This window comes from Gordonia sp. LMA484 (genome assembly GCF_058129505.1).
Map to the genome: position 1 here is coordinate 4,888,582 of NZ_CM176700.1, position 461,373 is coordinate 5,349,954.

Here is a 461,373-nt window from a genome sequence, read left to right on the forward strand (position 1 = left end):
CGCCGGAGAAGATCTTCACCGAGACCGACCTCGACGCTCTGCGCCTGTTTGCCGATTCCGAGCGCACGATGCCGCAGAATGCGCAGGTTGCCATCGCACGCGCCATCGGGCAGACGATGGCCCGCCTCGCCGACTGGCAGGCCGACCAGCTCCGCGACCTCGATCGGAACCCCGATGTGCCCTGGTCCGTCGGCCAGATGAGTGGCGCACTCGGCCAGGTCCAGCAACTCATCTGGCGACGACACCTCGCACTCGCGCTGGAGCACCACATCGCGCACGAGACCGATGAGAGTCACGACCTGGTGGTCGGGTTCGCCGACATCGTCGGCTACACCAGCTTGTCGCGCCGCATCGCTCTGGATGAACTCGAGTCCTTGCTCGAGTCGTTCGAGGAGGACAGTTTCGAGATCGTCGCGGCCAACGGCGGTCACGTGGTGAAGACCCTCGGCGACGCGGTCATGTTCACCTGCCACGAACCGGTCGCGGCCGCGGCGATCGCCCTGGCGCTGCACACCCTGTCCACCGATGAGCGCATTCCGCCGCTTCGGGTCGGCCTCGCGCGCGGTCATGTGCTCAGCCGGCTCGGCGACGTGTTCGGCGAGCCGGTGAACATCGCGGCCCGACTGGCCGGATCTGCCCGCCCCGGAACGACTCTCGTCGATGAGTCGATGGCCGACAGCCTTGTCGACGACGAGCGGTTCTACGTCAAATCCATACCGTCGCTGAGCGTCCGCGGCTATCGCCGGCTGAAGGCAAAGACCCTCGAGGCCAACAAATACTATGACGGTCCGATCGAGTCCGATCCCGTTGCCCCGGCCACCGACGACGCGACGCCGTAGATCCGCACCTCGCTCGCCTTGACCACCAGCATCACCTCCAACCCGGGCGCCATCGCGAGATCGGCGACCGCATCCCAGGTGACCTCCGCATCAACGACCTGCTCGCCGCAGAGCGTGCGCACCACCGCGTGGTCGCCGCGCGGCAGCACCTCGGAAACCCTGGCGCGCATCGCGGTACGTGGACTCCCGTGCGGCGCTTCGAGGTAGACCGCAACCGCACGCGGGGAGAACGCCGCCGCGCAGGGTGCACCGGCGGCCAGCACGTCCTCGGCGATCCCGACGACCCGATGTCCGGCTCCGTCGTCGACGCCGTGATCGACATGGTTGCCGACGAACAGGTTGAGTCCCGACAACGAGGCGGTGAACGGGTGCCCGGGCGACGTGAGGACCTCACGTGTCGGGCCGCCGTCGACCACCCGCCCATGATCCATCACGAGCACATCCGACGCCAGACTCACCGCGTCGATCAGGTCGTGGGTGACCAGGATTGTCACACCGGCCCGTCCCGCGAGGAGATCACGTAACAATGATCGGATCTGCTGCGCCACAGACACATCGAGCGCGGCGAACGGCTCGTCGAGCAACAACACGTCGGGTTCGGCGGCCAGCGCACGGGCCACCGCGACACGCTGAGCCTGCCCACCCGACAATTGATTCGGCATGCGGTCAGCGAGATCGGCGACTCCGACCGCATCCAGCCAGTGGTCGGTGCGCGCGACGATCTCGCTTCGGCCGAGGCGGGCCGCGCCTGGTCCGAAGGCGACGTTGCGACGCACGTTCAGGTGCGGGAACAATCGCGCTCGCTGGGCCAGCAGGACGATCGATCGTCGGTGCGGCGCGACAAAATGTCGTCCCTGCTGCAGGACGGTGTCGCCTACTCTGATCGTCGACCCGGGCGTTCGCCGCAGCCCGGCCAGCACAGCCAGTGTCGTGCTCTTGCCGGCCCCGTTCGGACCCATGATCGCGAGTGTCGTGCCGTTTCCGACATCGAGATCAACAGTGACGTATGGCCTTTCGGATCTGACCTGCGCCGCCAATCCACTCATGTCGCGACCGCGCGGCTCGGTCGAAGATGTACGGCGACGACCACCACGAGCGCAACCGCCATCAGCAACAGCGCCAACGGCAGCGCCTGGGCAGGGTCGGTGATCGAGTCCAGGTAGATCTTCAGCGGCGCGGTCTGCGTTGTTCCGGGCAGATTCCCGGCGAAGGTGATCGTCGCACCGAACTCCCCCAGGGCACGCGCAAACGCCAGCACGGTGCCTGCCAGCAGCGACGGGACCACCAGCGGCAGTGTCACTTTCCACAGCGTGCGAGTGGGTCCGGCACCTAGGGTGGCGGCCACCTGCTCGTATTCCGCATCGGTCGACCGCAGCGCACCCTCGACGCTGATCACCAGGAACGGCAGGGCGACGAAGGTCTGTGCAAGAATCACCGCAGTCGTGGTGAAGGCGATGGTGATACCCGCGTCGTCGAGGTACTCGCCGACGATGCCCCGACGTCCGAGTGCATAGAGCAGGGCGAGGCCGCCCACGACCGGCGGTAACACCAACGGCAACAACACCAGTGCGCGGACGATTCGCACCACGACACCATTCGATCGGGCGAACACCATCGCCATCGGAACCCCGAACAGCAGACACAACACGGTACTCACCAACGCGGTCAGCAGCGACAGCCGCAGCGCATCCAGCGATTCCGGTGACGTCACCGACGACACGAACTCCGCCCACGGCATACGCACGATCACCGCGACCGGACCGATCAGGATGAACCCGATCCCGATCAGCGCCGGAATGTGCAGCCACAGCGGGACGCGGCGCATCTCAGGCCGGCGCGGGACTGAACCCGGCCTTGCTCAACACCTCTGCCCCCGTCTCCCCGAGCACCATGTCGACGAACATCTGCGCATCCTGTTCGTGCTGGGTCCCTTTCACCGTCGCGATCGGATAGGAGTTGACGACCTTGGCGAACGCGGCGTCACCCACCGACGACACCTTGTCGCCCGCGCTCTCGGCGTCGGTGACATAGACCAGACCGGCGTCGGCCTGACCGGAGGTCACCTTGGCCAGGACCGCACTGACCGACGACTCTTCGCTGACGGGTGTGACGTCGATACCCGTGTTCTTCTCGACCGTCGCGGTCGCCGCGCCGCACGGCACCTGAACCGCACACACGACGGTCTTCACCTCGCGATTGCCCAGGTCCGCGAAGGCCCTGATGTTCTTCGGATTGCCCGGTGTGGTCACGATGGTCAGCGTGTTGGTGGCGAAGACCTTCGGATCGACGGCGGTGTCACCGAGTTTGGCCATCGTCGCCTGGTCGGCGGTCGCGATGACATCGGCGGTTGCGCCTTGCTGGATCTGGTTCACCAGCGCCGACGAGCCCGCGAAGTTGAGCCGGACGTCGACGTCGGTGTGTGCCTTCTCGTAGTACCCGGCGATCTCGGTGAATGTATCCCGCAGCGATGCCGCGGCGTAGACGTCGAGGACCTCCTTGCCGCTGCCGTCGCCGTTGCCCGAACATCCCACCGCCCCGACCGCCACGGTCAGAACGGCCACCATCACGGCCGGCCCTCGCCGCATTCTCACTCGCACGACCTTGTCGCCTCCTCGTCATCACGAACTCTGTGTCTCACGAAACATCGGATCTCACGGAAACTGGTCGGTCAGCCGGCCGAGCGCTCCACGATCACCGTGGTGGCCTTGACCACCGCGGTGGCGATCACCCCGGGCTCGAGCGCCAGGTCACGCGCCGACTGTGAACTCATCAAGGACGTGACCTCGAACGGCCCGCACTGCATCGTCACCTGAGCCATGACGCCGTCGGCGATGACCTCGGTGACGAGCCCGGTGAATCGGTTGCGAGCAGATCTCAGGACGCCGCTGCCGTCATCCGGCTGCCGTCCCGCACGCTCGGATGCCAGAGCCGCCAGTTGAGCACCATCCACCGTGGTGACGGCATGCTCCGCCGTGGTCGCCTCGAGTCGTCCCGCGGCAACCCACCGCCGCACGGTGTCGTCACTGACCCCGAGCAGCGTCGCCGCATCTCGAATCCGAACCTCTGTCATTCAACGAGAGTATCCGCAGTTGCTGATATTTCTCCGTATTTTCGACGCATGTGCGCACTTCTACCTGGATCTTGACCTCAACCCGACTTGAGGTTCTAGCCTGGTCAGGCAAATCGGACATCGACCGGCGATCACCCGATGATTTCCGGCGGCCGATCGGGTCTGACGAAACGAGGACGATGACCCGGTTCCCGCCGAAAAATCGCTCGCCAATTGTCCAACCCCATCGATAGCGTGGAGAAACATGAGCTCACCTACCGTCCCAGCAGTGGCAGCCGCGGACCCGGCAACGCGCGACGTCGCCATCGAGGCCATCGATCTGGTGAAACGGTTCGGTGACTTCACCGCGGTCGACGGAGTCAGCTTCACCGTGCCGCAGGGCTCCGTCCTCGGATTGCTCGGGCCCAACGGCGCCGGCAAGACCACCATCGTGCGGATGATGACCACGCTGTCACCGCCCACCAGCGGTTCGGCTCGCATCGCCGGGTACGACGTGGCGACCCAACCCGAAATGGTCCGCCGGAGCATGGGGTTGACCGGCCAGGCCGCCACCGTCGACGAGATCCTGACCGGCCGGGAGAACATCCGGATGATCGGCGGTCTGTACGGGATCGGGCGCAAGGAGCTTGCGCGCCGTGCCGATCGCCTGCTCGAGCAGTTCTCGCTCACCGACGCCGGGAACAAACAGGTCAAGTCATACTCGGGTGGCATGCGTAGGCGACTCGACCTCGCGGTCAGCCTGCTGGCGGCGCCACCTGTGCTCTTCCTGGACGAGCCGACCACCGGCCTCGATCCGCGCAGCCGATCCGAGCTGTGGGAGGTACTGCGGAATCTGGTTGCCGACGGCACCACCCTGTTGCTGACCACCCAGTACCTCGAAGAGGCCGATCAACTCGCCGACGACATCGTGGTGATCGACAAAGGCAAGATCATCGCGCACGGCACCCCGCTGCAACTCAAGCAGCAGGCGGGCGCGGCGAGTCTGGTTCTCACCGTGTCCGACCCTCACGACATCCCCGAGGCCGAGGCACTCCTGCGCAAGACCGGCACCGACGTCTTCATCGACCACGGTGCCCGACGACTCACCGCACCCGCCGACGGACTCGGCGATCTGACCCGGGTCGTCGCCTGGTTCGACGAGAGCGGCATCGCCGTGGACGACCTCGGTCTCGCCCGACCCAGCCTGGACGACGTGTTCCTGTCACTCACCGGTCACCGTGCCGAGGACGACTCGGCCTCCGAAGAGGAGCAATCCGCATGACCAGCACGATCACCACCACCGACTCGGTGACCCAGCGTCCCGAGATACATCAGACCAGCATCTGGCAACAGTCCTGGATCATGGTGAAACGCAACATGATCCACACCAGACGCATGCCGGAGATGCTCTCCGACGTGACCATCCAGCCGATCATGTTCGTGCTGTTGTTCGCGTACGTGTTCGGCGCATCCATCACCAACACCGGAGGTGTCTCCTACAAGGAGTTCCTGCTGCCGGGCATCATGGGCCAGACCATCGTGTTCACCGCGTTCATCGTGGCGACCGGTATCACCGCCGACCTCGAGAAGGGGATCATCGACCGGTTCCGCTCGCTGCCGATCCGCCGCTCGTCGGTGTTGATCGGCCGCAGCATCGCCAGTCTGCTGCATTCGTCGATCGGGATCGTGGTCATGGCGATCACCGGCCTGGCCATCGGGTGGCGAATCCACAACGGTTTCGGTGAGGCGGTGCTCGGCTTCGCGCTCGTTCTGCTGTTCGGTTTCGCGATGATCTGGTTCGGCATCCTCGTCGGCTCGTGGCTGACCTCGGTGGAGGCGGTCAACGGCTTCATGTTCACCACGCTGTTCCCGCTGACGTTCCTGTCGAACGCCTTCGTGCCCACGGCCCCGATGCCCACCTGGCTGCGGACGATAGCGGAGTGGAACCCGATCTCCGCGCTCGTCCAAGCGATGCGAGTGCTGTGGGGCAACGGACCCGCGGCCGGCCCGGACGCGCCGTGGCCGCTGCAGCACCCCGAGATCGCGACGATCATCTGGGCGATCGCGCTGACGATCGTGTTCGCACCGTTCGCACTGCGCGCCTACACCAAGCGCACCTCCGATTGAGCTGCCCCGATACCCCGAAGTTCGTCCGCCGGTGCCCCATTCGTCCCCTGTTATTTCGCACGGACGAGCGGAGAACCGGCGGACGAACGATCGGCCGCTCACGCCGTGATGGCGAGCGCCTCCAGTGGATCGGCGTAGATGGCGTCGAGCGAGACCGCGCCGGCGGCCTGTTGCTGCACCGTCGACCCGGAATGTGAGACGCGCACATCCCGGTTGGCAACCACCGAAGTGGTCTTGAGAGCCTTGGCCACGGTCGGCAGCGTCGCCGGGAAATCGGTGAACGCCTGCCCACCGAGGACGACGTGGTCCGGGTTGAAGATGTCGGCGATCAACGCGACGGTGCGTCCGAGCACCTCGGCCCGCTCCTCCAGCAGCGCTCGTGCGGTCGCGTCCCCGCCACGGGCGAGTTCGTGCACTCCTTCGATGTCGCTCACCGACAGTCCGGCGGCCTGCGCCGCATCGACGACTCCGGTGTCGCTGGTCGCCGGCTCCAGCCTGCCGGTGTTCCCGGGATCGAGCAGTTTGGTGGGTCCGGTCGGAAAATGGCCGATCACCGGCGGACCGGCCGCAGGCGTGTGCACCATGCCGTCGACGCAGAACGCGGTACCGACCATCTCGCGCGCATAGAAGTACAGGAAGCTCGATTTCTTCTGCTCCGGATTGACGACGAGCTCGGCGGCGGCCATGGCCTCGACGTGCGAGGCGACCGAGACCGGCAGGCCGACGCGTTCGGCGATGATCCGGCCGACCGGGGCGCCGGACCAGCCCAGTCGCGGATGGTCCACGAAGCCGCCCGCTGTGACGCGGCCACCGAGGGCGACACCGGCCCACAGCACCCGCCGCCCCGTCCAGCGGGACACGAACCGCCGCGCGCTCTCTCCGATGGCGGACAGCGTCTGCTCGGGCGTGTCGGCGACCGGGGTGGGGATCTGGATGGCGCCGACGACCCGGTGCAACAGATCGTGGGTGGTGATCGAGGTGACCTTGTAGCCGATGTGGATGCCGAGGGTCAGGAAGTCGGCGACGTTGAGCTCGAACGGCAGCCGCGGGCGACCGATCGCACCGGCCGGCGCGAGATCCGCGCGTTCGCGGATGAGCCCTGCCTTCAGCAAGGCGCCGACCTGACGGTTGACGGTGGAGATACTCAGCCCGGTCTGCTCTGCGGCGACATCACGGAACACCGGGCCGGAGAGACGAGCGGTGCGCAGCACCAGGGCGGCCGGCTTCGACGACAGCTGTAATTGCGGGGTGGCGACGTGAATCTCGGTTACCCCCTTCCGGACCGGCGCCTTCGCGGGTGACGCCAACCGAACGTGAGGTCGAAGGGGTGCGGAGGTGATCGAACGGGTGTGATGGTCGAGCGTGGCGGTCATCTGTGTGTCCTCATCGAATGTGCCACATCCGGACCGGCTCCGCGCCTGATGCGGCGCAGGCCACCCGGATGGGCGGGAAGATCTGGGCCGACGACGGCCCGAGGGATCGAATGCTGGGGTCAGCGCATTCGGCGACAACACAGGACGCGAGCAAACGGCAACCGACAGCCCAGAGCAGTTGTCACATACGTGACCTCTGGGACGTAGGGCTGGCGGCTCGTCATGACGATCAAGCTAGCAACGGATCGACCGGGGTGGCAACCCGTGATGAGCCCGCGCCGCAGCCTTGGGCGTGCGGTGGATATGGGCGCTCACCGGCGACGATAGGCCGACGCGGCATCGCTCGCGCGGTTTGCGCGCACGCTGATTCAAACGGCCGGCACCGAGGAAACCGTCGTCGGCCCGGCGATCCCCCTCACGATCGCCGGGCCGACGAGTACTTCTTGGACGCACCGACGCACGGATCGGTTCCATAGATGACGCCGACCTTTTCGGGGCTGAACCTGTCGGTGGGTTCCAGTAACCTTGGTCACATGTCCACCGCGACCACCCGCACCGCCTCCGACGAAGAGTTTCTCCAGGTCTCCGAGCCGTTTCGGCGTGAGATCCTGGCGCACTGTTACCGCATGATGGGGTCCCACCACGACGCCGAGGACCTCATGCAGGAGACCTATCTGCGGGCGTGGCGTGGCTACGAGAAATTCGATCGTCGGGCATCGGTCCGCACCTGGCTGCACAAGATCGCCACCAATACGTGCCTCACCGCATTGCAGAGCCGACAGCGGCGTCCGCTGCCATCCGGTCTCGGCGGGGACGCATACGACCCGACCGACGACCTCTTGCAGGACCACGAGGTCCCGTGGCTCGAGCCGTTCGCAGGAACGGTCGACGAGATCGCTCCCGGCGACGACGCCGACCCCGCGTTCGTGGTGGGTGCCCGCGAATCCATCCGGCTCGCCTTCATCGCGGCCCTGCAGCATCTGCCCGAACGTCAGCGGGCCGTGCTCATCCTGCGGGACGTGCTCCAGTGGAAGGCCGCCGAGGTGGCCGACACCATCGGCGTGACCACCGCGACGGTGAACAGCTTGCTCCAGCGCGCACGCGAACAGCTCAAGAACGTCCCGGCGCGCGATGAGTCTCCGAGCGAGCTCGACGACGCCACGAAGCGTGAGTTGCTGGCCAAGTACGTCTCGGCGTTCGAACGCTACGACGTCGACGCCATCGTCGAGATGTTCACCGACAAGTCCATCTGGGAGATGCCGCCGTTCACCGGTTGGTATCAGGGCGCCGACGCGATCGGTACCCTGATCCGTCGCAACTGCCCGGCCGAGAAGGACGGCGACCAGATCCTGCTGCCGACCACGGCGAACGGGCAACCTGCGTTCGGGCTGTACATGTTGGAGCCCGACGGGGTGCACCGACCGTTCCAGCTGCAGGTACTCGAGCTCGACAGCGACGGCGCGGTCGATCACGTGGTGGCATTCTTCAGCTCGACGATGGAAGAGGACTTCGCGCGGTTCGGCCTGCCCGCCACGCCGTATGAGGCGCCGGCGCGCACGGCGCCGAGCCCATTCCACTGACCCGGACGGGTCTGTACCGAGAGATCAGTCAGTCGTCGTCCTGGGGGATCTGGGTGGGATCCATCCACACCAGTTCCCAGGCATGTCCGTCCAGATCGCAGAAGCTTCGGCAGTACATGAAGCCGAGGTCCTCGGGATCGCGTAGCGCCGTTCCGCCGTGGGCCAGGGCGGCATCCACGCATCGGTCGACCTCGCGGCGTGATGACGCCGACACCGCCACCAACGTCTCCCGCCCTCCGCTGTGGGGATCGGCGACCGCACCGGCGGCGTAACCGGCGAACCGCGCCGTCCGGTGGAGCACGACGCGACAGTTCTCGTTGATCTCCAGACAGAGGGTGCCGCGGTCGCAGAACATGACGTCGAGCCGGAAACCCAGCCGTGTGAAGAAGGCCCGCGACCTCGCCACATCGGCCACGGGCAGATTGACGAACATCATCGTCGACAAATCGCACACTCCTTCGGTGCCCGACCACGCCACGCGGGACACACGAATACCGACTGTGCGGGCAACCCGAACTCATCGCGGACGTCGCCGACGCCATAGGGTGTGAGTCATGGGCGTGATCTACCTGGTCCGGCACGGACAAGCGGACCCGAACGCGTACGGCATCTACGATTCCGACGACCCGGCTCCCAACGGTCCCGGCGGGCTGACCGACACGGGTGTTATGCAGGCGCGACTCAGCGGCGCGCTGCTGGCGAGTCTGACCGACGGGGTGACCACTGCGGTCAGTGGCGATCTGGCCCGCCAGTCGCAGACGCTCACCGGCGTTCTCGGCCAGTTCGACAACGCCCCGGCCGCCCAGACCGACCCCGACTGGAACGAGTACGCGCTCCCCGCCTTGGTCGGCTCGGCGAGCGCCGAGGAGTACCGGGACGGGCGCGACTATCAACGACGGCTCGACCAAGGTCTCGCGGAGTGGATCTCCGGCAACACCGAGCACGGCACGGGTGAGACCTACGCGGACTTCGCCAAGCGTGTGTCCGCGGCTGCCGAGCGGGCAACAGCGATGGCCGGTTCCGGACAGACCGTCGTGGTGGTCTCCTCGGCCGGCACCATCACCCAGTGGCTCGCCCAGTTGTGGCAGATCCCGCCGTTGGCCTGGCCCGCTCTGTCGCGGACGATGGTCAACGCGTCGGTGTCCAAACTGCTCGTCGGCCGCAGCGGAGTGTCGGTGGTGTCGTTCAACGAGCACGCCCACCTCGCCGACCGTGACGGGGGCGTCGCCACCTTCCGGTGACGCGCCCTTCGTGACGCACGCTCACTCCGTTCGCGGGCTCCTCAGGGAGCGGGTTGGGCGGCCGCCCCGTTCGCGGGCTCCTCAGGGAGCGGGGTTGGCCGCCACTCCGTTCGCGGGCTCCTCAGGGAGCGGGTTTGGCCGCCACTCCGTTCGCGGGCTCCTCAGGGAGCGGGTTTGTCGGCCACTCCGTTCGCGGGCATCACCCCACTCACCGAAAAAGCGAACCTCACCTCACCACCCGGAAAGCCACCCGTCCGCAGGCATGCGAACGCCACCTCACCACCCGGGAAGCCACGCGTCCGCAGGCGTGCAAACGCCACCCGGTCCCTGAGGAGCCTCGCGAGGAACGAGCGAAGCGTCACGAAGGGCACCGGTCACGCACGGTGCAGGTTCGTCCCCGGCCGGGTCAGGATCACGTTGGGCAGCACCGCATACCGCGACAGCTGGGTGACCGAGTACGCCATGGTCGCCACGTCGGCGACGGTGATCATCTCGCTGCCGGGGATCTCGTCCTTGAGCCAGTCCGACATGTCGGTGTCCACGTATCCGGGCGCGATCGTCGTGGCGCTGACACCATTACCCGACTCCTCGAGATTGAACGTCTCACACAGCGAGATCAGCGCGGCCTTGGTGGAGCCGTATGCGGAGAGTTCCGGCTCCGGATAGACGCCGGTGATCGATGCGACCGCGATCACCTTCGCCGCGCCGTTGGCCTCCGCGGTCGACCGCAGCGTCGGGATCAGCGACTGCAAAAGGATGTACGGCGCACGCACATTGACCTGATACAAGCGGTCGAAGCGACGCACCGGCAGATCCGCGACGCGACCCTTCTGACCCATGCCCGCGTTGATGACGAGCGCATCGCAACGACCGAACGCATCACGGTGAGCGGTGGCCAGCGCCTCGACGGCGTCGGCATCGGTCATGTCAGCGGGAATCACCTCGACCCGACCGGCGCCGAGCTCGTCGAGTTCACTCGCCTTGCTCTCCAACGCCTCCCGGCCACGCGAGGAGATCGTCAGATCCCAGCCGTCGGCGGCGAATCGCTCGGCGATCGCCGCACCGATGCCGCGGGATGCACCGGTGACCAGTGCAACTTTGTTGTCAGACACGATTCTTCCCCCTCAACGTGGTCAAACCCGCGGCGATGAAATCGCCGGTCGACTCGGCGGCGCGCTCCGCACCGTCCGACGCCGCCCCGGACAGCGCCCGATGCGTGATGCCCTCGGCGATGACGCCGAGTTTCAGATTCGCCAGCGCCAGGTAGAAGTCCCAGTCGCCGAGATCCTGACCCGCGCGCACGGCGTATCGCTGCGCGATCTCGTCGGCCGACGGATAGCGGTCACTGGTCCAGGCCGCCTCGAACCCGACCACGCGGTCGAACACAGGACGCCGATACACACACATCAACGCAACGTCGGTGATCGGGTCGCCCAATGTGGACATCTCCCAATCCACCACCGCGCGAACAACACCCGGGTCCTCGGCGGACAGGATTGTGTTGTCGACCCGGTAGTCACCGTGCACGATCGTGCTGCGCGCCTGCGTCGGCACCCGATCGCTCAACTCCGCGACCAGCCGGTCGACGTCGTCGAGCTCGCGCGTCTTCACGTGGCCCCACTGCCGGGCCCACAGTTTCACCTGACGAGCCGCAAAACCTTCGGGGCGGCCGAAATCGCCCAGACCCACTGCCTGGTAGTCGACTTCGTGCAGGCGGGCCAATGTCTCCACGAGACCGTCGAGGTTGCGTGCCACGTCGTCATCAGACAGTGCCGACAGATCTTCCGCGGTCCGTACCACGCGGCCGTCGACGAACTCCACCACCGTGAAGGGTGCGCCCAGAACGTCGCCGTCCGCGTCGATCGCCACGGTCGTCGCGACCGGGACGTCGGTGGCTTGTAGCGCACTGGTCACCGCCCACTCCCGGTTCATGTCGTGTGCAGACGGAGTCAGCCCACTCATCGGCGGACGTCGCACCACCCAGCGGGTTTCGTCGTCACGGACGCTGAACGTCAGGTTGGACTTGCCGCCGCTGATCAGGTCCACGCGCAGATCGCCGACGACGGCCACGCCACGATTCACCAGGAAGTCGCGCAGCAGTGCGGAATTCAGGGCCGGATGGTCGCTCATCCGTTGGACTCCGCCTGGGCGGCCTTCTTGGCCCGGCCAACCGCACGCCGGGCGATCGCCCAGCGATGTACCTCGGATGGGCCGTCGTAGATCCGGAACGGCCGGAGTTCACGCTGCAGCCGCGCCAACGGGAGGTCGTCGGAGACACCCATCCCGCCACACATCTGCATGCTGCGGTCAACGATCCGGGTGTAGGCCTCGGCCGCAAAGGTTTTCGCGATCGATGTCTCGTTGGACGCGTGGCTGCCGGCATCGAGTTCATGGCATGCCTTGACCAGCAGCGCCATACTCGCGGCGAGGTCGATCTCGTTGTCCGCGACCATCTGCTGGATCATGCCGAGGTCACCCAGCTTGCCGCCGAAGCCGTCGCGGCGCGCCACGTAGTCGACGGCGACGTCGTGGCAGCGCTGCGCCGAACCGAACCACCGCATGACATGGGTCATCCGGGCCGGGCCCAGGCGGACCTGCGCGTATCGGTAGCCTTCGTCGACCTCACCCAGGATGTCCTCATCGGGCACGAAGACGTCGGTGAAGTTGACCTCGCAGTGCCCGCCGATCATCGACCGATCGGTGGTCACGATGTGGCGGTCCACCGATATGCCGGGGGTGTCGGCGGGGGCGAGAAACATCGTCGCGCCGCCGCGGTCACCGGGCGAGCCCGCGGTGCGGGCCATGATGATGAAGAATCCCGCGCCTTCCGCGCCCGTGATGAATCGCTTCTCCCCGTTGATCTTCCAGCCACCATCGACCTTTGTCGCGAGGGTGCTCAGCGCGTTGGGGTCCGACCCGGCACCGGGTGAGGGTTCGGTCATCGCGAATGCCGAACGGACATCACCGGCTGCCAGCGGGGCCAGATACTTGTGCTTCTGCTCATCGCTGGCGATATGGGCGAGCATGTGCACGTTGCCCTCGTCGGGGGCTCCGATGTGCAGGGCGATCGGGCCGAAGGTCGAGTAGCCGGCGGCTGCGAACACGGGCACCCGGTCGGACATGTTCAGTCCGAGACCACCGAACTCGATCGGCGCGTGCGGCGCGAAGATTCCTTCGGCCTTCGCCTTCGCATTCATCTCACGCCGGAGTTCGTCACCGACGGCGGCGTTGATGTCTCCCCCGTGCTCATCCTCGATCGGCAGGACGTACTCGCGCACGAACCGGCTCGTCTTGTCGACGACCTCCGAGACCTCGGGGTCGTATCGCAGATTCACGGGCATCGCATCTCCTCATCAGGTTCGCCGACCGAGCGATCGTTCGGCGACCGTCACGATGCCAGCTGCGACCTCGATGGTCAAGTCCAGGCGCCGATGGCGGCGATGCGCTCAGTCGGCGACAGTGGCCGGCCGATAGCCCACGGTGTCGCGGGCGAGCTGCAGATTCCGGGCGATCAACTCGTCCGCGCCGAGTTCACCCTCGAGCTTGAACCAGGTGGAGACGCCGACACACATCGTCGCCACCGCACGCGAGGCGTCCTTGGGATAGCGCGTGGCGAAGTCCCCGGCCGCGACGCCGGCGAAGACGATCTCGTCGACCATGCGTTGCTGCCTGTCGCGGTGACCGATGTAGGTCTGCTTGTAGCTGTCATCGAGGCTGCGGATCTCCGTCGAGCCGACAAACGCCTGTTCACGCCGATACATGTGGAAACGCAGCAACGACTCGACGACCGCGTCGAACTGGTCGACGGGCTGATCACCAGCCTCGGCGATGGCCATCTCCGAGCGGTGCAGCAGGTCGGTCATGGTGCGTTCGAGCAGCCCCTGCAACAGTGATTGCTTGGACGGGTAGTGGTGGTAGAGACCTGGCACCGACAGGTTCGCCCGCGCGGCGATCTCCCGCACCGACGTCCCGTGATAGCCATGCTCGGCAAATGCGGCAAGCGCTGCCGCCAACGGAACGGGCAGCTCGGCCTCGCCGTAGTCTCGCCATTCGCCGAGGGACTCTGGACGGACATCCGTGTCGCCGGCCCCACTACTCATGGCTTCCAACATAGTCGTTGCCATCCACCGGTCCGCCATCGGAGCATCGGGGCACGCCTAGTCGGCAAAGCGGGCGACACCGTCGGCGAGTGCCATCAGCAGCCCCACGCTGACATCGACCACCCCGGCACGGTCCAGGTCGAGGTGCCCTTCGAGCCACGCACCGAGCACCCGGGCGAGGCCGCCCACCTGGAACTGCGCCGCCGCGACACTCTTCGGACCGGACCGAACCTCGATGACCCCGGACGCCGACTGCAGTGTCAGCCCGGCGAACAGCGCGGTGGATTCCATCCGCTTCTCGGCGATCGTCGGACTCAGCAGGGACTGCGAGAACAGCAGCCTGCCTTTGCGGCGGTCCTCGTCGATGATGCGGACGATGGCGCCGATCGCGGCGGTGACCTTGCCTTCGACGTCGTCGCCGGCCGCGAACGCGGCCAGGCCGTCGGCCGAGATCTCGGCGATGACCTCGTCGAACGTCGCACCCACCAGCGCCTCGATCGAGTCGAAGCTCTCGTAGAAGTAGCGCGTGGTCAGTCCGGCCTCCCGGCACACTCCGCGGACCGTCACCGACCCACCGTCCGAGGCTCCCAACAGTTCCAGGGCAGCGTCGATCAGCGTCGCCCGCCGACGAGCCACCCGACTCTCGCCGTCCTCGCCCCCGTAGGCACGCAGGTTGTCACCGACGGTGGTGCCGCCGACGGACTTGGTCACCGAGGTCTCACTGTCCGTGCTCGCCACCCACCTATCTTGACATCGATGATCTTGACATCGTTGAATGTAAGAGAAAACGTCTGTTGTCAGAATTTGGTTCTGGCGAGTCAAGGGGGTCACGATGAGCACCGAGCCCATCATCTACGACGACATCGATCTGCCGCCGGCATTCACCGCCGTCGAGCCCGATACCGAGTACCTACCGCCGAAGGCGAGGATGACCCGGGGGGAACTCGACGCTCTGCCGACGCGCATGAACGAGATGAAGGGCATCTCCACGCTCGCCGGACCCGCCAACGTCATCATGCAACTCGCGATGCCCGCCGTCGGCTATGGCGTCTACGAGAGCCGCGTCGACACCGGCAACCTGTTCAAGCATCCCGTCAAGCGGACTCGCACAACGCTGAGCTATCTCGCGGTCGCGATGATGGGCAGCCCGAAGGATCGCAAGGCCTATCGCCATGCGGTCGGCAAGGCCCACGCCAAGGTTCGGTCCACCGAGACCAGCCCGGTGAAGTACAACGCCTTCGATCCGCAACTGCAGCTGTGGGTCGCCGCCTGCCTCTACAAGGGGTGGGAAGACATGCAGCGCATCTACGGCGACCCCGCAGACATCACCGAGGAGGCCTACCAGAACGGTGCGGTGCTGGGCACCACATTGCAGGTGCCGCGCGAGATGTGGCCGGCGACGCGGGCCGAGTTCGAGACCTACTGGAACGAGACGGTCGAGACCTTCGAGATCGACCCGATCATCCGTGAGCACCTCATGTCCATCACCCGCGCCGAGTTCCTGCCCCGGTGGGTCAGCACCATTTTCGGCTGGTGGTTCGAGCTGCTCACCATCGGCTTCCTGCCGGAGAACTTCCGCGACAAGATGGGTCTCGAGTTCACGCCGTGGCAGCGCCGACTCTTCGACGCACACAACACTCTGGCCAAGGCGATCTGCGACCGTCTGCCGAAACCGTTGCGCGAGTTCCCCTTCAACGTGCTGCTGTGGGACGTCCGGTGGCGCATCCGGACGGGTCGGCCGCTGGTCTGATCCCCGTGCAGTGACCGGCACGCCGTCGCTGCCGGTCACTGCCACGAAATCCGCGGGCATTCCTGTGCTCGCGGTCACATCGCCCGGTCCGTTCGCGCGACTACCCTGGTTCACACACTCAAGGGGAGGTTGCCGTGGCGTTGTGGTTGTACCGGCTCGGACGATTCGCGTTCCGGCACAAGTGGTGGTTCGTCGGTTGTTGGCTCGCGATAGTGATCGCCCTCGGTGCGATCGTCGGGGCCGTGGCACCGAAGTTCTCCACGGATTTCGAACTCCCGGGTACCGACTCCGATCGCGCCATGTCGGTGATGAAGTCCGACTTCCCTGCGATCAACGAACAACAACTCGAGGCGTCGACGAGCATCGTGGTCGCCGCCGACGACGGCTTGGCGAACCACACGGACCAGATCGACGCTCTGGTCGCCAAGGCTCGCACGCTCCCGAAGGTGCTGGAGCCGCAAACGATCGTCAACCCCGTCACGGCGGCGCAAGCCAACCCGGCGATCGCGTCGGCGGTTCTCGGTGACGACGGAAAAGTCGGCCTGATCCAGATCCACCAGGACATCCCCCGCCAGGATCTGACGGCCGCGGAGATGGATCAGTTCAAAGATCTCCTCGCCGAGTTCCGAGGCAACGGACTCGAAGTCGAGGGCACCGGCTCGCTGATGCAGGTCTTCGAGCAGGGCGGTGTGTCCGAACTGTTGGGCTTCGCGGTCGCCTTCGTGATCATGATCGTGGCGTTCGGCGCGTTGATCGCCGCCTTCATCCCCATCATCACCGGCATCCTCGGCGTCGGCATCACCATTCTTCTGGTCACGTTGAGCGCCAAGATCATCGACGTCCAGCAGAGCGCGACCACGATCATCACGATGCTCGGTATCGCGGTGTCGATCGACTATGCACTGTTCATCGTGTCCCGATACCGGTCCGAACTGAACCTGGACGGCAACCGTGAGGCGGCCGTCGGGCGGGCCGTCGGCACCGCGGGGTCGGCGGTCGTGTTCGCCGGGCTGACCGTGATGATCGCGGTCGCGGGACTGGGCGTGGTGGGCATCCCGTTCATCACGCAGATGGGTATCGCTGCCGCGGTCGCCGTGTTCATCGCGGTTCTGGGCGCGATCACGCTGATCCCGGCCCTGCTGGGTGCCTTCGGCCGATTCGCGTTCAGTCCGCGGATTCCGGGCATCCGGCACGGCGACGAGCCGGACACACAACCCTCCAACGGTCTTCGGGTCGCACGGTTCATCACGCGCTACCCGTTGCCCGTCGCGATCGTCGGCTTGGTGTTGCTCGCCATCGCAGCGATTCCGATGACCAAGATGGAACTGGGCATGTCGTCGACGACCGACAGCGAGTATGCCGCGACCCAGCTTCTGCAGCGTGGGTTCGGCGAGGGTGTGAACGGTCCACTGCTGGTGGTGGTCAGCGATGCAAACGGCGGCGACGTCGCCGGCGCGGCCAACGATGTCGTCGCTCACGTCAAGACCCTCGACAACGTCGCCAACCCGACGCAGATCACCTGGATCGGCAACGGTCCTGATCCGGCGAATCCTCAGGCCGGCGCGAGTGCCGCGCTGATCTCGGTCACTCCGGAGCAGTCCCCGAGCGGCCCGGAGACGCACGCGCTGATGGAGCAGATCCGCGACTATGCCGCGACGAGTCCGGATGGGGCGACAGTCAACGTCGGCGGTCAGACCGCGATCATGTCCGACATCTCGTCGAAGTTGAGTTCGGCGCTGATCCCGTTCCTCATCGTCGTTGTCGGGCTGGCGTTCATCATCCTGACCATCGTCTTCCGGTCGTTGCTCGTGCCGCTGATCGCCACGATCGGATTCTTGTTCTCCGTGTGCGCGACGTTCGGTGCAACCGTCGCGATCTTCCAGGAGGGCGATTTCGGGTTGATCGACCACACGAAACCGATCATCTCCTTCATGCCGATATTCCTGGTGGGAGTGGTCTTCGGGCTGGCGATGGACTACCAGGTGTTCCTGGTGACCCGAATGCGCGAGGAATACGTACACGGCGTCTCCGCCAAGGACTCGGTGATCATCGGCTACCAGCACGGCGCCCGGGTGGTCGCGTCCGCTGCGGTCATCATGATCTCGGTGTTCTCGGCCTTCATGCTCGCCCCGGACACCACCGCCAAGATGATGGGCTTCGCTCTGGCCGCAGCGGTGTTCTTCGACGCCTTCATCGTCCGAATGGTGGTCGTGCCGGCGATCATCACCCTGCTCGGCGACGCCGCGTGGAAGCTTCCGAAGTGGCTCGACCGCATCCTGCCCAACGTCGACGTCGAGGGCACCGCGATCCGCGAGATCCCGCTCGAGAACGAGGTCGACCCTGATCTGTGGGAGTCGGAGGCCAGCCGGGTCTGAGCGCTGTGTGAGATCGGCCGATCAGACCGACGCGATCAGCATCGTGCCCATCGCGAGCATCACGACCGCGACGATCGCGTCGAGCACGCGCCACGCGCGGGGTGAGGCGAAGAATCGGGACAACTTGCTGGCGCCACCGCCGAGCGACGCGAACCAGAGCAGGCTCGCTATGCAGGCGCCGATGGCGAACGCCCATTTGGCGCTGCCGTGGCTGTTGGCGATCGCGCCCATGGTGAGCACGGTGTCGAGGTAGACGTGCGGGTTCAGCCAGGTCAGCGCCAGCGTCATGCCGATCGCCGCCCATCGGGTCGCCGTGGAGGCCTCACCGGGGTTGGTGACGATCGCCTCGTTGCTGCGCAGGCAGCGCCGGGCAGCCATCAACCCCAGCACGATCACGTATCCGCCCCCGAGGACTTTCGCGACGGTCACCACGGCCGGATGCGCGGCGACCAGCGCACCCAGGCCGGCGACGCCGGCGATGATCAAGATGACGTCGGAGACCGCGCACACCACGACGACCGGCACCACATGGGCTCGTGCCACTCCTTGTCGGAGCACGAACACATTCTGTGGGCCGATAGCGATGATCAGACCGGCACCGGTCAGCAAACCCGCGATCGCCGCGAGCACATACGTCGTCATGTCCACAAACGTTAAAGACGACCTCGCCAACAATCCAGCGAATGTTTTTCATGAATCATCAGAAGAACTTAAGATCACTGGGTGGAGATCAGCCAAGAAGGTCTGCAGACCCTGTCGGCCGTGCTCCGGGAAGGCACGTTCGACGCGGCCGCGGCGGCGTTGCACATCACGCCGTCCGCGGTGAGTCAGCGGATCAAGGCATTGGAGGCCTCGGTCGGAAGGGTGGTGGTGCGCCGCACGAAACCCGCTACCGCCACCCCCGACGGTGAAACCCTGGTTCGACTCGCCAAACAATGGGAGTTGTTGGTTGCCGAAGCACGTGCCGAACTACTCGGCGGAGGGACCACCGACGCCGATAGTTCGCGGATTAATCTGCCGATCGCCGCCAATGCCGACTCGCTGGCCACGTGGTTCCTTCCGGTGCTGGCGCGGATGCATGCCGAGTATCCGGTGGCCATCGAAGTGCTGCGCGACGACGAGAGTCAGAACAGCCGCTTCTTACAGTCGGGAGAAGTACTGGGCGCCATCACCTCTGACCCTCTCGGCGTTCGTGGGTGTACCACCCGCGCGCTCGGCGCCATGCGCTATCTGCCGGTCGCCACGCCCGAGTTCATCGAACGCTGGATGCCCGATGGGCCGTCGCCGGAAGCACTGTCCAACGCCCCCATGGTCTTGTTCGACCGCAACGACTACATCCAACGCAACGTGCTGACCCGACTCGCCGACAGGCCGGTGTCGCCGCCGATCAGCTACATCCCGGCATCGACCGAGTTCCATCGGGCGATCGAACTCGGGATCGGTTGGGGCGCTGTGCCCGAAGTCCAGATATCCGACGCCCTGCACGCCGGCCGCGTGACACCGATCGTGGACGATCACGTCGACGTGCCCCTGTTCTGGCAGTACTGGAAACTCAGTTCACCGCTTCTCGCTTCGTTGACCGAACTGACGGTCGCGGCGGCCGCCGAGCATCTGGTGCCCACACCTACAGCACCGCACTGGTCCTGATACCGCCGACAAGTTCGTCGAGCACCTTGGTGACCGAATGGGTGTGTGCCCGCGCGATGGGGTGCCGCATCAGCAAAATACCCAGCACCGACTTCGTCGTCCTCACGCCCTGAGCCCGAGATGCGGTGCGCCGCCGCACTCCCCCGGTTCAGCGCAGCGGCGCAACTTCGTGCATCTCCAACCGCAGCGGATGCTCGGTCTCGTCGCGCCACAGACGTGCGGCGAGGTAGAAGCATCCGGCGACCGGCACCGGCAGCAACCCGGCCAGCACGAATGTCGCCGACAGTCCGATGGCATGACTCACCGGTGCGGCGAGTGCCATCGACACCGGCATCAGCGCCACCGAGACGAAGAAGTCGAGGCTCGCCACGCGCCCGAGCAGTGCGGGCGGCACGCGACGCTGTAGGAGAGTGCCCCACAGGACCATCGGGCCGTCGAACATCACTCCCATCAGGAAACCCGCGACCACGAACATCCAGGTGCTCTCGGCAAGACCCATGAAGACCAGCGGAACGCTGGAGAAGCCCCAGATCCCGAACATGACGCTGAGATACCGCCGCGGCATGGGGATCGATGCGAACACCAACGACGCCGACGCTGCGCCGAGCCCGAATCCGGCCAGCACGAGGCTGTGATCGCCGGCGCCCCCGTGCGCACGTTCCTGCAATGCGAACGGCACCAACACCTCGATGGGCCCCATGACGGCGAGGACCAGGATGCAGGCGAAGAACAACGTCGCCCACAGCCACGGCGTTCGCCACATGTACGCGAACCCCTCTGCGATGTCGGTGAGGACATCACGAACGGGATGCCCCGACGGTGCCGCCTCACGGCGAACCGCAACCGGCTGCATCGCGAGATAGGTGAGCGCCGACGCCGCGCTGGCGAATCCTGCGAGCACGATCGCCATGGCCGGGGACGCGATCGAGATGACCCCGCCTGCCACCATCGGACCGAACGCCTGGAATATCACCGGCCGCAGAAAACCCTCGATTCCGTTGGCCGCCTGCAATTGAGCGGCCTCCACCACACTGGGCAGCAATGCCGAGTAGGCCGGGTAGTACATGCCCATGGTGATGCCACCGAGCAGCGAGGCGACGAGCAGTGTCGGCTGATTCAGCATGCCGAGCATGCCGGCGACGCCGACGACGACGAACGCGAGGAGCTTGACGATCTCGAGTCCGATCATGATGCGCCGTTGCGAGACGCGGTCGGCCAGGACTCCCCCACCGAGGGTGGAGATCACCATGCCCACCGCAGCAACGCCGGTGACCATCGACAGTTGCCCAGGGCCACCGCCCATCTGGATGACCTGCCAGACCACGCCGACGGTCCACACACCATCGGCGAACATCGCCAGCACCAATCCGATTGCGAGCAAACGGTACTGCCGCAGCGCAAACGGTTTCAACGCCGCGGGCAGGCGGGTATCGACCGACGTGCTCACGGTACGAGTTTCTCGCATGTCCTCTGGTATCGGCCACTGATTTTTCCGGCGGCCCCCTGGTGGTCGAGTCGCGTCGAGCCCCAGGCTGAGCAGCGTGAGGAGTGCCAAGCGCGATCCTCCACGATCCGGAGCACAGCGGGATGGCCACCCCGATCCCTGAGGAGATCCGGAGCGCCAGCGGGATGGCCACCCCGATCCCTGAGGAGATCCGGAGCGCTAGCGGAGGATCGTCACGAAGGGTCGCCCTTCGTGACGCATCGCTCGTTCCTCGCGAGGCTCCTCAGGGACCGGGTGGTGACGCATCGCTCGTTCCTCGCGAGGCTCCTCAGGGAGCGGGTGGCGACGCATCGCTCGTTCCTCGCGAGGCTCCTCAGAGACCGAGTGGGAACGCTTCGCTCGCTCCTCGGGGACCGAGTGGGGCCGCTTCGCTCGTTCCTCGCGACGCTCCTCAGGGACCGACTGGGCCGCGGCCCGGGGACGTACTGATCCCTACGCCGACTTCTTCGCCGCCGACTTCTTGGCGGTGGTCTTCTTGGCCGCGGTGGACTTGGACGCCGACTTCTTGGCCGCCGTCTTCCTGGCAGCGGCCTTCTTCGCCGGAGCCTTTTTGGCGGGGGCTTTCTTGGCGGTGGTCTTCTTCGCCGACTCGGATTCCTCGGCGTCGTCGGACTTCCCGGCGGAATCGCTCGACCCACCCTTGTCTTTCACCGACGCGCGCAACGCGGCCAGCAGGTCGGCGACCTCGGAGTCCTCGTCTTCGGCCGGTTCTTCGTCACTTTCCGGGAACGCCTCGGCGCCTTCGGCTTTCGCCTCGACGAGCTTGGACAGCTCGTTCTGATAGGTGTCCTCGAATTCAGACGGGTCAAAATCCTTGGCCATGGTCTCGATCAGCGAGGCCGCCATGTCGAGCTCTTGGGGACGGATCTCCGTCTCTTCGCCGAGGAAGCCGAAGTCCGCAGCACGCACCTCGTCGGGCCAGAGCAGCGTCTGCAAGGTCATCACACCGTCGACCACCCGCAGCGCGGCAAGGCGGGTCCGGTTCCGCAGTGTGAAGGTCGCAATGGCCAGACGGTCGGTCTTCTCCAATGCCTGCGCCATCAGCGTGTACGCCTTGGGCGACTTCGATGCCGGCTCCAGGTAATAGGGCTTGTCGAAGTAGATCGGATCGACCTGTTCGGTTGGCACGAACTCCAGGATCGAGATCTCCGGACTCTTGTGCACCGGCAGCGTCGCGAGATCCTCCTTGGTGAGAATCACCGTCTCGCCGGAGTCGGTTTCGTAGGCGTTGGCGATGTCGGCGTAGTCCACCTCGGTGTCGGTGCCCTCGCGGACACGCCGATAGCGAATGCGTGTCCCGTCCTTCGAGTCGACCTGAAAGGACTTCCGGTCGTGACTTTCCGTCGCCGAGTACACCTTGACCGGCACGTTGACCAGGCCAAAGCTCAGATCGCCCTTCCAGATCGAGCGCATGGCGTTCATTGTGCCACCGGTTTGGGAAATCCTCGGCACACAATGCGGCACACACCGTGGACAATGGTCGTCATGGGTGGTGGTGAGAGCCTCGACGTGGACGGTCGTCGCATCCCGATCACCAATCTCGACAAAGTGCTCTACCCGGCCGCCGGCACGCGGAAGTACGAGGTCATCGACTACTACACCCGCATCGCCGATGTCATGCTGCCGCATCTAGCGGGGCGCCCGGTCACCCGCAAGCGATGGCCCAACGGTGTGGAGTCGATGCCGTTCTTCGAGAAGGACCTGCCATCGTCGGCACCCGATTGGCTCGCACGGTTCGGTGAACAGCACAGCAAACGAGTGATCACCTACCCGCTCGCCACCTCGCGCGCCGACCTCGTGTGGTTCGGCCAGATGGCGGCGCTCGAATTGCACACTCCGCAATGGCGGGTGCCGGAGCACGAAGGCACCAGGCCCAAGGCCGACCGCCTGGTCCTCGACCTCGATCCCGGCCCCGACGTCCCCCTGTCGCAATGCGCCGAGGTGGCACTGATGATCCGGGACATGTTGTCGGCGGCGGGACTGACCTCCTACCCGGTCACCAGCGGCGGTAAGGGACTGCACATGTACGCCCGCTTCGACCGGCCCGTGTCACCCGAGGCCGCCCGGACCGTGGCGAAACAGATCGCCACCAGCCTGGCCTCATCGCACCCCGATACCATCACCGCGACGATGGCCAAAGCGGTACGCAGCGGCAAGGTCTTCATCGACTGGAGCCAGAACAGCGGTTCGAAGACGACCCTCGCTCCGTACTCGATGCGAGGTCGTGAGCAACCCTGGGTGGCCGCGCCGCGTAGCTGGGAGGAACTCGCCGACCCCGACATCGGACAGCTCCTGTTCCACGAGGTCCTCGACCGTGTCGACGCTGACGGAGATCTGCTGTCGGGCCTGGATGCCCCGCATCACCTCGACGGCACCGACGGTGACGAGGGCGAGCTCGACGACGAGGCCGCGCCGTCGGCTCGCGAGTTGATCGAGGTGACCGGTAACCCTGTCGTCAGTCTCGGCGAATACCGCCGCAAGCGCGATTCCGCCAAGACCCCGGAACCCTTCGGCGACGACGCCCACCGTGACCGGCAACGCGCCGACGAGGAGCAGACCGACCCCATCTTCGTCATCCAAGAACACCACGCCCGCCGGTTGCACTACGACTTCCGGCTCGAACGTGACGGTGTCCTCGTGTCGTGGGCCGTCCCCAAGAATCTGCCCGACGACCCGGACCAGAACCGGCTCGCCGTCCACACCGAGGATCACCCGATGGATTACGCCGACTTCTCCGGCGACATCCCGGCGGGCGAGTACGGCGGAGGACACGTAGAGATCTGGGATCGCGGCACGTACGAGACGGAGAAATGGCGCGACAACGAGGTGATCGTGCGGCTTCACGGCGAACGCGTGCAAGGCCGCTACGCATTGATCAAGACGGGCGACAAGAACTGGCTCGCCCATCTCATGAGCGACGAGCCGCGCCCGATTCTGCCCGACAGTCTGCGCGATCCTCGACCGATGCTGGCGACCGATGAGTCGATCGAGAACCTCGACGGACGCGACTGGGCCTTCGAGGGCAAGTGGGACGGTTATCGAATTCTGTTGCGCTACATCGATGGCGATTTCCGTCTGACCTCACGCTCGGGAATCGACATGACCGCCGATTTTCCGGAACTGCGCGCCATCGCCGACGACCTCGGGCTCATCGACGTGGTCCTCGATGGCGAGGTCGTGGCCCTCGATGCGAGTGGCCGTACCAATTTCACCTTGCTCTCCGCGCGGAGGAACAGCGACGAGGACCTCACTCTCAAGCTCTACGTCTTCGACATCCTGTATCTGAACGGGACGTCGCTGCTGCGGCGACCGTGGTCGCAGCGACGCGAACTGCTCGAGGAACTCGCGCCGGCCTTCGCGGGCTCCCCATTCGCGGAGGTACCCGCGCTGCTACCGGGCCCGGGCCGCGCAGCGATCGAACAAAGCCGCGAGCAAGGTTGGGAAGGTGTTGTCGCGAAACGTCGTTCGTCGACCTACCAACAGGGCCGTCGCACCACGAAATGGCTCAAGCACAAGAACTGGAGCGACATCGAGGTGGTCGTCGGCGGATACCGACCCGGCCGCGGAAACCGTTCGGACACCATCGGATCGCTACTGCTCGGCCTGCCCGAGGAAACCGGGCTCCGATACGTCGGCCGGGTGGGGACGGGATTCAGTGACGCCCAGTTACGTTCACTGGCAGCCGAACTCGAACCGCTGCGCATCAACCGCTGTCCCTTCGTCGACAAGCTCGACCGTCCGGTCGCGTCGAGTGCGATCTGGGTGCTGCCGAAGATCGTGGGCGAGGTCAGATTCATGGACTGGACCAGTACCGGGCACCTGCGCCACCCGAGTTGGCGCGGAATCCGCCGGGACAAACTTCCCGGCGACCTGTGAGAGAGAGGTTGTGCACTGTGACCGACGAGATGATCAGCATCGACACCGCAGACGGGGTCGCGGAGGCCTACGTCACCAGACCCGACGACGCTTCCGGTCCGCTCCCGGGCGTGCTGTTCATCATGGACGCGATCGGCCTACGGCCACAGACCAAGAGGATGGCCGACCGGATCGCCTCGTGGGGCTACGTCGTGATGGCACCCAACGTGTTCTATCGCAACGGCACCGCCACCGAGCTCGAGCCGACCGTCGACCTCACCGATCCGGACAGTCGTGGTGCCTTCTTCGCCGACGCGATGCCCCGGGTGAAGGCCCTCACCGATCCCCTGGCCACGACGGACTTGTCGACCTACCTGGACACGTTGCGCGGGCTCGAGGGAGTCGGGAAGGGTGACGTCGGCGTGACCGGCTACTGCATGGGAGGTCTACTCGCGCTGCTGGCCGCGGCGACTCGCCCCGACGTCGTCGGCGCGGTCGGCATGTTCCACACCGGCGGTCTGGTCACCGACGATCCCGACAGTCCTCATCGGCGCCTGCCGGACGTTCGCGCCGACGTCGTGGCAATCCACGCCGACCAGGACCGGTCGCTGCCGCCGGAGGCGGTTGCGGCGTTCGAGCACGCGTTGACCTCGTGTGGCGTGACCCATTCGGCGTCGGTGTTCCCGGGCGCCTTGCACGGGTACACGATGGCCGACACCGCGGTCTTCCATCCGGAGGCGACCGAACGCCACTTCGAGGAACTCGAAGCGCTGTTCAAGCGCACCCTGCACTGAGCGCGACTACAGACCCTGCGCGACCCGCTGCCGCTCGACGAACCTCGTCGTCACCGCCTGCATGAGTCCGGGTGCGAACCGCGAGATCCGCCACGCGAATCGCGCCTGGGCCGGGACGACGAGCAACGCCTTGTTGCGGTCGACGGCCTCGAGCGCCTCGGCCGCCAGGCGGTCGGGGCCGTAGGCCGTCCGCACGCCCTGCCCCGACAGATAATACGAACGGCCGGTGAAACCGCCGACCCCTTCGCCGTCGAGCAGGGGCGTCTCGACGGCAGCCGGACACAGCGCGGTGACACCGACGCCGTGGGCGGCCGCCTCCGATCGCAATGCCAGCGTCAACCCGACGACGGCATGTTTGGTCATCACGTAGCTCGTGAGGAGACCCGCCGCGGCCAGACCCGCCATCGACGCCGTGTTGATGATGTGTCCGGAACCTTGCCGGATCATGTGCGGATACGCCGCGGTGACCCCGTGCACCACACCGCGGATGTTCACGTCGATGATGGAGTCCCACTGTCGGGCGGTGAGTAGTTCGGTGTTGCCGCCCAGCGCGATACCCGCGTTGTTGAACATCAGATCGAGGCGTCCGCGATCGCTGACCACGGCATCGACCGTCGCGCGCACGGCCTCGCCGTCGGTCACGTCGAGGGCCGCGGCGCGCACCGTCCCCCGACCGTCGGCCAGTTCGGCGGCGACCCGACCCGCCGCATCGACATCGACATCAGTGCAGACCACGTCCGCGCCGACCTCGACCAACGCCCGGGTGAGCGCCGCGCCGATACCGGATCCACCACCGGTCACGATCGCGGTATGACCCGCGAAGCGATCCGACGCAATGCGGGGTAGAACACGTTTCATTCGCCAAACCTGACACGCACGGTGATGCGTGTCAACCAACGACGTTGCGCCCACGCGGATCACCATCGGTGCCCCTCGGCGCGCCGATACCGTGTCGCTTGACTAGCCTCAGATCAGTCAGTGATCAAGGAGCGTGTGTGTTCGTCGTCGCCCACATCAGCGACCTGCATTTCAACGGCACGCGGTACAGCCGCCGCCGGATCGAAGCGACGCTGGACTACATTCACGCCCGGGCGCACGGCATCGACGCGCTGCTGGTGACCGGTGATATCACCGACGAGGGCACCGAGTCCGAATACCGTGAGGCCTTCGGTGTCCTCTACAGTCCGCTGCCCATGATGATCACCGCCGGCAACCACGACCACCGCGAACGATTCAACGCCGGCCTGTTGGGAAAGCCCGGCAGCGATCCGATCAACAGCGCCGAGATCATCAACGGAGTGCTGTTCGTCGTCTGCGACAGTTCCATCCCAGGGCGCAACGACGGATACCTCACCGACGAGACGCTGGCGTGGATGTCGGAGCAGATCGTCTCCGCAGGTCCGCAGACGCCGGTGGTGGTCGCCTTCCACCATCCGCCGGTGATCTTGGACATGCCGTTCATGGATTCCATCCGGCAGACCGAGGAGCAGCGCCTGGCCGCACTGGTGGACCGGCACCCCAACATCGTCGGCTTCGTGTGCGGCCACGCTCATACCCCTGCCGTCACCACGTTCGCCGGCCGCCACCTCGCCGTCGCACCCGGGGTCGCCTCCACTCTCAATCTGCCCTTCGAGGGCACCGAGATCGTCAACCGCGGGCAGCCGCCGGGCATCGCCTTCCACATGCTGCACGGGCTCGACGGTGGCCCGGACGATTGGCGACTCATCACCCATTTTCGTTCGGTGATGTTCTGAGGGTCGGCGTCACCCGCCGCCCATCACCCGCAACGCCTCATCCTCGGCGACAGGCCCCTGCACCACGATCACACTGTCGGACGCCCCGACGACATCAGCACACCCCAATCCGAAATGCGGTCCCTCCGGCAGGATGACCGAGAATGCCGCGGTGGACGCCGCGAACACGATCCGGCCGACCCCGGCCCACACGCACGCAGCGGCGCACATCGGACACGGCTCACCGCTGGCATACACTGTCGCACCTGCGAGACGCTCTCCCTGACCCGCGTCGATGGCGGCCCGGATGGCGACCAACTCGGCGTGCGCGGTGATGTCGCCGGACGACGAGGCACTGTTGCGCCCTTCCCCGAGCACATCTCCGTCCGCGGCCACGACGACCGCACCGAACGGTCGATCACCGTGACCGGCGGCGTCCCGAGCCAGAGCAATGGCCCGCGAGATACACCGCTCGTCCGGGCTCATCCGGCGATCTCCACTCGCGTACCGACACCGCGTTCCCGCGCCGCGTCCAGCAGCAGGCGGGCGGTCACGAGGTCCTGCAGCCCGATGCCGACGGAATTGAACAGTGTCACATCGTCATCGTCACGACGTCCCTTGGCGGCATCGATGATCACCTCGCCCAGTTCCAGCTCGACGTCACCCGTGCCGAGATGCCCCTCGGCCAGGGCGAGCACCACGTCCCCCGACTTCGCCAGGGCGGTCGGCGTGCTGTCGACCACAAGACGAGCCGAACCCATCGCCATCCCGTCGATCTCGCGATGGTCGGGGCGCGGCGGTGCGCCCACCGCATTGATGTGCATCCCCGGCCGGAACCACGCACCCGAGACGATCGGATCTCGTGACGGCGTGAGCGTACACACGATGTCGGATGCGGCGACCACCTGCCGCGGCGATTCCACCGACTCGATCTGCACATCGATATCTTCTGTGCGACGACGGAATTCGTCTGTGGTTCGTTGACTCCTCGACCACACGAACACCTTCTCGATCGCCCGGATGCGGGAGATCGCGCGGGTGTGCTCGACGGCGAGCGTTCCCGCTCCGACCAATCCGAGCGATGTACTCGATGCACGCGCGAGGTGGGCGGTGGCAACGGCGCTTGCGGCGGCCGTGCGGATGGCGGTGATCAGCCGACCGTCGAGCACCGCCTCACATTCGCCGGTCTCCGCCGACACCAGCAGGATGGTCGACCGTTGGGCCGCAAGCCCCGCGTCACGGTGCAGCGGCATGTCCGACAGCAGTTTCACCGCGCTGCACCGTTGGCGCCGAGCGGTCGCTGCCATCGGCAACACGGAGCCCGCATCGATCGGAAGTACCTGTGGCGCGGGGTTGGACGCGTCGCCGGTCGACAGATCGATGTGCGCCTGTTCGACCGCGCGGTAGACAGCCGGCCGGTCGATCAGCTCGGCTATGTCGTGGTGGGTCAGGATGATGGCCATGAACGGCACCTTTCAAGAATCGGGTCAGACTCGACCCACGTAGGGAACGGTCAAGCACGACGGCGCTTTTCGTCCACCGACGAAACCTGCCACCGCGATGATCGCGATGACGTACGGCAGGATGACCAGGAGGGCGTAGGGAATGTCGACGCCGACCGCCGGCAGGGCGAACTGCAGCGCACGGGCCACGCCGAAGAAGAACGTCGCGACCAGGATGCCGGAGGCCCGCCAGCGCCCGGCGATCACCGCGACCACCGCGAGATAGCCCATGCCGGCGGTCATGTTCTCGCTGAACGAACGCACCTCCGACAGGGCGAGTTGCGCACCGGCCAGCCCACCGGCGCCCGCCGCGACCAGCACCCCGAGCACCCGGATCCGGTTGACCGGCAGACCCGTCCATCCCGACGATGTCGCATCCTCGCCGACGGCGTCGACGCGGACACCGGCCATGGTCCGGCCGGAGAATGCGACCGCGAGCAATCCCACGATCACGACACACAGATAGCCGAGAAGGGTCTGCCCGAACAGAGCTGGTCCGATCACCGGTAGGTCACTGAGGACCGGGATGTGCACATCGTGGAAGGCCGGCACACCGTTTCCCTTCCCGTCGGCCAGCAGGATGCGCGAACCGAACGTGGTCAGCCCGAGCGCCAGGGCGTTGGCGGCGATGCCGATGACGATCTGATCGGCGCGAAACCGCACGCAGAGCAGCGCATTACCCAGACCGAAGAGCAGGCCGGCGACAATTGCGGCCGCCACACCTACGAGCGCAGAACCGGTGGTGACCGCAGCCAGCACACTGGCGAAGGCGCCACAGAGCATCATCCCCTCCATGCTGAGATTGAGGACTCCGGCCCGTTCGCTGATCGATTCGCCGGTTGCTGCCAGCAGTAGCGGAATGGCGAAGGCGACTCCGCTGGAGAGGATTTCGGTGATCATGGCGACATTCATGCCGACACCTCCTCGGTCATGGATTTCGTCGTCGGTGAGGGGTCGTCGAGGGGTTCGGGGCGTGGGCGTTTCCGAGCGGAGGCCGCCCACCACGCGCTACCGGCGATGAGGATGATCAGTACGCTCTGCACCACGGTGACGGTGGAGGACGGTACACCGGCCTCGAGTTGCAGATTGATACCGCCGGAGACCAACAGTCCGAACAACAGTGAGACCGCGCCGACCGCTGTCATCGACCCACGGGCCAGCAGACCGACCACCAGTCCGCTGAACCCGAAGCCCGACGAGAAGCCATCGGCGAGCACGAACGGCGCGGTGCAGACCAGCACGCCCCCGGCCAACCCGGAGAACCCACCGGCGGCCGCCAGACCGAGAAAGGCCGTCCGACCGACGGGTACACCCAAGCGGGCCGACGCGCCGGGCGACAATCCCACCGCGCGCAGGCGGAGCCCGACCGCACTGTGCCGCAGAATGATACCGACGATGCATGCGAGGAGTACGGCCAGCACCACCGCGACCGTGGCCGGGTTCTTGGGCAGCCCGAGGAGCGGTAGATGGGCCGATGCGACGAGCGACTCCGATTGCGGCAACGTCTCCGACGACGTCATCGGCTGCCGCAGCAGTGCAGGCTCGTGCACCACGAGCACGACCAACCCCAGGCCGACGAAGTTCAGCAGCAGCGTCGTGATGATCTCACTCGTACCGCGCCGCACCCGCAGCCACGCGGCTATCGCCGCCCAGGCAGCGCCGCCGACGACGGCGGCCGACAGCGTGGCCGGAAGAGCGATGACCGGCGGCAGCGACGTCGGCAAGGACACGCCGACAGCTGTGGCGGCGATTCCACCGAGGCAGATCTGGCCCTCGCCACCGACATTCACCAGCCCCGCACGGTAGGCGATCGTGAATCCCATCGCCACGAGCATGAGGATGGCCGCGTTGTTCATCGAGGTGCCTATCGCGAACGGCGAACCCAACGTGCCGTCGACGAGTGCGTCGATCACCTCGGCGGGATCGGCTCCGGCGGCGGCCGCGAGTGCCAATCCGACTGCTGCGGATATGATCAGCGCACCGACTGCCATCACTGCCGGATGTCGGGGGTGCAGGGCGGCGCGGTTTCCGCCGGATCGGATCCGTGGTTGGGGGAGACTCACACCGCCACTCCTGTCAAGAGATTGCCGATCTCGCGTGCAGCATCGGGTGACCGGGTGTCGACTGACCCGTTCAACGCACCGCGGTAGGCGACCACGACGCGGTCGCACACGGCGAGGAGTTCGTCGATCTCGCTGGAGGTGACCAGCACGGCTGCCCCGTCGTCGGCTGCCTCCCGTAGTCGGTCGAGGACGAACGCGACGGCGCCGACATCGAGCCCCCGGGTCGGTTGCGCCGCGATGACGACGCGCAAGCCCGGAGTGGCCAATTCGCGCGCGAGTACGACCTTTTGCTGGTTACCGCCGGACAGTTCGCCGATCGTCGCATCCGGTCCCGATGCCCGGATCGAGAAAGCCGCGATGGCATCGTCGGCCGCCGCACGCATCCGGGAACGGTCGAGCAGTCCCCAGCGGCGGCGGTACTGCTTCAGCCGTGGCATGGCAAGATTTTCCGTGATGGTCATCTCGGCGATGATCCCCTCGGCGTGGCGGTCCTCCGGGATGACCGCCAACCCGGCATCGGTGCGCCGGCCCGGCGTGGAGACGGTGATGTCGGCACCGTCGAGGCGCACCGACCCGCGCTCCGGCGTCAACGCACCAGAGAGCACCCCGGTCAACTCTGACTGCCCGTTGCCCTCCACACCGGCGATCCCGACGATCTCGCCGGACCGAATGTCGAGGTCGACGCCCGAGAGCGCTTGACGGCCGTCGTCGTGAGTGACCCCTATCCCCCTGACCTGCAGGCAGATCGGCGCATCCGACGGCATCGCGCGAGGAGGCCGGACCGCACGCTCGAGTGGTCGTGTGCCGCCCAGCATCAGCTCGAGCAGGTTCTCCGGCGTGACGTCGGAGAGCTTGCCGCCGCCGACGACGGTACCCGCCCGAAGCACCGTGGCTTCGTCGGCAACCCGCGCCACCTCGCCGAGCTTATGGGTGATCAGAACTACCGACTTGCCGGTATCGGTGAGCGCCACACAGGTTTCGATGAGTGCGTCGATCTCGGCCGGATCGAGAACCGCCGTCGGCTCGTCGAGCAGGATCAGCCGTGGATCACCGAGTAGGGACTTGACGATCTCGACACGTTGGCGTGCGCCCACGCTCAGATCCTTCACCGTCGCTTTCGGATCGATCCTCAATCCATAGAGGTCGGCTATGCGGTCGAGGTCGGCGCCGAGCCGTCGGCGTGGTGGCCGGAGCCCGTCGGATGACAGCAGGAGGTTGTCGGCGACGGACATCGTCGAGATCAGCGAGAAATGTTGATGCACCATGGCGACCCCCGCGGTGAGTGCTTCTCTGGGGTTCTGCGGGCGGTAGTGTGCCCCGCTCAGTCTCATCGCGCCGGCATCCGACGACACCGTGCCGAAGATGGTGTTGCACAGGGTCGACTTGCCGGCACCGTTCTCACCCAGGATGCAGTGCACCGACCCGGAGCCAACCGACAGGCTCACGTCGTGAAGTGCCTGCACCGTTCCGAACGATTTCGCGATGCCGTCGAGGGTGAGCAGCGGAGAATCGTTTCGCGCCATCACGTCCGTGGTGATCGTCATCGTGGCCCGCCGTCAGTACGGGGTGATGGAGCCGTCGGCGATGCCGGCCTTGGCCCGATCGACCGTGTCCTTCACCGCAGGATCGGTGGAGCAGACGACGTAGTCGGTACCGGCCTTGTCGCTGGTCAACCCGAATGGAACCTGCTGGGCCTGCCACGATCCGTCGAGCGTCGAGGTGACGGCATACTCGACCTCGGTGCCGATGTCGGTCTTGACGTATCCGCTGTAGACGGAATTCGTGCAGTCACCGGGGATCGGGCCGCCGCTCATCTGTTTCCCGGTCTCCTGCGCGGCCTGCTCCATGCCCTGCTTACCGAGGTTGACGATCTGGCTCAGCACGTCGGCGCCACCGGCATAGGCTGTGGCAGCAGCCTGTTTTGCCTTTGCCGGGTCGTTGAAGTCGCCGACGTACTGCGGTGCCAGCACCTTCACGTCCGGCCTGGCGAACTTGGCACCGTTGGCAAAAGCCTTGGCCGAGTTCACAATGGCGGGAAGCTCGACGCCACCCACGAATCCCACGGTGCCGGACTTCGAGCCTGCTGCCGTCGCTGCGCCTGCGACGAACTCGGCCTCGGCCTGCTGCGGATCGTAGTACGCCAGGTTCGGCATCGGTTCGGCATCGGACGGCCCGCCGATCTCGACGAACTTCACGTCGGGGAACTGGGGTGCGACCTTACGGAGGTCGGCATCGGTCTGTCCGCCGACGGAGATCACCAGATCGTTCTCCGAGGCGAACCGCTGCAGGGCCTGCTGGTAGTCGGCCGCGGCAACCTGTTCCACGTAGCTTGCATCCACCTTGTCGCCCATCTGTTCCTTCACCCGCTGATATCCGGCATAGGCCGACTGCATGAAGCCGGTGTCGTTGACCGAGCCGGGTAGGAAGACTCCGACCGACAGCGTGTCGCCGCCCCCGCCGGAATCGGATGATCCGCAGCCGGTGACGCCGAGAGCAAGTGCACCGGCCACTGCCAGCGCGATGGGAAGTGTGCGTTTCATGGACAGCCCCTCCTGAATCCTTCGGCACCATTAGCGGTATACCGTTATGAATGAGAGTGCGCCCGGCTCATTTCCGCCGCATTACGCGACCGTAAGAGAGCAGTTAACGGTATACCGTTAACTTTCGGCCGGTTAAGCTGTCCCTCAACGCCCTACAGAGGAGACCCCGGTGACGAGTGCCGCTTCCGATTCGACAAAGAAGTCGTTGCGCGAGCAGGTGTACGACGAATTGCGTGCGCGCATCGTCGGCCTCGACCTGCCACCGGGAACGCGGCTGGTGGAGCGTGACCTGGCCGACGAACTGAAGGTGTCACGAATACCGCTCCGCGAAGCGATGCAGTTGCTGCAGCAGGACGGGCTGGTGGTCGTGGTACCTCGACAGGGAGCGATCGTCGCACCCTTCACCGCCGACGATGTTCGCGATCTCTTCGACGTCCGCGAAAGCCTCGAAGTACTCTCGGCCCGGTTGGCAGCCGAGCGCGCCGACGAACAGGGGCTCGCGTCCCTGGCTGCTCAGCTCGAGATCGCCCGCGACGCCACCGCCCGTGACGACAAACCTGCCATCGCTGCCGCGAACGCACACTTTCATACGATCATCGTCGATCTGGCGGCAAACCCACTGCTGGAGAACATCCTGCGCCCACTCGAGGCGCGCACGCAGTGGCTGTTCCATCTGACCCGCGACCGTGACCCCGGAGTGCAGTGCCGCGAGCACGAAGAGCTCCTTGCCGCCATTTCTGCACACGACCCCGACCGCGCGGCACGTTCGGCGTTTCATCATGTCCACTCCGGGCGCGACGCGAGTCTGTCGATGGCAGCGGAATGGTCACGTACAGCCCTGGATCCGGTTGCGCTCACCAAGAGCCGACGGCGCTAGGTGCGCAAGAGCGGGATACACGAGACAAGGGCCGAACCCAGGCATCAAGGGTTCCGCTGCTCGAGCGGGTGATGAGCGGCGCGGAGACCCATCCACTGATCGTTGGTCGATAAGCGAACGCGGAAACCCCCTCCCGCTGATCGAGTAGACGACGCAGCCCTTCCGCTGATCGAGTAGTCGACGAGCGGCAGTGAGGAGGCCCCTCCCGCTGATCGAGTAGTCGACGAGCGGCAGCGACGCGGCCCCTCCCGCTGATCGAGTAGTCGACGAGCGCGCGAGGAGACGTATCGAGATCCCCTGCCACACAACCATTCAGCCACGACACCAACAAACCCCGACCGCCCCGAAAAATTCTCTGCACCTTCCTCCACAAACCCCTTGACGTCGAACGCCAGTTCGAATACTTTGGATGGCATGAGAACTTCGGGGGAACTCTCACCGCTTGTCGATACACTCCGTGACCTACCCATCGCCCACGATGAGCTGGCCAAACAGTCGGCCTTCGACACGACCCAGGCACTGATCGTGATGGGCAACCTGATCGCCCACCACCTGGCGATCATGGTCGGCCACCTCGACCGCCTCGGTGTGGCGAAAGACCACGGCCGCACAATGACCGAACTCTTGATCGTGATGGGCCTGGCACCCGCGGTCGCGGCTCGCCTACAGCGCATCGCCGCCACGACGTCCTCGCTGCCCACCCTGCACGCCCATGCCGCCGACGGTGCGATCTCCAGCGAACACGCCGACGCGGTGGTCAAAGGGATTGATCATATTGCCAAGAGATCAGCGGAACCGATCGACGACGCAGCGCGTCTAAGATTTGTGACAGATCTTCTCGGACAATTCTTCTCCGGCGCCACCCCCGCCGACATCACCAAACACGCCCGCGCGTTAGGCAATAAGCACGCCGACGACACCGGCGGCCTACCCGCCTCGGAAGACCGCAACCTCAACACCCTGTCCAAAGCGTTGACCAGCGACGGACGACTCGAAGTGCACGCCGACCTCAACACCGACGTCGGCGAAAAGTTCCACGCCGCCATCGAAGAACTAGCCAAACCCCGTCCCGAACCCGACGGCTCCCCCGACGCCCGGTCCACTGAACGTCGCCAAGCCGACGCATTGGAAACGTTGCTGGACATCGCCGCCCGCGGCGGCGATGCCGCCTCCGCACCGCGCACCCAAACCCTGATCACGGTACCCGCCGAACGACCCGAAGACGCCGAACTCGAGTTCATGGGGTCGATCACCGAAGCCACCCTGCGCACCCTGACCTGCGACGGCACCATCACCACCATGATCGTCGACGACGAAGCCGTCCCCCTCGACATCAGCCACGACAAACGCCTGTTCCCCGCACAACTGAGAAGAGCACTGCACCAACGCGATCGGGGCTGCATCAAATGCGGGGCACCCGCCACCCGCTGCCACGCACACCACATCAAACATTGGGCCGACGGAGGCAAAACCTACCTGGAAAACGGCTGCCTGTTCTGCCCCTCATGTCACCACGACGTCCACCACAACGGCTGGGACGTCGTCATGGGACTCGACAAACACCCCTGGCTCATCCCGCCGGCATCCGTCGACCCGCAACGACGCCCGATCCCCGCCCACAACCGGCGCACCCTCAACCTCGACAACCTGCCCACCGCCGCCTGAACCGAGACCCGGTGACCACAACCGCCAGACCACCGCCGCTGACCCCACCCGACCAACCAGCCTGACTGACCCGCCGTCGCTCTTCCGCTGATCGAGTAGGTTCCGAGCCGCTAGGCGAGGCACCGTATCGAGATCACCCAACCCCGGTCTCGATACGCAACTCACTTCGTTCGCCGCTACTCGACCAGCAGAGAGCGACCCCTGGCCGGGACCGCATCTGATCCTTGAGAACTCCAAAGAGTGAAACACACACGGCACCACACGGTGTCGCGTACCCGACGGCCACCCAAACCCGGTCACCACAACCGGACCACCGTGGTGCGCGGTACGCGACACCGGGCGCCGTGTGTCGGCCGGCGTTGGCCTCACCCTGTCGCCGACGACCCCGTGCCGAGGAGTGTTTCCAGCAGCTTTCCACCGAACTCGGTGATGAGCCCGGGTCCGGTGTCTGGCAGGTTCTCGGGGACGGGCAGTCCCGCCTCACGGGTTGCCGGAATCTTCGCGGTACGTGTCGCCTCGAGCCGAATGCCTCGCTGCTGATCCTTCGTCAGGGGAGTCTGATACTTCGCGAGATCGGTCGCGGTCGTCACGGTCGCGACGGTGCGCAACCCTGCGGCCGCGAAATCTGCTGCCCCGCGGCGAATATGGTTGGGAGACGTGACCAGGATGATGGTGCTGATGCCCTGGGTACGCAAGATGTCTGCTGTGTTCTGGGCATTGGCGACCGTCGACCCGGACTTGCCCTCCTCGGTGATGCGGGTGGCGTCGACCCCACTGGAAACCAGCCATTTCTTCATCGCCGCGGCCTCGGTGACACCCGCTTTCGGTGCGCCACCGGTGACGACGATCGGTGCCGTCGTGGTGGTCTCGGCCTGCGCCTTGCCGGCGGTGACCCGTCGGACGAGTTCGGGTGCCATCGTTCCGTTGCGGTTCAGGCCGTACCCGAGCACGACGATCGCGGTCCGCCCCGACACGGTCTTGGGCGTGGTGTCCGGAACGATGTGGGCTGCGGCGGCGACGCCGTCGATGACGTTGCGTGCCGTGGTGGACAGCGCCGGGTTGATCACCCCGAGGCGGGACAGCGCCGCACGCCCGGTCGTGGGGTCGTCGGCCTGGTCCGACCAGATCGCCTGCAACGCAAGTGCGTAGGCGTCGGCCGGTGCCACGGTCAGCATCTGCTTCAGCGCGTCGAGTCCACCCGGGACATCCCCGGCCGCGAACTTCTGTTGCGCCGAATTGTAGAGTCCTGCCGGGTCGACCGCGGTCACCGCCGGCGCCACGTCGACATGGACCGACCGATCGACGGGGAGCGTGCCGACCACCACACCGCCGACCGCGGAGGCAGCGATCACCGCCACGGCAGCAAGCTTGGTCCGCTTCACTTTGGACACATGAGTCACTTGCGTAACAGTATCGGCAAGCGGCTACAGGCCCGCACCTGTCCGGTCGCAAGTCGATAACACCCACCACAGCAGAAATCCCGTTTCCGTCCGAGAGTTCGGACGGAAACGGGCAGCTCCTGCCTGCGAACAACGACAGCTCAGCGCCGAATCCCGGCCACCTTCAACAGCTCCGGCCGCCGGAGGATCAGCCCGATCCACATCAGCACACCGAGGTACACCGCGAACAAGGTGGTGCTGACGAGTGGCGATTCGATCCGCATGTTCGCTGTCACCGCACCACCCAGGTATGCGGTGATCCCGACCGCCCCGAGAACGGCGGTCCGGGGAATCGCGTACACGACAAGGCAGACCAGCAGAACGGTGCCCATCACATAGGCCTGGTCGATCGGGAACCCGAGCTTCGCGGTGCCCTCGATGACGGCCTCGGGCTGTGTCAGCTTCCCGACGATGTCGAAGACGAGGAAGGCGCCGATCAGCACGCTGATCGCGACTCCCGTTGTGTGACGCCAACTCCGGGCACGTACCCGGTCGGTGGCGTGCGACGTTGTGTCGATGGTTGATGCGGTCATGATGCCCTCCGGTGTGTGGTGTGTGGTTCTGCCGGGATAGACACACCACTGCCGGAAAACTCATCGGCCCAAACGAGAACTGCCTCCGTTCCCCCGATGTCGGGGCAAACGGAGGCAGGCCTCGGAGGGGGTTTACAGCGCCTTGAGTTCTTCGATGACGCTGTCGACGCTCTTCTTCGCGTCGCCGAAGAGCATGCTGGTGGCGTCGGCGTAGAACAGCGGGTTCTCGATACCGGCGTAGCCCGAGCTCATCGATCGTTTGAGCACGATCGTGGAGCGGGCCTCGTCGACGTTGAGGATCGGCATGCCGTGAATCGGTGAGCCGGGATCGTTACGCGCGGCCGGGTTGGTGACGTCGTTGGCGCCGATGACGATGGCGACGTCAGTGCGGTTGAACTCACCGTTGATGTCGTCCATCTCCTTCATGGCGTCGTATTCGACATCGGCCTCGGCCAGCAGCACGTTCATGTGCCCGGGCATCCGACCGGCAACCGGGTGGATCGCGTATTTGACCTCGACACCCTTCTCCTCCAGCAGCGCCGCCATCTCCTTGACCGCGTGCTGGGCCTGGGCAACCGCAAGACCGTAGCCGGGCACCACGATGACCTGGTTGGCATAGGCCATCTGGATCGCGGCGTCGGCGGCCGAGGTCGCCTTGACCGTGCCACCCGCAGCGCCGGTCGGACCGCCGCCGGCATCGCCGCCGCCGCCGAACGAGCCGAACACGATCGCCGGGATCGACCGGTTCATCGCCTTGGCCATCAGGTTGGTCAGGATCGAACCCGAGGCGCCGACGATCATGCCGGCAACGATCATCGCCTGGTTGTTCAGTGCCAGACCCGCGGCGGCCGCCGACAGACCGGTCATCGCATTGAGCAGCGAGATGACCACGGGCATGTCCGCGCCACCGATCGGGAACACCACGAACAGACCCATCAGACCCGCGACCACCAACAGCAGCACGATCCAGAACCACGCCGTCGCATCGAGCGAATCAGCCGACACACCGATGTAGATGGCGATCGCCACGGCCGCGATGGCCAGCACCATGTTCGCGAACTGGAAGCCCTTGGCGTTCTTGACAAACGCCTTCTCCAGCCCCTTCGGCATGATCTCTTGCAGCTTGGCGAACGCCACCAACGAACCCCAGAACGACACCGACCCGACGATCGCCGCGAACAGCGACCCGACGATCACATGCACGTCCGGGGTCTCCGCGATCGCGGTGAAGCCATCGGACTCGATGTACTCCGCCCACGCGATCAACGCGACCGTGCCGCCACCGACCCCGTTGAACAGCGCCACCAGCTGCGGCATCGCCGTCATCTTCGTTTTCAACGCCGGCGGAATACCCAGCACCACACCGACCGCCAGGCCGAGCGCGATGAGCACCCAGTTGATGCCGGGCACCCCGACGTCACCGGCATTGTTGTAGACACCCAACAGCGTGGCGATCACCGCGATCCCCATACCGGTGGCCGCGATCCAGTTGCCGCGCACCGCGGTCTTCGGGCCGGTCAAACCCATCAGACCGTAGATGAACATGGAGAACGCGACGATGTAGAGAACCGTGACCCCGTAACCGAGGCCCGCCGACACCTGACCGCTCGACTCGGCGGCGAGATTCACCACGCCAAGACTCTCAACACGGGGGCTCATTTCGCGGTCTCCTTGCTCACAGTCTCCTTCTTGCCCTTGAACATCCCGAGCATGCGGTCGGTGACCAGGAAGCCACCCACCACATTCAGGGTTCCGAAGACCAACGCGACGAACGCGATGACCCGAACACCCCACGACGCATCAGCCGGCAACGAACCCATCACCACCAGCGCACCGAGCACCACGATGCCGTGGATCGCGTTGGTGCCCGACATCAACGGGGTATGCAAGGTGTTGGGAACCTTGGAGATCACCGCGAACCCCACGAACCCGGCCAACACCAGGATCGCGACATTCGCGAGCAGTTCGTTGTACATCAGGCCACCGCCTCTTCGCGTGTCACACACGACGCGGCGAGCACCTCGTCGTCGAAGTTCGAGTTGATCGCACCGTCGTCGCCGAGCATCAGCTCGATCAACGCGAGCAGGTTCTTCGCATACAGCTCGCTGGAATGCTCGGGCATCGTCGCCGGCAGGTTCAGCGGCGAACAGATCGTCACATCGTGTTTGACGACGGTCTGCCCCGGCTCGGTCAACTCACAGTTGCCGCCGGTCTCACCCGCCAGATCGATCACCACGCTGCCGGCCTTCATGCCCTCCACCGCGGCCGCGGTCACCAGCCGCGGCGCCGGACGACCCGGCACCAGCGCGGTGGTGATCACCACGTCGAAACCCTTGATCGCGTTCTCGAGCGCCTGCTGCTGCTGCGCACGCTCCTCATCGGTGAGTTCGCGGGCATACCCGCCCTCACCGGCCGCGTCGATACCCAGATCCAGCCACTGCGCACCCACCGAACGGACCTGCTCGGCCACCTCCGGGCGCACGTCATATCCGGTCGTCCGACCGCCGAGGCGCTTGGCCGTGGCGAGCGCCTGCAGCCCGGCCACACCCACACCGAGGACCAGCACCGTCGCCGGCTTCACCGTGCCCGCAGCAGTGGTCATCATCGGGAAGTACCGGGTCGACAGATCGGCCGCCACGATCACCGACTTGTAGCCGGACACGTTGGCCTGCGAACTCAACGCATCCATCACCTGCGCACGCGAGATACGCGGGATCGCCTCGACCGCATAGGCCTCCACACCCGCCGCCTTGAGCGCATCGATCTGGTTGTCGGCGTTACGCGGCGCCAGGAAACCGATCAGTTTCTGTCCGCTCCGCAGCTTGCCGATCTCCTCATCGGTCGGTGGCGCAACCCGCACCACCACATCCGCGGAATACGGGTCGCCGATCGTCGCGCCGGCCTCCACGTAATGTTCGTCAGGGATCAACGCCCCCAACCCGGCACCCGACTCGACGACCACCGGGACACCCTTTCCGACCAGCGAGCCGACCACCTTCGGGACCAACGCCACCCGACGTTCGCCCGCGGCAGACTCGCGCACGACACCCACACTCATAGTTCTCACCCTTAGTTCTGGTCAGGTACGCACCTGGCAGACCGGACCCCGGCGGTCGCCCTTCCATCGCATTCGGATCGCGGCTGCGATGGGCCGGAACAGTGCATTGTCACCCGGCTCACAAAAACGTGCGACGAACATAGCATGGGGACAACCGCAAGGGGCGTGTCAGTCAGATTGGTCACTCAGCCCTTGACGGAACACGTTCTACCAGAATTGGACACTTGTCCAATACATCACTCGTCAGCTGCGGAGACACCGTCGTTCGAGGACGTGGCCGAGGATGAATTCGATACTTCGTCGGCGGCGGGTTCGGAGGCGGTCGCGTCGCTCGACGCACCACCCTCCCCCAGGTCGGCGGACGAATCGTTCGGTGATGGCGAATCGTGAGACCCGGAGTCCTCGCCCGGCCCGTCGCCCGGGTCGTCGCCGGCGTTCGCCCCGTCGGCCCCGCCGTCCGCGGCGGTGGTCGACTGCGACGGCGCCTGCGGGGTCATCGGCGTTGCCGGCGCCTCGGGTGCGGCCGGGGTCTCCGGAATGGCGGGCGCCTCAGGTGCTGTCAGAGCGGCAGGCGGTCCTTCCGGTTCCTCCGCGGCGACCGCCCCGCTCATCGACTCGACATCCGGCGGACCGGTCGACTCCGCACTCGATGTCCTGAGCATCGTGGAGTAGCCCGACGCAGCGGCCTGCTTGTCGAGCGCATCAGGATCGGTGACCGGTACGGTCCAACCCAGTGCGTCGTAGAGGTCCTGCTGGATCTCGCGCGGCGTCGGGACCGGATACCCGGCAATGGTGCTGGCCTCGCCCGGCATGGGGACCGGCACGACAGTGCTCAACACGGTGTCGAACTCCGGCGCCACCGGAATCCCCAGTCCACGCAGCATCATCCCCCACGGGTTGCCCCCGTCGAGTACGACGTAGGTCGTGTTGCCGTCGTCGCTCTGCCACTCTTTGATGACCGTGTACTGGTTCACGTAATCCCCGTTGGCCCCATGGATGTAGGCGCCCGGAAGCAGGTAGAACAGGGTGGTGAACGGGTGTACGAGCGGGTTGCCGAGCCCGCAGGCGGAGTCGCCGCGGACGCAATACGAGATGACCTGGATGTCACCGGTATCGGATTCGTCACGCGGACCGTTCATGTAGAGGCCCGGTATGAAGCTGGGGATCACCGTCTCCACACCGGTGTTCGGGAAGCGGGTGTCGGCCCCCAACAACACGACGATGTTCTCGTCGGGAATGTTGCCGCTCTGGTGCAGGAGGTATGCAGCGTTCCACGCCACCGGCCCGCTCTGGGAGTATCCGTTGATGATGATGACCTGGCTGGGATCCGCGGCGTTCGCCCATGCCTGCTCGGCTGCCGCCACCGTGGCCGATGTCCCGGCATCGACCGAGTCGTTGTAGGTCGCGTCGCCGACCAGATAGATCGGCTGCCCGAACAAGGAGAAACCGAAGGCGGCCGGATATCCGACGATGACGACACGTGTGGGATCGATGTTCCCACTGGCGTCCGTGCCGAGATCATAGAAGCCGATGGCCACGGTTCGGCCCCACTGGTCGGCGCCGTCGAAGTCGTCGGTTCCGGGCACGAGGATGACTGTGGCATCGTCGCCGAGGTTCGTCGGCAGCCAGACGGGCTTGGAGCGCACCGGTTGCGCCTGTGTCCAGTCCGCCGGGACCGAGACCTCCGGCAGGGTGATCCCGCCGATCGTGGCGCCCGTCGCCGAACCGGGCTGCAGGAACAGGGACACCGTCAGAAAGACGGTGAGTGACAACAGAACTCGACGCACGCGGACCCTCGATTCCGGCGGAATGGTGAGGTGAGTCTAACGGCGATTAATCTGCGATGTAGGACAGCGAAACCGGTGCGGCCGTCAATTCGTCGATTTGGATGAATGATGCGGCGTGCGCACATGCGTAGCGCCGCGATTTGGTACTGCCATCGTGAGGCGTCCGACCCCGGGATGAGACCGTCCGAGGTAGCGCTCGACGATGTCGCGGACCAGCGTCGGGGGCGGCGGTGGCGATGGGGGCGGCTGCTGCTTCTTCTTCGTCGCCGGTGGGGCCACCGACGAGTCGTCGACAGTGCGATCGGCCCGAAGGCGATCGTTCACTTGGGGGTTCGTGTCGGGATCGGTCACCGGGACCGGCCAGCCGAGCCTGGCGTAGATGGTGTCCTGTAGTTCGCGTGGCGTCGGAACGGCGTGACCGGCGTTCGTCGCCTCGCGGCCGGGCATCGGGACCGGAACGAGCGCACTCACCACGTCGTCGGCGTCCTTCGGCACGGGGACGCCGAGGTCACGCAGCATCATGCCCCACGGATTTCCGCCGTCATAGACGACGTAGTGGGTGTTCCCCTCGGGACTGTCCCATTCCTTGGCGATGTCGTATTCGTTGATGCGATACGTCAAGAACCCGTGCACATAGAAGCCAGGAACCAGGTAGAAGAACGTGGACAGCGGGTTGGCGAAAGGATTGCCGACGCCGCAGGTCGCGTCACCGCGGACACAGTACGAGTACACCGGGATGTCACCGGTGTCCGACGGGTCGCGGTCACCATTGGTGTACATGCCGGGAATGACGCTGGGCACCACGTTCTCGACTCCGGTGGTGGGGAATCGGGAATCGGCACCGACCACGACGACGATCCGATCGTCCGGGATCGTCCCGCGCTGGCGCAGCACGTGGGCGATGTTCATCGCGACCGGCGCGCTCTGCGAATAACCGTTGATCACCACCGTCTGATCCGGGTGGGCGGCATAGGCGGCCTCGGCGGCGGCGACCCCCTTCGCGGTGCCGACTTCGACGGAGTCGTTGAATGTGCCCTCGCCGGCCAGGTAGATCGGGAAGTCGCCGATGGTCAGACCGAACGCAGCCGGATAGTTCACCACCCGTACCGGCGGCCGTGTCGCGGGTGCGACGCCGAACATGCCGATGTCGCGGGTGCGCCCGAGTTGATCTGCGCCGTCGTAGTCGGTGGTACCCGGCACCAGGATCACGGTGTCACGGCTGCTCAGCGCCGGCATCCAGTCCGGCTTCGCCACCACCGTCGGCTTCTGCTCGATCAGGTCGGGCGAGTCCGAGTCCGGAAACGTGATCGGCCCGATCCTCAGTGCGTCGGCGGGACCCGATCCGAAACCCGGCTGGAGAAGCACCACAACGGAGAGAAAAATGCTCAGCGACAGAAGAACTCGGCGCATGATCCCTCTCCCGCACGAAATGCCACGAAGTCAGCAGAGTGTATCGCCCGGCGGACTGGATGTGTCGTAGTCGACGATTCAGTCAGACCGTGGGTCTGTGTTCGATCAAATGGACTACGTGATCGTGTACCGACGGGAGTCGAGTCCGGTCGCACCGTCGGGAATGGGCGACGCGTGCTCCTCGATCTGATGTTTGCCGTTCTTGTCGATCGCGCGGCAGTAGACGGTGTGTTCTCCGGGAGTGGCGACCCAGGTGAACCGCCATTGGCGCCACGTGTCGATCGAATACTCGGTGGCCAGCTCGGCGGGCTGCCACACACCGTCGTCGACGCGCACCTCGACGGCCTCGATCCCGGTGTGTTGTGCCCACGCGGTACCGGCAACGACGACTTCGCCGCGCCGCTGCGTGGAGCCCACCGGGCGGTCGATCCGCGAGGCGAGTTTGATCGGGCCCAGCGCCGACCATCCGCGGCTCGTCCAGTAGGCCTTCGCATCAGAGAAGCGGGTCAGTTCCCAGTCCACGACCCACTTGGTGGCGGAGACATACCCGTAGAGGCCGGGCACGACTTGCCGGACCGGATAACCGTGCTCCACGGGCAGCGGCTCCCCGTTCATCCCGATCGCGAGCAGGGCGTCGCGGCCGTCGGTGACCGCGGAGACGGGCGTGCCGCAGGTGAATCCATCCGAGCTCGTCGACAGCAGCATGTCCGCCTGCGGATGCACACCCGCCCGGTCGAGGAGAGTTCTCATCGGCACACCCAGCCATCGCGCATTGCCGATCAGGTCGCCGCCGATCACGTTCGACACACAAGTCAGGGTGACGAGCCGCTCGGTCATCGGCATCGCGATCAGTTCGTCCCACCCGATCCGTACCTCGTTGTCGACCATGCCGTGGATGCGCAACGACCACCCCGACGTCGTCAGGTTCGGCACCTGCAGGGCCGTGTCGATCCGATAGAAGTCGGCGTTCGACGTGACGAATGGAGTCGCCCCGGGGACATCGAGATCGGCCGTCGGGGGAATGGGCGGCGCAGGCGTTCGCGGAGTCGGCAGGACGACCTTTGTGCGGTCGGCGACCGTACGCGCGGTGTCGGCGAGCATGCGCCGTCCGACTGCGCCGACGGCGACGGCCAGCGCGGCGATGCCCGCCGCCGTCAAGACGAACCGCCGGTCGATCCCGCGTGCGGTCGACTCGTCGTCGGATGCGTCGCCGGCGGGCTCGGTGGTACGGGAGGCCAGCATGCCGATCAGCACCCGCAGCACGATCACGGCGACCACCGCACCGAAGACCGACGGGATCGCGAAGGTCCACCGGGAATCCGGGCGGTCCAGTGCCGCGAGGACACCGACCAGACCGAACACACCGACGATGACTGTCCCGACCGGCGGCCGAAGCCGTTCGGCCACACCGCAGATCGCGGCGATGAGCACGATGAGGATGGTCATGCCGACATACAGCGCGGACTTGTCGGAGGTGCCGAAGGTGCCGATCGCGAACTCCCGACCGGACGTCGGTGTGTGGTCGACGACGGCCGCGCCGACCGCGAAGTAGGGCGATGCAGCAGGATCGACCGTGACGGCGACGAGTTCGCCGAACGCGAGGCCTGATCCGACGGCGACGACACCGGCCAGGGCGGCCGCCGCGAGATGTCCGGCCGCGCGCGATGTGGAGGTCACATCCTTTGATACCTCAGTAATCGCGCCGATGGTTCTGCCCGGGCCAGGCCGTCATCCTTCGGTCACAAACTGGTCAGCGGCGCGCGGCGGCGTGCCGTCCGGCACGTCGGCCGAAGTAGGAGCCTTCACCCAGTTGGGTGCCGCTCGCATAGCCCTTGCCGTCCTGCGCGAGGTTGGCCGCGCAGGCTCCGGCGGCATAGAGGCCTCCGATCGGTTTGCCGTCGGCATCGAGTACCTCGGCGTCGAGGCTCGTCGCCATTCCGCCGATGGTGAAACACGAGTACATCGCCTTGCCGAGGCTGAGGTCGAACGCTCCCCACGGCCCGTGATCCTGTGCCGCGAGAAACTCCGGCGCCTTGTGGAAGTCGGGGTCCCGGCCCTCGGCGGCGTTGGCGTTGTAGTCGGCGAGCGTCTTCTGCAGCCGGCCTTCGGGGATTCCCAGGTCGGATTCCATCTCGGCGACCGTCTCCCAGCCGTCGATGAGGTGGATCAGCGGCACCTCGGGACGCTGCATGTGCGCTTCGTCGACGATCAGGAAAGCGGCCGAATCCGGCTGATCCATCACGAAGCCCGATGTCCGCGAATGATAGGAGTCCTCCGCGACGAACCGGTCGCCGTTCTTGTTGACGACGATGCCGGTGAGCAGGATGCTCGGCGGGTAGATCGGGGCGGTCACGAACGCCTGATCCATGTGTTTGAGGGCGGCTCCCACCGATTCACCCAACCGGATGCCGAGGCCGTCGTCGTAGGTGCTGCCGAGGGTGAACGGCTTCTCCGCGACGTGCGGCACGTGGCGGGCGACCATGTCCTCGTTCATCACGAACCCGCCGGCCGCGATGATCACCGACTTCGCGCGGATGACTCCTTCGGCCCCCGGCGTTCGCCATGCCGCACCGACGACCGCACCCTCGTCGTCGACGACGAGGTGGCGGGCGCCGGTCTCGTAGCGGATCTCGGCACCGAGTTCGGTGAGGCGTTTGACCAGCAGGTCGACGACCATCGACGCTCCGCCGGTGTCACCGGGAACCGGGACCTTGTGGCCGCGAGGGGCGGGTTTCGCGATGTTCTTGAACGGCCACACCTTCTCGTTGCCGGTGAACATCAGCCCTTGGGTCTGCGGCTGGATGACCGCCTTCTCCGGGTAGAAGCTGCGCTCGAAGCTGAAGCCGAGTCCTTCGAGCCAGTTGAAGTGCTCGACACTGTCAGTGCAGTAGGCGTGGATCTTGTCCGGCTCGGGCTCCCGGGACACCGCCGTGAGGTACTTCTCCATCTCCTCGGGGCTGTCGTCGTGACCGGTCGCCTGCTGCACCGCGGTACCGCCGCCGAGGTAGAAGTGCCCGCCGGCCATGCAACTGGTGCCGCCGGCCGCCGCCGCACGTTCCAGGACGAGCACCCGTGCACCCGCGGCTGCCGCCTCGACCGCGGCGCTGCCACCGGCCACGCCACACCCGATGACCAGGACGTCCACGTCGTCGGAGAAGGACTCCACCGTGTCCAATGCGATCGTGTCCGGGATCTCAGTTCCAGCCATGCCCACAGGGTAGACGATCGACTAGAACATGTTCTAGTTCTGGCTCCGATCCGAGGAGTTCCCACCCGCCCCCCCCTGAGCAGCCCCGCGAGGAACGAGCGATGCGTCACCACCCGCCCCCGACGAACGAGCGAAGCGTTCCCACCCGCTCCCTGAGGAGCCTCGCGAGGATCGAGCAAAACCTCACCACCCGATCCCTGAGGAGCCTCGCGAGGAACGAGCGATGCGACGGTCCTATAGTTTGTCAAGCCGTGCGAGGTCTTTTTTGAGGGCGTGGAACACTTCTCGGGCGATGTAGCGTTTCTGGCATCGGATGATGTCTTTGTGGGTGAGTTTTTCCTGTTCGCGGCGTTCGCGGTAGGCCCGTGAGGGCTGGTGGTGTTTGAGGCGTCCGACCGCGATCATGTGCAGGGCACTGTTGGCTTGGCGGTCACCGCCCTTGTTGATGCGGTGCCGGTTGGTTTTGCCTGAGGAGGCCGGTAGCGGGGCCACGCCACAGAGTTTGGCGAAGCTGGCTTCGCTGTGCATCCGGTCGACGTTTTCGCCCGCGGTGACCAGCAGTTGTGCCGTGCAGACCGTACCGATCTGGGGTGCAGCGATCAGCGTGGGCGCCGCGGTGGTCACCAGCCTGCGCAGGTGGCGGTCCAGCGCGGCGATCTCGGTGTCGAGCTCGCGGTGGCGACGTACCAGCGACTGGGCGGCACAGACGAACGCGGTGCCCGGATCGGCCATCTGAGTCGCGTCGGGTTCGGGCAGCGACTCGATCAGCGCCATCCGGCGGGCTTTGCTCAGCCCGCGCAACCGATCAGCCATCACCGCCGGCGCGGTGGTGCACAGATCGCGCAGTTGGTTGGTGATGGTGGTACGTGAATGGACTGCGGACTTGCGGGTCAGGTGCAGCATGCGGATCGACTCGACGATGCCGGTGGTGTCTTTGGCCGCGGCGCTGGCCCGACCCGAGAGCACCGCGCGGGCCGCGTTGTAGGCATCGATCGCATCGGATTTGCCGTCGCGGTGGCGCACCGCCTCATCCGGGGCGTTGACCTCGATGACCTCGACACCGGCCGCACGCGCCGCCCGAGTCAACCCGGCCCCATAGGAGGCGCTGGACTCGATGCCGGCCGCCTCGATCCGACCGAACCCACCAGCCCACCGCAGCAACTGCTGATAGCCCTGCGCGGTGGCCGCGAACGGCTGATCGGCCACCGCCTGGCCGGTAGCGGCGCCAACCACCGCAGCATGATGGGTGTGCTGATGAGTATCGACGCCGAGAACTATTTGCATGTCAGGCGTAATCACAGTCATGGTGGGAATGTCTCCTTCACTCAACGTGATGGATGACCTCGCCGGGGCGGGTGGACAGGACAGTGAAGAGCCACGACTCGCAGTGGTCGGGCAAGGTCCTTATCAGGTCACACCCGCCCCGGTTCCTAGCAAGGTCTCCAGTTGTTCACGAGCAGCCGAACAGACATCCCTGATGCCGACAAGTCGCGGTCAAAGACCAACCCATCCAACCGATGAGAAGTCAGTCACGAAGAAGGTCAGACCCCAACGACGCCTCCTCGACTACCCACCATCATCCTCACTGTCACGAAGGGCGACCCTTCGTGACGATCCTCCGCTAGCGCTCCGGATCTCCTCAGGGATCGGGTGACGGACCCACGCAGGCGCTGCTCCTCAAGGATCGGGTGACCCACGCAGGCGCTGCTCCTCAAGGATCGGGTGACGGACCCACGCAGGCGCTGCTCCTCAAGGATCGGGTGACGGACCCACGCAGGCGCTGCTCCTCAAGGATCGGGTGACGGACCCACGCAGGCGCTGCTCCTCAAGGATCGGGGAGATTGTGCGACTTCGGTTCTGTCAGCGGGGATGGGCTCGGAAGCGCCGCAATCGGAGGCTGTTGGCGACCACGAACACCGACGACAGTGCCATCGCAGCACCGGCGAGCATCGGATTGAGCAGGCCGGCCGCGGCGATCGGAAGTGCGGCGACGTTGTAGGCGAACGCCCAGAACAGGTTGCCCTTGATGGTGCCCAGGGTGCGGCGGGCGAGCCGAATGGCATCGACCACGGCCCACAGGTCGCCACTGACGACGGTGAGGTCGCCGGCCTGGATGGCCACATCGGTGCCGGTGCCCATCGCGATCCCGAGGTCCGCCTGGGCGAGCGCAGCGGCGTCGTTGATGCCGTCACCGGCCATCGCCACCACATGGCCGTCCCGCTGCAGGTCTGTGATGGCCGACAGCTTCTCGCCCGGCGTGACGTCGGCGATGACGGAGTCGATGCCCACGGCCTGGGCGACGTGCGCAGCCGCGCCGGCGTTGTCACCGGTCAGCAGCACCGGTGTCAGGCCCATCCGGCGGAGTTCGGCGATCGCATCCGCCGACGTCTCCTTGATCCGGTCCCCGACGACGACCACACCGACCGGCCGCTCGTCGAACGACACGACCACCGCGGTGGCGCCTTCGCCCTGAGCCCGGGTGACGGCGTCGGCCAACGATCCCGGCAACGAACCGCCCAGCGCACCAGGCTTCTGGACCGCTACGTGAACCCCGTCCACGGTGCCGGTGACGCCTGCCCCCTCGACCGCGCGGAAGTCGGTGACCTTCGCCGGAGAACCCTGGAATCGACGCGCTACGCCGTCGACGAGCGCCTTCCCGATCGGATGTTCGGAACCCGCCTCGACCGCGGCCGCCGACGTCACGACCCGTTTCTCGTCGGGTCCGTCGGCCACGATGACGCTGGACTGCAACGTCATCTCACCGGTCGTCACGGTGCCCGTCTTGTCGAGCACGATGGTGTCGACGCGGCGCGTGTTCTCCAGGACCTCCGGCCCCTTCAGCAGCACGCCGAGCTGGGCGCCACGACCGGTGCCGACCATCAAGGCCGTCGGTGTGGCGAGTCCGAGCGCGCAGGGGCACGCGATGATCAGGACGGCGACGGCCGCCGTGAAGGCGAACGTCACACCACCCGACACGTTCGCATCAGCCCCTGCGCCGAGCCAGAAACCCAGTGTCGCAACGGCGATCGTGATGACCGCGGGTACGAACCACGCCGAGATCCGGTCGGCGAGGCGCTGCACCTGGGCCTTGCCGGCCTGGGCGTCGGCGACCATCTTCGCCATCTGGGCCAGCGCGGTATCGGCGCCGACACGGTTGGCGCGCACCACCAGCCGGCCGCCGGCGTTCACGGTGGCGCCGATGACCTCATCGCCTTCGGCGACCTCGGTGGGCACCGATTCTCCGGTGATCATCGACGCGTCCACCGCGGACACGCCGTCGACCACGACGCCGTCGGTCGCGATCCGCTCGCCCGGCCGGACGACGAACTCGTCGCCGACAGCGAGCTCGGACACCGGAACCCGGCGCTCGACACCGTCGACGATCACCGCGACGTCCTTGGCACCCAGATCCATCAACGCCCGCAACGCGTCGCCTGCGCGCCGCTTGGATCTCTTCTCGAAGTACCGTCCGGCCAGCAGGAAGGTGGTCACACCGGCCGCGGCCTCGAGATAGATGTTGGCGGTGCCGTCGCCGCGCGAGGCGACGAGGTCGAACCCGTGACGCATTCCGGGCTCGCCGGCGGTGCCGAAGAACAGCGCGTACACCGACCATGCGAAGGCGGCCAGTGTGCCCATCGACACCAGGGTGTCCATCGTGGTCGCACCATGTCGGAGGTTGATCCACGCCGCCCGATGGAAGGGGTAGGCACCCCACACCACCACGGGCGCCGCCAGCGTCAACGACAGCCACTGCCAGTAGGTGAACTGCCAGGCCGGAACCATGGCCAGCACGATCACCGGCAGTGTCAGCAGCGCCGACACGATCACCCGCTGCCGCAAACCGTCGAGTTCGCGATCCTCACGGTCGCGTGTGGACGGGGCACCGGTGTCCTCATCGCCGGCCGCTCGGACCGGGGAGGCGTCGTACCCGGCGTCGCGGACCACGGTGATCAGGTCCGTCGCGTCGAGGCCCGTCGGAAATTCGACGTGCGCCTGTTCGGTGGCATAGTTGACCGACGCGCTGACGCCATCGAGGCGGTTGAGCTTGCGCTCGATGCGCCCGGCGCAGGATGCGCAGGTCATTCCCTCGATGTCGAAGTCGATATGGTCGATGCTGTTGGTCGTCACGATCCCGATTGCCGCCTATCCGCCGTGCTGTTGGTGCATGCCCGGTGGTTGGGTCGGAGCGTCGTCGCCCCACGGGTCGACGGCACGGCCGATACCGAAGGCCATGCCGAAGACCGCCGCGAGCGCGACGACGAAACCGACGATCCGGTAGCCGGGGTTCATGCCAGTTGGTAGCCCGCCTCGGTCACCGCGGCCTCCACCGCGGCCCGGTCGAGCTCGTGGTCGCTGGTGACCTCCACCGAGCCGGTGTCGAGTGACACGTCCACGTTCTCGACGCCGGCGATCTCGCCGATCTCCTCGCGGACCGAGGACACGCAGTGTTCGCAGGTCATTCCTGTCACCGTGTAGGTCGCCGTTGCCATCCGTACCTCCTCATAGTCTCGACGCCGTCTGTCGACGCCGCTGTCAACACGTTGCCGTGCAGTGGTTCTCGTCGATTCAGGACCGGACCAGGCGGGTGATCGCGGCCATGGCCTCGTCGACCTTCTCCTGCCCCGCGGCATCACTCTCCTGCGCCGCGTGCACGACGCAATGGTTCATGTGCTCCTCGAGCAACCCGAGGCCGACGGCCTGCAGCGCCTTGGTCATCGCCGAGACCTGCGTCAGGATGTCGATGCAGTAAGCCTCTTCGTCGACCATGCGCTGCAGACCCCGCGCCTGACCTTCGATCCGACGCAAGCGTCGGAGGTAGTCGTCCTTGCGGCCGATGTAGCCGTGCTGCGCCTGTTCCATGGGTCCGCCCTGTCTCCCGAAATACCGGTACCCCCCTAGGGTACACACCGGGCGCAACCCTGCCCACCGCCGGCGACGCCGGTCAGAAGAGGTCTGGATCAGTCCTCGCGCGAGGGGCGCAACGCCGCGGCCAGCGTCTCGAGCGCTGCCGCCACCTCGCGGAGAGCGGCCGCGACGTCGGTGCCGTCCCGATCTCCCGGCTGCGCACGCGGGGCCGCGGGCTCGGGGCGCTCCATGCCCGCCGACGGCGCACCGCCGTCCGCGTCGGGGAGCCGATGACGATTGGTCGGTCGCACCGCCGTATCAGCGGGCGGCTCCGCCCCGGTGGAACGGCGTCCCGGGCGGTAACCGAGCTGCCCTGACCCGGTGCGGCCGCCGGCCGTGGCGGTTGCAAAGGACGTGCGAGGGTCCGAGCCCGACGGCCGCGGCTGCGCGGATGTCGGCGGCGCGGATGTCGGCGGCGCGGATGTCGGCGGCGCGGTCGACGACGCCCGGGTGTCAGGGCGCTGTGAGTCGGCGGTCATGTGTGCGGGTTGTGGCGCCGGTCCCGCCGGCGGTCCGGGCGGGGTCGGCCGGTTCGGTGGTGCGACTCGATGCGGCCCGGTCGGCGGCGGCATGGGTCCGGTCTGTCCCGGCGCGCGCGAAGGTGGGGTCTGCCGGCCCGACCCCTGCGGCGGCGCAGGTTGTGCCGGGGCCTGCGGCGGACGCGCGGCCGGCGGCATGGGTGGCATCATGTGCTGCCCGGGTGCCTGCTCGGGGCGCGGACGGTGCGGCGCCACGGGCGCGGACCCCGGCACCTGCGTGTTGTTCATCGACGGCGGCCCGGGCCGGGAGTTCGGCATCGGGGGCGATCCCGGCACCGCCGTCGGTGCATGACCGTTGGACGGCGCGAAGAGATGAGCACCGCCATGTCCTTCGTAGTAGAGGCAGGCGGCGCTCTGCGGCGAGCGTGTCGAGCACGGATTGCGTTCGATCAGCGACTGGGCGTGATCGTCGAAGTCGTTCCACTCCAGCCAGAGACGACGGTCGACACGCGGGCGCGTGCTCGCATCGGTGGCGTGGTTGCCGCGGTGGCCTGCGGTGAGCCGACAATGCAGCAGCCATTCCGACTGCCCGGTCAACCCCAGGGCGCTGCGCTCGTCCGGGGTGCAGACGACCGTCGACCAGCAGCCCTCACCGTTCATACGGTCACTCCTTCGCGCGTCACGCGCATGCGCAACGAATAGATCAATCGGCCCGGGCACTCGAGATCACGCGGCGCACGACAACACACCTACCCGACATCCGGTGCGATCGCAGTACCTCCCCGGCGGCAAGTGTACGAAGGAATCGGCCGAAGACGCCATAGACGCGGCGGGAGTGTCGGTGACGGTGGTCGTACTAGGGCTGTTGGTTCACGCCGATGAAGTCGAGGACCACGTCGGTGAACGCGTCGTTGTCGTCCGCGGCCGCGGTGTGCGCCGCATCGGACAGTTCGACGACCTGCGCATCCGGGACGACCCGGCGGAACCCGTCGACGGCGTCGGCGGGAACGACGTCGGACAATTTCCCCCGGATCAGCAGGATGGGAATCGTCAATGATGCGAGTTGAGCCTCGAGCCGGGTGGCCGGGATGAAGTTCGCGCCATCCGGCGCCGACGTCACGAACGCCGGGTCCCAGTGCCAGTACCAGCGACCGTCGTCGCCTTCGCGCAGATTGCGTTTGAGCCCTTCCGGATTGAAGGCCCTGGGCCGATGTGGCAGGTAGTCGGAGATGGCGTCGGCCGCCTCCTCGAGCGAGTCGAAACCGCCGACGTTGCCAGCCATGAAACCCCGCACCCGCTCACCACCGCCGTGGCTGAAACGCGGTACGACGTCGACGAGCACCAACGTCGGCACCGTGTGCGCACCGAGTTCGGCGGCCGCGCCGATACTGCTGAGGCCTCCCATGCTGGCGCCCACGAGCGTGGTGGGTCGGCCGATCTGCCGGACGACCTCGACCACGTCGCCGGTCAGCAGTTCCATGCTGTATTCGCCGCCCGGTGACCAGTCGCTGCGTCCGTGACCGCGGGTGTCCACGGAGACGGCGTGCAGACCGGCGGCCGCGAGGAAGCCGCCCGTCCGCTTCCAGGAGTGGCGGGTCTGCCCACCACCGTGCAACAGCAGGATCGACGGACTGACGGGATCGGAGGCCGGTCGCCATTCGTCGGCACGCAACGTGATGCCGTCGACACCGGTGAACGAGATCTCGCGCGGCGCGATCGTGGAGGTCGGCATGAGTCCGATTGTGCCGCACGTGCGCGGATGCCTAGCCGCCGTTCGGGTCGTCGGCGGTGAGGAATCCGATGATGTGCCGATGGACGGCGTCGGGTCGGTCGAGGTGGAGGAAATGTCCGGCGCCGGCCACGCGGGCGACGTCGCTGCCCGCGGGTAGGTGCTCGGCGAGCCCGTCGACGAACCCGACCTGCATACAACCGTCGTGCGTGCCGTGCAGATAGAGCATGGGGGCGGTGGGTGGTCGCAGCCACGAACCGCCGTCGTGGGCATATCGCGGATGGATCCGGGGCCGCAGCATCGCCCGGTAGTAGCCGAGGACGGCCCGGCGGTGTGGGGTCGTCGGGACCGCGGCGAGTGCGTTGGCGACATCGTCGGGGTCCGGCGCCGGCCCCCATCGACGCCACAGGAACGGGATGAGTCGGTCGAGACTGCGTTCGGGAATCGTCGGTAGTTGATTGAAGCCGATGTACCAGCTCATCCCGATCTGCCGGAGGGCGAGACGGATCTGTGACCAGCCGGAACGTTCGCGGATGGATGCGATCGGGGGGACCGCCATCGCGACCATGCTTCGGAAGGGGTTGTCGGCGCGGGACGCGATGCCGTGCACGGTGAGGGCACCCCAGTCGTGCCCGATCAGGACCGCACGGTCGTCGCCGCCGAGCGCCTCGTGCAACGCGAGCGCGTCGTGGGCGAGGGCGGAGACGTGGAAGTCATGATCAGCGGGGATGGTCGACGGTGCGTATCCGCGCGTGAACGGCGCGACGACCCGGTGACCCGCCGCGGCCAGCGTCGGTCCCAGATGCCGCCAGGTCCAGGCGGAATCGGGAAATCCGTGCAGGCAGAGAGCCAGGGGCGCGCGCGGGTCCCCCCAGGTGAGCGCATGCAGGCGGACGTGACCGAGATCGACGACGATCCGCTCCGGCGCAGTCATGGTCGCCGACGTTACCGCGGATCAGGGCCCGCAAGGTCCCGGAATCGGAGGCCCGACCGCTCTCAGGGCACGAGCACCCCGATCTCGGCGATCGCATCGGTGCCGTGACATTCGGTGATCTCGTCGTCGATCAACCCGAAACAGCGGGCCCGGGCGACGGTGTCGGTTTCCGGATGATCGGTGCGGGTGTGGCAGCCGCGGGATTCGGTCCGGGCCAGTGCCGCGGCGACGACGACGCGCGCGGTCAGGGTGAGCGCGGCATCCTCGACGTCGGACACGGTATCCGGGGATCGGGTCGACGCCCGCCGCAGCTCGTCTCCTACGGCGGCCAGCCCGTCCGCGTCGCGGCGCAGCGCGACCGACGCGGACATCAGGTTCTGCAGGTCTCGCCGGGTGAGCGCCGGACGCTTCGGCGGTGTCGACGGCGCGGCGTCGACCACCGCCTTGTCGCGGCGGGCGGCGGCAACCTCCGCGGCCCGCCGTCCCATCACCAGGCCTTCGAGCAGGCTGTTGGACGCCAACCGATTGGCACCGTGCAACCCGGTTCGGGCCACTTCACCCGCCGCGAGCAGCCCCGGGATGGTGGTGCGCCCGTCGACGTCGGTCAGCACTCCCCCGCACAGATAGTGTGCGCCCGGTACCACGGGGATCAGGCCGCTCGCGATGTCGAGTCCGGCGGCCGCCACCCCGGCGGTCACCGTCGGGAAGCGCGTGACGAAGTCGGGGATGGACGTGACGTCGAGGAAGACACACGGATCGCCGGTCGCGCCGAGCCGTTCTTCGACGGCGTTGGCGACCACGTCGCGGGGTGCGAGGTCACCCAACGGATGTACCCCGTCGGTCACCGACCGGCCGGCGGCGTCGACGAGCTGGCCACCCTCACCGCGCACGGCCTCGCTGATCAGCGTGCGCCGGCCGCGCGCTCCGGCGATGTGGAGCATCGTCGGGTGGAACTGGATGAACTCCATGTCCGCGACCACGGCTCCGGCGCGCAGCGCCAGCGCGATCCCGTCGGCGGTGGCGCCCGCCGGGTTGGTCGTCGCGGCATAGAGATGTCCGGCACCGCCGGTGGCGAGCAGCACGGTGGGCGCGAGGACGACTCGCTGCCGTCCGGAGGTCCGGAAGGCCACGCCCGAGGTCTGTCCGTCCGGGCGTAGGACCTCGGTGACGATCGCGTCGTCGATGTTCGTGATCGGCAGATGACGGGCTGCCTCGCGCAGGCGACGACTCAGCGTTTGCTGCACCTGGGCGCCGGTGGCGTCGCCGCCGGCGTGGATGATCCGGCGCACCGAGTGTCCGCCCTCACGAGTTCGGGCCAGCGAGCCGTCGGCCGCGCGGTCGAAGTCGGCACCCCATCCGATCAGGCCGGATACCGCCGACCACCCGTCGGCCAGGATCGGCCGCGTGGTCTGGGGGTCGGTGAGCCCGGCTCCCGCGGCGAGTGTGTCGGCCAGGTGCAGGTCGACGGAGTCGTCGGGATACTGCGGCGCCACCACCGCGATCCCGCCCTGCGCATAGAAGGTCGCCGTCGATTGCTCCGCCAGGTCCGCGCGCCAGCCCGGTCCTTTGTTGAGCACCACCACGCGCAGTCCGGCCTCTGCCGCGCACAGCGCGGCGGTCAATCCGGCGACACCGGCGCCGACCACGACGAGGTCGGCCCGGGACTCGGCTCCGGGCACCGTGCGGGATAGCCGCCTGTGGGTGGGCCGCCTGTGGCTCATTCTCGCTCCCCTCGCGAAGAGGTCGGTCATCAGTGGACAACCACGACGACCTGTTTTCGATTCCCAGTCGAAAACTCTAGCGCGAGATCCGCAACATGCCCACCGTGCGTCGTCGGCGCTCTGCGGCCCCGGCAGCCAGGACGCGCGTCAGCCGGCCACCAGATCCCATACGGGTCCCGCACCGACACCGATCGCGATGCTCGCTGCAGCGGCGATGACCGCGGTGGCTGCCGCCCAGATCTCGGGTCGTGTCGACACCGTCTCGCCGCCCACCGGGATTCGTCCGAACACCGGCGCCAGCCAGCGCAGATAGAAGAACAGGCTCAGGACTGTGGTGACCACGACGGCCACCGCCAGCCACGCCCGACCTCCGTCCCACGCAGCCGTCGCCGTGGTGAGTTTGCCGACGAACACCGCGGTGGGTGGCGTGCCGACCAACCCGAGCAACGCGACCACCAGACTCCCGGCGAGGACGGGACTGCGACGTCCGAGACCCCGGAATCCCTCGAGATCCCGGATCGTCGGCACGGCCGCCGACACCGCGAACGCAGCGACGTTGGTGACCGTGTAACCGACGAGATAGAACAGCATCGACGGCAGGGCCAGATCGGTGTCGGAGATGACCACCACCGGCACCAGCAGGAAACCCACCTGTGCCACCGTCGACCAGCCGAGCAACCGTCGGGGATCGCGCTGCCAGTAGGCGGCCAGCGTGGCCAACACCATGCCCGCCACCGCGAACGCGGACAGCACCGCAGGCCAGGCGACGGTGTCCGGCACGACGAGCGCCAGCCGGTAGATGGCGACCAACGCCCCGACCTTGGGGACCGTGGTGACGAACGTGGCGACGGCTGCGCCGGAACCCTGCGCGGCGTCGGGGACCCAGAAGTGTGCCGGGACACCGCCCGCCTTGAACAGCAGGGCCGCAGTGACCGCGAGTAGACCGGCGGCGACGATGGCGCTGGGCGCGTCGGGCAGTCGGCGCGCCAGTTCCGCATAGTCGGTGACGGCGGTGACCGCGTAGAGCAGGGTGATCCCGGCGAGCAACACGATCCCGAACAACGCCCCGAGCAGGTATGTCTTCATCGCGGCCTCGGCGCTCTCGGCGGTGCGACGCAACCCGATGAGTCCGTAGACCGGGATGCTCGCGAGCAGAAACCCGGGGGCCAGGACCAACAGGTCCTCGGCGCCCGCGACGACGAGCGTGCCCGCGGTGGCGAACAGGATCAACGCGTACGTCTCGCTCTCGCGGTCCGAACCGGAGATCTCGCCGCCGGCGATCGCGAGTACTGCAAGCGCGCCGATCGCGGCCGCGATCCGCACCACGTCGGTGGCCGTGTCGGCCACGAAGGCACCCTCGAACGCGGTCGTCGTGGCACCGGCCATCGCGATCGCCGCGAGCACAGCGCTACCCAGCAGCGCTACCGCGGCACCGATGCGGGCCCACCATTGCCGGGAGCGCGGCAGGAACGATCCACCGATCAGCACCAGCAGCCCACCGCCGAACAGCAGGATCTCCGGCAGCATCGCCAGTGGGCGCATCCCGTCCATCGGCTACCGTCCCACCAGGCCGACGAGGGCCGACGCCGCCGGCTCGATCACGTCGAGCAGCCAGCGCGGGACGACACCGATGAGGACGGACAGGGCCAGCAGCGCACCGACCGAGGCCACCTCGGTGACCGTCAGGTCGGCGAATCCGGTCGAGTGACCGGACGTCGGGCCGGTGAACACGCGCTGCAGCGCCCACAGGAACAGCCCGGCGACGATCAGGATGCCGACGAGCGCGATCGCCGTCACCGGCACCGCGGCGATGCTGCCGGTGAAGATCTGGAACTCGGCGATGAACCCGGAGAAGCCGGGCAGGCCCAGCGAGGCGAAGGCGCCCAGGGCGAACAGCGTCGCCAGCCGCGGCGCCGACGACGCCAACCCGCCGTAGGAGTCGAGGTCGTAGCTGCCGGCGCGGTCGAAGAACACTCCCGCGAGCAGGAACAGCGCGCCGGTGATCAACCCGTGGCTCACCATCTGCGTGACCGCACCGGTGACCGCGACCGATCGGGCGTCGGCGGTACCGCTCGCGAGAACTCCGGCCGCTCCGAGACCCACCAGGACGTAACCCATGTGGTTGACCGAGGTGTAGGCGATCATCCGTTTCAGGTCGGTCTGGGCGAGCGCGACCAGCGCGCCGTAGATCACCGAGATGACCCCGATGGTGATGATCACCGGCGCCCAGTCCTGCCAGGAGGACGGCAGCATGGGCATCGCCACCCGGACGAATCCGTAGGTGCCCATCTTCAGGAGCACACCGGCGAGCACCGCCGAACCGATCGCGGGTGCATCGGTGTGCGCGGGTGGCAGCCAGGTGTGGAACGGGACGGTCGGGGTCTTGATCGCCAACCCGAGCAGAAGTGCTGCGAGGATGAGGCCGCCGGTCACCGTGCCATCCGCCGAAGGCGGGGACGCGGCGAGTTCGACCATGTCGAACGTGTGCGGGTCGGCGACCACATAGAGGCCGATGAATCCGAGCAGCAACACCAACGACCCGACGAAGGTGTAGAGGAAGAACTTGAGCGCGGACCGCCGGGCGTCGCCGTGGCCCCAACCCGCGATCACGAAGTACATCGCGACGATCGACAGATCGAAGAAGACGAAGAACAGGATGAGGTCGGCGGCGACGAACAGACCGAGACTGACCGACTGCAGGAACAGGAACAGGGCCACCTTGGCACGGGACCGTTCGTCGTCGGTGCGCATCGAGTACACGGCGCACGCGAGAAAGATCACCGCCGTCATCGCGACCAGCGGCAACGACAGTCCGTCGACCCCCACGTGATAGCTGCTGTGCACGCCCGGAATCCAGGGGACCTGTTCGGTGAGCGCGAGGCGGCCCGGTGCGGGTGTGTCGTAGACGATCCATGCCCACACCACGAGCGCCACGTCGGCCGCGGCGATGGCCACCCACCACCGACGGGCGGCTGCGGCCGTCCAGCCCGGCACCAGCAACGCCAGCGCCGCGGCCAGAGGTCCGAACACGATCAGACTGAGCACGATCACCTCACGAGGACGAGAACGAGAACGGCAAGGGCGAGGACGACGACGATCTGCAGGTAGTACTCGTGCAGTTGTCCGGTCTGCGGGCGCCGGGCGAGCGCACCGAGGCGCCCGGTGAGGCCGGCGGTGGCCTCCACCGCGCCGTCGACGTCGCGGGTATCGATCCGGGCCGCGACGCGCGCCACCCGGGTGGTACCGATCGCAGCGGTGTCGACGGCGTGGTCGAGGCGGTCGTCGATGCGGGCGAGCGCTGCTGCCGCCCACCGGATCGGCTCGACGATGGCGACCCGCACGACGTTCTCCATGCCGAACCACGCCGCCCCCCAGCGCGGTTCGGGAACGCCGCGCCACCACACCAGCGCCAGCACAATGACGGTCAGCAGCGCAGACGCGGTCAGTTCGAGGGCGGTGGGCTCGACGGTTGGACCTTCGTCGAGGGCGCGGGCCAGAGCCGCCCCCGCCGGCGGCAGGGCCAGGACACCGGCCACCGCCGCGCCGGTCGCAAGAATCGCAACCGGCAGTACCTCCCCGAGTCCCGGCGAGATCGCCGACCGCGTCGATCGATCGGGTCCGGACCGACGCAACACCACCATCACCACCTTCCCCGCATAGGCGGCCGAGAGCGCCGCCGCGAGCAACCCGAGGCCATACAGCCACGGCGACTCGTCTGCGGCGGCCGCCAGGATCGTGTCCTTGGTCGCCCACAGCGACAGCGGCGCAAGGCCCGCCAGCGCGAGCGCGGCGACGACGGCCGCGGCCCCGAGCACACGCCACCGGCCGGCCACCCCACCGAGACGGCCGAGGTCCTTGGTGCCCAGCGCGGACAACCAGGCCCCGGCGGCGAGGAAGAGCGCGGCCTTGGTGAAGGCGTGCGCGATCAGCTGCGCCGACCCACCGGCCACAGCGCCGAGTCCGGCTGCGGCGACGACGAATCCGAGTTGCGCCGACGTGGACGCCGCGAGGAGCTGCTTGAGGTCGCGCTGGGCGATCGCGACGACCCCGAGCACGACTGCGGTGGTCAGTCCGACCCACGCCGCGGCCGGGCCCGCCCAGCCGGTCACGGCGAGCAGCGGAGCGGTCCGCAGGAGCAGGTAACCACCCATCGCGACCATCGCCGCGGAGTGCAGCAGTGCGCTGACCGGGCTCGGCCCCTCCATCGCCCGCGAGATCCAGAACGAGAACGGGAGTTGCGCCGCCTTGCCCAGTGCGGCCACCAGCACACCGAGCGCGATGACGTCTCGCCACCCACTGCTCGCCGCGGACAGATCCGAGAGCGCCAGTCCCGCCCCGCCGGCCAGCGCGGCACCGGCCGCGACGTAGAGACCCAGATCGGCGGTGCGGGTGGTGACGAACGCGACCAGACCGGCGGACATCTTTCCGTCCGTGCGCCAATCGAATCCGATCAACGCATACGACGCCGCCCCCATCAGCTCCCAGGCGAACAGCAGGGCCGGCAACGTGGCCGCGGTCGCCGTGATCATGACCGCGGCGAGAAACAGCAGCATCAGACCGTGGAACCGGCCCGGCGCGTCGGTGATGTCGGCCGCCGCGAACACGAGCACCAGCAACGCGACCACGGCAACCGACGGAACCACCAGCGCGGCAAGGTCATCGAGCTCCAGTGTGAAGTCGCTGCCGGCCATGAACGGCATCGACACGCTCGGTCGGCCCGCCGCCACCACCGCCGCGAGGCCGGCCACGATTGCGGCGGTCGTGACGCTCACCGGGGCGGCGGCACGACCGGCCCGCGGGGTCAGCGCAAGGAACGCTCCGACGACGGCGGGTACCAGAACGAGGGCAGCCAGGGCTGCATCGGCGACGGTGGTCATCGGTATCACTGCGCGAGATCGTCAGCCATGTCGGTCATGTCGGCACGACGGTGGCGGTGCAGCAACGTGGCCACCGCGAACCCCATCGCCATCTCGACCGTCATGGCCGCGATGATGACGAGGAGCAACACCTGCCCGGTGGGATGCGGCGCCAGAAACCACCACACCCCCGCGGCAGCGAGGATCACGCCGTTGATCATGAGTTCGAGCCCCATCATGACCATCACCACGACCTGCTGAGACAGGGCGCCGTACAGGCCGACGCAGAAGAGTGCGGCCGCGACGAGGAGAACGGTCTGCAGCGTCATCGGCCCACACCTCCGGGTTGCGGATCCTCGGCCGGTCGGGTCTTGAGGTCGTCACCGAAGCGGTCGTAGCGGGTTCGCTTCATGGCGAGCACGATCCCGGCGACCATGGTCGCGACCATCACCGGGCTGATCACCACCATCGCCAGCATCTTCGGACCCATCAGCGCTTCGCCGAGCGCCCGGGTCACGTCCGGTGACTCGGCGCCTCGGCGTTCCGGCCAGTCCGCCAACAGGATTCCCGCAGCGAGAAGTGCGAACGTGCCGACCGACACCGCGAGGGCCCAACGTTTGTCGTGCACCATGCTCATCGGCATGAGCGCCGGGTTCATGCCCATGAACATGACCATGTAGACGGCCATCACCGCCATCTCCATCACCATCATCAGGATGGTGACCACCCCGACATAGTTCTGCTGCAGCAACAGGATCGCCACGCCGACCGCCACGAACGATATCGCCAGCGCATAGGTGGCCCGCGCCATCGAGTCGACCCAGAACACCGCGGCGCCGGCCGCGACAGCGAGCACCGCACACACCCAGAACACGATGCCGACGAGCATGATTCATCCCCTCCAGACTGCGATGACGGCGACGATCAGATCTTGCACGAGCACGAGTGGCAACAGGACCACCCAGCCGACCTCCATGAACTTGTCCGGCCGCAACACCGGTAGGCGACGGCGCAGCAACACCAGAACGGTGAGCAGCACAAGCGTTTTCAGACCGACCCAGGCCCAGTCGGGCAGGAACGGTCCGGCACCGCCGCCCAGGAACATCGGTACGGCGAATGCCGCGCCCGCGGATAGCAGTGCGAGCCGACCGACTTGAAAGGCGAGTCGGTCCACGCCGGACAGTTCGGCGAGCACGCCGCCGGCGACATCGGCGCCGACCGCCGCGGAGAACGGACCCCACACCGAGAATGCGGTCACGCCAAGGCTGTAGACGATGAAAGCGACCGGCATCCACACCACGTACCACAGCCCGGTCTGCGCGGCCTCGACGTCGGCGACCCGTAGACTCTCCGCGGCGATCGCAGGGGCGACGAGGGCGAACATCAGCGGGAGCTCGTAGCCGAGACCGTGAGCGAGGAAGCGGTATCCGCCGACGAGCGCGTGCGCCGAGTTGACGCCCCACCCGGTCAGCCACACCAGGGCCCAGATCATCACGTCCATCGCGTTGAACCACACGACGCCCACATCGAGGTCGAACAGTGTCCACCTGCCCACCGGGATGACCGTGATCATCAGCAGCGCCACGACACCCAAGCCGTAGGCCCCGGCCCGCCACAGCAGCGTGTCCGCCGCCACGGTGACGCGGCGACGCTGCCGCATCAGCCGCGCGCCTTCACGCAGCGGGATCAGCGCCGCACCCGTGCCGTGTCGCCGACCCTCGGCGAGCAGGCCGTCGAGGGTCGCAGCGTAGAGGGCGAAGATGCCGAGCAGCGCCGCGGCCACAAGCGTCCATACGGCAGGAGCGGTGCCGACCATCGAGTCATCCATCGCGGTCCTCGACCTCTCCACCGGGATGCGCCCCACCGGGAAGCAGGGCGGCGGGATCGATTCCGAGCCCGGCGATGACCAACCGTGCCGTGGCGAGATCCAGACCGGCGATCAGACCACCGACCGCCTCGAGCCCGGTCGGCATGGGGGGCGTCGGCTCCGATGTCGACTCCGGATCGATGAGCTCGCAGACGTAGTCGATTCGGCGCAGCAGTCGATCGTAGATGTCGCCCTCACCTGATCGGTCGCCGCGAGCGGCGCGGGCGCCCAGGTCTCGTAACGACCAACGCAGGATCGCCGAGCGCCGAACGGTACGCCGCACGGTGCGCAGCGCCGCGACGACGTCGGCGTCCTCGGGATTCATCAACAATGCGTCGCGGCAGTCGCGGGCCCTCTGTGCAGGCGCCGGCCATCCGGCGAGGTCGAGCAGGTCGGCGATGACGTCGCACTGACGTGCCGCCTGCTGCGTGGTGTCGAGGGATGCCGGTTGCGGCGCCACGTCATCCGCGTCGAGCAGGTGGGCGTGCGCCTCGGTGACGACGTCACCCTGCAGCGTGCACCGCACGACGACCCCGGCCGGCCAGTACTTCAGGACCGGACCGAGCGTCACGTGGAGGACGTCCATTTCGAGTTCGTCACGATCGTCGCCGCCCTCGGCAAGAGCGATGCCGGCAGGCGCCATCGAGCCGTGGTCCATGTGCTCGTGGTCCATGTGCTCGTGATCCGTGTGCTCGTGGTCCATCGAGCCGTGATCCATGCCCTCATGGCCGGCCTCCTCAGCCGCCTGGCCGTCGCGGTCGAGGGCATCACGACGCTGCTCACCGACATCGGCGAGCCGAGCCGCAGCGTCGTCCAAGGTGTCATCGATCGCGTCGATCGCGTCGATGTCGATGCGCACCCGAGGACCCGGAAGCTGTTGCCAGACAAGGTCGATCGCTTCACTCAGCGCAGGCCCCGGCGTGCCGCAGACCGCGAGGACATCGGCATCGGCGGGCGAGGCCGCGAGCACCCATCCGCGGGCGCGCAGCCGGGCGTCGAAAGTGGCCTGCAGATGCCATCGGCCCGGCACACCCACCAGCAACACGTGGGCCCGTCGTGCCGCGGATCTCCCCAGCAGCTTCCTCACACCCATCGCAGCGCACCTTCACGCCAGGCCCATGCGATGACGACGAACAGCGCCGCGAGGAAGACGAACATCTCGACAATCGCAGAAACCCCGAGATCGGCGACGACGACCGCCCACGGATACATGAAGAGCATCTCGACGTCGAAAGCGAGAAACAAGAGCGTCGCCGGATACCACCGCACGTGAAACCTGGAGAGAGCGTGTTCCTCCGGCGTCCATCCCGACTGAAACGGGAGCGATGTGAGCAGGGTGGGCGACACTGCCGTGAACCGGTGGATCGTGAGTACCGCCACGATCACCGCGGCGGCCACCATGAGCATTGCTCCCACACCGGCGTAGATGTCAGACCTCCTTCGGAAGCACACGGCGCCGCCATTGCTGGAGGCACCCGTAATCCGATCCGCTCTGCGTCAAACCTCTGCACAGTTTTATACCCCTTAGGGGTATCGGTCAAGCGCAATTCATGAGTTGTCAACACAGCGGTACGAGTTCAAGCGGCGGGAGCTGCCGATATCAGGCCAGGAAGTCGGCCACCATCCGCGGCCAGTCGCGCAGTTGCGCCGGCGTCGCAGCCACCGACAAGACAGCCTCGGGGATTGCCTCGGCCAACTGTTCCCCACTGGACACCGGATGCGCGTCGTCACCGGTCCAGCACAGTACGAGTGCCGGGAGTTTCAGTGCAGCAAAAGCTTCCGGAGTCGGCAGATCGGTAATCGCCGATCCACGTAACACCCAGGGATAGATCGACGACCGCACCGAGATCGGACCCACATGACGTCTCACGTCCGCGAGTGCAGGGGATGCGGGCTCGTCCGGCGCAGCACGCAGATACGCGGCCAGGCCATCGCGTTCGATCTCCGCGGCATCGGCCGACCGCAGTGCGGCCATCGCGGCCCGGGTGACCCAGATCGTCGGCGGCGTGGTCAGGACGATCCGATCGAACCGATCCGGTTGCGCGAGAGCCGCATACAAGATCGTTGCCGTGCCCATCGAAGAGCCGATCGCGGCGACCCGCTCATTCGGAGCCGCGACGTCGAGCAACGCGAGCAGATCACGCCCGAGTTCAGGCCAAGTGTACTCGTGCGCGGTCATACCACCGGTGGATCGACCATGGCCCCGCGCGTCGTAGCGAATGAGACGGTGCCCCGAACTCACTGCCCGCCAATCGAACTGGCCCGCCAACTCCTGACCGTAAGCGCTCGACGTCATGCCATGCGCCCAGATCGCCGTGGGCCCGCGACCGGTCTGATTCCACGCGATCCGGGCGCCACGGATGTCAGCGTGGTGAAACGACGGGGTCATGTCGTCGATTCAACTCCCTACGGTGAGGGGTGACGTCGCCGGCCCTTCGTGACGCATCCTCGCGAGCGTCCCCCCGGTCCCTGAGGAGCGAGCTTGCGAACGCCCCCCGGTCCCTGAGGAGCGAGCTTGCGAGCGTCACGAAGGGCCTACCAGCGAGTCCCGATCAGAGCGTCGCCGTGTCGATGACGAAGCGGTAGCGCACATCACTGGCGACCACCCGGTCGTAGGCCTCGTTGATCTGCTCCGCGCCGATGACCTCGATCTCGGAGCCGATGCCGTGCTCGGCGCAGAAGTTCAGCATCTCCTGGGTCTCCGCGATGCCGCCGATCATCGAGCCGGCGAAGCTGCGTCGGTTGGCGGTGACGGCGAATGCCGGGATCTCGATGGGATGTTCGGGCAGACCCAGCTCCACCAGCGTGCCGTTGATGGCGAGCATGCCGAGGTACTTCTGGATGGGTAGGTTCGCCGACACTGTGTTGATGATCAGGTCGAACTCGTTGCGCAGCGTGTCGAAGGTGTCCGGGTCGCTGGTCGCGTAGTAGTGATCGGCGCCGAGACGCAACCCGTCCTCCATCTTCTTGAGCGACTGCGACAGCACGGTCACCTCGGCACCCATCGCGTGGGCGATCTTGACGCCCATGTGGCCCAGCCCGCCGAGTCCGACGATGGCGACCTTCTTGCCGGGGCCCGCGTTCCAGTGCCGCAGCGGCGAGAAGAGCGTGATCCCGGCGCAGAGCAGAGGCGCGGCCTCGTCGAGACCGATGCCCTCGGGAATGCCGCAGACATAGTTCTCGTCGACGACGATGGCCGTGCTGTAGCCACCGTGGGTGGGCTCGCCATATCGGTCGACGGCGTTGTAGGTGCCGGTCATGCCGCGCTCGCAGTACTGCTCGTCGCCTGCCTTGCAGGGCTCGCATTCACGGCACGAGTCGACGAAGCAGCCGACGCCGACGCGGTCGCCAACGGCGTAGCGCGTCACGTCGGAGCCGACGGCGGACACGATGCCGGCGATCTCGTGGCCGGGCACCACCGGAAACGCGGTCCGGCCCCACTCACCGCGGGCGGTGTGGATGTCGGAGTGACAGATACCCGCATAGGCGATGTCGATGACCACGTCGTGCGGTTTCGGGTCCCGGCGCTCGATGGTCGAGGCCTCGAGCGGCCGGTCGGAGGCGGTGGCGATGTAGGCGTTGACGGTGGTGGGCATGGGTACTCCCTCTCTTCGACGTCAGATGTGTGCGTGGGACTTGTGGTCCGGGCACGGCGCTGCGGGGCTGGCCCGCACTCGTTCCAGTGTTCCGGAGAAGTGCCGACGCGTGGGACGACGAGCGAATAGATCACAGTCAGGAATATTCATGTGCGCATATGCGCACACATGCTTACCATCTAGGGGTGGCAGCGCTGTTCCGTATCCCGACGTTCCGTCGCCTTTATGCCGCACAGGTGGTGTCGCTGCTGGGTACGGGATTGATGACGGTGGCGCTCGGTCTGCTGGCGTTCGATCTGGCCGGCAGTCAGGCGGGCGTTGTCCTCGGCACCGCCCTGGCGATCAAGATGATCGCCTACGTCGTCATGGCACCTGTGATGCGCGCGGTCTGCGCCCGATGGTCCGCGAGATCGGTGCTCGTGGGCGCCGATCTCGTCCGCTTGTCGATGGCGGTCGCGCTGCCGTGGATCGGCGAGATCTGGCAGGTCTATCTACTGGTCTTCGCGCTGCAGTCGGCGTCGGCCACCTTCACCCCGACCTTCCAATCCGTGATTCCGTCGGTGGTGACCGACCCCGACGACTACACGCGCGCGGTGTCTGCCTCGCGGATCGCCTACGACCTCGAGTCCGTGGTCAGCCCCATGATCGCCGCCGCACTGCTGACGGTGATCGGGTACTCGTTCCTCTTCGTGGGGACCGCCGCCGGGTTCGCCGGGTCGGCCGTCCTGGTGCTGTCGTCGGGCCTGCACGGTGCTCCCGGCAAATGTGAAAGTGCGGGTTCGGTCGGCGACTTCTGGCACCGAGCCACATCCGGACTGCGGGCCATGGTGAATCGCCCCGTCCTCCGCGGGCTCCTCTGGGCCAATGTGGCCACCGCCGCGGCGACTGCCGTCGTGGTGGTCGGTTCGGTTGGTTACGTCCGTACGATGCTGGGACTCGACCCCTCGATGCTCGCCGTCGTGCTGGGCGTGTTCGGCACCGGGTCGATCACTGCGGCCATCGCACTACCGTGGCTGGTGGGGCGGCTCGGCACGGTGCGCGTCGTGTGTGGTGCGGCGATGGTGTGCGCGATGACCCTGGCCGGACTGAGCGCGATGCTCGCACTGACCCCGGGGCTCGCGGCGCTGCTGGTCCTCTGGTTCGTCCTCGGCATGGGGACGTCGTTCATCAACACGGCCTCCACCCGCCTGCTGCGCGATCACACAGGAGACGCCGACCGGGATGCGGTGTTCACCGCGCAGTTCTCCGCATCGCACGCCGCGTTCCTGGTGACCTATCCGGTCGCGGGGTGGGGGCCGGCCCTTGTCGGCCCCTGGGCGACACCGTTGGTTCTGGCGACCCTCGCCGCGACGGCGGGAGTCACCGCGCGGCGGATCTGGCGTCGCGCCGCGTCGTCGAACCCGGCTCACGGACGCGGGTCACCTACGATGGCAGGCGAGGCCCTGACCGCCTGCGAGCGGGTTGGCCCGGTGCAGGCGGCACTGTCGATCTCGCGAGGAGGCTCGGCCAGATGATGGACGACACGGCGCCGGCGCGCGAGTCCGACAGCCTGCACCACGCGATCGAGCCCGACCCCGCGCTGCTCGGCGCGGCGACGTCGGTGTTCGCCATGCTGGCCGAGCCCACGCGACTGCACATCGTATGGTTGCTGTCCGCCGGCGAGGCCGACGTGGGTGCGTTGACCGAGGCGACCGGTGCCTCACGGACCGCGGTCAGCCAGCACCTGGCCAAACTCCGTTTCACCGGCTTGGTCGACACACGCAAAGACGGCCGCCGCGTCATCTACCGAATACGCGACGGCCATCTGAGCCGATTGATCACCGAGGCCCTCAACCATGCCGATCACCAGATCACCGGTGAACCGACACATTCGTGAGGCCCGGACCACGTCTTACTGCCACTCCGACAGGTAAGCGGGGTCTGTCCCGTCGGCCCCTGCACGTAGCGCTTCATGTAGGCCTGCTGCCAGCGATTGTTCCACTGCGGCAACGGCAGCGGGAACCAGTAGCCACTGTCGAGCCACATCTGACCGAGCAGCGGGACCGGCTGCCCCGAGATGTCACGCCAGGTACCGATCGGCGGGTTTCGGTCGTATCTGTCTCGCGCATCGGCGCCCCCGAACGCCAGGTGTGACGAGATCCCCATCACCGAACCGCGCGCCCAAATCGGCGGCTTGACCGGGTACGTCGTCCGGGATCAGGCATTGTCCGACCCCACCCGACCGGGTCGTCACCTGGGATGAGGGGGTCCGGATCGTTACACTTGCCGATGGTGACAACGCAGAACTCCGCAGATGCAGGCCGCCCGAACGTGCGGCCCGACCTCCGCGCGCAACTGCCCACGGTGTCGGCGCTCACCGAGATCACGCGGTTCGGTGCGGCGACCGCCCACACGGCGGCGGGTGTCGGACGCTTCTTGTTCCACACCGCACGCGACGCGATCGGCGGCCAACCGCCGACGGCCCGCCGGGTCGCGCACGAGATCCGCACCACGTTCGAACATCTCGGTCCGACGTATGTGAAGCTCGGCCAGCTCATCGCGTCGAGCCCCGGGGTCTTCACCGACACGCTCTCCACCGAATTCGAGTCGCTGCTCGATCGGGTGCCGCCCGCCGAACCCGCCGTCGTCCGCGCGCTGTTCATCGAGGAGCTCGGACGGCCGCCGGAGGAGGTCTTCGCGACGTTCGACGTCGTTCCGATCGCCTCCGCATCGATCGCACAGGTGCACACCGCCACCCTGCATTCGGGCGAAGAAGTCGTGGTCAAGATCCAGCGCCCCGGCATCGTCGACCGACTCGCTCCCGACATCGCGCTGCTGGAGCGATTCGCGGGTCTCGCAGAGATCTCCGAGTACGGCCGCATGCTCAGCGCGCGGCACGTCGTCGAGGACTTCGCCGACGGCCTCGATGCCGAACTCGACTTCCGCAACGAGGCGAACACGATGCGCGAGTGGTACGAGTGTCTGCGACCCGGCCCGTTCGGCGACCGGGTGCGCGTGCCCGAGGTCTACGACGCCTACACCACCTCCCGTGTGCTCACGATGGAGCGCATCTACGCGATCCGCATCGACGATGTGGAGTCGGTCCGGGCGGCCGGGCACGACGGTGTGGCATTGTGCCGCAACCTGCTGCTCTCGCTGCTCGAATCGGCATTTCACGGTGGGCTCTTCCACGGCGACCTGCATGCGGGCAACGTCCTCGTCGACGCCGACGGCACGCTCGTACTCCTCGACTTCGGCATCGTCGGTCGGTTCACCCCGCGTACCCGCCGCATCCTGCGGCAGCTGGTCGTCGACCTGCTCGTACGGGGCGACTACGAGTCGGCGGGGCGGGCCATCTTCCTTCTCGGCGCGGTTCATCGGCCGGGTTCGACGACCAAAGGCGCCGAGGACATCAAGAACGTCGCGATGCCGTTGTCTTCGACCGACCTCGGTTCGATGTCCTACACGGACCTCGGCCGGCAGCTGGCCGCGGTCGCGAAAGCCCACGACGCACGACTACCGCGGGAACTGGTGCTCGTCGGCAAGCAGCTACTCTACGTCGAAAAGTACATGAAGTTGTTGGCTCCGCGATGGAAAGCCATGTCCGACAAAGAGATCTACGGCTACATGGCCGGCATCATGAAGGAGGCCGAGCGGGATCGGCGTACCGATCGCGCTCAGATCCGGTGACGGAATGATGGTCCGCGGGGCCATCACACCGACCTGTATCGGCCCTCCGCTGTCAGAAATGCCCATGAGGTTCGCAGCCTCCGGACTCCTCGCCGCTAGGGTTGGGGCGTTGAGTCCTGACACGGGAGTGGAGAATGAGACGACTTTGGCTGGCGTTGCCGGCGTTCCTCGGCGCCGCATGCATCGCCGCTGCCATAGCCATACCGCTGTTCCTGGTGCCACAGCTGCGTGTGGTGCCCCTCGACCTGGACATCACGTCGGTGTCGACGACGGTGCCCGAGGACGGTTCCAGCGGCGACCGCTTCCCCGCCCAGATCTTCGATCGGTGCTCGGTGACCCAGCGCAAGGCGCAGGTGCTCGACGCCCATCTCACCCAGCAGCGGCGGTCGGTCATCGTGGACCCGTCGGATCGGCGCCAGGCCACGCTGCAGTCCGCCCAGACCGTCGAGATCGACCGGTATCGGAACTCGCAGGGCGACGAGACGGAGCCGACGATGGCGGCCGCCGACGCCGACCGTAAGTGTGACGACGGGTTGCTCACCGCGAACATCGACCGGGTCTCGGTGAACCGCAAGACGTCAGTGCCGAACGGGACCGTGAGTTCCCTGCAGTTGGAGGCCGCACCGGAGGGCGTCAATCCCAAGGACGTCTCGGTGGACCTGCCGGACCGCAAGGGCTTCCAGTACAAGTTCGGCTTCGACGTCAAGAAGCGCTCGTATCTCTACTACGACACCAACACCCGCCAGGACATCCCGATGAACTTCGTCGGGGAGAAGACGATCAACGGTCTGACGACCTACGAGTTCGCCGGCGACGTCCCGGAGACCGATGTCTCCAGCCTGCCCAACGCGCAGGGTGAGGCGGCGCTGGGCACCATGTTGACCATGCCCGCCAGCTGGTGGGGCATCTCGGGTCCCGGCGTGAAGCCGAGCGACAAGGTGACGATGCACCGCTACGCCACCGCAAACCGACACGTCTGGGTCGAGCCGCAGACGGGCACCATCGTCGACGGCCTGGAGGATCAGCACCAGTACTTCCGGTCACCCGACCAGAGCAGCGACACCCCCGCACCGATCCGGGACTTCCGTATGGACGTCCTCAAGGGCCGGTTCAAGTGGTCGGATCAAACCGTGGAGCATCAGACCACCAAGGCTCAGGGCTATGTGGATCAGCTCCGTCTCGGTGGCTTCTGGTTGCCGCTGATCCTCGGCATCGTCGGCGTGCTGCTGCTGGCCCTGTGGGGCTTCATGTGGTGGCGGGGACGTCGGCGTGGAGACGACACACCTGACGACGTTCCGCCGCCCACCGATGAGGATGCTGCGACGACTCGGCTCGACGAGCCGCAGGACGGCCAGGGCACCCACGCGGCCGCCGGCGCCGCGGCGGGCACCGCCGCCGGGGCAGCGACCACCACGCGAGCGGATCCGTGGGATCAGCCGACGGAGAAGATCCCGCGCGTGGAGTCCGCACCGGAGACGGACGCCGGTTCGCCCGCCGACGACTCGGCAACCCGGTCGTTTGGCCAGCCCACGGATGAGAGCGCAACGCGGTCGTCCCCCTCTCCAGCCGACGACGACACCCACCGATTCCGTCGCCCGTCGTCGGAGTAGGCGGGCGAAGTCGGCTCGGCACCTTAGGAAACCCCGGCGCGGGCAGCTATCCCCCGCTCCGTGAGACTGACGGACCCCGGTGCTGCCCCCGCTCCCTGAGACTGACGAACCCTCGAGCGGTGCCCCGCTCCCTGAGGAGGCCCCGCGCCGGAGCCCTACCCGCCCCCTGAGCCTGGATCCACCGGTTTGTGGAGGGTTTGTGTGTTTTGGGTGTTTTGGAGACGCGAAATGCCTTGCTGCAGTGAAAGGATGGGATTTGTCGAAGATCTCATCAGTCACACAGGAAGGCATCTCGCAGATGCAATTGTCGCATACCGTTGGGATTGGGTCCGCGCAGTTCGATGACGGCAATTTGGTGGCCTCGGCCGGGGTGGTCCCGGTGATGGCGCTGGCGCGTGCGGCCGGGTTGGACCGTCTGGCCGATGAGCATGTGCGTCTGGGTGGTGACACCGGCGCGCACGCCGGGGACAAGGTGGCCTCGCTGGTGGCGGGCATGGTGATGGGCGCCGACAGTATCGACGACATGGCTGTGCTGCGTCACGGCGCGATGGGCGCGGTCTATGACCGCTTGTACGCGCCGTCGACGTTGGGATCGTTTCTGCGGTCATTCAGTTACGGGCATTCGCGGCAGTTGAGTGCGGTCGCCACCCGCCTGCTCGGTGAACTGTGCCAGGGCAGCGGACTGCTCGACGGGATCGACGACTCGATGGTGATGGTCGATATCGACGACACGGTGATCGGGGTGTACGGGCAGGCCAAACAGGGTGCCGCGGTCGGCTACACCGGCGTCCGCGGCCTCAACGGGTTGTTCGCCACGATCACCCCGGCCCACGGTGGTGGGCAGGGCATCGGGCAAGGCATCGCGGCGCCGATCCTCGCTGGCGGCTGCCTGCGTCGGGGCTCGGCGGCCTCGGCCGCCGGCGCCCCACGACTGCTGCGCGAAACGTTGGCCACGGTGGGTCGGCTGCGCACCTGCCACACCACCACCACCACCACGGCCAGCACCGCCAGCACGGCCAGCACGGCCAGCACCGGCAGTACCGGCAGTACCGGCACGGACGTGACCAGTACCGATGCGGCTGGTGAGCAGGCCACTAGGACGGCGAGGCGCACCGCGAGCGCTGGTGAGGTCAGTCGGTCGGTGGTGGTGCGCGGCGATTCGGGGTTCTATTCGCACAAAGTGGTCGCCGCCGCCGTCGACCACGGCGCGTATGTGTCGATCGGGGTGAGTTTGTTCCCGGCGATCCGACGCAAGATCGACTTCATCGCCGAGGACCAATGGACGACGATCACCTACACCCAACCGGTCCTCGACCCCGACACCAACACCTGGATTCACCGTGCTCAGGTCGCCGAGACCGAGCATGTCGCCTTCACCAAAGCCGGCGCCAAACATCCCGTCACCGGCCGCCTGGTGGTGCGGCGGGTGCCCGCCGAAAAACCGACCAACCAGCAGGAGTTGCTCACCGGCTGGCGCTACCACGCGTTCTTCACCACCCTGCCCGCCGAGCACGTCGACACCGTGGCCGCCGACAAACTCCACCGCCGCCACGCAGTCATCGAACAAGTCCACGCCGACCTCAAAGCATCAGCACTGGCCCACCTGCCCTCGGGCGTGTTCGCCGCCAACGCCGCCTGGCTGCACTGCGCAGTGATCGCGTTCAACCTGACCCGCGCAGCGGCCACACTGACCAGATCACCACGATTGGCGCGCGCGACCACCGCCACCATCCGCCGTACCCTGATCACCGTGCCCGCCCGTATCGCCCGCTCCGCGCGGCGCCTGACATTACATCTGCCCCAACACTGGCCATGGGAAAACGAGTGGAACGAACTGTTCGACAACACCGTCCGCCGAAAACCCGCCTGATACCCTACCCACTCGCCACCCCCGGCCCGACCAACGAAAACCAGTGAAACAAGCCGAATTCAGAGATCGGCGACTCCCGCACACCCACCACACCCCCCAACAGCGACAACACCACTCACCCCACACCACAAACACGATCGGTGGATTCAGGCTGAGGAGGCCCGGCGGCGGAGCTCCACCCGCTCCCTGAGGAGGCCCGGCGGCGGAGCTCCACCCGCTCCCTGAGGAGGCCCGGAGCGCTAGCGGAGGACCGTCACGAAGGGGCGCCCTTCGTGACACTCGGCTAGCGCCTCGTTCCTCAGGGACCGAGTGGTGACGCCCGCAGGCTCGGAGGCTCCTCAACCGAGTGGTGGCGCACGCGGAACTCGGAAGCGACGGAATTCAACACTCACGACGCTCATCCACCCCCGGTGACGCTCGCCCTGATAGCCCCGCGGTTAGGCCCCTCAGCCCTCGACACAACGCAGATGCGGCCGGTGACCCGAAGGTCACCGGCCGCATCTGCGTGATTCAGTCTGCTGCGATCAGAAGAACGCCGGGCGGAAGGTCGTGGCCCAGGACTGCTTGAAGTCGTTCTGCCAGTAATCCCACCAGTGGACACCGTCCGGGGTGATGTGGGTGGTCAGCTTGACTCCCGGCACCAGCGCCACACGGCCGATGTAGATCTGGCTGCTGGTCGAGGCCGCGACCTCGAGCGGAACCATCTGCGCGAACTTGACCGGGTCGAAGTTCGAGCTGGCCGGGTTCACCGAGGTGTCGTACTTGCTGCCGACACCGGTGCCGGACGAGACGTAGACGTACTTGCCGGCGAGGTTGCCTGCGCTCAGGAACGGGTCGTTGGCAAACCACTCACCTGCGGGATAGAAGCCCCACATGTTGATCGGGTTGCCGCCCATCTCGGCGACTGCCGCCTGGATGCCCTGGGTGAAGCCGGGCATGGTGACGGTCGGGTAGCCGCTGTAGGACGCGACCGCCTTGTAGAAGCCGGGGTGGCGCGATGCGAGGTTCAGCGCCGAGGTGCCCGACATCGAGAGTCCGGCGATGCCGTTACGACGGTTGTCGCTGTTGTGCTTGCGCGCCATGTAGGCGGGCAGCTCGCGGGTCAGGAAGGTCTCCCACTTGTTGACACCCAACTTGGGGTCGGTGCGCTCCCAGTCGGTGTAGAAGCTGCCGCCGCCACCGAACGGAATCGCGACGTTGGTGCCCTTGCCGACCATGAAGTCGTCGACGTTGGTGTTCTGCAGCCAGCCGCTGGTGTTGTTCGGCGCACGGAGACCGTCGAGCACATACAGGGTCGGCTTCGGGCCGCCGCCACCTCCGTCGACGATGCGCACCGGGATGTTGCGGTGCATGGCCGCGGAGTACACGTACTCGGTGGTTCCGGCTGCGTGAGCCGTCGGAGCAGCAACCATGGTCACGCCCGTTGCGGCGATGACGGCCACAAGTCCGGCGACCAGGCGCTTACGGGCGCGTGTCAGCATTCACTAGTCCTTCTCGATCTCGACCTCGATGACGGGCCACATCAAAACTCTTAAGTCATTCTCACGGGATTCTATGGCTCCACGGCCGTGCCGCCACCCGTCGTGAGGCAGTGTAACGGATCGATAACACTCCGGCAAAAGCACGAACGACGGTCCTGACTTGCGATTTCGGCGCCCGGGACTCACCCTGCCACGGCGGACCTGCACAAACGTAAATCCAACTGAGAAGCGAAGATCCACCACGTTCAGGTTCCGTCCCCCCGACGCTATCGGGGTGTTATCGGTTTGCTCAACAAACGGTGACCATTCCCCGGCCTACAGGCATGCCCGTAGGGTTTGGCCGTGGACCTCAGTGAGTACCTCCGCCAGGACGCCACCGCGCTCGCCGACCTCGTCGCGAAAGGGGAGGTCACCCCGGCCGAGCTGCTCGACCTCGCGCGGCAACGCGCTGACCAGGTCAATCCGACTCTCAACGCCATCGTGCTGCGGATGGACGACGAGGCCGGCACCCGAGCTCGGCGTGCCGATCTGGCCGGGCCGTTCGCGGGTGTCCCGTTCCTGATCAAGGACCTCGCCCAGGAGTACCGGGGCTATCCGACGTCCTACGGTTCGCGCGCGCTGTCCCGCCACATCGCCACCGAGCACTCCAACGTCGTGTCCCGGTTCCTGGACGCGGGGCTGGTGATCTTCGGCAAGACCAACACACCCGAGTTCGGCGCGAAGGGTGTGACCGAACCCGACTTCTGGGGCGCCGCACGCAACCCGTGGAACCCCGGCCACACGCCCGGCGGATCGTCGGGTGGTTCCGGGGCAGCGGTGGCGGCCGGCATCGTGCCTGCCGCCGGCGCCAATGACGGCGGCGGATCGATCCGCATCCCGGCCGCGTGCAACGGTCTCGTCGGCCTCAAGCCGACCCGCGGGCTGTCGCCGTTCGGCCCGTCGACGGGCGAATCGATGTTCGGGATGGCGGTTCAGGGTGTCGTGTCCCGGACGGTGCGCGAAGCCGCCGCACTCTACGACGCGATCGTCGGCCCCACGCCGGGCTCGGTCTACCCCACCCCCACCGCCGACACCCCGTTCACCGACCAGATCGCGACCCCGCCGTCACGGTTGCGGATCGGGTACTCGTCGTCATCGGCGATCAACCCGAGACCCGATCCCGAGGCGGTCGCCGCCCTCGACCACGCCGCACAGGTGCTCGATGGCCTCGGACATCACGTCGAGGAGGTGACCCCGCCCTACGACGACGGCGCGCTGGCCCGCGACTTCTTGACCATCTGGTTCGCTGTGCTGGCCACCGAGGTCGACGAGGCCCGCGCCCAGACCGGCGCCACCGACCGCGACTTCGAGGCCGACACCCTGGCCCTCGCCGAACTCGGCCGGTCCTCGGGAGTCGTCGCCGCGATGTCCGCCCTCAACAAGGTCAACGACTACGTGCTCTCCCTCGAGCGGTTCCACCGGTCCTTCGACTACTTCATGACCCCGACGCTGGCCACCCCTCCCCTGCCGGTCGGCGCGACCACGACGCCACCTCTGCTGCAACGGGCGTCCCGTGTCATCTCGAAGGTCCGTGCGGGCAACCTGTTGGCTCGCACCGGAATCCTCGACGACCTCATCGAGCAGAGCCTCGGTTGGGTGCCCTACACCCAGCTCGCCAACCTGACCGGCCGCCCGGCGATCAGCGTCCCACTGCACTGGACCGCCAAGGGGCTGCCGCTCGGCGTCCAGTTCGTCGGCCGGCTCGGTGCCGACGGCGCCCTGCTGAAGCTCGCCGCCCAGCTCGAGCAGGCCGCACCGTGGGCACATCGGTACGCCGACATCGCACTCTGACCGACTGCTGCCGACAGCCCCGTCGCTGGCGCTATGGTCGACCTCAACCGAGGATTCGTAGGAGGGTGGCGTGAGCCAGCAACAAGCCGACGCGGTGGTCGTCGGATCGGGTTTGGCGGGACTGGTCGCGACCTACGAACTCACTCGTGCCGGCCGCAAGGTCGTCGTCGTGGATCAGGAGAACCGCAACAACCTGGGCGGCCAGGCGTTCTGGTCGCTCGGTGGCCTGTTCCTAGTCGACAGCCCGGAACAGCGACGCCTCGGCATCAAGGACTCGGCGGAACTGGCACTGCAGGACTGGATGGGATCGGCCGGTTTCGACCGTGAGGACGAGGACTTCTGGCCCCGGCAATGGGCGCGCGCGTATGTGGATTTCGCCGCCACCATCAAACGGCAGTACCTCCACGACCTGGGGCTGCGCATCACACCGATCGTCGGGTGGGCCGAGCGCGGCGGTGGCTTCGCGGACGGCCACGGCAACTCCGTGCCCCGGTTCCATCTGACCTGGGGCACCGGCCCCGAGGTGGTGCGCGTCTTCGTCGAACCGGTGTTGGAGGCGGAGAAGCGAGGCCTGGTGGAGTTCCGGTTCCGTCACCGGGTCGACGAGATCGTCGTCGAGGACGGGGCCGCGGTCGGCGTCCGCGGCAGCGTGCTCGCGCCGACCGATCTCGACCGCGGTGTCGCATCGTCGCGGGAGGTGACCGGTGACTTCGAGATCCGGGCCGGCGCCGTCGTCGTCACCACCGGCGGTATCGGCCACAACCATGATCTGATCCGGGCCAATTGGCCGACGGAGCGCCTGGGTCCGGCCCCGAAGACGATGATCTCCGGTGTCCCCGCCTACGTCGACGGGCGGATGCTCGGCATCGCCGAGGAGGCGGGCGCCAGTCTGGTCAACCGCGACCGGATGTGGCACTACACCGAGGGCATCCACAACTGGGATCCGATCTGGCCCGACCACGCGATCCGCATCATCCCGGGACCGTCGTCGCTGTGGCTGGACGCCAACGGCAATCGCCTGGCGCCGCCGAATTTCCCCGGCTTCGACACCAACGCGACGATGAAGGAGATCCTCGCCACCGGACACGACTACTCGTGGTTCATCCTGACCCAGAGCATCATCGAGAAGGAGTTCGCGCTGTCCGGGTCCGAACAGAACCCCGACATCACCAGCAAGGATCTCAAGTTCGCGGCGAAGAGCCGATTCGCGAAAGGCGCGCCGGGGCCGGTCGACGCGTTCACCAAGCACGGGGTGGACTTCGTTGTGAAGGACAACCTTCCCGAGCTGGTGGCCGGAATGAATGAGATCGCGCGCGGCCCGAAACTGGACCTCCAGCACGTCGAACGGTTGATCTCCGCGCGCGACGCCGAGATCGACAACAAGTTCTCCAAGGACGCGCAGCTGATGGCGATCACCAACGCACGCCAATACCTCGGCGACAAACTCGTGCGCGTCGCCAAGCCGCATCGCCTGCTCGACCCCGCCCACGGGCCGCTGATCGCTGTGCGGCTCAACATCCTGACCCGAAAGACTCTGGGCGGCTTGGAGACCAACCTCGATTCGGAGGTGATGCACCCCGACGGCACCGCGTTCGACGGCCTGTTCGCGGCCGGTGAGGTCGCCGGTTTCGGCGGCGGTGGCGTGCACGGCTACAACGCTCTGGAGGGGACTTTCCTGGGTGGGTGCATCTTCTCCGGTCGTGCCGCGGGTCGGGCCATCGCGCGCAGCTGACGCCGCGGTCGCCGAGTCTCGGGCACCGATCGACCGTCGGTTACAGTGAGTCTGTGCCGGTCCCGCAGACGATCCTCACGCGCAAGACGACATCGGCGCTCTTCCTGGTCCTGACGATCGACGACGGCGGGGAAGACGCTGTCCGCGACCTGTTGTCGGATCTACCGACCCTGACCAGGGCAGTCTCGTCGCGGGCGCCCGAGGCCGCGCTGGCGGCCATCGTCTCGATCGGTTCGCAGGCCTGGGATCGACTGTTCGACGGGCCACGTCCCCGCGCGCTGCGGCCTTTCGTCGTCTACGAGGGCGAGGTGCACACGGCACCGGCCACGCCGGCCGACCTGCTCCTGCACATCAAGGCCGATCGCATGGATCTGTGCTTCGAGGTGGCGAGACTGGCCATGGACGCCCTCGGCGATGCGGTCACGGTCGTCGACGAGGTGCACGGCTTCCGGTACTTCGATCTGCGCGACATCATCGGCTTCGTCGACGGCACCGAGAACCCGATCGGGCAGGCGGCCATCGACGCGATCACCGTCGGCGACGACGACCCCGCATTCGCGGGCGGCAGCTATGTGGCGATCCAGCGTTATGTCACCGACCTCGAATCGTGGAACGGGCTGAGTGTCGCCGAGCAGGAGGACGCGATCGGGCGCACGAAGTTCGACAACGTCGAGATGGACGACGATGTGAAGCCCACGAACTCGCACATCGCCCTGAACGTCGTCGAGGATGCCGACGGCGAGGAGATCGACGTCGTCCGCGACAACATGCCCTACGGTGACGCCTCCGGGTCCGGTGAGCGGGGCACCTTCTACATCGCCTACTCGGCCGGACCCGACGTCACCGAGGAGATGCTGCGCAAGATGTTCATCGGCGACCCGCCCGGCAACTACGACCGGTTGCTCGACTTCACCACCGCGGTCAGTGGCGCGCAGTTCTTCACCCCGACCGTCGACTTCCTCGAGGACCTGCCCGACCCGCCGACGGCGCCCGCCGAGGAGGTCGATGGCGACACCGCTACCTTCCCCGATGATCGAGTAGCCACGAGCGAGCGCAGCGAGCCCGAGGCGTATCGAGATCCCACCGACGGCTCCCTAGGCATCGGCTCTCTGCACTGACTCATCCGATCACGCCCCCCGACCACGACCTCCAGGAGACAGCATGAACAACCTGCATCGCGAACTCGCACCGATCTCCGATTCCGCGTGGGCGGAGATCGAGGAAGAGGCGACTCGTTCGTTCAAACGCAACAGCGCAGCGCGTCGACTCGTCGACGTCAACGGCCCGCTCGGCCTCGAGATCGCCTCGGTGACGCTCGGTCATCGGAGCAAGATCGACCCACCCGCCGACGGCATCATCGCGCACCAGCGGCGCGCACAGCCACTGGTCGAGCTGAGGGTTCCGTTCACCGTCAGCCGCGAGGCCATCGACGACGTCGATCGCGGCGCGCAGGATTCCGACTGGGACCCCGTCCGCGACGCCGCCGCCGAACTCGCCCGCGCGGAGGACCGGGCGATCTTCGAGGGCTACCCCGCCGGCGGGATCACCGGTATCCGCCCCACCGCATCGGTGAAGCCGATCGCCCTGCCCAGTGACGTACGCGACTACGCCGAGGCGTTGTCGCAGGCCACCACCGCCCTGCGGCTGGCCTCGGTCGAGGGCCCGTATTCGCTGGCACTGTCGAAGGACGTCTACACACTCGTCAACGAGACGTCGAACCACGGTGTCCCGATCCGCGATCACCTGCAGCGGCTGTTGGTCGGGGGCGGTGAGATCGTCTGGGCGCCCGCGATCTCGGGTGCGTTCCTGCTGAGCACCCGCGGCGGCGACTTCGAGATGAGCATCGGCCAGGATGTTTCGATCGGCTACGACAGTCACGACGCCGACACCGTGACGCTCTACTTCCAGGAGACCTTCACCTACCTCACCTACACCCCCGAGGCCGTGGTCCCGTTCACCTTCTCCGGGTGAGGCCGGTCCCGCGCCCCGCACCCCTGGCTTGTCGAGCAGTCCGAGGCGCCCCGCACCCCTCGCCCCTCGCCCCTCGCTGGTCGAGTAGTCCCAGCCGCCCCGCGCCCCGCGCCCCTCGCTGGTCGAGTAGTCCCAGCCGCCCCGCACCCCTCTCCCCTCGCTGGTCGAGTAGTCCCAGCCGCCCTGCGCCCCTCGCACCTCGCCCCTCGCTGGTCGAGTAGTCCGAGGCGCTAGCCGAGGACGTATCGAGACCAGGCGACTCGCGAGGTCTCGATACACCCTCGGCTAGCGCCTCGGGTTACTCGACCAGCGAATTGGACACCCACGATGCGGCCACCCCGGGTCACTCGACCAGCGAATTGGACACCCACGATGCGGCCACCCCGGGTCACTCGACCAGCGAATTAGACACCCACGATGCGGCCACCCCGGGTCACTCGACCAGCGAGTTGGACACCCCACACGCGGCCACCCCGGACTACCCGACCAGCGAACTGGACACCCCACACGCGGCCACCCCGAGCCACCCGATCGCCCGACGGGTTACCAGCATGGTCGACGGAACAGAAACACTGTCGCGCACCGTCGGTGCCGGTTGCTAGCGTCTTCTGAGTGATCACCTCATGCTGACCCGACTCATCCGCACCTACCTGTCGGGCTATCGCTCCTACATGGTGGTCGTGGTGGCCCTGCAGGCCGTCGCGACCGCGGCGATGCTGTACCTGCCCACGCTCAACGCCGACATCATCGACAAGGGCGTGGCCGAAGGCGACACCGACTACATCCTGCGCATCGGCGGCTGGATGCTGGTGGTGACCGTCGCCCAGGTGATCTGTACCGTGTCCGCCCAGTATTTCGGCGCCCGCGCGGCGCTCGGTGTGGGCCGAGACATCCGCGGCGACCTGCTGCACCGGGTGAACACCTTCTCCGCCCGCGAGGTCGGCGGTTTCGGCGCGCCGTCGCTGATCACCCGAACCACCAACGATGTGCAGCAGGTGCAGCTGCTGGTGGTGATGAGCACCGCGATCCTGGTGATGGCGCCGATCATGTGTGTCGGCGGCATCGTGATGGGTATCCATGTCGCACCCGGGCTCGCGTGGTTGCTGGCGATCGCGGTACCCGTCCTCGGCATCACCATGTCGCTGATCATCAGCCGCATGATCCCCGGATTCCGGGCCATGCAGGAACGCATCGACTCGGTCAACCGGGTACTGCGCGAACAGATCACCGGCATCCGGGTGGTCCGCGCATTCGTGCGTGAACGGCACGAGATCACGCGCTTCTCCGGCGCCAACGACAACCTCGCCGACGCCACCCTGCGCGTGGGCCGGTTGATGGCGCTGATGTTCCCCCTGGTCATGCTCATCACCAACGTCACCATCGTCGCGATCATCTGGTTCGGCGGGCACGCGGTCGCCGACGGCAGCGTCGAGATCGGCGCCCTGACCGCGATGATGAGCTACGCCATGCAGATCATGATGTCGGTGATGATGGCGTCCTTCCTGGCGATGATGGCGCCGCGCGCCGCGGTCTGCGCCGAGCGGATCTGCGAGGTGCTCGACACCGAGACGTCGGTGGTGCCGCCGTCGTCTCCGATCGGCTTCGCCGGCGATCCCGGCACGGTCGAGTTCCGTGGCGCCGAGTTCCGCTACCCGGGCGCCGACGACCCCGTCCTGCGCGACATCGGTTTCAGGGTCGAACCCGGCACCACAACGGCGATCGTCGGATCGACCGGATCCGGTAAGACCACCGTCCTCGGACTCATCCCCCGGCTCATCGACGCCACCGGCGGTGAGGTCCGCGTCGGCGGAACCGATGTACGACGCCTCGATCCGGACGAACTGCGCTCGGCGATCGGTCTCGTGCCCCAACGCCCGTACCTGTTCTCCGGGACCATCGCCTCCAACATCCGTCACGGCAAGGCCGACGCCACCGACGAGGAGATCTGGGCGGCGTTGCGGATCGCACAGGCCGACGACTTCGTCGCCCGGATGCCCGACGGACTCGAGACCAAGGTCGCCCAGGGCGGCACCACCGTCTCCGGCGGTCAGCGTCAGCGGCTCGCGATCGCGCGCGCACTGATCCGCCGACCCTCGGTCTATCTCTTCGACGACTCGTTCTCCGCTCTCGACCTGTCCACCGACGCCCGCCTGCGAGCCGCACTGCGCCCGGCCACCCGCGAATCGGCGGTCATCGTCGTCGCCCAGCGGGTGTCCACCATCGTCGACGCCGACCAGATCGTCGTCCTCAACCAAGGTCGCGTGGTGGGGCTCGGACGCCACGACGACCTCGTCGGGACCTGCGAGACCTACGCCGAGATCGTCGAATCCCAGCTCGCGATCCAGGAGGCGTCATGACACGGCCCGGTGGCGGTGGCCCGCCGATGATGGCCGGTCCGGCGGAGAAGGCACGCTCGTTCGGGCCGTCGGTGAAACGACTCATCCGTCTGCTGCTCGCCTACCGCGTCTTCACCGTGACCGTCGTCGGTTCGATCGTCGTGTCGGTCATCTTGTCGGCGGTCGCGCCGCGGGTGCTCGGCCATGCCACCGACCTCGTCTTCGACGGCATCATCGGGTCGCAACTGCCCGCCGGTCTCACCAAGGACCAGGCGATCGCCGGAATGCGCGAGCAGGGTCAGAACACCTTCGCCGACATGGTCAGCTCGATGGACGTCACCCCCGGCGTGGGCGTCGACTTCACCGCCGTGGGCCGGGTGCTGCTGATCGTGCTGGTCCTCTACGTGCTGTCGTCGGCGCTGGCGTGGCTGTCGGCGTATCTGCTGAACATCGTGGTCGTCGGCACCATCCGACGCCTGCGCGCCGACGTCGAGGCCAAAGTCCACCGCCTACCGCTGAGCTACTACGACGCCTCCGCCCGCGGCGACCTGCTCAGCCGCGTCACCAACGACCTCGACAATCTGTCGCAGAGCCTGCAGCAGACCATCGCTCAGTTCCTCAACTCGGTGCTGATGGTGATCGCGCTGCTGGTGATGATGATCTGGATCTCCCCGCTGCTCGCGCTCATCGCGATCCTCACCGTGCCGTGCGCGTTCATCGCGACCGCGCAGATCGCCAAACGGTCCAAGCCGCATTTCATGGCGCAGTGGGCGTCGACCGGTGCGCTCAACGCGCAGGTCGAGGAGGCGTTCACCGGACACGAACTGGTGAAGGCGTTCGGTCGGCAGGCCGAGATCGAGGCGACGTTCGACGAGCGCAACCAGAAGCTCTACGAATCGAGTTGGCGCGCCCAGTTCATCTCCGGGATCATCATGCCGACCATCATGTTCCTGGGAAACCTGAACTATGTGGCGGTCGCGGTCGTCGGCGGACTGCGGGTGGCGTCGGGTTCGCTGAGCCTCGGCGAGGTGCAGGCCTTCATCCAGTACTCGCGGCAGTTCACCCAGCCGCTCACCCAGATCGGGTCGATGTTCAACCTGATGCAGAGCGGCGTGGCGTCGGCGGAACGGATCTTCGATGTCCTCGACGCCGAGGAGGAGACGCCCGACCCGTCGACCCCCGACACCCCGTCGCACGATCACGGACTCATCGCATTCGAAGACGTGTCGTTCCGGTACGTCGAGGAGCGGCCACTCATCGAGAACCTATCGCTGGTGGCCCAACCCGGCCACATGGTGGCGATCGTGGGACCCACCGGCGCCGGCAAGACGACGCTGGTGAACCTCATCATGCGGTTCTACGACGTCGACGACGGCACGATCCGTGTCGACGGCGTCGACTCGCGCCGAATGACCCGCGACGACCTGCGCGAACGGACCGGCATGGTCTTGCAGGACTCATGGCTGTTCGGCGGGACGATCTACGAGAACATCCACTACGGTGACCCGACCGCGACACGAGCCGAGGTCATCGAGGCCGCCGAACTCAGTCACGTCGACCACTTCGTGCGGACGCTGCCCGACGGGTACGACACGGTTCTGGACGAAGAGGGCGGCGGTGTCAGCGCCGGTGAACGGCAGCTGATCACGATCGCCCGCGCCTTCCTGGCCAAGCCCACGATCCTGATTCTCGACGAGGCGACGAGTTCGGTGGACACCCGCACCGAGCTGCTCATCCAGCAGGCGATGGCGAACCTCCGTACCGACCGCACGAGTTTCGTGATCGCCCACCGGCTCTCGACTGTCCGCGACGCCGACGTCATCGTGGTGATGGAAGACGGCCGGATCGTCGAGCAGGGCAGCCACGACGAACTCCTCGCCGCCCGCGGCGCCTACTGCCGGCTCTACAACAGCCAGTTCGCCGGGCCGGCCGACACCGAGGTCACCGAAGTCAGCGAAGTCGGCGAACCGGTGCGGTAATACACGCAGAACTCCCACACCCACGCAAGGCATCGCGTGTTTGTGGGAGTTTTGGGTGTTCGAAGGTTCGGCGGAGCCGATTGGCGCTGCGCGACGTCCAAGACCCATGGACAACTTCCCCACCAACGACCACGGCCTCATCCTCCGCCGCGACGCGCTCGATCGCGGATTCACCGACAATCACCTCGCACGCGCGACTCGTGCCGGCACCATCAGGCGTATCTGGCCGGGAGCCTTTGTGCCGGCAACATCTATCCCCACCAAGCCCGAAGACCTGCACCGCCTCCGATCGCTCGCTGCCGTCGAATTGAGCGAAGGCGGGTTCGCCTTGAGCCACGAGTCCGCAGCGCTCCAGCACGGCTTGTCGCTCCTCCACCCGCGCCTGGAGCGGGTGCACTTCGCCACCGGGGCGCACACGGGTGGCCGGATCGAAAAGCACCGGCACCTTCATTCCGGTCCGCTCGACACACGCGACATCACCGCGATCGGCGATCTCACGGTCACCTCGCTCGAACGAACTGTCATCGACGTCGCCTGCAGCAACGGCTTCGCCCAGGCCCTGGCGGTGCTGGACTCGGGGCTTCGCCGTGGCGCCGACGCCGAGGTACTCGCGGATCTCTTGGCGGATCGACGGCGCGGCGTCACACACGCACGTCGGGCCCTGTCGTTCGCCGACCCCGGCGCCGAGAACGCGGGCGAGTCCTGGGGCCGAGCCCAGATGATCAACGCCGGGTTGCCGGTCCCACGGCTGCAGCACGAGTTCTACGACCCCTACCGGATCTTCATCGCGCGCACCGATTACGACTGGATGGGCAAGCTCGTCGGCGAGTTCGACGGGATGACGAAATACCAGAAGCATCTGAGAGACGGTGACAGTCCGTTCGACGTGATGCAGCGCGAAAAGGCGCGCGAGGATGCACTGCGCCGGCTGGGTATCCAGGTAGTCCGGTGGATCTGGGACGATCTGCGCCACGGGCGGGTCGTCCCGATGGTCCGTGGATGGCTTGAGCGACTGGGCATCACGGCCTGAACACGCAGAACTCCCACACCCACGCAATGCATCGCGTGTTTGTGGGAGGTGTGCGTGTTCGAACCGGGAACACGAACGCTCAGCCCTCGCGGCCCGGCTCCAATGCGGCCGCGATCCGGCCCTCGAGCTGCTCGCTGGCAGCCGGTGGTACCACGATGAGGCCTTCGAGTTCGTCGCGCGCCTTGCGGTAGGCGGCCTGCCGTTCGGCGGGTGTGGCCGCCGAATCCGCCGCCACCGCCACCAACCGACGCGCCCGCTCGAGACGTTCCCGCTCGATCGGTGAGAAGTCGGCCTGCTTGCGACGACGGGCCTCCCGTTCGGCGGCGTCGAAGGCGGTCGCGAACTCGCCGACGGCATCGCGGTATTCGGAGAACACGGCCGGATCGAGCAGTTCGTCGGGGTTGTCGGGCCGGAGATCGTCGGCCCGCACCTTGGCGCGGTGAAAGGTCAGTGTCAGCGGCTCACGAAGGTCGGTCATCATCGGGAACTGGATGAGGGTGGCCAGGTCGAGTTCGTAGCCGAACCAGCGCGCGTTTACGTCATCATGGCGTGCCAGCGCCTTGGCTATCGCGGTCCGGCTCGTCTGGGTGATGCGTAGCTGTTCGGTCTTGGCGGATGCGCGGATGCGTTCGAGCTCGATCTTGTCGCGACGCCGTTTCTCGTTATAGCTCGCAATCCGGGCACCCCAGCCCCCGACGATGCCGCCGATCGGGAAGATCAGCCACCAGAAATCGCCGATAGAGCCCATGAAACCGCCCACATCTCAACTGTACCGAGACCGACCACCTCGACGGCTACTCTCATTCAGGTGGCCGACCCGAGCGCCGAACATCTGCACCCCGTTTCCCTCGACGAGTGGCACGACTGGCTCCGCAACCACCACGACAGATCCGACGGCGTGTGGTTCGTCTTCTGGCGCAAGGAGTCCGGCAACGCGCCTCTCGACTACGACGAGGTCGTGCGAGAAGCACTGTGCTGGGGCTGGGTCGATGGTCACACCCGCACCATCGACGACGAGCGCCGCGGCATGTGGTTCACCCGTCGAGGACGCAACAGCGCGTGGGCCGCGTCGAACAAGGCACGCGTCGCCGATCTGCTCGCCGAGGGACGGATGCAGCCGGCCGGTCAGGCCATCATCGACGACGCCAAGGCCCGTGGCCTCTGGAATCTGCTCGACGACGCGGAGGCGCTGATCGAATCGCCCGAACTCGCCGCCGCGCTGGACGCCGACCCGCAGGCCCGGGCGAATTGGGATGCCTTCCCGCCGAGCGCTCGCAAGTTCGGGTTGAGTCAGATCGCCTTCGCCAAGCAGCCGGCGACGAAGACCAGACGGATTGCGACCATCGTCGAAAAGGCCGCCCGCAACGAACGGCCTTCGTGATCGACGAAGCCACCCTTCACCCCGGTCCCTGAGGAGCCTCCGAGGATGCGGAACTTGTCAAGGGGTTTGAGGCCAGTGGGTGTTAGGCGACTGTCGGTTTTTGCTCCTCTTGGGGTTTGTTGATCCAGGCTGCCTCGGGCAGTGCGAGGATCTTCGGGGCGGGATCGCTGGGTCCGAAGCGTTCGGGGTGGGCGCGGTGGGCCGCGGCGAGAGTGCGGGTGCGTTCGGCGGCGATGGTGGCGGCGTGGCCGTAGTGCACATCGGCGGGTGTGTGCAGGCCGATGCCGCTGTGGCGGTGGGTGTGGTTGTACCAGTCGGTGAAGGTGGCCATGAACTCGCGGGCCTGTTGGATGGACCCGAACCGGGTGGGGAACACCGGCGCGTATTTCAGTGTCTTGAACCAGGATTCGCTGTACGGGTTGTCGTTGGAGACGTGTGGGCGTGAATGTGAGCGGGTCACCGACAGGTCGGCGAGCAGTTCGGTGACGGTCTTCGAGGTCATCGAGGTCCCCCGATCGGCGTGTACGACCTCGGGGATGCCGTGGACCCCGAACACCTCACGCATCATGGCGGTGGCCAGCGGCCCGGATTCGCGGGTCTGCACGTGTACCCCGACGATGTAGCGCGAGTAGATGTCGATCATCACGTACGCCTCGTAGTACACCCCCCGCTGCGGGCCGGCGAGTTTGGTGATGTCCCAGGTGTAGACCTGGCGGGGGCCGGTGGCCACCAACTCCGGTATCGCGGTGGCGCGATGGGTGGCCTGTCGGCGACGCTCCCGGACCTGGTCGTGGGCGCCCAGGATGCGATACATCGTGGAGATCGAACACAGGTAGCAGTCCTCATCGAGCAACGTGGCGTACACCTGGGCCGGTGCGCAATCCACGAACCGGTCACTGGCGAGCACCGCCAGCACCTGGTCACGTTCGCTCTGGTCGAGCTTGTTGGCCGGCTCCACCCGCGCCGCAGCAGCGCGCCGGCCAGTCGCCGGGGTCCGGGCACCACCGTCACCTTCGGCCTCAGCGATCTCGGTGGCGGTGCGTCGTGCCATGGTGGCCCGCGACATCCCGGTCAGCAGCGCCGCGGTGCGCTGGGGGGTTCCGGCCGCGGTCAACGCCGTAAACGTCGTCATCAACGCTGTCCGCGCGGGTCCTCGGAATCCGCGCTCTTGGAGATCTGCTCCAAGAGCGCGTGTGCTTTTCCCATGATCTCCAGCGCGGTTTGGGTTGTTTCCAACCTGCTGGTGGCCTGAGCCAGTTCCTTTTTCAACCGGGCGATCTCAGCCTGCTCGGCGCTCAACCCCGACCGGGGCACCCGACCGGCCGCGGCCTCATCGGCGTGCAGGACACCACCATCACGCAACCGACGCCACTCACTCATAAACGACGAATACAAGCCCTCACGCCGCAGATAGGCGCCGCCCTCACCGGTCTCACACGCCTTCTCATAGGCCGCGAGGTACCTCAACTTGTCCTCGGCGGTGAAACTGCGGCGCCGCCGCGGCCCCTGACCACCAGTGTGCTGCTCACTACCACTGTCCATCACCCCATTATCGGAGCTACTGACACTCACAACAGACATCGATACTCATCCTGATCTCGCCCTGCCAAACGGGGGGGGTGCTACGACGCGCTGGTCTCAACTCACCCTGACAGACAGGGATGCGTCAACCCCCCGGCCCCTGAGGAGCCTCCGAGCCTGCGAGGATGCGTCACCCCCGCTCCCTGAGGAGCCTCCGAGCCTGCGAGGATGCGTCCCCCCGATCCCTGAGGAGCCTCCGAGCCTGCGAGGATGCGTCACCCCCGCTCCCTGAGGAGCCTCCGAGCCTGCGAGGATGCGTCCCCCCGATCCCTGAGGAGCCTCCGAGCCTGCGAGGATGCGTCACGAAGGGCCCTTCGTGACGGTCCTCCGCTAGCGCTCCGGGCCTCCTCAGGGACCGGTAGAACTCGTCTCCACCAGCGCCGAAGGCCCCCACCCGGCCCCTGAGGAGCCTCCGAGCCTGCGAGGATGCGTCACCCCGGTCCCTGAGGAGCCTCCGAGCCTGCGAGGATGCGACGGTCCTATAGTTTGTCAAGCCGTGCGAGGTCTTTTTTGAGGGCGTGGAACACTTCTCGGGCGATGTAGCGTTTCTGGCATCGGATGATGTCTTTGTGGGTGAGTTTTTCCTGTTCGCGGCGTTCGCGGTAGGCCCGTGAGGGCTGGTGGTGTTTGAGGCGTCCGACCGCGATCATGTGCAGGGCACTGTTGGCTTGGCGGTCACCGCCCTTGTTGATGCGGTGCCGGTTGGTTTTGCCTGAGGAGGCCGGTAGCGGGGCCACGCCACAGAGTTTGGCGAAGCTGGCTTCGCTGTGCATCCGGTCGACGTTTTCGCCCGCGGTGACCAGCAGTTGTGCCGTGCAGACCGTACCGATCTGGGGTGCAGCGATCAGCGTGGGCGCCGCGGTGGTCACCAGCCTGCGCAGGTGGCGGTCCAGCGCGGCGATCTCGGTGTCGAGCTCGCGGTGGCGACGTACCAGCGACTGGGCGGCACAGACGAACGCGGTGCCCGGATCGGCCATCTGAGTCGCGTCGGGTTCGGGCAGCGACTCGATCAGCGCCATCCGGCGGGCTTTGCTCAGCCCGCGCAACCGATCAGCCATCACCGCCGGCGCGGTGGTGCACAGATCGCGCAGTTGGTTGGTGATGGTGGTACGTGAATGGACTGCGGACTTGCGGGTCAGGTGCAGCATGCGGATCGACTCGACGATGCCGGTGGTGTCTTTGGCCGCGGCGCTGGCCCGACCCGAGAGCACCGCGCGGGCCGCGTTGTAGGCATCGATCGCATCGGATTTGCCGTCGCGGTGGCGCACCGCCTCATCCGGGGCGTTGACCTCGATGACCTCGACACCGGCCGCACGCGCCGCCCGAGTCAACCCGGCCCCATAGGAGGCGCTGGACTCGATGCCGGCCGCCTCGATCCGACCGAACCCACCAGCCCACCGCAGCAACTGCTGATAGCCCTGCGCGGTGGCCGCGAACGGCTGATCGGCCACCGCCTGGCCGGTAGCGGCGCCAACCACCGCAGCATGATGGGTGTGCTGATGAGTATCGACGCCGAGAACTATTTGCATGTCAGGCGTAATCACAGTCATGGTGGGAATGTCTCCTTCACTCAACGTGATGGATGACCTCGCCGGGGCGGGTGGACAGGACAGTGAAGAGCCACGACTCGCAGTGGTCGGGCAAGGTCCTTATCAGGTCACACCCGCCCCGGTTCCTAGCAAGGTCTCCAGTTGTTCACGAGCAGCCGAACAGACATCCCTGATGCCGACAAGTCGCTGTCAAAGACCAACCCATCCAACCGATGAGAAGTCAGTCACGAAGAAGGTCAGACCCCAACGACGCCTCCTCGACTACCCACCATCATCCTCACTGTCACGAAGGGCCGAATTCTTAAGGGACCAGGGACCAGGGACCCGGGGCGCGAAAACCTACAGGTCCGGGATCGGCAGATCCAGGTTGGGCGCGATGATGCCGCCGTCGATCTCGAGGATCTTGCCGGTGACGTAGGAGCCGGCGGGCGAAGCCAGGTAGAGCGCCGCGGCCGCGATGTCCTCGGGATCGCCGAGGCGATGTAGCGGGGTCGCGGTTTCCACCTCCGTGCGCATGCCCTCGTCGGCGGCGACGACGTCGAGCGCCGAGGTGCGGATCGCTCCCGGCGCGATGCCGTTGACCCGAATCTTCGGGTTGAGGTCCATCGCGGCGAGGCGCGTGTACTGGGCGAGGGCACCCTTGGCGGTTCCGTAGGCCGCATACGCGCGACCCGGCGTGCGACCGACGGCCGAGGTGACGTTGATGACCGCTCCGCCATCCTTGCTGGCGAGTAGGTGCGGCACCGCGGCCACGATCAGCGCGTGCGCGTTCGTCACGTTGAAGTCGAAGGCCTGTGTCAGGTGCTTGGGTTTGGTGTCCATCAGGGGTCGGGGCAGCGCGCCGCCGACGTTGTTGACGACGATGTCGAGCCGACCGAACTCGTCGACGGCCGTCTGGGCGAGCCCGGCGACGGCGTCGAGATCACTGAGGTCGGCGACCACCACCTTGGCCCGACGACCCGCCTCGCGGACGCGGGCCGCGACCTTGTCGAGTTCGTCCTCACTGCGCGCGGAGATCACCACGTCGGCCCCGGCCTCGGCGAAGGCGACCGCAATGGCCGCCCCCAGTCCACGTCCGGCGCCCGTGACGATCGCCACCTTGTCATCGATACGAAATCTGTCCAGGATCACGCCTGCCAGAATGCCATCGATTCGACCAAAACTGAAACATGTTCTAGTTGCTTGGTTCGAGCCGGCGCACTGCACCCCTCGTCCACACCCCCCGTCTGGGGGATGGTCACCCCCGGGACCTGCGACGAGACTGGGGTATGGGTCCATCAAACGGACCGCGGAGGTGAGAATCATGGATGAGGTACTCGTGATCGGCAGCGGGCCATCCGGGTTGGCCACCGGCGCCGAACTGGTGAAGCGCGGCGTCCCGGTGACCGTGCTGGAACGCGGTGAGCGGACCGGGGCCGCCTGGGCGGGCCGATATGACGGTCTTCGGTTCAACACGAGCCGATGGTGGTCGGCGCTGCCCGGCTCCCCGTTCCCCCGTTCCTACGGCTGGTTTCCGACCCGCGACCAGTACGTCGACTACCTCGACGGTTACGCCGCCGCCCGACATGTCCCGGTGCGGCATGGCGTCGGAGTGCAGCGCCTGGACCCGAGCCCGGGCGGCGGCTGGGACGTCACCACCGACGACGGGACGGTCCACGCGCCTCACGTCGTGGTGGCCACCGGCATCTTCAACGTGCCCTCGCTCCCGGCGTGGGCGACCGGTCCGCACACCCCGGCCAGGGTCGTGCACTCTGCCGCGTACCGCAATGCCGCACCGTACCGAGGGGATCGGGTCCTCGTCGTCGGCGCGGGATCGACGGGGATGGAGATCGCGCGAGAGCTGGCCGACGAAGGTGCCGCCGAGGTGCTGCTGTCGGTTCGGACGCCGCCGAACATCTTGCTGCGGAGCAGCGCCGGTATACCCGGCGACCTTCCCGTGCCGATCCTCGTCCGGATGCCGACCCGCTCGGTCGACACCTTGCTGGCCCGAATCCAGCGCGCGACCGTCGGAGACCTCTCCGCATACGGCCTCGGTACACCGCCGGCCGGGGTGTTCGCGCAGCTGCTCGAACGCGGCGCCGGCACCGCCATCGTCGACAAAGAGGTGATCGACGCCATCCGCAGCGGTGCGATCCACGTCGTGGCCGCGGTGGATCGACTGGACGAGCGCGGCGCCCACCTCGGCGACGGCTCACACGTCGACGTCGACACCGTGATCGCCGCGACCGGCTACACCAGCGGCCTACCCACCCTCGCCGGGCACCTGGGCGTCCTCGACGATCGCGGTCTGCCGCGCGTCGTCGACGGCGGTGAGGCGCGGCCCGGACTGCGCTTCGTCGGCTACGTCCTGCGCCCCGGACTCACCGGCTACACCGGCAAGCTCGCCCGACAAGCCGCCCGTGGAATCGCTGCCGCCGGAGCCACCCCGACACCCCTCGCGTCCCGAACCGATCAGCCCGACGCCGAGTGCACCGGCGGTTGATGCTGGAGCCGGGCCAGCAGCTCTGGCCGGCTGCCCACCCCAAGCTTGGCGAACACCGACTTCACATGCCCGCGCAGCGTCTCCGGCGTGATCCACAGTTCACGGGCGATGTCGGTGGTGTCCATCCCGGTCAGCAACAACTGGGTGACCTCGCGCTCTCGCGGCGTCAACTCATGTAGCCGGAGCAGAACGGGTGCGACGTCGGCGCGGCGTGCCGGTTCCAGCACGACCGCCGTGCTGACGCTGTCGAGGCGCAGCCCGCGCACGAGCAACCATTCACCGGAGACAGCGCGGGCCCGAGCGACCGCCGGCGGCCCGACGCGCTCGCCATCGGCGAGGGCGCGTGCCTGGGCGGCCACCTCGTGCACCACGATCGAGGCATCGAGCCGGGAGGACTCGATGGGGCCCAGCCAGTCACGTGCACGCTGCGTCGCGGTCCGGACCCGACCGTCGTCGTCCAGGACGATCATCGCGGGCGGACCATCCGTCCGCAGGGTATCCACCTGATGCACCAGCAGACCGGCCCGAAGACCGTGCGCGACATGCGCCGACAGCCGGGCCACCAGCTCGACCTCGCGGCGGGTGAACCAGGGATCGTCGGCGGTTCTGGTCAAGCAGGCGTGCCCCCAGGTGACCTGGCCCGCCCGGAACACCGCCCGCAGCTCATCGCCGAAGCCGCCCGGCTGGTAGATCCGGGTCCAGCGGGCGCTGCGGTCGAGGTGTCCACCGGTCGCCGCGCTCAACGCCGCCGCCGTTTCCGAACCCCGGGCGATGTCGACGAACTTGGTGAAGTCCGGGACGGTGAGTTCGAGCTCGATGAGCGCGAGGTGCGCGTCCCTCGGCACGCCCTCTTCGTAGACCCCGGTGATGAGGAGCGTGTCCGGGTCGACGAGCAGCCAACCGGCCACCGCATACGGAATGTGCCGGCGCACGGCGTGTGCTACGTGTTCGAGGAGGATGAGCGGCTCCTCGGCACGAGCACAGATCCGGGCGACCTGCTCGAGCAGCCGGTCGTCATCCGCACCTGTGTGGCTGACCATGGTCATTCCATGATGGACCCCGCCGGGTGCCGATCGCATCACCGCGGCACCGCGAGAGCAGCTCACTGCTGTCCGATCAGATCGCAACACCCTAGGCGCCGATCACTGCCTCGGGTCTAGTAATCGCGCCCCGGCGTCACCCGCGACAGCAGGTCGTCCCCGGCCAGATACCGCCGGATGTTCTCGGCCATCCACGGCGCCATCGTGCGGGTCAGCCCCGACGACGGGTTCGCGACGTGCGGAGTGATGATCACGTTGTCCATCGACCACAGCGGATCGTCGGCAGCGGGTGGTTCGGGATCGGTGACGTCGAGCGCGGCGCCCGCGATCTGCCCGTCGCGCAGTGCGCTCACCAGCGCCTCCTGATCGACCAGCGGTCCACGCGCGACGTTGACCACCCAGGCGTGCGACGGCAGCGCGGCCAACGTGCGGGCGTTGATCATGTGCCGGGTCTCGGCGGTGGCCGGTGCGGCGAGCACCACGTGGTCGGTCTGGGCCCACATCTCGTCGGTTCGCTCGGCGGGCAGCGTCAACGACGCCCCCTCGACGGGCCGCCCCGATCGGTTGACCGCGATGACCTGCGCACCGCATGCGCGCAGTCGCGGGATCAGTGATGCGGCGATGCCGCCGGCGCCGACGATCGCCACGGTCGAACCGTGCAACGATCGGACCGCGGTGTCGATCGGCTGCTTGTCCCAGTGCCGCAACACGGCCGTGTTGATCTGGCGCAGCCCGGCCAGCAGGAGGCCCAACGCATGCTCGGCGACGTTCTCGGCGTAGAAGCCCGACGCGTTGGTCCAGATCCGCCGGTCGTCGATCAGGCCTGCCCCGACGTACTCTTCGATTCCCGCGGTCTTCAGCGCCACCCATTCGACCTGATCAGGGACCTGCGGAAACTCGGCGACCACACCGATCCAGACCAGGACGCGGGCCTCGTCGAGACCGACGACCCGGGCACCCGCGGCCTCGACGGCGGCGACCAGGTGCTCGTCGCGGTTCGGCTCGATCGCAACCGGCAGCGGACCCGCGGTCATCGGCGCGTCCCGGCGATCTCTCGTGCGGCGGTGGTCGCGAGCTCGTCGGCGATCTCGTTGTAGTGGTCGCCGGCGTGACCCTTGACCCATTTCCAGGTCACCTCGTGCCGCTTCTCCTCCTCGATCAGCCGCCGCCAGAGGTCGGCGTTCTTGACCGGCTTCTTGTCCGAGGTCTTCCAGCCGTTGCGCTGCCATCCGGCGACCCATTTCATGATGCCGTTGCGGACATAGCTCGAATCGGTGTAGAGCACCACCGTCGACGGTTTCGTCAGCGCGGCCAGTCCCTCGATCGCGCCGGTCAGTTCCATCTTGTTGTTGGTGGTGTCGGGGTCGGCCCCCGAGATGCGCTTCTCGTGACGTCCGAACCGCAGTACCGCTCCCCAACCGCCCGGCCCCGGGTTACCCAGGCACGCACCATCGGTCGAGATCTCCACGACGTCGGTGGCGGTCGTCGAGCCGGGATCAGCGATGTCGGCGTCTGGGGCGATCTGAGGGTCGAAGGCAGCGTCGGTCACGCAAGGAAGGTTACTGCAACCCCCTCGGCGCCCATGCCGAGTACTTTCGACGCCTTACGACCCTCCGGAAATCGCTGCGACCGCACTACTGTAGGAGCTATGCAGACCTGGGATCCGGACCGTTACCTGCAATTCGCCGACGCCCGTGCCCGCCCGTACATCGACCTCATCGCACAGGTGCCGACGGCGCCCAACCTGATCGTCGACCTCGGCTGCGGCCCCGGCCACCTCACCCGACATCTTCGTGCGCTCTGGCCGGAGGCGACGGTCCTCGGGATCGATTCGTCGCCGACGATGATCGATCAGGCCATTCGCGACAACACCGACCCGCACGCCAACTATGACTTCGCCGATGTGACGACCTGGGCGCCCAACCAACCCGTCGACCTCATCGTCTCCAGCGCGATGTTCCAGTGGGTCCCCGAACAATTCTCGGTCATCGACCGCTTGCTCGGCCATCTCAACGACGGCGGTGTGTTCGCGCTGCAGGTACCGGACAACCGCGACGCTCCGACACACCAGACGCTCATGGAGCTCTCCGACGACCCACGCTTCGCCGACGCACTCGCCGGTGTCCGCCACGTTCCCCGCTTCGACGCGAGGGACTATCTGTCGTTCTTCTCCGAACGCGGATTCACCACCAATGCCTGGTCCACCACGTATCTGCATGTGCTGCAAGGCCACGATCCGGTCTACGACTGGATCTCCGGGACCGCGGCACGCCCGTTCTTCCTGGCACTCGAGAACGACGGCGATGCGCTCGAGGCCTTCACCGCCGAGCTCAAACAACGGCTGCGCGACGCCTACCCACCCGAGCCGTCGGGCGTGACGGTGTTGCCGTTCCGGCGGACGTTTGCCGTCGCCACGCCGTTCTGAGCGGTGGCGCCCTTCGTGACGCATCCTCGCACGCTCGGAGGCTCCTCAGGGACCGAAGGAAACGCTGCCCCCGATCACTGAGGAGCCTCGCGAGGAACGAGCGAAGCGTCCACCCCCCCGATCCCTGAGGAGCCTCGCGAGGAACGAGCGAAGCGTCCGCCCCCCGATCCCTGAGGAGCCTCGCGAGGAACGAGCGACGCGTCACGAAGGGTCCGCCGACACCCCGCACACCCGGCCACTCACCGGGTACCCGGCCGGACCCCCGTGTAGACGCCTTCCGGCCGGAATCGGAGTTGCCGCTCGCCGTACTCCTCGAGTGCATGCGCGGTCCAGCCCGCCATCCGGGCGATCGCGAAGATCGTTTCCGCAGCGTCGGGCCGCATCCGGTGGCGCAGCGCCAGGGCGGCGAGCGCGAAGTCTGAGTTGACGAAGGTCGAGTTCGGCACCTGCCGGCGGATCTCGTCGACGACGCCCACGACGCGGCGATCACCGCCGCCTGATGATCGCAGCAGCTCCAGGAGCACTTCTGCCCGCGGATCGTGCCGCTGGTACACCACGTGGCCGGTCCCCGGGATCGCATTTCCCAGATAGAGCTGCTCGGCGATGGCGGCGCGGGGATCGTCGAGTGCACCCGCGAGCAGGCGGTAGGCCAGAGTGGTGGCGCCACCGTGCACCGGACCGTCGAACGCACCCAGGCCGGCGACGAGCACCGCGTAGATGCTCCCGCGGGCGCTCGCGGCCACCCGCGCGGCCACGGTCCCGGCCGCCAGATCGTGATCGGCGAGCGCGACCAGCGCGGCGTTGAGGAGAGCCACCTTGCGCGGCGTCGGCGGTTCGTCGGTCAGGCACGGCCACAGACGCTCGGCGATCGTCCCCGACCGAGCTCCGCCGCCACCCAGCACATCGACACAGCCCCTGATGATCCGCGCAGCGGTCGCCGCGACCGCACCCGGCTCCCGCTGATGTCGACCCGGATCCCGGGCCCCGAGAGCATCCACGGTCAGACGGATCAGATCGAGTCCGCGCGCCGACCGGCCGGCGACACCTCGAATCGCCGCCCGCAGCGATGCCTCGATCGGCGCCGAATCCCACGACACGTCGTTGTCCCACAACAGGTTCGCCACATCTTCGAACGTGCGCCGACGGGCCAGCTCGCCGACGTCACGTCCGCGGTAGTACAGGCGGTCGTCCTGTAACAGCGTCAGCCGTGTGTGAATGCGCTCGACGACCCCGGCCGGGGCTCGTCTGGTCCGGTCGGAGACGAAGGACTCGACGTCGTCGACGGCGAACACACTCCCGTCCACTCCGTCGATCCGCACGCTCGTCATCCGCCCGCGACTCACGTAGGCGTACACGGTCGCGACCTTGACACCGAGCATCCGCGCGACCTGTTCGGTGGTCAGGTAATCGCGTCCGTCGTGATGGATCGGCTTCGGGAACCGCCGGGTGTGCACACGCTCCATACATTGATGAAATCAACATTGACGCCATTGATCAATACGACGCATCGTGGAGTCACCCCACACCGATCCGGTTGTGGCCGAGCAAGAGTGGAGATCGGAATGGAGCAGCTGATCGCGCCGGAGGGGCTGGCGAACGTGGTCGTCGCCGACACCGAGATCGGAGACGTCCGCGGCGACGAGGGTTTCTATCACTACCGCGAGTACTCGGCCATCGAGCTCGCCCGCACCCGTTCGTTCGAGGAGGTCTGGTACCTCTTCGTCCACGGGGAACTGCCCACGTCCGCACAGCTCGCCGAATTCCGCACCGCCACCGCACAACTGCGGGACCTCCCGGACGAGTTGGGTGGCGTTCTGCGAACCGTCGCACTCTTGGGCGACGAACGCGACACCCTGGCCGGGCTACGCACCGTCCTGTCGGCGGCCGGCCCGGCCGCCCATGCCGCGCCGCTGTGGGAGAGCACACCCGAGACCGTCCGGGCCGATTCGATGCGGGTGGCGGCGCTGACCCCGACAATCCTGTCCGCGCTGCACCGCATCCGGATCGGCGAGGAGCCGATCGCCCCCGACCCCGACCTGCCGGTGGCCGCGAACTGGCTCTATCAGCTGACCGGCCGCCGCCCGGAGACCGCGCATGTGCGCGCCGTCGAGCAGTACCTCATCGCGACCATCGATCACGGGTTCAATGCCTCCACCTTCACCGCACGTGTCATCGCCTCCACCGGCGCCGACGTCTACGCCGCGGTGTGCGGCGCCTTGGGCGCCTTCTCCGGCCCCCTGCACGGCGGTGCCCCGGACCGCGCCCTGGAGGCACTCGACGACATCGCCCGACACGGCGATGCGACCGCCTGGGCCCGCGATCAGGTGGCCGCCCGCCGCCGGATCATGGGCTTCGGGCACGCCGTGTACCGGACGACCGACCCCCGCTCGGAGTTGCTGCGATCGATTGCCGTCGAGCTGGGTGGGCCGACGGTCGAGCGGGCGGTCGACGTCGAACGAGCGGTGGTGGAAGTACTCCGCGAAGCCCATCCCGACCAGCCGCGGTACGCCAACGTGGAGTTCTATGCCGGCGTCGTGATGGATGCCTGCGCGATCCCCCGGTCGATGTTCACCCCGACCTTCGCGGTGAGCCGCGTCGTCGGGTGGTGCGCCAACATCGCCGAACAGGCGCGGTCACGCAAGATCATCCGGCCGCGTGCCCGCTATGTCGGACCTGCCCCACACTGATGCCCGATCCCCGCGACCGATGGGGTCACCTGCGGTAGCGTGACCGACACGGCCCACCCGGGACCATCGCCACCCGACCGGGTCACGCCAGGATCTCGGTTCGCACCAGGACCTGTGATCGATGTGCCACTTCTGCAACACTGGCACCACAGTCACGGTCCGCACAGGGGGGAACACCCATGTCCAGACGGCGTGCGCTCATCACCGGAGCCGCCATCGTCGCACTCACGGTCGGCGGCGCGGTGGCCGTGGACTCTCCGGCACAGGCATCGATCTGCAGCGCGATCGGCTTCAACGGCGCCGATGTCGGCAGCACCGGCAGCTCCGGGTCGAGCGAGATCGGCCTCGGCAGCGCCGACTTCGGCAGTTATCGGCCGAATGGCAAGAAACCGCAGATGCCCCTGGTCAAACTGCACGGCGCCAGCACCGCGATCCAATGGGTGACCGGCCCACGCAGCCCGAACAAAACCGACAAACGCTTCTCCATCACGTCCGCCGACGTCGGGGTGCCGTGGGACAACGGCTCCGGACAGGTGCTGATGGCGTTCGGCGACACATGGGGCCCGTGTGCGGGTCAGATGGTGTGGCGCAACAACACCATGCTGCGCAGCAACGGCAATTCGAACCTCGACAAGGGCATGACCTTCCCGAACGCCATACCCGGCGCCATCCGGTCGGGCGCGTCGGTGACACCGCAGCATCCGACATTCGCGCAACCGATGCTCAACGCGGTAGGCGTCCGCAACATCGAGGTCGGCAAGATCCCGACCGGCGGGATCTCGATCAACGGCACCCAGTACATGAGCTACATGTCGATCCGCCGCTGGCTGTCGCCGGGCCGCTGGGCGACCGGCTACTCCGCGATCGCCGTCTCGCACGACAACGGTCAGACCTGGGCCACCGACAACAACACCATCCGAATGAATCTCGAGGTGACCGTGCCCGGGGTCAGCCAGGTCGCGCAGGGCCACGACCGGTTCCAGATGGGCGCCTTCCTGCGGTCGGGGGACTATGTCTACGAGTACGGCACACCCGCCGGCCGGTACGGGTCGGCGTACGTCTCGCGCGTGCGGCCGGGGGAGATCCTGAATCTGAACGCCTATCAGTACTACCGCGGCGGCGGCGCATGGTCCCCGCGGCCGGGCGACGCGGTGCCGGTCGTCGGTCAGCCGGTCAGCGAGATGTCGGTGGCGTACAACGACTACCTCAAGCGCTACATCATGCTGACCGAGAGTGGCGGCAACATCATGATGCGCACCTCCCCCTCCCCGGTCGGTCCGTGGAGCGGGCAGAAGGTGATCGTCCCGGTGGCCCAGACCCAGGGTCTGTACGCGCCGTACATCCATCCCCGCGCCACCGGCCGATCGCTCTACTTCGTGGCCTCTCGATGGGATGACTACAACGTCATGCTCATCCGCACCGATCTGTCAAAGGTGCGTTGACGCCGCGCCGATGATTTTGTCGCGGTGGGCGAGTCAACCAGGCTGAACAGCCCGGACCGCCAGGAGGACGCGACATGCCCATCGTCACCGCCGACATCACGATGTCCCTGGACGGTTACGGCGCCGGCCCCGATCAGTCGCTGGATGCGCCGCTCGGTGTCGGGTTCGAAGAAGGTGGCGGGCACCGGTGGATGTTCGACGCAGCGGAGGAGAACGCCGCCGAGATCGCCGCGATCACCGGCCACAGCGCGTACATCATGGGTCGCAACATGTTCGGTCCCGTCCGCGGCACCTGGCCCGACGACAGCTGGCAGGGCTGGTGGGGGCCGAACCCGCCGTATCACGCACCCGTCTTCGTGCTGACCCACCACGCCCGCGCCTCGGTCGAGATGGCCGGCGGGACATCGTTTCATTTCGTCACCGGCGGGATCGAGGAGGCATACGCCCACGCGGTCGAGGCCGCCGGGCCCGACGGCTCGATCGCCGTCGCGGGCGGCCCGTCGACGCTGCGTCAGTGCCTCGGCGCAGGGTTTGTCGACGAATTGCGTTTGCATATCGCGCCGTTCGTGTTGGGTCGCGGGGAGAAGGTGTTCGACGGACTCGACGATCTGCGGCTCGTCCCGCGAGCGGCGCGGGCGACGTCGATGGTCACCCACCTGACCTACGACGTGGCCGGTCGGAGACCATCGGCGTAACGTCGGTCGAAGGGGTCGATCCACCACGACGAGCAGCAGAGTGACGAGCACCCGAGTGACGAGCACCAGAGCTCAGTGAGGAGTGATCCGCATGAGTCGGCCTGTCCCACCTCCACCGCCACCACCCGAACCGGTTCCCGCGCCGGAACCGATTCCGGAGCCGACCCCGGAGCCACCCATTCCGGTTCCTGAGCCGGACCCGATCCCGAACCCGAATCCCGGTCCTCCCGAACCGGATCCGCCGCCACGCCCGGTGGTGATCTGAACGCACAGACGGAAGCCCGGCGACACAGGAGAGTAGATGGCGCTACGTGTGGTCTTGATCCGCGCGGTCAACGTCGGCGGCACAAAGCTCCCGATGGCCGACCTCCGTGAGATCGCCGCGGAACTCGGCGCCACCGACGTGTCGACCTACATCGCCTCCGGCAATCTCATCTGCGAACCACCCGGTGCGCCCGACGAATTCGACCGCGCCCTCGAGACGGCGATGGCCGACCGGTTCGGCTGGTTTCGCGAGGTGATCAGCCGGTCGGTCGATGAGCTGGAGGCGGCGCTGGCCGCACATCCGTTCGAGGTCATCGATCCGAAATTCTCCTATGTGTACTGCCTGACGTCGAAACCCGCTGCCGCGAAGGCCACGGAGTTCGCCGAACGGGAGTTCGGTGACGACGAGTTCGCGGTGATCGGCGAGGATCTGCACATCCGCTACGCCGGCGGCGCCGGGGTGTCGAAGCTGACCGCACCGGTGATCGCCAAGGGGCTCGGGGTGCAGGGCACGGGCCGCAACCTCAAGACGGTACGCAAGCTGATCGAGCTCGCCTCCGATTGAGCGGCACTCATCCCGACGGCTGATGCTCCTCCTCGGCGTGTTTGCGCAACATCCGCACCCGCAGGGCGTCGTAGATCGGTGGTGACCGCAGCAGCGAGGCGATCACCACCGACATCGCCCCCGCCACCAGCATGGGGACGGTGACCGAGGTGACCGCGGTCATCTCGATGACGAGGACCAGACCGGTGAACGGCGCACGCACGATGGACGCGAACAGACACGACATCCCGACCAGCGCGAACGCGATGGTCAGGTCCTCGTTCAGTCCCGGCACCACCACCTGGGTGATCCGACCCGCCGCCAGCCCGATGAGCGCGCCGAGCGCGAGGATCGGCGCGAAGATACCGCCGGGTGTGCCCGCGGCGTACGACAACGGACCGGCGACGAAGCGCACCGCGACGTAGAGGATCACGACGGGCAAGGCGTAGTGCTGACCGGCCAGGATGAGGCTGGCGAGCACCTCACCGCCGCCGCCCATCACCGGATCGGCGATCAGCAGACCACCAACCACGGCGCCGATCACCGCGGCCTTCACCACCGCGGGCACACGACGGATCATGTCGAACCACTCGAGACATTCCAGGATCAGCCGGTTGTAGATGACCCCCAGGAATCCGACCATGAGACCGAACACCACAAAGATCGGCAATGTCGTGATCGACGGCGCGGAGACGGACACGACGTGCCGGAAGTCCGGTTCGTCGCCCAGCACCAATCGCGAGGCCCCCAGACCGATCGCCACCGCCACCATCGTGACGAGAGCCTCGCGGAGCCGGAACTTCTTGGTGATCTCCTCGAAGATGAAGAAGACAGCACTGATCGGCGCATTGAACGCCACCGCGAGACCGGTACCCGACAGCACCGTCTGCAACAACCGGATCTCGTCGAGAGGCAGCTTGGCGAGTCGGCCCGCCGCCGCCCCGATCGCCGCCGCCATGTGCACCGTCGGACCCTCGCGGCCCACGACCATGCCGGCCGCGCCGATCGTCAGCAGGCCGCCGACGAACCGTGCCGGCACCACCGACAACGGCGGCGGATCGGCCTCACCGCGGTCGACGGCCTCCACATGCTGGATACCGCTGCCCGACGAAAGCGGCTGCCACCGCGCGATGCCGGCGGCCGCCGCCGCGGCCACTGCGGAGATGGCGACCGGTATCAACCACCCCCACGCGGGGTGTGTGTGCGCCCAGTCGACGACGTCCCCGCGCCAGCGATCGGTGCGTTCGAGGAGCCATCGGAATGCGCCGCCGACAAACCCGGCGACGGCACCGGCGCCGGCAGCCAACAGCAGGATGATCCACAATGTCCGCCCGGTGAGCATGGCGTCGTCGACGCCGGCATCGCCGTGCGGTTCCTCGGGAACCTGATCGTCGGGAACCTGATCGTCGGGAATCTGATCCTCGGGCATCTGATCGTCGGACGCGTGCCCGTCGGCGCCCTGACCTTCGGCCCCCGTCATGCCGACCGCCCTGTCGTGGGCGTCATGAGCGCACGAGCGCGGTCGTCACCTTCTCCAGATCCGCGAGTTGGGTCTCCTCGGGCGCCTCCCACAGCTTCTTCGGCAGTTCCTCGAGCACCACCACAGCCGACTCCGCCGACGACAGGCGCGCCGTCTTCTCCTCGTCGTCGGGCATCTCGGACATCGCGATCAGTTTGTCGTCGAGATCGAACACCGCGTCGTCGAGGCGGTCGCGGGCGGCCACCAGGTCGGGGAAGTGGGGGATGGCCGGATTGGCGTGCACGTCGGCGATGGCATAGCGAATTCGCTGATGCAACAGAGCTTCCTTGCTCGTCGCCGTGGTCCACGACGCCGGCGCCCGTCCGGGCTTCCCCGGGACCAGGTCGGTGGAGCGCGCGAACTTCTTGACCCGTTTGTCCGAATCCCAGGCGAACCAGGCGGCACCGCCGAGGACGAAGAGCGCCACCACGACGGTGACGACGATGACCAATACCGCGATCATGTTCCGAACCTCGACTCTGCCGTCGTCAGCTCCACCATTCTTCGACCATAGCCGCGACCGGTTCCCGACGGGTCAACGGCCGGGTATCGGGCGGCTGCACCACAGCAGGCACTCGCCGGTCAGCCTAGCGCGGGGACTGGAACTCCGGCTGATCGATGACCCGCACCCACGAACCGTCGTCCTGTCGCATGACGACTTGGGCGCGCGCACCGGCGCCATCCCGGGGCGGTGTCGATGTCAGGGCCATGTCATCGCCGAAATACAGTGTCGGTAAGGGCTTTTCGGGAACAAAAGTGGGGCGGTGCACCAACACCGAGGCCCACAGGTCACGGATGGCGGCACGGCCACGCGTCACCTCCCCGGGCGGGTAGGCCATCACCGCGTCCGGGTGATAGAGCGATGCGACGGCGTCGGCGTCGCCGGCATTGGAGAACTCGACAAACAGTTTGGTGATGTCCTCGGGGACCGAGGCTGTTGGGACGGTGGGCTTGTCGGACATGGTTGCTCCTGGGGTTGTCGTCGGTCGGTGATTCCACCATCCCGCTTCTGATGTCGAGAAGTCCAACTGATTCCAATGATCCGAAGTATCGTTGACAGTTATGGATCTACGTCAGCTCGAGTATTTCGTGGCGGTGGCCTCCGAGGCGAGTTTCACCGCGGCGGCCGCCCGTGTACACACGACGCAGCCGAACATCAGCGCGCAGATCCGTGGGCTGGAACGCGAGCTGGGTGCCGACCTCTTCGATCGGTCCGGGCGTCGCGTCGGTCTGACCGATGCCGGCCGGGCCGCATTGGCCGCCGCGCACGACACGCTGAACGCGGCCGAATCGGTGCGGCACGCGGTCGCCGAGGTCAATCAGGTCCTGCGTGGGCACCTCTCGGTGGGGATGGTCGACGGCTGTACCGTGCGACCACTGTTCACCACCCTCGGCGCCTTCCGCGATCGTCACCCCGGAGTGGGACTCTCCCTGACCGAGGGTCCCTCCGACCGGCTCGTCGGAGCCGTGCTGCGGGGCTCGCTCGACGTCGCCCTGGTGGGCTACGCCGACGATCTGCCCGAGGGCATCGAGGAGCTGAACGTGGTCCGGGAGCGAGTCGTCGCGGTCCTCCCCCGCGACCACCCGCTGGCCTCGCGGACCACGGTCACGATCCGCGATCTCCGTCAGCACGAGCTGATCGGCCTCCCGCCGGGCGCGGGTATCCGGACGGCTTTCGACCGGGTGGGCGGCGACGCCCGCATCATGCTGGAGGCGTCGTCGCCGGATGCGGTCATCGAACTCGTCGCGAGCGGCCTGGGAATCGGTGTGCTGAGCCAGTCGATGGTCGCCGATCGTGCCGATGTCGTCGTCGGTCGCCCGATCCGCGGCGTGGATCACCGGGCGTCACTCGGCCTGGTGTGGCGGGCCCCGGGCGGCCCTGCGGTCCGGGCGTTCCGCGGTCTCGCGGCCGAGAGTTTCGGTCTGCGTCACGAGGGTGGGGCCACCGCGGCGTCCTGAGCATCATGCTCGGTCGGCTTGCCGGCCACCAGATCCTCGATGTCGAGTCCCCAATTGCCGTACCGGGAATCGAACGTGTCGGCGCGTTTCTCGGCCCGCCCGAGCTTGTCCGGCCGGTAGCGTCGGTGGGCCCATCGCGAGCGCGGACGGGCGAGCCGGATCGCCCCGACCCAGGCGACCGGTGGGATGAACGCGCCGATGGCCGCCGTCGAATACTTGCCCTTGGCAACGCATATCAGGACGCAGGCGATGTGGATCGGCAGGTTCACCGACAACGCGATCGGCCCGATCCGGACAGTGTCCTCGTGTTCGACGGCCAGCGGGGTGATCCCCAGGACGGCCATGCCCAGACCCGCGATGGTCAGGCAGGCGACCTGCACCGACAGTTGACCCTCCCGCGACCAGTAGACGTCCTCGAGGTGCAGGATGAGAGCGAACTCGTCGAGCACCAGCGATGTTCCGATGCCGATTGCCACGGCACTGATCTCGGCGCCTGGCGACGATCCGTCGACGGCCACCGACCCGAACGCGCCCGCGACGGTCAGGACGATCCCCGGCACGGCATGGTGGATGTGGACACCGCCCCGGACGTTGTTGCGGAACGGTCCCCTGCCCGCGCGGATCAGCCGGGTGATGACACGCGTGACGATGAAGGTCGCGGCGAACGAGCAGAAGAGCAGGAACAGTGGCAGTCGACTGCCGTCGGTGACGTTGTGGATGTCGAGATGCACTGTGTGTCAAGCCCGGTCAGGTCAGGACGGCGCCCGGTCGGCAGTTCTTCGGGTCAGGACCGCGCCGGCGCCAACCCGGTGCGGCGTTGTTCGATGATCAGGCATCGATCTTCGACGTAGAGCAGGCCGGCGTCCTCGGCGATCGCGCGCGCCTCCGGCGAGCTGATACCCAGTTGCAGCCACAGAGCGGTGGCCCCGGCGGCGACCGCCTGCCGGGCCACCTCGGGTGTGTCCTCCGAAGGGCGGAACACGTCGACCAGCCCGACCTGTTCCGGGATGTCGGCCAGCGACCGGTACACCTTCTCGCCGACGATCTCGTCGGCGTGCGGATTGACCGGGATGATCCGCCAGCCGCGCTCGGCCATGTACGCCGGGACCTCGTTGGCGGCCTTGGCCGGGTTGGCACTCGCGCCGACGACCGTGATGGTGTCGTAGGTGCGCAGGATCTGTTCGACGACCTCGTCGGTGGTGCTCATGACTCGAGTCTAGGGAAGACGACGACCGGGCACCCGGCGTCGGACCCAACTCGGGGCCCGTGCACCCTCGAGGGGTGACGACGTGGGAACTGGTGGCCGTACTGCTCGCGGGGGTCGGCGCCGGAGCGATCAACGCAGTCGTCGGCAGCGGCACGCTGATCACCTTCCCGACGCTGGTCACGTTCGGGGTGCCTCCGGTGAGCGCGACGATGTCGAACGCGATCGGGCTGGTCGCCGGCGGGGTCTCGGGAACGTGGGGATACCGGCGCGAGCTGGAGGGCCAGTGGCCGCGGCTGCGGTGGCAGATCCCGGCGTCGTTCGCGGGGGCACTCGTCGGGTGCTGGCTGCTCCTGCATCTCCCCGAGACCGTGTTCGAGTCGGTGGTGCCCGTGCTGCTGGTGCTGGCGCTGATCCTGGTGGTCGCGCAGCCTCGAATTCAGGGGTGGGTGGGGCATCGGTCGATCGGACCGGCACACCATCCGGCTCCGTTGAGCGCGCCGCGGATCGCGGCGATGGTGGCCGCGACGTTCGCGGTGGGCGTGTACGGCGGCTATTTCACTGCGGCTCAGGGAATCTTGCTGATGGGCGTGCTGGGGGTGATCGTCCCCGACCATCTCCAGCGGATGAACGCCGCAAAGAACCTACTGGCGCTGGTGGTGAACATCGTCGCCGCGATCACCTACACCACAGTCGCTTTCGATCGCATCGACTGGGCGGCGGCCGGCGTCATCGCCATCGGGTCCTTGCTGGGTGGGGTCATCGGCGCGCGGTACGGCCGACGGCTCTCGCCGACGGCCCTACGCATCACGATCGTCATCGTCGGCATGATCGGCCTGTGGCGGCTGCTGGCGTAGCCGATTCTCACTCGCCGGCCGGGTGATCGGCCGGCGGCGAATCCCGCCCCAGCAGCGACCACCAGTACTCCTCGGAGATCTCCTCGCCCGCACGGAGAACCTTCGCCAGTCCGATCGCCATGAAGATGCCGAGGACGCCGAGCCACAATCCGCTCAACGAGATCAGGGTCCACGCCACCACGACCGCCCCGGACCAGGGGTCCAGCACGAGCAGTGCCGGGGCGAAGAAGAATCCCGCGGCCACATACCAATACGAGCCCCAGCGATCGCAGCGCATCACGATGGTCAACCAGCGGGGACTCGAGGGGGTGGGGGCCGTAGCCGGAACTCGTACGGACCGTGATCGCGACATCTGGTGCCTCCTCTACCGACACCTCCATCGTCGTACCGAGGACATCGTGAATCCACTACCTGGGAGGTAGTGGAATCGATACGCCTACGCCCGGGCGAACCGCTCAGCGGTAGGGCTGCCGCGCGGTCTCCGGATCGCCGTAGGTGATGGCGCGTTCGCGTCGGGAGTCCGTGAGCAATGTCGCGCCCCAGTTCACCACGGTGCCCAGGCGATTCCGGATGCCGGCGAGGAACGCGATGTGGATGACACCCCAGGCGAGCCAGCCGGGGTAGCCGTAGAGGTGGAGCTTGCCCGCCTCCACCACGGCGTGACGCCGGGCGATGTAGGCCGCGCTGCCGAGATCGTGGTAGCGGAACGGCGCCCGTTCAGTGCCGCCGTCGGCGAGATGCGCGATGACCGCTCCGACATGCCGGCCACCCTGCATCGCGACCTCCGCGACGCCGGGCAGGTTGTCGCGCGAACTCATGTCGCCGACGACCCAGACGTCCGGATGGCCCGGGACGGACAGATCGGCATCGACCGGAATCCGCCCGCCATGACCCTGCTCGATGCCGAGCGCACGTGCCAGCGCCCCCGCGAACGGAACCGCCTCGACACCGGCGGTCCACAGCGTCGTCCGCACCGGATAGCGGATGACCTCGTGCGGTTCGGCCTTGCCGGTGGTCTCGACCTCTTCCGCGGTCACGTCGGTCACATGGACCCCGAGGTGGGTCTCGACGCCGAGTTCGTCGAGGATCTTCTGCGCCCGCCGCGACAGGCCGGGACTGAACGAGGGCAGCACCCGATCGCCGCCGTGCAGCAACAGGACCCGCGCTTCGGCGGGATCGATGGTGCGGAACTCGTGTTCCAACGCCAGCGTCGCCAACTCCCGGATCTGCCCGGCCAGTTCCACCCCGGTCGGCCCTCCCCCGGAGATCGCGAAGGTCAGCCACGGCCGCCGCTGATCCGCGTCGGGCAGGGTCTCGGCGACCTCGAAGGCCCCGATGATCCTGCGCCGGATGGCCAGCGCATCATCGAGGGTCTTCATACCGGGCGCGAACTGCGCGAACTCGTCATTGCCGTGATAGGCGGTACGCATGCCGGTGGCGACGACGAGGTGATCGTAGGCGATCGACATCGAGGTCCCGTCGGGCCGACAGACCCTCAGCGTGTGCGCGACCGGATCGACATCCTCGGCCTCCCCCAGAACGATCTTGACGTTGCGTTGCCGTCGCAGCAGGTGCCGGATCGGACTGGAGATCGCCCCCTCGGACAACAGTCCGGTGGCGCACTGGTAGAGCAGCGGCTGGAAGAGATGGCTGGTACCCCGGTCGACCATGGTCACCTGCACCGGAGCGTGCTTGAGGCGTCGCGCCGCATGCATGCCGCCGAAGCCGGCACCGACGATGACGACATGAGGCCGACCGGACGCGCTGTGGGTTGCCACGCCTGCCGATTGTTCCAGACCCGGCGGGCTCCGGCCCCCCGATCAGGCCGAGCGTGTCACCGCATAGGCGGCACCTGCCGTCGCCGCGGTCACCGCGAACACCGACGGCCAGGCCCCGATCTTCTTAGCGAGCGGATGCGACAGGCCGAACGCCCCGAGGTAGGTGGTGAGGAGTCCGGCCGCTGCGGCGGGTCCCTGCCGCGCCCATTCGCGTGTGCACCATGCGCCCGCGGCGGCGAGAACGACGCCGCCGAGTTCTCGACGACCCGAGAAGCGCGCGGCGGCGTACCCGCCGACCAGGCCGACGGACGAAACCGGAACCGTGGGATTGATCTGCATGGTGTCGAGACTAGGACCGGAAGCTGAGGTCACCATGAGCCGGGAACAGGCAGTTGCCGCGGACCACCCGCACCGCGGCGGTCGTGGCGCAGAATATTGGTCATGACCGAGGTACACGATCCCGACCCGCTCAGCGCCCGGGACATACCCGACGACCGCAAACGCCTCGCCGTGATGTACCTCAAGGAGCGCGTCTACGCGACCTTCACCGGACTGGCGATTGTGCTCGTCCTCTACAACAGCGGCGGCCACCACAGTGCGGCGTACGCCTTCGAGATCCTGCTGCTCGGAGTTCTCGCGGTCATTCTGGCCGGGTTCGCCTCCGACGGCATCGCACATCTGGCCGTACACCGGCACTTCCCCCACGGCAGGGAGCTTCGCGATCTGGCCCGAATCTCTGCGCACGCCCTCGGAACCCTGGTGTTCCCGTTGGGTCTGATCGTCGTGGCCTGGGTCGGGGTCCTCAAACTCGACACCGCGCTCCTGATCGCCGGGTGGATCTACATCGCCACGCTCGGACTGATCGCCTGGCTCGCAGTCCGCAGGGCCGAGATCAGTTGGCTGCAGAAGATCGCAGCGCTGGTGACCCTCGTGGTGATCGGGCTTGTGGTGCTGTCGATTCAGGTTCTCGCCCATAGCCACTGACGCGGGCCGTTCCGATCAGACCGCGGCGCGCTCCCGGGCTCGGTCCTTCGCGCCGGAGAATCTCAGATTCTCGTCCGCGACGTCACCGCGGAGCAGGCGACGATCCGCGTAATAGCTCATCGACATCACCCACGGCGCCTTCGGTCCCTGCTTCGGCAGTGTGTCCAGGGCCCGTTGGACGTATCCGGCACCGAAGTCGAGCAGCGGGCGCGTGGGCATGTCCGGATCGGCGACGGCGACCACGGTGTCGTCGCCGAGTTCGTCCATGTGGCGCAACAGCTTGCAGAAGTACTCGCACAGCAGCCCGATCTTCAGCGTCCACGAGGCGTTGGTGTAGCCGATCGCGAGCGAGAAGTTGGGCACCCCGGACAGCATCATCCCGCGGTAGACGACCGTCTCCGGCAGCGACACCGCGCGGCCGTCGACGCTGAGGTCGATGCCGCCGACCACCTTGATGTTCAGACCGGTTGCGGTGACGATGATGTCAGCCTCGAGTTCCTCGCCGCTCTCGAGCAGGATGCCGTTCTCGGTGAAGGACGTGATCCGGTCGGTGACGATCGAGGCCTTGCCCTTGCGGATCGTGCGGAACAGGTCCGAGTCGGGCACCACGCACAGCCGCTGATCCCACGGGTTGTACGGCGGATTGAAATGCTTGTCGACCGGATATCCCTCGGGAAGTTGAGATACGTTGATACGACGGATCATTCGACGCGCCGCCTTCGGGAACCGCTGGCAGAAATCGAACAGCAGGCGCTGCTGCGCGATGTTCTTCTGCCGGGTCAGCGCGTAGCCCCGCTCGTCACCCAGCCACCGCCGGAGCGCGTTGGCGATCGCGTCTTCACGCGGCAGCGGAATGATGTAGGTGGGGGTGCGCTGCAGCATCGTCACGTGTTCGGCGTCGTCGGCCAGCGCGGGTAGCAGCGTCACCGCGGTGGCGCCACTACCGATCACCACCACACGCTTTCCGTGGCAGTCGAAGTCGTCGGGCCAGTGCTGCGGATGGATGATCTGCCCACCGAAACGCTCGGTGCCGGTGAACGCCGGGGTGAAGCCTTCGTCGTAGTCGTAGTACCCCGATCCGCAGAAGATCCAGCCGGCGCTGATCTGGACGCGTTCGCCGGTATCGGTCCGATCGATCTCGACGAGCCACCGCGCATCGTCCGACGACCACGCCGCCGACACCACCTTGTGGTGATACCGGATGTGCTCGGCGAGCCCGTTCTCGTCGATGGTCTCGTGCAGATAGTTCAGGATCCTGGGCGCGTCGGCGATGGCTTCCTTGTCGCGCCACGGTTTGAAGGCGTAGCCGAAGGTCTGCAGATCGGAGTCCGACCGGATACCGGGATACCGGAAGAGATCCCACGTTCCGCCGGAGACGGAACGGCCCTCGACGATCGTGAACGATCGGGCGGGATGCTCGGTGGTCAGGTAGCGCGCGGCGCCGATTCCCGAGATGCCGGCGCCGACGATCAACACGTCAACGGTGTCAGTGGTGGTCGAAGTGGTCACCCAAACGCTCCTGTGATCGACGACATTCGTGAGGTGCTTCCAGCATGAAGAATCGCCAGCGCCGAATCCAGGGGCAAAATGCCTCGCCAGCCGTGTATTGGTGGTGCAGAATGTGCACATGGCGGATTGGCCGACACCTTCGGTTCGGATTCGGGAGCTTCTGCGTCGCGGCGCCGAGATCGCCTTGAATCCCCCGGAGGAATGGATCGACGAGATGCACGAGGCCGCGCTGGGCGGCGTGCGGATGTCCGTGGTCGCCGACGATCCGGTGCTCGCCGAGGGCACCCGCCGCACCAACATCGCCAATCTGCTGCATTGGGCGGCGGCCAACGTCCGGGAACCCGGGCAGCGGGTACCGGTGAATCTGTCCGGCGAGATCCTCGACACCGCACGCGATCTGGTGCGTCGAGGACTGGGTGAGTCCTCGCTGGACTCCTATCGCACGGCGCAGAGCGTGGCGTGGCGCCGCTGGATGGACATCTGCTTCCGACTCACCGACGACCCGGCCGAACTCCGGGAACTCCTGGATATCTCGTCGTTGTCGATCTCGACCTTCATCGACGACACCGTCTCGACGATGTCCGAACGGATGGAGGCCGAGCGCGCCGACCTGACCCGTGGCACCCACGCGGAACGTCGTGCCACCGTTGCCCTGTTGTTGGAGGGCGCACCCATCCCCATCGCCCGGGCGGAGGCCCAGCTCGGCTACCGGCTCCACGGGTCCCACGCGGCCGCGGTGATCTGGACCGACACCGGCGCCGCGACCGCGCGAGAACTCGAGGCCGTCGTCGATGTGCTGAGCAAGGCCACCGGGAGCCGGGACCGACTCGTCGTGGTGGCCAGTGCGGCGGCATTGTGGGTCTGGCTGCCGACGACCGCGGTGCCGACGATGACACAGCTCATCGATCACCCCCACGTCCACGTCGCCTTCGGCCGTCCGGGCCACGATCTGGATGGATTCCGCCGCAGCCACTTCCAGGCGCTCGCCACCCAGCGCCTGATGGCGCAACTGATCTCACCGCAGCAGATCGCGCGGCACGAGGACATCCGGCTCGTCGCGCTGCTCACGGCCGACCCGGCCGCAAGCGAGGAGTTCGTCGACGACACGCTCGGCGCCCTGGGTACCGCGGACCCGGACACGATCGACACCGTGCGCACCTGGATCGCCGAACAATGCAACACGTCACGGACGGCAGAGCGCCTCTACACCCACCGCAACACGGTCATCCGACGACTCGCCCGCGCCGACGAGCTGCTGCCACGTCCCGTCGCCGAGAACCTCGTCGACGTCGCGGCCGCGTTGGAGATCCTGCGGTGGCGCGCCCCCGACACCGCCCGCTGACCCAGACGCCGACAGAACCCGAAAAGCCGCCGACAGAACCCTGATTCACGCCGACAGCACCCGAAATCTTCTCGACGGCATCCTCACGGGGCTGCACCGAACTCACCGCGCCGCACCGAGCCGGGCATCAGGTGCGAACTCTGCGGGGACCCGACCGGTCGTCACCGACGTCGCGAGCGCCTCCCCGAGCACCGGCGCATGCTTGAAGAGGTTGTGGCCCGCGAGCGCGAAGATCCTCTCCGACTGCCAGATCCCGACGCCGTCGTCTCCCCACGGCAGGGCTGTGACCCAGCAGTGCACGACGTCCCGCGGGGTCGGGTCCAGGCCGGGCAGCGCTGTCGCGACGTAGTCCGCCGCCGCATCGGCGAACGAGGCGAGCCGCGGTCCGTCGTCGATGGCGCCGTCGTCGTGGGCGTCGACGCTCTCGGACAGTCCGAGTCCGTAGCCCGACCGATCGGGGTAGGCCGCCGCGTACACGCCCGTCGCGCCGAACGCACCGCTCCCGTCCTGCAGTGTGGGCAGCCGGTCGACGCGATGGCGCAACGCGAACGACACGCGCACATGCGCACCGAGTCGGACCGGCACCGCGAGGCCGGCGCCCCGCGCGAGTGCGGCGCTGCCACGGCCGGCGCAGATGATCGCCGCACCGTGGCGACCGAGCGTCGTCGGCGAGCGGACTGCGACGCCGTCTCCGTCGGGATACAGCGTGATCACCTGCTCGCCGACGATGCGGTCGGCGAAGCGCGCCGACAACGCGTCGATCGCGGCGCGCGTGTGGATCGAACCGCCGCCCGGATCGAACACCGCGGGACCGTCGTAGTCCGCGATCACCGGCAGCAGATCTCGCACGGTGGTCGGGCCCACCTCCTCGACGGCCACGCCTGCTTCCCGGAGCAGCGGGAGCCGACGCCGCGCGGCGTCGCCCAACGCGATCGCCCCGTCGTCGGAGACCAACGACGTCCCGAACTCCTCAGTCCACCGGTTCCACCGGTCGCGCGCGCGGACCGCCAGCCGTATCAGCCGCGGATCGTCATGGGCGTGACGAAAGATTCGCGACTGTCCGGCAGACTGACCGAACCCGGGAACGCCCTGCTCGTAGACGGTGACCGAAAGGCCCTGTTCGGCTGCGTGATACGCAGCGGACAGCCCGACGATCCCGGCCCCGATGACCGCGACGTCGGACCGGGTGACATCGGTGGTGGGCGACATCTGGCCCACGCTACGCCCGCATCGCCGTCGCGTCCGCGATCTGCTGGACAGTTCGCCCGACGCGGGTACCGTCGGACACAGACTTCTCGAGCAGAGGGGGGTTGATCGTTGTCCGAGCGCTGAAAGGACTCGACATGCCCGACGAACTCAACGGAATCACCGTCGCCTTCCTGGTCGCACCCGAGGGTGCTGAACAGGTGGAGCTCACCGAGCCATGGAAGACCATCGAGGCGACCGGCGGTACACCCACACTGGTCTCGACCGAGAGCGGCACCGTGCAGGCCTTCAACCATCTCGACCGAGCCGACACGTTCCCGGTCGACGTCACGACCGAGAACGCACGTGTCGACGACTTCGATGCACTCGTCCTGCCGGGCGGCGTCGCGAACCCCGATTTTCTTCGCGCCGACGACGGTGCCGTCGCCTTCGTGAAAGCCTTCGTCGACGCCGGCAAACCGGTGGCCGCGATCTGCCATGCGCCGTGGACGCTGATCGAGGCCGGAGTGGTCGACGGCCGGACACTCACGTCCTATCCGAGCCTGCAGACCGACATCCGCAACGCCGGCGCCACCTGGGTGGACGAGGAGGTCGTGGTGGACTCCTCGGGTCCGAGCACGCTGATCACCAGCAGAAACCCGCATGATCTGCCGGCGTTCAACGCGAGCCTGGTCGTCGAGTTCGGCAAGGCGCGGGTCTGACGGTGGCCCGCCGGGCGGTTCAGGCGTCCTGGGCGTCGAGCCGCTCGGCGACCTCGGCCGGGAACCCGCCGGTGGCGATCGGGCCCCACCGGGTGGGTGTGATCCGGATCAGCGACTTGCCCTGCAGTCGCATCGCCGCGCGGTACTCGTCCCAGTCCGGGTGCTCGCCGGAGATGCTGCGGAAGTAGTCGACGAGAGCCTCCTCGGCGTCGGGCATGTCCAGCACCTCGGCGTCGCCGTCGACCTGCACCCACGCGCCGTTCCACTCGTCGGACAGGATGCAGACACTGGCTACAGGGGTGTTGCGGACATTCGCGGCCTTGGCTCGATCCGGGTAGGTGGAGATCACGATCCGGCCCGCGTCATCGACTCCACCGGACACGGGCGACAACTGCGGACTCCCGTTGGAACGCACCGTACTCAGGATCATGTGATGCCGAGGGCGGATGAAGTCGAGGAGTTCGGATCGTCCCACCGCATCGGCTTTCGCAACTGTTCTGGCCATGGTGCCGACCTTACGCCCGCCTCACGACACCCGGAACCGACCTGCGAACCCGCGCAGCGGCAGGTCGGCGCTGGTGAGAATCCCCGGCCGAGCCGCCACCACGGATCGGATCGCGTTCAGTGCGGGCATGCCGGTGACCGTCATGCCGATCGAGGCGAACGAGTCGGGGTCGGACAGGTCGACCCCGGCCTTGGGGAAGATCATGTGCTTGCTGTAGATGGACGGGTCACCCGTGATGTGAGTGATGTAGCAGCCCTTGATGTCCCACGACGGGTCGGTGTACGGGGTCATCTGCCATTCCAGATGCGACTCGACGCGGGCCACACCGTCGACCATGCCCTGATATTTGATGTAGCTTCCGCCGAGCGATCCCTGCGGCAGGTGGTACCAGCCCAGGTCGATGTCCTTGGTGCACGCACCGAGCTCGTAGCTGAAGGCCACCTCGTCGAGCGCGAGGCCGAAACAGTCGGCCATCAGATAGACGGAGTCGGCGAACACCTCGGTGTACTTGCGCAGTGATTCCGGGATCGTCGGGTCGTCGACGGGCCGTCCGTATCCGACGGCCTGCCAGGTCTCGGCCGAGTGGTGGCACGACACGTCGACGGATTCGGTGACGGTGACGTTCTCGATGTCGGCGACGTCCATGGACTGCACCACCCCGATGACCTGGCACGCGCCGGGATTCATCCCGGTCCCGTAGAAGGTGGACCCGCCTGTGCGGCAGGCCTCTTCGAGGATCTCGGTGGTCTTGCGGCCACTGGGGTGCGGATGATTGGTGTTGCGGTGGAAGCCGGTGATCCAGTCGGCGGTGGTGACGATGTCGATGCCCGCCTCGAGGATCTGCACATACAGGTCCTCGTCGGGGAACACGCCGTGGAAGGTGAGCACGTCGGGACGGGCCGCGATGATCTCGTCCACAGTGCCGGTCGCGATCACACCGATCGGGTCGCCGCCGATGATCTCGCCGGCGTCACGGCCGATCTTGTCCGGCGAATAGCAATGCAGGCCAACCAGTTCCAAATCCGGATGGTTCCGGATACGCCCGATCATCTCGGAGCCGACGTTGCCGGTCGCCACCTGGAAGACGCGGATCGGTTGTGCGGACGTCGTCATGACAGAACCTTTCGCTCAGCGGCGCCGACATCACCCGTCGCGCCGTCCGGGTAGAACTGTGTCGCCCACTTCCGTAGAGCGGTGAACCCCTCATACTCCTTGCGGGACAGGGCCGGCGGATCGGAGTAGCGTTGATGCGCCCAGATGGTGATGTCGGCCTCGAACTGTTCGATGACGAAGTCGGCCATCGCTTTTCCGTAGTCGGTCATGCCGTCGAAGTCATCCCCGGGCTTGCGGCCGATCCACACGGTGAACCGCACGTCGGAGGTGTGGTCGTCGACCGGGGTGACCGCGGGCATCGTGCGGTTGTCGACCATACCCCAGCTCTTGGTGACGGAACATCCGAGACCCGCATTGATGGATTCGACACCACTCGTGGCGTTCTCGAGCGTCGCACCCTCCTCGAAGGCGATGGTGAAGTCCACATGGGACACCGGACCGTCGAAGTCGTGACGGGTGAACTCCGGCATGAAGGGTGTCTTGTGCACGAACTTGAAATGCGCGAAGTCGACGCCGTTCTCCATGATGTACTGCGGGTGGATCTCCAGGCCCGGGCGGAACAGCGTGGCGGCCGGATACGGCGGGTAGTAGTCGTCGGCGGTCGTGTCGTCGCCGAAGTCGGTGAAGATGTCCGGGACGTCGAAGTACGGTGGCCGGTTCTCGACGTCGTACCAGATCCAGATCGCCTCGTTGCGTTCGACGACGGGATAGCTGCGGATGCGGCGTCCCTTGTTCGGGTGATTCTCGTACGGGATGCAGACATTGCGTCCCTCGACGTTCCATTCCCATCCATGGAACGGGCAGACCAGGTGCTCGCCCTGGACGTGACCGCCGTAGCCGAGATGCGCACCGAGGTGTTCGCAGTAGGCGTCGAACACCGAGACCTGTCCCGACGACGCCCTCCAGGCGACCATCTCGCGGCCGAAGTAGTGCATCGTGTGCACCGCCCGGACCGGCAGCTCCGCCGACCAGGCGACCTGGAACCAGCCGGTCGGCTCCATCGACAGCGGGGTTCTGGCCATGCACCAGAACCATAGTGGGTTCTACGAAAAAATAACAGTGGGTTCTACGAAACTTCCCGGGGCGGGGATAGGATCGGTACCCATGACCGCCGACGCCCCCGTCACAGGCAGGCGCACCAATCGCCGGGGCACCGCGACCCGGGAGGCGATTCTCGACGCGGCACTGGTCGCGCTGGCGTCCGGCGAGCCCGGCTCGGTGTCCGCCAACCGCATCGCGAAGAAGATCGGCGCCACCTGGGGAACGGTGAAATACCAGTTCGGCGACGTCGACGGGCTGTGGTCCGCAGTGCTGCGCCGCACCGCCGAACGCCGCGGCGAGCTTCCCTTCCGGGAGAACAACAGCGCTGCGCTACCGGAACGGGTCGCCGACATCGTGGAGATGCTCTTCCTCGGACTGACCTCCGTGGATTCGCGCGCCATCGAGAATCTCCGGGCCGCCCTGCCGCGTGATCACGACGAACTCGAACGGTCCTACCCGCAGACCGCGGCGGAGTTCGCCTCCTGGAACGACACCTGGACCAGGGCGTGCCAGAAGGCCTTCGCCGACCTCGACGTCGATCCCGAACGGGTCCGCGAGGTCGCGGCCTTCATTCCGGGGGCGATGCGCGGGCTCGTCTCCGAGGCACAGCTCGGCAGTTACCAGGACGAGTACCTGGCTCGCCGCGGGTTCGCGAAAGCCATTGTCGCGTATCTGGAACAGTACGAGAGGAAATCACCTACCGTCGGTCGGTGATCGGACCACACGAAGTCGAACCAGGAGTCAACACGCATGTCTGAAGTGATCGTCGTCGCCACCATCTCGCCGAAAGCAGGCGAGGAAGCCGCCGTCAAGGAAGCCATCCTGACCGCCATCCCGAAGGTTCATGCCGAACCGGGTTGCATCGAGTACGCGCTGCACGAGGCCACGGGTGACTCGACCGATTTCGTGATGATCGAGAAGTGGGAATCGATGGATGCTCTGGCCACCCACGGCAGCGCCCCCGCCCTGGCCGAACTCGGCGCGGCGATCGGATCCCTGCTCGCGGGTCCGCTCGACGTCAAGACGTTCACCGCGGTCCCGGCCGGCGAGGCCGACAAGGGCGCCATCTAGGCCCCTCGCCCTCCAGACGGAACCCGCAGAGCTGTTGATTCTGCGGGTTCCGTCGTGCTAGACAAGTAGAACGAGCGTTAGATCGGCGCGCGTTTGCGCTTGTCATCCGCAGATTCCGATCAGCACATCACTTGGAGGAACCACATGCCCGAAGCCGTCATCGTCGACGTCGCCCGCCTCGCCGTCGGCAAGGGAAAGCCGGGTGGCGCCCTGTCGGAGACCCAGCCTGTCGAGCTGCTGGCGCACATCCTGAAAGCGCTGGTCGAGCGCAACGATCTCGATCCCGCCCTCGTCGACGACGTCATCGGCGGCTGCGTCGGACAGGCCGGCGAGCAGGCACTCAACATCTCCCGCACCGCGCTGCTGTCGGCCGGGTTCCCCGAGTCGGTCCCGGCCACCACCGTCGACCGCCAGTGCGGTTCCAGCCAGCAGGCGGCCCACTTCGCGGCGCAGGGCGTCATCGCCGGCGCCTACGACATCGTCATCGCCGCCGGTGTCGAGTCGATGAGCCGCGTGCCGATGGGCTTCACCACCGTCGGCCGCAGCCCCTACGGCCCGAGCATCGCCGCCCGCTACCCCGACGGCCTGGTGGGCCAGGGCATCTCCGCCGAGCTCATCGCGGCGAAGTGGAAGTTCGATCGCGACGCCCTCGACGCCTTCGCGGCGCAGTCTCATCAGCGCGCGGCACAGGCCGCCGCCGACGGCTTCTTCGACAAGGAGATCGTCCCGATCGAGGTCGCCAACGCCGACGGCGAGCGGTTCACCCACACCGTCGACGAGACCGTGCGGGCCTCCACCACCGCCGAGGGACTCGGCGGCCTGAAGTCGTCCTTCTACTCCGAGGAGTACGCGCAGCGCTTCCCGGAGATCAACTGGCACATCACGCCCGGCAACTCCTCGCCCCTGACCGACGGCGCATCCGGCGCCCTGATCATGAGCGACACGATGGCCTCGAAGCTCGGCCTGACGCCCCGCGCCCGCTTCCATTCGTTCTCGGTGGCCGGCGACGACCCGGTGTTCATGCTCACCGCGCCGATCCCGGCAACCCGCAAGATCCTCGAGCGCTCCGGGCTGTCGATCGACGACATCGACACCTACGAGGTCAACGAGGCGTTCGCGCCCGTCCCGCTCGCCTGGGCGCACGAGTTCGGCGCCGACCCGGCCAAGTTGAACCCCCGCGGTGGTGCCATCTCGCTGGGCCACGCGCTCGGATCGTCGGGCACCCGGCTGCTCAGCACGATGGTCAATCACCTCGAGGCGACCGGCGGCCGCTACGGCCTGCAGACCATGTGTGAGGGTGCGGGCATGGCGAACGCCACCATCATCGAACGTGTCTGATACGACAACGGTGTTCCCGACCGGCGAATCCGAGCCGGTCGGGAATCCTCCGGGTGATTGGCGGCGGGTCGCCCCGCTCGAATTGCCCGTCACCCTCGCCGCCGCCAAGGACGCCTTTCACGATCGCGGCTTCCACGGCACCTCGATCCGCGACATCGCCTCCCGTGCAGGGGTTTCACTGCCGACGCTGTACTACCATCACGACAACAAACAGGGCATCCTCGTCGCACTGCTCGAAGCGGGTATGGGCGCCGTGCTGAACCGGGTCCGGTCGGCGATCGCCGACGGGAAAACCCCACGCGAGCAACTATCATATTCGATCGAGACGATCGTCCTGCACATGACCGCCGATCTCGAGTTGGCCAGCGTCGGAAGAGAACTCCGCTATCTCGACACCGACAACCCGCATCGCCAGCACTACGTGGGCATGCGGACCGAGATGGAAGAGCTACTCGAGGACGTCCTGCGCCGCGGCGTCACCTCCGGCGATTTCGAGATCCCCGGTGATCTGAAAGAGGTGTTGCGATACCTGCTCGGCGCCTGCCAGGAGGTCACGACCTGGTACCGCCCGGACGGCCCGAGGTCACCGGCGGAGGTCGCGGAATCGTATGCGGCAACCTCGCTTCGCGCGGTCGGCGGCACACCACTCACCGACGGCTGATCGATCACATCAACAACATCCTCACCACGAACAAGGAGTTGACGAACCACCATGAAACGCACCGTCTTCGAACCCGAACACGAGCAGCTGCGCGCCACCGCCCGTGAGTTCCTGCAGCGCGAATGCGCACCCTACGTCGAGGAGTGGGAGCGCAACGGCGTGGTCGACCGCGAGGTCTACAAGAAGGCCGGCGACGTCGGCCTGCTGGGCTTCAACATGCCCGAGGAGTACGGCGGCGGTGGGACCGACGACTTCCGGTTCAACGCCGTCATCGTCGAGGAGTTCGCGCGTTTCGGTGGAGCGGCACCCGGGCTGTCCCTGCAGAACGACGTCGTCGGACCGTATTTCATGCATCTGGCCAACGACGAGCAGAAGAAGCGCTGGATGCCCGGGATCGCCACCGGCGAGACCATCCTCGCCGTCGCGATGACCGAACCCGGCGCCGGCAGCGACCTCGCGGGTATCAAGACGTCGGCCAAGCGCGACGGCGACCACTACATCGTCAACGGCAACAAGACCTTCATCTCTGCCGGCATCAACTCCGACCTGGTGGTCGTGGTGTGCCGCACCAACCCGGACCCCGCCGCCGGTCACAAGGCGTTCTCGCTGCTCGTCGTCGAGCGCGGCATGGAGGGTTTCGAGCGCGGACGCAAGCTGGACAAGATGGGCCTGGCCGCGGCAGACACCGCGGAACTGCACTTCAACGACGTGCGGGTGCCCGCCGAGAACCTCCTCGGCGAGGAGGGCAAGGGCTTCTACCACCTGATGCACAACCTGCCGTCGGAGCGACTGTCCATCGGCATCGGTGCCATCGCCGGCGCGCGTGCCGTCTTCGAGGAGACACTGCAGTACGTCAAGGACCGCAAGGCCTTCGGCAAGCCGATCGGCACCTTCCAGCACAACCGTTTCGTGATGGCCGAGATGTCCACCGAGCTCGACATCGCCGAGCAGTACATCGACCGCTGCCTGCGCGCCGTGGTCGACGGCGAGCTCACCGCCGTGGATGCCTCCAAGAACAAGTGGTGGTGCACCGAACTGGCCAAGAAGGTCATCGACCAGTGTGTCCAGCTGCACGGCGGCTACGGCTACATGAACGAATACCGGGTCGCGCGCGCCTACAAGGACTCTCGCATCCAGACCATCTTCGGCGGCACCACCGAGATCATGAAGGATCTCATCGGCCGCGACATGGGTCTGTAGGACAGAAACCCTGACGACTGACCACAATCGGCCCCGTGACGCAGGCCCGAGGGAGCATTCCCTTGGACTGTGCTCACGGGGCCGATTGTGGTCATCGCCTTCATCACTCGCCCGTCGAGTAGCCCAAACCACCAGACCACTACATCCCACTCGCTGGTCGAGTAGTCCGAGCCGCCAGACCACGACATCCCACTCGCCGGTCGAGTAGCCCAAACCACCAGACCACTACATCCCACTCGCTGGTCGAGTAGTCCGAGCCACTAGGCGAGGACGTATCGAGACCCCGCAACCACCCGCTCAGTCGTCGTTCCAGACAAGAAGAACGATCAGCCCATCATGCTTTCCTTGTGAAGGAGTCCTCCGTGACGACGAGCGGGCGGCATCTTCTCGCGCGCTATCCTGTAAGTCGTTGACATCGAAACTACATTTCGATCTCGAATCAGGAGCGTGCGATCGATGGCTACCGAAACCGAGCGGGCACAACAATTTACCGCCCAACGCGATCGACTGCGGGCCACCTACCTCCAGCCAGAGACGAGTCGCCCGACGTCTGCCGCTCGCGGGCTGCACCATACCGCGCTTCTCAGCAGCGATGTCGAACGAACCATACGCTTCTACCAGCAGCTACTGGAATTCCCGCTGACCGAACTGATCGAGAATCGGGACTACCCGGGGTCGTCACATTTCTTCTTCGACATCGGCAACCACAACTTGTTGGCGTTCTTCGACTTTCCCGGCCTTGACGTCGGCCCATATCAGGAGGTACTCGGCGGCCTACACCACGTCGCGATCAGCGTTGAACCCCAACGGTGGCAGCATCTGCGTGACAAGCTCGTCGCCGCCGGGATCGAGCTGATCGAACACAGCGAGGTCTCGCTGTATTTCCGCGACCCCGACGGCGCACGGCTCGAACTGATCGCCGATCCCCTCGGCGAGATGTACGGGAACAAGGTGTTGTGACACCGCCTGGCTCCACCGGACACTCCGATCACTCGGACCCCGCGGTGTGGGAGGCTGCCGTCGTCGGCGAGCTGCCGAAGACGGTTACCGGCAGGATCCTGCGCCGGGAACTGCGCGACGCCCGGTAGTCCGGGCACCGGTTGTGGTTTGTACCGATTTCCGGCGCAAACCACAACCGGACCGTCGTGCCATGTTCTACGGTCGGCCGAGGGGCGGCATCGGCGTCGCCCGGCGAGGAGTTCGACATGTCCGACACACCCGAGATCCACGGCCACACCGATCCCCGGTTCGCGCGGGTCCGCGACGAACTCTCCACCCAGTTGGGCTCCGGCGAAGAACTCGGCGCGGCCATCGCCCTCGACATCGACGGTGAGGTCGTCGTGGACATCTGGGGTGGACATCGAGACGCCGCCGCCACCCTGCCGTGGGAGCGCGACACCATCGTGAACGTGTGGTCCACGACCAAGGAGATCACGGCGCTGTCGGTGCTCATGCTGGTCGACCGCGGACTCGTCGACCTGCATGCCCCGGTCGCCACCTACTGGCCCGAGTTCGCCCAGAACGGCAAGGACGCCATCGAGGTGCGTCACATCATGGCCCACACCTCCGGCGTCTCCGGTTGGGATCAACCGTTCACCGTCCCCGACATGTACGACTGGGACAAGGCCGTCGAACACCTCGCCCGGCAGGCCCCGTGGTGGGAACCGGGCACCGCATCGGGCTATCACGCGCAGAACCAGGGCCACCTGCTGGGTGAGATCGTCCGACGGGTCACCGGCAAACACCTCAAGCAATTCGTCGCCGACGAGATCGCCGGTCCACTGGGGACCGACCTGCAGATCGGCGCCACCGAGGCCGACGACGACCGGATCGCCGAACTCATCCCGCCGCCACCGTTGCCGATCGACTTCGCTTCGCTACCCACCGATTCCCCGATGTTCAAGACCTTCACCGGCCCTGCCGCGAGGGCCGATGCGGCGAACACCATCGAGTGGCGGCGCGCCGACATGGGCGCCCTCAACGGGCACACCAACGCCCGCGCACTCGTACGCACCATGTCGGCCATCTCGCGGGGTGGAAGCGTCGACGGCGTGACGCTGTTGTCGGAGAAGACGATCGACCAGATCTTCGACGAACAGATGCACGGCGTCGACCTGGTCCTCGGCGTCCCGTTGCGGTGGGGCATCGGCTTCGGACTGCCGGAGCCCGAGACGGTGCCGTCGCTGCCCGACGAACGGATCTGCTTCTGGGGCGGCTGGGGCGGCTCGATGACGGTCATGTTCCCGCTGCAGAAGATGACCTTCTCCTACGTGATGAACAAGATGGCGCCGGGGATCATCGGGTCCGATCGTTCCGATGCCTACCTGCGGGCGGTCCTGTCGTCACTCGCGGACTGACCACCCTCGGGTCCGGACGTCTCGACACGTCGGAACAACGGCTCCGCGATCACCGCGACGACAGCGAACACCGTCGCTGCGACCGGGCTCACCTGCCACAGCGCATACGCTGCGGCCAGGTAGATGATCGCTTTGGCGACGTAATACGGCACGGTGCTCAGCCGTCGCCGCGCCTTCGGCGCCATGAACACGCTCCAGAAGGCGATCACCAGAATCAGCAGCACCGCCGCGAGAACCCAGCCGGCCACGCTGTTGCCGAGCCAGATCAGGCCGAACGATGCGATCGCACCCCACGCCACCAGCTCGAGCGCAAAGACCACGAGTCCCACGATGTAGAACATATCGGTCTCCTCCACGGGCGTCCGTCATCGGTGAACATCGGCTACCCGTAGGATCGCACGTCGTGAACACGACGAGCACAGGTGCCGACGATGTTTGACGGCGTACGCACGCTGTACCGCATCACCCGGGGTGAACGGATGGTCGAGGATCAGCCGACCGGCGACGTGACTATCGCCGACGGCCCGCACCGTACCCTGCGGCGATACGGCACCGACGCCGACGTCACCACGGCCCGGTCGGCCGGACACACGCCGGTGCTGCTGGTGCCGCCGCTCGCGGTTCCGGCCCGCTGCTACGACCTGTCACCGGACATGTCGTTGGTGGCCTTTCTGCGGTCCACGGGGCGCATTCCGTATGTCGTCGACTTCGGCGAGATGGGTTACGCCGACCGTCATCTCGGCTTCGCGAACTTCTTCGACGACATCGTGCCCGAGGCGATCGGCCGCGTGATCACCGACTACTTCGCCGACGACACCACTGTGGCCGGTCAGGTCGACCTCGCCGCGTGGAGCCTGGGCGGGACGGTGGCGTTCCTGACCGTCGGCGCCCATCCCGAATTGCCGGTCCGATCGATCACCGCCGTCGGCACACCGTTGAATTACTCTCTGGTGCAGCCATATCCGCTGGTGAAACGAATTGTCCGCCCGATCGGTCCGGCACCGGTCAGGTATACGTTGAAGGCGATGGGCGGTATCCCGGCGCCGCTGGTACGTGTCGCCTATCGAGCGACCGCGTGGGAACGCGAGATCAAGAAGCCCGGTTACATACTCCGCAACGCCGACAACACCGAGGCGCTTGCACGGATGCAGGTCATCGACTGGTTCCAGGACGCGCTGCCCGGCTACCCCGGCAAACTGTCCGAACAGATGTGGGAGAACCTGGTCTACCGGGATGAAATCGCCCACGGTGTACTCGATTTCGATGGCCGACAGGTGGATCTGACGTCGGTCGCGGTGCCGATCCAATTGTTCGGCAGTCACCGGGACGCGATCGTCAGCTGGGCCGCGGCACGTCACGGCGTGGAGATCTTCGCGGATTCGCCGGAAGTCCACTTCACCACCGTCGAGACCAGTCACCTCGGCTTGATCGCCGGCAGCGACGCGGCCGCGCACACCTGGCCGCGGATCGATGGGTTCCTGAGTGCGCTGGACGACCGGAGCCGACAGTAGCGTCTGTCACCTACTCGAAGAACCGATAGACGGCCTCGACCACCACCGCCGGCCGGTCGCTGTTCTCGAGTTCGATGACGCCGTCGACGGTGACCTGGACACCACCCTTTGGCAACTGTTCGACGGACTTCAGCGTCGCATTCAGACGTACCCGCCCACCGGCGGGCACAGGACTGGTGAAGCGCACCTTGTTCAGCCCGTAGTTGACCGCCATCGTGACGCTGTCGATGGTGAGCACCTCGCCCCACATCGGGATGATCAGCGACAGGGTCAGATACCCGTGGGCGATGGGTCCGCCGAACGGGCTCTCCGCGGCGGCCCGCTCCGGCTCGACATGGATCCATTGGTGGTCGCCGGTGGCGTCGGCGAAGGTGTTGATCCGTTCCTGCTCGACGGCGATCCATGAGCTGACGCCAATGGTCGTGCCGACGAGTCCGTCGAGATCGGCGAGCGTGGCGACATGCGTGGCGGTGGCTGTGGTCATGACAATCTCCTGAGTCGTTACGGTTTTCAGCTCTTGATTCCGAGCACGCGCTTGGCGTTCTCCTTGAAGATCAGTGGCACGACCTCGGGTTTGATGTCGAGCTTCTCGAAGTCGGAGCGCCAGCGGTCCACCTGGATCACCGGGAAGTCCGATCCGAACAGGACCTTGTGGCGCAACATCGAATTCGCGGCCTTCACCAACTGGGCCGGGAAGTATTTCGGCGACCATCCGGACAGATCGATGTAGACGTTGGCCTTGTGGGTGGCGATGGAGATCTGCGCGTCCACCCACGGCACCGCGGGATGGGCCATGACGACGGTGAGGTCCGGGAAGTCGGCGGCGACGTCGTCGAGCAGCATCGGGTCCGAGTACCTCAGCTTGATGCCGTGCCCACCCGGGAGTCCGGCACCGATCCCGGTCTGTCCGGTGTGAAACAGTGCCGGCACGCCACATTCGACGATGGCCTCGTACAGCGGGTAGAACTGCCGATCGTTGGGTTCGAACCCCTGCATACTCGGATGGAATTTGAAACCCTTGACCCCGAACTCGTCGACGAGCCGATGGACGCGTTTGACCGCCGCCTTGCCCTGCAGCGGGTCGACCGATCCGAACGGGATCAACACATCGTTGAATTCCGCTGCACGCTCGGCGATCTCCTCCACATTGTTCGGCGCGTGGCCGGACGCCGATGCCGCGTCGACGGTGAACACCACCGCCGCCATGTTGCGGTCCCGGTAGTGCTGTGCGATCGATTCGATCGCCGGCGTGCGTTCCTCGCCGGACTTGAAGTATTTCTCCGACGCGGCCATCAGCTCGTCGTCCATGGAGCGGTGCCCGCAGCCGTCGATCTCCACGTGCGTGTGGATGTCGATCGCATCGATGGCGTCGAAATCTACGCCGTACTCATACCTGGTCATCGTGCCATCGCCTCGGCGGGAAATTCTTCGCCCACGGATTCGAGCCGATCGGCGAACGTCGTGGGCCATTCGGCGGCGACATCATCGGCGCCGAAGCCCCCGTCGTGGAACGCAGTTGCGGTCAGCTGCGGATGCGACCACAGCGCAAGCCGGTCACCGCCGACCGAGATGGCCTGCCCGGTGACACCGGCAGCGTCATCGGAGGCCAGGAAGGCGACGACTCCGGCGGCATCTTCGGGTGTACCCATACCGACCTCTCGGCGGATGATGTCGGGGAGGGGTTCTCCGTTCTTCATGCCCTCGATGTGCGGGGCGAGGAACGGGATCGTCTCGGTCATCGCGGTGGCCGCGACCGGGCAGACCGCGTTTGCGGTGATGCCGGCCTTGGCCAGTTCCATCGCCCAGGTGCGGACCATCCCGACGATGGCCGCCTTCGCCGCCGAGTAGTTGGTCTGGCCGAAGTTGCCGCGCTGACCCGCCGGCGAACCGATGCAGATGACGCGCCCGCCCTCGCCCTGTTCCCGGAACCGGTTCACCGCCTCACGCACACACGTGAACGTCCCGCGCAGATGGACGTCGATGACCGCATCGAAGTCCTCGTCGGACATCTTCCACAGCACCTTGTCACGCAGGATGCCGGCGTTGGTGACGAGCACGTCGAGACGGCCGAACTTCTCCACGGCGGCCGCGACCAGCGCGCGTGCCGTCTCGGCGCTGCCCACCGGCGCGACGACGCCGACCGCTCGACCTCCCGTAGCGGTGATCGCGGCAACGGCGGCGTCGGCTGCCTCCTGCCGGACGTCGTTGACCACCACCGCCGCTCCGCAGCGCGCGAGTTCACGTGCGTACGCCAGACCCAGCCCTTGGCCGCTGCCGGTGACGATGGCGACCTTGCCGCTCAGATCCATGTGTTCCTCCTGATGCCGGGTGTCGATCTCAAATTGAAGTACAACAACAATAATTGAGTTTGTCAATCATTGTGTCACTGGTACTCTTCGGCTGATGAAAGGACAGCGCATGGCACAACGGCGGACACTCGAGGACGACCTCGGATTCCTCCTGGCCCGCGCATCCGCCGTGCTGGTGAAGACAACCAATCGCGCGCTCGCACCACTGGGGCTCAAGGTGCGCGCCTACAGCGTCCTGGCGGCGGTCTGTGATCGGGCCGACGGGATCACACAGCGACGTCTTGCCGCCGACGTCGGACTCGATCCGAGTCAGATCGTGGCCCTGGTCGACGACCTCGAGAGCCGCAAGTTGGTCGTCCGCACAACCGATCCCGGTGATCGACGCAACAAACTCATCCTGGCCACCGACGCCGGGCGTGACCTCTGCCGCAGGGCGCGCGCGATCAGTGACGACGTCGCCGCAGAGTACTTCCCCGAATCCGCCGATTCCGATGCACTACGCGCCCTGTTGTCCCGGGTCACGTTCCCCGGCAACTGATCCGAAAGCCTCAGCCGACCGGCGCGAACATCGACCGCAGGCGGTCCTTACGAATCTTGCCCGTGGCGTTACGTGGGATCTCGTCGAGCACGACCATCGACCGGGGGATCTTGTAGCGCGCCAGCCGTGTCTCCAGGAACTCGCGGAGTTCGTCGTAGGTGAGCTCGACCCCATCCGCAAAAGTGATCGCGGCGCAGCCCACCTCACCCCATTTCTCGTCGGCGACGCCGAAGACGCCGCATCCGACGACGCCGGGGATCTCCAGGATCACGGCCTCGATCTCGGCGGGATAGATGTTCTCCCCGCCGGAGATGATCATGTCCTTGAGCCGGTCGACGATCGTGACGCAGCCGTCGTCATCGCGTACGCCGACGTCGCCGGAGCGGAACCAGCCGTCGTCGGTGAACGCGGCCGCCGTCGCATCCGGCCGACCCCAGTACTCCCGCATGACATTCGGCCCCTGGATCTGGATCTCGCCCCGCTCACCCGACTCCGCCTCGGCACCGTCGGGTCCGACGACGCGGACGTCGGTGAAGAAATGTGCGATGCCGGCGGACCCGAGTTTCTCCTCGACCCGATCAGGCGTGAGAACCAATGCACCGGGACCGGTTTCGGTGAGACCGTAAGCCTGACACAACTTGACACCCCGCTCGGCGAAGGTACGAAGCGTACGCGGCGGCACCGGTGCCGCCGCGACGATCCACCGTCGGATCGATGTGAGATCGCTTCGCGCCCAGTCGGGATGGGCACTCATCGCGTCCAGCATGGTCGGCACCCCGAAGGAATAGGTGACCCCACGCTCGGCGACCAGCCGCAACGCACGACCAGGATCGAATCCTTCGTCGATCACCAGCGTGCCACCCTTGAGGATCGTCGGCAGCGAGACGAAGTTCAGTGCAGCCGTGTGAAACAGCGGCGCGGCGACCAGCGAGACCTCGTCGCTGCACAGGTCGAGGTCGAGGACCGGGTTGAGCGCGGCGAAGGTGACGCCGCCGTGGGTGAGGACCACGCCTTTGGGGTTCCCGGTCGTCCCCGACGTGTACATGATGAAGCAGGGATCGTCGGTGCCCACCGGTTCATCGATGCGCTCGGAACCTGCCGAGGCGATGATGGCCTCGTACCCGACCGCGCCCGCATCGGGTTCCCCATCGACGACAACCCGCATCGGATTCTGCTCGTCGCCCACCGCCGCGATCGCGGTGGCACCGAGCTGCGCCGAGTGGATCAGCACCCGTGCGCCGGAATCGCGCAGTGCGTAGGCGACCTCGGGCGCGGTCAGCCGTGCGTTCAAGGGCACGAGGATCGCGCCCAGCAGGCCTGCCGCGAACAGCCCTTCGAGGTAGGCGGGATGGTTGGCACTCAGCAGCGCCACCCGGTCACCGCGTCCGACACCGAGATCGGCGAGCGCGTGAGCCAGGCGAGTCGTGCGTTCCGACAGTTCCCGATAGGTGAGTTCCTCGTCCCGAAAGATGATGGCGGTGGCGTCCGGGCGCTGCCGGGAGGTGCGAAAGGGCCAGGTGCCCACACCCATGTTGCGCATTGGAACTCCTCGTCGATCACGAATGTGTCGCCGATCACCGTATTTGACAATGATTGAGTTTGTCAATCATTTAGACTCTTGCGCCTCACGCCCCCGCAGCCGGTGCGATCCCGTACAGCGTGCGTCCCACGCCCTGCGCGGCCACCTGGGCCGCGGCCACCAGCGATGCCCGATTGCGCCCCAGCGACGGGACCACCACGCCGAGGGCGGCCACCACGTCGTCACCGTTGCGGACGGGAACCGCGATCGAGCAGGCGCCGAGCGTCATCTCCTCGGAGGTGGTGGCGTATCCCTGCTGGCGGATCTGGCGAAGCTGGCGGTCGAGCACGCCCGGCGCGACGATCGTGTAGCGCGTCATCGGACGCAGGTCGGCCATCGCCGCACGCCGGATGTCATCGGGTGCGTGCGCGAGCAGGACCTTTCCGACCCCGGTGCAGTGCAGCGGCAGTCGACTGCCGACGCGGCTGACGACCGGAACCGATGCGCGACCCGACAACCGATCCAGGTAGAGCACCTGGTTTCCGTCGCGGACCGCGAGGTGGACCGTCGCAAAGGTTGCCGCGTAGAGGTCCTGCAGGAACGGCGCCGCCACCTCCCGGATACCGGACTGGATGGGCGCGAGCAGACCCAGATCCCACATCCGGCGGCCGACGACGAATCTGTTGTCGGGCCGGCGGGTGAGCGCTCCCCACGACTCGAGTTCGCGGGCCAACCGGTGGGCGGTCGGCAACGGGAGGTCGGCGCGCTCGGCGATCTCGGTCAGGGTGAGCGCGCGGTGGGATCGATCGAAGGCCCCGAGAACCGCGAGCACCCGGGACGCCACGGATTGGCCGGGAGTGCTCGTGTTACCCGCCATCACCATCACCCGATCTTTCACTCAGTGGAATCGAGTGTAGTGGGCCGATATGTCTTACATCGATCGGTTGACCGTCAGCGGCAGGGTGCGCAGTCGACGCACCAGCAGGCTGCGTTCCCACTGCGGGTTCTCGTGATCGACCGTGAAGTCGGCCGTGGAATCCAGGAGAAAGTCGATCGCCGAGCGCGCCTCGAGGCGGGCAAGCGCCGCGCCGACACACAGGTGCAGCCCCTTGCCGAACGCGACGTGGGATCGGCGCAGCGTCGGATCGAGGATCACGGTGCCCGGCTCGTCGAAGTGCGCGGGGTCGCGGTTGGCCGCACCCCACAGCAGGTAAAGGTGTGAGCCGGCCGGCAGTTCGACGTCACCCAGCGTGGTATCGCGGACGACGTGGCGATAGTGGCCGCGGAACGGCGACTCCAGGCGCAGCGCCTCCTCGACGAATGTCGGTACGAGACTGCGATCCTCACGCAGCCGGCCGACGAGTCCTGGTTGCTCGCCGAGCAGCCACACAGCGCTGCCGAGCAGGCTGACCGTCGATTCCGCACCGGCGGCGACGAGTTGGACAAGGATGAAGGTGGCCTCGGCCCGGTCGAGCCGGCCCTGCTCCACCAAGGCCGCGAGGTCGGCCATGATGCCGTCACCGTGGTTGTCGAGAGCCGAGCTGAACGCTTTGTCGATGTGCGCGGTGAGCTCGCCCGCCGCCGCTGTCGCTGCCTCGAGTTGTTCGGTGGTCACCACGCCATCGAGCAGGATGGTGGTTGCGAAGGACCATCGGATCAGGTCGTCGATGTCGCACTGCGGAAATCCGCACAGGTCCGCAACGACGGTCATCGGCAGCCGTTGTGCGATCGCCGTCATCCAATCGATGTGGCCGTCCTCGACCCCGTTGTCCCAGAGCCGTTTCAACGTGTGGGCGATGAACGGTTCGAGCTCCCGGATGCGCTTGGCCACCAGTGACGGCATCACCACCGTGCGATGCTCACGATGCACCGGGTCGTCCGCGGTGGCCAGCACATGCAGCGGCGAACCCAGCTCGAGCATCGGAAACGCTGACACCGTGCCGTCGGCATTCCACACCATGGTGGCGGTGAGATTCGATGAGAAATCCTCCGGCCGCGCGATCGCCTCGGTGACGAGTTCCCAGCTCGTCACCAGATAGAACGGCGATCCGTCGAGGCGGGCGACGGGCGACTCGGCTCGCAGTTGGTCGAAGTACGGATACGGGTTGTCGAGGTCATGCACCTGACCAGCGTCGACCCCGGGCTGCGTTCAGTTCAACCCGCTGCGGCGAAGTCGACACAACCGCGTTTGAGCCGGTATCGGTCAAGTCTCACTCCGCCTGTGCGACCTCGGGAAATCGGTGCAACATATCGCTGAGATGTCTCAGACTGAGAACATGACCGAAGATTGGTTGGTGAGTGGTGACCGCAGCGAAGCTGCGCGGGATCGGCTCTACGCCATCGCCACGGAGATGATCGGCCGGCACGGGGTCGATCGGTTCGAACTCAACGAGCTTGCTCGCCGAGCACATTGTTCGAGAGCCACCGTCTACCGCCACGTCGGCGGCAAGGCGAGGTTGCTGGAGTCCGTGTGGGCGTTGTCGTCGGCCGGCGTCGTCGCCGAGGTCGAGAAGGCAGTCGACGGGTTAGCGGGTCCGCGTCGCGCGGAGGTCGCGATCACGGTCGCCTTGCGGGAGATCCGGTCCGATCGTGTGATCCGACAGTTTGTCCGATCACGGCACGCCCTCACCGCCGAGGCCGCCGACACCGTCATCGGTTCCGCCACGATCAACCGCATCGCCGCCGACCTCATGGGACTCGACCCCACCGAAGTGACCACCATCCGATTCGCGATCCGCACCTTCCTCGCGATGTTGCTCTTTCCCCCGAAGGATCCGAAGGAAGAGTCGGAGCTCATCGAGATTTTTGTGCGCGCGATTCATCAGGCTGCGTAAGTCTGCGGCGGGCGGACCACTCGGCTCCCGGTGATCTCGATACGGCTCCTCGCTGCCGCTCGTCACCTACTCGATCAGCAGATGGGAAGGCACCCCCCTTTTTCGCTGGGTGAGGGGCACCACTCCGCTGGTCGTCGGGCACGCCCTCTTCCGCTGGTCGTCGGGCACGCCCTCTTCCGCTGGTCGTCGGGCACGCCCTCTTCCGCTGGTCGTCGGGCACGCCCTCTTCCGCTGGTCGTCGGGCACGCCCTCTTCCGCTGGTCGTCGGGCACGCCCTTTTCCGCTGCCGTTTCGCTGGTCGCGGGCACCGTTTCGCTGGTCGAGTAGCCTCCGAGCCGCTAGGCGAGGATGCGTATCGAGACCCGGTGATACCCCGATACCCGCCCTGAGCTGCGTCGATCATTCTTGTCGGACCGATGTCGTAGATTGAAACCCAGCGAAATCGAAGCAGTGATGTGATGCCGGATCGGCCCTGTAGGGGGCCGGTCACTTTTCAGAGATATGTGGGACGTGTGGTTTCGCCGTGTCCATCTCTCTGAAAGGTGTTGTGTGGTGTCGGGTTCGGGTTCGGATTGGGCGTTGTCGTCGTGGTGGGGTGAGGCCTCCCCCTGGCCCGACCTCGCGCCGATCTTCACCGGCGGTCTGCATGCCGACCAGATCGCCGCCGCCGACACCAACGACCTGCTCGGGTCGATGGCCGCCACCCAGCGCGGTGTGGCGTATCTGGCCTGGCACAACTATCAGCTGGCCGCTGAACTACACCAGCGTGTGGTCGGTGAACAGCCGCGCCCCGAGGATCTGTTGGTGGTCGACGGGTTCGCCGACTGTGCCGCCCGGATCGCGTTGGCGTTGAGCATCTCCCAGTCGAAAGCCGAACAGCTGGTGCGCGACGCACTGGCCCTGCGTGATCGGCTCCCCCAGGTGGCCGAACGGCTGCGCCACGGCCAGATCTCGCCGGCGCGGGTGGCCTCGATCATCGCCCGCACCGACCTGTTGACCGGGCATGACGCCATGCCCGATGTGGATGCCGAGATCGCCGCCGAACTCGATCTGCATCGCGGGGCGTGGTCGGCCGAACGGCTGCGCGACATGGTCGATCGGATCGTGTTTCGCCACGACCCGGATGCGGTGCGCGAACACCGCCGCCGCGCCCTGGCCCAGCGCCGCATGTGGACCACCCCTCAACCCGACGGCATGGCAACCATCACCGCCTCGATGGCGGCGGAGAATGTGCGCATCGCCGCCGCCGCGGTCACCGCGTTGGCTGCCGCAGTATGTGAACACGATCCGCGCTCGAAGCAGCAACGGGCCTCGGATGCGATGTTCGCGTTGCTGTCCGGAACCCGGTTCGAATGCGCGTGTGGGCGTGAGGACTGTGCCGCGCAGATCCCGGAACCGGCCACGGTGCCGCCGGTGGACGCGAAGATCGTCATCCACGTCGTCTGCGACGTGGATGGCCGGGCACGGAGTCATCTGCGATGAGCACGTCCGCGAGTTGGCGGCCCGCCCGGACGCGATCGTCAAACCTCTGATACCGAAGGGCACGCCGCAGAATCCGGACGGCACCTACACCCTGCCCGCGCATCTACCGTCGAACCCGTACCGGCCGAGCACCGCCCTGGACACCTACATCCGGATCCGGGATGGCTACAGCGTGGTGCCCGGCACCGACACCGCGGCGTTCGCTCCGGGGGCTGATGTGGAGCATGTCGCCGAATACGACCACACGCACCCCGCCGCCGGTGGGCAAACCAGGCCGGAGAATCTGAACATCAAAGACCGGTTCTTCCACCTCATCAAAACCTTCGGCACCTGGGTCGATGACCAGTACCGCGACCGGCGTGGCCGGCTACGCACCGAGTTCACCACCCCCGAAGGCCTGATCATCGAGGGCGACCCCAACACCATGGAAGCGTTGTTCCCCGGGCTACTCCGGGGCCTTGACCCCGGATCTTGGACACTGGGTGGGATTCATGCAGCGGTCAATAGTGTAGCACTAGAGTGCTTTTCGTAGTTGATGGGTGACATGAAGCCGCACCAGGAGTGGCGGCGGCGCGTGTTGTACCGCACCAGCCAGCCGAACACTTCGCGATGGCACGTCACCGCATCCGGCCAGAAGCGGTCATCTTGCAGGACCTCCCGCTTGAGAGTCGCATTGAATGATTCGGCCAACGCGTTGTCGGCACTTGTCCCCACCGCTCCCATCGACTGGGTCACCCCCAGCCTGGCGCAGTGTTTCGCGAAATCCCTACTGGTATAGACACTTCCATGGTCACTGTGGAAGATCGCGCCAGCCAAACTACCCCGGGTCAACGCGGCATTGGTCAGCGCCTCGGTGACCAGTTCGGTGCGCATGTGATCAGCGATCGCCCAGCCGGCCAGACGCCGCGAATAGCAGTCGATGACCGTGGCCAGGTACAGATTCGTCCCATCTTCCAACGGCAGGTAGGTGATGTCTCCGACATACTTTTCGTTGGGCGCATCTGCGGTGAAGTCCCGTTCGACCAGGTCAGCGACCTTGGCATCGGATGGCTCGGGGATCGTGGTGACCACCCGCCGGCGTCGGCGATAGCCGGCGATGCCGTGCTCGGCCATCACCCGCGCCACCCGCTTGTGATTGACCCGCTCCTGCGGTGGCACACCATCATTGAGCTCGGCAGTGATCCGCGGCGCACCACAGGTGCGGTCCTCATCGTGAATCTCGCGGATACGATGTGCCAGCACAGCATCAGACTCCTCACGAGCCGCCCGGGTCGGCGCAGCTTTACGCCAGGCATAAAACGACGAACATGCGATCTCGAGGAGTTCACAGAGCCACTTCACCGGGTAGGTGTCGAGGTGGTCGGCGACGAACTGGAAGCGGCTCACCAGTTCGTCTCCCCGGCGAAATATTTGGCCGCCTGACGCAGGATCTCGCGTTCGGTGGTCAACTTCGTCCGCTCGCTGCGCAGCGCGGCGTTTTCAGCCTCCAGACGCTTCACCTTGGCCTCCACAGTCTCCGGGCCATCCTCGGTGACCACCGGCTCCTGACGGGGTTTGAGCGGGCTCTGCGTCGCGCTGCCGTCCGCGGCCCTCTTGCGGCCGGTGCCGTAGATGGTCAACCACCCACGCAACGTGCCGCGCTCGACGCCGAGATCGGCGGCGATGCCGCGGACCGTGGCGCCCGGCGTGGACTCGTACAACTCGACCGCGTCTCTGCGGAACTCTTCGGAGTAGTGCTTTCGGGCCATCTCTTGATCATCTCGCTTCCTCCCGCACAGATGCGGGATTCAACGTGTCCACGAACCGGGGTCAACTCCCCCGCATCGGATTCGCCACACCCAACCCACCCGGCGCACCGGCGGCCCCGGCGGACGCCCCGACCCCACCACCAACCCCACCCACCCGACCGATCACCCGACTGGCAGCCAAACACAACCGCAGACGACAAGAACGGATGCGCAACCGCCGACGACGGGAGGCCGATCAGGATTGAGCGTCGGGAGCATCAACCTCGGCGAACACACCGTTCGCGATACGGAACGCGGTGTTCGCATCCGGCACACCGCAATAGATCGCCGACTGCAGCAGCACCTCTTTGATCTCGTCACGGGTGAGGCCGTTGCGCAGTGCTGCTCGCAGGTGCATGGCGAGTTCCTCGTGGTGGCCTCGTGCGATCAGTGCGGTCAGCGTGATCATCGACCGACTGCGACGATCCAGGCCCGGGCGGGTCCAGATGCTGCCCCACGCATACTCGGTGATGAGCTCCTGGAAGTCGCGGGTGAGGTCGGTGATGGCGTCGGTCGCCCGGTCGACGTGGGCGTCACCGAGGACCTCGCGCCGTACCCTCATACCGTCGTCGTATCGACTCATCTGCCCTCTCCTGTCGATGATGAACGTGTCGCTGTCATCGCACGCGCCCGTTCGAGTTGTGTGTCGATGTAATAGCCTGTCGCGCCGAGGTACTCCGCGCCCGGTGCGTGTCCGGCGATCGTGGCCATCGAGGCCTGTTCGGATCGCACCGCCTCGCCGGCCGCGGCGAGATTGCCGGCCATCCGGTCGGTGTGCACGCGCAGATCCTCGACGAGCCGCGTGGTCTGGCGCGCCGCCACGACGCTTCGCCGAATGAGACTCCGGAGCGCCTCCCATTCCGCATGCCAACCACCTGGCGTTCGTTCTTCGACGGAATCGGCCGCGGCCAGATGGAGGGTCGCGCCGAGTTGCGGTGTCGAGATCGCCGCGCGCCGGATCATCACGGACAACACCGGATTGGCCTTGTGGGGCATCGTCGACGACGATCCCCCCGCTCCCTCGGTCAACTCGCCGATCTCGGGCCGCGACAGCGTGAGTACATCATTGGCGATGTGACCCCAGGCGTCGGTGCAGCCCACCGCGGCATCGCCGATGCGGGTGACTGCGGTGCGCACCGAGTGCCACGGCGTCGCGGGCTCGAGCCCGAGTTCCCGCGCGGCGACGGTCGCGGTTTCCGCGACCAGGTGCCCGGGATCGACGCCGGCACCGGCGAGTTCGACGACGGCGGCCGACGTACCTGCCGCGCCGCCCAGTTGTACCGGAAAGCGCAACGCGTCGACCTGCTCCCGCGCGTCGAGGACGCCGCGCAACCACAGTGCGGCCTTGAGCCCGAACGTCAATGGGACGGCCTGCTGCGTCAGCGTTCTGGCGACCATCGGGGTCTCGCGATGCGCCGCAGCATGCTGCGCGAGGATCGCGATCTGTCGGTCGAGCTCGCCGGTGATGGCAACGAAAGCCTCGGCGACACAAACCATCAGCGCCGTGTCGACGACGTCCTGGCTGGTCAAACCCCGGTGCAGCCAGCTGGCCGCATCCGACGATCCGAGGCCGTCACGCAGCGCGCGGACCAGCGGGATCACCGGGTTGCCGCCCGACTCCGCATCAATGGAGATCTGTTCCGCGTCACCCTCGCCCACCAGCCCACGGACGTTCTCGATCGACAACGCGGCAGGTTGGGGCGCGACCCCGGCCTTCACCAACGCCGTCGTCCACGCCGCCTCCACACGCAGCATCGCGTCGAGAAATGCCGCATCTGTGAGAATGTCACCGGCGTGGTGGTCCCCCGGCCAGAGCAGATCGCTCATCGGCCACCGCTTGTCATCGTCCACCGTGATCGAGGAAGACCGTCTCGCCCTCACCCTGCAGATGGATGTCGAACCGGTAGCCGTCGTCCTCCTTGGTAGCGGTCAACGTGGCGCGACGATCCTCCGGCAGCGAGTTCAGCAGCGCATCCGAGGCCAGCGCGTCCCCGGGGAGATAGGCGCGGGTGAGCAATCGATCGAGCAGGCCGCGGGCGAACACGCAGACGGCGAAGAACGGGGCCGCCCCCTCGGTCATCGCACCAGGTGCAACGGTCGCGAAGGTGTAATGCCCGGTGCGATCGGTCTGTACGCGTCCGAAGCCGGTGAACGTGAAACCATCCCGACGCAACGACCCGGGCTCCTGGCTGACGTTGCCGTCGCCGTCGGCCTGCCAGATCTCGATCAGCGCGTCGGGAATCGGGTCGCCGGCCCCATCGAACACCGTGCCGTGCAGCCTGATCCGATCGGGATGTCCGGCGGGCACGAGCTCGGCGCCACGGTCGAACGGGAGTGCGTAGTGGAAGAACGGGCCGACGGTCTGGCCCGGGGTGGGTGCGAGAGTCACTGCTGCTCCTCCATCGGGGTCTGGCCGGTGCCGTTGAGGACGATGTCCCAACGGTATCCGGTGCACCACTCGTGCTGGGTCAGCTCGTGGTCATAGTTCGCAACCAGCCGATCGCGGGCCTTCTGATCGACGATCGCCTGATAGATCGGGTCGAAGGCGAACAGCGGGTCACCCGGGAAGTACATCTGGGTGACCAGTCGCTGGGTGAACGCCGTGCCGAAGACCGAGAAGTGGATGTGGGCAGGCCGCCACGCGTTGTGGTGGTTCTTCCACGGGTACGGGCCCGGCTTGATGGTGGTGAACTTGTACCAGCCGTCGTCATCGGTGATGCAGCGACCGACGCCGGTGAAGTTCGGGTCGATCGGCGCCGGATGCTGATCGCGCTTGTGGATGTAACGCCCGGCGGCGTTGGCCTGCCACACCTCGACGAGTTGCTTGCGCACGGGCCGCCCCGAGCTGTCGAGCACGCGACCTGTGACGATCATCCGCTCGCCGACGGGGTCACCACCGTGCTGGATCGTCAGGTCCGCCTCGAGCGGGTCGACGTCACGATGCCCGAACGCAGGCGTCCAGAGTTCGATCCCCTCGGGATCGCTGTGATGAAAGTTCTTGGTGGGGTGTCGAAGCAGGCTCGACCGGTAGGGCGCGTAGTTCAGTCGCGGTGCCGTTTCCGGTGCCGCACCAGCCGATTGGGCCGCAGCGTACTCGGCGCCGATCCGCGCGATCTCGTCGCTGATCTGCGCTTGTGTGCCCGCCGCGGCATCCGAGGAGACATGGCCGTGTTCGGTGAACACCTCCGACTCCTCCTCCTTGCCGGTGATCAGTGGTGTGGCCATCCTGTGTACCCTTCTGCGAGATAGGTGGAGCCGGCCTCCGAGGAGACCAGGGTCTGTAGTTCGCCGAGCTGGCGTTGTTCGTCGAAATCGGATGCGCCAGAGACATTGTGGAGCATCGTGGTCATCCAGTAGGAGAAGTGCTGGGCCTTCCACACGCGTGCGAGCGCACGATCGGTGTAGGTGTCGAGCGCATCGTCGTCGTTCTTGTTCACTGCCGCTTCGATGACCTCGGCCAGCACCCGCACATCGGAGAGGGCGAGGTTCAGACCTTTGGCACCGGTCGGTGGAACCGTGTGCGCGGCATCGCCGGCCAACAGGAGGCGGCCGTGACGCATCGGCGACTGCACGAAGCTGCGGAAGGGCAGCACCGTGCGTTCGATCACCGGGCCGTCCTTCAGACGGAAGCCGTCCGACCCGGACAGGCGGGTGTGCAGCTGCTCCCAGATCCGGTCGTCGGACCAGGTGTCCGGGTCTTCGGTCGGGTCGCACTGAAAGTACATGCGCTGCACGGTGTCGGTGCGTTGGCTGATCAGGGCGAAACCCTGCGGCGACCGGTTGTAGATCAGTTCCGGCGCGCTCGGTGGCGCCTGCACCATCACACCGAACCAGGCGAACGGGTACTCACGGAAGTACATGTGCGGGTCGGCGACGAGTTTGCGGCAGATGCTGCGGGAACCGTCGGCGCCGACGACGAGGTCGGCAGTGATCTCGTGGCGTGCGCCGTCGGCGTCGGTGTAACGGACGGTCGGTGAATCGAGGACGCCGCTCACCTCGGTGTCGGTGATTCCGTAGCGCAGATCGCCACCGTCGCGGGTCCGTGCCCGATGGAGGTCGATGAACACCTCGGTCTGCGGGTACAGCCAGCACGAGGCACCGGCGAGCTTCTGGAAGTCGATGCGATGGCTGACACCACCGAAACGAAGCGAGATGCCCTCGTGCTCGTGCCCGTCGGTGAGCACCCGGTCGGAGACCCCGGAGTCGACCAGCAGCCGGACACTGTCGCGCTCGAGGATCCCGGCGCGATGGGTGGTCTCGATCTGATGCACCGTCCGGTTGTCGACAACGACGCTGTCGATACCTGCGACATGCAGCAGATGCGACAACATGAGACCGGCCGGGCCACCGCCGACGATGGCCACCTGTGTCCGGGTGGAGGCTGTACTCATCTACCGGCTCCGTTTTCTGTGAGGTGATGCGATGCGTTGACGGTAGGAGGTCGGGATCACAGAAGTCGATCTCCTGCTTTCACTCAGTGAAAGCGCCTACGATGTGAACGAACTCATGGACATCACGACGCAACAACTCCGATGCTTTGTCGCCGTGGCCGAGAATCTGCACTTCGGGCGCGCGGCCGCAGCGTTGCACCTCAGTCCGTCGACGCTCAGCGAGAACGTCGCCACCTTGGAGAAGCGCTCCGGACGGCCACTGCTCGTACGGTCGCCCCGTGTGGCCCTGACGGCCGCCGGCGAGGAACTCCTGCCATTGGCCCGCCGCGCGCTGGCGTCGATGGACGAGGTGAGTGACTGGGGATCCGCGCGGCCGGACGAGTCGCGGATCCGAGTCGGACTGATGGTGTCCAGTCGGCGGTTTCGCACCGTGATGGCCGCCGCGACGGCGGCGCTACCGGGCGTCGACTGGGAGATCAAGCATCTCGGCTTCGACGGTAGCTACCGCGCGCTCGCCGACGGGGAGGTCGACTGCGCGTTTGTGACCGAGGCAGGTTCGACACCCGACGATGTGCGTGCGGTGCCGCTCTGGGACGAGGGCTGCGTCCTGGTCCTGCGCGACGATCACCCGCTGGCGCGCCGGAAGTCCGTCGACCGGGAGCACATGACGGGCGAGACCCTCATCGTCGGTCGCACCGCCGAGTCGTCGGCCGGATGGTTGACCGCGCTTCTCGGCGATACGGCGGATGTCCGGGTGAGTCCGATCGCGCACAACTTCGAGGAGATCCTCGAACTCTGCGGCGTCGGGGCAGGCATCAACATCGCCGGCGAATCGGCGGCCGAAGCGTATGCACGTCCCGGACTGGCTTTCGTCCCGATCGTCGACGTGCCGCGCCTGACCACGTATCTGTGTCTGACCAGCCGTCCGACGTCGACAATCCGCGAGTTCGTCGACGTGGTCATCTACGAGGCCCGCACAGTCGACGTCTGAGATGTTCGGGTTTCCCGAATGCCTGTTCATCGATTCCTGATGGACTCCACTGTGACCTGGACCGCACGATGGTCGGGTGAATCCGACCACTCCGATGCATGTACGCCCGCGCACGATGACTTACATCGAACGCGAGTCCGGCCCGCTGTTGCTCGATCTCTACCTGCCTGACAGCGCATCGACGTCGGCGCCGGTGCCGGTGGTGTTGTGGCTGCACGGTGGCGGCTGGTTCACCGGTGACCGCACCCTCGCACCTGACCTGTGGACCCACTTCGTTTCTCGTCGCATCGCCATGGCGGCCATCGACTACCGCCTCAGCGGCGACGCGCTGTTTCCGGCCCAACTCCACGATGTGCGCGCCGCGATCCGTTTCCTGCGAGTCCGGGGCTCCGGATTCGGGCTGGACGGCCGCCGCATCGGGCTCTGGGGTGCGTCGGCGGGCGGACATCTCGCCGCGCTCGCCGGCGTTACCGGACACGTGGCGCGACTGGCGGGAGAGATGGTGGACGCCGACGTCGCGAGCGCCGCCGTCCAGGCGGTCGCCGAGTCGTACGCTCCGGTGGACCTGGCGCAGGAGAGCATCGGACCCGGAGCCGCACTCCCGGGCACAGATCCGCGTACCTCGCCGGAGTCGAGATTGCTGGGTGGCCTGCCGGGTGACGATCCCGATCTCGCCCGAATGGCGAGCCCGCACATGCGCGTGACGGCGTCCGCACCGCCGTTCCAGATCTCGCACGGCACTGGCGACGTGCTGGTCCCGTCCTCCCACAGCGCGCTGTTGTTCGACTCTCTTCTCGCTCACGATGTCCCAGCCGAGTTGTACCTCGTCGACGACTACCGGCACGGCTTCCTCAACCCGGCCGGTCGCCTCGACGTCGCGATGGCGACGGTGATGGACGACGGCCGCCTCGCCGCGGCGGGATCGGCTTCGGCAACCCTGCGGTCATCCGCCCCCGCGAGCACGCGCGACGTCGGCTTCGGTTTCGACACCGTCGGCCGATTCTTCGAGCGCCACCTCGACCCGACCTCCGTCACACCCATCGATTCCACTGCCACACAGGAGAACGCATGACCGTCAACGACCTCGACGCAATCCACCGCCTGACACCCGTCGTCGGCGCCCTGCCCGGCGAGCAGGTCCCTTACCTGATGCCCAGCGGGGACGGTGAACGCCATGAGATCGGCGGTCAACTGTGGACCGTCGTGGCCCGATCATCGGACAGCGGAGGCGATTTCGATGCGGCCTTCGTCCTCGGACCCCGCGGTTCGGGCGCGCCGTTCCACCGTCTCGCGCATCAGCGGTCGTACTACGTCTTCGACGGGTCGATCCAGTTCTGGCTGCCGGGCGAGAGTCGGGTGCTCGGCCCCGGCGACTCCGTGCATGTACCCGCCGGCACGCCCGTGGCCTACCGATTCCTGCACCACATGTCGCGGTTCCTGCTGTTCTCCGCCCCGGGCGGAGCACTCGATGCGCTCGGTGACACCGACGGCGCTGCGGCCCAGCATATCTACCGCGCGACCGGCGCCGTCGAAGCACCCGGCATACCCGCCGCCTGGACTGTCGCCGACATCGACTTCACCGAACCGTCGGACGTCTGGGACGACGCCCTACCCGCCGGCACCGAGGCCTATTTCCAGCGCGCGCACACCGGCGACCACCGGGCCTGGCCGGACGCGATCAACACGTTCTCGGCCCGGGGCGTCAACACCGACCGGCGCTACTTCTCGGTGACCACCCTCGGCAACCGGCAGCCCTACATCCCGCAGCACTTCCACCAGCTCCACACCGAGAACTTCTTCTGCCTCTCCGGCCGGATCTGGCTGTGGGTGAACGGCACCGAGGTCTTGCTCACCCCCGGAGACTTCGTCCACGCACCGCCCGGCACCATCCACAGCTATGCCCTCGGCGCGCACAACACCCGCATGCTCGGCGTCCTCACCACCGACGTGTTCGAGCCCTTCTTCGACCGGACCGGCGAGCCGACCGCCGACAACGTCTACACCGAAGGTCTGATCAACCCGGCCTCGCTGATGGCGAAGCTCGGTCAGATCTCCGACCTCGATGTGACGATGGTCGGCCCGCCGCCGGAGACTGCGTACGGGCACCTGTGACAGGGCTACCCCTGAGCCACTGGGCCTGCGGCCCACCCGCTGGCCTCCGGCCCGCCCGTAACGAAAACCGCCGGTCAGTGTCGGGGAGATTCCGACCCTTTCACGGACCCGAGGCCGGTCCCGGGGATGCTTTCTGGTGCTGTGGATTGAGCACTCCCGCAAAAGCCGGCCCGCCGCCTCGAGCGCACCCGGCTCAGAACCCGGCTCAGAACCCCGCGCCCGGAATCCAACTGGTGCCGGCCAGCGGAACCCGCGCCATCGCCGACGCCTCGATGGAGATCGCCACCAGGTCCTCGGGTTCGAGGTGCTGCAGGTGCGCCTTGCCGCACGCGCGGGCGATGGTCTGCGCCTCCATGGTCATCACGCGCAGGAAGTTCGCCAGCCGACGACCGCCCTCGACCGGGTCGAACCGTGCCGACAGTTCGGGGTCCTGCGTGGTGATACCGGCCGGGTCCTTGCCCTCCTGGAAATCGTCGTAATAACCGGCTGCCGAGCCCAGGGCCTCGTACTCCTTGGCATAGCGAGGGTCGTTGTCGCCCAGAGCGATCAGGGCCGCGGTGCCGATGGCAACCGCATCGGCACCCAGCGCCATCGCCTTCGCCACGTCGGCTCCATTGCGGATGCCGCCCGAGACGATGAGTTGGACCTCACGATGAACACCCAACTCCTGCAACGCCTGAACGGCTTGCGGGATCGCGGCCAGCGTCGGGATGCCGACGTGCTCGATGAACACGTCCTGGGTGGCCGCGGTGCCGCCCTGCATACCGTCGACGACGACGACGTCAGCGCCGGAATGTACTGCCAGCTTCACGTCGTAGTAGGTGCGGGTGGCGCCGACCTTGACGTAGATCGGCTTCTCCCAGTCGGTGATCTCACGCAGCTCGTTGATCTTGATCGCGAGGTCGTCGGGTCCGGTCCAGTCGGGATGGCGCGACGCGCTGCGCTGGTCGATCCCCTCGGGCAGGGTACGCATCGCTGCGACCCGCTCAGAGATCTTCTGGCCCAGCAACATTCCGCCGCCACCCGGCTTGGCGCCCTGACCGAGGACGATCTCGATGGCGTCGGCCTTGCGCAGGTCGTCGGGATTCATCCCGTAGCGCGACGGCAGGTACTGGTAGACGAGATTCTTGGACTGCCCGCGCTCTTCCGGGGTCATACCGCCGTCGCCGGTGGTCGTCGACGTGCCGACCTCCGACGCACCGCGCCCCAGTGCTTCCTTGGCGCCGGCGGACAGCGCGCCGAAGCTCATCCCGGCGATTGTCACCGGGGTGTCGAGGTGCAACGGGTACTTCGCATTTCGGCTGCCGAGGACGACGTCGGTGTCACACTTCTCGCGATAGCCCTCCAGCGGGTAGCGCGACATCGACGCACCGAGGAACAGCAGGTCGTCGAAGTGCGGCAGCTTACGCTTGGCGCCCCAGCCGCGGATGTCGTAGATCCCGGTCTCGGCGGCCCGCTGGATGGCGGCGATGGTGGTGCGGTCGAAGGTGGCGGACTCGCGGAGCCCTCGCTGCTCGATGCTTGGGTTGGTCATGGTGTTCTCCGTTGCAATTAGGGTGTGGCAACGCATCTGCTCGCGGGTTGAGTAGCGACGAGCGAGCTTGCGAGCCCGACGCGTATCGAAGCCTGGTGCGCGATCTCGATACGCCTCCTCACTTCGTTCGTCGGCTACTCGATCAGCGAAGAGCGTCAGTACGCCGAGGTGTTGTCGACGTGGAAGTGGTAGAGCTCGCGGGCCGAGCCGTAACGGGTGTAGTCCTTGGGGTCGTCGCCCTTGAAGCCGGCGGCCTTGAGCAGTCCGGCAAGCTCCTCGAGGTGCTCGGGGCGCATCGGCTTGGCGACGCAGTCCGCGCCGAGCGAGCCGACCTGACCGCGCACGTAGATCCGGGTCTCGTAGATCGAATCCCCTAGGCCGTCACCGGCATCGCCGCGGATGACCAGCCGGCCGGCCTGGGCCATGAAGGCGCTGTTGTGGCCGACGTTGCCGCCGACGACGATGTCGACACCCTTCATCGAGATGCCGCAGCGCGCAGCCGCATCCCCCTCGACGACCAGCAACCCGCCATGTGCGGTTGCCCCGGCCGACTGCGATGCGTTGCCCTTCACGACGACGGTGCCGCTCATCATGTTCTCGGCCACACCGGTGCCGGCGTTGCCGTTGATGGTGACCTCGGCCCGCTGGTTCATGCCGGCGGCGTAGTAGCCGACGTGCCCGTTGACGGTGATCTTGACCGGCGCATTCACACCGGCGGCCACGCTGTGCGCTCCTGACGGGTGATCGATGACGATCTCACCGGAGATGTCGTCACTGTGCAGCGCGGCGTTCACCTCGCGCAGAGACGTCGTCGCGAGATCGAAGGTGTGGTTGGGGTTCAGCGTGTCCATGCGTAGACCACCTCAGGCTCGGGTTCCCAGATACGTGCGTTCTCGACGCCGGGCAGGTGGGCCAGGGCACGGTATTCGCTGGCCATGGCGACCCAGTCGTCGGTTTCGGCGATGACCGCCGGCTTGCAGGCGATGGCGTCGCGCACCACCGCGAAGGAGTCGTGGTTGGACACCAGCAGGGTGTAGAAGCCGTCGAAGGTGGCGCACACCTCTTTCAGCGCGGTCTCCACGTCCTTGCCCTGGGCGAGCTGATGTGCGACGAAGCGTGCACCGACCTCGGTGTCGTTCTCGGAGTCGAAATGCACACCCTCGGCGCGCAACTCACGCCGGATCGTCGCGTGGTTGGCGAACGAACCGTTGTGCACCAGACACTGTTCGGGCCCGACGGCGAACGGATGTGCCCCCGATGGGGTCACCGCGGATTCGGTGGCCATCCGGGTGTGGCCGACGCCCTGCCAGCCGCTGGCGTTCGGAAGTCCCCACGCCTGCACCAGGTCTCGCGGCGCACCGACGCCCTTGAGGACGGTGAGGTCGGCGCCGAAGCCGGCGACCAGCGCCTGCGGGTACACCGCCGTGGCGGCGGCGAGCAGTGTTTCCGACTCGACCGCCGCGCTGAGCACCAGGGTGTCGTCGACGAGCTGTCCGCTGACCTCGCTGCCCAGTTCTGCGCCGACAGTTGCCGCGGCCGCGTCGAGTTGGTCTGCGGTGACGCCGGTTTCGAGCAGCGAAACGCAGCCCTGCCCGGCCGGTGACCAGGTCGGGTCACCGTAGATGGCGATGCCGGCCGAGTCGGCGCCGCGGTCCTGCATCTCGCCGAGCATCTGGCCGAGCAGCTCACCGAGGCGGGGGTGGAGTTCGGGGTTGCGCAGATGCAACCCGACGATTCCGCACATGTCGTCTGTCCTTGTCTGTCTGTCTGTCTGGGTCGGTCCGGAAGGGTTAGAAGGCGGTCAGGTAGTTGTCGATCTCCCACGGGGACACCGCGGAGTGCCACGCGAAGAACTCTTCGCGCTTGAGCCGGGAGAAGTAGTCGGAGACGAGTCCGGCATCACCGGCTCCGGTCTCGGGAACCGCGGCGTTGAGTACGCCGGTGACGACAGCGTCAGCGTCCATGGCCTCGACGGCGTGCAGCAGGGTCAGCGGCAACGAGTCGATATGCGATGGACAGCTGCCGATCTCGCCCGGGTCGAGGCTGCGCTTGATGCCGTCGAGTCCCGCACCGAGTGCGGCCGCGATCGCCAGATACGGGTTGGCCGAGCCGTCGCCGCCACGCAGTTCGACGCGCTGGTCGTCGGGGACGCGGACGAAGTGGGTGCGGTCGTTGCCGCCGTAGGTGGGGCGACGCGGCGCCCACGAAGCACCCGAGCGGGTGGCGGTGGCACCGGTTCGCTTGTACGAGTTGACCGTCGGCGCCATCACCGCCTGCAACGCACAGGCGTGCTCGAGCACGCCGCCGACGAATCCGTAAGCGGTCGGCGACAATCCGAGCCCACGCTGGTCTTCCTCGGCCGACTCGGGGAACACCGGGGCGCCGCCGGAGGTCAGGGACAGGTGGAAGTGCAGACCGGAACCGGTGCGCTCGGCGAACGGCTTGGGCATGAAGGTGGCGACCATGCCACGCTCGGCCGCCATCGTGGAGAGCAGGTAGCGCAGCGTGATGACCCGATCCGCTGTGGTGAGCGCCTCGGCGTACTTGAAGTTCTGCTCGAACTGGCCGTTCCCGTCCTCATGGTCGTTGGCGTAATTGCTCCAGCCGAGCTGGTTCATCGCGGTGGACACCGCGGTCAGATGGTCGTACATGCGGGTCAGGCCGCGGACGTCGTAGCAGGGTTGATTGGAGTCGTCGGCATCGTCGGCGGTGACCAACTCGCCGTTGGCGTCCCGCTTGAGCAGGAAGTACTCGACCTCCGCGCCCACCCACGGCTCGAACCCGGCGTCGGCGGCCTGCGCGATCAGCGACTTGAGGATGTTGCGCGGTGCGAACGGCCACGGCTTGCCCTCGACGTGCGGATCGCAGTGCACGATCGCGAGTCCCTCTTTGATGAACGGGATCGGCGTGAACGACGCTGGGTCAGGGATCGCGATGAGGTCGGGGTCCTTCGGCTCCTGGCCGATGGCACCCACCGCGTAGCCGGCGAAGCCGACACCGTCGGTGGCCAGTTCGTCGACGGCTTCGACGGGTACGAGCTTGGCGCAGGGCTTACCGCGCAGGTCGACGAACAGGGCGAGGATGAACTTGGTTCCCGAGGCCGCGCACAGGTCGGCGAGTTCGGTGCGGTCGGTCATGGTGGTTCTCCGTCAGTGGGGTGTCGAGATCAGTATGTCTGCTGTTGGGAAACTTTGTCTACAACGAGTAGACGCTTTGGATATTTCCGCCCTGTTACGGAGTCGTGAGTGCTGTGTGTCGATCGCCGCGAGATGGGGCGCTTCAGTCGTCCACCCGCTGCGCCGCGCGCAAACATTCCACGAAGCCGTCGACCGCCGGGTTCGACGACTCTTCGACTCGTGCGATCAGCAGTGCTGTCGTCGGCGCACCCTCGATGGGGCGGATCACGACGTCGGCCGGGCGAAACCGCGACACCGACGCGGGGAGGATCGAAATCCCCACCCCCGCCGATACCAGCCCGACGACCGTCTCATGATGGATCGCCTCCTGCACCACCTGCGGTTGCGCCCCGACGGTGGCGAACAGCGCCCAAATCTGCGCCACATAGGCGGGCATCAGGTCGTTAGGGAAAAGGATCAGGCGCTCGTCGACCAGGTCGGAGACCCCGAGCGCGGAATGGGACGCGAGAGGATGTTCGACCGGGAGGACGGCCACCATCTCCTCGGCGAGCAACGGCTCCACCACCAGCCCCGGCTCGGCGCCGCCGGAGCGGATGAGTCCGACGTCAAGGGCCCCCGCCGCGAGTGCGTCCAACTGCTCGCGCGTCGTCAACGGCGACAGGTCGACACGCACATCGGGATGGATCTCACGGAAGATCCGCAGTCCGGGTGGCAGCACGGTGCCACCGGCCGAACTGACGAATCCGACCCGAATCCGGCCGCGCCGGCCTTCGGCGTGATCGCGCGCCTCGACGACGGCATCGTCGAGTTGGTCGAGTAGCTCCCCCACCCGCTCCGCAAAGATCTCGCCCGCGCCGGTCAGATCGACGCGCCGCGTGGTCCGGTCGAACAGCCGCGCACCGACCTCCCGCTCGAGGTCCTTGATGTGCGCGGTGAGTGGCGGCTGCGAGATGTGCAGTCGCGCGGCCGCCCGTCCGAAGTGAAGCTCCTCGGCCAGGACATGGAAATAGCGCAGATGACGGAGCTCCATGCAGATTATTCTGCTTGTAAGAATAATCTGCGTCAAATACATATTGGAGTTTTGGCAATGATCGTCGTCTACTGAGACACATGACGATTGACCACGCGGCTCCCGTATATCCCCTCGCCGCGGATGCGGTGGGCGGAATCATCCGTGCGGCAGAACTCCCGCCGACACCGTGGCGCAACGGCGCAGGCGTGACCCGGCGCATCGCCGTCGGTGGGACCGACTCCGCCACTCCCGACTGGACGCTCAGCCTCGCCGACATCGAAACCGGATGCCGGTTCTCGACTTTCCCGGCGATGCTGCGGACCGCAGTCGTCGTCGGCGACGACCCGGTGGATCTCACCATCAACGGGTCCACCCGCACCCTCGCGTTGCTGGACCGCGCCACCTTCGACGGGGTGGATGACGTACGCGCCACCCCCACCCGAGGCGCGACCAGACTGCTGAACCTGATGACCCACCGCAATGTCTGCGACGGCACGCTGAGCCTGCGCAATCTGCGCGGCACGCACACGATCGGCGCGGATGACGGCGTCGCGGTAACGGTCCTCGCCGGCTCTCTCACCGTCGACCATCAGGAGTTACGCCGCTGGGACACAGTCCTTCTGATGGGCGAGCCGTGCGAGGTCTCCGGCGCCGCGACCGTCGTGGTAGCCCACATCCACCCACCGACAGAGCAGACCCAGCCGACAGAGGAGAGCCACTCGTGACCGAGTCCACCACCACCCGAACCACATCGGTGAGCCGACTGCTCGCCGAGATCGCCGACATCGGAACCGACACCGCCCGAGGCGGTTACAGCCGCCCCATCTATTCATCCGCCGAACTCGAACTGCGCGAGTGGTTCATCGCGGCCGCGCGAGAGCGTTCACTCGAGATCGAGATGGACCGCAACGGCATCATCTGGGCATGGTGGAACCCGGCACGGCTGGCCCTCGTCGACGCGGTGGTCACGGGTAGCCATCTCGACTCCGTCCCCGGCGGCGGCGCGTTCGACGGTCCGCTGGGCGTCGCGTCGGCGCTGGCCGCCATCGATGCGCTGCAGGCAAGCGGGATTCGCCCCACCCGACCGCTCGCCCTGGCCGTGTTTCCCGAGGAAGAGGGCTCACGCTACGGGCTCGCCTGCCTCGGTTCGCAATTGATGACCGGCGCGGTAACCCCCGAACGCGCCGCAGCACTCGTCGACGCCGACGGCACGACCTTCGCGGATCTGGCGGCCCGCAACGGCCTCGATCCCCGTGGGATGGGCCGCGACGACGAGCGCCTGGCGCAGCTCGGCTGTTTCGTCGAACTCCACGTGGAACAGGGCCGTGGGCTGATCGATCAGGATCGTGCCATCGCGATCGGGTCGTCGATCCTCGGACACGGGCGCTGGCGCCTGTCGTTCAGCGGCCAGGGCAATCACGCCGGCACCACCCTGATGGATGACCGGCGTGATCCGATGCTGGCCGCAGCCGCAACGGTTCTCGACGTCCGCCGTCTCGGACGCGCCGTCGATGGCGCCCGCGCGACCGTCGGGAAGCTCGATCCGGTCCCGGGTGGCAGCAATGTGATCGCCTCGCGGGTCGACGTCTGGCTCGACGTCCGCCATGAAGACGATGCCGTGGTCGCCTCACTGGTGGCCGACATCGCCGCCGCTGCCCGCGAACACGCTGTGGCCGAGAACTGTTCGATGACCCTGACCGAAGCATCGATGAGTCCCCGCGTGGACTTCCATCCCGGGCTGCGCGGTCGGCTGTCGACGATCCTGCCTGATGCGCCCATCCTGCCCACCGGTGCCGGCCATGACGCGGGCGTCCTCAAGGAGGAGATCCCGACGGCCATGCTGTTCGTCCGCAATCCCACCGGCGTCTCCCACTCTCCCGACGAGTACGTCGAGGATCCGGACGCCGACGCCGGCGGCGACGCCCTCGCCACAGTCCTCGCAGACCTGATCACCCAACCGTCCAACCAGCCCTCCACTCACTGAAAGCGAACCCTGACATGACCTCCACCACCACCCGTTTCCTCATCGTCGGCGGCGGCCTCGAAGGCCTGGCCATCGCCTGGTCGCTGGCCGACCAGGGCGAGACCGACGTCCTCGTCGTCGAACGCGACACTCTGTGCTCGGGTATGACCGGCAAGTCGAGCGGCGTCGTCCGCTGCCACTACGGCAACCCGTCGCTGGCCGCGATGTCCTGGTACGGCGTCGACATCTTCACCCGCGCCACCGAACTGTTCGGCGATGACATGGCCTTCCAGCAATGCGGCTATGTCGTCGGCGTCGGCGAGAACAACGTGGCCCCGTTGCACGCCAACGTCGAGATGATGCAGGGTCTCGGCATCGACGTCGACCTGATCGGCCACGACAAGATGGCCGAGCTCTGGCCGGGCCTGCATCTCGACGACTTCGCGGCGTTCGCCTATGAGCCTCTCGGCGGCCGGGGCGAGGCGTACATGGCGGGCATGGCTTTTGCCGCTGCGGCACGCAAACTCGGCGTGAAGGTGCGTCAGTCGACGACCGTCACGAAGCTGCTCCAGGGCGCGGACGGCCGCGTCATCGGCGCGGAGCTCGCCGACGGCGACACCATCCATGCCGACACCGTGATCGTCGCCGCCGGTCCGTGGACCCCTGCACTGACCGAACCGGTGGGAGCACCGGTCGACGTTCGCGCCCAGCGGGCCCAACTCGTGCTGATCGACCAGGGTGAACCCACCCCGGTGGTGCCGGTGCTCTCGGACCTCGCCGGTCTGTCGTACGTTTGCCGCGAACCCAACGGCGAACTGCTGGTGGGCAACTCCGACCACGCCGCGCCGCAGTACATCGACCCGGACAACTACATCAACCGCGCCGACGAGAGCACCATCGACAAGATCATCATGAAGATAGGTCACCGCCTGCCCGACATGCCCGATCCGCGCATCACCAGCAGCTACGTCGGCGCCTACGACGTGACACCGGACTACAACCCGATCATCGGCCGCGCGCCCGTCGACGGGCTGTTCCTGGCGACCGGATTCTCCGGCCACGGCTTCAAGATCTCCCCGGCCGTCGGCAAGCTGGTCGCCGACCTGCTGCTCAGCGGTTCGACGACGCTGAAGAACGTTGATCCGCACGACTTCCGGTACTCGCGATTCGCGGAGAACGATCTCCTGCTGAGCCTCAACCCGTATGAGGGGGCCGGCGAGATGCGCTGAGATCGACCGGCGCACATACGAGAAGGGCACCCCGTCAGCGGCGGGGTGCCCTTCTATGTGTGCGTCGTGACCGTCGAGCCCTGAGGTGATGAGCTTGCAAGCGTCACCCCCGGCCCCCCCGAGGAGCCTCCGAGCTTGCGAGCGTCGCCACCTCGGTCCCTGAGGAGCCTCCGAGCTTGCGAGCATCACCACCCCGGTCCCTGAGGAGCCTCCGAGCTTGCGAGCGTCACCACCCCGGTCCCTGAGGAGCCTCCGAGCTTCCGAGCATCACCACCTCGGTCCCTGAGGAGCCTCCGAGCTTGCGAGCGTCGCCACCTCGGTCCCTGAGGAGCCTCCGAGCTTGCGAGGATGCGTCACGAAGGGCCGCCCCTTCGTGACGCTCCTCCGCTAGCGCTCCGGAGCTCCTCAGGGAGCGTGGTGACAGCGCATCTCCCGCTAGCGCTCCGGAGCTCCTCAGGCTCAGGGAGCGTGGTGGCAGACTGCGGTAAATGACAGCGCCACAACGAAATACCCAAGCCCCGCCTCATCGTGCTCGACAGGTCACCACCTCGGTCCCTGAGGAGCGAGCTTGCGAGCGTCACGAAGGGCCGCCCACCGCACACCACAACGGGGGCCCACCGCCATGGTGGACCCCCGCAGGACGGAATAGATCAGCTGGATACCGGGATCGGCTCCGACGATCCGGTCGCGGCCGTACCAACCCGCGGCGGCACGGTCGCCGACAGCCCCGGTGCATGTCCCACCCCGGCAGCCGGGATCTCGTACGCCGACTCCGCGTGCACGGTCGAGTCCAGGCCGGCCACCTCGGTTTCCTCGTCGACCCGCAGCCCGATCGTCTTGTCCAGAGCCTTGGCGATCAGATAGGTGGCGACGAACGAGAACGTGCAGGTGATCACGATGCCGGCGAGTTCACGCCACAGGATGCCGAAGTCACCGCCGAGCAGGATGCCCTCCACGCCGGCGGGGGCCGACTCGGTGGCGAACAGCACGATGCACAGGGTGCCCACGATGCCGCCGATACCGTGGACGACAAACGCGTCGAGGGTGTCGTCGACCTGGAACTTGTTCTTGAAGCTCAGGCAGAAGGCCACCACACCACTCGCGAGGATGCCGACACCGAGCGCGCCGACCGGGCTCATCGTGTTCGCGGACGGAGTGATTCCCACCAATCCGGCGATGGCACCGGTCATCATGCCGAGCGATGTGACATGTCCCTCGCGGATGCGTTCGATGATGGCGAAGCCGATCATGCCCGCGCCACCGGCGAGCAGCGTGTTGAGGATGACCACCTGGGTCACGAAGTTCGCGCCACCGGCGCAACTGCCGTTGAACCCGAACCAGCCGAACCACAGGATGCCGCCGCCGAGCAGGGCAAGCGGGACATTGTGCGGCCGTTCCATCCGACGGCGTCGGGCACCCAGCACGAGAGCCAGAGCCAGCGCGGCCACACCGGAGTTCATGTGCACCGCCGTACCGCCGGCGAAGTCATGGATACCGACGTCGTTCAGCAGGAAGCCACCACTGAAGCCGTCACCGTCTGCCGTGAACACCCAGTGCGCCACCGGGAAATACACCAGGGTCAGCCAGATCGGCGCAAACACCAACCATGCCGAGAACTTCATCCGGCCGGCGGCGCCGCTCGCCACGATCGCGACGGTGATGGCGGCGAACAGGATGAACCAGGCCGCGACGTAGAGCACCTGGATTCCCCCGGACGCGTCGTCGGACATCCACTTCCCGAGCCCGAGGTAGTCGGCCGGGTTCCCGATGATCCCCCAGCCCTTCACCGACGGTCCGGAGACCAACCCATAGCCGAACAGGACGTACAGCACACAGGTGATGCCGAGGGTGGCCAGCACCATCGTCATCATGTTGAGGACGTTCTTGGAGCCGACCATGCCACCGTAATAGAGGGCGAGGCCGGGAAACATGAGCAGGACGAAGACGAATGCCGCCAACATCCAGGACAGGTCCGCGTGCGCGGAGAGTACGGATTCCATGGGAGAACTTTCGGTGAGGTGGGAATGGATCGCGGAATTGAGAACGGGTGGTGTGTGATTCGACGGACTCAGGGTTCGCGCAGGTATGCGACGGCATCGTCGCGGTAGTCCAGGAATCCTTTGTACGATGCGATGGGTTCGCTGAGTGTCTCGATGACCGTGGCCAGTTGTTCCGACCACGCCGGGATGCGCCTGACCTCCTCCAACGAGGCCATGAAGGTGCGGATGTTGAAGGTGACCGCACCGGTCATCGGCAGGCGGATGAAGTGCTCGAGCTCGATTCGCAGCTGCGCGCGCCCGAAGTCGCCTTCGCGCACCATCCGCCCGATATCGCCCGCCCATTCGGGGAGCTCTTCGAGGCTGACATCCAGCTTCGGCGAATCCGATGCCGACAGTGTCCAGTTGACCCGCCGGTAGACCTGATCGGCAGGCAGTCGCCGCAGGAACTGTTCGGCCCGCGACACGATGCCCTGGCGGATGAGTCCCGGTACCGGCGCATGGATCTCGTCCATGTCCATGCCGACATCGAACGACACCGACCAGGCGGCTGCGAAGGTGACCGCCCCGGCGTCGAAGTAGAGGCGGCCGTCACGCTCGATGACCAGCAGGAGATCGTCGGGTATCTCCCGGGCCAGGAAGTCCAGCGGGCCGTGCGGCAAGGTGTCGTCGGAGCCCGGGACGAAGTACTGGTCGGTTCCGAGAAGGTCATTGCGCCACTGGAACCGACCGTCGTCGTGCTCGGTCAGACGCATCACGTCCGGGTAGGTCAGGGCCAGGTCCCGCAGGTAGTAGAGCAGCAGGTCCCAGCACGCCAATTCCATTCCGGGCCGTACCTTCACGCGGTGCGGATCGGCGTCGAGTATCCGACGGCGCTCGGCCATGATCGTCGTGTACTCGGCGCCGCCGAGGTCGACGATGTGCCGACCCCATTCACCGCCGCGGGTGGCCCGGGGAATGCGTGCCGGTTCGACGTTGACGCTGTAGCGGAACTCGTCGAGTTCGTCGGGGAAGGGCCACGGGAGGTTGGCCAGATGGTCGACGGATTCGATACGCCCGGTGGTGATCGTCATAGGTCCACCTCGATGTCCTGGCCGCGCGAGACGCAGCAGAGCATGCTGTCGCCGGCGGCACGTTCGTCGTCGGAGAGTACGAAGTCGCGGTGCTCCATCGTCCCGGAGCGGACCGGAATCCGGCATTCGCCGCAGACTCCTTGCCGGCACAGGTTCGGCACCGGTAGACCCGCGTCGAGCAGGCGCTGTAGCAACGACACACCTGCCGGGACCTCGATCACTTCTCCGGTGGATGCCACGGTGGCCGAGAAGGGCTCTCCCGGTTCCTGTTCCGGTGCGGTGAAGCGTTCGAGATGGATGCGTGCCGACGGCCAGCCGGCGGCACGCGCGGCAACCGTGTAGGCCTCCAGCATCGGCCCGGGACCACACGCGTAGGCGTGGGCGCCCAGCGGTTGCACGGCGAAGCGCTCGGCGAGCACCGCCGCCGTTTGGTCGACACCGGAGACCTCGTACAGCGTGATGCCCGGGTTCGCGGCGAGGCCGCGGAGTTCGTCGAGGTGTGCTGCGTGTCCGGGCCGATACGAGTAGATGATCTCGGCGGTGCCACCCTGCCGGAGCACGGACCGGGCGTGGGACAAAATCGGCGTGACACCGATTCCACCTGCCACCAGCAGCGCATGCCGTTGGTTCCAGATCGGGGCGAACATCGATCGCGGGCCCTCGATCTCGAGCAGGTCACCTTCGGACACATTGTCGTGCAACCAGTCCGACCCTCCGCCCTGACCGCGCCGCAGCACCGAGATGCCGTAGCTCGTCGGCAGAAAGCCGTCGTCGACGAGCGAATAGGCGTTGCGATGCTCACCCGCGGTGACGATGAGGTGGCTGCCCGGCTGGTACGGCGCGAGTCTACCGCCGTCGACGGGCAGCAAGCGGAAGTGCGTGATGTCGGCGGTGACGGAGACCACTGCCGCCACGCGAACGAATCGTACTCCGTTGTCGTACACGGTGTGTCGTGAGCCTGTCAGCCCCGGCTCGGAAGTGACGGTCATGATGACTCTGCGCTTCCGGCCGACGAGGCGAGGAAGCTGCCCCGCGTCGCCGAGTGATGCGCGTGAACCTCGAGCCGTCGGGCACAGCCGGGACAGTCGACCTCGCCACCCGGGGTTCCCTCGACCCGGAAGGTGTCGCGACAGTGCGCGCAGTAGACCGGCAGGTCGCGGGTGTGGACGACGAACGCGGACAGTTCCTCTGCGAGCGCTCCGCCGCCCCGCGCGGCGGCGAGCGCGGTGAGCACGTCGTACTGGCCACCGACCACATACACCCGGACGCCGGTGAGCGCGTCGGCGAGCGCAGCGGTCAAGGTGTCCCGATCATGCTGGACGCTCAGCGAGTCGAGCACGAGCATCCGTGTGGGGCCGGCGGCCTCGGCAGCGGCAACCCACTTGCGCGAGACCTCGGCGATTCGCCGCTCGGTACCGATCGCGATCACCAGGAACGATGTTCCGACGGGATCGATCGGATCCGGGGTCGAGGGCCAGACCGGCAACCCGTTGCCCGGACGGTCGTCTGCGTCGCTGGTCATGGGTACGGCACCCGCAACGTGGGGTGACACCTGCCGGAGCCACTGTGCCGCTCGCGCCTTGTATTTGATGACTCCTTTGTAATCGGCCATGTCGTCGGGGAGTTCGTCGAAGACCTCGGCGGCCCGTCGCCGCCAGGGTTCGACGGTGGCCAGGGTTTCCAGCGGCAGCATGTAGGTGCGGATGAGGAACATCACCGCGCCGGAGTCGGGCAGACGGATCAGGTGCTGGACCTCGACGCGCAGGTGGACGAGCCGACCGAATGTCTCATCGTCGACGTGTTGGATCATCTCGCGGTCGGGTCCCCACTCGGGGTAACGCTCGGTGGACACGTCGAGTCGCCGTCCGATGGTCATCGTCCAGTTGGTCCGGCGATAGGGCTGATGTGGTTGTAGGCGCTTGAGGAATTCGTGTGCGCGGGTGATCACCCCTTCGTTGCGCACGCGCGGGACCGGTCCGTGGATCTCGAGAAAGCTCATACCGACGTCGAATCCGAAGCTCCAGTCCGCGGCGAAGGTCACCACGCCGGCGTCGGCGAACAGTTGGCCGTCGCGTTGGTCGAGCAGGACCACGTCTTCCTGGATCTGTGCGCAGATGTATCCCAGCGGGTCGTCGGGCAGAGTCGCGTCGTCGCCATAGGTGAACGTCTGCGTGATGTCGAGCAGCCCGTTCTCCCAGTGCCATTCGTCACCGGAGCATTGGTCGCCGGAGCGACGCAGCGCGAAGTCCTCCGGGTAGGCGGTGGCCAGTTCGCGCATGATCGTCAACATGGCGTCCCAGCTCGCCGGCCGCATGTGCGGCAACACCGCGTGTCGCGAGTCGTCCACGGCGAGGACGGCTTCGCGTTCGGAGATCTCGTGGTGATAGTCGGCGTCGATGTCGATGATCCGGTCGCCCCACTGGCCTGCCGCGGTCGCGACCACGCCGGCGGCGGGTTCGACATTGGTGCTGTAGCGATAGTGGTCGTCGACGAACGGGAAGGGGAAGCCGGCCACGAATGCCGCTTCGGACAGGGCGGTGCTCACAGGGGTACCTCCAGCGTGGTGCCTTCGTCGGCGCGGGTCACACAGGGCATGAACGTGTCCCCGGCCTGCTTCTCGTCATCGGTCAGGTACAGATCCCGGTGCACCGGGTTGCCACCGGACAGCGGTATGCGACATTCGCCGCACACCCCCTGACGGCAGCGATTCGGGATCGCCAGCCCGTGCTCCTCCAGTGCCTCGAGCACCGAGGTGCCGGCCGGGATATTCAGCGTCGCATCGGATTCGGTGAGGCGAACGACGAACGGGTCGCCGGCGTCGAGGGCATCCGCGCCGAACCGTTCGAAGTGGATCCTCGATTCCGGCCAGCCGAGCTCGCGCGCGGTCTCCAGGACGTGGTCGATCATCGGGGCCGGCCCGCACACATAGAGATGCGTGCCGATCGGTTGGTCCGCGAGCGTCGTGGCGAGCCGCTCGGTGAAGTCATCTTGTTCGGTGAACAGCTCGGCTCGCCGCCCGGCCACGTCGATGATGTCATCGACGTGGGCGGCGCGGCCTTCACGGAACGTGTAGAGCACCTGGACTTCTCGCTCCCAACGACGTGCGGCGCGCAGGTGCGAGAGGATCGGTGTCACGCCGATACCGCCCGCGACGAGAAGATGCTTTGTCGCGCGGGCGGCCGGGGCGAACGCGCTGCGCGGGATCTCGACGGCGACCACGTCGCCGACCGCCAGCGTGTCGTGCATCCAGCGTGACCCGCCGTTGCCGTCACCGATCCGCAACACCGAGATGGCGTAGTGGGTCGGCGCGACGCCTTCCGAAGTCAGGCTGTAGGCGTTGGCACGGTCGCCCGCCGTGATCACGAGGTGGCTTCCCGGAACGAATCCGGGCAGTACCGAGCCGTCGGGTGCGGCGAAGGTGAAGCTACGAATTCCCGGTGCGGCATCGTCGATCTCGGTGACAACGAGCTTGCGGCTCGTGCTCTGCGACCGATCGTCGCGAGCGGTCTGTCCGGGGATGGTGACGGTCACTGTGTGGACTCTCCTGCGATCGCCGACGTCTCGGCGTCGACCATGAAGCCCAGATATCGGCCGGAACGACGTGAGACGTGATGGTAGATGAGTAGGTGCCGTCGGCAGCCGACGCAGTCGATGACGTCGTCCACCCCGGACTCCGTCGAGGTCACCGCGCGACAGTGCGAACAGAAGACCTCGATGGGACCGTCCGACGACGCCACGACGTGGATCTCGTCATCCTCGAGCCCTGCCGAGGTGGCCACGCCCCGCAATGCGAGTGCCGCACCGGGTGACGCGACGATGACCACCCGGATACCCACACGGGCGCCGGTGATCTCGTCGCGCAACGCGTCGGCCGCGAGGTCGACGTCGTCGAAGGTCAGGGTCCGCAGCGCGACGTCGGCGGGTAGGGCATCCACCCAACGCCGCATGCCGTCGCCGGCGTCGGGCCCGACGCCGATCACGACGTGGAGACGACCCGACGGATCGGGCGACGCCTCCACCGTCGCGTGCGGCCGCGCCCAGACCGGGATGCTCGAGAATGCGATCTGCGACATGGTGCTTCAGAGCAGGTCGGCGTCGCGGTGTCCGGCGTAGAAGGCCAGCGCGTAGCTCGGGGTGCTGAAGTAGATCTTCGAGCCCTTGGGGAAGAAGATGGCGTCCTTGGCCTTGGCGACCTGCTTCTGGCCGGTCTCCTTGTTCTCCAGCAAGAACTCGCCCTCGAGGACGACCTTCATCTCGTCGTACTCGTACTCGTAGTACAGCGGCTCGCCGGTGTGGCGCAGCTCGAAGTAGCCGGAGCACATCACACTGTTCTGCGGGTTCTCGTAGACGTCCCCGATGAAGCCCTCGGTCCCGGGGTACTCTGACTCGGGCATTTTGGGCAGGTTCTCCCAGGCCCCGCTGGTCACCAGGAACGGGGTGGCGGTGTCGGTGCTCTCGACGGTCATGTTGGGTCCTCCGGATCGTTGGTCGTGAACCACAGATTCACTGAGTAACATCAGTGGACTCTGTTCGATCTCATGAAACGGGTCCGGTGTTACGGCGGTGTGACGCGACCGTTTATTGATGTAAAACATGGTTCACTGCAGGTAGACGCGGCATGCTCGGTCGCCCCGGAGCCACCGCCATGGTGGATACCCTTCTCACATGGACGCGTCGGAACCTGTTCACGTCGCTGTCGTCGGCACGCTGAACATGGATGTGATCGTCGGTGTCGAGCGAATGCCCGACGTCGGCGAAACCGTCATGGGACGGTCGATGTCGGAGCGGCCCGGCGGCAAGGGTGGTAATCAGGCGCTCGCCTCTGCGACGGTCACACGAACCGCCCTCATCGCTGCCGCCGGCCGCGACGACGCCGGCACACGGCTCGTCGAGAACCAGCGAACCGGAGGCGTCGACACCTCGTATGTCCTCCGCGCCGAAGGGCGCAGCGGCCAGGCGATCATTGAGGTCGACGACGCGGGCGACAATCGGATCGTCGTGCTGTCGGGAGCCAACGCGCTGCTGACCGGCGCGGACACCCTCCGAGGACTCGACTCGCTCCAGCCGTCGATCGTCCTGACGCAGCTGGAATCTCCACCCGAGGTCACCGTGGCGGTCGCCGAGTGGTGCGCCGGCAACGGGAAACGCCTGCTGCTCAACCCGAGTCCGGTCACCGAACTCGATGACCGGGTGCTCGCGACCGCCGATCCGCTGGTGGTCAACGAGGGTGAGGCCGCGTTCTATGCGCAGGCGAGCCCCGACGATGACCCGATGGATCTGGCACGTCGACTGCTCGCCGTGTCACGTTCGATCGTGATCACCCTCGGTGCCGACGGTGTCGTGGCGGCCACGCACGACGCCATGCGCCGCATCGACGTCGCCCGTGTCGACGCCGTCGACACCACCGGCGCCGGGGATCTGTTCGCCGGGTCGCTGGCCGGACATCTGGCGCGCGGTGTGGACTTCTTCGACGCTGCCGGACAATCTGCCGGGGCTGCAACAGATTTCGTCTCGCGGCCACGCGGGCAATAGGTCAGCCGGTCGACACCGGTTCGAAGACCGGATGACGATCGGCCTCAGCCCGGAATTCCTCGACCGGCCACGCCGCCGTCACCGTTTGGCCCAGCGCGCCACCCGCTCCTTGTGATCGCTGGTCTGATGGGCGAGCGGCTGCATCGCTGCGGCCAGACTGAGGGCCGAGTCGAGGGAACTGGTCCGTGACTCGGTGAGCAGTCGCTTGGCCATCCGCAGCGCATGCGGCGGATTCTTGGCGATCCGCGCGGCGAGGGCCATGGCCTCGTCGATGAGTTCGCCCTCGGGCACCACGCGACTGACCAGTCCCCACTCACGCGCTGTCGCGGCGTCCACCCGATCGCCGGTGAAGGTCATCTCCGCCGCCCGCTCATAGCCGATCGCGCGCTGCAGGAGCCACGACCCACCGTCGCCCGGGATCAGGCCGAGTTGAACGAAGCTCTCTGCGAAGAAGGCCTTTTCGGAGGCGATCCGAATGTCGCACATCATCGCGAGGTCGCATCCGGCGCCGATGGCGGCACCGTTGACCGCGGCGATCACCGGCACCTCGCAGCGCTGCATCGACCGCGGAATCCGTTGAATCCCATCGGCGTAGCCGTGTCGCTGTTCGACGGCGTCGAGCCCGAAGAGCCCCTCCTCGTCGGCCATCTCGCGCACATTGCCCCCGGCGGAGAAGATATGTCCGGCACCGGTGAGGATCACCACGCGGACATCGGCGTCGGAGTTCGCCGAGTCGACGGCAGCCTCGAACGCCGCGATCACCTCGGCATTGGTGATCGCGTTGCCGACCTGCGGGAGATTGAGGGTCCACACGGCGATGCCTTCGTGGATGCTGATGTCGAAGGGTTCGTTCACGAGCTCTCGCCTTTCTCGAAGAATGGACTCCCCTGCACACTACGACCACCCCGGCGACGGATGATCGCCGAGTTGCCCGACGCCCGAGCACCCGTACCGTGGGACCATGACGAGCAGCGACGATCCGGAACGTCACCTCATCCGCTACGGCGGAACCTTCTCCCCCGAGCTCATCGGGAGTGCGGCCGGCAGTTATGTGTACACGGTGTCGGGCCGGCCGCTGCTCGACTTCACCTCGGGCCAGATGTCGGCGATCCTGGGTCACTCGCATCCCGACATCGTCGCCACCGTGCAGCGCCAGATCGGCACCCTCGACCACCTCTTCAGCGGCATGTTGTCCGAGCCCGTCGTGGAACTCGCCCGACGCCTCGCCGACTCGCTGCCCGACCCGCTGGACAAGGTGCTGCTGCTCACCACGGGCGCCGAGTCCAATGAGGCCGCGATCCGGATGGCCAAGCTCGTCACCGGCAAACACGAGATCGTGTCCTTTGCGCGGTCGTGGCACGGGATGACCCACGCCGCGGCGGCCGCCACCTACAGTTCGGGTCGCAAAGGCTACGGCCCGGTGGCCGCCGGCAACCTGGCGCTGCCGACACCCAACGCCTACCGCCCCGACTTCGTGACCGCCGACGGCACCCTTGATTGGCGGCGCCAGCTGGACTTCGGGTTCGAGATGATCGACGCCCAATCGGTCGGTTCGCTGGCGGCGTGCATCGTCGAACCGATCCTGTCCTCGGGAGGGGTCATCGAACCGCCGCCGGGGTACCTTCGCGCGCTGAGGGACAAGTGCGACGAACGCGAGATGCTGCTGATCCTCGACGAGGCGCAGACCGGCTTGTGCCGGACCGGCACCTGGTACGCCTTCGAACGTGACGGCGTGGTGCCCGACATCCTGACGCTGTCGAAGACATTGGGCGCCGGACTGCCACTGGCGGCGACGATCACGTCGACCGCGATCGAGCAGATCGCCCACGACCGCGGTTTCCTCTTCTTCACAACCCATGTCTCCGACCCGCTCGTCGCGGCCGTCGGCAACACCGTGCTCGACGTCCTGATCCGGGACCGGCTCGACGAGCGTGCGCGGCAGGCGGGCACGGTCCTGCGCGACGGACTACTCGACATCGCCGGACGTCACGAGGTCGTCGGCGACGTCCGCGGCCGAGGTCTCATGCAGGGCATCGAACTCGTCACGGACCGCGAAACCAAAGCCGGAGCAGATGAACTCGGTGCAGCGGTGACCCGGAGATGCTTCGAGCTGGGCCTGCACATGAACGTCGTACAGCTGCCCGGTATGGGCGGCATCTTCCGTATCGCCCCGCCGCTCACAGCTTCCGACGACGAGTTACGACTGGGTCTCGAGATGCTCGATCAGGCCATCGGGGAGTGCTCGGCCGCAGAAGGTTTCGGCGCAGAAGGTTTCGGCGCTACCGTGCGTTAGCGCGGCGGCTGCTCGGGCACGGGGTCGCCGCCCGTCGTCGTCTCCTTCGACGCCCATTTCCGGGTCCAGCGGTACAGCCAGGCGGTCACCGCGACGAACAGGACAACGCCGAGGATCTCGGAGCCCGTCTCCCAGCCGTCGCCGATGAACGGCAGATTGAGCACGCCGTCGTTGCCGGTCGACGCCACGATCGCGGCGAACACCACGTTCCAGAGGCTCTCACCGACGATGAGGCCGGTGGCCAGCAGCACGCCCATCCGCTTCTTGCGTTCCACGTCCTTGCCGGTCTTCTCGGCCCACTTGTTGTACGCACGTCCGATGAAGGCGCCGATCGGGATGATGAGGGTCACCGACATCGGGAGGTACATGCCCATGCCGACCGCCAGCGGTGGCACCCGCCACTTGGTACTCGTCCGGGCGAGCACCTCGTCGACGAGGATCACCACGGCGCCGATCAGCACGCCCAGGCCGATCAGCGCCCAGTCCAGATCCCCGCCGAAGACACCTTCGGCCAGCGACGAGATCAGGCCGGCCTGCGGTGCGGGCAGCGCATCTTCGCCTGCGCCGGGTGCGCCGACGAACCCGAAGGCGGTCTGCATCAGCTGCAGCACCGGCGGGATGACGACCGAGCCGAAGATGACGCCGATGACCAGCGCCACCTGCTGCTTCCAGGGAGTCGCTCCCACCAATTGGCCGGTCTTGAGATCCTGCAGGTTGTCGTTGGAGATCGTCGCGACACCGAACACGATGGCGGCGGTGAACAGCGTGTAGGCGACCAACGCCGTCGACTGGGAGTCGTCGGCAGAACCGAAGGTGATCTTGATGAGGACGGCGGCCACCAATACGACGACGATCCCGACACCGGAGATCGGACTGTTGGACGAGCCGATGAGGCCGGCCATGTAGCCGCAGACGGATGCGACGACGAGCCCGATCACGAAGACGAAGACAACGCTGACGGTGATGATCCCGGCGGCGCTGCCGTGCAGGACGGTGCCCGAGGCGAAGTCCCACAACATGAATCCGATCGGGATGAGCGAGGCGAGTACGACTCCCGCGACGATCGTGATCGGGATGTCCTGCTCGGTGAGGTCGACGGTCGACCCCGCCTTCCGGGCCCGTGCGGATACGAGCGCGTCCTTGATGCCGCGCACGATCGGTCCGATGATCTTGATCAGGGTCCAGATCGCGGCGATCGCGATGGCACCGGCGCCGATGAATCGCACGTCGTTGGTGAAGACATCACTGACCACCTCGTCGATCGAACCCGTGGCCGGTACGTCTCCCCAGGTCCGGATCGGCAGCAGGATCCCGTATGAGATGACGAGGCCGATCAGCATCGAGATACCGACCGTGATGCCGACGAGGTGTCCGACACCGATCAGCGAGAACAAGAGTCCGGCACCGAACATCGTTCCGCCCGAGCCGACCCGGATCGTCCCGGAGATCGTCCCGGCGATGAGTTTGGTCTGGGTGAGGATCGAGAAGACTGCGGAGACAACACTTCCCACGATGATCACGCGGAGTCCGCGGCGGTTCTCCTCGGCGCCCTGCGCGGTGTCGCCGACCTTGAGAACCTCTGCTGCCGCGGCGCCTTCCGGATACGGCAGATCCGATCCGGTGACGAGGGCTCGGCGCAACGGGATCGAGTACATCACGCCGAGGATGCCGCCGATGAGGCACACCGCCACCGTCGTCCAATACGGGAATCCGGTCCACCACCCGATCATGATGAGGCCCGGGAGCACGAAGATGATCGCCGACAGCGTTCCGGCCGCCGACGCGATCGTCTGAACGATGTTGTTCTCCACGACCGAGTGGTCGGCGAAATACCGCAGCAGGCTCATCGAGATCACCGCGGCGGGGATCGCGGTGGCGAACGTGAGTCCGACCTTGAGGCCGAGGTAGACGTTGGCGGCGGTGAACACCAACGTGATCAGGCCACCTAGGATGATTCCCCGGATGGTGAGTTCCCGGAGTCCGGCGGACGAGGAACCCTTGATCGTGGAGCCTGACATGGACATGACGGCGACCCCTTACCCGAACGAATCCGGTGCGTTGGCAACTCCACATAACTGTAGGAGTGGGGTACCGGTTCCGCAGGGATTCGTCATCCGCGGATCACATCGTGTCCCAACGGGCCCGAAATGCCCGTTTCAGTCGGGGGTCTCGATCAGCAGGTGCCGTCCGGGCCGCATACCTCGGCCGAATCCGCGGCGACCGGGACGACCTGCTCGCCCCAGGCGAGTTGCAGTGCCCGCGCGAAGGTCTCGGTGGGCTGTGCACCGGAGACCGCGTACTTACCTGCGAAGACGAAGAACGGCACGCCGGTCGCCCCGAGCGCCGCCGCCTGCTGTTCGTCACGACGAACCGCGTCGGCGTAGGCATTCGGATCATCGACGACGGCTCGGACTTCGTCCTCGTCGAGCCCGGCGCGCACGCTCACCTCGACGAGTCGGTCGCGGTCACCGAACAGGGGTTTGTCGTCGGCGAAGTTCCCGGCGTACAGCGCGTCGATCAGGGCTCCCTGCTTGCCGCGGGACAGAGCGAAATGCAGTAGCCGATGCATGTCGAAGCTGTTGCCGTAGTCACGGCCCTCGGTCTGATATGCCAGTCCGATCTCGGCAGCCTGCGCTGCGATACCTCGTTCGTTCGCCTGCGCCTGGTCTACGGAGATTCCGTACTTCTCGGCGATGTGTTCGGCCACCGAACCGGTCGTGTCCGCGGGCACGTTGGGATCGAGCTCGAAGGATCGATGCACCACCGTCACATCGTCCCGGTACGCGAACTCGTCGAGCGCCATCTCGAAGCGCTTCTTGCCGAGGTAGCAGAACGGACAATTGATATCGGTCCAGATATCGACGGTGACACTCATCCCAGATCCTCTCCGTCGGCTCCGGAGGGCGCCGACCAGCCGGATCAACGTCTCATACGTCGAAGATGTTCCGACCGACCATTCGCCACCGACCCCGAGCGGCCATCCGCCTCGGTAACCTGGGTGGGTTCAGTCGGCGACTTCGCCGATCACGGAGCGTGGGAAGGGATGCAGCCGACGATGGGCCCGGATCCGATCACCGACCTGGAGGCCGAGCTCGTCGACATCTGGCGACGCGCCCGGATCCAGATCCGTGAGCGCTCACGCATGATCCATCCCCGACTCGACCCCACCTGCTACGCGTTGCTCGTCCTGCTCTCCCGCCATGACGCCGTGCCGATGTCGGATCTGCTGGTCGAACTGGGGCTGGAGAAGTCGACACTCACCCGCCAGATCGATTCGGTTGTCCGCCTCGGGCTCGTCGAACGTCATGCCGACCCGGATGACGCCCGCGCACGGCTCGTCGCGCTGACCGAGGACGGGCGCCGCCGCCTGGACGAGGTCACCACCACCGCACTGGCCGATTGGCGTGACCGACTCTCCCGCTGGGACCCGGACGAGGTCCGTCGGCTCGCCGATCTCCTCCGGCGGCTCGCCGAGACCACCGCGTAGAGAATGGAAGCGCCTGCCCGCATAGCCCCCGGTCCCTGGGGAGCCTCCGAGCCTGCCCGCATACCCCCGGTCCCTGAGGAGCCTCCGAGCCTGCCCGCGTACCCCCGATCCCTGAGGAGCCTCCGAGCCTGCCCGCGTACCCCCGGGTCCCTGAGGAGCCTCCGAGCCTGCGAGGATGCGTCACGAAGGGCGTCACGAAGGGCGTCTCGAGGGTAGCGAGCGTCACCCCAACATGTCCCTGAGGAGCGTTCTTGCGCAATGCCGCCGACAGGACTGCACCATCAGCTCGTCATCACAACCAGAGCCCGCGTGTGGGATTCAACTGACACCAGACCAACCAAGAATCGACCGCCAGTGTCGACTCGGATTCGACTTGGAATCAACAGATCTCGATGACATCCTCTCGCCTGGCACCAAACGTCACTCAGCCGACGTGTCGTACTGCATGGCTCCGATCATGTTGCCCGCCGGGTCGGAGAAGAACAGAACGTGACCCACGCCCGCGATGGTATGGGGAGGCAACACGATCTGTCCGCCGGCGGCTTCCACCGACGCGGCAATCCGGTCGACATCATCAACGGCGAACGTGGCCTCGATCCCGTTGACCGCCACACCGCCGAGTTGGCGCCGCTGCTGCAGTGCGCCCTCGACGCCGTCGGAGCCGGTGGTCACCTTGTAGAACCCCGGCGGCCCCCACGCGGTGAACGTCCAGCCGAACACCGATTCGTAGAAGGACCGGCTGGTCGAGACATCGTCGGCGTTGATCGCGAAATGCGAGAGATTGGTGTCCATGGATTTCAGAGTGCGCCGACGCCCGGTGGCGCGCAGCGCATATTCTGACGAGAAATGTCGAAATCACGCCATGATGAACCGATGGTTCGCGGCTACGCGGTCACGCATCCGCCTGGCCGGGCCGGCATCCCGGTGGAACCCGGATGGCACCAGCTGCTCTACACAGCCCGCGGCGTTCTCACGGTCCGTGCCCTGGACGTGCTGTGGACCGTGCCACCGGACAAGGTGATCTGGATTCCGTCGGGCCGGCAGGCGGTCATCGACAACCACCGCCATGTCGCCGTTCGGGCGTTGTACGTCGACGAGCGGCAGATGCCCGGCAACGACCGGGCGCGGACGATGCACGTGCCCGCCTTCGGTCGGGCGCTACTGCATCACATCGTCCGGGTCGCTCCGCTCTATTCGACGAGGCCCGTCGACGCCGCGCTCGCCACCGTGCTGCTCGACCAGGTGGCGCAGTGGGAATCCGCCGACCTCGCGCTGCCGATCCCGACGCGCCACCCCGCACGCGCATTCGCCGACGCCGCGCTCGCCGACCCCGCTGCCACCACCGACGAACTCGCTCACCGCGTCGGCGTGTCTCGCCGCACGCTCGAGCGGATGATGCGCTCCGAGACCGCCATCAGCGTCGGGGCCTGGCGCCGCCGCGCCCGGATTCTCGCGTCATTGACGGTCCTGAACGATTTCGGTTCGGTCACCCGAGCCGCGGTGGACTGCGGCTACTCGACGCCGTCCGGCTACGTCGCCGCCTTCGCCCAGGAGATGGGCGCCAGTCCGCGCAGGTACATCTCGTCGGGACAGCCCCGCAGCTGAGGGCGCCTGAGTAATCGCGACACACCGCGAGATTTTGGGGTAGCCCACTACGCATGGCCGGCCGGCATTTCGGAACTAGCGTTTTCTCATGAACATCCTCTCGACCTCACACGCGAACGGAGTGTGCTGGGCACCAGGAAGATCGCACTCCGCGGCAGGTTGGCGAATGGTGGCGACGGCCGGAGTGGTCACACTCGGCGTCGCGGCATGCTCTCCCTGGAGCACCTCCGATGTGCCCGCGGACGGACACCTGCCCATCACCGAGGTGGCCCACACGCGCACAACCGAAACCCGCTGCAACGACGGACTTGTCGGAGCACCGACCGCCCTCCTGGTGCGCGTGCTTCACGCACTCGAGGCCGCCGGAGGGTACCCACATCAGGCGATCGATCCACAACCGCTGATCCCCATCGACACACGCGAGTTGTGCACCGGGTGAGACGCGCTCGCCCCGTCATTCGGGTTCGATACGGACCTCGTGCCGACCGGTCACGGTGACCCCGAGAAGAACCTCTCCGGCTGCGTCCGCGACGACCTCGGCACCGTCCGCGCCGATCACTCGATACCGGCCGCCCGGTATCAGTCGCGAGACCCGCACAGCGGTGTGCCGTCCCCCATTGCCCGGCCGGAGAACAAGTTCCAACGCTCGTCCGTCCGTGACGGCCTTCGCGACGAGTACATCCGGATACGGCGCCTCGGACAGGATCGGTCCGCTCCGCCATTCGTCGGGTACGTCACCGTTGGCCAGGCCACGCAGAGAGTTCTCCGCGATGAACCGAGAGAAGGCGAAAGCGCAATTGGCCCAGGTGGATACACCAGAGAGCTTCCGGGCGCCGCTGTCGCTGTACTCGGAGTCGAATCGGTCGTCGATGCTCGACGAGACGGCATCGGCGACCTCGGTGTCACCCATCTCACGTGCCGCGCATGCCACGTTGACCCAGGCCCACGCGTCCCCCATGCGATAGGACCCGACATCGAGATTGTCGATCGGTGCCGTGACCAGGTGCGCCCGGCCGTTGCGCACCCAGACACGACGTTCCCGCAGCGTCTCCCAGGTTTCGTGGGCGAGGTCGGGCATCACGCAATTGAGCCAGTAGGTCATGACCGCGTCGTTGGAGAGCGTCGGAGGCAATTTGAGTCCGGCCGGGCCCAGACCGAAGCGGAAGCGCCCGCTGGGCAACAGATAGCCGTTGCGGTGAAAGGAGTCACGGATCCGGTCGACCAGATCACCCGTCAGATCCGTGCCGTGCAGCCGGTCGTAGCCGGCCAGCCCGGTGACCGCGATGGTGTTGCACATCGGATAGACCAGGTGCGGCTCACACGGCTACAGCGTGTGCTTGCTTGCGCGCATGTTCCGCTCGATGGCGGCGGCGACGGAGCCGAAACCGTAGTCGTACGTGGTGTTCCGACTCCACACCAACGGCAGAGCGCCGTCGTCGTCGAACCCGCGGTCGTCGTTCATGGTCTCGTAGAAGGAGAGCATCGCGGCGAAGAACCCGGTGTACATGACGTTGGCGAACACCATCGGGTCCGGATTCCAGCGCAGATAGCCGGCGAGTCGCTCTGCCGCCCAATACCCCCAGACGCGCTTGTCGCACATCTTGCGGATCATGTTTGCCTGTGCCTCGGCGAGATACCCGGTGAACGCCGGCGTGCGAGTGTATTGCGCCATCGACAGGGCATAGCCGACGTAGTTCAGCTGATACCGCAGCGCGCTGCCGCCGATCTGCTCGAGCCGGGTGAATCCGTCGAAACGGTCGATCGGCTGCAAGGCGAGATCGAGCAGATACCGCTGCGAGGCGAGGTCGTCGACGCTCGATTCGATCACGGCGATACTGGGAGAAGTTCTGTCGGACAAGGTCATCCTAAGGTCGGCGCGCCTCCGCGAGTGCGCGGGATCGGCGTGGCGGGCAGTCTGGGCCGTGCGACGAGAAGCATGCCGGCGAAGACAGCGACGAGCGGTAGTCCCTGCATCGCCGTGTGCAGTGATGCGATGTGGACGTGATAGAGGTGCACGACGTGCATGTCGATGATCATCAGCGCAAGGAACGTGACGCCGGCTGCGAGGCAGGCATATCCGGCGATCTCACGCCTCGTCGACGGGTCACAACCGCTACGCCGGACGCGGATCGAGACGCGCAACAGGAGCAACGCCAGCACGGCGAGCACGGCGGACCGCAGCACCCAGAAACCCGTGGCTCCGGTGTCCGCGGCAGCGTCGCTCACCAACAGGATTCCGGCGGCCAGGAGGTAGGCGGCGATGGCAAAAGCGGCGAACCGTGCCGTCCACGAGCGCGCCGCATCTCGCCGGGTGAGCCACGGAACTGACTGTCCACTGCCGACATGACGTCGCCGCTCGCCGGGCGCCGGGCGCACAGCCATCGGCGCGAATCCGCCGTCGTCGGAGCCGACTCGCCAAGGCATCAATCGGTGGATGACCAGCACCATCAAGGCCGCGACCACGCAACAGACCATGGGACCTCCTCGTCCCCGTCTCGGGATTGAGACAAACTTACACTATCGTCCCAAGCTCACCGCCGGAATCGCGAGATCGCCGCATCGGAACTATCGCGACTCCGACGTCGCGTCGAGGGCCCGATCGGTGCGCGGCATGGCCGTGGTGGCCCTGACCACCAGTTTCGGCATCAGCGTGGATGCGCTGCGTTCGGTCCGATTGCCGTCGAGTCGTCCCACCACATCGTCGATCGCCTGGAAGGCCTGCGCCCTCGGCTGCTGACTCACCGTCGTCAGATCCACATTGCTCATCCGCGCCAGCACGCTGTCGTCGTATCCGGTCACCGACACCTCGCCTGGCACATCCAGCCCCGCCCGGCGCAACACGTCGAGCACACCGACGGCCTGGCGATCGTTGGCGCAGACGATCGCGGTCGGGCCGGCCGACGATCCGCCGAGGATGGAGCGGGCAGCCCGCATCCCGGCCTCCTCGGTGAAATCGCCGCCGTCGACGACAGCGCCATCGGCCTGTAGGCCGTTGCGCTCCATGGCGCGGACAAACCCGTTGCGACGGTCCGCGGCGATCACGCCCGGACCGGCGGCGACATGCACGACGCGCCGGTGGCCGAGCCCCGCGAGGTAGTCGACGACCCCACCGATCCCCCGGCCGTCATTGCTGCGGACGACGTCGACCGACGCCGCGCCGATACGTCGCCCGACGACCACCGTGGGCACCCGCTCGCCCAGCTGCGAGATCGCCTTGGTCTCCAATTCAGGTCCGATGAGAAGCATTCCTTCACAACGAAAGTCGATCAGGGTCTCGATGACCCGGGCCTCATCATGGGTGGGCGTGACCGCTCCCAGCACGATCTCGTAGCCCGCGATATCCGCTGCCGCGACCATGCTTTCGACGATCTCCGAGTGAAAACTGTTGCGGATCTGTGCGACCACGCCGATGAGATGCGTTCGCCGGGCGGTCATCAGGGCGGCGGCCCGGTTCATCCGGTACCCGAGGTCCTCGGCCGCCTGGAGCACCGCGTGCCGGGTCGCGTCTCCGACGCCGGGGGCCTTGCGGAACACCAGCGACACGGTGGCCTTGGACACGCCGACCTTGTCCGCGACGTCCTGCATGGTCGGTCGACTCGACGCGTTCACCAACGTTCCTCTCGTGTGCACTGATCGATCCGGCGAGGGCTTGACAGACCCCTGTGACTCGGCTCATAGTAGCTGAACTAGACCGGTTTAGTAGACCGGACAAGTTGAGACATCGACCACGCCGGTATCGCCGGCACAGCAGAAGGAGCCGACCCAGTGACCCAGAAATCGATCGGAGTCGCCGTGATCGGTGGCGGAATGGCAGGCCGCGCCCACGCAGCGGGCTACCGGATGGCGAGCACCCTGTTCGGCACCGACCGACCCGACGTGCGACTTGTCGCCATCGCCGACGCCAATCCGGCCGTCGCCGACGACACCGCCAAACGCTACGGCTACGAGCGGGCCGAGTACGACTGGAAGGCGATCGCCGGCGCAGCAGACATCGACGTCGTGAGCGTCGTCGTCGCCAATCACCTGCACCGCGAGATGGTCGAGGGACTGCTTGCCGCAGGCAAACACGTTCTGTGCGAGAAGCCACTGGCCGGCTCCGCCTCGGACGCCGAGGCGATGCTCGCGGCCGCGGAGGTAGCCGATACCGTCGCCGGCGTCGGCTACACCTACCGCCGCTCACCCGCCGTGGAACAGATCCGCCGTGAACTGGCTACCGGAACCGTCGGCGATCTCGTGCACTTCAACGGCCACTACTGGTGCGACTACGGGCTGGACCCGACCTCGCCGATCACCTGGCGTTACCGCGGCGGACCCGGCACCGGTGCTCTCGCCGACGTCGGCAGTCACCTGATCGATCTGTCGGAGTTCGTGTGCGGACCGATCACCGAGGTCAGCGGGGCCACCTTCGGCACCGTGATCACCGAACGTCCCGTTCCCGTCGGCACCACGTACGGGCACACGAAGGCCGAGGTCACCGGTGAGATGGCGCCCGTCGAGAACGAGGACGTCGCAACCTTCACGGCAACCTTCGCCAACGGCGCCGTCGGCACCTTCTCTGCCTCGCGCGTCGCCCACGCGCTGCCCGACGGCCTCGGTTTCGAACTCTTCGGCTCACAGGGGTCTGCGTCGTGGCAGCTGTTCCGCGCGAGCGAGTACGAGATCTCCGTGGTCGGCGACCGCCCCGAGCTGTCCGGTCCGCGCCGCGTCATCATCGGACCCGACCACCCCTACATCCGCAGCGGTCTACCCATGGATGCCGGCGGCGTCGGCCACGGCAAGGCGGAGTTCTTCGCCTATCAGGCACGCGCCTTCCTCGACCAGGTCGCCGGCATCGACGGCGGTCTCTCCCCGGTCCCCGATTTCGCCACCGGCGTGCACAGCATGCGCACCGTCGCGGCGATCACCGAATCGGCCCTCGGTGGTGGCGCCACCGTGAAGATCTCCTGAAAACCCTCCCAGCACACACTTCGAAAGGTCTACGAACAATGAAACTCGGCGTCTACACCGCGATCCTGCACGACAAGCCACTGCGTGAGGCCCTGGAGATCATCGGCTCCCTCGGCCTGACCGGTGCGGAGATCAATGCCGGCGGATTCCTGCCCACCCCACACCTGCCGGTCGACGATCTGTTGTCCGGCGCGGTCACCGCGGCCGCCTACCTGGCCAACTTCGACGGCACCGGCGTCTCGATCGCCGGGCTGAACTGCAACGGCAACCCGCTGCATCCCGACCCCGAGGTCGGCCCCGAGGATGCCGACGACCTGCGCAAGGCGATCCGCGTGGCCGCGCTGCTCGGTGTGGACCGCGTGGTCACCATGTCCGGCCTGCCGCAGGCACATCCGGGTGGTCAGTGGCCCGCCTGGCACGTCAACACCTGGGACTCGGGGTACCTGGATTCGCTGGACTACCAGTGGGATGAGATCGCGGTGCCGTTCTGGCGGGAGATCGACGCGCTGGCCCGGGAGCACGGGGTGAAGGTCGCGATCGAGATGCACCCGCAGAACCTGGTGTTCAACCCGCCCACGCTCAAGCGATTGGTCGACAAGGTCGGCGCCACCAACGTGGGCGCGGAGATGGACCCGTCGCACCTCTTCTGGCAGGGCATCGACCCGGTCGCCGCCATCGAATGGCTGGGGCCCCTGGTCTTCCACGCCGCGGCAAAGGACACCCGGATCAACGACAACTGCAAGATCTACGGCGTCCTCGACGAGCGTTTCACTCGTATCCCGTTGTCGGAGAACCCGACCGGCCTGGGCGGCAAGCATGTCGTCAACAAGTGGCCGGAGGATTCGGCGTGGGACTTCGTCGCCGTCGGACGCGGTCACGACGTCGACTTCTGGGGCCGGTTCCTGCAAGCACTGGAGAAGGTCGACCCGAACATGTGGGTCAACATCGAACACGAGGACGTCGAGTTCGACGCGCTCGAGGGGCTGCGGGTCGCGGCCGACAGTCTGCAGTCCGCCAATTCCACCCTGGTCCACTGAGACCGGGCACCCGAAAGAGACAACGATGAAGACCAGCCGCTCACAGATGCGTGGCAGACTGCTGCGCGTATCCGGTTCCGCAATCGCCGCTCTGGCCCTGATCACCGCCTGCTCGTCCACCGGTGGCAAACCGGATTCCAGTGGCGGGGGGATGAACGCCGGCTCTGCCGACACCCCCCGTTTCACCGTTGCGATGATCACCCACGGCCCGCCCGGCGACACCTTCTGGGACCTCATCCGCAAAGGTGCCGAGACCGCTGCGGCCAAGGACAACATCGATCTCAAGTACTCGTCGGAGTTGGAGGCGCCCAATCAGGCGAACCTCGTCCAGAACGCCTTGGACAGCAAGGTCGATGCGTTGGCGGTGACGCTGGCCAAGCCGGAGGCGTTGGCGCCCAACGTCAAGAAGGCTGCCGATGCAGGCCTGCCGGTCGTCACCTTCAACGCCGGCATCGACAGTTGGAAGGCCATGGGCGCGAAGTCCTTCTTCGGCCAGGATGAACAGGTCTCCGGCGAGGCGGCCGGTCAGCGGCTTAAGCAGGAGGGTGCCGAGAAGGTGATCTGCGTGATCCAGGACCAGGGCAATGTCGCGCTCGAGTCCCGTTGCGCGGGAGTGAAGAAGGGCATGTCCGGTGCCGGTGATGTACAGAACCTGAATGTCAACGGGACCGATCTGCCCAGCGTCCAGTCCACCATTGCCGCCAAGCTGCAGGAGGACCCGAGTATCGATCACATCATCACCCTGGGCGCACCGATCGCGCTGACGGCGGTCACGTCCGCCGACAACGCCGGCAGTGACGCGAAGATCGCCACCTTCGACACCAACGCGGCCCTGGTCACCGCCATCAAGGATGGCTCGGTGCAGTGGGCGGTGGATCAGCAGCCCTTCCTGCAGGGTTACCTGGCCATTGATTCGCTGTGGCTGTATCTCAACAACCGCAATGTGATCGGTGGTGGACTTCCCACGCTGACCGGGCCGGCATTCATCGACAAGAGCAACATCGACGCCATCGCCGACTACGCCGAGAAGGGCACCCGCTGATGAAGATCGCGTTGGACCCCACCCCTTTCCACCACAGCCACGACTTGCTGGAGTTTCCTGCTCTCGTTGCCGATCTCGGCTACGACTACCTTCAGCTGACCCCGCACCGGGACTTCATCCCGTTCTTCAATCACCCCCGCGCCGACGACGACCTCGTCGCCCGATTCCGCAAGGCCTGCGCCGACGCCGGCGTCGGCATCGCGTCGGTGTTGCCGGTGCTGCGCTGGTCGGGGCCGGACGAGGATGCGCGCGAAGCCGCGGTGCGTAACTGGAAGCGCGTCATCCAGATCACCGTCGACCTGGGTGTCAACGTCATCAACACCGAATTCTCCGGCCGGCCCGAACTTCCCGAGGAATCCGAGCGCGCGTTCTTCCGGTCGATGGAGGAGTTGATGCCGATCATCGAGCGGGAGGGCATCGACGTCCGGATCGATCCGCACCCCGACGATTTCGTCGAGGACGGTCTCGAAGCACTCCGGATCATCCGAGGAGTGAACTCGCCGAATCTCGGCATGGTCTACGTGGCCTGTCACACCTTCCACATGGGAGGCAACATGTCCGAGATCATGGCGGCCGCCGGCGACCGGCTCCGCCTCGTCCACGTGGCCGACTCGATGGATCATCATCGGTCACATGGTTTGCGCTACATCACCAATCCGCCTGGGAACGCGGTACGCGTGCATCAGCACCTCAAGATCGGTGATGGCGACGTCGACTGGGATGAGTTCTTCGGCGGGCTCGCCTCGCTCGGCTTCTACGACCGCGACGACACCGTGATGGTGTCGTCGGTGTTCGCGGAGAACGAGAACGCCGCGGAGGTGTCGCGGTATCAGCGCGAGACGATGGCGGCGTACGTCGACAAGTACGCGTAGCGCCGATGTAGATCGTGCTGTTTAGCCGTCCTCACCAGCATGTACAGGTAACGCACCGACGGGCATACTGGCACGGTCCGACGATTCTCCGCGAGGAGCCGACCATGCCCGTGCTGCGCAAACATTCGTCGACGGCCGCGCTGGCCTCGTTGTCCGGGAAGGTCGCGCTGATCACCGGCGCGGCGAGCGGCATCGGCCGGGCCACCGCGCTGTCCCTCGCCCAGCGCGGCACGGATCTCATCCTGTTGGACATCGATGACGAACCGCTGCGCGAACTCGCGGACGAGATCGGCGCGGATCACGCGGTGGCCCACCGCGCCGATGTCACCGACTTCGATGAGGTGCGCGACGCCGTCGAACAGGGCATCGCACGATTCGGTGGGATCGACCTGGTGCTCGCCAACGCCAGCATCGCGTCGTACGGTTCTCTGCAACAGGTGGATCCGGCGGTCTTCGCGCGCGTCGTCGATGTCAACCTGAAGGGTGTCTTCCACACCTTCCGCGCCGCGCTGCCGTCGGTGATCGAACGTCAGGGGTACATCCTCATCGTCTCCTCCGCTGCCGCGTTCATTCCGCTGTTGGGCCAGTCCCCGTACAACGCAACCAAGGCGGCGACGGAGCATCTCGCCACCTCGTTGCGCGCCGAGATCGGGCATCGAGGCGTCGCCGTGGGGTCGGCTCACATGCTGATGATCGATACACCACTCGTCGCGGACATCGCCGCGGATCTGCCGTCGTATTTCGCCATTCTCGACGAACTTCCGACGTCGATGCGCAAGATCGTCTCCCTCGATGACTGTGCGGCCGCGATGACGAAGGGACTGGCGCAGCGCAGTCGCCGCGTCTATGTCCCGCGGTGGATTGCGGTCACGGCCTGGCTCAAACCCGTCCTGGCGTCCCGCATCATGGACCGGCAGCTCGCCGATGTCGCCGCTCGCCACCTCGGTCGCGTCGACGCCGAGGTCGCCGCGTTGCATCGCTCCACCAGCGCCCGCAACGTGGCGAGCGGGCATCTGCCGGCCACAACAGCGTCCGCAGCCGACGGGTGATACCGCCGGCCCGACCGACAGTGTGGGCCGGTGGTCTGTTCAGCCGTGTGTGCCGACGGGGAGCGCTCCGATCTCGGCGCCACCTTCCCCGAAGTGCCGGAAACGGGCTCGCTGGCGCGCCTTCTGTCCCCGCCACTCGAGATAGCGGCCACCCACCGGCGTGTGGCCGATGAGTCGATAGCTGATCGTGTTGCGCACCCACGCCACCCCGAACGCCCACGGAAGGCGTTGCGGCAGGCGAAGATCACGCATGCCATGACTGCCCAGAAAGCCCTCTAACATGCTCAGCAGCCGCTCGCGCGTGTAGCCCGCCGACAGCGCCGGCAGATGGCGATAGTGCAGATCCTTCTGAACGTCGACGAGCGCGTTCGCGAGTTGCGCACCGGCATCGGTCACGTCGGTCTGCGACAGCAGGATCGCGTAGCTCAGTTGGTGTTGATCGCGTTCGTCGTCGAACAGCCAGTCGTCGTCGACGCCGATCAGCCACCCCACGTATTTCCACAGATGCATCAAAGCCCGTGAATCGTCGTGCGAGATCGGCACGCCGAGCGCCCGTACACCCATCATGAGCGCACCACTGAACAGATTGAGTGTCGACGCCAGGTCGGTCTGGTTGATCGGGAGCCCCCACTCGGAGCTGTCCCACCGGCCGTTGCGTTCGAAGGCCTCGTTGACCAGCGCGTGCATCAGGCGGACGTGCACCGTCAGTTTCCAACCATCGCTGTGTCGCCGCATACTTCCCGGTTGCCCGACCGCGATCGCCCACGTCTGGGTCTCGCCCAGGCGCCGTTTGGTGGTGCCTCCGGACAGTCCGCCGGTCTCGGCGAGCAGATCGACCGGCCCGCCGAAGCGGTAGCCACCGATCAACGACAGCTGGAGCAGGACGTCGTCGGCGTTCTGGCCGAATCGGCGGAACACGGTGGCCCCGCGTTCGCACAGCTCGGCGTCGACCCAGGCCGGTGTGTCCTCGATGAGATCGAAGAAGGTCCGCAGCGCCGGCGGGCTGTCGTCGGACACCCCCGACTCGAGCGCCTCCTGGAACTGGGCCATTGTGACCCGGCCCGGGTCGTCTGTGGGCAGCCGCATTGCCCGCACGAGCGCGGCGGCCGGTTCGTCGCGCATCAACAGGCGACGCCCGAGTAGATCGAATTCTGCTTCGGTCGGCTCGGTCAGACGCCAATACATCCGGAGCAGTCGTCCCATCCTGCGTCCCCGTTCGTCGGCGGCGCGATGCCGTCGGGGTGGTGTGGGCACCGGTGCAGATGTGGCAGCCTCCGTCGTGGTGGACATGAGACTAATTTACCAATTCGTCTCACAGGCGACAACGGTGCACTGTCAGAGCGCCGTCGTAGCGTGATGAGGAGCCGAGCAAGGAGAGCGTGATGGGCCCGAGACGACACGCGACGATCCTCACCGTCCTCGGTGATCTCACGCTGGTCGCCGATGGCGCCGAACTGGTCGGATGCCGCTTCCCACCCACTGACACCTCCTCACTCGGCGACGCCGTGGAGGCCCGTCACGACACCGTTCTGGGCCCGGCCGTTGACCAGCTGCAGGAGTATCTCGCCGGCGACCGTTCGACCTTCGATCTGCCGATGCGTACCGACGGCGACGACTTCCAGGAACAGGTGTGGGCCGTATTGCGTCAGATTCCGTTCGGACACACGGTCAGCTACGGCGAGATCGCAGCACGACTCGGCGATCCCGCGCTGGCCCGACGGGTGGGCCGCGCTGTCGGACAGAACCCGATCGGCGTGATCATCCCCTGCCATCGGGTCATCGGTGCCGACGGTTCCCTCACCGGATTCGGCGGCGGACTCGAGCGCAAACGACACCTGCTGGAGCTCGAGGAACCGGCCGAGGTACGCGAGTCCCGGCTGTTCTGACAGAACGAACTCGCGAACCACCCTCGACCCTGGGTCTGAGGAGCCCCGAGCCCGCGAGGATGCCTCCCCCGATCCCTGAGGAGCCTCCGAGCCCGCGAGGATGCCTCCCCCGATCCCTGACGAGCCTCCGAGCCCGCGGGCGTCACTACTCGCTCCCTGAGGAGCCTCCGAGCCTGCGAGGATGCGTCACGAAGGGCGGCGCCTCGCGAGACTCCTCGGGGAGCGAGTCGTGACGGTTGTGTCCTGTCGCCAATACCCTCGTGTCATGGATGACCGACTGACAGCCCTCGCCGGCCGACGCGCCGTCGTCACCGGAGCGACCAACGGCCTGGGCTTGGCGACGGCCCGCGCCATGGCCCGGGCAGGCCTCCGCGTTGTGTTGGCCGTACGCAACGTCGAGCTCGGCGAGCAACGAGCCCGCGAGTTCGGCGGCGACTGCGAAGTCCTCCCACTCGACCTCGCCGACCTGTCGTCTGTGCGCGCCTTCGCCGAGAGGCTCGACGGTTCAATCGACTACCTCATCAACAATGCCGGCGTCTTCCCGCATCAGCACCGACAGACCACCGACGGTTTCGAACTCGGCATCGGCACGAATTTCCTCGGGCCCTTCGCGCTGACGAACCTGCTGCTGCCGCGCATCGAACGTCAGATCGTCTGCGTGGCCTCCGACGCCCACCGTGGCGCCAAGGAACTCGACCCCGACGATCTCGACCTCAGCAGGGCGCGCTGGAGCCCGCCGCGGTCCTATGCACGATCGAAACTCGCGGTGATGCTGTGGGGCCTCGAACTCGATCGCCGTCTGCGTACAGCCGGTTCGCCGGTGACGGCGATGCTCACGACGCCGGGCTGGGTGGCCTCCAACATCTCGAACAAGCCACACCTGGGAATCGCTCACAAGGTGGTGCAGGGTGCCGCAACACGATTCGCCAACGACATCGACGCCGGCGCCGCGACCACTCTGTATTGCCTGACACACCCCATCGCCCCCGGCAGCTATGTTGGCGTCGACGGGATCTGGGCCTTGCGCGGTGAACCGGTGCTGTTCGGACGATCCACGGCGGCATGCGATTTCGAGAACGCCGCGCGTCTGTGGGCCGCGGCCGAGAAGCTCACCGGCACCAGCTGGCCGGTGGGGTAGTTCGGGCGGGACGATGCCCTTCGTGACGCATCCTCGCGAGCTCGGAGGCTCCTCAGGGAGCGGGGGGACGCGTGCGGGCTCGGGGCCACCACCCGATCCCTGAGGAGGCCCGAAGCGCTAGCGAAGGGCCGTCACGAAGGGGCGGGACACTCAGCCGGGGTCAGAGGTTGAATGCGGCACGGTAGCGGGCGTACACCGCATTGACCTCGTCCTCGGTGAGGCCGAAGTCGGAAAGCGCATAGGTGTGTACGCCGTGGGCATTCTGGGCGTGCCCGGCACGATGCTCGTCCATGCGAGTGCGGATGGTGTCGGTGAGATCGAATCCGGCGGCGTCGTAGATGCGTTTCACCTGGGCCATCGGATCGTCGATGAGATCCTCATAGTGAATGTCGACGAACACGTCGGGTCGTGCAGCACGCACGTCGAGCGCACGGTCGACCATCGCGCCGTTGCGGTCAAGCCAATGCCGGGCAACGGATTCTGCGTCGACGTGGTCGCTGAACATGGAATGACCGTGTGCGAGCATGCTGGAGAACGACGCGGTGGTGCGCAGCGGATCACGGTGGGTCTGCACGATGACGGCCTCGGGAAACACGTCGAGCACGGTGTCGAGATGCTCCAGGTGTGCCGGGGTCTTGAGCACCCAGCGGGGTCGGGGATTCTGCGCGTGCAGGATCTGCAGCAGCGTCTTGAGGTATTCGTACGATGCCCGCATGTCCTGCTGCTGCAGCCACAAGGCATAGGACGGCACGTCGAGCATGGCCTCCGGCACCTGCGACAGCAGCGAATACTCCTGCAGCAGAACGTCTTCCTCCGGGCCGTCGGCCTCCACCGCGTGGATCGCGAAGAACTGCGGATTCAGATAGCGCAGCGACCATTCGGCCAGTTTCGTCTGTGCCACCCGAACTGTCGGTTTGCCGGCCTTCTCCCGCTTCCGCGGCAGCGGATGAATGACCTCCCACGATCCGACCGCGCGCATCTCCGGGTCGGCGGCGATGAGCCGATGCAGCATCGTCGTTCCGCTGCGCTGGAGGCCGGCGATCACGATCGGCGGGGAGATGTCCGTCCGCAGGATCGACGGTTCCCGTCGGATCAGATCAGCGACCCGCAGGCGAGTGGTGAGAAGGCCGTGCAGACGCGCGCGGATCACCAGCGCCCCGAACAGGCTCAGCTCCGATTCCTCGACGATCGACGCGCACAACACATCGAGCGCCTCGTCGGCCTGCGCATCGTCGACCCACGGCAGTCCGGTGGCCCTCTGCGCCCGTCGCCGCAGGCAGTCGGCAGACAGGTCCATGACCGACACACCACGCGTATCGAGCATCCGGCCGACGCGGTTGATCGCGCGCACCGGCCGACGCCGGAACGGTGTGAACGAGGCACTCATCGCGACCGGCCCGGTCAATCCAGCTGTGCGAGTTCGCTGGTCGTGACCACGCGGGTGTGCGGCTGCGGGTGTCGCGCGGCGCGGATCCACCGGAACGTCATGGCGCCGCAGTCGTGTCCGGTGGTGTCGATCCAGTTCGGCACACCCGGATCCTTGTGGGCGACCACGATCCGTACCGAGCCGTCGTCGCGGTAGGTCGCGGTGTGCTTGTTGACGTGGATCGTGTGATAGCGGTAGTCGAGCGACTCCAGCCAGTGGTTGTCCAGCTGGAAGTTCCAGCCGTCGCAGTCCGGGATCTCGCTGTCGATGACCAACGCTTCGTCGGGGCCCAGCCGCCAATAGCTGTGGTAGTAGATGATGTTCGGGTCGCCGCCGGCCTTGGTCGAGCGCTCCGGGTCGAACATCGGCAGCTCGTTGGTGTGCCGGGAGAAGTCGCGCGCCCACTTGGCGAACAACATCGAGGCTCCGGCAACCAGCAGGCTCGCCTTGCCCAGACCGGCATCCAGCTGCGCCGGGGTGAGCGGGGCAGGCAGGGCCGAGCCGGTCAGCAGTTCGATCCGCAGATCCGCCGGGACCTCGGTGCTGCGGTCGGCGAACGTCTGCCGCACGATCAACAGGCCGGTCTGCGGTGTCATCGACAACCAGTTGCCGTCGTGCTCGGTGGCGCTCAGGATGAGTTCGAAGTGGCCGTCCGGCCCGATCTCGAGGTCGGCGGCCTCCACGTAGCCGGTGGTCGGCATCTGCCCACCCTCGCCGTAATTGCCCTCCTGCGTACCGAAGCCCAGATAGTCGACGGTTCCGCGGGTCCCGGTGATGCGGTACTCGAGAGATCCGTCGATGGTGGCGTTCATGTAGTAGTTGTCCGGGTTGTCCGACCCCATCTTCGCCGTCTCGTGGATCATGCGGCGCAGGACCGGGGCCTTCGGGTCGGCGTATTCGACGAAGGCCTCGAGGCCGGCACGGGTGAGTCGACTGAGGTAGCGGTAGCCCTCGGCCTGGGTGAGCGGGTCGGTCGGGGTGCCGGGGAAGACGATCGCCGCCCCGGCCGACTTGAGCGTGTCGCAGAACTCGTCCCACGACGTCCCGCTCACCACCCGCTGCTCGGCGACACTGTCGGGTGTCTGTCCCCGCAGCTTCAGGTACGCCACCCGCGCCCTCTTGAACTGTCCCAATGCCGCCGTCGCGATCGTCCGCCCGTTCATCGCCCGCCTTTCGTGTCACGTCATCCCATGATCGCCGGTATCGAGGACGACTGCCCGGATATCGGCGATCGCCACCCTGACCCGTCCTGCCGCGTCGTCCCGACCTTGCTCCTCCGTTGCGGATCTGCTCCCTCGATCGAAGGAGCGCATCCGGAACGGGGGAGCGACGATGCCGGCACGGATCGCGGCTCGGGTTATCGTCCAAGACATGTCCGAACTCCGTCTGGTCCCACAGACCGTCGACGATCCGTCCGAGTTCCATTCCCTACGCCTCGAGGTCCGCGACTTCGTCGACGAGCAGCGCGCCGCCGGTCGCATCGGGCGCCGGGTCGACAGCTGGCTGACGGGGTGGGATGAGGAGTTCACCGCGGCCCTCGCGGAACGCGGCTGGTTGGGCATGACGGTCCCCGTCGACTACGGCGGGCGCGGGCGCGGCTTCGTGGAGCGTTTCGTCGTCACCGAAGAACTCCTGGCCGCCGGTGCACCCGTCGCCGCGCACTGGATCGCCGACCGTCAGATCGTGCCCTCCCTCCTCAAGTACGGCACCGAGGCGCAGAAGCAGCGGTACCTGCCCCGCATCGCCGCCGGCACCTGCTTCTTCGGCATCGGCATGAGCGAACCCGACTCGGGCTCCGACCTCGCGAGCGTGCGCACCCGGGCCACCAGGGTCGATGGCGGGTGGTCGATCACCGGCACCAAGGTCTGGACCTCCGGCGCCCACCGGGCCGAGGCATTCATCTGCCTGACCCGGTCCGAGCCGCTCGACCCGGCTCATCGCCACAGCGGTCTGAGCCAGTTCATCGTCGACCTGCGCGGGCCCGGGATCGACATCCGCCCGATCCGGTCGATGGACGGCAGCCATCACTTCAACGAGGTGATCCTCGACGACGTGTTCGTGCCCGACGACATGGTGTTCGGCACCATCGGCGAGGGCTGGACGCAGGTGACCTCCGAGTTGGCATTCGAACGCAGTGGGCCGGAACGATTTCTGTCCACCTTTCCGCTGCTCGCCGAGACGGTCGACGAGATGCGGACAGGCGCGGTGCCATCGCATCCCGACCTGGGCAGGCACGTCGCCCACATCGCCGCACTGCATCAGATGTCGAGCGCGGTGGCCGGTGCGCTCGCCCGTCACGAACCCGCGGACACCGCCGCGGCCGTCGTGAAAGTCCTGGGCACCACCGGTGAGGGCGACATCGCCGACTTCGCCGACCGGCTCCGCGACGCCGCGGCGCCTGGAAGTGACGATTTCGCCCGCATGGTCGACGCCGCGGTGGTGCAACGCCCGGGATTCACGTTGCGCGGCGGCACGAACGAGGTGCTGCGCGGTGTGATCGCGCGCGGATTGGGGTTGCGCTGATGACCGCCGTCGACCGTGACCTCGTCGACATGATGTCGGCGGTGTTCGCCTCGCATCGCGAGAAGACCTCCGGCGCCGACACCGAAACCGGCTCGGCCGCATGGGACCTCGAACTGTGGGAGCAGTTGTCCGAGCTGGGCCTCGCCCGGCTGACCGGCAGTGAGGACACCGGCGGCAGTGGCGCCGACTGGTTCGCCTCCGCCGAATTGTTGTCCGCCGCCGCCACGCACGGGGTGTCGGCGCCCATCGTCGAACACGATCTGCTCGCCGGCTGGCTCCTGGAGACGGCCGGCCTACCGATCGACAACCGACGACGCACCGCTTGCATCCTCGACCAGCACGGAGTCGCACGCGACGTCGGCTGGGCGGCGAGCGCGGAACGAGTCGTGGTCATCTGGCGATCCGGTGACACCTCTCTTCTCGCCGATGTGCCGGCCGCGGATCTCACGATCAGGCCCGGAACCAATGTCGCCGGCGAACCACGCGACACCGTCACCGCCGACATCGCCGCGTTGACAGGGACACACCTCGACGAATCGATCGCCGGCCAGTTCGTGCTCCGCGGCGCGCTGGCGCGGGCCGTCCAGATCTGCGCAGCGCTCGAACGCACCCTGGAGCTGACGGTGGTTCATGCCACCGAGCGCCACCAGTTCGGTCGGCCGTTGGCACGGTTCCAGGCCGTCACGAATCTGATCGCCGACATCGCGGCCGAGACCTCACTCGCACGGGCCGCGACCGAGGCCGCACTCGCTTCGGCCGTGCACGGCGACTGGACCGGCGAGAACCTGGAGTTCGCTGTTGCCGTGGCGCGTTCGTGTGTCGGTCAGGCCACGTCGGTGGCGGTCCGCAATGCCCACCAGGTGCATGGCGCGATCGGGACGACCCGCGAGCATCGCCTCCACGAGTTCACGCTGGCCGCACTCGCCTGGCGATCGGAGTTCGGTTCGACACACCACTGGGATGAGATCGTCGCGTCGGCCGCGCTGGACGTGGGCGCCGACGGACTGTGGGCCCTGATCACCGGCTGACGGTGGCGCGCGGGAACGCTCTCGCCCCCACAACGGCGACGCCCAGTCCCAGGACCACCAGCGCCGACCCGAACCACGCCAGTGCCGACGTGCCCGCGGCCGTCGTCAGGAGCGCACCACCGATCACCGCACCCAGAGCGATGCCGACGTTGGAGGTCGAGTTGATCCAGGCCCCGGCGATCTCCGGGGCGTCGGGCATGGCCCGGACCGCGGCGGACTGGTACATCGAGGGCACACCACCGAACACCCCGTTCCACAGCGCAACCGCGAGCACGAGTGCCGGCAGCCACTCGTGGGTCACCCAGACACCGAGCATTGCGGCCGCCAGCAACCCCAGAACGGCCAGCACCGTCGAGCGGGGATGGCGATCGATCGTGCGGCCGAGGCACGCGAGTCCGACGAGACCGCACACCCCGCACAGCAGCAGGATCGGGCCGATCGACGCCTCGTGTGCGCCGGCGGTCAGGAACACCACCGTCACGTAGGTGTACAGCGTGTACTGCCCGACGAAAGTCAGGGTGTTGGACGCGACGACGACAGCGAGATCGGTTCGTGTCCCAGGAGGAAGAATTCGCCGGCCGGCCGGCGACCCGGCCACCGCGGGCAGCGTCCGCGCGACCAGCACTAGGGTGATCGCCGCGAACACCGCCAGGATCGCGAACGCCACCCGCCATCCCACCAACGAGCCGAGAGTCGTCGACACCGGGACGCCGAGCACGAAACCGGCGGTGGCCCCACCGGACACGAGCGCCAGGCCGCGACCCACCTGGCCACGTTCGACGAGCAGCGGCACAAAACCGATACAGACCGAGAAGAACAGCGCGTGCGAGAGCCCCCCGACCATTCGCCCTGCGGCGACGAACGCGAACGTCGGCGCCACCGCGATCATGAGGTTGCTCAGGAGGTAGGCACACACCGTGGCCAGGATCAGCGGTTTGCGCGGGAGCCGTCGGGTCGCGATCGTGAGCGGCACCGAGAAGAACGCGACCATCGCGGCATAGACCATGACGAGCAGACCGGTGGTCTGCTCGTCGACGTCGAAGGCGTCGCCGATGGCCGGCAGCAGACCCACCGGGAGCATCTCCGTGGTGACGGCGAGGCACCCGGCGAGGGCAAGCGCCATCAACGCGGGCAGGTTCTGACGAACACCGCGCCGGGTCGAGGTCGAGTCGGTGGAGATGGCCACGCGCCGAATATACTCGTGATCAGAGTTTAATGAAAATGGGGGGATGACCCGGTGACCTCACAGCCGAGCAGCGCGACACCGGCGCGCTGGTTCACCGCCGCGCGGCTGATCGATCTGGTCCGCACGCAGCCGGGTATCACCCGCGCCTCGGCGGCCCAGGAGCTGGGCATCGGCAGTGGCGCGGCGACCGAACTGCTGAGCCGGATGCGCCGCATCGAACTCCTCGATGAGAGTCCCGCCCCCGCCCACGGACGCGGCCGGCCCTCCACCGTTCTTCGTCCCCACCCGAACGGACCGGTCGTCGTCGCCGCGGACCTGACGACGACCGGCTGGCGGGTCGCGACCGCCGACATCACCGGGGCCCCGATCATCGAGGCGAGCACCCCGGACCTGGGTCGCGACCCGCAGCGGGTACTCGCCGACATGGCCGAGGCGATCCGGGCGATCCATGTGCGCGAGGCCGACCGGGTGCGGGCGGTGTCGGTGTCGGTCGCCGGCACCGTCCGAGACGATCGCCTCGTGCAGTTCACCCGGCGCGGGTGGCGGGACGTGGACCTGTCGCGGTTGACGTCGGATCTGCCCGCCGACGTCGAGCTGCCGGTCCTCGTCGGCAATGACGCGACACTCGCGGGTCTGGCCGAGGCGCGGACCGGCTCGGCCCGTGGCGTCGGCACCGCCCTGCATCTGATCATCACCACCGGGATCGGCGGGGCGCTCATCGTCGACGGCGTACCCGCCACCGGGGCGCACGGCAGCGCCGGCGAGTACGGCCATGTGCCGTTCGGCGATCCGTCTCGACTGTGCCCCTGTGGCGCCCACGGATGTTGGGATCTCACGCTGGACGGGCGTGCCCTCGCCGAACATCGCGGCGACCCACCACCGGAGAACGCACCCGGCTACATGCACACGGTCCTCGACGAGTACCGCGGCTCATCCGTGGCCGACACCCGCACCGGCGCGGCCCTCGCCGCAGTCGCCGCCTCACTCGGTCGAGGCGTCGCCGGACTGGTCAACATCCACGACCCCGACGTCGTCACGCTCGGCGGGCTGGCCGCACCGCTGCGGGCCGCTGCGCGCGAATCCTTCGACGAAGCCTACCGGGCCGGTCTCATGTCGTATCGAAAAGACTCTCCCCCAGCAGTTTTGGACGGGATATATGGGGACGACGGACCGTTGTACGGCGCCGCGGCCTTCGGCGTCGATCACATCACCACCGTGGAATCGCTGGCGCGATGGGGCAGCCGGTGACCGCTCGGGCATTACCTGGAGACAACCGTGCCGCGGCGTGCACCCGAGTAAGGTGAGACACGATCCCAACAGCGCAGGCAGAACAGAGATCTGCCCCGAAGCACGAGGGAGGCGACGCTCATGACAACCATGGTGATCGTGGGAGGCGGCCTGGCCGGCGCGAAAGCCGCTCAGGAACTGCGTGAACACGACTTCGACGGACATGTGATCCTCTTCGGTTCCGAGGAACACCTGCCGTACGAACGACCGCCGTTGTCCAAGGAATTCCTGGCCGGCAAGAAGAAACTCGCCGACTTCACCGTCCACGACGGGGAGTGGTACCGCGACAACAGGATCGACCTACGCCCCGGTACCACGATCGAGAAGATCGACCCGTCCGCGAAGACCGTGCAGCTGCCCGACGGCTCCACCGTGAGCTACGACAAGCTGTTGCTCGCCACCGGCTCTCGCTCACGGCATCTCGATCTCGCCGGGGCGGACGCCGACAACGTTCACCACCTCCGCACGATCGACGACGCCCAGAAGCTGAACGCGGCGATCCATGACGGTTCCCGCGTCGCGATCGTCGGCGGCGGCTGGATCGGCCTCGAGGTCGCGGCAGGTGCCCGCGAGCGTGGCGCACAGGTGACGGTCGCCGAGGCCGCACCACAGCCGCTGCTCGGCGCACTGGGTGCCGAGGTGGCGCAGGTGTTCGCCGACCTCCATCGCGCCCACGACGTCGACCTGCGGACCGGGGTCGAGGTCGAGGCCGTGATGACCGACGACGGCGGCGGCCACGCGCAGGGCCTGCGACTCGCCGGAGGCGACACGGTCGACGCCGACCTGGTGTTGGTCGCGGCGGGCGCGATACCGAATCTCGAACTGGCCGAGACGGCCGGCCTCGAAACCGGCGGCGGCGGTGTCCTCGTCACCGCCGGTCTGCGCAGCAGCGACCCGGACATCTACGCCGTCGGTGACATCGCCAATGCCGAGCATCCGACTCTGGGGACCCGGGTGCGCACCGAGCATTGGGCGAACGCCCTGAACCAGCCGGCGATCGCGGTCGTGAACATGCTGGGCGGCGACGCCGAATACACCAATCTGCCCTACTTCTTCACCGATCAATACGACCTCGGCATGGAGTTCACCGGCAGTACGTCCGGGTACGAGAAGGTCGTGTTCCGCGGTGACGTCGAGGGACGTGAGTTCGTGGTGTTCTGGCTCGACGACGACGCGCACGTCCAGGCGGGCATGCAGGTGAACGTCTGGGATCAGCTCGAGGACATCAAGTCACTGATCTCGTCGGGCCGGCCGGTCGACACCGCGCGCCTGGGTGATCCCGACGTCGCGCTGGCAACGCTGATCTCGTGAGGGACCGCGTCACAACACCTTCGTGATCGCGCCCGTCAGCTTCTCCGGCTTGGTGGTCGGCGCGAAGCGGTCGACGACCTTGCCGTCGCGGCCGATGAGGAACTTGGTGAAGTTCCACTGGATTCGTCCGCCCAGCAGTCCGCGCTTCTCGGATCGCAACCAGGCATACAGCGGGTGTGCGTCGGGTCCGTTCACGTCGATCTTGGCGAACATCGGGAAGCTGACGTCGTAGGTCAGCGAGCAGAAGTTCTTGATCTCCTCCGCGTCACCGGGTTCTTGATGGGCGAACTGGTCACACGGGAAGCCGAGCACGCGCAGCCCTTGGTCGCCGTATTGCCGGTTGAGCGCCTCCAGACCCTCGTACTGCGGCGTGAACCCGCACTTCGACGCGGTGTTGACGATGAGTAGCGGTAGCCCGGCAAAGGTCGACAGCGGAACGGTGTTGCCGTCGATGTCGGCTGCGGTGAATTCGTAAGCGGTGGTCATGTCTCCCTCTGCGGATGCGCGGGTGTCGTCGTCGAGCTAAGTGTAGACACGCGTACTCAGAATCTGATCGCAGGCCGCCGGGCCTTCGGCGATGCCCCGCGTGAACGCCTGCCCACGGTCGTCGCCGTTTCCGTGCGTGGCGTTGTCGGGCAGCGCGTACATGAACGCGGTCGCCTCGGCGAGGTCGGCGGCGCCGAGGCGACCATCGGTGACCAGCCAGGCCATGCCCGCACCCGACCAGCAGTCGCTCGCCAGTTCCAGTCGCCGCAGCTCGTCGGTGGGACCGAAAATGGTGGTGGACACCGGTTTCAGACCCGCCGCCTCCTGGACGCCGTGACTCGATTCGTGCAGGAAGGTGGCGATCGCCCGAGTGCGGGTCGAGATCAGGTCCGCGTCGGTCTCCGGGTTGACGAAGGTGATCCGATCACAGTGGTGCAGCCCGAGGTTGAGCAGCTTGCCGAGTTCGGCGTAGACGCAGATGTCGCGGTTCTGCGGATTCCACGACAGCCCGAACGCCGGGTTGTCGACCCGCACGGTCTCGCGGACCACGCCGGACCTGCCCCGGTGCGCGAGCCACAACTGGGTCATCGCCGCCGCGCACGCCGTGTTCCTCGACGGTTTCTGGTCGGCCGTGCACGCCGCGAGATCAGGCGCGATCGCAGTGGTCCGAAACGGCGCCGCGAGCACATCAGTGGTCGGTGCGACGAGCATCAGCGCGGCGGAGGTCAGGGCGATGACGGCCATCGAGCAGATTCGCCTGTGTGTCATCTCGCCTCGTCCCGTGGCCGGTTCAGCGAGGCATCGACGGACCGGAATCCAGCATGGGGACGAGATATCGACGGGCGATGTCGGCCAGTTGTTCGTCGTCGTGCACATCGATCAGTTGGCTGGGCACCGTCAGGAACGAGTTCGAGATACGAACCATCATCTCGGCGGTCAACTCGGTGTCGAGGTCGGGGTCGATGTTCCCGGCGTCCTGCTCCCGGCGGAGTTGCTGTGCGACGAATTGGCGCACGGCCACCAGCATTCGGCCGTCGTCGGCTCCGATCGACCCGGCCAACAGGGTCGGCTCGGTCTCGAGAAGACCGCCGATGAGGGGGTTGCTCAGGATCGAGCGCAGGGAGCTGACGAAGCCGAGCACGACCCGTTCCGCCGCCGTGTCGGCCTTCTCGATGTCGGCGAGAAACCGGAGGAAGTAGCGTCGGAACTCGCGGAGGATCACCTGCTCGACGAGCGCGTCCTTGGTGTCGAACTTCCGGTAGATGGTGATCCGGGACAGTCCGGCGCGACGGGCCACCTCTTCCATCGACGAGCGCTGGATACCCATCCGACAGAACTGCTCGAACGCAGCGTCGAGCAATCGGGTCCGGGTCGGATCGTCGTCGGGTTCGTGCAGGTCTCCCCCGACCACGGCCACGTATGCCCGCTGCAGCAACGACTGCGGCTGCGGCGATGGAGATTGCAGCTCCAGCGGCGTGGCGGCCTGGCCAGGTTTCACTCGATCTCCTCCGCCCCTCGTTGGCGAAGCATACCGCGCATCGCTCCAATCATCCGAAAACGTGTGTATCCAGAATCACTCCGTGCTACACCTATGAAACAGCGATACAGCGATTGTTACATCGCGTCATCGAGTCGGGTGGCGATAGACGGGAGTGAGAAAGATGGAGAACGTCAACAGGAGAACTCTGTTGAAGGCAGGCGGCACGGTAGGTGCGGTGGGCGCTTTGGCCACCGTCACACAGGCGTCACCCTGGACATGGTCGCCGGCCGAATCGTTGCCGGGGCGCGGCAGCGGCGCGGACCCCAAAGGTGTCTGGGATGACGACGCCGACCCCGTGGTCGCCAGACTGCTGGACCGGGGACAGGTGCCCGAGGTCAACCGGCTGCTCCGATCGTGGACGAAGAACGGGCAGCCGCTGCCGGCCGGGCTGCCCAAGGAACTGCGCGATTTCATGGAGCATGCGCGTCAGCTTCCGTCGTGGACCGATCGTGGCAAGTTGGCGACCGCAGTGAAGTTCAACGAGAAACGCGGCACCTATCTCGGCGTGCTCTACGGGTTCGCCAGCGGCATGATGAGCACCGTCATCCCGAAAGAGGCGCGCGCGGTCTACTACTCCAAGGGCGGCGCGGACATGAAAGACCGCATCACCAAGACCGCGAAACTCGGCTACGACATCGGCTCACTCAACGCCTATCAGTCCGACGGCGAGATGGTCGTGACCTGCGTGAAAACCCGCCTGGCCCATGCCGCGGTGCGCCACCTCCTGCCGCAATCCCCGTGGTGGGAACACGCGGCTCCGGAGAAGACGCCGATCAGCCAGGCCGACATCATGGTCACCTGGCACAGCCTGCCCACCACGGTGATGCGCAACCTGCAGAAGTGGAATGTGCCGATCGCGCCGGACGAGTCGGAGGGCTTCCTGCATTCCTGGCAGGTCAGCGCCCACATGCTCGGTGTGCAGGATCAGTACATCCCCAAGTCGTGGGCGGCGGCCGACTCACAGGCCAAGCACGTACTCGACCCGATCCTGGCGCCGACGCCGGAAGGCAAGAAGCTCGCCGACATCCTGCTCGGCCTCGGTTACAACCTCGACCTCTCGCTGCTGTCCCGCGGAGTCCTCGGGGCGTTGACCCGATTCATGTTGGGCGACAAGATCGCCGACTGGCTCGACATCCCCCGGGAGCCCGTGTGGACCCCGCTGCTGGAGACCGCCTGGGGCCCCTATGTGGCCGTACGGGAGGGCGCTCTCAATGTCGGCGTGCCCAAAGAGGCGTACTGGCTCTTCGACGAGTTCCTGCGACAGTTCGTGCTCTTCTACATGTCCGAACTGCACATGCCGATCAACATCCAGATGCCGGTCATCAACAACCCGCACTACCCCGGCAACAGCGGCGGCAAGCAGTCGGGCGGCTATCGCTGAACACCTACCGGTCCAACCGGTTCGGATGTCGGGGGCAGGGATGAGGCGCCGGATGCGTGGCGCCGTCGGACCTGCGCCGCGGTGGTGGGGATCGGTGGTGTGGCGGGCGCGTCGGACGCGGCCGCCACACCGTCCGGTCCCGCAGTCGCACCGGATGATTCACGTCGAGGAGTGAGGAGAACGACATGGGGGCATTGCAACCCTGGCACATCGTCCTGGTGGGAGTGGCGTTCGTCGTGCTCTTCGGCGCCGGCCGCCTTCCCGATGCCGCCCGCGGCCTCGGGCGGTCATTGCGGGTGTTCAAGAGTGAGATGGCCGAACTGCACGAGCCCTCCGAACGGCAGCAGCCGATCGGGCACGACCACGAGAAGCCCTGAGCCGTGGACAACAAGGTTCTCGAAGACAGCCTCGCCCTGGTGGATCTGCCCGACAACGGGCTGACCATCCGGTTCTACGACATCCTGTTCGAGCGCTATCCCTCGGTGCAGCCGATGTTCGGGCGCGACACACGGGTTCAAGCGGCGATGTTGCGCACCGCCATCGTCTCGGTACTCGATCATCTCGACGACGGTGACTGGCTGACATCGGAACTCGGCTCACTGGGACGGCGCCACGCCGAACTCGGGGTCACCGCACCCATGTTCGACGCCGTCGGCGAGTGCATGATCTCGGCGATGGCCGAGATCGGCGGGGACGCCTGGACACCTGCGATGGCCGCGGCGTGGACCGAGGCATTGACCGCGGTGAGCACACTGATGCTGGAGGGGTATCCGCGCGACCGGTAGCGTGCCACCATGCGTTTCGGAATCTGCATCCTGCCCGACCAGCGGTGGTCCCGGTCGCGACCCCTGTGGCAACGAGCCGAGGAGATGGGTTTCGACCACGCGTGGACCTACGACCACCTCGTCTGGGGCGGGCTCCCCGATTCCCGATGGTTTTCCTGCATCCCGACGCTGACCGCGGCCGCCGGGGTGACCGAGCGGATCGCGTTGGGCGCGTTCGTGGTGTCACCGAATTTTCGCCATCCGGTGTCGTTCTCCCGCGAAGTGCAGACGCTCGCCGACATCTCCGACGGCCGCTTCCTGCTCGGGCTCGGCGTCGGCGGCACCCCCGACGACACGCTGCTCGCCCAGCCGGAACTCACCGTCGGGCAACGCGTCGATCGTTTCCGGGAATTCACTCATGTGCTCGACCGGACGCTGCGCGACGACCATGTGACGTTCGACGGCGAGTACTACAGCTCACGTGACATGCGCCTGGTCGGCGGCAGTGTCCGGGAGCGCGTGCCGCTGCTGCTGGCCGGCAACGGCCCGCGCAACGTCCGTTTCGCCGCACGCAACGGGGACGGCTGGGTCACCACCGGAACCGCGGCATCGTCGTTGGAGGACTGGTTCGCCGGCATCGCCCGGAACTGCGCGGTGTTCGACGACGCGTTGGCCGTCGGCGGTCGTGGCCCGATGGACCGCTATCTCAGCCTCGACGCCTCACCCCGCAACGCGCTCGAGAGCGTCGAACTCTTCGACGAGATGGTGGGCCGCGCCATCGAGCTCGGCTTCACCGACGTCATCGTGCACTGGCCGCGCGCCGATGAACCGTACAAGGCGCCGATGGCGGTACTCGAGGCGGTGGCGGCGCGCGGGCTGCACTGATCGACCATTCCTCAACGCACGTTGTGATCCACGGCACTTCCGCGCTAGGCTCCGGATCAGTCAGTTGACTCACCATCATTGTGGCTCTCGGGGGAGGACGAACCATCATGACGAAAGAGCATCTGGTGTCGCTGGTCAGAGAGGCGATCGCGGACGTGCTGTGGCTGCCACCCACCGCTCTCGACGCGTATACCGAGCTGTCGGAGTACGGGCTGGACTCGATCTCCGCGATCGACCTGACCGTCCAGCTCGAAGAGGTCTTCGACATCCGCATCCCGCATCGGGACACCCGCGAACTGATCAGCGTCGATCGCATCGTCACCTACATCCAAAAGGTCGCGTGATCGTCGACGAGCACACCTGAGTGGGCGACTCACCGGTGATCGATGGATAGAGTCGACCGGGTGAGCGTGCGCGCGGGGATCGTGGTCACCGGGACCGAGGTGTTGTCGGGGCGGGTCACCGACCGGAACGGTCCGTGGGTGGCCGGACAGCTACTGGATGCCGGGGTCGACGTCGCACACATCACCATCTGCGGTGATCGGCCCGCCGACCTGATCGCGCAGCTGCAGTTCCTGACCGATGAGCATGTCGATCTCATCGTCACCACCGGCGGTCTCGGACCGACGGCCGACGATCTCACCGTTGCCGCGGTCGCCGAGTTCTGTGGTCGTCCGCTCGAACTCGACACCGACCTCGAGGCCCACATCGCCGACATCATCGGGGCGTGGATGCGCCGCCGGAACGCCGACCCGGATTCGGAGAATCTGCGTGCGGGAACCCGCAAGCAGGCGCTCGTTCCCGTCGGCGCCACACCGATCCCGCCGACCGGTACCGCCCCCGGAGTCGCCGTGCCGGCCACCACCGGCGACGCCCGGTCGACGCCGGCCATCCTCGTTCTCCCCGGGCCGCCCCGCGAGTTGCGCGCGATGTGGCCCGCGGCGATGGCCGCCGCGCCCGTGGCCGACGCGTTGGCGGGCCGCATCGAGCTACAGCAGGAGATCATCCGCGGGTACGGCTTGTCCGAGCCCGACCTCGCGGCGACGCTGCGACTGGCCGAACAGCAGGTGACCGGATTCGCCGAGCTCGAGATCACCACCTGCCTGCGCATGGGTGAACTGGAGATGGTCACGCGCTTCCCAGACGCCGCCGCGGGCGCCTACCGCGACCTGTCCGACGTGATCCGCGAACATCATGGGAACCAGGTCTTCTCGACCGACGGCTCGACGATCGACGATCTCGTCGCCGCGGCCCTGTCCGGCCGCACCGTCGCCACCGCGGAATCGTGCACCGGCGGGATGGTCGCGGCTCGCCTCACCGATCGCCCCGGATCGTCGGCCTACGTCGTGGGCGGGGTGGTTGCCTACGCGAACGAGACGAAGACCGGTCAGCTCGATGTCCCCGCCGAGCTGATCGCCGAACACGGTGCCGTGAGCGAACAGGTGGCCGCGGCGATGGCCGACGGTGCCGTGCGTCGACTCGGCGCCGACGTCGCGGTCTCCACGACAGGTGTGGCCGGCCCGGGTGGTGGCACCGATGCGAAGCCGGTCGGCACCGTCTGTTTCGGTGTGGCCGTCGCCGGACGACCGACCACCACGCGGACGCGCTACTTCCCCGGGGACCGGGCCAACGTCCGCAGCCTCTCCACCGTCGCCGCCATGCACATGCTCGCCGAGATACTCGCGGACTGAGTTGGGCGCGACACCGCCGGCCACCGATCTCCCCGCATACGGTCATCCATTTGGCCGTCGGCTCCGAACACCTGCCGTGACGCCGATCCATACCCAGCATCCGCGTGCGCAAACAGGCACGGTGGCCGCCGCCCCGGACGCCGGAGAGCGCCGCGACAGTACGATCCGCGCGCTCGGTGAACGCGACCTGGCGCAGGTCAACGCCCTGTTGCGCGAGCAGTTGGACGGTCATGCCGCCGTCCTCACCGGCGTGCACGGCGACCTCACGGAGGTGACCGCAGCCCTCGAGCGGGCCGCCTCGCGCGGCAAGCGTCTGCGCGCGTCCTTCTGCCTGTGGGGTGCGCGAGGCGCCGCTGCGGGCGAGTTGCCGCCGGGCGCCGTCGAGACGGCAGCCGCCATCGAACTGTTTCACCTCGCCGCACTCGTCCACGACGACGTCATGGACCACAGTGATCACCGCCGAGGACTGCGCACCGTGCACGGCCACTTCGCAGATCTCCACCACCACGGCCGGCGGTCCGGCGACGCCGCAGCCTACGGCGAGGCCGTGGCCATCCTGGTCGGCGACCTCTGCCTCACCTGGTCCGACGATGTCCTCACCGACGGTGTTGCCGGCCTCGAGCGTCCGACCCGCGACGCACTACGCCGGATGTGGTCGACGATGCGCGACGAAGCGATCGCCGGGCAGTTTCTCGACGTCGACGCCCAGACCCGCGCGTGGACGTCGGTCACGACTGCACGGCTGGTCCTGCGGTTCAAGAGCGCCAAGTACACCGTCTCGCACCCGCTGCGCATGGGTGGTGCGCTGGCCGGCGCCGATGCCGACATTCTCGCCGCCTACGACGACATCGGCCTGGCCGCCGGCGAGGCCTTTCAATTGCGCGACGACCTCCTCGGCGTCCTCGGGGACCCGCAGGTGACCGGCAAGCCCACGATCGATGACATCCGAGAAGGCAAACGCACCTTGCTGATCGGCCTCGCCGAAGAACACGCCGGACGGGTGCAGCGGCGGATCCTCGATGACAGCCTGGGCAATCCCGACGTCACCGATTGCCAGGTGGCGCAAGTATGCGAGGTGCTTCGTGACACCGGAGCGGTCGACATGGTGGAGGACCGGATCACCCAGCTCGCCGGCGAAGCCTTCGATCGCATCGACCGGGTCGAGATCGACGAGGTGGCCCGTCACGCACTGACCGCCCTGGTCACCCGGTGCGTGTGGCGTTCGGCATGACCGCACCGGCGGTGGAGTTACGGGTCTGGGGTGTGGACCGTGTCGGGCCGGCACTTCGTCGTATGGCCATGGATCGTCGGCGGATGCGCGACCTACCGGGTCTGCGCTTCGCCAAACTCCTGGGGACGGGGTCGGCACGCAGCTTCACCCCGCGCGATGCCGATCCGCGGCACTGGGCGCTGCTCACTGTCTGGGACGACGACGCCGCCGCCGATGCGGGCGGGCAGAGTGCCGTCATCGACGACTGGCGGATGGCGAGCCGCGAGGAACTGCGGGTCCGTATGCGACCGTTGCGATCCCGTGGACGTTGGGCGGGTGTCGAACCGTTCGGCGACCATCCGACCGACACCACCTGGTCGGGTCCGGTCGCGGCCATCACCCGTGCCAGGCTGCGGCCCACCCGGATGGTCTCCTTCTGGCGTTCGGTCCCGCCGGTGGTGTCCGAGTTGAGCAACGCGCCGGGACTGATGTTCGCGCTGGGCGTCGGCGAGGCACCGATCGGCCTGCAGGGCACGTTCTCGATCTGGGATTCCACCGCCGATCTCACCGACTTCGCCTACCGGTCACGCGCACACAGGTCGGCGGTGCGGCGGACCGAGCCCGCGCGCTGGTACGCCGAGGAGTTCTTCGCGCGCCTGGCGGTGATCGACATGACCGGCGAGTATGAGAGCGACAAGCGGTGAGTCCGTTCATGTTCCGGACGGCGAGCAGTCCGGCGAGCGCACCCGCGAGGGGTTCGGCCCGACCACGGATGTGGGCCGGATGGATGCTGTTCGGATGTGCGTTCGTCGTGCAGGCCGCGTTCCCGTACACCGACGGGGGGACCTCGCTCCTCACGGCGGCGAGCGTGCTGTTCCTGACCGGCGCCGTGCTCGCCCATGTCGTCGTCAGCCGCGGAGTGCGGTCGGCGATCGCCCTGGCGGTCGTCGCGGGCGGCGGCGGCCTCCTGGCGGAAACCGTGGGCGTCCACACCGGAATCCCCTTCGGCCAGTACACCTACACCGGCACGCTGGGCCTCGAGGTGGCCGGGGTGCCGGCGCTGGTTCCGCTCGCCTGGATCATGATGGCCTGGCCGGCACTGGCCGTCGCACGTCGTCTCGTCGGCCGAAACGGTCGCCTGCTCACCGCCGTGGTCGGGGCATGGGCGCTGACCGCGTGGGATGTGTTCCTCGATCCGCAGATGGTGGACCAGGGCCACTGGATCTGGGCGAGCCCGCATCCCGCACTCCCCGGCGTGGCCGGCATTCCGGTGACCAACTTCCTGGGCTGGCTGCTGGTGTCGTTTCTGATGATGGTCGCGTTGGACCGACTGATCAGTGCCCCGGCACCCACCGACATCGGCGCGGACACGCTGCCGATCACCATCTATCTGTGGACGTATGTGTCGTCGGTGATCGCCCACGCGCTGTTCTTCGGGCGGCCCCCGGTGGCGATCGTCGGTGGTGTGCTGATGGGTGTCGTCGCGGTTCCGTTGGCGATCAAGCTGTTCCGAGGTGACACCCGTGCAACGAACTGATCTGTGGCGCAGCCTGGTTCACGTGGGCACCTGGGGTGCACTCGCATCGCTGGCGCTGACCCTCGACAACACACGACGCATCCGACGACCCGACCCGCGGGCAGTACCGGCACCGGAACCGCTCACCGTCCTCGTGCCGATGCGCAACGAATCCGCCAATGTCGTCGCCTGTCTCACGGCCATCTCCGCTGCCGTCGCCCGGTGGCCGGGACCCGCCCGGGTCGTGGTGATCGACGACGAATCCACCGACGGCACCGGCGCCGCGCTCGCGGCGCTCGCCGCTGCCGACCCGCGCATCGAGGTACACGGTGGGCGCCCGACCCCGGCTGGCTGGCTCGGCAAACCATGGGCCTGCCACCAACTGTCCGAGCATGCGACGAGCACCGGAATCCTGGCCTTCGTCGACGCTGACGTTCGGGTTGCGCCGCAGGCGTTCGTCGCGTCGGCGGCCGTCCTGCGTGAGAGCGGACTCGACCTGCTGTCCCCGTATCCGCGCCAGCATGTCGACGGTCTCGTCGAGTGTCTGGTGCAGCCGCTGCTGCAGTGGTCGTTCATGAGTACGCTGCCCCTCGGGCCAGCCGAGACGTCGGCGCGGCCGTCGCTGGCGGCCGCGAACGGCCAACTGCTGCTGGTCGACGCGGACGCGTATCGGCGTGCGGGTGGCCATGCCGCTGTCCGCGCCGAGGTCCTCGAGGACATCGCTCTGCTGCGCACGCTCAAACGATCCGGTGGTCGCGGGGTGGTCGCCGAGGGCAGCGACGTCGCCACCTGCCGGATGTATGACGGGTGGCGCGAAGTCCGTGCCGGCTACCGGAAGTCGCTGTGGTCGGCATTCGGATCGCTACCCGGGACCGTCGCCGTGACGGCCCTGCTGAACATCGTGTACGTACTGCCCGCGCTGGCGGCGCTGCGCGGTTCGCGGATCGGATTGCTCGGGTACGTCGCCGGTGTCGCGTCGCGGGGAGTCGTGGCCCGACAAACCGGGGGACGATGCTGGCCCGACGTGCTCGCCCACCCTGCCTCGATCATCGCGTTCAGTGTGCTCACCGCCGATTCCGTGGTGGCACGTCAGCGGGGATCGCTGCGATGGAAGGGCCGAGACCTCGAGGTTCACGCATGACGGATGTCGTCGTTGTCGGCGCCGGGGTCGGCGGTCTCGCCGCGGCGGTGCGGTTGCAGGCCCTCGGCCATCGGGTGACCGTGCTGGAGCAGGCACCCGAGGTCGGCGGAAAGCTGGGCGTGGTGCGGCACGACGGATTCGTGTTCGACACCGGGCCGTCCCTGGTGACGATGCCCCACATCCTCGCGGATCTGCTGGCCGCCACCGGGGCCCCGCTCGACGAGGTGTTGCCGTTGGAGCGGCTCGATGTGGCGGCACGCTACCGGTTTCCGGACGGCACCCGACTCGATCTCCCGGGCACTCTCGACGAGATACCGAGTGCACTGGACGCCGCACTCGGACCCGGCTCCGGGGCACAGTGGTCGACGTTTCTCGGTCGGGCACAGGCCATCTGGTCGGCGACGCACGGTCCGTTCCTGGAATCCCCGCTCGGGGTGCGGTCGATGCTGCGTCACGCGCGCCCGACCGATATCGCGACCATCGCACCCTGGCGAACGTTGCGGGGACTGGGCCGGCAGTACCTGCGCGATCCCAGGTTGCGCATGCTGCTGGATCGCTATGCGACCTACACCGGATCCGATCCCCGACGGGCGCCTGCGGCGCTCGCATCGGTGCCGTGGACCGAACAGGCCTGGGGATCCTGGTATGTGCCCGGCGGCCTCGGACGTATCGCAACGGTGTTGCAGGACAGACTGATCGAGCTGGGCGGCAGCGTCGAGGTCGAGACCGGCGTCCGGGAGATCACCGTGGACGGTGGCGGTCGGGTCGATGGTGTGGTGCTCGATGACGGTGCGCACCGGTCCGCCGACCTGGTGGTCGCCAACGCCGATGCTCAGCAGATCTACGAGCGTCTCGTCCGCGCCAAGGCTGCGGCCCGCCCGGCGGCGCGTATCCGGCGGTCCACCGCGTCGCTGTCCGGATTCGTCCTGCTGCTCGCGCTCGACGCCCCGCCCGCCGACCAACCCCATCACCACGTGCTGTTCGCCGAGGACTACGACGCCGAGTTCGATGCGGTGTTCGGCTTCGACGGCCCGCCACGTCCCGTCGAGCGGCCGACCGTCTACATCTCGGCCCCCGACGATCCGGCGATCGTCCCCGGCCCTGGAACGGGCTCGTGGTTCGTCTTGGTCAATGCACCACGCCACGACCCGGCCGCCGGCGTCGACTGGGATCGCGCGGGTCTGGCGGACAGCTACGCGGACCTCGTGCTGCGCGTGATGGCCGAACGCGGCCTCGACATTCGAACCTCGGTGCGCCACCGCATGATCCTGACTCCAGCCGACCTCGAGCGTCGGACCCTCACGCCGGGCGGCTCCATCTACGGAACCTCATCGAACGGCGCCCGGGCGGCATTCCTGCGACCCCGCAACGCTTCCCCGGTGCCGGGCCTCTACCTCGTCGGCGGGTCGGCACACCCCGGCGGTGGGCTGCCTCTGGTGATGCTGTCGGCGCGGATCGTCGCCGAGCTGATCGGGCGTGCGTGAGCGCTGTGGCGAGCGAGCGATGCGTCACCACTCGCTCCCTGAGGAGCCTCGCGAGGAACGAGCGATGCGTCACGAAGGGCGACCCTTCGTGACGATCCTCCGCTAGCGCTCCAGATCTCCTCAGGGACCGGGAAACTCACCCTCCGCAAGCACTTCCGCCCTCAGAGATCGGAAACTCACCCCGGCCACAACCTCCAGCGAATTCGCAACTGCCCCGCTCCCTGAGGAGCCTCGCGAGGAACGAGCGACGCGTCACGAAGGGCGACCCTTCGTGACGATCCTCCGCTAGCGCTCCAGATCTCCTCAGGGACCGGGAAACTCACCCTCCGCAAGCACTTCCGCCCTCAGAGATCGGAAACTCACCCCGGCCACAACCTCCAGCGAATTCGCAACCGCCCCGCTCCCTGAGGAGCCTCGCGAGGAACGAGCGACGCGTCCCCCCTTTTTCGCCCCCTGAGGAGCCTCGCGAGGAACGAGCGACGCGTCACGAAGGGCGACCCTTCGTGACGATCCTCCGCTAGCGCTCCGGATCTCCTCAGGGATCGAGAAACTCACCTTCCGCTAGCGCTCCGGATCTCCTCAGGGATCGAGAAACTCACCTTCCGCTAGCACTTCCGTCCTCAGGGACCGGGAACTCCTTCTCCGCAGCAACTTCCAGCGAACGAGCGAAGGGTCACCGACGCGACGGCCCGACAGATCGGTCTCCGCGCAGTCGCTTGCGCACGAGTTCCGCGCTGATCAGGCACATCGGCAGCCCGATCCCGGGAGTCGTGCTCGCGCCCGCGTAGAACAAGCCGTCCACCTTGCGCGACCGGTTGGTCGCCCGGAAGAACGCACTCTGGCGCAGCGTGTGAGCGGGCCCCAATGCTCCCCCGCACCAGGCGTTGAAGTCGCGGTCGAAGTCGGCCGGCCCCATGGTCTTTCGGACCATGATCCGATCGCGCAGGTCGGGGATGTCGGCCCACTTCGCGACCAGGTCGATCGCACGGTCGGCGGTCTGCTCGACCACCTCAGAGCCCGCGCCGTCGACTCCCCCGCCGCCGAGTCCGGGGTCGGGCGGAACGGGCACGAGGATGAACAGGTTCTCGTGGCCCGGTGGGGCAACCGTCTCGTCGGTCGCCGACGGACGGCACACATAGATCGAGGCAGGATCGGGTACACGCGTGGGGCTTTCGAAGATCGCGTCGAAGTTCGTGGTCCAGTCCCTGGTGAAGAACAACGAATGATGGGCGAGTTCATCCATACCGCCACGCACACCGAGGAACACCAACACGGCACCGGGACCGGAAACGGCGCGATCCCACCACTTCTGGTCGAATGTCTGTTGCTCGGGCGGCAGCAACCGGGTCTCGATGTGATGCAGATCCGCCGCACCGATCACCACGTCCGCCGGCAGCACCCGCGCCTGCCCTGCACCGTCACGGACTGCGACGCCGGCCACCGTTGCACGACGGCGGCCGATCTTCGCCCGGCCGTCTGGGCGTGCGGTGTGGATCGCGGTGGCGGTGGTATCGGTGTGAATCCGCACGCCACGTTCCACTGCGAGCTTCTCCAACGCCTCGGCCAGTCGGACGAATCCACCGTCGGGGTAGCGCACGCCGTCGGCGAGATCGAGCCAACTCATCAGGTGGTACATCGCGGGTGTGCGTTCCGGCGACGACCCGAGGAACACCGAGGGGTATCCGAGGATCTGCCGGATGCGATGGTCGGTGAAGCGAGATGCGATGTGCTCGTCCAGTGTTCGGGTCAGCAGGCCCACGAGCTCGCGAGCGTTCACCAGCACATCGCGGCCCAGAAAGGCCTTCGCGGAGTCGAAGTTGGTGTAGAGGAAGCGTTTCACCGCCAGGTCGTAGGCACGCCGAGCCGACGCGAGATACTCGGCGAACGCCGCCCCGGCACCCGGCTGCAGATCGTCGAACACCGCCCGGTTACGCGCCTCATCGTCGGTGATGTCGACACTTTCCTCGATACCCTCGAAGAACACCCGGTAGCCCGGGTCGAGCCGGATGAGGTCGATCTGTTCGTCGGTGGAAGTGCCGAGCAGTTCGAAGAAGTGATCGAACACCTCCGGCATCAGCCACCATGACGGTCCGGTGTCGAAACGGAAGCCGTCGTATTCCCACGATCCGGCGCGGCCACCCAGATTCGAGTTTTTCTCGACGAGTTCCACGTCGTGGCCATCCGCCGCGAGGAGCGCCGCGGTCGCCAGTCCGGCCACGCCGCCCCCGATCACGACCACTCGCTTCGGACCCGCCCTCACGCGCCCACCGCCGATGCCGGGGCCGCCTGCGCTCGCCGAGGCATTCCGCGTCGTAGTGCTGCCGCCGCCGCGATTCGTGCCTTGCCGGGCTTGGGCACTCGAATCCGATTGCGACATGCCATATCCGGCGGTGTTTCGCGTAGTCGTCGAGCAAGTTCGGCAAACAGGTCGTGCGCGGTGCAGACGGCGATCCGGGTTCCGCTCGGCAAGAGTGGGATGGCGCGAGCGGCGACCGCGAGGTCGCGGTCGATGTCGTCGAGCCAGTACTGCCAGGCCTCGTCGGACGGGTGGTCGGGGTCCAGACCGAACAGGTATCGGCGCCCCAGGTCGTGGCTGTCTTCCCCGAGGTCGCGAAGGAAGTTGATCTTCTGGAATGCCGCGCCGAGTCGGCGGGCGCCCGGCGCCAGCTGGTCGTAGCGCGCTTTCCGGTGGGGCTCGTCGGCGAGGAACGCGTGCACGCACATCAGGCCGACGACCTCCGCGGACCCGTAGATGTAGGTGCCCAGGCTTTCCGCATCGTGCACGGACTGGTCGAGGTCGGCTCGCATCGACGCGAAGAACGGCGCGGTGAGCGCCGTATCGATACCGGCCCTTGACGCGGTTCGCGCAAACGCGTGCACCACGAGGTTGGTGCTGGACCCGGTGGACATGGCCGCGTGGGTCTCGTCCTCCAATGCGTCCAGTGCCGCCCGCCGCTGTGTGACACTCTGACCGGGCCGCGGCGCGTCGACGATTTCGTCGGCCAGCCGCACGAGGGCATAGATGTTGTGCACATCACGACGGATCGGTGCGGCGAGCAGTCGAGACGCGAGCCCGAACGACGAGGAGTAGGACCGGATGACGAGCGCCGCGCTCTCTTCGGCGACGACGTCATAGTGGCGGTAGGGCAACGAATGCACATCGGGCGTGGTGCGACGCACGGATGAGGTCATGGCGATCACCCCGCGAGCCCGCGATACGAATCGGGCCCGAGCACCCGCATCTGGTCGACAAACCACGGAGAAAACGCCCACGGTGTTCGCTCTGCTGCCACACGCACGTCGTCGATGGACGCCCAGATGAAATCCATCACCTCATCGGGGTTGGGCTTGGGCGGTCCGGTCGGTTGGGCGACGAAGACCGGACAGACCTCGTTCTCCACGACTCCGCCGGCGTCGACGGCTCGGTACCGGAAGTCCGGCAGGATGCAGGTCAGCGACCTGACCTGCATCCCCAGCTCGCGTGGCGCGTAGCGACGCACCGCGTCCTCGACTGCCTCACCCGGACGTGGGTGGCCGCAGTACGAGTTGGTCCAGACACCTGGCCACGTGCGTTTGCTGAGCGCGCGGCGAGTCATCAGGATCTGGCCCGCACCATCGACGATGTGACACGAAAATGCCAGGTGAAGCGGGGTGTCCGGCCCGTGCACGCTGATGCGTGACGCCGTCCCGCGCGGCCGCTTCTCGGCGTCTACGAGTACCACGAGATCTTCGGCCATCAACCCGTCCTCCATTCACCGCACCGCGTCTGTGATCCGCGGCTGCGCCGCGGTCACACAGTTCTTCGTTGCCGACGGCGAAGTGGATGGACGGGTTCGATCAGGAGTAACGGTATCCGAGCGGCGCCTGCTCAGTAAAAGTGCTTGCGCCCGCCGACCGCGCGCCCGGTGGCCCCGAGTATGGCCAGGATCGCGCCGACCACCAGCAGGATGATGCCGAGTATCCACAGGATTTGGATGCTAAAGATGAAGCCGAGAACAAGAAGGATGATGCCAAGGATGATCAAGGTAAGCCTCCGATGGCCGGTGTATGTTCTGCTCGACGCTGCTGCAAGCAATTTCACCGTACGCGTCGATTGCCGGATACACCCTCATTCGCCTGAATCTTGGCCGTAACGCAATTCGACGATGGCCAGCGGACGTGACGTTTTTCGCTGATAGCCGCGGTATCGGCCCTTGTTCACCCGATCGACGATGTCCCATCGACGCGCGTAGTCCGGATCGTCGGGGAAGGTCGGCCGAGCGGTCACCGAGAGATGCCGACGACCGACCTGGATCTCACACGCGGGATGCGCGGTGAGATTCCCCAACCAGGCCGGTGGGCGCGGAGAGCCCCCGTTCGACGCGACGACCAAGTAAGTGTCGCCATCCTTGGCGTAGGTGAGAGCCGAACACCGCGTTTGACCCGTGCGTCGGCCCGTATGACGCAGCAGCAGGGTCGGGTTGCCAAGCAGGAGTCGGTGACCGACCCAGCCACCCGAATGCTCATAGATCCACTGATGCGTTTGCAGGGCGCGGATGAACAGGCTCGGCATACCGCAACACTAGTGGTCAACATGCGCGGCCACGATCCCCCAGTCCAGTGGATCCTCGGACGCCGGCGGCGATCTCGATACGGCTCCTCGCCTAGCGGCTCGCAACCTACTCGATCAACGATTGGCCCCGCTGGTCGAGTAGCGGCAAACGAAGTAAGTCGCCAACCGATCAACGGATAGGCCCCCGCTGATCGAGTAGCAGCGAACGTAGTGAGTCGCGTATCGAGACCTCAGAGAGGCCCCGCCGGCCGGATAGCAGCAAACGAAGTCAGTCGCCAACCGACCAACGGATGGACCCCCGCTGGTCGAGTAGCAGCGAACGTAGTGAGTCGCGCATCGAGACCACAGAGAGACCCCGCCGGTCGAATAGCAGCAAACGAAGTCAGTCGCCAACCGACCAACGATTGGCCCCGCTGGTCGAGTAGCAGCGAACGTAGTGAGTCGCGCATCGAGACCACAGAGAGACCCCGCCGGTCGAATAGCAGCAAACGAAGTCAGTCGCCAACCGACCAACGAATGGACCCCGCTGGTCGAGTAGCAGCGAACGTAGTGAGTCGCGCATCGAGACCACAGAGAGACCCCGCCGGTCGAATAGCAGCAAACGAAGTCAGTCGCCAACCGACCAACGATTGGCCCCGCTGGTCGAGTAGCAGCGAACGTAGTGAGTCGCGCATCGAGACCACAGAGAGACCCCGCCGGTCGAATAGCAGCAAACGAAGTCAGTCGCCAACCGACCAACGAATGGACCCCGCTGGTCGAGTAGCAGCGAACGTAGTGAGTCGCGTATCGAGACCACGGATGCGGGCAGATCATTGAGCGCCGGCGGCTACCTCCATCGAACGACCTTCGGCCGCACCGAGTTCGGCGAAGGTGTCGGCCACCCAGTCGGCGACGAAGCTGCTGACATGCCCGAGGTCGTCGAGACCGATGTGCTCGGCGCCGCCTTCCTCGGGAGTGAAGATCCGCAGCTCCCGCTTCGGGCTGTTGACCGCCTGATCGTAGGAACGCTGGGCCATCTCGAGTGGAATCTGTCGGTCGTTGGCGCCGTGCGCGATCAGGAACGGCACGGTGATGTTCTCGACGACACCGTCGAGGTGGACGTCGTCGGCCTTGTCGAGGAAGGTCTCGAGATCGGTCTCGCCCCACACCCACATGACGTGGTCCCAGTAGTGCGGCACCGGACGCTCGCCCTCACGCTCGACACGCCGACGCTGCACCTTGCCCCAGTTGTGGTTGGCGCCCCAGGCGACGCACAGCGCGAGACGCTTCTCGAACGCCGCCGCACGCGGCGCGTAGTAGCCGCCGAGCGACCAGCCGACGATACCGATCCGTGACGCGTCGATCGTCGGGTCGTTCTCGAGGAAATCCACGCATGCAGCGGCCCATTCCTCGGTGTTCACCTGCGAGGTCAGGCCCTGCTCACGCAACGCCTCTCCCGATCCCGGGGTGTCGACCATCAACGTCGCGATGCCGCGCGCGGCGAGTTCGAGGCTGTGCTCGGACAGGTACTGGTGCTCCTTGGTGCTGTCCAGGCCGTTCCACATGATCATCGCCGGTGTCGGACGACCATCGGCGGTGGCCGGCCGGGTGTAGTAGGCCGGGAGTGTGGTGTCGCCGAAGGGGATCTGGACCCGACGGGTCAGCGGATCGTTGAGCTCGAAGGAGCGTTCCAGCAAGGCCATACAGCGCTGATAGGTGCCTTCTCGCTCCGGAGTTCCCGCCTTCTGCATCCGCTCCGCCGAGATCAGATAGCTGGCCGCGCGGGCGTAGGCCTGACCGGCGGTCCGGTTGTGGCCCTTGCGCTCGTCCTCCTCGGCGGCCGCGACCAGCCGGTCGACCATGTCGGTCCAGGTCCGCAGGAAGTCATCCGTACCCGCGTCCTCGTTACCGGAAGCGATGTCGAGCAGCGGACGGCAGGCCCGGTCGACCTCGTCGATGCGGCCCATGCTGTTCAACGTGCCGACGACGGCGAAGTTCCAGACGTAGTTGTTGTCTTTGAAGTATTCGAACATTTCACTTGCTCCTGTTGTGGTGAATCGAAAATCGTTGCTGGGGTGAGCCGGTCCGCTCAGCGGATGGCGATCGGGTTGATCGGCGAGCCCACGGCGCCGGTGATGGGTAGTGGCGGTGCGGCGAGCATGAACTCGTACCGGCCGTCTGCGGCACAGGCGGAGGCGAGGGCGTCGAGGTTCCACATCTCACCGATGTAAAGCCCGATATGCGGGATCACCACCTGGTGCAGCGGCTGGAAGGCGACGTCGAACTCGTTCGGACGAACCTCGAATCCCCAGGTGTCGGTGGCGATCCCGGCGATCTCATGATCGTGCAACCAGTCGGCGGTGGTGAACGAGAGACCGGGCGCGGCTCCGCCGGCGTAGTCTCCCCACCCGTCGCGGAGGGCGCGGGTGAGCTGACCGGTCCGCACGCATACGAAGTCGGCACGTCCAATTGACGCAGTCGCTCCCTGAACGGCGATCGCCTGCTCGAGATGCTCGGTGGTGATCGCGAAACCGTCAGGGAGTTCGCCGTCGTCGCCGATCACCCGACCGACGTCGAGGAGCACACCGCGACCCACCATGCGCTCTGCCGCGGTCTCGATGCCGGTCACCTGATCACCTTCCGACGTCACCACGGCACCCGAGCGGCGACCGTTCCAGGCCCGCCCGTGATCGAAGATGTGTCCCAGCCCATCCCACTGTGTCGAGCACTGCAGGGGCATGGCGATCACGTCGTCGGCGCCACCGATGCCGTGTGGGAACCCCTGCAACCCGGCTTCGGCGTCGACTCCGGTGTCGAGCATGGTGTGCACCGGGTTGGTACGTCTACGCCATCCCTTCTGCGGACCATTCATGTCGAACGGCAATGCAAGGCTGAGTGTCTCGCCGGTACGGACCAATCCGGCGGCGCGAATCCGATCGGCCGCGGTGACATGGTTGAGCGTGCCGTGGACGTCGTCGTCGCCCCAGCGTCCCCAGTTGGAGCATCGTTGCGCCGCCGCGGCGATGGCGCCCTCCGGATCGGTCCGGTCGAGCGCGGTGGTCGACGAGGTCGTGATGTCAGCGGTCATGAGCTTCTCCTGCAATGGCGGACGCCGCGAGTTCGCGCGGAGCATGCTCGGCGCGACGACGGTCCTGGTCGGTCATCCGGGGGGCGGGCAGTCCGGCAGATGCCGGCCTCGGCTCGCCGACGACGTTGCGCAACGTACCGATGCCCTCCACGGTCAATTCCACGACGTCCCCGTCCTGTAGCGGTGCCGGGTCGAGAGTTCCACGCCGACCCCACAATTCGGCGAGGCATCCACCGTTTCCGACTGTGCCCGAACCGAGGACGTCGCCGGGGCGGACGGCGCTGTTGCGGGAGGCGAACGCGATCATCGACGGGAACGACCAGCCCATGTTAGCGGTGACGTCGGTACCGATCGTCTCGCCGTTGATCCGCACTGTGCATGCCAGGTCCAGGAAGCCTTCGGCATCAACGTGGTCGGCGAACTCGTCGGCGGTGACAATGACCGGACCGAGTGAGTTCGCGAAGTCCTTCCCCTTGGCCGGGCCGAGCCCTATCTCCATCTCACGTCGTTGCAGGTCACGGGCCGACCAGTCGTTGAGGATCGTGTAACCGAAGATGAGGTCCCCGGCCGCCTCCACGGTCACATCGCTGCCCGCGCTGCCGACGACGGCCGCCACCTCGAGTTCGATGTCGAGCTGTACCGAACCGCCCGGCGCACGCACGACCGCGTCGGGCCCGGTGACGGTGTAGGGGTTGGTGAAGTAGAAGTGCGGCGCGTCGGTCCAGGCGTCCGGGACGTCGTTCTGACCCTCCATCGAGGCCCGCACACCCTCGACGTGTTCGGCGAACGTGACGAAGTCGCGGATCGTGGGGGGCTGCAACGGTGCCTCGAATGTCGCGTCTGCCAACGCGATGACCTGGCCGTCGTCGACGGCGCGCGCCCCTTCGGCCAACGCCGCGTCGAGTCCGCCGCGGATGACGTCGAGCATCGCCCGGCCCCGGTGCAGCAGGTGGACGGCGTCGTCGGCGACGACCGCGGCACGTGATGCACCGTCGACGGTGACGGTTGCGAACTTCATGATGTTCCTTTCTGGGGTCCGGCCCTTCGTGACGCAGCCTCGCAAGCTCGGCGGCTCCTCAGGGACCGGGGGAAACGACGCCCGCCGGCGCCGTGCTCCTCGGGGAGCGGGGGGAAACGACGCCCGCCGGCGCCGTGTTCCTCAGGGACCGGGGGCGGCGACGCCCGGCTGGCGCCGCGCTCCTCAGCGAGCGACTTCGGTCGGGAGGGTCGTCCCCGTCTCCGGTCCCTGAGGAGACCCGGAGCGCTAGCGGGGTCGTACCCATCCCGGTCCCTGAGGAGACCCGGAGCGCTAGCGGGGTTGTACCCATCCCGGTCCCTGAGGAGACCCGGAGCGCTAGCGGAGGGTCGTCACGAAGGGCGGCCCTTCGTGACGCAGCCTCGCAAGCTCGGCGGCTCCTCAGGGACCGGGGGGACGACGCAGCCTCGCAAGCTCGGCGGCTCCTCAGGGACCGGGGGACGACGCAGCCGCGCAAGCTCGGCCTCCTCAGGGACCGAGGGGACGACGCAGCCTCGCAAGCTCGGCGGCTCCTCAGGGACCGGGGGGACGACGACGCCCCGGCTGCCGTCTCGCTCCTCGGGGAGCGCCGCCGTTCACACGGGCGGGGCGACGAAGAGTCCCTTGTCGGGGTCATTGAACGACTTGCTGGCAACGAATTCGTTCATGGCGTTCGCGGTTCCCCACTGATCGGCGACCTCCGGGTTGCTGAAGTCGTACAGGTGCGGGTGCCAGGTGTCCTCGTCGAGGGTTTCGAGCTCGGTCGTGTACTCCATCGTGTTCCCGTTGGGATCGAGGAAGTACGAGAAGGTGTTGTTGCCGGCCATGTGTCGGCCGGGCCCCCAGATCTTCTCCGCGCCCGATCGCAGGAGCCGGCCGGTGCCGCGCATGTACTCGTCGAGTCCACGCAGTTCGAACGAGGCATGGTGCAGTGCAGCGTGTGGGCCGCGCGCGATCGCCAGCGAGTGGTGAGCGACGTTGGTGCGCATGAACCACATCATCCGGCCCATCCGGGGGTGCATGAGAATGTCGGAGACGCGGAATCCGAAGTGGCGTTCGTAGAACGCAACAGTCTTCTCCGGGTCCGGGCTGTTGATGACGACGTGCGACAGCTTGACCGGGATCGATTCCCCCTCTTCGATTTTCCGGTGTGTTCGCACGCCGACGTCAGCGGAGACCTCGATGGTGCGGCCATCGGCATCGAAGAAGCGGAATCCGTAACCGCCGCCGGGTGTCTGGAGTGTGTCCGGTTCGCCGATCAGGTCGACGCCGTCGCGGCCCAGGCGCACGGCGAGGTCGTCGACAGCGTCGGCGTCGGCCGCACCGAACGAGATGAGGTCCAGGCGTTTGTCGGCCGATTTACGGACGCGCACCGCGTAGCGTTCCGGTGAGCCCTCTGCGGCGAGGTAGGTGACATCACCGTCGGTGCCGATCTCGGTGAGACCCCAGTTGTTCGTGTAGAAGTCGATCTGCTGCTGGTAATCGGGCACGGCGATGCCGACGTGGCGCAGGTGGGTGAACGCGTAGTCGGTCGGCGCGCCTGGTGCGGATTCGTGAACCGTTTCGGTGGTCATGATCTCCTCCGGGTGGGATGTTTGTGCGGAATCAGGCTGGGACGGTGAGCATGGCGGCGATACGACCCATGAGGCCGGGGACATCGCCTTGCTCGTGGTCGAGCATCCAGCGGCCGAGCTGGACCGAGGCGTCGACGACGGCCTTGGCGCGGTCGAAGCGTCGCGCATGGAATTCCGCCCACATGGAGCCGTCGATCGCGTCGTACCTGCCGATGACATCGGCCAGCACCGACGCATCCTCCAGCGCTTGCGCGGCACCTTGCGCGAGCGTGGGAGGACAACTGTGTGCCGCGTCGCCGATGAGCACCACGCGGCCGCGATGCCACGGTCCCTCGACCACGTGGGATTCGAAGCGCGTGTAGTTGATTCGAGACGGATCGGTCATCCCTGCACGGATGTCGTCCCACGGGCCGTGATACTCGGCGGCCAACAACCGCATCTCGGCGAGTGCTTCGTCCGGGCTCAGAGCACTGTGATCCTGAACGTCTTCGACGAGGTAGGCGTACAGACTGTCGTGACCGGTCGGACAGTAACCGGCGATGTAGCAGGCGCCACCGTAGGTGAGCTCGGTCCGGGTCACCGACTCCGGGCGAGGCGCGAACACGCGCCAGATTCCCATCCCGGTCGGCTGCGGCGTCGCGTCGATCCCGATCTGGGCACGCGTCGCCGAGCGCAGGCCGTCGGCGCCGACGACGAGGTCGTACCGGGCGCTGGTCCCATCGTCGAACGTGGCCGCCACCTCGCGATCACTTTGGTCGAGCGCGGTGACGGTGACACCGAACCGGGCCTTGACCCCGACGGATGCGGCGCGCTCCACGAGAATGCGCGCGAGCGTGGGCCGGTACATGCCCATCGTGGCCGGCAGATCGTTGCCGCCGGTGTGCGAGTCGGGCAGTTCGGCGAGCAGGGTGCCATCGGGCGTTCGGAAGCCGAGCGTGTCGAAGGCGTAGCCCTCGGCTCGAACCTCCGCCCACACGCCGATTTCACGAAGGACACGCAATGCGTTGCCCTGCAGAGTGATCCCGGAGCCGAGCGTGGATACGTCGGGCTTGACGTCGACCAGGTCGACGGCGACACCCTGCTCGGCGAGCAGGATCGCCGTGGCGGTCCCGGCGACACCGGCGCCGATGACGAGAACGTTCAGAGATGACATCGTGAGAACTCCTGTTGATGTGGTCCCACCCACAATGAGTCGCCGATCACTATTAGGGAATACCGAATCACCGATAGTCTCTATAGTCATGACTGATAGTTCGAAGCCGGCCGGCGGGGCCCGTCAGCTGCGCAACCTCGACCTGAACCTGCTGGTCGCGCTGGATGCGTTGCTGGACGAGCGCAATGTGTCCAGAGCCGCCGAGCGTCTCGGGGTCAGCCAGCCGAGCACCAGCGCCTCACTGGGCCGACTGCGCCGACACTTCGACGACGAACTGTTGCGGCGCACCGGCAATCGCTACGAACTGACGCCCCTGGCCGCCAATTTGCGGCCACTGACCGCCAGCGCGATCCAGTCCGTCCAGCGGGTGTTCGAGGCCGCCCCGACCTTCGATCCCGCCTCCGCCGACCGAACCTTCACACTCGTCGTGACCGACTACGGGGCACTGCGGGTCGGCGAGCCGCTGGCGAGGATATTGCACGAACGAGCGCCGGGAGCACGACTTCGACTCGAGCAGAACACACCGTACGCAGTCGATCACGCCGACGACACCCTTCGCGCGGTCGACGGAATCGTGATGCCACATGGTTTCATCACCGGAACCCCGTCGATCGACTTCCCGACCGACGAGTGGGTCGTGATCTGCTCGGTCGACAACCCCGACCTCGGAGACCAACTCACCCTCGACGATCTCCGCCGATCCCCGTGGGTGGTGACCTTTCACGGGCCCACCGCGTTCACCCCGGCCCTGCGCCAGCTGCAGATCCTCGGCGTCGAGCCCACCATCGAGGTGGTGGTCGAATCGTTTCTCGCGATTCCCTTCCTCGTCACCGGAACCCGGCGGATCGCTCTGCTGCAGCAGTCGCTCGCCGACAGGCTGAGCCCACTGGCCGGTATTCGCGTCATGGAATGCCCGGGCGATGTCGCGCCGCTGCGAGAAGCATTGTGGTGGCATCCGATTCACTCGACAGATCCCGCCCATCAATGGATGCGCGGGGTCGTCGAGGAGATCGCGTCGACTTGAGACACCCGGTGAGCAGCGACCACCGAAGCTCCACAACCCTGATGCATCCACCTCACCATAGGTGTGATCAATAGCGACTATCGGCAATCGACTGTTCCCAAATGGGTCGGCGTGCACGCACTCTGAGCGTGATCGAGGAGGTGTTCGATGTCCGACCGCGAACGAACCGGCGTCCGAACCGTCGTGGTGACCGGCGCCGGAGGAGGAATCGGAGCTGCGATCGCCGATCGTCTGGCCGCAGCGGGATTACAGGTTGTCGGTCTCGACCGCTCACCGGGCACTGGAGTTCGCCCCTTCGACGTGACCGACCCCGACCGGTGGGCGTCGCTGGCCGACGAGTTGCGTACCGCCGGCATCCACGGCCTGGTCAACTGCGCCGGGATCACCCGCCGCGCTCGCCTGGACACCGTGACGGTCGAGGACATGTCAGCCGCCTACACCGTCAACGTCATCGGGCCGACGCTGGCGATCCAGGCGTTGTCGCCGGTCATGCCGGCGGGTGGATCGATCGTCAACATCGGGTCGATCGCCGCCCTCACCGGGCACTACCCCGTCGCCTACACGACCAGTAAGTGGGCGCTGCGTGGGCTGACGCACACGGCCGCACTTGCACTCGGCGACAGAGGGATACGCGTGAACATCGTCCACCCCGGGTTCATCGACACCCCGATGACGGCCGCCGCCGCCCCCGAGTTCCGTGCTTCGTCGGTGGCCGAGACCACCCTCGGCCGCGCCGGGAGCCGCGATGAGGTCGCCGGTACCGTCGAATACCTGCTCAGCGATGCCGCCGCCTACACCACCGGAGCCGAGATCACCGTCGACGGGGGCGCCACGTCACACGGTGGCGTCAAGTCCATCTCCGACGCATTGCTCGCCGGGAGCACCCGATGAGCGCCGCCTCACCAGCACGGGGCCGCCTCGACGGCAAGGTCGCCGTCATCACCGGAACCGCCGGCGGCCAGGGGCGGGAGGCCGCATCGCGATTCGCGGCCGAAGGCGCCACCGTCTACGGCTGCGACGTCGACATTGCCGGCGGCGCCGAGACCGTCGAACTGGTCACCGCGGCCGGTGGGCGGATGGTAGGCACCCATCCGGTCGATCTGACCGACGACGACGCGGTGCGCCGCTGGATCGACGACGTCGGCGCGGCGGCCGGACACATCGACATCCTGTACGCCAACGCGGGTCTCTGTACGTTCGCGCCGGTGCCCGAGATCGATCTCGAGGACTGGCAGTTCGTCATGTCCCACGAGATCGACCTGGTGTTCCTGCCGATCAAGCACGCGTGGAAATACCTGAGCGCCGCGGAGTCGAGTTCGATCATCCTGGTCGGTTCAACCGCCGGAGTGACCGGATCGGTCACCAACACCCGTCTCGCACACACCGCGTCGAAGGGCGCCGTCATCGCGATGACCAAGCAACTCGCCGCCGAGGGCGCCGCCGTCGGCATCCGCGCCAACTGCATCAGCCCCGGGATGATCCGTACCCCGCAGTCGGAGTCGACCCTGCTCGACGACCGCCACCCGATGCGTGAGATCGCCTCGGCCATCCCACTGGGCCGAATCGGCACACCCACCGACGTCGTCAACTATGCCGTCTTCCTCGCCTCCGACGAATCGGGCTACGTCACCGGCACCAACCTGATGATCGACGGCGGCTGGTCCGCTGTGCTGCCGCACTGAGACTTGCCTCAGCCGAGGCCTTCTGGAGCCGCGGCGCACTCTCGACGCGGTGACGGTCGTGCCGACGCTGGCCAGGATCACCAACGTGATCGCAGCCAGTCGCAAGGCCCCGATCGGCTGGTGCAGCAGCACCCAGCCCGCGAATGCCGCGACGATCGGTTCGAGACTGAGCAGCACGCCGAAGACATGTTTCGGCAGACGACGTAGCGCGGCGAGCTCAAGCGTGTAGGGGATGACCGACGCCAGGAGTGCAACGCCGAGTGCGAAAACGATGATCGTCGGATCGGTCAATGCCGCGGCGGCCCCCGAGATACCCATCGGGGCGACGACCACCGCCGATACCACCAACGCCACCGCGAGGCCGTCGGTGCCCGAAATGCTCTGCCCCACCCGTGAACTGGCAAGGACGTAGCCTGCCCAGAACGTTCCCGCCACCAGCGCCAGTCCGACGCCGACCACATCGAGCGACTCCGCGCTCGTGAAACTCTCGAGTCCGAGCATGCCCATGCCGATGAGGGCGAGCGACACCCAGGCGAAATCAACCGGTCGGCGCGACAGCACGGCGGCCAGGACCAACGGCCCGAGGAACTCGATCGAGACGGCGACCCCGAGTGGCAGTCGGTCGATGGCCGCATAGAACGCGCCGTTCATACCGCCGATCACGACGCCGAACAGGATCACCGAGCGCCATTGGCGAGCGGTCCAGTCACGCACCGACGGCCGGATCACGGCCAGCAGGATGATCGCGGCGAACGCCAACCGCAAGAATGTGGCTCCCCACGAACCGACGGCCGGGAACAGGTGCACCGCCAGCGCGGCACCGAACTGCAACGACACGCAGGAACCCAGGATCAGCCCGACCGCCGGCCCGGTGCGGTCACCAACGCGCGACGCCACTGCCGCACGCGAGGCCATCACGACCACCTCCACCGAAAACTCATCTTGTCAGGATCCCCCGGTGGTTATCATCAGTCCAGTGAATGTTTCTTCCCATTCATCATCAGTTCTACTTACCTATTGGGGAGGAAGTCGATGCTCAATGTCTCGCGCCTACGCATCCTGCGTGAGCTGCACCTGCGGGGAACCCTTGCCCAGGTCGCCGAAGCCCTCTCCTACAGTCCCTCGGCCATCTCCCAGCAACTGACCTTGCTCGAACGCGAGACGGGGGTGACGCTGCTCGAGCACGTGGGACGCCGGGTACGGCTCACCGACGACGCGATCGCCCTCGTCGGCCATACCGATGTCGTGCTGGCACGCCTCGAAGAGGCGGAAGCAGAACTTGCCGCCGCCCTCCCGGCGGTGCGCGGCACACTGCGAATCGCGTCGTTTCAGTCCGTGGTCCTGGAGATCGCTCCGCCGGTCCTGACGCTCCTGGGCCGACGACACCCGGACCTGCAGGTGGAGATCACCCAGCGGCAGGTCGACGCGGCCTACAGCGGGCTGCTGTCGCATGACTTCGACGTGATCCTCGGGGAGGAGTACCCGGGCCTGCCGGACCCGGTGCGCGCCGGCACCGATCGCACAGATCTGGTGCGCGATCCCATCCATCTCGCGATCCCGGCGCACGGACCGCATGCTCGGCAGCCGACCACGATCGCCGAGCTCGGCGACGCGCCGTGGGCGCTGGACCCGCCCGGTACGGCCAGCGGCGATTGGGCTCGCGCGACCTGTCGGGCCGCCGGCTTCGAGCCGCATGTCCGGTTCGAGGGTCCGGACCCGGTGCTGCATGCCCACCTGGTACGGACCGGGCACGCCCTGGCGTTCACCACCGGACTGATGGAGGGTGAGCGGCTGGCGGGGACGCTGTTGGTCGCGCTGCCCGGTGATCCGCAGCGCATCCTCTACACGGCCGTTCGTGCTGGCCGGGCGCGGCATCCCGCGGTCGTCGCGTTCCGCGAGGCGCTGGCCGAGGTCGCGGCCGAACGTCAGCCTCCGACGCCCACGGTGCGGGTACGGTTCGGAGAAGTGTGAGTTGGCCGATCGGCCGATGATTGCGGACTGAACGAATCCCCTTGCCCCTTCTAACTTATAGCGTGGATGGGGGCTTGCGGCAAGGCCCCCGTGGCGGTGCAGAATCGTGTCCTCGCAGCTGAACACCTACTTCTGACCATTGCCTGGAGCCGCATACATGACCCCTGACACCACCGGTGTGTTCAATCTCCTCGATCACCCCGCCAAGGCGGACCCGGCGTTTGTCGTCGACGATGAACGCCATTTCCGTGCCATGAGCCGGCGGATGGCGGAGTCGATCGCCGAACTGTCCGAGCGCCTCGATGTCCTGCTGAAGGCCCCCGGCCGCAAGGGCAAGCAAGCCATCGAACGTGACCTGGAGATCCATGAGGTCACCAAGCGCCTACGGACCCTGCGGCGCTTCAGCCTCGACCTCTGCTTGGGCCGGATGGTCGGCGAGGACGGTGCATCCCGCTACATCGGCCGACTCGGCCTGACCGATCCGAGCGGCGAGCAGCTGCTGATCGACTGGCGCACGCCGGCGGCGGAGCCCTTCTTCGCGGCGACTTCCGCCAACCCGATGGGGTTGGCAAGCCGCCGCCGCTACCGCTGGGCGCACGGACGGATCAGAGATTTCTGGGACGAGGTGTTCACGCCGGGTGGGCTGAACGGGCACGTCGCGCTCGACGACGATTCCGCGTTCATCGCCAGTCTCGGGACCAGCCGTTCGCCGCGCATGCGCGATGTGCTGGGCACCATCGCGGCCGATCAGGATGCCATCATCCGCGCCGGATCGCGTGGCGCGCTCGTCGTCGACGGCGGTCCCGGAACCGGCAAGACCGTGGTCGCCCTGCATCGCGCCGCCTACCTGCTCTACGCCGATCCACGACTTGCCGGGAACCGGGGTGGAGTGCTCGTCGTCGGTCCACACGACCCGTATCTCGCCTACGTTGCCGACGTCCTGCCCAGCCTGGGCGAGGAAGGCGTGCAGACATGCACTTTGCGCGACATGCTGCCCGAAGGCGACAGCGCGACGATTGACTCCGATCCCTTGGTCGTGCAACTGAAGTCGGACGCCCGGATGGTGGACGCCGTCGAAACCGCAGCGAGATGGTACGAGGAGCCCCCGAACGAGAGCTTCGTCGTCGAGACCTACTGGGATGAGGTGACACTCCGCGCGACGGACTGGCGCGCCATCTTCGACGTCGTCGAACCGGGCACACCGCACAACGAGGCCCGCGATCAGATCTGGGACGAGTTGGTCACCACCGTGCTCGACAGGCACCGCAACCCGGACGTGTCTGTCACCATGCTACGAAAGTCGTTGGGGCAGAACGCTGAACTGTCCAAGGCGGTCAACCGGGCATGGCCACTTCTCGAATCGACGGACCTCATCGCGGACCTGTGGTCGGTGCCGGCATTTCTCAGGATGTGCGCTCCGTGGCTGTCTCGCGAAGAAGTGACCGCACTGCAACGAGATGCCCCCTACGAGTGGACCATGTCGGACCTCCCTCTGCTGGACGCAGCGCGCCGGCGGCTGGGCGATCCGGAGTCGTCACGTCGTCGACGTCGGCGCGACGCCGTGCTGGCCGCCGAGCGCGAACGCATGGATGACGTGGTGTCGGACCTCATCGACTCGAACACCTACGACGACGGCGAGGGCCTGATGAGCATGTTGCGCCAGGGCGATCTGCGCGACAGCCTCGTCGACGAATCGGCTGTCGCACACCCGGAACCGGACCTGCTCGCCGGGCCCTTCGCGCACATCATCGTCGATGAGGCGCAGGAGCTGACAGATGCGGAATGGCAGATGTTGTTGTCGCGCTGCCCCTCGCGAAGTTTCACCATCGTCGGCGACCGGGCTCAGTCGCGACGCGGATTCACCGAATCGTGGCGCGAGCGACTCGAGCGCGTCGGACTCCGCCACGTCACGATGGCATCGCTGAGCGTCAATTACCGGACGCCGGAGGAGGTGATGGTCGAGGCGGAGCCGGTGATCCGCGCGGCACTTCCCGACGCGAACGTGCCGACCTCCATCCGGAGCAGCGGAATCCCTGTCGCACAACGGGACACGTCCGACCTGCGGGCGGTCGTCGACGCGTGGCTGGCCGACAATGACGAGGGAATCGGTTGCGTCATCGGCGATCCGGAATTCGCGGGCACGTCGCGAATTCGATCGCTGTCACCCGAGCACGCCAAGGGCCTCGAGTTCGACCTCGTCGTCCTCGTGAATCCGGAGCGTTTCGGTTCCGGGATCACCGGCGCGGTGGACCGATATGTGGCGATGACCCGTGCCACGCGGGAGCTGGTGATCCTGCAGGATTGACTCGCCGGACAGTTCTTCCCCCGTGTATCTCCTCTTGCGAACCTCACCGCGGTCCCCGAGGAGCGAGCCTGCGAACCCCACCCCGGTCCCTGAGGAGCGAGCCTGCGAACCTCACCCCGGTCCCTGAGGACCGAGCTTGCGAACCTCACCCCGGTCCCTGAGGAGCGAGCCTGCGAACCTCACCCCGGTCCCCGACGAGCGAGCCTGCGAACCCCACCCCGGTCCCTGAGGAGCGAGCCTGCGAGCGTCACGAAGGGCGCCCCTTCGTGACGCCTCGCTCGTACCTCGCGACGCTCCTCAGGGAGCGGTGGTGACGCCTCGCTCGTACCTCGCGACGCTCCTCAGGGAGCGGTGGTGACGCCTCGCTCGTACCTCGCGACGCTCCTCAGGGAGCGGTGGTGACGCCTCGCTCGTACCTCGCGACGCTCCTCAGGGAGCGGTGGTGACGCCTCGCTCGTATCTCGTGACGCTCCTCAGGGAGCGAGAAGGATGTCAGTACGCCGAGTTGACGTTGTCCATCGAGCCGTAGTTGTGTGCCGCGTAGTTGCAGGCGGCGACGATGTTGGCGACCGGGTCCCAGACGTCGAACTTGGTGCCGGCGACGTGATAGGCGGCGAAAGTCGGGTCGATGACCTGCAGCAGACCCTTCGAGGGGATGCCGGCGGCAGCGTTGGAGTCGTAGAGATTGATGGCCCGCGGGTTGCCGGTCGACTCCCGCATGACATTGCGGTAGATGCCGTCGTAGCTGCCCGGGATGCCGTTCGCCCGCATGATGTCGAGCGACTGCCGAATCCAGCCGTCCAGGTTGTTCGCATACACCGGGGCCGGCGGGGGTGGCGGCGCGATGATGGGCGCAGGCGCCGGGGCCGGCTTGGCCACAGGCTTGGCGGCAGGCTTCGGAGCCGGCTTGGGAGCGGTCGAGGCGGCAGCCGTCACCGCGACCCGCTTGATGGGCCCCTGGACCGGTGAGATGACCTGGTGCTCGGCGTGGGCGGCCTCGGTGGTGCTGATCGACCCCGCGGTCACCATCGTGGCCACAGCCAGAGTGGTGGCGCCGACGGCATAGGTGAGGTGACGGGATCGGGACGTGCGGCGCGGGGCGCGTTTGAGCTTGGTGGAGACGACGTTCATGTGTGTGGGTTCCTGAATGGTTTCGGCCGGACGTTCGACCGGCAGCAGACAACCTCCGAGGCGCGCAGACGCGCTCCCGGCGTGTGGGGCTATCGCTGTGGGATGGACTTGTTGACGAAGAGCGGCGTTGGCGCTCTCTGCGCATGGCGCAACCGACCCAACCGGTTCAGGGTCTGCCCGAGAGTTCCTCAGGCGGCCGCGGTGGCAATGCCGGCCTCGATGGCCGGGGCGAGACCGCGGGTTGCGCATGCGGGACGGATCCGCATGGCTAACTCGACTTTCTCGTTACTGCGCAGACTCAGCGTCTGGCTCATGTAGGTAACAGATTGATATACATCCCTGAGAGATGTCCAAGTCGAATGCGGCCGCGAACCCCGTTTTCGCGGTGATCAGCCGGCACGAATCGCAGAGAAATACCCTGTGCCCTGGATCTATGCGTGAATCCGCATAAGTGAGCCGTTTCACAAAGATTGTCAAGTCGAAACGGGCTTTGGTGTCGATTTGTTACGAAACGGCGACGCTTGCGACACCTTCGGGGGATCTCGCGTACCCGTCGCCGTGTCTGATCTGTTGCCGTTTCTTCGCCGATCCGGTGCATGGCGACGACCCGTGGATCGACCGGCGGGTCCTATCCTGCAGTCAACCTGTCTGCGGGGGGCCGCCGAAGGGGATGACCGCTGTTGGACCGAGGGCGTTCTGCTCGAGCCGCCGCGGTGATCGCGGCGTTCCTCACCGTACTCACAATCGGCGGGTGTGATGCAACTGCACCCCCACCGGCCGAACCGTCGACCCCGGCGCTCACCGACCGCGTCCCGAAGGCCTTCGACGAGACGTTTCGCTGGATACCCGGAACCGTCTTCGACGTCTCGGGCCAGGAGGGAACGTTCGTCCGCGCATTCGTCGAATCGTTCGAACTGGCGAATGCAGGACAATCAGTGGATTGGGGCTATCGAGGCTTCGTCGGTGCCGCGCCGTCGAACATCCGTCAGATGATCGGGATCTACCCGCCCGAGGAGTCCACCGCCCATCCTGGCGTGGGAACGGCGTTCTTCACCGGTCTGCGTCGCATGGACGACGGCGACTGGACGCGTATCATCTTGTGCCGCTACGGGTATCGCTCAGTGAAGGTCGGCGACCACGAATGGTCGTCGAGGATCGACACTCCACGTCCGGTCGAGATCGACTTCCGTCGCGGCGGCAGCGTTCCGCCCACCAACACCCGCGGCACGTCGCGCACGCCGAGCGGCAACGTGTTCGGCGACTGGTATGTCAGCCGTTACGACTTCTCCGCCGTCTACCCCACCCCTACCGCCGACGAACGCGCCTGCGCGTCGTCGGTACCCGGCGAGGTGCCGCGACGCGCGTCCGCCCACGGACGCTCGCCATGGCCTGCCATGGCACCGAGTCCGGGATGGTCGACGACGTCGGCACTGTGAGCGTGCCGAAGCGGTGGCCATCCCGGGCCGCGGACAGCACACCGACGGCCGAACGGCCGATTTCCCGCGCACCCTTCTGACCGCGGGTGGACCGGTTCGCTTGTGTAGGCTCAGGGGCAACACTGACCGACGAAAGACTCCCAAACTATGCAGGCCACGGTCACCCCAGAAGCCGAATCCGCCATCGCCGACATCGCCCAACGTCACGGACTCTCCCGCGACGCCGTCCTCGCCATGCTGTTCGCCGTCAACAACGGTGGCGGCACGATGGCCCAGTTCTCCATCCCCGAGCTCGGCGGCTCCGGGCAATGGATGCGGGGCGGGATGACGATGGTCGGCAACATGTTCGACAACGCGCTGAAGGCGCGCGTCGATTCGTTGTGCGCCGAACTGTCCCAGTTGCTGGCCACGATGACGGTGTTTCCCCCGGTCTCGTCGAATGTCCAGGGTGGTTTCACCTCGAACAACTGGTGGCCGGGTGACCTCGGCGTCCCGAGCTCGTCGGGCGGCCAGAACAATGCGCGCTACGCCATCTTCCCGAGCACGCGGCGACTCGCCATCCAGGTCGACGGGCACACAAGGATTTTCGACACCGGTGAGCACAACATCGGCGGTGTCCAGCAGCAGCAGGGCGGTGCGTACGGTTCGGTGACCTTCACCAGCCAGTTCGGCACGTTCGACGTGTCGAGCCTGACCGAGCTGGGCACGCAACAGGTCGCCGACACCCCGGTGGCCGCACCGGCCCCGGAGTACCAGTCCGACCCGGCACCGACGTACTCGCCGCCGCAGACGAACGCGCCCGACTTCGCGGCGACGTCGGCGGGCGGGACCGAACCCGTGGGCGGCGCATCCGACAACGATCCAGGCGCCATCGTCGCCGCGATCGAGTCGTTGGCCGGACTGCATCAACGCGGCATCCTCACCGACGACGAGTTCGCCACGAAGAAAGCCGAACTGCTCGCGCGGTTGTGACGCCTGGTGCCGCGCGTCGGGGCACCAGCCTCCGCAGAAACCCGGATTTCAGGAAATCCTGCCGACCCCTTGTGACATACAACCGATCGGTTGTATGTTGATGGTGTGTCCACGACCGGAGAGGACAGTGAGCAGGAGGACCGGGCAGACGCCTTGTTCCATGCGCTCTCCGACCGCACCCGACGCGACATCATGCGTCGGGTGCTGGCCGGCGAACATTCGGTCTCGACGCTGGCCGCGAAGTACGACATGTCCTTCGCGGCCGTACAGAAGCACGTCGCCGTGCTCGAAAAGGCTGGATTGCTCGTCAAACGACGCAGCGGGCGAGAGCAACTGGCGACCGGCGACGTTGCGGGCGTGCGGGCGGTGTCCACGATGCTCATGGAGCTCGAACAGGTGTGGCGTGGACGCATCGCCCGTATCGACGAACTGATCGAATTCGAACCGCACCAGGAGGAATGACCGATGCCTGTCACCGACGTCACCCATGATTTCGATGCACTGACACTGACCATCAAGGCCGAGTTCGCTGCTCCCCGGACGCGGATCTGGCAGATCTACGCCGATCCGCGACAACTCGAAAAGGTCTGGGGCCCACCGACCTACCCGGCGACCGTGGTCGATCACGACCTCACCCCGGGCGGGCGGGTCAACTATTACATGACCAGTCCGGAAGGCGAGAAGCACGCCGGATACTGGCAGATCATCTCCGTCGAGGAACCGTCCCGGCTCACCTTCACCGACGGATTCGCGCGCGAGGACTTCACCCCGATCGATGAGATGCCGGCGTCGAGAAACGACTACACCTTCGAGGAACAGGGCGGGCGCACGATCGCCACCTATCTGAGTACCTATGCGACCGCCGAGGCGCTGCAGCAGGTACTGGACATGGGCATCGTCGAAGGTGCGACCGGGGCCATCAACCAGATCGACGACCTCGTGCTCTAGTGGGTCACCGGAATCCGCATCAGATCGTTCCCGACGATCACCTTTCCGCGAAATCCCTTCTGCGCCTGTAGCTGCCATGTCGCATCGGGTAGCTGCTTCGTTCCCGGTGCCAGGTGGCTGAGCACGAGGGTGTGCACGCCTGCCCCGGCGGCGACCTCCGATCCGATCCGGGTGACGTCCGAGTGACTGCGCTCGTGATGCTGCACCTGCTCGGCCGAGAGGTTGCCCAGGCCACGGACCACGTTGAGATCGATGGCCTCGTGAACGAGGATGTCGGCTCCCTTGGCAAGGGTCACCATGTTCGGCGTGATTGTGGTGTCGCCGCTGATCACCACCGATCCGTACCGGGTGTCGAATCGGAAAGCGTAGGAGGGGAACACCGGTGGGTGTTCCACCAGGATGGCGCTGACGCGCACCCGGTTGTCGGACATCACCGGGAAGGGTTTCATCGGCGGCGCCATCGTTCCGCGGGCCGATGCGCCGACGTCCGGTGTCGGGATCTCGTGCGCGGTGAACATCGACCGGATGTCAGGCCAGCCTTCGTCACGCATGCGGATGTTGATGTCGTAGGCGGTGGCGGCGATGCTGTTGTCGAGAAAGTCGGCGAGGCCCGGTGTGGGGTTGCCCGGATTGATGGTCGCGCCGGCGCGTCCGATGAAATCCGGTAGTGCGCCGGCGGATTGGGGTCCGTGCAGGTGTACCGGATCCGTCATCGGATCCACCCCACCAAACCGCAGCCACAACAGGGTGAAGAGATCCGCGAGGTGATCGGAGTGCATGTGCGTCACGAACACCCTATCCAGGTTCGCGATGGACAGACCATATCGCTGGAACTGATCGAAGGCACCGTGGCCGAAGTCGATCAGATAGACGCGGCCATCCACCACGAGTGCGGTGGAGATGCCGGTACGACCCGGCATCGGCACCGGCCCGGCGGCCGTACCGAGCAGCACGATGTGCGCTCCGATCGGCGGTATCGGAAGTGCTTGCGCCACTCCGGAACTCCCACGCACGGCGGTCGCCCCGGCGACTGCGGCACCGCCGGCGGCCACCATTGCCGACCGCAGCGCCGTACGGCGACTGAATCTCATTGACTGTCCTGTCTCATCGGTTGTGAAGTGACTCGGCTGTCCGAAACGCCGGCAGATACGTGTAGACCGCGGACACCGACGTTCCGGCGACCATCACTACCCGGTCGGGCCGCACCACCGCGACTCGCGCACCGCCGGCGCGCAGCCACTCCCCCAGCGCCGAGTTCGGTGTCACCTCGAGGACGGTAGCGCCGCGGCGGGCGACCTCGGCGCGCTGCGACGGGGTGGGTGCCGTTGTGGTGACCAACAGAAAGCCCGGCGGCGTCACTTCGTCGAGTCGCCGATCCCCCTCCTCGACAACGGCGTTGGGGATCAGTGTGCCCGCGAGGGAGCGCGGATCGAGCGACGCCACCGGCGTGCCCGCGACGCGGCCTCGCGACCACCCGCGCTGCACGAACGCCGACGCCGACAGCGCCGGGGTGGCACCGTCCACGGTCTGCTTCGCCAGGCCCGGGACACGTGGCAGCAGTGGTGCGACGATCCGACGGGTGACGTCGCCGGCCCGCCCACCGCCGGTCATCGTGATACCGATGGTCATCGCGAGCTTGATGAGCGCGGTCGCATGCGGCCTGCGTTCCTGTTCGTAACTGTCGAGGGCGGATTCGGGCAGCGTGCCGTTCAGCACGCCGGCGAGTTTCCACGCCAGGTTCATCGCATCACGCTGGCCTGCTCCCATTCCTTGACCGATGAACGGCGGGGTCAGGTGCGCGGCGTCGCCGAGGAGGAAGATGCCGCGATCCCGCCACCGCTGCGCGACGTGGGCCCGGAAGGTGTACTCCCGCGACCGAACCAGAGTGAGCTCATCGAGCTCGACACGGGTCAGCCACGGAGCCAGCAACGGTTCCAGTGCTCGCAAATCGGGGAGGTCATCGGCGCTCTCACCGTCGAGGAGCTGAAACTCCCAGCGATATCGCATGTCACCGACCCGCATGAAGGTAGCGGCCCGACGGGCGTCGCACACCTGCAGGACGCCGTCCCATTGCCCGAGGTCTGCGGCGGTGTCGATGTCGACGACGAGCCACCGTTGGGTGAATCCGAGATCGCGCCAGCGCACGCCCATCGATGCGCGGACCACGCTGTTCGCGCCATCGCACCCCAACACGTGACGCGTTCGCAGTAGATGTCTCTCGCCGGTCGTCCGGTCGGACGTCTCGACACGGACCTCATCGCCTTCGTTGACGACGAGATCCACCTGGGTGTCGGTGCGCAGCGCAACCAGAGCACGGCTCTGGACGGCGCGCCGCAGAATCTGTTCGAGATCGGGCTGATCGAACATGGACGCACCGGGAAAGCCATGCCTGCCCACGGCGGTATCGCGCCCGAACTCGGACAGCACGCGCAATGACCCGTCGAGAAGCCGCAGGCCACACGCCGGACGCGAATGTTTGGCGAACTCGTCGCCCACCCCGATGACCGAGAGGATGCGGTAGACCTCGTCGTCGAGGTGGACCGCCCGCGGCTGCGGATAGGGATCGGCCCAACGCTCCAGGATCGTGGAACGCACGCCGAGGTCGGCCAGCAGGGCTGCAGCCGTGAGTCCGGTCGGTCCTGCGCCGACGATGACGACCGGTGTCTCCGGATGGTCCGCGACTGCATGGTTCTCATCGGTCATCGCGCAGCGCTCCGCTCCTCGGTCGACCACTCCCAGCGCAGTGGCAGCCGGTCGAGGGCCACATCAGCGAATCGGTGGGCATCGGCGCCAAACCCAATTCACCTGTGGTCATTGGTACCTCACAACCGTTCGCTGCACACCGAGATCCAGCTTTCCGTCGTCGGTGGCGATGGCCAGTTCCATCACGTCACCGTCGCGCAAGTACTTGGGATTCTTGGCCTGGCGTGCGAAGAATGACTTCCACTTGACCGCGGGTGGCAGCAACGAACCGATGATCTCGATGGGCTTCGGCGGCGCCTTGAGCGCCGTACCTCCGGGTGTTCCGGTCAACACCAGATCGCCGGTCTCGAGTCGTTGGAACCGCGACAGTGCCTGCAACGCCGCCAACGGCGGATAGATCATGTCGTCCAGGGTGGAGTTCTGGCGCACCTCGCCGTTCACGCGTGTCGTCAGTCGCAGATTGTTGACCTGCTCGAGATCGCCGGGCTCCAGAATGACCAGGACGGGACCCACCGGGGTGAAGGTTGGATACGACTTCGCTTCGTAGAACTGGGTTTTGGGCAACTGAACGTCGCGTGCCGACACATCGTTGGTCACCACCAGAGCCGCGATGTAGCGGTCCAGGTCGGCGCCGGTCACGGTCGTCCCCACCGGGATCGTCTCACCGATGACCAGCCCCAACTCCACCTCGTAGTCGAGCAGTTGCACGTGCGCGGGTTTGCGCACATCGGCGGTCGGTCCGCTGATCGACCCGGAGGTCTTGCGGAAGAACGTCATCGGCACGGAGTCGGGATTCATGCCCGAGTCACGCACGTGGGAGGCGTAATTGGTCATCTGGGCGACCACTCGGCACGGCGTGGTGACCGGTGACACCAACGCCAACGTCGCGGTGTCCACGGCCTCGCCGGCGGCGGCAGCCGCGATGGCCGCTCGATCCGCGAGAAGCTCGGCGGTGGTGATGGCAGTGGTGTCGATGCGGCGGGCCTCGGTGCCCGATGCGACCCACCAGGCGTCGGCGGTGCGCAGAACGGAAATACTCATGAGGAGGCAACTTTCAGTAGGCCCAGCAGCCGCTGGACGTCGAACTCGTTGTCGGATTTGCGAAGTGCGCCGAGCATGGCGGCGACCTCGCGAATGGACTCACGTCCCGGCTTGACGCCGAGAAAGTCTGCCGTCGCCGGCGGTCCCCACTGGTTGAGGCCGGACGCCGTCATGGGCGCCCACCCGGACTCGAGGGTGCAGTCGAACATGTCGCCGTCGGCGAAGTGCTCCACGAGAAAGCCGTCGGGGTCGCGCCAGTAGTCGAAGATCTGGCTGCCCTGGATGTGGCGGCCGATTCCCCAGGACCTGAAATGGCCGCGCTCGAGCAGGTATTCCCCACCTTGTGCGAGGGAGTCGAGATCGCAGACCTGATAAGCCGAATGCACATAGCGGTTAGCGGGACCCAGCATCATCGCCAGGGTGTGGTGATCGGCCGGGGTCGAGCCACGGTCACAGCGGATGAAGCTCATCACCGGCCCCCGCTGACGTTGCCCGGGATAGAACAGGAAGTCGCTCACGATGAGTCCGAGCGTCTCCAGATACCAGTTGAGCGTCTCGAGGTACCGGTTCGACTGCAGGACCACGTGACCGAGGCGTTCGACGACGGCCGGTTCCCGGGGCGGTCGCTGTGCCACATTCGGGCGGGCCATGAGGCCGGCGATGTTGTAGGGCCGCCCGTGCTGGGTCGGCAGCGCCGACAGCACGGTGACGTCGGAGACAACCTGCACCCGGGCCCCGCTCGGATCTCTGGTGGTTGCGACGATGCCGCCCAGGGTCTCCGGAAGGCGTTCGACGCGTGCGTCCACGTGAGAGGCGAACGCGTGCACATCCTCGTCACAGGCCGCCAGGAAGGTCGGGCCGATGAACCTCGACTGCTCGCCCCGACGGACCAGGACACACGGGGGGCCCGCCAGCGCACCACGCAACTGCAGTTCGTCGGTGGAGTGCAGCGAGGTCGCGAACCCGAAGTCGGTGGCGAACGCAGCCGTCCGCATGAGGTCGGGTTTCTCGAACTCGAGCCACGCCAGGTCCTCGACCTTGATGACCGGATTCGGATGGCGGCCAGGGTGCTCTCCCGGCAGCGCACCCTGGTCCACGTGCAGATCGTGATGCCCATCGTGCGGTGTCTCGAGATTCATTGCGAAAGTCCCTTCACGAGCACTTGATGACGATATCGTCACATATGCTGATTAATTCAGTCAACCCTTTCTGACGAAATCGTCACAGTTGAGATGGAGCGGTAAGATCAGCGCTGACGAGGAAGGGGCGCGGTGCGATGACAACAGACACGAACGAGACGCTCAGCCGTTCGGAGCGTCGTAAGTTGCGGACCCGCTCCGCGCTGATCGGCGCGGCGCAGCAGTTCCTCGCCGACGGCCGCGAGAATGCGTCGGTGCTCGACCTGACGAATGCGGCCGACGTCGGGATGGGATCGTTCTACAACCACTTCGACAGCAAGGAAGCGCTGTATCAAGCGGCCGTCGACGCGGCGCTCGAGGCGCACGGTGCGTTGATGGACCGCTTCACCGCGGACATGGCCGATCCGGCGGAAGCCTTCACACAGAGCTTTCGACTCACCGGACGGCTACACCGCCTACGTCCGGCATTGAGCCGCGTCCTGCTCCAACGCGGCAATGCACTACTGCTGGCCGATGACGGACTTGCCCCCCGCGCCCGCCGCGACATTCTCGCCGCTGCCGAAGCCGGAAGGTTCACTGTGGACGATGTGGAGACAGCGATGGTCCCTGTTGCCGGCGCGGCGATCGCGCTCGGCGCCTTGCTGCACGCGCAGCCCGACCGCGAGGACGGACCAGCCACCGATGCCGTCACCCACCGAGTCCTGCTCTCGTTGGGGATGACTCCCGACAATGCCGCCGATCTGTGCCGAAAGCCGTTGCCCGATCTCCGGTTCACGGAACCATGAGCGTGTGCCTGTGATGGGCACCCTGGACAACCCGACAAACGTGGTGATGTTGACCGTCACCCTGGCCCTGGGCGTCGCCGCAACCGGCTGTGCGGTCACGGCCGCATACGTCTACCTGCGCCCGAATCCGGTCCGCGATCGCGAAGCGCGTGACCGCCTCGCCCGCCGCTGGCTGTTGGCCACCGCGGTCCTCGGCTTCACGATCATCGCCCTGCGATTCGTATGGGTGTTCCTGATCTGACTTCCGGCGAAATGTGATGTTGGTCCCGGCTGGCGGGAGAAAACTGGCAACCGGCCGTATCTGGTGCCACCATGGAAAGGTGCGTCGTGCAACTAATCGAGATGGTCGGCTCCGGTCGTCATTCGTGGGTTCGCCACGCCGTTGGCCGGTTGTCCGGCTGTTCAGTCGCAACCCGCTGATTCGCCGGAGCGATCGCGTTGAGGCTCTCACCATCTGTATCGCCACCATTCTGGCGCTGCTCGCGATCCCGCTCGCGGTACTGATCGAAGGCCAGGTTCATACCTCGCAGAATGCGGCGATCGCACACCAGGCGGCGACCATCCATCCCGTCAAGGCAACCGCCGTGGACGACGCCACCGCCGTCGTCTCCGAAGGAGTGAGCGGGTCGGTCGTCACCGCGCGATGGACGTACCAATCCGTGTCACACACCGACACCGTGAACGTCGATGACGGCACCATCAACGCCGGCGACCCGGTCAACGTGTGGGTCGATCCCGAGGGCAACCCCACTCACGCGCCTCTGACCGCAGCCGGCGCCGCACTGAACGCCGCCGTCACGGCCACCGCGTTCTACCTCGCCGCGGTCGCGATGCTGGTCCTGATCGCCCTGGTCGTGCGGGGAATGCTCGGACGGTTCCGTGGGCGCGGGTGGGACATGGATCTGGCGTTGCTCACCGGCGGCGGCGACGGCCGCGTCCCGCGGCACTGGTAGAGGCCCGGCGCGCCTGCGAGCGCTACCATTTCGCCTGAGCATCGCCGAAGTCTGCGACGTCGCCCCCGGGTCCAAGCATCCCCGAAATCTGCGCGCCCCCCCGGTTCCTGAGGAGCCTCCGAGCCTGCGACGTCCCCCATCGGCACGAGCATCGCCAAGCATGCGACGTCACCATCGGCATGAGCATCGCCAAGCCTGCGACGTCACCCCCGGTCCCTGAGGAGCCTCCGAGCCCGCGACGTCCCCCGGTCCCTGAGGAGCCTCCGAGCCTGCGAGGATGCGTCACGAAGGGCCACCCTTCGTGACGCTCGCACACTCGCTCCCCAAGGATCGGGTGGTCACGCACACTCGCTCCCCAAGGATCGGGTGGTCACGCACGCACGCTCCTCACGGATCGAATGGCTCGCTCCCCAAAGACCGAGTGCTCACCCTCGCACGTACGCTTCTCAGGGATCATGTGGTGACGTTCGCAAGCAACCACTCTCAGGAGCACCCATGTCGCCCACGCCGCACGCGGAAGGTTCGCCCGACGTCCTCGTCGAACACGACGGCGGTATCACCACCATCGTGCTCAACCGCCCGGACCGTCGCAACGCCGTCGACGGGCCGATGGCCGCTCAGCTGCGGACGGCGTTCGAGCAGTTCGAGGCCGACGAGACCCAGCGCGTCGCGATCCTGTGGGGAGCCGGCGGAACATTCTGCGCCGGGGCCGATCTCACATCCGTGAACGACCCGCCGCGGCGGCACGAACTCGACCCACTCGGCGGCGGTACCGGACCGATGGGCCCGACGCGGATGGCATTGACCAAACCCTTGATCGCCGCCGTCAGCGGGTACGCGGTGGCCGGAGGGCTGGAACTCGCCCTCCTCGCCGACCTGCGGGTCTGCGACGACGACGCCACGTTCGGGGTGTTCTGCCGACGCTGGGGTGTGCCACTCATCGACGGGGGCACGGTCCGCTTGCCCCGCCTCATCGGCCAGGGCCGCGCGTTGGACATGATCCTCACCGGCCGTCCGGTGCGGGCGGCCGAGGCGTTGACTTTCGGCCTGGTCAACCGGGTCGTGGCGTCCGGCACCGCGCTCGACGCGGCACGCGAGATGGCCGCCCAACTGCTGCAGTTCCCGCAGGAATGCATGCTGGTCGACCGCGCCTCCGCGTTCCGATCCTTCGACCTACCCCTCGATGCGGCACTGCGAGCCGAGGGCACGGCGGGGGTACCCGTCGTCGCCCGTGAGGGCGCGGCCGGTGCAGCGCGATTCGCGGGCGGCGCGGGTCGTCACGGGAGCTTCGGCTGACGTCTGTCCCCGTGCCCGAGGATTGCCTCTGGGTACGAGGCGGCTACTGCACCGCGTTGGCCAGGCTCTCGAGCGTGCTGGTGGCGTCGATGTATTCCTGTACCCACCGTTCGATCACGGCTGCCGACCGTTCCACCTTCTGGAACTGGCCCACGACCTGACCGACCGGGTTGAAGGCGACGTCGATGCTCTCGTCGGGGAACTTGTGGGTGGCCGCCACCGCCATCCCGGAAACCATGTACTGCAGCGGCATTCCGAGGGGATCGGGGTTGTTCGGGTTCTCCCACGCCTCGGTCCAGTCATTGCGCAACATCCGGCACGGCTTGCCGGTGAACGACCGGCTGCGCACGGTGTCGCGACTGCCGGCGTTGATGTAGGCGGCCTGCTGGACCGGCGTGTTCTCGGACTCCTCGACCATCAGCCACTGCGACCCGGTCCACGCGCCCTGCGCACCGAGGGCCAGGGCCGCGGCGATCTGTTGGCCGCTGCCGATGCCGCCGGCAGCCAGCACCGGAACCGGCGCGACCTCCTTGACCACCTGCGGCCACAAGACGATCGACCCCACCTCACCGCAGTGGCCTCCACCTTCACCCCCCTGGGCGATGATGATGTCCACACCCGCGTCGGCGTGCTTGCGCGCCTGTTTGGGCGAGCCGCACAGCGCGGCGACCTTGCGCCCCGCGTCGTGGATCTTCTCGATCATGTCGACGGGCGGGGTGCCGAGCGCGTTGGCGATGAGGCTGACCTTGGGATGCTGCAGCGCGATCTCCACCTGCGGGGTCGCCGTCGCCTCGGTCCAGCCGAGAAGCTGCAGCGAGTTGTCGTCATCCTCGTTGAGCGGGACACCGTGGTCGACGAGCAGCTTGCGTCCGAAGTCGAGCGTCTCGGCCGGCACCATGTCCTGGAGCATTTTCGTCAGCTCCTCGGTGGACATGCCGTTGGCATCCATCCCCTCGTATTTGTTGGGGATGACGATGTCGACACCGTAGGGATGGTCGCCGATGTGCTCGTCGATCCAGTTCAGCTCGATCTCGAGCTGCTCGGGGGTGAACCCGACAGCACCGAGAACACCGAAACCGCCCGCCTTGCTGACCGCCACAACCACGTCGCGGCAGTGAGTGAAGGCGAAGATGGGAAACTCGATGCCGATTTCATCGCAGATCGGTGTGTGCATGCGGACTCCTTCAGCACGGACGAGACCATAAGTAGAACGTGTTCTACTCTGGATACCCGAAGACCGCGTCAGGGACAAGTCCGGCGCAGCGCCCGTTCACCGCCAGCGCAGGGCGCGAGCCGGACACAGCCGGATCGCCTGCGCACCGTCTCGCGATGCGATCGGGACGTCGTCGAGAATCGGATACCCCCACTCGTCGAGAGTGACCGCCGGGTCGAGGAGTTCGGCACAGACACCCTGGCCGGTGCATGCGATTCGGTCGACGGCCAGTCGGGTCTGGTCCGCCCCGGGCGCCACACCGACGATTCGGTCACGCAGAGACATGGGCACCCTCCTGATACGCGCGGTACCGGCCGGGTAGCCGGTGACCGTACATCCGCAGTGCGGACGAGAGGAAGTTCGCGACGCCGTCGGGGTGACGGCAGCTACCCCGCCCCGGAAGGAGCTGCAGCCGTCGTTGGAAGCGGCGCCAGTCCTCGTCCGACGCTCCCCCGGAGGTCAGACGCACCAGGTCGTCGGCGACCGCTGGAAGGCCGAACATGCACGGTCCGCATTGCCCCGCCGATTCCGCTGCGGCGTACTCGATCGTCTGCACGATGAGCGACCACGGATCGACCCGGGCATCGACGGCTCGGACGATGGCCGGGCCGAGCCGTAGTCCATAGCGGCGCAGACCTTCTCGTGACCACATCACCGCGGTGGCGCGCGGTATCGGGAGAAATCCGCCACCGATCCCGTTCAGCCACAGCGATTCCGACCTCACCGAAAGTCCACCGGCCAGGTCGATGAGGAATCCCACCGGAACCCCCGCGTGCGTCTCGAACACACCGGGGTGGGCGACCGCTCCGTCGACGGTGACCAGACGCGGACCGGGTTCGTCGGCGGTGCCGACCGATCGGAACCACCGCGGGCCCAGTCGGACGATCTGTTCGATTCGCCAGACCGTCTCGGCGTTGAGGACAAGCGTCGGGGGGAGCGTTCGACCGTCCGGCGAGTTGATGCCGGAGGTGATCGGCGCCGTGCGGGACAGCGGCCGGGCCAGCCCGCCGTTGGCCAGGTTGACCAGCGCCGATTCCTCACTGGACACATAGCGGTGCGGCACGCAGATGTACGGCACACCGGTGTCGTGGAGCATCCGCATTGCGGCGGAATCCTGGTGCGCAGCAATCCGGAATCGGTCGCCGGCGATCCGTTGTGCCGCTGCCACGACCTCGTCCAGGCGTCGGACGATGACCCATTCGTCCTTGGCGGCGCCGAGTTCGCCATCGCACGCATTGATGATCAGTTCGGCATTGTTGCGTTGCGCCGCATCGAGTTTGACAGCGGTGGGAAACTCGGCGCCGCCACGCCCGTTGAGCCCGGCGTCGGCGATCAGATCTACGAGATTGTTCACGACCACTCCTGCGAAAGTGCCATCCGTCGACGACGTCGGTCAGGGGAGACATGGGCGACGCGCCACACCGCGGCTGTTGCCATGACGGCCCCGCACACGATGGTGATGCCTCGGAGGATGGGCTGGTCGCCGCCCGCCATGAGCAAACCGTGCAGCACGGCCAGCACCGCCATGACGTAACCGGCCCAATGGATCACGCGCCAGCGGTGCTCGGGGATCCGGTGCCGGAGCAGGGACGTGATCACGATGGCCGCGATCACGTCGAGCGCCAACGTTCCGAGCGCCACCGCCATGGGCTGGTAGTTGGACGCGAACGGAACGACGGCGGCGACCCAGCTGATGTCGACGTAGGTGTCGACGATGGCGGTGACCACGTGCAGGGCGAGGAACACAACCGCGCCGAGCGCCAGCGTGCGATGCAGAGCGGTGATCGTCAGGGACGTCGATGCCTGCATTCGACGGGGGCTGGCGGTGGCGACGCCCAGCACGACGACCGACGTGAACAGCACGAGGGTGGCGACGCCTGCGCCCCGCGAGATGTACCACAACCAGATGCTGCTCATCGGCACGTCTCGGTCGTCGTCAGGCGTTCATCGTCGGCCGGCCATCCGCAGGTTCGATACTCGTCTCCGGTCGTCGCGATCAACAGTGCGGGGATGTGCCGCGCGGTCAGCCAATCGATCGCTCCGTCGGCCAGGATGATGGCCGCCGTCGATGCGGCGTTGGCCTGCAGCGCGTTCGGACCGGCACACGTCACCTGCGCCCAGGAGGTCTCGGCAGGCGTTCCCGTGCGGGGATCGATGATGTGGTGGCGGCGTCGTCCATCGTGAATCCACGTGCGGAGCTGGGTGGAGGAGGTGGCGAAGGCCTGATTGCGGGTGGCGGTCACCGTGTGCCGGGTGACTCCGTCGCGGTCGGTCACTCCGACCCGCCAGCCACCGGGTGGTGGCGTGCCGGCTGAGGCGAGGTCACCACCCAGGTCGACGAGGACGCCGCCGCCGACGCGCGCCGTGATCGCGCGCGCCCACTCGTCCGCGGCGAACGCCTTGGCACTGGCACCGAGGTCGAGGATCGTGCCGGCGTGGATGGTCAAGGAGAGGTCCGCCAACCGGAGACCATCGCGATGAGCCGCGTGGGGTGTCTGACGTCCCCAGCGTGGGGCCCGCGACCGTACGAGGTCCAGATCGTCGTCGTACCCTGCGTCGAACAACGCCCGGCCGACGGTCGGTGTCACGAGTCCGTCGGTCAGCAGGTCCGTGCGGATGGCCGCGCGGACACAGGCAGCGAGCAGCGGCGACACCCGGACGGTCAGTGTCTCGTCCCCGCGATCCCGCGCAGCCGTGCTGGCCGCGTTGATCCGACTCACCTGGGCATCCGAACGGAATCGGGATGCGGCGCGATCGAGGTCGTCGAGTCGCTCGACGAGCATCGCGCGGGCTTCGGGCAATGCCGCGGCATCAGTCGTGACCAGGCGGATGTGGGTGCCGATCGCCGACAGCTCCACCGCGTAGGTGGCGTCACGCTCGATGAGGTCGGGCATCAGGATGCCCCGGTGTTCGCGTGCGAACTCGTGCCACCGCTCTGGATCGGCGGGGTGCCGGCCCATCCGGGGGCAGAGTCGTCTGAGCTGCTCGACGACGATCCGGACTCCACGCCCGATCCGTAGGTCGTGCTGGTCGTGGTCGCGGCGGGCGTTGGGCTGGTGTCGGCGGCGAGCGCCAGGCCGCCCGCGATACCGGCGGTGGTGATGACGCCGGCGGCACATGCGCCGGCCGTCATCCACCTGACTCTGACGAGGTTGGGGTTGCCGGCCATTCGGACTCCTCGGGGGAAGGCCCGTAGGTCACGACCTCAGGGCCTCGGGCTGATGTTGATCCCCATGGTCCACACGCATCCTGAAGATTCGCTGTAAGTCGACTGCAGATCCCATGCGGGCAGGTCAGACCCTGTGTCCGCCCTTCGAATGCGTTCGCCCCGGGAGCTCACGACACCCATGATGCCGATGGTGACGGGGTGAAGGGCTCGACCACTTCCCGCAACGCGATCAGGTCCTGGGCATGGCGGTCGAGCCGGGCATCCTCCGCGGATACCGGGTGCCATTGCGGCACGGGTTGCGCCTTACCCGAGTCGTCGAGAGTGACGAACACGGTGAGCGCGTGTGCGGCCAGAGCCTTCGTCGCCGAACCGGTGGCGGATGTCATGACGTGCACGCTGCAGTGGATACTGCGCGGCCCGGTGTGGATCAGACGAGCGGTCACCTCGATCGTGTGCCCGATGATGATCGGCCGGTAGAAACGGATGCCGCCGATGTAGGAACCGATCACCTGGGCGCCTGCCCATCGGGCGCCGCACGCGTAGCCCGCGTCGTCGATCCAGTGCATGATGCGCCCGCCGTGGACCTTGCCACCCCAGTTGACGTCGGTCGGTGACGCCAGGAAGCGGAGGGTGGCATCCGGCGCGGTGCCCTCGTCGGAGTAGGTTTGCTCAGCCATAGCCGTTTCGATCTTGTGGCGCAACGAGATTCGAGACCGTGCTTGACGGTGGCGTTGTAGCTCACGCATGGTTCCGGGTGTCCACGGGGGAATCGTGGTCGGCTGCCCGCCGTCGTCGACGGCGACGAAGATGGTCAGGCACTGCGCCGACTGCACGGGCCTGACGCAGGTCGGATCGGTCGAATACACACTGACCAGGATGTGCATCGAGGTGCGCCCGGTGTAGACGAGGGTCGCGTGCAGTTCGACGAGTTCGCCGACCGCGATGGGCCGCTCGAGATGGATGTTGCCCACGTAGGCGGTCACGCAATAGCGGCCGCTCCACTGGGCGGCGGCCGCGTAGGCGGCCTTGTCGATCCATTCCAGGAGCTTGCCGCCGTCCACCGCGCCGATGATGCCGGCGTCGGACGGCTGCACGAGGAAACGGTGGACCATCTCATGGCGGCCCGGGTCGAGATCGGTCGAGTTGCTCGTGCCGGTCTGCTTGCTCGTGTCGGTCTGCGCGGACGAGGAAGTCGCCATGATGGTTTCGCGATCTGCTGGTGGGTACATGATTCGCCGAGTGGCGTGGGGGTTTGGCCCACGCCACTCGGCGGCAGCGATTACCGGGCGGCCTAGCGGCCGAAGTCCGCGGTCGCCACGGTCCAGGCGCGCGCCTGCTCGCTGAGGGTGAATCCAAGTCCCGGACGATGGGAGAGATGCATACGCCCGCCGCTGATCTCGAGATGTTCGTTGAACAGCGGGTCGAGCCAGTCGAAGTGTTCCACCCACGCTTCGAGGGGGTAGGCGGCGGCGAGGTGCAGGTGGATCTCCATGGCGAAGTGCGGGGCGAGCTGGAGATGGTTGTGCTCGGCCAGCGCGGCGAGCTTCATGAACTGGGTGAAGCCGCCGATCCGGGGGGCGTCCGGCTGGATGATGTCGACCGAACCGGCCTCGATGAGCCGGACGTGTTCTCCGACACTGGCCAACATCTCACCGGTCGCGATCGAGGTGTCGAGGCTGCGCGCAAGCATCGCGTGACCCTCGGCGTCGTAGGCATCGAGCGGCTCCTCGATCCAGACGAGATTGAACTGCTCGAAGATGCGGCCCATCCGTTGTGCGGTGGGGCGATCCCACTGCTGGTTCGCGTCGACCATCAGCGGCACGTCGTCACCGAGATGCTCGCGCACGGCGGTGACTCGCGCGATGTCGACCTTCCAGTCCGGCTGACCGACCTTGATCTTGATCCCGCCGATCCCCTGTTCCAGGGAGCGGGTGGCGTTGTCGATGACCTGCTCGATCGGAGTGTGCAGGAAGCCGCCCGAGGTGTTGTAGGTCTGCACCGAATCACGGTGTGCGCCGAACAGTTTGGCCATCGGCAGTCCCGCGCGCTTGGCCTTCAGATCCCACAGGGCGATGTCGATCGCGGCGATCGCCTGCGTCGCGACTCCGCTGCGTCCGACAGAAGCACCGGCCCAGACGAGCTTGGTCCAGATCTTGGCGATGTCGTTGGGATCCTCACCGATCAGGACGGGAGCGATCTCCTTGGCGTGGGCGAACTGCGCGGGGCCGCCGGCACGCTTGGAGTAGCTGAATCCGATGCCCTCGTGGCCGTCCTCGGTGCGGATCTCGGCGAAGAGGAACACCACCTCGGTCATCGGCTTCTGCCGGCCGGTCAGCACCTTCGCGTCACTGATCGGGGTCGCCAGCGGAAGCACGATCGAGGAGAGCTTCACCGAGGCGATCGCGTCGGCAGTCGCTGCCCCGGCGGAGAGCGGATCGACCTTGGCCGCCTGGTTCTGCGTACGGGTCACGGTGGGGGTGCTCATGGTGTTCTCCTTGATGGCGTCAATGCCGGTGTGTTCAGTGTGGATCGATGGCCACGTCGTGTCAGCCGACATGGTCAGCTGACCTTCTTCACGAGGTCGGCCAGTTCGGCCAGCTCGATGTCGTCGAGGTCGGTGAGCGGGGACCGCACCGGCCCGGCATCGCGGCCGATGACCTTCATGCCGCCCTTGATGATGCTCACCGCATATCCCTGCTTGCGATTGCGAAGATTGCAGTACGGGATGACGAAGTCGTTGAGCGCAGTGATGACGAAGGTGGTGTCCCCGCGGCGGAGCGCATCGTAGAAGGACAGCGCGAACTTCGGGACGAAGTTGTAGATCGCCGACGAATACGTCGTGACACCCAGCGCGAGGTACGGCAGTGCGAACATCTCCGCGGTGGGCAAACCGCCGACGTAGATGAGCCGTTCGCCGATGCCGGCGTAGATCCGGGTCATCTGCTCGATGTTGCCGACGCCGTCTTTGAAGCCGATCAGATTCGGACAGCTGTCGGCCAGTTCGGCGACCGCCGCCTCGGTGTAGACCGCGTTCGCACGGCTGTAGATGATCACGCCCAGGTCGGTGGCGGCGCACACGGCCTTGACGTGCGAGACCAGACCTTCCTGGCTGGCCTCCGTCAGGTACGGGGGGAGCAGCAGAACGCCGTCGGCGCCCACCTGTTCCGCGGACCGGGCCATCTCCACCGCGGTGGATGTGCCGTACCCCGCCGGGGCGATCACCGGGGTGCCGGCGGAGGCCTCCCGCACCGCGGCGGTGACAACCTGCTCGACCTCGGCCGGGCTCAGCGAGAAGAACTCGCCGGTGCCGCCGGCGGCGAACAGGCCCGCGGCCGGGAACTGGCTCAACCACCCGATGTGCTCGCGGTAGCCGGTTTCGTCGAAGGAATGATCGGACGCCAGGTGGGTGACCGGGAACGACAACAGGCCTGAACCCAATTGGCGGGCGACGTCGTCGGGCGACTGGCTTGGCATGATGTTCGGTCTCCTTGCGCGTGTGCATGTCTGCGTGTCCAACGGCTTGTGCGTTGTGTCACAAGGCTACGAACCCCTACGATTCAAGTCCAACACTCTTTCTGGATGATCTGATACTCGAAAGGTATCCGTTGTATACGTTGGTGCAGTTGAAGCAGTTCGTCGCCGTAGCCGAAGAGATGCACTTCGGGCGTGCCGCCGAGCGGCTTCACATGACCCAGCCACCCCTGAGCCGTCAGATGCAACTGCTGGAGAAGGAGTTGCAGGTGGATCTGTTCGACCGGTCGAGCCGCTCGATTCGGCTCACCCCGGCGGGTAAGGCGTTCCACGCCGACGCTCAGCGCCTCTTGCAGCAGGCCGAACGCACCGCACTGTCGGTTCGCAAGGCATATGCGGGCACGTCCGGGCTGCTGCGGGTCGGGTTCACCGGCGGAAGTGTGCACTCAGGCCTGGCGGCGGTATTGCATGCCGCCCGAGGGGCGATCGAGGATGTCGAACTGGAACTGCGCGAGCTGGTGACCATGGCTCAACTCGAGGCACTGTCGACCGGCGCACTCGACATCGCATTGGTGCGGCCGCCGGTCACCAGGCCGGATCTGGTGGCGAGGACACTGATCCGCGAGCCCCTCATCGCCGCCCTGCCGAGCGGTCACCCCCTGGCCCAGACGGGCGACCCGGTACAGGCCACCGATCTGCACGGCGTCGACCTCATCATGTACAGCCCGATCGAGTCCCGGTACTTCAACGAACTGTTGTCATCTGTGCTGCATGCCGCCTCGGTGGCCCCGGTCGTCGTGCAGTACATGGTCCAGATCCACAGCATCGTCGCGTTGGTCAATCTCGAATGGGGCATGGCCGTGGTCCCCGAATCGGCAAGTCGCATGCAGTTCGACAACGTCGTCTATCGACCACTCGTCCTCGCCCAGCCGGCCCAGGCCGAGCTGGACCTGGTGTGGCGCGTGAACGACGACAACCCGATTCTCGAGCGGTTGCTGCCCGCGCTGGACCTGCACTGAGCCCGCTCTCGGCGAGGAACGACGACGCCTCTGACACATACCCAGAAGGTATTACTTCATCCGAAAACGGGCTTGGACTCGCATGGGTTGGCGACCGTACTGTCACTTTCACCGGCCGATGTGATGCGGGACACCCGCAGACCTGGCATCGGAGACACTGAGCACAGGAGAATTGCCCGATGAGTACCATCCCCGCGGTCGCCAAGCCGACCGCCATCTCGATCATGAAGACGGGAAAAGTACGCTTCACCATTCTCGCGATGGTGTTCGCGGTGACGGTCATCAACTACGCCGACCGCGCCACCATCTCGATCGCCGGCGACGCCATCCAGAACGAGTTCGGGATCTCGTCGGTCACACTCGGTTACATCTTCTCGGCATTCGGCTGGTCCTACCTGATCGGTCAGATCCCCGGCGGATGGCTGCTCGACCGGTTCGGCTCCAAGAAGGTCTACGGAATCGCGATTCTGACGTGGTCGCTGTTCACGATGTTCCAGGGGTTCATCGGCAACTTCAGCATGGGCACCGCGGTGGGCCTGCTGTTCATCCTTCGTTTCATGGTCGGTCTCAGCGAGGCACCGGCCTTCCCGGGCAACGCCCGCATCGTCGCCGCCTGGTTCCCCACCTCTGAGCGCGGCACCGCATCCGCGGTGTTCAACTCGGCCCAGTACTTCTCGACCGTCGTGTTCGCACCGCTGATGGGCTGGCTGGTCAGCGCACTGGGCTGGGAGCACGTCTTCACCGTCATCGGCGGTATCGGTGTGGTGCTCGCACTGCTGTGGATCAAGGTCATCTACAGCCCCCGTCAACACCCTCGACTGTCGCAGGGCGAGTTCGATTACATCGAGGACGGCGGAGCCCTCGTCGACATGGACCACGCAGACACCAAGCCCCGTGAGTCGGGCAAGGTGCAACTGCACTACATGGCGATGCTGCTGCGCAACCGGATGACATTCGGCGTCTTCCTCGGCCAGTTCGCCATCACCACCATCACCTGGTTCTTCTTGACCTGGTTCCCGGTGTATCTCGTTCAGGACCGCGGCATGTCGATCCTCAAGGCCGGCATCATCGCCGTCCTGCCCGCCATCTGCGCCTTCGTCGGCGGCATCGGCGGCGGGTTGTTCTCGGACCTGCTGATCCGCCGAGGATGGTCACTGACAGCCGCCCGCAAGACCCCGATCGTCGCCGGTCTGCTGCTGGCCAGCACCATCATGATCTGCAACTACGTCGGCAGCTCTTGGATGATCGTCGTCCTGATGTCGCTGGCATTCTTCGGCAAGGGATTCGGCGCCCTCGGTTGGGCGGTGATGTCGGACATGTCGCCGAAGGAGATCTCCGGCCTCGGCGGCGGTGTCTTCAACACCTTCGGAGCGGTCGCCGCGATCACCACCCCGATCGTGATCGGTTACCTCGTCGGCGACAGCGGATCGTTCGACCTGGCCCTGATCTTCGTCGGCGCGTGCGCCCTGCTGGCGGTCTTCTCCTACGTGGTCATCGTCGGCCCCATCAAGCGGCTCACCCTCGAGGAGATGGAAGCAGACCACGCGGCGCGAAAGGCCAAGAGCCACAGCTGATATCGATCGGATCAGCCACGACACCCCTTGTCTCGCCCGACCACGGCGATGCGAGGGGTTTCGTTTGTCCGGCGCGTTCGGCGTTCACCTCCGGCGCGGTACATGGCTACATACCCGCCATGTCGCTCATCGGCGCAACACCCGGGATCGTCAGTCCTGGTATGGATTCCGGGGAGACGATGATCAGAACTCCGAGGACCAGCAGGAGCGCGGTGGTGCCGTAGATGGCGACGCGTCGCCACGGCAGCAGCTTCTCGACGGTGATCAGCACGGTCACGAACGCCATCCAGACGATGCTCATGATGCCCAGCGCGAACAGCGAGGCCATCAGCGCCCAGCAGCAGCCCAGACACCATGCGCCGTGGGAGACACCCATCCGCACGGCGCCCGTCGTGCCGTCGCGCCAATGTCCGAGGAGGAACCCCAGCGGGCTGCGGCAGTGACGCAGGCACACCGTCTTGGCCGGGGTGAGTTCGTAGACCGCCGCCACGATCAGTACGCCACCGGCCAGCCATCGGCCGGCGTGATCCCAGGACACGCTGTCACCGAGGAGACGCCGACCGGCTTCCGAGATGGCGAACGCCAGCACTCCGGCAGCGGTCCATGTCAGGAGGTAGCCCGATACGAAGACCAGCGGCGCGACCGGGGAGCGGGTCTTGGTCATCCGCGAGTACAGCGCCACCGTGGGCCAGACCGACGGCAGCATCATCGCCGCCATCATCACCAGCCAGACACCGACGAACCAACCGAGTGCCCCCAGGGCTGTGCCGGGGCCGTTGTCCATGCCCCGCATCGCGTCGACCGTGAACCACCACGCGCCGATGGCCAGCGCGAACAGCAGCACGACCAGCCCGGTGCGGGTCCGCGCCGCCAGATACATCGACCGTGGCAGCGCCGGACCGGCGTCGCGATGTTGGACCGTCACCGGCTCAGGCAGCCCAGGCGAACTCCGCGGCCGACAACCCCGACTTCCCCTCGATTTCGATTCCGAAAGCGTTGATGTTGCTGCGCTTGGTCTCGGCGACCACGAACTCCGAGCCGGCCGGATGGAACATACCGGTGATGCGGACGGGTTCGCCTGTCTCGATACCGAACGGCACGACGTCCTCGATCTCGAAGTCGACCGCGTCGCCGATGCGCACCGAGTGGTTCAGGCCGTCCTCGACCACGTCGATCGGGGCTCGCTCGACACCCAGATGTTCGCCGACCAACGGACCCAACGCCGCCATCGGACCGCCGAGTTGGCCGCTGAAGACACCCGCGAGTTTCTCAGCCTGTTCGGCGGACGCCTTGTCGTCGATGAACACACCTACCCGCCAGTTGCCCTCGGTCATGACCTTCGGGGTATCGGCCACGAGAGCCACCACTGACCCGGCGACCTCGGTCCCGTCGACCTCACCGCTCGTGACGTTGAAGACAAACGCCACTCGGCAGAAGTCGTAATCGGCACCGTGCGCGAGGTTGAAATTGCAGGGACACACGAAATCACACGAACACGTTTCGATGTAGGTTCCCGCTACTTTCCATGACATTATGGCTGCCTCCTCAATTGGTGGTTGGCTGCCTAGACCCATCCTCCACGCATCGTCCGACGATCGGAAGGGGTTTGCCGCAATCGTTTCGCAACCGCCGCTCCGGGGAACGGTCACGATGATTGGCACCATCACAATCACGGGTTTCGATACCAGGAAAGCCGTTGTCCCAAAATCTATTCAGGGAATCACCACATATCGCACCTTTTCCGCCTTCGATTAGTGGCGCGAACTAACGGTGCTGAAATACCAAGAGTTGCGCCCAAAGTCCGACGACGCATGGCAGTAAGCCTCGGAACACATGTCATGTCAACGACTTACGTTTCGGGCGCCGGTGACCGCGACGGCGCCACGATGGTCACGGATGACCAGGGCCGCCAACGACTCGGCGCACCTCGACATCGGGAAGGTGGCGGGCAGCCAGGTCGTAGTCGGAATCATCATGGAGGACCACCAGACCAGTCACGGCTGCGGTGGCACAGATCAGCAGATCAACGACCGACAGGGCGCGGGCCGCACCCACGCTCGAGAGCCGATACTGCGCCGAATCGATCCACCGCCAAACAGATTTCGGGACGAGAACATCGGGGTAGACATCGCGGAACATCTGGTTCATCTCATCGAACTCGCGCACGTTGCGGGCCGATCTGCGGAATTCGGTGCGTTGGGGTTCGCACGACCCGACTGCTCCGCTCACCAGCGAGGGGTACCAGGCCTCGGTGACTTCCGGTTGCCGTTGGATTCGCCATATCGCCGAAGAGTCCGCGAGGAAGGCGATCAAGGTCCGGTGGCCTTCTCGTCGGCCCGGGCTTCGAGCCATCCTTCATGGTCCCAACTTGCTGCCTGTTGCCGAGTCCGGGCGAGAGCTTCGACGCGCCGGAACCGCTCGACATAGTCACGCATCGCGAGGTTCACGGCTTCTTTCTTGGTATGGACCCCGGCGAGTCTCATCACTTCGGCCAAGGCGTCGTCATCGAGGTCGATCTGAGTCACCGCCACAACGGCCTCCCTTGTTGGTGATGTGTGTGATCATGATACATCGCCAACACGTGAGCCCCGGATTGGCTACGTCTCGGTGGCAACCGGAACAACTCCCCGTCGGGCGAGGAGCACTCCGAGCAATCCATAACCGAGGATGGTCTGGACCGCACCGCCCCAGAACCCGATACCGGGGATGGCACTGAGAGGCAGCGCCCAGAAGAACCAGCTCTGGGCGAACAGCGTGTGCCAGCGCAAGGCGCCGGTCCACCTGCCGGCGACTGCGATGCGGATACCGATGATCACCATGCCGAGCATGGACAGCGGCCAGCACACGTCGAAGATCGCCCACACCACCGATCCGTGGATGAGCCAGAACGTGTCGAGGATCGTGGACACGACAGCGCCTGCCATCAGCGTGAGCTGGATGCGATAGCCGATCCGGGCGACTCGGCCCGGTCCCATCGCGCGCGTGCGGTACTGGACCCTGAGCAGGGCGATGATCGCGCACTGGAAGACGAGAGCGGTGATGCCGAGGAGGACCGACTGCCTGTCGAACCCTTCGTGGTCGCCGACGGCGGACATCGTCGGGCCCCACGCCGTGGCGCCGATCGCCAGCGCGATTCCGGTGGCGCGGGTGGACACCGACGTAGGGGACGCAGATCGGGTTGTGAACGGATCAAGCGTGGTCATGGCTCTCCTCTTCGACGGACTGACGTCTGGGAAAAGAGTCGCGCACCGCACTTGGAGTCGACTTGGGACTCCGAGCGACGTGCGACGGTGGCCGAGAACTGGGGCGTTCGTGGCCGTCCTTCCCCTTGTCCTGCGACGGCGCCGGCGATTCAATGCTCTGTGCGGCGACCGGTTCGCCCAATGCCCTCGCATGGAAGTGATGACGATGGATGTGTTCGCGGGTGTGCCGGTCGGCGACCTGGCGCGGTCGGTGGAGTGGTTCGGGCGCTTGTTCGGCGATGTCGAGTCGTTCGAACCCAACGACGTCGAACGGGTGTGGACGCTGACCGAGCACGGCCACGTGTACGTCGTGGTGGCGCCCGATGATGCCGGGCATGGCCACCTCACCCTGTTCGTCGATCATCTGGCCAACTTCCTCGCGTCGGCGGCCGAGCGCGGCGTCGAACCCGAATCGCGCGAGACCTACGGAAACGGGATCACCAAGGTGGTATTTCGCGACCCGGACGGCAACGAGATCGGGGTCGGCGGGCAGACCTGACCCTTCGCGGCGCGGACCGGGTCACGAACCCCGAGGCACGAGGGCAAGGGCCGGACGGTGGAGGTCGAGCGGGAAGGCGCGGGCCGGCTGGGAGAACGCGGGTCGTCGACCGCCCGCGCCGCCCGAACCGAACCGCGCCATCCAAGAAGACCCGCGTCGGGGTGCTACCGGTCCTCAGGCCCCCGCGTCGGAACGGGCCGTCCGGACTGCTGTGACCACAGCGCCGGGTCGTCGCGGAGCAGCCGGGCACGACCCTTGCGGCGATACCGCCAGATCTGCGTCGCGCCGAGTCCCCACAGCAGGAACTGGGCCGACATCGCCCAGGTGAACGCCTCGGCGGGATAGCCGGAGACGCCGTCGGGAGTGCGCCAGTCGAGCAGCAACCCGATCAACGCCACCGTGGTGAGGCTGGCGATGAACCCACCCTGATTGATGATTCCGGTGGCGGTGCTCACCCGGAACACGGGATTCGACGTGCGGCCGAGGTCGAAACCGACCATCGAAGCCGGACCACCCATGCCGCAGATCACCACCAGCACGACGAGCAACCAGAACGGCGCTTCACCCGGCCAGGCCAGCACCACGGCCCATGCGGTCGCGATGGTGGCGATCACCAGCAGCACCAGCGTCGACCGATGCCACGGCCATCGGGTGATCAGCCACGCGAACGTCGGGCCGAATCCCATGATCGAGAGCACCATGATCGTGAGCAACAGACCGGCCGACGCCGCGCTCAAACCCTCCCCCTCCACGAAGAACGGGTAGCCCCACAAGAGCCCGAGCACCGTCGCGCTGAACTGGGAGGAGAAGTGCATCCAGAACCCGAGCCGGGTACCCGGATGTTCCCACGACGCCGCCAGGCTGTTCTTGATGCCGGTCAACCCGAGCATCGGGCCTGAGGTGGTCCGCATCTCCGCCGAATCGCGCACCACCACGAGTGTCGCCACCAGCAGGACCGCACCGAGCCCGGCGGTGGCCAGATAGGCGTGCGTCCAACCCCACGCCGACAACGCCAGCGTCATCGGCACCGCTGCCGCCACGGCGCCGAGCTGCCCGAGCACACCGGTCAGCTGGGTCATCAGCGGGATGCGACGCACCGGGAACCACGAGTTCACCAGGCGCAGGACACACACGAAGGTCATCGCGTCACCGACACCGACGAAGAACCGTGACGACAGCGCCCAGCCGTAGTTGTCGGCGAACGCGAAGCTCAGCTGCGCGCACGTGAGGATGAACGTGCCCGACAGGAGCACGCGTCGGGGCCCGAACCGGTCGACCAGCAGTCCGACCGGCACCTGCATCAGCGCGTAGACCAGCAACTGCAGCACGACGAACGTCGACAACTGCGATGCGCTGATATCGAAGCGTTGCGCCGCGAGCAGACCGGCGACGGCCAGGGACGAGCGGTGCAGGACCGCGACGAAGTACACCGACAGCCCCACGAGCCAGATCGCCATCGCCTGGGTGGAGCGGGGTCGGGCGGTCATCGTCGAAGATCCGGGGCGGGGCGTGCGGGCTGCAGACTGTCGAACACTCGGTTCATTGTCCGGCATCGGCCGGAGGTGCCGGACGGGGGTCTACGCGGCACGGTGAGTGCGCGCGTGCGGGGCTGAGGACTACGCGATGGTTCTTCGGTCGGCCTGCCCACGGTGTGTTGCGCCCTTGTCCGCCCTGTTGCCTACCCTTGACCCCGTGGACTTCGAGGCCTTCGGCAGCATGTGGGATCGCCATCCCGCGTGGCGGCTGCTGCGTGCCCACAACTCGCCGCTCATCCTGGCGTTCCTGGGGAACTTCTTCGTCGAGGGCAATCGTGGCGCCAGCTCGGCAAGTGCCCTGGCCGCGGCGTTGGACGACCTGATCTACGACCTCAATGCCGACGCGCCGACCGAGGACGGGCAGCCCCGGTTCCCGAAGGAACCACGCGCCTACCTGGAGGACTGGTCGGCCACCGACGCCGGCTACCTGCGGCGTTTCTATCCGCCCGGCGACGACGAGGTCCACTACGAGGTCACGCCGGCGTTCGAGAAGGCCTACGCATGGGTGGTCTCGCTGCAGGGACGCTCGTTCGTCGGCACCGAATCCCGGCTGCACACCGTCGTCGAGCTGCTGCGTCAGATCGTGCACGGCACCGAGGCCGACCCGGAGATCCGCTTGACCGAGCTGCGACGCCGCCGCGCCGAGATCGACGCCGAGATCGCGGCGGTCGAGTCCGGTGACGTCGCGGTGCTCGACTCGACCGGGGTCCGTGACCGCTATCAACAGTTGGCCTCGACCGCCCGTGAGCTGCTGTCGGACTTCCGCGAGGTCGAGGACAATTTTCGCCTCCTCGATCGCGCCGCCCGCGAGAAGATCGCCTCCTGGGACGGGCCGAAGGGCGAGCTGCTCGCCGACCTGGTCGGGAGCCGGTCGGAGATCTCGGGGTCCGATCAGGGTCGCAGCTTCGCGTCGTTCTACGAATTCCTGCTGTCCGACGCCCGCCAGACCGAATTGTCGGAGCTGCTGGCCAAGGTGTCCTCGCTCGACATCGTCGACGCCGACCAACGCATCCGCGGCATCCACCATGACTGGTCAGAGGCTGCCGACCGCACCCAGCGCACAGTTCGGCAGATCTCCGAACAGCTGCGCCGCTTCCTCGACGATCAGGTCTGGCTGGAGAACCGTCGCGTCCTCGACCTGGTCCGCACCGTGGAGAGTGCAGCCATCGACGTACGTGGCAGAGCACCCTCATTCGGGCTCGAGGTGGATCAGCCCGGGATCGAGATCACCCTCCCGTTCGAACGGCCGCTCTATCAGCAGCCTGCCGCGGTCACCGTCGAGAGCCAGATCGACGATGCGACCGAGCAGGTCGATGCCGATCTCCTGTTCACCCAGACGTATGTCGACCAGGCCCGACTGGCGGCCAACATCCGCCACATCCTGCCGGAGCGGTCGTCGGCGTTGCTGACCGACGTGGTGAGCATGTATCCGATCGAGCAGGGCGCCGCGGAGATCGTCGGCTACCTCGCGCTCGATGACGACGACGTGAGCGTCGACATCGACGACACCGACGAGACCCTGCTGGAATACCCCGACCCTGACGATCCGGACACCACGAAACGTGCCCGGTTGCCGAGAGTCACGGTGAGGCGACGATGACCGACGAACGCGCGATCGCACACGCCATCATCCGGCTGATGCAGGGTGTGGTGTACCGCGAATCCGACGAGGACACCTGGGCCACGCTCGAACGTTCCGGTGCGGGCGTGCGCGATCACTTCGCCACCATCGGCGTCGACGTGGTGGTCGATGACTCCGAGGGCTACGCCTATCTCCGATCGCGTCCGGATGAGGAAGGCGACGAACCACTTCCGCGTCTGGTGCGCCGACGCGCGTTGACCTACAACGTGAGTCTGCTGCTGGTGCTGTTGCGCAAGCGGCTACTGGAATTCGAGATCACCGGCGGCGAAGGACGACTCGTGCTGTCGACCGATCAGATCGTGGAGATGCTGCGACTGTTCCAGGCCGAGTCGACCAACGAGGCACGCCTGGTCGACCAGGCGGAGTCGACGATCAAGAAGGCGGTCGAACTGGGGTTCGTCCGTCAGTTGCGTGGGCAGACCGATCAGTGGGAGGTCCGGCGGATCATCAAGGCGTACGTCGACGCGCAGACACTGTCGGACTTCGCGAGCAAGCTACGCGAGTATGCCGGGACGGTGACCTCGGATGACTGAGGGCTTGTTCTCGGCGGTCGAACTCGCCGCGCCGAGTGGCGGCGCAGGATTCCGGCTCCAGCACGTCGAGGTCCTGAACTGGGGCACCTTCGACCGGCAGGTGTGGCGGCTGAGCCCCAACACCGATACCGCACTGTTGACCGGCGACATCGGCTCCGGCAAGTCGACCCTGGTCGACGCGGTGACGACCCTGCTGATGCCCGCGCACAAGATCGCCTACAACAAGGCCGCCGGCGCCGAGGCCAAGGAACGCACGCTGCGCTCCTACGTGGAGGGCCACTACAAGTCCGAGCGCCAAGAGGCCACCGGACGTTCGCGCGCCAAGGGGCTGCGTCAGGACCGTGGCACCTATTCGGTGATCCTCGGCGTCTTCAACAATCCCGGCTACGACGAGACGGTCACCCTCGCGCAGGTCTTCCAGCAGCGCGACAGCGCCGGACAGCCGTATCGCTTCTACGTCACCGCGACCAAACAGCTCGCCATCGCCACCGACTTCGCCGACTTCGGCTCCGACCTGCGGGATCTGCGCAAACGCCTGCGGTCCGCCGGCGCGGATGTGGTCGACGAGTTCCCCAAGTACTCGACGTCGTTGCGGCGTCTGCTCGGCATCCGCTCGGAGCAGGCACTCGAGTTGCTGCATCAGACCGTGTCGATGAAGTCGGTCGGCAACCTCAACGACTTCGTTCGCGACCACATGCTCGAACCCAGCGACTCGACCGATCGGGTCCGCGACATCATCGGCCACTTCGAGGACCTCACCAAGGCCCATGATGCGGTCAAACGGGCCCGGGAACAACTCGAGGCACTTGATCCCATCGTGACGACCGCCGCGAAATACGATGCTGCCCTTGCCGAACGCGATCAACTCGACCTCCAGCGCGCGGCCGTACGACTGTTCATCGCCGAGCACCGCTCCGGGCTGCTCGCCGACGAGATCGCCACGCTGAACGCCGAGGGCGAACGGCTGTTGCGGGAACAGGATGCGGCCAAGGCGCAGCAACGGAATCTGAACCGCGAACGTGAATCGCTGATCGAGGAACGTGCCCGCGCCGGTGGTGATCGGGTCGGCGAGCTGGAACGGCTCGCCGCCACCGCCCGCGACGATGTGGACAAACGCCGCCACGGGCGGACCCTGTTCGACGTCACCGTCGCCGACGCCGCATTCGAACAGGTCACCACTGCAGGGCAGTTCACCGCACTGCGCGGCCTCATCGCTGACGAGCGGCCGCGCTTGGCCGAGATCAAACGTACCCTCGACGCCTCCACCGCCGACGCCATCGGGCGCGAAAAGGAGGCCGTTCGGCGCTGCGACGCCATCCGCGACGAGCTCGACGACTTGGCCAACCGCACCAGCAATCTGCCGCCCGACCAGGTGCAGTTGCGCGATCAGCTATGTACCGCTCTGGGTCTCACGCACGAGGAGCTGCCTTATGCCGGTGAGCTTCTCGACGTCGACGAGGATCATGCGCAGTGGCGGGGCGCGGCCGAACGGGTGTTGCGTGGGTTCGCGCTGTCGTTACTGGTGCCGCAGGAGCATTATGAGGCGGTGACCGGCTGGGTCAACGGGCGTCGGCTCACGTTCCACGGCGCGGGTGGGCGGACCGTCGGCGCGAAGCTGGTCTACGAACGCGTCCCGGCCCGGCGGGTTCCGTTGCAGCGCCAGGATTCCGGTGTCATGACGCTCGCGGACTGCCTGGAGATCAAAGAGGGTCCGTTCACCGATTACCTGCGGGACGAACTCATCAAGCGTGCCGATCACCAGTGCGCCACGACCCTCGAGGAGTTCCGGGCCGCACGGCGCGCGGTGACCCGCGAAGGTCAGGTCCGTTCCGGCGGGCGGCATGAGAAAGACGACCGGCACCGCGTCGACGATCCGCGTCGATGGGTGCTCGGCTGGGCCAATGAGCGCAAGATCGCCGCGCTGCGTGAGGATTTCGAGGATCTCGAGCGCCAACGTGCGGTGGCCGCTGCCGATGTGGCGGCCCTGTCGGACGAGCGTGATGCGTTGCAGACACGGCGCGAGGCGCTCGCCCGCCTCGACGGCTTTCACTCCTGGGCCGATCTCGACGTCGCGGAAGCCCAGCGTCGGGCCGACGAGTACGAGGCCGAGCGGGCCCGGCTGGAGGCGGGTTCCTCACGCCTGCAGGAGATCACCACCGCGCTGGAACGCAACGCCGAACTCGCGACGGCCGTGGCGCAGTCCATCGACGAACTCACCGGCACACTCGCCACCACCGCCGCGACCACCCATCAGGCCGAGCAGCACAAGAAGCGCGACGATGAGTTCGTCGCGCAACACTCCGAAGCCGATATCGTGACCGCTCGCGCTTCCTATGACGCGCTGACGCAGCGAGTCACCGGATCGCTGCCGGCCCGGGCCGCCGATTGTGCGGCCGCGGAGAATTCACTCTCTTCGAGTCTGCATCAGCGCATCGAGCGACTCACCCGCGAGCTCGGTGGTTTCGGGCAGAGCCTCGCCCAGTACATGGCCGAGGTGTTGCGACGCTGGCCGGACCTGCGCGCCGATATGGACGCCGACGTCGACGCCCGCGCCGATTTCGTCGCGTTCCGCGATCGGGTCGCCACCGACGACCTGCCGCGCTTCGAGTTCGAGTTCAAGGAGCAGTTGAACAAGAACGCCATCCAGGAACTCGCCGGGTTCAACAACTGGCTCAACCGCCAGGCCGCGTCGATCGACGAGCGCGTCGCGCGGATCAACGAGGCGTTGGGTGCGGTGCCCTACAACCCGGGCCGCTACATCCGTCTGGAACGCGAGTCCACCACGAATCAGGATGTGGCGCAGTTCCGTTCCGATCTGCGGAACCTGACCAACGACAGTCTCGCCGTCGACGGCGACCAGTATTCGGAGCAGCGGTTCCTCGATGTCAAGCGCATCATCGAACGGTTCCGCGGCCGCGATGGACACGCCGACTCCGACAAGAACTGGACCCGCCGGGTCACCGACGTGCGCAATTGGTTCGTGTTCTCCGCCTCCGAACGCGACGTCGACACCGACGTCGAGTGGGAGCACTACAGCGATTCCGACGGCAAGTCCGGTGGGCAGAAGGAGAAGCTGGCCTACACGATCCTGGCGGCGTCCCTGGCCTATCAGTTCGGGCTGGAGTGGGGTGTGGAGAAGTCCCGCGACTTCCGGTTCGCGGTGATCGACGAGGCGTTCGGACGCGGATCGGACGTGTCGACGCGGTATGCGCTGGACCTGTTCGCCAAGCTCGGCCTGCAGCTGCTTATCGTCACACCGTTGCAGAAGGTGCACGTCATCGAGCCGTACGTGAAGGCCATCGGCTTCGTCGACAACCCCACCGGCACCTTCTCGCGGCTGCAGACCATGACGATCGAGGAGTATCGCTCACGCCGCGACGGGCGGCTGAAGTGACCCGTCGGTGGACCTCCTCCGACGACATCGCGGCAAAGGTGAAGCGGCGCTGGGACGATGGGTCGCTGTTGCGTGCCCATGCGACCGGTGAGCCGTTCGAGCCCATCGAAGTAGCGCTACGTGGTCCGTCGGCGTCGGAGATCGGTGAGGATCTCGGCGCCGCCCGAGAGTGGGTGGCCGCGCTCGACACCGGCCGCCGCGACGACCGACGCTATGGGTTGCGATGGCAATCGGTGGGTGGACGACACGTCGGACGCAACCAACTCCCTGCGCGAGCCGTGGTGACATCGTTCGATCAGGCGTGGGCGCTGCTGGGCGTGGCGAGTTCGGTCCGACAATTCGACGAGCTGCTGGATCTCGCCGTCGACCACCCTGCCATACGCACCTGGCTGCTCCGATATCCCTTGCGCGCACTCGAATTGGCACCGGAGATGCCCCGGTTGATCGCCGCCTACGCCTGGCTGGACAAGCACCGAGACTCGCACCGCTACCTTCGTGAGATCAGCGCGCCCGGTGTCGACACCAAGTTCGCCGAGCGGCACCGCCCGGTGTTGGCGGCGATGCTCGGGGTGTCGACGACGGCGTCCGGTTTCCTCTCTGGCCTCGGCCTGCAGTCGAAACCGGAGTTCGTTCGGCTGCGGCCGTCGTCGGCGCTGGGACTCCCCACGCCGCTGACCGAGCTCACCGTCCGCGCCGATGAACTCGCACATCTGGACCTGCGGCCACACAGTGCACTCGTGATCGAGAACGAGATCACCTACCTGAGCGTGGACGTCCCCGACCATGAAGTGGTGCTGTGGGGCAAGGGGTTCGAGGTGGATCGGATCGGCCGTCTGCCCTGGCTGGCCGGCGCGCCGATCCGCTACTGGGGTGACCTGGACACCCACGGCTTCGCCATCCTCGACCGGCTGCGGGCCTGGCTTCCACAAACCCGGTCGATCCTGATGGATCGGGAAACCCTTGTTGCGCATCGCGATCGTTGGGTCACCGAGGACCGTCCGGCGACGTCGGAGCTGACCCGGCTCACGTCCGCCGAGCGTGACCTCTACGACGACCTCGTCGCCGACGCGCTCGGCGAGAAGGTTCGTCTCGAGCAGGAACGGATCGATTGGACCTGGGTCCAGCAGCGACTGTCGGCCAACACATGAGCGTTCCTCCCCCGGGCAATAGGATGAGGCCGTGTCCGATTCCTCCGTAGACCCCGAACGTCGCACGAGCACGTCGCCGCCCACCAGGCGCGTGGCCGATGTCCTCGACGTCCTGGTTCAGCGTCAAGGAGAACACCTGGGCCTGTCAGAACTGGCGCGGTCGTGCGGCATCAGCAAACCGACGTGCCTGGCGATCCTCACCGAGCTGACCGCACGCGGATACCTCCGACTCGACGCGCGGACCAAGACCTACGGGCTCGGCCCGTCTCTGGTCGCCGCGGGACGGGCCGCCGAACGCGACTTCGCCCTCGACCCCGTCGTTGCCAGCCAACTGCAGCGACTCAGCGACCGGTACGCAACCATGTGCATCGCATCCGGCCGCGTCGGCGAGCAGTTCATGGTCTTCGAAGCGACCACCCCGCCCGGCGTCCAACCGCTGGCCAGCCGCGGCCAGACCTTCCCCTTCGCCCTCCCCACCGGGCTGATGTACATCCTGTGGCAGCCCGACGACGTGCTCGCCCGCTGGGTCGACGAGCACCACTCGTGGGGTATCGATGTCGACGAACTGCACCGCATGGCGGTCGAGTGCCGCACGACCGGTTATCTGGTGGAGAACCTCTCCCCCACCCTCGAACGCGTCTATCGCATTCTCGGCAGCGCCGGACAAGACCTTTCCGCCGACGTCCGCGCGTTGATAGCCGAACTACTTGCCGGCATGCGCGAACAACGAATTCTGTACCGCGACGAACTCGACGCCGCCGCCCCTGCCACCTCCCATCGCGTCGGGGTCATCTCGGCGCCCACCTTCGACGAGCAGGGCGAGCAGTCGCTCCTGCTGGCCGTCTATGTGCTCGACGCCCTCAGCGTTTCCGAAATCGCCGAGCGTGGAGACGATCTCACGGCGGCCGCCGACACCATCACCAGCGCCCTAGGCGGCCGCCGCCCCAGCTAGACGACTCCCCCCGTCGACCTCGGCGTCGGTTGGACCTCGCGGTTGACTCCGCGGCATACCCCGGTATAGCGTGACGCCGAACACAATCTACCGACTCGGTCGATTATTCGACCGATCATGGGGTGCACATATGACAGATTTCACCGGCAGGGTCGCCCTGATCACCGGCGGTGCCCGCGGTCAGGGCCGCAGCCACGCGCTCGCGCTGGCGGAGCAGGGCGCCGACATCGCCCTCGTGGACCGCTGCGCCGACAGCGATGCGGTGCCCTACGCCCTGGCGTCGCGCGCCGACCTCGACGAAACGGCCGGCCTGGTGACCGCCCGCGGCCGTCGGTGTATCACCGCCTACGCCGACGTCGGCGACCGAGCGGCGATGGACGAGGTCGCGGCTCGTGCTGTCGCCGAACTCGGCCGCATCGATGTGGTCATCGCCAACGCGGGTGTGTCTGTCGCCGCAGCCATCGGCGACCTCTCGCAGGCCGCATGGCATGAGGTGATCTCGACGAACCTGACGGGCGTGTTCAACACCATCGCGGCCACCGCACCGACGATGGTCGCGGGCGGCTACGGACGGATCGTGACGATCAGTTCGATGATGGGCCGGTCCGCGGCACCCGGCATGACTGCCTACAGCGCCTCGAAATGGGGGGTCATCGGGATGAGCAAGAGCGCCGCACTCGAGTTGGCCGGTACCGGCGTGACCGTCAATGTCGTTGCCCCCGGCAATATCTCGACACCGATGGTGCACAACGAGATACTGTATGCCCGGATGCGTCCAGATCTGCCGAATCCGGAACGCGCCGATGTCGAGCCCATCTTCGCGTCGCTGCACGCCCAGCCCGTGGCCTTCCTCGAGCCGGAAGAGGTGACCCGCGCGGTGCTGTTCCTCGCCGACGAACGCAGCGCACACATCACCGGCACGGTGGTCCCGGTCGACGCCGGCGCCGCCGCCCGCGTCACCGCCTGACAGCACCGCTCACCTACCGATCATCGAGTTCCACGACCTCTGAGGACCAGCCATGCCCCTCGCCCATGCGCCCACGATTTTCGAGCCGGCCCAGCTCGGACCGATCACGTTGCGCAATCACATCATTCGTTCGGCCACCTTCGAGGGACGCACCCCCAAGGCGTTGGTCACCGATGACCTCATCGACTTCCACCGCCGCCCGGCCGCGGGCGGGGTCGGCATGACGACCGTTGCCTACCTCGCGGTGCAGCCGGAGGGTCGCACCCAGCGCGGCCAGATCTGGATGCGGCCGGAAGCGGTAGCCGGACTGCGTGATCTGACCGATGCGATCCATGTCGAGGGTGCGGCGGCCTCGGCGCAGATCGGGCACGCGGGACCGGTGGCCAACGCCCAGTCCACCAAGCTTCCGGCGTTGTCCCCGTCGGCGATGTTCAGCCCGATGAGCATGGGCCGTACCAAGGCGGCCACCGAGGACGACCTGACCCGGATCGTGCGTGCCCACGCCGAGTCTGCCCGGTTGGCACTCGAGAGTGGATTCGATGCTGTCGAACTGCATTTCGGCCACAACTATCTTGCCAGCGCGTTCCTCAGCCCACGCCTCAACAAGCGAACCGACCGGTATGGCGGATCGCTGGAGAACCGGGCCCGACTCGTACTCGAATGCGCGCGAGCGGTCCGCGATGCGGTGGGCGGTCGCATGGCCATCACCGCGAAGCTGAACATGGACGACGGTGTCGCAGGAGGGTTCTGGGTCGACGAGGCGATTGCCGTGGCGCGATGGCTGGAATCCGATGGGAGCCTGGACGCGCTCGCACTGACGATGGGCAGCTCCTTGCTCAACCCGATGTATCTGTTCAAGGGGGACGCGCCGATCCGGGATTTCGCCGCAACCATGCCGCAGCCGGTCCGCACCGGGGTGAAGGCACTCGGCCGGTTCTTCATCAAGGAGTACCCCTACACCCCGCTGTTCATGTTGCCCGAGGCGCGGCAGATCCGTGCCGCGGTCGACATGCCGCTCATCCTGCTCGGCGGCGTCACCGACAACCAGGACATGGACCGGGCTCTCGCCGAGGGATTCGAGTTCGTCGCGATGGCCCGCGCCCTGCTGCGCGAGCCGGACCTCGTGCACCGCCTGCAGAAGGAATCGCACGCACAGTCGCTGTGCATCCACTGCAACAAGTGCATGCCGACCATCTTCACCGGCGCGCGATGCGTGCTGGCAGATGCCGTCTGACAACCACTCTCACCCGAACCGATCAGATCGGAGACCTCCGTGGCCGACACGATGCAAGAACTCCTCGGGCAGTACGCCGACCGCGATAGTCTCGCGCTGGTCCACAACAGCGACACCATTTCCGTGCGCTTGACCTGGCGCGAGTACGTGACGCGTGCGCGACGGCATGCCGCGGCCGTGCTGGCCGTCGCCGATCGGGCGCGCCCGATGCACGTCGGTGCGCTCCTGGGCAATACCCCGCAGATGCTGTCGGCGATCGCCGCCTCCGCGCTGGGCGGTTACGTGCTGTGCGGGGTCAACGCCACCCGCCGCGGATCGGCGCTGCTGGCGGACCTGCGCACCGCCGACGTCCAGGTGCTGCTCGTCGACGCCGACCATGCGCCGCTGCTGGCCGGTCTCGACCTGTCCGGCGTCGAGGTGATCGATGTCGACACGGCAGCATGGCAATCCGACTGCGAGACAGCAGGCGAGTTGGTGCCGCACCGTCAGGTCGCGCCGTCCGATCCGTTCATGCTGATCTTCACCTCCGGCACCAGCGGTGATCCCAAAGCCGTACTGGTGTCGCATCACATGGCGGTGTTCGCCGGGCAGAACCTCACCGAGCGGCTCGGCCTCGCGTCGTCGGACGTGTTCTATCTGTCCATGCCGCTGTTCCACTCGAACGCCATCCTGGCCGGCTATGCCCCGGCGGTGGCCACCGGCGGAACCATGGCGCCGGCACGGTTCTCGGCGTCACGGTTTCTCGCCGACATCCGCGACTACGGCGCCACCTACATGAACTATGTTGGCAAGCCGCTGGCCTACGTGCTCGCCACCACGCCACGCCCCGACGACGCCGACAACCCCCTGCGCATCGCCTTCGGCAACGAGGCCTCCGACCGCGATATCGAGGAGTTCACAGAGCGTTTCGGCACCCGTGTCGTCGACGGATTCGGTTCCACGGAGAATGCCGTCATCGTCACCCGCGACGACGGAACGCCACCAGGATCGATCGGCCGCGGCATCCCCGGCGTCGCGGTGTATCGCGACGATCCCGTGGCAGAGTGCGCCACCGCGGTTTTCGACGACACCGGGCGGCTCACGAATCCCGACGCCGCCATCGGCGAACTGGTCAACACCACCGGTGCAGGATTCTTCGCCGGCTACTACAACAACGACCGGGCCAATGCGGAGCGGATGCGCGAGGGCATGTACTGGTCCGGCGATCTCGCGTACAAGGACGCCGACGGCTGGATCTATCTGGCCGGCCGCACCGCCGACTGGTTGCGCGTCGACGGCGAAAACCTCACCGCCGCACCCATCGAGCGCATCCTGCAACGCTGCCCGCAGATCAGTCGGGTGGCCGTCTACGGTGTCGCCGACCAGCGCGTGGGCGATCAACTGATGGCCGCCATCGTGCTGCGCGAGCACGCCGAACTGACCGTCGACGAGTTCACGTCCTTCCTCGCCGCCCAACAGGATCTGTCACCCAAGGCGTGGCCGCGGTTTGTCCGCGTCGCAACGGATCTGCCCACCACGGCCACCAACAAGATCCTCAAGCGCACCCTCGCGGCCCAGTCCACCGACGTCGCGGCGGACATCCTCTGGGAACGACCGGAACGGAGCCACTCCTATCGGGCGGTCGCCCCCGTCGGCTCGCCGTGAGCTGCTGCCGCCCTTCGCCCAGCCCCACCCCAACGAACCCACGGAGAAACCCTCGATGGCCACCGACCTCGCCACGCTGACCGCCGTCCACGACATCACCACCCTCAAGCATCGATACGGCCGATGCCTCGACAACCGCCTGTGGGATGACTTCGCCGCCACCTTCACCGAGGACGCCACCGCACGGTACGGCACTGTCGCCCAGGGAGAACCACTGCATTTCGACAATCGCGATGCGATCGTCGACTTCATGCGGCGTTCGATCTCGGGCGACATCGTCACCACGCACACCTTCGGCAACCCCGAGATCACGGTGGACGACTCCGGGGACACGGCATCGGGTCTCTGGTCGATGAGCGACACCGTGATCGTGCCCGAGCTGGACACGATCGTCACGGGAACGTCGTACTACACCGACCGCTACCGGCGCATCGATGGTGCATGGCGCATCTGCCACACCGAGTACTACCGCCTGTATGAGGCGGTTTCGTCCATGACGGCGGGTCAGTATCGGCTCATCGCCAACCGGTGGTCCGTCGCGCCCACGGTGTGACCGACCCAATCCGCCAATCATCAGGAGAGACAGCACAATGCGAAACACAAGTAAGCGAATCGTGGCGGCGTCGGTAGCGATCTGCGCGGCGGTCACCTGCACCGCGGTGGCATCAGCGCAGCCCGGACGACCGGGTGGTCCGATCGCCGGAACGTTGCTCAGCGAACGTCCCCTGCACACCGCCGCGGCCCTCCCCGGAGCGGCGGCCACCACCGCCATCACCTACGCCTCGACGGGAGCGCAGGGCGGACCGATCGTCGTCTCCGGCACCGTGTCGGTGCCACGCACCCCACCGCCGCCCGGCGGTTGGCCCACCATCAGCTGGGCGCACGGCACCACCGGGTACGCCGATCCGTGCGCACCATCGCGCGACACCTCCGACGGTCTGTCCCACGACTATCTCGGAGCGATCACTCAGACCCTCGACACCTGGGTGCGGCGCGGCTACGCCGTGGTGCAGACGGACTACGAAGGGCTCGGCACCCCCGGTGGGCATCCGTACATCAACGGGCCCAGCGAGGCCAACACCGTCGCCGACATCGTCCGCGCCGCGCAACGCGTCAATCCGCACATCGGACGGAACTGGGTGGCCATGGGCCACAGTCAGGGCGGCCAAGCCGCGCTGTTCGCCGCGCAGCAGGCCGACTCCCGACAGCCCTCCCTGTCGCTGAAGGCCGCCATCGCACTCGCGCCCGGCGGGGTGGGGTTGAGCCAGACCGTCGAGTACGTGAAGTCCGGTCAGCCGGGCGCCGAAGCGGCCCAGGCCTTTCTGCCGTTGATCGTTCTCGGCGCGCAGGCGGCCCGGCCGTCGATCGATCCGGCCAAGATCTTCACACCGGCGATGGACCCGTTGTTGCAGGTCGCACGCACCAAGTGCCTGACCCAGATGCGTTCGGTCGCCACGGTTCCCAGTTCTGATTTTTCCGCACCGATGCCGACTTCGGCCCGCTCACCGCCTATCTCGACACGCAGGATCCGCGGCGCACCACCCCGCGTGTACCGGTGTTGATCGCGCAGGGCACCGCCGACACCCTCGTCGCCAAACCTGGCACGGACAGCCTGGTCGACACCCTGTGCCAGCGGTCGAAGGCGGTCGACTATCGCATCTATCAGGGGGCCGATCACCGTGGCACGGTTACCGCGTCGCTGCAGGACAGTCAGCAGTTCGCCGATGCGGCGATCCGCGGACGGTCCGCGCCGGCGAACTGCGGGTGATCGGCAGCCGTTCACCTGCCCAGATCGTCGCGCCGCCGCTCCAGATACCGCCGCTCGGCCGTATTCTGGGTCGCGGCGATCGCGGCGTCGTACTCAACCCGCGCGTCGGCATCACGTCGCAGCCGTCGCAACAGATCGGCGCGCGTCGCATGCCACGGGTGATAGCCGTCCAGAGCGAGACCGTCGATGATGGCCAGCGCCACGTCAGGACCGTCGAGTTCGGCGATGGCGACGGCACGGTTGAGCGCGACGATCGGGGTCGGTGACACCGCATACAGCTGGTCGTAGAGTTCGACGATCTGACCCCAGTCGGTGTCGCGAGCGTCGGGGGTATCGGTGTGAACGGCGTTGATGGCAGCCATGATCTGATAGCGCCCAGGTCGGGCCTGTCCGGCGCTCACCCGGGCGAGGCATTCGCGCACGAGTGTGTGGCCCTCGCCGATCAGCGCGCGGTCCCAACTGTCGCGGTCCTGTTCGTCGAGCGTCACCAGCGCACCGTCGTCGACGCGGGTGGCGCTACGGGATTCGATCAGGAGCATCAACGCCAGCAAGCCGGCGACCTCGCCGTCATCGGGAAGCAGCTCCCGCATGAGGCGGCCGAGACGGATGGCCTCGGCGGTGAGATCGGCGCGCATCGGGTCGTCGCCGGCGCCGGCGAGATAGCCCTCGTTGAAGATCAGGTAGATCACGGTGAGCACACCGTCGAGCCGGTCGGTGACGTCGTCCCGGTCCGGCACGCGGAAGGGGATGTGCGCGGCCTTGATCTTGGCCTTGGCGCGGGTGATGCGTTGGGCCATCGTCGTCTCGGGGACCAGAAATGCGCGGGCGATCTCCGCGACGGTGAGTCCGCCGAGCAACCGCAGGGTGAGTGCGATACGCGCCTCTTGTGCGAGGGCCGGGTGGCAGCAGGTGAACATGAGCCGGAGCCGGTCGTCGACGACGGGACCGGTCGGTTCGTGTGGCGTGGGGTCGTCGATGATCATGGCAGCCTGATGCTTTGTGTCACGCAGAGATTCGCGGCGGATGCGGTCGATGGCGCGGTTTCCGGCGGTGGTGGTCAACCATCCGCCCGGATTGGGTGGGGTGCCGTCGGTGGGCCATCGTTGCACAGCGGTGAGCAGGGCCTCGCCCGCCGCGTCCTCGGCGATGTCGAGATCACCGAATCGGCGGGCGAGCGAGGCGATCACCCGGCCGTACTCCTCGCGGTAGATCCGATCGATCTCCGCGCGGACATGAGTTGTCATGCCTGATCGAACGTCCGGATCTCGATCGTGGCCTCGCAGGCGTTCGATGCCCGGGCGGCGATCTTGAGAGCGGCGTCGAGATCGGGGGCCTCGATCACCCAGAACCCGCCGAGGACTTCCTTGGTCTCGGCAAACGGGCCGTCGGTGACCACCACATCGGCACCGGTGTTGTCAACGGTGGTCGCGGCGTCGGGGCGGCCGAGTCCCCCGGCGAACACCCACGCACCCTCGGCCTTGAGTTCGTCGTTGAAGCGGCCGGTCGCCTCGAACTGCGCCTGGTTGTCCTCGAGTGGGATGTCGTAGACACTCGCGTCGCCCATCACGGAAAGCATGTACTGAGCCATCTCGGATTCCTCTCATCGGCGGCGGCCGGTCGGCGGCCTCTACCTACTCCACGAACGGCCCGCGGCGAATACGACAGCCCAGCGGCGACAAATTTTGGTAGCCGAGCATCCGGCTCTTGAGCGATCACCCAGTCCCTGAAGCTGAAGAACCCCACGAGAAGGCAACCCCACCCGAACCCCGACGAACCCCGCGAGAAAGCAAACCCCACCCGAACCCTGCGGAGCCTCGCGAGAAAGCAAACCCCACCCGAACCCCGACGAACCCCACGAGAAAGCAAACCCCACCCGAACCCCGACGAACCCCGCGAGAAAGCAAACCCCACCCGAACCCTGCGGAGCCTCGCGAGAAAGCAAACCCCACCCGATCCCTGAGGAGCCTCGCGAGGAACGAGCGATGCGTCACGAAGGGTCGGCCCTTCGTGACGCTCGCAAGCTCGCTCCTCAGGGACCGAAAGGACGCTCGCAAGCTCGCTCCTCAGGGACCGACAGGACGCTCGCACGCTCGCTCCTCAGCTCAGGATCGGAGGACGTCAGCCGATCAGATCCTCATACCGGTACTCGGTGGAGATCGGCGTGCCGTCACGATGTGCGGTCGCCTCGCGCTGCTGGAGTTCGACGCGACGGATCTTGCCCGAGATGGTCTTCGGGAGCTCGAAGAACTCGACGCGGCGCAGCTTCAGATAGGGCGCGAGATGATCACGCGAGTACTCCAGAATCGACCGCGCCGTCTCCTCGGTGGGCTCCCAGCCGGCGGCGAGGGTGACGTAGGCCTTCGGGATCGCCAGCCGGGTATCGTCGGGCTGCGGGACCACCGCGGCCTCCACCACCGCGGGATGCTCGATGAGCACACTCTCGAGTTCGAAGGGTGACACCTTGTAGTCCGACGATTTGAACACGTCGTCGGTACGGCCGATGTAGGTGATGTAGCCGTCCGCGTCACGGTGGGCGACGTCGCCGGTGTGGTAGTAGCCGCCGGCCATCGCCTGCGCGTTGCGTTCCGGGTCGCCGACGTAGCCGGTCATCAGGTTGGCCGGATGCCGGCTCAGGTCCAGGCAGATCTCCCCGTCGTCGGATTCCTTTCCGGTCACCGGGTCGACCAGCACCACCGGCACTCCCGGCATCGGCCGGCCCATGGAACCCGCCTTCACCGGCTGGCCCGGGGTGTTACCGACCTGCAGGGTGGTCTCGGTCTGGCCGAAACCGTCGCGAATGGTCAGGCCCCACGCACGCTCGACCTGCTTGATCACATCGGGATTCAGGGGCTCGCCGGCGCCGAGCAGTTCCCGCAGACCGTCGGGCTTGCCACCGAGGTCGGCCTGGATCAGCATCCGCCACACCGTCGGTGGTGCGCAGAAAGTGTTGACCTTCGCCCGCCGCAACTGATTCATCAGTGCCGTCGCGTCGAATCGGCCGTAGTTGTAGACAAAGATGGTGGCCTCGGCGATCCACGGCGCGAAGAAGCAGCTCCACGCGTGTTTGGCCCAGCCCGGCGAGCTGATCGCGAGATGAACGTCCCCCGGCTGCACCCCGATCCACGCCATGGTCGTGAAATGGCCCACCGCGTAACTGGTTTGCGAATGCTCGACCAGTTTCGGCCGACTCGTGGTGCCCGACGTGAAGTAGACCAGCATCGGATCGTCGACGGCGGTCTCCGTCGTGAACGGCGTCTTCACGTCGACGGCAGACGATGCTGCGTAGGCCTGCCATCCGTCGACCTCACCGCCGACGACGATGCGGAGCAGATCGCTGTCGATCTCGGCGAACTTGCCGGTGTCCGCGAGGTTGGCGATCACCGCCCGCGCCGCGCCCCGGTCGACGCGATCACGCAGATCCTCGGCACCGAGAGCAGAAGTCGTCGGCATGACGACGGCGCCGAGCTTCATCACCGCCAGCATCGCCTCCCACAACTCGACCTGGTTGCCGAGCATCAGGATGACCCGGTCCCCTTTGCCGATACCGAGTTGCCGCAGCCACGTCGCCACCTGATCGGAGCGCTCCACCATCTCGGCGAAGGTGACCTTGACCTCGGCGCCGCCCTCTTCGGTGATCCACAACGCGATGCCGTCGTTGTTGCGGGCGAAGGCGTCGAACCAGTCGATCGCCCAGTTGAACCGGCCGGTCAGCTCGGGCCATCGGAACTCTTCGACCGCTTTGTCGTAGTCGCCGCTCAGCGCGATCATCTGATCGCGGCCGGATCGGTAGAGGTCGGTGTTGGTGGTCATGGTCCTATGATCCAGGTCACTCCGGATCGGGGACACCCCCCAAAGAGGGGTGGCGGTCGTCCTGATGGCACCTTGGCCGCCGGTTATGAGCGCTACCACACGTGCCGGAGCGACAGCGTGCACACTATGAACACGTCATCGCAGGTGACACGGTTTCGGCGGGACAGGCCGGAAGGAGGGCGCCAGTGCCAGCGCAATCCAATCGCCGCGTGGGCGCGCTCCGGGTCGTGACCGCCGCCGTCGGAGTGGTGACCACGATAGGCCTGCTCAGCGGCTGTATGTTCTCGAGCCTCGATGCGTCATTGCCGGGCTCGGAGGGCGTCGTCAATGACGAGAATCCGTTGACGAGCATCCAAGCCGACAGAGTGGCGACGGCAGGCTCATCGCTCACCACGTTGGTGGTGGAACCGTTGCTCACGATGGGCTATCGATCACACAACGCCGCCGCCACGTCGGAGCGATGGAACCCATGCCATGCCGAGCATGTGCAGCTCTACAGCAACGGCGACCACAACGGCGCCATGTACGTCACGTGGGTGCCGCTCGAGGCACCCCACGATGTCCCGTTCACAGCACTCGCGGGCACCCTCTCGGCCATACCGGGCATCACCTGGGATCGAAAACTCAACGGCGAGGCAGGCGTCTTCACGGTCAAGGTGCAGACAAAACGCTCCCTGTCCAAAGACCATCGGTTCGCAGCAGTGCGCATCGCCAGTCCCTGCTATTTCATCCGCAAGGTCCGAAACGGTGGGCAGGGCTCACTCGGGACCGACGATGTCGCGCTGGTGACCGGGTTCGTCAATCGGGGTCTGCAGTTGCCGTCGTGACCGCGTGACGCCGTAAAGCCGGTCTCGGGGGCGCGTCGGCATCGGGTGTTCGGCGCCTGAGAAAAGACTGCTGCGACAGTCACTCTGTGAGGTCGACCGACTACACCGGTTGCCATTCCGGTGCCGTCCCGCGCTCTGCCGTCGACGTGCATGACCAAGTCGTCATTCCGTGCCCAGCGGCATCGGCTTTAGTCGTCACCTCAAGCAGCTGAACGCAGCGGACGAATTCTCAAATAAGAACATTCCCGGCGTGTCGTCCGATCAGACCACACGCCGTAGTTGTCTCAGGCTCCCATTACGATCTGTTTACTGAAACCTCAGATTGGAGATCGCTAATCGTGACCACGCCCCCTCCGGTCCACCCGCAAGGTGATCCGCGACAGCCTTACGGACAACCGCCGTATGGCCAGCCTCCGCATTACGGCCAGCCGCAGCAGTACTATCAGCAGCCGTTTCCTCCGGGTCCGCCACCGAAGAAACCCCGCAATGTGGTCGGCGGCATTGCCCTGGGCACCGCGATTCTTGGGTTCGTCTTCGGTTGCATTCCGGGCGCGCTCATCATCGGCTGGATACTCCTGCCGATCGGCTTCGTCCTCGGTCTCGTCGGCCTGTTCATGAGCGATCGACCCAAGGGAACATCGATCGCAGCTGTGGTGGTGTCCATTGTCGGCACCATCGTCGCTGCGGTCGTGTTCCTCGCCGTCGTGGGCAATGCCGTCGACAGCGCCTTTGGTGGAGACAGCGAAGTGTCAGTATCAGACCAAGCCGCCGGCGAGAGCACACCCACACAGGACGCACCCGGCAACCAGAAATCCGATGCCACTCCGGGTTCGCGCAACAATCCTGCGACTATCGGCGCAACCATTTCCTCGGGCGACTGGGAAGTCGTTGTTCACAGCTTCACTCCCAACGCAACCGATCAGGTACTCGCCGCGAACCAATTCAACGACGCCCCTCCACCCGGACACCAGTACGCGGTGGTCAACATGACAGTGACGTACCGAGGCGAGGACTCAGCCAATGCCAATGACATCGGCATCTCCTTCGTCACCGACGAAGGCAACGTCTTCAAGAGCTATGACAATCCCGCTGTCTCACCTGAACCAGACCTCGACGGTGAGCTCTACAACGGGGCCGCCACGACCGGCAACGAAGTGATCCAGATCCCCGAGAATGCGTCCGGTCTTCTGCGGCTCCGACTCGGCATGATCGGCGACGAAGTCTTCGTGTCGACGAACTGACGCTCGGAGCCGCAAGGTCCTGACCCCGATATGTCGTCGCATTCGCCGGTAGCGACGAAGACTTAGCGGCGTCGACTTCTCAGCGGCGCCGCCGAGCATGCACCGCGCGTCGGGCGGCCTTGAGGCCGAACCGGCGGCCGGTGCGCTCGTCGATGCGTGGTTCGGCGAACTCGGTGCCCGCGAACATCGCCTCACTGGCGGTCTCGGGCGCGTCGTCAGACGTGTCCCGCAGGTACTTGTTCGGCAGCGACAGCTTCGCGATCGTCCGCCACGACTTGGCGTACTGCACGTGCAGCGGTCCGATCGTGTACGGCAGGTCGTACTTGTCGCACAGAGCGCGCACCCGAATACCGATCTCCGCCAACCGGTTCGACGGCAGATCAGGGAACATGTGATGTTCGATCTGATAACTGAGGTTGCCCGACAGGAAGTCGATCACCGGACCGCCGGACAAGTTCGCACTGCCCAGCATCTGCCGCAGATACCACTCGGCCTGCGTCTCGCTGTCCACATCCTGCTCGGTGAACTTCTCGGCGCCGTCGGGGAAGTGGCCGCAGAAGATGATCGCGTTCGTCCAGACGTTGCGGATCAGGTTGGCGGTCATGGTCGCAGTGAGCGCCTTACGCCAGCCCCGCCGTCCGCCGAAGGGCACACCGACGAGCGGCGCGGCCAGGTAATCCTTGCCCACCTGACGACCGATCTTGCGGCCCACGTCGTAGGCGTCGGCCTTGAACGCCTCCCGGTCGAACCAGGGCCTGTTCCACTTGAGAACCGCACGACCGATCTCCAGATGCTGGATGGCCACACCGTATTCGAAGAGCATCGTCAACAGCGTGTTGTACACCAGGTTGCCCGCGTTGAACGGAACCCACGGCTGATCCCGGGTCACCCGTAGCAGGTTGAAACCCACGTCGTCGTCCATCCCGAGGACGTTGGTGTACTTGTGGTGCACGAAGTTGTGCGTGTGCTTCCACAGCCGCGAGGTTCCGGCGTTGTCCCACTCCCAGGTGGTCGAATGCACCTCGGGATCGTTCATCCAATCCCACTGCCCGTGCATGATGTTGTGCCCGAGCTCCATGTTCTCGATGATCTTGGCCAGCCCGAGACAGACCGTCGAACCCCACCAGAATCCGCGCTTGTGCGCGCCGAGCAGCATCGCGCGGCCGGCCACCTCGAGACCGCGCTGGGCCATGATCGTCCGCCGCAGATAGCGCACGTCTGCCTCGCCGCGCACTTCCTCGATGTCGCGCCGAATGGCGTCGAGCTCAGCGCCCAACGCCTCCACGTCTGCCTCGGTGAGGTGTGCGTATGCGGGGATGTCGGTGATCGCCATGCCAGGCCGCCCTTCGTAGTCGCCAAGCCGCTTCGTAACTTACGCGACCGTAGGTTACGGTTACGTAGGTTGTCAAGGGATGGTGGAGTACGTGGCCTTGGTCTGACCGTCCGAAATCCCAACCTGGCAGGTTAGGTAGGGGCGGCCTCACGCCGGGTCAACCGCGGCTTCCCCAGCCTTTTGGCGTATCGGACGAACTGCGATGGGCGCCGACAGCTTCGAACCCGCTCAGGGCACTCTGAAGGAACTCGGCATCCGCTCTTCGCTGTACGACGGCCCAGTGGAGTTGGCCGAGACCTTCGCGCACCTGGTCGCCGGCCACTTCGATGTCACGCCGCTGGTCACCGATTCGGTCGGACTCGCCGACGTCGCCGACGCCTTCGACCTCGCGCGATGAATCCGCACGACACGAAGATCCTGTTGCATCCGACACGCTGAATCGGTCGACCCCCATCGGCCTAGTGCACTCGCGGTGGGCCTATGAAGGTTTCGGGTCGTCGTACTGTTGGGTGGGAATGGGATTCAACCGTATGGCGATGATCGGAGTGTTATGACAATCTCGGACGAATTAGCCAGAGACGCTTACATCTACGGCTACTCGATGGATGAGGCCTACAAATTCCTCCACGAGACGACGATCTTGCCAGGGGTGCCGCTCAACGAGTTTCAGAAGCTGCGAGATCTCGCCGACGACACCTACACCGCTCATCCGACGATCAACAACGACACCTTGCATCTGCAGGGGTGGCTCGACGTCGCCGCCGAGCCGGTCGTGGTGTCCGTACCTGATGTCGATGCAGGCCGGTACTGGATTCTGCAGACGATGGACATGGGGCACTATACGAACTCGATGATCGGCTCGCGCACACGCGGTACCCGGGGAGGTCGCTTCCTGTTCGCTGCGCGTGACTGGGACGGCACGATTCCCGACAACATCGACGACGTCATCCGATCGGAGTCGAACATCGTCAAGATCATGGGCCGCATCATGACCATCGGCGGAGACGACCTCGCCGCGGCCCGCGCGCTCATGGACCAGTGGAAGCTGCAGACGTTATCCGTTCATCTGGGCCACCCTCACCCGACCCCGCGGTCCGCGACTACCCGGACCCGACGACGACGACCTGGCTGGAGCGCGTCAACTTTCTCCTCGCTGACGGCTCGATGGCCACGGCCGATGCGCAACGGCTGCGCCAATTCTCTGCTGTGGGACTGGAACCCGGCCGCAGCGAGTTCAGCGACGAGGAGCGCGAAGCAGCCGCCCGGGGAGAAACGCTCGGCATGACCTACTTGCGTCGGCTCGCGCCGACGATGACCGGATCCGAGGGTTTGCTCGGTACCCGCGAAGAACTCCAGCACGGTGCCCGAGATCTTTTCGCCGAGGGCACTTTCCTCGGACAATGGGGCCTGCCGCCCGTCGAGTCGGTCTGCCTCAAGATCGACACCGACTCCGAGGGCAACCCGATCACGGGCGCCGGCGGCAAGGAGTACCGCGCTCGATTCACCGCCCCCGACGTGAGCGAGTTCTGGTCGTTCACCACCTACAACGTCGGCAACCGGCTCATGGCGCACAACAGCATGAATCGACACAGCCGCGGCGATCGCACCCTGACACCCGACTCCGACGGGCAGTACACGATCCTACTCAGCTCTAATGTCGACGCCCACCGCGACGACGTCGATTTCCTACCTATCCCTGACGACGACGCCTACCTCATCCTGCGGCTCTACGGACCCAGTGAAGCGATTCAACACAACGACTACACCCCACCGGAATTCGAACTCCTCACCTAGGACGCAGCGCTGTCAGCGGCGGCCACTACGGCCGCAGGTCAGCGAGCACGACATCCAGCGTGTCGACGAGGAGATCGACCTCGTCGCGACCGAAGACGAGCGGCGTACGACGAATCAAAAACTGCCGCTATCGGTGATTGTTGAGACTTGCATCCCGGCGAAACGCCTGTGTTGAGACAGCCCATGAACGCAGTGCTGAGACTCGTATGATTAGGTTTGGCTAATCATACGAGTTCTGCGTTCGGATTGGCTGACATGTCCGTATGCAGCGGGTTGGGACTGCTGCATGTCGAGGTGACTCACAACTGTCACCAAACCGTACAGCAGTCCCTCCCGAAGGAACTCCATCGTTGCGGCACTCCGCACAGAGTTCCTGGCCTACTTCCGCACCGGGGCCTCCGACAGGTCGAAGCGATCAACGGGCGTCTGGAACACCTGCGCGGGACCGCGCTCGGTTTCCGCAACCTCAACCACTACATCTTTCGGTCACTCATCGACTCCAGCTGCCTGGCAGAACGCTAGCACGCAGTCTGAATCAGGAAGAGCTGTTAAGGCGAAAGGACTTCAAGTCACTATGATCACACACAAATATTTGATCGACGGAAACTTCCCTCGACTTACGCCACCCGTAGATTGGTTTTGGTTCGATATATGTATCTGGCGGCTGCCACGTGCCATAGCGAAAATATGCAAGCCGCCCCTCCCAGCACCCACCACACCAAGGTGATAATTCGAGGAAAGTCAAGTGCGATCGGGATCGCCACTGAGGCGGACACGACCGCACAAGTACCAATCACGCGGCGAGTGTTATGCAAAATATGTGCAATGAATCGGTGTTCATTCTGCTTAAGCAGGATAACAGTGTAGATGGACGGAGCGATCATCAGAACCGTAATAATCCCTCCTGATGAGCGAACCGCAATCTCCGAAAGACCGTAGGTCGACGGGCTGGCGTTCGGGTTCATCAGCCAGCCTATGACTTCGGCTAGAAATCCAACCGTGAACATTGTCGCCGTAACGAATGCAGCATAGAATGCTTGCGACAAGAAGCTCTGGTTGCGAGGCAGAACCTGGACGCTCAGTTCAACCGTCGAGGACCTCAACCTTTCGCGGTTGTTCGCGTGTAGTGCAACCCAGTTGTCGGCTGCCCGACGTTCAATCGCCGCCGACTTTTGACCATCACTCGTCACTATTGTAGCTTCGAGCGCTTTTGCATCGTCCGGCACTAGGATCCGAAAGTGCTGGCTACCGTACAAGCCAAGATTTGTGTTGCTTAGCACCACCAGGAACACGCCGGATACGGGTGGAATTCGCAAGACCGGCTCTGCCCACTGGTACAGTTCACATAATCTGGCCTCAACCCGATGGAGAGGCGAAGGATTCTCAATTGATCGCGCGAATCGCTTCACTCGCAATGCGCGCCTGAAGTGCGACCACTGCGACTTGTAGCTCTTCCAAATAGCGCTGACCAGTGTCCTCCTCTTGTCTTTCCAGAAATCCCGCTTGCGACGCTCCAGTCGGTCGACTCGTCCTGATTGTTCAGTGCGCAGAGGATTTCTCGCCGGTCTACGACGGCGAATTAATTGAAGCCCTCCAGCGCGAACGTACTCTCGCCAGATCGCGAACAGTATTAACCCGATTTTATACGGCTCTACAAAGAGGAGATACGGATAGCTTAGTACCGGGCGCTGGGCGCCGATAGGTCGAAAATCGCCTTCCATCGCCAGCGTAAAAGTCTTCACCACAAACTCTGCGGCACAGAGTCGAGTCGGGATTGCCACAATCGCAGTGAAGTTCGAAAGAAAATCAGCTAGCATCGCCGAGAACTCTCTGAACTCGATATCCTCCAGATCCAAAGTTTTGTCTAGCAGGTCTTCCAATCCGGGTTCTAGATCAACCGGACCGGCAACATCTGCCACACCAAGCTGCTCAGCAAACTGTCGATGCAGATCGTCATCCGTTCGTACGGATGCAATTTGGTACAGAATGTCAATTGTGTCGCGATCAATAGCTGACACCGGCACGCCATTGTCGACGAGAAAGGCCACCATGATTCCGACAGCAGCCTTTGCGTTGTCAATACTCGCAAGCACCGGTAACGAAGTGCCCTCAACGCGTACATCGAACTGTCCAAGTAGCTGCTTGGGAGTAGCTGGCAACGGAAGATAGGTAACACTGTCCCCACTCCCGCGACCCTCGCGGGGCGTATCGACTTGGAAATCTGCCAGGATTCGGCCATCGATGGTGAGGCTAGATCGCACCGAAACTTCGGAATCGTTCACGATGTCTACGGTGTCAATCCGACGGATCAACCAATCCCCGTCGTTGCGATAGTAGTGTGAGAAATAGCGCCCTACGACAAGTAGGTTTTCGAGTTCTAGGCTAGCTTCGTTCGCTATGCTTGCGTCGGAGGGCTGCTCTCTTCTCAACCAAGCCATCGAACTGCTCAGGTGGATACTTTTTTGCACCCTTGTACGCCACGAATACATCAATCTTCTTCCGCCGCCCGCGCTGAGAATTCGGCTTCGTGACCTGCTTAATAATTTCTGGAATAGTCACTCGATCAAGCTCCTGCCTCACAAACACGTTGATCAAGTCGCGTCGATCCCGCCGAGGCGCGAGTTCCGCGTACCCGTCCGATGGAGCAGGTTTCTGACGATCGGCTATGCACCCTGCGCTCATGTACGATTATGTACACAGTATTGCCCCTCTGTCCATGCGCGTGTACAATCACGTCGCCAGTGCCGGAACGGCTCTGCAAGCCTACCGGTCAGAACAGGGTACAACGCCTACCGGACATTGTTGGTCTGGCAACACACCTTTGGTGCGGGGAGAGCGCGGCGTAGGCGAGAGCAAAAAACGTTGCGGTAGTCACACTCAACGCAGCGGGCCAGCGCCCGTTTGATGCTCTCGACAGGTGCGGCGGTGATCCCGACGTCATCGAGCACCCGCCCGGTGTCGAGTTTGCTCGTCGGCTCAACCAGCCGCGCCCCACACCAAACGCGGCGGAGGTGTCCTCGCAGAGGACATCGAATCCCAGCCGTCAATATGAGCTGGTCAGGGTGGCCCACAGTAGTTCGCTGGAGTAGCGGGTGATCACCGCCTCGCCGGCGGCCCGCACCTGTTCGGTTCCGGGCTGTCACTGCCGTTCGTATGACGGTCCTAAACGCGTGAGGAGCCCTTGGGCGAGAACGGGAGCAGCCACCTGTTGGAGGGGTTAACGACACGCCTGTCACGCTGCCGGACCGGCAACTCCACAGTGCGCATCGGCGACCGTTCGCCCTCCTCGACGGTAGCGGTATGGACGACGTGCAGGTTCATGCTTATACCCGTAAGCGTGCGGTCGGGGCGCTTCTTCGTCAGCTCGATGACCGTGGTGCGGGCGACGTTCCCCGAAGCGTTGACCGGCCCGGAGATACAGCTCTGCACCATGGCGCGGTCGAAGAGAACGAGCTTCCCCGATTGCGCAGTGTAGCGGCGCCTGGCCACCGCCCACAGGTCGGCGACCGCGTGATAGATCATGGTCGCCACGGCCAGATCCTGGTCCGGCAGGGAGCCGGTCATGCTGATGTGATGCTTGGGACCGTGCTTGACGCCGGGCGCGGACGGGCCGTGCATGTAGATGAGCAGACTGCCGTCGTGTAGCCGTACCTCGTCGCCGTCGGGATTCGTCAGCGTCATCGCACCGGTGTCGACCCGGACAGTCGTCAGGCCGTGCTTGGCCGCGTTGTATAGGAACGACTCGTCCAGGAACTGCGCTGCGCTGTATCCAAGCAGCAGCTTGATCCCGTCGACGGACGCGGCGAACTCCTCGTCGGTGGCTCGGATGGACGCGTCGCGGGGGTCGGTGCCCCCGAGGAACACTCGCGCGATGTCCGCCTCGTTGAACCCGCACTCCCGACTCTTGGCGACCTTGTCCTTAAACTCAGCGAATCTGGTCGAGGATGACATGCCCAGCCAGGGGCAGTCCGGCTTCTCGACGTGCGCGTAGAACATCCGCAGGAGCATCTCCGCGGCGTGGTGGAAGACCATCACCGCCTCAGTGGCTATGTAGCGGTCGCGCACTTCGTCCGCGGGCGAGCCAACCGGGTCCAAACCGAGCGATCCGATCCTGCGAGGCGTCGCAAGCATCGGTGCTAGTTGGTCGGTTGAGAGCGCCATAAGCGAGAGCGACTCGATACGCATCCTCAGGAACTCGGCCGGATCGCCACAGTAGAAGGTCGCGTTCAGTTCGGGGAACAACTCGGGCGCCAACGGCAAGGACTCCGTGTCGTTGGTGCTGGCTTTGGTCTTCCGGGACCGCTTGCTGCTTGACATGCAGCAATGATGCCCGCAGCCGACGACATTCACGGCCACTCGCGGCTTCGGCCACTGGCTCAGGACACGCCTCGGGCCCGATTGGTGGCTCAGGATTGACCCCTAGTGGTCGAGAACGGGGTCGCTGGCGCGATCCGTCGCAGCATATTCGCGGAGGGAATCACCGCATCGCCCGCAATGCCGGCCTCGCGCTGCGCGAGGTCTGGTCTGGTGGCGCGGTTCGAAGAGGTCGTAGAGGTATGTCCTGCTGGCGTCCCAACTCCCAGGGCCGGTGAGCCCGGACCGCTGCCAGTAGCGCTTGAGGACAGTCGTGCGCACATCCCGCTCGATGCTTCGTCCCGAACTCTATGGACAGGGCGACCTCAGAATCCTGGATACTTGTGCCAGAGCAGCTCGCCATCTCGGCCGTCCAGGTCCCACTGTGAGAATTCGACGAGGTCAGTCGCTACTTCGCTGATGACCTCACGAAGTTCCAACGGCCCTAGCCAGGCTTCCGGTATCGCTTCGACACCGTGCAGTGCGCCCAGGAGGTTTCCGGCGATCGCTCCGGTGGAGTCGGAGTCGCCATCGTGATTGACAGCAATTCTTACACCTTGCTCCAGACTGTCGGAGACAAGGGACGCGTAGACCGCGATCGCGAGCGCCTCGTCAGCAACCCAGCCTTTACCGATGTCGAAGATTGCTTCCGTATGCGGTGTCTTGGAATCTGCAAGTGCCACTGCGGAAGTAATCGCGCTAAACACCTCCTCGTGGTCACGCTGTTGGACGAGTATGGCGGTGACCGTGTCGACGGCCTCTCGCAAGCCTGTGCCGGCCACAAGCGAACAGATCAGTCCCGCGAACGCACCCGCGGCAAGGTGACCGGTCGGGTGTCCGTGGGTCAGGGCAGCCAAACCGTCGCCAAGCTCAAAGGCCCTCGCGGTGGCGGTTCCGGGATCTCTGTCAGCGAGGGTTGCGATGAAAAGCCCTGCGGGGGCGACTCGCATCACTCCTCCGCACCCCTTGCTGTTGTTGCGAGCCACCGCTCCGAGACTGCTCATGGCACGCAGAGAGGACAGGCAGGTGTTGCCTGGTGCCCGACGGTGATGCAACTGTCGGTGTCCGATCAGCCACCCCGGGTCCCCGTCGATCATCAGCTCTGCCGATGGCTTGTCACCTTGTGTCTGGAGCCATCGGAGGTAAGCGTGTGCCGTGACGCCCTCCGCACTGGTCACTCCCTTCAGACAGCCTCGAACCCAGCTGCGCAACAATCCCTCCGCGGTGAACAGCGTCATCTGCGTGTCGTCGGTAATCGTCCCGATGCCGCCGTACGCGTGCGCGAACTGTGTGATCCCCTCTGCCCCGAAGTCCTTGAGAATTTGGTCCCGGGACATGAACTCGACCGGTGCCCCGAGTGCGTCGCCGACGGCTCCGCCGAGCAGACTGCCCAGGTAGCGCTCTCTGCGTTCGGGTGATGTCCTGACTTCACGGCGGTTCACGACGGGGTTGGGTTCGGCGGCGTGGTTGAGGTACCCCAGAGTCGCCGTCACCAGCTCGATGAGCGAGTCGGGTGTGATTCGGCTGGGGTCGAGTGTGAATTGCGCGGCAAGCCGACGTCCCCAGTCATTGTGGAAGATGGGGTGGTGGCGCGGCCCCGAACCGTCACCTGCCGCGTCGACCGCTTCCAGCCATCTCTGGACCGAATCTGCCGCCTTTTTCGGTGACTTCAGAGGGTTCGTCCCTTCAACGGCCGCCGCAATCTCGGTTCCTACGGCACGTGCGAGGCTTGCGCGGAGGTCAGCCAGCGTGAGCGCCGGTGCTAACCGAGTCGCGAGGTCATGCGCGACTTTGCGATCGTCCGCCAGGTGCTCTCCGCGATCCACCTGAACCCCAACGCGAAACAACCACTCTGTGGTTGGGGCACTCTTGTCCTGACAGCGGAGGTCGACACATAGGAACGCCCGATCTTGCCCGCTGGGATGAGGTTGGAACGCCGTCAGCATGGGTTGGCCGGCAGCAGTGGTTCCCGCGTAAGTCTCGTATTCCTCGTCCTGCAGCCTCTTTCGGACCTGCCGCAGCACGACTGGGACGACTGCCGAATCCATTCGCGCGAACGGGCCGGCCATTTGGGTCTGCCATTGCTGTAACACCGCCGCGATTGCCGAGCCGAACTCGCGTGCCGTGACATTGGGAGAACTGGCGAAACAGGCGAACGCATCGACCAAATCGATGTGTTCCCATCGTTCCCGCTGGACGGAGTTACTTCCTTCCAGGTCGACCATGTAGCAACGTGCGCCGTGCTCGTGGGCGAACTGTTGATATCGGTCGAGCTGGTCGCCATGCTCGTCAGCTGAGACCTTGAGCTCCAGAACTGCAATTGGTCCGTCGTTGCCGTCCAGCACGACGTCCATCCGACTGCTTCGCGTGTAGGGAACCTCGACACGGACATTGACGATCTTGCGATCGAGGTTGAGTAACGCCGTAATCGAGCTCGCGTCGAGCGATATGAGGTACCCGAGCAACGAAGAAACATCAACTTCGCTACGCAGAACGCGTCCGAGCAAGTGGTTGGGATCCGACATCGCTGCGACCTCAGCTTTCACGGGTATTTGACTGCTCACCGTCATCCTTCGGCTTCGTGCCCCCGAGATCGACCTGGTAGACATAGCCTTCGGCGTGTTCGATGACATCGTTCGCTGTGTAGATCGCGAGCGACGGATCGGTGAGTGCCGACGTCACAATCGCCAGCTCCCAATACTTGTCCTCGCAAGCAGATCTGAGTTCGTTGCGCGTCAACAAGATCGAAGAATTCTGGCCGGCAACACCTTTGACCTCGACCCTACGTAGGCCGCCGATTCGGCTGGAGCATGTGAGATCCCAGCCGAGCTTCTTGCTTCCGACATCTTCGACGCTGTAGCCCAAAGCTTCGTAGTACGCGGTGACCTTTGCAACGGCCGCCTCCTCGACAATCGTGTTTGTCACGGGATTGCCGTACCCCGCGCCGGCAGATCCAATCGTGATCGTTCCTCCTGCCTGCGCATCCCGGTCAGGCCACTCGGGCAGGAGATCCTCGAGGAGCGCGAGTTCACGCTTCGAAATCCATGATGGATTCGCCTGTTGCGGTGACCGAAAGACCTCCAGTTGCTGCAGATCAGAATGGTGCTCACTTACGTCTGCCGCCAGGATTGGCTCGTCGAGCACCACGATGTCAGTCGGCACAAACCAGTCCACCGCAGCCTGGCGCTCTGGATTCGCCCAATAGTCACCGCTGGTGTCGACAACCGGGTATCGGGGTCCAGCGGTCCACCCGAGACCCCAGATGCCGCGCGGCGTATTTCCAGTCTCCGGCCCGCTCACCCAAAGAATCGCGCGCTGACCCTCACCGATCATCGCCGAACGATAGTTGTCGACGACACTCCAGTTCTCGATCCAGTCGTTACCGTCGGCGATGTACTCGTCGAGCTTCCAGACCTTTGGGTTGCACTTGAACACCCATGCTCCCAATTATCTTCGGTGACCCGGCCATCTGCCCCTGCGGCGGCGGACAGGCCGATCAGATCCCACCGCGCCGTCCACTCAGCGACCCGAGGTTCCTTGATCGCGTGGTGGTTTTGCGCCTGCACGCTCCTGCGGGGGTCTGCAGCAAGCCAATCGTCAACCTGCAGTTGAATATCGTCGCGCATCCATTTTGCGTCGATGACCCGGGCGTCATCGATTGGCTGATTGACGTCGATCAATACCCAAGCGTCGATCCGCACGCTGCGAGCTGAACCGTCGGTTTTCTGAGCCTGCCAATCGCCACGCTGTTTGGTTTTGAGCTTAACCAGGTAACGACGGCCATCGGGAGCATTGACATCGACCAACGCCTCGAGGCCAGCTCGCCTAATCGCGGTCCCGCCTCGGCGTCGAACCTCGGTTTGAAACTGCTCGAGTCCGTCGCTTTGCACGCTCACATGTTGCCCCTTCTCGTCAGCTCTGCGGCCTCCCGTCACGAGTCGTTCGGCTCCTCGCAATCGGGATCTCCTGCAAGGAGTCCAACGGCTTTGAATGCACTCGCAAAGTCCCGCTTGTGCAAGGTGTGCCCGTTCTCGAGGCTCTTGAGAGTAACCTCGCCTCCGCTGGCCTTGTCGATATGGAAGATTGAGAGGTTTCGACAGATCGGACACTCTTGAGCCACCAGGAAGGGGCGCAACAGGTGCAGCCCCTGCCTGGAATCCCGAACATAGAGGCTCCCGGCTTCGATGGTCGGATCGGTCACCGTCATCTGCTCAACCCCAACGACGGAGTGATCGCCTGCGAGCCGGCGGAAGGAAATAGTTCCGCGGCCTTCCAACGAGTCCCATTGCGTAGCAGTCACTAACAGTAGTGGCAGGTCGATCAAGAAGCCCGCACCACTCAGCAACACCAAGAGATGAGACCGTGCGTCTTCACACCGAGCCGGCAAGTCAACCGAGTCTGCACGTCGATTGTGTGCCTCGTCGTTCCGGCGCGCCGACAACCATCGCACTGATGCGCGGACGCTCTCGTCGCGGCAGAAGTCTTGAAAGTCGCTGGTACCGAGGTGCCCTCCAAGCGACGTGAACTTCTTTCCACCGAGCTCGTCAACTACTGCCACCCAGTCACCCAACGCGGGACCTTGACCGGACTCGAGCTTCTTCTTGATTGCATCGACTGCAGAAAGCCGTAGCCCTGCGTCGTGAGCGACGGCCAGACCGATGCTCGCGACGTATGCCAGCAGCTGTTCTGCGGCATCCAACAACGACATATAGGCGTCACGGTCTACACCAGCCGATAGCTGTGACTCCGCTACCCGCCAACGCAACGAGACCGGATAAGGAAACTGGCTCCGAACCTGTCCCTCAATACTCTCGATGCTGTGGGCGGCCTCAATGCGCCATCGAATCAGTCGGCTATCGCGTAGCAGTCGCTGTCGCGCGACTTCGGCATCATCTTCGTCAAAGACGCTGTCCAGAAGCAACTCCGCCGCCTTGCTCCACGTCGCGTACTGATCGCGCGCCCCTGCAACCTCTGCCAAAGCCTGCTCAAGCGATGCGTCAGGAACGGGCACCTTCATCTCAGAAATCGAGGACCGAGTCAGTCGAGCAACAGACCCCGGTGATGAACCCTCAAAGAGTTCAGTCGAGTGACGAGATCGCAAGTACCGCAATACGAAGTCCCGCTTGATCGCTGGAACAGAGCTCCTTGGTCGCAGCACCACGACTACGTGGCTGGCGACCAGCGGCAAATCTTCCTCACCCACCTCTGCCCAAACGAACCCGCCTACATTGCTCGCCAAGGGGTGGAGGGCACGGACGACGATGTCTCCCGCTTGCAGAGCCATTCGGTCCTCAGCCTCGGCCCACATCGATGCGTCAGCGTCGACTGGCGCAATCACGCCGTTTCGTTGAATGTCCCTGCCTGAGAGCACTCGGACAGCACCCGGTGTGTCCGACGACACGTGCTCGTGCGGTCTGATCGGTTTCTGAAGCAAGGCGTCGAAGAGTTCTCCCAACTCGACAGTATCGCCGTACGCGGCCAGTTGCTCCCGTCTCGCACGCAGCGCCGGGTCGTGATCTCCAAATCCCATGCGATCACCTGGTGTGGGCCGCTCTCGGAGAACGAAGCCCCCCTGGCGTGAACCGCCCTTCATTCTCAGCAGGCTTGCAAGATTCTCGATCGATTCGTCGAGTCCGTCCCGGGATTCTGCAGCAAAGAACCGGATCATCGTTTGCTGCGCAGGATCTGGCGGCCGTAGAGCCACAACGGTAGTGACGAACCGGCGATGAAAACCTTCGATTCCACCTGTTACAAAAGCAACGAGGTCCGCATCCCATTGGCCAAAGAGATGCTCGCGAAGATCCCGCCGGTGCTCGGTCATCGCGCCTGCGGGCAATACTGCCACCAGAAAATTGCTGGACGTCGTAGGCATACAGCGAGACAGGACGTGGTCGTATCCCGCATAGCGCTCAGATTTTTCGCGGTGCCATTCCGGGAGGAGGACCACTGGCCTCGCTCCAAGCTCTGCATTGACGCGTTCGGCCAACTCGCCATTCGGCAGGATCACTGCTTCCCAGCCATCGGGCCAGCGAAGGTTCAGTGCCTCGGCAACCTCCTCCCCCATCAGCACGACCGGCGGTACCCCTCCACTGTGCGCGACGTATGTCTGAACGATCCGCTCAACGAACCCCGGCGAGGAGTCTGCAGCCGGCGCCCGCGCGGTTACCTCGTCGGTGCCTGAGTTCCGTCGCGCATGCGAACCCGGTTCGGCATTTTCGATCGCGGTCACGGCATATCTCCAAGCGATCGGTCTTCGACACCTGCGGACAACAGGTCATCGCCCACATGACACATCAGCATTGGCTACTTCCTGGTTCATCGCTGTTGTCGGTTCGTCACTGTCTGCTCAGCGGATGCGGTCCTCGCACCGGCTGGATCGCCGAGCCGCTCACCGAGCGTCCGAGCGGCAAGACCAGGCGGCAATGCCGCGGAGAACTTCAAACCGGACAGCGCGTTCGCCGCGACATCGGGCTGTCGCCATTCAACGGCGTCAAGCCCTCGCCTGAGGTCGTCTCGGGTGATCCCCGGCAGCAATCGCAGCGATTGCTCGTCGACGCGTTGCCGCGGATCGACGAGACGAGGAAGCGAGGCCTGCAGGGTTCGGTTGGCGGCGGTACCGGCCCAGGTCCACCATCGCCCGGTTCCCTGGCTCGGCAATACAGCAACGAGCCCGTCCTCAACCACCAGCCCACGGAAGGTCTCTCGCAACTCGGCCAACCCGTCCTGCGCACGACGGGTGAGGGTCACACCTGCGGGGTCTGCTCCGAGGAGCACCGACCGCATCCCGCGGGCGATGTCAAAGGATACGGTCCCACCCAACCCGGACCACTTTGCTCTCCCGCCGGAATCCGCGGGTTCGACGAAGCACCGGTGGCGTTTCCAGTCAACGTGAGTGACCGTCCATGACCGCCCACCCAATAACAGAACACACGGACCCTGAACCTCCTCGACGAGGAGATCGGTGCCGATGGTGCCGACCTCGTTGCGGCCGGCCAGCACGGTGAACTCGGGTGGGGCGCTGAAGACCGCGGTCAGGTCGGAGAAGTAGCGGCGACCAAAGCGCCGTTCTGCTTCCGGTCCGATATGCAGAAAGTCGCCATCCGGTTCGAAGTAGCCTTGGGAGACAAGGAAGTTCATGATCTCGTCGGTAGTCTCGTCGAAGACCGGCAACGTGCCCCACCATTGTCGCCACGACGATCGACCGACGCGATGCTCCTGCAAGCACAGGGCCAGCATCTGCTGGGCCGCGATGTGACGCGGGGACGGTGGCGGGGTGATCGGCTCCACCCAGCCGCGCGCCCAGCATGCCAGCATGCCGAGGGCGAGCAATTCCTGATCGTGATCGATGCAGAGGAACAGGCAGTTGCGGACCGTTCCAGACCGTCGTCCAGTGCGGCCGAGCCGCTGCAGGAACGACGCAACGGTGCGGGGCGAACCGATCTGGATGACGCGGTCGAGGTCGCCGACGTCGATGCCGAGTTCGAGCGTGGATGTGGCGACGATGACGGTGTCGCGGGCGTCGGCGAACGCGGCTTCGGACCGTCGGCGCTCGCCAGCAGACAGCGACGAGTGCGACAGAAAGGTGTTCACGCCCCGATCGCGCAAGGCGGCACCAAGTTCTTCGGCACGGCGACGTGAGTCGACGAACACCAGCCGCTTCTCGCCCTGGTGAAGGGTGGCTATGACGGTGGCAGCGTTCCCGAGGGAGCCGACGTAGTCGACGGTGATCTCCGGCGTCGCGACGGGATCAGTGACTGGCGGGGCAACCACGACCTTTGGCCGGTCCATGAATCCACCCTGCAACCAGCCGAGGAGCTCGTCGGGATTACCGACGGTCGCCGAGAGCCCAATACGCTGCAGCGGGCGGCCGGCTATCCGGGAGAGCCGTTCCAGTACGGCGAGCAGGTGCCAGCCGCGGTCGTCCCCGGCAAACGCATGCACCTCGTCGACGACCACCGTGCGCAGTCCGTCGAACAGGACTCGCGGGTCGACCTTGGTCGACACCAGCATGGCTTCCAATGACTCGGGAGTGGTGAGCAGGATGTCGGGCCGTTCCCGCAGAATCCGCTGTCGCGCAGCCTGTCCGACGTCGCCGTGCCACACGTCGGCACTGCGGCCGATCCACTGGGCGTAGGTGTGCAGACGTGGTTGCAGGTTGTTCAGCAACGCCCTCAGCGGGCACACATACAGCACCGACACACCCTGCCACCCGTGTTCGGCCATCGCCGACAGCAGCGGAAATGTTGCCGCCTCGGTCTTGCCTCCGGCAGTCGGCGCGAGGACGAGCGCGTCATCTCCGGCGAGGATCGGTTCGACGGCGGCGGCCTGGGTGGGCCGTAATCCGTTCCAGCGCAACGTGTTCGCCAGGTGGTACTGCACTCCGGGGTGCAGTTGGTCGAACGGGTCGGTCGTCATCAGACGTCGAGGTCGATGTCGTCGGCCGAGAGTGCTTCACGCTCCGCGTCAGACAGTTCGGTGTCGCTGATCGCGATGTCGTAGTCAGTGTAGGGGTCGAAGTCGGGGTGCAGTTCGATCACGTCGAGCACGTCGACGAGTTTGCGTAGGAGCAGGCGGGGGGCGATCCCCACTTTGCCGCCCAGGCCGCCGGCCACGGCTTCGGCGAAGCGCCGCAGGAACTCGTCGTCGGCGGTACTACGGACCCGATCTGCGGATTCGATTCCGTTGCAGAATAGTTCGCGTACCCGTCCACCAAGTTCCACCAGCCGGTCGACATCGAAACCGGTCAACCGCAACTGCGGGGCGCGGGGGTTGTCGAAGCGGGGATCGCGGGAGAAGTCGGTGTGCAACCGGTCGGCGAGCGGCGGCAACAACTGGATTCCCTGCCGCCCTTCGAAAAACGCGGGGGTTCCGGTGATCAGCAGATACAAACCTGGGAAATGCCCGTCGTGCACCTCGTCGACCAACTGCCGCAGCGCGTTCAACGCTTTGGCGCGGGCGTCGGATCGGATGCGCTGCAGCGTCTCGACCTCATCGAGAACCAGGACGAGACCCGCATTGCCCGCATCCGACAGCACAGCGAGCAACCCTCGCAGAAACCCCAGCGCGAGAAAGTGATCGAGGTCGCCCTTGATCCCGGCGCGGCGTTTGACAGCGGCCGCGACGTGCGGCTGGCCGCCGAGCCAGGCGACAAGACCGTCGGCGCCGTCGTTGTCGCCGTCGGCGATCATCCGCCGATACGCGCGGATCGCCATCGGGAACACCGGGGCACTGGTAGCAACAGCGGCCAGGCGCCGTTCCAGCAACTCGTCGATGCCCACGCCCTGATTCGCGGCGTCGTCTTCGATGGTGAACAACCACGCGTCGAGGATGGGGCGCAGCGCCGATGGTGGGATCGATGCGGTCCGTAGCGATTCGATGCTGCGCCTGTACACGGTTTCGAGCTTGTGCAGCGGCGTGTCGATTTCGTTGATCTGCACCTCGGCGACCGCGAAGCCCCGCTTCATCGCTCGGTCACCGAGCCAGCGCGCGAAGAACGTCTTGCCCGAACCGTAATCACCCCGGACGGCCTTGAACATCGCGCCGCCACCCGCGACCACCCCCAGCTCGGTCTCGATCTCGGACTCGAACCTGCCGAGGCCGACCGCCAACTGGTCGAGGCCATTGGACGGGACCGTCCCCCGCCGCAACGCGTCGAGGATCTCGCGCCGCCGCCGCGGCGACACCGCCGCGGTCACGAGCCAACCCCGAACTGTTCGCGCAACAGATGCTCGTCGAGGCGCACCACCGGCCCGTCGAGCGCGAGTACCTCGTAGCCTTCGACGTCGAGGACCCGCTTGATCTGCAGCAGCGCGCCAGTGACCCGATTCTCGCCCAGCCCGAGAAGCCTGGCAGCCTGCGCAAGGGGCAGTTCCCGATTCGACGTGCCCAGCAGTCCGCCGATGAGCGCACCGGCCTGCGCCTCCGAGACCACGATGCGGCCGGCCAGTTTCCATTGGGCGGCGAACACCGGCGTACCAAGGACTGTTTGAGCGAGTGACGTCTGAGGGGTTTCGACGACCGGTTCGTCGTCGTCGAACAGCGTTGGCGCCGAGACACTTGTCTGCGTCTGTGTCGCGCGAACCGGTTTGTCCGTATCGGCAGTGACGGGCGTGTGCCACCAGGCGGGTTCGACGTCACCGATGGGTTGCAGGGTCGCCGGCACATCACCGGTGTAGAGCCCGATCACCGGGACCACCGCCTCCGCGGGCGTGCCGCCGCCGTGGTAGCCGGCGTTGACGGGTCCGTAGCGGATGGTCTCGTCGACGGCGAGCACCACCGCGTGATCGTTGGTGAGCACCCGTGGGCCCCGCACCAGGGTCTCGCCGTCGGTGATGGTGTCGAGTTGGCCGTGGGCGCGTTGCCCGTAGTGGCTGGCGCGGGCCAGTTTCACCGAGTCGCGTCGTTCGATGATGTGCCCGTGGTCGGAGGTGATGATCACTGCACGCCCGGCGCGTTGCGCGTCGCGGAGTAGCGCGCGCAGGTGGGTGATGGTGCGCAGCGACCAGTCGGTGCCGCCCGGGTCGGTGTGGTGCAGGGTGTCGTCGACGTAGTTGAGGACCGCCGCGACCAGCGGACGGCCGGTCGGGTCGGCGATGGCGTCGGCGACCTCGGTGGCCAGGTCGGCGCCGGTGGGCACCGTGTCGAGGGCCTTCTTGTGGAAGATGGGATCGGGGCGGCCGGGTGCCGCCTGTAACCCGGTCTCGCGGATGGCGTCGAGGAAGCCGGAGCGCTCGGCGGTGTCCGTGCCTTCCCGGAGTTGCCCGCACAGCAGGGAGCAGCGGCTGCGGCCGGTCAGGGTGGGCAGCACCGCGAGCGCGCCGGTCCGGTGTGCCGTCCCACCGACAGCCGCCTCAGTCCAGCCCGCGTCCCGGGCCGCGGCTACCACGTCGATTGCCGCCGCCACCGACAACGCATCCACCACCACCAACAGCGTCGGAGTGTGGGCCGCGAGCGGAAACACGATGTCGCGCAGCAAGTTCTCCACCAGCAGACCGGTGGGATGCGGGGTGTCGGCGAGCGCGGCCGCAAACCGCCGGTCGATAGTGCGTCGACGCGCAACCGCACGGTCGATGACGTGGGCGATGGCCTCGGCCAGACCGCGATGGTCGACGCCGCGGCGCGCGGTGATGAGTGCTGCGTCGACCCAGGCGCCGCTGCCAACATGGTCGGCGGTCAGTGCGGCGAGATCGCCGGTGGCGTCGAGGTCGGCGACGAGCCAACGCAATAGGCGGACGGCGGCGTCGGCGCCGGCGAGCGAGGAATCCTCGGGTGCCAGGAAGTGGCGGGTCACCTCTTGCCACGCGTGTTGGACAGGTGCCGCCGCCGCGGGGGTCGGTGCGGTCGCGGGATCGTCCGGGATCGCGTCGGTGATCGCGTGTGCCAATGCGTCGTAGCGTGCGGACAGGCCGTGCGGGAGGAGTTCGGAGGTGCGCGCCAGTTCGCCGATACCGCGGTTGTTAACGTGTGCCGCAGCAGCAGTGAGGACAGGGTTCCTGGCTGAGGGGTCGAGTTGGCCGATGACGAGTCCGGCGGCGTCGTCGGACCAGTTGACGAGGTCGGTTTCGGTCAGCCCGTCGAGGGTGTAGTGGCCGAGGAACAGGCCGCGCGCCAACTCGCGTCCGGGGGCGTCGCCGACCATCAGGCCGGCGACCAACCCCAGCGGGACGAGGTCCCCGATCCGGTCGGCGGCGAGGAGTCGCCCCACCACCGGGCCGAGGCGGCCGGCACGTTCGGCCAGCCATGCGGTGGCCGACGCCACCACGGAGGGCCCGCCGACCGCACGCAGGTGCGCGAGGTCGTCGGACACGTCGAGGCGCAGGCTCCACTCGAGCACGGCCGATGCGTCGATCTCGACCTGAGGGTCGTCAGTCACCCTCAGCGCCGCGTGCGCCAGTGTCGACATGGCGTGGTCGCGGGTGAGGACGCCGCCCGGCGCGGGTGTCACGGCCGTGTTCGGCAGGGCGGCGAGCAGTCCGAGCGCGAGGCCACGGTCGTCGGGCACCCGGTAGAGGGCGGGTTCGATGGTGTTGGCGGCGAACATCGATCGCAGCGCCGCCCACGGGTCCGGGGTGAGCAGCCGGTTGTCGATCAGATGGGCGAGCACCCCGTCGCCCAGTTCCTTTTCGTCGACCGGGGTGAGGATCACCAGCCAGCCCTGGTCGTCGCGGGTCTCGATCGCCTCCCACACCGCCAGCGTCGACGGGCAACCCACCACGGTCACCGGTACGCCGTCGTGGGTGAAGGATCCGTCCTGCCAGGTGGCCGACGCCCGCAGGCCGAGGACGCCGCGGCGGTAGCGTTTGTCGACGGCCTGCTGCAGCCGGGCGGCGATGATCGGCCGGGTCGCGGTAAGAGTGCTCACTCGACCCACCACTTCACCCGCACCCGGGAGCCGTTGGTGGCCAACGCCTCCCGCAAGGAGGCGGCCAGCTCGTCCACGTCGGCGACACCCGAGACGTTGACGTCGTGCGTGGCGCTCGGCTTATCGGTGTCGGTCGAGCCGTCGTCACCCTCGTCGTCATCGTCGTCGTCGTCGCGCTTCGGCTGACCCTCCACCACCCAGTCGACGACCTTGCTCTCCATCCGGCCGACTTCGTCGCGCAGCGACCGGCCGGGGGTGACGATGAGCTCCTCGAGGCTGCGCACGATCGACCGCGCCGCGCTGCCCCGCTCTCCGGCGAGGTCGCGGCCGGCGAGGACGGAGTCGAGGAGCCGCCACTGGAAGGTGCGCAGCGCGACGGCGTCGGCACCGGCGTCGGCCCGCATCTGCCCGGCGGTCTGCCCGGCCACAGCGAGCTGCATCCGCGCCAGCATGGCGATGAGCGCGACGTTGCCGCTCGTCCCGGCGAGGTCGTCGAGGAAGCCGGCCAGTTCACGGACGCCGGCGAGCCGGTCGGAGTCAGCCACCTCCAACCCCAGCGTGCGATGCGCGGTGGTGAGCTGATCGGCGACGTTCTGCAGTTCGGTGCGGTGCTCGACACTCCGGGTGCGGATGGCGTCGGCGAACTCGGCGACGTTGGCGCCGGTGAGGAAGGTCCGCGGCATCGTGTAGCCGAAGAGCTGGCTGGCGTGCAGCCGCGCCTTCTCCCAGTCGGTGTCCTCGGGCAGCTCCTCGGCACGCAGCTCGATGCTTTCGCGCAGGGCACCGAGCTTGAGCGAGCGGGCGGGTGCGCCCGCGTCGAACCATGCCCGTTTGCGCAACAAGGCCCACGCCCACACAATCAGATCCCGCGCTTCGGGCCGTAGACCCCAAGCTGGGGTGACGGTGTCGATGCGGCGTTGCAGCAGTCCCACGGTCACCCGTTCGGCGTCCGCGGCGGCCCGGTCGAGTTCGCCAGCCCAGAACGCGAAGGTGTCCTCGCCGAACAGGTAGTGGTCTTCGGTGGCCTTACCGACCCGCAAGGGTTCGGCGATGCGTTGCACAGTTTTGCGTTCGGTACCCGGAAGCGTGGGCGCCCGCCCGGTGCTGTCGGTGGCTGCCCGCTCCACATAGTCGCGCACCGTCTCGTACTGGCGGGAGGTGACCTCGTCGCCCGGGTTGATGTACTGCGGGTGTGCCGGGTAGACAGCGGTGAACGCCTGGTCGATCACCTTGTCGAAGGCGTCGTTGAGTGACAGCGCGGCCGGCAGTTTGGGGCTGAAGTCCTTGCTCAGCGAGATCAGCACCTCGGTGTGGCCGGGGTCGTCGACGAACATCTTGGGGTCTTGCGCCTCGATGCCGTAGGCCTGCCGCAGCAGCAGGTCGAACGAGGTGAGGATGCCGCGGTGCAGGTTCTCCAGGATGCCGCGGGCCTGCGCTCGATCCGACGCGGAGAGATGATCGGAGTTCTCCTGCCATCGTTCGCCGCTGCCGGTGAACAGCCAGTCCAGCTTGACCAGCAAAGCGAGATCGTCGAGGGCCTTGGCGGAGAAGAACTTCGGCAGCCACGCGATGCAATGCCGGTCGCCACCGGCGAGCAGGCGGTCGATGCGGGCGATGTCGTCGGCGGCGGAGAAGTTCTGTTCGTCGAACGGGTAGTCGACGACGAGTTTCCAGGTGCCGGGCCGGTTGTCGAAGGCCTGCTCGGGCACCGACCCGGGGTCGCGGATGTTGCCGAACGCGACGTCGACTTCGCGTCGCGACCCTCGCCAGGTGATGGTGCGGGTGGCCGCGCCGACGAGGTCGTCCTGTGCGGTGCTCACGCCGAGCGCCCGGTGGACGAGGGTGCGGATCAGCACGCGACGGCGCCCGGCGTTGTCTTCGGCCCGGATACGGTCGAGCACCGACTGGTAGTCGACGTCGGACAGTTGCACCCGGATGATCGGGTTGGTGCCCTCGGACACGGTGATCTCGGGGACGTCCTTGGCCCAACCGCGCACCACACCGAGTACCACGCGGGCTTCACCGCCACGCAGTTTGGAGCGGATCGAACCGTGGTTGAGTGCCGCCAGGCGGGATGCGGTGATGTCCTGCAGCGCAGGCACCTTGGGGGCGACCGCGGACAGCAGCAGTGTCTTGGCGATCCGTTCGTGTGCCCGGAAACCGACCGGCACCGACGCCGGATCGTCGGCGAGTTGTTCTTCGGTGACCTCGTGTGCGCGCAGCAGGATCGGTAGCAGCTTCGTGCGGTAGAGCTCGGAGGCGGCGGTGAACATGGTGCCGGCGTGCGAGTCGATGGGGGTGTTGCCTTCGACGATGTAGTCGAAGGCGTCGCCGACCGGGATCAGGTCGGCGGTGGTCAGTGTGTCGCGGCGGTCGACGAGCATCCGCTGCATCACTTTGAGGGCGGTGCGTTCGCGTTGCATCACCGACGACAGGTGCCGCAGGGTGGCGACCAGCGCCGGGGAGAACGGGTAGGTGAGCCGGAACTCGCGTTCAGAGGCGCCGGTGTGACTGTCGGTGGCGTTCATGGTGTCACGCAGCACGTCCCATACCTCGGGGCTGCGGGTGACCGAGCGGAAGGACTCATCCAGCACGGCAGCCGCGGCATCGTCGCGAGGCCGCAACAGACGTGCGTGCGCGACTTCGGCGAGGTTGTCGTCGCCGAGTTCGATCTCGTAGAAGCGTTCCTTCTGATAGTGGAACGCGCGGTCGAGGGCATCTTGTTCGGCCCCGGAGGCACCGGCATCGGCGAACCATTTGCGTAGATCCATTTGCCGGGACACGAAGGACACCAACGGGATCGGACGACGACTGCCGGAGGATTCGACGAGTTTGGTCAGTTTTTGCGATTCGCGGGAGAAGAACTCGCTGTCGGTGACGGAAAACGCCAGCCACAGCACCAGCTCGTCGAGGAACAGTACGACGGCGTCGTAGCCGAGGGTTTGGGCGTGCTCGGTGATGGCGACGAGTCCGCGGTCGAGGTCAACGTAGGTGGCCTGTTCCACGAACGATCCGTAGTAGCTGCGCACCAGCGCCGACACCAGGGTGGTGCGTTTGGTGTCCTCGGGTGGCGCGGCCACCGACGCCAGGTAGGTGTCGAGGTCCCAGGTGTCGCCACCGAGCACCGGTCCCCACGCGTCGGCGGAGCCGGCACCATTGTCGCCTCCGGAAAGGCCGGCGAGGAACGCGTCGTCACCGATCTGACCGCGCAACTTCTCGGCATCCTCAATGAGGGTGTCGGTGACGTGGACCGCGGGCAGCGGCGCGTCGGGGTGTAGGCGGGCGATCTGGCGGAGGTAGCCGCGGAAGACGGCTTCTTCCAAGCTTTTTGCTCCGAGTAGATGGTAGGTGAGCCGCAGTACGGACTTGCCGTTGAGCTGTTCGTCGTAGCGGCCGGTGAGCGAGGTGTACTTCGATGAGCGGGCGGCCGGATGGTTGCCGAGCAACGCGTAGAGCACGGCCATGAAGTGCGATTTACCGGAGCCGAACGAGCCGGTGAGAAACGCGGCGCGCGAGGTCTGGTTGTCGATGCCGTCGGCCACCAGGCCAAGTGCAGCAGCGAAGTTCGCTTCCAAGGATTCGGTCAGCACGTATTGGTCGAGGGTGGCCCGGATGTGCGCATCATCGTCGGTGCTGTCGGTCAGCCGCAGCACATAGTCGTCCGCGCCGGTGCGTTCGGGAATGTTGATGACATCGCGCAGCAGGGTGCTCATGCCGAGGTGTCCTCCGTCTTCGTCTTCCGGGTGCGACGTCCGCGGGTGGCGGCCGGTGGCCGCCATGCGGCGAGTTCGTCGGGGCCGATGCCGAGTTCGGCGCTGTGCGAACGCAATACCTCGTCGATAGTGTCGGCCACCGATTCGCCGAATTCGGGGTCGATCTCGCCGTGCCACTGCCGCACCCACGGCAGTAGTTCAGCCAGACCGGCCAGCATCGGCACCAGTTTGTCGCGGCTGGTCTGGTCCCATCCATCCGCGCTGATGCGTTCGTCGATCACCCCGGCCAGCGCGAGGGCCTGTTCGGCGTGATCCCAGCCGGCCCAGCCGAGCAGCATCGTGGGGTCCGAGTCGCGGCCGGCACCCGGGTAGGAGATGAACCGTTCCTTGGGTACGTCGAGCTTGCCGCGCCGCGCCCAATACGACGTCTTGAGGAAGTCGGCGGGCTTGTACTTGGGTGGCACCGGAATCGGCGCGTCCAGCTTCTCGCCGGCATCTTCACGGCGCTGCAGATCCCAGGTGTGTTCCCACGCTTCATGTTTGGTGAGGCCGCTCGACTTGTAACGCAGTGCCGACAGATACGGCACGCCTTCGTCGGCGAGCAGTTTCTCCAGTGCGGCGCCGGTCGACACGTCCTGACTACCTGCCCACAGCCGCAGTACCTGCCGGAAATCCTCGTCGCGGTCGAGACGATCGGCCAACTGCGCTACGCTGCGCGGCGTCGGATGACCGTCCTCGAACCACAGGTCCCGATTCTCGGTTCGGTCGAGCAGCCAGTCCCGCAGGGCTTCGGTGACGCGTTTGTCCCACGGATCACTGGCCCAGCGCCGTTTGTGTTCTGGCTTCTCCAACAACCGGATGCCAGGGTTCGACTCGACGACGTCCAGGCGGCGTTGGATCAATTCGCGATAGTCGGCCGGGAGATGCGCCGGGATCTCGGTGACGGGTGTGGAACGGTGACGCTCGAACCAGGCGGTGTGTTCGCCGTCCTCCACTGCGCGGGCGAGGACGATCTCGAATGCACGCTCACCGAGTTTGATTCCGGGAAGATCGCCAGGGTAGGTGAGGTCCTCATCGATCAGCCCGTACAAGCGGTAGCACTCCCAGTCGAGTTCTTCTTGGTGCGCAATCATCAACGCGCGCAGTCGTTCTGCCTCGGCGCGGGCGGTGTCGAGAGCATCGGCGGTGGGTATGTCGCGCTCGGCGATCGCCGACGGTGCCTGAGCGGCGAGTTCCTGAGCGAGGCTGTCGAGCGCGCGAGCGCGGACCAACGGATACGAGGAAGGGAGCGGGAAGTCCTTCAGAGTGGTGCCGGTGAACTCATGCGTATGTGACCACTCATTCTCAGCCGACCCACCACCGTGCCCGCCGCCACCCTTCTTCTGGCTGTTTTGCTTGAGCCAGAAACACGCGACCGAGCTGTTCAGCACCCCAAGTAGCCGCAGATGGTCGTCCTCGCTCGCTCCCTCCGGCAACTTGATCACCGGCGCGGACTGCTTGAACACCTTGCCGCCGCGGTCCAGGACGAAATGGTTGTGCGTTGCGACGAAGGCGAAGGTGATCGAGAGGGGGGTGCGGTAGCGCGCTGGAACCCAGCGGTACCAAATCCACCACTGCTTCCCAGCTTCTGCGGTCGTTTCACCACCAAAGCCAGTCACGGCCCCGAGGGTTGTTCGGAGTGGCCATTGCCGCCGCCACCAGCTCGCATCCTGGTCCTCACCAATTGGCTGCGCGTCCAGATCGTAGGGGACGAATGCAGAGTCACCAGACTGGATATCCCAGTCTCGTACGTATTCGCCCAGAATAATCGGACGCGACAGTGATGCCACTATGCCGAAACGACCAAGCGCGTGGCGGGGAGCAAAAAATGCGTCGTCTGCGCCCGGAAAGCTTGCGAATCCTATCTTTCCGGAGATCACCGACCCAAGCGCATTTGCGGTCGCCTCGTCGATTTCGTGAAGTAGCTCTACTGCTCCACCACCACTCAAACTCCACGGGTGTGATCGAAGCAATGCGCGGTCGAGGTCAGCTACCGTTATCCAGGAACTCTCGTAGCCGGGCTCATCGGTGTGGCCAACCATGTCAGACCAGACAACACCTTTGGCTGGGTCTTCTGGTCGTCCAGGCTCACCGCGAACACCAAGTACAGCCCGCACGGTCTCGCCTACCGGTGATCGGTTACGGCCGATGAGGATCACTGTTGGCGTTCCATGACCCGGGATGTAGGCGCCCGATGAGTCAATGACCCGGCGAAGGTCGCGGGTCCACAGAAACTCCTCGATGAGCTTCACACCGGATTCGCGCTTCATGAACGAGTTCGACGTGATCTGCCCGACCCAGCCAGCCTTGCCGCGATCGGTTCTCGCGAGATCGAAGAATAGCTCCATGAATGGCACCGTCAGCGGGTACGGCCCCTTGCAGTAGCTGTAGAGATCACGATACGTCTGGTTGAGAGCTCTATCTTTGACCGTGATGTATGGGGGATTCCCCACCACCGCGTCGTGTTCTCGCTGCAGGATGCCCTTCAAGGCTTCCGCGTTCTCGGTCGAGAGCACCAGCCGTTCCTGGCCCGCACCCCACATATCATCGTCCAGCGCCTGCTGCCGCGCACCCCACAAAAGCGAGTCGCCCGCAGCGAGATTCAGCTTGATGTCGATCAGTTTCTCGATCGACTTGTCGCCGCTGGCGTGGAGTGCTTCGACGAGGAGTCGGAAGCGTGCAATCGCGACGGCGAAGGGGTTGATGTCGACGCCGTACACCGATTCGAGGGCTCGCTGCACCAGCACGCGCTGTCCCAGGGCGGGGGCCTCGCGTTGCCAGCGGTCGAGGAGCCGGTGGAACGCACCCAGCAGGAAGTGCCCGGAGCCGCAGGTGGGGTCGATGACGGTGAACCCATCGAGGGGGCGTTCGTCGAGGGCGGGTTCGAGGGTTTGGTCGAGGATGAACTCTTCCACGAACTCCGGTGTCTGCAGGAGCGCGTAGGTGTCCTTCGCCCACTCGGAGAGATCCTGGTACACGTCGCCGAGGAATCGCGTGTCGACCCCGGTGAAGCTCCAGCGCGGCTCGCCCGCATCGTCTTTGTCCCACCAGAACTCGAGGAGTTCGCGGGCGGCGTCACCCGACGGCGCGACCTGGTGCATCGGCGAGTACGAGTCAACCAGTCCGCGAGTCGCTTCCAGCGTGGAGAAGTGGTCGGCGATCGTGTTCAGCCAGTCTCGGTCGGTGTGTTCGGGGTTGGCGGCGAAGTAGGTGCGTCGCGCGTCGAGCGCCTCTTGACGGGAGTCGGCGTCGGGTCCGCCGATCCACGCCTTGGATACCAGGGTGGTGTCTTCGCAGTACCGGGCGAAGACGGTGAGCAGCAGCCATGCCACTGCCGACTGGGTGACCCGCTCATCGCGCCACGCCTGCCACGACGCGGCGGTGCGCTGCGCGGACAACGCTTCAGCGTGCTCGGCGCGCCACAGCGCCGCGACCGCCTCCTGGCGGGCTGCGACGTCGTCGCCATCGACCCGGGCCCGCAGGTCATCTTCGAGTCGACCCAACTGTGTGCGCAGGGCCTTCACCAACTCGGCCGCAACAAACGCCACGGTCACACCACCTCACTTGTTTCCGTGTCGTCGTCGTGCGTCTGTGCCGTGTCGGCCGCCGGTGACCACACGACGAATTGCCCACCTGGTGAACCCAATTGGATCGGTTTTCCGTCCACCATGGCGCCGCGTTGCCCACGCAATTGCGGGACCACCACCCACACCGGGCGGCGACGGGGCGCCGAGAGGTCACTCAGGTGGGCCAGCACGTCGAGGTAGCCGTAGCGGGCCAGCGGCGAGAGCTCTCGCAGGATCAGCGGCCCGTTTCCGGGTGGCACGTCGTCGGAGAAGACCTGCTGTTCCAGCTCGGTGCGGAACTGCGGCATCACCTGATCGAGAACTGCCCGCAGGCCGCGGGCGTCGCGGGTGCCGGATTCTGCGGCGTCGGCGCTGCGGACCAGCTCCCAGGGTAATCCCTTGGCCGAGGAGAACTCTCGCATCTTCGTGACGATGACACCGGTCACGTCCAGGAGCTCGCCGTGATGGTCGCCGGCGAGGGAGTGCGCGACGGCATCGTGCTCGCCGGGTCGGTGTACCGGTACGCCGATGACGACGAACCCGTTCTCCCGCAGGGAGGTGGCCAGCATGTCACGTTGGGCTCGGACGTCGCCGCCGGTCCACTGCGGTTCGGTGGCTTCGGGGCTGGAGCCCTGGTGGGTGGCCTGTCGGGTGTGTAGGGACGTCTGGCTTGGTGGCGCCTGCGTCTCGTAGCGGTAGCGCGAACGCGTCTCGTCCCAGGAGAGTCCGAGTTCAGCGCGCGCGACGATCGGATCGAGATGGGGGCGTTGCGGTAGTCGATCCAGATCGGGGAAGCGCGCCGCCACCCGAGCTCGCACCTCCCCCGCGGTGAGTTGTTCGGTCTGCGCGAGGCCGCCGAGCGCAAGCCGCAGTGCGGCACTCGGTTCCATGGTGCGCGAGTGCAATTCGCCACGACCGGACACCGCGGTGTTCCGCGAGATCGCGGCGGCCAGCCGCACCAACCGTGCGTCGCTCGGTACCGGAACCGGGGTGTCTGGGTCGGTGGCGCTGCGGTATGCGCGGCTGAAGCTGCGGCCGAGTTCGCGGACGGCGGTGCCGGCGGCGACCACGCCGTCGGTGGCGCCGGTCGAGTGCGCGGCGGTGACCAGTTCGTCGGCGCGTTTGGCGGCCGCTTCGGCAGCGGCCAGCAATTTTTCGTCGTCGGCGACGAGGGTGAGTCGACCGCCGTGGCGACGCCGCACCAATTGCCGGTCTCCCTCGGCGGATTCATGCTCGGTCAACCGGTCGTAGGCGATACGCAACAGTCCGGCAGCCGCACGTTCCCTGCGGGCCCGTTCGGCGACGTCCGCGGTCCCGGAATCGGCTTGCGGCAACCGGCCGCGGATTTCGGCGGTCAGGGTGGAGATCGCCACCACGCCACCGGAGTCGCGGAGCACGGTGCTGGCGACGTCGAGCACACCGTCGAGCAGCGTGCGGGTATCGGCGTTGCCGCCCCAATCGGCTTGCAGCTCCTTGAGGAGCTGGTGGCCGCGCGGCAGGGTTTTGTCCAGTGCTGTGGCGAGTTCGTGGCCGCTGGCAAAGGCATCGAGTCCGGGGCGAGTACCGAGCAGCAGTTCCGCCGCGTGGCGTCGGGTACTGGCGCGTTGGGTGCCGACCGCGTCGAGCAGTAGGGTCACGGCGTCGTCGAGTCCGAGGAGGCCCTGCGTGCTTGTCGCGGTGAGGCGCTTCTTCTTGGGGTCGAGCTTTTTGACCCACGTCTGGTAGCGGTCGAGGATCTCGCGGCGGGTCGGTTTGGCCTCCTTGGCGACCAGCCGGTTGAGCCGGGTGGAATCCAGTGCCAGGAGTTCGCCGACGGTGGTGACCTGTGCTGCTGCGAGGGCGGATACGGCGCGGGCGGTGAGGCCGGCGGCCTGCAGGGTGGTCGACGGGGTGACTTCGGTACCGGCGTCGGGTTCTGTTGTCGCCGAGTCCAGTTCGGTGAACACCTGCCGCCAGATGCGCAGCATGTCCTCGGCGGTGTCGGGGCGGGTGGCCGCGTTGCGGGAGAGGGCGGCGGTGAAGAACGTGGTGAGTGCGTGGGCCACGGCTGGTTCGAACATGTCCGAGGTGACGGTCACGTCGTCGTCTGTGGCGGCGGGGTTGACCTCGGGGTCGGTGCCGTAGCGGGGTGCCTGCCCGGTGGCCATCTCGAAGAGGACCACGGCGGCGCCGTAGCGTTCGGCGGCGGTGTCGTATTGGCGGCGGCCGGCGAGACCGAGGAATGGGTCCAGGTAGGGCGGGGTGCCCGCTTCGATGTTGCGCGGGTCGACGCCGGCCATGGAGAAGTCGAACAACATCAGGTGGGTGTCGGCGCGGTTGCTGGATGCGAACACACCCAGGTTGGAGGGTTTGAGGTCGCGGTGCATCACGCCGGCGCGTTCGAGGGCGACCAGCGCCTGCAGTAGGTCGGTGCCCCACCGTTCGAGCAGGTCGATCGACAGTCGTCCGGCCTTGGCGGTGAGTTCCTCGGCAAGGGTGGTGCGGCCGGCGTATTGCACCACCAGGGCGTCGCGGCCGCCGACGGTGACCTCCGAGGACAGTTGCACGATCCGCGGGTCGTTGAGTTTGCCGAGGAGTTGGGCTTCGTCGTGCAGGCGGCCGGCGGCCTCGTCGTCGCGGGCAACCTTGAGTACACGCTCGGCATTGCCCGCGCGCCGGTCGATCACCAGGATGCCGACGGCGGTCGATCCCGCGCCGAGTCGCCGTTTGTATTCGAATCGTCCGTCGCCGAGGTCGTCGCCCGGGCCGGCTTCGAGGGGGTCGGAGCCGGTGTCGGGTTGGGTCAGGTCGCGACGCACCTGCTCGAGTCCGTCGAGCAGATCGGCCATCGTCGAGAACCGCTCGGCTGGAACGGGGTGAGTGGCCGTCAGCACCCAGTTTCGTAGCGCCGACGGGGCCTGCGGCATATCGGCGGCGAGGTCGAGCCCGTGGTCGCGGCGTAGCCGATCCATCAGTTCACCGCGTTCGGTGGCCGGAGCTCGGCCCCCGGTCAGCAGGTAGAACGCGAGTGCACCCACCCCGAAGACGTCGAGGCGTGCTGGGTCGGTGGACTTCATGTCCTCGGGGGCGGCGAACAGTCGGGCCTGATCGCTGAGCGCGCCGGCCATCAGGCTCAGTGCGCCGGCGGTGAGTCGGGTGACCCCGGATTCGGCGTTTGCCGGGAGTACCCCGGCGGTGTCCCAGTCTGTGACCTGCGGTTGCACATTGTGGCTGCGGGAGCGGATGGTGATGGCGCGGGGGTTGAGCGTGCGGTGCACCACGCGGTGGCGGTGCGCGTACTGGATGATCTCGGCGATCTCGGCGATCAGTTCCAGTTGGTCGTCGAGGGTGAGTCGGCTGCGGTTGTCGGCGAGCCACAGGTCGAGGCGGGCGTCGTCCTTTGACTGGGTGAACACCAGGCCGATGCCGAGTTCGGGTTCTTTCACCACGTCGACCGGGACCTGGAGGCCGTCGCGCCGCAGCCGAGCCAGCAGTCGGTACTCGTGTTCAACGGCGCGTGCCTGGGCGTGCTGGTCGGCGGAGGTGGCGCCGGGCCGGGGCAGGTAGAAGCGGATGCGGGCGTGGCGTTCGGTGTCGACGTGATGGAACGCCGGCCAGTCCTGCCAGCCCTCGCCGTCGCCGAGGGGCTCCTCGTCGATCACCCACGAACCGACCTCACGCTGTCGGCGCGGCGCCAGCCCGATCGCCTCCATCAGATCGCGGATGAGCAGCGACTTCTCTTCGCTGACCGGTTCATGCCGCGGCGTTTGCAGCAGACGCTGTCCGATACCGGTCAGTCCGCTGGTGCGTTCGTTCTCGTCGAAGCCGTAGATGTTGATCGTCGAGCTCGCGGGCATCTCGCAGACGAGATCGGGGTGGTGCAGGAACACCAACTCCTGCACGTACGGGATGACCTTGCCGGCGCCACGCTGCCCGGTCCTCTCCTCGATCCGGTCCTTGAGCAGCGACTTGAAGTACTGCGCCTTGCGCCGTGCCAGCAATAGTGGTGAATCCTCGGACCGGTATCCGGCGCGTTGCCACACATGGTCGTTGCCGCGCAGCACACCCTTGTAGTACTTGAGTTCGATCAGATACAGCGTGTCGGCGGCCAGGACCAGCAGATCGACCTCGTGCCACCGCCCGCGGTTGTCGCGGAACTCGAAGTTCGACCACGCCCGGAACGGCGGGCTGTCGGGCAGCAGTTGCTTGATGTAGGCGAGGCCCTTCGCCTCATGCTCGAACTGCGACGGTGAGATCTCGACCCACCGTTCGTTCTGCACTGACCTGCACCTCCGTGAACGCGTCTTGGTCTTCGATCCAATCTAACGTGCGCGCAGTCGCGCAGCAGATCGGGTGGAGCGACCGTACCGGAGTGTCTGACGGCCCGCGCGGGTTCTGGCGTTGGGCGTCAGCCGACGGTGGTTTCGACCTGTATTCACTCGTCCGATAGCTATGCGAGACTCTCAGCGTCAATGCAGCGCACCAGTAGGACACCGGAGGGCCGGTCACGCGATGGATCCACAAGCCGACAATGATGGCATCGACGAGATCGACCCCAGCGACCTTCTCGACGATCTCGACGCCTTGGAAGGGGCAAGTCTCTACACCGACGATTCGAGCACCCCGGCTCTGATTGAATCGCTCACACCGGGCAGTTCGCTCACTGCGTGGATGAGCACCGGCGACACTCTGCAAATCCGGTGCACCGGCCACGACGAGCCCGTTGCGGTGTGGGGGGACTCCGGGAGGTGGGTATAGACGGGGGTTCCGCAGCCGATCCGCGGCGACGTGAATCTGTCCGAGCCGACCCCGCTGAATCTTGTCTACGCACTTCTGAGCTTGGGGTGGCGGATCAAGGCGGAGGCCAAGTCTGACCGTGTGACGATCAAGGCCCTACCGCCTACGGCGTGGGATTCGGAACTCGTCGGACTCGCGTGGGAGCTTCGCGGCCTGAGGATGGCCTCGCCGGTCACCATCCTTCTGCTTCGCGGCGAGGACGGGCACCTCACGCCCGACAACTCGGCATCAGGGGTACTCGGCGTCGACGGCACCACAGTTCCGATCGATTTCCATGCTCTGTTCGGCCTCGCACTGGCGGTCGCCCCTGCAAGGTTGATGCCAGATTCTGTTGCTGCTGAACCAGTTTGGCACTCCCAGGGCGGAATCACCCCCGCCACGAACCTTCCGGATGACCCGTATTCAGCCAGACTCGACACCAATGACGAGGACGTCGCCGTCCGGAAAGAGCACCTCTCAGAGTGGGTCCGTGCCCATCACATGACCGGGCCATGGGCCTCGCGAGCAGAGGTATCTGACTTCATCGCCGATCGCAGCCCTGTGGGCCACTATGTCCTCGCGTTCACCGACGGCAGCTGCTACATCGGTGAAACCGTCAATTTCCGGAACCGTTTCGCAACTCATCACAAGACCTATGCTGGCCAAATCGAGGCGTTCTGCCTGCGTTACGACAAGACCGCCGCAGCATTGCCCGGTCGGAGCAAAGCTCGCAAGCAGCAGCTTCTCAACGCCGAGCGCACCTTGATCCACGACGCCCAGAAGGACGGGCTCGTTGCCCGTAACTTCCGCGAGATGGCGAACCCCATCGAGCCCTCGGCCGAGTTCACCGCTTTGTTCTCTGGTTCATCAGCCGACGAAACGATCGCCCGATGGTTCGCTCATCCTGACCAGGTCAACTGGAACGACGAAACACCCCTGCAGGCATTCAAGGTCTCTGACTTCGGCGGCGCAAAAGGCAAGTTCGATCTCTTCTTGGCGCTCCCCGAAGCGAGTCAGATCACCCGCGTTATCAGGGCCTACCTGTTCCGGTGCGTTCCGTTCCCGGCGTTGACGGAGCATCGGAGCTGGTCAATCAGCTGTCTTCCGGACTCCAAGCGCGGCTCCAAGGGTGCGAGGTACTCGGTGATTGTCTGCCTTTCGATCTCGCGGACCGAGTCCCTGACGATCCTGCGTGAAGACTCGTCGGGGCGTGTCATCGGTTTCGTCCAAGCCAACGAGATCGAAGCACAGGTCACCGACGACTTCGGACTTGTCCGGCTGTTGCGCCATCACCCGGAGATATCGTCGTCGCCCGCCGACTACAGCGAGTTCGGACCTGGGACAATCACGCTCCACGCCGCATCTCTCGATGCTCTCGAGCGCCTCCTTGACGACACTCGCATCACTCGGGCTGCCTCCACCTCAGCGCTTCGCCTCTGCCGCCTCGGGACCTCGACGCAGCGAACGGTGCACAACCCCTACCTGGTCGAGCGGGCGATGCAGAAGCCGAGGGTGTGGTCACAGGAAACACATCCGGAGCCGATGTGACGACTCAGGTACGGTCCCACTACCACTGATCTGTCTCGTCGCACACCGTGAGCATCCTGAAACGACCTACTACCCCACGACTCGTTCAGCCGCAACACAGCAGATCGAGGTGCGGGTGAACTGGTCACTAGCTCTGTGACCCAGCGTCAACCATCGTGGCTGCTGACGGGGCTTCGCCACGATTCATCCCAAACGTGTCGCTTGCCTATGCCACACTCTGGACCGACGATGACGCTATCCCGGCGAATCGGACTCAGCCGGCGAGGAGGGACGATGGGGCTGCGCGTGCGCCTGCAGAGCCGGGCAGCCAACGTGGTTCAGAAGGTGCGAGACAAGCGCGACGAACGCCGGGAACGCAAGTACCTCGAAACCCACCCCTCACTCGCGAGTGATCCAGCCGTCGCAGATCACGAGAACGACTTCTACACCGGACTGATCGAGTGCAACGAGAACATGCGCGAGATCGCCCGCAAGAACTCTTTCGATATCGACTTCGTGCCGCAGGACCCCAGGTATGTGAAGAGCAGCTCGGTCGCCGAGTTGAATCGCGAGTTGTCCGCATTGGTTACCAAGTACCTATCGGCCATCAAAGCCTCGTCCGTTCCCGACGTGGCCGCCGCCTGTTGGGAGATGCTGTGCGCGTTGACCGACCACCTCAACAACCTCGGGTTCACGGCGACGCGCTATCCCGACTCCATTCTCGACGACGTCGAGTCGGCGATGCGCACCCAGAATCCGAAGCTGACATTCGTTAGCGACCCACGCCTGCAATGGCTGGTGTCGTCTTACAAGCCGCCACCGCTGGTGCCACGCAGGTCCGCGGATACCGCCTACGCGGCTCGCCTCGTCGCGCGCAGGTTTGAACCGCACGTCGCTCCGTTCAACAAGTACGTCGATGAGTTGCGTCGGGAGCAACGGGAGTGGGTGCCGTACGTGGCGCCGACGTTCGGCGGAGTCGACGCGCGTGTACTCGCGCTGTTCCAGCACACCGGGCCGTGGGCGCAGTTGTCCGGTAGCGCGGCAGACGGGATGCTCAGCCTCGAACATCAGGGGGACTTCGCTGCCAGGCACCTCGCGTTCCTGGCCGGCGCCGGGATCAAACCCCAGGATGTGCTGTCGTGGAACGCCTACCCGTGGGCCTGCAACCGTCGCCCCACGACCGGCGAGTTGATGCGTGGTGCGCCGGTGATCGGCCGTGTCGTGTCGATGATGCCGCGACTGGAGGTTGTGGTGCTGCACGGACTGGTCGTTCACGACGCCTGGCAGTTTGCGGTCAATCAGAATCCTGAACTGCGGCGCTATCGCGTCATCGAGACCTACGACACCGGTTCTCTCGTCGTCTCCGGCAATGATTCCGACGAGAACGAACGTCGCACGCGCAAGATTGCCGATGATCTGGCAGCGGTGTCAGAAGCATTGCGAGCCGCGGATTCTGCCGCGGCAGACGATGCGTGGGGGTCCCCTTCAGCGTTCGACAATGAGGCCTCGGACATAGGGCGGGACGCCGACGGGATTCCGTACCTCGACGAGCCACCCTCCGAGGATGAACCACCTTTCCCCGACGAGGACTGGGACATGTCCCTGCCGAGCGGAAGCCTTGCCGGTGGTGCGGTGTCGGCGAGCCATTCGACGCCGCCGCGTGGATTCACCTACCAGGCTGCCCGTGGTATCGACCTGAAAGGTCGAGTTGCGTTTATTGAGGCCAAGCCACCGGAAGATGGGTTGCCGTTTCCAGTTCGCATGCATCTCCGTGCCGATGACATCGCCAAAAGACCACCTCTTGTGGGGCTTCAAGGGGCAGTTCACCTACGCGCCTCGCGAGTACACTGCGGAAGGCGAACTACTCTGCCTGGACTGGGAATTCGGTGTACCTGATGACTGTCGGCGCATCGCTGCCGTCCTGACCAAAAGTATTGCGCTGCAGGTAAACCAGATGAGCTATGTCGATTTTGGGGTGGCGAATGATTGGTACAAGATTCGAGATCCGTTCGTCGACTCGTACAGCCTGCAGAATACCCGCAGTGGCGAATGCATCAACAAGCTCAAGTACCGAACCTTCGGCGGTGCAGTCACGAAGACCGCCGAGTTCTCGTTTCTCAGCGATGCGATGTTCAGGATGGCTATACGCCATCCGAATCTGCTCCGTGCCGAGACAATTGTCGGAGTACCCGGACACACGGCAACCGGCACCAGTGTGGCCGAGCTTCTTGCGCAATCAGTAGCTGAGCGAACCGGCAAACGATATGTTCGCACCTTTGCACCTTGCCGTCCCGAACGTAAGGGACAGAATCGAAGGTCGGTTGAAGGGATGTTCTCGATCAAGTCGAAGCTCGCCGGGGACTGCATCGTCGTCGACGACGTGATGCTCTCGGGTGCCACTCTCGACGAGACGGCGCGTGCCGCCCGCGAGGCGGGGGCTGACCGAGTCTTCGGGCTGGTAGCCGCAAAAACCCTCCGTGACAACGCATGATGGACGATCGACATACTGCCCTGATCCGCGTCCTTACCGCGTTTCGCGTGTTTCACACCCCCGCGCGAGTCCGAGACGCGCTTCTCGACCGCGCTGCTGTTGACATGGCAAGCTCCGAGTTGGGTGTCGACGAAGAGCAAGCCATCGTTGCGCAAGCGGCCAAACTGCACGACTCCGGGATCGATGTCATAGCCGTTGACGACGCCCGGTTCCCGACCGGGTTGGTTCATCGAGGCCGGGCGATCACGCCCGCACTCTTCTTCTCGGGTAATGCCGAACTGCTGTCGTCAGGATGTGTTGCAGTCAGCGGATCACGCGAAGTGAGCGAACGAGGTGCCGCCGCAGCCACGCGGCTTGGCGAGATCGCAGCTGCACAGGACTTGTGTCTCGTCGCTGGCAACGCGCGCGGTGTCGACACTCTTGCCGCAACGTCAGCCCTTGCGGGTGGAGGAACTGTGATTCTGGTTCTGCCGGAGGGGATCACACGGTTCAGTGCCAAACCTAAGTTCCGGACGCTACTCCGTGACAGGAACCACCTGATCGTGTCGCAATTCGAGCCGGGCCAGCGGTGGGTCGCACACAATGCGATGGCTCGCAATCGAGTCATTTGCGGTCTCGCGACGTCTGTGGTGGTAGTCGAAGCCCGCGACAGTGGTGGTTCGTTGGCTGCTGGGCGCGAAGCACTGAAACTCGGTCGACAACTTGTCACGCTCACCTATGGGGACCAGACCCCGCCAGGCAACCAGATCCTGGTCGATGAGGGGGCGACTGCAGTGGTAACTCCCGGCGAGTTGCGCGAGGTACTGGCAAACCGTATCCGACCTCCCGAGCAAGGAACCCTGCTCTGATCTGACGCTCGGCGTGTCAACCTCAAACTCGATCAGGCAGGAAGAAGGCGTGGGCCCACCGAGGGCCTGGCCGTGCCTCTCGAACCACAACTGTAACAACGAATGAGACAAACGCGCTCTCAGTCTCAAATTCTCAAGTTACCGGCCAGTCGTCTCAAATTTCCCCGGGCGCGGAACGCGGCGCGCACTCAGCCGCATGACCGCCAAAACCTATGCTCAAGACTCGCCGACAGCGCTGCAGCTGCTGCTACTACCCCCGCGCCATATCCACGAACTTGCTCAAATGCAGTTGGTGCGCAACGGTAATCGTTGCCGTCGGACCGTTGCGGTGCTTGCCCAAAATGATGTCGGCTTCACCCGCCCGCGGGTCGTCGCGCTCGAAAGCGTCAGGGCGGTGGAGCAGGATGACCATGTCGGCGTCCTGCTCCAGACTGTTGTGCAGGGCCACGCCGTTGGCGACGAAGTTGTGCGTTCCGGGGACAGTGCCGTCGAATACATCTTGCTCGCCAATGGATTCGATCGATTCGATCTCGTCCCAGTAGACATCGTTACTGACCAGCAGGTCGACATCGGCAGAGTCCAGGACATCGGCTACCTGGGCGAGAACGGATTTGCCTTCGCCGCCTGTGGCCCTGGAATCGGTTGCGGCCGCGAGGGACGCAGGGACCAGCTGTGGGGCGTTCAGCAGTGAGTGCAGCTCGTCCGAGACTTGCCAGTGGTTGGCGACGTCGGCTTTCGCCAGCTGTGCTGGGGCTTTGAGGCCGAGTGCGGCGGCCAAGTGCGTGAGTTGATCGTGGCCGTGGACGGTGACGAGGTGGGGTGCGGGGTCTCGATACGCTCGCTCGCCTAGCGGCTCGCGGGCTACTCGACCAGCGGAAGGGAACGCTCGACCAGCGGAATGGTGCGCATCGGCCGGGGCAACGGCAGCGAAAACACCGAGCCTCGCCAACAGATGGACGAACTGCCATGCCGCATCCCCATCCGGCATGGCAAACGTCCACTCGTCAGCCGACTTCCTGGCGAGACGCTCCACCACCTGACCGACAACGCGAACAACATCAGCGGTCGTCAATTGACGCACGGTCGTGCGTGCCCCGCCACCACAGATCCACTCGACCGCAGCATCAACCGCTGTCGTATCAGAGCTCGCGACCTCCACAGGCTCCGGAACCGATCGGGGCGCAGCCGCTCGCTCCCCGACCATCAACTCGGCCAACGGAATCCACCCATCAACCGTCAGGAACGGATGATTTCCGGTCGCCTCGACAACCCGCCCGGACGCCATCCGGACCCGGAATACCTCTTTGCGCCCGCTGGGAAACACTTTGACCATCCGGCGCTTGACCATCCGCAGGCGTTCGTCGAGCGACCACACCAGCGGACGTTCACCGGTCTCCATCAGCTCACCGAGGGTGACCTCGGAACCGTTGTCCGCACGCAGGATACGCGCCGACGCGGGTAGACAGCCCGACTCACGCAGATCCGACACCTGCGGCTTCTTGTCCGTACGCTGCTCCGGACCACGGTTGAGCTGACTGATCGCGACCACCGGAACCTCGAGTTCCTTGGCCAGCAGCTTCAACTGGCGGGAGAACTCGGAGACCTCTTGCTGTCGGGACTCGACTTTCTTGCCCGACGTCATCAGCTGCATGTAGTCCACCACAACGAGTTTCAGGTCGTTGCGCTGTTTGAGACGGCGCGCCTTGGCGCGGATCTCCATCATGGTCAGGTTGGGTGAGTCGTCGACGAAGAGTGGGGCCTCGGAGATCTCGCCCATCCGGCGGGCGAGCCGGGTCCAGTCGTCGTCGGTCATCGTGCCGCCGCGCATGTCGCCGAGCTTGACCTTGGCCTCCGCCGACAGCAGACGCATCACGATCTCGGTCTTGCTCATCTCGAGGGAGAACATGGCGCTCGTGAGGCCGTTGTGGATCGAGCACGACCGCAGGAAGTCCATCGCGAGCGTGGAGTTGTGCGTGGGGACCATCGCCTCGCCGGCGAGGTACATGTGCTCGTCGTTGTCGACCTGCACACACCGCACCGGCACGCTGTCGATGGGACGGATGTCGACGAGGCGGCGCACGCCGGCCCGCCGACGCAGTTCCTTGTGGCGGATCGCCTTGTGGTGCACGGTGAACACGTCGTCGTCGGCGTCGACGCGCAGCCACCCGGTGGCCGATCGCTTGTAGTTGTAACCGAGTCCGGCAACCAGGTCGGCGACGACGGCGGTCATATGCCGCGTAGCGGCCGGCACCGTGATCCAGCCGTCGTCGTCGACCGTGGCGCGGGCGTCGAGCAACCCCGCGAGCAGTGCCCGACGCTGCGCGATCGACCCCCGGAGGTATTCGAACGGGATGCGGCCACCGAGGTCGGCCATCAACGTCATCACGTCGACGGGCCCCTCGGCGTCGATGCGCATCGCGATCTCGGGATCGTCGAAGGCCATCCCGGCGAGTGCGGCCACCGTGTACGGGCCGTAGGCGAAGCGGCGCCGCGGCAGGTCGAGCGGTCGAGTGTTGCGGACCACCGCGCAGCCGACGTGCACGCGCAGCGTCTCGGTGGTGACGGTCTGGCGTTTGCCGTCGATGTCGGCAACCCACTGGTGCTGGCCGTCGGCGACCAGGATGGTGCCGTCGTTGAATTCGACCTCGTAGCACGGCCGTTCGGTCATGACGTCGGTGGCGGCGACCACCCGGGTCGGGCGTCCCTGCGCGTCGAGCAGCTGGTCGCCGACGGCGACGTTGCCCATGGTGATCCAGCCGGTGGGCGTGGGCAGCGGGGTGTCGAGAGACAACGCCTTGCCGACACCGGGACGCGCGGCCACGATGATCATCTGGCCGGGATGCAGGCCGTTGGTGAGTTTGTCGAGGTCGACGAAGCCGGTGGGCACACCGAGCGAGAGGCCACCGCGCGACGCGATCGAGTCGATCTCGTCCATCGTCGGCTGGAGCAGCTCCTCCAGCGGGACGTAGTCCTCGGCGGTGCGGCGTTCGGTGACCTCGTACACCTCGGCCTGGGCACGGTCGACGACCTCGGCGACGTCCTGACCGTCGGCGCCGGCGTAGCCGTACTGCACGATGCGCGTCCCGGCGGCCACCAGACGGCGCAGAATCGCCTTCTCCGCGACGATCTCGGCGTAGTAACCGGCGTTGGCTGCGGTCGGCACCGTGGAGATCAGGGTGTGCAGATACGGCGCACCACCGACCCGGCGGAGCTCACCGGCCCGCTCGAGCTCCGCGGACACGGTCACCGCATCGGCGGGCTCACCCTTGCCGTAGAGCTCCAGGATCGCCTCGTAGACCGCCTGGTGCGCAGGTCGGTAGAAGTCGGCCGAACGCAGTTTCTCCACCACGTCCGCGATCGCGTCCTTCGACAACAGCATGCCGCCCAGAACGGACTGCTCGGCCGCCATGTCCTGCGGCGGCTGCCGCCCGTAGTCCTCGGCGGGAACACCGTCGTCCCCACGTCCTCCGCGTGTGCCCGGAACCGACTCCAGATGGCCCGGTTCGTGCCCGCGGTCGTCGACTACAGCCACTCGTGTCAAACCTCTCGCAGTACTTGCACCACTCACGCCTCGAGTGGGTCCGACTCTGTGGCGTCCGCGGCATGGGCCGCCGACGTCGGTCGTGCTTGATTCCGTGATAGTCACCGGCACCGACAAGGTTCATCGGCGACGCCGCGCGCCCACGCAAGAAGCACTGACGGAGCACATTAGATCTCGGATCCGCCCCCACTCAAACGCAGTTGTGCACAACTCTGTCAGCAAACTGTGGACCGACTGTGGACGCGCTCGGGACGGTTGTGAACCCCCTGTGCACAAACTGGGGAATAGTTCTGTTTGCACAAATGTATTCGCAGGTCAGAGCCCCTCGGGTTTGTACACAACCGGCCGGAAATATTGCCTCGGCGTGTCACGTCGGATGTCGTATTCGGCGTGTTGCGGTTCAAGGGTCAACCACCGGTAACCAACAACTCGGTAAACATTCGATGTGACCTGGGTAACAGCAGGTCACATCGACCAACGCCACCCCGTCGTCGAGTGGGTCGTCTGTCCACAGATCCACAAGTTCACCACCCGGCATCGCGAGGGTGTGCTGGAATGGTCGTCGTGGGGAGGACACCTTCGGTTCGACATCGTCGAGGCCTTCGTCGGTCGCGCCGACGTGTCGTGGCCGGCATCTGCGGCGCTCTCGCGGTGATCGGCGCGCTCTGCACAGCGCCGGCGTCGGCGACCTCGCCGCCCGGACCCACCATGCCGGTGGAGTTCGACCTCGCGCGCTATCAACCTGTGAATCCCGCGCAGTTCCGTCCACTCGCCTACGTCGACAACGGCCGCGCATTCCTCCGCGCCGGCCCATGGCTGTGCCAGATTGGGCCGGGCTACCGCTACGTCGGCTGTCAGGGCCACCCGGCGACCGCCCCGCCCGCCGTGAGTGGTGCGGCCATCTCCGGCGACCAGGAGGGGCCGTGGTGGGTGCCGGCGACGTCCACCTACCGGTTCGGCGCACCCTCGGGGTTCGTGCCTCCGACGCTGGCGGTGGGCACGCGTGTGACGATCTACGGGGTCACCTGCACGGCACCACGCCCGGACACCGTCGCCTGCCGAACCGGCTCGCGCGCACTGATCTTCACCTCGGCGTGGCACAAGTTCTACTTCCCCAGTGGGGACACCGCGCACAGCCACAACCCGGCTCCGCGCTACCTGCCGGCGAGCCTGCAGTACTGGAATCAGCTCCCCGCCCAGCCGGCGATCCCGAACTGATCAACCTCAGGTGATCGACCGCATCTGGTTGGCGAAGTCGAAGATCCATGCGCGCGACCGATTCCGGACGGGACGTGGTTGCGGGTGGGTCGCGGCGTCGGCGGCCCGGACGGCTCTCTCCTGCCGACGAAGCGCGGTGGCCTCACGCCGCTCGGCCTTCCGTCGTCCCTGCTCACGGGCGGCGATGAGGCGACGCGCCTGATAGTCGTCATAGTCGATCGAGGGCTGGACGAAGAAGGCGATGACGAAGGCGAGTGCTCCGAGTATCACGAGGGCGATGATCATGGCGACGTCTCCTGGTGTGAACGGTGTCTGTTGTTCACGAGTCCGTGGACGTTGCGCTCCTTTGCGGTCTATCCGGCCCCCCGGATCTGTTGAACTCGTAGTGATGAAACTACGAGCGTGCCGGCGCCGCGTAATGCGTAGTCGACTACCCCAATCCGGTCGACGGTGCGCGCACGTTCGACGGGACGTCTACGCACGTGACGTGGCCGTACCGATACCAAAGGGCCGGTCGGACAACATGTCCGACCGGCCCTCCGGTGTGTATTCGCTTGTGCCGCTGAGGATCAGCCCGCGACGACAGCCAGTTCGACGGTCGCCTGCACGTCGGGGTGCAGGTTCACGACGACCGGGTAGCTACCGGTGGCCTTGATGTGGCCCTTCGGCAGCTCGACGGTGCGCTTGTCGACGGCCGGTCCACCGGCCGAGCGGATCGCACCGGCGACGTCGGCGGCGGTCACCGAACCGAACAGCTTGCCCGAGTCGTGGGTCTTCACACCCAGCGAGACATCGGCGAGGGCCTCGAGGGCCTGCTTCAGCTCGTTGGCGTGCTCGAGTCCACGGACCTCGCGGGCAGCCTGCACGCGACGGATGTCCTCGACCTGCTTCTCGGCGCCACGGGTGGCCTTGATGGCCAGGCCGCGGGGCAGCAGGTAGTTACGGCCGTAGCCGTCCTTGACCTCGACGGTGTCGCCGGCTTCACCGAGGTTCTCCACGGCGGCGGTCAGGATGAGTTTCATGTCAGTCCCTTCCCGCTCAGCGTCCGGTCGAGGTGAAGGGCAGCAGGGCCACCTCACGCGAGTTCTTCACAGCCACAGCGACATCGCGCTGGTGCTGCACGCAGTTGCCGGTCACGCGACGCGAACGGATCTTGCCGCGGTCGGACAGGAAACGACGCAGGAGCGCGGTGTCCTTGTAGTCGATGACAGCCTTCTTGTCCTTGCAGAAGCTGCACGCCTTGGTCTTGGTGACCTTCTCGACGCGCGGCTTCCGCGTGCTCTTTGCTTTAGCCATTGGTACTCCAGTGTGTTTCTAGAAAGGTGGTTCGTCGTCCCCGCCACCGAACGACCCGCTCGCGGGCGCACTGCCCCACGGATCATCGGCGACCTGCTGGCTTCCGCCTCCGCCTCCGCCGCTGCGGCTTCCGCCGCCGCCGCCCGAGGAGAAGCCTCCACCGCCGCCTCGCGAGGCCCTGTTGACCTTCGCGGTTGCGTACTTCAGCGAGGGACCGATCTCATCGACCTCGAGTTCCACCACCGTGCGCTTCTCACCCTCACGGGTCTCGAAGGACCGCTGCTTGAGGCGACCTTGCACGACGACCCGGGTTCCCTTGGACAGGCTCTCGGTCACGTTCTCCGCGGCGTCACGCCAGATGTTGCAGCGGAGGAACAGCGCTTCGCCGTCCTTCCACTCGTTCGTCTGACGATCGAAGGTCCGCGGCGTGGAGGCCACCGTGAAGTTGGCCACCGCGGCTCCCGACGGCGTGAACCGGAGTTCCGGATCGGCGGTCAGGTTGCCTACAACGGTGATGACCGTGTCGCCTGCCATGTGTCTCCCCTTGGGTCGTGGTTGGGCACTCGTTGATCGACGTGTACCGAGTCGTTGGGTTCAACCCTAGAGCCCGGCACCGACTGCTTTGGTGTCGATCGAGGAACTGTGGATTACTTCCGCAGGACCTTGGTGCGCAGCACCGACTCGTTCAGCTTCAGCTGGCGGTCGAGCTCCGTGACCGTCTTGGGCTCTGCGTTGAGGTCGATGACCGCGTAGATGCCCTCGTTGTGCTTGGAGATCTCGTAAGCGAGACGGCGCTTGCCCCAGATATCGACACCATCCACCTTGCCGCCATCCGTGCGGACAACATTGAGGAAAGTATCCAGTGAGGGTGCGACGGTGCGCTCGTCCAGATTCGGATCGAGAATGACCATCAATTCGTAGTGACGCATAAGACCACATCACCTCCTATGGGCTAGGTCGGCCACGGACTGTCCGTGGCAGGAGGGTCGCCTGCGTCGGCAACCGCTCCAAGATACACGACAAACCCCTGACCAGCGAAATCGGCAGAAGAGACCCACCGCAGCCACCCACCCGGCGTATCCGGCACGGGGCCTGGCCGGCGATCACCGATTCGAACGATCGCGCCCTGAGCACTTAACCTATGCGCATGTCCGACGCCCCATCAGCTGCATCCGACCGGGCGTCGCGCCTCTCCACCGCGGTCGCCGGCCGCGGCCGGATGGCCCTGATCCTGCTGGTGTCGCTGCTCACGACCTGCCTGACGATGCTGTGGAGCTACCAGGCGAAGGTCAAGTGCGGCGGCCCGCCGTTCCTCGCCGAGGGCCGCAGTTCGCACTGGCCGGTCGGCGACCCGAATGCCGTGATCCCCTGCTACTCGGACCTGATGTACCTGTGGATCGGACGTGACATCAACAATCACGTCTTCCCGTACATCAACGGGGGCATCACCCCGGACGGGAAGTTGTTCGGCGGTGTCGTCGAGTACCCGGTGCTGTCCGGGGTGTTCATGTGGCTCGGCGCGATCGGCGCCCACACCGACACCGAGTTCTTCCAACATTCGGTGTGGCTGCTCGTCCCGTTCGGGCTGGCGATCACGGTGATGCTGGCGTTGATGACGCGCTGGTGGGTGCTGCTGTGGGCGGCCACCCCGCCGCTGGTGCTCTATGCCTTCCACAACTGGGAGCTGCCCGTGGTGGCCACCGCGGTGGGTGCGGTGGCGGTGATGGCGTGGGGTTCGACCATCAGTCCCGCCACCGGCGACCGGCGACTCTCGGTGCGTACGGCCGCCATCCTGGCCGCGATCCTGTTGGCGATCGGCTTCTGCCTGAAGCTCTATCCCGGCTTCTTCGTGTTACCGCTGGCGATCTACGTGCTCACCTATGGCACGGCACCAGGCCCGAACGGCGAGCCGCCACTGCGACGCGCCCTCGACTGGGTCGGCGCGATCTGGGTCGCCGCCGCGGCCGCGTTGACCGTCATCGCCATCCAGTTGCCGTTCATCGTGCTCGGTTTCGACGGCTGGAAGGCGGCGCTGTCGTTCCAGGGGAAACGCAAGTCCGACGTCGACACCAACTCGATCTGGTACTGGGGGCTGCGTCACTTCACGGGCGGGCAGAACGACACCTACAACACGTTGGTGGGTGTGCTCTCGCCGTTGCTCATCGTCGCGGCGTTCGCGGTGTCGATCTGCCTCGGCTGGCGGGTCTATCAGCGCGACGGCATCTATCCGTGGATCGGGGTGTCGGCGTCGATGCTGGCCGGGTTCATGGTGTTCCACAAGGTGCACTCGCCGCAGTACACGCTGTGGATTCTGCCGTTCTTCGTGCTGCTGCAGATCCGCTGGCCGGTCATCGTCGGCTATCTGGTCGCCGACTTCATCCTCGACACGACGATCTTCCGGCTGTTCGGCATCTACACCTCCGGGTCGCCGATGAAGTGGTGGGTCATCACCGGGGTCAACGTCGGCGTGTGGGTGCATGCGGTGCTGCTCGCCTACCTCATCGTCGCATTCGTACGGGCACCTCTGCGGGAGCCGTTGGCGTCGTTCGGTCGTCGGCCACGGCCCACCCAGCACGACTTGATCTCCGCCGGCTCATGAGTGCCTGGCTCGGCGGCGGACTGCTGTCGATGGGACGGGTCACGTTGCGGCCGTTCGCCGTCGACGATGCCGAAGCCCTGGCCGCGGTGATCGAGGACCCGGCCCGCTTCCGTTGGACCTCGGCAGTTCCGACCGACATCGCGTCGAGCCATGCGTGGATCGACGCGGCGCTGGCCGACCCCGCACGACGCATCGCCTTCGCCGTCCTCGACAACGACGACGGACGGCTCGTCGGGTCCACCAGCTACTACGACATCGATCCCGCAAACCGCACCGCAGCAATCGGTTACACCTTCTACGCGGAGTCGGCGCAGGGCACGGCGATCAACCCGACGTCGAAGTTCCTGCTCATGCGTCACGCGTTCGAGGACTGCGGTGCCGTCCGTCTGGTCTGGCACACCCACGAGAACAACGCCCAGTCCCGAGCCGCGATCGTCAAACTCGGCGCCACGTTCGAGGGTTTGCTCCGCAAACATCGACGGTTCGGCGACGGCTGGCGCACCACCGCGCAGTACGCGATGGTCGACGACGACTGGCCGGCCGCGAAAGAGCGCTTGCTGGAGCGGATTTCGCAGTTCGAGTGACTGCTCGATCCCTCACCTGCTGAGATCCACCCACCAGCGGGTGGGTGACGGCGGATCGCCGACGCAGGGCCGCTGGAGGGCGGCTTTCAGCAGCGGCAAGCAGGCAGACGATGTCTGTGTCTCAAGGCTTTTCGGTGTGGTCGGGATGGCCGTGAGTGCGCCGACGTTCCTTCATCCGCGCCTCGTGCAGATGGCGCACACCGTCGACGAGATCGTTCCGAATCCGCTCCTCCATGGCGCGCAACGGCCCCCAGTAGGTGTCGTCGAACTCCTCGACGACCTGGAACGTCCATCGACCGTTGATCACGTTGCGGCCCACCATCTCCGTCGCCAGCAGGTCGGCCGCCTCGACATCCCCGTTGGCACGCAACGCGTCCACGGCCTCACCGAGGACCATGTCGGCATGCCCGATCAGCTGGTGAAAGCTGTACAGATGACCGCGCGCACGTTCGACGTACTCCAGGGCCTCCGAGAGTTGGCCCACCGCATCGGAGGTGGCGTCTGAGATGTGCTCGGCTCGATCCGACATTGCCGTGGCCCTTTCCGGATGGACTCGTCGACGACTCAGAACTCTCCGGCGACGATGACCCGCGTGCGGCCGGTGACACCGCCGGAGAGGATCGTCTTGATCGACTTCGGCAGTTCGGTCACGGCAACATCGGAGGTGACGTCGTCGAGGTGCCGCGGCTTCAGGTCGGCGCCGAGCCGTGCCCAGAGGGTGCGGCGTTTGTCGATCGGGAGTTGCACGGAGTCGATGCCCGCGAGGGTGACACCACGAAGAATGAACGGGTGCACCGTCGTCGGCAGGTCGGCGCTGCCGGCCAGGCCGGAGGCCGCCACCACACCGCCGTACTGCAGGGTGCTCAACGCGTAGGCCAGGGTGGGCCCGCCGACGCAGTCGACGACCGCGGCCCACCGTGTCTTGCCGAGGGCGCGGACCTTCTCCCCTTCCTCGGGTAGCCGGCCGATGACCTCGGAGGCGCCGAGGGTGCGCAGCAGGTCGGCGGCTTCGGACTTGCCGGTGGAGGCGATGACCTCGAAGCCCGCGGCAGCCAGTAGGTCGACGCTGACACTGCCCACCCCGCCGGTGGCTCCGGTGACCAGTACCGGGCCGTCGGACGGCCGGATGCCGTGGTCGATGAGCGCCTCGACGCTCATCCCCGCGGTGAAGCCGGCGGTGCCGATGGCCGCGGCCTCCTTCGTGGAGAGCCCGGACAGCTTCACCACCATGTCGGCAGGTAGTCGCGCGGTGTCGGCGTAACCGCCGTGGCGACCGGTGCCGATGTCATAGCCGTGGGCCACCACCAGGTCGCCGGCCGTGAACTCCGGGGAGGTGCTCGATCGGACCGTGCCGGCCAGGTCGATGCCGGGGATCAGCGGATACGACCGCGCGACCCCGCCCTTCGGGGTCACCGCGAGTGCGTCCTTGAAGTTCACGCCCGAATATTCGACCGCGATCTCGACGTCACCCTCGGGCAGGAAACTCTTGTCGACCGCCTCATGGATGAGGTCGATGTTGCCGTCGTCGTCCTGATGCGCCACGAGCGCTTGTACGTCACCCATGTATCGCACCCTACTGAAGTCGTTCGGGCGGTGGGTCCGCTGTGGCGACGACGGTGGATTCACGAATATCGATCAGTCGGCGCAGGAACCGCTCCTCGTCGAGCCCCTTGCGCCGCATCCACGCCGTCACCTCGGTGTTGCACTTGCTGGCGTTGCACGAGCGGCAGGCCGGCACGATGTTCAACTCGGTGTATCGACCGCCGATCGACAGTGGTTGGACACAGTCGCGCTGCAGCACCGTGTCGGTGCGCCCGCAGTAGGCACACCCACCCCATGCCGCCTTGATGTCTGCCCATTGAACGGGGCTCAAGTCGTTGTCAGCGAGGCGCATTCGACGTTGTCGACGTCGTCCCGCCCGTGCCCGCCTCGAACCGCCCCGTGCCACGCATCGATCGTAGACGGATGGTGGTCGTCAGTCGGTGAGGCGCGATGGTGGTCAGCGCACGATGTAGATAGAGCCGGGAAGCCCGGAGCGCTGCCAAACCACCCGGTCCCTGAGGCTGAGGAGCCCGCGAACGGAGTGAGCGTGCGTCACGAAGGGCCCCGCGCCTCGCCCACCGATCCCGGGAAGCCGCCACACCCCCGGTCCCTGAGCTTGAGTTTTATCCTTTGGGTTTGGTCGTTTTCTGTTTGTTTTTGGTGGTGGAGTGGTGTTTTCCGATGTGGTGGCGGGTGGCGGGGCGGGTGTTGGGGGTGCCTTTGGGGCGTCCGGGGCCGGGTTTGCTGGGTTTTGGCGCGCTGGCCAGAGGGGGCAGGGTGGCGTGGATGCGGGGAAACCCGCGGCGGACGCGGGCGGGGGTCAGGCGTTGGGGTGGGGCGGGTTTTTCCCAGGGGCGGCGGGCGTCTTCGGCGAGGGGGCGGGCCAGGCGTAGTTGGGTGTAGGCGATGATGATCAGCCAGGTCCAGCGGTCGGCGGATTGGGGGCTGCGGATTTTGGGGGCGGTCCAGCCCAGGGTTTGTTTGAACAGTCGGAAGGTGTGTTCGAGGTCGAATCGGCGGAGGTAGAGTTGCCAGAACCGATCCTGTTGTGCCGCTTGGAGTTCGGGGTCAGAACACCAGAGCCAGACGGGCTGGGGGTGGCGGTCACCGGGGAGATGGTCGACGGTGAGGCGGATGACGGTGCCCTCGACGATCGGCAGCAGTCCGCGGTGGCGGGTCCAGAGTCCGCGGCGCTCGAGGCGGGGGTGCTGGCGGTGCCAGGCGGTGGCGGTGGCGGTGCCGTAGCGGCTGGTCTCGGTGGTGGTGACCGCCGTCGGTGTGGGCTGGTCGTGGGGGTCGGCGAAGGCCAGCCGGGGTCCGTGGCGGGCCGGGCGGCCGGCGGCGGCCGGGGGTGGTGGCGGCCCGAACAGGACCCGGTCAGAGCGCATCCGGCCCAGGATCACCACGGGCAGGTCGGCCAGCAGGAAGGCCAGCAGCGGCAGGTCGTAGCCGGCGTCGAAGACGATCAGGATGTCGGGGTCGCCCCGACGGTGTTGGCCGGCGGTGCGGAGCCGGGCGATCACCGCGCGGAGTTGGGTGGCGGTGACTTCGGTGGCATCGTCGTCGGGATGTAGTCGCTGCGTGTCGAGCACCGCGGTCCAGCAACTGCGGCCGGGTTCGAGGACGGCGACTACCGAGTACTGCCAGCCGGGGATCATCTGCGCTTGCGCCCGCTTCCCACGTCCGTAGACGTGGCAGAACGCGCGTTCGGGGCTGGTGGGGGCGTCCGGGCGTAGCCACGGGCTGACATCGACGGCCAGGACCAGGCGCCCGTCGGTATCGCGGGGCAGCGGCCCGGCCGCCAACGCATCCCGAACCTTGTCGATATCGATTGCACCGCAATTGATGGCATCGTACAAACCGCCGTGACTGCGGCGGTGTTCGCGGGCCAGGGACAACTCGACGAAGGTGTTGACCGGCCCCGCCGAACACAGCACGGCGTCGGTCACCTCGAACAACCCATCGCGCCGCGCGGTCATCGCGTGATAGACGGTGTGGCGAAACGCTGCCAGTTCGGCGTGCGCCCGCGCGCCGAGTTGGTCGACCGCCGACACATCGGGCACACTGCAAGACACGGCCACCACCTGCGTTCTCTCGAGGCTCTTCGCATGAACCTCAAGAGGAACAGGCGGTGGCCGTCTTGCACACACGACACGCCGAGTAACACCAAACCCATCAGCCCCACACGTCCCACAGCTTAAAACTCAAGCTGAGGAGGCCCGGAGCACTAGCGAAGGGACGTCACGAAGGGCCGGCCCTTCGTGACGCTCGCAAGCTCGCTCCTCAGGGACCGGTTGTAGAAATGTCGGGATCTGAACACCAAGACTTCTTCAAAACCAGAGGACCCGCAGGGTTCTGTCGGCGCGAACCCGGGTTCTCTCGGCGCGATCTTGGGTTCTGTCGGCGCGAACCCGGGTTCCGTCGGCGAAAATCAGGGTTCTGTCGGCGCGACGGGAGGCGCGATCGGCACCGGCGTCCTGGCCCGACGCAGGGTGAACCGATCCGGCGCCCCGTCGAGTACCCCGCCGGCCGGGTCGTCGAGCAATTCGTCGGGCCGCGAGCGCGATCCGCGACGAACCGGGTCGTCTTCCGGATGCCAGATCTGCCACAGCACCACCGCGCACAGCGCAAGCACCATCAGCGCGCGCAGGATGATCGCGGCGGTGAACCACTGCTCGGGCAGCCAACGTCGATCCTGGTCCAGATACAGCGACATCCGCGGCACCCACACCAGTGCGTCGACGACCATCCACGCCAACACCAGTCGTGTCTGCGGGATCGCGAGGACGGCCAGCGGGACCAGCCACAGCGAGTACTGCGGACTCCACACCTTGTTCACCAGCAGGAACCCGGCGACCATCAGGAACGCCAACTGCGCCAAACGCGGTCGCTGCGGTGCGCTCAGACCGACGACACCGATGCCGACCGCGACGAGGATCAACAGCCCGAGCGACACAGCGTTCAACGCGCTGATGTTCCAACTGAATCCGGCCGCGTCACTGATGATCCGGTAGAGGCTGTCGCTCTCGGCCGCCCGATCCGAGTTGTAACGGAAGAACTCCCACCAGCCCTGCGGATAGGTGATCAGGATCGGCAGGTTCACCAGCACCCAGACGGCCAGCGCTGCGGCCGCGGCCTGGACGAACTCGCGAATCCGTCCGGAACGCAGACACAGGATCAGCAGCACGACCAGCAACAACACCGGATAGAGCTTCGCCGCGGTCCCGAGACCGATGAACACGCCTGCGAGCCAGGGTTTCCGCCGCGCCCACGACAGGATGGCCAGTGCCACCATCGCGGTGGCGATGGCATCGAAATTGGTGAAGGCGTGCACGATGACCAGCGGCGAGAGCGCGGCCAACCACGTCGCCCAGATCCGCACCCCGGCGCTGAGCGCGGTGGCCCAGATCGTCAGCAGCCAGAAGAGGGCGAGACCCAGTGCGACGAGGTCGAAGAACAGCACCACGTCGAGGGCCCCCGGCACGCCCCATTTCTCGTGGGCAGACTCCCATGCCCGCGCCGCCGACGCGACGCCATACATGTACATCCCGGTGATGACCGGGTACTCCATGTACCGCTTGACCTGCTGCCCGTCGGGGCCGGCCTCGTACCAATAGGTCCTATACGGGAACGCGCCCTCGTTGAGCCGTTCGGCCCCGAACAGCCCGATCACATCCGAGTAGCAGAGATTCGTGTACTGCCGCTGATCGTCCCAGTCCAGGCGCAGCGATGTCCCGGACGGACTGTTCGCGTCCGCGGGCGCCTGCTGCAGGCAGCCCGCCTTGCCGAACCAGCTCAGCGCCAACGTACACAGAGCGAGGAGGAACAGCACGCGGATCGGTGTCCACAAGCGGCTACGCCCGATGGCGGCGTGTCGTCCCACCGGACCGCCCACCACGGTGGAGGCCTCCGCCACCACCGGGTCGCTGCGACTGGGCAGTACCCGGCTGGTGTCGATCCGGCGGTCTGCCGCGAGCGCATCTGCCGCATCCCAGGTTCCGGGATCGTCGGGATCGGAGTCGACGATCAGATCACCGTCGACGCCATCCCGCTTGTCTGGTTCCTCCGAGTGCTCCGCTGCCACGGTGTCGGCTCAGTTGAGCGGGGGTGGCTCCGGGATGTCGCCGCCGGTGCCGGTGTCACCGCCACCGGTGTCGCCGCCCGTGTCTCCCCCGGTTGCGCCGTTGCCGTTGCCGGCGCCGTTGCCATTGCCGTTTCCGTTGCCGCCGCCGGAATTGCCGTTACCGGAATTGCCGCCGCCGTTTCCGTTCTCGGCGTTACCGGGAAGCGGGATCGTCACGCCGGGTGCGATGGTGATGTTCCCGTCACCGCTGTCGCCGGGGAGGCGACGACTGGGGCCTTGGTCGCGCTCGGTCGTCGCCGGCGAATCGTAGGTGGTCGGCGGCGGCTCGTAGGGCACGCCAGCCTGGCCGCCGACGGCCTCCGGTTCCGGGAACTGCTGGATGGGCTTGCCCTCGAGCGCACCGTTCATCGCGGCCTGCCAGATGTCGGAGGGCAGCATGCTGCCGTAGATCGACGATCCGCTGTAGTTGGTGATCGCCGTCCCGTCGTCGGTGCCGACCCACACGGCGGTGGACAGTTGCGGCGTATAGCCGACCATCCAGGCGTCCTTGTTCTGGCCGGTGTCGCCGAGCTGCGCGGTACCGGTCTTGGCCGCCGACGGCCGCGAGCCCAGATTCGGGTCGGACAGCGAATGCCCGTTGGAGTAGGCCGCGATCGGCTCGAGCGCGGAGGTCACGTTGTCGGCGACCTTGGCCGGAAAGACCCGGTCCCCCGGGTTGGCCTGCCGGTCGAACAGCACCTGGCCGTCCGAGGTCTCGACCTTCTGGACGAAGTACGGATCGTGATGCACACCCGAGGCGGCCAGCGTCGCATACGACGAGGCCATGTCGAGCACGCGTGACGGGTACTGGCCCAGGACCACACCGCCCTCGACACCACCGTCCTTGTTCTGCAAGGTGTGCTGGATGTCGCCGAAGCTCTCCGCGACACCGGCCTTGTGCGCGGCCTCGGCGACCGCCTTGGCCTGTCCGTCGAGGTCCATCATCAGCCGGTAGTACACGGTGTTCAGCGACATCTTCATCGCGGTTGCCAGGTTGCACGATCCGCAGCTCTCGCCGTCGGAGTTCTCCACGGTCAGTCCGCCGGGCGCGTCGTAGGGCGCCGAGCTGTAGACCTTCGACAGCGGCATGTCCTGCTCGAGCGCCGCGACCAGCGCGAACACCTTGAACGACGACCCCGTCTGCAGACCGGCCTGCGCGTAATCCCAGCCGTTGGCGTCGTTGCCACCGAAGTAGCCCTTCACGCCGCCGGTGCGGGGATCGATGGAGACCGCGGAGGTGCGCAGTTTCTTGGGCTCGCCCTCGAGCTTGCCGTTGGCCGCCTGCACCACCGACCTCTGCACCTGCGGGTCGATCGTGGTGGTGATCTTGAGGCCCTCGGTCCGCACCTGTTGTTCGGAGATGTTCAGGCTGCCGAGCTCGGCGAGCACCTGGCGCTTGATCAGCCCGTTCGCGCCTGGGGTGTCCTCGGACTGCGACCGGGACGCCGGCACCTTGGGATACTTCATCGCCGCACGCTCGGTCGGGCTGAGCGCGCCGGTCGACACCATGCCGTCGAGAACATAGTTCCAACGCGCCTCGGCGGCCTCCGGATTGATCTCGGGGTCGTAGTACGAGGGCGAGCGGATCGCGGCTGCCAGCACGGCGGCCTCGGGTGTCGTGATCTTGCTGATGTCCTTGCGGAAGTAGGCCTGCGATGCCGCCGACACCCCATAGGCGCCGCGCCCGAAGTAGATGGTGTTGAGGTAGGCGGCCATGATGTCGTCCTTGGACCACTCGTTCGACATCTTGGTCGCGATCGCGAGTTCCTTGAACTTGCGCTCGTAGCTGTGCTCGTCGCCGACCAGGGCGTTCTTCACGTACTGCTGGGTGATGGTGGAACCGCCACCGGCCTCACCGCCGTTGCCGGTGACCTGACCGATCGCCGCGCGCGAGAGTCCGCGGATCGAGAAGCCGCTGTTGCTGCGGAACTCGCGGTCCTCTGCGGCGATGACGGCATCCTGCATCGACTTGGGGATGTCGGAGATCTTGACGTCGGTCCGGTTGCCCTCGGGCGGCACCACGCGGGCGAGGGTCTTGCCGTTCGAGTAGGTGATGGTCGCGACCTGGTTCTGCTTGATGTCACCGGGCGCCGGCACCGATGCGCCGACGTAGGTGAGCATGAAGGCAAGGATGCCGACCAGCGCGATGACCGGTACCGCGGCACCGATGATGCCGAGGCCCCAGGCCAGCCACTTCTGCCGCTTTCGCGTCGTGTCGTCGGCCGACGGCCGCGATGAACGTCCTGCGCCGTTGCCGGGGGACGACGTGCCACGCGTGCTCATCGTCCCACCATCCTTTCCCTGCGCACGACCATGTCAGCGCTACTCACAATCCGTCTCCGTCGTTCAGCTCGTTACCCCACTGTGACCTACTGAGGGGTGTCCGGGCAAAGTCTCCGCACTCGTGCACCGCGGGCGGGGACCGCCATCAGTACCGATGCACACCTCCGTGCGCACGCGTTCGGGTTACTTGGCAACCCGTCGCGAGCGCGTGGAACGTGGCGGCAAGCCTGCAACGTACGACTGGACCAGATGGTTCCAGCTGCACGTGCGGCACACCTCGACCACGTGAACCGAGAATTCTTCTGCGGAGGTGGCCAGCCGGGCGATCTCGTCGTTGGTTCGCGCGGATCCGGACACCTGCCCGAGTTTCTCGCCGAACACCCACGACACCAGCGTGACCTGCTCTTTCCGGCAGATCGGGCACAACGTCGCCGACGGCCGCCCGTGGAATTTGGCCGCACGCAGCAGATACGGACTCGCGTCGCAGACATCGGCCACGGCAGTCCGTCCGGAGTGGACGTCGGACAGCCGTGACCGCCGCTGCAGGGCGTAGTCGACGATCTGGCGTTGCACGTGTTCAAGGGTACGTGGTCACCCTCGCGGCTGTCGGTGTGACCGTCATCCCGATCGATGGCGTGTCGTGGCCTTGATCCTGTTCCTGCCGGTGGCGGCCCTTCGTGACGCATCGCTCGTTCCTCGCGAGGCTCCTCAGGGATCGGGTGGTGACGCATCCTCGCAGGCTCCTCAGGGATCGGGTGGGTCCTGCTCAGGGATCAGACGTACCCCGACCCGATCCCTGAGGAGGCCCGGAGCGCCAGCGGAGGGCCGTCACGAAGGGGCGGCCCCTTCGTGACGCATCGCTCGTTCCTCGCGAGGCTCCTCAGGGATCGGGTGGTGTCGCATCCTCGCGGGCTCGGAGGCCCCTCAGGGAGCGGGTGGTGACGCACCGCTCGGTCCTCGCGAGGCTCCTCAGGGAGCGGGGGGTGACGGATCGCTCGCAGGCCCGGAGGCTCCTCAGGGGGGCGGGGTGGTGACGCATCGCTCGTTCCTCGCGAGGCTCCTCAGGGCGCGGGTGGTGACGCGAAGGACACCCCGCTGTAGACGGAAGTTATATCGCTGCGATACATTGGGAATCACATCAGAGCGAGGTGTCGGCGCAACAGTGTCGCCGACGTATCGGAAACCTGCGGTCGGGGAAGGGTGAGCGCCAGTGCTGGAACTCGCAGTCCTCGGATTACTCCTCGAGTCGCCGATGCACGGCTACGAGCTGCGCAAACGTCTCACCGGCCTGCTCGGCGCGTTCCGCGCGTTCTCTTATGGCTCGCTCTATCCGACGCTGCGGCGGATGCAGGCCGACGGCCTGATCGACGAGGCCAGCACCCCCGCCGGGATGAAGGTGCGCCGCGGCCGTCGCGTATATCAGCTCACCGACTCGGGTCGGGTGCGGTTCGCCGAGCTGGTGGCCGACACCGGACCGCAGAACTACACCGACGACGGATTCGGTGTGCACCTCGCCTTCTTCAGCCGGACACCGGCAGTGGCGCGGATGCGCATCCTGGAAGGCCGTCGTCGCCAGGTGGAAGAGCGCCGTGAGGGCCTGCGGGAGATCGTCGGACGTTCCAATCGGGCGGTCGACCGCTATACCCGTCAGCTGCATCAGCTCAGCCTCGAGTCGAGCGAGCGTGAGGTGCGCTGGCTCAACGAGTTGATCGCCGCCGAGGCGTCGGGCGACCACGAGGACATGGCGGACCCGGGACGCGACCCGCTGACCGACACCGCCGATACAGACTTCCGTGTTGCGGGCTCAGAGCAGAGCCGTGACGGGGGACCAGAAGAAACCGAACAAGAGAAAACACCGGTGGCGCAGCGATCTGCGATGCCCCGAGTAGAAGGAGAACCCGACCATGGGTGAGCCCAATAAGGTGCGCGTGGCCATTGTGGGCGTAGGAAACTGCGCCTCATCCTTGGTCCAGGGCGTGCAGTACTACAAGGACGCCGACGAGAACTCGACGGTGCCCGGCCTGATGCACGTGAAGTTCGGGCCGTATCACGTCCGCGACGTCGAATTCGTCGCCGCGTTCGACGTCGACGCCAAGAAGGTCGGCTTCGACCTCTCCGACGCGATCTTCGCCAGCGAGAACAACACCATCAAGCTCGCCGACGTGCCGCCGACCGGTGTCACCGTGCAGCGTGGCCACACCCTCGACGGTCTCGGTAAGTACTACCGCGAGACCATCACCGAGGCCGACGGCGACGGTGCCGACATCGTGCAGTCGCTCACCGACGCCGAGGTCGACGTCCTCGTCTCCTACCTGCCGGTGGGCTCGGACCAGGCCGACAAGTTCTACGCCCAGTGCGCCATCGACGCCGACGTCGCGTTCGTCAACGCCCTGCCGGTGTTCATCGCCTCGGACCCCGAGTGGGCCCAGAAGTTCACCGACGCCGGTGTCCCGATCGTCGGCGACGACATCAAGAGCCAGGTCGGTGCCACCATCACCCACCGCGTGATGGCCAAGCTGTTCGAGGATCGCGGCGTCGCGCTGGACCGCACCTACCAGCTCAACGTCGGCGGCAACATGGACTTCAAGAACATGCTCGAGCGTGAGCGTCTGGAGTCCAAGAAGGTCTCCAAGACCCAGGCCGTCACCTCCAACCTCACCGGTTCGCTGGCCGGCAAGGTCGAGGACAAGAACGTCCACATCGGCCCGTCCGACCACGTCGAGTGGCTCGACGACCGCAAGTGGGCCTACGTCCGCCTCGAAGGTCGCGCCTTCGGCGACGCCCCGATCAACCTCGAGTACAAGCTCGAGGTCTGGGACTCGCCCAACTCGGCCGGCATCATCATCGACGCCGTGCGTGCGGCCAAGATCGCCAAGGACCGCGGCATCGGCGGCCCGATCCTGCCCGCGTCGTCCTACCTGATGAAGAGCCCGCCGCAGCAGCTCGCCGACGACGTCGCGCGCCAGCAGCTCGAGGCGTTCATCATCGGCGGCTGATCGGGCAACGCACCGAGTTCACTGACCGCAAACGTCCCCGTCAGCGTCGTCCAAGGGAATGCTCCCTCGGACCCAGCTGACGGGGACGTTTGTGGTCATGCGGGAGGGAAACCGGGTCGAGAACCCGCCCACAGGTGAGACACTGATCGACATGCGTCGCGGATCGTTTCACCTTCGGGCGCTCGTGTCGCTCGGCGCCGCCGGCCTCGCTCTCGTTCTCGGGGCCGGCCCTGTTCACGCCGCTCCGACACCGGCGACCACTGTTGTCGCGGGCTGCGACGGATCGAAGCTGATCGCCCCGCAAACCCTCGCGTCCATCTTCTGCGGCGACGCCGGTGTGATCGTCACCGACATCACCTGGCTCGGCTGGACCGATGCGTGGGCCACGGGACTGGGCACCGAGCACCGCAAGGTCTGCGTCCCCGATTGCGCGAGCGGTGCTGTGGTCACCCAGCAGGTGGGTCTGTGGCTCGGCAAACCCCGCAACGGCACGTTCACCGAGGTGTCGCTGTATTCGTCACCGACCGACACGCCCCACACCTACCAACTGACCGGCCACCTCAACTGAGCGGAAGGAACCCTTCCAGCCCGGCCGCGGTCAGTACCGCAGCTCCGCCAGCACATCCGAATGCCCGTGCCGTCGGCACCAGCTGATGATGTAGCGCGCGTGGACACCACACCAGCGATAGACGACCGCCTGGGTCATCGGCAGAAATTCGTCCTGCTCGCCGCGCTTGGTGATGATCGGCCCGAGGTAGTGGCTGGTGAGTTTGTTCGCGGTGTTCGGCGACACCTTGGCGGCGGCCGCGAGCGTCGCGGTATCGGATGCGTTGCCTGAGGCGATCGCACCCGCCAACCGGGCTGCCGTGTGACCGCGACGGCCGACGAACAGTTCGTAGAGAGGTGGCCGACGGGTCGCCGGCGGCGACGCGGTCAGCCGCTGACCCAGCGCAGCGGTCCGGATCGCGCTCATCAGCGGCATCAGTCCGTCGGACTTCGCGAACACCCCGGACACCTCGGGGCGCAGGCGCGCCTCTTCGAGGTGATCACGTTCCATGCTGTGCCCCTGCGTGGCCAGCAGCACCGGCGCCAACCGGTCGGCGTTGCGCAGCGCGTCGATCGCGTCGAGGCCGTCGAACGCCCATTCGGTGTCGGGGCGGTTCCAGATGAGGTCGGCCACCACGACGTCGAAGCGCACCCGACCCGCGACGCTGCGGACGAACTCGTCCTGGTCGGCGGCCACGACGACGGTCACGTCGCCGAAACCCGACTCCAACGGTGCCGCGACGACCCGCCCCAGCGGCGAGGCGACAAGAATCCGCAAACCATCACTCACATGCGTCATCTTGCCTCCTTTCCGGAAATCATGCGCAATGTGACATACCAACTGCTCATTTGGGTGCTCCCGCGCCACAAACTTCGACAGATTGGTCGCAAAAACAGCTGATCCTGTCGGTGCGAGGACCGAAGCTTGATTCACATCGTCCATCCAGAGCCGCAGGGGAGCTCATGACCAGTCAGATCGATCGGAACCTCCGGGTACCGCTTCATCCGTTGCCCACACCTCCGATGGTCGCGGTCATCGCCGAGCGTGACCTCACCGACGCGGCCCTGCTCACGCTGGTGGAGCGACTGGGGTTTCATGCAGTGATCCTCGATCTCGACACCACCCCGAATCCGCCGCCGGCGACCGTGGCCATCGTCCGGTCGGACGACAAGCTGGCCAAGCTACGCAGCCGACGCGGCATGCAGCGATGCGTCATCGCCGCGATCGGGATCGACATCCGTGATGCCCCGGGCGTCGCGATCGACAATTCGCCACTGGCCGCACGGCAGTTGCAGCAACTCCTCGAGGAGGCCGCCCGGCTCACCCCGGAGCTGCGCAGCCGCGTGAACGTGACCCGGCGGGAACTCGAGATCCTCAGCACCTATGCGCTCGGCGCCACCCTGCGGCAGACGTCGGAATTGCACTACGTTGCCGAGAGCACGGTGCGCGCACATTACCGACGCGTGTCACATCGCTACTGCGAGGCCGGACGCCCGGTCGGCAACAAGGCCCAACTGCTCCTGCAGTTCATGGCCGACGGCTGGCTGCGGCCGGAGCAGCTGGCCATGTGACGGGCGATGCCGAGTCCGTAACGTGGGCGGCATGCGCACACAGCGGTGGGTGGCCACGGGTTTCGGCGGACTCGATGACTTTGCCCTGATCGACGACGAACTCACCCCGCCCGGACCCGGCGAGGTGACCATCGCGGTCCGAGCGGCCGGGGTGAACCCCGCCGACCTCAAACACGGCCGACGACCCGTCCGTGCTGCCGCTGCCCATCGGCTACGAGGTGGCCGGCGAAATCGTCGAGATCGGCGCGGGCACCGAGATCGCTTCGGGCACAGCAGCTGTCGGTGACGAGGTGCTGGCGTTCCGGATTCGCGGCGGCTACGCGAGGGCAGTCACGGTGCCGGCCGAGAAGGTCTTCGCCAAACCGGCCGGCCTCGACTTCCCGGAAGCCGCCAATCTGCTGCTGGCCGGCTGCACGGCCGCCGACATGCTCCGCGCGGCGCGGGCGGAACGCGGTGAGAGCATCCTGCTGCATGCCGCATCGGGGGCGGTCGGTGTCGCGGTGTTGCAGCTGGCCCGTCTGCGTGGGATCACGGTAATCGGCACCGCGGGCGCCCACAGCCTCGATCGGGTTCGCGAATTCGGTGGCATCCCAGTCGAATACGGTCCCGGTCTGGCCGATCGGGTGCGAGCCGCGGCGCCCGACGGCGTGGCTGCCGCGCTCGACGCCGCGGGCACCGACGAGGCGATCGACACGTCGCTGGAGCTGGTCGGCGACAGCACCCGGATCGTCACCATCGTGGCGGCGAGGCGTGCGGCTGCCGAGGGTTTCGTCGCGCTCGGCGGGGCGCAGCCGGAGAGTCTGGCGTTCCGTGATGCCGTGCGGGGTGACCTGGTGCAGCTCGCCGGGGAGGGCAGGCTGGTGGTCCCGATGGCCCGGACCTATCCGCTGGTCGACGCGCGGGCGGCGCTGGAGTTCGTCAGCGCCGGCCATCCGGGTGGGAAGGTGGCGCTCACCTGCTGAGACGCCGGTTCGCACATGGTCCTCGCGAACGCCCCTCACTTCGTCGGGTCGCCGAGCCTGTGGTCTGCGACCGCGATCGACGACTCCCAGCTCTCCTTCGTGCCGGTCCATTGATCGGTCCGGCACAGGCAATCGAGGAACAGTCGGACACCGAAGATCGCGTCGGCCTCCGACGGGAACTCGTCGTCGTGCTACGCATGCGCTCCATCAGAGCGATCGCCGCGCGGACATCGTCAGGTGTGCACATCGTGAGGAAAAAATCCGACCAGGTGCGCGGACGCTTCACGGGGTGAGTCGTTGCAGCACACGGTCGGCCGCCACCGGGTCGAAGAACGTCGGGTCGAAGGGCTCCGTCGGCGACAGCCCGCCCCACTCGCGGCGGTCCTGGTGATCCGGGTGGGCCGGGTTGGTGACCGCCTCGATGAAGTACGCCCAGCCGCCCGGCCCGCCGACGTCGTCCAGCGGCGCCATGCCGCCACCGTCGGTGACGCGGACCAGCATGTCGTCGGCAGGACTCACCGCCTCGAGGACGAGCCGCACCTGCCAGCCGTCGCCGAAATCGTATTCGTAGAGCAGCTCGTCCCCTGGTCGGGTGAGCAGCGTGCCGACGGAGACGCCGTCCTCGGCGATGACGTCGGCAGACAGTCCAGCCCCCATCTCGAAGGCCTGCCCCGGCCCGAAACGCACGATGCCACGCTTGTCTCGATAAGTGAACTGGTGCAGGTGGCCTTCATTCCACGACATGAGTGACTGGATGACGATGTGCATGTCGATGAGCCTGAGTTGGCTGGACACCTCGATTCGTCGCCAGACAGGCGGATCGATGTACGGCATCTCCATACGGACGGTCATCGTGCCCGGTGGTGCAGGATCGCCCAGTGGCGCGGGATCGTCCTCCCCGGTAAGCAGGTCGGCGACGACGGGGCGCAACGCCATCGGCACCTCGTAGTAGCCCTCACCGTTCTCGCGCAACCAACCCTCGTCGATCAACTCGTCGAGTCGTCTCCGGATGACCGAGGTGAGCTGAGGGTCCAACACCTCAAGTTGCTGGCCGATCTCTTCGAAGGCGTTGGGCGCCAACGGCGTACCGGTGATGCCGTGATACAGATACGACCGGATCATCTCCGCGGCCTCGACGGGCATGTATCGCGTCCGACCCGTCAGCGTCGCGTCGAGATCCAGCGTCGCGGCCTCGCGCAGCAACTCGAGTCGCGGCCCCGACCGCCACTGGTGCATCTTCGGGCCGGGCCTGGCCTGTGTGCTGGTGACCTCGATGAGTTCGAGTTGCCGTGCCTGCATCCACAGCTCGGCCAAACCATTATGGTCACTCATCCTCGACGGTTCGGCCGACATGTCGAAGTCCAGTACCCGGGCCAGCTCCGGCACCAACGCGGGCTTGAGCCATCCCGCCCCGGTGACCGGCCGTTGCCTGCCGATCCAATCCAGCAGCGAATGGAGACGTCCGGCCACCCCCAGACCGTCCAGCACCGCCTCCTCGATGGCCGGATCGACGTCCTCGATCTGGACCTGCAACTCCGGTACGTCGTCGACGAGCCTGGTCTCGGCCACCGACAGCACCCGTTCCCAGGCCTCGCTCGTGCCAGTCCACCTGCCGGTGTCCTCGAGAAAGTCGAGGAACATACGCAGACTCAGGGCCATGAGTACCGTCGCGGCCTGCTTGACCGCGTCGTCCTCGTCGACCTCCCTGGCATAGCTGAGTGCGGCCTCGATATCCGCTTCGGTCCACGCGGTTTCGGAGAACGTGCCGCGATGCAGTTCGGACAGCTCGGCCATCGCCCCCGCCGCGACGTCGACCACCATGTTGCACTGCTCGGGGTCGTGTTCGACATTGGTTTCGACGAGCCAAACACCGAACGCCTGCAGCAGGCGGTCACGCTCGGCCGTCGAGTGAAGGAACCGTACCGAATCGTGCTGGGCACCCGATCGCTGTTTGCGTGACTTCTGCGCCCGCTTCGCGCGCCTGGCCCGCTTGTCCGAGGAACTCATCGCGACAAAGTCTAGTGAAGTCAGGACGCCGAGTGGCGCAGCACCGGGCTGATCAGCAGCACGAGATGTCGAGGACCTGCCGCAATGCTTCGAGCGAATCGGTGCGCGCCCGGTGGTAGACGTTCATTCCCTGACGACGCGACTCCACCATGCCGGCCTTACGCAATTGGGTCAGATGGTGGCTGACCGTCGCCTCGGACAGGCCCAGCGCCGGGGCGAGCTCACACGTGCACACCTCGCCGGCCTCGTCGCTCAGCAGGATCGACATCAGCCGGATGCGCGCCGGATCGGCCAGCGCCTTGAGCCGCAACGCCACCTCGAGCGCGGCATCGTCGTCCATCGGCGCCGCCGACACCGGGGCACAGCAGATCGGCGCGCTGATATCGATCACCGGCAATGTCTTCGGCATGCGACCAGAGTACTCCAGGATCTTGACATATGTCGAAAAGGTGGGAGTCTGGTGAGGTCCCAATAAATTCGACATATGTCTCACAGGTGGAGGTGCCTGACATGTCACGCATACAACTCGCGCTCAACGTCGACGACCTGGAAACCGCGATCACGTTCTACGGCAAGCTCTTCAACACCGAACCGGCCAAACGCAAGCCGGGCTACGCGAACTTCGCGGTCGCCGAACCCCCGCTGAAGCTGGTGCTGATCGAGAATCCGGGACAGGGCGGGACGATCAATCATCTCGGCGTCGAGGTCGAATCCAGTGAGCAGGTGCACGGTGAGATCGCCCGACTGTCCGATGCCGGATTGTTCACGCAGGAGGAGATGAACACGACCTGTTGTTTCGCCACGCAAGACAAGGTGTGGGTGACCGGGCCTGCCGAAGAGAAGTGGGAGGTCTACACCAAGCTCGCCGACACCGACCAGTTCGGAACCAGCCCCAACCTTCTCGCCGACGGTGCCGCAGCCACCACCGGTTCGACCTGCTGCGGCGGCAGTGCCCAGAGTGAGCCCGGAACCACCGGGCGGGCAACTGCCTGCTGCTGAGTCAGTCCGCGGTGAGCCGGCCGGCGAGGTCGTCGACGCGGGCGGCGATGTCGTCACGGATCAGCCGCATCCGTTCGATGCCGTCGATCCCGCGCAGCGACGGTTCGTCGGTGTCCCAGGTCTCCAGCGCCACGCCGGCGGGCGGGTGGACCTCGGCGGTGCCGACGACCACCACGAGGTCCGCGGCCCGCATGATGTCGTCGGTGAGTTGACGGGGCTGGTGGCCCGTGACGTCGGCGCCCGCCTCGTCGAGTACTCGCCGGGACAGTTCGTTGACCGTGCCACCGATCTTCGCCTCGGTCCCGGCCGACGATGCCGCCACCGCGTCTCCGGCGCGGTGGCGCATCAGCGCCTCGGCCATCACCGACTTGCCCCGGTTGGACACACAGACGAACACCACCGACGGCCGCTCAGTCATGCTGGGCCACCGCATCTTCCGTGCGGTCCGACTCGTATGGCGGTTGATGCTGATCGGCATGCCAGCGGCGTCGAAGTGCCAGCGACACGTAGACGAGCGCAACCAGGACGGGCACCTCGATGAGTGGTCCGACGACCCCGGCCAACGCCTGTCCGGACGCCGCACCCCAGGTGCCGATCGCGACGGCGATGGCCAGTTCGAAGTTGTTGCCTGCGGCGGTGAATGCCATGGTCGTGGTCCGGGCATAGCCGAGGCGCGCGACGAGGCCGTAGAGGTAGCCGCCACCCCACATGATCGCGAAGTACGCGAGCAACGGCAGCGCGATGCGCACCACGTCCCACGGGTGGGAGGTGATCTGATCACCCTGCAATGCGAACAGCACGACGATGGTGAACAGCAGGCCGTACAGCGCCCACGGGCCCAGGCGCGGCAGCAGGCGTTCCTCGTACCACTCACGGCCCTTGGCCTTCTCGCCGAACCATCGGGTGGCGAAGCCGGCCACCAGCGGGATACCGAGGAAGATCAGCACCGACTTGGCGATCTCCCACGGCGAGGTGTCGATCCCGGTGGTCTCCAGACCCAGCCAACCGGGCAGGACCGAGAGGTAGAACCAGCCCAGAACCGCGAACATGGCCACCTGGAAGACCGAGTTGATCGCGACCAGCACCGCCGCGGCCTCGCGGTCACCGCAGGCGAGGTCATTCCAGATGATCACCATGGCGATACAGCGGGCGAGGCCCACCACGATCAGTCCGGTGCGGTATTCGGGCAGGTCGGGCAGCAGGAGCCAGGCGAGGGCGAACATCAGTGCCGGCCCGATCACCCAGTTGAGCACCAGCGAACCGATCAGCAGGCGACGATCGCCGGTCACCGAGTCGAGCCGGTCGTAGCGCACCTTGGCCAGCACCGGATACATCATCACCAGCAGCCCGAGCGCGATCGGCAGCGAGATGCCGTCCACCTCGACCGCGCTCAACGCGTCCCCGATCCCGGGGATCAGCCGTCCCAGCAGCAGACCGGCAACCATCGCCACGCCGATCCACACGGGCAGGAACCGGTCCAGCACCGACAGTTTGCCCACCACGGCCGTCGACCCCACCTGATTCATCGACATTCCTTTGGTTCGCCCGCCACCTCGGACATCGACGTGAGGACGTCGCCGAGGGTGCGCACCGCGTCGGGCACCACGCGGTAGTACACCCACGTGCCCCGCCGCTCGCTGGTCAGCAACCCGGCTTCACGGAGAACCTTCAGGTGGTGCGAGATGGTCGGTTGCGACAACTCGAACAGACAGAGCAGATCGCAGACGCACGACTCTCCGCCGGGCCGCGCCGCGACCTCCCGCAGCAACCGCAACCGCACCGGGTCACCCAGTGCCTTCAATCCCGCCGCGGCCGCCACCAGGTCGGGTTCGGTCTGAATCGACATGCGTCGATATTGACATAGTTCGATACAGCGCGTCGAGGTGGGTGCGGGGCGCACTGTCCCCACCCGCTCCCTGAGGATCAGCCTGCGAGCGTCCTACCCGGTCCCTGAGGAGCGAGCCTGCGAGCGTCCTACCCGGTCCCTGAGGAGCGAGCCTGCGAGCGTCCTACCCGGTCCCTGAGGAGCGAGCCTGCGAGCGTCCTACCCGGTCCCTGAGGAGCGAGCCTGCGAGCGTCACGAAGGGCCCTTCGTGACACCCCTCCGCTGGCGCACCGGGGTTCCTCAGGGACCGGGGGCAGTAATGCTCCGGAGTCCTCAGCTCCAGGGACCGGGTGGCAGGCTCCCACAGCCAGCGGGCTAACTGATCTCCCCACTGTCCTGCAGCACCGTCTCCTCCTCCGAGTGCTCGTCGGAGTGCTCCTCGGCCGCCAGCCGCGGGATCAGCCCACCGGCCAGGACGTCGGCTACCTGTCGCGGCGACAGCCGGTGCTGCACGGTGAAGCTGCGGTCCTTGGTCACATTGTGGACCGTGAGCGCATCCTTGGACCCCAGGGTGTCGCGCAGGTTCTCGAGGTGCAGCACGTCGTCCTGGTCGATGGCGTCGTAATCGGCCGGGTCGTCGAACTCGACGGCCAGCACCCCGAAGTTCGCCAGGTTCTGCCAGTGGATGCGGGCGAAGGACTTGGCGAGCACCACACGCAGGCCCAGGTGCCGGGGTGCGATCGCGGCGTGCTCGCGCGACGATCCCTGCCCATAGTTCTCACCACCGACGATGATGTGGCCGGACTCGGCGGCTCGGGCCCGTTCCGGGTAGCTCTCGTCGATCTGGGTGAAACTGAACTCGGCGAGCTTGGGGATGTTGGAACGGAACGGCAGCGCGCGCGCCCCGGCCGGGGAGATCTCGTCGGTGGAGATGTTGTTGCCGACCTTGAGCAGCACCGGGACCTCGATCTCGTCGGGCAGGTCGTCGAGCTCGGGCAGGCTGGAGATGTTGGGTCCCTTCACCGGCTGCACCTTCGCCGCCTCGTCGGCCGGCAACGGTTCCACGAGCATCGCCGTGTTGATCGAATGTTGTTGCGGGTATTCGATGTTCGGGTAGGCCATGCCGACGTCGGCGGCCCAGTCGCGTGGGTCGGTGATCACGCCGGTGAGCGCCGATGCGGCGGCCGTCTCGGGCGAGCACAACCAGACCGAATCCTCCTTGGTACCCGAACGTCCCGGAAAGTTACGCGGCATGGTGCGCAACGAGTTACGGCCGGTCGCCGGGGCCTGGCCCATACCGATGCAGCCCATGCACCCGGCCTGATGGATGCGGGCACCGCCGATCACCAGATTGGCGGTCGCACCCATCTTGGTGAGGTCGGTGAGGATCTCCCGCGAGGTCGGGTTCACGTCGAAGCTCACCTGCGGCGCGGTCTGCCGACCCTCGACCATCGCGGCGGCGATCGCGAAGTCCCGCAGGCCGGGGTTGGCACTCGACCCGATGACCACCTGGGAGATGTCCTCACCGGCGACCTCACGGACCGTGACGACATTGCCCGGCGACGACGGCTTCGCGATGAGCGGTTCTATCTCACTCAGGTCGATGGTGTCGGAGATGTCGTAGGTGGCGTCGTCGTCGGCGATGAGTTCGGACCAGTCGTCCTCGCGGCCTTCAGCGGCGAGGAACTCGCGGACCGCGTCGTCGCTGGGGAACACCGATGTGGTGGCACCCAATTCGGCGCCCATGTTGGCGATGACATGCCGGTCCATGGCCGTCAATCCCGCCAGCCCCGGGCCGTGATATTCGATGATGCGGTTGACGCCGCCCTTCACATCGTGGCGTCGCAGCATCTCCAGGATCACGTCCTTGGCCGAACACCATTCCGGCAGTTCACCCTCCAGCCGAATCCCCCAGATCTCGGGCATCCGGATGTTGAGCGGACGGCCGGTGATCGCCAGCGCGACCTCCAGGCCGCCGACACCGATCGCCAGCATCCCCAGCGAGCCCGCCGCCGGGGTGTGTGAATCCGAACCGACCATCGTCTTGCCGGGTATACCGAATCGCTGCATGTGAGTGGGATGGGAGACCCCGTTTCCCGGTTTGGAGTACCACAGCCCGAATCGTTGGCACGCGGTCCGCAGGTACTCGTGATCCTCCGCATTCTTCTCGTCGGTCTGCAACAGGTTGTGATCGACGTATTGGACGCTGACCTCGGTGCGGGCACGGTCGAGCTCGAGCGCTTCGAGTTCCTGCATCACCAGGGTGCCGGTGGCGTCCTGGGTGAGGGTCTGATCGATGCGGATCGCGATCTCCTCGCCGGGGGTCATCTCCCCGGACTCCAGGTGCGATCCGATGAGCTTGCGGGCGACGTTCTCAGGCATGACGCAACTCCTCCGCCACATCGGTTCGCAGCGACGAGTCTCCCGACAGCTCGGGTCCGAGCAAGGGCTGTCGTCGAACCGTCGGTGGGGCCCGGACCGCGGGCCCGAACACTGCGACGCGACCTGGCGTTGCGCTCGGACTGTCCTCCATGGTTCCAGCTCGGCCGCAGTCGCGCCATGACTGGTGTCCAAAGACCCACGACACGTTCGGATCGTCGGCGCATGCTGAAGGTATGAACACCGGATTGGTCCTCGCCACCGGAGCACTGGCTGCCGGCGCGGCGGCGGTGGGCTATCAACGATTTCTGCGACAGCCGATCCTCAACTGGGGCGCCACGCCGGAGGAGGTCGTCGCGGACCTGCCGGGCGACGACCTGCTACCCGACCCCGACGGGGTGTCGACGCGGGCCATCACGGTCCTGGCCCCACCCGACTGCGTCTACCCGTGGCTGGCCCAGATGGGTCCAGATCCCCGCGGTGGCGCGTACACCTACGACTGGATCGAGAACCTGCTGGGCCTGCACATGCACAGCGCCGATCATGTGCTCGACGAGTTCCAGCATCCGAAGCTGGGCGATGTGATCGGGCTGGGAGCCAATCGGATGCTCGTGCAGGTCGCCGATCCGGGACGGGCGTTCGCGACCCGGTCGAGCGACGGAAACTGGGTGTGGGCGTTCACCCTCGTCGACCGCGGTGACGGCACCACCCGACTGATCAGCCGCAACCGGTTCCGGCTGCCCCGGTGGCGCGACAAGATCGGGATGCTCCCGATGGAACCGGGCTCGCTGGTCATGGAGCGGAAGATGTTGTACGGGATCAGGGATCGGGCGGAGATGTTGGCGAGTCGGGACCCCCACTCGCTGGTCGAGTAGCAGCGAACGAAGTGAGTCGCGCATCGAGACCCCGCACGCCACAAGAGGTCTCGATACGGTCCCTCGCCTAACGGCTCGGCACCTACTCGACCAGCGGAACGGACGGGCACCACAACCGATCGTCGAGTAGCAGCGAACGAAGTGAGTCGCGTATCGAGACCCCGGACGTCACAAGAGGTCTCGATACGGTACCTCGCCTAGCGGCTCGCCACCTACTCGACCAGCGGAACGGATAGGCACCACAACCGCTGGTCAAGTAGCAGCGAACGAAGTGAGTCGCATATCGAGATCCCGCATGCCACAAGAGGTCTCGATACGGTACTCGCCTAGCGGCTCGCACCTACTCGACCAGCGGATGGGTGCGGCTCGAGCACCCACTCGACCAGCGGATGGGTGCGGCTCGGCACCTACTCGACCAGCGGATCGATGCGGCTCGAGCACCCACTCGACCAGCGGACGGGTGCGAGTCGGCACCTACTCGACCAGCGGAAAAATCAGTCTTCCACGCGATTCCCCTTCTCGTCCCAGTGCGCGGCCACCTTCTTGCTCGGCTGCACCCGCGGCGGCTCGCCGGGCATCTTCGGATAGCTGGGCGGGTAGGGCATGTCACCCAGACCGTTGGCGTCGTCGCGTTGCACCATCTCCAGCAGGGTCTCGAGACCGCGGCGGTGCTCGGCGATGTCAGCCATCGGATCGCCGCGTTTCGCAACGAGATCCGGGACGGTGGCGATGGTGCAGTCGTCGGGATCGACGTCGGCGAGTTCGTCCCAGGTGACCGGAGTGGACACCCGCGCATTGGGGCTGCGGCGTGCCGAGTATGGGGATGCCATCGTACGGTCGCGGGCGTTCTGGTTGAAATCGATGAAGATCCGTTCTCCGCGTTCCTCTTTCCACCATGACGTGGTCACCGAGTCCGGGTCGCGGCGTTCGAGTTCGCGCGCGACGGCGATCACCGCACGACGGGTCGCGATGAAGTCCCACTTGGGTTCGATCGGCACGAAGACGTGGATGCCGCGGCCGCCGGAGGTTTTCGGGTAGCCCCGGTAGCCCAGCTCCTCGAGCAGTGGCGCGAGACCTTCGATCGCCACCCGACGGACATCGTCGAAGCTGGTGCCGGGCTGTGGGTCCAGGTCGATACGCAGCTGATCCGGATGATCGTTGTCCGGGTCGAGCGTCGGCCAGGAGTGAAACGTGAAGGTGCCCAGGTTCGCACCCCACACGATGTCGGCGGGCACCGTGGGTTTGATGGCGTCGCCGGTTCTGCCGGAGGGAAAGACGATGCGCGTCGATTGGACGTGGTCGGGCCGTTTCTTGGCGATGTGCTTCTGGTAGATCTCCTCGCCCTCGACGCCGTCGGGGAAACGTTGCAGGAAGGTCGGCCGATCCCGCAACGCGGTCATGATGGCGCCCTGCAGCGCCATCGTCCGGTAGTAGCCGACCAGATCCCTTTTGCGACCGCCACTCTCGCCGAGTTGCGGGAAATAGATCTTGTCCGGGTTGCTCAGCCGGACGGCGATCCCGTCGACGTCGAGTTCCTCGGCCGGGGAACGAGAAGCCATGTCAGGACGCCCCTTCCAACACGTCGTGCAGGTCGTAGGTGAGTGGCACCTCGAGCTGGTCGTAGGTGCAGCTCTCCGGTTCCCGGTCCGGGCGCCACCGGAGGAACTTGACGGTGTGGCGAAAGCGGTGATTCTCCATCTGGTCGTAGGCGACCTCGACGACCAGCTCGGGACGGATCGGGATCCACTCCCCCGACTTCTCCGACCGCCACCGTGTCGGCTCGCCGGACGCCGGTTTGTCGGGGTCCAGGCGCATCGGTTCGAACATCTGCTGAAGCTCGATCCGCTTGGCGTCGGAGAACGCGCCGGCACCTCCGACCATGCGGAGCTCGCCGTCGGCGTAGAGCCCCAACAGCATCGATCCGAGACCGGTGCCGCTCTTGTGCACGCGGTAGCCGAAGACCACGCAGTCGGCGGTGCGCTTGTGCTTGACCTTCACCATCTCCCGTTTGTTCGGGACATACCGCCCGTCGAGCCGCTTGCCGACCACGCCGTCGAGCCCGGCACCTTCGAATGCGGTGAACCAGTCGGTCGCGACGGCGGGATCGGTGGTCACCCGGCTGACCTTCAGTGTCCGGTCGGCACCGTCGGTGGGGTCGATGGCCCGCAGCAGCGCCTCCCGTCGTACCGAGAACGGTTCGTCGATGACGCTAGCCTTGCCCAGTGCGAGGGCGTCGAAACCGATGAAGATCGCCGGGGTCTTCTCCGCCAACATGGTGATCCGTGATTCGGCGGGATGGATACGTTGGGCCAGCGAGTCCCAGTCGAGGCGATGGGTATCCCCGATCAGCGCCGGCACCCCGATCTCCCCATCCACCACGGCTTTGTCGGGCAGCTCGGCCTTGGCGGCGGCCACCAGTTCGGGGAAATATCGGGCGAGGTCCTTGCCGCCGCGCGAGCCGATGGCCACCTCGTCACCGTCGCGAAAGATCAAGGCCCGAAAGCCATCCCATTTCGGCTCGTATGACCACACCGGATCACCACCGGGCTGATCGGGAACCGTGGTGACGGCTTTGGCGAGCATGGGGGCGATCGGCGGCATTACCGGGAGGTCCACGGCTCCATAGTTGCTACTTGTACGCTCATCCGCAATGGACCTGGGAGAAACCGCACCGCCGGCGGGCCGGTATGCGCCGTCGCCGTCGGGAGAGCTGCACGTCGGCAATCTGCGGACAGCCGTGCTGGCCTGGTTGTTCGCCCGGACCACCGACCGGTCGTTCCTCATCCGGATGGAGGACCTGGATCGTACCGCGGTCGGCGCCGATCGCGGACAACTCGCCGACCTGGCATCGCTGGGACTGGACTGGGACCCGCCGGTGGTCTACCAATCCGACCGGTTGCCGTCGTATCAGTCGGTGATCGACGGGCTGCGCGAGGACGGCCGCACCTTCGAGTGCTTCTGTACGCGGCGCGAGATCCTGGAGGCGCCGTCGGCGCCGCACGCGCCCGAGGGCGCCTACCCCGGCACCTGCCGCGACCTCACCGATGCGCAGCGGGCCGAACGTCGAGCCGGCGGCCGGGACCCGGCGATTCGTCTCCGCACCGACGTCCCCGACTTCACCGTCGTCGACGCCTTGCACGGCAGCTACAGCGGGATGGTCGACGACTTCGTCATCCAACGCAATGACGGCACCCCCGCCTACAACCTGGCGGTCGTCGTCGACGATGCCGCACAAGGCGTCGACCAGGTGGTACGCGGAGCCGACCTGCTGTCGTCCGCGCCGCGGCAGGCCTATTTGGCGACGCTGCTCGGTCACGTCCCGCCTACCTATGCGCACGTGCCGATGGTGCTCAACGACAAGCGCATCCGGCTCAGCAAACGCGACGGTGCGGTGACCCTGGCCGACCTCGCCGGCCAGGGCATCTCGGCCAAGCAGGTGTTGTCGCGCATCGCGGAGTCGCTCTGGCTGGCCGAACCCGGTGAGGCGGTGTCGCTTCCGATGCTCGCCGAACGGTTCGATCCGCAGGCATTGCCGAAGGAACCGTGGATTCTGACGGAGGCCGAGTGGACGTGATCGCAATCAGCGGGAAGGGCGCGCCACCACCCCCGGTTTGAGTAGCAGCGAACGAAGTGAGTCGCGACACCCGCTGGTTGAGTAGCAGCGAACGAAGTGAGTCGCGAATCGAAACCCACGCCAACCCCGATCTCGATACGCCTCCTCACTCCGTTCGTCGGCTACTCGATCAGCGGGAAAACGCGCGCCAGCTACTCGATCACCGGGGAAGGGCACCCAACCGCTGGTTGAGTAGCAGCGAACAGAGTGAGTCGCGTATCGAAACCCACGCCAACCCCGATCTCGATACGCCTCCTCACTCCGTTCGTCGGCTACTCGATCAGCGGGAAGGGCATCGTCGACTACTCGATCAGCGGGAAAACGCGCGCCAGCTACCCGATCAGAGGGAAGGCACCGCCGGCCAACCGATCAGGCAGCCGTGGTGGCCAGCAGGAGTTCCAGCACGTCGTTGAGGGTGAGCACGCCCAGGACCCGGTCGTCGTCGACGACGACCGCCACGTGCCGTCGCGTCTCGCGCATCGTCGCGAGGGCCTCATAGACCGGAACGGCGGACCCGAAGGTCAGCACCGGCCGCAGCAGGTCGGCTGCCGAGGAGTCGGTCGCGGCGGCGAGGCTGTCGCGGACATGGACCACACCCTCGATGCCGGCGCCGCCCGAGGCCTTGTCCCACACCAGGAGACGGCGATGTCCGGTCGTCAGCGAGGTCGCCTGGATCTCGGCAGGTGACGCGGTTGGCGGCACCGCGCTCACGGCCTCGGAACCGACCACGTCGCCGACGGTCAGCGCCTCGAGTTCGAGTGCGCTGGACAGATGTGCGTGGTAGCGCTCGTCGAGCGTCCCGACCGTCGCCGAGTGTTCGACGAGGTGACGCAGGGTCTCCGAGTCCTGACCGGCCCCCACCTGATCGACCGGCTGCACACCGACACGGCGTAGACACCAGTTGGCCAGGCTGTTGAGCTGGGTGATCACCGGGCGGGTCAGCCAGATGAATGCGCGCATCGGGATCGCCAGCATGGTGGCCGACCGTTCCGGATGAGCGATGGCCCACGATTTCGGAGCCATCTCACCGACCACGAGATGCAGGAAGGTGACGATCACCAGCGCCAGCACGAAGCCGGCGACGTCCGCGGTCCACAATGGCATGCCCCAGCTGCTGAAGGCAGGCGTGAGCCAATGGTGCACAGCGGGTTTGGTGATCGCACCCAAAGCGAGGGTGCAGATGGTGATACCCAGCTGCGAACCGGCCAGCAGTACCGACAGCTCCGATGCGCTGCGCAACGCTGCCCGCGCCGATCGGCTGGTGGGTGCCGCATCCTCGAGACGGTGGCGCCGAGCCGCTATGAGCGCGAATTCGACGGCGACGAAAAAGGCACTCGCGCCGATCAGTGCGATGGTGATCGCGACCACTACCCACGGGTTGCTCATGCCCGGCCTCCTACGGACGCAGTGGCGTCGACGGTCAGCAAGACCTTCGAGGGCACGTGCTTGTCGATCTCGAGCACCTGGACGTGCACCGTCCGAGGCTCGGCCTCCTCGTGGTGCGCCAGCAGCGCCGGGTCGGGCTCCAGCGTCATCGTGACCTGGTCGCCGACAGCGGGAAGGCCGGCGTACTCGGCGATCACGAGCCCGGCGAGGGTCTCATGATCCCCTTCCGGCAGCTCGATACCGATGGCCCGGGACACCTCGTCGAGGTGGGCGTCGCCGGCGATCTGCCATCCGTCATCGGTCTGCTCGATAGGGGACCGTTCGAGCGGGTCGTGCTCGTCATCGATCTCACCGACGAGTTCCTCAGCGATGTCCTCGGCGGTGACGACCCCGGCGAAACCACCGTATTCATCGATCACCACGGCCATCTCGTCGGACGCGGCATCGATGTGGGCGAGCACGCCGGTCAGTGGCAGCGACATCGGGACGATCACCGCCGGGCGGCATACGTCGCCGGCCGTCGACGACGCGGCGCGATCGGCCTCGGCGGACCAGCCGAGCAGGTCGTGCAGGTGGATGACGCCGACCACCTCGGCCCGGTCGTCGACGACCGGGTAACGGGTATGGCCTGTCGCCATCGCCGCCAGCACATCGGCTGCCGGCCGATCGGCGCGGATGGTGTCCACGCGGGTGCGGGGGATCATCGCGTGTCCGGCGGTGCGCGTGGGAAAGTCGAGGACGCGGTCGAGCAGGGTGGACAGGTCGGCCGGCAGTTCTCCGGCATCACGGGATTCGGCGACGATGTGTTCGAGGTCGCGGGGCGTGGCCGAATGCTCGACGTCGTGGACCGGTTCGATCCGCAGGGCGCGCAGCAGCAGGTTGGACGACTTGTCGAACAGTGCGATCAACCAGCCGAATACGGCCAGGTAGGCGGTGGTCGATCGGCTGAGCCCGCGCGCCACCGGTTCGGGGCGGGCGATGGCCAGATTCTTGGGGAACAGCTCGCCGAACACCATCTGGACGACGGTGGAGAACGCGATCGCGATCACCGTGCCGATCGCGACGCCGATACCGACGGGGATGCCGACGTCGCCGAGGAGGTCACCGACACCACTGCCGATGAGCGGTTCGGCGACGTAGCCGACCAGCAGACCGGTGACAGTGATGCCGAGTTGCGCGCCGGACAGCATGAAGGAGGTGCGGCGGGTGACCGACAGGGCGCGGGCCGCGGTCTTGTCGCCGGCTTCGGCGCGAGCTTTGAGGCGGGAGCGGTCGACCGCCATGTAGCCGAATTCCTGCGCCACGAAGTAGCCGGTCAACGCGGAGATGGCGAGGACGACCAGAATGCCGACTGCGATACCGAGGAGCGTCAGCACGGCCGGCTCCGATGACTCGTGCCCAGCTGCTCACTGGGTCGGGATAGGTCAGATCGTCGGCGTTTTCGGCGCTTCGCGCGTCTCATCAGGTCTTTCTCGCTCGGGTCGGTTGACGGTGAAGGAGCCGACGGTCACAACGCTGGGACACATAGCGGCTCCACGAGAATGGAACGTATTCGCCGAGCGGCGAGTTCCCACCAGGCGCCGCGGAGACGATGGGACGTCCACCATCTGCCATGATGGTGTGACACACGTCACCAGAAGGGCGGTTGGGCATGGTCCGCGCGGCACAGCCGCCGTTGCGTCCGGAGATCGACATCTCCTGGCGCCGGTCGGTGGGGAATGGGTTGGCCCCGGATGCCGTGCCCGACGTTCTGGTCGATGAGGACTTGGCGAGATCCGATCTGGTGCTGCGTGCCGCCCGCCCGGTGCTCGACGCCGCGTCCGAGCAGCTCGCCGACGCCGACATCGCTCTACTGCTCACCGATGCCGACTCCCGAATCGTCGCGAGCGTCTACGGCGGGTCGCAGGTCGAGCACAGCATCAGCCGGCTGGGGGCGGTGCTGGGATCGACGATGGACGAGGAGTCGGTGGGCACCACCGCCCTCGGCACCCCCGTCGAAACCCGCGCCCCGCTGACCGTCAACGGTGCCGAGCACTTCCTGGAGATGTACAAGCATCTGAGCTGCTACGGGCGGCCGATCGTGCATCCCACGACCCGGCGCCTCGAGGGCATCCTGTGCATGACCGAGATCAGTTCGGCCGTCAATCCGCTGTTCCAGTCCTTCGTCGGCCGGCTGGTCTCCGACATCCAGGCCCGCCTGCTGGACACCTCGCGCAGTTCTCACCGGGCGATCCTGGACGCGTTCCACCTGGCATCGGGCCGACGTGACGCCGCGGTGGTCGCGGTGGGCGACGATCTGCTGCTGACCAACACGTTGGCCACCGAGCTCCTCGACACCTCGGACATCGGCGCGCTCAAAGCGCTGGCAGCCGGAGCGTCGACGTCGTTTCCGGAGACGATGCTGCTCACGTCGGGAATCCCGGTGACACTGTCGGGCCACGCGGTGCCCGGCGCACCCGGGGCCGCGGTGGTGACGCTGCGCGCATCGCGCTCAGCGCATCGGCCGGTCCCCCGCGGAGAGCGACTCGATCGCCGCTCACCCGATGCGCTGTTCCCCGAGATCGTCTTCGACCCCGGCACCGTCGCCGCGCCGCGGTCGCTGGCGCTGACGGGCGAGGCCGGAACCGGACGGACTACCGGCGCCACTCGGGCGCTGCACGGACGTGCCGCACGGCGCCTCGACGTCGCCGAGGTGATCACCTCCGGCGACGCCGTCGATCTCCCGCGCGTCGCGACACAGGCCCGGGCGGCCGGCGAGGTGCTGGTCATCGACGGACTGGACCTCCTCGCCGACACCGCACTGGCGCTGGTGCGCCGAATGCTCACCGACCGCATCCAGCCGGTGATCGCGATCAGCGGCCCCTCGGCCGATGCCCGACCGGCGGTTGCCGCCGTCACCGCTCTGTGCGACGAACAGGCGGCCCTCCCCGCGATCCGGCACCGAACCGAGCACATCGGCGCGCTCGCCACGTTCTTCGCGACCGCCCGACGTCCGGGGAGCACGTGTGGGGCAGCGACGGTCGATGCGCTGATGGCCCACGACTGGCCCGCCAACCTGACCGAGTTCCGTCGAGTCGTCGAGCAGGCCGCCGACACCGCCGCCGCCCGCGGATCTGCCGGTCACATCGAGCTCGCCGACCTCCCCGAGCGGTATCGGCTCTCCACCAAGGCGGCGACCCTGTCGATGCGCGACCGTACCGAACGCCAGGCCATCATCGACGCGCTCGGCCACTGCCAGGGCAACAAGGTGCATGCCGCCCAACGATTGGGCATCAGCCGCAGCACCCTCTACGCCCGCATCCGCGCCCTCGGGATCACGCCATGAACCCCCGGCCCGGTGGCCGACGGCGCCGAGCCAAACCGTGTCCGGCAGGTGTACGGATCTCGGACAGTTAGCGCTGCGCTTTCGATGTGACGATGACCGGCACACGCCACACCAGTGATGGTCATCACTGCACATCGAGAGATCGAGGTTTCCATGAGCACTGCCACACCGACCGCCCTGATCCCGGACGAGGGCCTCGCCCATGACCAGCTGTTCATCGGCGGGCGCTGGGAACAACCGCGGGGTACCGGCCGCATCGAGGTGACCTCACCCAACACCGGCCAGGTCATCGGCAGCGTGCCCGACGGCTCGGTGGCCGACGTCGACGCCGCCGTCACCGCGGCCCGGGCCGCGTTCGACGATCCGTCCGTGTGGTCGGGCCTGCCCGCCGCGGACCGGGCTCGGCACCTGCGCCGATTCGCCGACGAACTCGAGGCCCGCAAGGATCAGCTCGCCGGACTGGTGTCGGCACAGAACGGGATGCCGATCGCGGTGGCCGGGCAGCTCGAGGCCGTCTACCCGTCGACCCTGCTCCGCTACTACGCCGACCTCATCGAGAACCAGACCGCCGATGTCCGCGAAGGCATGTTCGGTGGCGTCGTCGAGGTCACCCGCAGCCCGATCGGGGTCGTCGGGGCGATCGTCCCGTGGAACTTCCCGCAGACCCTCGCCGCCTTCAAGTTCGCCCCCGCGCTCGCAGCCGGCTGCACGTTGGTGATCAAACCGTCCCCGGAGACGGTGCTCGACGCATTCGTGCTGGCCGAGGCCGTAGAGGCGGCCGGACTGCCGGACGGCGTGATCAACGTCGTCCCCGGCGGACGCGAGGTCGGCGCGCATCTCGTGTCCCACCCGGGGATCGACAAGGTCGCCTTCACCGGATCGACGGCTGCGGGCATCTCCATCGCCGAGACCTGCGGACGCCTCCTGCGCCCGGTGACGCTGGAGCTGGGCGGGAAGTCGGCGACCATCGTCCTCGACGACGCCGAACTCGACCTCGCCACCATCGGCAACGATCTGTTCGTCGCGACCCTCGCCAACAACGGCCAGACCTGCTTCCTCGGCACCCGCGTCCTCGCACCGCGTTCGCGCTACGACGAGGTGGTCGACGTACTCACCGCGTTCTCCGAATCGATGGTCATCGGTGACTCGCGCGATCCGGGCACCCAGATCGGCCCGATGGCCACCGCGCGCCACCGTGATCGGGTGGAGGGCTACATCGCGCAGGGCCGCAGCGAAGGCGGCCGTATCACCACCGGTGGTGGGCGTCCCGCCGGACTCGACGACGGCTGGTTCGTCCAGCCGACCGTCTTCGCCGACATCAACAACACCGCCACCATCGCCCGCGAGGAGATCTTCGGTCCGGTGCTGTCGGTGATCGGCTACTCCGACGATGCCGATGCCGTTGCCATCGCGAATGACTCGGATTTCGGCCTCGGCGGCACGGTCTGGAGCAGCGACCCGGAACGTGCGCAGGCCGTGGCGCGCGGGGTACAGACCGGCACGATCGGCATCAACCGTTACCTGCCGGACCCGATCGCACCGTTCGGCGGTGTCAAACAGAGCGGCATGGGCCGCGAACTCGGACCGGAAGGCCTTGCCGCATACCAGAACATCAAGTCCATCTACCGCTGACCCCCTGACCCCACCAACCCCGCTGACCCCACAAGGAAAGGAACACCATGAAGACCAAGGCAGCTGTCCTGCTCGACGTCGGGAAGCCGTTCGAGATCATGGAGCTCGATCTCGACGGCCCCAAGGAAGGCGAGGTGCTGATCAAGTACACCGCCGCGGGACTGTGTCATTCCGACCTGCACCTGACCGACGGTGATCTGCCGCCGCGGTTCCCGATGGTCGGCGGCCACGAGGGATCGGGCATCATCGAGGAGATCGGCCCCGGCGTCACCAAGGTGAAACCCGGCGATCACGTGGTGTGCAGCTTCATCCCGAACTGCGGCACCTGCCGGTACTGCTCCACCGGCCGACAGTCGTTGTGCGACATGGGCGCCACCATCCTGGAGGGCTCGCTGCCGGACGGGACGTTCCGATTCCACGGCAACGGCCAGGACTTCGGCGGCATGTGCATGCTCGGCACCTTCTCCGAGCGCGCCACCATCTCACAGCATTCGGTGGTGAAGGTCGACGACTGGCTCCCGCTGGACAAGGCCGTGCTCGTCGGCTGCGGTGTGCCGACCGGCTGGGGTTCGGCGGTGTACACCGGCAACGTGCGCGCCGGCGACACCGTGGTGATCTACGGCATCGGCGGCATCGGCATCAACTCGGTGCAGGGCGCCGTCCATGCCGGCGCCAAGTATGTGGTCGTGGTGGATCCGGTGGCCTTCAAACGGGATACGGCGATCAAGTTCGGAGCCACGCACTCGTTTGCCTCGGCCGCCGAGGCCCAGCAGACGATCACCGAGATCACCTGGGGTCAGGGCGCCGACTGTGCGATCGTCACCGTGGGCACCGTCGACGAGGACGTGGTCTCGGCCGCGATCGGGTCCGTCGGCAAGGGCGGCACGGTCGTCATCACCGGACTGGCGAGTCCGGAGAAGTTCACCGTGCACTGGCCGGGCATCGACCTCACGCTCAACGAGAAGACCATCAAGGGAAGCCTGTTCGGGTCCGCGAACCCGCAGTACGACATCGTGCGACTGCTGCGTCTCTACGACACCGGCCAGCTCAAACTCGACGAACTGGTGACCACCACCTACACGCTGGACCAGGTCAATCAGGGCTACCAGGATCTCCGTGACGGCAAGAACATTCGCGGGGTGATCGTGCACGACAGCTGATCCACACCCGCTGATCCTTCCGCTGATCGAGTAGCCGGCGAGCACCACCTTCCGCTGATCGAGTCGCCGGCACCCCCGACCCGCTGATCGAGTAGCCGGCGAGCGGCAGCGAGTCGGCGTATCGAGATCACCCCCACAACAGGTGGTTTCGATACGCCGCCCGCGCCGCCCGCGTCGCGCGCGACTCAGCCGACCTCCTCGGCTTCGATGACCTGACGCGCCACGTCGATGAGCGGGGTATTGCTGTCCTGGGACAGCCGGCGGAGCAGTTCGAATGCCTGTATCGCATCGATCTTGAATCGCTCCATGATCATGCCCTTGGCCTGCCCGATCTGGTCTCGGCTGGCGAGCGCGCTGCGGAAGTCGCCCTGCTGACGGGCACGGTACAGCGCCAGAGCGGCGTGGGTGGCGTAGACGAGCCCGATCTCCTCGGACTCCTCGTTGAAAGCGCCGACCCTGTCGGAGAACAGATTCAGGGCGCCCATCGAGCCCCGGTGGGTGAACAACTGAAAGGACAGACTCGAACGGGCAGGTGTCTCGGCGATCGTGCGCACAGATAGTTCCGGCCATCGGGGATCGGTGGCGATGTCGTCGGAACGCACCATGTGGTGTTCCCATGCGGCCTCCAGGCACGGGCCCTGCCCGGTGTCCCGCTGCAGTTGGTCGAGCCGGACCATGATCTGGTCGGTGGGCGCGATCGTGTCGAACACACGTTTCTTCTGGTCGACCACGAGCACACCGGCGTACCGGGTGCCGGGCACATGCTCGAGTGCGCCCGCGGTGATGGCCTCGAGCACCACGTCGGTAGCGGCTCGGTCCGTTTCCGGTACCGCATGCAAAGTGCGCGCCAGATCGGCTATCGCTTGATGGACACTCACGGTCTTCTCGCCTCCTCCACACCCCGTGTTGGGACCTCTCAACCGTAAACGGCCACCGTAACCGTCGTACTACCGTTCCCATCATGGACATGCGTCAGATGGAGTACTTCCTGGCGGTCGTCGAGTACGGCGGAGTCAACCGGGCCGCCGCCGCACTCCACGTCGCACAGCCGTCGTTGTCGCAGTCGATTCGCAAACTCGAGAAGGACCTCGGGACCGAACTGTTCCATCGGGTGGGGCGTGGTCTGGTTCTCGCGCCCGCCGGTGAAGCGTTGATCGGGCCGGCGCGCACGATTCTGCGTGAGGCGGAGGAGGCCGAGAACGCGGTACGCAGCGTCGGCCAGGGCAACCGGGGACGCATCGACGTCGCGACTTTGTCGGATCTGTCCACCGACCCACTCTCGGTGTGGGTGGCCCGCTACCGATCCGAGAATCCCGACATCAGATTCCATGTCGAGGAGCGCGATGACTCGGCGGACATCATCGAACTGGTCCGTTCCGGTGCCTGCGAGATCGGGATATCCGAATTGCCCTTCCCCGGCGACGAGCTGGTCACCGAGGAACTCGTCAAGCAGCGGTTCGTTCTCGTGTGTCCCCCGGGAACCGATGCGCACTGGCCTGATCCGACACCTATTTCTTTGCTGGCGGGCGTTCCCTTTGTCATGGGCGAACGAGGCACGGTGACAAGGGATTACATCGAGGCGTCGCTGCGGGAACACGACGTCGAGCCGCGGATCGTCATCCAGGTGCCGCAGCGCGGTGCGGTGCTACCGATGGTGCTCTCGGGCGGCGGCGCAGCGATCGTCTCGCTTCGCGTCGGGCTCGACGCCCGTTTTCGTGGCGGAGTCGTCCGAGAGTTGTCACCGGCGTTGTCCCGACCCTTGGGGCTGGCCCGTCGCCCCGGCCGGGTCACCGCAGCCACCACGGCGTTCCATGCGTATGTCAAGGGGTCGATGCAGCTGTGGATCGACGGCATCGAGCGAAACATCCGCAACGGACTGCCCCTGGTCGAGGCGGCTGCGCTCACGGCCCGGAAAGCCGACGAGCGTATTCGGGACCGGAATCTACGAGACGCCGAGATCCGACCACGTAACCGATAGGAAATTACAGTCAATCCACCTCATTTCTGGTCTTTGACGTAGTCGATTGCTCATCCTTCAATGGGTGTGTGCCACTTCACAGGCATTCCCGACACCCAAGGAGCAGCAATGACAGGTGGAGTCCAGTACGACGTGGATGACGCCATCGCGACCGTGACGCTCGACAATCCTGGACGGCGCAACGCGGTGTCCTTCCCGATCTTCGAACAACTGAGTTCCATCGTGGCAACACTCACCCACTCTCCCGAGGTCCGAGTCGTGGTCCTGACGGGCGCCGGGACGGACTTCAGCGTGGGCGCCGACCTGGCCGCCCCACCGCAATCCCGGACGCTGCGCGGCCAGTCCGTTCCCGACGATGTCGCGCGGCTCGGCGAGGTCAGCGCCATGCTGGCCGCGTTTCATCAACTGCCGCAGATCACCGTCGCCGCGGTCGACGGTGCGTGCGCCGGCGCCGGCCTGTCCCTCGCGGCGGCCGCCGACTTCCGCATCGCCACTCATCGAGCGGTGTTCAGCACCGCGTTCGTCAACGCCGGCCTGTCCGGCGACCTCGGCGCAGTGTGGCTGATCAGCAGCATCCTCGGCGCCGGCCGAGCCCGAGAGCTGTTCTTGACGCCACGGAAACTGTCTGCGGCCGAGGCCCTTCGGATCGGCCTGGTCACCACGACAACCGAGCCGCACACCCTGGGCACCGCCACCGGGGAGCTCGCCCACCGACTTGCCGACTCGGCTCCACTCGCGTTGTCGTCGATGAAGAAGAACCTGCTTCAGGCATCGACTTCCCCACTGACCGAATATCTTTCAGACGAGGTGCACCGCATGGTGCACTGCTTCCACTCGGCGGACGCACGCGAGGCCGCCGCGGCATTTCTCGACAAACGCGTCCCCGTCTTCGCCGGCCGCTGATCCGGCGTCCCGTTTCCCTCTCTCCCGTTTCGGAGTCCCTCATGACACATACCCTCACGCCTGCGGACGCCCGCACACAGGCACCCTCCTACGCCCGGGCCTGGGTGATCACCGGCCTGCTCTTCACCTTCCTGCTCCTCAACTTCGCCGACAAGGCGGCACTCGGTTTCGCCGGCGTGCACATCCAACAGGATCTGGACATCACCCCCGGCCAGTTCGGCCTGCTGCAGAGCGCGTTCTTCTGGCTGTTCGCAGCCGGGGCGATCATTTTGGGGGCGTTGTCCTCCCGTATCGGTACGCGATGGCTCCTCGCAGCACTGATGCTGGTCTGGGTGATCACGATGGTCCCCCTTCTCGGACCGGTCAGCTTCGGTGTGCTGTTGGTGTGCCGCATCGTTCTCGGGTTCGCCGAAGGGCCCGCGTACGCGCTGGCCACACATGCGGTGCACTCGTGGTTCCCACCCGAGAAGCGGGCCCTGCCCGGCGGCATCGTCACCGCGGGCGCGTCCGTCGGGCCGCTACTCGCCGCTCCGGTGCTCACCTGGGTGATCGTCACCTGGTCCTGGCACGCGGCCTTCGGCGTGCTCATCGGGTTCGGCGCCGTGTGGGTCGTCGCCTGGATCATCCTCGGTAGAGATGCACCGGCGCAGCTGTTCACCGAAACCGCCAAGGGATCAACGGAACTCGTCGAGGCCTCCTACCGGCAGCTGCTCACCACGGGCACCGTGATCGGAATCGCCCTGTTGACGTTCTTCTCCTACTGGTCCACAACGCTGAAAGTGGCCTGGCTGCCCGTCTATCTGTCCGATGGACTCGGCTACAGCACCGAAACCGCGGGTCGATTGATCATGCTGCCCTACGCATTCGCCGCAGTCGCCGCCATCGGTGCCGGGCTGCTGTCGAACCGTCTCACCGCACGCGGAGTGTCCCGTCGGATATCGCGGGGCTACCTCGCCGGCGGACTCGTGGTGGCAGCAGGTGTCTCGATGTTCGCGTTCACCGTTCTGCCGAGCGGTCTGCTGCAGATGCTGTTCATCTCGCTGGCATTCTCTCTCAACTCGGCCGCGTATGCCGTCGCTTTCACTGCGATCGCCGACGTCGTCCACCCACGTAAACGCGGTACCGTCCTCGGCTTCCTCGTCGCCTTCTACAGCATGGCCGGCGTGATCGCTCCCCTCGTCCTCGGCTGGTTCGTCGACAACGCCGCCGACAAGATCACCGGCTACGGACACGGATTCGCACTCACGGGCATCCTGATGGCCATCGGCGGTGCGATCGCGACCGTGCTGGTCCGGCCGGAGCGCGACATCGCCCGTCTGGCCGCCCGCACTACGGAGGCGATCCGATGACGCGCCCTCTCGACGGCGTCCGCGTGATCGACTTCGGACAGTTCATCGCCGCGCCCGCCGCCACCCAGATCCTGGTCGACCTCGGCGCCGACGTCGTCAAAGTCGAACCCGTGCATGGCGAATCATCCCGGCTGATCGGCGTGTACGGCGAGGCCATCCTGCGAACCTACAATCGAAACAAACGCTGCATCGCCATCGATCTGAAGCATCAGCGGGGCCGCGAGATCGCCTGGCAACTCATCGCGGACGCCGACATCGTGGTCCAGAATCTGCGGCCGGGCGTGATGGAGTCGTTCGGCCTGGGCGCCGCGGAGGTCCGCAACCGGTACCCGAACATCATCTACGCCACCGTGAGCGGCTTCGGTCTCCACGGACCGTCCAAGGACCGGGCAGGCCTCGACATCGCCGCACAGGCCGAGAGCGGAATCATGTCCGTGACCGGCGAGGCCGAGGGTGAGCCGCAGCGGGTGGGATTCCCGGTGGTGGATTCGGCTGCAGCACATGTCTTCGCGCAGGCCGTCCTGGGTGCCTATGTCCGGCGATTGCGGACCGGCGAAGGCGACACCGTCGAGACCTCGCTGCTGGAGGTTGCGGTGCATCTGCAGGGGCCCAACTGGGGCGAATACCTGCTGACCGGCAACGAACCGACGCGCAAGGGCAACGGCCAACCGACCGTCGCTCCCGCCGCCGACGTGATGCCGACCCGCGACGGCGCGATCGTCGTATCGGCCTATTCGGTGACGCATTTCGCCCGCCTCTGCGCGCTGCTCGCGCGCCCTGAGCTGGCCGATGACCCACGCTTCACCGACAACGAGGCACGGGTACGCAACCGTCCGGCACTGCTGACCGAACTGCGGTCGGTGTTCGCCACCATGACGAGCGATGAGGCGATGAACCTGCTGACGCCGAACGGCGTTGTGGCAGGGCGTATCAGCTCCTACAGCGAGGTGAGGAAGAACCCGGATGTGGAGGCGACCGGAATCTTCGTCGACGTCATCGACCGCCACGGTGTCGAACACACGACTCTCGGATCGCCGTGGCATCTCGGCAGTATTCCCCATGCCCCCGCGGCCGCTGCACCCGTGCTCGGCCAGCACACCGCGCAGCTGCTCGCCGACCTCGGCTACGCACGCAACGCGGTCGACGATCTCATCGCCGCGGGCGTGGTCCGCACTGACCAGCCCGGCGACGAGTTCTGAGACCAGAATCCGACAACCCATCATCGAGAGGACCCCATGGATCGCACCATGTTCACCGCTGACCACGACGACTTCCGCTCCGCAGTACGGCAGTTCATTGCCAGGGAGGTGGCTCCACACATCGCCGATTGGGAGGCCGCCGGCAAGGTGCCACGCGAGTTGTTCACCAAAACGGCCCAACTCGGCATCAACGGACTGCAGATCCCCGAAGAGTTCGGGGGCGGCGGCATCGACAGCTTCCTGTTCAACGCCATCGTCATCGAGGAGACCGGATACGCCGCCGCCACCCTCGGTGGCCTCCAGGTGCACCTCAGCACCGTCCTGCCGTACTTCCTGGAATACGCCGACACCGCGCAGCGAGCACGGTGGTTTCCCGGATTTGCCGATGGCTCACTGGTGGCGTCGATCGCGATGACCGAGCCCGGTACCGGTTCGGACCTCGCGGGCATGTCGACCAGCGCTGTCCGCGACGGCGACGACTGGATCCTCAGTGGCGCCAAGACATTCATCACCGGCGGCATCAACGCGGACCTGATCGCCGTGGTGGCCCGGACCGGACGTGACCGCGAGGACCGGCGCGAAGGCCTGTCGCTGTTCGTCGTCGAGAACGGCATGGACGGATTCACCCGGGGCCGCAACCTCGACAAGCTCGGCCTCAAGGCCCAGGACACCGCGGAACTGCACTTCGACAATGTTCGAATCCCGGCCGGGAACATGCTCGGTGTCGAGGGCAAGGCGTTCGCCATGCTCACCCACAACCTCCCCCAGGAGCGGTTGACGATTGCGGTGACCGCCACCGCGACCGCGCAGGCCGCGCTCACACTGGCGGCCGACTACGTCGCCGATCGGAAGGTGTTCGGCAAGCGTGTCGCCGACTTCCAGAACACCAAATTCGTTCTCGCCGAGTGCGCCACCGAGATCGAGGCCGCACAGGCCCTGGTCGACCGCGCACTCCTCGCCCTCGACGGCGGCTCACTCACCGCCGCGGACGCCGCAAAGACCAAACTGTTCTGCACCGAGATGCAATCGCGGGTGATCGACAGCTGTCTGCAGCTACACGGTGGCTACGGCTACATGCGGGAGTATCCGATTGCCCGGCTCTTCGCCGACGCCCGGGTCAGCCGCATCTACGGCGGTACGAGCGAGGTCATGAAAAGCGTCATCTCGCGATCGATGGGGCTGTGAACGATGATCTCCGACACCATCCACACAATGGAATTCGACGAATACCTCTGCATCATAGAGCGATTCACCGATGAGGAGTTGATTCCCGGTGAACCCGAGATGGTCCGGCTCGGCCATGTCCCCGACCGACTCGTCGCCCGTATGGCCGAGCTCGGACTGTTCGGTATGACACTCTCTCGCGAGCACGGCGGTCTGGGCTGGTCCGTCGAACAGCAGGTGCGGTTGACCTTCGAGTTCACCCGAGCCTCCGCGGTCTACCGCTCCCGCTTCTCCACGACCATCGGGCTGGTGTCGCAGGCTCTCGCCACCTTCGGCACCGACGCACAGCGAGCGATGTACCTGGCCGACATGGCGAACGGGCGATGTGTCGCCGCCTTCGCGCTCACCGAGGCGCAGGCCGGCACCGACGCGACAGCCGTGCAGACGTTGGCCCGACGCACCACCGACGGCTGGGTACTCGACGGTTCCAAGCGCTACATCACCAACGGGGCCTGGGCCGACGTCCTGCTCGTGTTCGCCCGCACCGACCCCGACTCGGCGGCGCTGTCGGCGTTCATCGTCGACCGCGCCGCGCCCGGCGTCACCACCCGTCTGCCCGATCAGATGAACGGGCACGCCGAGGGTCCGGTCGCCGAGATCGAGCTCTCCGGTGTGCACGTCGGACCAGAATCGCTCCTGGGCGGTGCCGAAGGTCAGGGGCTCGAGCAGGCGATGCGCGGTATCAACCATGCCCGCACACATGTGGCCGCGACCGCCGTCGGCCAGGCGACGCGACTGCTCGGCGAGGCCGCGCGACACGGGGCGCAGCGGGAGCAGTTCGGTCAACCGATCGCCGACTTCGGCTCCGTCGCAGCCATGTTGGGGCGCAGCTACGCCGAGCTCGAGGCCGGACGTGCCCTGGTCCTCGACTGTGCCCGCGAGTTCGACCGCTCGAACCCCCCTCGCCATCGCATCTCGGCCGCGAAACTGTACTGCACCGAGATGGCCTCGGAGGTCGCCGACCGGGCGGTGCAGATCCTCGGCGGCGAAGGCATCGTCGGCGAGAGCCCGGTCCCGCGGATGTGGCGCGACGTCCGCGCGCTGCGGATCTACGAGGGCGCCTCCCAACTCCACGAACGCAACCTCGCGCGCCACCTCACACAGCATCAAGCACCGTCACGTAAGGAATCACCATGAGAGATGCAGTCATCATCGACGCCGTCCGCACACCCGTCGGGCGCCGCAAAGGCGTTCTCGCAGAAATCCATCCCGTCGACCTGTCGGCGGTTGTCCTCGCCGCGCTGGCCGAGCGGACCGGCGTGGACGCCGACAACATCGACGATGTGATCTGGGGCTGCGTGAGCCAAGTCGGCGAGCAGTCGGCCAACATCGCGCGCAGTGCGGTCCTCGCGGCCGGGTGGCCCGAACACATCCCCGGCACCACCGTCGATCGTCAGTGCGGGTCCAGTCAGCAGGCGATCCATTTCGCGGCCGCCTCGGTGATCGCCGGTCACGCCGATCTCGTCGTCGCCGGCGGGGTCGAGTCGATGACGCGGGTACCGATGGGCTCGGCGAAGCGGGCAGGCCCCGGGGTACCGTTCGGCCCCGGTGTTTCCCGACGCTACGACAACGTCGAGTTCAGTCAGGGTGTGGGAGCCGAGATCATCGCGAGGCGTTACGGCCTCAGCCGGGCACAACTGGACGAATACAGCCTCGAGTCCCATCGGCGGGCGGCGACGGCTGACGATGACGGTCGCTTCATCAAGCAGATCGCGCCGGTCGAACTGCCTGACGGCACCTTGATCATCGCCGACGAGGGCATCCGCCGCGACACCAGCCTCGACACTCTCGGCTCGCTGGCACCGGCCTTCGACCAGGACGGTCGGATCACGGCGGGCAATGCCTCGCAGATCTCCGACGGTGCTGCGGCAGTGCTGGTCACGACCAGCGAGCGGGCTCGAGAGCTGGGGCTGAGCCCGATGGCCCGAGTACACACCGCCACCTGTGTCGGCGACGACCCGGTGACGATGCTGACCGGTCCGATCCCGGCCACCGCCAAGGCACTGCGCATGGCCGGCCTGGGCCTCGACGAGATCGACGCGTTCGAGGTCAACGAGGCCTTCGCGAGCGTCGTGCAGGCCTGGCTCAAAGAAACCGGCGCCCGCCCGGACCGGGTCAACATCAACGGCGGCGCCATCGCTCTCGGCCATCCACTGGGCGGCTCCGGAGCCCGCCTGGCGACAACTCTCCTTCATCACCTACAGATCGAGGGACAGCGTTTCGGGCTGCAGACGATGTGCGAAGGCGGTGGCATGGCGAACGCGACGGTCTTCGAAAACCTTCTCTCCTTCGGGTAGTCACGCCGCGACCGGCTCGTCCTCGTGGTGTCGGCACGTTGCCCACCCGGAAGGCAAACTCAGCCCCGCGACCCCGCGTAATAGCGACCGAGGAACTCGTCGCGGTACTCGATGTAGTTGCCGTCCTCGATCGCCTGGCGGGCACGGTCGACCAGCGTGACGATGAACGAGACGTTGTGCAGTGTCGCCAGGGTGGCGGCCAGACCTTCCTTGGCCTTGAACAGGTGATGCAGATAGGCCCGGCTGTACTGCGACGTGTAGTTGTCGATCTCCGGGTCCAGGGACCCGAAGTCCCTGCGGTACTTGGCGTTCGTGATGTTGTACCGGCCGTCGAAGGAGTAGATGGCACCGTTGCGGGCGACGCGGGTCGGCGACACGCAGTCGAAGGTATCGGCCCCGTTCTCGATGGCGGTGAAGATGTCGTCGGGTTCGCTGATCCCGAGAAGATGCTTCGGCATGTCATGGGGCAGTTCGTCATTGACCCATCCGACGATGGCGCCCAGGTCGTCCTTGGTGAGCGCACCGCCGATGCCGAAACCGCCGAAGCCACGACCACCCGCGTCCTGATCGGCGCGACTCATCGCCACCAGGTCGCGCGACGCCTTGCGCCGCAGGTCCTCGTACTGGGCGCCCTGGATGACACCCCACAGCGACTGCGGGGGGCGATGGGTGCGCTCCCGCGACAACCGATTGTGTTCGGCGAGACAGCGGATGGCCCACAGCCTGGTGCGCTCCAGCGAGTTCTCCTGGTACGTCCGGGTGTTCATCAGCGTGGTCAGTTCGTCGAACGCGAAGATGATGTCGGCGCCGAGCTGATGCTGGATCTGCATCGACACCTCCGGCGTGAACCGGTGCGCGGAACCGTCCAGATGCGACTTGAAGGTGACACCGTCGTCGTCGACCGCGGACAGGCGCTCCTTGCCGTCGGCGGTGATCTCGTCGTTCTGCTCGCCGGTGACATCCATCGAGATGACCTTCTTGAAGCCGGCGCCCAGCGACATCACCTGGAAGCCGCCGCTGTCGGTGTAGGTCGGTCCGGGCCAGTTCATGAACCTGCCGAGACCGCCCGCCTCGTCGATGATCTCCGGTCCCGGCTGCAGGTAGAGGTGATAGGCGTTGGCGAGAACGGCCTGCGCACCGAGTTCGGCCACGGATTCGGGGAGCACGGTCTTCACGGTCGCCTTGGTCCCCACCGGCACGAACGCCGGGGTGTGGATGCGGCCGTGCGGGGTGTCGATGACGCCGGTGCGACCCCGGGTACCGGGCAGCGACGTCCCGACGGAAAACGAGTGATCGGGCGTCAGGGCGGTGTCGTCGGTAGAGCTCACCGCTGCATTTTTGCAGTTGGGAGAGGTCTAACCCAAACCCGGTACGGTGATCACATGTCGCGCAGCCACTATCGAATCCTGCTCGCCACCCTCACCGCTCTGCTCGGTCTCGCGCTGACGGCGTGCGGCACCGAACAGGAGTCGGCGTCGTCGTCGGACACGGCGGGGGCTTCCGCCGTAACGGTGTCCGAGAACCCGAACGCATCGGTCGTCGGCGGACCGAAGCCGGTGTCGCCGACGACTTCGGTCGCCGACGATCTCGGCACCAACACCCAGTGCGGCACCACGTCGGGACCCGACGGTGCGTTGCGGATCCTCGTCCTCTCCGGCGACCTGAGCTGCGACACCGCGAAGGAAGTGGCCACCGAGTACGGCCCCAAGATCGCGACCGGTCAGCCGCAGGAGGTGTCCGGCTGGCAGTGCGGACCGTCGACGACAACCGGAATCCTGGCCAGCTGCAGCAAGGACGGCCAAGAGTTCGGGTTGACGCCGTAGGCGCTGCTTGACCCTGACGCGACGTGAGGCCCGACAGTGTCTGATGTGAGCGATGAAGACCACGAGCACACGGTCGGGGCCGTCGCGCGTCTCGTCGGGATCAGTGTCCGGACGTTGCATCACTACGACCACATCGGCCTGGTGGTGCCGTCGGCGCGAACCCCGGCAGGTTATCGGGTGTATGCCGATGCCGACGTCGAGCGACTGCATCAGGTCCTGACCTACCGTGAGCTCGGCTTTCCGTTGGAGCAGATAGCGACCCTGCTCGACAATCCGAACGCGGACGCATGGTCCCGGCTGCGGGATCAGCGCGAGCTGCTGACCGAACGGATCGATCGCTTGCACCGGATGGTCGCGGCTGTGGAGGAGATGATGAACGCGAAGAAGAAGGGCGTCCAGCTCACCGCTGAGGAACAGGCCGAGGTCTTCGGTCAGGACTGGCGCGGCGAGGAGTATGCGGCCGAAGCCGAGGAACGATGGGGCGACTCCGAGGCCTGGCGCCAGAGCCAGGAGCGCACCGGGCGTTTCAGCAAGGACGACTGGAAGGCGGTCAAGGCGGAGACCGACAGGCTCGAGGCCCGGCTCGCCGACGCCCTGCGGGCGGGCGTGGTTCCGGGATCAGCGGAAGCCGACGCGCTGGCCGAGGAGCATCGGGCGTCGATCAACCGGTTCTACGACTGCGACCACGAGATGCAGGTGAACCTGGCGGAGATGTATCTGGCCGACCCGAGGTTCACCAAGCACTACGACGACGTCGCGCCCGGGCTGGCGCAGTTCGTGCACGACGTGATCGTGGCGAACGCGCAGCAACAGGATTGACTATCTGCCTGGCCCGGCGCCGGGTCAGATCCTGCACCGGGAGTGGGGCAACAGCCGCGCCGTCACGGCGTCGGCGAAATCGCCGGCGGGATCTGTCGCGCGCAGCTCGGCGGCCACGGATCGAGCGCGTTCGGTCTTCGAGACGGCCTCGGCGACAGCAGCGCGCAGTCGATCGGCGCTCAACCGCTTCGGTGTCAGGCTCACTCCAACGCCCGCCTGGGTGATCCGCCTGGCGATCTCCGGTTGGTCCCGGCCGAACGGCACCGCGACGATCGGCACCCCAGCGTGCACCGCCTTGCCGACGATGCCCATCCCACCGTGGGTCACGACGGCCGCCGATCGGGCCAGAACCGCGGCGTGTGGCACAAAGCGTCGCACCACGATATTGCCGCCGTCACTGACCCCCGCCTGGTCGTACGCGTCAGCCGCGGTGAGCAGGACCCGATACGCTTCACCGGCCAACGCCTCCGCGGCCACCCGCGCGAGGTGCTCGTCACCTTGATAGTCGGTCGAGCAGGTGACGAGAACCCACGGATCGCCGGGCCCGGCGAGAAACTCCGGCACTTCCGACGGCGGATCCCAGGGTTGGAATCCGACCATCGCAACGTGGTCGGGGGTGGCGCTCCGCGGATACTCCAGTGGGGCTCCGGTCAGGCACAGCACCAGGTCCGGTGCATCCCACTGCTGCAGCGTCGATCGGAACTCGGCGAGCTGCGCCTCTCGGCGGAGCGCATTGAGCCGCGGGAGAATCGCTTGACCGAAGGCTCGTTCGACGATAGGCCACAGCACGCGGTCACGAATGCGCCCCACCGGTCCACGAGCCGGCCGCAAGGCCATCCCGTACGGCGGGATTCCGGGTTCAGGCAATGGAAGCAGTGACGGCATCGCGATGGCCCACGGCAGCCCGCTCGCCTCGGCGCGGACCAGCGCGCCATGCGCATTTGCGTCCACGATCAGCGCGTCGGGGTGGTACGTGGCGATGGCATCGTCGAGATCCGCGGCATCGAGCGGAGCACGCTGCAACACGTCGTGGAATCCGTTGACGAGGCGTTCACGATCCGTCCTCGCCAGATAATCGGTCACCTCGAGTCCCAGAATTCGCGGATCAATCGACGAGGCATCCACACCGGCCGCCCGGACCGGTTCCACGGCTGACGGCACCGTTCGCAGATGGACGTGATGGCCTCGTCGGGCCAGCTCCAGCAAGCCCGGCAACAGCGGAAACGCATGTCCCGATGCCGGGGAGGTGTAGGCGAGGATGGTGCTCATGGCGGTCTCCGTTCGAGAGGTGGCGTATTTCAATAGAACATGACACTATTGATTTGTGTCAAGAGCCAATGAAAAACGAAACTACCGTCTTGGGGCCCGCGCCGTTGCTGCTCAGCGCACTCGCGAGGCGATTCTCGACGCCGCCGAAGCAGCGTTCGACGGTCGATGGTTTGACGACGTGACGCTCGCCGACGTCGCCGGCTTAGCCGGTGTCTCACAACAGACGATCGTCAATCACTTCGGTTCCAAGGAAGGGCTGTACCTGACGGGTATCGGCGAGCGGGTGGGACCGCGCATCACCGAGATACGCAACCGGGCACAGCCCGGCGATCCTCGGTCAGTGGTCGAAACCGTTGTCGCGGACTATGAGTTGACCGGTACCGGGGTACTTCGCGTCCTGGCCACCGCCGAGCGGTATCCGACGATGCGCACGGTGGCCACCTCCGGCCGAGACGCGCATCTCGCGTGGGTACGTCGATGCTTTCCTGATGTGGAGCCGGCCGCGCCGGGGCCCCTGGACGAACTGAGCGTCCTGCTGGACGTTCGGACCTGGCACCAATTCCGGCACGAACACGGATTCGACCAACCCCAGACGGTCGAATCGATCCTGAAGCTCGTCGAGCATGTCGTCGGTCGCGGCTGAACCCGCGCGGCGCGTCAGCTCTGCAACGCCTCGGCCACCCGCTCGAGCGCGGCCACCCGGCTGCCCTTGACCAGCACCGCATCGCCCTCGCCCAGCTCACCGAGCTCGGTGACCGCGCCCTGGACGTCGGCGACGTGCCGGGCCGTGTTGCCGTAGTGCGACTCATCGACCGCGATGAGTTCGATGTGCAGGTCGTAGGCCAGTTTCGCGATCGCCGCGTGCTGGGCGGCGGAGTCCGAACCGAGTTCGGCCATCGTGCCGAGGACGGCGAAGCGTCGGCGGGCGTCCAGCGCGGCGAGCGAACGCAATGCCGCCGCCATCGACGTCGGGTTGGCGTTGTAGGCGTCGTTGAGAATCGTCACCCCGGCGGAGGTGGTCACCAGTTCCATCCGCAGTCCCGACAGTGCGGCACCGAGCAGGCCGTCGGACATCTTCTCCACCGGCACGCCGAACCAGCCGGCCGCGCATACGGCGGCCAGCGCGTTGGGGACCTGGTGTTCGCCCCGGGCACCGAGCCGGATGCCGGCCTCACCCCAGGGGGTGTGCAGACGGAACGATGCGCGCAGCTGATCGTCCAGGACGATGTCGGTGGCATACACGTCCGCCGACGGTGTCAGCCCGAAGGTGATGACGCCGGCGTCGGTGCGTGTGGCCATCGCCGCGACCCGCTCGTCGTCGGCGTTGAGGACGGCCAGGCCGTCCACCGGCAGCGACTCCACCAGTTCGCCCTTCGCCCGGGCCACAGCGTCGATGTCGCCGAACAGCTCGAGATGCACTCCCTCGACGCGCGTGACGATCCCGACGGTCGGTCGGGCGATCCCGCACAGCAGGTCGATGTGGCCGATCCCCCGGGCACCCATCTCCACCACGACGGCCTCGGTGTCGGCGGCGGCGTTGACCAAGGTCAGCGGCAGCCCGAGCTCGTTGTTGAAGGATTTCTCGCTCGCCGTCGTCGGGTAGGTGGTCCCGAGTACGCCGGCGAGTAGATCTTTGGTGGAGGTCTTGCCGACCGATCCGGTCACGCCGACGATCCGGCCCGGTAGCCGGTCGCGGGCCAGACCACCGAGGTCGGCCAGTGCGGCCGCGGTATCGGTGACGGTGATCGCCGGCAGCGACACGTCGGGGACGCTGCCCTCCGAACTCAGGTAGGCGGCTGCACCGGCCGCCGCCGCGGATGCCACGAACTCATGGCCGTCCCGGGCCGCGACGATCGGCACGAACAGTTGCCCGGATCGCACGCTTCGGGAGTCGATGCCGGCGCCGTCGATGTCCACGTCGTCGCCGACCAGCCGTCCGTTGACGGCGGCCGCGATCTGGCTCGCCTTGAAATGCACACGACAACGCTACAAGGCCGAGTCGGCACAGCACGTACGGCCAGCACGTACGGCCGGGGCAACCCGGTGGCCGTATCGTGTCTGCCATGGCTCCACACCTGCTGCGTCTGGTCGTCCTCTACGGCGGTGTCTCCGCCGAACACGACGTCTCGTGCGTCACCGCGGCACACGTGCTGGCCGCAGCCGACCGCAGCAAGTACGACCTGGTGCCGATCGGCATCACCAAGTCCGGGACGTGGCTGCGCAACGACAAGGCGCTCGCCGCCCTCGCCGAGGGCAGCGACCTGCCCGACAAGCTGGAACCAGCCGGCACGGAGATCGAGCCACTGGCGGCACTGCGCGGCGATGCCGGCGAACAGGCGATCACCGTGGTGCTGCCGTTGCTGCACGGTCCGCACGGCGAGGACGGCACCATCCAGGGGATGCTCGAGCTGTTCAAGGTGCCGTACGTGGGCGCCGGAGTGCTGTCGTCGGCGCTCTGCATGGACAAGGCGATGGCGAAGATCGTCGCCGAGCAGGCGGGTATCCCGCAGTGCCGGTGGATGGAGTTCCGCGACGGGATCGACGACCCGAATACGATCGTCACCCGCGCTGTCGATGCGCTGGGCCTGCCGGTGTTCGTCAAGCCCGCGAACCTGGGTTCGTCGGTCGGCATCACCAAGGCGCACGACGCCGCCGAGCTCGACAAGGCCATCGACCTCGCGCTGCGGTACGACGATGTCGTGATCATCGAAGAGGCGGTCACCGCGCGGGAGGTGGAGGTCGCGGTGCTGGGCAACTCCGCGCCCGAGGCGTCGGTGCCCGGCGAGATCCTGCCCGGCAGCGAGTTCTACGACTACGAGGACAAGTACGTCACCGGCGCGGCGAAACTGGTCATCCCGGCCGACCTCCCCGACGACGCCACGCGCGAGGTGCGCGAACTGGCCGCGAAGTCGTTCACCGCGCTGCGGTGCGCCGGGATGGCCCGCGTCGACTTCTTCTACGAAGCCGACGGTCGCGGGTGGTTGCTGAACGAGGTCAACACGATCCCCGGCTTCACACCGGGATCGATGTATCCGAAGCTGTGGGAGGCGAGCGGCGTGAGCTATGCCGATCTGATCGATCAGCTCGTCGCCCTCGCACTGGACAACCATCGACGGCGGGTCGGGTTCTCCACCGAGCACTGAGAGTCCCCCGCCGCTGGTCGGGTTCTCCACCGAGCACTGAGAGTCCCCCCGCCGCGGGTCGGGTTCTCCACCGAGCATTGAGAGTCCCCCGCCGCTGGTTGAGTAGCAGCGAACAGAGTGAGTCGCGTATCGAAACCACCCGACAGCGATCTCGATACGGTCCTCGCCTGGCGGCTCGGAGCCTACTCGATCAGCGGTTGATTGACGCCACCTCCCGCTGGTTGAGTAGCGCCGCGCGAGCCCGCGAGCCCGGCGCGTATCGAAACCCACGCACCCCGATCAAACGATGAGCGTTTCGGGTTCCGTCGACGAGATGTGGGGTTCCGTCGACGAAAAACTGGGTTCCGTCGGCGGGGTTTCGGTCTCGGTCGGCGACGGCGGGACGGTAATGTGCTCGACGTGACCGACCCCGCCCGGAGCAACGACATCCGCTCGCTGCAAAAACGGGACGGGGATCCCGTTGTGGTGTTGCGAGTGCTGGTCTATTCCGACCATTCGGACACCCGCGCGGCGGTCATCCGGGCACTCGGTCGACACCCGGATCCGGGGCTGCCCGAACTCAGCTTCGTCGAGGTGGCGACCGCTCCGATGGTCTTCGCGCAGCTCGACGCCGGTGCGATCGACGTGGCGATCCTCGACGGTGAGGCGGCCCCGGCCGGGGGCATGGGCCTGGCCAAGCAGATGAAGGACGAGATCGACCCCTGCCCGCCGACGCTGGTGCTGCTCGGGCGCGCCGACGACCGGTGGCTGGCCGACTGGTCGCGTGCCGACGCCACCGCGACGCTTCCGGTCGACCCGATCGCCTTGTCGAGCACATTCATCGAACTGCTGCGCACCCCCGACTCGTAGAGAAACGCGTCCGCAATCCCTGACACAGGCGGCTGGATCGCTTGTACGCTGTGTGTAACAGCTCACTGTGTTGTAACTCACACAGGACCGACCCTGGGGAGGCCGTCAGTCTATGAACGCCTACGTCCCGATCATGGTGCTCGGGGCAATTGCTGTGGCGTTCGCAGGCTTTTCGGTCGGCATCGCGCTGCTCGTCGGGCCGAAACGGTACAACCGCGCCAAACTCGAACCCTATGAATGCGGCATCGAGCCGCTGACCGAATCGCACACCCTCGCCTCGACCGGCGGCGCGATCACCGCGACATCACGCACGGAACAGGTGATCCAACGGATACCGGTGAAGTACTACCTCACCGCCATGCTCTTCATCATCTTCGACATCGAGATCGTGTTCCTCTACCCGTGGGCCGTCGCGTTCGACGCTCTCGGCTGGTTCGGTCTCGCTGCGATGACCCTGTTCATCGTCAATGTCTCGGTGGCCTACGCCTACGAATGGCGTCGCGGAGGGCTCAGCTGGGAATGACCACGGCTCGGTGTGTGCCCCCGCTGTGGGCACGCATCGCGACCGCCGCTACACGCTAGGAGGTTCGCGGAAATGGGACTCGAGGAGAAACTGCCGAGCGGATTCCTGCTGAGCACTGTCGAGGACCTGGCCGGGTTCATGCGGAAGGGGTCGCTCTGGCCGGCCACCTTCGGGCTCGCGTGCTGCGCCATCGAGATGATGGCGACGACGTCGGGTCGCTACGACCTCGCACGATTCGGCATGGAGGCCTTCCGCGCCTCGCCGCGGCAGGCCGATCTGATGATCGTGGCGGGCCGCGTCAGCCAGAAGATGGCACCGGTGCTGCGCCAGATCTATGACCAGATGGTCGAGCCCAAATGGGTGCTGGCCATGGGTGTTTGCGCATCGTCGGGCGGCATGTTCAACAACTACGCGATCGTGCAGGGAGTCGACCACGTGGTGCCGGTCGACATCTATCTCCCGGGCTGCCCGCCACGTCCGGAGATGCTGCTGAACGCGATCCTCAAACTGCATGAACAGATCGCCCAGATGCCGCTCGGTGTCAATCGGGAGCAGGCCATCTGGGCGGCCGAACAGGCTGCGCTGCAGGCGAAGCCGACCATCGAGATGAAGGGGCTGCTGCGGTGACGGAACCGAGGGCCCCGAAGACCGCAGGCGAGATGAGTCGCGAGGAACAGACCGGCACCGAACAGATCGGCGTACGCAAGGGCCTGTTCGGCGTCCACGGCAGCGGCGACACCTCCGGCTACGGCGGTCTCGTCCAGGCGGTCACCCTGCCGGGCAGTTCCAGCCGCCCCTACGGTGGCTATTTCGACGAGGTGGCCGACCAACTCGCGGCGGGCCTGGCCGAACTCCCGAACACCGACTACGACGCGGCCGTCGAGAAGGTGGTGATCTTCCGGGACGAGATGACGGTGCACGTGCGCCGTGAGCACCTGCGGGCCGTCGCGCTGACCCTGCGCAACCGCGACACCCTTCGATTCGAATTGTGCCTGGGCGTCAACGGAGTCCACTATCCCGACGATCGAGACCGCGAACTGCATGCGGTCTACCCGCTGATGTCGATCACACACAACCGCCGACTGCGGCTCGAGGTGGCCGTCGCCGACGCCGACCCGCACATCCCGAGTCTCACCGACATCTACCCGACCAACGACTGGCACGAGCGCGAGACCTACGACTTCTTCGGCATCGTGTTCGACGGCCACCGATCCCTGACCCGCATCGAGATGCCCGACGACTGGCAGGGCCACCCGCAGCGCAAGGATTACCCCCTCGGCGGAGTCCCCGTCGAGTACAAGGGGACTCGCATCGCACCACCCGATCAGCGGAGGTCGTACAACTGATGACCACCACCGACGCCGGCAACGGCAGCACCGTTCACCCCACCCAGACGTACACGGTGTCCGGGCAGGACTGGGACGAGATCGTCACCGCGGTCCGCGAACGCGCCGCGGCGCAACCCGGCGACGAACGCATCGTGGTCAACATGGGCCCGCAGCACCCGTCCACGCACGGGGTGCTGCGCCTGATCCTCGAGATCGAGGGCGAGACGGTCACCGAGGCACGCTGCGGGATCGGCTACCTGCACACCGGGATCGAGAAGAACCTCGAATACCGCAACTGGACGCAGGGCGTCACCTTCGTCACCCGGATGGACTATCTGTCACCGTTCTTCAACGAGACCGCCTACTGCCTCGGTGTCGAACGGCTGCTGGGCATCACCGACGACGTCCCCGAGCGGGCCACCGTCATCCGCGTGCTGCTGATGGAGCTCAACCGCATCTCGTCACATCTCGTGGCCCTGGCCACCGGCGGCATGGAACTCGGCGCGGTCACCGCCATGTTCCTCGGCTTCCGGGAACGGGAGATGATCCTCGATGTCTTCGAGCTCATCACCGGGCTGCGGATGAATCACGCCTACATCCGGCCCGGCGGCGTCGCCCAGGATCTACCAGCCGACGCCCCGGACAAGGTGGCCGAACTGCTCGACATCCTGCCGGGGCGGCTCGGTGAGCTCGAGGATCTGCTCAACGAGAACTACATCTGGAAGGCCCGCACCCAGAATGTCGGCTACCTCGACCTCACCGGCTGCATGGCGTTGGGCATCACCGGGCCCGTGCTGCGATCGACCGGCTTGCCACATGATCTACGCAAGTCCCAACCCTATTGCGGCTATGAGAATTACGAGTTCGACGTCATCACCGACACCACCTGCGACTCGTACGGTCGCTACCTGATCCGGGTGAAGGAGATGCAGGAGTCGGTCAAGATCGCGCGCCAATGCCTCGACCGGCTGCGACCGGGGCCGGTGATGGTGGCCGACCGCAAGCTGGCATGGCCCGCCGACCTGGCACTCGGACCGGACGGCCTGGGCAACTCGCCGGAGCACATCGCGAAGATCATGGGCACCTCCATGGAGGCCCTCATCCACCATTTCAAGCTGGTGACCGAGGGGATGCGCGTGCCGGCCGGGCAATGCTACGTGGCGGTGGAATCCCCCCGCGGCGAGCTCGGTGTCCACATGGTCAGCGACGGCGGCACCCGCCCGTATCGGGTGCACTACCGGGATCCATCGTTCACCAATCTGCAAGCAGTGGCGGCGATGTGCGAAGGCGGCATGGTCGCCGACGTGATCACCGCCGTCGCCAGTATCGACCCGGTGATGGGAGGGGTTGACCGATGAGCGATCCAGTGTTCGTGGATCTCACCGCACCACCCGCCGAAGGTGTGCCGGTGGTTGCGCCGCAACCTCACCCGACCATTCGCTTCGACGGGCCTGCCGGCTACCCGGACGATGTCACCGCACGCCTCGCCACCGAGGCGGCCGGCATCATCGGCCGCTACCCGCGGGCACGCTCGGCGCTGCTCCCGCTGCTGCACCTGGTGCAGTCCGAAGATGGCCAGATCACCCGGGCAGGCGTCGCTTTCTGTGCCGCCCAACTGGATCTGACCACCGCCGAGGTGGCCGCGGTGGCCACCTTCTATTCGATGTACCGCCGGTCCCCGACCGGTGAATACCTCGTCGGGGTCTGCACCAACACCTTGTGCGCGGTGATGGGCGGCGACGAGATCCTCGCGACATTGCGTGAGCACCTCGGTATCTCGCCGGGTGAGACGACCCACGACGGCCGCATCACCCTGGAGCACGTCGAGTGCAACGCGGCCTGCGACTTCGCACCGGTGGTGATGGTCAACTGGGAGTTCTTCGACAACCAGACACCCGACAGCAGTGTCGAACTCGTCGAGGACCTCCGGGCCGGAGTCGCACTGACCCCGGCCCGCGGCACCGGGACGGTGTGCTCGTTCCGCAAGACCGCGCGTGAGTTGGCGGGGTTGGGGGGCACCCAACCACCGCCCCCTGAGGAAACCCAGAACGCCAACGCAACACCACCACCGCCCCCTGAGGAGGCAAGGAGCGCTAGCGCAACACCACCCCCGATCCCTGAGGAGGCCCGGAGCGCTAGCGGAGGGCCGTCACGAAGGGCCGCCCTTCGTGACGCTCGCAAGCTCGCTCCTCAGGGACCGGGTGGTGACGAGCTCGCTCCTCAGGGACCAGGTGGGGACGAGCTCGCTCCTCAGGGACCGGGTGGGGACAAGCTCGCTCCTCAGGGACCAGGTGAAGACGAAGCCATTCCTCAGGGACCGGGCGAAAACGACATTCCCGTACTCAGTCGCTTCTGGTCCGAACCCGAATCGTGGACGCTGCAGAACTATCAGTCGCACAGCGGCTATGAGGCGCTGCGCACCGCGTTGGACACCCCGCAGGACGACATCATCGCGATGATCAAGGAGTCCGGGCTGCGCGGTCGTGGCGGCGCCGGGTTCCCGGTGGGGATGAAGTGGTCGTTCATCCCACAGCAAGATCCCGACAAACCATTCGACCCCGACGCGCCGCCGCACTACCTGGTGGTCAACGCCGACGAGTCCGAACCCGGCACCTGCAAGGACATACCGCTGATGCTGGCCTCCCCGCACTCGCTGATCGAGGGCGCGATCATCGCCGCCTATGCGATCCGTGCGAAGCACGCGTTCATCTACGTGCGCGGTGAGGTCGCCTCGGTGCTACGTCGGATGCGCGGTGCCGTCGACGAGGCCTACGCCGCCGGCTATCTGGGACGCGACATCCTCGGCTCGGGCTTCGATCTCGACCTCGTCGTGCACGCCGGCGCCGGCGCCTACATCTGCGGCGAGGAGACCGCGCTGCTCGACTCGCTGGAGGGTCGCCGCGGGCAGCCCCGTCTGCGACCGCCGTTCCCTGCGGTCGCCGGCCTCTACGCCAGCCCGACCGTGGTCAACAATGTCGAATCCATCGCCAGTGTGCCCCCGATCATCCGCAACGGCGTCGAGTGGTTCCGCGGCATGGGAACCGAGAAGTCACCGGGATTCACACTGTATTCGCTGTCCGGGCACGTCGCCCGGCCCGGACAGTACGAGGCACCATTGGGGATCACACTGCGGGAGTTGCTCGACCGCGCCGGCGGCGTGCGCGCGGGCCACCGGCTGAAGTTCTGGACGCCGGGCGGGTCGTCGACGCCCATCCTCACTGACGAGCACCTCGACGTACCGCTCGACTACGAGGGAGTGGGCGAGGCCGGGTCGATGTTGGGCACCAAGGCCCTACAGATCTTCGACGAGACGACATGCGTGGTGCGTGCGGTCCTACGGTGGACCGAGTTCTACGCCCACGAGTCCTGTGGGAAGTGCACGCCCTGTCGCGAGGGCACCTACTGGCTGGTGCAGCTGCTCAAGCGGCTCGAGGCCGGCGACGGCGAGGCGGCGGATCTGGACACCCTGTCCGACATCACCAACACCATCGTCGGCAAGTCGTTCTGCGCGCTCGGTGACGGCGCCGGCAGCCCGATCGTGTCGTCCCTCAAGTACTTCCGCGACGAGTATCTGGCACACTTCGACGGCGGATGTCCCTTCGACCCGCATGACGCCACCACCTACCCCACCGACTCGTCGAATACCGGGGCGCTCCGATGACCGCGGTCGACGACTCCCGGGCCACCGGGAGCAAGCCCGACCTCGTGTCAGTGACCATCGACGGCACCGAGATCTCGGTACCCAAGGGAACATTGGTTATCCGCGCCGCCGAACTGATCGGCACGCAGATCCCACGATTCTGCGACCATCCCCTGCTCGATCCGGTCGGTGCCTGCCGGCAATGCCTCGTCGAGGTGGAGGGTCAACGCAAACCCCTGGCGTCGTGCACCACGGTGGTCACCGACGGGATGGTGGTGCACACCCAACGCAGTTCGGAGGTCGCCGAGAAGGCGCAGCGCGGCGTGATGGAGCTGCTCCTCATCAACCATCCGCTCGACTGCCCGGTCTGCGACAAGGGCGGCGAGTGCCCGCTGCAGAACCAGGCGATGTCCTCGGGCCGCGGCGATTCGCGCTTCACCGGGACCAAGCGCACCTTCACCAAGCCGGTGCCGCTGTCCTCGGAGGTACTCCTCGACCGCGAGCGCTGTGTGCTGTGTGCCCGCTGCACCCGCTTCGCCGATCAGGTCGCCGGCGACCCGCTGATCGACTTCGCCGACCGTGGTGCGCTGCAGCAGGTTTCGATCTATCAGGATGATCCGTTCGAATCGTACTTCTCCGGCAACACCGTGCAGATCTGCCCGGTCGGCGCGCTGACCAGCACGGCCTACCGGTTCCGGGCACGCCCGTTCGACCTGGTGTCCTCGCCCAGCGTGTGTGAGCACTGCGCCAGCGGGTGCGCCCAGCGCACCGATCACCGGCGCGGCAAGGTGTTACGTCGACTCGCCGGCGACGACCCCGAGGTCAACCAGGAATGGAACTGCGACAAGGGCCGGTGGGCGTTCGCCTACGCCACCGCCGACGACCGGCTCACCACACCGATGGTCCGGTGGCCGGACGGCTCCCTGCGCGAGGTCTCCTGGGGACATGCGCTGCGCCACGCCGCCGAGGGACTCGCCGCCGCACCCGGTCGGTCCGCGGTACTGACCGGTGGCCGCCTCACCGCCGAGGACGCCTACGCCTACTCGCGTTTCGCCCGAACCGTGCTGGACACCAACGACATCGACTTCCGCGCCCGCGCACACAGCGCCGAGGAGACCGACTTCCTCGCCGCCCATGTCGCCTCCCGACCCGACGATGTCACCTACTCCGAACTCGTCGCCGCACCGTCGGTGCTGCTCGTCGCGTTCGAACCCGAAGAGGAATCCCCCATCGTGTTCCTCCGGATGCGCCGTGCGGTGCGCACCGCGGGCCAACGGGTCTCGGCCATCGCGGCACTGCGCAGTCCCGGCGTGACCAAGCTGAACGGAACCCTGCTCCCGACGATGCCGGGTGACGAAGCAGCCGTGCTCGATTCGGACTCGGCCGCCGACGCCGTCGCGGCGCAGGGATCGGTCATCGTGGTCGGTGAGCGGCTCGCCGGCGTCCCCGGTGGCCTGACCGCGGCCGTCCGACTAGCCGAACGTACCGGTGCCCGCCTGGCATGGATTCCGCGGCGCGCCGGGGAACGCGGAGCGCTCGAGGTGGGGGCCGCACCCAACCTGTTGCCGGGTGGCCGCCCCGTCGCGGACCTCACCGCGCGCGCCGAGATAGCGATAGCCTGGCAGATCGCCGATCTGCCGAGCGTGCCCGGCCGCGACACCACGCAGATCCTGGAGGCGGCACTGCGACAGGAGATCACCGCACTGGTGATCGGCGGCGTCGAGCTCGACGATCTGCCCGACCCCGCGCTCGCGGCTGCGGCGCTGGCCGCGAGTGGATTCGTCGTGAGCCTGGAGATGCGGCGCAGCGCGGTCACCGAACACGCCGATGTGGTGCTGCCGGTGGCCGCGGCGGCCGAGAAGCCCGGCATGTTCGTCGACTGGGAAGGGCGGGCACGGCCGTTCGAGACGGCATTGCCGGAAGCCGGCGCGCTGTCCGACCATCGGGTGCTCTCAGCGCTGGCCCGTCAGATGGGCGTGGAGTTGCGCTGTGACAATCCGTCGATGATTCGTGCCGACCTCGAGAACATCGGCGCCTTCGCCGGCACCCGACCAGCGATGGCCCCGGTCGATGCCGCACCGAACCATCACGGCGCCAACGAGTCCCGACGAGCCGTTCTGGCGAGTTGGCGGATGCTCCTCGACGCCGGCCGATTGCAGGATGGTGAACCGCATCTGGCGGGCACCGCGCGCACGCCGGTCGCGCGGATGTCCGCGACCACCGCCGCCGGTATCGGCGGCACTGCCGGCGGGCAAGTCGAAGTGGGTACCGACCGCGGGGCCATCACGCTGCCGTTGGAGATCGTCGAGATGGTCGACGGCGTGGTGTGGGTGCCGATGAATTCTCCGGGCGCGGGCGTGTACACCCACCTGGGCGCGCGGGCAGGTGACGTGGTCGCGATCGCGGCGGTCCCGACCGATGGGGAGGTCCGATGAATTTCCCGACCCTCGCCGACTTCGGCAACGACCCCTGGTGGCTCATCCTCATCAAGGCGGTCGCCGTCTTCGGCTTCCTGGTGGCCAATCCCCTCGCGGCGATCCTGATCGAGCGAAAGGTGATGGCGCGGATGCAGAGCCGCATCGGCCCCAACCGGGTCGGTCCGCGCGGTCTGCTGCAGAGTCTTGCCGACGGGGTGAAACTCGCCCTGAAGGAGGGCATCATCCCCTCCGGCGTCGACAAGTGGATCTATGTCGCGGCGCCGATGATCGCGGTGGTCCCGGCGGTCATGGCGTTCGCGGTGATCCCGTTCGGTCCGATGGTGTCGGTGTTCGGGCACCAGACCCCCTTGCAGCTCACCGACCTTCCGGTCGGCGTCCTCTACGTCCTCGCCATCACCTCGGTCGGCGTGTACGGCATCGTGCTGGCCGGCTGGTCGTCGGGATCGACTTATCCGCTGCTCGGCGGCCTGCGCTCGACCGCGCAGGTGATCTCCTACGAGATCGCGATGGGCCTCACCTTCGCGGCGGTCTTCCTGGATGCGAGCACGATGTCGACGTCGGGCATCGTCGCGGCGCAGGAACATCATTGGTATGTCTTGCTGTTGCTGCCGTCGTTCGTGATCTACGCGATCTCGATGGTCGGCGAGACCAACCGCGCACCCTTCGACCTCCCCGAGGCGGAGGGTGAGCTGGTGGGCGGCTTCCACACCGAGTACTCGTCGCTGAAGTTCGCGATGTTCATGCTCGCCGAATACATCAACATGGTGACCGTCTCGGCCCTGGCCACGACACTGTTCCTGGGCGGTTGGCAGGCGCCCTGGCCGCTGAGCATCTTCGACTGGGCCAACTCGGGCTGGTGGCCGATCCTGTGGTTCACCATCAAGGTCTGGATCTTCCTGTTCGTGTTCATCTGGCTGCGCACCAGCCTGCCGCGCCTGCGCTACGACCAGTTCATGAACCTCGGCTGGAAGGTCCTGATCCCGATCTCGCTCACCTGGGTGATGGTGGTCGCCGTGATCCGCGCCGCGATCGGCGGTTCCGACGACGCCGACCTGGCGCGGTCGTTGGTGTCGGCCGCGGCCGGACTGGTGGTCACCGCGCTCATCGGCTACGCCATCTGGCGGTTGATGCGGCTGCCGGATCAGGATTCGACGGCGGGCCGCCGGGTCTCGATACGCGGCTCCTCCGTCGCCGCTACTCGACCAGCCGATGACGAGCCTCCCGTCTTCGACCCGATGGCCGGCGGCTTCCCGGTGCCGCCGCTGCCGGGTCAGGTGCTGCCACCCACGACCTCCTCGATCCCGCCGCCCACGACCAAGGAGACGACCGATGCCTGACTTCTTCAAACCGATCAGCGGTCTCGGCGTGACCTTTTCATCCATGTTCTCGCCGACCATCACCGAGCAGTATCCGGAAGAGAAGACGCCGACGGCCCCGCGTTATCACGGGCGCCATCAGCTCAACCGGCATCCCGACGGGCTGGAGAAATGCATCGGCTGTGAGCTGTGCGCATGGGCGTGTCCCGCCGACGCCATTTATGTGGAGGGCGCCGACAACACCGAGGACGAACGGTATTCACCGGGCGAACGGTACGGGCGTGTCTATCAGATCAATTACCTGCGGTGCATCGGGTGCGGGCTCTGCATCGAGGCCTGCCCCACGCGGGCGCTGACCATGACCAACGACTACGAGATGGCCGACGACAACCGCGCCGACCTGATCTACGAGAAGGACCAACTCCTGGCGCCCCTGGACCCCGGGGTGACACCGGCACCGCACGACATGGCTCCGGGTTCGACCGAGGAGAACTACTACCGCGGTGAGGTGTCGAAGGACGGGCGACTCGTCGCGAAGGACGAGTCGTGACAACGATACTCGCCGAGGAACTGACCCGGACCTCGACGGGCGAGGCCGTGCAATTCTGGGTCCTCGGCATCGTCGCGGTCCTCGGCGCCCTCGGCGTGGTGTTCGCCACCAAAGCGGTGTACTCGGCCATCTTCCTGGCCACCACGATGATCATCCTCGCGGTGTTCTATGTCGCGCAGGGAGCGCTGTTCCTCGGTGTGGTGCAGGTGGTGGTCTACACCGGCGCGGTGATGATGCTGTTCCTGTTCGTGCTGATGCTGATCGGCGTCGACTCCTCGGACTCCCTGGTGGAAACCCTTCGCGGGCAACGTGTGGCCGCCGTGGTCCTGGGCATCGGTTTCGGGGTGCTGCTGATCGCGGCGATCGCGAACGCGTCGTTGGCGGTCTTCGCCGGCGCGCCCGTCGCCGGTGGCGCAGGAAGCAGTGCGGCGTCGGACGGCAACATCGAGGCCATCGCGGAACTCATCTTCGTGCAATACCTCTGGGCGTTCGAACTGACCGGCGCGCTGCTCATCGCGGCGACGCTCGGCGCGATGGTGCTGGCGCATCGAGAACGCTTCGGACCCCGACGCAGCCAGCGTGAGCTGTCCGAGGAGCGGTTCCTCCACGGCGTCGACATGACACCGATGCCCAGTCCCGGTGTGTACGCACGGCACAACGCCGTCGACGTGCCGGCGCTCCTGCCGGACGGGACTCCGTCGGAACTGTCGGTCAACCCAACCCTGCGGCCCCGTCCACCGTCCTCGCCACCAGCGGGCTCCGACAGCATCCGCCGAGAGCTCGGGGAGAAGCGATGAACCCGGATAATTACCTGTACCTCTCGGCACTGTTGTTCACCATCGGCGCGGCCGGGGTGCTGCTGCGCCGCAACGCGATCGTCGTCTTCATGTGCATCGAGTTGATGCTCAACGCCGCCAATCTCGCGTTCGTGACGTTTGCCCGTATGCACGGTTCGTTCGACGGTCAGGTGATCGCCTTCTTCACGATGGTGGTCGCCGCCGCCGAGGTGGTTGTCGGGCTGGCCATCATCATGACCATCTTCCGTGCCCGCCGATCGGCCTCGGTCGACGGCGCAGACCTGCTGAAGCGGTAGGAGGAACCAGGTGAGCACCCAGACGACCGCGGATCTGCTCTGGCTGGTTCCCGCGTTGCCGTTGCTCGGCGCGGCGATCCTGCTCCTGGGTGCGCGGCGCACCGATCGGTGGGGCCATCTCCTCGGTACCGCGCTGGCGTTGGCGTCCTTCGCGCTGGGCCTGGCGATGTTCTTCTCCATGGTGGGACGCGCCACCGATGACCGTGCGGTGCACCAGATCCTGTTCAGCTGGGTGCCGGTCGGGCAACTCCAGGTCGACTTCGGTCTGCAACTGGACCAGCTGTCGATGTGCTTCGTCCTGCTGATCACCGGCGTCGGGTCGCTGATCCACATCTACTCGATCGGCTACATGGCCGAGGACCCCGACCGGCGCCGGTTCTTCGCCTACCTCAACCTGTTTCTGGCCGCGATGCTGTTGCTGGTGCTGGCCGACAACTACCTCGGGCTGTACATGGGTTGGGAGGGTGTGGGTCTGGCGTCGTATCTGCTGATCGGTTTCTGGCAGTACAAGCCGACCGCGGCGACCGCGGCGAAGAAGGCGTTCGTGGTGAACCGGGTCGGCGACATCGGGCTGGCGATCGCTCTGATGATCATGTTCGCGACGTTCGGTGCGGTGTCCTTCCAGGCGGTGTTCGCCGGGGCCGATCAGGCCGGCCAGAACGTGCTGACCGCCATGGGTTTCATGTTGTTGCTCGCGGCGTGCGGGAAGTCGGCGCAGGTGCCGCTGCAGTCGTGGCTGGGTGACGCGATGGAGGGCCCGACACCCGTCTCGGCGCTGATCCACGCCGCCACCATGGTCACCGCGGGTGTCTACCTGATCGCGCGGTCCAACCCGATCTTCGACCTCGCGCCCGCCGCTCAGGCCGGCGTCGCCGTCGTCGGCGCGGTGACCCTGTTGTTCGGTGCGATCATCGGTTGCGCGAAGGACGACATCAAGAAGGCACTGGCGGCATCGACGATGAGCCAGATCGGCTACATGGTGCTCGCCACCGGGCTCGGACCCGCCGGTTACGCGTTCGCGATCATGCATCTGCTCACCCACGGCTTCTTCAAGGCCGGTCTGTTCCTCGGCGCCGGATCGGTGATGCACGGCATGAACGACGAGACCGACATGCGCCGTTACGGCGGGCTACGCACCGTCATGCCGATCACCTTCGTCACCTTCGGGCTCGGATACCTGGCGATCATCGGGGTGCCCCCGTTCGCCGGGTTCTTCTCCAAGGACCCGATCATCGAGGCGGCCTTCGCCTCCGGTGGCGTCGGCGGGTGGTTGCTCGGCGGCGCAGCGCTCCTCGGCGCAGGGATCACCGCGTTCTACATGACCCGGGTGATGATCCTGACGTTCTTCGGGGATCGCCGGTGGAAACACGAAGAAGTGCATCCCCACGAGTCGCCCGGGGTGATGACCGGGCCGATGATCATCATCGCGATCGGCTCGGTTGTCAGTGGCGCGTTGTTGGTGTGGGGTGACTCCCTCGTGCATTGGCTCGAGCCGGTGGTCGGCGAGGAACACCACGAACTCGGGGTGCCGACGTGGGTGATGACGGTGACGATCCTCGCCGTGGTGGCGATCGGCATCGGGCTCGCGTGGCGACAGTATGCGACGCAACCGGTTCCGGAGGTCGCGCCCGATGATGTGACGGCGTTGACCGTGGCCGCCCGCCGCGACCTCTACGGCGACGCGGTCAACGAGAACCTGCTGATGCGGCCCGGCCAGGAACTGACCAAGGGTCTGGTGCTCGTCGAAGGTGACGGCGTCGACGGCCTCACCACCGGTGTGGGTCGCTCGATCGGTGTGCTGTCGCAACGTTTACGGGGCTGGCAGACCGGCTATGTGCGGTCCTATGCACTGTCGATGTTCGCCGGTGCCGTCCTGATCGTCGCGTTGGTGATGGTGGTGAACGTCGCATGAGCGTGCCCTGGTTGACCATCCTCTGGCTGCTGCCGGCCGTCGGCGCCGCTGCGGTACTCGCCATCCCGAGTACCCGGCCGGACATCGCGAAGTGGCTGGGGCTGACGATCTCGGTCGTCGTCCTCGGTCTGTCGATCGGGCTGGCGATCGGCTTCGATACAGGCGGTTCGCGCTACCAGTTTGTCAAAGACCATAGTTGGATACCGGCATTCGGCACCCGCTACGCGCTCGGACTCGACGGCATCGGACTTGTGCTCGTGCTGTTGACCGCGGTGCTGCTGCCGCTGCTCATCCTGGCCGGCTGGAATGACGCGGATCATTCCGGCTCGCTGGATCATTCGGCCGGGCGGCGGCAGAAGGGCCCGCACACCTACCTCGCACTGACGCTCGCCGTCGAGGCGATGGTGTTGATGAGCTTCGTCGCGCTCGACATCCTGCTCTTCTACATCTTCTTCGAGGCCATGCTGATCCCGCTGTACTTCCTCATCGGCGGTTTCGGCAGCACCGCCGGCGGCGTGAACAGGTCGCGCGCGGCGGTGAAGTTCCTGCTGTACAACCTGTTCGGCGGTCTGATCATGCTGGCCGCGGTGATCGGCCTGTACGTGGTCACCGCCGACTCGGGGCTGGGCACCGACGGTGGCGGCACCTTCGATCTGCGGACCGTGGTGGACGCGGTGTCGTCGGGCCAGCTCGATGCGAGCTCCGGCCTGATCAAGCTGCTGTTCCTCGGCTTCATGTTCGCGTTCGCGGTGAAAGCACCTCTGTGGCCCTTCCATTCGTGGCTGCCGGATGCCGCGGTCGCGGCCACTCCGTCGAGCGCGGTGCTGATGATGGCCGTGGTGGACAAGGTCGGCACGTTCGCGATGCTGCGCTACTGCCTGCAGCTGTTCCCCGACGCCGCCCGCTACTTCGCCCCGCTGATCGCGGCCCTCGCGGTGATCGGCATCATCTACGGAGCGATCCTCGCCATCGGGCAGACCGATGTGATGCGGCTGATCGCCTACACCTCGATCTCACACTTCGGCTTCATCATCCTGGGGATCTTCGCCCTCACCAGCCAGGGACAGACCGGGTCGACGCTGTACATGGTCAACCACGGGATCTCCACCGCGGCACTGTTCCTGGTCACCGGGTTCCTGGTGTCGCGGCGCGGCAGCAGACTCATCGCCGACTACGGCGGCGTGCAGAAGATCGCACCCGTCCTGGCCGGCACGTTCCTGGTGGCCGGCCTGGCCACGTTGTCGCTCCCCGGCCTGGCGCCGTTCATCAGCGAGTTCCTCGTCCTGATCGGCACCTTCACCCGCTACCCGGTCGCGGCGATCGCCGCCGCGAGCGCGCTGGTGCTGTCGGCGATCTACGTCCTGTGGCTCTATCAACGGATGATGGGTGGGCCCCCGAAGGTGACCGTCGGCGTGGAGGGACCGGGCGCGGCCACCCGGCCCATGCGTGACCTCCACGGCCGGGAACTGGTCGTCGTCGCACCGCTGATCGCGCTGTTGCTCGTGTTCGGCGTCTACCCGAAACCGCTGCTGAACCTGATCGATCCGGCGGTCTCGCAGACGATGAGCACGATGCATCAGACCGATCCGAAGCCCACGGTTGCTGTTCCGACGGACGGAGAGCAGAAATGACCGTCGCTCATCTCGCCGCCATCGAGGCGCCCAGCGTCGAGTACGGACTGTTGTCCCCCATGCTCATCGTGTTCGGCGTCGCGGTCGTCGGTGTGCTCGTGGAAGCCTTCTCGCCGCGAACGTTCCGTTATCCGATCCAGCTCGTGCTGTCGCTCGGCGGGCTGGTCGCCGGGTTCATCGCGCTGATCGTCGTGGCCGTCGCCGAGTTCTCCGACGGCGGCCGCGGACAGTTCGCGATGTCCGGGGCGGTGGTGATCGACCGCCCGACGATCTTCCTGCAGGGGCTGCTACTGCTCGTCGCGATCATCGCCGTCGCCTTCATGGGCGAACGTCGTCTCGAACGGGTGGTCGCGGCACCGTCGTCGATCACGTTGAACGGCTCGGGAGCCAAACGTGTCAGCGACGGACCGGGTGCGGCCGCGCAGGCCACGCTCGATGCGGTCGACGCCGATATGTTCACGCCGTCCGGGGCGGCGGTGCCCAACACCGACGCCGAGTTCGAGGCGACCCGGGCGGGTGGGCTCACCACCGAGGTGTTCCCGTTGACGCTGCTCGCCGTCGGCGGCATGATGTTGTTCCCCGCGTGCGGCGATCTGCTGACGATGTTCATTGCGTTGGAGGTGTTCTCGCTCCCGCTCTACCTGTTGTGCGGTCTGGCACGACGGCGTCGGCTGATCTCGCAAGAGGCCTCCCTCAAATACTTCCTGCTCGGCGCGTTCTCGTCGGCCTTCTTTCTGTTCGGCGCGGCGTTCGCCTACGGCGCGACCGGCTCACTCCAGCTCGGTGAGATCGGCCGGGCCATCGCCGCACCGGGCGCCGACACCATCCTGCCGCTCATCGCGCTCGGCCTGCTGTCGGTGGGTTTGCTGTTCAAGATCGGTGCGGTGCCGTTCCATTCGTGGATTCCGGACGTCTACCAGGGTGCGCCGACACCGGTGACCGGATTCATGGCGGCCGCCACCAAGATCGCCGCGTTCGGCGCGCTGTTACGGGTGTTCTACGTCGGGTTCGGGGATCTGAAGTCCGATTGGGAACCCGCCCTGTGGGCCGTCGCGATCGCCACCATGCTCGCCGGCGCCGTGATGGCGGTGACGCAGAACGACATCAAACGGATGCTCGCCTACTCGTCGATCACGCATGCGGGTTTCATCCTGCTGGGTCTGGTCGCGTTCGACGATGCGGGTCTCGCGGCGACGATGTTCTACCTCGCCGCCTACGCGTTCTCCACGTTCGGCGCGTTCGCCACCGTGGCCGTGGTCCGGGAACCCGACAAGCAGTCGGGCCCCCACCTGTCCGGCCGTGAGGCCACCGAGATCTCTCAGTGGGCCGGCCTCGGCCGGCGCTATCCGCTTGTCGGCGCGATGTTCTCGATGTTCTTGCTGGCCTTCGCCGGTATCCCGCTCACCAGTGGATTCGTCGCGAAGTTCGACGTCTTCGCCGCGGCAGCCGGTTCCGGCGCCGGGGTTCTGGTGGTCATCGGTGTCATCAGCAGCGCGATCGCCGCCTATTTCTACATCCGCATCATCGTGGCGATGTTCTTCGCCGACGTCCCCGTCGACGCCCCGCACGTGGTGAAGCCGAGCGTCCTGACCACGTCGTCGATCGCCGTGTGCACCCTGGTCACGATCGTGCTGGGCATCTTCCCGCAGCCGCTGCTTGACCTCGCGCAGAACGCTGCCCAGTTCCTGACGTGAGAGAGTGAACGGCCTCGAGATGCCGTGGGCGACCGTCGTTGGGTAGGAAATCTCCAACCTGTCGATCCGTGAAGAGGACTGGAGCGCCGTACTCCGGTCCCTGCGGAGGTCCGGAGCGCTAGCAAAGGGACCGTCACACCGATCCCTGAGGAGGTCCGGAGCGCTAGCGGAGGGACCGTCACACCGATCCCTGAGGAGGTCCAGAGCGCTCGCGAAGGGACCGTCACACCGATCCCTGAGGAGGTCCAGAGCGCTCGCGAAGGGACCGTCACACCGATCCCTGAGGAGGTCCAGAGCGCTCGCGAAGGGACCGTCACACCGATCCCTGAGGAGGTCCAGAGCGCTCGCGAAGGGACCGTCACACCGATCCCTGAGGAGGTCCGGAGCGCTAGCGGAGGACCGTCACGAAGGGTCGCCCTTCGTGACGCATCGCTCGTACCTCGCGAGGCTCCTCAGGGACCGAGTGGCGGCGCATCGCTCGTACCTCGCGAGGCTCCTCAGGGACCGAGTGGCGGCGCATCGCTCGTACCTCACGAGGCTCCTCAGGGAGCGGTCGAAGGGCTTCGCCTACCGGTCACCCACGATGATGACTTCGACACCGGACCACGTTTGCGCAGGTGAAAGGACACAAATTGGTTTCCGGTCCGGACGGAACCGGGGTCGGCGGCGGGCTCGACGGGCTACAGTTCACGCATGGTCACCCGCCTTGGGGCCGCGTCGGCGGCGCTCGTGTGTCTGGCCGCGGCCGGTCTGTCGGCATGTACCGAAACCGGCGAGGCAGTCCCCGCCACGAACAACCCGGTCGTGTCGACCACCGTCATTCCGTCGGTCGGACCGACCACCGCGGCGACACCGACACCGCAAGCGCAGATGTACTCCCCGCTGATGCTGGCCTTGTCCGGGCGGCAGGGATCGGACACCTATGCCGTCCACGTCCCCCAGGTGACCGGCGGTGTGGCTGCCGTACGCGACCGCTTCAACTCCGGCATGCGGACCACGCTGAACGACGTCCTCGGCCCGCTTTCGGACACCAACGTCGAGGACGGATCGTTGATCGGCGACGACCGCAGCCGGGTCACCATGACTGGTCCACGGGTCGTCGCCGGCGTGGCGATCTACACCACATACAGCGAGGGCGCCGCCCATCCCAACAACTACGTCGCCACCATCACCATCAACGGAGACAACGCCCAGCCGATCCTGCTGACCGATGTGTTCACCGATCCGGCGGCCGCCGGTCAACGCCTCGCCGCAGCGGTCGAACGGATCGATCCCCGCGCCGCGCCCGTCAACGGCGACATCGACAACTTCCTCAACTGGGTACCCACGACGTCGGGCATGTTGGTGTACGTCCCGGTCGTCCACGCCCTCGGCGACTATCTCCCGGTGACGGTGCCGTGGGGTCAGATCTCCGATCTGATGACGCCGGGGATGCGGGCGGTGATGATCGGCTGAGCCGACGAGGTCGTGCAATCTGGGCTCATGCGCAACTGTGAAGGCACCATTCGCTCCATGTGACCGCTCCTGATAGTTGAGCTGGGGGTGAAAACGGCAGCGACATGCAGCTATACTGACTGCATAGTCATTCTGTATAGACGTTTGGGTGGTGAGCACGATGGCAATGGTTCAGACAAAGACCTCACCAGGTCGGCCCCTCACTGACGCCGACCTGCGGAAGGTTGGCGCGCGGCGTCGGCTGGCGAACTTCCGCGAGCGGCAAGCGATTGTCGACGCGGCATTGGGTGGTCGCCCCCAAACCGTCATCGCGAAGAACCTTGGTGTGTCGCAACCGCATGTCAGTCGCGTCCTGGCAGAGGTCAAACGGCAAAATCACGGAACGCTCGCACCTGTGCCGGTTTCGGCGCTCGAGATCATCGATGAACGTGACGCCGACGAGATCACCACAGCCGCGATGATCAGCTCACTCAAGAAGCTTGACTACACCGACGGTCACGTCCCGGACGCCGCCGGTGTCGCGACGGATGCCTATGTACGCGGCAGCTGGGACGATATCGAATTCGCTTTCCAGCGCGACAAGCTCACCTTCGAGGAGTACTCCGAGTTGTTCACTGCCCATCGACAGCAGCAAAGGGCTGCAGCAGCTCTCGAGTGAGTCCACTCCGCGAGGAGCTGCTGCGTGATGCGGTGGCCGCCGAACTCGCGCGCCTGACGGGTGCGGGCGGACCGGCCGCCACCCGTGGACCGCGGGCAACCAGTAATGCCTTCGCCGACGATCCGCGCCGGGCGTTACTACGCCGCCAGATTATCGTCGATTACCTCGATGATGGGTGGGTCTCGGCGCGTCGAAGTGACCGAGGCGTGGTGATTACCGCAGGTGTCCCGGGCGCGGGGAAGTCGACGGCTGTCGAGGCCATCCTGGGCGCGGCTGTCTCAGAGTATCGGCGGCTCGATGCCGATGTGGTGAAAGACGCCCTGCTGGCCGACGCCCTGGGCTCGGGCATCTACGAAGATCTGCGGGCGACCGAGCTGGCCGACGGCAAGCCCGTGGCGCCACGCGAACTTGCATCTCTAGTACACGTCGAATCCACCCAAATCTGGGATTCGTTGCGTCGCCACAGCATTGACCGCGGCGAGCGAATAGTGATCGAGGGTACCTCGCCTGGCCTGGTCTGGGGGAACTGCTACTCGGCGAACTCGCTGAGGGCTGCTACACATACATCCGCGTGGTGGTTGTCGAGGTCCCAGAACCGATCGCCCAGAACCGTGCGATTGATCGGTGGTGGCAGGTTCGGCACTCCGACGATGATCCTCTCGGCGGAAGATTCACCCCGCCCGATGTCATCTCCGGCTATTACCGGCCAGTCGGAGGAAGTGTGTGCAGGGCCAACGCTGAGATGTTGGCACGCGAAGCCGCGCAGGCCGGTTTCGCCGTAGACCTCGACATCGTCGACGAGAATGGAGCCATCAGGCGGTGAGACCCACCGGCCGAAGGCCCGACCTACCCGACCGCGACCACACCCTGCCCCGCCCGCACATCCACCGGCCGCCGAGTCCGCACGAACACCACGATCAGACCGATCACGGCCTCCACACCCGCAACGCCCGTGGCAGCTGACATCATCGGCGACGAATCCGACCCGGCCGCGGCCACCGGCGCAATCTGGTGGCATCCGCCGAACGATAAGTGCACTGCGAACATCGCGAGATTCATCAGCGCGATGCCGCACCACGCCCGGATGTCCCCGCTACGCCAGAGATGCCGGGCACACCCGCAGCACACGATCGCCATCGACACGGCGAGCACGGCCATCGCAGCGGTCGCGCCCGAGGCCGCCATCACCACGTGCAGCACCGCCGACGTCACGGCAAGTGCCGAGCACGCCCGCCGTCCGATGACGGCGAGCGTGCCCATGGTGGCCGACATCAGCCCTCGCAGCAGTGCGAGGTCGGAGCGGCGGGAATGTCGAGCGCCGGATTGCGGTCGAAGAAGCCCACCGGCTTGAGTGTGAACCCGGCGTAGTCGACGGGCATGACGGGCCAGTCCTCGGGCCGCGGGAAGTGTGTGAGGCCGAAGGTGTGCCACAGCACGACGTCCTCGCCGTCGATGCCGCGGTCTGCCGCCACATACGCCGGCAGGCCGGCGTTTCCGGGATTCTGGTTGACGTAGTCGCCGGCCGGATACTTCTCCGCGTCGTCGTAGCGCGTCACCCACAGATGTTTGGTCGCGAACGCCGCGCGGGCTGCGATCGAACTCGACGGGTCGGCGAGCAAGGTGGGCTGACCCTCCGGGTGCAGCGCATAACCGACGTCCTGTCCGAGCCGGTTCTGCTTGTCCGGGTTGGTGATGTGCCAGACCCGCGCCTTGAGGTTGTCGGCCATCCGGACGCCCTCGGACTCGGTCCGCAGCCGCGTCTTCTGCTGGCGGAATGCGTTTCCCCACGGGTTTTCCGGCCCCATCGGCACCGGCACCGCATCCACCTCGGTGACGACGTTGCGGTCACCGTCGACGGCCATGTCCAGCCGAGCGGAGAACAGATGCTGGTGGAAGGGAGCGCCGAGGCCGGGGGCCATCTCGGTGGAGAATCCGTCGGGACCGCGGTAGGCGGAGGAGAAGACGATGCCGGTGGCCTTGGCCTCGAGCTCGATCGTGCCGTCGAGGTAGAGGTACCAGTAGAACCCGTAATCATAGTTGCCGATGGTGAGGAAGAACGAGATCACCAGTCGGCGTGAACGTCTGGTCTCGGCCATGCCGTTGAACATGTCGGTGTGCTTCCACAGCACGCCGTAGTCCTCCTCGTGCAGGCAGATCGCGTTCTTCATGACCCGCGGGTTGCCGTTCTCATCGGCGATCGTCACGTCGAAGTAGGTGATGTCGCCGAGGCAATCGCAACCCAGCTCCAGCGAATTCGTGTAGCGGCCGAAGAGGTACTCCCCCTGGTCGAAGTAGTTCTGCCAGTACCGAACCGGCGACGGATCGGCGTAGGGCACCACCATCTCGGCGATCGACGCCCGGTAGATGACCGGCCGCACCTCGCCGCCGTCGTGCCGCGAGATCTGATGCAGCGTCAGGCCTTCGCGCACGTCGAAGCCGAACCGGAAGCTCCAATCGGCCCAGCTGATCTGGTTGCCGTCGACGGTGAAGCTGGGGCCTTCGGGCTGGGTGATCTCGATGGGCGTGAGGTCGGTGCGGGTGGGCGTGGCATGCGGTTCGGCGTTCCACTCGCCCCGTTCGGCCGGGACGGGCAGCACGACCTCGTCGATGACCTTGACGACACGACGCTCGGTGAGGTCGACGTAGGCGACGACACCGTCGATCGGATGCGCCCACGGCAGATCGGCCTTGTCCGACTGATAGAAGGCCAGGACCCGGACGATGCGGTGACCGACCTCATCTTCGTGCCCGAAGACACCGGCGGACAACGGGACCGCACGCACGTTGGCCGGGTCGAGCTCGCGGGTCTTCATGGCTGCCAGCCATTCCGGGGAGTCGAGCAGGTAGGCCTCGATGTCCTCGAACTCCTGATCCAGGATGGGCACATGACCCTCGGTCGCGGCATCGATCGTCGTCCGCTCGATGACCGCTCGTTCGGTCACGGAAACGATCAGGTTCGCACCGTGTCCAATGTCGCGGTCGAGCAACAGGACCCGCGCCCGCCGGTCGATCGGGTCGCCGGGGCGGAATGCGAGCACCACATCCTTGGCCGGTTCGTCGAGCGCGACGAAGACGAATCTGGTGTGCTCGCTGAGCAGCCCTGCGGCATCGACGATCTCGCGGACCGAGATGATCTCGTCGGCGCCTAGCGGGGTGAGGGGATGGTCGGGTCCGGCATTGTCGGCGTTCCGGGGTTCGGCGACGGTGGCGGTACTCATCGTGTTCTCCTTCGGGTCGGTGTGGATGGCGTTGATTGACAGTGGGTTTCGTTGTCGGCGGTGACGGTGTGTCGCGCGGCGTGCGGTCGCAGAACGGCGACCACGGCTCCGCTGACGAACGCGGCGATCAGTAGCACCGCGATGATGATCGCCAGGGTGTCCGATCCGCCGACCAGCAACGGCAGGTTGACCGCGGTGAGGACGAGCAGCGTTGCGAGGCCGATCAATCCCAGGCCCGGGGCCACCACCGTGTGCCACAGCCGGGTGTCCTTGCGGGTCCGGCGGAAGTACACGATGACGGCGACCGAGGTAAGGGTCATGAGAGCGACGATCCCGACCGACGACACTCCGGCGAACCACGCGAACACCTGAGTGACCGGGTCGAGCCCACCGAGGGTCGCGGCCACGATGACGACTGCCGCCGAGGTGGTCTGGACGATCGACGCGATGTGCGGCGACGAGTGACGGGCGTGCGAGCGACCGCAGGAGGCCGGCAGCGCGCCGCTGTTACCCAGCGAGTGGATGTAGCGGGCCAGCACATTGTGGAACGACAGCACCGCGGCGAAAAGACTCGTGATCAGCAGCACCTGGACGAGGTCACCGGCGACCGATCCGACGTAGCGGACGGCGGTCTCGGTGATCATGCCCTCCGGGTTCTCGGTGGCTTTCTGGACGGCACCCGCGTCTCCCCATGCGCTCACCATGAGCCAACTGCTCAGCGCGTAGAACGCGCCGATGAGCAGCAGGGCGCAGTAGGTGGCGCGGGGGATGGTCCGCGCCGGGTCGCGGGCCTCGTCACGGAACACCGCGGTGGCCTCGAAGCCGATGTAGCCGGCCAGCGCGAAGATCAGTGCGATCCCGGGCGCACCGTGGAAGAAGTTGGACGGGCTCAGCGCAGCCGTGGACAGTCCGTCGGCGCCACCGTGGCCGAGTACCGACAGGTTGATGACCATGACGATGCCCACCTCGCAGATGAGCAGGACGCCGAGTACCTTGCCGGACAACTCGATATGGCGATATCCGAGTGTGGCGATGACGACGAGGACACCCAGCGCGTACACGTACCAGGGGACCGACGGCCCGCCGTGCGCGGTGACCAGATCGTCGATCGCGGCCCCGATGTAGCCGTAGACCGCCCCTTGCACCGCCGTGTAGGAGAGCAGCGCAAGGAAAGCCGCACCCAGCCCGGCGTGACGGCCCAGTCCGTGTGCGACGTAGGTGTAGAAAGCACCCGCACCGGGAATGTGCCGGGCCATCGCGGTGAAACCGACGGCGAATAGCAGCAGCACCGCGGTGCAGACGATGTAGGTCGCCGGGTAGGCCGCCCCGTTTCCGGCGGAGATGCCCAGCGGCACGGCCCCGGCGATCACCGTCAACGGTGCCGCCGCGGCGATCACCATGAAGACGATCCCGGTGGGGCCGAGCCGGCCGGACAGCGCGCGCGAACCGTCCGTGGTGGCGGTCGACGCTGCCGTCGAAACTCGTGTGGTCATGTCACTTCTCATCCTTCTCGGGCGAACTCGACTCGGCTGTCCGCAAGAATCGCGTTGACGTATCGCTGCGACATTCACAGGGATGCCATGTGAATCCGGCCGAAAGAATTGATCTATTATCAATTCTCGGTCGAACTCAAATGCGATTCTCGATTGTTTTTCGGATTGGTACGGAGGCTGATCACCGAACAGGCGCGACCGGTGCGACACGGCCGACACGAGGGCTTCCACTCCGACATCGCAGCTGCCTGACCGGTGGTTCTGCACCAGATCTCGCACTGCAGTGCGGTGTCGTCGGATCGGTGACACTGACTTTACGTCCGCACTATGAGCTGTGTCACGCCTTATCCCGAATGGGTATTCCGCGGCATCCGATTCTCATTCGAGTCACCCGATAGTGGTCGTGGATCAGCGCGAGTGGATGCACGAAATACCAGGTTATCGGGATTTCCGAGTTCAAATGAGAATGCGCGCGATGGCATTTTCTCATTTGAAAAGTTGGCGATTGAATCGGCGCCGAAACAGTGTGATGATCATCTCGATGAGTTGAGTCCTCGATGCCGGGTCGCTTCGGCCGGCAAGGCCGGGAGGCGGTGGAACGTGAGCAGCGGGGATACGGTCCGGGGCCGGTCACCGGTCGCCGGGTTGCGGCGCGCACAGTTGTCCTTCGCCGAGGTCCTGGGCCAGTCCGTGGCGGCGGTGGCACCGTCGGCCGTCATGGTCACGCTGCCGGCACTGGTGCTGCCGGCTGCCGGTCGGTGGACCGGGCCCGTGTTCGTCGCCACGACGGTCCTGTTCCTGGCAATCGGCTACTGCATCGGCCAGTTCTCCACGCGCATGGTCGCGGTCAGTGGCCTGTACAGCTATACGGTCAAGGGTCTCGGACCGACGGCCGGCATCGGTGCGGGATGGTCGGTGGTGATCGGTTATGCCGGCGCGGCGATGGCGAGCACGGTGGGCGCCGGCGCGTATCTGACCGCCCTGCTGCACCGGGTCGGCGTGCCGGACGGGAGACCGACGATCGGCGTGCTGGTGGTGGTGGTGGGTGCGGTCGCCCTCGCGCTGATGGTCCGCGGAATCCAGCTGTCGGCACGGATCTCGTTGAGCATCGAGGTGTTCGCCGTGGCCGCGGCGGCCACGGTGCTGACCGTGTCCGCGGTGGGCGGTGACCGCCCGGCACCCACGGGCTCGCTGGGCGATGGCGCGATCGGTTTCGCGTTGCTGCTCGCGACGACGGCGTTCGTCGGTTTCGAGAGCGCGACGACCCTGGCCCGCGAGGCCCGACGCCCGTTCATCGCGGTCACCCGGGCGGTGCGCTGGTCGCCACTGGTCCTCGGCGTGCTGTACATCTTCGCGGCCGTCGTGCAATCGGGCCACACGGCGGTCGGCACGGCGGAGACGGTGCCGATCGTGCTCAGCCTGCCGTCGTCGCACGGCATCGGCTCCGGGGTGTTGTCGGTTCTGCTGGAACTCGGTATCACTGCATCGTGGCTGGCGTGTGTGATCGGGTCGTGTACCGCGCTGTCACGGACCCTGTTCGCGATGGGACGCGAGGGCGTGATTCCGGCCGCGATGGGCCGCACCCACCGCACCTTTCACACGCCGGTCGTCGCACTGCTCGTGGTGATGCCGCTGGTCACCCTGGTTCCGGTGCTCTACCTGGTGGTGGCAGGCTCCGCGCGGAACACTCTGATCGGGCTGTTGGCGGTGTCGGCGCACGGGTACATCTGCGCCTATCTGCTGGTCTGTGTCGCCGCCCCGGCGTTTCTGCGGCAGATCGGTGAACTGGGCCGGCTACCGGTGATCGTCGGGGCCGTGAGCGCACTGGGATTGGTTGCGATCATCGTGTGGGCCGCGATGACGATCGACGCACCCGTCTGGATCGCCACCACCACATACGCCGCCCTGCTCGCCGTCGGGTTCGCGGTGTACGGGATACGGCGCCGCCGGGACCCCGGACTGCCGGAACGGGTCGGGGTGTTCGATGAGACCACCTCGGATCAGGTCGTGAACGACTACGACCCGTGGCAGGTCCGACGGTGAGCCCCGCGGGCCCGAGCCTGTCGGGCCGGCAACCCAAGGCCGTCCAGACCGCGCTGCATGTGCTGGAGGAGATCGCCCGAGGTGGCGCGGGCATCACGGCCAAGGACATCTCGGACCGCCTCGACATCCCGTCGGCGACCGTCTACCGACTGCTGAATCTGCTGGTCGCCGACGAATACGTGGTGCGCATGCCCGATCTGGCCGGCTTCGCGCTCGGTCCGCGCACCGGCGCGCTCGTCGACGCCACCCTGGTGCCACGGGTGTGTGCGGCCGCTCGGGACGTGCTGGCCGAGCTGCGACTGTCCATCCGGTTCGGCGCACACCTCTACTACTTCACCAACACCTCGGTACGCGCCGCCGACATCGACGCCGAGTTCCCACCGACCGCCGACGAACCGACCCTCAACCGCTATCTCCACGCCAGTGCCGTCGGCAAGCTGTTGCTGGCGGAGAAGTCGCAGCTCGACGAGTGGGTGAGCTTCCCGCTCACCGCCCTCACCGGCCGGACCCCGACGACACGTGATGCCCTGACACAACAGCTTTCGGCCGTCGCGCACGACGGCTATGCCGTGCAGGTCGGCGAGATCGATCCGGATCGGGCAGGTGTCGCGGTCGGGGTCCGGTCCCGCTCGGGTGTGCTGGTCGCGGCACTGGCACTGTCGGGGACGGCCGAGCGGAGCGAGCTGATGCTGCGGCAGATCCCGTCGCTCGTCGACTACGCGGACCGGCTGGGGCCGTTCCTGGCGTGAGCGACGCTCGCCGGTCCCGGCTCTCCCCGAAAACCACCCAACCCGCTACCCGCCTCCCACTGAAACCACCACCCACCCAACTCCCATCCCCTCCGAAAACCACCCGCCCGGCTACCCGCTTCCCCGAAAACCACCCACCAGCGCAGTGCTGTCGGCGAATCGCCGACGTGCGCCCGCTCGAGGGCGGTTTTCGGTGAGGAGGGGAGGAGGCAGAGGTGGGGACGAGGAGGTGGGGAGGCCGAGATGGGGAGGAGGAGGTGGGGAGCAGGGAGGACGGTGAGGAGTCGGCGAGGTGCCAGCCAGAATCGAAAACGGCCCCCTACCTGTTCGGTAGGGGGCCGTTCGCTGCGGTGGCGGAGGGATTTGAACCCTCGGTACGGGGTTACCGCACACAGCATTTCGAGTGCTGCACCTTCGGCCGCTCGGACACGCCACCGCGGAAGACTGTACCGCAGTCGGCGCTGAAGCCTAAATTGTCTGGTCAGAGCGGCAAAAGAGGGCTAATGTCCGGTCAGTTTGTCCTTGACGTCGTCGACCTTGCCCTTGACCGCGTCGGCAGCGTCGGAAACCTTCTGCTTGCCCTTCGCGCTGGCCTGGTCGCCCTTGCCCTCTTCCTTGAGATCTTTGTCGTCCGTGAGGCCGCCGGCAGCTTCTTTACCGCGACCCTTCAGTTCTTCGGCCTTGTTCTTGGCGTCGTCTTGGATACCCATGAACTGCCTCCTCCTGAATCACCCCGGGAACGGGCGTCCCGGGGGCACCACCCACGGTGCCATGGAAGCGCCGAGCCGACCAGGATCGCAGGTCAGCCGCCTTCAGTGGCCGCCCAGCTTGTCCTTGAGCTCGCCGGCCTTCTCCTTCGCGGTCGCCACGACGTCCTGCACCGTGTCGTTCTCGGCGACCTCGTGGATCTTCTCCTTGACGGTGCTGACGGCGCTCTGGACGGTGTCACTTTCCGCGAACTCGTTGATCTTGTCCTTGGCAGTGCCGACGGCACCACGCACGGCGTCGCTGTCGGCGAACTCGTTGATCTTGTCGATGACGGTCTCGACGACGTCATGGATCTTGTCGGTACCGCTCTTGTCGGTCGGATCGGACATGGTGGCTCCTCGGTTAGGCGATGACGTGCCTACAGGTGATGCACGCCCTTGTCTCCAATCTGCCAGAGCATCGGCCGCAGCGGACCCTGAACTTCACCCTGAAATGGTCCCTGAAGTGCGCGAAGGGGAGACGCTCAGTCGTCGCGACGCGTGTGGAAGAAGTCCAGCATCAGGGCCCGGCACTCGTCGTCGAGCACGCCGCCGACGACCTGGGGTCGATGCGACAGCCGCGGATCGCGCACCACGTCCCACAGCGACCCGACGGCGCCCGTCTTGGGTTCCCAGGCCCCAAACACCAGCGTGTCGATCCGGGCCAGTGTGGTGGCGCCGGCGCACATGGTGCACGGCTCCACGGTCACAACCAGCGTGCAGCCCGGTAGTCGCCAGCCGTCGCCGAAACGGCGGGCCGCTTCCCGCAGGGCGAGGATCTCGGCGTGCGCAGTCGGGTCTGCATCGGCCTCACGACGATTCGCCGACCGTGCCAGCTCGACGCCGTCGGGGTCGAACACCACCGCACCGATCGGCACGTCGTCGCTGCCCGCGTCGGCCGCTGCGGCCAGCGCCGAGCGCATCATGGCCTCCCACCCCGCCCGCGGCGGTCCGACGGGGGCCGGGCTCAATGCCCCAGTTTGTCGAGCACCTTGGCCAGTTCGTCGGCGAATCCGAGGCGCGCGGCGATCATGCCGACCTGCTCATCGGCGTAGAGGTCGGTGTCGCCGACGATCACGCTCATCACCGCGTCGGGCAGTCCCAGATCGGCCAGGATGCCGAGATCGCCCTCTTCCCAGGGGTCCACATCGTCGAGCTCGTCGGGGTCGATGTCGGGGACGTCGATGTTCATCGCGTCGAGGGCGTCGGCGGCGATGTCGTAGTCGATGCCGGCGGTGGCGTCGGAGACCAGCAGGTGCGGTCCCTGCGGGGCCGGCCGCAGGACGATGAAGAACTCGTCGTCGACGTCGAGCAACCCGAAGACGGCGCCGGTCGCGCGCAGCTCACGCAACTGTCGCTCGGCGTCGCCGAGATCCTGCAGAGCCGATGGCTTCAGCGCGGTCACCTTCCACGCGCCCTCGTCGCGAACCACCGCGACGGCGAAACCCTCGATCTCGTCGGATACGTCCTGTTTGCTCGAACCACCCGATACACCCGCTCCGGCACCTGCCATGCAGGTCACCGTAGCCGTTAACGGCGGGGCACCCAAGTCCCGGTCGCCGACTCCTCGCTGTTCACCACCTTCGGCCGGTGTGGGAATGTGATGGGGTGACTGCCGACGCCGCTCCCACCCCGTCCACCGTCCGGCCGGTCTGCGTTCTCGGACTGGGTCTGATCGGCGGTTCGTTGCTGCGGGCCCTGCACGACGACGGCCGAGCGGTGTTCGGCTACAACCGTTCCGGTGAGACGGTCGACGCCGCCACCGCGTCCGGTCATCGCGCATCGACGGACCTCGCGGCCACGCTGGCCGAGGCGAGCGCACAGGACGCGGTGATCGTTCTGGCGACGCCGGTCACCACCATCGACGCGCTGCTCCCGGCGATCGCCGAGCACGCACCCGGCTGTCTGCTCACCGACGTCATCAGCGTGAAACGGCCGGTGGCCGAAGCGGTCGCGCGGCTGGCACCGGGCGTGCGATACGTCGGCGGTCATCCCATGGCAGGGACCAGTCGGTCCGGGTGGCCGGCAACCGATCCCGACCTCTTCCGCACGGCGATGTGGATGGTGACCACCGAGGACCGCACCGACCCCGACGACTGGCTGGCGGTGGCGTCGCTGGCGCGCGCCGTCGACGCCTGCGTGGTACCGGCCGCCCCCGACGCGCATGACCGTGCCGTCGCCGCGATCTCGCATCTACCGCACCTGACCGCCGCCGCGACCGCTGCGGTCGGGGCCGGAGAGAGCCATCTCGCGCTGCGCCTCGCCGCCGGCAGCTTCCGCGACGGGACCCGGGTGGCCGGGACCGCCCCCGCGTTGCAGCGGGCGATGCTGGAGGCCAATGGGATCGCGCTGCTCAACGTCCTCAGTGAGACGATCGACCGGCTGATCTCGGCACGCGACGAACTCCGCGATCACGGCACGGTCGAGATCCTCGTCGACGACGGTCATCGATCACGGCTCGCCTACGACGCCATCGCCGGAGTCGACCCCGTGCCGATCACCGGAGTGCGGATCGGCGATCCCGGGTGGGCCGAGGAACTCCGACGGCAGGCCCATCAGGGCCGGGTGTGGATGGGCTGAGCGCCGGTGGCCCGGTGTTCAGATGGCGGGGTTCAGACGCGGGTGGCCAAGCCGACGTAGTCGACCACGAAGCCGTTGTCGTCGACGGTCAGCGACGAGGTCACCACCGGCGACACGACGCCGATCGACTCGGGTCCGGGCGTGTAGTGCAGGGTGGCCGGTTCGACCTTGCCGCTCGGCAGGTAGAGGTACACCACCGGTACGTCGACCTCGGCGCCGCCCTCCTGCAGGCGATGGCGCCGGATCGGAAGGGCGTTGAACATCGGCGACAGGGCGAGATCGACATCCTCGGCGCCGTTGAAGTCGCTGCGCGTGATGCCGTCGGCCGTCTGCACCAGCCAGTTGTGCTCGCCGTCACGGGTGATGGCGAGCTGTGTTTCTCCGCTCGCGCGCAGTAGATGGACCGACAAACGCTTGGTCACACCCAGGTCATTGGTGACGAGTTCGTACGACGCGGAGAACGCCTCACGCTCGTCGGTGGCGGCGGAGATGATGCGCCCGTAGGCCTTGATTCGCGCACCGGTGACCAGCAGGCGGACCTGTTCGAGCCGGTCAGCGCCCTCGCCGCGCCACGTGATGACCGTCTTGAGGTCCGGCGACGACGACGTGCCGCCCGACGACGCGGTGTTCTCTGGTGCTGTCTGAGAAGAACTCACAGGTCTACGGTAGCGACCTGATCACCTCAGCACACAGTTGATGGGCATCCACGAGCGCTCGAACGGTGATCGACGTCACCATCAGGCCCGGCAGGAGACCGTACGGCGCGGCGAATCGGGCGAGATCCGATCACTCGCCACAGTGCGACCGTCGACCTTGATCGAGCACATCGCCTCCCCCTGCCCGGCCAGTACGAGGATGCGCAGCGGGTTGGCCGTGCCGGTGAAGGTGACCGTCCACGACGCCGGTGCACCGACGGTGGTGCGGAGGCCGACGTCATCGACGTAGAGGATCGTGGTCGGGCTCGACGCGGTGACCTGGTAGACGACTTCCTTGCCTACCGGCCGGGCCGGGATACCGGGGGTGTCGGGCGTCGCCGGGTCGCCGATGGGCGGTTGTGTCGGCAGCTCGGAGATCACCACCGGCAGGTTCGGCTGCGCGGCCGGTTGATCGGCGCCGCGCAGCGCCGCCCGGCCGACGGTGAGAGCGAGAAGTCCGAGAGCCGCGATCGCGACGAGCGCCACCATCGCGACCAGCCGGCGATCCGAGGCGGATGCCCGACCGCCCTTGGCGTCGTTCGCCCCCGGTTCCGATTCCGGAGGGCCCGACCCCTCGGAGGGGTCGTCGTCCGGACGGATCGGGTCACCCGACGGGGTCTGGCCCGGTTGCTGCCCCGGCACGAACAGGGGGGTTCCGTCGGGCGCATAGCCCAGCGGCGGATACAGCTGGGGGTACAGCGGGACCCGGTACAGATCGTCGGGGGGCGGCGCCGGACGGGGCGGCTGCCCGGTGGGCTGTCCCATGTCGGCCCTCCCGTCGCGTGTCTCGTCGCGTCTCTCATCGGGTCCGGTCTGCGCCGGATCGCGGGCGACACCGCCCGCTCCTTCGACATTACGTCGCGACCGTGACGGCGTGCGGAACAGCTCTCCGGACCGAACCGGAGGCCTGGACTACAGGCGGCTCTCCAAGCGCGCCGACAGACCGGCTTCCTGCAGGTCGAGTCGCTCCAGCATCGCGCGGACGGCCTCGTCCTCGACGTTCCCCACCTCCCGCTCGGCCACCAGAGCCTCGCGCTGGGCTTCGAGCACGGCCCGGTAGAGGGCGGCGAAAGCGTCGGTGCGCGCGGTGTGCGCCTCCGGATCGGGCATCTCCTCGACGTCGCGCGACTGCCGCGCCACGGTGTCCTTGATGTACTCCACCGTCGCCGGGTCGAGTTCGGCCGGCGGTGTAGCCACGAAACCGGCGATCACGTCCTGGGCGGCGGCCTGCACGATCTGCTCGGTGCGAACGGTCTGCTCCTGGTCGTAGTTCTCCTCGTCCTCGTTGTGCAGGTGCAGCTTCTGGATGAGCCACGGCAGCGTCGGCCCCTGGATGAGGATCGTGCCGACCGCGACGACGAAAGCGATGGCCTGGATCGCGGACCGCTCGGGAAACGGTTCGCCGGAGGCCGTCACCACCGGGATGCCCGAGGCCGCGGCCAGGGTGACCACACCGCGCATGCCGGTCCAGGCGATCACGGTGGATTCCTGCCAGGTCAGGTGCCGGTTGTCGATGCGAGACGAGAAGCGCCGCCGCCGCTTCGGCGGGTCGCTCACCGTGGCGACGCGCCGGGTCGATCGACGTGGGCTCGGCGTCACCTCCACACTGATCGAGCTGTCGATGCGCCGGCTCACCACGCCGCGCCCGAACATCGCGAACACACAGATCGGGCGGATGGCCAGCACGACGACGAGCACCAGCACCGAGGCCAGCGCGATGTGCAGCAACGATTCTCGCGCCTCGCTCAGGTCTTCGATGATGAACCGCATCTGCAGACCGATGTAGGCGAACACGAACGCCTCGAGCAGCACATCGACCGAGTTCCACACGTACCGTTCCTGCAGACGGGTCTGGTAGCCGGCGTGGACCGACCCCGATCCGACGACGAAGCCGGCGATCACCACCGCGAGCACTCCCGACGCATGCAGGTGTTCGGCGGTCAGGAAGGCCGCGAACGGCACCACGAATCCCTGAACCGTCTCGAGCGCGGGGTTCTGCAGATGCCGCCGAATCCACAACGTCAGCACACCGAGGACCGCGCCCACGATCGGCCCGAGGACCGCGTTGTAGCCGAACAGCAGCAGCGGGTTGTCGATGAACGAGTGCGTACCGGCGATCTGGGAGATGGCGATCGCGAACAACGACAGCGCCGCGGCGTCGTTGACCAGGCTCTCACCGGTGAGGATGGTCATCAGGCGCTTCGGCAGACCCAGCTTGCGTCCGATCGCGACCGCGGTGACCGCATCCGGCGGCGCCACGATGGCCCCGAGAAGCAACGCGAGCATGAAGGTGAAGCCGGGAATGACCAGCGATGCCACCCAACCCACCACCAGCGCGGTGATGACCACCATCGCGACACCCAACCCGAGGATGGGTTTGAGGTTCCGCAGGAAACTGGGGAACGAGAAGCCCAGTGCCGCCGAATACAGCAGCGGTGGCAAGACGACGGTCAGCAGGACTTCCGACTCGAGTTCGACCTGCGGCATACCCGGTATGAACGAGACCGCGAGCGCGATCACGACGATGATCAGCGCCGGCTGCATCCCCCGCCGGTCGGCGATCGCGGTGACGATGATCGCGCCGACCAGCACCAGGATGAGCAATTCCATGGCCTGGATTGTCGCAGGCCAGCGACCATTTCGCTGGCCTGGCGGTCAGCGGCCGGCGGTTTCGGACTCCCGCTCGGCTGCCTGGTCCGTCGGGGTACCGGCGAGCATCTTCAGCTTCCCGTCCTCGAACAGCAACGGGTACAGCAGGCCGCCGATGAGTCCGCCGAGCAGCGGGGCCACCCAGAACAGCCACAGTTGCGCCGGGGCGCCGTCGCCGTTGAAGAACGCGACGGCCGTCGACCGGGCGGGATTCACCGACGTGTTGCTGATCGGTATCGAGATGAGGTGGATCAGGGTGAGGCACAGGCCGATCGCCAACGGCGCGAACGTGCTCGGGGCCTTGCCACCCGTCGTGCCCAACACGACGAGGAGGAAGAACGCGGTCAGCAGAACCTCGGCGATGAAGACCGCCAGCATCGAGTACCCGTCCGGCGAATTGTCGCCGTAACCGTTGGCCGCCATACCGCCGATGCGGTCGAATCCGTCCTTGCCGCTGGCGATCACCAGCAGCAGCAGACCTGCGAGCAGACCCCCGACGACCTGAGCGATCCAGTACCCGGGCAGTTCCTTCCACGACATGCGGCCGCCCACCGCCGCACCGAGGGTGATCGCCGGATTGAAATGGCCGCCGGAGATGTGTCCGACCGCGTACGCCATGGTGACCACAGTGAGACCGAAGGCCAGCGCGACGCCCAGGTAGCCGATGCCGACCTGATAGTTGTCACCGCCGTCGGTCGCCTCGGCGATCTGCTTGGCGGCGAAGATCGCCGACCCGCAGCCCCCGAAGACAAGCCAGAACGTTCCGAATAACTCCGCCGCGAGTTTCGCCACGGGCGATGGAGATGTCATGGAAGGAATCCTCTCGTTTCTGTTCGGCGCGCTAAAGGTCCCCCGGGGGTCACGGTAACCGAAATAATCTTGAAATCGGTGAACGTCGGGAAAACTTCGGTAAAGTCAGTGAGTCGAATTTCGGGCCCGCAGAGCCGGAATCACATGATCGGTGACGACCGGCGCAAGATCGTCGGGCAATGTCGCCAGATCGATGTCCAGCCATCGGATCTCCGCGATCTCGGCAGCCGGCGCGATCTCACCGCCGATGGGCGGATATTCGAAAATGGTTGCGGCGATGTCATATCCGTCTTCGTTGGCCGCAGCCGAACGAAAGCATCCCCAGCGACGCAGATCCGTCACGGCGACGTACAGCCCGATCTCCTCGAGACATTCCCGCGCGGCAGCCTCGATCGCCGATTCCCCGGTTTCAGGCTTGCCTCCGGGAAGCATGAAACGCTGCGTGCCGCGCTTGCGGACGGTGAGCAGAAGCCCTGCACGGTCGCGGACGACGACACCGCTGACGACGATCGTTCGCGCACTCCGACGGTTATCCACAGAAGTTACTCACATGTGTGTAATTCATCCGTGGACCTCTCGGTGAAGGCGTGGAATATCGTCGTCCACCTGCCGAAATCGGTGCAGGTGTTCGGTCGTCGCCGGGCTCGTCATGGCCTCGAACTCCTGGGGTGGCAGGGCCATCTGAAACACCAGTCCCCGACCGCCGACACCTTCTGTCAGGGCGCCGAGTCCCGCGACCGGCAGTTTCAGCACCGGCGAGAAGTAGGACGCGCAGGCGCCCTCGAACCTGATGTCATGAACGCCGAACCCGCTCAGGTTCGTGACGAGCGGGTTCCACCGGGCCGGATTGAAGGCTGTGGATACACACCGCGCGCCCCGCCACGCTCCCGCAGCGTCCAGGAAACGTTGGTTGATACGCAGATCGCAGTGTTCGGCGTCGAAGTGATCGACGGTACGACGGATGCGTTCAGCCGTCGCTCCCGCGTCGTCTCCGCGGTGCAGGTCCACGTTCAGCGTCGTGATCATGTTGCCGACGAGCGTGGGGTCGAGACCGCACCGACCGCGCACGTTCACCGCGAGCGCGAGGGTGCGACGGTCCACCGCGGCATCTGCCTGCATGAGCGCCGCGGAAACGTGTGCGCACACAACGTCGTTCGCTGACAGGCGCACACGGGCCCCATACGTCTCGCGCATGCGGGCTATCTCGTCGTCCCCGAAGTAGAGCCCCAGCGTGCGCTGCCGTCGCGCATCGCGGGCCAGATACCACGCGCTGCGCGCGAGTTCGCCGAGCCCGAGGCAGCGCACCCCGGGTTCGGCGGCGCCGTCGGCGGGGAGATGTTCGTCGAGGTAGGCGGGACGGTCGTCGACGATCAACGGCTCGGCGACCGGATCGCCGGCGGCAGCGGCGGCCCACGCGTTCATGAAGAGCATGAACGTCTGCATGTCGCCGAGCACGTGGTGAAACGAGAACCCGATCGCGGTCGCATCGTCGGCGAGATGGGTGACACGGACCTTGCACACCGGACCCCAGCCCCACCGGCCCGCGGCGCCGTTCACGGGGTCGATGAGCCACCCGCCGGCGTCCTGCACGATGGACTTGATCGCGTCGTGCTGCGTGCGGTCCGACGACACCGTTGTGAACGGCACACCCCGCCCGGAACATCGGATGCGCATCGCGCCGTCGGCCATGCCCAGGCGCGCCGCATAGATCGGCAGGCTCGTGAGGGCGTGTGCGAAAGCGTCGGCGAGCGCCGTCGGGTCGAGGTGCCACTCGAAGAAGAGGACGTTGTGGATGGCCAGGTTCGCCACCATGGCGTCGCCGACGTCGCAGCGAATGTCGAACCGGCGTGTGTCCAACGGCCTGATCAGCTGGGTCGGCACACGCCGGAGTTTACGCCGAGGCCATGCGTACGTTTGTCCCCAGAGCCGGTGTCGCACAAACGGGTGAATTCACCGGCCGCCGTGTGTATTGCCGCCGGATTCTCGCGCGGTGGCCGAGAATGCGGCAATGAGGAAAACGATTGTGCGGCGTGCCATTGTCGCCACCGGTGCCGGCGCAGCGCTCAGCGTTGGACTGCTGGTGGGTCAGGCAACGACCGGTCCGGCCGTCGCGCACGCCGACACCGCCTACAGCCACAATGTGTGCGGTTCCAAGTACTACGAGAACTCCGACGGAGTCTGCACGCCGAGGCCGGACGGAAGCCCGAGCGGCATCAAGTGCAAAGACGGCACCTACAGCCACGCCACACACCGTCAGGGCGCGTGCTCTGGCCACGGCGGAATCGACGACAGCGCCAGTGGCGACAGCAGCGGGAGCGCCGCCTATGGCAGCGCCGTGCTCGGCGCCGGTGTCATCGGGAGTGCGGTACTCGGCAGCTCGATGCTTCCTGCCCTTCTGTTCGCCAGCTGACGAGTGCGTGTAGCGCTCGGTCTTGACGTGCGGCTGTTCAAACGATGACCCGCGACCCGAGGACTCCCACAGAGCCCCACCTACCGCGTCACCACGACAGGTTGTGCTCGATCAGAAGCGCCCCGTCGGCGGCTTGCTGCTGGGCTCCCTCAGGACCCGATCATCGTCGAAGCGCCTCACCGGCGCCGATCCGCACGGCGCACCCCTAGCACAGAACGCGCTAGACGCGCCGCGACGCCGAGTTCCTGTGGAGAAGTTCCCCGAAGCCCTGTCGCTCGAGACTGCGGATCAGGCTCTTTGACGGGTGGTTGTTGTCGAGCCATTCGCGAATGCCGGCCTCTTGCTTGGCGCGGGGTGAACGAGCCAGGTGCAGCCGACCAAGTAGAACACCGGTCATCTGGGGCGCAGGCGCGCGACGACCCGGGGCCTGAAGCCCTCGTCATCCCACAATCTCTCTGCAATACCCACTGAGGTGCACCGTTCTCAAAAGTCAGGGTGAATGATCCTGTCTGCCACAACGACGGTAACTCACCCAATATTGCTCAGCTGTAACGATAGAGATAAAACCCCTGGTCATCAGGAAATCACGGTAGCGATGACCAGAGGGATCTCGCCGAAGAAGTCCACTGAATCTATCTGTAGCTGCACAAACGCCGGTAACAGCAGCTCGCCCTGATAAGCGAGGTCTGGATCTCCGCTTGCCGCGATCCAGAATGCCTGCTGACCAGCAGAAAGAACCATGGTGAGCAGCGCCGGTCCGCCGCCCAGCTTCGGCCGGGCGAATGGGACAGCGCAACCTCACGGTGTACGGAGGTAGCGAAGAAACCTTCGTGGTCGACGAGCTGCCCGACGAGCCGACCGAGATCCCCGCTATCCAGGGCAAAAGTCTTCCGTGTGTCGCGCACACCGCGGCAGACTGGACCGGCCTGACCAGCTCATTGGACCGGACGAGGGTGTCCAGGTGGTCAGCCAGGTCGCCGGCCTCCGGGTTGTCGTCAGCGTAGTTCTCGACGCGGAACGCATTCTGGATCGCCTCGTACGATCGGTCGTCACGCTGCCAACACCGCACCGTATAGCAGTCGTCTGAGCTGAGGTTCCCGATGACGTCGCGGAAATCCTCGTCGAGAGCTGAAGCCGCGGCGTATTCCTCCACTGCGACGGGTTCACTCGCGCCCACCGGATCATCTTGGCTCAGGTCACTCCGATTTGCGTCTTCTGACTCATCGTCCGATCGCCGGTCTCGGCCTGGGAGCCTCTTCACGGACTTCGGCCGGCAGCGCTGACGGAAGCACCAATACGCAGCCCCGAATCGTCGTGAATGCCTCGGCTCTGGCTATCAGAAGCGCCTTCACGGCTCCTGAACAGCGAAACCCCCGCCGGACCAAATGGTTCTGGCGGAGGTTTCTCTCTGTGCGCCCGTAGGGATTCGAACCCCAAACCTTCTGTAAGGAAACCTGTGCAATAGAGGGGTACCAGGCGGTAGTGAGGGGCACTGAGACCTCTTGTAAGGGTGGAAGATTGAAAGTCAGGAGTCACGTGAGTGCCGGTGACTACCCGTTGATACCTCTGGCAAAGAGCGGGATAAGAGCGGAGTAGTACTGCGCGGTCGCATCCTACGACGACCAGACCATGGGCGCGGTCATCAACCGTCAGGTGCAGGGCTGGGCGACTGGGCCACGGGTGCCGGATCGGGCAGCTCGGGCCCGAGGTGAAGGTATGGGCCCAGGAGCCGGCGAAGGCGCGCCAGCGCGGTTCGGCGGGCAGTGGGACCCGTGGCGTTCTCGGCAACAGCGCCGACCGTCGTCACGATCAGGGTGTCGATCAGCTCCGCGATCGGGTCGGCGTCGGGTTCACCGAAGTCGGCGAGTGCGCGGCGCAGAGGTTGCTGGATCCGGGCGTGAAACTCTTCCATCGGACCGCGCAGCACGTCAGGTGCGACGATCCTGGTGAGGGCTCGTGCGACGTCCTGTTCGGAGCTTGCGAACAGTTCGACATTGGCCTCGATGTAAGCCCACACTCGCTCGGCCGCGGAGCCGGCGGCGTCGACCCGGGTAAGGACGCGGGCAGCCCAGTCCGGAAACACGTCGGCGACGACGGCGGCGACCAGATCGTCGGCAGAGGGGAAATACTGGTAGACACTGGTCCGAGCCAGCCCGGCCCGCCGTCCCACGGCCGCGATCGAGGGTGCCTGAGTTGTCTCGGCGATATGCGCTCGAGCGGCATCCAAGACGACCCGCCGCTGGTTCGCGTGATGTTCGACGACGGTCGGCGCGGTGATGCGAGGCATCGGTCCCTCCTGTCAGCGGCGTCCGCCGCCTACCCGAGAATAGACGGACCCCGGCGACCCCCCGGGCGGTCCCTGCGGGAACTCGTCGGGTGCGGTGCATGGCTGGCCGGCGCGTGACGCGTCGGTCATATCGAGGACAGTGCTTGGAGCCGGCCGTCGACCATCTCGAGAATCCGATCGCAATGATGCAGCACCTCGTGGTCATGGGTGACCATGATGGCGGCGACGCCATGCCGGTGGGCCTCGCCGGCCAACAGCGCGACGACGTCTTGACTGCGCTGCCGATCGAGAGCGGCCGTGGGCTCGTCGACCAGGAGTACGGCCGGACGGGTCACCAAAGCCCGGGCTATTCCGACGCGCTGCCGCTCCCCGCCCGAGAGTTGGTGCGGGCGACGGTCGGCCTTGTTCTCCATACCGACCTCGGCGAGCAACTCCCGGGGGTCGCGCGGGTTGGTGACGCGGGCGAAGGTCAGCGGCAGTCGAAGCTGGTCCAGGGAGGTCAGCGCGGGTACCAGGTTGTCGGTTTGGAACACGAACCCGATCCGTTCACGTCGGATTGCGGTTCGTCGGCGCGCGGTGATTGTGGTGAGGTCGACATCACCGAGACGGACGGTGCCGCTGGTGGGTGTCGTAAGCGCCCCGGCCACGGCCAGCAGGCTCGACTTTCCCGATCCCGAGGGGCCGACCACGGCCAACAGTTCGCCGGCGGCGACGTCGAGGGTCACTGCATCGAGCGCGGTGATCGTCTCCTCGCCGTCACCGCGCCGCAAGGTCACGTCATCGAGGGAAAGAACTGTGGTCATCGGTTGCCTCCTAAGGCGGTGAGCGGTTCGACGCGAGTGATGCGCAGGACGGCCACGGCGGCGCCGACGACGCCGAGAACGATGAGTAATGCGGTGGCGCCTGCGATCGGGCCGGCCTCGAGAGCAAACGGCATCGCCGTCTTTGCGATCGCGGCACCAGCAGCGACACCGACCCCCACGCCGACGGACGCCGCTGCGACGAGCAGGAGAACCGACTGCAGGAGGCTGTCACGCAGCAGGTATCCGGTACTCGCTCCCAACGCGCGCAGGATCGCTATCTCTGATCGTCGTTGGATCGTCAGAACGGTGAAGAAGGCCCCGACGACCAATGCGGAGATCGCATAGAGAAACGCCTGGATCATCTGCAGCGTTGAGGTCTCTGCGGTGTAGCCGGGCGATGCGCCGTACGAGTCCGACAATGTCATCGAGGTGGTCCCGGCGGCACGGTCACCGGCCGCGAGATCGACGTCCGCGTCGTCGGCAGACAGCACTCCGACGGCGGTGATGTCGTGATAGATCCGGTCCGGAACCTGCTCGCCCGGTCGGATGCCGGCATGGATTTCCTGCCAGGTGCGCAGTGGCACGTAGCCGACGTCCACGTGCCCGAAGGTGTTCTGCTCGGCCAGCACTCCGACGACCTTCAAGGTGGTGCCGTTGGGTTCCAGCGTGACCGTGTCACCGAGTCGGACGCCCTTCTCCACGGCGGTGGGACTCACCACGATCTCGCCGGGTCCGGCGACTCGACCGCCCTGGGCCGCCTGGGGGTTCAGGAACGAGTTGGGGTCGACGCCGAACAGAGCGAGGTCGATCTCGTCGCCTTCGCCCGTATGCGCGTTGACCAAGGAATCACCGAATGGCGCGGCCGCGTTGACGCCCGGCTGCCCGGCCCAGGTCGCCACGGCCGATTCCTCCACCACGCTTCGGGAGAACGCGGAGTCCTTGCTGACATCGTGCTGGAAGGCCAGCGACGTGACCGGCAACGCCTTGAGTCCCGACACGCCGTCGTTCACCAGGCCCACCGACAGCCCACTCAGAAGCACCATCAGCACTGCGATCAGTGCGACCACGGCACCCATCAAGGCGAACCTGCCCCGTGCGAAGGCAAGTTCACGCAACGCGAGAAACATCGTCACCACCATCCGTGCATACGTTTTACAAACACCATGACGGGAACTGTACCGACAGGGTGTCGAAAACGTCAAAATCGCGCGCACGGCCGACGGCCACACGGAGGACCGAGGCCGAAACCGGGGCAAAATCGATTTTACCGACGGGGCGTTGATAACCTGACGGGGTGACTCACGACGACTCCTCGCTCTCGACTCCTCGTCCCCCACTCGAGCCTGCGACCTCCCTGGACCGGAAGGGCTGGATCGCCCTGCTGGTGATCGCGATCGGTGTCGGCACCGTGATCATGGACGCGACCGTGGTCAATGTTGCGTTGCCGGTCGTGATCGACGACCTGAACCTGACTGCTGCCGACGCGCAGTGGATCAACGCGGCGTACTCGCTGGTCTTCGCGGCGCTGCTGCTGACGCTCGGGCGGATGGGTGATCTGCACGGTCGCAAGAGGCTGTTCATCACCGGCATGCTCGTCTTCGTGCTGGCGTCCGGGGTCGCCGGGCTGAGCACGGGCGGCACGATGCTGATCGCCGCGCGACTGATCCAGGGACTGGGCGCGGCGATGATCGTGCCGAGCACGCTGTCGACGATCAACGCGATGTTCGCCGAGCGTAGTCGAACGATCGCGTTCGCAGTCTGGGGATCGGCGATCGGTGGGATGGCGGCAGTCGGGCCGCTCGTGGGTGGATGGTTGGCCACCGATGCGTCGTGGCGCTGGGCGTTCTGGCTCAACATCCCGATCGGCGTGTTGGTGCTCGGCGGCGCACTGCGGGCGATCCCGGAGACCCGTGACCCCTCGGCGAGCCCGGGTCGTGACGTTGCCGGCGTGCTGATGTCGGCCATCGGGATGGGCGCGATCGTCTTCGCGCTCATCGAAGGGCAATGGTTCGGCTGGTGGCGTCAGGACAACGGAAACATTTCACCTGTCCCGATCGCGCTGGCGGCGGGGATTGCCCTGGTCGCAGGATTCATCATCGTGGAGCGGCGCCGGCGCCAAGGCGTCAAGCACGTGCTCGTCGACCTCCGACTGTTCTCCATCACTTCGTTCCGCACGGGCATTATCGCCGCGCTGATCGTCGCTTTCGGCGAGTTCGGACTGCTGTTCACGCTTCCGCTGCTGCTCCAGGGCACCCTCGGCTACAGCGCCCTCGGTACCGGTGGCGTGATCACGGCACTGGCGATCGGTACCTTCGTGGCCTCGGGAGTGCTGCCCCAGCTTCGCGCACGAATGTCTCAGCGGGCCATCGTCAGGGCAGGGCTCCTGTTGGAGGCCCTGGCAGTCGGCAGCCTCGCGGCGGTGCTCACGCTAGACATCTCGACGTTCACGCTTTGCGCGCTCCTCTTCGTCTACGGTGCAGGCGTCGGCTGGGCCACCGCTCAACTGACCTCGCTGCTGCTCTTCGACGTGCCGGTCGGCCAGAGCGGACAGGCATCGGGGCTGCAGAGCGCCGTGCGCCAACTCGGCTCAGCGCTCGGCGTGGCGGTGCTCGGCGGGTTCCTGGTCGGGCGACTGGGTGCCGAGACCGCCCAGGGTCTGACCGCATTGCCGATTCCCGATGCGGCGGCGGACTCGATCACCACGGCAGTGCAGGAGAGCGCCGGAATTGCCATCGCGTCCCTGCAGACCGACCCGACGGCGTCCGCTGTCGCCGATGTCGCATCCACTGCAATGATCGAGGCGAGTCGCTGGACACTCGGGATCGCCGCCGCACTACTCATGCTCGGCTTCCTCGCGACGCTATTCCTGCCCCGACAAGTCGACGATGCCCCGAATGTCGACTCAGCGGTCTCACGATGAGAACCGCAGGCCCAGAACGCGGAAACACCTGCTGAGGGTCCGGCATCCGCACACATGCCAAACGGCCCGCGAAAAAATGTATCCCCACCTGCCTACGCAGGTGGGGATACATTTTCGGTGCGCCCGTAGGGATTCGAACCCCAAACCTTCTGATCCGTAGTCAGATGCTCTATCCGTTGAGCTACGGGCGCGTGCTATTCAGTTGTACTCCCACGGTCGGCGTGACCGTAGGTCGGCGGAGGCGAGAGGATTTGAACCTCCGGTCCCGTTTTAGCGAGACAACTCATTAGCAGTGAGTCCCATTCGGCCGCTCTGGCACGCCTCCTTGGCGGAGTCCTTTCGAACTGCCGAAGCGAAAGGTTACACACTCCGCGCGCCGCGAAGCAAACCGCCACCATTTTGGCCGTTCCGAGGCCTCGGACCTACATTTGACGGGTGACCCTGCGCATCCGCCCAGACCTCGACGACCTGCCCGCCTACGTGCCCGGGAAGACGTTTCCCGGTGCGGTGAAACTGGCGAGCAACGAGGTCACCGAGGGACCGCTGCCCAGTGTGCTCGATGCGATCGGCGCGGCCGCGGCGGCCGTGAACCGCTACCCCGACAACGGGATGGTCGAACTGACCGCGGCGCTGTCCAAGAAGCTCGGCGTGACCGAGGCCGAGCTGCAAGTCGGATGCGGGTCGGTGATCCTCTGCCAGAACCTGATCTCGATCACCAGCCGCCCCGGGGACGAGGTTCTCTTCGGGTGGCGATCGTTCGAGACGTATCCGCTGGCCACCCGGGTCGTGGGTGCGACCCCGGTGCAGGTGCCGCTCAACGCCGACCTGACCTATGACCTGCCGGCGATGGCCGCCGCGATCACCGACCGCACGCGGCTGATCTTCGTCTGCAACCCGAACAACCCGACCGGCACGGTCGTCGAGGCGGACGCCCTGCTCGAGTTCCTGCGGGTGGTGCCTTCCGACATCATCGTGGCCCTCGACGAGGCCTACTTCGAGTACCTGCGGCTCGGGCCCACCCAGGCCTACGACGCCGTTGAACTGCGTCGCGAGTTCCCCAATCTGGTGGTGCTGCGAACCTTCTCGAAGGCCTACGGTCTGGCCGGTCTGCGGGTGGGCTATGCGATGGCCGATCCCGAGGTGATCACCGCGCTCGGCAAGGTACACGTCCCGTTCTCGGTGAGCAGCCTCGCCCAGAGTGCCGCGCTGGCCTGCCTCGACGCCGAAGACGAGCTGCTGGCGCGCACCGACGCCGTCGTGGCCGAACGCACCCGCGTGTCAGCGCGACTTTGCGACCTCGGCTATCGCGTGCCGGATTCGCAGGCCAACTTCGTCTGGCTGCAGCTCGGTGACCCCACGATGGAGTTCGCCCAGGCCTGTGTCGAGGCGGGCGTCGTGGTGCGCCCGTTCGCCGGTGACGGTGTCCGTGTCACGGTCACCAACCCGGGCGAGGACGACGTGTTCCTGGCCTTCGCCGAGCAGTGGGCTGCCCGAACGCCTGCGTGAGTTCGTTCGCGGACCGACTCAGAGGCCGCGCGCGATGGTCGGCCATGCGGCCGGCAGATCCTGCTCCCAGTACACCCAGTTGTGCGTGCCGATGAAGTGGAAGCCGTCGGTGAAGGGCACATTGTTGGCCCTCAGGGTCGCCGCGAACTCCAGCGAACAGCGCCAGGCGCCCAGTTCGAGCGCCGAACCGGCGGCGGTGACCGCCGACCGCGGACCGTCCTTCGGGTCATAGGGCGCGGTCAGGTCCAGAGGCCCGACGGCTCCCGAGCCGGCGGAGATGAAGATGTTCTTGTCGCGGAGCTTGTCGAGATGCCGGGTGGGGTCGTGCGCGAACCAGTTCGCCGAGCCGAACGGGCCCCACATGTTGGTGGCGTCGCCACCGCTCTTGGCGACAGTGGTTCGCACATAGCTCTCGTTCAACGGCCCCGAGACGGGCGGGCAGCCGCTCAACGAGGCGATACCCGTGTACAGGCTGGGGTGGCGGACGGCGAGGGTGAAGGCCGACTGCCCACCCATGGAGAGTCCCACGACGGCGTTGCGGCCGGTCCCGTCGAACTTCTCATCGATCAGCGGCGGCAGTTCCCGGGTGAGGAAGGTCTCCCATTGCGGTTTGCCGAGCGCAGCGTCGCGATGCAACCAGTTGGTGTAGAAGCTGCCTGCACCGCCGGTGGGGAGCACCACGTTCACGTTCTTGTCGGCGAAGAACTTCCCGGCCTTGCCCTTCGTGATCCAGTCGCTGACGTTCTCACCGGCGTCGGCGCCGTCGAGCAGATACACCGTCGATCGGGGACCGGCAGAGTACTGGGGGGTGAGCACGGAGACCTTCACCTTGCCGCCCATGGCCGGGGAATTGACCCAGATGTCGGTGCGCAGCGGACTCAGTTTGGTGGCTTTGGAGATCCTCGCGGCCTTCGTGTCGTCGGCATGGGCTACGGCGGGCGCCACGAGCAACGCGATCATCAGGCAGACGACAACCGTCGCCCACCGGTTCGACTTGCGCATCTTCTCCCTCACCACAACGCGTATCCCCGCCCGTCGACATCGTCGTCGTCGAGCACCCTCATTCCGACCCTGCGGTACCCCCTGAGGACCGCGTCGTCCCCTCCACAGGGTACTGATCGACATCCGGCTTGCGGAACCCCTGAGAATAGGCTGCGGATCACGGATGCGCGCGTCGACGAACTCACCACGGAAAGGCTGGCTGATGACTCCGGCACAGAACCCCGCCGCGAACGCCGACGAAACCGCGGAATCGGGACTCGACGAGCACGGCTTCGCGTTCGTGGCCCACGTCGGCGTCCGATGGTCGGACATGGACGCGTTCGGCCACATCAATCACGCACGCATGGTCACGCTCATGGAGGAGGCGCGGATCGCGTGGCTGGTGTCTGCCGGCGATGAGTACACGCCGCTGATCACGAGCGCGATGATCGTGCACGTGGAGATCCGGTATCAGCGTCAGCTGCGCCACGACGATTCGCCGCTGCAGATCGGTATGTGGATCAAGGGCAACCGGTCGGTCGACTTCACGATCGGCTACGAGGTCCGCGCCGGCGGTGACGAACCGGGTGCCAAGCCCGCCTGCGTGGCGAGCACACAGATGGCGGTCGTCGACGTCGAGGCGCAGACTCTGCGTCGACTCACGGCGACCGAGAAGGCCTACCTGCGGTCCTGGACGCGGTGACCTCGAACACGGCGTCAGGACGGCTCGTAGCGGGCGGGTAGTTCCCTCGGCACGGCAGGCGAGATGCGGGCGATGTTGCCCTGCAGCACGTCCCGGTAGATGCGCAGCTGCTCTTCCCCGCTGCGGACCTGCTCGGTGAGTCGCTTGGCATTGTCCACCGAGATCTCCCGGTCGCCCGAGCGCGCGATGAGTTCGTCGATCCGGTCGTCGATCGTGCTGGCCCGGTTGTACTCGGCCAGCACCCGCAACTCGATCGCAGCCGATTCGACGACGGAGGCCACCTCGCCGAGGGCCTGCACCCGATCGATCAATTCGGTCCACACCGGCCGGAGCGTGGTCTCGCGGCGGTCGATGTGTTCGGCGAACGCCCGGTCGAAGCCGCCGTTGCGCTTGGCCCGGTCCAGATCGATGCGTACCGCCCGCAGCGCGATCACGTCGGCGGCGATCTCGGCGAGTTCGGCGTGCAGATTGACCTGCGTGCGCTGGATCTCGAAGTGGTCGGACAGCCACGCCGGGTTGCGGACGATGCGATCGTAGAAGTGTCCGGCGACGAACAGCAGCGTCTCGTATCCGTCGACGAATGCCGCAGAGCCGGGGATGGCCGCCGGGGCCTGGGGGTTGTCGTCGCGGTCCGGGGTCAGGATCTGGTTCGCCCATTCGCCGGCCTGCGGATGACCCGAGCGGGCCGCCACCTGGCCCACGACACCGGCGATCCGGTCGATCGCCGCCGTCCCCGCACGCCGCACATATCCGGAGGTGTTCACGTTGGGGGTCGGGGTGCACAGCAATCCCGCGAACAGCCGCTCCCGCTCCTCGATCTCGAGGTAGACGTTCTCGCGCCGTTCACGTCGGATCGCCCGGGTCCCACCCGCGAACACGCCTTTCGCGGTCACGAGGACCTTGCGGGCGTCGTCACGTCGACGGTGCAGACCGTTGAGACGGTTGCGCATCACCGCTGCCACGACGCTCGGCATCATCGGGTTGGCCAGTTGACTCTCGGTCTGCCCGATGAGGCGTTGCAGTCGTCTCAGGTTGCCGAATCCGCCCGGCAACGCCGGCACCGGCAGTCCCGTCGAGATCCGGCGTACCACGATGGCGCGCCCACCCGGGGTGAGAAATCCGGACGCGACAAGCACGCCGGCGGTGTCGGACAGTTCCGGGCGTTCGCCGGGTAGCCGCGACTGATCGCACCACGCTCGTATCTCGTCACTCGTCGTGGTCCCGGCCGGAAGACCGGAACGCCGGTTGTCGACCATTCGGATAACCCTCGATTCCCCATCCGGACCTGCCGGACGTCACGATCGATCGTACCTGCGCGCGACGAGTGGCCCGGGCGTCCGAGCATGGGTGATCGGCGCCGTGACCCGGTGCAAACCCCACGCCACCGGCACACTGACCAGGGTCGTCGCAAAGAAGGCGACCAGCATGGAGCCGGTGAAGACCCCGTACCCCAACACGTCCATCACCACCTCGAGGACGACCACGTGGACGAGGAAGAACTCGTACGAGATCTCCCCGAACCAGACCATCGGGCGACAGCCGCACACGCGCGCCCACCAGTCGGTCTGGTCCCGCATGGTCAACGGCCCGATGAGTCCGACGGCGATGATCACGTAGAGCAGGTGTTTGACGATCGTCGCCGAGGCGGTGGTCGGGGTGATGGTGGGTTCGCCCGCGGCGTCGGCGCCGGACAGCAGGAACGCGCCCACCGCGACCGCCACCGAGAGCGTGGCGTTCCAGCGACGGACCAGGTGCCGGGACACCGCCAACAACATCCCCGCGACGAACCACCCGAAGAAGGCCGGCGCCCACAGGCGGGCCGTCGGGCTGATGCCGGAGCTGCCCGCGACCGCGACCGACCAGATCGGCGACACGAGCAGCAGTACCGCGAGCCCGACGATGAGCAGATCCGGTCGCCAGCGTCGGCGGCAGACGATCACCCCGAGTACCCAGGCGATCGGCGGGAGCACCAGATAGAAGACGACCTCGGCCGCCAGACTCCACATCTGGGTCAGCCCCGAGTGGAGATGCCCGAGTCCGTAGACCTGCGTCAGAGTCATGTTGCGCAGGAAGCCCGTCCAGCCGGAGCCGGTGGGCGCGGCGTCGGGCGGTTCGGAGACGAGGAACAGCGCGTACACGGCGATCACCGTGAGCCAGTACGCCGGGAGGATACGTCGTGCCCGGTGCCAGAAGTAGCGACCCACCAACGGCCGCCGACGTTGCCCTGCGAGCGCGTCGACCCACGGCGCGAACAGCAGATATCCGGAGAGGACGAAGAAGATCGCGACCCCGACCTCGAAGCGCGACATCAGCCGACCGGCGAGGTCGTCGGTGTAGTGGCCGGTCCAGAACGCGGCGTGGGTGAGGCACACCGTCAGGGCGGCAACCGTCCGGATGCCGGTGAGCGACGGGGTCCGTGCGGCCATGGTGCGATCCTGCCACCTGTGATCCCGGTGGCAGGATGTGGGCATGTCCGAACGTATCCGGGGCCAGATCTGGCGTGACGGTGAGAAAGCCGAGGGTTTCGAACTGGCCAAGATCTCGGACTGCATCGGCGAGCAGGGCGTCCTCATCTGGGCCGATCTGGAATGCCCGACGCACGCGACGATGGCCGCACTGGCCGACGAACTCGATCTCGACCCGTTCGCCGTGGAGGACACCACGTCGTCGGCCGAGCGTGTGAAGGCGGTGACCTATGCCCATCACACCTTCATGATGGTCTACGCCGTCACGTGCGACCGGACCGATCGGCGCTCTGCGACCACCCCGCCGGCGCAGCGGGCCAAGTCGTTCGCCCTGCACCGCATTTCGATGTTCATCAAGGGCAACGCGCTGATCACGGTGCGCCTGTCCGAAGGATTCGACATCGACGAGGTCACCGCCCGCTGGGACGAGAGTGGCGGACAACAATACGGGATCGGCGCACTGCTGCACGGGTTGCTCGACGTCGTGGTCGACGGACATTTCGATGCTGTCCAGCAGATGGACGACGCCATCGAAGGCCTCGAGGGCCTGCTGTTCGACGAGCGGGTGCCCGGCCGGACCCTGCAACGCCAAACCTATGATCTACGAAAGGATCTCGTCCAGTTGCGCCGCGTGGTGCTACCGATGCGTGAGGTGATCGGCGCGATCCAGCGTCGACGATTCGAGAACCATGCGCCATCCGAACTCGACCCGCATTTCTCCGATCTCTACGACCACGCCCTGCGGGCCGCCGAGTGGACGGAATCGTTGCGCGACATGATCACCACCGTGTTCGAGACCAATCTCTCGCTGGCCGATGCGCGACTGAACACGGTGATGAAGAAGCTGACGGCGTGGGCGGCGATCATCGCGGTCCCGACCGCCATCACCGGGTTCTACGGCCAGAATGTGCCGTTCCCCGGCTACACCCACACCCTCGGATTCATCACCAGCACAGTGCTCATCGTCGTCGTGGTCCTCGGACTGTACGTCAGCTTCCGGCGCCGCGACTGGCTGTGACCGCGGACGTCGCCGCGGCAGACCTCATGCCGGACGCGGGATCGCCGCCGATACGCTCTGGCCGATCCAGCCCGGCACCTGCCGCCGGACATCGGCAGGTGCTTCGATGGCGATCCGCTCCTCACTCAGCCCTTTTCGCCAGTCGATGTCGCCCCGCCACACCTCGGTCAGGGTACGCAGATCGGTGACGACGGTGGCATCCACGTCGTAACCGGGGTTGAAGTCGCATATCTGGGTCTCACCGTCGGTCACCACGAGCCACCAGAATCCCGCCTTGCCGATGACATCGGTGAAGTTGAACTCGACCATCGTCCGCTTCCGCGGCCATTGATCGATCGGGACCGTCCGATGGATGTCCCACAGCAGCAGATGTGGGTCGAGGTCGGCGTCGCCGAGTTCGCCGATCCACCGGATTCCCCACGAACTCAGTGCGGTCACCACCTCGTTGAGTTCCTCGCCCTTCTCGGTGAGGGTGTAGACCGAACGACCACCGACGTCGGAGCGTCGGATGACCCCGGCGCGCTCGAGTGTTCGGAGTCGCTTCGTGAGCAGCGCCGGCGACATCTTCGGCACCCCGCGGCGCAACTCGTTGAAATGCCTGCTGCCCAACAGCAGTTCGCGCACGACGAGCATCGTCCAGCGCTCGTCGAGGAGTTCCATCGCCTTGGCCACCGGGCAGAACTGTCCGTATGAGGGCATCGCAACCACCTTTTTGATCGACCGGGTTCAAGTACACACCTGACGAGAACGGAAGGCCAGTACAGATCTTGTACTGCCGCCGGTTCATTTCTTGGTCTGGAGGAGGGGTGCCACCGCCGACGACGCTGACAACAGCACATCGACAGTGATGCGCACCGAGTAGAAGGAGAGACCCACATGTCGACCACCACCATCACCACCGACGCGACGATCAAGAGCCGTCACCGCGCAATGTGGGCGTCCGGGGACTATCCCGCCGTCGCCGATGTGATCGCGGACTTCGGGCCGCGTCTCGTCGACGCCACCGGTATCGGCGGCGATGACCGCGTCGTCGACGTCGCCGCCGGTGCCGGAAACGTGGCAATTCCGGCCGCCGCGACGGGAGCCCATGTGGTCGCCACCGACCTCACCCCGGAGTTGCTGCAGGTCGGCGAGAGTCGCGCCAGTGAACTCGGGATTGTCTGGCGCACAGCCGATGCCGAGGACATGCCGTTCGACGACGACACGTTTGACATCGCGGTATCCGCTGTCGGTGTCATGTTCGCCCCGCATCACCAGAGCTGCGCCGACGAACTCACCCGTGTCACCCGTGCGGGTGGTCGCATCGGGTTGATCAACTGGACGCCAACCGGTTTCATCGGCGAGCTGTTCTCCGTGATGAAGCCCTACGCACCGCCGCCGCCTCCCGGCGCCCAGCCCGGCGTGCTGTGGGGCGACACCGATCATGTGCGAACCCTGTTCGGTGATCGGGTACGCGACTTCACCGCCACCACCGAGACGGTCGAGGTGAACCAGTTCCCGGACGGTGCGGCGTTCCGCGACTTCTTCAAGGCCACCTACGGCCCGACGATCGCCGCGTTCAAGTACATCGGCGATGACACCGAGCGGGCGGCCGAGTTGGACCGTGCGATGGCCGAACTGGCCGATCGGTACCTCGACAACGGGGTGATGCACTGGGAATACCTGCTGGTCACCGCCACGGTTGCCGAGTGAGGCAGGTGCCCGTCGAGCTGCGGCGAGGTCACCGCGTCGTTGCGGAACGATCTCGCGATTCGCCTTATCAATCCAGGTCCGACATACTTCTACCTGTTACAGATGGTGCAGAAGTGGCGGATGTGAAGATTGGGGAGGTCGGCAGTGGCTCGACGGGCACGACTCCTGGCTGCGCTGACCCCGGTGGTCGTTGCGCTCGGCGTCGGGTCGGCGGGCTCGCTCGATGTGCCCTCGGCGAGGGCCGATCCGCCCCCTGATCCCGGCACGCCGTACATCATGTCGACGACGCCCTTCGACGGCCGGGACCGTCTCAAGGTGTGGTCACCGGCGATGGAGCGCGCCGTCACCGTCGACATCGCGCACCCGGCCGGCGATGCCTCCCGGCCCACGCTGTACATGCTGGACGGCGCCGAGGCGCACGACGAGGAATCGGGCTGGTATGCCCGGACCGACCTGGCCACGCTCGCCAAGGGCGAGAAGCTCAACGTCGTGACCCCGGTGGGTGATCCACACAGCTATTACACCGATTGGCGCGCGGTCGATCCCGGCATCGGCAAGAAGTACATGTACGAGACGTTCCTGACCAAGGAGCTGCCACCGCTGGTCGACCGTGAGTTCAACGGCAACGGACGAAACGCGATCGCCGGCGCATCCATGGGCGGCGTCGCGGCGTTGACATCGGCCGCACGCCAACCGGCTCTCTACCGCGGGGTCGCCGGGTACAGCGACTGCGCCAACATCTCGAGCCTGGCCAATCAGTTGCTCACCCAATGGGATGTCTCGCGTGTGGGTGGCAATGCCGCCAACATGTGGGGCCCCCTCGGCGATCCCGGCTGGGCCGACCATGACCCGTACCTGATGGCCGACAAGCTGCGGGGCACGACGATCTACCTGTCGTCGGGCAACGGCGTTCCGGGCAAATACAACAATCTGCTCTCCGACCCCGTCGACGAGTCGCTTCGTGGCATCGTCGGCGAGATCGGGTCCGGCTTCTGTACCGGGCAGATGACGGCGCGCTTGTCCTCGCTGGGCATCCCGTACACCGCCAACCTGCATCCGTCCGGTACACACGCATGGGGCTACTGGAAAGACGAGCTGGTGACGTCCTGGCCGGTGCTCATGCGCTCACTCGGGTTACGGTGAGCGCTGCATCAGCGATATATGACACTGTGAGCGGTCGGGGTACTGGAGGTCTACACGTGGTTCGACGGGCACGGTTTCTCGGGGCGGCGGTCGCCGTCGGCGCGGCACTGACGGTGGCAGCAGGGCTGCTCACCGCACCACCGGCGTCCGCACGGCCGGCAGCACACGTCGTCTCGGAGTATCCGTACCACGGTCGTGAGCGGCTGAAGGTGTGGTCACCGGCCATGGGGCGGACGGTGACGGTCGACGTCCAGCATCCGGGGTGGGGCGGCTCCCGGCCGACCCTGTACATGCTCGACGGCGCCGAGGCGAGTCCCGCTGCGTCGGGCTGGTACCTGTACGGATCGCTGTCGCGGCTGGCCGCGCGCGAGAACCTCAATGTCGTGACGCCGGTCGGCGACCCACACAGCTATTACACCGATTGGCGGGCCGTCGACCCGGGCATCGGCAAGAAGTTCAAGTACGAGACGTTCCTCACGTCCGAATTGCCTCCCCTGATCAACGCACGCTTCGGCGGCAACGGCCGCAACTCGATCGCGGGGACGTCGATGGGCGGCGTCGCTGCGCTGACCCTGGCGGCGCGCCACCCCTGGCTGTATCGCGGTGTCGCCAGCTACAGCCACTGCTCGAACATCTCCAGCATCCCCGATCAGCTCGTCACGGCCTTCGATGTGGCCCGCGGCGGCGGCAACGTGGCGAACATGTGGGGACCCGTCGGCGATCCTGCGTGGGCCGCCCACGATCCCTACCTGATGGCTCCGCGCCTGCGGGGCAAGACGATCTACCTGTCGTCGGGCAACGGGGTTCCCGGCCGGTACAACAACCTGCTCGGCGATCCGGTCGACCAGACCGTGGCCGGCATCGCGGGCGAAGCCTTCAGTCTGAGCTGTACCCGTCAGATGACCGCCCGGCTGTCGGCGCTGCACATCCCCTACACAAGCGATCTGCGGCCGTCCGGGACCCACAAGTGGGGCTATTGGAACGACGAACTCGTGTCCTCGTGGCCGGTCCTCATGCGTTCACTCGGTCTGCGCTGACCCACCTCGACCTCCCGTACCATCGGCGTGGTGACTGCACCGTCCCCGCTGGTCGTGCCGGATGTCCTCGCCCAGGCGAGGCGTCTGGTCGATCTCGGCATCGGAGCCCTGGCGGGCATGTCGGACACGATGATTCTCGATGCCGCCGCAGCGGCCGGTGACGTCGAGGATGCGTTGCTCGTGCCGAGTGCCGCGACGATTGCGCCGTCGACGCTGGCGCCGCTGCTGAGGCGGGCCGGCAGACCCGGATTCGTCGTCGTCGACATGACCGACCTCGACGACTTCGCGCCGATCCCCGGCATCGCGGTGCTGGACGCACTGTTCTATCTGGTCACCGACGTCGACCGCGGGGATGCGATGTCGAACTGGAGTCCCGACGAGGCGCTACCCGCGATCACCGACAACGGACGGACCCCGCTGACCATCGGCGAGGGCATCGCGTGGCTGCTCCAACAACCTGAGCGATTGCAGCCCAACAAATGCTTCATGACGATCGGTTCGCGTCTGCGGAAGGCGAACGGCCGCCTCGACGCGCGGACACCGGCCATCTGGATCTCCGGCGGAACCGGCCGCGACGGGAGGGAACGCAAGGGTGCGCCGAAGGTCGGCTGGTGCTGGGCGGGCAACCGGCACAGCTGGCTGGGTTTCGCCTCGGCGGCCGGGCGTCGAGCGATCTGAGCGCCGCCCGGTGGAGGTCACCGGCTGAAGGCGGCCTCCGTGTCGGGGTGCCGCGCGACGTAGCGTCGGGCGAGGACGAAACATCCCAGCGCGACCGTGGCCGAGCCGACCATCAGAACGGCCATCGGTAGCGCGGTGTCGTCGCCGGCCAGACCTCCGAGCGGCGACACCACCCCACCGATGAGGAACATGAGTCCACCCAGGACCGCACTGCCGGCACCGGCCGCATCACGGCTGTGCTCCATCGCCAGCGCGGTGGCGTTGCCCATCACGAAGCCCACCGCGGTGACGGCGACGAACAGCGGTATGACCAGCAACACGGGGGTTGGTGAGAGGACCGCGACGAGCACGCAGATCGCGGCGACCACCAGCACCGGCAACGCGATCCGGACGATGTGAGCAGGGTGTAGGTGCCTGCGCGACAGCCGTGCCGCCACCAGGCCCGCCGCCGTCAACCCCAGCGCATTGACCGCGAAGCAGAATCCGTAGACCAGCGACGAGGTGCCCAACACGCGCTGATACACGAAGGACGAGCTCGAGATGTACGACATCATGGCGCCGAAGGCGAACGCCTGGGTGAAGACGTAGGCGAGGAATGCGGGCCGTCGGAAGCGGCTCAGCAGGTCATGGTGGTTGAGTCGGGCGCCACGCCGCTCGGCCGGCAGCGACTCCGGCACCGAGGTGATGGCCATGATCAGTTGCAGGACCGTGGCGCCGAGGATCACGGCGAGTACACCGCGCCAGGAGATGTGTCCGGCGAGTACGCCGCCGATGACCGGCGCGATCACCGGAGCGAGACTCGTGATCGTCATCATCAGCGTCATCGATCGGGCACTCGCGAAGCCCCGCAACCGGTCGGAGATGATCGCGCGGGCGATGACCATCCCGGCGGCCGCGGCGACCGCCTGCACGAACCGTGCGGCGATCAGGACCTCGATGTTCGGCGCGGCGACCACCGCCACCCCGGCGAGTACCGCCACAGAAGACCCGATCAGCAGCGGACCGCGACGACCGAAACGGTCCGAGAGAGGCCCCCACATCACCTGACCGACCCCGACACCGATCAGGAACGCGGTCAGCGTGAGCTGCACATGCGTCGCATCAGTGTGCAGCGACTCCTTCACCTCCAGAAACGACGGGAGGTAGAGGTCGGTGGCGATCGGTGCGGTGGCCGACAACAACGCGAGCGCGAACAGTAATCGCGGGCCGAGACCCTCGCGGGCCGGTGTGGTGCTGGTCGTCGGGGTCACCTGGAGACGATATCGAAGAGGCCGGATCCTCTGGCTGTCCGATCACAACATCCGCACAAGTGAGGAGTTGCCTCAGTCGGATCCAGACCCCGCACGGCCAAGGCGGATTGAAATCAGTGATTTCAGCACTCACCCCGACCGAAACGACATACCGAACCGTCAAATAGGACGAAAAGTGTCCGCCGACATCACCGACAACACGCCGGGATCATTCGCCTGGATGACGAGGATGAGGCTCCCCCAACGCCATCGGATAATGTCCCCGAACTGTGAAACTCAAGAAGATCATCGCGGGGGCCCTGATCGGCGGAGCAGCCGTCATGGGGATCAGCCTCGGAGCCGGACACGCAGACGCCAAGATCGCGCCGGGCAAGTACAAGATGCAGAGCCACCTGTTCGGTGTCGCCATCTCTCCGGAAGCGAATGTCCGCGTCATCGGAAACACAATGTACGTCGACGAATACGGCGTCGGACCGTGGAATCTCTACCAGTACCCCATCATCCCAACCAAAGACGGCGGCGTCACCGCGTTGCACAACGATCCGGCCACGCTGTGGTTCAGTCGCGTCCAATACCGCAAGACCCCGCACGGCTACCAGGGAACCGGAATCAGTTATGGCAGCATCGCCTCGACCGAAACGACACTCCGAAAAGTGAAATAGCACGACAGCATCCACGGACATCGTGCCCGGATCAACGGAAGGTCAACTGACCGTCCCGCACAAACAGAAACCCCACTTCTCGCCAGATACACGTCGCACGCCACATGTATCTGGGGACAGGTGGGGTTTCTGTCTCGAGAGCCCGTGAGCTTGGGTCACCGGTGGGTCAGACTGCGGTCATCACGACCCGCCGATCACGACGATCACCTGGGTCTTCCCCTCCCCCGCCACGAGCGCGATCGAGTTCCGGTACATGGGGTGCGAGGCGTCGGTGGGATCATTGCCCGTCGTGCTGAACTTGGCGCGGGTCTCCGGGGTGCAGGCGACCCAGTTCCGGTCGCGCGCAACGGTCAACACCCCGGCGTCGCAGCCGACGGCGCGGAATTCCGGGAACTCGAGGCCGAAGGTGCTGCCCGTGTAGGCGGACCGAAGCGGGCGCGGTCCGTGAACACCTCGGCGGGGGCCTCGTAGCTCAGGTCGTAACCCGGGCGACCGACGAACCCCACAGGGAACACCACGCCGGCCACGAACTCGTAGCGGTCGGGCAACGCGATGTGTTCCTGGGCCAGCACCTGCTCGGCCTGCTCGGCGTTGACGTCGCGCGAGCTGAGATCCGGCTCGCCGAAAGGGTCACAAGCACTCAGGAACGCAACGAGGACAACGCCGATCAGCCGGGCCCGCCCAGATCTCCGCCCCTGAGTCATCTGCCCGACGGTACCGGCTGTCTCGGAGACCGCCTCTGACTGCGGAAGCGGAGGGATTTGAACCCCCGGTGGTTTTACCCACGCTCGCTTTCAAGGCGAGTGCATTCGGCCGCTCTGCCACGCTTCCCTGCCGAAGAGGCTACTGGAATCGGCTGACGACCATCCCATCGACCCGATCGCCGCAGCTGTGACAGCATCGAGAGAGTGCGAGCCATAGCCGGAACCGACGAGCTGTCCATCATCGACCTGTCCGACCCGGAACCCCAACCGGGCGAGGTCGTCATCGATGTCGTGGCCGCGGGGGTCAATCGTGCCGACCTCCTGCAGCGCCGCGGACTGTACCCGCCGCCGCCGGGTGCGTCGGAGACCCTCGGACTCGAGGTGTCCGGCACCATCTCCGCCGTTGGCCACGGCGTCGCGGAGTGGGCCGTCGGCGACGAGGTCTGCGCTCTGCTCGCCGGCGGGGGCTACGCGGACAAGGTGGCCGTGCCCGCGGTGCAGGTGCTGCCGAAGCCGGCCGACGTCGACCTCGTCTCGGCCGCCGCGCTTCCCGAGGTCGCGTGCACTGTCGCCTCCAACCTGTTCGACACTGCACACCTCGCGGCCGGTGAATTGCTGCTGATCCATGGCGGGTCGTCGGGGATCGGCACGCATGCCATCCAGGTGGCGCATGCTCTCGACGTCCGGGTCGCGGTCACCGCCCGCACCCGTGCCAAGCTCAACCGCTGCCACGCCCTCGGCGCCGACATCTTGATCGACTATTCGAACGAGGACTTCGTGGACGTGGTGAACCACAGCGGCGGCGCTGACGTGATCCTCGACATCATGGGAGCCAAGTACCTCGACCGCAACATCAACGCCCTGCGCACCGGTGGCCGGTTGGTGATCATCGGCATGCAGGGCGGCTTGAAGGCCGAACTGTCGATCGGGACGCTGATGGCCAAACGGGCCGCGGTCATGGGCACCACGCTGCGGGCCCGGCCCGTGGACGGGCACGGATCGAAAGCCGAGGTCATCGCGACGACCCGGCGCATCACGTGGCCGCTGATCGAGACCGGCGAGGTCAAACCGATCGTCGATTCCACCTTCGACCTGGCCGACGCCGACGCCGCGCACGCGCGCCTGGACAGTGGCGATGCCATCGGCAAGGTGCTACTCACCATGCGGTGACCCGACTGCCTCTGAGGAGCGCACCTCCCCTCGGACCCCGAGGAGCGAGCCTGCGCACCTCCCCTCGATACCCGAGGAGCGAGCCTGCGCACCTCCCCGCGGACCCTGAGGAGCGAGCCTGCGCACCTCCCTTCGGTCCCTGAGGAGCGAGCCTGCGCACCTCCCTTCGGTCCCTGAGGAGCGAGCCTGCGCACCTCCCTTCGGTCCCTGAGGAGCGAGCCTGCGAGCGTCACGAAGGGCCGTCCCTTCGTGACGGCCCTCCGCTGGCGCTCCGGACCTCCTCAGGGATCGGGTGGTCGACGGCCCGCTGGCGCTCCGGGCCTCCTCAGGGACCGGGTGGTCGACGGCCCGCCGGCGCACCAAACCTCCTCAGGGACCGGGTGGTCGGCCCGCCGGCGCACCAAACCTCCTCAGGGACCGGGTGGTCGACGGCCCGCCGGCGCACCAAACCTCCTGAGGGACCAGGTGGTCGACGGCCCGCCGGCGCACCAAACCTCCTCAGGGACCGGGTGGTCGACGGCCCGCCGGCGCACCAAACCTCCTCAGGAATCCGGTGGTCGACGGCCCGCCGGCGCACCAAACCTCCTCAGGAATCGGGTGGTCGACGGCCCGCCGGCGCACCGAACCTCCTCAGGGACCGGGTGGTCGACTGCCCCGTGACGACTTCCGGACCCGGTCGGTGGAATCAGCTGTCGCGCCGCTGCGCCAAACCCGCACCGATCTTGCCGAACACACTTCCGAGCATCGCGAACTCCTCGGGGGTCAGCTGGTCGATCACCAGGCGCCGGATCATGTCGTCACGGACCTGAACATGTTGATCGAGCACCCGGCGGCCTTCGTCGGTGATCCGCACGTGCCGATGACGGCCATCGCTCGCACACTCGGCCCGCTCGACCGACCCCTCGTCGATGAGACGCGTGACCTGGCGCGACACCGTGCTGACCGTCATGTGCACGGCCGCAGCCATTTCACTGATGCCACGCTGCCGGGAATCCCCGAGGAACTCCAGCACGCGCAGATCGGACTGCGAGAACCCGTTCGCGTTCATCGCCGCGTTGATCTCGCCGAGCAGGGCCCACCCTCCGCTGACGAAGGATCGCCAGATCTCGCGTTCGACCGGCGTGAGCTTTCGGTCGTGTTCCCCGGGACCGACGTCCATCACCTCTCCGCCGGCTGTACGACAACCTTCATTGTCGTAAACGTAATAGCCGCGATGACGGATTGCGAGTCAAACCGCCCGTTTACCGGTCATGTGACCCAGTCTGTCGTTCAACCGAGGGAACCGAGCGCCCGTACGAGGTGATCCACCTCATAGGGCGTCGAATACGGGCCCAGGCCCACTGTGACCGCACCGCCGAAATCGCCGGCGCCCAGGCGGGCGAGCGCGCGACTCGGCACCTCGGCCAGCGCGCAGATGCCGTTGTCGGCGAGCCGGTGCACCACCTTGTCTGCGCTGACCCCGTCGAAGGTGAAGCTGACCGCCGGTATCCGGTCCTCGACGGTCCCGATCAGGTTCACCTGGTTGAGATTCTGCAGCGTGGTCATCAAGTAGAACGTCAATCGTTGTGTGTACTCGCGGACACCGTTGAGCGCAGTCACCAGACGCGGCCGCCGCTGTCCGATCCCGGCATCATCGAGTGCCGCGAGATGCTCGATCGACGCGACAAGACCGGCCAGCAGAGCCCCCTGGTGAGGTTCGGGCTCGAGCCGTGACGCACCCTGCGCACGCGGATCCATCGACAACGTGCGCAGCCTGCTCAATGCCGTCACATCGCGGAAGGCCATCGCGGCCATCCGCGGCCCACCCCAGCGTTCGGCGGAGACCAGCACCACGTCGGCACCGAGTTCGTCGATGTCGATCGGGAGATACGGAGCGGCGCTCGTGGCGTCGACGACGACCAGGGCGCCGGACTGCTTCGCCTTTGCCGCGATGGCCCCGACATCGGTGATGGCGCCGATGGTCGACGACGCCAACGTCACCGCGACGACCGTCGTCCGGTCATCGATCAGGTCGCCGTACTGCCACGCGGGGAGCGCTCCGGTCTCCACGTCGACCTCCGCCCAGCGAATCCGCGCGCCGTGGACGTCGGCCACGCGGATCCACGGCACGATGTTCGGTTCGTCATCTTGGCGGCTGAGCACGACGTTGCTGCCCAGCCAGGTGGAGACGGGCAGCGCCTCGGCGAGTCCGGAGACGAGCGCGGACCTCGACGGTCCGAGGATCACTGCCGCCGGATCGGCCGCGAGCATGTCACCGACCGCCCGACGTGCCCGGTGGACGGCGTCGGCCGAGGCTCGCGCCGCCGGGTACTCACCGCCGGGAGCTGCCGACAACTGGCGGAACCCGGTCGACACGGCCGATGCCACCGAGTCGGGAATCAGCATCCCCGCCTGCGGATCGAGGTGAATCCAGCCGTCGCCGAGCGAGGGAAACAATCCACGCACGTGTGCGACGTCGAAGGCCATAGGAGACACGATAGACATGGGGTATCCCCACCACTGTCACATGGGCTTCGGCACAATGGGGGCCATGACATCCGGACCGTTTCCCAGCAACGACCCGCGGGCGACCGCCTCCGACCCAGAGGCGGACAACGTTGTGATCGTGGGAGGTCACCACGGCGGCAAGAGCGGCGACGAGGGCGACAGCGTCGCCGACATGGTCGAACAGCCCGCGAAGGTGATGCGCATCGGCACGATGATCAAGCAGCTCCTCGAGGAGGTGCGGGCCGCACCGCTCGACGAGGCGAGCCGCAATCGGCTCCGGGAGATCCACCAGTCCTCGATCCGGGAGCTCGAGGACGGACTGGCACCGGAGCTACGGGAAGAGCTCGAGCGCCTGGCACTCCCGTTCACCGACGACGCGACGCCGTCCGATGCGGAGCTGCGGATCGCGCAGGCGCAGCTGGTGGGCTGGCTCGAAGGCCTCTTCCACGGTATCCAGACGGCGCTGTTCGCCCAGCAGATGGCGGCGCGGGCCCAGCTCGAACAGATGCGTCAGGGGCAGTTGCCGCCCGGCATGGTGACCGGCAACGGACCCCACGGGCCCAGTACCGGGCAGTACCTGTAGCGATCACTTGTAAGGTGGGTCCTCGTGTCATCCGTAGTCGACGAGGTCCCCGCAGCACCCGCGGTCTCTGATTCCCGCACCCTGCGCCGCGCCGTCCAAGATCTCGGCGAAGGACTGCGTACCTCCGAGCTGTGGCTGCACCTCGGCTGGCAGGACATCAAGCAGCGTTATCGCCGCTCGGTGCTCGGTCCGCTCTGGATCACCATCGCCACCGGCGTCACCGCCGTGGCGATGGGTCTCCTCTACGGCGAGTTGTTCGGCATGGACATCAAGGTGTTCCTGCCGTACGTGGCGCTCGGCTTCATCTTCTGGAACTTCATCCAGAGCTCGATCCTCGAGGGCGCCGAGGTGTTCTCCAAGAACGAGGGCCTGATCAAACAACTTCCGGCGCCGGTGAGCGTGCACGTGTACCGGGTGGTCTGGCGGCAGCTGATCATCTTCGCGCACAACGTGGTGATCATCGTGCTGATCTTCGTGATCTTCCCGCCGCCGCTGCACTGGACCGTGCTGCTGGTGTTCCCGGCGATCTTCCTCTTCGTCCTCAACGCGATCTGGGTGTCCATCGTCTTCGGAATCCTGTCCACCCGCTTCCGCGACATCGGCCAGCTGTTGACCACGGTGGTCCAACTGGTGTTCTTCATGACACCGATCATCTGGAGCACGCAGAGCCTGACCAACACCACCGGCGAGCAGTCATCGCGGCTGAGGATCGTCGAGCTCAACCCGATGTATCACTACCTGGAGATCTCCCGCGGGCCGTTGCTCGGCGAATCGGTGCAGTTCTACCACTGGGCGATCGTGATCGGCTGCACCGCTGTCGGCTGGCTGATGGCGATGTTCGTGATGCGCAACTATCGAGCCCGCGTGGCGTACTGGGTCTAGGGCGGGAAGAACATGACATCTGACAGCAAGGTCCGCGTCGACACCTGGGACGCATGCGTCGACTTCCCCATCTTCGACGCCAAGACACGGTCACTGAAGAAGTCGGTGATGGGTGCCGCCGGCGGCGTGATCGGTTCCAATTCGTCGAACGTCGTGGTCGTCGAGGCGCTCAAGGGCATCAACCTGCATCTGAAGCACGGTGACCGGATCGGCCTGGTGGGCCACAACGGTGCCGGCAAGTCGACGCTGCTGCGGCTGCTGTCGGGGATCTACGAACCCACCCGGGGAGCCTGCCGGGTCCAGGGACGCGTCGCGCCGGTCTTCGACCTCGGGGTGGGCATGGATCCGGAGATCTCCGGCTACGAGAACATCCTGATCCGCGGCATGTTCCTCGGCATGACCCGCAAGGAGATGCTGAAGAAGATCGACGACATCGCAGAGTTCACCGAGCTCGGCGACTACCTGCAGATGCCGCTGCGCACCTACTCGACCGGTATGCGGGTGCGCATCGCGCTCGGCGTCGTCACCAGCATCGACCCGGAGATCCTCATCCTCGACGAGGGCATCGGCGCCGTCGACGCGGATTTCATGCGCAAGGCCCGCTCCCGGCTGCAGGCCCTGGTCGAGCGATCGGGCATCCTAGTGTTCGCCAGCCACTCCAACGAGTTCCTCGCCCAGCTCTGCGACCGCGCCCTGTGGATCGATCACGGCCAGATCCGGATGGAAGGCGGCATCGAGGAGGTCGTCGGCGCCTACGAGGGGCCGAAGGCCGCCGCACACGTACGCAAGGTGCTCGACACGGTCGGCGACTTCGAGGGCGAGGAACGGAACTGATGACCGATCGGGTGATCGCAGTGGTGGTCACGCATCGTCGAGTGGAACTGCTGGCCGGTTCGCTGGCCGTGATCGCCACCCAGGACCGCCCCGTGGATCACCTCATCGTCGTCGACAACGCCGACGAACCCGAGGTCGCCGAACTGGTGAACCGCCAACCCGTTCCGACGACGTACGTGGGGTCACAACGCAACCTCGGCGGCGCCGGCGGGTTCGCACTCGGGATGCTCAACGCACTGGCTCTCGGTGCCGACTGGATCTGGTGCGCCGACGACGACGGCCGGCCCGACGGTCCCGCAGTGCTGAGCACGCTGCTCGAATGCGCGCAACGCCATCAGCTCGACGAGGTCTCCCCGGTGGTGGCCAACATCGACGACCCGGACACATTGGCCTTCCCGCTGCGGCGCGGCATGGTGTGGCGGCGTAAGCGCTCCGAGCTCTTTACCGACACCGGGAGCGGGTCGAGTCCCGGCACTGACGACGATTCCGACCTCCTTCCCGGCATCGCGTCGCTCTTCAACGGGGCACTGTTCTCGGCACGCGCCATCGAGGAGGTCGGTGTCCCCGACCTGCGCCTGTTCTTCCGGGGCGACGAGGTCGAGGTCCATCGGCGGTTGCAGCGGTCGGGGCTGGCGTTCGGCACCTGCCTGACCGCCGGCTACCTCCACCCCGACGGCTCCGACGAGTTCCGGCCCATCCTGGGCGGCCGGATGCACACCCAGTATCCCGACAATCCGACCAAGCGCTACTTCACCTATCGCAACCGCGGCTACCTGATGGCCCAGCCCGGGATGCGCAAGCTCATCCCCCAGGAGTACGCGCGCTTCGGCTGGTATTTCCTGGTGCAGCAGCGTGATCCGAAGGGTTTCGCCGAGTGGATGCGGTTGCGGCGGCTGGGCCGGCGGGAGCGGTTCACGCGGCCGTGACAGTCCCCCGCTGATCGAGATCACCCCCACCGCTGATCGAGTCAGATCACCCCACCGTTGATCGAGTAGGTTCCGAGCCGCCAGGCGAGGCACCGTATCGAGATCACACACCCACCCGGTCTCGACACACCGACTCGCTGCCGCTCGCCGGCTACTCGACCAGCGGAGGGTGCTCGCCGGCTACTCGACCAGCGGAAGGTGCTCGCCGGCTACTCTCCTGGGGACCGCGTGGGCGTCATGTACAGCGCAGACACGGCCCCCAACAGGGCCACGCCACCGAGTACCCACCACGCCTGAGTGAACACATCGTGCGCAGCCGCATATCCGACCGGACTTCCGATCACCGCGATCAACAGGCTGACGCCGAGGGCCATGCCGATCTGCCGGCTCATGTTGACCACCGCACTTCCGGTGGCGGATTGATGGGCAGGCAGGTCCGCGGTCGCCGAGGACAGGATCGACGGGAGGGCGAGACCCACACCGACACCACCGATCAGCCAGCCCGGCAGGATCTGCGTCGCATAGTCTGGTGTCTGACCCACCGACAACGCGATGAGCACACCGCCCAGGCCGAACAGCACACATCCGGCGGACACGATGACGCCCACCGGGATTCGCGCACTCAGCCGATGGGCCACCGCGGCGAAGATCGGCACCATCAACGGCCCGGTCGACACCGCGAAGCCGGTCTTGATCGCCGAGTATCCCCAGACCTGCTGCAGCCACAGGATGTTCGCGAGCAGCGCACCGGCAAACGGGATCGCGAAGAGCACCGCGGTGATGTTGGCGAAGGAGAAGGCGCGCACGCGTAGCAGCGCCGGATCGATCACCGGCTCGGGATGTCGGATGGAGCTGATGACGAAGCCCGCAAGCGCAACCGCGGCGACGACCCAGGAACCGGTGATCCGCGCATCGGTCCAGCCCCACTCACTCCCCTCGACGAGCCCGAGGGTCAGGGCACCGATCGACAATGCGAGCAGCGCCGCCCCCAGAAGGTCGGGAAGCGCTGTGACGGAATCATTCTGAGAACGAACGAGCACCACAGCACCGGCGATCAGTGCCGCGATGCCGACCGGGACGTTCACCAGGAACACCCAGCGCCACGACGCCTCGACCAGGAGTCCGCCGACCGCCGGACCGAGTGCCGCGGCGAGCGCACCCGTGGCCGCCCAGATCCGTACCGACCGGGCACGCACCTCGACCGGCATCGTCGACACCACCAACCCCAGGCTGGCCGGAGTGAGAATCGCCGCACCGACGGCCTGCAGGCAGCGGAACGCCACCAGCCACCAGATACCCTCCGCGGCAGCACATGCCGCGCTGGCTGCGGTGAAGATCGCGAGTCCCAGAAGGAATCCGCCCTTGCGCCCGTAGCGGTCAACGATACGACCGGCCGGAACCAGCAGTGCGGCATAGATGATCGTGTAGGCGTTGAGCACCCACGACAGCTCCGACAGCCCCACGCCGTCGAAGTCGCGACCGATGTCGTCGAAGGCGACGTTGACGATGAAGACGTCGAGGCTGGCCATGAACGCCGCCAGCGAGAGGATGAGCAAGACGATGCCGGGCCGCTGTGGCCGCGTGGCCGACAACCCCATCGATACGCGTGTCGTGGTCATCGGGCCGACCACCCCAGGACACGACGGCTCTGCCGGGCCGAGGCGAGGAGCCGTCCGGCCTCATCACGGATGGTGGTGTCGTCGACCGACCACCCGCCCGACGTCGACACGTTGCGGGTGTGGACCAGCCGTGGTGCAGGACTCGCATCGTCCTGCTGCCCCATGAGGTGCATCGAGAACGCCACCGTCGGGACCGCCGCCGGTTCGGTGAGCGTGGGAAAGACCGCCGGCGGCAACGAATCGGCCAGCAGCGCGAGGTAGGCGGCATCCGGCGCCATCGGTGTGATGGTCGAGATCCACGCACGCATCCACGCCGCAGACGAGCCGGTCAGCGGCAACGGCCCGTCGGTGGGACGCAGATCGAGATGACCGCCCATCGGCACGATCTCCGGCGGGATCATGAAACGCTCGCACTCCTCCGGACGGCGCACGACCTCGGACGAGACGTCCTCGACGTCGGCGGGGCCGGGCGGCCCGACCCGCCCCATCGTGACGGAGGCCGTCGCAACCACTCGACCGCCCTGCGCGATGGACACGTCGACGACCCGGGTGGTGCGACCGACCTCGACGACGGTCGGTGACAGGACGAGCTCCCCGTCCGCCGGCTGCCCGACAAACCTGAGGTCGAGCGCGCGGACCGCCACCTCCGGCGCGGCCGTGGACGCCGCATGCACGGCCAGGGCGGCGATCACGCCACCGTGCGGACCTGCCCACCCCCACCACGACCGGTCGATGGACGCCGACCATCTGCCGCCACCGATCGGCATCGCCGAGAACTCGTCCGCGAGCGCATACCTACTTAGTTGTTTCATGAAACTCATGAAAGCAGACTTGAGTTGTTTGACGCAACTCACTAGGCTGAAGTCATGCGCCGCGCCACTTTCACCGACATGAACTGTTCCGTCGCCCAGACCCTGGAGATCGTCGGCGAATGGTGGACGCTGCTCATCGTCCGCGACGCCCTGTTCGGCGTCACCCGGTTCGACGAGTTCTCCAACCGCCTCGGCATCGCGCGCAACGTGCTCACCCAGCGCCTCGACACCCTCGTCGAACACGGCGTGCTGACCAAGGAGCCCTACCAGGACAAACCCGTCCGGTACGACTACCGACTCACGGAGAAGGGCCGGGAGCTGTGGACGGTGATCGCGGCGCTGCGGCAGTGGGGTGACAAGTGGGCGATCGACGGCGAACCGCCTGTCGTCACGACCCACCGATCCTGCGGTGAAGAGATGACAGTGGAATTCACCTGCTCGGCGTGCGGCGGACCCGTGACCCGCGCCGACCTGCGCGTCCAACCCGGCCCCGGGGCCGACGCCCACAGCCCGGTACCCCTGGCACGTCGCTGAATCCGATCACGCGTGCTCATATCCCGATAGAGAGGATCCTCATGCTCATCGATGGTCACACAGTCCTGGTCACCGGCGCTTCTGGCGGCCTTGGCACCGAGTTCGTCACCCAGATGCTCACCCGCGGAGCCGCCAAGGTCTACGCCGCGGCCCGACGCGAGATCGACGCGCCGGACGCGCGCGTCGTTCCTGTACACCTCGACGTCACCGACCCGGAAAACATCGCCGCGGTCGCCGCCGCTGCGCCCGACGTCGACATCCTGGTCAACAACGCCGGCATGCTCGCGGCTCCGTCGCTGCTCACCTCCCCGATCAGTGAGATCCGGGAGGTGTTCGACACCAACGTGTTCGGCGTCCTGGAGATGACCCGGGCACTCACCCCTGCGATGACGGCACGGGGGGGCGGCGCCGTCATCGACATCGCATCCGCCCTCAGCTGGGTGGCCACACCGGGGGCGTATTCGTCATCGAAGGCCGCGCTGTGGGGATTGACCAACAGCCTGCGCGCCGAACTCGCCGGTCAGGGCATCCAGGTCGTGGGCGCCCACCTGGCCTACACCGCGACACCGATGATCGAAGATCTCGATGTGCCCAAGCTGGAACCGTCGGTCGTGGTCGGCGCCATCCTCGACGCTCTCGAGCGGGGCGACGACGAAGCGATCGTGGACGACATCACCGCGGCGGTTCGCGCATCCTTGTCGACCAATACCACCGCCGCACTGACGTCCTGACGCCCCCACGGATCCGACCACTCGGGCTCGCGGCCGAACGGCAAGCACCAAACCCTCTCCCGACCTAATTAGAACGTGTTCTACTCTGGGGTGAAGACCCATACGTCACCGAGGAGCACGATGCGCTTCACCTTCGCCGAGGCCATGACCGACCCCGCCTTCTACGCGCCGCTCGCACAGGCGGCTGAGCAGGCCGGGTACAGCGGTTTCACCATCCCCGATTCGCTGGCCTACCCGGCCGAATCGGATGCCACGTATCCCTACACCGAGGACGGGAATCGGGAGTTTCTCGACGACAAGGCGTTCATCGAGACCTTCATCCAGGCGGCGGCGCTGGGCGCGGTGACCGAGAAGATCCGGTTCACCCCGTTCGTGGTCAAACTCCCGGTTCGGCCGCCCGCCCTGGTCGCGAAGCAGGCGAGTTCGATCGCTTACCTGACGAACAATCGCTTCGCCCTCGGCGTCGGGACGAGCCCGTGGCCTGAGGACTACGACATCATGGGCGTGGATTTCAAGCGCCGCGGCAAGCGGATGGACGAGTGCATGGACATCATCCGCGGCCTCACCACCGGCGAGTACTTCGAGTTCCACGGCGAGTTCTACGACATCCCGAAGATCAAGATGACCCCCGCACCCACCGACCCGGTCCCGATGCTGGTCGGTGGGCACGCCGACCTCGCGCTGCGCCGCGCAGTGATCCGCGGGGACGGCTGGATGCACGGCGGCGGACCCGCCGAGGAGCTCGACGCACTGCTCGACAAGATCGCCGACATCCGCAAGTCCGAGGGAAAGACCAATGACCCGTTCGAGATTCACGTCATCTCGATGGACGCCTACTCGGTCGACGGATGTAAACGCCTGGAGGACAAGGGGATCACTGACGTCATCGTCGGATTCCGCATGCCCTACATCAAGGGCCCGGACACCGAGCCGCTGGAGAAGAAGCTCTCACACCTGAACTGGTACGCGGAGAACATCATCGCCAAGGTGAACGGCTGAGTGGGTCAACTCTCCAGATAGCGCAGGGCGGCCCGGGCGGCGTGGTGTCCGCACATCCCGTGCACCCCGCCGCCGGGCGGGGTCGCCGACGAGCACAGGAACACGCCCGGCACACCGGTCGCATACGGATTCGACGACAGCCGCGGTCGCGCGATCAGGTGCCGGAGATCGTTTCTGCCACCACCGATGTCGCCGCCGACATAGTTGGCGTTGTGCTGCTCGAGCTGGGCCGGCGAGGTACTCACCGACTCGACGATCCGATCACGGAAACCGGGGGCGAAACGCTCGATCTGCGCGGTCACGGCCTCGGTCGCATCGCCGGTGTAGCCGTGTGGCACGTGGGCATACGCCCATAACGGCTTGATCGCCCCCGGACCACGCGACGGATCCGCCAGCCACTGCTGGGCCACCAGTGTGAAGGGACGTTCGGGCATCCCACCGGCCGCGACGGTCGCTTCGGCATGCGCGATCTCGGCCATGTCGCCGCCGAGATGGACCGTCCCGGAGCGTCGGGACTCGGGATTGGTCCAGCCGACCTCGCCGTCGATCAGATAGTCGACCTTGAACGCCGACGGACCGTGTCGATACCGGACAAAACGTCGAAACCGTCTCTCCGACAGTTGGTCGCCGAGGATGCGTGCGGCCGCGCCCGGCATCACGTCGAGCAGCACCGCATCGGCTGCGGCGACCTCGTCGATGTGCTCGACCGTCTGTCCCGTGGTGATCGTGCCACCCGCATCGATGATCACCGATGCCAGCGCGGTGATGATGGCCGACGACCCGCCCTCGGCGACGGGCCAGCCGTGACGGTGCCCGGCGGCGAGCAGCATCAGTCCGGCCGCCGCCGAACCCGGTCGGTCGAGCCGGGTGAAGCCGTGCGCAGCCACACCGGCGAACAACGCCCGTGTCTGCGCCGACCGGAACACCCGGGATGTCGCGGCCGCCGAGTAGAGCGCGCGATGTCCGAACTCCGCCAACAGGACCGGGTGCTTCGGGTAGGCGATGAGCGGGCCGAGGACATCGACGGCCAGCTCGTCGAAATCGCCGGCCACACCGCCGATCATGTCGAGCCAGGCCTCCTTGTCGACGCCGAGGCCCGCCGCGGTGTCATGGATCGAACGGTGCAGCACGGCGACCCGCCCGTCGTCGAACGGGTGCGTGCAATCGATCTCCGGCCATCGCCACCGGAGCCCGTGCTCGTCGAGCCGTAACGCATTCAGTGCCGGTGAACCGGCGCCGAGCGGATGGACCGCCGAGCAGTGGTCGTGGACGATGCCCGGACGCAGCATCTCCGACGACCGTGCGCCTCCACCGATGGTGTCGGCCGCCTCCACGACATGCACCGTGCAACCGGCGCGCGCCAGCACAGCCGCCGCGGTCAGACCGTTCGGCCCGCTCCCGACGACGACCACGGTGGCCATCGCGATCAGCTGATCCGGAAGATGAGAAGGCGCTGGACCACGAAGTTGATCACTGTTGCGGTGCCCTGGGCGATCACGTAGGCGAGGAAGCTGTACACGATGGTCACCGGCCACATGTGCGACAGCCAGGTGTACAGGCCGACATTGACGAAGAAGGTCACGCCGTAGAGGGCGGCCACCGAGACGAACCGCACGAAGCTGGGTTCGGCCTCGAAGGTCCAGCGGCGGTTCAGCAGGTAGGCGGTGGTGGTGCCCAGGATGAAGCCGAACGACTTGGCGATCCAGAACGGCGTCCCGACGACGTACTGGAGCAGCAGCGTCAGCCCGAAGTCGAGGACGCCGGAACCCGCACCGGTGATCGCGAACCGCACGACCTGCGTCTTGAGGTCGACGTTGGTCGACGCCTCGCCGTCACCGAGCGGAAGTTCCAGAGGTGTCGGCGCGTGGCGCGTGGAAAAATCCTCGTGGCGAGGATGCTCCTCGTATGCGCCGGATTCAGGTCGAGACACGCTCCAACCCTAGTCTGCGGTGACCAAACCTTGCGGCGGGACCTCGTCGTGCAGGCGGCGCGCGATCTCGTCGAGCATCTCGTCGACGTCGGCCTCGTCGCTGCCCGGGTAGTCCGCGACGACCTCACGCAGGCGTTGGCGCTGCGCGTCGAGCAGACGCTGGGCCTCCGCCTCGCCTTCGGCGGTGATCGATACCACTCCTTGGTCGATGGTGACCATGCCGCGTCGCGCCAGCGACTCGGCGGTCTCCTCGACCAGCGGCCGCGGCGACTCGGAGGCCTCGGCCATCGCCGATATCTCCCGGGTCCGCTCCTCGGTGACCCGGCTCACCATCCAGGCCTCGCCCCGCGACAGCGAACTCTGCGCGGTCTCGACGACGTACTCCCAGGCCCGCAACCGGTCGTCACGGCCCAACGTCTCCCACAACTTGAGCCGCAGTTCCTCCAACGAGGTCCGCGCCGACGGCATGCCGAAACTCTCCCCGGGATCGGCGGTCTTGGTGACCGTGCGCAGCGACACCTCGGGCAGCAGCCACGAGAGTACGAACGCGACGAACCCGATCGGCACGGCGACCAGGAACACCATGTGGAAGGCGTCGGTGAAGCCGTCGAGATACCAGTTCTGTACCTCCGGCGGGCACGCCGGAAGGGTGAGCGACGACGCCTCGAGCACGTCGGAGGAACACGGACCCACCGCCGCGGTCGGCACGGCGTCGGTGAGCTGGGCGTCGAGGCGGCTGTTGAACACCGCACCGAACGCCGCGACACCCACCGACGACCCGATGGTGCGGAAGAAGGTCGCGCCGCTCGTGCCTGCTCCGAGGTCGCGATATTCGACGGCGTTCTGCACCGCGAGAACGAGCACCTGCATCACCATGCCCAGCCCGATACCGAGGATGAACAGGTACACGCTGGTCAGGACCTCTGAGGTGTCGCGGTCCATGGTGGACAGCAGATACAGGGCGACGGTGAAGATCGCACTGCCGATGATCGGGAAGATCTTGTATCGGCCGGTGCGGCTGATGATCTGGCCGCTGCCGATGGAGGTCAGCAGCAGACCCACCATCATCGGGATCATCCGTAGACCCGACGATGTGGCGGTCGCGCCCTGTACCGACTGCAGGAACAGCGGCAGGAAGGTGATCGCACCGAACATCGCGAAACCGACCACGAACCCGACCGATGCGGCGATCACGAACACCCGGTTGGTGAGCAGCCGGATCGGCATCACCGGTTCGGGGACCCGCAGCTCGACCGCCACGAACGCGAGCACGGCGAGCACGGAGAGCGCGGCCAGTACGAGGACGCGCACCGACGTCCAGCCCCAGAGCGATCCGAAGCTGGTGACGAGCACGATCCCGGTGGCGGCCGACGCCAACAGCAGGATTCCGAGGTAGTCGATCGACGGTTTGACCTGTGCCGCCGTCTTCGGCAGCACCAGGATCACCGCGACGAGCGCGACGGCACCGATCGGAAGGTTGATGTAGAAGACCCACCGCCAGCTGAGGTTGTCGACGAAGAAACCTCCGAGCAGTGGTCCGACGACGCTGGCGAAGCCGAAGACTGCTCCGAAGATGCCCTGGTAGCGACCGCGTTCCCGAGGCGGCACCACATCGCCGATGATCGCCTGCGCCAACACCATCAGACCGCCGGCACCCACCCCCTGCAAGGCGCGATAGCCGATCAGCTGCACCATCGACTGAGCTGTGCCACACAGCGCGGAGCCGACCAGGAAGATCACCACGCAGGCGATGAACAGGTTGCGCCGACCGTAGAGATCGCCGAGTTTGCCCCACAGCGGCGTCGTGGCAGTGGTCGCCAGCATGTAGGCGGTGACCACCCAGGTGAGGTGTTCGGCTCCGCCGAGATCGTTGACGATGGTGGGCAGCGCCGTGGAGACGATCGTCTGGTCGAGCGCGGCCAGCAGCATCGCCAGCATCAGACCACCGAAGATGTACCAGATCCGGCGCTGATCGAGGTCGCCAGCCGCGGGCGCATCGGCTGTGGGGGCACGGCCATCGCTCATGGGCCGACCTTACGTCGGAAGGTGTCGTCTCCGTGCGGGTTCGGGCGACGCGGCCGCGCCGGACGGCGAGGCCGAGCCGTCAGTACTCCTCCTCGACATCGGAATCGCGCGCGGCCTTCTCACCACGGTCGAGCTCGGCGAGTATGGCCAGGTCATCGTGGTCGAACTCGAAGTCGAACAGGTCGGCGTTCTCCGTCTGCCGGCCGGCGTGCGACGACTTCGGCACGACGCTGACACCGTTCTGCACGGCCCACCGCAATGCGATCTGGGTGGGCGATTTGCCGTACTTGCGTGCCAGTTTGATCACCGACGCCTCCCCGAGCATGCCCTCCTTGCGACCGGTCGGATGCCACGCCTGAGCATGGATACCCTTGTCGGCCATGAACTCCCGCAGCTCGGTACGGGCCAGTGCGGGGGAGCACTGGATCTGGTTGAGCGCCGGCCAGCGTCCGGTCTCGTCGTAGAGCATCTCCAGGTGATGCTGCTTGAAGTTCGACACCCCGGCGGTACGGATGAACCCCTCGTCCGCGAGCGTGAGCAGAGCCTTCCACGACTCGACGGTCCGACCGAGGCTCGGACACGGCCAGTGGATCAGGTAGATGTCGATATGGTCGACGCCGAGACGTCGGGCGCTGTCCTTCGCCGCGTTGATCGCCTCGTCGAATCCCTGATCGCCCCCGCCGAGTTTGGTCTGCACCACCACCTCGTCGCGAGGCACACCCGATTGACGCAGCCCGATCCCGACACTGCGTTCGTTGCTGTAGCGGCTGGCCGTGTCGAGCATCCGGTACCCCGCTCGGAGCGCTCCCGCCACCGCCGAGACACCGGGCCGCCCCAGCATGTCGAACGTGCCGAGTCCCACCATCGGGATAGAGAGTCCGTTGTTCAGCTGCACTGACGGAATGTCCACGAAGCAAGAATAGGTCCAACCGGGCATCTGGGCGTGGTGGTCGCGTCGGTCATCTACGCTGCCGATCATGAGGTCTGGACGTCTGCGGCGCACCGCCGCGGTGGCTATCACCACCCTGGCCACCGCGATCGCCCTGGCGGTTGGCCATCCGACGGCAGCAGCCGAGAACGTTCCGGGCACCGGAGCACCGCACTGGTCGGGTCTGGATGTCCGCAGCTACACAGGCCCCGTGCCGCACAAGGCCGGCACACTCATCGCATATGTCCCGCTGGATCGAGGGTTGAGCGTCCCGGGCGCCGCACAGGCCTACCGGATCCACTACGCGACACCGGATCAACACGGCCGGCCCGCGACCAGTACCGGTGCCGTGTTCGTTCCGGCCGGCACCCCGCCGCCCGGTGGTTGGCCGGTGATCGCGTGGGCCCACGGCACCACCGGGCTCGGTGACAACTGCACACCGTCGGCGCAACCGCGCAGCGCCCGCGACTCCGCCTACCTCGCGCACTGGCTGCGGCAGGGCTACGCCATCGTGTCCACCGACTACGTCGGTCTCGGCACACCAGGATTGATGAGCTACCTCAACGGCGATTCGGAGGCCCATTCCATCGTCGACTCGGTCAAGGCGGCCCAACAGATGGGCCTGCCGCTGAGCAAGCGCTGGGCGATCGTCGGCCAGTCCCAGGGGGCCGGGGCCGCGCTGAACGGTGCACGCCGGGCGAGCGTGCTGTCGGCGGGCTCCGGACTCGACTATCGCGGCGTGGTGGCGACCGGGACACCGGCCAACATCGAGCAGATCATCGCGCTCGGCGGCCCGACGTTCCCGCCGGTCACCCTGCCGGCCGGCCTCAACACCTATGCCACCTACATCCTGGCCGGATTCATCGAGGCCCGTCCCGATCTGCGGACACAGGCGGCGCTCAGCCCGCTCGGCAACCGGCTGATCGGCAAGGCCCGGTTTCTCTGCTACCCGGAGATGCACGAGCTGATGGCGGGCCGGGACCTGCGCACCCTGTTCCGCGCTCCGCTCGGCAGCATCCCGGGCGTGCGGGAGGGCCTCACCGACTACATGAGCACCCCGTACTCGGGATATGACCGCCCGATCTTCCTCGGCCAGGGCCTTCTGGACACCGATGTGCCGGCCCCGTCGGCGCTGTCGCTGTACGCGCAGATGCGCGCCGCGAACCAGCCCGTCGAGCTGCACGTGTACCCCACCAAGGACCACTCCGGCACTGTGCTCGCGTCCATGGCCGATTCGACCCCTTTCCTCCAACGCATCATGAGGTGACATCACAGTGACCCGAACCGCGCAGTTCGACGACATCATCATCGGCGCCGGGCACAACGGACTGACCGCCGCTGCCTACCTCGCCGGCGCGGGCCGCTCGGTGCTGGTTCTGGAGAAGACCGATCACGTCGGCGGCGCCGCGGTCTCGGCGATGCCCTTCCCGGGACGGCCGGCGCGGCTGTCGCGATACTCGTATCTGGTGTCACTGATGCCGCAACAGATCATCACCGACCTCGACCTCGACATCCGGCTGATCCGGCGGCGGTACTCGTCGTACACGCCGCTGCCGAACGATCCGGCCACCGCCATCCTCGTCGATCACGGTGACACCGATGCCACCGCCGAGTCATTTCGTCGCGCAACGGGTTCCGACACGGTGTTCACGGCGTGGCAGTCGTTCTACACCCGGATCGGCCTGATCGCACAACGCGTCTTCCCGACGATGCTCGAACCACTCCGATCGGAAGGACAGATGCATGACCTGGTGATCGGCGGCGATTCGAGCGAGGCCGAACTCTGGGAGATGCTCACCTCACAACCCCTCGGCGACCTGCTCGAGCAGTATTTCGACGATGACGTCGTCCGTGGGATCGCGGCGACCGACGGGCTCATCGGCACCTTCGCCGATCTCGCCGATCCGTCACTGCGACAGAACATCTGCTTCCTCTATCACGTCATCGGCGGCGGGACCGGCGACTGGGACGTCCCCGTCGGCGGCATGGGTGCGGTGTCCGGCGCGCTGTACCAGGCCGCCTCGGCGGCCGGCGCGGAGATCCGGACGGGCGTGCAGGTCGTCGGGATCGATCCGCACGACGGCACCGTCGAACTCACCGACGGCACGGTGTCCGGGACGATGCTCTACGTGGCGTGTGCGCCGCAGGCCGTCAACGAGTTCCTCGACGATCCGATCCCTACCGAATCAGAAACGCGGGGAGCACAACTGAAGATCAACCTGCTGCTCGATCGGCTGCCCCGACTGCGCGACGAGTCGATCTCCCCCGACGCCGCGTTCGCCGGTACCTTCCACATCAACGAGAGCGCGACACAACTCCACGACGCCTGGCGGCAAGCCGATCGCGGACAGGTACCCGAACTCCCGCCGTGCGAGATCTATTGCCACACACTGTCCGACCGGTCGATTCTCGGGCCCGAGTTGGACGGCCGGCACACACTCACCCTGTTCGGGCTGCACACGCCACCGGAGGTGTTCGATTCGCCCGGCGCGGTCGAACATGCCGTGGGCGCCACCCTGGCCTCCCTGAATTCGGTACTCGCCGAACCCATCCAATCGGTTGTGTCCCACGACGTGACCGGCAATCCGTGTATGGAGGTGAAGACCCCCCAGGATCTCGAGGAGATCCTGGGGCTGCCCGGCGGCAACATCTTTCACCGCAGCCTGCAATGGCCCTGGGCCGAGACCGAGGCCGACGTCGGCACCTGGGGCGTCGAGACGCAACACCCGCGGCTGCTGCTGTGCGGCGCCGGAGCACGACGTGGCGGCGGCGTCAGCGGCATCCCGGGACGCAATGCGGCGCAGAAGGTACTCGGCGGTTGAGGGCCCCCGCGGTGCGCATACGGCTCGCGCGTCTGCGTGATGTGTTCTGGTTCCTGCCCTTGGTGATGGGTCTAGTCGCGATCGTGCTGGCACAGGGATTGATCAGGCTCGATCGCTCCCTCGACACCGCCGGGATCGGGACCGGCGCACTGCTCGACCGCGTGGGGGCCAGTGGCGGGCGCGACCTGCTCGGAGCCATCGGCGGATCGATGTTGGCAGTGGCTGCGACGTCGTTCTCGATCACCATCTCGGTTTTGGCCACCGCCAGCTCGACCTACGGGCCGCGGCTGGTGCGCAACTTCATGAACGACCGCGGCAACCAGTTCGTGCTCGGTATGTTCGGCGCCACCTTCCTCTATGCCCTGATGGTGCTGCGCGCGATCACCGCCGGGCCGACGATCGAGACCACCTTCGTCCCCGACCTCGCCGTCAACGTGGCGGTGCTGCTCGCCGTGATCGACGTGCTCGTGCTGGTCTACTTCATCAACCACATCGCGACATCGATCCAGGTGTCGACCCTGTCGGCGCGGGTCCGTTCCGAGCTCGACGCCGTCGTGGAATCGCTCTACCCCGACGACCCACCCGACAACGCAGAGCCGGCACCCACGCCACCCGGCGGCGACCTGATCACCGTGGAGACATCGGGATTCGTCATCGCGATCGACGAGAACGCCTTGTACCGCGCGGCCGTCGATGCCGACTGCATGATCGCGGTGCAGGTCCGGCCGGGTGATCATCTCGTCGACGGTGAACCACTCGCCCGGGTACATCCGAGCAAGGACCGGTACCTCGACGACGACGAGACCGACGCGGTCGGCGACGCCGTCCGCGCGGCGATCTCCCTGGGAGACACCCGAACCCCTTATCAGGACATCCAGTTCGCGGTGCAGCAGCTGACCGAGATGGCCGTGCGGGCACTGTCTCCCGGCACCAACGACCCGTACACCGCGCACAACTCACTGAACGAGCTCGCGGCCGGGATGGTCCCGCTCGCCCGTCGTTCGGCCCCGGATCTGGGACGCACCGACGAGGAAGGCACCGTACGGCTGATCGTCACCCGGTTGCCTCTGCAGGAGCTGATCGACGACGTGTTCGGGGCGGTCCGGACCTACGCGCTCGACGCCCCGATCGCGATGACCGCCGCGATCGTGCTCGCCCGGCGCATCGGTGTGGCCGCGGTCGATGCCGATGTCCGCGATGCCGTGCTCGAGCATCTCGATCTCATCGACCAGGCCCTCGGCCGTGCCGACGATCCGGTGAACGCGCGCTTCTGCCGCGGTGAGATCGACCAGGCCCGTGCGGCGATCCGGGCGTCCGTCACCGACGCTCGGTGAGATGCACCTGCACCGGATCCCCGGTGGACTTGCCCAACTGAGTCAGCAGCGTGCCCTTCACCGGCAATTTGTGCGTGCCGTCGCCGAGCGCCATGAAGGAACTCTCGAACGGATGGCCATCGACCGTGCCGGTGACCTTGACCAGCCCACGGGTGCCGAAGTACTCCGCGGTCCAGTCGGTGACCACAAAGGTCCAGCCACCCGGCGCCTCGCTGGTCTCCAGCGTCGCGGTGAATGTCTTGTCCAGGGGTGTGCCCATGACGGCCTCCTCGATAACCAGTGTTGCTGATTACGACCTGATCGGGCGCAGGTTCTCATCGGGAGCCGACGACCGTACCGGGCCAGGTACCCTCATGAGCGATGTCTACTCACGAGTTGTTGCCGATCGAGACCCGAAAGCTGATGGGCTGGGGCCGCACGATGCCGATTCAGGGGCACGTGCTGTCGACGCCGTATCCCGAGGTCATCGCCGAAGCGGTCGCACGCGTCGCCGACGACAACGCGGACAAACCCGACTACCTCAAGCGTGGCGTCATCGCCCGCGGACTCGGCCGTTCCTACGGGGAGAACGCCCAGAACGCCGGCGGTCTCACCATCGACATGACCCCGCTCAACCGCATCTACTCGATCGACGAGGAGACCGCGATCGTCGACGTCGACGCCGGTGTGGACCTCGACACGCTCATGCGGGTGGCGTTGCCGCACGGGCTGTGGGTGCCCGTGCTGCCCGGCACCCGGCAAGTGACCGTCGGCGGCGCGATCGGCTGCGATATCCACGGCAAGAACCATCACAGTGCGGGTAGTTTCGGCAATCACGTCACCGAGATCACCCTGCTGTTGGCCAACGGGAAGATCATCACCATCACCCCCGAGGGCACGGACGACGACCCGGACGCCTCGATCTTCTGGGCGACGATCGGCGGCGTCGGTCTGACCGGCATCATCCTGCGCGCGAAGATCCGGATGACCCGCACCGAGACCGCCTACTTCATCGCCGACGGCACGGTCACCAGCACTCTCGACGAGACGATCGCGCTGCATCAGGACGGCAGCGAGTCGAACTACACGTACTCGTCGGGCTGGTTCGACGCGATCAGCAAGCCTCCGAAGCTGGGGCGCGGAACCTTCTCCCGCGGATCGCTGGCGACCCTGGACCAGCTGCCGCCGGAGTTGGCGAAGGACCCGCTGAAGTTCGACGCCCCGACACTGCTGAACTTCCCGGACATCTTCCCCAACGGTCTGGCCAACAAGCTCGACTTCTCGATCGTCGGCGAGGCCTATTACCGGATGGGCGGCAATTACACCGGCAAGATCCAGAACCTGACGAAGTTCTATCACCCGCTCGACTTGTTCGGGAACTGGAACCGCGCATACGGCTCCAAGGGCTTCCTGCAGTACCAGTTCATCGTCCCGCCCGAGGCCGTCGACGATTTCAAGAAGATCATCATCGACATCCAGGCCTCCGGGCATGTCAGCTTCCTCAACGTGTTCAAGCTTTTCGGCCCGGGAAACAAGGCGCCGCTCTCGTTTCCGATGGCCGGGTGGAACATCTGCGTCGACTTCCCGATCAAGAAGGGGCTGGCCGAGTTCTGCAACGAGCTCGACCACCGGGTCATGTCGATCGGCGGCCGGCTCTACACCGCGAAGGATTCGCGGACGTCGGCCGAGACCTTCCACGCGATGTACCCACAGATCGGCGACTGGATCGCCACCCGGCGCCGCGTCGATCCGGATCAGGTGTTCATGTCCGACATGGGCCGTCGCCTCGAACTGTCCTGATCCGACCAGCGATCCGAACACGCCTGAACCTCACCAGCTTCGAAGGAGAACTCACAACATGATCAATGCCGTCGGCGTGCCGCGGTCCGTCCTGGTGTTGGGCGGCAGTTCCGAGATAGGCCTGGCCATCACCGAGGAGTACCTCAAGAAGGGCCCGATGCGAGTGGTCCTGGCCACCGTGCCGGGCGACCCGACGGCGGCCGCGGCCGTCGAGAAGATGAACACCGCCGGGGCGTCGAGCGTCGAGCAGATCGACTTCGACGCGCTCGCACCCGACACCCATCAAGCGGTGCTGGACAAGGCCTTCGCCGGCGGTGACATCGACGTGGCGATCGTCGCGTTCGGCATCCAGCCCGACGACGAGAAGGCCTGGCAGGACCATCGGACCGCGGTCACCGAGGTGGGGATCAACTACACCGCAGCGGTGTCGGTCGGTGTGCTGCTCGGCGAGAAGATGCGCGCCCAGGGCTTCGGTCAGATCATCGCGATGAGCTCGGTGGCCGGGGAACGGGTGCGCCGCAGCAACTTCGTCTACGGCTCCACCAAGGCCGGCCTCGACGGTTTCTACCTCGGCCTCGGGGACGCCCTGCGTCCGTTCGGAATCCACGTGCTGGTGGTCCGGCCGGGTCAGGTCCGCACCCGACTCTCCGCGCACGTTGCCGAGGCGCCTCTGACGGTGAACAAGGAAGACGTCGGACGGCTCGCGGTCGCCGCCGCCGACAAGCACAAGGAAATCGTCTGGGCGCCGGGTCCGTTCCGGTTCGTCATGATGATCCTGCGGCACATCCCCCGGCCGATCTTCCGCCGCCTGCCCATCTGATCGTGGGGGTATCCGTCCGCCACGCACGCGACGTCGGCGAGCTGGTCCTCGGTGCTGTCGTCGGTGCGCTCATCGCCTTTGTCGGGCTGAAGGTCATCGCGTCCGTCGACTGGCCGGCCTTCAATTCGTCGAACGTCACGCGTGCACTGACCACTGTCGGTCAGGTGCTGGCCGTTGTCGTCCTCGTCGCCGCCGTCCTGCTGCACCGCTATGGCAAGCCACGGTGGCTGACCAGTCTGCTGTCGGTCGCCGCAACCGCGGGTCTGGTCACCGTCACCCTCGGCATGCCGCTGGGGGCGACGCGCCTGTACCTGTTCGGTCTGTCTGTCGATCAGCAGTTCCGGACCGAATACCTCACCCGGATGACCAGCAGCCCGCGGCTGGCCGACATGACCTACATCGACCTCGCGCCGTACTACCCGGCGGGCTGGTTCTGGTGGGGCGGCCGGTATGCGAACCTGGAGGCGCTGCCCGGCTGGGAGGCCTACAAGCCGTGGGCGATCATCTCCATGGCGACGGCCGCCGCGGTGTCGATCCTGCTGTGGAACCGGTTGGTGGGCCCGAGTCGGGGCATCCCGATCGCGCTGGCGGTCACCGTCGTCACGCTCATGTACGCCTCGCCCGAGCCGTACGCCGCGGTCCTCGTCTTCATCGGCACCCCGATGCTGATCACGCTGCTCTACGCTTTGCGCGGCCGGTCCCGTAACGCCGACGGCGCGGTCGGCGGACTCCGCTCCGCGACGAGTTGGGCCGCGGTGCTCGCTGCGGGGGTCTTCCTCGGCCTGAGCGCCACGTTCTACACCCTCTACACCGGCCTGTTCGCGCTGACCGCGGTGGTGATGGCGCTCTATCTCGCTGTCCAGGCGTGGTTCAAGGCGTCGAACCTGGCCGACCCCCACGTCGGGGCGCATCGTCGGGACGTCATCGTGGCGATTGCGGGACGACTGGCCACCATCGGGGTGATCTCGGGGCTCATCGCCCTGCTCGTGTGGGCGCCGTATCTGTGGTCGCGCGCGCGCAGCGAGCCCTCGAGTGGCGGCACCGCCGAGCACTACCTCCCGGATCGCGGCGCGATCCTACCGATGCCGTTCTTCCACTTCACCCTGGTCGGGATGATCACCCTGATCGGCTTGATCTGGCTGCTGCTGCGTTTCCGTACCCGGACCATCGCGCTGGCGCTCGGCCTCACGGTGGTGGTGATCTATCTGTTCGGCCTGTTGTCGATGGCGCTGACCGCCGGCGGTTCCACCCTGTTGTCCTTCCGACTCGACACCATCCTGAACGCTTCGTTGACGGCTGCGGGAGTCCTCGGCATCGCGGAGGGATCGCGTTGGGCGGTCCGCAGATTCGGGGATGTGCGATTCGCGATCGGCGCGGTCGCGACGATCTCGGCGATCGCCCTCGCCCAGGGCGTGCCCGGATATCTGTCCACCGAGATCACCACCGCCTACACCGATACCGACGGCTACGGCAAGCGCGCCGACCAGCGTCCGCCGGGAGCGGAATCGTACTTCCCGCAGATCCATCGGCTGATCCGGGTGCAGACCGGTAAGCCCGCCGATCAGAACGTGGTGCTCACCGCCGACTACGGATTCCTGTCCATCTACCCGTACTGGGGTTTTCAGGGCCTGACCTCGCACTACGCGAACCCATTGGCGGAGTTCGACAAACGGGCCAAGACGATCGAGCGGTGGTCGGAGTCGACGACACCGGACGAACTGATCCGCAAACTCGACCGGTCGCCGTGGAAGCCGCCGAACGTCTTTCTGTTCCGCTATGCCGCCGACGGTTACACGTTGCGGCTGGCCAAGGATGTCTATCCCAATGACCCGAACGTCAAGCGTTACACGGTGACCTTCGATCCCGCGGTGTTCTCCGACCCGCGGTTCGCGGTGACCGAGGTGGGTCCCTTCGTGGTGGTGGTGCGCAAATGATCGTGCCCAAGAGTGATTTCCTGATCAGCCGCGTCGATGCCGGGTCGTCGTCGGCCTTTCTCGTGCACACCGAGGTGGTGAACTGGGTTCTGCTGCAAGCGGATTCGGGTATCACCCTGATCGACGGCGGCTATCCCGGCCAGGCGTCGGATGTGGTGGAGTCGATCCGGCACATCGGGGGCCGCCCGGAGGACATCCGCGGGGCGTTGCTCACCCACGCACACGTGGACCATCTGGGCGGGCTGATCTCGCTGAGTGAGAAGTACGGATTCGACGTCTTCATGGATCCGGTCGAGGTGGCCCATGCGCGGCGGGAATACCTCCAGCAGGCCGGTCCCGCCGACATCATCCCGCTGGCCTACCAGCTTCGGGTGCTGCGCTGGCTGGCCAAGGTCACACCGCTGGGAGTGTTGAGCCGCAAGGGAATTGCCGACGCGAAACCGTTCCCCGAGCCGCTCGACCTCCCCGGCGGCCCGGTGCCCGTCGCGGCCCACGGGCACACCGACGGGCACAGCGCCTTCCTGGTCGCCGACGGCCAGGTCCTGGTATCCGGCGATGCGCTCGTGAGCGGGCACCCGATCTCGAAGATCGCCGGACCGCAGTGCCTGTCGAAGGCGTTTCAGCACGATCTGGTTGCGGCGCGGCGGACGATCGAATCCTTCACCACGCTCGATGCGACGGTCCTGTTCCCCGGTCACGGTCCCCGCCACGACGGCTCGGTCGCCGACGCCGCGCGCCGCGCACTCGAGGTGTCCTGACCGTGCCCGCCGATCGAGTACCGTCTTCCGCCGATCGAGTAGGTACCGAGCCGCCAGGCGAGGAACCGTATCGAGATCACCCACAACAGGTTTCGATACACCCTCCGCTAGCGCTCCGGGCTACTCAACCAGCAGACAGCCCCCCGGCCAAGCAAGCACCGTCCCCGCTGATCGAGTAGGTACCGAGCCGCTAGGCGAGGAACCGTATCGAGATCACCCACAACAGGTTTCGATACACCTCCGCTAGCGCTCCGGGCTACTCAACCAGCAGGCAGCCCCCCGCCGACCAAGCACCGTCCCCGTCGATCGAGTAGGTACCCAGCCGCCAGACAACCATCCCCGCTGATCGAGTAGGTACCCAGCCCCCAAGCAACCGTCCCCCGCTGATCGAGTAGGTACCGAGCCGCCAGGCGAGGAACCGTATCGAGATCACCCACAACAGGTTTCGATACACCCTCCGCTAGCGCTCCGGGCCACTCAACCAGCAGACAGCCCCCCCGCCGACGCTCCGGGCCACTCAACCAGCAGATGCTCAACGCGCAGACGTGCCGCCCGACTCCTCGGCAAGCGACTTGATGCGATCGAGTCGACGATCCCAGCCGCGGGCGATGGCGTCGAGCTGCCGTGCGACCTGGCTCAACCGAGACCCGACCGGCTCGTAGCGCACCTCACGGCCGGACTTCGTCGCCGTCACCAGGCCGACGTCGGTGAGCAACCGAAGGTGCTTGGCGATCGCCTGCCGGCTGATCGGCAGTTGTTCTGCCAGAGCCGATGCCGACGCCGGAGACCGCGACAGCGTGACCAGGATGTGCCAGCGGCTGTCGTCGGCGAGCGCCGCGAACAGCTCGACCGGAACCTGGGGGTCCCCGACGTCGGCGAGGTCGGACTCAGGCACTCGCGGCCGCCCCGGTGAGGTGGGCGCGCGCGACGTCGAGTTCGATCTGCCAGCCCTGGGTGTGGTCATCGAATCGCGAGCGTCGATTGGCCTCCGGTTCAGAGAGCGTGGAGAACCCGCTCTCGGCGACCTTGAGAACCACACCGGAATCGACCGGGGTGAGCCAGAATTCGACCAGAGTGGACGAACTCGCGGGATCGTCGGCGTCGATATGCCAGCGGAATGCCGCATACTTCGGCTCGTCGAGCGCGACGGTCCGGAATGCGAAGCGGCCGTGGGTGGGGTCGGTGACGTAGCTGATGTCCCCGTCGCGCTGGATCTGATGATCGACGACCTGCTGATCGTTGACGTACCAGCCGGGTTCGCTCACCAGCGACCAGACGTGCTCGGCCGGCGCCTCGATGGTGATCTCACGTTCGATGCGATCGAATTGGGTGTCCATGATGTCCTCCAAGGGTGTTTGACTGCAACCCAATGGTTGCACATAGTGCCGGCTACCGCAACCCTCTGGTTGCACATTGTTCGGACGGTGCCGCCTCACCCCGACCCGACCACCCGTCGCCGCGCCACCCGACGTTTCGAGAACGGCTGCCACAGTCGCCGCTGGGTCCAGAGGGTCAGACATCCGGCGAGCGTCATGCCGCTGATGTTGATCGCGAGCTGCAATGCCGAGCCGCCCACCTCGCGCCACTCGGCGAACGCAGCCGCGAGCGCAAGATTGCCTGCGGCGGGGATGGTCGTGACCGAGATGAACACGCCCGCAAGAGCTCCGGTACGGGCAGAGGTTATCGACAGCACGCCGGCGATCGCGGCGATGATCGCGACGAAGAACGACCACCGGTCCGGCGTATAGATGAACTCGGTGGCGGGATGATGCAGCAGGTCATCGTCGGTGGCCCATCCCAGGCCCCGCCAGAGCAACGACACCAGCATGGTGACAAGAAATCCCACCACGAAACCGGTCACCAGCGTGCGACAGGACATCCACAGAAGGCGACGCCGTCGTAGCACAACAGCCACACCGATCGCGGTGATGACGCCGAACTCGGGTCCGAGCACCATCGCGCCGACCGTCAAGATCTGCGAGTCGAGCACGACCGCGATCGCCGCGAGCAGGGTCGCGAGGATCATGAATCCCAGATACGTGAAGTTCAGTTCCGAATCGGAGTACGCACGACGTCCGACCTCGGCCCACACCACTGCATCCGACCCGAAGCCGGGCGCCCGCCGTTCGGCCTGCAGCGCCCGCCGGGACAGGTACGTCTCGACCTCCTCGGCCCGCAGGCTTCCGTCGGTCGCGACCCCGAGATCGCGGACCGCATTGATGAGGCCATCGGCGGCCTCGCGCGCGACGTCGATGGTCACGACGTCGCCCACCGGTTTCACCGACGCTCCCCGTGCGACGGTCACCGAACTCACCGCCTCGTCGTCGATCACAAGGCCGACGATGTCGTCCGTCAGCTCCGCGGGCGTCGAGATCGCGATGTGCAGCACTCTCGTATTGTGCCGCCACAGCGGGTCGGATCAGGACACCAACTCGACCAGTTGCCGGATCGCGAACTCGTAGCCGCGGATACCAAATCCGGCAATCACCCCGGCGGCGAGCGGTGACACATACGAGTGATGGCGAAACGCCTCCCGCTTGTGGACATTGCTGATGTGGACCTCGATGATCGGCACCTCCGGGATCACCAGGGCATCGGCCAGCGCCACCGATGTGTGCGTCCACGCCGCCGGATTGATCACGATCCCGCTGACCTGACCGCGGGCCTCGTGAATCCAGTCGATCATCTGGCCCTCATGGTTGGTCTGGGCGGCACGCAGGCCGAAGCCGAGCTCCGACGCCGTCCGCTCGGCCAGGTCCACCACGTCCGCCAACGTCGCCGCACCGTAGACCTCAGGCTGCCGCACACCCAGCGTGTTCAGGTTAGGGCCGTTGAGCAGCAGGATCGGCAGCGGCTCCGGGTCGGTCGCGGTGTCAGACATGGCACCAACCTTAGTTCAGCGGCATTCGGCCGAGCGGGGGCCCGGAAAGCCAACGGTTACCATCTCTCTTTGTGCCATCGCAGACGGTAAGACGAGCCAAGGTCGTCGCCATCATCACCGGACTGCTCGGCTTCCTCATGGCGCTGGCCACTCCCCTCATGCCGGTCCACCAGACCACCGCACAGATCTCGTGGCCGCAAGGCGACCGGGTCACCTCGGTCGCGGCGCCGCTGATCAGCTATGTTCCGATCGACCTGGACGCGCACGTGCCGTGCAGCGCCGTCGAGCAACTCGGTGACGGCGAATCGGTGCTGCTGTCCACCACACCCAAGGAGGCGGACAAGGCGGCCGAGCGCGGGCTGTTCATCCGCAAGACGGGTCAGCCGGGTGACCCGGCCGATCGGCAGACCGTCGAAGTGGTCATCCGCAACGTACCGCTGGTCTCTGCGACTCTCGAGCAGATCCGGTCGCAGGACTGCCGCGAGATCGCGGTGCACGCCGATTCCGATGCGGTGTCGGCCGAGTTCGTCGGCATGCGCAATGACGAGGGCGAGGCGCTCGACGGCACCACGGCTGGCCGCGAGTCCGACACCTATGACGCCGACCAGCGCCCCCAGGTCACAGGTCTGTTCACCGACCTCGACGGTCCGGCCGCGACCCTGCCCGGCCTCGATGCGCATGTCACGATCGACTCCCGGTACTCGACCACTCCGACGATCCTGAAGTGGGCCGTGCTGATCGTCGGGATCATCTGCACTCTGCTGGCACTGGCGGCACTCGCCGTCCTCGACTCGACCGACGGTCGCAAACACCGCCGCATCCTGCCCGCTCGGTGGTGGCGACTCAACGCCCGCGACTACGTCGTGATCGGCGCGCTCATAGTCTGGCACTTCATCGGACCGAACACGTCCGACGACGGCTACCTGCTCACCATGTCGCGGGTGGCTCAGCATGCCCAGTACACCGCCAACTACTTCCGCTGGTACGGCGCTCCCGAGGCGCCGTTCGGGTGGTACTACCAGGTCTTCGGCTGGCTCAGCCATGTCAGCGTGGCCAGCCCGTGGATGCGGATTCCGGCACTGCTCTGCGGCATCGGGGTGTGGCTCATCATCAGCCACGAGGTGTTGCCGCGTCTCGGCCGCGCCGCCATCTCCCGACCGGTCGTCGGATGGACCGCGGCGTTCGTGTTCCTGGTGTCGTGGTTCCCGTTCAACAACGGCCTACGCCCGGAACCGATCATCTGTCTAGGCGCGCTGCTCACCTGGTGCTCGGTGGAGCGCGCCATCGCCACCGGCCGTCTGCTGCCGGCCGCGGTGGCCTGCCTCGTCGGCGCATTCAGCCTGGCGGCCGGACCGACCGGGCTGCTGGCGGTCGCGGCCCTCATCGCCGGTGCCCGCCCGATGATGCTCGCACTGATCAAGCGGGCCAAGGTGATCGGCGGCGATCGCTGGAGCTACGTCGCGTTGCTGGCACCGATCCTCGCGGCCGGGACCTTCGTGATCTTCGTGGTGTTCTCGAATCTCACGCTGCGGTCGTTCGTCGAGGCATCGCAGATGAAGTCGGCACTCGGCCCATCCCTGCACTGGTACAACGAGATCGACCGCTACTCCTCCTTGTTCGCGTTCTCCGCGGATGGTTCGATCGCACGTCGGTTCGCGGTGTTGGCGATGTTCCTGGGCCTCGTCGTCTCCGCCGCGATGTTGATCCGACGTTCGCGCATCCCCGGCACCGCGTTGGGGCCGTCCCGCCGGATTGTCGGGATCACCTTCGCGTCCCTGGTGTTCCTGATGTTCACGCCCACCAAGTGGACGCATCACTTCGGTGTGTTCGCCGGTCTGGCCGCCGCGCTCGCCGCCATCGCTGCCATCGCGGCCAGCAACGACACCATGCACTCGCGACGGAACCGCACACTGTTCGCCGCACTCGTGCTGTTCATCGGGGGGCTCGCGTTCACCGCGCCGAACTCGTACTACTACTCGTCGGCGTGGGGGATGCCGTGGGGCGTCGGCCAGGTGACCTTCGGGCTCAAACTCGCCGACATCCTGCTGTACGCCGCGCTGGTCCTCCTGCTCGCGGCGCTCTGGTTCCACTTCCGGGAGCCGTTCGCCGGCACCGACCCCGCCGATCCCGCACATCACCGCCCGCGCGCCTGGTACCGCCGGTTGTGGTCGCTCGTGGCGTCGGCACCGCTGGCGTTCATCTCCGCGGGCGTCGTGATCTTCATGCTGATCACCGCGGCCTTCGCGGGGATTCAACAGAGTTCGTCGTACTCGGTACCCCGATCCAACCTGGAAGCCCTCAAGGGCGAGGAATGCGGGATGGCCGACAAGGTGTGGGTGGAGACCGATCCGAGCCGGTTCCTGCTGCAACCGGTCGACGGTTCGATCGCCGATCCGCTCGCCGGGCCGGCCACCGCGCCGCCCGGCGGCACGCGACCGGCGACCACCGGGTTCACCGCCAACGGCGTGCCCGTCGACCTCGACACGACGGCCAGCGAGGGTTCGCTCGGTGTCCTCGCCGGCACAGCGGTCGACTCTCCCGATGTGCTGACCGCCAACACTGGCGGCACGGGTGGCGGCGTGACATCGAGCGCCGGTGTCAACGGCAGTTTTGCCGAACTCCCGTTCTTCCTGGACCCGGCCAAGACCCCGGTGATGGGCAGTTATTCGACGACCGACCAGGTTCCCGCGCGGCTCACGTCGGCGTGGTATGCGCTGCCGTCCGACTTCCAGGACCGGCCGTTGCTGACATTCTCCGTCGCAGGTCTCTACGACAATCCGAACCTGTTGCTCGAATACACCACCGATCCCATCCGCCCCGGAACCCGCGACGCATCGCTGCAGGCCACCGGTGACACCGAGATGATCGACCCCGGACCGCGACCGTCCTGGCGCAATGTTCGCGTCACCACCGACTCGTTGCCGTCCGATATCACCGCGGTTCGGATCGTCGCCGTCGACGACAACCTGTCGTCGGACCGGTTCATCGTCGTCACGCCGCCGCGCCTGCCGGAGATGAAGACACTCGAGGACGTCGTCGGCCGCGAGGACCCGGTTCACGTCGACTGGACGTCCGGTCTGGTGTTCCCGTGCCAACGTCCCTTCACCCATGAGAACGGGGTCGCGGAGATTCCCAAGTGGCGGATCAAGCCCGGCGCCGATCTGGCCGCCGCGGTCTCCGCGTGGCAGGACTCCTACGGCGGCGGACCGCTCGGTTGGCTCGAGGTCTCGCAGCAGGCGGACGCGATGGCCACGTACCTGCAGGGCGACATCGGCCGCGACTGGGGCTCGCTGGAGAAGTACACGCCCTACGGCAACGTGAACACGCTGGCCGACATCCAGACCGGAACCGCCACTCGCAGCGGACTCTGGAGTCCGGCGCCCATCCGGCACTGAGTGCGACGTCGACGAGTGGCAAGCATGAGCTGACGGTTGTCGCTCCCCGATTCCGATTCCGCTCCCTCGATCGAAGGCGCGGATCCGGAATCAGGGAGCGACAACCGATACTCCCCGAACCCGCCGACTCAGCGCTTGACACCGTATCCACGCGGCCGCACACTTGTTGCATGTGCTGCTCAGCGTTGCGTAGCGCGCAACATTGACCGTTTGATGCACCGGCTCCGCCAGCGGGTCACCGAGGACCACAGGCACTCTGTCCGACATCTGAGGAATCGTGAATCCCTTGGCAGAGATTGGTATCCGCACACCGATGACCGCACAATTCGTCGCCGGCGCGGCACACTCGAGGCCGGACGATCCGCTCCGCCCCGTGCACGCCCTGATCCGCGACCGAGTCCCCGGGCAAAGCCTGCCCGCGTCGTTCTATGTGGATCAAGACTTCTTCGACCTCGACCTCGACGAGGTCTTCTCCAAACGATGGATCTTCGTCGCAGCCGAGGCAGAGGTCGCCGAGCCCGGCGATTTTGTCACGATCAACTTCGGCAGTCGTTCGGTGATCGTGACGCGTGACGACAGCGGCGAGATCCGTGCGCACCACAATGTCTGCCGGCACCGCGGCGCGCGCTTGCTGACCGAGCGCAGCGGATCGGTCGGGACCATCGTCTGCTCGTACCACTCCTGGACCTACGGCATGGACGGCCGGCTGATGTTCGCCGACGCACAGGCACCCGGATTCCAGAAGTCCTGCTACTCACTGCGTTCGGTGCACGTTCGGACGATCGCCGGACTCGTCTTCATCTGTCTCGCCGACGATCCGCCGACCGACATCGACGAGGTCGCGGAGATCATCGAGCCGTATCTGGCGCCGCATCTGCTCCAGCAGGCCAAGGTCGCCAAACAGACCGATCTCATCGAGGACGGCAACTGGAAGCTGACCATGGAGAACAACCGGGAGTGCTATCACTGCAGTGGCCATCCGGAGCTGCTCAACGTCTTCTTCCCTACCTGGGGCTACAGCGATGCCGCAGCCATCCCCGCCCGGCTGGGACCGGTCTTCGCGCGCTACCACCAGGCCACCACCGAACTGGTGGAGACCTGGGAACGCAACGGCTTACCCTACCCACGCATCGAGCAACTCGACACCCGCACAACAGGTTTCCATATCGAGCGAGAAGCAATGGACCTCGCTGGGGAGTCGTTCACCCTCGACGGCACGGCCGCGTGCCGTCGGTTGCTCACCGACATGCCGGACACCCGCCTGGGTCGCCTGTCCATGCACCTGCAACCCAACATGTGGCTGCACGTCACCAGCGATCACGCACTGCTGTTCTCGGTGATCCCGCTCGCGCCGAACAAGACACTGGTCCGCACCACCTGGCTGGTGCACCGGGATGCCGTCGAGGGCGTCGACTACGACCTCGACCGTCTGACCTCGGTGTGGGAGATCACCAATCAGCAGGACGCGGACCTGGTCCGGTTGGCACAGCAGGGCATCAGCAGTCCCGCCTATGTGCCCGGCCCGTACGGACCGTCGGAGTTCCAGGTCGAGGCATTCGTCAACTGGTACATCACCGCGCTGCGCACCAACCTCGGCCTGCCGACACCGATGCCCACCGCGGAGAGTGCGTGATGTCCGCCGACCACCTCTTGCTCTGCATCGACCGCTCCCACACCACACGTGACATCGCGACCTTCACCTTTCGGGTCCTCGGCCACTCGGGTGGAAGCGACCCGGCCCCGGACGAGTCCCACACATTGGTCTTCGAGCCCGGCCAGTTCCTCTCCATCACCCTCGAGATCGACGGCAGGTCGGTCCAGCGGTGCTACAGCATCTCGTCGTCGCCACTGAGTTCCGGCTCCCTGTCGATCTCGGTGAAACGAGTCGCCGGGGGACATGTCTCGAACTGGTTGCACGACAACATGTCTCCGGGCACCGTCATCTCCGCCACCGGCCCACTGGGCCGCTTCACCTACACCGCCCGGCCGGCGGAGAAGTATCTCTTCATCTCGGCCGGCAGCGGCATCACCCCGGTGATGTCGATGGTTCGCGCGGTCACCGACGCCCGGGCACCCACCGACATCGTCTTCGTGCACAGCGCCCGCAGCGTCGACGACATTCCGTTCCGCGACGAACTCGAAGAACTCGCCGGAGGGCATCCGAATCTGACGCTGGCCTTCGCCGCCACCCGCATGCCTGCCGACGAATTGCCCGACTGGACGGGTCACCGGGGCCGTGTCGACCGCACGATGATCGAGCGCGTCTGTCCCGACCTGGCCGAACGCGAGATCTTCCTTTGCGGGCCTGGGAGTTTCCGCAGCGGCGTGCGGTCCGCCCTCGTCGCCGCCGGCGGCGACCTCGCGCACATCCACGAGGAGAGCTTCGGTTTCAGCCTCCCCGCCGATTCCCACGAACCCGGCGTCGTCGTCGACTTCACCCGGCGTGCCCGACGGATCACCGTCTCACCCGGATCGAGCATCCTTGCCGCCGCAGCTGCCGCCGGCGTCACTCTGCCGTCGTCCTGCGGAATCGGACTGTGCGGGTCGTGCAAGGTCAGCAAGCTCTCGGGCGACGTGGTGATGAATCACCAAGGCGGCATCCGAAATCGCGAGATCCAACAGGGCAAGATCCTGCTCTGCTGCTCCGAACCTCTGTCTCCGGTGGAGATCGACTACTGAGCGCGGCAGGTAAGGTAACTGTTGTTATGGCCGGTGAGAGCACAGACAGCGAGAAGCCGACGGGCGGCGCTGTCCAGTCGGTCGATCGGGCCCTGCAGGTGCTGGAGATGATCGGCCGGGCCGGTAGTGCCGGGGTCACCGAGCTCGCCGAGGAACTCGGCGTTCACAAATCGACGGTGTCGCGCATCATCGGATCACTGGAATCGCGGGGGTTCGTCGAGCAGGCGCACGGCGGCCGCAAGTACCGGATCGGATTCACCGTGGTCCGATTGGCCGGGACGACGACCGCGACGCTCGATCTCGCAAAGTTCGGTCAGGAACTCTGCAACACGCTCGCCGAGGACACCGGCGAGACCACCAATCTCGCGATCCTACGTCAGGGAGAGGCCATCAACGTCGTCGAGGCGCAGGGCTCGTCGAGCGTAGCGTTGAACACCTGGGTGGGCCAGGCGTCCCCGGCGCATGCCACCTCATCGGGCAAGGCGTTGCTCAGTGGACTGACCGATCCCCAACTCCGCAAGAGCTTGCCCCGCACGTTGCCCCGGTTCACCGAGAAGACCATCACCGACCTGCCCGCGCTGATCGACGAATTGCACATCGTCGCCGAACGTGGTTGGTCGCTGGCCGATGAGGAGTTGGAAGTCGGTCTCGTCGCGATGGCCGTCCCCATCCGCGACCACACCGGCCAGGTGGTGGCGGCACTGAGCGTTTCGGGTCCCCGTTATCGGTTCGATCCCGCCGACGCACACGAGCTCGTCGCGAAACTGACCGTCGTCGGCGACGAGCTGAACGCCAAGTTCGGTTACCACGGCTGAAACGGCCCGGCCGATCATCCCGGCAGCATCCCCCGGACGGTCTCGATGGTGTCCGCTTCGGCGGGCGTCTTGTCCGGCCGGTACCTGACCACCCGTGCGAAGCGCATGGCAACACCACCGGGATAGCGCGAACTGCGTTGCACTCCATCCAGTTCGATCTCCACCACGAGCTCAGGGTGCAGATAGACGGTGTGTGGGTCGCGGTGACTCTCGTGCAGCGGGAACTCGTCGGTCTGCCATTGCAGCAACGCGTCGGTGAGTCCCTTGAACGTCTTGCCCACCATCACCGGTGGACCGCCGTCGGGGTCGCGGGCACCCAGATGCAGGTTGGACAGGTATCCCGTGCGACGTCCGGAGCCCCACTCGGCTCCGAGCACCACCAGATCGATGGTGTGCACGGGTTTGACCTTCTGCCAGCCCTTTCCGCGGCGACCGGCAGCGTAGACGCCGTCGAGGGACTTGACCATGACCCCTTCGTGCCCGTCGGCGAGCGCCGCATCGAAGTGCTGTGCGGCCTGCTCGACGGTCGGGTTGACGACCGACGGGATGCGCAACTCGGGTGCCACCGACGTCAACGCCGCCAGACGTTCTCGTAGCGGCCGATCGATGAGGTCGTCACCGTCGAGATGTAGACAATCGAAGAAGAAGGGGCGTAGCACCCCGGCCGGATCGTCGCCGAACTCACCCGACGAGCCGAACCGACTCATCGTGTCCTGGAACGGCCGAGGCCGCCCGTCGGCGTCAAGGGTCAGCGTTTCACCGTCGAGAATAATGCTCCGGCAGGGCAGGTCACGTGCGACCGCCACGATGTCCGGAACGGCGCCGGTGATATCGCGCAGGGTCCGGGTGAACACCGAGACGGCGTCGCCGTCACGATGCACCTGCACCCGGGCACCGTCGAGCTTGAAGTCCACCACCAGGTCCGGGCCGAGCGAGACGACGGCGTCCTCGAGCGATTCCGCTGGTGTCGCCAACATCGGCGACACCGCGCGTCCGACCTGTAAGCCGACCCCGGCGAGTGCGTCTTCACCGCCGTGCACCGCGAGCGCCGCCGTCTCCGAGAGCGATCCGGTCAGCATGTGCGCCCGGCGGACCAACTCCAGTGACTGTCCGGACGCCGACGCGATCGCATCCACCATCACGCCGGCCAGCGCACCCTGCCGCAGTTCGCCGATCAGCAGCCTGCGAAGCAGGTCCTGCTCGGATTCGGTTGCCGAACCGAATAATTCATCGAGCAGCTCGCGCCGTCGACCCACCGAACCGGGTCCGGTGGCGGCGGCGAGCCCGGTCAGCATCGCATCCACATCGGACACCGACAGGGACGGTTCCGCCGCCGGAGTGAGTTCCAGGTTCATCAGAGACCGCCAGCCGACCCCGAGCCGGCCCTGCGGAATCACCCCCGACAACCACGCGACCACCGTCGGGATCTCCTCGGCCGACGCCTCGTCGAGGAGCGCGGTGAGTTCGGCCGACTTCTTGTTGCGGGAGCGGGTGGCGGCGATGGCGGTGGATGCGTCGACGACACGTGCGAGCCTCACTGTTCCTCCGATCCTTCGGGATGCGTTGGATGGTCATCGGATTCGTGTTCGACGGCGTCCGGGTAGGCATTCTCGTAGGCACGGACCGCGGCACCGACGGTGCCGAACACGTGGTCGGGGTCGAGGTCGCCGAGCACTCCCTCGATGAACAGGGCCCCATGCAGTTCCGGGTCGACGCCGGCCAGGATGAAGTGGGCGTCACGCGAATGTACGAACGCGATCAGGTCCTCGAGCACCGACGAGGCCGAATAGTCGACATCGCTGATGACGGTGCAGTCGAGGACCAGCCAGCGCACCGGGTCCGGCGCGGCCCGCATCAACCCCATCACGTCGTCGGCGAAGCGACTTGCGTTGGCGTAGAACAGGTCGGCGTCGTACCGGAAGACGATCAGCCCCGGCAACGATTCGAGGCCGGGATGTGCTGCGGTGTAGCGACGCTCGCGACCGTGGTCGCTGACGCCGACCACGAATCGTCGCGGTTGGTATTGACGGCGGACGATCTCGAGCAGCGACACGCCCATCGCGGTGAGGATGCCGTTCTGCACGCCGAAGACGAGGACCACGACCGCACTGATGACAGCGATCCCGAACTCGATCCTGCGGACCTGCCACATACGACGGAACGCGTGCGGGTCGATGAGATTGACCGCGACCAGGAACACGATCGCCGAGAGCACGGCGTGCGGGAGGTCGGCGAGCGCGCGGTCCAGGAACACCACGACCACCAGTGCCACGGCAGCCATCGTCAGATTGGCGACTTGCGTCCGACCGCGCTGCTCGTCGAGCAACTGGGTCTTGGTCGGACTTCCGTTGACCACGAAAGTGGAACTCAGCCCGGCCATCAGGTTCGCTGCGGACAGCCCGACGATGTCGCGATTGACGTCGGCGGTGTCCCCGTGTTTCTGGGCGAAACCGCGAGCGGTGGCGGCGCTTTGGGCGAGGATCACGATGGCACAGCCGATCGAGACCGTCGCGGCCTTGGGGATGTCACCCCACCGGATGCCGTCGGGCAGTCCGAGGTTCGGCCATCCGCCGTTCAGCGCACCCACGACGTCGAGGTCATCGGCCCAGCCGAACACCGCGACCAGCACGATCGACCCGATCACCACCAGGATCGCCATCGGCACCCGAGGCGCCAACCGCCGGGCGCCGATCAGCGCGACCAGGGTGGCGGCGGCGAACGCCACCGACGCCCAGTTGATCGACCCGAGCTCGCCCACGATCGCCGACCATCGCTCCCATACCCGCCCCCCGGTCACGGGGATACCGAGCATGCCCGGGATCTGTCCCGTCATGACACTGATGCCGGTCCCGGCGAGAAAGCCGACGAGCACTGCGGTGGAGAGGAAGTCGCCGAGAAAGCCGAGGCGCAAGACACGCGCGACGGCGAGGAATGCGCCCGTCACCAGCGCGATGACACCGGCCCACGCGAGCCACTCCTGCGTGTCCGGCATCAGTCCCGCGACGCCGAGCCCGGCGATGCCCGAGGCCAGCAGTGCCGCCGTGGCGGAGTCGGCGCCGACGACCAGCAACCGGGACGAACCGAGCACGGCGAACGCGATGGTGGGCAGAATGATGGTGTACAGCCCGGCAACGACCGGGACGTGCGCAATCGAGCTGTACCCCATGCATTCTGGGATGGCCACCGCGGCCAGCGTGATGCCGGCGAGAATGTCGGTGCGCAGCCAGGACGCCCGATAACCCCGCAATGCCGGAGGAATCAGGGCGCCGGGCGCGGTCATTGTGCTGACGTTACCCGCACGCACCCGCGCGGCGGTGTCAGCTGCCGCGCTTGATCCACTCCTCGAGGTGCGGCGACTCGGTGCCGACGGTCGTGCCGTCACCGTGTCCGGTGTGGACCTTCGTCTCCGGGTCGAGGCTGAAGATCTTCTCCTGGATCGACGCGATGATGGTCGGGAAACTGGAGTACGACCGTCCGGTGGCGCCGGGTCCGCCCTGGAACAGGGTGTCACCGGAGAACAGCACGCCGGCCTCGGGCGCGTACACGACCGAGGATCCGGGCGAGTGTCCCGGTGTGTTGATGATCGTCAGCGTGGTCCCGGCGACCGTGATCTCCTGCCCGTCCTCGAGGTCACCGTGGGCGACGTCGGGATGGGTCTCGTTCCACAGCATGTCGTCGCCCGGATGCAGCAGGATGGGGGCGCCGGTCGCCTCGGACAGTTCCGGCGCGACCGTGATGTGGTCGTTGTGCCCGTGGGTGAGCACGATCGCCTTCACCGTGCGATCGCCGACCGCCTCGAGGATCGGTTCGGCCGCGTGCGCGGCGTCGATGATGACCACCTCGTCGTCGTTGCCGACGATCCAGATGTTGTTGTCGACGTCCCAGGTGCCGCCGTCGAGTGAGAACTGGCCGGACGTCACGACATTGTCGATGCGCAGGCTCACAGCTCCACCACCGAGCGCAGCACCTTGCCCGCCTCCATCGCACTGAAGGCGGCCTCGACATCGGTCAGGCCGACGCGTTCGGTGACGAACTTGTCCAACGGCAGCCGACCCTGCTCGTACAGGTCGATGAGCATCGGGAAGTCACGTTCGGGCAGGCAGTCGCCGTACCACGACGACTTCAACGCACCGCCGCGCGAGAAGAAGTCGATCAGCGGCATCTCCAGTGTCATGTCCGGCGTGGGCACACCGACGAGCACCACGGTCCCCGCCAGGTCGCGGGCATAGAACGCCTGCTTGTAGGTTTCCGGCCGGCCGACCGCATCCACCACGACGTCGACGCCGTTGCCGTCGGTGAGGTCCTGCACCGCGGCGATCACGTCGTCGACCTCGGCACCGTTGATGGTGTGCGTCGCGCCGAGATCCTTGGCCCACGCCAGCTTCGAGGAGTCGCGGTCGATCGCGATGATCGTGGTCGCTCCGGCCAGTCTCGCACCGGCGATCGCGGCGTCACCGACACCGCCGCAGCCGATCACCGCGACCGAGTCGCCGCGACCCACATTGCCGGTGTTCATCGCGGCGCCCAGGCCGGCCATCACGCCGCAGCCGAGCAGGCCGGCGACGGCCGGATCCGTCTCGGGATTGACCTTGGTGCACTGCAATTCATGGATCAGCGTCTTCTCGGCGAACGCGCCGATGCCCAGCGCCGGACTCAGCTCGGTCCCGTCGGTCAGGGTCATCGGGACGCTGGCGTTGAACGTGTCGAAGCAGTACCACGGACGCCCGCGCTTACAGGCGCGACACTGGCCGCACACCGCACGCCAGTTCAACACCACGAAATCGCCGACCTCAACGTGCGTGACGTCGGAGCCGATCGCCTCCACGGTGCCGGCCGCCTCATGGCCGAGCAGGAACGGATACTCGTCGTTGATGCCGCCCTGCTTGTAGGCCAGATCGGTGTGGCACACACCGCACGCCTTGATCGACACCACCACATCCCGTGGGCCGGGGTCGGGGATCACCACGTCGACGACCTCTGTCGGCGCTCCCTTGCTCCGCGAGATGACTCCCTTGACCGTCTGCGACATATCGGCTTCTCAATCCTTTCGGGTGACAACTGTGGACCGCCACGGGCAGTCCGCTACGCATCCCAGTCTCGCGGTGCGGGTGAACACATGCATCCGTCCGAATGGATGGTTCTACCTAGTCGAAAGTACAGCCCATCAATCGGATCACCGCGGAGGGCCGCATTCTCATGCGGCGGTGATTCCGGCCCGCGCCGCCAGCAGACCGGCCTCCCCTCG

General features: G+C 66.5%; 416 protein-coding genes, 4 tRNA genes and 6 pseudogenes (2 of these 426 cut by a window edge). 193 read left to right on the top strand and 233 right to left on the bottom strand.

Annotated elements, in window-relative coordinates; genetic code table 11:
• On the top strand, positions 1-839 hold the 3' portion of the coding sequence (locus AC4AMJ_RS21670) for an adenylate/guanylate cyclase domain-containing protein (RefSeq protein WP_489914606.1). 124 nt of this gene lie to the left of the window's left edge; the window shows 839 of its 963 coding nt (coding positions 125-963); its start codon lies beyond the left edge, outside the window; its stop codon occupies positions 837-839.
• Here AC4AMJ_RS21670 and AC4AMJ_RS21675 read toward each other — a convergent pair.
• From AC4AMJ_RS21675 to AC4AMJ_RS21690, 4 genes are all read right to left on the bottom strand, one after another.
• Positions 779-1,885 carry a sulfate/molybdate ABC transporter ATP-binding protein gene (locus AC4AMJ_RS21675; RefSeq protein WP_489914608.1) on the bottom strand — a complete coding sequence of 369 codons (1,107 nt, stop codon included), beginning with the start codon at positions 1,883-1,885 and terminating at the stop codon, positions 779-781. The genes AC4AMJ_RS21670 and AC4AMJ_RS21675 overlap by 61 nt on opposite strands.
• Positions 1,882-2,664 carry an ABC transporter permease gene (locus AC4AMJ_RS21680; protein ID WP_489899061.1) on the bottom strand — a complete coding sequence of 261 codons (783 nt, stop codon included), beginning with the start codon at positions 2,662-2,664 and terminating at the stop codon, positions 1,882-1,884. The genes AC4AMJ_RS21675 and AC4AMJ_RS21680 overlap by 4 nt, the downstream gene beginning before the upstream one ends.
• Position 2,665: 1 nt before the next feature.
• Positions 2,666-3,424 carry a molybdate ABC transporter substrate-binding protein gene (modA, locus tag AC4AMJ_RS21685; protein ID WP_489918483.1) on the bottom strand — a complete coding sequence of 253 codons (759 nt, stop codon included), beginning with the start codon at positions 3,422-3,424 and terminating at the stop codon, positions 2,666-2,668.
• 83 nt (positions 3,425-3,507) lie between these two features.
• Entirely contained in the window at positions 3,508-3,909 is a 402-nt protein-coding gene (locus AC4AMJ_RS21690) for a TOBE domain-containing protein (RefSeq protein WP_489914610.1), read from the bottom strand.
• A gap of 244 nt (positions 3,910-4,153) precedes the next feature.
• Here AC4AMJ_RS21690 and AC4AMJ_RS21695 point away from each other — a divergent pair, with 244 nt between their 5' ends.
• Positions 4,154-5,170: an ATP-binding cassette domain-containing protein gene (locus AC4AMJ_RS21695; protein ID WP_489914612.1), complete on the top strand. Its 1,017-nt coding sequence runs from the start codon at positions 4,154-4,156 to the stop codon at positions 5,168-5,170.
• Positions 5,167-6,015: an ABC transporter permease gene (locus tag AC4AMJ_RS21700; protein WP_489899058.1), complete on the top strand. Its 849-nt coding sequence runs from the start codon at positions 5,167-5,169 to the stop codon at positions 6,013-6,015. Before AC4AMJ_RS21695 ends, AC4AMJ_RS21700 begins: the two co-directional genes overlap by 4 nt.
• Positions 6,016-6,113: 98 nt before the next feature.
• Here the strand turns inward: AC4AMJ_RS21700 and AC4AMJ_RS21705 are convergent, their stop codons facing one another.
• Complete coding sequence (locus tag AC4AMJ_RS21705) at positions 6,114-7,277, bottom strand: ROK family transcriptional regulator (RefSeq protein WP_489918484.1); 1,164 nt, start codon at positions 7,275-7,277, stop codon at positions 6,114-6,116.
• 644 nt (positions 7,278-7,921) lie between these two features.
• Between AC4AMJ_RS21705 and AC4AMJ_RS21710 the strand changes: the two genes are divergently transcribed.
• The gene (locus AC4AMJ_RS21710) at positions 7,922-8,968 is read left to right on the top strand and encodes a sigma-70 family RNA polymerase sigma factor (protein ID WP_489899057.1); all 1,047 of its coding nucleotides are present in this window, start codon (positions 7,922-7,924) and stop codon (positions 8,966-8,968) included.
• Between the two features lie 28 nt (positions 8,969-8,996).
• On the opposite strand, the gene AC4AMJ_RS21715 is transcribed toward AC4AMJ_RS21710, so the two are convergent.
• Positions 8,997-9,413, bottom strand: coding sequence for a VOC family protein (locus tag AC4AMJ_RS21715; protein ID WP_489914614.1), 417 nt, complete (start codon positions 9,411-9,413; stop codon positions 8,997-8,999).
• Between the two features lie 109 nt (positions 9,414-9,522).
• Between AC4AMJ_RS21715 and AC4AMJ_RS21720 the strand changes: the two genes are divergently transcribed.
• Positions 9,523-10,209: a histidine phosphatase family protein gene (locus AC4AMJ_RS21720; protein ID WP_489899055.1), complete on the top strand. Its 687-nt coding sequence runs from the start codon at positions 9,523-9,525 to the stop codon at positions 10,207-10,209.
• 374 nt (positions 10,210-10,583) lie between these two features.
• Here the strand turns inward: AC4AMJ_RS21720 and AC4AMJ_RS21725 are convergent, their stop codons facing one another.
• The 5 genes from AC4AMJ_RS21725 to AC4AMJ_RS21745 form a co-directional block, all read right to left on the bottom strand.
• Complete coding sequence (locus AC4AMJ_RS21725; protein WP_489899054.1) at positions 10,584-11,321, bottom strand: SDR family NAD(P)-dependent oxidoreductase; 738 nt, start codon at positions 11,319-11,321, stop codon at positions 10,584-10,586.
• Positions 11,314-12,339, bottom strand: a complete 1,026-nt coding sequence (locus tag AC4AMJ_RS21730; protein WP_489899053.1) for a phosphotransferase family protein — start codon at positions 12,337-12,339, stop codon at positions 11,314-11,316. Before AC4AMJ_RS21730 ends, AC4AMJ_RS21725 begins: the two co-directional genes overlap by 8 nt.
• Positions 12,336-13,550, bottom strand: coding sequence for an acyl-CoA dehydrogenase family protein (locus tag AC4AMJ_RS21735; RefSeq protein ID WP_489914616.1), 1,215 nt, complete (start codon positions 13,548-13,550; stop codon positions 12,336-12,338). The genes AC4AMJ_RS21730 and AC4AMJ_RS21735 overlap by 4 nt, the downstream gene beginning before the upstream one ends.
• A gap of 105 nt (positions 13,551-13,655) precedes the next feature.
• The gene (locus AC4AMJ_RS21740) at positions 13,656-14,309 is read right to left on the bottom strand and encodes a TetR/AcrR family transcriptional regulator (RefSeq protein WP_489899051.1); all 654 of its coding nucleotides are present in this window, start codon (positions 14,307-14,309) and stop codon (positions 13,656-13,658) included.
• Positions 14,310-14,366: 57 nt separating this feature from the next.
• On the bottom strand, positions 14,367-15,047 hold the full coding sequence (locus AC4AMJ_RS21745; RefSeq protein ID WP_489899050.1) for a TetR/AcrR family transcriptional regulator: 681 nt from the start codon (positions 15,045-15,047) through the stop codon (positions 14,367-14,369).
• Between the two features lie 94 nt (positions 15,048-15,141).
• Here AC4AMJ_RS21745 and AC4AMJ_RS21750 point away from each other — a divergent pair, with 94 nt between their 5' ends.
• Both AC4AMJ_RS21750 and AC4AMJ_RS21755 read left to right on the top strand, forming a co-directional pair.
• Positions 15,142-16,059 carry an oxygenase MpaB family protein gene (locus tag AC4AMJ_RS21750; protein ID WP_489914618.1) on the top strand — a complete coding sequence of 306 codons (918 nt, stop codon included), beginning with the start codon at positions 15,142-15,144 and terminating at the stop codon, positions 16,057-16,059.
• 134 nt (positions 16,060-16,193) lie between these two features.
• Entirely contained in the window at positions 16,194-18,434 is a 2,241-nt protein-coding gene (locus AC4AMJ_RS21755; RefSeq protein WP_489914620.1) for an MMPL family transporter, read from the top strand.
• Between the two features lie 21 nt (positions 18,435-18,455).
• On the opposite strand, the gene AC4AMJ_RS21760 is transcribed toward AC4AMJ_RS21755, so the two are convergent.
• The gene (locus tag AC4AMJ_RS21760) at positions 18,456-19,076 is read right to left on the bottom strand and encodes a LysE/ArgO family amino acid transporter (RefSeq protein WP_489899047.1); all 621 of its coding nucleotides are present in this window, start codon (positions 19,074-19,076) and stop codon (positions 18,456-18,458) included.
• Positions 19,077-19,157: 81 nt separating this feature from the next.
• Here AC4AMJ_RS21760 and AC4AMJ_RS21765 point away from each other — a divergent pair, with 81 nt between their 5' ends.
• Positions 19,158-20,081, top strand: a complete 924-nt coding sequence (locus AC4AMJ_RS21765) for a LysR family transcriptional regulator ArgP (RefSeq protein WP_489914622.1) — start codon at positions 19,158-19,160, stop codon at positions 20,079-20,081.
• Positions 20,082-20,229: 148 nt separating this feature from the next.
• Here AC4AMJ_RS21765 and AC4AMJ_RS21770 read toward each other — a convergent pair whose 3' ends face one another.
• Both AC4AMJ_RS21770 and ku read right to left on the bottom strand, forming a co-directional pair.
• The gene (locus AC4AMJ_RS21770) at positions 20,230-21,528 is read right to left on the bottom strand and encodes an MFS transporter (protein WP_489914624.1); all 1,299 of its coding nucleotides are present in this window, start codon (positions 21,526-21,528) and stop codon (positions 20,230-20,232) included.
• Between the two features lie 489 nt (positions 21,529-22,017).
• Complete coding sequence (gene ku / locus AC4AMJ_RS21775; protein WP_489914626.1) at positions 22,018-22,998, bottom strand: non-homologous end joining protein Ku; 981 nt, start codon at positions 22,996-22,998, stop codon at positions 22,018-22,020.
• Between the two features lie 72 nt (positions 22,999-23,070).
• Here ku and AC4AMJ_RS21780 point away from each other — a divergent pair, with 72 nt between their 5' ends.
• The gene (locus AC4AMJ_RS21780) at positions 23,071-25,461 is read left to right on the top strand and encodes an ATP-dependent DNA ligase (RefSeq protein ID WP_489914628.1); all 2,391 of its coding nucleotides are present in this window, start codon (positions 23,071-23,073) and stop codon (positions 25,459-25,461) included.
• Between the two features lie 8 nt (positions 25,462-25,469).
• A complete protein-coding gene (locus tag AC4AMJ_RS21785) occupies positions 25,470-26,234 on the top strand; it encodes a dienelactone hydrolase family protein (protein WP_489914633.1) in 765 nt (254 codons plus the stop codon).
• Between the two features lie 6 nt (positions 26,235-26,240).
• Here AC4AMJ_RS21785 and AC4AMJ_RS21790 read toward each other — a convergent pair whose 3' ends face one another.
• Positions 26,241-27,092, bottom strand: a complete 852-nt coding sequence (locus AC4AMJ_RS21790; protein WP_489914635.1) for an SDR family NAD(P)-dependent oxidoreductase — start codon at positions 27,090-27,092, stop codon at positions 26,241-26,243.
• Between the two features lie 137 nt (positions 27,093-27,229).
• Here AC4AMJ_RS21790 and AC4AMJ_RS21795 point away from each other — a divergent pair, with 137 nt between their 5' ends.
• Complete coding sequence (locus tag AC4AMJ_RS21795; protein ID WP_489899040.1) at positions 27,230-27,988, top strand: metallophosphoesterase; 759 nt, start codon at positions 27,230-27,232, stop codon at positions 27,986-27,988.
• A gap of 9 nt (positions 27,989-27,997) precedes the next feature.
• On the opposite strand, the gene AC4AMJ_RS21800 is transcribed toward AC4AMJ_RS21795, so the two are convergent.
• The 6 genes from AC4AMJ_RS21800 to AC4AMJ_RS21825 form a co-directional block, all read right to left on the bottom strand.
• On the bottom strand, positions 27,998-28,453 hold the full coding sequence (locus tag AC4AMJ_RS21800; RefSeq protein ID WP_489914637.1) for a nucleoside deaminase: 456 nt from the start codon (positions 28,451-28,453) through the stop codon (positions 27,998-28,000).
• Positions 28,450-29,430, bottom strand: a complete 981-nt coding sequence (locus AC4AMJ_RS21805; protein WP_489914639.1) for an ornithine cyclodeaminase family protein — start codon at positions 29,428-29,430, stop codon at positions 28,450-28,452. The genes AC4AMJ_RS21800 and AC4AMJ_RS21805 overlap by 4 nt, the downstream gene beginning before the upstream one ends.
• Positions 29,431-29,454: 24 nt before the next feature.
• A complete protein-coding gene (locus AC4AMJ_RS21810; protein WP_489914641.1) occupies positions 29,455-30,381 on the bottom strand; it encodes an ABC transporter permease in 927 nt (308 codons plus the stop codon).
• The gene (locus AC4AMJ_RS21815; protein WP_489918485.1) at positions 30,378-31,460 is read right to left on the bottom strand and encodes an ABC transporter permease; all 1,083 of its coding nucleotides are present in this window, start codon (positions 31,458-31,460) and stop codon (positions 30,378-30,380) included. Before AC4AMJ_RS21815 ends, AC4AMJ_RS21810 begins: the two co-directional genes overlap by 4 nt.
• A gap of 68 nt (positions 31,461-31,528) precedes the next feature.
• Positions 31,529-33,076: an ABC transporter ATP-binding protein gene (locus AC4AMJ_RS21820; protein WP_489914643.1), complete on the bottom strand. Its 1,548-nt coding sequence runs from the start codon at positions 33,074-33,076 to the stop codon at positions 31,529-31,531.
• Positions 33,077-33,088: 12 nt separating this feature from the next.
• Positions 33,089-34,072 carry a BMP family protein gene (locus tag AC4AMJ_RS21825; RefSeq protein ID WP_489914645.1) on the bottom strand — a complete coding sequence of 328 codons (984 nt, stop codon included), beginning with the start codon at positions 34,070-34,072 and terminating at the stop codon, positions 33,089-33,091.
• 169 nt (positions 34,073-34,241) lie between these two features.
• Between AC4AMJ_RS21825 and AC4AMJ_RS21830 the strand changes: the two genes are divergently transcribed.
• Together AC4AMJ_RS21830 and AC4AMJ_RS21835 are read left to right on the top strand one after the other, a co-directional pair.
• Positions 34,242-34,949: a GntR family transcriptional regulator gene (locus AC4AMJ_RS21830; RefSeq protein WP_489914647.1), complete on the top strand. Its 708-nt coding sequence runs from the start codon at positions 34,242-34,244 to the stop codon at positions 34,947-34,949.
• Positions 34,950-35,363: 414 nt separating this feature from the next.
• Positions 35,364-36,614, top strand: coding sequence for an HNH endonuclease (locus AC4AMJ_RS21835; protein WP_489914649.1), 1,251 nt, complete (start codon positions 35,364-35,366; stop codon positions 36,612-36,614).
• Positions 36,615-36,979: 365 nt separating this feature from the next.
• Here AC4AMJ_RS21835 and AC4AMJ_RS21840 read toward each other — a convergent pair whose 3' ends face one another.
• From AC4AMJ_RS21840 to AC4AMJ_RS21975, 28 genes are all read right to left on the bottom strand, one after another.
• Positions 36,980-38,005: a YdcF family protein gene (locus AC4AMJ_RS21840; protein ID WP_489918486.1), complete on the bottom strand. Its 1,026-nt coding sequence runs from the start codon at positions 38,003-38,005 to the stop codon at positions 36,980-36,982.
• Between the two features lie 149 nt (positions 38,006-38,154).
• Entirely contained in the window at positions 38,155-38,586 is a 432-nt protein-coding gene (locus tag AC4AMJ_RS21845) for a DoxX family protein (RefSeq protein ID WP_489899031.1), read from the bottom strand.
• 132 nt (positions 38,587-38,718) lie between these two features.
• Positions 38,719-40,245 carry an NAD(P)(+) transhydrogenase (Re/Si-specific) subunit beta gene (locus AC4AMJ_RS21850; protein WP_489914651.1) on the bottom strand — a complete coding sequence of 509 codons (1,527 nt, stop codon included), beginning with the start codon at positions 40,243-40,245 and terminating at the stop codon, positions 38,719-38,721.
• On the bottom strand, positions 40,242-40,562 hold the full coding sequence (locus AC4AMJ_RS21855) for an NAD(P) transhydrogenase subunit alpha part 2 (RefSeq protein WP_489899030.1): 321 nt from the start codon (positions 40,560-40,562) through the stop codon (positions 40,242-40,244). Before AC4AMJ_RS21855 ends, AC4AMJ_RS21850 begins: the two co-directional genes overlap by 4 nt.
• Positions 40,562-41,644 (bottom strand): Re/Si-specific NAD(P)(+) transhydrogenase subunit alpha, encoded by a 1,083-nt coding sequence (locus AC4AMJ_RS21860; protein ID WP_489914653.1) that lies wholly within the window; start codon positions 41,642-41,644, stop codon positions 40,562-40,564. The genes AC4AMJ_RS21855 and AC4AMJ_RS21860 overlap by 1 nt, the downstream gene beginning before the upstream one ends.
• Before the next feature lie 236 nt (positions 41,645-41,880).
• Entirely contained in the window at positions 41,881-43,431 is a 1,551-nt protein-coding gene (locus tag AC4AMJ_RS21865; RefSeq protein ID WP_489899028.1) for a hypothetical protein, read from the bottom strand.
• 84 nt (positions 43,432-43,515) lie between these two features.
• Positions 43,516-44,841, bottom strand: coding sequence for a PE-PPE domain-containing protein (locus AC4AMJ_RS21870; protein WP_489914655.1), 1,326 nt, complete (start codon positions 44,839-44,841; stop codon positions 43,516-43,518).
• A 114-nt stretch (positions 44,842-44,955) separates the two neighbouring features.
• Positions 44,956-46,518: a molybdopterin-dependent oxidoreductase gene (locus AC4AMJ_RS21875; RefSeq protein ID WP_489914657.1), complete on the bottom strand. Its 1,563-nt coding sequence runs from the start codon at positions 46,516-46,518 to the stop codon at positions 44,956-44,958.
• Between the two features lie 73 nt (positions 46,519-46,591).
• Positions 46,592-48,049, bottom strand: a complete 1,458-nt coding sequence (locus AC4AMJ_RS21880) for an FAD-binding protein (protein ID WP_489914659.1) — start codon at positions 48,047-48,049, stop codon at positions 46,592-46,594.
• Between the two features lie 234 nt (positions 48,050-48,283).
• Positions 48,284-49,354, bottom strand: coding sequence for an IS110 family RNA-guided transposase (locus AC4AMJ_RS21885; protein ID WP_489914661.1), 1,071 nt, complete (start codon positions 49,352-49,354; stop codon positions 48,284-48,286).
• 555 nt (positions 49,355-49,909) lie between these two features.
• A complete protein-coding gene (locus tag AC4AMJ_RS21890; RefSeq protein ID WP_489914663.1) occupies positions 49,910-52,177 on the bottom strand; it encodes a heavy metal translocating P-type ATPase in 2,268 nt (755 codons plus the stop codon).
• Positions 52,178-52,192: 15 nt separating this feature from the next.
• Positions 52,193-52,339 (bottom strand): hypothetical protein, encoded by a 147-nt coding sequence (locus AC4AMJ_RS21895; RefSeq protein WP_489914665.1) that lies wholly within the window; start codon positions 52,337-52,339, stop codon positions 52,193-52,195.
• Positions 52,336-52,539: a heavy-metal-associated domain-containing protein gene (locus tag AC4AMJ_RS21900; RefSeq protein WP_489899021.1), complete on the bottom strand. Its 204-nt coding sequence runs from the start codon at positions 52,537-52,539 to the stop codon at positions 52,336-52,338. The genes AC4AMJ_RS21895 and AC4AMJ_RS21900 overlap by 4 nt, the downstream gene beginning before the upstream one ends.
• A 76-nt stretch (positions 52,540-52,615) precedes the next feature.
• Positions 52,616-52,909, bottom strand: a complete 294-nt coding sequence (locus tag AC4AMJ_RS21905) for a metal-sensitive transcriptional regulator (RefSeq protein ID WP_489899020.1) — start codon at positions 52,907-52,909, stop codon at positions 52,616-52,618.
• A gap of 98 nt (positions 52,910-53,007) precedes the next feature.
• Complete coding sequence (locus AC4AMJ_RS21910; RefSeq protein WP_489914667.1) at positions 53,008-54,093, bottom strand: hypothetical protein; 1,086 nt, start codon at positions 54,091-54,093, stop codon at positions 53,008-53,010.
• 196 nt (positions 54,094-54,289) lie between these two features.
• Positions 54,290-55,165: an alpha/beta fold hydrolase gene (locus AC4AMJ_RS21915; RefSeq protein WP_489914669.1), complete on the bottom strand. Its 876-nt coding sequence runs from the start codon at positions 55,163-55,165 to the stop codon at positions 54,290-54,292.
• Positions 55,166-55,196: 31 nt separating this feature from the next.
• Positions 55,197-56,096 carry an alpha/beta fold hydrolase gene (locus AC4AMJ_RS21920; protein ID WP_489899017.1) on the bottom strand — a complete coding sequence of 300 codons (900 nt, stop codon included), beginning with the start codon at positions 56,094-56,096 and terminating at the stop codon, positions 55,197-55,199.
• Between the two features lie 62 nt (positions 56,097-56,158).
• Positions 56,159-57,817 carry an L-aspartate oxidase gene (gene nadB, locus AC4AMJ_RS21925; protein WP_489914671.1) on the bottom strand — a complete coding sequence of 553 codons (1,659 nt, stop codon included), beginning with the start codon at positions 57,815-57,817 and terminating at the stop codon, positions 56,159-56,161.
• A gap of 147 nt (positions 57,818-57,964) precedes the next feature.
• On the bottom strand, positions 57,965-59,359 hold the full coding sequence (locus AC4AMJ_RS21930) for an NADH-quinone oxidoreductase subunit N (RefSeq protein ID WP_489918487.1): 1,395 nt from the start codon (positions 59,357-59,359) through the stop codon (positions 57,965-57,967).
• Positions 59,360-59,371: 12 nt separating this feature from the next.
• Complete coding sequence (locus AC4AMJ_RS21935; RefSeq protein WP_489914673.1) at positions 59,372-60,862, bottom strand: complex I subunit 4 family protein; 1,491 nt, start codon at positions 60,860-60,862, stop codon at positions 59,372-59,374.
• Positions 60,863-60,864: 2 nt separating this feature from the next.
• The gene (locus tag AC4AMJ_RS21940; RefSeq protein WP_489914675.1) at positions 60,865-62,694 is read right to left on the bottom strand and encodes a proton-conducting transporter transmembrane domain-containing protein; all 1,830 of its coding nucleotides are present in this window, start codon (positions 62,692-62,694) and stop codon (positions 60,865-60,867) included.
• A 5-nt stretch (positions 62,695-62,699) separates the two neighbouring features.
• Complete coding sequence (locus AC4AMJ_RS21945; protein WP_489899013.1) at positions 62,700-63,002, bottom strand: NADH-quinone oxidoreductase subunit NuoK; 303 nt, start codon at positions 63,000-63,002, stop codon at positions 62,700-62,702.
• Positions 62,999-63,562: an NADH-quinone oxidoreductase subunit J gene (locus tag AC4AMJ_RS21950; RefSeq protein ID WP_489914677.1), complete on the bottom strand. Its 564-nt coding sequence runs from the start codon at positions 63,560-63,562 to the stop codon at positions 62,999-63,001. The genes AC4AMJ_RS21945 and AC4AMJ_RS21950 overlap by 4 nt, the downstream gene beginning before the upstream one ends.
• A gap of 3 nt (positions 63,563-63,565) precedes the next feature.
• On the bottom strand, positions 63,566-64,501 hold the full coding sequence (locus AC4AMJ_RS21955) for an NADH-quinone oxidoreductase subunit H (protein WP_489914679.1): 936 nt from the start codon (positions 64,499-64,501) through the stop codon (positions 63,566-63,568).
• Positions 64,494-65,633: a hypothetical protein gene (locus AC4AMJ_RS21960; RefSeq protein ID WP_489914681.1), complete on the bottom strand. Its 1,140-nt coding sequence runs from the start codon at positions 65,631-65,633 to the stop codon at positions 64,494-64,496. Before AC4AMJ_RS21960 ends, AC4AMJ_RS21955 begins: the two co-directional genes overlap by 8 nt.
• Entirely contained in the window at positions 65,624-65,947 is a 324-nt protein-coding gene (locus AC4AMJ_RS21965) for an NADH-quinone oxidoreductase subunit A (protein ID WP_489918488.1), read from the bottom strand. Before AC4AMJ_RS21965 ends, AC4AMJ_RS21960 begins: the two co-directional genes overlap by 10 nt.
• A 193-nt stretch (positions 65,948-66,140) precedes the next feature.
• Positions 66,141-66,929, bottom strand: coding sequence for an alpha/beta fold hydrolase (locus AC4AMJ_RS21970; RefSeq protein WP_489914683.1), 789 nt, complete (start codon positions 66,927-66,929; stop codon positions 66,141-66,143).
• Between the two features lie 163 nt (positions 66,930-67,092).
• The gene (locus AC4AMJ_RS21975) at positions 67,093-68,136 is read right to left on the bottom strand and encodes an NAD(P)-dependent alcohol dehydrogenase (RefSeq protein WP_489899008.1); all 1,044 of its coding nucleotides are present in this window, start codon (positions 68,134-68,136) and stop codon (positions 67,093-67,095) included.
• A gap of 185 nt (positions 68,137-68,321) precedes the next feature.
• On the opposite strand from AC4AMJ_RS21975, the gene AC4AMJ_RS21980 reads away from it, so the two are divergent.
• Both AC4AMJ_RS21980 and AC4AMJ_RS21985 read left to right on the top strand, forming a co-directional pair.
• Positions 68,322-69,650 (top strand): MFS transporter, encoded by a 1,329-nt coding sequence (locus AC4AMJ_RS21980; protein ID WP_489914685.1) that lies wholly within the window; start codon positions 68,322-68,324, stop codon positions 69,648-69,650.
• Complete coding sequence (locus AC4AMJ_RS21985; protein ID WP_489899006.1) at positions 69,647-70,012, top strand: ArsR/SmtB family transcription factor; 366 nt, start codon at positions 69,647-69,649, stop codon at positions 70,010-70,012. The genes AC4AMJ_RS21980 and AC4AMJ_RS21985 overlap by 4 nt, the downstream gene beginning before the upstream one ends.
• Here the strand turns inward: AC4AMJ_RS21985 and AC4AMJ_RS21990 are convergent.
• Entirely contained in the window at positions 69,979-70,281 is a 303-nt protein-coding gene (locus AC4AMJ_RS21990; RefSeq protein ID WP_489914687.1) for a hypothetical protein, read from the bottom strand. The genes AC4AMJ_RS21985 and AC4AMJ_RS21990 overlap by 34 nt on opposite strands.
• A 123-nt stretch (positions 70,282-70,404) precedes the next feature.
• Here AC4AMJ_RS21990 and AC4AMJ_RS21995 point away from each other — a divergent pair, with 123 nt between their 5' ends.
• The 3 genes from AC4AMJ_RS21995 to AC4AMJ_RS22005 all read left to right on the top strand — a co-directional run bounded on the left by AC4AMJ_RS21995 (position 70,405) and on the right by AC4AMJ_RS22005 (position 75,285).
• The gene (locus AC4AMJ_RS21995) at positions 70,405-71,805 is read left to right on the top strand and encodes an ABC1 kinase family protein (RefSeq protein WP_489914688.1); all 1,401 of its coding nucleotides are present in this window, start codon (positions 70,405-70,407) and stop codon (positions 71,803-71,805) included.
• Between the two features lie 134 nt (positions 71,806-71,939).
• On the top strand, positions 71,940-73,415 hold the full coding sequence (gene pgfA, locus AC4AMJ_RS22000) for a cell envelope lipid trafficking protein PgfA (protein ID WP_489914690.1): 1,476 nt from the start codon (positions 71,940-71,942) through the stop codon (positions 73,413-73,415).
• Between the two features lie 298 nt (positions 73,416-73,713).
• A complete protein-coding gene (locus AC4AMJ_RS22005; protein WP_489914692.1) occupies positions 73,714-75,285 on the top strand; it encodes an IS1380 family transposase in 1,572 nt (523 codons plus the stop codon).
• Positions 75,286-75,809: 524 nt separating this feature from the next.
• Here the strand turns inward: AC4AMJ_RS22005 and AC4AMJ_RS22010 are convergent.
• Positions 75,810-76,766 (bottom strand): alpha/beta hydrolase, encoded by a 957-nt coding sequence (locus AC4AMJ_RS22010; RefSeq protein WP_489899002.1) that lies wholly within the window; start codon positions 76,764-76,766, stop codon positions 75,810-75,812.
• 342 nt (positions 76,767-77,108) lie between these two features.
• On the opposite strand from AC4AMJ_RS22010, the gene AC4AMJ_RS22015 reads away from it, so the two are divergent.
• The 7 genes from AC4AMJ_RS22015 to AC4AMJ_RS22045 all read left to right on the top strand — a co-directional run bounded on the left by AC4AMJ_RS22015 (position 77,109) and on the right by AC4AMJ_RS22045 (position 87,644).
• Complete coding sequence (locus AC4AMJ_RS22015; protein WP_489914694.1) at positions 77,109-78,596, top strand: amidase; 1,488 nt, start codon at positions 77,109-77,111, stop codon at positions 78,594-78,596.
• A gap of 70 nt (positions 78,597-78,666) precedes the next feature.
• On the top strand, positions 78,667-80,328 hold the full coding sequence (locus AC4AMJ_RS22020) for an FAD-binding dehydrogenase (protein WP_489914696.1): 1,662 nt from the start codon (positions 78,667-78,669) through the stop codon (positions 80,326-80,328).
• A 53-nt stretch (positions 80,329-80,381) separates the two neighbouring features.
• Positions 80,382-81,446 carry a Dyp-type peroxidase gene (locus AC4AMJ_RS22025; RefSeq protein ID WP_489914698.1) on the top strand — a complete coding sequence of 355 codons (1,065 nt, stop codon included), beginning with the start codon at positions 80,382-80,384 and terminating at the stop codon, positions 81,444-81,446.
• Positions 81,447-81,489: 43 nt separating this feature from the next.
• A complete protein-coding gene (locus AC4AMJ_RS22030) occupies positions 81,490-82,299 on the top strand; it encodes a family 1 encapsulin nanocompartment shell protein (protein WP_489898998.1) in 810 nt (269 codons plus the stop codon).
• Between the two features lie 623 nt (positions 82,300-82,922).
• Positions 82,923-84,656, top strand: a complete 1,734-nt coding sequence (locus AC4AMJ_RS22035) for an ABC transporter ATP-binding protein (RefSeq protein WP_489914701.1) — start codon at positions 82,923-82,925, stop codon at positions 84,654-84,656.
• A complete protein-coding gene (locus AC4AMJ_RS22040) occupies positions 84,653-86,614 on the top strand; it encodes an ABC transporter ATP-binding protein (RefSeq protein WP_489914703.1) in 1,962 nt (653 codons plus the stop codon). The genes AC4AMJ_RS22035 and AC4AMJ_RS22040 overlap by 4 nt, the downstream gene beginning before the upstream one ends.
• 106 nt (positions 86,615-86,720) lie before the next feature.
• On the top strand, positions 86,721-87,644 hold the full coding sequence (locus AC4AMJ_RS22045; protein WP_489914705.1) for a type IV toxin-antitoxin system AbiEi family antitoxin domain-containing protein: 924 nt from the start codon (positions 86,721-86,723) through the stop codon (positions 87,642-87,644).
• 79 nt (positions 87,645-87,723) lie between these two features.
• On the opposite strand, the gene AC4AMJ_RS22050 is transcribed toward AC4AMJ_RS22045, so the two are convergent.
• Positions 87,724-88,392: a hypothetical protein gene (locus AC4AMJ_RS22050; RefSeq protein WP_489918489.1), complete on the bottom strand. Its 669-nt coding sequence runs from the start codon at positions 88,390-88,392 to the stop codon at positions 87,724-87,726.
• A 60-nt stretch (positions 88,393-88,452) separates the two neighbouring features.
• Here AC4AMJ_RS22050 and AC4AMJ_RS22055 point away from each other — a divergent pair, with 60 nt between their 5' ends.
• Positions 88,453-89,025: a YdeI/OmpD-associated family protein gene (locus AC4AMJ_RS22055; protein WP_489914707.1), complete on the top strand. Its 573-nt coding sequence runs from the start codon at positions 88,453-88,455 to the stop codon at positions 89,023-89,025.
• Positions 89,026-89,107: 82 nt separating this feature from the next.
• Here the strand turns inward: AC4AMJ_RS22055 and AC4AMJ_RS22060 are convergent.
• The 3 genes from AC4AMJ_RS22060 to AC4AMJ_RS22070 form a co-directional block, all read right to left on the bottom strand.
• A protein-coding gene (locus AC4AMJ_RS22060; RefSeq protein WP_489914387.1) for an IS3 family transposase occupies positions 89,108-90,606 on the bottom strand; the annotation gives its coding sequence in 2 pieces (ribosomal slippage) (positions 89,108-90,222 and positions 90,222-90,606; 1,500 coding nt in all).
• A gap of 479 nt (positions 90,607-91,085) precedes the next feature.
• The gene (locus tag AC4AMJ_RS22065; protein WP_489914661.1) at positions 91,086-92,156 is read right to left on the bottom strand and encodes an IS110 family RNA-guided transposase; all 1,071 of its coding nucleotides are present in this window, start codon (positions 92,154-92,156) and stop codon (positions 91,086-91,088) included.
• 339 nt (positions 92,157-92,495) lie between these two features.
• Positions 92,496-93,287, bottom strand: a complete 792-nt coding sequence (locus AC4AMJ_RS22070; RefSeq protein WP_489914709.1) for an SDR family oxidoreductase — start codon at positions 93,285-93,287, stop codon at positions 92,496-92,498.
• 172 nt (positions 93,288-93,459) lie between these two features.
• Here AC4AMJ_RS22070 and AC4AMJ_RS22075 point away from each other — a divergent pair, with 172 nt between their 5' ends.
• Entirely contained in the window at positions 93,460-94,638 is a 1,179-nt protein-coding gene (locus AC4AMJ_RS22075; RefSeq protein ID WP_489898992.1) for a flavin-containing monooxygenase, read from the top strand.
• On the opposite strand, the gene AC4AMJ_RS22080 is transcribed toward AC4AMJ_RS22075, so the two are convergent.
• From AC4AMJ_RS22080 to rnhA, 3 genes are all read right to left on the bottom strand, one after another.
• Positions 94,608-95,678 (bottom strand): helix-turn-helix transcriptional regulator, encoded by a 1,071-nt coding sequence (locus AC4AMJ_RS22080; protein WP_489914711.1) that lies wholly within the window; start codon positions 95,676-95,678, stop codon positions 94,608-94,610. The genes AC4AMJ_RS22075 and AC4AMJ_RS22080 overlap by 31 nt on opposite strands.
• Before the next feature lie 116 nt (positions 95,679-95,794).
• Positions 95,795-96,712 (bottom strand): D-isomer specific 2-hydroxyacid dehydrogenase family protein, encoded by a 918-nt coding sequence (locus AC4AMJ_RS22085; protein ID WP_489898990.1) that lies wholly within the window; start codon positions 96,710-96,712, stop codon positions 95,795-95,797.
• The gene (gene rnhA / locus AC4AMJ_RS22090) at positions 96,709-97,200 is read right to left on the bottom strand and encodes a ribonuclease HI (protein ID WP_489900727.1); all 492 of its coding nucleotides are present in this window, start codon (positions 97,198-97,200) and stop codon (positions 96,709-96,711) included. Before rnhA ends, AC4AMJ_RS22085 begins: the two co-directional genes overlap by 4 nt.
• Positions 97,201-97,326: 126 nt before the next feature.
• Here rnhA and AC4AMJ_RS22095 point away from each other — a divergent pair, with 126 nt between their 5' ends.
• Positions 97,327-98,103, top strand: coding sequence for a methyltransferase domain-containing protein (locus AC4AMJ_RS22095; protein ID WP_489914713.1), 777 nt, complete (start codon positions 97,327-97,329; stop codon positions 98,101-98,103).
• A gap of 239 nt (positions 98,104-98,342) precedes the next feature.
• On the opposite strand, the gene AC4AMJ_RS22100 is transcribed toward AC4AMJ_RS22095, so the two are convergent.
• Complete coding sequence (locus tag AC4AMJ_RS22100) at positions 98,343-99,566, bottom strand: citrate synthase (protein ID WP_489914715.1); 1,224 nt, start codon at positions 99,564-99,566, stop codon at positions 98,343-98,345.
• A gap of 99 nt (positions 99,567-99,665) precedes the next feature.
• Between AC4AMJ_RS22100 and AC4AMJ_RS22105 the strand changes: the two genes are divergently transcribed.
• From AC4AMJ_RS22105 to AC4AMJ_RS22120, 4 genes are all read left to right on the top strand, one after another.
• Positions 99,666-100,790, top strand: a complete 1,125-nt coding sequence (locus tag AC4AMJ_RS22105; protein ID WP_489914717.1) for a citrate/2-methylcitrate synthase — start codon at positions 99,666-99,668, stop codon at positions 100,788-100,790.
• A 179-nt stretch (positions 100,791-100,969) separates the two neighbouring features.
• Entirely contained in the window at positions 100,970-102,232 is a 1,263-nt protein-coding gene (locus tag AC4AMJ_RS22110) for a glycoside hydrolase family 183 protein (protein WP_489914719.1), read from the top strand.
• A gap of 74 nt (positions 102,233-102,306) precedes the next feature.
• On the top strand, positions 102,307-102,927 hold the full coding sequence (locus AC4AMJ_RS22115; protein ID WP_489914722.1) for a dihydrofolate reductase family protein: 621 nt from the start codon (positions 102,307-102,309) through the stop codon (positions 102,925-102,927).
• Positions 102,928-103,228: 301 nt separating this feature from the next.
• Positions 103,229-103,756: a DUF1697 domain-containing protein gene (locus AC4AMJ_RS22120; protein WP_489914724.1), complete on the top strand. Its 528-nt coding sequence runs from the start codon at positions 103,229-103,231 to the stop codon at positions 103,754-103,756.
• Positions 103,757-103,763: 7 nt separating this feature from the next.
• On the opposite strand, the gene AC4AMJ_RS22125 is transcribed toward AC4AMJ_RS22120, so the two are convergent.
• From AC4AMJ_RS22125 to AC4AMJ_RS22135, 3 genes are all read right to left on the bottom strand, one after another.
• Entirely contained in the window at positions 103,764-105,077 is a 1,314-nt protein-coding gene (locus tag AC4AMJ_RS22125; protein ID WP_489900726.1) for a ClC family H(+)/Cl(-) exchange transporter, read from the bottom strand.
• A 160-nt stretch (positions 105,078-105,237) separates the two neighbouring features.
• Positions 105,238-105,717: a hypothetical protein gene (locus tag AC4AMJ_RS22130; RefSeq protein WP_489898983.1), complete on the bottom strand. Its 480-nt coding sequence runs from the start codon at positions 105,715-105,717 to the stop codon at positions 105,238-105,240.
• A 124-nt stretch (positions 105,718-105,841) separates the two neighbouring features.
• Positions 105,842-106,216 carry a YybH family protein gene (locus AC4AMJ_RS22135; protein ID WP_489914726.1) on the bottom strand — a complete coding sequence of 125 codons (375 nt, stop codon included), beginning with the start codon at positions 106,214-106,216 and terminating at the stop codon, positions 105,842-105,844.
• Positions 106,217-106,316: 100 nt separating this feature from the next.
• On the opposite strand from AC4AMJ_RS22135, the gene AC4AMJ_RS22140 reads away from it, so the two are divergent.
• A complete protein-coding gene (locus AC4AMJ_RS22140) occupies positions 106,317-107,213 on the top strand; it encodes a LysR family transcriptional regulator (protein WP_489914728.1) in 897 nt (298 codons plus the stop codon).
• Here the strand turns inward: AC4AMJ_RS22140 and AC4AMJ_RS22145 are convergent.
• Together AC4AMJ_RS22145 and AC4AMJ_RS22150 are read right to left on the bottom strand one after the other, a co-directional pair.
• A complete protein-coding gene (locus AC4AMJ_RS22145) occupies positions 107,183-107,944 on the bottom strand; it encodes a hypothetical protein (protein WP_489914730.1) in 762 nt (253 codons plus the stop codon). The two genes, AC4AMJ_RS22140 and AC4AMJ_RS22145, sit on opposite strands and share 31 nt — an antisense overlap.
• A gap of 53 nt (positions 107,945-107,997) precedes the next feature.
• Positions 107,998-108,420, bottom strand: a complete 423-nt coding sequence (locus AC4AMJ_RS22150) for a CoA-binding protein (RefSeq protein ID WP_489898979.1) — start codon at positions 108,418-108,420, stop codon at positions 107,998-108,000.
• A gap of 74 nt (positions 108,421-108,494) precedes the next feature.
• On the opposite strand from AC4AMJ_RS22150, the gene AC4AMJ_RS22155 reads away from it, so the two are divergent.
• Complete coding sequence (locus AC4AMJ_RS22155) at positions 108,495-109,274, top strand: sulfite exporter TauE/SafE family protein (protein WP_489914732.1); 780 nt, start codon at positions 108,495-108,497, stop codon at positions 109,272-109,274.
• A gap of 7 nt (positions 109,275-109,281) precedes the next feature.
• Here AC4AMJ_RS22155 and AC4AMJ_RS22160 read toward each other — a convergent pair whose 3' ends face one another.
• From AC4AMJ_RS22160 to AC4AMJ_RS22170, 3 genes are all read right to left on the bottom strand, one after another.
• Positions 109,282-109,626 carry a hypothetical protein gene (locus AC4AMJ_RS22160; protein WP_489898977.1) on the bottom strand — a complete coding sequence of 115 codons (345 nt, stop codon included), beginning with the start codon at positions 109,624-109,626 and terminating at the stop codon, positions 109,282-109,284.
• 103 nt (positions 109,627-109,729) lie between these two features.
• Positions 109,730-111,052: an NAD(P)/FAD-dependent oxidoreductase gene (locus AC4AMJ_RS22165; protein ID WP_489914734.1), complete on the bottom strand. Its 1,323-nt coding sequence runs from the start codon at positions 111,050-111,052 to the stop codon at positions 109,730-109,732.
• Between the two features lie 42 nt (positions 111,053-111,094).
• Complete coding sequence (locus AC4AMJ_RS22170; protein WP_489898975.1) at positions 111,095-111,391, bottom strand: hypothetical protein; 297 nt, start codon at positions 111,389-111,391, stop codon at positions 111,095-111,097.
• Positions 111,392-111,493: 102 nt separating this feature from the next.
• Here AC4AMJ_RS22170 and AC4AMJ_RS22175 point away from each other — a divergent pair, with 102 nt between their 5' ends.
• Entirely contained in the window at positions 111,494-112,036 is a 543-nt protein-coding gene (locus AC4AMJ_RS22175) for a hypothetical protein (protein ID WP_489898974.1), read from the top strand.
• Positions 112,037-112,051: 15 nt separating this feature from the next.
• Here the strand turns inward: AC4AMJ_RS22175 and AC4AMJ_RS22180 are convergent, their stop codons facing one another.
• On the bottom strand, positions 112,052-113,545 hold the full coding sequence (locus tag AC4AMJ_RS22180; protein WP_489914736.1) for a flavin-containing monooxygenase: 1,494 nt from the start codon (positions 113,543-113,545) through the stop codon (positions 112,052-112,054).
• A 118-nt stretch (positions 113,546-113,663) separates the two neighbouring features.
• On the opposite strand from AC4AMJ_RS22180, the gene AC4AMJ_RS22185 reads away from it, so the two are divergent.
• Positions 113,664-114,887 (top strand): PucR family transcriptional regulator, encoded by a 1,224-nt coding sequence (locus AC4AMJ_RS22185; RefSeq protein ID WP_489914738.1) that lies wholly within the window; start codon positions 113,664-113,666, stop codon positions 114,885-114,887.
• Positions 114,888-114,989: 102 nt separating this feature from the next.
• On the opposite strand, the gene AC4AMJ_RS22190 is transcribed toward AC4AMJ_RS22185, so the two are convergent.
• Entirely contained in the window at positions 114,990-116,096 is a 1,107-nt protein-coding gene (locus tag AC4AMJ_RS22190) for an NAD(P)/FAD-dependent oxidoreductase (protein WP_489914740.1), read from the bottom strand.
• Positions 116,097-116,230: 134 nt separating this feature from the next.
• Between AC4AMJ_RS22190 and AC4AMJ_RS22195 the strand changes: the two genes are divergently transcribed.
• Positions 116,231-116,794 carry a type 1 glutamine amidotransferase domain-containing protein gene (locus tag AC4AMJ_RS22195; RefSeq protein ID WP_489914742.1) on the top strand — a complete coding sequence of 188 codons (564 nt, stop codon included), beginning with the start codon at positions 116,231-116,233 and terminating at the stop codon, positions 116,792-116,794.
• Between the two features lie 19 nt (positions 116,795-116,813).
• Here AC4AMJ_RS22195 and AC4AMJ_RS22200 read toward each other — a convergent pair whose 3' ends face one another.
• The 3 genes from AC4AMJ_RS22200 to AC4AMJ_RS22210 are packed head-to-tail and all read right to left on the bottom strand — an operon-like array spanning position 116,814 to position 119,434.
• Positions 116,814-117,299, bottom strand: a complete 486-nt coding sequence (locus AC4AMJ_RS22200; RefSeq protein ID WP_489914744.1) for a PPOX class F420-dependent oxidoreductase — start codon at positions 117,297-117,299, stop codon at positions 116,814-116,816.
• 21 nt (positions 117,300-117,320) lie between these two features.
• Entirely contained in the window at positions 117,321-118,412 is a 1,092-nt protein-coding gene (locus AC4AMJ_RS22205; RefSeq protein ID WP_489914746.1) for an NAD(P)H-dependent amine dehydrogenase family protein, read from the bottom strand.
• Entirely contained in the window at positions 118,409-119,434 is a 1,026-nt protein-coding gene (locus AC4AMJ_RS22210) for a Rieske 2Fe-2S domain-containing protein (RefSeq protein WP_489898967.1), read from the bottom strand. The genes AC4AMJ_RS22205 and AC4AMJ_RS22210 overlap by 4 nt, the downstream gene beginning before the upstream one ends.
• An 82-nt stretch (positions 119,435-119,516) precedes the next feature.
• Here AC4AMJ_RS22210 and AC4AMJ_RS22215 point away from each other — a divergent pair, with 82 nt between their 5' ends.
• From AC4AMJ_RS22215 to AC4AMJ_RS22245, 7 genes are all read left to right on the top strand, one after another.
• A complete protein-coding gene (locus AC4AMJ_RS22215) occupies positions 119,517-120,167 on the top strand; it encodes a TetR/AcrR family transcriptional regulator (protein WP_489898966.1) in 651 nt (216 codons plus the stop codon).
• A gap of 36 nt (positions 120,168-120,203) precedes the next feature.
• Positions 120,204-120,524: a putative quinol monooxygenase gene (locus AC4AMJ_RS22220; RefSeq protein WP_489898965.1), complete on the top strand. Its 321-nt coding sequence runs from the start codon at positions 120,204-120,206 to the stop codon at positions 120,522-120,524.
• Between the two features lie 144 nt (positions 120,525-120,668).
• Positions 120,669-121,862: a thiolase family protein gene (locus AC4AMJ_RS22225; protein WP_489914749.1), complete on the top strand. Its 1,194-nt coding sequence runs from the start codon at positions 120,669-120,671 to the stop codon at positions 121,860-121,862.
• 10 nt (positions 121,863-121,872) lie between these two features.
• Entirely contained in the window at positions 121,873-122,523 is a 651-nt protein-coding gene (locus tag AC4AMJ_RS22230; protein ID WP_489918490.1) for a TetR/AcrR family transcriptional regulator, read from the top strand.
• A 51-nt stretch (positions 122,524-122,574) separates the two neighbouring features.
• Positions 122,575-123,723, top strand: a complete 1,149-nt coding sequence (locus AC4AMJ_RS22235; protein ID WP_489898963.1) for an acyl-CoA dehydrogenase family protein — start codon at positions 122,575-122,577, stop codon at positions 123,721-123,723.
• Between the two features lie 456 nt (positions 123,724-124,179).
• Positions 124,180-124,683, top strand: a complete 504-nt coding sequence (locus tag AC4AMJ_RS22240) for a VOC family protein (protein WP_489898962.1) — start codon at positions 124,180-124,182, stop codon at positions 124,681-124,683.
• 245 nt (positions 124,684-124,928) lie between these two features.
• Complete coding sequence (locus tag AC4AMJ_RS22245) at positions 124,929-126,080, top strand: serine hydrolase domain-containing protein (RefSeq protein ID WP_489914751.1); 1,152 nt, start codon at positions 124,929-124,931, stop codon at positions 126,078-126,080.
• Here AC4AMJ_RS22245 and AC4AMJ_RS22250 read toward each other — a convergent pair.
• Complete coding sequence (locus AC4AMJ_RS22250) at positions 126,044-126,421, bottom strand: YrdB family protein (RefSeq protein ID WP_489898959.1); 378 nt, start codon at positions 126,419-126,421, stop codon at positions 126,044-126,046. The two genes, AC4AMJ_RS22245 and AC4AMJ_RS22250, sit on opposite strands and share 37 nt — an antisense overlap.
• Before the next feature lie 90 nt (positions 126,422-126,511).
• On the opposite strand from AC4AMJ_RS22250, the gene AC4AMJ_RS22255 reads away from it, so the two are divergent.
• The gene (locus tag AC4AMJ_RS22255) at positions 126,512-127,591 is read left to right on the top strand and encodes an alpha/beta hydrolase (protein WP_489914753.1); all 1,080 of its coding nucleotides are present in this window, start codon (positions 126,512-126,514) and stop codon (positions 127,589-127,591) included.
• A gap of 10 nt (positions 127,592-127,601) precedes the next feature.
• On the opposite strand, the gene couM is transcribed toward AC4AMJ_RS22255, so the two are convergent.
• The 3 genes from couM to couN are packed head-to-tail and all read right to left on the bottom strand — an operon-like array spanning position 127,602 to position 129,900.
• A complete protein-coding gene (gene couM, locus AC4AMJ_RS22260; protein WP_489898957.1) occupies positions 127,602-128,075 on the bottom strand; it encodes a p-hydroxycinnamoyl-CoA hydratase in 474 nt (157 codons plus the stop codon).
• Positions 128,076-128,101: 26 nt separating this feature from the next.
• On the bottom strand, positions 128,102-128,992 hold the full coding sequence (gene couO, locus AC4AMJ_RS22265) for a 4-hydroxyphenyl-beta-ketoacyl-CoA hydrolase (protein WP_489898956.1): 891 nt from the start codon (positions 128,990-128,992) through the stop codon (positions 128,102-128,104).
• Positions 128,989-129,900, bottom strand: a complete 912-nt coding sequence (gene couN / locus AC4AMJ_RS22270) for a 4-hydroxyphenyl-beta-hydroxyacyl-CoA dehydrogenase (RefSeq protein WP_489914755.1) — start codon at positions 129,898-129,900, stop codon at positions 128,989-128,991. The genes couO and couN overlap by 4 nt, the downstream gene beginning before the upstream one ends.
• A gap of 109 nt (positions 129,901-130,009) precedes the next feature.
• On the opposite strand from couN, the gene AC4AMJ_RS22275 reads away from it, so the two are divergent.
• Positions 130,010-130,438, top strand: a complete 429-nt coding sequence (locus AC4AMJ_RS22275) for a MarR family winged helix-turn-helix transcriptional regulator (RefSeq protein ID WP_489918491.1) — start codon at positions 130,010-130,012, stop codon at positions 130,436-130,438.
• 10 nt (positions 130,439-130,448) lie between these two features.
• On the opposite strand, the gene AC4AMJ_RS22280 is transcribed toward AC4AMJ_RS22275, so the two are convergent.
• The 3 genes from AC4AMJ_RS22280 to AC4AMJ_RS22290 all read right to left on the bottom strand — a co-directional run bounded on the left by AC4AMJ_RS22280 (position 130,449) and on the right by AC4AMJ_RS22290 (position 134,079).
• Positions 130,449-131,978: an acyl-CoA synthetase gene (locus tag AC4AMJ_RS22280; protein WP_489898954.1), complete on the bottom strand. Its 1,530-nt coding sequence runs from the start codon at positions 131,976-131,978 to the stop codon at positions 130,449-130,451.
• Positions 131,979-132,063: 85 nt separating this feature from the next.
• Positions 132,064-132,834 carry an IclR family transcriptional regulator gene (locus AC4AMJ_RS22285; protein ID WP_489914757.1) on the bottom strand — a complete coding sequence of 257 codons (771 nt, stop codon included), beginning with the start codon at positions 132,832-132,834 and terminating at the stop codon, positions 132,064-132,066.
• Between the two features lie 54 nt (positions 132,835-132,888).
• Positions 132,889-134,079 (bottom strand): cytochrome P450, encoded by a 1,191-nt coding sequence (locus AC4AMJ_RS22290; protein WP_489914759.1) that lies wholly within the window; start codon positions 134,077-134,079, stop codon positions 132,889-132,891.
• Between the two features lie 154 nt (positions 134,080-134,233).
• On the opposite strand from AC4AMJ_RS22290, the gene AC4AMJ_RS22295 reads away from it, so the two are divergent.
• The 3 genes from AC4AMJ_RS22295 to AC4AMJ_RS22305 all read left to right on the top strand — a co-directional run bounded on the left by AC4AMJ_RS22295 (position 134,234) and on the right by AC4AMJ_RS22305 (position 136,805).
• Positions 134,234-134,791 carry a TetR/AcrR family transcriptional regulator gene (locus tag AC4AMJ_RS22295; RefSeq protein ID WP_489898951.1) on the top strand — a complete coding sequence of 186 codons (558 nt, stop codon included), beginning with the start codon at positions 134,234-134,236 and terminating at the stop codon, positions 134,789-134,791.
• Between the two features lie 552 nt (positions 134,792-135,343).
• Positions 135,344-136,273 carry a DUF222 domain-containing protein gene (locus AC4AMJ_RS22300; RefSeq protein WP_489914762.1) on the top strand — a complete coding sequence of 310 codons (930 nt, stop codon included), beginning with the start codon at positions 135,344-135,346 and terminating at the stop codon, positions 136,271-136,273.
• Positions 136,245-136,805, top strand: coding sequence for a hypothetical protein (locus AC4AMJ_RS22305; RefSeq protein WP_489914764.1), 561 nt, complete (start codon positions 136,245-136,247; stop codon positions 136,803-136,805). The genes AC4AMJ_RS22300 and AC4AMJ_RS22305 overlap by 29 nt, the downstream gene beginning before the upstream one ends.
• Here the strand turns inward: AC4AMJ_RS22305 and AC4AMJ_RS22310 are convergent.
• From AC4AMJ_RS22310 to AC4AMJ_RS22335, 6 genes are all read right to left on the bottom strand, one after another.
• A protein-coding gene (locus AC4AMJ_RS22310) for an IS3 family transposase (protein WP_489914766.1) occupies positions 136,763-138,021 on the bottom strand; the annotation gives its coding sequence in 2 pieces (ribosomal slippage) (positions 136,763-137,676 and positions 137,676-138,021; 1,260 coding nt in all). The two genes, AC4AMJ_RS22305 and AC4AMJ_RS22310, sit on opposite strands and share 43 nt — an antisense overlap.
• A 235-nt stretch (positions 138,022-138,256) precedes the next feature.
• A complete protein-coding gene (pcaC, locus tag AC4AMJ_RS22315; protein WP_489914768.1) occupies positions 138,257-138,643 on the bottom strand; it encodes a 4-carboxymuconolactone decarboxylase in 387 nt (128 codons plus the stop codon).
• Positions 138,640-139,887 (bottom strand): lyase family protein, encoded by a 1,248-nt coding sequence (locus AC4AMJ_RS22320; protein ID WP_489914770.1) that lies wholly within the window; start codon positions 139,885-139,887, stop codon positions 138,640-138,642. Before AC4AMJ_RS22320 ends, pcaC begins: the two co-directional genes overlap by 4 nt.
• Before the next feature lie 13 nt (positions 139,888-139,900).
• Entirely contained in the window at positions 139,901-140,449 is a 549-nt protein-coding gene (pcaG, locus tag AC4AMJ_RS22325; protein ID WP_489898947.1) for a protocatechuate 3,4-dioxygenase subunit alpha, read from the bottom strand.
• Complete coding sequence (gene pcaH / locus AC4AMJ_RS22330; RefSeq protein WP_489914772.1) at positions 140,446-141,285, bottom strand: protocatechuate 3,4-dioxygenase subunit beta; 840 nt, start codon at positions 141,283-141,285, stop codon at positions 140,446-140,448. Before pcaH ends, pcaG begins: the two co-directional genes overlap by 4 nt.
• Positions 141,270-142,451 (bottom strand): 4-hydroxybenzoate 3-monooxygenase, encoded by a 1,182-nt coding sequence (locus tag AC4AMJ_RS22335; RefSeq protein ID WP_489914774.1) that lies wholly within the window; start codon positions 142,449-142,451, stop codon positions 141,270-141,272. The genes pcaH and AC4AMJ_RS22335 overlap by 16 nt, the downstream gene beginning before the upstream one ends.
• A 115-nt stretch (positions 142,452-142,566) precedes the next feature.
• On the opposite strand from AC4AMJ_RS22335, the gene AC4AMJ_RS22340 reads away from it, so the two are divergent.
• The 3 genes from AC4AMJ_RS22340 (at position 142,567) to AC4AMJ_RS22350 (ending at position 145,554) form a co-directional block, all read left to right on the top strand.
• Positions 142,567-143,442: a LysR family transcriptional regulator gene (locus AC4AMJ_RS22340; protein ID WP_489914776.1), complete on the top strand. Its 876-nt coding sequence runs from the start codon at positions 142,567-142,569 to the stop codon at positions 143,440-143,442.
• 76 nt (positions 143,443-143,518) lie between these two features.
• Positions 143,519-144,514: an alpha/beta hydrolase fold domain-containing protein gene (locus tag AC4AMJ_RS22345; protein WP_489898943.1), complete on the top strand. Its 996-nt coding sequence runs from the start codon at positions 143,519-143,521 to the stop codon at positions 144,512-144,514.
• Positions 144,511-145,554, top strand: coding sequence for a quercetin 2,3-dioxygenase (locus AC4AMJ_RS22350; protein WP_489898942.1), 1,044 nt, complete (start codon positions 144,511-144,513; stop codon positions 145,552-145,554). Before AC4AMJ_RS22345 ends, AC4AMJ_RS22350 begins: the two co-directional genes overlap by 4 nt.
• Before the next feature lie 205 nt (positions 145,555-145,759).
• Here the strand turns inward: AC4AMJ_RS22350 and AC4AMJ_RS22355 are convergent, their stop codons facing one another.
• From AC4AMJ_RS22355 to AC4AMJ_RS22375, 5 genes are all read right to left on the bottom strand, one after another.
• Complete coding sequence (locus AC4AMJ_RS22355) at positions 145,760-147,088, bottom strand: FMN-binding glutamate synthase family protein (RefSeq protein ID WP_489898941.1); 1,329 nt, start codon at positions 147,086-147,088, stop codon at positions 145,760-145,762.
• Positions 147,089-147,243: 155 nt separating this feature from the next.
• The gene (locus AC4AMJ_RS22360) at positions 147,244-147,939 is read right to left on the bottom strand and encodes a protein glxC (RefSeq protein ID WP_489898940.1); all 696 of its coding nucleotides are present in this window, start codon (positions 147,937-147,939) and stop codon (positions 147,244-147,246) included.
• Positions 147,927-148,832, bottom strand: a complete 906-nt coding sequence (locus AC4AMJ_RS22365; RefSeq protein ID WP_489914779.1) for a class II glutamine amidotransferase domain-containing protein — start codon at positions 148,830-148,832, stop codon at positions 147,927-147,929. The genes AC4AMJ_RS22360 and AC4AMJ_RS22365 overlap by 13 nt, the downstream gene beginning before the upstream one ends.
• Before the next feature lie 46 nt (positions 148,833-148,878).
• Positions 148,879-150,225, bottom strand: a complete 1,347-nt coding sequence (glnT, locus tag AC4AMJ_RS22370; protein WP_489898938.1) for a type III glutamate--ammonia ligase — start codon at positions 150,223-150,225, stop codon at positions 148,879-148,881.
• A gap of 142 nt (positions 150,226-150,367) precedes the next feature.
• Positions 150,368-151,297: a LysR substrate-binding domain-containing protein gene (locus AC4AMJ_RS22375; protein ID WP_489914781.1), complete on the bottom strand. Its 930-nt coding sequence runs from the start codon at positions 151,295-151,297 to the stop codon at positions 150,368-150,370.
• 38 nt (positions 151,298-151,335) lie between these two features.
• On the opposite strand from AC4AMJ_RS22375, the gene AC4AMJ_RS22380 reads away from it, so the two are divergent.
• Genes AC4AMJ_RS22380 through AC4AMJ_RS22390 form a run of 3 tightly spaced genes read left to right on the top strand, consistent with a single transcriptional unit; the run spans position 151,336 to position 154,429 of the window.
• Entirely contained in the window at positions 151,336-151,962 is a 627-nt protein-coding gene (locus AC4AMJ_RS22380) for a HutD/Ves family protein (RefSeq protein ID WP_489914783.1), read from the top strand.
• Complete coding sequence (locus AC4AMJ_RS22385; protein WP_489914785.1) at positions 151,959-153,221, top strand: allantoate amidohydrolase; 1,263 nt, start codon at positions 151,959-151,961, stop codon at positions 153,219-153,221. The genes AC4AMJ_RS22380 and AC4AMJ_RS22385 overlap by 4 nt, the downstream gene beginning before the upstream one ends.
• A 14-nt stretch (positions 153,222-153,235) precedes the next feature.
• On the top strand, positions 153,236-154,429 hold the full coding sequence (locus tag AC4AMJ_RS22390) for an NAD(P)/FAD-dependent oxidoreductase (RefSeq protein WP_489914787.1): 1,194 nt from the start codon (positions 153,236-153,238) through the stop codon (positions 154,427-154,429).
• A gap of 650 nt (positions 154,430-155,079) precedes the next feature.
• Here the strand turns inward: AC4AMJ_RS22390 and AC4AMJ_RS22395 are convergent.
• From AC4AMJ_RS22395 to AC4AMJ_RS22425, 7 genes are all read right to left on the bottom strand, one after another.
• Positions 155,080-156,429 carry an ammonium transporter gene (locus AC4AMJ_RS22395; protein ID WP_489898933.1) on the bottom strand — a complete coding sequence of 450 codons (1,350 nt, stop codon included), beginning with the start codon at positions 156,427-156,429 and terminating at the stop codon, positions 155,080-155,082.
• Between the two features lie 68 nt (positions 156,430-156,497).
• Positions 156,498-157,499, bottom strand: coding sequence for a heme-dependent oxidative N-demethylase family protein (locus tag AC4AMJ_RS22400; RefSeq protein ID WP_489914789.1), 1,002 nt, complete (start codon positions 157,497-157,499; stop codon positions 156,498-156,500).
• Entirely contained in the window at positions 157,496-158,488 is a 993-nt protein-coding gene (locus tag AC4AMJ_RS22405; protein ID WP_489914791.1) for a PDR/VanB family oxidoreductase, read from the bottom strand. The genes AC4AMJ_RS22400 and AC4AMJ_RS22405 overlap by 4 nt, the downstream gene beginning before the upstream one ends.
• Positions 158,485-160,044, bottom strand: coding sequence for a heme-dependent oxidative N-demethylase subunit alpha family protein (locus AC4AMJ_RS22410; protein ID WP_489914793.1), 1,560 nt, complete (start codon positions 160,042-160,044; stop codon positions 158,485-158,487). The genes AC4AMJ_RS22405 and AC4AMJ_RS22410 overlap by 4 nt, the downstream gene beginning before the upstream one ends.
• Positions 160,041-161,030: a PDR/VanB family oxidoreductase gene (locus AC4AMJ_RS22415; RefSeq protein WP_489914795.1), complete on the bottom strand. Its 990-nt coding sequence runs from the start codon at positions 161,028-161,030 to the stop codon at positions 160,041-160,043. The genes AC4AMJ_RS22410 and AC4AMJ_RS22415 overlap by 4 nt, the downstream gene beginning before the upstream one ends.
• Positions 161,027-161,572: a dimethylamine monooxygenase subunit DmmA family protein gene (locus AC4AMJ_RS22420; protein ID WP_489914797.1), complete on the bottom strand. Its 546-nt coding sequence runs from the start codon at positions 161,570-161,572 to the stop codon at positions 161,027-161,029. Before AC4AMJ_RS22420 ends, AC4AMJ_RS22415 begins: the two co-directional genes overlap by 4 nt.
• 6 nt (positions 161,573-161,578) lie before the next feature.
• Positions 161,579-161,965 carry a cupin domain-containing protein gene (locus tag AC4AMJ_RS22425; protein ID WP_489914799.1) on the bottom strand — a complete coding sequence of 129 codons (387 nt, stop codon included), beginning with the start codon at positions 161,963-161,965 and terminating at the stop codon, positions 161,579-161,581.
• 199 nt (positions 161,966-162,164) lie between these two features.
• Here AC4AMJ_RS22425 and AC4AMJ_RS22430 point away from each other — a divergent pair, with 199 nt between their 5' ends.
• The gene (locus AC4AMJ_RS22430) at positions 162,165-163,031 is read left to right on the top strand and encodes a ribokinase (protein WP_489898926.1); all 867 of its coding nucleotides are present in this window, start codon (positions 162,165-162,167) and stop codon (positions 163,029-163,031) included.
• Positions 163,032-163,109: 78 nt separating this feature from the next.
• On the opposite strand, the gene AC4AMJ_RS22435 is transcribed toward AC4AMJ_RS22430, so the two are convergent.
• Positions 163,110-163,886 carry a crotonase/enoyl-CoA hydratase family protein gene (locus AC4AMJ_RS22435; RefSeq protein ID WP_489898925.1) on the bottom strand — a complete coding sequence of 259 codons (777 nt, stop codon included), beginning with the start codon at positions 163,884-163,886 and terminating at the stop codon, positions 163,110-163,112.
• Between the two features lie 106 nt (positions 163,887-163,992).
• Between AC4AMJ_RS22435 and AC4AMJ_RS22440 the strand changes: the two genes are divergently transcribed.
• Positions 163,993-165,324 carry an aspartate aminotransferase family protein gene (locus AC4AMJ_RS22440; RefSeq protein WP_489914801.1) on the top strand — a complete coding sequence of 444 codons (1,332 nt, stop codon included), beginning with the start codon at positions 163,993-163,995 and terminating at the stop codon, positions 165,322-165,324.
• Here the strand turns inward: AC4AMJ_RS22440 and AC4AMJ_RS22445 are convergent.
• A complete protein-coding gene (locus AC4AMJ_RS22445) occupies positions 165,321-167,348 on the bottom strand; it encodes an OPT family oligopeptide transporter (RefSeq protein WP_489898923.1) in 2,028 nt (675 codons plus the stop codon). The two genes, AC4AMJ_RS22440 and AC4AMJ_RS22445, sit on opposite strands and share 4 nt — an antisense overlap.
• A 149-nt stretch (positions 167,349-167,497) precedes the next feature.
• Positions 167,498-168,199 carry a DsbA family oxidoreductase gene (locus tag AC4AMJ_RS22450; protein ID WP_489914803.1) on the bottom strand — a complete coding sequence of 234 codons (702 nt, stop codon included), beginning with the start codon at positions 168,197-168,199 and terminating at the stop codon, positions 167,498-167,500.
• 123 nt (positions 168,200-168,322) lie between these two features.
• Here AC4AMJ_RS22450 and AC4AMJ_RS22455 point away from each other — a divergent pair, with 123 nt between their 5' ends.
• Positions 168,323-168,811 carry a MarR family winged helix-turn-helix transcriptional regulator gene (locus tag AC4AMJ_RS22455; RefSeq protein ID WP_489914805.1) on the top strand — a complete coding sequence of 163 codons (489 nt, stop codon included), beginning with the start codon at positions 168,323-168,325 and terminating at the stop codon, positions 168,809-168,811.
• Between the two features lie 420 nt (positions 168,812-169,231).
• On the opposite strand, the gene AC4AMJ_RS22460 is transcribed toward AC4AMJ_RS22455, so the two are convergent.
• Entirely contained in the window at positions 169,232-169,603 is a 372-nt protein-coding gene (locus AC4AMJ_RS22460; protein WP_489914807.1) for a VOC family protein, read from the bottom strand.
• A 54-nt stretch (positions 169,604-169,657) separates the two neighbouring features.
• On the opposite strand from AC4AMJ_RS22460, the gene AC4AMJ_RS22465 reads away from it, so the two are divergent.
• Together AC4AMJ_RS22465 and AC4AMJ_RS22470 are read left to right on the top strand one after the other, a co-directional pair.
• Positions 169,658-170,416 carry a helix-turn-helix domain-containing protein gene (locus AC4AMJ_RS22465; protein WP_489914809.1) on the top strand — a complete coding sequence of 253 codons (759 nt, stop codon included), beginning with the start codon at positions 169,658-169,660 and terminating at the stop codon, positions 170,414-170,416.
• 166 nt (positions 170,417-170,582) lie between these two features.
• Positions 170,583-170,855 (top strand): hypothetical protein, encoded by a 273-nt coding sequence (locus AC4AMJ_RS22470; RefSeq protein WP_489914811.1) that lies wholly within the window; start codon positions 170,583-170,585, stop codon positions 170,853-170,855.
• Between the two features lie 15 nt (positions 170,856-170,870).
• Here the strand turns inward: AC4AMJ_RS22470 and AC4AMJ_RS22475 are convergent.
• From AC4AMJ_RS22475 to AC4AMJ_RS22485, 3 genes and pseudogenes are all read right to left on the bottom strand, one after another.
• A pseudogene (locus AC4AMJ_RS22475) lies at positions 170,871-172,280 on the bottom strand (linalool dehydratase/isomerase domain-containing protein).
• The gene (locus AC4AMJ_RS22480) at positions 172,277-172,879 is read right to left on the bottom strand and encodes a hypothetical protein (protein ID WP_489914813.1); all 603 of its coding nucleotides are present in this window, start codon (positions 172,877-172,879) and stop codon (positions 172,277-172,279) included. The pseudogene AC4AMJ_RS22475 and the gene AC4AMJ_RS22480 overlap by 4 nt, the downstream one beginning before the upstream one ends.
• A 102-nt stretch (positions 172,880-172,981) precedes the next feature.
• The gene (locus AC4AMJ_RS22485) at positions 172,982-174,001 is read right to left on the bottom strand and encodes a LacI family DNA-binding transcriptional regulator (protein ID WP_489900722.1); all 1,020 of its coding nucleotides are present in this window, start codon (positions 173,999-174,001) and stop codon (positions 172,982-172,984) included.
• Between the two features lie 180 nt (positions 174,002-174,181).
• Between AC4AMJ_RS22485 and AC4AMJ_RS22490 the strand changes: the two genes are divergently transcribed.
• The 5 genes from AC4AMJ_RS22490 (at position 174,182) to AC4AMJ_RS22510 (ending at position 179,363) form a co-directional block, all read left to right on the top strand.
• The gene (locus tag AC4AMJ_RS22490; RefSeq protein ID WP_489898915.1) at positions 174,182-175,363 is read left to right on the top strand and encodes a Gfo/Idh/MocA family protein; all 1,182 of its coding nucleotides are present in this window, start codon (positions 174,182-174,184) and stop codon (positions 175,361-175,363) included.
• A 38-nt stretch (positions 175,364-175,401) separates the two neighbouring features.
• Positions 175,402-176,400 (top strand): sugar phosphate isomerase/epimerase family protein, encoded by a 999-nt coding sequence (locus AC4AMJ_RS22495; RefSeq protein ID WP_489914815.1) that lies wholly within the window; start codon positions 175,402-175,404, stop codon positions 176,398-176,400.
• Positions 176,401-176,446: 46 nt separating this feature from the next.
• The gene (locus AC4AMJ_RS22500) at positions 176,447-177,442 is read left to right on the top strand and encodes a sugar ABC transporter substrate-binding protein (protein ID WP_489918492.1); all 996 of its coding nucleotides are present in this window, start codon (positions 176,447-176,449) and stop codon (positions 177,440-177,442) included.
• Positions 177,442-178,314 carry a sugar phosphate isomerase/epimerase family protein gene (locus AC4AMJ_RS22505; protein WP_489914817.1) on the top strand — a complete coding sequence of 291 codons (873 nt, stop codon included), beginning with the start codon at positions 177,442-177,444 and terminating at the stop codon, positions 178,312-178,314. Before AC4AMJ_RS22500 ends, AC4AMJ_RS22505 begins: the two co-directional genes overlap by 1 nt.
• A gap of 140 nt (positions 178,315-178,454) precedes the next feature.
• Positions 178,455-179,363 carry an SDR family oxidoreductase gene (locus tag AC4AMJ_RS22510; RefSeq protein WP_489918493.1) on the top strand — a complete coding sequence of 303 codons (909 nt, stop codon included), beginning with the start codon at positions 178,455-178,457 and terminating at the stop codon, positions 179,361-179,363.
• Positions 179,364-179,402: 39 nt separating this feature from the next.
• Here the strand turns inward: AC4AMJ_RS22510 and AC4AMJ_RS22515 are convergent, their stop codons facing one another.
• Positions 179,403-180,653: an oxygenase MpaB family protein gene (locus tag AC4AMJ_RS22515; protein WP_489914819.1), complete on the bottom strand. Its 1,251-nt coding sequence runs from the start codon at positions 180,651-180,653 to the stop codon at positions 179,403-179,405.
• Between the two features lie 92 nt (positions 180,654-180,745).
• On the opposite strand from AC4AMJ_RS22515, the gene AC4AMJ_RS22520 reads away from it, so the two are divergent.
• Positions 180,746-181,249 (top strand): methylated-DNA--[protein]-cysteine S-methyltransferase, encoded by a 504-nt coding sequence (locus tag AC4AMJ_RS22520; RefSeq protein ID WP_489914821.1) that lies wholly within the window; start codon positions 180,746-180,748, stop codon positions 181,247-181,249.
• A 265-nt stretch (positions 181,250-181,514) separates the two neighbouring features.
• The gene (locus tag AC4AMJ_RS22525; RefSeq protein ID WP_489914823.1) at positions 181,515-182,387 is read left to right on the top strand and encodes an SDR family NAD(P)-dependent oxidoreductase; all 873 of its coding nucleotides are present in this window, start codon (positions 181,515-181,517) and stop codon (positions 182,385-182,387) included.
• A 160-nt stretch (positions 182,388-182,547) separates the two neighbouring features.
• Here the strand turns inward: AC4AMJ_RS22525 and AC4AMJ_RS22530 are convergent, their stop codons facing one another.
• Together AC4AMJ_RS22530 and AC4AMJ_RS22535 are read right to left on the bottom strand one after the other, a co-directional pair.
• Positions 182,548-183,774: a sulfotransferase family protein gene (locus AC4AMJ_RS22530; protein WP_489914825.1), complete on the bottom strand. Its 1,227-nt coding sequence runs from the start codon at positions 183,772-183,774 to the stop codon at positions 182,548-182,550.
• Between the two features lie 14 nt (positions 183,775-183,788).
• The gene (locus AC4AMJ_RS22535) at positions 183,789-184,976 is read right to left on the bottom strand and encodes a DUF1214 domain-containing protein (protein WP_489914827.1); all 1,188 of its coding nucleotides are present in this window, start codon (positions 184,974-184,976) and stop codon (positions 183,789-183,791) included.
• 208 nt (positions 184,977-185,184) lie between these two features.
• Here AC4AMJ_RS22535 and AC4AMJ_RS22540 point away from each other — a divergent pair, with 208 nt between their 5' ends.
• On the top strand, positions 185,185-186,336 hold the full coding sequence (locus AC4AMJ_RS22540; protein WP_489914829.1) for an acyl-CoA dehydrogenase family protein: 1,152 nt from the start codon (positions 185,185-185,187) through the stop codon (positions 186,334-186,336).
• Positions 186,336-187,364 carry an acyl-CoA dehydrogenase family protein gene (locus AC4AMJ_RS22545; protein ID WP_489914831.1) on the top strand — a complete coding sequence of 343 codons (1,029 nt, stop codon included), beginning with the start codon at positions 186,336-186,338 and terminating at the stop codon, positions 187,362-187,364. Before AC4AMJ_RS22540 ends, AC4AMJ_RS22545 begins: the two co-directional genes overlap by 1 nt.
• On the opposite strand, the gene AC4AMJ_RS22550 is transcribed toward AC4AMJ_RS22545, so the two are convergent.
• Positions 187,354-188,544 (bottom strand): MFS transporter, encoded by a 1,191-nt coding sequence (locus AC4AMJ_RS22550; RefSeq protein ID WP_489918494.1) that lies wholly within the window; start codon positions 188,542-188,544, stop codon positions 187,354-187,356. The genes AC4AMJ_RS22545 and AC4AMJ_RS22550 overlap by 11 nt on opposite strands.
• Positions 188,545-188,601: 57 nt before the next feature.
• Here AC4AMJ_RS22550 and AC4AMJ_RS22555 point away from each other — a divergent pair, with 57 nt between their 5' ends.
• Both AC4AMJ_RS22555 and AC4AMJ_RS22560 read left to right on the top strand, forming a co-directional pair.
• Positions 188,602-189,798 carry an ROK family transcriptional regulator gene (locus tag AC4AMJ_RS22555; RefSeq protein ID WP_489914833.1) on the top strand — a complete coding sequence of 399 codons (1,197 nt, stop codon included), beginning with the start codon at positions 188,602-188,604 and terminating at the stop codon, positions 189,796-189,798.
• Positions 189,799-189,918: 120 nt separating this feature from the next.
• Complete coding sequence (locus tag AC4AMJ_RS22560) at positions 189,919-191,148, top strand: NAD(P)/FAD-dependent oxidoreductase (RefSeq protein ID WP_489914835.1); 1,230 nt, start codon at positions 189,919-189,921, stop codon at positions 191,146-191,148.
• A 9-nt stretch (positions 191,149-191,157) separates the two neighbouring features.
• Here the strand turns inward: AC4AMJ_RS22560 and AC4AMJ_RS22565 are convergent, their stop codons facing one another.
• The 3 genes from AC4AMJ_RS22565 to AC4AMJ_RS22575 are packed head-to-tail and all read right to left on the bottom strand — an operon-like array spanning position 191,158 to position 193,132.
• On the bottom strand, positions 191,158-191,634 hold the full coding sequence (locus AC4AMJ_RS22565) for a glutathione peroxidase (RefSeq protein WP_489898903.1): 477 nt from the start codon (positions 191,632-191,634) through the stop codon (positions 191,158-191,160).
• 36 nt (positions 191,635-191,670) lie between these two features.
• Positions 191,671-192,402: a hypothetical protein gene (locus AC4AMJ_RS22570; RefSeq protein ID WP_489914837.1), complete on the bottom strand. Its 732-nt coding sequence runs from the start codon at positions 192,400-192,402 to the stop codon at positions 191,671-191,673.
• Positions 192,403-192,424: 22 nt separating this feature from the next.
• Positions 192,425-193,132 carry a TetR/AcrR family transcriptional regulator gene (locus tag AC4AMJ_RS22575; RefSeq protein ID WP_489898901.1) on the bottom strand — a complete coding sequence of 236 codons (708 nt, stop codon included), beginning with the start codon at positions 193,130-193,132 and terminating at the stop codon, positions 192,425-192,427.
• Between the two features lie 163 nt (positions 193,133-193,295).
• Here AC4AMJ_RS22575 and AC4AMJ_RS22580 point away from each other — a divergent pair, with 163 nt between their 5' ends.
• The 11 genes from AC4AMJ_RS22580 (at position 193,296) to AC4AMJ_RS22630 (ending at position 203,246) form a co-directional block, all read left to right on the top strand.
• Entirely contained in the window at positions 193,296-194,555 is a 1,260-nt protein-coding gene (locus tag AC4AMJ_RS22580; protein WP_489914839.1) for an oxygenase MpaB family protein, read from the top strand.
• Positions 194,556-194,740: 185 nt separating this feature from the next.
• Positions 194,741-194,932 (top strand): Sec-independent protein translocase subunit TatA, encoded by a 192-nt coding sequence (gene tatA / locus AC4AMJ_RS22585; RefSeq protein WP_489898899.1) that lies wholly within the window; start codon positions 194,741-194,743, stop codon positions 194,930-194,932.
• Positions 194,933-194,935: 3 nt separating this feature from the next.
• Positions 194,936-195,340 (top strand): globin domain-containing protein, encoded by a 405-nt coding sequence (locus AC4AMJ_RS22590; RefSeq protein WP_489914841.1) that lies wholly within the window; start codon positions 194,936-194,938, stop codon positions 195,338-195,340.
• Positions 195,341-195,349: 9 nt separating this feature from the next.
• Positions 195,350-196,204, top strand: coding sequence for an LLM class flavin-dependent oxidoreductase (locus tag AC4AMJ_RS22595; RefSeq protein WP_489914843.1), 855 nt, complete (start codon positions 195,350-195,352; stop codon positions 196,202-196,204).
• Positions 196,205-196,311: 107 nt separating this feature from the next.
• Positions 196,312-196,548 (top strand): acyl carrier protein, encoded by a 237-nt coding sequence (locus tag AC4AMJ_RS22600; RefSeq protein ID WP_489898896.1) that lies wholly within the window; start codon positions 196,312-196,314, stop codon positions 196,546-196,548.
• A gap of 60 nt (positions 196,549-196,608) precedes the next feature.
• Positions 196,609-197,895, top strand: coding sequence for a competence/damage-inducible protein A (locus tag AC4AMJ_RS22605; protein ID WP_489914845.1), 1,287 nt, complete (start codon positions 196,609-196,611; stop codon positions 197,893-197,895).
• A gap of 121 nt (positions 197,896-198,016) precedes the next feature.
• Entirely contained in the window at positions 198,017-199,126 is a 1,110-nt protein-coding gene (locus AC4AMJ_RS22610; RefSeq protein ID WP_489898894.1) for a polyprenyl synthetase family protein, read from the top strand.
• On the top strand, positions 199,123-199,809 hold the full coding sequence (locus AC4AMJ_RS22615) for a monooxygenase (protein ID WP_489898893.1): 687 nt from the start codon (positions 199,123-199,125) through the stop codon (positions 199,807-199,809). Before AC4AMJ_RS22610 ends, AC4AMJ_RS22615 begins: the two co-directional genes overlap by 4 nt.
• Before the next feature lie 68 nt (positions 199,810-199,877).
• The gene (locus AC4AMJ_RS22620) at positions 199,878-200,642 is read left to right on the top strand and encodes a carotenoid biosynthesis protein (protein ID WP_489900717.1); all 765 of its coding nucleotides are present in this window, start codon (positions 199,878-199,880) and stop codon (positions 200,640-200,642) included.
• Complete coding sequence (locus AC4AMJ_RS22625) at positions 200,629-201,762, top strand: glycosyltransferase family 2 protein (RefSeq protein WP_489914847.1); 1,134 nt, start codon at positions 200,629-200,631, stop codon at positions 201,760-201,762. Before AC4AMJ_RS22620 ends, AC4AMJ_RS22625 begins: the two co-directional genes overlap by 14 nt.
• Entirely contained in the window at positions 201,759-203,246 is a 1,488-nt protein-coding gene (locus AC4AMJ_RS22630) for a phytoene desaturase family protein (protein ID WP_489914849.1), read from the top strand. Before AC4AMJ_RS22625 ends, AC4AMJ_RS22630 begins: the two co-directional genes overlap by 4 nt.
• 673 nt (positions 203,247-203,919) lie before the next feature.
• On the opposite strand, the gene crtI is transcribed toward AC4AMJ_RS22630, so the two are convergent.
• The 10 genes from crtI to AC4AMJ_RS22680 all read right to left on the bottom strand — a co-directional run bounded on the left by crtI (position 203,920) and on the right by AC4AMJ_RS22680 (position 214,607).
• Complete coding sequence (crtI, locus tag AC4AMJ_RS22635) at positions 203,920-205,506, bottom strand: phytoene desaturase family protein (RefSeq protein ID WP_489914851.1); 1,587 nt, start codon at positions 205,504-205,506, stop codon at positions 203,920-203,922.
• Positions 205,503-206,438, bottom strand: a complete 936-nt coding sequence (locus AC4AMJ_RS22640) for a phytoene/squalene synthase family protein (protein WP_489898889.1) — start codon at positions 206,436-206,438, stop codon at positions 205,503-205,505. Before AC4AMJ_RS22640 ends, crtI begins: the two co-directional genes overlap by 4 nt.
• A gap of 5 nt (positions 206,439-206,443) precedes the next feature.
• On the bottom strand, positions 206,444-206,983 hold the full coding sequence (gene idi, locus AC4AMJ_RS22645; protein ID WP_489914853.1) for an isopentenyl-diphosphate Delta-isomerase: 540 nt from the start codon (positions 206,981-206,983) through the stop codon (positions 206,444-206,446).
• A gap of 131 nt (positions 206,984-207,114) precedes the next feature.
• Positions 207,115-207,270, bottom strand: a complete 156-nt coding sequence (locus AC4AMJ_RS22650) for a DUF6131 family protein (RefSeq protein WP_489900716.1) — start codon at positions 207,268-207,270, stop codon at positions 207,115-207,117.
• 84 nt (positions 207,271-207,354) lie between these two features.
• Complete coding sequence (locus tag AC4AMJ_RS22655; RefSeq protein WP_489898887.1) at positions 207,355-207,798, bottom strand: nitroreductase/quinone reductase family protein; 444 nt, start codon at positions 207,796-207,798, stop codon at positions 207,355-207,357.
• Positions 207,799-208,607: 809 nt separating this feature from the next.
• Entirely contained in the window at positions 208,608-209,810 is a 1,203-nt protein-coding gene (locus AC4AMJ_RS22660; RefSeq protein WP_489898886.1) for an alpha/beta hydrolase family protein, read from the bottom strand.
• A gap of 56 nt (positions 209,811-209,866) precedes the next feature.
• A complete protein-coding gene (locus tag AC4AMJ_RS22665; RefSeq protein WP_489914855.1) occupies positions 209,867-210,865 on the bottom strand; it encodes a cyclase family protein in 999 nt (332 codons plus the stop codon).
• Positions 210,855-211,883, bottom strand: a complete 1,029-nt coding sequence (locus AC4AMJ_RS22670) for a fumarylacetoacetate hydrolase family protein (protein WP_489914857.1) — start codon at positions 211,881-211,883, stop codon at positions 210,855-210,857. Before AC4AMJ_RS22670 ends, AC4AMJ_RS22665 begins: the two co-directional genes overlap by 11 nt.
• 593 nt (positions 211,884-212,476) lie before the next feature.
• Positions 212,477-213,454, bottom strand: coding sequence for a VOC family protein (locus AC4AMJ_RS22675; RefSeq protein WP_489914859.1), 978 nt, complete (start codon positions 213,452-213,454; stop codon positions 212,477-212,479).
• Between the two features lie 31 nt (positions 213,455-213,485).
• Positions 213,486-214,607: an FAD-dependent oxidoreductase gene (locus AC4AMJ_RS22680; protein ID WP_489898882.1), complete on the bottom strand. Its 1,122-nt coding sequence runs from the start codon at positions 214,605-214,607 to the stop codon at positions 213,486-213,488.
• Between the two features lie 88 nt (positions 214,608-214,695).
• Between AC4AMJ_RS22680 and AC4AMJ_RS22685 the strand changes: the two genes are divergently transcribed.
• The 3 genes from AC4AMJ_RS22685 (at position 214,696) to AC4AMJ_RS22695 (ending at position 217,313) form a co-directional block, all read left to right on the top strand.
• Positions 214,696-215,631, top strand: coding sequence for a LysR family transcriptional regulator (locus AC4AMJ_RS22685; RefSeq protein ID WP_489898881.1), 936 nt, complete (start codon positions 214,696-214,698; stop codon positions 215,629-215,631).
• 147 nt (positions 215,632-215,778) lie between these two features.
• Entirely contained in the window at positions 215,779-216,522 is a 744-nt protein-coding gene (locus tag AC4AMJ_RS22690; protein WP_489898880.1) for an SDR family NAD(P)-dependent oxidoreductase, read from the top strand.
• The gene (locus AC4AMJ_RS22695; protein WP_489898879.1) at positions 216,519-217,313 is read left to right on the top strand and encodes an SDR family NAD(P)-dependent oxidoreductase; all 795 of its coding nucleotides are present in this window, start codon (positions 216,519-216,521) and stop codon (positions 217,311-217,313) included. Before AC4AMJ_RS22690 ends, AC4AMJ_RS22695 begins: the two co-directional genes overlap by 4 nt.
• Before the next feature lie 117 nt (positions 217,314-217,430).
• On the opposite strand, the pseudogene AC4AMJ_RS22700 reads toward AC4AMJ_RS22695, so the two are convergent.
• Positions 217,431-218,228 (bottom strand): annotated as a pseudogene (locus AC4AMJ_RS22700) (EamA family transporter); the annotation flags it as partial.
• A 117-nt stretch (positions 218,229-218,345) separates the two neighbouring features.
• Here AC4AMJ_RS22700 and AC4AMJ_RS22705 point away from each other — a divergent pair.
• Both AC4AMJ_RS22705 and helR read left to right on the top strand, forming a co-directional pair.
• Positions 218,346-219,284: a LysR family transcriptional regulator gene (locus AC4AMJ_RS22705; protein ID WP_489898878.1), complete on the top strand. Its 939-nt coding sequence runs from the start codon at positions 218,346-218,348 to the stop codon at positions 219,282-219,284.
• 157 nt (positions 219,285-219,441) lie between these two features.
• Positions 219,442-221,589 (top strand): RNA polymerase recycling motor ATPase HelR, encoded by a 2,148-nt coding sequence (gene helR, locus AC4AMJ_RS22710; protein ID WP_489898877.1) that lies wholly within the window; start codon positions 219,442-219,444, stop codon positions 221,587-221,589.
• Between the two features lie 492 nt (positions 221,590-222,081).
• Here the strand turns inward: helR and AC4AMJ_RS22715 are convergent, their stop codons facing one another.
• Positions 222,082-222,720 carry a transglycosylase SLT domain-containing protein gene (locus AC4AMJ_RS22715; RefSeq protein WP_489898875.1) on the bottom strand — a complete coding sequence of 213 codons (639 nt, stop codon included), beginning with the start codon at positions 222,718-222,720 and terminating at the stop codon, positions 222,082-222,084.
• Between the two features lie 713 nt (positions 222,721-223,433).
• On the opposite strand from AC4AMJ_RS22715, the gene AC4AMJ_RS22720 reads away from it, so the two are divergent.
• From AC4AMJ_RS22720 to AC4AMJ_RS22735, 4 genes are all read left to right on the top strand, one after another.
• Complete coding sequence (locus AC4AMJ_RS22720; protein ID WP_489914862.1) at positions 223,434-224,156, top strand: hypothetical protein; 723 nt, start codon at positions 223,434-223,436, stop codon at positions 224,154-224,156.
• A 147-nt stretch (positions 224,157-224,303) separates the two neighbouring features.
• The gene (locus AC4AMJ_RS22725; protein WP_489914864.1) at positions 224,304-225,128 is read left to right on the top strand and encodes an SHOCT domain-containing protein; all 825 of its coding nucleotides are present in this window, start codon (positions 224,304-224,306) and stop codon (positions 225,126-225,128) included.
• Positions 225,129-225,233: 105 nt separating this feature from the next.
• Positions 225,234-225,590, top strand: a complete 357-nt coding sequence (locus tag AC4AMJ_RS22730; protein ID WP_489898872.1) for an ArsR/SmtB family transcription factor — start codon at positions 225,234-225,236, stop codon at positions 225,588-225,590.
• Between the two features lie 3 nt (positions 225,591-225,593).
• Positions 225,594-226,076 (top strand): SRPBCC family protein, encoded by a 483-nt coding sequence (locus AC4AMJ_RS22735; RefSeq protein WP_489898871.1) that lies wholly within the window; start codon positions 225,594-225,596, stop codon positions 226,074-226,076.
• Here the strand turns inward: AC4AMJ_RS22735 and AC4AMJ_RS22740 are convergent.
• The 4 genes from AC4AMJ_RS22740 to AC4AMJ_RS22755 all read right to left on the bottom strand — a co-directional run bounded on the left by AC4AMJ_RS22740 (position 226,073) and on the right by AC4AMJ_RS22755 (position 230,959).
• Positions 226,073-227,167 (bottom strand): MBL fold metallo-hydrolase, encoded by a 1,095-nt coding sequence (locus AC4AMJ_RS22740; protein ID WP_489898870.1) that lies wholly within the window; start codon positions 227,165-227,167, stop codon positions 226,073-226,075. The genes AC4AMJ_RS22735 and AC4AMJ_RS22740 overlap by 4 nt on opposite strands.
• A gap of 13 nt (positions 227,168-227,180) precedes the next feature.
• Complete coding sequence (mhpA, locus tag AC4AMJ_RS22745) at positions 227,181-228,779, bottom strand: bifunctional 3-(3-hydroxy-phenyl)propionate/3-hydroxycinnamic acid hydroxylase MhpA (RefSeq protein ID WP_489914866.1); 1,599 nt, start codon at positions 228,777-228,779, stop codon at positions 227,181-227,183.
• Positions 228,780-228,887: 108 nt separating this feature from the next.
• Positions 228,888-229,820 (bottom strand): fumarylacetoacetate hydrolase family protein, encoded by a 933-nt coding sequence (locus tag AC4AMJ_RS22750; protein WP_489914868.1) that lies wholly within the window; start codon positions 229,818-229,820, stop codon positions 228,888-228,890.
• Positions 229,817-230,959, bottom strand: coding sequence for a VOC family protein (locus AC4AMJ_RS22755; RefSeq protein WP_489914870.1), 1,143 nt, complete (start codon positions 230,957-230,959; stop codon positions 229,817-229,819). The genes AC4AMJ_RS22750 and AC4AMJ_RS22755 overlap by 4 nt, the downstream gene beginning before the upstream one ends.
• Before the next feature lie 137 nt (positions 230,960-231,096).
• Here AC4AMJ_RS22755 and AC4AMJ_RS22760 point away from each other — a divergent pair, with 137 nt between their 5' ends.
• From AC4AMJ_RS22760 to AC4AMJ_RS22775, 4 genes are all read left to right on the top strand, one after another.
• Positions 231,097-231,744 (top strand): TetR/AcrR family transcriptional regulator, encoded by a 648-nt coding sequence (locus tag AC4AMJ_RS22760; RefSeq protein ID WP_489914872.1) that lies wholly within the window; start codon positions 231,097-231,099, stop codon positions 231,742-231,744.
• A 13-nt stretch (positions 231,745-231,757) separates the two neighbouring features.
• Positions 231,758-231,985, top strand: a complete 228-nt coding sequence (locus AC4AMJ_RS22765) for a hypothetical protein (protein ID WP_489900714.1) — start codon at positions 231,758-231,760, stop codon at positions 231,983-231,985.
• A 124-nt stretch (positions 231,986-232,109) separates the two neighbouring features.
• Positions 232,110-232,697 carry an Rv1733c family protein gene (locus tag AC4AMJ_RS22770; RefSeq protein WP_489898865.1) on the top strand — a complete coding sequence of 196 codons (588 nt, stop codon included), beginning with the start codon at positions 232,110-232,112 and terminating at the stop codon, positions 232,695-232,697.
• A 495-nt stretch (positions 232,698-233,192) separates the two neighbouring features.
• Positions 233,193-233,993, top strand: a complete 801-nt coding sequence (locus AC4AMJ_RS22775) for a crotonase/enoyl-CoA hydratase family protein (RefSeq protein ID WP_489914874.1) — start codon at positions 233,193-233,195, stop codon at positions 233,991-233,993.
• 43 nt (positions 233,994-234,036) lie between these two features.
• Here the strand turns inward: AC4AMJ_RS22775 and AC4AMJ_RS22780 are convergent, their stop codons facing one another.
• From AC4AMJ_RS22780 to kdgD, 9 genes are all read right to left on the bottom strand, one after another.
• Complete coding sequence (locus tag AC4AMJ_RS22780) at positions 234,037-235,167, bottom strand: nitronate monooxygenase (protein WP_489898863.1); 1,131 nt, start codon at positions 235,165-235,167, stop codon at positions 234,037-234,039.
• 96 nt (positions 235,168-235,263) lie between these two features.
• Complete coding sequence (locus tag AC4AMJ_RS22785) at positions 235,264-235,491, bottom strand: ferredoxin (RefSeq protein ID WP_489898862.1); 228 nt, start codon at positions 235,489-235,491, stop codon at positions 235,264-235,266.
• On the bottom strand, positions 235,478-236,560 hold the full coding sequence (locus AC4AMJ_RS22790) for an NADH-ubiquinone oxidoreductase-F iron-sulfur binding region domain-containing protein (protein WP_489914876.1): 1,083 nt from the start codon (positions 236,558-236,560) through the stop codon (positions 235,478-235,480). Before AC4AMJ_RS22790 ends, AC4AMJ_RS22785 begins: the two co-directional genes overlap by 14 nt.
• Positions 236,557-237,123, bottom strand: a complete 567-nt coding sequence (locus tag AC4AMJ_RS22795; RefSeq protein ID WP_489898860.1) for a ferric reductase-like transmembrane domain-containing protein — start codon at positions 237,121-237,123, stop codon at positions 236,557-236,559. Before AC4AMJ_RS22795 ends, AC4AMJ_RS22790 begins: the two co-directional genes overlap by 4 nt.
• Positions 237,120-238,166 (bottom strand): FAD:protein FMN transferase, encoded by a 1,047-nt coding sequence (locus AC4AMJ_RS22800; protein WP_489914878.1) that lies wholly within the window; start codon positions 238,164-238,166, stop codon positions 237,120-237,122. Before AC4AMJ_RS22800 ends, AC4AMJ_RS22795 begins: the two co-directional genes overlap by 4 nt.
• Positions 238,100-238,375 (bottom strand): hypothetical protein, encoded by a 276-nt coding sequence (locus AC4AMJ_RS22805; RefSeq protein ID WP_489898858.1) that lies wholly within the window; start codon positions 238,373-238,375, stop codon positions 238,100-238,102. The genes AC4AMJ_RS22800 and AC4AMJ_RS22805 overlap by 67 nt, the downstream gene beginning before the upstream one ends.
• Before the next feature lie 167 nt (positions 238,376-238,542).
• Positions 238,543-239,574 (bottom strand): acyl-CoA thioesterase, encoded by a 1,032-nt coding sequence (locus AC4AMJ_RS22810; protein ID WP_489898857.1) that lies wholly within the window; start codon positions 239,572-239,574, stop codon positions 238,543-238,545.
• Between the two features lie 92 nt (positions 239,575-239,666).
• Complete coding sequence (locus AC4AMJ_RS22815) at positions 239,667-240,860, bottom strand: L-talarate/galactarate dehydratase (protein ID WP_489898856.1); 1,194 nt, start codon at positions 240,858-240,860, stop codon at positions 239,667-239,669.
• 74 nt (positions 240,861-240,934) lie between these two features.
• Positions 240,935-241,849 (bottom strand): 5-dehydro-4-deoxyglucarate dehydratase, encoded by a 915-nt coding sequence (gene kdgD / locus AC4AMJ_RS22820; protein WP_489898855.1) that lies wholly within the window; start codon positions 241,847-241,849, stop codon positions 240,935-240,937.
• A gap of 143 nt (positions 241,850-241,992) precedes the next feature.
• Between kdgD and AC4AMJ_RS22825 the strand changes: the two genes are divergently transcribed.
• Together AC4AMJ_RS22825 and AC4AMJ_RS22830 are read left to right on the top strand one after the other, a co-directional pair.
• A complete protein-coding gene (locus AC4AMJ_RS22825; RefSeq protein WP_489898854.1) occupies positions 241,993-242,865 on the top strand; it encodes a LysR family transcriptional regulator in 873 nt (290 codons plus the stop codon).
• Between the two features lie 179 nt (positions 242,866-243,044).
• A complete protein-coding gene (locus AC4AMJ_RS22830; RefSeq protein WP_489898853.1) occupies positions 243,045-244,439 on the top strand; it encodes an MFS transporter in 1,395 nt (464 codons plus the stop codon).
• Between the two features lie 106 nt (positions 244,440-244,545).
• Here the strand turns inward: AC4AMJ_RS22830 and AC4AMJ_RS22835 are convergent, their stop codons facing one another.
• The 5 genes and pseudogenes from AC4AMJ_RS22835 to AC4AMJ_RS22855 form a co-directional block, all read right to left on the bottom strand.
• A complete protein-coding gene (locus tag AC4AMJ_RS22835; RefSeq protein WP_489914880.1) occupies positions 244,546-245,364 on the bottom strand; it encodes a DUF2182 domain-containing protein in 819 nt (272 codons plus the stop codon).
• Between the two features lie 4 nt (positions 245,365-245,368).
• Positions 245,369-245,971, bottom strand: a complete 603-nt coding sequence (locus AC4AMJ_RS22840) for a DUF1326 domain-containing protein (RefSeq protein ID WP_489914882.1) — start codon at positions 245,969-245,971, stop codon at positions 245,369-245,371.
• A 358-nt stretch (positions 245,972-246,329) separates the two neighbouring features.
• Positions 246,330-246,668, bottom strand: coding sequence for a PIN domain-containing protein (locus tag AC4AMJ_RS22845; protein WP_489898850.1), 339 nt, complete (start codon positions 246,666-246,668; stop codon positions 246,330-246,332).
• 149 nt (positions 246,669-246,817) lie between these two features.
• Positions 246,818-246,970: pseudogene (locus AC4AMJ_RS22850) on the bottom strand (type II toxin-antitoxin system VapB family antitoxin); the annotation flags it as partial.
• 66 nt (positions 246,971-247,036) lie between these two features.
• Positions 247,037-247,642 (bottom strand): hypothetical protein, encoded by a 606-nt coding sequence (locus AC4AMJ_RS22855; RefSeq protein WP_489898849.1) that lies wholly within the window; start codon positions 247,640-247,642, stop codon positions 247,037-247,039.
• A 199-nt stretch (positions 247,643-247,841) separates the two neighbouring features.
• On the opposite strand from AC4AMJ_RS22855, the gene AC4AMJ_RS22860 reads away from it, so the two are divergent.
• Positions 247,842-248,180: a VOC family protein gene (locus AC4AMJ_RS22860; protein ID WP_489898848.1), complete on the top strand. Its 339-nt coding sequence runs from the start codon at positions 247,842-247,844 to the stop codon at positions 248,178-248,180.
• 164 nt (positions 248,181-248,344) lie between these two features.
• On the opposite strand, the gene AC4AMJ_RS22865 is transcribed toward AC4AMJ_RS22860, so the two are convergent.
• A complete protein-coding gene (locus tag AC4AMJ_RS22865; protein ID WP_489914885.1) occupies positions 248,345-249,667 on the bottom strand; it encodes an MFS transporter in 1,323 nt (440 codons plus the stop codon).
• 229 nt (positions 249,668-249,896) lie between these two features.
• On the opposite strand from AC4AMJ_RS22865, the gene AC4AMJ_RS22870 reads away from it, so the two are divergent.
• The 10 genes and pseudogenes from AC4AMJ_RS22870 (at position 249,897) to AC4AMJ_RS22915 (ending at position 262,997) form a co-directional block, all read left to right on the top strand.
• Positions 249,897-251,315, top strand: a complete 1,419-nt coding sequence (locus AC4AMJ_RS22870; protein ID WP_489918495.1) for a DUF3375 domain-containing protein — start codon at positions 249,897-249,899, stop codon at positions 251,313-251,315.
• On the top strand, positions 251,312-251,890 hold the full coding sequence (locus AC4AMJ_RS22875) for a DUF4194 domain-containing protein (protein ID WP_489914887.1): 579 nt from the start codon (positions 251,312-251,314) through the stop codon (positions 251,888-251,890). Before AC4AMJ_RS22870 ends, AC4AMJ_RS22875 begins: the two co-directional genes overlap by 4 nt.
• On the top strand, positions 251,883-255,284 hold the full coding sequence (locus tag AC4AMJ_RS22880) for an ATP-binding protein (protein ID WP_489914889.1): 3,402 nt from the start codon (positions 251,883-251,885) through the stop codon (positions 255,282-255,284). Before AC4AMJ_RS22875 ends, AC4AMJ_RS22880 begins: the two co-directional genes overlap by 8 nt.
• Positions 255,281-256,432, top strand: a complete 1,152-nt coding sequence (locus AC4AMJ_RS22885) for a Wadjet anti-phage system protein JetD domain-containing protein (protein WP_489914891.1) — start codon at positions 255,281-255,283, stop codon at positions 256,430-256,432. Before AC4AMJ_RS22880 ends, AC4AMJ_RS22885 begins: the two co-directional genes overlap by 4 nt.
• A 31-nt stretch (positions 256,433-256,463) precedes the next feature.
• Positions 256,464-257,384, top strand: coding sequence for a helix-turn-helix domain-containing protein (locus AC4AMJ_RS22890; protein WP_489914893.1), 921 nt, complete (start codon positions 256,464-256,466; stop codon positions 257,382-257,384).
• Between the two features lie 130 nt (positions 257,385-257,514).
• On the top strand, positions 257,515-258,351 hold the full coding sequence (locus AC4AMJ_RS22895) for a mycofactocin-coupled SDR family oxidoreductase (protein WP_489914895.1): 837 nt from the start codon (positions 257,515-257,517) through the stop codon (positions 258,349-258,351).
• A 52-nt stretch (positions 258,352-258,403) separates the two neighbouring features.
• Positions 258,404-259,585, top strand: a complete 1,182-nt coding sequence (locus tag AC4AMJ_RS22900) for an NADH:flavin oxidoreductase (protein WP_489914897.1) — start codon at positions 258,404-258,406, stop codon at positions 259,583-259,585.
• Positions 259,586-259,636: 51 nt separating this feature from the next.
• A complete protein-coding gene (fadD1, locus tag AC4AMJ_RS22905) occupies positions 259,637-261,229 on the top strand; it encodes a fatty-acid--CoA ligase FadD1 (protein WP_489918496.1) in 1,593 nt (530 codons plus the stop codon).
• 55 nt (positions 261,230-261,284) lie between these two features.
• Positions 261,285-261,782 carry a nuclear transport factor 2 family protein gene (locus AC4AMJ_RS22910; RefSeq protein ID WP_489914899.1) on the top strand — a complete coding sequence of 166 codons (498 nt, stop codon included), beginning with the start codon at positions 261,285-261,287 and terminating at the stop codon, positions 261,780-261,782.
• 37 nt (positions 261,783-261,819) lie between these two features.
• Positions 261,820-262,997: pseudogene (locus tag AC4AMJ_RS22915) on the top strand (alpha/beta hydrolase family protein).
• An 11-nt stretch (positions 262,998-263,008) separates the two neighbouring features.
• Here AC4AMJ_RS22915 and AC4AMJ_RS22920 read toward each other — a convergent pair.
• The 3 genes from AC4AMJ_RS22920 to AC4AMJ_RS22930 form a co-directional block, all read right to left on the bottom strand.
• Complete coding sequence (locus AC4AMJ_RS22920; protein ID WP_489914901.1) at positions 263,009-264,241, bottom strand: RNA polymerase sigma factor; 1,233 nt, start codon at positions 264,239-264,241, stop codon at positions 263,009-263,011.
• A complete protein-coding gene (locus tag AC4AMJ_RS22925) occupies positions 264,238-264,585 on the bottom strand; it encodes a YciI family protein (protein WP_489898841.1) in 348 nt (115 codons plus the stop codon). The genes AC4AMJ_RS22920 and AC4AMJ_RS22925 overlap by 4 nt, the downstream gene beginning before the upstream one ends.
• Before the next feature lie 530 nt (positions 264,586-265,115).
• Positions 265,116-266,807, bottom strand: coding sequence for an AMP-binding protein (locus AC4AMJ_RS22930; protein ID WP_489914903.1), 1,692 nt, complete (start codon positions 266,805-266,807; stop codon positions 265,116-265,118).
• Between the two features lie 185 nt (positions 266,808-266,992).
• Here AC4AMJ_RS22930 and AC4AMJ_RS22935 point away from each other — a divergent pair, with 185 nt between their 5' ends.
• Together AC4AMJ_RS22935 and AC4AMJ_RS22940 are read left to right on the top strand one after the other, a co-directional pair.
• Complete coding sequence (locus tag AC4AMJ_RS22935; protein WP_489898837.1) at positions 266,993-267,634, top strand: hypothetical protein; 642 nt, start codon at positions 266,993-266,995, stop codon at positions 267,632-267,634.
• A gap of 338 nt (positions 267,635-267,972) precedes the next feature.
• Positions 267,973-268,875 carry a DUF4352 domain-containing protein gene (locus tag AC4AMJ_RS22940; protein WP_489914905.1) on the top strand — a complete coding sequence of 301 codons (903 nt, stop codon included), beginning with the start codon at positions 267,973-267,975 and terminating at the stop codon, positions 268,873-268,875.
• A gap of 79 nt (positions 268,876-268,954) precedes the next feature.
• Here AC4AMJ_RS22940 and AC4AMJ_RS22945 read toward each other — a convergent pair whose 3' ends face one another.
• On the bottom strand, positions 268,955-270,208 hold the full coding sequence (locus tag AC4AMJ_RS22945) for a fatty acid desaturase family protein (RefSeq protein WP_489914907.1): 1,254 nt from the start codon (positions 270,206-270,208) through the stop codon (positions 268,955-268,957).
• Between the two features lie 202 nt (positions 270,209-270,410).
• Between AC4AMJ_RS22945 and AC4AMJ_RS22950 the strand changes: the two genes are divergently transcribed.
• The 3 genes from AC4AMJ_RS22950 to AC4AMJ_RS22960 all read left to right on the top strand — a co-directional run bounded on the left by AC4AMJ_RS22950 (position 270,411) and on the right by AC4AMJ_RS22960 (position 272,002).
• Positions 270,411-270,605, top strand: a complete 195-nt coding sequence (locus AC4AMJ_RS22950; protein ID WP_489914909.1) for a hypothetical protein — start codon at positions 270,411-270,413, stop codon at positions 270,603-270,605.
• 153 nt (positions 270,606-270,758) lie between these two features.
• Positions 270,759-271,493 carry a DUF1254 domain-containing protein gene (locus tag AC4AMJ_RS22955; protein WP_489914911.1) on the top strand — a complete coding sequence of 245 codons (735 nt, stop codon included), beginning with the start codon at positions 270,759-270,761 and terminating at the stop codon, positions 271,491-271,493.
• Positions 271,490-272,002, top strand: coding sequence for a DUF1214 domain-containing protein (locus AC4AMJ_RS22960; protein ID WP_489914913.1), 513 nt, complete (start codon positions 271,490-271,492; stop codon positions 272,000-272,002). The genes AC4AMJ_RS22955 and AC4AMJ_RS22960 overlap by 4 nt, the downstream gene beginning before the upstream one ends.
• 617 nt (positions 272,003-272,619) lie before the next feature.
• On the opposite strand, the gene AC4AMJ_RS22965 is transcribed toward AC4AMJ_RS22960, so the two are convergent.
• The 6 genes and pseudogenes from AC4AMJ_RS22965 to AC4AMJ_RS22990 form a co-directional block, all read right to left on the bottom strand.
• On the bottom strand, positions 272,620-274,284 hold the full coding sequence (locus tag AC4AMJ_RS22965) for a hypothetical protein (protein ID WP_489914915.1): 1,665 nt from the start codon (positions 274,282-274,284) through the stop codon (positions 272,620-272,622).
• Positions 274,285-274,866: 582 nt separating this feature from the next.
• Positions 274,867-275,135: pseudogene (locus AC4AMJ_RS22970) on the bottom strand (IS1634 family transposase); the annotation flags it as partial.
• A 29-nt stretch (positions 275,136-275,164) separates the two neighbouring features.
• On the bottom strand, positions 275,165-276,256 hold the full coding sequence (locus tag AC4AMJ_RS22975; RefSeq protein ID WP_489914917.1) for a hypothetical protein: 1,092 nt from the start codon (positions 276,254-276,256) through the stop codon (positions 275,165-275,167).
• A 425-nt stretch (positions 276,257-276,681) separates the two neighbouring features.
• Positions 276,682-277,797, bottom strand: coding sequence for an ADP-ribosylglycohydrolase family protein (locus AC4AMJ_RS22980; RefSeq protein ID WP_489918497.1), 1,116 nt, complete (start codon positions 277,795-277,797; stop codon positions 276,682-276,684).
• A gap of 807 nt (positions 277,798-278,604) precedes the next feature.
• Positions 278,605-278,988 (bottom strand): annotated as a pseudogene (locus tag AC4AMJ_RS22985) (PD-(D/E)XK nuclease family protein); the annotation flags it as partial.
• Positions 278,891-279,790, bottom strand: a complete 900-nt coding sequence (locus AC4AMJ_RS22990; RefSeq protein WP_489914919.1) for a protein NO VEIN domain-containing protein — start codon at positions 279,788-279,790, stop codon at positions 278,891-278,893. The pseudogene AC4AMJ_RS22985 and the gene AC4AMJ_RS22990, both read right to left, overlap by 98 nt.
• A gap of 2 nt (positions 279,791-279,792) precedes the next feature.
• Between AC4AMJ_RS22990 and AC4AMJ_RS22995 the strand changes: the two genes are divergently transcribed.
• Complete coding sequence (locus AC4AMJ_RS22995; protein WP_489914920.1) at positions 279,793-280,068, top strand: hypothetical protein; 276 nt, start codon at positions 279,793-279,795, stop codon at positions 280,066-280,068.
• Between the two features lie 218 nt (positions 280,069-280,286).
• Here the strand turns inward: AC4AMJ_RS22995 and AC4AMJ_RS23000 are convergent, their stop codons facing one another.
• The 7 genes from AC4AMJ_RS23000 to pglW all read right to left on the bottom strand — a co-directional run bounded on the left by AC4AMJ_RS23000 (position 280,287) and on the right by pglW (position 300,293).
• The gene (locus AC4AMJ_RS23000) at positions 280,287-282,584 is read right to left on the bottom strand and encodes a restriction endonuclease subunit S domain-containing protein (protein WP_489914922.1); all 2,298 of its coding nucleotides are present in this window, start codon (positions 282,582-282,584) and stop codon (positions 280,287-280,289) included.
• A gap of 86 nt (positions 282,585-282,670) precedes the next feature.
• The gene (locus AC4AMJ_RS23005) at positions 282,671-284,770 is read right to left on the bottom strand and encodes a DEAD/DEAH box helicase (protein WP_489914924.1); all 2,100 of its coding nucleotides are present in this window, start codon (positions 284,768-284,770) and stop codon (positions 282,671-282,673) included.
• Entirely contained in the window at positions 284,770-286,050 is a 1,281-nt protein-coding gene (brxD, locus tag AC4AMJ_RS23010) for a BREX system ATP-binding protein BrxD (RefSeq protein ID WP_489914926.1), read from the bottom strand. The genes AC4AMJ_RS23005 and brxD overlap by 1 nt, the downstream gene beginning before the upstream one ends.
• On the bottom strand, positions 286,047-288,716 hold the full coding sequence (gene pglZ / locus AC4AMJ_RS23015; protein ID WP_489914928.1) for a BREX-2 system phosphatase PglZ: 2,670 nt from the start codon (positions 288,714-288,716) through the stop codon (positions 286,047-286,049). Before pglZ ends, brxD begins: the two co-directional genes overlap by 4 nt.
• Positions 288,713-292,429: a DUF6079 family protein gene (locus AC4AMJ_RS23020; RefSeq protein ID WP_489914930.1), complete on the bottom strand. Its 3,717-nt coding sequence runs from the start codon at positions 292,427-292,429 to the stop codon at positions 288,713-288,715. Before AC4AMJ_RS23020 ends, pglZ begins: the two co-directional genes overlap by 4 nt.
• Positions 292,426-296,022 carry a BREX-2 system adenine-specific DNA-methyltransferase PglX gene (gene pglX / locus AC4AMJ_RS23025; RefSeq protein WP_489914932.1) on the bottom strand — a complete coding sequence of 1,199 codons (3,597 nt, stop codon included), beginning with the start codon at positions 296,020-296,022 and terminating at the stop codon, positions 292,426-292,428. The genes AC4AMJ_RS23020 and pglX overlap by 4 nt, the downstream gene beginning before the upstream one ends.
• Positions 296,019-300,293 carry a BREX system serine/threonine kinase PglW gene (gene pglW, locus AC4AMJ_RS23030; protein ID WP_489914934.1) on the bottom strand — a complete coding sequence of 1,425 codons (4,275 nt, stop codon included), beginning with the start codon at positions 300,291-300,293 and terminating at the stop codon, positions 296,019-296,021. The genes pglX and pglW overlap by 4 nt, the downstream gene beginning before the upstream one ends.
• A gap of 508 nt (positions 300,294-300,801) precedes the next feature.
• On the opposite strand from pglW, the gene AC4AMJ_RS23035 reads away from it, so the two are divergent.
• From AC4AMJ_RS23035 to AC4AMJ_RS23050, 4 genes are all read left to right on the top strand, one after another.
• Positions 300,802-302,337, top strand: a complete 1,536-nt coding sequence (locus AC4AMJ_RS23035) for a GIY-YIG nuclease family protein (protein WP_489914936.1) — start codon at positions 300,802-300,804, stop codon at positions 302,335-302,337.
• A gap of 273 nt (positions 302,338-302,610) precedes the next feature.
• Complete coding sequence (locus tag AC4AMJ_RS23040; RefSeq protein WP_489918554.1) at positions 302,611-304,212, top strand: uracil-DNA glycosylase family protein; 1,602 nt, start codon at positions 302,611-302,613, stop codon at positions 304,210-304,212.
• A 58-nt stretch (positions 304,213-304,270) separates the two neighbouring features.
• The gene (locus AC4AMJ_RS23045; RefSeq protein ID WP_489918555.1) at positions 304,271-304,807 is read left to right on the top strand and encodes a ComF family protein; all 537 of its coding nucleotides are present in this window, start codon (positions 304,271-304,273) and stop codon (positions 304,805-304,807) included.
• The gene (locus tag AC4AMJ_RS23050; RefSeq protein WP_489914938.1) at positions 304,804-305,655 is read left to right on the top strand and encodes a DNA-processing protein DprA; all 852 of its coding nucleotides are present in this window, start codon (positions 304,804-304,806) and stop codon (positions 305,653-305,655) included. Before AC4AMJ_RS23045 ends, AC4AMJ_RS23050 begins: the two co-directional genes overlap by 4 nt.
• A gap of 250 nt (positions 305,656-305,905) precedes the next feature.
• On the opposite strand, the gene dnaB is transcribed toward AC4AMJ_RS23050, so the two are convergent.
• Entirely contained in the window at positions 305,906-309,187 is a 3,282-nt protein-coding gene (gene dnaB / locus AC4AMJ_RS23055) for a replicative DNA helicase (RefSeq protein ID WP_489914940.1), read from the bottom strand.
• A gap of 454 nt (positions 309,188-309,641) precedes the next feature.
• Here dnaB and AC4AMJ_RS23060 point away from each other — a divergent pair, with 454 nt between their 5' ends.
• Together AC4AMJ_RS23060 and AC4AMJ_RS23065 are read left to right on the top strand one after the other, a co-directional pair.
• On the top strand, positions 309,642-309,851 hold the full coding sequence (locus tag AC4AMJ_RS23060) for a hypothetical protein (RefSeq protein ID WP_489918556.1): 210 nt from the start codon (positions 309,642-309,644) through the stop codon (positions 309,849-309,851).
• Complete coding sequence (locus AC4AMJ_RS23065; protein WP_489914942.1) at positions 309,752-310,414, top strand: hypothetical protein; 663 nt, start codon at positions 309,752-309,754, stop codon at positions 310,412-310,414. The genes AC4AMJ_RS23060 and AC4AMJ_RS23065 overlap by 100 nt, the downstream gene beginning before the upstream one ends.
• A 6-nt stretch (positions 310,415-310,420) precedes the next feature.
• Here the strand turns inward: AC4AMJ_RS23065 and AC4AMJ_RS23070 are convergent, their stop codons facing one another.
• From AC4AMJ_RS23070 to rpsF, 5 genes are all read right to left on the bottom strand, one after another.
• Positions 310,421-310,699, bottom strand: coding sequence for a hypothetical protein (locus tag AC4AMJ_RS23070; protein ID WP_489898824.1), 279 nt, complete (start codon positions 310,697-310,699; stop codon positions 310,421-310,423).
• Positions 310,700-310,983: 284 nt separating this feature from the next.
• Entirely contained in the window at positions 310,984-311,436 is a 453-nt protein-coding gene (rplI, locus tag AC4AMJ_RS23075) for a 50S ribosomal protein L9 (RefSeq protein ID WP_489898823.1), read from the bottom strand.
• A gap of 16 nt (positions 311,437-311,452) precedes the next feature.
• The gene (gene rpsR / locus AC4AMJ_RS23080) at positions 311,453-311,710 is read right to left on the bottom strand and encodes a 30S ribosomal protein S18 (RefSeq protein WP_124709165.1); all 258 of its coding nucleotides are present in this window, start codon (positions 311,708-311,710) and stop codon (positions 311,453-311,455) included.
• A gap of 18 nt (positions 311,711-311,728) precedes the next feature.
• Positions 311,729-312,244 (bottom strand): single-stranded DNA-binding protein, encoded by a 516-nt coding sequence (locus tag AC4AMJ_RS23085; protein WP_489898822.1) that lies wholly within the window; start codon positions 312,242-312,244, stop codon positions 311,729-311,731.
• A 113-nt stretch (positions 312,245-312,357) separates the two neighbouring features.
• Positions 312,358-312,639, bottom strand: coding sequence for a 30S ribosomal protein S6 (rpsF, locus tag AC4AMJ_RS23090; RefSeq protein WP_489898821.1), 282 nt, complete (start codon positions 312,637-312,639; stop codon positions 312,358-312,360).
• A gap of 218 nt (positions 312,640-312,857) precedes the next feature.
• On the opposite strand from rpsF, the gene AC4AMJ_RS23095 reads away from it, so the two are divergent.
• Positions 312,858-314,309 (top strand): hypothetical protein, encoded by a 1,452-nt coding sequence (locus AC4AMJ_RS23095; protein WP_489914944.1) that lies wholly within the window; start codon positions 312,858-312,860, stop codon positions 314,307-314,309.
• The gene (locus tag AC4AMJ_RS23100; protein WP_489914946.1) at positions 314,306-314,893 is read left to right on the top strand and encodes a GNAT family N-acetyltransferase; all 588 of its coding nucleotides are present in this window, start codon (positions 314,306-314,308) and stop codon (positions 314,891-314,893) included. The genes AC4AMJ_RS23095 and AC4AMJ_RS23100 overlap by 4 nt, the downstream gene beginning before the upstream one ends.
• 121 nt (positions 314,894-315,014) lie before the next feature.
• Here AC4AMJ_RS23100 and AC4AMJ_RS23105 read toward each other — a convergent pair whose 3' ends face one another.
• From AC4AMJ_RS23105 to AC4AMJ_RS23135, 7 genes are all read right to left on the bottom strand, one after another.
• Positions 315,015-315,422, bottom strand: coding sequence for a hypothetical protein (locus AC4AMJ_RS23105; RefSeq protein WP_489898818.1), 408 nt, complete (start codon positions 315,420-315,422; stop codon positions 315,015-315,017).
• A 35-nt stretch (positions 315,423-315,457) separates the two neighbouring features.
• On the bottom strand, positions 315,458-316,456 hold the full coding sequence (locus tag AC4AMJ_RS23110; RefSeq protein ID WP_489914948.1) for an acrylyl-CoA reductase family protein: 999 nt from the start codon (positions 316,454-316,456) through the stop codon (positions 315,458-315,460).
• Positions 316,457-316,466: 10 nt separating this feature from the next.
• Complete coding sequence (locus AC4AMJ_RS23115; RefSeq protein ID WP_489914950.1) at positions 316,467-316,787, bottom strand: HNH endonuclease; 321 nt, start codon at positions 316,785-316,787, stop codon at positions 316,467-316,469.
• Positions 316,788-317,058: 271 nt separating this feature from the next.
• Positions 317,059-318,510 carry an NF041680 family putative transposase gene (locus AC4AMJ_RS23120; RefSeq protein ID WP_489897329.1) on the bottom strand — a complete coding sequence of 484 codons (1,452 nt, stop codon included), beginning with the start codon at positions 318,508-318,510 and terminating at the stop codon, positions 317,059-317,061.
• 356 nt (positions 318,511-318,866) lie between these two features.
• The gene (locus AC4AMJ_RS23125; RefSeq protein ID WP_489918498.1) at positions 318,867-320,465 is read right to left on the bottom strand and encodes a glycosyltransferase family 87 protein; all 1,599 of its coding nucleotides are present in this window, start codon (positions 320,463-320,465) and stop codon (positions 318,867-318,869) included.
• A gap of 63 nt (positions 320,466-320,528) precedes the next feature.
• Positions 320,529-322,841 (bottom strand): transglycosylase domain-containing protein, encoded by a 2,313-nt coding sequence (locus tag AC4AMJ_RS23130; protein WP_489914952.1) that lies wholly within the window; start codon positions 322,839-322,841, stop codon positions 320,529-320,531.
• A gap of 183 nt (positions 322,842-323,024) precedes the next feature.
• On the bottom strand, positions 323,025-323,414 hold the full coding sequence (locus AC4AMJ_RS23135; protein ID WP_286322152.1) for a DUF5318 family protein: 390 nt from the start codon (positions 323,412-323,414) through the stop codon (positions 323,025-323,027).
• Positions 323,415-324,051: 637 nt separating this feature from the next.
• On the opposite strand from AC4AMJ_RS23135, the gene AC4AMJ_RS23140 reads away from it, so the two are divergent.
• The 3 genes from AC4AMJ_RS23140 (at position 324,052) to AC4AMJ_RS23150 (ending at position 326,405) form a co-directional block, all read left to right on the top strand.
• Positions 324,052-324,753, top strand: a complete 702-nt coding sequence (locus AC4AMJ_RS23140) for a PadR family transcriptional regulator (protein WP_489914953.1) — start codon at positions 324,052-324,054, stop codon at positions 324,751-324,753.
• Positions 324,746-325,837, top strand: a complete 1,092-nt coding sequence (locus tag AC4AMJ_RS23145) for an inositol-3-phosphate synthase (RefSeq protein ID WP_489914955.1) — start codon at positions 324,746-324,748, stop codon at positions 325,835-325,837. The genes AC4AMJ_RS23140 and AC4AMJ_RS23145 overlap by 8 nt, the downstream gene beginning before the upstream one ends.
• A gap of 97 nt (positions 325,838-325,934) precedes the next feature.
• Positions 325,935-326,405: a hypothetical protein gene (locus AC4AMJ_RS23150; protein ID WP_489914957.1), complete on the top strand. Its 471-nt coding sequence runs from the start codon at positions 325,935-325,937 to the stop codon at positions 326,403-326,405.
• 30 nt (positions 326,406-326,435) lie between these two features.
• On the opposite strand, the gene AC4AMJ_RS23155 is transcribed toward AC4AMJ_RS23150, so the two are convergent.
• Complete coding sequence (locus tag AC4AMJ_RS23155; RefSeq protein WP_489898811.1) at positions 326,436-327,182, bottom strand: MSMEG_1198 family transcriptional regulator; 747 nt, start codon at positions 327,180-327,182, stop codon at positions 326,436-326,438.
• A 164-nt stretch (positions 327,183-327,346) separates the two neighbouring features.
• Here AC4AMJ_RS23155 and AC4AMJ_RS23160 point away from each other — a divergent pair, with 164 nt between their 5' ends.
• Both AC4AMJ_RS23160 and AC4AMJ_RS23165 read left to right on the top strand, forming a co-directional pair.
• Positions 327,347-327,955 carry a helix-turn-helix transcriptional regulator gene (locus AC4AMJ_RS23160; RefSeq protein WP_489898810.1) on the top strand — a complete coding sequence of 203 codons (609 nt, stop codon included), beginning with the start codon at positions 327,347-327,349 and terminating at the stop codon, positions 327,953-327,955.
• Positions 327,956-328,146: 191 nt separating this feature from the next.
• Positions 328,147-328,917 (top strand): zinc-binding dehydrogenase, encoded by a 771-nt coding sequence (locus tag AC4AMJ_RS23165; protein ID WP_489914959.1) that lies wholly within the window; start codon positions 328,147-328,149, stop codon positions 328,915-328,917.
• A 282-nt stretch (positions 328,918-329,199) separates the two neighbouring features.
• Here AC4AMJ_RS23165 and AC4AMJ_RS23170 read toward each other — a convergent pair whose 3' ends face one another.
• Positions 329,200-330,924 (bottom strand): plasmid pRiA4b ORF-3 family protein, encoded by a 1,725-nt coding sequence (locus tag AC4AMJ_RS23170; protein ID WP_489914961.1) that lies wholly within the window; start codon positions 330,922-330,924, stop codon positions 329,200-329,202.
• Positions 330,925-330,976: 52 nt separating this feature from the next.
• The gene (locus AC4AMJ_RS23175) at positions 330,977-331,333 is read right to left on the bottom strand and encodes an Rv2640c family ArsR-like transcriptional regulator (protein WP_489898807.1); all 357 of its coding nucleotides are present in this window, start codon (positions 331,331-331,333) and stop codon (positions 330,977-330,979) included.
• A gap of 101 nt (positions 331,334-331,434) precedes the next feature.
• On the opposite strand from AC4AMJ_RS23175, the gene AC4AMJ_RS23180 reads away from it, so the two are divergent.
• Positions 331,435-331,923, top strand: coding sequence for an ArsI/CadI family heavy metal resistance metalloenzyme (locus tag AC4AMJ_RS23180; protein WP_489914963.1), 489 nt, complete (start codon positions 331,435-331,437; stop codon positions 331,921-331,923).
• A 1-nt stretch (position 331,924) separates the two neighbouring features.
• Here AC4AMJ_RS23180 and AC4AMJ_RS23185 read toward each other — a convergent pair whose 3' ends face one another.
• The 4 genes from AC4AMJ_RS23185 to AC4AMJ_RS23200 all read right to left on the bottom strand — a co-directional run bounded on the left by AC4AMJ_RS23185 (position 331,925) and on the right by AC4AMJ_RS23200 (position 336,130).
• Entirely contained in the window at positions 331,925-332,341 is a 417-nt protein-coding gene (locus AC4AMJ_RS23185; RefSeq protein ID WP_489914965.1) for an arsenate-mycothiol transferase ArsC, read from the bottom strand.
• Positions 332,334-333,449, bottom strand: coding sequence for an ACR3 family arsenite efflux transporter (gene arsB, locus AC4AMJ_RS23190; protein WP_489914967.1), 1,116 nt, complete (start codon positions 333,447-333,449; stop codon positions 332,334-332,336). Before arsB ends, AC4AMJ_RS23185 begins: the two co-directional genes overlap by 8 nt.
• The gene (locus AC4AMJ_RS23195) at positions 333,446-333,769 is read right to left on the bottom strand and encodes an ArsR/SmtB family transcription factor (protein ID WP_489914969.1); all 324 of its coding nucleotides are present in this window, start codon (positions 333,767-333,769) and stop codon (positions 333,446-333,448) included. The genes arsB and AC4AMJ_RS23195 overlap by 4 nt, the downstream gene beginning before the upstream one ends.
• A 354-nt stretch (positions 333,770-334,123) precedes the next feature.
• Complete coding sequence (locus AC4AMJ_RS23200) at positions 334,124-336,130, bottom strand: aconitate hydratase (protein WP_489914971.1); 2,007 nt, start codon at positions 336,128-336,130, stop codon at positions 334,124-334,126.
• 233 nt (positions 336,131-336,363) lie between these two features.
• Between AC4AMJ_RS23200 and AC4AMJ_RS23205 the strand changes: the two genes are divergently transcribed.
• Complete coding sequence (locus AC4AMJ_RS23205; RefSeq protein WP_489898801.1) at positions 336,364-337,002, top strand: SRPBCC family protein; 639 nt, start codon at positions 336,364-336,366, stop codon at positions 337,000-337,002.
• 494 nt (positions 337,003-337,496) lie between these two features.
• Here the strand turns inward: AC4AMJ_RS23205 and AC4AMJ_RS23210 are convergent, their stop codons facing one another.
• Together AC4AMJ_RS23210 and AC4AMJ_RS23215 are read right to left on the bottom strand one after the other, a co-directional pair.
• Positions 337,497-338,561 carry a DNA polymerase domain-containing protein gene (locus tag AC4AMJ_RS23210; protein WP_489914973.1) on the bottom strand — a complete coding sequence of 355 codons (1,065 nt, stop codon included), beginning with the start codon at positions 338,559-338,561 and terminating at the stop codon, positions 337,497-337,499.
• A 1-nt stretch (position 338,562) separates the two neighbouring features.
• Positions 338,563-339,618 (bottom strand): ATP-dependent DNA ligase, encoded by a 1,056-nt coding sequence (locus tag AC4AMJ_RS23215; RefSeq protein ID WP_489914975.1) that lies wholly within the window; start codon positions 339,616-339,618, stop codon positions 338,563-338,565.
• Positions 339,619-339,652: 34 nt separating this feature from the next.
• On the opposite strand from AC4AMJ_RS23215, the gene gluQRS reads away from it, so the two are divergent.
• Positions 339,653-340,576 (top strand): tRNA glutamyl-Q(34) synthetase GluQRS, encoded by a 924-nt coding sequence (gene gluQRS, locus AC4AMJ_RS23220; RefSeq protein ID WP_489898798.1) that lies wholly within the window; start codon positions 339,653-339,655, stop codon positions 340,574-340,576.
• Between the two features lie 408 nt (positions 340,577-340,984).
• Here the strand turns inward: gluQRS and AC4AMJ_RS23225 are convergent, their stop codons facing one another.
• Entirely contained in the window at positions 340,985-342,001 is a 1,017-nt protein-coding gene (locus AC4AMJ_RS23225) for a CNNM domain-containing protein (protein ID WP_489898797.1), read from the bottom strand.
• Positions 341,998-343,377, bottom strand: a complete 1,380-nt coding sequence (locus tag AC4AMJ_RS23230) for a hemolysin family protein (RefSeq protein WP_489914977.1) — start codon at positions 343,375-343,377, stop codon at positions 341,998-342,000. Before AC4AMJ_RS23230 ends, AC4AMJ_RS23225 begins: the two co-directional genes overlap by 4 nt.
• A gap of 275 nt (positions 343,378-343,652) precedes the next feature.
• On the opposite strand from AC4AMJ_RS23230, the gene AC4AMJ_RS23235 reads away from it, so the two are divergent.
• The 3 genes from AC4AMJ_RS23235 to AC4AMJ_RS23245 all read left to right on the top strand — a co-directional run bounded on the left by AC4AMJ_RS23235 (position 343,653) and on the right by AC4AMJ_RS23245 (position 348,118).
• On the top strand, positions 343,653-345,326 hold the full coding sequence (locus AC4AMJ_RS23235; RefSeq protein WP_489914979.1) for a sigma-54-dependent Fis family transcriptional regulator: 1,674 nt from the start codon (positions 343,653-343,655) through the stop codon (positions 345,324-345,326).
• 153 nt (positions 345,327-345,479) lie between these two features.
• Positions 345,480-346,958, top strand: a complete 1,479-nt coding sequence (locus AC4AMJ_RS23240; protein WP_489914981.1) for an aldehyde dehydrogenase — start codon at positions 345,480-345,482, stop codon at positions 346,956-346,958.
• 47 nt (positions 346,959-347,005) lie between these two features.
• A complete protein-coding gene (locus AC4AMJ_RS23245) occupies positions 347,006-348,118 on the top strand; it encodes an NDMA-dependent alcohol dehydrogenase (RefSeq protein ID WP_489914983.1) in 1,113 nt (370 codons plus the stop codon).
• A gap of 185 nt (positions 348,119-348,303) precedes the next feature.
• Here AC4AMJ_RS23245 and AC4AMJ_RS23250 read toward each other — a convergent pair whose 3' ends face one another.
• A complete protein-coding gene (locus AC4AMJ_RS23250; protein WP_489914985.1) occupies positions 348,304-348,996 on the bottom strand; it encodes a GAF and ANTAR domain-containing protein in 693 nt (230 codons plus the stop codon).
• Positions 348,997-349,079: 83 nt separating this feature from the next.
• Between AC4AMJ_RS23250 and AC4AMJ_RS23255 the strand changes: the two genes are divergently transcribed.
• The 7 genes from AC4AMJ_RS23255 (at position 349,080) to AC4AMJ_RS23285 (ending at position 357,068) form a co-directional block, all read left to right on the top strand.
• A complete protein-coding gene (locus AC4AMJ_RS23255; protein WP_489914987.1) occupies positions 349,080-350,096 on the top strand; it encodes a LysR family transcriptional regulator in 1,017 nt (338 codons plus the stop codon).
• 108 nt (positions 350,097-350,204) lie between these two features.
• Positions 350,205-350,999 carry an enoyl-CoA hydratase/isomerase family protein gene (locus AC4AMJ_RS23260; protein WP_489914989.1) on the top strand — a complete coding sequence of 265 codons (795 nt, stop codon included), beginning with the start codon at positions 350,205-350,207 and terminating at the stop codon, positions 350,997-350,999.
• 41 nt (positions 351,000-351,040) lie between these two features.
• Positions 351,041-352,348 (top strand): MFS transporter, encoded by a 1,308-nt coding sequence (locus tag AC4AMJ_RS23265; protein ID WP_489914991.1) that lies wholly within the window; start codon positions 351,041-351,043, stop codon positions 352,346-352,348.
• Positions 352,345-353,547, top strand: a complete 1,203-nt coding sequence (locus tag AC4AMJ_RS23270) for a CaiB/BaiF CoA transferase family protein (protein WP_489914993.1) — start codon at positions 352,345-352,347, stop codon at positions 353,545-353,547. The genes AC4AMJ_RS23265 and AC4AMJ_RS23270 overlap by 4 nt, the downstream gene beginning before the upstream one ends.
• A 36-nt stretch (positions 353,548-353,583) precedes the next feature.
• Entirely contained in the window at positions 353,584-354,732 is a 1,149-nt protein-coding gene (locus tag AC4AMJ_RS23275; RefSeq protein WP_489898787.1) for an acyl-CoA dehydrogenase family protein, read from the top strand.
• A gap of 27 nt (positions 354,733-354,759) precedes the next feature.
• On the top strand, positions 354,760-355,908 hold the full coding sequence (locus AC4AMJ_RS23280) for an acyl-CoA dehydrogenase family protein (protein WP_489914995.1): 1,149 nt from the start codon (positions 354,760-354,762) through the stop codon (positions 355,906-355,908).
• A complete protein-coding gene (locus tag AC4AMJ_RS23285; RefSeq protein WP_489898785.1) occupies positions 355,905-357,068 on the top strand; it encodes a thiolase family protein in 1,164 nt (387 codons plus the stop codon). The genes AC4AMJ_RS23280 and AC4AMJ_RS23285 overlap by 4 nt, the downstream gene beginning before the upstream one ends.
• A 59-nt stretch (positions 357,069-357,127) precedes the next feature.
• On the opposite strand, the gene tgt is transcribed toward AC4AMJ_RS23285, so the two are convergent.
• The gene (gene tgt, locus AC4AMJ_RS23290) at positions 357,128-358,396 is read right to left on the bottom strand and encodes a tRNA guanosine(34) transglycosylase Tgt (RefSeq protein WP_489914997.1); all 1,269 of its coding nucleotides are present in this window, start codon (positions 358,394-358,396) and stop codon (positions 357,128-357,130) included.
• A gap of 54 nt (positions 358,397-358,450) precedes the next feature.
• Here tgt and AC4AMJ_RS23295 point away from each other — a divergent pair, with 54 nt between their 5' ends.
• Together AC4AMJ_RS23295 and AC4AMJ_RS23300 are read left to right on the top strand one after the other, a co-directional pair.
• Positions 358,451-358,891: a hypothetical protein gene (locus AC4AMJ_RS23295; protein WP_489898783.1), complete on the top strand. Its 441-nt coding sequence runs from the start codon at positions 358,451-358,453 to the stop codon at positions 358,889-358,891.
• Between the two features lie 45 nt (positions 358,892-358,936).
• Entirely contained in the window at positions 358,937-359,710 is a 774-nt protein-coding gene (locus tag AC4AMJ_RS23300; RefSeq protein WP_489914999.1) for a MerR family transcriptional regulator, read from the top strand.
• Between the two features lie 24 nt (positions 359,711-359,734).
• Here AC4AMJ_RS23300 and AC4AMJ_RS23305 read toward each other — a convergent pair whose 3' ends face one another.
• Positions 359,735-360,979, bottom strand: coding sequence for a glycosyltransferase (locus tag AC4AMJ_RS23305; RefSeq protein ID WP_489915001.1), 1,245 nt, complete (start codon positions 360,977-360,979; stop codon positions 359,735-359,737).
• 55 nt (positions 360,980-361,034) lie between these two features.
• Between AC4AMJ_RS23305 and AC4AMJ_RS23310 the strand changes: the two genes are divergently transcribed.
• Positions 361,035-361,622 (top strand): TetR/AcrR family transcriptional regulator, encoded by a 588-nt coding sequence (locus AC4AMJ_RS23310; RefSeq protein WP_489915003.1) that lies wholly within the window; start codon positions 361,035-361,037, stop codon positions 361,620-361,622.
• A gap of 14 nt (positions 361,623-361,636) precedes the next feature.
• Here AC4AMJ_RS23310 and AC4AMJ_RS23315 read toward each other — a convergent pair whose 3' ends face one another.
• Positions 361,637-362,956, bottom strand: a complete 1,320-nt coding sequence (locus tag AC4AMJ_RS23315) for a UDP-N-acetylmuramoyl-tripeptide--D-alanyl-D-alanine ligase (RefSeq protein ID WP_489898781.1) — start codon at positions 362,954-362,956, stop codon at positions 361,637-361,639.
• Between the two features lie 86 nt (positions 362,957-363,042).
• On the opposite strand from AC4AMJ_RS23315, the gene AC4AMJ_RS23320 reads away from it, so the two are divergent.
• The 18 genes from AC4AMJ_RS23320 (at position 363,043) to AC4AMJ_RS23405 (ending at position 383,991) form a co-directional block, all read left to right on the top strand.
• Entirely contained in the window at positions 363,043-364,122 is a 1,080-nt protein-coding gene (locus AC4AMJ_RS23320) for a D-alanine--D-alanine ligase family protein (protein ID WP_489898780.1), read from the top strand.
• A gap of 435 nt (positions 364,123-364,557) precedes the next feature.
• Complete coding sequence (locus AC4AMJ_RS23325; RefSeq protein WP_489900712.1) at positions 364,558-364,971, top strand: hypothetical protein; 414 nt, start codon at positions 364,558-364,560, stop codon at positions 364,969-364,971.
• Between the two features lie 112 nt (positions 364,972-365,083).
• Positions 365,084-365,494 (top strand): NADH-quinone oxidoreductase subunit A, encoded by a 411-nt coding sequence (locus AC4AMJ_RS23330; protein ID WP_489898779.1) that lies wholly within the window; start codon positions 365,084-365,086, stop codon positions 365,492-365,494.
• A gap of 72 nt (positions 365,495-365,566) precedes the next feature.
• Positions 365,567-366,121, top strand: coding sequence for a NuoB/complex I 20 kDa subunit family protein (locus AC4AMJ_RS23335; RefSeq protein ID WP_489898778.1), 555 nt, complete (start codon positions 365,567-365,569; stop codon positions 366,119-366,121).
• A 32-nt stretch (positions 366,122-366,153) separates the two neighbouring features.
• Positions 366,154-366,840, top strand: coding sequence for an NADH-quinone oxidoreductase subunit C (locus AC4AMJ_RS23340; RefSeq protein ID WP_489900710.1), 687 nt, complete (start codon positions 366,154-366,156; stop codon positions 366,838-366,840).
• A complete protein-coding gene (gene nuoD / locus AC4AMJ_RS23345; RefSeq protein ID WP_489898777.1) occupies positions 366,840-368,180 on the top strand; it encodes an NADH dehydrogenase (quinone) subunit D in 1,341 nt (446 codons plus the stop codon). Before AC4AMJ_RS23340 ends, nuoD begins: the two co-directional genes overlap by 1 nt.
• Complete coding sequence (gene nuoF / locus AC4AMJ_RS23350; RefSeq protein WP_489915005.1) at positions 368,177-370,483, top strand: NADH-quinone oxidoreductase subunit NuoF; 2,307 nt, start codon at positions 368,177-368,179, stop codon at positions 370,481-370,483. Before nuoD ends, nuoF begins: the two co-directional genes overlap by 4 nt.
• Positions 370,480-372,897 carry an NADH-quinone oxidoreductase subunit G gene (locus tag AC4AMJ_RS23355; protein ID WP_489915007.1) on the top strand — a complete coding sequence of 806 codons (2,418 nt, stop codon included), beginning with the start codon at positions 370,480-370,482 and terminating at the stop codon, positions 372,895-372,897. Before nuoF ends, AC4AMJ_RS23355 begins: the two co-directional genes overlap by 4 nt.
• The gene (gene nuoH, locus AC4AMJ_RS23360; RefSeq protein WP_489898774.1) at positions 372,894-374,237 is read left to right on the top strand and encodes an NADH-quinone oxidoreductase subunit NuoH; all 1,344 of its coding nucleotides are present in this window, start codon (positions 372,894-372,896) and stop codon (positions 374,235-374,237) included. The genes AC4AMJ_RS23355 and nuoH overlap by 4 nt, the downstream gene beginning before the upstream one ends.
• Positions 374,230-374,766 (top strand): NADH-quinone oxidoreductase subunit NuoI, encoded by a 537-nt coding sequence (nuoI, locus tag AC4AMJ_RS23365; RefSeq protein WP_489898773.1) that lies wholly within the window; start codon positions 374,230-374,232, stop codon positions 374,764-374,766. Before nuoH ends, nuoI begins: the two co-directional genes overlap by 8 nt.
• Positions 374,763-375,563 carry an NADH-quinone oxidoreductase subunit J gene (locus AC4AMJ_RS23370; protein ID WP_489898772.1) on the top strand — a complete coding sequence of 267 codons (801 nt, stop codon included), beginning with the start codon at positions 374,763-374,765 and terminating at the stop codon, positions 375,561-375,563. Before nuoI ends, AC4AMJ_RS23370 begins: the two co-directional genes overlap by 4 nt.
• The gene (nuoK, locus tag AC4AMJ_RS23375; protein WP_489915009.1) at positions 375,560-375,859 is read left to right on the top strand and encodes an NADH-quinone oxidoreductase subunit NuoK; all 300 of its coding nucleotides are present in this window, start codon (positions 375,560-375,562) and stop codon (positions 375,857-375,859) included. Before AC4AMJ_RS23370 ends, nuoK begins: the two co-directional genes overlap by 4 nt.
• A 10-nt stretch (positions 375,860-375,869) precedes the next feature.
• Entirely contained in the window at positions 375,870-377,771 is a 1,902-nt protein-coding gene (nuoL, locus tag AC4AMJ_RS23380) for an NADH-quinone oxidoreductase subunit L (protein WP_489915011.1), read from the top strand.
• A complete protein-coding gene (locus AC4AMJ_RS23385) occupies positions 377,768-379,402 on the top strand; it encodes an NADH-quinone oxidoreductase subunit M (protein WP_489915013.1) in 1,635 nt (544 codons plus the stop codon). The genes nuoL and AC4AMJ_RS23385 overlap by 4 nt, the downstream gene beginning before the upstream one ends.
• Complete coding sequence (gene nuoN / locus AC4AMJ_RS23390; protein WP_489915015.1) at positions 379,399-381,096, top strand: NADH-quinone oxidoreductase subunit NuoN; 1,698 nt, start codon at positions 379,399-379,401, stop codon at positions 381,094-381,096. The genes AC4AMJ_RS23385 and nuoN overlap by 4 nt, the downstream gene beginning before the upstream one ends.
• Before the next feature lie 693 nt (positions 381,097-381,789).
• Positions 381,790-382,551 carry a hypothetical protein gene (locus AC4AMJ_RS23395; RefSeq protein ID WP_489915017.1) on the top strand — a complete coding sequence of 254 codons (762 nt, stop codon included), beginning with the start codon at positions 381,790-381,792 and terminating at the stop codon, positions 382,549-382,551.
• A gap of 148 nt (positions 382,552-382,699) precedes the next feature.
• Positions 382,700-383,209 carry a hypothetical protein gene (locus AC4AMJ_RS23400; protein ID WP_489915019.1) on the top strand — a complete coding sequence of 170 codons (510 nt, stop codon included), beginning with the start codon at positions 382,700-382,702 and terminating at the stop codon, positions 383,207-383,209.
• Positions 383,206-383,991, top strand: coding sequence for a DEAD/DEAH box helicase family protein (locus AC4AMJ_RS23405; RefSeq protein WP_489915021.1), 786 nt, complete (start codon positions 383,206-383,208; stop codon positions 383,989-383,991). The genes AC4AMJ_RS23400 and AC4AMJ_RS23405 overlap by 4 nt, the downstream gene beginning before the upstream one ends.
• Positions 383,992-384,055: 64 nt before the next feature.
• Here the strand turns inward: AC4AMJ_RS23405 and AC4AMJ_RS23410 are convergent, their stop codons facing one another.
• The 3 genes from AC4AMJ_RS23410 to AC4AMJ_RS23420 are packed head-to-tail and all read right to left on the bottom strand — an operon-like array spanning position 384,056 to position 387,920.
• Complete coding sequence (locus AC4AMJ_RS23410) at positions 384,056-384,481, bottom strand: hypothetical protein (protein WP_489898764.1); 426 nt, start codon at positions 384,479-384,481, stop codon at positions 384,056-384,058.
• Positions 384,481-386,427: a primary-amine oxidase gene (locus AC4AMJ_RS23415; RefSeq protein ID WP_489915023.1), complete on the bottom strand. Its 1,947-nt coding sequence runs from the start codon at positions 386,425-386,427 to the stop codon at positions 384,481-384,483. The genes AC4AMJ_RS23410 and AC4AMJ_RS23415 overlap by 1 nt, the downstream gene beginning before the upstream one ends.
• Positions 386,424-387,920, bottom strand: coding sequence for an APC family permease (locus AC4AMJ_RS23420; RefSeq protein WP_489915025.1), 1,497 nt, complete (start codon positions 387,918-387,920; stop codon positions 386,424-386,426). The genes AC4AMJ_RS23415 and AC4AMJ_RS23420 overlap by 4 nt, the downstream gene beginning before the upstream one ends.
• Before the next feature lie 600 nt (positions 387,921-388,520).
• Between AC4AMJ_RS23420 and AC4AMJ_RS23425 the strand changes: the two genes are divergently transcribed.
• Positions 388,521-389,963, top strand: a complete 1,443-nt coding sequence (locus AC4AMJ_RS23425; protein WP_489915027.1) for an APC family permease — start codon at positions 388,521-388,523, stop codon at positions 389,961-389,963.
• The gene (locus AC4AMJ_RS23430) at positions 389,960-390,712 is read left to right on the top strand and encodes an IclR family transcriptional regulator (RefSeq protein WP_489915029.1); all 753 of its coding nucleotides are present in this window, start codon (positions 389,960-389,962) and stop codon (positions 390,710-390,712) included. Before AC4AMJ_RS23425 ends, AC4AMJ_RS23430 begins: the two co-directional genes overlap by 4 nt.
• 348 nt (positions 390,713-391,060) lie before the next feature.
• Here AC4AMJ_RS23430 and AC4AMJ_RS23435 read toward each other — a convergent pair.
• The 5 genes from AC4AMJ_RS23435 to AC4AMJ_RS23455 all read right to left on the bottom strand — a co-directional run bounded on the left by AC4AMJ_RS23435 (position 391,061) and on the right by AC4AMJ_RS23455 (position 392,971).
• Positions 391,061-391,148: transfer RNA gene (locus tag AC4AMJ_RS23435), tRNA-Ser, on the bottom strand.
• 64 nt (positions 391,149-391,212) lie between these two features.
• Entirely contained in the window at positions 391,213-391,422 is a 210-nt protein-coding gene (locus tag AC4AMJ_RS23440; protein WP_489898759.1) for a CsbD family protein, read from the bottom strand.
• A 102-nt stretch (positions 391,423-391,524) separates the two neighbouring features.
• Positions 391,525-391,809, bottom strand: coding sequence for a hypothetical protein (locus AC4AMJ_RS23445; RefSeq protein ID WP_489898758.1), 285 nt, complete (start codon positions 391,807-391,809; stop codon positions 391,525-391,527).
• A 134-nt stretch (positions 391,810-391,943) separates the two neighbouring features.
• Positions 391,944-392,384 carry a nucleoside deaminase gene (locus tag AC4AMJ_RS23450; RefSeq protein ID WP_489918499.1) on the bottom strand — a complete coding sequence of 147 codons (441 nt, stop codon included), beginning with the start codon at positions 392,382-392,384 and terminating at the stop codon, positions 391,944-391,946.
• Between the two features lie 41 nt (positions 392,385-392,425).
• Entirely contained in the window at positions 392,426-392,971 is a 546-nt protein-coding gene (locus AC4AMJ_RS23455; protein ID WP_489898757.1) for a tRNA adenosine deaminase-associated protein, read from the bottom strand.
• Positions 392,972-393,066: 95 nt separating this feature from the next.
• On the opposite strand from AC4AMJ_RS23455, the gene AC4AMJ_RS23460 reads away from it, so the two are divergent.
• Positions 393,067-394,038 carry a prephenate dehydrogenase gene (locus AC4AMJ_RS23460; RefSeq protein ID WP_489915031.1) on the top strand — a complete coding sequence of 324 codons (972 nt, stop codon included), beginning with the start codon at positions 393,067-393,069 and terminating at the stop codon, positions 394,036-394,038.
• A gap of 32 nt (positions 394,039-394,070) precedes the next feature.
• On the opposite strand, the gene AC4AMJ_RS23465 is transcribed toward AC4AMJ_RS23460, so the two are convergent.
• The 6 genes from AC4AMJ_RS23465 to AC4AMJ_RS23490 all read right to left on the bottom strand — a co-directional run bounded on the left by AC4AMJ_RS23465 (position 394,071) and on the right by AC4AMJ_RS23490 (position 400,073).
• The gene (locus AC4AMJ_RS23465; RefSeq protein WP_489898755.1) at positions 394,071-394,694 is read right to left on the bottom strand and encodes a putative glycolipid-binding domain-containing protein; all 624 of its coding nucleotides are present in this window, start codon (positions 394,692-394,694) and stop codon (positions 394,071-394,073) included.
• Between the two features lie 81 nt (positions 394,695-394,775).
• Positions 394,776-395,498, bottom strand: coding sequence for a hypothetical protein (locus AC4AMJ_RS23470; RefSeq protein WP_489915033.1), 723 nt, complete (start codon positions 395,496-395,498; stop codon positions 394,776-394,778).
• Between the two features lie 147 nt (positions 395,499-395,645).
• The gene (locus AC4AMJ_RS23475; protein ID WP_489898753.1) at positions 395,646-397,343 is read right to left on the bottom strand and encodes a cation:proton antiporter; all 1,698 of its coding nucleotides are present in this window, start codon (positions 397,341-397,343) and stop codon (positions 395,646-395,648) included.
• A gap of 45 nt (positions 397,344-397,388) precedes the next feature.
• A complete protein-coding gene (aqpZ, locus tag AC4AMJ_RS23480) occupies positions 397,389-398,192 on the bottom strand; it encodes an aquaporin Z (protein WP_489915035.1) in 804 nt (267 codons plus the stop codon).
• A gap of 105 nt (positions 398,193-398,297) precedes the next feature.
• Entirely contained in the window at positions 398,298-398,729 is a 432-nt protein-coding gene (locus tag AC4AMJ_RS23485) for an NUDIX hydrolase (protein WP_489915037.1), read from the bottom strand.
• 24 nt (positions 398,730-398,753) lie between these two features.
• Complete coding sequence (locus tag AC4AMJ_RS23490; protein WP_489915040.1) at positions 398,754-400,073, bottom strand: acyltransferase; 1,320 nt, start codon at positions 400,071-400,073, stop codon at positions 398,754-398,756.
• 127 nt (positions 400,074-400,200) lie between these two features.
• Here AC4AMJ_RS23490 and AC4AMJ_RS23495 point away from each other — a divergent pair, with 127 nt between their 5' ends.
• Positions 400,201-400,602 carry a DUF3761 domain-containing protein gene (locus AC4AMJ_RS23495; RefSeq protein WP_489915042.1) on the top strand — a complete coding sequence of 134 codons (402 nt, stop codon included), beginning with the start codon at positions 400,201-400,203 and terminating at the stop codon, positions 400,600-400,602.
• A 576-nt stretch (positions 400,603-401,178) separates the two neighbouring features.
• On the opposite strand, the gene AC4AMJ_RS23500 is transcribed toward AC4AMJ_RS23495, so the two are convergent.
• The 4 genes from AC4AMJ_RS23500 to AC4AMJ_RS23515 form a co-directional block, all read right to left on the bottom strand.
• Positions 401,179-401,343: a hypothetical protein gene (locus tag AC4AMJ_RS23500; protein WP_489915044.1), complete on the bottom strand. Its 165-nt coding sequence runs from the start codon at positions 401,341-401,343 to the stop codon at positions 401,179-401,181.
• A 901-nt stretch (positions 401,344-402,244) separates the two neighbouring features.
• Positions 402,245-402,889: a TetR/AcrR family transcriptional regulator gene (locus AC4AMJ_RS23505; protein ID WP_489915045.1), complete on the bottom strand. Its 645-nt coding sequence runs from the start codon at positions 402,887-402,889 to the stop codon at positions 402,245-402,247.
• Between the two features lie 125 nt (positions 402,890-403,014).
• The gene (locus tag AC4AMJ_RS23510) at positions 403,015-403,692 is read right to left on the bottom strand and encodes an ABC transporter ATP-binding protein (protein WP_489915047.1); all 678 of its coding nucleotides are present in this window, start codon (positions 403,690-403,692) and stop codon (positions 403,015-403,017) included.
• On the bottom strand, positions 403,689-404,819 hold the full coding sequence (locus AC4AMJ_RS23515) for an ABC transporter permease (RefSeq protein WP_489918500.1): 1,131 nt from the start codon (positions 404,817-404,819) through the stop codon (positions 403,689-403,691). Before AC4AMJ_RS23515 ends, AC4AMJ_RS23510 begins: the two co-directional genes overlap by 4 nt.
• 167 nt (positions 404,820-404,986) lie before the next feature.
• On the opposite strand from AC4AMJ_RS23515, the gene AC4AMJ_RS23520 reads away from it, so the two are divergent.
• On the top strand, positions 404,987-406,612 hold the full coding sequence (locus AC4AMJ_RS23520; RefSeq protein WP_489915049.1) for an MFS transporter: 1,626 nt from the start codon (positions 404,987-404,989) through the stop codon (positions 406,610-406,612).
• Positions 406,613-406,730: 118 nt separating this feature from the next.
• On the opposite strand, the gene AC4AMJ_RS23525 is transcribed toward AC4AMJ_RS23520, so the two are convergent.
• Positions 406,731-406,803: transfer RNA gene (locus AC4AMJ_RS23525), tRNA-Arg, on the bottom strand.
• Between the two features lie 45 nt (positions 406,804-406,848).
• A tRNA-Ser gene (locus AC4AMJ_RS23530) sits at positions 406,849-406,937 on the bottom strand.
• A 110-nt stretch (positions 406,938-407,047) separates the two neighbouring features.
• Between AC4AMJ_RS23530 and hisC the strand changes: the two genes are divergently transcribed.
• Positions 407,048-408,118 (top strand): histidinol-phosphate transaminase, encoded by a 1,071-nt coding sequence (hisC, locus tag AC4AMJ_RS23535; protein ID WP_489915051.1) that lies wholly within the window; start codon positions 407,048-407,050, stop codon positions 408,116-408,118.
• Between the two features lie 18 nt (positions 408,119-408,136).
• Here the strand turns inward: hisC and AC4AMJ_RS23540 are convergent, their stop codons facing one another.
• Positions 408,137-409,120: an alpha/beta hydrolase gene (locus tag AC4AMJ_RS23540; RefSeq protein ID WP_489898747.1), complete on the bottom strand. Its 984-nt coding sequence runs from the start codon at positions 409,118-409,120 to the stop codon at positions 408,137-408,139.
• Positions 409,121-409,322: 202 nt separating this feature from the next.
• Between AC4AMJ_RS23540 and AC4AMJ_RS23545 the strand changes: the two genes are divergently transcribed.
• Positions 409,323-409,802 carry an acyl-CoA thioesterase gene (locus AC4AMJ_RS23545; RefSeq protein ID WP_489915054.1) on the top strand — a complete coding sequence of 160 codons (480 nt, stop codon included), beginning with the start codon at positions 409,323-409,325 and terminating at the stop codon, positions 409,800-409,802.
• Positions 409,803-409,816: 14 nt separating this feature from the next.
• Here the strand turns inward: AC4AMJ_RS23545 and AC4AMJ_RS23550 are convergent, their stop codons facing one another.
• Both AC4AMJ_RS23550 and AC4AMJ_RS23555 read right to left on the bottom strand, forming a co-directional pair.
• Positions 409,817-411,058: a hypothetical protein gene (locus AC4AMJ_RS23550; protein ID WP_489898745.1), complete on the bottom strand. Its 1,242-nt coding sequence runs from the start codon at positions 411,056-411,058 to the stop codon at positions 409,817-409,819.
• Between the two features lie 39 nt (positions 411,059-411,097).
• The gene (locus AC4AMJ_RS23555; RefSeq protein ID WP_489915056.1) at positions 411,098-412,228 is read right to left on the bottom strand and encodes an acyltransferase family protein; all 1,131 of its coding nucleotides are present in this window, start codon (positions 412,226-412,228) and stop codon (positions 411,098-411,100) included.
• Between the two features lie 43 nt (positions 412,229-412,271).
• Here AC4AMJ_RS23555 and AC4AMJ_RS23560 point away from each other — a divergent pair, with 43 nt between their 5' ends.
• Positions 412,272-413,285 carry a magnesium transporter CorA family protein gene (locus tag AC4AMJ_RS23560; RefSeq protein WP_489915058.1) on the top strand — a complete coding sequence of 338 codons (1,014 nt, stop codon included), beginning with the start codon at positions 412,272-412,274 and terminating at the stop codon, positions 413,283-413,285.
• Between the two features lie 24 nt (positions 413,286-413,309).
• Here AC4AMJ_RS23560 and AC4AMJ_RS23565 read toward each other — a convergent pair whose 3' ends face one another.
• Complete coding sequence (locus AC4AMJ_RS23565; RefSeq protein WP_489915060.1) at positions 413,310-413,984, bottom strand: winged helix-turn-helix transcriptional regulator; 675 nt, start codon at positions 413,982-413,984, stop codon at positions 413,310-413,312.
• 177 nt (positions 413,985-414,161) lie between these two features.
• Here AC4AMJ_RS23565 and AC4AMJ_RS23570 point away from each other — a divergent pair, with 177 nt between their 5' ends.
• The 4 genes from AC4AMJ_RS23570 (at position 414,162) to AC4AMJ_RS23585 (ending at position 417,835) form a co-directional block, all read left to right on the top strand.
• Positions 414,162-414,977 (top strand): class I SAM-dependent methyltransferase, encoded by an 816-nt coding sequence (locus AC4AMJ_RS23570; protein WP_489915062.1) that lies wholly within the window; start codon positions 414,162-414,164, stop codon positions 414,975-414,977.
• A gap of 144 nt (positions 414,978-415,121) precedes the next feature.
• Complete coding sequence (locus AC4AMJ_RS23575; protein WP_489915064.1) at positions 415,122-416,120, top strand: alpha/beta hydrolase; 999 nt, start codon at positions 415,122-415,124, stop codon at positions 416,118-416,120.
• 56 nt (positions 416,121-416,176) lie between these two features.
• Positions 416,177-417,157: an alpha/beta hydrolase gene (locus tag AC4AMJ_RS23580; protein WP_489915066.1), complete on the top strand. Its 981-nt coding sequence runs from the start codon at positions 416,177-416,179 to the stop codon at positions 417,155-417,157.
• 30 nt (positions 417,158-417,187) lie between these two features.
• Positions 417,188-417,835 carry a DUF5701 family protein gene (locus AC4AMJ_RS23585; RefSeq protein ID WP_489915068.1) on the top strand — a complete coding sequence of 216 codons (648 nt, stop codon included), beginning with the start codon at positions 417,188-417,190 and terminating at the stop codon, positions 417,833-417,835.
• Positions 417,836-417,852: 17 nt separating this feature from the next.
• Here the strand turns inward: AC4AMJ_RS23585 and AC4AMJ_RS23590 are convergent, their stop codons facing one another.
• Positions 417,853-419,085 carry a multidrug effflux MFS transporter gene (locus tag AC4AMJ_RS23590; RefSeq protein ID WP_489915070.1) on the bottom strand — a complete coding sequence of 411 codons (1,233 nt, stop codon included), beginning with the start codon at positions 419,083-419,085 and terminating at the stop codon, positions 417,853-417,855.
• Positions 419,086-419,354: 269 nt separating this feature from the next.
• On the opposite strand from AC4AMJ_RS23590, the gene AC4AMJ_RS23595 reads away from it, so the two are divergent.
• On the top strand, positions 419,355-419,747 hold the full coding sequence (locus AC4AMJ_RS23595) for a hypothetical protein (protein WP_489915072.1): 393 nt from the start codon (positions 419,355-419,357) through the stop codon (positions 419,745-419,747).
• Between the two features lie 180 nt (positions 419,748-419,927).
• On the opposite strand, the gene AC4AMJ_RS23600 is transcribed toward AC4AMJ_RS23595, so the two are convergent.
• The 3 genes from AC4AMJ_RS23600 to AC4AMJ_RS23610 form a co-directional block, all read right to left on the bottom strand.
• A complete protein-coding gene (locus tag AC4AMJ_RS23600; RefSeq protein ID WP_489915074.1) occupies positions 419,928-420,101 on the bottom strand; it encodes a hypothetical protein in 174 nt (57 codons plus the stop codon).
• Positions 420,098-420,451: a hypothetical protein gene (locus tag AC4AMJ_RS23605; protein ID WP_489915076.1), complete on the bottom strand. Its 354-nt coding sequence runs from the start codon at positions 420,449-420,451 to the stop codon at positions 420,098-420,100. The genes AC4AMJ_RS23600 and AC4AMJ_RS23605 overlap by 4 nt, the downstream gene beginning before the upstream one ends.
• Positions 420,452-420,493: 42 nt before the next feature.
• Positions 420,494-420,578 (bottom strand) — tRNA-Ser (locus AC4AMJ_RS23610).
• A 77-nt stretch (positions 420,579-420,655) separates the two neighbouring features.
• Here AC4AMJ_RS23610 and AC4AMJ_RS23615 point away from each other — a divergent pair.
• Entirely contained in the window at positions 420,656-421,621 is a 966-nt protein-coding gene (locus AC4AMJ_RS23615) for an NAD(P)H-quinone oxidoreductase (protein WP_489915078.1), read from the top strand.
• Between the two features lie 685 nt (positions 421,622-422,306).
• Here the strand turns inward: AC4AMJ_RS23615 and AC4AMJ_RS23620 are convergent.
• Positions 422,307-422,780 carry a MarR family winged helix-turn-helix transcriptional regulator gene (locus AC4AMJ_RS23620; protein WP_489915080.1) on the bottom strand — a complete coding sequence of 158 codons (474 nt, stop codon included), beginning with the start codon at positions 422,778-422,780 and terminating at the stop codon, positions 422,307-422,309.
• 110 nt (positions 422,781-422,890) lie between these two features.
• Positions 422,891-424,087, bottom strand: coding sequence for an aminotransferase class V-fold PLP-dependent enzyme (locus AC4AMJ_RS23625; RefSeq protein WP_489915082.1), 1,197 nt, complete (start codon positions 424,085-424,087; stop codon positions 422,891-422,893).
• A 64-nt stretch (positions 424,088-424,151) separates the two neighbouring features.
• Between AC4AMJ_RS23625 and AC4AMJ_RS23630 the strand changes: the two genes are divergently transcribed.
• From AC4AMJ_RS23630 to glfT1, 4 genes are read left to right on the top strand one after another with little or no spacing between them, the layout of a single operon-like run.
• Entirely contained in the window at positions 424,152-424,691 is a 540-nt protein-coding gene (locus tag AC4AMJ_RS23630) for a bacterial proteasome activator family protein (RefSeq protein ID WP_489915084.1), read from the top strand.
• A 24-nt stretch (positions 424,692-424,715) separates the two neighbouring features.
• The gene (wzm, locus tag AC4AMJ_RS23635; RefSeq protein WP_489898730.1) at positions 424,716-425,573 is read left to right on the top strand and encodes a galactan export ABC transporter permease subunit Wzm/RfbD; all 858 of its coding nucleotides are present in this window, start codon (positions 424,716-424,718) and stop codon (positions 425,571-425,573) included.
• 12 nt (positions 425,574-425,585) lie between these two features.
• Positions 425,586-426,407 (top strand): galactan export ABC transporter ATP-binding subunit Wzt/RfbE, encoded by an 822-nt coding sequence (gene wzt / locus AC4AMJ_RS23640; RefSeq protein ID WP_489898729.1) that lies wholly within the window; start codon positions 425,586-425,588, stop codon positions 426,405-426,407.
• Positions 426,407-427,333 (top strand): galactofuranosyltransferase GlfT1, encoded by a 927-nt coding sequence (glfT1, locus tag AC4AMJ_RS23645; RefSeq protein ID WP_489898728.1) that lies wholly within the window; start codon positions 426,407-426,409, stop codon positions 427,331-427,333. Before wzt ends, glfT1 begins: the two co-directional genes overlap by 1 nt.
• A gap of 209 nt (positions 427,334-427,542) precedes the next feature.
• Here glfT1 and AC4AMJ_RS23650 read toward each other — a convergent pair whose 3' ends face one another.
• Both AC4AMJ_RS23650 and AC4AMJ_RS23655 read right to left on the bottom strand, forming a co-directional pair.
• Entirely contained in the window at positions 427,543-428,952 is a 1,410-nt protein-coding gene (locus AC4AMJ_RS23650; RefSeq protein ID WP_489915086.1) for an MFS transporter, read from the bottom strand.
• Positions 428,949-429,773 (bottom strand): acyl-CoA thioesterase, encoded by an 825-nt coding sequence (locus AC4AMJ_RS23655; protein WP_489915088.1) that lies wholly within the window; start codon positions 429,771-429,773, stop codon positions 428,949-428,951. Before AC4AMJ_RS23655 ends, AC4AMJ_RS23650 begins: the two co-directional genes overlap by 4 nt.
• 45 nt (positions 429,774-429,818) lie before the next feature.
• On the opposite strand from AC4AMJ_RS23655, the gene AC4AMJ_RS23660 reads away from it, so the two are divergent.
• From AC4AMJ_RS23660 to AC4AMJ_RS23670, 3 genes are all read left to right on the top strand, one after another.
• Positions 429,819-430,298, top strand: a complete 480-nt coding sequence (locus AC4AMJ_RS23660) for a winged helix-turn-helix transcriptional regulator (protein WP_489898725.1) — start codon at positions 429,819-429,821, stop codon at positions 430,296-430,298.
• Between the two features lie 41 nt (positions 430,299-430,339).
• Positions 430,340-431,029: an SDR family oxidoreductase gene (locus tag AC4AMJ_RS23665; RefSeq protein ID WP_489898724.1), complete on the top strand. Its 690-nt coding sequence runs from the start codon at positions 430,340-430,342 to the stop codon at positions 431,027-431,029.
• 120 nt (positions 431,030-431,149) lie between these two features.
• Positions 431,150-432,028: a TIGR03619 family F420-dependent LLM class oxidoreductase gene (locus AC4AMJ_RS23670; RefSeq protein ID WP_489915090.1), complete on the top strand. Its 879-nt coding sequence runs from the start codon at positions 431,150-431,152 to the stop codon at positions 432,026-432,028.
• A 5-nt stretch (positions 432,029-432,033) separates the two neighbouring features.
• Here AC4AMJ_RS23670 and AC4AMJ_RS23675 read toward each other — a convergent pair whose 3' ends face one another.
• The 4 genes from AC4AMJ_RS23675 to AC4AMJ_RS23690 all read right to left on the bottom strand — a co-directional run bounded on the left by AC4AMJ_RS23675 (position 432,034) and on the right by AC4AMJ_RS23690 (position 436,893).
• A complete protein-coding gene (locus tag AC4AMJ_RS23675; RefSeq protein ID WP_489915092.1) occupies positions 432,034-433,449 on the bottom strand; it encodes a phytoene desaturase family protein in 1,416 nt (471 codons plus the stop codon).
• A 5-nt stretch (positions 433,450-433,454) separates the two neighbouring features.
• A complete protein-coding gene (locus AC4AMJ_RS23680) occupies positions 433,455-433,958 on the bottom strand; it encodes a GtrA family protein (RefSeq protein WP_489898721.1) in 504 nt (167 codons plus the stop codon).
• Between the two features lie 9 nt (positions 433,959-433,967).
• Positions 433,968-435,983, bottom strand: coding sequence for an MDR family MFS transporter (locus AC4AMJ_RS23685; RefSeq protein ID WP_489915094.1), 2,016 nt, complete (start codon positions 435,981-435,983; stop codon positions 433,968-433,970).
• Between the two features lie 79 nt (positions 435,984-436,062).
• Positions 436,063-436,893, bottom strand: coding sequence for an aldo/keto reductase (locus tag AC4AMJ_RS23690; RefSeq protein WP_489898719.1), 831 nt, complete (start codon positions 436,891-436,893; stop codon positions 436,063-436,065).
• Positions 436,894-436,960: 67 nt separating this feature from the next.
• On the opposite strand from AC4AMJ_RS23690, the gene AC4AMJ_RS23695 reads away from it, so the two are divergent.
• From AC4AMJ_RS23695 to AC4AMJ_RS23705, 3 genes are read left to right on the top strand one after another with little or no spacing between them, the layout of a single operon-like run.
• Positions 436,961-438,178 (top strand): alpha/beta hydrolase family protein, encoded by a 1,218-nt coding sequence (locus AC4AMJ_RS23695; protein ID WP_489915096.1) that lies wholly within the window; start codon positions 436,961-436,963, stop codon positions 438,176-438,178.
• A gap of 7 nt (positions 438,179-438,185) precedes the next feature.
• Positions 438,186-439,733 carry a phytoene desaturase family protein gene (locus tag AC4AMJ_RS23700; RefSeq protein WP_489898717.1) on the top strand — a complete coding sequence of 516 codons (1,548 nt, stop codon included), beginning with the start codon at positions 438,186-438,188 and terminating at the stop codon, positions 439,731-439,733.
• Positions 439,730-441,067, top strand: coding sequence for a DUF2254 domain-containing protein (locus AC4AMJ_RS23705; RefSeq protein WP_489915098.1), 1,338 nt, complete (start codon positions 439,730-439,732; stop codon positions 441,065-441,067). Before AC4AMJ_RS23700 ends, AC4AMJ_RS23705 begins: the two co-directional genes overlap by 4 nt.
• On the opposite strand, the gene AC4AMJ_RS23710 is transcribed toward AC4AMJ_RS23705, so the two are convergent.
• On the bottom strand, positions 441,051-441,326 hold the full coding sequence (locus tag AC4AMJ_RS23710; protein WP_489898715.1) for a DUF1905 domain-containing protein: 276 nt from the start codon (positions 441,324-441,326) through the stop codon (positions 441,051-441,053). The two genes, AC4AMJ_RS23705 and AC4AMJ_RS23710, sit on opposite strands and share 17 nt — an antisense overlap.
• Positions 441,327-441,427: 101 nt before the next feature.
• On the opposite strand from AC4AMJ_RS23710, the gene dprE1 reads away from it, so the two are divergent.
• The 4 genes from dprE1 to AC4AMJ_RS23730 are packed head-to-tail and all read left to right on the top strand — an operon-like array spanning position 441,428 to position 446,358.
• Entirely contained in the window at positions 441,428-442,846 is a 1,419-nt protein-coding gene (gene dprE1, locus AC4AMJ_RS23715) for a decaprenylphosphoryl-beta-D-ribose oxidase (RefSeq protein WP_489915100.1), read from the top strand.
• A gap of 58 nt (positions 442,847-442,904) precedes the next feature.
• A complete protein-coding gene (gene dprE2, locus AC4AMJ_RS23720) occupies positions 442,905-443,666 on the top strand; it encodes a decaprenylphospho-beta-D-erythro-pentofuranosid-2-ulose 2-reductase (RefSeq protein WP_489915103.1) in 762 nt (253 codons plus the stop codon).
• Between the two features lie 2 nt (positions 443,667-443,668).
• Complete coding sequence (locus AC4AMJ_RS23725; RefSeq protein ID WP_489915105.1) at positions 443,669-445,600, top strand: galactan 5-O-arabinofuranosyltransferase; 1,932 nt, start codon at positions 443,669-443,671, stop codon at positions 445,598-445,600.
• On the top strand, positions 445,597-446,358 hold the full coding sequence (locus AC4AMJ_RS23730) for an MBL fold metallo-hydrolase (RefSeq protein ID WP_489915107.1): 762 nt from the start codon (positions 445,597-445,599) through the stop codon (positions 446,356-446,358). Before AC4AMJ_RS23725 ends, AC4AMJ_RS23730 begins: the two co-directional genes overlap by 4 nt.
• A gap of 532 nt (positions 446,359-446,890) precedes the next feature.
• On the opposite strand, the gene AC4AMJ_RS23735 is transcribed toward AC4AMJ_RS23730, so the two are convergent.
• From AC4AMJ_RS23735 to aroQ, 4 genes are all read right to left on the bottom strand, one after another.
• On the bottom strand, positions 446,891-447,253 hold the full coding sequence (locus AC4AMJ_RS23735; RefSeq protein ID WP_489898710.1) for an ArsR/SmtB family transcription factor: 363 nt from the start codon (positions 447,251-447,253) through the stop codon (positions 446,891-446,893).
• Positions 447,246-447,695, bottom strand: a complete 450-nt coding sequence (locus tag AC4AMJ_RS23740) for an SRPBCC domain-containing protein (protein WP_489898709.1) — start codon at positions 447,693-447,695, stop codon at positions 447,246-447,248. The genes AC4AMJ_RS23735 and AC4AMJ_RS23740 overlap by 8 nt, the downstream gene beginning before the upstream one ends.
• A gap of 95 nt (positions 447,696-447,790) precedes the next feature.
• A complete protein-coding gene (locus tag AC4AMJ_RS23745; protein WP_489915109.1) occupies positions 447,791-448,747 on the bottom strand; it encodes a DUF389 domain-containing protein in 957 nt (318 codons plus the stop codon).
• A 30-nt stretch (positions 448,748-448,777) separates the two neighbouring features.
• A complete protein-coding gene (gene aroQ, locus AC4AMJ_RS23750; protein WP_489898707.1) occupies positions 448,778-449,239 on the bottom strand; it encodes a type II 3-dehydroquinate dehydratase in 462 nt (153 codons plus the stop codon).
• A gap of 71 nt (positions 449,240-449,310) precedes the next feature.
• On the opposite strand from aroQ, the gene AC4AMJ_RS23755 reads away from it, so the two are divergent.
• The 4 genes from AC4AMJ_RS23755 to AC4AMJ_RS23770 all read left to right on the top strand — a co-directional run bounded on the left by AC4AMJ_RS23755 (position 449,311) and on the right by AC4AMJ_RS23770 (position 456,128).
• Positions 449,311-452,634, top strand: a complete 3,324-nt coding sequence (locus AC4AMJ_RS23755) for an arabinosyltransferase domain-containing protein (protein WP_489898706.1) — start codon at positions 449,311-449,313, stop codon at positions 452,632-452,634.
• Between the two features lie 313 nt (positions 452,635-452,947).
• Positions 452,948-454,267 (top strand): aromatic ring-hydroxylating oxygenase subunit alpha, encoded by a 1,320-nt coding sequence (locus AC4AMJ_RS23760; RefSeq protein WP_489915111.1) that lies wholly within the window; start codon positions 452,948-452,950, stop codon positions 454,265-454,267.
• Positions 454,267-455,313, top strand: a complete 1,047-nt coding sequence (locus AC4AMJ_RS23765; protein ID WP_489898704.1) for an FAD-binding oxidoreductase — start codon at positions 454,267-454,269, stop codon at positions 455,311-455,313. The genes AC4AMJ_RS23760 and AC4AMJ_RS23765 overlap by 1 nt, the downstream gene beginning before the upstream one ends.
• Before the next feature lie 26 nt (positions 455,314-455,339).
• Positions 455,340-456,128 carry an IclR family transcriptional regulator gene (locus AC4AMJ_RS23770; RefSeq protein ID WP_489898703.1) on the top strand — a complete coding sequence of 263 codons (789 nt, stop codon included), beginning with the start codon at positions 455,340-455,342 and terminating at the stop codon, positions 456,126-456,128.
• Positions 456,129-456,142: 14 nt separating this feature from the next.
• Here AC4AMJ_RS23770 and AC4AMJ_RS23775 read toward each other — a convergent pair whose 3' ends face one another.
• The 5 genes from AC4AMJ_RS23775 to AC4AMJ_RS23795 all read right to left on the bottom strand — a co-directional run.
• A complete protein-coding gene (locus AC4AMJ_RS23775) occupies positions 456,143-457,666 on the bottom strand; it encodes an ATP-dependent DNA ligase (RefSeq protein WP_489915113.1) in 1,524 nt (507 codons plus the stop codon).
• Complete coding sequence (locus tag AC4AMJ_RS23780) at positions 457,663-459,408, bottom strand: SulP family inorganic anion transporter (RefSeq protein ID WP_489915115.1); 1,746 nt, start codon at positions 459,406-459,408, stop codon at positions 457,663-457,665. The genes AC4AMJ_RS23775 and AC4AMJ_RS23780 overlap by 4 nt, the downstream gene beginning before the upstream one ends.
• A 37-nt stretch (positions 459,409-459,445) precedes the next feature.
• Complete coding sequence (locus AC4AMJ_RS23785; RefSeq protein ID WP_489898700.1) at positions 459,446-460,072, bottom strand: MBL fold metallo-hydrolase; 627 nt, start codon at positions 460,070-460,072, stop codon at positions 459,446-459,448.
• The gene (locus tag AC4AMJ_RS23790) at positions 460,069-461,157 is read right to left on the bottom strand and encodes an S-(hydroxymethyl)mycothiol dehydrogenase (RefSeq protein WP_489898699.1); all 1,089 of its coding nucleotides are present in this window, start codon (positions 461,155-461,157) and stop codon (positions 460,069-460,071) included. The genes AC4AMJ_RS23785 and AC4AMJ_RS23790 overlap by 4 nt, the downstream gene beginning before the upstream one ends.
• Before the next feature lie 165 nt (positions 461,158-461,322).
• Positions 461,323-461,373: the 3' portion of a helix-turn-helix transcriptional regulator gene (locus AC4AMJ_RS23795; RefSeq protein WP_489900708.1), read on the bottom strand. It continues 1,179 nt past the right edge of the window; the window shows 51 of its 1,230 coding nt (coding positions 1,180-1,230); its start codon lies beyond the right edge, outside the window — the gene reads right to left on this strand; its stop codon occupies positions 461,323-461,325.

Coding starts and splice junctions, on each gene's coding strand:
- AC4AMJ_RS21675 (WP_489914608.1), bottom strand. CDS start 1,885: ATGAGTGGATTGGCGGCGCAGGTCAGATCCGAAAGGCCATACGTCACT.
- AC4AMJ_RS21680 (WP_489899061.1), bottom strand. CDS start 2,664: ATGCGCCGCGTCCCGCTGTGGCTGCACATTCCGGCGCTGATCGGGATC.
- modA (WP_489918483.1), bottom strand. CDS start 3,424: ATGCGGCGAGGGCCGGCCGTGATGGTGGCCGTTCTGACCGTGGCGGTC.
- AC4AMJ_RS21690 (WP_489914610.1), bottom strand. CDS start 3,909: ATGACAGAGGTTCGGATTCGAGATGCGGCGACGCTGCTCGGGGTCAGT.
- AC4AMJ_RS21695 (WP_489914612.1), top strand. CDS start 4,154: ATGAGCTCACCTACCGTCCCAGCAGTGGCAGCCGCGGACCCGGCAACG.
- AC4AMJ_RS21700 (WP_489899058.1), top strand. CDS start 5,167: ATGACCAGCACGATCACCACCACCGACTCGGTGACCCAGCGTCCCGAG.
- AC4AMJ_RS21710 (WP_489899057.1), top strand. CDS start 7,922: ATGTCCACCGCGACCACCCGCACCGCCTCCGACGAAGAGTTTCTCCAG.
- AC4AMJ_RS21720 (WP_489899055.1), top strand. CDS start 9,523: ATGGGCGTGATCTACCTGGTCCGGCACGGACAAGCGGACCCGAACGCG.
- AC4AMJ_RS21730 (WP_489899053.1), bottom strand. CDS start 12,339: ATGAGCGACCATCCGGCCCTGAATTCCGCACTGCTGCGCGACTTCCTG.
- AC4AMJ_RS21735 (WP_489914616.1), bottom strand. CDS start 13,550: ATGCCCGTGAATCTGCGATACGACCCCGAGGTCTCGGAGGTCGTCGAC.
- AC4AMJ_RS21740 (WP_489899051.1), bottom strand. CDS start 14,309: ATGAGTAGTGGGGCCGGCGACACGGATGTCCGTCCAGAGTCCCTCGGC.
- AC4AMJ_RS21750 (WP_489914618.1), top strand. CDS start 15,142: ATGAGCACCGAGCCCATCATCTACGACGACATCGATCTGCCGCCGGCA.
- AC4AMJ_RS21760 (WP_489899047.1), bottom strand. CDS start 19,076: ATGACGACGTATGTGCTCGCGGCGATCGCGGGTTTGCTGACCGGTGCC.
- ku (WP_489914626.1), bottom strand. CDS start 22,998: ATGCGCTCGATCTGGAAGGGCGATCTGAGCTTTGGCCTGGTCAACGTG.
- AC4AMJ_RS21780 (WP_489914628.1), top strand. CDS start 23,071: ATGGGTGGTGGTGAGAGCCTCGACGTGGACGGTCGTCGCATCCCGATC.
- AC4AMJ_RS21790 (WP_489914635.1), bottom strand. CDS start 27,092: ATGAAACGTGTTCTACCCCGCATTGCGTCGGATCGCTTCGCGGGTCAT.
- AC4AMJ_RS21800 (WP_489914637.1), bottom strand. CDS start 28,453: ATGAGCCCGGACGAGCGGTGTATCTCGCGGGCCATTGCTCTGGCTCGG.
- AC4AMJ_RS21805 (WP_489914639.1), bottom strand. CDS start 29,430: ATGGCCATCATCCTGACCCACCACGACATAGCCGAGCTGATCGACCGG.
- AC4AMJ_RS21810 (WP_489914641.1), bottom strand. CDS start 30,381: ATGAATGTCGCCATGATCACCGAAATCCTCTCCAGCGGAGTCGCCTTC.
- AC4AMJ_RS21815 (WP_489918485.1), bottom strand. CDS start 31,460: ATGGCAGTCGGTGCGCTGATCATATCCGCAGCAGTCGGATTGGCACTC.
- AC4AMJ_RS21820 (WP_489914643.1), bottom strand. CDS start 33,076: ATGACGATCACCACGGACGTGATGGCGCGAAACGATTCTCCGCTGCTC.
- AC4AMJ_RS21825 (WP_489914645.1), bottom strand. CDS start 34,072: ATGAAACGCACACTTCCCATCGCGCTGGCAGTGGCCGGTGCACTTGCT.
- AC4AMJ_RS21835 (WP_489914649.1), top strand. CDS start 35,364: ATGAGAACTTCGGGGGAACTCTCACCGCTTGTCGATACACTCCGTGAC.
- AC4AMJ_RS21845 (WP_489899031.1), bottom strand. CDS start 38,586: ATGACCGCATCAACCATCGACACAACGTCGCACGCCACCGACCGGGTA.
- AC4AMJ_RS21850 (WP_489914651.1), bottom strand. CDS start 40,245: ATGAGCCCCCGTGTTGAGAGTCTTGGCGTGGTGAATCTCGCCGCCGAG.
- AC4AMJ_RS21855 (WP_489899030.1), bottom strand. CDS start 40,562: ATGTACAACGAACTGCTCGCGAATGTCGCGATCCTGGTGTTGGCCGGG.
- AC4AMJ_RS21860 (WP_489914653.1), bottom strand. CDS start 41,644: ATGAGTGTGGGTGTCGTGCGCGAGTCTGCCGCGGGCGAACGTCGGGTG.
- AC4AMJ_RS21870 (WP_489914655.1), bottom strand. CDS start 44,841: ATGCGCCGAGTTCTTCTGTCGCTGAGCATTTTTCTCTCCGTTGTGGTG.
- AC4AMJ_RS21880 (WP_489914659.1), bottom strand. CDS start 48,049: ATGGCTGGAACTGAGATCCCGGACACGATCGCATTGGACACGGTGGAG.
- AC4AMJ_RS21885 (WP_489914661.1), bottom strand. CDS start 49,354: ATGACTGTGATTACGCCTGACATGCAAATAGTTCTCGGCGTCGATACT.
- AC4AMJ_RS21895 (WP_489914665.1), bottom strand. CDS start 52,339: ATGAACCCCGGCTACCGGATCGTCGGTTTCGTCGTCGCGCTCGCGGCG.
- AC4AMJ_RS21900 (WP_489899021.1), bottom strand. CDS start 52,539: ATGGCAACGGCGACCTACACGGTGACAGGAATGACCTGCGAACACTGC.
- AC4AMJ_RS21905 (WP_489899020.1), bottom strand. CDS start 52,909: ATGGAACAGGCGCAGCACGGCTACATCGGCCGCAAGGACGACTACCTC.
- AC4AMJ_RS21910 (WP_489914667.1), bottom strand. CDS start 54,093: ATGAACGGTGAGGGCTGCTGGTCGACGGTCGTCTGCACCCCGGACGAG.
- AC4AMJ_RS21915 (WP_489914669.1), bottom strand. CDS start 55,165: ATGCCGACCTCCACGATCGCGCCGCGCGAGATCTCGTTCACCGGTGTC.
- AC4AMJ_RS21920 (WP_489899017.1), bottom strand. CDS start 56,096: ATGACTGCGCCGGAGCGGATCGTCGTCGATCTCGGTCACGTCCGCCTG.
- nadB (WP_489914671.1), bottom strand. CDS start 57,817: ATGAGCCACAGGCGGCCCACCCACAGGCGGCTATCCCGCACGGTGCCC.
- AC4AMJ_RS21930 (WP_489918487.1), bottom strand. CDS start 59,359: ATGCGCCCACTGGCGATGCTGCCGGAGATCCTGCTGTTCGGCGGTGGG.
- AC4AMJ_RS21940 (WP_489914675.1), bottom strand. CDS start 62,694: ATGACCACCGTCGCCGATGCAGCCCTGGCTGCCCTCGTTCTGGTACCC.
- AC4AMJ_RS21945 (WP_489899013.1), bottom strand. CDS start 63,002: ATGACGCTGCAGACCGTTCTCCTCGTCGCGGCCGCACTCTTCTGCGTC.
- AC4AMJ_RS21950 (WP_489914677.1), bottom strand. CDS start 63,562: ATGCTCGTCGGCATCGTGTTCTGGGTGTGTGCGGTGCTCGCTGTCGCG.
- AC4AMJ_RS21955 (WP_489914679.1), bottom strand. CDS start 64,501: ATGGATGACTCGATGGTCGGCACCGCTCCTGCCGTATGGACGCTTGTG.
- AC4AMJ_RS21960 (WP_489914681.1), bottom strand. CDS start 65,633: ATGGGTGTGAGGAAGCTGCTGGGGAGATCCGCGGCACGACGGGCCCAC.
- AC4AMJ_RS21965 (WP_489918488.1), bottom strand. CDS start 65,947: ATGCTCATGGTGGCCGCCGCGGTGATCGTGGCGGTACTCACGATCCAC.
- AC4AMJ_RS21970 (WP_489914683.1), bottom strand. CDS start 66,929: ATGACCCCGTCGTTTCACCACGCTGACATCCGTGGCGCCCGGATCGCG.
- AC4AMJ_RS21975 (WP_489899008.1), bottom strand. CDS start 68,136: ATGCCCACCACCGTCAACGCCTACATCGCCACCGCCTCCGACCGGCCG.
- AC4AMJ_RS21985 (WP_489899006.1), top strand. CDS start 69,647: ATGATGGACGACACGGCGCCGGCGCGCGAGTCCGACAGCCTGCACCAC.
- AC4AMJ_RS21990 (WP_489914687.1), bottom strand. CDS start 70,281: ATGGGGATCTCGTCACACCTGGCGTTCGGGGGCGCCGATGCGCGAGAC.
- AC4AMJ_RS21995 (WP_489914688.1), top strand. CDS start 70,405: ATGGTGACAACGCAGAACTCCGCAGATGCAGGCCGCCCGAACGTGCGG.
- pgfA (WP_489914690.1), top strand. CDS start 71,940: ATGAGACGACTTTGGCTGGCGTTGCCGGCGTTCCTCGGCGCCGCATGC.
- AC4AMJ_RS22005 (WP_489914692.1), top strand. CDS start 73,714: ATGCAATTGTCGCATACCGTTGGGATTGGGTCCGCGCAGTTCGATGAC.
- AC4AMJ_RS22010 (WP_489899002.1), bottom strand. CDS start 76,766: ATGCTGACACGCGCCCGTAAGCGCCTGGTCGCCGGACTTGTGGCCGTC.
- AC4AMJ_RS22030 (WP_489898998.1), top strand. CDS start 81,490: ATGAACAACCTGCATCGCGAACTCGCACCGATCTCCGATTCCGCGTGG.
- AC4AMJ_RS22035 (WP_489914701.1), top strand. CDS start 82,923: ATGCTGACCCGACTCATCCGCACCTACCTGTCGGGCTATCGCTCCTAC.
- AC4AMJ_RS22040 (WP_489914703.1), top strand. CDS start 84,653: ATGACACGGCCCGGTGGCGGTGGCCCGCCGATGATGGCCGGTCCGGCG.
- AC4AMJ_RS22045 (WP_489914705.1), top strand. CDS start 86,721: ATGGACAACTTCCCCACCAACGACCACGGCCTCATCCTCCGCCGCGAC.
- AC4AMJ_RS22050 (WP_489918489.1), bottom strand. CDS start 88,392: ATGGGCTCTATCGGCGATTTCTGGTGGCTGATCTTCCCGATCGGCGGC.
- AC4AMJ_RS22065 (WP_489914661.1), bottom strand. CDS start 92,156: ATGACTGTGATTACGCCTGACATGCAAATAGTTCTCGGCGTCGATACT.
- AC4AMJ_RS22075 (WP_489898992.1), top strand. CDS start 93,460: ATGGATGAGGTACTCGTGATCGGCAGCGGGCCATCCGGGTTGGCCACC.
- AC4AMJ_RS22080 (WP_489914711.1), bottom strand. CDS start 95,678: ATGGTCAGCCACACAGGTGCGGATGACGACCGGCTGCTCGAGCAGGTC.
- AC4AMJ_RS22085 (WP_489898990.1), bottom strand. CDS start 96,712: ATGACCGCGGGTCCGCTGCCGGTTGCGATCGAGCCGAACCGCGACGAG.
- AC4AMJ_RS22095 (WP_489914713.1), top strand. CDS start 97,327: ATGCAGACCTGGGATCCGGACCGTTACCTGCAATTCGCCGACGCCCGT.
- AC4AMJ_RS22100 (WP_489914715.1), bottom strand. CDS start 99,566: ATGGAGCGTGTGCACACCCGGCGGTTCCCGAAGCCGATCCATCACGAC.
- AC4AMJ_RS22105 (WP_489914717.1), top strand. CDS start 99,666: ATGGAGCAGCTGATCGCGCCGGAGGGGCTGGCGAACGTGGTCGTCGCC.
- AC4AMJ_RS22110 (WP_489914719.1), top strand. CDS start 100,970: ATGTCCAGACGGCGTGCGCTCATCACCGGAGCCGCCATCGTCGCACTC.
- AC4AMJ_RS22115 (WP_489914722.1), top strand. CDS start 102,307: ATGCCCATCGTCACCGCCGACATCACGATGTCCCTGGACGGTTACGGC.
- AC4AMJ_RS22120 (WP_489914724.1), top strand. CDS start 103,229: ATGGCGCTACGTGTGGTCTTGATCCGCGCGGTCAACGTCGGCGGCACA.
- AC4AMJ_RS22125 (WP_489900726.1), bottom strand. CDS start 105,077: ATGCTCACCGGGCGGACATTGTGGATCATCCTGCTGTTGGCTGCCGGC.
- AC4AMJ_RS22130 (WP_489898983.1), bottom strand. CDS start 105,717: ATGATCGCGGTATTGGTCATCGTCGTCACCGTCGTGGTGGCGCTCTTC.
- AC4AMJ_RS22135 (WP_489914726.1), bottom strand. CDS start 106,216: ATGTCCGACAAGCCCACCGTCCCAACAGCCTCGGTCCCCGAGGACATC.
- AC4AMJ_RS22140 (WP_489914728.1), top strand. CDS start 106,317: ATGGATCTACGTCAGCTCGAGTATTTCGTGGCGGTGGCCTCCGAGGCG.
- AC4AMJ_RS22150 (WP_489898979.1), bottom strand. CDS start 108,420: ATGAGCACCACCGACGAGGTCGTCGAACAGATCCTGCGCACCTACGAC.
- AC4AMJ_RS22160 (WP_489898977.1), bottom strand. CDS start 109,626: ATGTCGCGATCACGGTCCGTACGAGTTCCGGCTACGGCCCCCACCCCC.
- AC4AMJ_RS22170 (WP_489898975.1), bottom strand. CDS start 111,391: ATGCAGATCAATCCCACGGTTCCGGTTTCGTCCGTCGGCCTGGTCGGC.
- AC4AMJ_RS22175 (WP_489898974.1), top strand. CDS start 111,494: ATGACCGAGGTACACGATCCCGACCCGCTCAGCGCCCGGGACATACCC.
- AC4AMJ_RS22185 (WP_489914738.1), top strand. CDS start 113,664: ATGGCGGATTGGCCGACACCTTCGGTTCGGATTCGGGAGCTTCTGCGT.
- AC4AMJ_RS22190 (WP_489914740.1), bottom strand. CDS start 116,096: ATGTCGCCCACCACCGATGTCACCCGGTCCGACGTCGCGGTCATCGGG.
- AC4AMJ_RS22195 (WP_489914742.1), top strand. CDS start 116,231: ATGCCCGACGAACTCAACGGAATCACCGTCGCCTTCCTGGTCGCACCC.
- AC4AMJ_RS22200 (WP_489914744.1), bottom strand. CDS start 117,299: ATGGCCAGAACAGTTGCGAAAGCCGATGCGGTGGGACGATCCGAACTC.
- AC4AMJ_RS22205 (WP_489914746.1), bottom strand. CDS start 118,412: ATGACGACGTCCGCACAACCGATCCGCGTCTTCCAGGTGGCGACCGGC.
- AC4AMJ_RS22210 (WP_489898967.1), bottom strand. CDS start 119,434: ATGGCCAGAACCCCGCTGTCGATGGAGCCGACCGGCTGGTTCCAGGTC.
- AC4AMJ_RS22215 (WP_489898966.1), top strand. CDS start 119,517: ATGACCGCCGACGCCCCCGTCACAGGCAGGCGCACCAATCGCCGGGGC.
- AC4AMJ_RS22220 (WP_489898965.1), top strand. CDS start 120,204: ATGTCTGAAGTGATCGTCGTCGCCACCATCTCGCCGAAAGCAGGCGAG.
- AC4AMJ_RS22225 (WP_489914749.1), top strand. CDS start 120,669: ATGCCCGAAGCCGTCATCGTCGACGTCGCCCGCCTCGCCGTCGGCAAG.
- AC4AMJ_RS22235 (WP_489898963.1), top strand. CDS start 122,575: ATGAAACGCACCGTCTTCGAACCCGAACACGAGCAGCTGCGCGCCACC.
- AC4AMJ_RS22240 (WP_489898962.1), top strand. CDS start 124,180: ATGGCTACCGAAACCGAGCGGGCACAACAATTTACCGCCCAACGCGAT.
- AC4AMJ_RS22245 (WP_489914751.1), top strand. CDS start 124,929: ATGTCCGACACACCCGAGATCCACGGCCACACCGATCCCCGGTTCGCG.
- AC4AMJ_RS22250 (WP_489898959.1), bottom strand. CDS start 126,421: ATGTTCTACATCGTGGGACTCGTGGTCTTTGCGCTCGAGCTGGTGGCG.
- AC4AMJ_RS22255 (WP_489914753.1), top strand. CDS start 126,512: ATGTTTGACGGCGTACGCACGCTGTACCGCATCACCCGGGGTGAACGG.
- couM (WP_489898957.1), bottom strand. CDS start 128,075: ATGACCACAGCCACCGCCACGCATGTCGCCACGCTCGCCGATCTCGAC.
- couO (WP_489898956.1), bottom strand. CDS start 128,992: ATGACCAGGTATGAGTACGGCGTAGATTTCGACGCCATCGATGCGATC.
- couN (WP_489914755.1), bottom strand. CDS start 129,900: ATGGATCTGAGCGGCAAGGTCGCCATCGTCACCGGCAGCGGCCAAGGG.
- AC4AMJ_RS22275 (WP_489918491.1), top strand. CDS start 130,010: ATGGCACAACGGCGGACACTCGAGGACGACCTCGGATTCCTCCTGGCC.
- AC4AMJ_RS22280 (WP_489898954.1), bottom strand. CDS start 131,978: ATGCGCAACATGGGTGTGGGCACCTGGCCCTTTCGCACCTCCCGGCAG.
- AC4AMJ_RS22285 (WP_489914757.1), bottom strand. CDS start 132,834: ATGGCGGGTAACACGAGCACTCCCGGCCAATCCGTGGCGTCCCGGGTG.
- AC4AMJ_RS22295 (WP_489898951.1), top strand. CDS start 134,234: ATGACCGAAGATTGGTTGGTGAGTGGTGACCGCAGCGAAGCTGCGCGG.
- AC4AMJ_RS22305 (WP_489914764.1), top strand. CDS start 136,245: ATGGCCGGGCACGGAGTCATCTGCGATGAGCACGTCCGCGAGTTGGCG.
- pcaC (WP_489914768.1), bottom strand. CDS start 138,643: ATGAGTCGATACGACGACGGTATGAGGGTACGGCGCGAGGTCCTCGGT.
- AC4AMJ_RS22320 (WP_489914770.1), bottom strand. CDS start 139,887: ATGAGCGATCTGCTCTGGCCGGGGGACCACCACGCCGGTGACATTCTC.
- pcaH (WP_489914772.1), bottom strand. CDS start 141,285: ATGGCCACACCACTGATCACCGGCAAGGAGGAGGAGTCGGAGGTGTTC.
- AC4AMJ_RS22335 (WP_489914774.1), bottom strand. CDS start 142,451: ATGAGTACAGCCTCCACCCGGACACAGGTGGCCATCGTCGGCGGTGGC.
- AC4AMJ_RS22340 (WP_489914776.1), top strand. CDS start 142,567: ATGGACATCACGACGCAACAACTCCGATGCTTTGTCGCCGTGGCCGAG.
- AC4AMJ_RS22350 (WP_489898942.1), top strand. CDS start 144,511: ATGACCGTCAACGACCTCGACGCAATCCACCGCCTGACACCCGTCGTC.
- AC4AMJ_RS22355 (WP_489898941.1), bottom strand. CDS start 147,088: ATGACCAACCCAAGCATCGAGCAGCGAGGGCTCCGCGAGTCCGCCACC.
- AC4AMJ_RS22360 (WP_489898940.1), bottom strand. CDS start 147,939: ATGGACACGCTGAACCCCAACCACACCTTCGATCTCGCGACGACGTCT.
- AC4AMJ_RS22365 (WP_489914779.1), bottom strand. CDS start 148,832: ATGTGCGGAATCGTCGGGTTGCATCTGCGCAACCCCGAACTCCACCCC.
- glnT (WP_489898938.1), bottom strand. CDS start 150,225: ATGACCGACCGCACCGAACTCGCCGACCTGTGCGCGGCCTCGGGAACC.
- AC4AMJ_RS22375 (WP_489914781.1), bottom strand. CDS start 151,297: ATGTATTTGACGCAGATTATTCTTACAAGCAGAATAATCTGCATGGAG.
- AC4AMJ_RS22380 (WP_489914783.1), top strand. CDS start 151,336: ATGACGATTGACCACGCGGCTCCCGTATATCCCCTCGCCGCGGATGCG.
- AC4AMJ_RS22390 (WP_489914787.1), top strand. CDS start 153,236: ATGACCTCCACCACCACCCGTTTCCTCATCGTCGGCGGCGGCCTCGAA.
- AC4AMJ_RS22395 (WP_489898933.1), bottom strand. CDS start 156,429: ATGGAATCCGTACTCTCCGCGCACGCGGACCTGTCCTGGATGTTGGCG.
- AC4AMJ_RS22400 (WP_489914789.1), bottom strand. CDS start 157,499: ATGACGATCACCACCGGGCGTATCGAATCCGTCGACCATCTGGCCAAC.
- AC4AMJ_RS22405 (WP_489914791.1), bottom strand. CDS start 158,488: ATGACCGTCACTTCCGAGCCGGGGCTGACAGGCTCACGACACACCGTG.
- AC4AMJ_RS22420 (WP_489914797.1), bottom strand. CDS start 161,572: ATGTCGCAGATCGCATTCTCGAGCATCCCGGTCTGGGCGCGGCCGCAC.
- AC4AMJ_RS22425 (WP_489914799.1), bottom strand. CDS start 161,965: ATGACCGTCGAGAGCACCGACACCGCCACCCCGTTCCTGGTGACCAGC.
- AC4AMJ_RS22430 (WP_489898926.1), top strand. CDS start 162,165: ATGGACGCGTCGGAACCTGTTCACGTCGCTGTCGTCGGCACGCTGAAC.
- AC4AMJ_RS22440 (WP_489914801.1), top strand. CDS start 163,993: ATGACGAGCAGCGACGATCCGGAACGTCACCTCATCCGCTACGGCGGA.
- AC4AMJ_RS22445 (WP_489898923.1), bottom strand. CDS start 167,348: ATGTCCATGTCAGGCTCCACGATCAAGGGTTCCTCGTCCGCCGGACTC.
- AC4AMJ_RS22450 (WP_489914803.1), bottom strand. CDS start 168,199: ATGAGTGTCACCGTCGATATCTGGACCGATATCAATTGTCCGTTCTGC.
- AC4AMJ_RS22460 (WP_489914807.1), bottom strand. CDS start 169,603: ATGGACACCAATCTCTCGCATTTCGCGATCAACGCCGACGATGTCTCG.
- AC4AMJ_RS22465 (WP_489914809.1), top strand. CDS start 169,658: ATGTCGAAATCACGCCATGATGAACCGATGGTTCGCGGCTACGCGGTC.
- AC4AMJ_RS22470 (WP_489914811.1), top strand. CDS start 170,583: ATGGTGGCGACGGCCGGAGTGGTCACACTCGGCGTCGCGGCATGCTCT.
- AC4AMJ_RS22485 (WP_489900722.1), bottom strand. CDS start 174,001: ATGCAGGACGTCGCGGACAAGGTCGGCGTGTCCAAGGCCACCGTGTCG.
- AC4AMJ_RS22495 (WP_489914815.1), top strand. CDS start 175,402: ATGAAACTCGGCGTCTACACCGCGATCCTGCACGACAAGCCACTGCGT.
- AC4AMJ_RS22500 (WP_489918492.1), top strand. CDS start 176,447: ATGCGTGGCAGACTGCTGCGCGTATCCGGTTCCGCAATCGCCGCTCTG.
- AC4AMJ_RS22505 (WP_489914817.1), top strand. CDS start 177,442: ATGAAGATCGCGTTGGACCCCACCCCTTTCCACCACAGCCACGACTTG.
- AC4AMJ_RS22515 (WP_489914819.1), bottom strand. CDS start 180,653: ATGTCCACCACGACGGAGGCTGCCACATCTGCACCGGTGCCCACACCA.
- AC4AMJ_RS22520 (WP_489914821.1), top strand. CDS start 180,746: ATGGGCCCGAGACGACACGCGACGATCCTCACCGTCCTCGGTGATCTC.
- AC4AMJ_RS22525 (WP_489914823.1), top strand. CDS start 181,515: ATGGATGACCGACTGACAGCCCTCGCCGGCCGACGCGCCGTCGTCACC.
- AC4AMJ_RS22530 (WP_489914825.1), bottom strand. CDS start 183,774: ATGAGTGCCTCGTTCACACCGTTCCGGCGTCGGCCGGTGCGCGCGATC.
- AC4AMJ_RS22535 (WP_489914827.1), bottom strand. CDS start 184,976: ATGAACGGGCGGACGATCGCGACGGCGGCATTGGGACAGTTCAAGAGG.
- AC4AMJ_RS22540 (WP_489914829.1), top strand. CDS start 185,185: ATGTCCGAACTCCGTCTGGTCCCACAGACCGTCGACGATCCGTCCGAG.
- AC4AMJ_RS22545 (WP_489914831.1), top strand. CDS start 186,336: ATGACCGCCGTCGACCGTGACCTCGTCGACATGATGTCGGCGGTGTTC.
- AC4AMJ_RS22560 (WP_489914835.1), top strand. CDS start 189,919: ATGACAACCATGGTGATCGTGGGAGGCGGCCTGGCCGGCGCGAAAGCC.
- AC4AMJ_RS22565 (WP_489898903.1), bottom strand. CDS start 191,634: ATGACCACCGCTTACGAATTCACCGCAGCCGACATCGACGGCAACACC.
- AC4AMJ_RS22570 (WP_489914837.1), bottom strand. CDS start 192,402: ATGACACACAGGCGAATCTGCTCGATGGCCGTCATCGCCCTGACCTCC.
- AC4AMJ_RS22580 (WP_489914839.1), top strand. CDS start 193,296: ATGGAGAACGTCAACAGGAGAACTCTGTTGAAGGCAGGCGGCACGGTA.
- tatA (WP_489898899.1), top strand. CDS start 194,741: ATGGGGGCATTGCAACCCTGGCACATCGTCCTGGTGGGAGTGGCGTTC.
- AC4AMJ_RS22595 (WP_489914843.1), top strand. CDS start 195,350: ATGCGTTTCGGAATCTGCATCCTGCCCGACCAGCGGTGGTCCCGGTCG.
- AC4AMJ_RS22600 (WP_489898896.1), top strand. CDS start 196,312: ATGACGAAAGAGCATCTGGTGTCGCTGGTCAGAGAGGCGATCGCGGAC.
- AC4AMJ_RS22615 (WP_489898893.1), top strand. CDS start 199,123: ATGACCGCACCGGCGGTGGAGTTACGGGTCTGGGGTGTGGACCGTGTC.
- AC4AMJ_RS22620 (WP_489900717.1), top strand. CDS start 199,878: ATGTGGGCCGGATGGATGCTGTTCGGATGTGCGTTCGTCGTGCAGGCC.
- AC4AMJ_RS22630 (WP_489914849.1), top strand. CDS start 201,759: ATGACGGATGTCGTCGTTGTCGGCGCCGGGGTCGGCGGTCTCGCCGCG.
- AC4AMJ_RS22640 (WP_489898889.1), bottom strand. CDS start 206,438: ATGACCTCATCCGTGCGTCGCACCACGCCCGATGTGCATTCGTTGCCC.
- idi (WP_489914853.1), bottom strand. CDS start 206,983: ATGGCCGAAGATCTCGTGGTACTCGTAGACGCCGAGAAGCGGCCGCGC.
- AC4AMJ_RS22655 (WP_489898887.1), bottom strand. CDS start 207,798: ATGCCGAGCCTGTTCATCCGCGCCCTGCAAACGCATCAGTGGATCTAT.
- AC4AMJ_RS22660 (WP_489898886.1), bottom strand. CDS start 209,810: ATGTTCGAATACTTCAAAGACAACAACTACGTCTGGAACTTCGCCGTC.
- AC4AMJ_RS22665 (WP_489914855.1), bottom strand. CDS start 210,865: ATGACCGCTGACATCACGACCTCGTCGACCACCGCGCTCGACCGGACC.
- AC4AMJ_RS22670 (WP_489914857.1), bottom strand. CDS start 211,883: ATGAAGTTCGCAACCGTCACCGTCGACGGTGCATCACGTGCCGCGGTC.
- AC4AMJ_RS22675 (WP_489914859.1), bottom strand. CDS start 213,454: ATGACCACCGAAACGGTTCACGAATCCGCACCAGGCGCGCCGACCGAC.
- AC4AMJ_RS22680 (WP_489898882.1), bottom strand. CDS start 214,607: ATGTCATCTCTGAACGTTCTCGTCATCGGCGCCGGTGTCGCCGGGACC.
- AC4AMJ_RS22685 (WP_489898881.1), top strand. CDS start 214,696: ATGACTGATAGTTCGAAGCCGGCCGGCGGGGCCCGTCAGCTGCGCAAC.
- AC4AMJ_RS22690 (WP_489898880.1), top strand. CDS start 215,779: ATGTCCGACCGCGAACGAACCGGCGTCCGAACCGTCGTGGTGACCGGC.
- AC4AMJ_RS22695 (WP_489898879.1), top strand. CDS start 216,519: ATGAGCGCCGCCTCACCAGCACGGGGCCGCCTCGACGGCAAGGTCGCC.
- AC4AMJ_RS22705 (WP_489898878.1), top strand. CDS start 218,346: ATGCTCAATGTCTCGCGCCTACGCATCCTGCGTGAGCTGCACCTGCGG.
- helR (WP_489898877.1), top strand. CDS start 219,442: ATGACCCCTGACACCACCGGTGTGTTCAATCTCCTCGATCACCCCGCC.
- AC4AMJ_RS22715 (WP_489898875.1), bottom strand. CDS start 222,720: ATGAACGTCGTCTCCACCAAGCTCAAACGCGCCCCGCGCCGCACGTCC.
- AC4AMJ_RS22725 (WP_489914864.1), top strand. CDS start 224,304: ATGCAGGCCACGGTCACCCCAGAAGCCGAATCCGCCATCGCCGACATC.
- AC4AMJ_RS22735 (WP_489898871.1), top strand. CDS start 225,594: ATGCCTGTCACCGACGTCACCCATGATTTCGATGCACTGACACTGACC.
- AC4AMJ_RS22740 (WP_489898870.1), bottom strand. CDS start 227,167: ATGAGATTCAGTCGCCGTACGGCGCTGCGGTCGGCAATGGTGGCCGCC.
- mhpA (WP_489914866.1), bottom strand. CDS start 228,779: ATGACCGATGAGAACCATGCAGTCGCGGACCATCCGGAGACACCGGTC.
- AC4AMJ_RS22750 (WP_489914868.1), bottom strand. CDS start 229,820: ATGAGTATTTCCGTTCTGCGCACCGCCGACGCCTGGTGGGTCGCATCG.
- AC4AMJ_RS22755 (WP_489914870.1), bottom strand. CDS start 230,959: ATGAATCTCGAGACACCGCACGATGGGCATCACGATCTGCACGTGGAC.
- AC4AMJ_RS22760 (WP_489914872.1), top strand. CDS start 231,097: ATGACAACAGACACGAACGAGACGCTCAGCCGTTCGGAGCGTCGTAAG.
- AC4AMJ_RS22765 (WP_489900714.1), top strand. CDS start 231,758: ATGGGCACCCTGGACAACCCGACAAACGTGGTGATGTTGACCGTCACC.
- AC4AMJ_RS22775 (WP_489914874.1), top strand. CDS start 233,193: ATGTCGCCCACGCCGCACGCGGAAGGTTCGCCCGACGTCCTCGTCGAA.
- AC4AMJ_RS22780 (WP_489898863.1), bottom strand. CDS start 235,167: ATGCACACACCGATCTGCGATGAAATCGGCATCGAGTTTCCCATCTTC.
- AC4AMJ_RS22785 (WP_489898862.1), bottom strand. CDS start 235,491: ATGTCTCTGCGTGACCGAATCGTCGGTGTGGCGCCCGGGGCGGACCAG.
- AC4AMJ_RS22795 (WP_489898860.1), bottom strand. CDS start 237,123: ATGAGCAGCATCTGGTTGTGGTACATCTCGCGGGGCGCAGGCGTCGCC.
- AC4AMJ_RS22800 (WP_489914878.1), bottom strand. CDS start 238,166: ATGGGCCGGCACCCCGCCGATCCAGAGCGGTGGCACGAGTTCGCACGC.
- AC4AMJ_RS22805 (WP_489898858.1), bottom strand. CDS start 238,375: ATGGCCGGCAACCCCAACCTCGTCAGAGTCAGGTGGATGACGGCCGGC.
- AC4AMJ_RS22810 (WP_489898857.1), bottom strand. CDS start 239,574: ATGGCGACTTCCTCGTCCGCGCAGACCGACACGAGCAAGCAGACCGGC.
- AC4AMJ_RS22815 (WP_489898856.1), bottom strand. CDS start 240,860: ATGAGCACCCCCACCGTGACCCGTACGCAGAACCAGGCGGCCAAGGTC.
- kdgD (WP_489898855.1), bottom strand. CDS start 241,849: ATGCCAAGCCAGTCGCCCGACGACGTCGCCCGCCAATTGGGTTCAGGC.
- AC4AMJ_RS22830 (WP_489898853.1), top strand. CDS start 243,045: ATGAGTACCATCCCCGCGGTCGCCAAGCCGACCGCCATCTCGATCATG.
- AC4AMJ_RS22840 (WP_489914882.1), bottom strand. CDS start 245,971: ATGTCATGGAAAGTAGCGGGAACCTACATCGAAACGTGTTCGTGTGAT.
- AC4AMJ_RS22855 (WP_489898849.1), bottom strand. CDS start 247,642: ATGACCACGCTTGATCCGTTCACAACCCGATCTGCGTCCCCTACGTCG.
- AC4AMJ_RS22860 (WP_489898848.1), top strand. CDS start 247,842: ATGACGATGGATGTGTTCGCGGGTGTGCCGGTCGGCGACCTGGCGCGG.
- AC4AMJ_RS22865 (WP_489914885.1), bottom strand. CDS start 249,667: ATGACCGCCCGACCCCGCTCCACCCAGGCGATGGCGATCTGGCTCGTG.
- AC4AMJ_RS22870 (WP_489918495.1), top strand. CDS start 249,897: ATGTGGGATCGCCATCCCGCGTGGCGGCTGCTGCGTGCCCACAACTCG.
- AC4AMJ_RS22875 (WP_489914887.1), top strand. CDS start 251,312: ATGACCGACGAACGCGCGATCGCACACGCCATCATCCGGCTGATGCAG.
- AC4AMJ_RS22880 (WP_489914889.1), top strand. CDS start 251,883: ATGACTGAGGGCTTGTTCTCGGCGGTCGAACTCGCCGCGCCGAGTGGC.
- AC4AMJ_RS22895 (WP_489914895.1), top strand. CDS start 257,515: ATGACAGATTTCACCGGCAGGGTCGCCCTGATCACCGGCGGTGCCCGC.
- AC4AMJ_RS22900 (WP_489914897.1), top strand. CDS start 258,404: ATGCCCCTCGCCCATGCGCCCACGATTTTCGAGCCGGCCCAGCTCGGA.
- fadD1 (WP_489918496.1), top strand. CDS start 259,637: ATGCAAGAACTCCTCGGGCAGTACGCCGACCGCGATAGTCTCGCGCTG.
- AC4AMJ_RS22910 (WP_489914899.1), top strand. CDS start 261,285: ATGGCCACCGACCTCGCCACGCTGACCGCCGTCCACGACATCACCACC.
- AC4AMJ_RS22920 (WP_489914901.1), bottom strand. CDS start 264,241: ATGACAACTCATGTCCGCGCGGAGATCGATCGGATCTACCGCGAGGAG.
- AC4AMJ_RS22925 (WP_489898841.1), bottom strand. CDS start 264,585: ATGGCTCAGTACATGCTTTCCGTGATGGGCGACGCGAGTGTCTACGAC.
- AC4AMJ_RS22930 (WP_489914903.1), bottom strand. CDS start 266,807: ATGACCACCAACACCGACCTCTACCGATCCGGCCGCGATCAGATGATC.
- AC4AMJ_RS22945 (WP_489914907.1), bottom strand. CDS start 270,208: ATGGCGATCACCGACATCCCCGCATACGCACACCTCACCGAGGCAGAC.
- AC4AMJ_RS22950 (WP_489914909.1), top strand. CDS start 270,411: ATGGGCGCCGACAGCTTCGAACCCGCTCAGGGCACTCTGAAGGAACTC.
- AC4AMJ_RS22955 (WP_489914911.1), top strand. CDS start 270,759: ATGACAATCTCGGACGAATTAGCCAGAGACGCTTACATCTACGGCTAC.
- AC4AMJ_RS22960 (WP_489914913.1), top strand. CDS start 271,490: ATGACCTACTTGCGTCGGCTCGCGCCGACGATGACCGGATCCGAGGGT.
- AC4AMJ_RS22995 (WP_489914920.1), top strand. CDS start 279,793: ATGCTCCCAATTATCTTCGGTGACCCGGCCATCTGCCCCTGCGGCGGC.
- AC4AMJ_RS23005 (WP_489914924.1), bottom strand. CDS start 284,770: ATGACGACCGACCCGTTCGACCAACTGCACCCCGGAGTGCAGTACCAC.
- AC4AMJ_RS23020 (WP_489914930.1), bottom strand. CDS start 292,429: ATGAGCACCCTGCTGCGCGATGTCATCAACATTCCCGAACGCACCGGC.
- AC4AMJ_RS23040 (WP_489918554.1), top strand. CDS start 302,611: ATGGGGCTGCGCGTGCGCCTGCAGAGCCGGGCAGCCAACGTGGTTCAG.
- AC4AMJ_RS23045 (WP_489918555.1), top strand. CDS start 304,271: ATGAGCTATGTCGATTTTGGGGTGGCGAATGATTGGTACAAGATTCGA.
- AC4AMJ_RS23050 (WP_489914938.1), top strand. CDS start 304,804: ATGATGGACGATCGACATACTGCCCTGATCCGCGTCCTTACCGCGTTT.
- AC4AMJ_RS23065 (WP_489914942.1), top strand. CDS start 309,752: ATGGTCGTCGTGGGGAGGACACCTTCGGTTCGACATCGTCGAGGCCTT.
- AC4AMJ_RS23070 (WP_489898824.1), bottom strand. CDS start 310,699: ATGATCATCGCCCTCGTGATACTCGGAGCACTCGCCTTCGTCATCGCC.
- rplI (WP_489898823.1), bottom strand. CDS start 311,436: ATGAAACTCATCCTGACCGCCGCCGTGGAGAACCTCGGTGAAGCCGGC.
- rpsR (WP_124709165.1), bottom strand. CDS start 311,710: ATGGCTAAAGCAAAGAGCACGCGGAAGCCGCGCGTCGAGAAGGTCACC.
- AC4AMJ_RS23085 (WP_489898822.1), bottom strand. CDS start 312,244: ATGGCAGGCGACACGGTCATCACCGTTGTAGGCAACCTGACCGCCGAT.
- rpsF (WP_489898821.1), bottom strand. CDS start 312,639: ATGCGTCACTACGAATTGATGGTCATTCTCGATCCGAATCTGGACGAG.
- AC4AMJ_RS23095 (WP_489914944.1), top strand. CDS start 312,858: ATGTCCGACGCCCCATCAGCTGCATCCGACCGGGCGTCGCGCCTCTCC.
- AC4AMJ_RS23100 (WP_489914946.1), top strand. CDS start 314,306: ATGAGTGCCTGGCTCGGCGGCGGACTGCTGTCGATGGGACGGGTCACG.
- AC4AMJ_RS23105 (WP_489898818.1), bottom strand. CDS start 315,422: ATGTCGGATCGAGCCGAGCACATCTCAGACGCCACCTCCGATGCGGTG.
- AC4AMJ_RS23110 (WP_489914948.1), bottom strand. CDS start 316,456: ATGGGTGACGTACAAGCGCTCGTGGCGCATCAGGACGACGACGGCAAC.
- AC4AMJ_RS23115 (WP_489914950.1), bottom strand. CDS start 316,787: ATGCGCCTCGCTGACAACGACTTGAGCCCCGTTCAATGGGCAGACATC.
- AC4AMJ_RS23130 (WP_489914952.1), bottom strand. CDS start 322,841: ATGAGCACGCGTGGCACGTCGTCCCCCGGCAACGGCGCAGGACGTTCA.
- AC4AMJ_RS23145 (WP_489914955.1), top strand. CDS start 324,746: ATGGGTGAGCCCAATAAGGTGCGCGTGGCCATTGTGGGCGTAGGAAAC.
- AC4AMJ_RS23150 (WP_489914957.1), top strand. CDS start 325,935: ATGCGGGAGGGAAACCGGGTCGAGAACCCGCCCACAGGTGAGACACTG.
- AC4AMJ_RS23155 (WP_489898811.1), bottom strand. CDS start 327,182: ATGACGCATGTGAGTGATGGTTTGCGGATTCTTGTCGCCTCGCCGCTG.
- AC4AMJ_RS23160 (WP_489898810.1), top strand. CDS start 327,347: ATGACCAGTCAGATCGATCGGAACCTCCGGGTACCGCTTCATCCGTTG.
- AC4AMJ_RS23170 (WP_489914961.1), bottom strand. CDS start 330,924: ATGAGTTCCTCGGACAAGCGGGCCAGGCGCGCGAAGCGGGCGCAGAAG.
- AC4AMJ_RS23175 (WP_489898807.1), bottom strand. CDS start 331,333: ATGCCGAAGACATTGCCGGTGATCGATATCAGCGCGCCGATCTGCTGT.
- AC4AMJ_RS23180 (WP_489914963.1), top strand. CDS start 331,435: ATGTCACGCATACAACTCGCGCTCAACGTCGACGACCTGGAAACCGCG.
- AC4AMJ_RS23185 (WP_489914965.1), bottom strand. CDS start 332,341: ATGACTGAGCGGCCGTCGGTGGTGTTCGTCTGTGTGTCCAACCGGGGC.
- arsB (WP_489914967.1), bottom strand. CDS start 333,449: ATGAATCAGGTGGGGTCGACGGCCGTGGTGGGCAAACTGTCGGTGCTG.
- AC4AMJ_RS23195 (WP_489914969.1), bottom strand. CDS start 333,769: ATGTCGATTCAGACCGAACCCGACCTGGTGGCGGCCGCGGCGGGATTG.
- AC4AMJ_RS23200 (WP_489914971.1), bottom strand. CDS start 336,130: ATGCCTGAGAACGTCGCCCGCAAGCTCATCGGATCGCACCTGGAGTCC.
- AC4AMJ_RS23205 (WP_489898801.1), top strand. CDS start 336,364: ATGAACACCGGATTGGTCCTCGCCACCGGAGCACTGGCTGCCGGCGCG.
- AC4AMJ_RS23210 (WP_489914973.1), bottom strand. CDS start 338,561: ATGGCTTCTCGTTCCCCGGCCGAGGAACTCGACGTCGACGGGATCGCC.
- gluQRS (WP_489898798.1), top strand. CDS start 339,653: ATGGACCTGGGAGAAACCGCACCGCCGGCGGGCCGGTATGCGCCGTCG.
- AC4AMJ_RS23225 (WP_489898797.1), bottom strand. CDS start 342,001: ATGAGCAACCCGTGGGTAGTGGTCGCGATCACCATCGCACTGATCGGC.
- AC4AMJ_RS23235 (WP_489914979.1), top strand. CDS start 343,653: ATGGTCCGCGCGGCACAGCCGCCGTTGCGTCCGGAGATCGACATCTCC.
- AC4AMJ_RS23240 (WP_489914981.1), top strand. CDS start 345,480: ATGAGCACTGCCACACCGACCGCCCTGATCCCGGACGAGGGCCTCGCC.
- AC4AMJ_RS23245 (WP_489914983.1), top strand. CDS start 347,006: ATGAAGACCAAGGCAGCTGTCCTGCTCGACGTCGGGAAGCCGTTCGAG.
- AC4AMJ_RS23255 (WP_489914987.1), top strand. CDS start 349,080: ATGGACATGCGTCAGATGGAGTACTTCCTGGCGGTCGTCGAGTACGGC.
- AC4AMJ_RS23260 (WP_489914989.1), top strand. CDS start 350,205: ATGACAGGTGGAGTCCAGTACGACGTGGATGACGCCATCGCGACCGTG.
- AC4AMJ_RS23265 (WP_489914991.1), top strand. CDS start 351,041: ATGACACATACCCTCACGCCTGCGGACGCCCGCACACAGGCACCCTCC.
- AC4AMJ_RS23270 (WP_489914993.1), top strand. CDS start 352,345: ATGACGCGCCCTCTCGACGGCGTCCGCGTGATCGACTTCGGACAGTTC.
- AC4AMJ_RS23275 (WP_489898787.1), top strand. CDS start 353,584: ATGGATCGCACCATGTTCACCGCTGACCACGACGACTTCCGCTCCGCA.
- AC4AMJ_RS23280 (WP_489914995.1), top strand. CDS start 354,760: ATGGAATTCGACGAATACCTCTGCATCATAGAGCGATTCACCGATGAG.
- AC4AMJ_RS23285 (WP_489898785.1), top strand. CDS start 355,905: ATGAGAGATGCAGTCATCATCGACGCCGTCCGCACACCCGTCGGGCGC.
- AC4AMJ_RS23295 (WP_489898783.1), top strand. CDS start 358,451: ATGTCGCGCAGCCACTATCGAATCCTGCTCGCCACCCTCACCGCTCTG.
- AC4AMJ_RS23305 (WP_489915001.1), bottom strand. CDS start 360,979: ATGAGCACCATCCTCGCCTACACCTCCCCGGCATCGGGACATGCGTTT.
- AC4AMJ_RS23320 (WP_489898780.1), top strand. CDS start 363,043: ATGGCTCCACACCTGCTGCGTCTGGTCGTCCTCTACGGCGGTGTCTCC.
- AC4AMJ_RS23330 (WP_489898779.1), top strand. CDS start 365,084: ATGAACGCCTACGTCCCGATCATGGTGCTCGGGGCAATTGCTGTGGCG.
- AC4AMJ_RS23335 (WP_489898778.1), top strand. CDS start 365,567: ATGGGACTCGAGGAGAAACTGCCGAGCGGATTCCTGCTGAGCACTGTC.
- AC4AMJ_RS23340 (WP_489900710.1), top strand. CDS start 366,154: ATGAGTCGCGAGGAACAGACCGGCACCGAACAGATCGGCGTACGCAAG.
- nuoD (WP_489898777.1), top strand. CDS start 366,840: ATGACCACCACCGACGCCGGCAACGGCAGCACCGTTCACCCCACCCAG.
- nuoF (WP_489915005.1), top strand. CDS start 368,177: ATGAGCGATCCAGTGTTCGTGGATCTCACCGCACCACCCGCCGAAGGT.
- AC4AMJ_RS23355 (WP_489915007.1), top strand. CDS start 370,480: ATGACCGCGGTCGACGACTCCCGGGCCACCGGGAGCAAGCCCGACCTC.
- nuoH (WP_489898774.1), top strand. CDS start 372,894: ATGAATTTCCCGACCCTCGCCGACTTCGGCAACGACCCCTGGTGGCTC.
- nuoI (WP_489898773.1), top strand. CDS start 374,230: ATGCCTGACTTCTTCAAACCGATCAGCGGTCTCGGCGTGACCTTTTCA.
- nuoK (WP_489915009.1), top strand. CDS start 375,560: ATGAACCCGGATAATTACCTGTACCTCTCGGCACTGTTGTTCACCATC.
- AC4AMJ_RS23385 (WP_489915013.1), top strand. CDS start 377,768: ATGAGCGTGCCCTGGTTGACCATCCTCTGGCTGCTGCCGGCCGTCGGC.
- nuoN (WP_489915015.1), top strand. CDS start 379,399: ATGACCGTCGCTCATCTCGCCGCCATCGAGGCGCCCAGCGTCGAGTAC.
- AC4AMJ_RS23395 (WP_489915017.1), top strand. CDS start 381,790: ATGGTCACCCGCCTTGGGGCCGCGTCGGCGGCGCTCGTGTGTCTGGCC.
- AC4AMJ_RS23410 (WP_489898764.1), bottom strand. CDS start 384,481: ATGTCGGCCACCATGGGCACGCTCGCCGTCATCGGACGGCGGGCGTGC.
- AC4AMJ_RS23415 (WP_489915023.1), bottom strand. CDS start 386,427: ATGAGTACCGCCACCGTCGCCGAACCCCGGAACGCCGACAATGCCGGA.
- AC4AMJ_RS23420 (WP_489915025.1), bottom strand. CDS start 387,920: ATGACCACACGAGTTTCGACGGCAGCGTCGACCGCCACCACGGACGGT.
- AC4AMJ_RS23440 (WP_489898759.1), bottom strand. CDS start 391,422: ATGGGTATCCAAGACGACGCCAAGAACAAGGCCGAAGAACTGAAGGGT.
- AC4AMJ_RS23445 (WP_489898758.1), bottom strand. CDS start 391,809: ATGTCCGATCCGACCGACAAGAGCGGTACCGACAAGATCCATGACGTC.
- AC4AMJ_RS23450 (WP_489918499.1), bottom strand. CDS start 392,384: ATGATGCGCTCGGCGCTGGCCGCAGCGGCCGACGCGGGCAGCGACGAC.
- AC4AMJ_RS23455 (WP_489898757.1), bottom strand. CDS start 392,971: ATGGCAGGTGCCGGAGCGGGTGTATCGGGTGGTTCGAGCAAACAGGAC.
- AC4AMJ_RS23470 (WP_489915033.1), bottom strand. CDS start 395,498: ATGGGACAGCCCACCGGGCAGCCGCCCCGTCCGGCGCCGCCCCCCGAC.
- AC4AMJ_RS23475 (WP_489898753.1), bottom strand. CDS start 397,343: ATGGAATTGCTCATCCTGGTGCTGGTCGGCGCGATCATCGTCACCGCG.
- aqpZ (WP_489915035.1), bottom strand. CDS start 398,192: ATGACATCTCCATCGCCCGTGGCGAAACTCGCGGCGGAGTTATTCGGA.
- AC4AMJ_RS23495 (WP_489915042.1), top strand. CDS start 400,201: ATGAGGAAAACGATTGTGCGGCGTGCCATTGTCGCCACCGGTGCCGGC.
- AC4AMJ_RS23500 (WP_489915044.1), bottom strand. CDS start 401,343: ATGGTTCTTTCTGCTGGTCAGCAGGCATTCTGGATCGCGGCAAGCGGA.
- AC4AMJ_RS23505 (WP_489915045.1), bottom strand. CDS start 402,889: ATGCCTCGCATCACCGCGCCGACCGTCGTCGAACATCACGCGAACCAG.
- AC4AMJ_RS23510 (WP_489915047.1), bottom strand. CDS start 403,692: ATGACCACAGTTCTTTCCCTCGATGACGTGACCTTGCGGCGCGGTGAC.
- AC4AMJ_RS23515 (WP_489918500.1), bottom strand. CDS start 404,819: ATGTTTCTCGCGTTGCGTGAACTTGCCTTCGCACGGGGCAGGTTCGCC.
- AC4AMJ_RS23540 (WP_489898747.1), bottom strand. CDS start 409,120: ATGCGCAAGTCGAACCGGTGGGCGACGGTTGTCGTCTGCCTGATGATC.
- AC4AMJ_RS23545 (WP_489915054.1), top strand. CDS start 409,323: ATGACTCCGGCACAGAACCCCGCCGCGAACGCCGACGAAACCGCGGAA.
- AC4AMJ_RS23550 (WP_489898745.1), bottom strand. CDS start 411,058: ATGGTCGACAACCGGCGTTCCGGTCTTCCGGCCGGGACCACGACGAGT.
- AC4AMJ_RS23555 (WP_489915056.1), bottom strand. CDS start 412,228: ATGGCCGCACGGACCCCGTCGCTCACCGGCATCCGGACGGTTGCCGCC.
- AC4AMJ_RS23560 (WP_489915058.1), top strand. CDS start 412,272: ATGTCCGAACGTATCCGGGGCCAGATCTGGCGTGACGGTGAGAAAGCC.
- AC4AMJ_RS23565 (WP_489915060.1), bottom strand. CDS start 413,984: ATGCCCTCATACGGACAGTTCTGCCCGGTGGCCAAGGCGATGGAACTC.
- AC4AMJ_RS23570 (WP_489915062.1), top strand. CDS start 414,162: ATGTCGACCACCACCATCACCACCGACGCGACGATCAAGAGCCGTCAC.
- AC4AMJ_RS23605 (WP_489915076.1), bottom strand. CDS start 420,451: ATGACTCAGGGGCGGAGATCTGGGCGGGCCCGGCTGATCGGCGTTGTC.
- AC4AMJ_RS23620 (WP_489915080.1), bottom strand. CDS start 422,780: ATGGACGTCGGTCCCGGGGAACACGACCGAAAGCTCACGCCGGTCGAA.
- AC4AMJ_RS23625 (WP_489915082.1), bottom strand. CDS start 424,087: ATGGCCTTCGACGTCGCACACGTGCGTGGATTGTTTCCCTCGCTCGGC.
- AC4AMJ_RS23630 (WP_489915084.1), top strand. CDS start 424,152: ATGACATCCGGACCGTTTCCCAGCAACGACCCGCGGGCGACCGCCTCC.
- wzt (WP_489898729.1), top strand. CDS start 425,586: ATGACATCTGACAGCAAGGTCCGCGTCGACACCTGGGACGCATGCGTC.
- glfT1 (WP_489898728.1), top strand. CDS start 426,407: ATGACCGATCGGGTGATCGCAGTGGTGGTCACGCATCGTCGAGTGGAA.
- AC4AMJ_RS23650 (WP_489915086.1), bottom strand. CDS start 428,952: ATGACCACGACACGCGTATCGATGGGGTTGTCGGCCACGCGGCCACAG.
- AC4AMJ_RS23655 (WP_489915088.1), bottom strand. CDS start 429,773: ATGAGTTTCATGAAACAACTAAGTAGGTATGCGCTCGCGGACGAGTTC.
- AC4AMJ_RS23660 (WP_489898725.1), top strand. CDS start 429,819: ATGCGCCGCGCCACTTTCACCGACATGAACTGTTCCGTCGCCCAGACC.
- AC4AMJ_RS23665 (WP_489898724.1), top strand. CDS start 430,340: ATGCTCATCGATGGTCACACAGTCCTGGTCACCGGCGCTTCTGGCGGC.
- AC4AMJ_RS23670 (WP_489915090.1), top strand. CDS start 431,150: ATGCGCTTCACCTTCGCCGAGGCCATGACCGACCCCGCCTTCTACGCG.
- AC4AMJ_RS23675 (WP_489915092.1), bottom strand. CDS start 433,449: ATGGCCACCGTGGTCGTCGTCGGGAGCGGGCCGAACGGTCTGACCGCG.
- AC4AMJ_RS23685 (WP_489915094.1), bottom strand. CDS start 435,983: ATGAGCGATGGCCGTGCCCCCACAGCCGATGCGCCCGCGGCTGGCGAC.
- AC4AMJ_RS23695 (WP_489915096.1), top strand. CDS start 436,961: ATGAGGTCTGGACGTCTGCGGCGCACCGCCGCGGTGGCTATCACCACC.
- AC4AMJ_RS23710 (WP_489898715.1), bottom strand. CDS start 441,326: ATGGGCACACCCCTGGACAAGACATTCACCGCGACGCTGGAGACCAGC.
- dprE1 (WP_489915100.1), top strand. CDS start 441,428: ATGTCTACTCACGAGTTGTTGCCGATCGAGACCCGAAAGCTGATGGGC.
- dprE2 (WP_489915103.1), top strand. CDS start 442,905: ATGATCAATGCCGTCGGCGTGCCGCGGTCCGTCCTGGTGTTGGGCGGC.
- AC4AMJ_RS23730 (WP_489915107.1), top strand. CDS start 445,597: ATGATCGTGCCCAAGAGTGATTTCCTGATCAGCCGCGTCGATGCCGGG.
- AC4AMJ_RS23740 (WP_489898709.1), bottom strand. CDS start 447,695: ATGGACACCCAATTCGATCGCATCGAACGTGAGATCACCATCGAGGCG.
- aroQ (WP_489898707.1), bottom strand. CDS start 449,239: ATGTCTGACACCGCGACCGACCCGGAGCCGCTGCCGATCCTGCTGCTC.
- AC4AMJ_RS23760 (WP_489915111.1), top strand. CDS start 452,948: ATGACCGCACAATTCGTCGCCGGCGCGGCACACTCGAGGCCGGACGAT.
- AC4AMJ_RS23765 (WP_489898704.1), top strand. CDS start 454,267: ATGTCCGCCGACCACCTCTTGCTCTGCATCGACCGCTCCCACACCACA.
- AC4AMJ_RS23770 (WP_489898703.1), top strand. CDS start 455,340: ATGGCCGGTGAGAGCACAGACAGCGAGAAGCCGACGGGCGGCGCTGTC.
- AC4AMJ_RS23780 (WP_489915115.1), bottom strand. CDS start 459,408: ATGACCGCGCCCGGCGCCCTGATTCCTCCGGCATTGCGGGGTTATCGG.
- AC4AMJ_RS23790 (WP_489898699.1), bottom strand. CDS start 461,157: ATGTCGCAGACGGTCAAGGGAGTCATCTCGCGGAGCAAGGGAGCGCCG.